445 protein-coding genes, 6 tRNA genes, 1 other RNA gene and 3 pseudogenes (2 of these 455 running past the window's edge) are annotated in these 453,699 nt (G+C 62.5%); 227 read left to right on the top strand and 228 right to left on the bottom strand.

Going from position 1 to position 453,699, the window contains the following annotated elements:
• Positions 1-509, bottom strand: partial view of a hypothetical protein gene (locus BLR35_RS02015; protein WP_090376602.1) — the 5' portion only. Its footprint begins 385 nt before the window's first position; the window shows 509 of its 894 coding nt (coding positions 1-509); its start codon is at positions 507-509; its stop codon lies off the left edge, out of view.
• 151 nt (positions 510-660) lie between these two features.
• Here BLR35_RS02015 and BLR35_RS02020 point away from each other — a divergent pair, with 151 nt between their 5' ends.
• The 4 genes from BLR35_RS02020 (at position 661) to BLR35_RS02035 (ending at position 4,169) form a co-directional block, all read left to right on the top strand.
• Positions 661-1,083 carry a hypothetical protein gene (locus BLR35_RS02020; RefSeq protein ID WP_090376605.1) on the top strand — a complete coding sequence of 141 codons (423 nt, stop codon included), beginning with the start codon at positions 661-663 and terminating at the stop codon, positions 1,081-1,083.
• Positions 1,084-1,264: 181 nt separating this feature from the next.
• Positions 1,265-2,932, top strand: coding sequence for a CTP synthase (locus BLR35_RS02025; RefSeq protein ID WP_090376608.1), 1,668 nt, complete (start codon positions 1,265-1,267; stop codon positions 2,930-2,932).
• Complete coding sequence (guaA, locus tag BLR35_RS02030) at positions 2,932-3,849, top strand: glutamine-hydrolyzing GMP synthase (protein WP_090376611.1); 918 nt, start codon at positions 2,932-2,934, stop codon at positions 3,847-3,849. The genes BLR35_RS02025 and guaA overlap by 1 nt, the downstream gene beginning before the upstream one ends.
• Positions 3,846-4,169: a DUF7126 family protein gene (locus BLR35_RS02035; protein WP_090376613.1), complete on the top strand. Its 324-nt coding sequence runs from the start codon at positions 3,846-3,848 to the stop codon at positions 4,167-4,169. The genes guaA and BLR35_RS02035 overlap by 4 nt, the downstream gene beginning before the upstream one ends.
• Before the next feature lie 398 nt (positions 4,170-4,567).
• On the opposite strand, the gene BLR35_RS02040 is transcribed toward BLR35_RS02035, so the two are convergent.
• Both BLR35_RS02040 and BLR35_RS02045 read right to left on the bottom strand, forming a co-directional pair.
• Positions 4,568-5,272 carry a 5-formyltetrahydrofolate cyclo-ligase gene (locus BLR35_RS02040; RefSeq protein WP_090376616.1) on the bottom strand — a complete coding sequence of 235 codons (705 nt, stop codon included), beginning with the start codon at positions 5,270-5,272 and terminating at the stop codon, positions 4,568-4,570.
• Between the two features lie 42 nt (positions 5,273-5,314).
• Positions 5,315-5,866: a MogA/MoaB family molybdenum cofactor biosynthesis protein gene (locus tag BLR35_RS02045; protein ID WP_090376621.1), complete on the bottom strand. Its 552-nt coding sequence runs from the start codon at positions 5,864-5,866 to the stop codon at positions 5,315-5,317.
• Between the two features lie 100 nt (positions 5,867-5,966).
• Here BLR35_RS02045 and BLR35_RS02050 point away from each other — a divergent pair, with 100 nt between their 5' ends.
• Together BLR35_RS02050 and BLR35_RS02055 are read left to right on the top strand one after the other, a co-directional pair.
• A complete protein-coding gene (locus BLR35_RS02050) occupies positions 5,967-7,007 on the top strand; it encodes a zinc-binding dehydrogenase (RefSeq protein WP_090376624.1) in 1,041 nt (346 codons plus the stop codon).
• A gap of 61 nt (positions 7,008-7,068) precedes the next feature.
• Complete coding sequence (locus BLR35_RS02055; RefSeq protein ID WP_090376626.1) at positions 7,069-7,371, top strand: DUF7977 family protein; 303 nt, start codon at positions 7,069-7,071, stop codon at positions 7,369-7,371.
• A 9-nt stretch (positions 7,372-7,380) separates the two neighbouring features.
• On the opposite strand, the gene BLR35_RS02060 is transcribed toward BLR35_RS02055, so the two are convergent.
• The 3 genes from BLR35_RS02060 to BLR35_RS02070 all read right to left on the bottom strand — a co-directional run bounded on the left by BLR35_RS02060 (position 7,381) and on the right by BLR35_RS02070 (position 9,458).
• Positions 7,381-7,689, bottom strand: coding sequence for a DUF7853 family protein (locus BLR35_RS02060; protein ID WP_090376629.1), 309 nt, complete (start codon positions 7,687-7,689; stop codon positions 7,381-7,383).
• A 178-nt stretch (positions 7,690-7,867) separates the two neighbouring features.
• Positions 7,868-8,428, bottom strand: a complete 561-nt coding sequence (locus BLR35_RS02065) for an NUDIX hydrolase (protein ID WP_090376632.1) — start codon at positions 8,426-8,428, stop codon at positions 7,868-7,870.
• 70 nt (positions 8,429-8,498) lie between these two features.
• Entirely contained in the window at positions 8,499-9,458 is a 960-nt protein-coding gene (locus tag BLR35_RS02070; RefSeq protein WP_090376635.1) for a diacylglycerol/lipid kinase family protein, read from the bottom strand.
• Positions 9,459-9,514: 56 nt separating this feature from the next.
• Between BLR35_RS02070 and BLR35_RS02075 the strand changes: the two genes are divergently transcribed.
• Positions 9,515-10,231: a PHP domain-containing protein gene (locus BLR35_RS02075; RefSeq protein WP_090376638.1), complete on the top strand. Its 717-nt coding sequence runs from the start codon at positions 9,515-9,517 to the stop codon at positions 10,229-10,231.
• A gap of 6 nt (positions 10,232-10,237) precedes the next feature.
• Here BLR35_RS02075 and BLR35_RS02080 read toward each other — a convergent pair whose 3' ends face one another.
• Positions 10,238-10,651: an Lrp/AsnC family transcriptional regulator gene (locus BLR35_RS02080; RefSeq protein WP_090376641.1), complete on the bottom strand. Its 414-nt coding sequence runs from the start codon at positions 10,649-10,651 to the stop codon at positions 10,238-10,240.
• Between the two features lie 102 nt (positions 10,652-10,753).
• Between BLR35_RS02080 and carA the strand changes: the two genes are divergently transcribed.
• Complete coding sequence (gene carA / locus BLR35_RS02085) at positions 10,754-11,830, top strand: glutamine-hydrolyzing carbamoyl-phosphate synthase small subunit (RefSeq protein WP_090376644.1); 1,077 nt, start codon at positions 10,754-10,756, stop codon at positions 11,828-11,830.
• A 42-nt stretch (positions 11,831-11,872) separates the two neighbouring features.
• On the opposite strand, the gene BLR35_RS02090 is transcribed toward carA, so the two are convergent.
• Positions 11,873-12,613, bottom strand: coding sequence for an SIMPL domain-containing protein (locus BLR35_RS02090; RefSeq protein WP_090376647.1), 741 nt, complete (start codon positions 12,611-12,613; stop codon positions 11,873-11,875).
• Between the two features lie 196 nt (positions 12,614-12,809).
• On the opposite strand from BLR35_RS02090, the gene BLR35_RS02095 reads away from it, so the two are divergent.
• Positions 12,810-13,679, top strand: a complete 870-nt coding sequence (locus BLR35_RS02095) for a universal stress protein (protein WP_090376650.1) — start codon at positions 12,810-12,812, stop codon at positions 13,677-13,679.
• 91 nt (positions 13,680-13,770) lie between these two features.
• Here BLR35_RS02095 and purH read toward each other — a convergent pair whose 3' ends face one another.
• Positions 13,771-15,411, bottom strand: a complete 1,641-nt coding sequence (gene purH / locus BLR35_RS02100) for a bifunctional phosphoribosylaminoimidazolecarboxamide formyltransferase/IMP cyclohydrolase (protein ID WP_090376653.1) — start codon at positions 15,409-15,411, stop codon at positions 13,771-13,773.
• Positions 15,412-15,587: 176 nt separating this feature from the next.
• Between purH and purB the strand changes: the two genes are divergently transcribed.
• Positions 15,588-16,973: an adenylosuccinate lyase gene (gene purB, locus BLR35_RS02105; protein WP_090376656.1), complete on the top strand. Its 1,386-nt coding sequence runs from the start codon at positions 15,588-15,590 to the stop codon at positions 16,971-16,973.
• 21 nt (positions 16,974-16,994) lie between these two features.
• Here the strand turns inward: purB and BLR35_RS02110 are convergent, their stop codons facing one another.
• The 4 genes from BLR35_RS02110 to BLR35_RS02120 all read right to left on the bottom strand — a co-directional run bounded on the left by BLR35_RS02110 (position 16,995) and on the right by BLR35_RS02120 (position 19,577).
• Entirely contained in the window at positions 16,995-17,396 is a 402-nt protein-coding gene (locus tag BLR35_RS02110) for a PPOX class F420-dependent oxidoreductase (protein ID WP_090376659.1), read from the bottom strand.
• A 115-nt stretch (positions 17,397-17,511) separates the two neighbouring features.
• A complete protein-coding gene (locus tag BLR35_RS02115; RefSeq protein WP_090376662.1) occupies positions 17,512-18,090 on the bottom strand; it encodes a metal-dependent hydrolase in 579 nt (192 codons plus the stop codon).
• Between the two features lie 222 nt (positions 18,091-18,312).
• Complete coding sequence (locus BLR35_RS20505; RefSeq protein WP_170830946.1) at positions 18,313-18,462, bottom strand: hypothetical protein; 150 nt, start codon at positions 18,460-18,462, stop codon at positions 18,313-18,315.
• 35 nt (positions 18,463-18,497) lie between these two features.
• Positions 18,498-19,577: a M20 family metallopeptidase gene (locus BLR35_RS02120; RefSeq protein ID WP_090379596.1), complete on the bottom strand. Its 1,080-nt coding sequence runs from the start codon at positions 19,575-19,577 to the stop codon at positions 18,498-18,500.
• Positions 19,578-19,742: 165 nt separating this feature from the next.
• Between BLR35_RS02120 and BLR35_RS02125 the strand changes: the two genes are divergently transcribed.
• Positions 19,743-20,396: a hypothetical protein gene (locus BLR35_RS02125; protein ID WP_090376666.1), complete on the top strand. Its 654-nt coding sequence runs from the start codon at positions 19,743-19,745 to the stop codon at positions 20,394-20,396.
• Here BLR35_RS02125 and lysA read toward each other — a convergent pair whose 3' ends face one another.
• The 6 genes from lysA to dapA all read right to left on the bottom strand — a co-directional run bounded on the left by lysA (position 20,397) and on the right by dapA (position 25,888).
• Positions 20,397-21,632, bottom strand: coding sequence for a diaminopimelate decarboxylase (gene lysA, locus BLR35_RS02130; protein WP_090376669.1), 1,236 nt, complete (start codon positions 21,630-21,632; stop codon positions 20,397-20,399). It lies immediately after the preceding gene.
• Between the two features lie 109 nt (positions 21,633-21,741).
• The gene (locus BLR35_RS02135; protein WP_139169226.1) at positions 21,742-22,404 is read right to left on the bottom strand and encodes a hypothetical protein; all 663 of its coding nucleotides are present in this window, start codon (positions 22,402-22,404) and stop codon (positions 21,742-21,744) included.
• 105 nt (positions 22,405-22,509) lie between these two features.
• A complete protein-coding gene (locus BLR35_RS02140) occupies positions 22,510-23,274 on the bottom strand; it encodes an aldo/keto reductase (protein WP_090376675.1) in 765 nt (254 codons plus the stop codon).
• An 81-nt stretch (positions 23,275-23,355) separates the two neighbouring features.
• Positions 23,356-24,192 (bottom strand): 2,3,4,5-tetrahydropyridine-2,6-dicarboxylate N-succinyltransferase, encoded by an 837-nt coding sequence (locus tag BLR35_RS02145; RefSeq protein ID WP_090376678.1) that lies wholly within the window; start codon positions 24,190-24,192, stop codon positions 23,356-23,358.
• The gene (gene dapB / locus BLR35_RS02150) at positions 24,189-24,962 is read right to left on the bottom strand and encodes a 4-hydroxy-tetrahydrodipicolinate reductase (protein ID WP_090376681.1); all 774 of its coding nucleotides are present in this window, start codon (positions 24,960-24,962) and stop codon (positions 24,189-24,191) included. Before dapB ends, BLR35_RS02145 begins: the two co-directional genes overlap by 4 nt.
• On the bottom strand, positions 24,959-25,888 hold the full coding sequence (dapA, locus tag BLR35_RS02155; protein ID WP_090376682.1) for a 4-hydroxy-tetrahydrodipicolinate synthase: 930 nt from the start codon (positions 25,886-25,888) through the stop codon (positions 24,959-24,961). Before dapA ends, dapB begins: the two co-directional genes overlap by 4 nt.
• Positions 25,889-26,262: 374 nt before the next feature.
• Here dapA and BLR35_RS02160 point away from each other — a divergent pair, with 374 nt between their 5' ends.
• Both BLR35_RS02160 and BLR35_RS02165 read left to right on the top strand, forming a co-directional pair.
• The gene (locus tag BLR35_RS02160) at positions 26,263-27,087 is read left to right on the top strand and encodes a M48 family metallopeptidase (protein ID WP_090376684.1); all 825 of its coding nucleotides are present in this window, start codon (positions 26,263-26,265) and stop codon (positions 27,085-27,087) included.
• A 153-nt stretch (positions 27,088-27,240) separates the two neighbouring features.
• A complete protein-coding gene (locus BLR35_RS02165) occupies positions 27,241-27,738 on the top strand; it encodes a LabA-like NYN domain-containing protein (protein WP_090376686.1) in 498 nt (165 codons plus the stop codon).
• 91 nt (positions 27,739-27,829) lie between these two features.
• Here BLR35_RS02165 and BLR35_RS02170 read toward each other — a convergent pair whose 3' ends face one another.
• Positions 27,830-28,009: a hypothetical protein gene (locus BLR35_RS02170; RefSeq protein WP_090376689.1), complete on the bottom strand. Its 180-nt coding sequence runs from the start codon at positions 28,007-28,009 to the stop codon at positions 27,830-27,832.
• Positions 28,010-28,139: 130 nt separating this feature from the next.
• Between BLR35_RS02170 and BLR35_RS02175 the strand changes: the two genes are divergently transcribed.
• The 3 genes from BLR35_RS02175 (at position 28,140) to BLR35_RS02185 (ending at position 29,890) form a co-directional block, all read left to right on the top strand.
• Positions 28,140-28,634 carry a PUA domain-containing protein gene (locus BLR35_RS02175; protein WP_090376691.1) on the top strand — a complete coding sequence of 165 codons (495 nt, stop codon included), beginning with the start codon at positions 28,140-28,142 and terminating at the stop codon, positions 28,632-28,634.
• Positions 28,635-28,742: 108 nt separating this feature from the next.
• Positions 28,743-29,126, top strand: a complete 384-nt coding sequence (locus BLR35_RS02180; RefSeq protein ID WP_090376694.1) for a nascent polypeptide-associated complex protein — start codon at positions 28,743-28,745, stop codon at positions 29,124-29,126.
• A 5-nt stretch (positions 29,127-29,131) separates the two neighbouring features.
• Complete coding sequence (locus BLR35_RS02185) at positions 29,132-29,890, top strand: methyltransferase domain-containing protein (protein WP_090376697.1); 759 nt, start codon at positions 29,132-29,134, stop codon at positions 29,888-29,890.
• A gap of 15 nt (positions 29,891-29,905) precedes the next feature.
• On the opposite strand, the gene BLR35_RS02190 is transcribed toward BLR35_RS02185, so the two are convergent.
• Positions 29,906-30,562 carry a helix-turn-helix domain-containing protein gene (locus tag BLR35_RS02190; protein WP_090376700.1) on the bottom strand — a complete coding sequence of 219 codons (657 nt, stop codon included), beginning with the start codon at positions 30,560-30,562 and terminating at the stop codon, positions 29,906-29,908.
• Positions 30,563-30,680: 118 nt separating this feature from the next.
• Between BLR35_RS02190 and BLR35_RS02195 the strand changes: the two genes are divergently transcribed.
• Positions 30,681-30,953, top strand: a complete 273-nt coding sequence (locus BLR35_RS02195) for a DUF7977 family protein (protein ID WP_090376704.1) — start codon at positions 30,681-30,683, stop codon at positions 30,951-30,953.
• 402 nt (positions 30,954-31,355) lie between these two features.
• Here BLR35_RS02195 and BLR35_RS02200 read toward each other — a convergent pair whose 3' ends face one another.
• Positions 31,356-31,664 carry a transcription factor S gene (locus tag BLR35_RS02200; protein ID WP_090376707.1) on the bottom strand — a complete coding sequence of 103 codons (309 nt, stop codon included), beginning with the start codon at positions 31,662-31,664 and terminating at the stop codon, positions 31,356-31,358.
• A 428-nt stretch (positions 31,665-32,092) separates the two neighbouring features.
• Positions 32,093-32,350 (bottom strand): DUF5789 family protein, encoded by a 258-nt coding sequence (locus tag BLR35_RS02205; protein ID WP_090376710.1) that lies wholly within the window; start codon positions 32,348-32,350, stop codon positions 32,093-32,095.
• A gap of 133 nt (positions 32,351-32,483) precedes the next feature.
• On the opposite strand from BLR35_RS02205, the gene BLR35_RS02210 reads away from it, so the two are divergent.
• From BLR35_RS02210 to BLR35_RS02225, 4 genes are all read left to right on the top strand, one after another.
• Complete coding sequence (locus BLR35_RS02210; protein WP_090376713.1) at positions 32,484-33,773, top strand: MFS transporter; 1,290 nt, start codon at positions 32,484-32,486, stop codon at positions 33,771-33,773.
• Positions 33,774-34,348: 575 nt separating this feature from the next.
• Complete coding sequence (locus BLR35_RS02215; protein ID WP_090376716.1) at positions 34,349-34,858, top strand: DUF5797 family protein; 510 nt, start codon at positions 34,349-34,351, stop codon at positions 34,856-34,858.
• A gap of 211 nt (positions 34,859-35,069) precedes the next feature.
• Positions 35,070-36,332 carry an aminoacyl--tRNA ligase-related protein gene (locus BLR35_RS02220; RefSeq protein WP_090379599.1) on the top strand — a complete coding sequence of 421 codons (1,263 nt, stop codon included), beginning with the start codon at positions 35,070-35,072 and terminating at the stop codon, positions 36,330-36,332.
• An 89-nt stretch (positions 36,333-36,421) separates the two neighbouring features.
• Positions 36,422-37,012 carry a GNAT family N-acetyltransferase gene (locus tag BLR35_RS02225; RefSeq protein ID WP_090376718.1) on the top strand — a complete coding sequence of 197 codons (591 nt, stop codon included), beginning with the start codon at positions 36,422-36,424 and terminating at the stop codon, positions 37,010-37,012.
• Between the two features lie 6 nt (positions 37,013-37,018).
• Here the strand turns inward: BLR35_RS02225 and BLR35_RS02230 are convergent, their stop codons facing one another.
• From BLR35_RS02230 to BLR35_RS02240, 3 genes are all read right to left on the bottom strand, one after another.
• A complete protein-coding gene (locus BLR35_RS02230) occupies positions 37,019-38,074 on the bottom strand; it encodes a DUF5787 family protein (protein ID WP_090376721.1) in 1,056 nt (351 codons plus the stop codon).
• A gap of 37 nt (positions 38,075-38,111) precedes the next feature.
• A complete protein-coding gene (locus BLR35_RS02235) occupies positions 38,112-38,849 on the bottom strand; it encodes a DUF4013 domain-containing protein (protein WP_090376724.1) in 738 nt (245 codons plus the stop codon).
• Positions 38,850-38,940: 91 nt separating this feature from the next.
• Positions 38,941-39,375 (bottom strand): bis(5'-nucleosyl)-tetraphosphatase, encoded by a 435-nt coding sequence (locus BLR35_RS02240; protein WP_090376727.1) that lies wholly within the window; start codon positions 39,373-39,375, stop codon positions 38,941-38,943.
• Between the two features lie 131 nt (positions 39,376-39,506).
• On the opposite strand from BLR35_RS02240, the gene BLR35_RS02245 reads away from it, so the two are divergent.
• The 4 genes from BLR35_RS02245 (at position 39,507) to BLR35_RS02260 (ending at position 43,789) form a co-directional block, all read left to right on the top strand.
• Complete coding sequence (locus BLR35_RS02245; protein WP_090376729.1) at positions 39,507-39,842, top strand: uS10/mL48 family ribosomal protein; 336 nt, start codon at positions 39,507-39,509, stop codon at positions 39,840-39,842.
• 136 nt (positions 39,843-39,978) lie between these two features.
• Positions 39,979-41,259 (top strand): amidohydrolase, encoded by a 1,281-nt coding sequence (locus tag BLR35_RS02250; RefSeq protein WP_090376734.1) that lies wholly within the window; start codon positions 39,979-39,981, stop codon positions 41,257-41,259.
• 158 nt (positions 41,260-41,417) lie between these two features.
• Positions 41,418-42,899, top strand: coding sequence for a M48 family metallopeptidase (locus BLR35_RS02255; RefSeq protein WP_170830947.1), 1,482 nt, complete (start codon positions 41,418-41,420; stop codon positions 42,897-42,899).
• 80 nt (positions 42,900-42,979) lie between these two features.
• On the top strand, positions 42,980-43,789 hold the full coding sequence (locus tag BLR35_RS02260; protein WP_211704961.1) for a creatininase family protein: 810 nt from the start codon (positions 42,980-42,982) through the stop codon (positions 43,787-43,789).
• A 580-nt stretch (positions 43,790-44,369) separates the two neighbouring features.
• On the opposite strand, the gene BLR35_RS02265 is transcribed toward BLR35_RS02260, so the two are convergent.
• The gene (locus BLR35_RS02265) at positions 44,370-45,776 is read right to left on the bottom strand and encodes a geranylgeranyl reductase family protein (protein WP_090376737.1); all 1,407 of its coding nucleotides are present in this window, start codon (positions 45,774-45,776) and stop codon (positions 44,370-44,372) included.
• A 112-nt stretch (positions 45,777-45,888) separates the two neighbouring features.
• Between BLR35_RS02265 and BLR35_RS02270 the strand changes: the two genes are divergently transcribed.
• The 3 genes from BLR35_RS02270 to BLR35_RS02280 all read left to right on the top strand — a co-directional run bounded on the left by BLR35_RS02270 (position 45,889) and on the right by BLR35_RS02280 (position 48,066).
• Positions 45,889-46,233, top strand: coding sequence for a 2Fe-2S iron-sulfur cluster-binding protein (locus BLR35_RS02270; protein ID WP_090376740.1), 345 nt, complete (start codon positions 45,889-45,891; stop codon positions 46,231-46,233).
• An 89-nt stretch (positions 46,234-46,322) separates the two neighbouring features.
• Entirely contained in the window at positions 46,323-47,456 is a 1,134-nt protein-coding gene (locus tag BLR35_RS02275; RefSeq protein WP_090376744.1) for a DUF3179 domain-containing protein, read from the top strand.
• The gene (locus BLR35_RS02280; RefSeq protein WP_090376747.1) at positions 47,449-48,066 is read left to right on the top strand and encodes a hypothetical protein; all 618 of its coding nucleotides are present in this window, start codon (positions 47,449-47,451) and stop codon (positions 48,064-48,066) included. The genes BLR35_RS02275 and BLR35_RS02280 overlap by 8 nt, the downstream gene beginning before the upstream one ends.
• Before the next feature lie 15 nt (positions 48,067-48,081).
• On the opposite strand, the gene ftsZ is transcribed toward BLR35_RS02280, so the two are convergent.
• Both ftsZ and BLR35_RS02290 read right to left on the bottom strand, forming a co-directional pair.
• Positions 48,082-49,257: a cell division protein FtsZ gene (ftsZ, locus tag BLR35_RS02285; RefSeq protein WP_090376748.1), complete on the bottom strand. Its 1,176-nt coding sequence runs from the start codon at positions 49,255-49,257 to the stop codon at positions 48,082-48,084.
• Positions 49,258-49,411: 154 nt separating this feature from the next.
• Complete coding sequence (locus tag BLR35_RS02290) at positions 49,412-50,764, bottom strand: D-aminoacyl-tRNA deacylase (protein ID WP_090376751.1); 1,353 nt, start codon at positions 50,762-50,764, stop codon at positions 49,412-49,414.
• A gap of 125 nt (positions 50,765-50,889) precedes the next feature.
• Between BLR35_RS02290 and BLR35_RS02295 the strand changes: the two genes are divergently transcribed.
• Entirely contained in the window at positions 50,890-53,319 is a 2,430-nt protein-coding gene (locus BLR35_RS02295; RefSeq protein ID WP_090376755.1) for a PAS domain S-box protein, read from the top strand.
• A gap of 55 nt (positions 53,320-53,374) precedes the next feature.
• Here the strand turns inward: BLR35_RS02295 and BLR35_RS02300 are convergent, their stop codons facing one another.
• Complete coding sequence (locus BLR35_RS02300; RefSeq protein WP_090376757.1) at positions 53,375-54,685, bottom strand: RNA-guided endonuclease TnpB family protein; 1,311 nt, start codon at positions 54,683-54,685, stop codon at positions 53,375-53,377.
• Between the two features lie 534 nt (positions 54,686-55,219).
• On the opposite strand from BLR35_RS02300, the gene BLR35_RS02305 reads away from it, so the two are divergent.
• Positions 55,220-56,473, top strand: coding sequence for a DUF7344 domain-containing protein (locus BLR35_RS02305; RefSeq protein ID WP_090376760.1), 1,254 nt, complete (start codon positions 55,220-55,222; stop codon positions 56,471-56,473).
• Between the two features lie 19 nt (positions 56,474-56,492).
• Here BLR35_RS02305 and BLR35_RS02310 read toward each other — a convergent pair whose 3' ends face one another.
• Positions 56,493-57,437: a calcium/sodium antiporter gene (locus BLR35_RS02310; RefSeq protein ID WP_090376763.1), complete on the bottom strand. Its 945-nt coding sequence runs from the start codon at positions 57,435-57,437 to the stop codon at positions 56,493-56,495.
• A 166-nt stretch (positions 57,438-57,603) separates the two neighbouring features.
• Between BLR35_RS02310 and BLR35_RS02315 the strand changes: the two genes are divergently transcribed.
• From BLR35_RS02315 to BLR35_RS02345, 7 genes are all read left to right on the top strand, one after another.
• Positions 57,604-58,401 carry an Lrp/AsnC family transcriptional regulator gene (locus tag BLR35_RS02315; protein WP_090376766.1) on the top strand — a complete coding sequence of 266 codons (798 nt, stop codon included), beginning with the start codon at positions 57,604-57,606 and terminating at the stop codon, positions 58,399-58,401.
• Between the two features lies 1 nt (position 58,402).
• Positions 58,403-58,645 carry a hypothetical protein gene (locus BLR35_RS02320; RefSeq protein ID WP_090376770.1) on the top strand — a complete coding sequence of 81 codons (243 nt, stop codon included), beginning with the start codon at positions 58,403-58,405 and terminating at the stop codon, positions 58,643-58,645.
• Between the two features lie 81 nt (positions 58,646-58,726).
• Positions 58,727-59,281 carry a TlpA family protein disulfide reductase gene (locus tag BLR35_RS02325; protein WP_090376773.1) on the top strand — a complete coding sequence of 185 codons (555 nt, stop codon included), beginning with the start codon at positions 58,727-58,729 and terminating at the stop codon, positions 59,279-59,281.
• Positions 59,282-59,333: 52 nt separating this feature from the next.
• Positions 59,334-60,146: a shikimate dehydrogenase gene (locus tag BLR35_RS02330; protein ID WP_090376776.1), complete on the top strand. Its 813-nt coding sequence runs from the start codon at positions 59,334-59,336 to the stop codon at positions 60,144-60,146.
• Between the two features lie 70 nt (positions 60,147-60,216).
• Complete coding sequence (locus tag BLR35_RS02335) at positions 60,217-60,801, top strand: helix-hairpin-helix domain-containing protein (RefSeq protein WP_090376780.1); 585 nt, start codon at positions 60,217-60,219, stop codon at positions 60,799-60,801.
• Positions 60,802-60,870: 69 nt separating this feature from the next.
• A complete protein-coding gene (pabB, locus tag BLR35_RS02340; protein ID WP_090376783.1) occupies positions 60,871-62,451 on the top strand; it encodes an aminodeoxychorismate synthase, component I in 1,581 nt (526 codons plus the stop codon).
• Complete coding sequence (locus tag BLR35_RS02345) at positions 62,444-63,082, top strand: anthranilate synthase component II (protein WP_090376786.1); 639 nt, start codon at positions 62,444-62,446, stop codon at positions 63,080-63,082. The genes pabB and BLR35_RS02345 overlap by 8 nt, the downstream gene beginning before the upstream one ends.
• Before the next feature lie 156 nt (positions 63,083-63,238).
• Here the strand turns inward: BLR35_RS02345 and BLR35_RS02350 are convergent, their stop codons facing one another.
• Positions 63,239-63,568: a type II toxin-antitoxin system PemK/MazF family toxin gene (locus BLR35_RS02350; RefSeq protein WP_090376789.1), complete on the bottom strand. Its 330-nt coding sequence runs from the start codon at positions 63,566-63,568 to the stop codon at positions 63,239-63,241.
• Positions 63,569-63,934, bottom strand: coding sequence for a MarR family transcriptional regulator (locus BLR35_RS02355; protein ID WP_090376793.1), 366 nt, complete (start codon positions 63,932-63,934; stop codon positions 63,569-63,571). It abuts the gene before it with no gap.
• A gap of 181 nt (positions 63,935-64,115) precedes the next feature.
• Between BLR35_RS02355 and BLR35_RS02360 the strand changes: the two genes are divergently transcribed.
• The 3 genes from BLR35_RS02360 (at position 64,116) to BLR35_RS02370 (ending at position 67,838) form a co-directional block, all read left to right on the top strand.
• Positions 64,116-64,988, top strand: coding sequence for an aminotransferase class IV (locus BLR35_RS02360; RefSeq protein WP_090376795.1), 873 nt, complete (start codon positions 64,116-64,118; stop codon positions 64,986-64,988).
• 335 nt (positions 64,989-65,323) lie between these two features.
• The gene (locus tag BLR35_RS02365; protein WP_090376798.1) at positions 65,324-66,352 is read left to right on the top strand and encodes an LLM class flavin-dependent oxidoreductase; all 1,029 of its coding nucleotides are present in this window, start codon (positions 65,324-65,326) and stop codon (positions 66,350-66,352) included.
• A gap of 160 nt (positions 66,353-66,512) precedes the next feature.
• Positions 66,513-67,838 (top strand): MATE family efflux transporter, encoded by a 1,326-nt coding sequence (locus tag BLR35_RS02370; protein WP_394328357.1) that lies wholly within the window; start codon positions 66,513-66,515, stop codon positions 67,836-67,838.
• Between the two features lie 96 nt (positions 67,839-67,934).
• On the opposite strand, the gene BLR35_RS02375 is transcribed toward BLR35_RS02370, so the two are convergent.
• A complete protein-coding gene (locus tag BLR35_RS02375; protein ID WP_090376804.1) occupies positions 67,935-69,059 on the bottom strand; it encodes a saccharopine dehydrogenase family protein in 1,125 nt (374 codons plus the stop codon).
• 104 nt (positions 69,060-69,163) lie between these two features.
• On the opposite strand from BLR35_RS02375, the gene BLR35_RS02380 reads away from it, so the two are divergent.
• Both BLR35_RS02380 and BLR35_RS02385 read left to right on the top strand, forming a co-directional pair.
• Positions 69,164-69,577: a Rieske (2Fe-2S) protein gene (locus tag BLR35_RS02380; RefSeq protein WP_090376807.1), complete on the top strand. Its 414-nt coding sequence runs from the start codon at positions 69,164-69,166 to the stop codon at positions 69,575-69,577.
• Between the two features lie 77 nt (positions 69,578-69,654).
• On the top strand, positions 69,655-70,986 hold the full coding sequence (locus BLR35_RS02385; protein WP_090376810.1) for a metallophosphoesterase: 1,332 nt from the start codon (positions 69,655-69,657) through the stop codon (positions 70,984-70,986).
• 51 nt (positions 70,987-71,037) lie between these two features.
• On the opposite strand, the gene BLR35_RS02390 is transcribed toward BLR35_RS02385, so the two are convergent.
• Positions 71,038-71,406, bottom strand: coding sequence for a DUF7344 domain-containing protein (locus BLR35_RS02390; protein WP_090376813.1), 369 nt, complete (start codon positions 71,404-71,406; stop codon positions 71,038-71,040).
• 211 nt (positions 71,407-71,617) lie between these two features.
• Complete coding sequence (locus BLR35_RS02395) at positions 71,618-71,908, bottom strand: transcriptional regulator (protein ID WP_090376817.1); 291 nt, start codon at positions 71,906-71,908, stop codon at positions 71,618-71,620.
• A 156-nt stretch (positions 71,909-72,064) separates the two neighbouring features.
• Between BLR35_RS02395 and BLR35_RS02400 the strand changes: the two genes are divergently transcribed.
• The 4 genes from BLR35_RS02400 (at position 72,065) to BLR35_RS02415 (ending at position 75,807) form a co-directional block, all read left to right on the top strand.
• Positions 72,065-73,039 (top strand): nucleotidyltransferase family protein, encoded by a 975-nt coding sequence (locus BLR35_RS02400; protein ID WP_090376820.1) that lies wholly within the window; start codon positions 72,065-72,067, stop codon positions 73,037-73,039.
• 69 nt (positions 73,040-73,108) lie between these two features.
• Positions 73,109-73,744, top strand: a complete 636-nt coding sequence (locus BLR35_RS02405; protein WP_090376823.1) for an NfeD family protein — start codon at positions 73,109-73,111, stop codon at positions 73,742-73,744.
• Positions 73,745-73,853: 109 nt separating this feature from the next.
• The gene (locus BLR35_RS02410; RefSeq protein WP_090376826.1) at positions 73,854-75,005 is read left to right on the top strand and encodes an SPFH domain-containing protein; all 1,152 of its coding nucleotides are present in this window, start codon (positions 73,854-73,856) and stop codon (positions 75,003-75,005) included.
• A gap of 178 nt (positions 75,006-75,183) precedes the next feature.
• Complete coding sequence (locus BLR35_RS02415) at positions 75,184-75,807, top strand: winged helix-turn-helix transcriptional regulator (protein ID WP_090376829.1); 624 nt, start codon at positions 75,184-75,186, stop codon at positions 75,805-75,807.
• Positions 75,808-75,891: 84 nt separating this feature from the next.
• On the opposite strand, the gene BLR35_RS02420 is transcribed toward BLR35_RS02415, so the two are convergent.
• A complete protein-coding gene (locus BLR35_RS02420) occupies positions 75,892-76,542 on the bottom strand; it encodes an HAD family hydrolase (RefSeq protein ID WP_090376831.1) in 651 nt (216 codons plus the stop codon).
• Positions 76,539-77,072, bottom strand: coding sequence for a hypothetical protein (locus BLR35_RS02425; protein ID WP_090376834.1), 534 nt, complete (start codon positions 77,070-77,072; stop codon positions 76,539-76,541). The genes BLR35_RS02420 and BLR35_RS02425 overlap by 4 nt, the downstream gene beginning before the upstream one ends.
• A 209-nt stretch (positions 77,073-77,281) precedes the next feature.
• Between BLR35_RS02425 and BLR35_RS02430 the strand changes: the two genes are divergently transcribed.
• Entirely contained in the window at positions 77,282-78,616 is a 1,335-nt protein-coding gene (locus tag BLR35_RS02430; RefSeq protein WP_090376837.1) for a PQQ-binding-like beta-propeller repeat protein, read from the top strand.
• 61 nt (positions 78,617-78,677) lie between these two features.
• On the opposite strand, the gene BLR35_RS02435 is transcribed toward BLR35_RS02430, so the two are convergent.
• Positions 78,678-79,256: a SprT-like domain-containing protein gene (locus tag BLR35_RS02435; RefSeq protein WP_090376841.1), complete on the bottom strand. Its 579-nt coding sequence runs from the start codon at positions 79,254-79,256 to the stop codon at positions 78,678-78,680.
• A gap of 92 nt (positions 79,257-79,348) precedes the next feature.
• Here BLR35_RS02435 and BLR35_RS02440 point away from each other — a divergent pair, with 92 nt between their 5' ends.
• Positions 79,349-80,293, top strand: a complete 945-nt coding sequence (locus BLR35_RS02440) for a phosphorylase family protein (protein WP_090376844.1) — start codon at positions 79,349-79,351, stop codon at positions 80,291-80,293.
• 15 nt (positions 80,294-80,308) lie between these two features.
• Here the strand turns inward: BLR35_RS02440 and BLR35_RS02445 are convergent, their stop codons facing one another.
• Positions 80,309-80,719, bottom strand: coding sequence for a DUF7124 domain-containing protein (locus BLR35_RS02445; protein WP_090376847.1), 411 nt, complete (start codon positions 80,717-80,719; stop codon positions 80,309-80,311).
• A 439-nt stretch (positions 80,720-81,158) separates the two neighbouring features.
• Here BLR35_RS02445 and artA point away from each other — a divergent pair, with 439 nt between their 5' ends.
• Together artA and BLR35_RS02460 are read left to right on the top strand one after the other, a co-directional pair.
• On the top strand, positions 81,159-82,187 hold the full coding sequence (gene artA / locus BLR35_RS02455; RefSeq protein ID WP_090376850.1) for an archaeosortase A: 1,029 nt from the start codon (positions 81,159-81,161) through the stop codon (positions 82,185-82,187).
• Between the two features lie 7 nt (positions 82,188-82,194).
• Positions 82,195-82,908, top strand: coding sequence for a metallophosphoesterase (locus tag BLR35_RS02460; protein ID WP_090376853.1), 714 nt, complete (start codon positions 82,195-82,197; stop codon positions 82,906-82,908).
• Positions 82,909-82,912: 4 nt separating this feature from the next.
• Here BLR35_RS02460 and BLR35_RS02465 read toward each other — a convergent pair whose 3' ends face one another.
• The 6 genes from BLR35_RS02465 to BLR35_RS02490 form a co-directional block, all read right to left on the bottom strand.
• Complete coding sequence (locus BLR35_RS02465) at positions 82,913-84,205, bottom strand: outer membrane protein assembly factor BamB family protein (RefSeq protein ID WP_090376856.1); 1,293 nt, start codon at positions 84,203-84,205, stop codon at positions 82,913-82,915.
• A gap of 47 nt (positions 84,206-84,252) precedes the next feature.
• A complete protein-coding gene (locus BLR35_RS02470; protein WP_090376859.1) occupies positions 84,253-84,666 on the bottom strand; it encodes an EamA family transporter in 414 nt (137 codons plus the stop codon).
• Positions 84,667-84,740: 74 nt separating this feature from the next.
• Positions 84,741-86,021: an NAD(P)/FAD-dependent oxidoreductase gene (locus BLR35_RS02475; RefSeq protein WP_090376862.1), complete on the bottom strand. Its 1,281-nt coding sequence runs from the start codon at positions 86,019-86,021 to the stop codon at positions 84,741-84,743.
• Positions 86,022-86,072: 51 nt separating this feature from the next.
• Positions 86,073-87,245: an MFS transporter gene (locus tag BLR35_RS02480; protein WP_090376865.1), complete on the bottom strand. Its 1,173-nt coding sequence runs from the start codon at positions 87,243-87,245 to the stop codon at positions 86,073-86,075.
• A 106-nt stretch (positions 87,246-87,351) separates the two neighbouring features.
• Positions 87,352-88,629: an MFS transporter gene (locus BLR35_RS02485; protein ID WP_090376868.1), complete on the bottom strand. Its 1,278-nt coding sequence runs from the start codon at positions 88,627-88,629 to the stop codon at positions 87,352-87,354.
• 96 nt (positions 88,630-88,725) lie between these two features.
• Positions 88,726-90,372 carry a thiamine pyrophosphate-binding protein gene (locus tag BLR35_RS02490; protein ID WP_090376871.1) on the bottom strand — a complete coding sequence of 549 codons (1,647 nt, stop codon included), beginning with the start codon at positions 90,370-90,372 and terminating at the stop codon, positions 88,726-88,728.
• 136 nt (positions 90,373-90,508) lie between these two features.
• Here BLR35_RS02490 and BLR35_RS02495 point away from each other — a divergent pair, with 136 nt between their 5' ends.
• The gene (locus BLR35_RS02495; protein ID WP_090376874.1) at positions 90,509-90,916 is read left to right on the top strand and encodes a CBS domain-containing protein; all 408 of its coding nucleotides are present in this window, start codon (positions 90,509-90,511) and stop codon (positions 90,914-90,916) included.
• Between the two features lie 74 nt (positions 90,917-90,990).
• On the opposite strand, the gene BLR35_RS02500 is transcribed toward BLR35_RS02495, so the two are convergent.
• Positions 90,991-92,475: an APC family permease gene (locus tag BLR35_RS02500; protein WP_090376877.1), complete on the bottom strand. Its 1,485-nt coding sequence runs from the start codon at positions 92,473-92,475 to the stop codon at positions 90,991-90,993.
• A gap of 600 nt (positions 92,476-93,075) precedes the next feature.
• Here BLR35_RS02500 and BLR35_RS02505 point away from each other — a divergent pair.
• Both BLR35_RS02505 and BLR35_RS02510 read left to right on the top strand, forming a co-directional pair.
• Positions 93,076-93,348, top strand: a complete 273-nt coding sequence (locus BLR35_RS02505; protein WP_244510170.1) for a HalOD1 output domain-containing protein — start codon at positions 93,076-93,078, stop codon at positions 93,346-93,348.
• A 657-nt stretch (positions 93,349-94,005) separates the two neighbouring features.
• The gene (locus BLR35_RS02510) at positions 94,006-96,720 is read left to right on the top strand and encodes a BGTF surface domain-containing protein (protein WP_244510171.1); all 2,715 of its coding nucleotides are present in this window, start codon (positions 94,006-94,008) and stop codon (positions 96,718-96,720) included.
• Between the two features lie 500 nt (positions 96,721-97,220).
• On the opposite strand, the gene BLR35_RS02515 is transcribed toward BLR35_RS02510, so the two are convergent.
• The 9 genes from BLR35_RS02515 to BLR35_RS02555 form a co-directional block, all read right to left on the bottom strand.
• Positions 97,221-97,292, bottom strand: a tRNA-Ala gene (locus tag BLR35_RS02515).
• A 118-nt stretch (positions 97,293-97,410) separates the two neighbouring features.
• Positions 97,411-98,106, bottom strand: a complete 696-nt coding sequence (locus BLR35_RS02520; protein ID WP_090376885.1) for a rhomboid family intramembrane serine protease — start codon at positions 98,104-98,106, stop codon at positions 97,411-97,413.
• Positions 98,107-98,267: 161 nt separating this feature from the next.
• The gene (rpsJ, locus tag BLR35_RS02525) at positions 98,268-98,576 is read right to left on the bottom strand and encodes a 30S ribosomal protein S10 (RefSeq protein ID WP_076581152.1); all 309 of its coding nucleotides are present in this window, start codon (positions 98,574-98,576) and stop codon (positions 98,268-98,270) included.
• Complete coding sequence (gene tuf / locus BLR35_RS02530) at positions 98,577-99,839, bottom strand: translation elongation factor EF-1 subunit alpha (RefSeq protein ID WP_090376888.1); 1,263 nt, start codon at positions 99,837-99,839, stop codon at positions 98,577-98,579. It abuts the gene before it with no gap.
• Positions 99,840-100,052: 213 nt separating this feature from the next.
• Positions 100,053-101,003: a homoserine dehydrogenase gene (locus BLR35_RS02535; protein ID WP_090376892.1), complete on the bottom strand. Its 951-nt coding sequence runs from the start codon at positions 101,001-101,003 to the stop codon at positions 100,053-100,055.
• The gene (locus BLR35_RS02540) at positions 101,000-101,569 is read right to left on the bottom strand and encodes an amino acid-binding protein (protein WP_090376894.1); all 570 of its coding nucleotides are present in this window, start codon (positions 101,567-101,569) and stop codon (positions 101,000-101,002) included. Before BLR35_RS02540 ends, BLR35_RS02535 begins: the two co-directional genes overlap by 4 nt.
• Before the next feature lie 259 nt (positions 101,570-101,828).
• On the bottom strand, positions 101,829-102,212 hold the full coding sequence (locus tag BLR35_RS02545) for a NifU family protein (protein WP_090376898.1): 384 nt from the start codon (positions 102,210-102,212) through the stop codon (positions 101,829-101,831).
• Positions 102,213-102,354: 142 nt separating this feature from the next.
• A complete protein-coding gene (locus tag BLR35_RS02550; RefSeq protein WP_090376901.1) occupies positions 102,355-102,936 on the bottom strand; it encodes a DUF7978 family protein in 582 nt (193 codons plus the stop codon).
• Positions 102,937-102,938: 2 nt separating this feature from the next.
• Positions 102,939-103,454 (bottom strand): hypothetical protein, encoded by a 516-nt coding sequence (locus BLR35_RS02555; protein ID WP_244510172.1) that lies wholly within the window; start codon positions 103,452-103,454, stop codon positions 102,939-102,941.
• A 209-nt stretch (positions 103,455-103,663) separates the two neighbouring features.
• On the opposite strand from BLR35_RS02555, the gene BLR35_RS02560 reads away from it, so the two are divergent.
• Entirely contained in the window at positions 103,664-103,900 is a 237-nt protein-coding gene (locus BLR35_RS02560; RefSeq protein WP_090376907.1) for a hypothetical protein, read from the top strand.
• 43 nt (positions 103,901-103,943) lie between these two features.
• Here BLR35_RS02560 and BLR35_RS02565 read toward each other — a convergent pair whose 3' ends face one another.
• Together BLR35_RS02565 and BLR35_RS21185 are read right to left on the bottom strand one after the other, a co-directional pair.
• Complete coding sequence (locus BLR35_RS02565; RefSeq protein ID WP_342027627.1) at positions 103,944-104,618, bottom strand: DUF3179 domain-containing (seleno)protein; 675 nt, start codon at positions 104,616-104,618, stop codon at positions 103,944-103,946.
• A 13-nt stretch (positions 104,619-104,631) separates the two neighbouring features.
• A pseudogene (locus BLR35_RS21185) lies at positions 104,632-104,745 on the bottom strand (DUF3179 domain-containing protein); the annotation flags it as partial.
• Positions 104,746-105,176: 431 nt separating this feature from the next.
• Between BLR35_RS21185 and BLR35_RS02570 the strand changes: the two are divergent.
• The gene (locus BLR35_RS02570; RefSeq protein ID WP_090376910.1) at positions 105,177-106,397 is read left to right on the top strand and encodes an ABC transporter substrate-binding protein; all 1,221 of its coding nucleotides are present in this window, start codon (positions 105,177-105,179) and stop codon (positions 106,395-106,397) included.
• 34 nt (positions 106,398-106,431) lie between these two features.
• Here the strand turns inward: BLR35_RS02570 and BLR35_RS02575 are convergent, their stop codons facing one another.
• The 8 genes from BLR35_RS02575 to ribH form a co-directional block, all read right to left on the bottom strand.
• On the bottom strand, positions 106,432-107,130 hold the full coding sequence (locus BLR35_RS02575) for an ABC transporter ATP-binding protein (RefSeq protein ID WP_090376913.1): 699 nt from the start codon (positions 107,128-107,130) through the stop codon (positions 106,432-106,434).
• Positions 107,130-107,936 carry an ABC transporter ATP-binding protein gene (locus tag BLR35_RS02580; protein ID WP_090376916.1) on the bottom strand — a complete coding sequence of 269 codons (807 nt, stop codon included), beginning with the start codon at positions 107,934-107,936 and terminating at the stop codon, positions 107,130-107,132. Before BLR35_RS02580 ends, BLR35_RS02575 begins: the two co-directional genes overlap by 1 nt.
• Entirely contained in the window at positions 107,929-109,368 is a 1,440-nt protein-coding gene (locus BLR35_RS02585; RefSeq protein WP_090376919.1) for a branched-chain amino acid ABC transporter permease, read from the bottom strand. The genes BLR35_RS02580 and BLR35_RS02585 overlap by 8 nt, the downstream gene beginning before the upstream one ends.
• Complete coding sequence (locus tag BLR35_RS02590) at positions 109,365-110,471, bottom strand: branched-chain amino acid ABC transporter permease (RefSeq protein ID WP_170830948.1); 1,107 nt, start codon at positions 110,469-110,471, stop codon at positions 109,365-109,367. The genes BLR35_RS02585 and BLR35_RS02590 overlap by 4 nt, the downstream gene beginning before the upstream one ends.
• A gap of 436 nt (positions 110,472-110,907) precedes the next feature.
• Positions 110,908-111,010 (bottom strand) — tRNA-Gln (locus BLR35_RS02595).
• 164 nt (positions 111,011-111,174) lie between these two features.
• Complete coding sequence (locus BLR35_RS02600) at positions 111,175-111,924, bottom strand: HNH endonuclease (protein WP_090376926.1); 750 nt, start codon at positions 111,922-111,924, stop codon at positions 111,175-111,177.
• Between the two features lie 81 nt (positions 111,925-112,005).
• On the bottom strand, positions 112,006-113,154 hold the full coding sequence (locus BLR35_RS02605) for a pyridoxal phosphate-dependent aminotransferase (protein ID WP_090376929.1): 1,149 nt from the start codon (positions 113,152-113,154) through the stop codon (positions 112,006-112,008).
• A gap of 8 nt (positions 113,155-113,162) precedes the next feature.
• Positions 113,163-113,576 carry a 6,7-dimethyl-8-ribityllumazine synthase gene (ribH, locus tag BLR35_RS02610; protein WP_090376932.1) on the bottom strand — a complete coding sequence of 138 codons (414 nt, stop codon included), beginning with the start codon at positions 113,574-113,576 and terminating at the stop codon, positions 113,163-113,165.
• A gap of 191 nt (positions 113,577-113,767) precedes the next feature.
• Here ribH and BLR35_RS02615 point away from each other — a divergent pair.
• The 16 genes and pseudogenes from BLR35_RS02615 to BLR35_RS02690 all read left to right on the top strand — a co-directional run.
• Positions 113,768-114,961 (top strand): annotated as a pseudogene (locus tag BLR35_RS02615) (5-(carboxyamino)imidazole ribonucleotide synthase); the annotation flags it as partial.
• A gap of 157 nt (positions 114,962-115,118) precedes the next feature.
• Positions 115,119-115,460: a hypothetical protein gene (locus BLR35_RS02620; protein ID WP_244510173.1), complete on the top strand. Its 342-nt coding sequence runs from the start codon at positions 115,119-115,121 to the stop codon at positions 115,458-115,460.
• Between the two features lie 125 nt (positions 115,461-115,585).
• Positions 115,586-116,224 carry an AIR carboxylase family protein gene (locus BLR35_RS02625; RefSeq protein ID WP_090376938.1) on the top strand — a complete coding sequence of 213 codons (639 nt, stop codon included), beginning with the start codon at positions 115,586-115,588 and terminating at the stop codon, positions 116,222-116,224.
• Between the two features lie 172 nt (positions 116,225-116,396).
• Positions 116,397-116,810 (top strand): NADH-quinone oxidoreductase subunit A, encoded by a 414-nt coding sequence (locus BLR35_RS02630; protein WP_090376941.1) that lies wholly within the window; start codon positions 116,397-116,399, stop codon positions 116,808-116,810.
• Positions 116,807-117,514: an NADH-quinone oxidoreductase subunit B gene (locus BLR35_RS02635; RefSeq protein WP_090376943.1), complete on the top strand. Its 708-nt coding sequence runs from the start codon at positions 116,807-116,809 to the stop codon at positions 117,512-117,514. The genes BLR35_RS02630 and BLR35_RS02635 overlap by 4 nt, the downstream gene beginning before the upstream one ends.
• Positions 117,511-119,160, top strand: a complete 1,650-nt coding sequence (locus tag BLR35_RS02640) for an NADH-quinone oxidoreductase subunit D (protein WP_090376946.1) — start codon at positions 117,511-117,513, stop codon at positions 119,158-119,160. Before BLR35_RS02635 ends, BLR35_RS02640 begins: the two co-directional genes overlap by 4 nt.
• On the top strand, positions 119,157-120,251 hold the full coding sequence (locus BLR35_RS02645; protein ID WP_090376949.1) for a complex I subunit 1/NuoH family protein: 1,095 nt from the start codon (positions 119,157-119,159) through the stop codon (positions 120,249-120,251). The genes BLR35_RS02640 and BLR35_RS02645 overlap by 4 nt, the downstream gene beginning before the upstream one ends.
• Positions 120,248-120,709 (top strand): NuoI/complex I 23 kDa subunit family protein, encoded by a 462-nt coding sequence (locus BLR35_RS02650; RefSeq protein WP_090376952.1) that lies wholly within the window; start codon positions 120,248-120,250, stop codon positions 120,707-120,709. Before BLR35_RS02645 ends, BLR35_RS02650 begins: the two co-directional genes overlap by 4 nt.
• Positions 120,710-120,711: 2 nt before the next feature.
• Positions 120,712-121,005, top strand: coding sequence for an NADH-quinone oxidoreductase subunit J (locus BLR35_RS02655; protein WP_090376955.1), 294 nt, complete (start codon positions 120,712-120,714; stop codon positions 121,003-121,005).
• Positions 121,002-121,448 (top strand): hypothetical protein, encoded by a 447-nt coding sequence (locus BLR35_RS02660; RefSeq protein ID WP_090376958.1) that lies wholly within the window; start codon positions 121,002-121,004, stop codon positions 121,446-121,448. The genes BLR35_RS02655 and BLR35_RS02660 overlap by 4 nt, the downstream gene beginning before the upstream one ends.
• Positions 121,445-121,756, top strand: coding sequence for an NADH-quinone oxidoreductase subunit NuoK (nuoK, locus tag BLR35_RS02665; protein WP_090376961.1), 312 nt, complete (start codon positions 121,445-121,447; stop codon positions 121,754-121,756). Before BLR35_RS02660 ends, nuoK begins: the two co-directional genes overlap by 4 nt.
• Before the next feature lies 1 nt (position 121,757).
• Positions 121,758-123,794 (top strand): NADH-quinone oxidoreductase subunit L, encoded by a 2,037-nt coding sequence (nuoL, locus tag BLR35_RS02670; RefSeq protein ID WP_090376964.1) that lies wholly within the window; start codon positions 121,758-121,760, stop codon positions 123,792-123,794.
• Entirely contained in the window at positions 123,791-125,317 is a 1,527-nt protein-coding gene (locus BLR35_RS02675; protein WP_090376967.1) for a complex I subunit 4 family protein, read from the top strand. The genes nuoL and BLR35_RS02675 overlap by 4 nt, the downstream gene beginning before the upstream one ends.
• The gene (locus BLR35_RS02680) at positions 125,317-126,849 is read left to right on the top strand and encodes an NADH-quinone oxidoreductase subunit N (protein ID WP_090376971.1); all 1,533 of its coding nucleotides are present in this window, start codon (positions 125,317-125,319) and stop codon (positions 126,847-126,849) included. The genes BLR35_RS02675 and BLR35_RS02680 overlap by 1 nt, the downstream gene beginning before the upstream one ends.
• 114 nt (positions 126,850-126,963) lie before the next feature.
• Positions 126,964-128,478: a DHH family phosphoesterase gene (locus BLR35_RS02685; protein ID WP_090376974.1), complete on the top strand. Its 1,515-nt coding sequence runs from the start codon at positions 126,964-126,966 to the stop codon at positions 128,476-128,478.
• A 40-nt stretch (positions 128,479-128,518) separates the two neighbouring features.
• On the top strand, positions 128,519-129,322 hold the full coding sequence (locus tag BLR35_RS02690; RefSeq protein ID WP_090376977.1) for a CBS domain-containing protein: 804 nt from the start codon (positions 128,519-128,521) through the stop codon (positions 129,320-129,322).
• Position 129,323: 1 nt separating this feature from the next.
• Here the strand turns inward: BLR35_RS02690 and BLR35_RS02695 are convergent, their stop codons facing one another.
• The gene (locus BLR35_RS02695; protein WP_090376985.1) at positions 129,324-130,388 is read right to left on the bottom strand and encodes a polyprenyl synthetase family protein; all 1,065 of its coding nucleotides are present in this window, start codon (positions 130,386-130,388) and stop codon (positions 129,324-129,326) included.
• Positions 130,389-130,548: 160 nt separating this feature from the next.
• On the opposite strand from BLR35_RS02695, the gene BLR35_RS02700 reads away from it, so the two are divergent.
• Both BLR35_RS02700 and BLR35_RS02705 read left to right on the top strand, forming a co-directional pair.
• The gene (locus BLR35_RS02700; RefSeq protein ID WP_090376988.1) at positions 130,549-131,859 is read left to right on the top strand and encodes a M28 family peptidase; all 1,311 of its coding nucleotides are present in this window, start codon (positions 130,549-130,551) and stop codon (positions 131,857-131,859) included.
• 116 nt (positions 131,860-131,975) lie between these two features.
• Complete coding sequence (locus BLR35_RS02705; RefSeq protein ID WP_090376991.1) at positions 131,976-132,776, top strand: NAD(+)/NADH kinase; 801 nt, start codon at positions 131,976-131,978, stop codon at positions 132,774-132,776.
• A gap of 18 nt (positions 132,777-132,794) precedes the next feature.
• On the opposite strand, the gene BLR35_RS02710 is transcribed toward BLR35_RS02705, so the two are convergent.
• On the bottom strand, positions 132,795-133,043 hold the full coding sequence (locus BLR35_RS02710) for a hypothetical protein (protein ID WP_090376994.1): 249 nt from the start codon (positions 133,041-133,043) through the stop codon (positions 132,795-132,797).
• Positions 133,044-133,177: 134 nt separating this feature from the next.
• Positions 133,178-133,861 carry an endonuclease III gene (gene nth, locus BLR35_RS02715; protein ID WP_090376997.1) on the bottom strand — a complete coding sequence of 228 codons (684 nt, stop codon included), beginning with the start codon at positions 133,859-133,861 and terminating at the stop codon, positions 133,178-133,180.
• Positions 133,862-134,041: 180 nt separating this feature from the next.
• Between nth and mvaD the strand changes: the two genes are divergently transcribed.
• Positions 134,042-135,019 (top strand): phosphomevalonate decarboxylase MvaD, encoded by a 978-nt coding sequence (gene mvaD, locus BLR35_RS02720; RefSeq protein ID WP_090377000.1) that lies wholly within the window; start codon positions 134,042-134,044, stop codon positions 135,017-135,019.
• Positions 135,020-135,117: 98 nt separating this feature from the next.
• Here the strand turns inward: mvaD and BLR35_RS02725 are convergent, their stop codons facing one another.
• From BLR35_RS02725 to BLR35_RS02735, 3 genes are all read right to left on the bottom strand, one after another.
• The gene (locus BLR35_RS02725) at positions 135,118-135,606 is read right to left on the bottom strand and encodes a nuclear transport factor 2 family protein (protein WP_090377003.1); all 489 of its coding nucleotides are present in this window, start codon (positions 135,604-135,606) and stop codon (positions 135,118-135,120) included.
• Positions 135,607-135,749: 143 nt separating this feature from the next.
• Positions 135,750-136,043, bottom strand: a complete 294-nt coding sequence (locus BLR35_RS02730) for a GYD domain-containing protein (protein WP_090377007.1) — start codon at positions 136,041-136,043, stop codon at positions 135,750-135,752.
• A gap of 139 nt (positions 136,044-136,182) precedes the next feature.
• Positions 136,183-137,307, bottom strand: coding sequence for a M24 family metallopeptidase (locus BLR35_RS02735; protein ID WP_090377009.1), 1,125 nt, complete (start codon positions 137,305-137,307; stop codon positions 136,183-136,185).
• 86 nt (positions 137,308-137,393) lie between these two features.
• Here BLR35_RS02735 and BLR35_RS02740 point away from each other — a divergent pair, with 86 nt between their 5' ends.
• A complete protein-coding gene (locus BLR35_RS02740; protein WP_090377012.1) occupies positions 137,394-138,533 on the top strand; it encodes an NAD(P)/FAD-dependent oxidoreductase in 1,140 nt (379 codons plus the stop codon).
• Between the two features lie 80 nt (positions 138,534-138,613).
• Complete coding sequence (locus BLR35_RS02745; protein WP_090377015.1) at positions 138,614-139,939, top strand: TIGR00341 family protein; 1,326 nt, start codon at positions 138,614-138,616, stop codon at positions 139,937-139,939.
• A 31-nt stretch (positions 139,940-139,970) separates the two neighbouring features.
• On the opposite strand, the gene fen is transcribed toward BLR35_RS02745, so the two are convergent.
• Positions 139,971-140,948: a flap endonuclease-1 gene (gene fen / locus BLR35_RS02750; RefSeq protein ID WP_090377018.1), complete on the bottom strand. Its 978-nt coding sequence runs from the start codon at positions 140,946-140,948 to the stop codon at positions 139,971-139,973.
• Between the two features lie 109 nt (positions 140,949-141,057).
• Between fen and BLR35_RS02755 the strand changes: the two genes are divergently transcribed.
• The gene (locus BLR35_RS02755; protein ID WP_090377020.1) at positions 141,058-142,434 is read left to right on the top strand and encodes an outer membrane protein assembly factor BamB family protein; all 1,377 of its coding nucleotides are present in this window, start codon (positions 141,058-141,060) and stop codon (positions 142,432-142,434) included.
• Between the two features lie 2 nt (positions 142,435-142,436).
• Complete coding sequence (locus tag BLR35_RS02760) at positions 142,437-143,279, top strand: hypothetical protein (protein ID WP_090377023.1); 843 nt, start codon at positions 142,437-142,439, stop codon at positions 143,277-143,279.
• Between the two features lie 13 nt (positions 143,280-143,292).
• Here the strand turns inward: BLR35_RS02760 and BLR35_RS02765 are convergent, their stop codons facing one another.
• On the bottom strand, positions 143,293-143,865 hold the full coding sequence (locus BLR35_RS02765; RefSeq protein ID WP_090377026.1) for a GNAT family N-acetyltransferase: 573 nt from the start codon (positions 143,863-143,865) through the stop codon (positions 143,293-143,295).
• 299 nt (positions 143,866-144,164) lie between these two features.
• Between BLR35_RS02765 and BLR35_RS02770 the strand changes: the two genes are divergently transcribed.
• The gene (locus BLR35_RS02770) at positions 144,165-144,734 is read left to right on the top strand and encodes a hypothetical protein (RefSeq protein WP_090377029.1); all 570 of its coding nucleotides are present in this window, start codon (positions 144,165-144,167) and stop codon (positions 144,732-144,734) included.
• Positions 144,735-144,787: 53 nt separating this feature from the next.
• Positions 144,788-145,087 (top strand): amphi-Trp domain-containing protein, encoded by a 300-nt coding sequence (locus BLR35_RS02775; protein ID WP_090377032.1) that lies wholly within the window; start codon positions 144,788-144,790, stop codon positions 145,085-145,087.
• Between the two features lie 4 nt (positions 145,088-145,091).
• On the opposite strand, the gene BLR35_RS02780 is transcribed toward BLR35_RS02775, so the two are convergent.
• Positions 145,092-145,565 carry a hypothetical protein gene (locus BLR35_RS02780; RefSeq protein ID WP_090377037.1) on the bottom strand — a complete coding sequence of 158 codons (474 nt, stop codon included), beginning with the start codon at positions 145,563-145,565 and terminating at the stop codon, positions 145,092-145,094.
• Between the two features lie 160 nt (positions 145,566-145,725).
• On the opposite strand from BLR35_RS02780, the gene BLR35_RS02785 reads away from it, so the two are divergent.
• The gene (locus BLR35_RS02785; protein ID WP_244510174.1) at positions 145,726-147,012 is read left to right on the top strand and encodes a mechanosensitive ion channel family protein; all 1,287 of its coding nucleotides are present in this window, start codon (positions 145,726-145,728) and stop codon (positions 147,010-147,012) included.
• A 116-nt stretch (positions 147,013-147,128) separates the two neighbouring features.
• On the top strand, positions 147,129-148,490 hold the full coding sequence (gene chrA / locus BLR35_RS02790) for a chromate efflux transporter (RefSeq protein ID WP_090377042.1): 1,362 nt from the start codon (positions 147,129-147,131) through the stop codon (positions 148,488-148,490).
• Between the two features lie 408 nt (positions 148,491-148,898).
• On the opposite strand, the gene BLR35_RS02795 is transcribed toward chrA, so the two are convergent.
• Both BLR35_RS02795 and BLR35_RS02800 read right to left on the bottom strand, forming a co-directional pair.
• Positions 148,899-148,969 (bottom strand) — tRNA-Gly (locus BLR35_RS02795).
• 73 nt (positions 148,970-149,042) lie between these two features.
• Positions 149,043-149,747 (bottom strand): class I SAM-dependent methyltransferase, encoded by a 705-nt coding sequence (locus BLR35_RS02800; RefSeq protein ID WP_090379610.1) that lies wholly within the window; start codon positions 149,745-149,747, stop codon positions 149,043-149,045.
• A gap of 161 nt (positions 149,748-149,908) precedes the next feature.
• Between BLR35_RS02800 and BLR35_RS02805 the strand changes: the two genes are divergently transcribed.
• The 4 genes from BLR35_RS02805 (at position 149,909) to BLR35_RS02820 (ending at position 154,608) form a co-directional block, all read left to right on the top strand.
• Positions 149,909-150,379, top strand: a complete 471-nt coding sequence (locus tag BLR35_RS02805; RefSeq protein ID WP_090377045.1) for a DUF5793 family protein — start codon at positions 149,909-149,911, stop codon at positions 150,377-150,379.
• 169 nt (positions 150,380-150,548) lie between these two features.
• Positions 150,549-151,706, top strand: coding sequence for an ABC transporter ATP-binding protein (locus tag BLR35_RS02810; protein ID WP_090377048.1), 1,158 nt, complete (start codon positions 150,549-150,551; stop codon positions 151,704-151,706).
• A gap of 222 nt (positions 151,707-151,928) precedes the next feature.
• Positions 151,929-152,207, top strand: coding sequence for a UPF0058 family protein (locus BLR35_RS02815; RefSeq protein ID WP_090377051.1), 279 nt, complete (start codon positions 151,929-151,931; stop codon positions 152,205-152,207).
• 37 nt (positions 152,208-152,244) lie between these two features.
• Positions 152,245-154,608, top strand: coding sequence for a DUF7527 domain-containing protein (locus tag BLR35_RS02820; RefSeq protein WP_090377054.1), 2,364 nt, complete (start codon positions 152,245-152,247; stop codon positions 154,606-154,608).
• Positions 154,609-154,758: 150 nt separating this feature from the next.
• On the opposite strand, the gene BLR35_RS02825 is transcribed toward BLR35_RS02820, so the two are convergent.
• Positions 154,759-155,064, bottom strand: a complete 306-nt coding sequence (locus tag BLR35_RS02825; RefSeq protein WP_090377059.1) for a hypothetical protein — start codon at positions 155,062-155,064, stop codon at positions 154,759-154,761.
• A 301-nt stretch (positions 155,065-155,365) separates the two neighbouring features.
• On the opposite strand from BLR35_RS02825, the gene BLR35_RS02830 reads away from it, so the two are divergent.
• The 3 genes from BLR35_RS02830 (at position 155,366) to BLR35_RS02840 (ending at position 157,645) form a co-directional block, all read left to right on the top strand.
• Positions 155,366-156,745, top strand: coding sequence for an adenylosuccinate synthase (locus tag BLR35_RS02830; protein WP_090377063.1), 1,380 nt, complete (start codon positions 155,366-155,368; stop codon positions 156,743-156,745).
• Between the two features lie 93 nt (positions 156,746-156,838).
• Positions 156,839-157,036 carry a methytransferase partner Trm112 gene (locus tag BLR35_RS02835; RefSeq protein ID WP_090377066.1) on the top strand — a complete coding sequence of 66 codons (198 nt, stop codon included), beginning with the start codon at positions 156,839-156,841 and terminating at the stop codon, positions 157,034-157,036.
• 12 nt (positions 157,037-157,048) lie between these two features.
• Positions 157,049-157,645 carry a DUF7524 family protein gene (locus tag BLR35_RS02840; protein WP_090377069.1) on the top strand — a complete coding sequence of 199 codons (597 nt, stop codon included), beginning with the start codon at positions 157,049-157,051 and terminating at the stop codon, positions 157,643-157,645.
• Between the two features lie 22 nt (positions 157,646-157,667).
• Here the strand turns inward: BLR35_RS02840 and BLR35_RS02845 are convergent, their stop codons facing one another.
• Both BLR35_RS02845 and BLR35_RS02850 read right to left on the bottom strand, forming a co-directional pair.
• Positions 157,668-158,018 carry a BsuPI-related putative proteinase inhibitor gene (locus tag BLR35_RS02845; protein ID WP_090377073.1) on the bottom strand — a complete coding sequence of 117 codons (351 nt, stop codon included), beginning with the start codon at positions 158,016-158,018 and terminating at the stop codon, positions 157,668-157,670.
• A 207-nt stretch (positions 158,019-158,225) separates the two neighbouring features.
• Positions 158,226-158,795 carry a cupin domain-containing protein gene (locus BLR35_RS02850; protein ID WP_090377076.1) on the bottom strand — a complete coding sequence of 190 codons (570 nt, stop codon included), beginning with the start codon at positions 158,793-158,795 and terminating at the stop codon, positions 158,226-158,228.
• Positions 158,796-158,968: 173 nt separating this feature from the next.
• On the opposite strand from BLR35_RS02850, the gene BLR35_RS02855 reads away from it, so the two are divergent.
• Positions 158,969-159,787 (top strand): DUF2797 domain-containing protein, encoded by an 819-nt coding sequence (locus BLR35_RS02855; protein WP_170830983.1) that lies wholly within the window; start codon positions 158,969-158,971, stop codon positions 159,785-159,787.
• On the opposite strand, the gene BLR35_RS02860 is transcribed toward BLR35_RS02855, so the two are convergent.
• From BLR35_RS02860 to BLR35_RS02880, 5 genes are all read right to left on the bottom strand, one after another.
• Positions 159,784-160,410 (bottom strand): hypothetical protein, encoded by a 627-nt coding sequence (locus BLR35_RS02860; protein ID WP_090377083.1) that lies wholly within the window; start codon positions 160,408-160,410, stop codon positions 159,784-159,786. The two genes, BLR35_RS02855 and BLR35_RS02860, sit on opposite strands and share 4 nt — an antisense overlap.
• Positions 160,411-160,493: 83 nt before the next feature.
• Positions 160,494-160,763: a KEOPS complex subunit Pcc1 gene (locus BLR35_RS02865; RefSeq protein ID WP_090377086.1), complete on the bottom strand. Its 270-nt coding sequence runs from the start codon at positions 160,761-160,763 to the stop codon at positions 160,494-160,496.
• Position 160,764: 1 nt separating this feature from the next.
• Entirely contained in the window at positions 160,765-160,899 is a 135-nt protein-coding gene (locus tag BLR35_RS02870) for a DNA-directed RNA polymerase subunit P (protein ID WP_005581305.1), read from the bottom strand.
• A gap of 22 nt (positions 160,900-160,921) precedes the next feature.
• Positions 160,922-161,188 (bottom strand): eL43 family ribosomal protein, encoded by a 267-nt coding sequence (locus tag BLR35_RS02875; RefSeq protein ID WP_090377090.1) that lies wholly within the window; start codon positions 161,186-161,188, stop codon positions 160,922-160,924.
• 52 nt (positions 161,189-161,240) lie between these two features.
• Positions 161,241-161,441, bottom strand: coding sequence for a hypothetical protein (locus BLR35_RS02880; protein ID WP_090377094.1), 201 nt, complete (start codon positions 161,439-161,441; stop codon positions 161,241-161,243).
• A 248-nt stretch (positions 161,442-161,689) separates the two neighbouring features.
• On the opposite strand from BLR35_RS02880, the gene BLR35_RS02885 reads away from it, so the two are divergent.
• The gene (locus BLR35_RS02885; protein WP_090377097.1) at positions 161,690-165,121 is read left to right on the top strand and encodes a COG1361 family protein; all 3,432 of its coding nucleotides are present in this window, start codon (positions 161,690-161,692) and stop codon (positions 165,119-165,121) included.
• Between the two features lie 68 nt (positions 165,122-165,189).
• Here the strand turns inward: BLR35_RS02885 and BLR35_RS02890 are convergent, their stop codons facing one another.
• Together BLR35_RS02890 and surE are read right to left on the bottom strand one after the other, a co-directional pair.
• Positions 165,190-165,918, bottom strand: coding sequence for a DUF2103 domain-containing protein (locus tag BLR35_RS02890; protein ID WP_090377099.1), 729 nt, complete (start codon positions 165,916-165,918; stop codon positions 165,190-165,192).
• A 51-nt stretch (positions 165,919-165,969) separates the two neighbouring features.
• Positions 165,970-166,824 carry a 5'/3'-nucleotidase SurE gene (gene surE, locus BLR35_RS02895; protein WP_090377101.1) on the bottom strand — a complete coding sequence of 285 codons (855 nt, stop codon included), beginning with the start codon at positions 166,822-166,824 and terminating at the stop codon, positions 165,970-165,972.
• Between the two features lie 97 nt (positions 166,825-166,921).
• On the opposite strand from surE, the gene BLR35_RS02900 reads away from it, so the two are divergent.
• Both BLR35_RS02900 and BLR35_RS02905 read left to right on the top strand, forming a co-directional pair.
• A complete protein-coding gene (locus BLR35_RS02900; RefSeq protein WP_090377106.1) occupies positions 166,922-167,314 on the top strand; it encodes an FxLYD domain-containing protein in 393 nt (130 codons plus the stop codon).
• An 86-nt stretch (positions 167,315-167,400) separates the two neighbouring features.
• Complete coding sequence (locus BLR35_RS02905) at positions 167,401-168,909, top strand: flippase (RefSeq protein WP_090377109.1); 1,509 nt, start codon at positions 167,401-167,403, stop codon at positions 168,907-168,909.
• A 3-nt stretch (positions 168,910-168,912) separates the two neighbouring features.
• On the opposite strand, the gene BLR35_RS02910 is transcribed toward BLR35_RS02905, so the two are convergent.
• A complete protein-coding gene (locus BLR35_RS02910; RefSeq protein ID WP_090377112.1) occupies positions 168,913-169,365 on the bottom strand; it encodes a hypothetical protein in 453 nt (150 codons plus the stop codon).
• Between the two features lie 72 nt (positions 169,366-169,437).
• Entirely contained in the window at positions 169,438-170,904 is a 1,467-nt protein-coding gene (locus BLR35_RS02915) for an MATE family efflux transporter (protein WP_090379613.1), read from the bottom strand.
• 195 nt (positions 170,905-171,099) lie between these two features.
• Here BLR35_RS02915 and BLR35_RS02920 point away from each other — a divergent pair, with 195 nt between their 5' ends.
• Both BLR35_RS02920 and BLR35_RS02925 read left to right on the top strand, forming a co-directional pair.
• Positions 171,100-172,482: a serine hydrolase gene (locus BLR35_RS02920; protein WP_090377114.1), complete on the top strand. Its 1,383-nt coding sequence runs from the start codon at positions 171,100-171,102 to the stop codon at positions 172,480-172,482.
• Between the two features lie 141 nt (positions 172,483-172,623).
• On the top strand, positions 172,624-175,107 hold the full coding sequence (locus tag BLR35_RS02925; RefSeq protein ID WP_090377117.1) for a DNA topoisomerase I: 2,484 nt from the start codon (positions 172,624-172,626) through the stop codon (positions 175,105-175,107).
• A gap of 1 nt (position 175,108) precedes the next feature.
• Here BLR35_RS02925 and BLR35_RS02930 read toward each other — a convergent pair whose 3' ends face one another.
• Positions 175,109-175,726, bottom strand: coding sequence for a TlpA family protein disulfide reductase (locus BLR35_RS02930; RefSeq protein WP_090377120.1), 618 nt, complete (start codon positions 175,724-175,726; stop codon positions 175,109-175,111).
• A gap of 145 nt (positions 175,727-175,871) precedes the next feature.
• On the opposite strand from BLR35_RS02930, the gene BLR35_RS02935 reads away from it, so the two are divergent.
• Positions 175,872-176,492 (top strand): class I SAM-dependent methyltransferase, encoded by a 621-nt coding sequence (locus tag BLR35_RS02935; protein ID WP_090377123.1) that lies wholly within the window; start codon positions 175,872-175,874, stop codon positions 176,490-176,492.
• Between the two features lie 8 nt (positions 176,493-176,500).
• Here the strand turns inward: BLR35_RS02935 and BLR35_RS02940 are convergent, their stop codons facing one another.
• The gene (locus tag BLR35_RS02940) at positions 176,501-177,106 is read right to left on the bottom strand and encodes a TlpA family protein disulfide reductase (RefSeq protein ID WP_090377126.1); all 606 of its coding nucleotides are present in this window, start codon (positions 177,104-177,106) and stop codon (positions 176,501-176,503) included.
• A gap of 59 nt (positions 177,107-177,165) precedes the next feature.
• Here BLR35_RS02940 and BLR35_RS02945 point away from each other — a divergent pair, with 59 nt between their 5' ends.
• The gene (locus BLR35_RS02945; RefSeq protein ID WP_394328350.1) at positions 177,166-177,900 is read left to right on the top strand and encodes a LysE family translocator; all 735 of its coding nucleotides are present in this window, start codon (positions 177,166-177,168) and stop codon (positions 177,898-177,900) included.
• A gap of 23 nt (positions 177,901-177,923) precedes the next feature.
• Here the strand turns inward: BLR35_RS02945 and BLR35_RS02950 are convergent, their stop codons facing one another.
• The 3 genes from BLR35_RS02950 to BLR35_RS02960 all read right to left on the bottom strand — a co-directional run bounded on the left by BLR35_RS02950 (position 177,924) and on the right by BLR35_RS02960 (position 180,444).
• Positions 177,924-179,117, bottom strand: a complete 1,194-nt coding sequence (locus tag BLR35_RS02950; RefSeq protein ID WP_090377129.1) for a DUF7544 domain-containing protein — start codon at positions 179,115-179,117, stop codon at positions 177,924-177,926.
• Positions 179,118-179,164: 47 nt separating this feature from the next.
• Positions 179,165-179,683 carry a DUF7332 family protein gene (locus BLR35_RS02955; RefSeq protein ID WP_090377132.1) on the bottom strand — a complete coding sequence of 173 codons (519 nt, stop codon included), beginning with the start codon at positions 179,681-179,683 and terminating at the stop codon, positions 179,165-179,167.
• A gap of 86 nt (positions 179,684-179,769) precedes the next feature.
• Positions 179,770-180,444 carry an HD domain-containing protein gene (locus BLR35_RS02960; RefSeq protein WP_090377135.1) on the bottom strand — a complete coding sequence of 225 codons (675 nt, stop codon included), beginning with the start codon at positions 180,442-180,444 and terminating at the stop codon, positions 179,770-179,772.
• Between the two features lie 222 nt (positions 180,445-180,666).
• On the opposite strand from BLR35_RS02960, the gene BLR35_RS02965 reads away from it, so the two are divergent.
• The 4 genes from BLR35_RS02965 to BLR35_RS02980 all read left to right on the top strand — a co-directional run bounded on the left by BLR35_RS02965 (position 180,667) and on the right by BLR35_RS02980 (position 183,742).
• Positions 180,667-181,083 (top strand): cobalamin B12-binding domain-containing protein, encoded by a 417-nt coding sequence (locus BLR35_RS02965; protein WP_090377137.1) that lies wholly within the window; start codon positions 180,667-180,669, stop codon positions 181,081-181,083.
• Positions 181,080-182,180: a methylmalonyl Co-A mutase-associated GTPase MeaB gene (gene meaB / locus BLR35_RS02970; protein WP_090377141.1), complete on the top strand. Its 1,101-nt coding sequence runs from the start codon at positions 181,080-181,082 to the stop codon at positions 182,178-182,180. The genes BLR35_RS02965 and meaB overlap by 4 nt, the downstream gene beginning before the upstream one ends.
• An 87-nt stretch (positions 182,181-182,267) precedes the next feature.
• Positions 182,268-182,723 (top strand): hypothetical protein, encoded by a 456-nt coding sequence (locus BLR35_RS02975; protein WP_090377144.1) that lies wholly within the window; start codon positions 182,268-182,270, stop codon positions 182,721-182,723.
• Between the two features lie 77 nt (positions 182,724-182,800).
• Positions 182,801-183,742: an alpha/beta fold hydrolase gene (locus BLR35_RS02980; RefSeq protein WP_090377147.1), complete on the top strand. Its 942-nt coding sequence runs from the start codon at positions 182,801-182,803 to the stop codon at positions 183,740-183,742.
• A 25-nt stretch (positions 183,743-183,767) separates the two neighbouring features.
• Here BLR35_RS02980 and BLR35_RS02985 read toward each other — a convergent pair whose 3' ends face one another.
• The 3 genes from BLR35_RS02985 to BLR35_RS02995 all read right to left on the bottom strand — a co-directional run bounded on the left by BLR35_RS02985 (position 183,768) and on the right by BLR35_RS02995 (position 186,277).
• Complete coding sequence (locus tag BLR35_RS02985) at positions 183,768-184,622, bottom strand: NAD+ synthase (protein WP_090377149.1); 855 nt, start codon at positions 184,620-184,622, stop codon at positions 183,768-183,770.
• Between the two features lie 99 nt (positions 184,623-184,721).
• Positions 184,722-185,108, bottom strand: coding sequence for a Zn-ribbon domain-containing OB-fold protein (locus BLR35_RS02990; protein WP_090377153.1), 387 nt, complete (start codon positions 185,106-185,108; stop codon positions 184,722-184,724).
• Positions 185,105-186,277, bottom strand: coding sequence for a thiolase C-terminal domain-containing protein (locus BLR35_RS02995; protein WP_090377156.1), 1,173 nt, complete (start codon positions 186,275-186,277; stop codon positions 185,105-185,107). Before BLR35_RS02995 ends, BLR35_RS02990 begins: the two co-directional genes overlap by 4 nt.
• 153 nt (positions 186,278-186,430) lie before the next feature.
• Between BLR35_RS02995 and BLR35_RS03000 the strand changes: the two genes are divergently transcribed.
• Positions 186,431-187,498, top strand: a complete 1,068-nt coding sequence (locus BLR35_RS03000) for a M42 family metallopeptidase (protein WP_090377158.1) — start codon at positions 186,431-186,433, stop codon at positions 187,496-187,498.
• A 6-nt stretch (positions 187,499-187,504) separates the two neighbouring features.
• Here the strand turns inward: BLR35_RS03000 and BLR35_RS03005 are convergent, their stop codons facing one another.
• Positions 187,505-188,050, bottom strand: a complete 546-nt coding sequence (locus tag BLR35_RS03005; protein WP_090377161.1) for an SRPBCC family protein — start codon at positions 188,048-188,050, stop codon at positions 187,505-187,507.
• 87 nt (positions 188,051-188,137) lie between these two features.
• On the opposite strand from BLR35_RS03005, the gene BLR35_RS03010 reads away from it, so the two are divergent.
• Entirely contained in the window at positions 188,138-188,887 is a 750-nt protein-coding gene (locus BLR35_RS03010; RefSeq protein ID WP_090377164.1) for an NAD(P)/FAD-dependent oxidoreductase, read from the top strand.
• A 12-nt stretch (positions 188,888-188,899) separates the two neighbouring features.
• On the opposite strand, the gene BLR35_RS03015 is transcribed toward BLR35_RS03010, so the two are convergent.
• Positions 188,900-190,111, bottom strand: coding sequence for a sensor histidine kinase (locus BLR35_RS03015; RefSeq protein ID WP_090377167.1), 1,212 nt, complete (start codon positions 190,109-190,111; stop codon positions 188,900-188,902).
• A gap of 177 nt (positions 190,112-190,288) precedes the next feature.
• Here BLR35_RS03015 and coaBC point away from each other — a divergent pair, with 177 nt between their 5' ends.
• From coaBC to BLR35_RS03040, 5 genes are all read left to right on the top strand, one after another.
• Positions 190,289-191,482 (top strand): bifunctional phosphopantothenoylcysteine decarboxylase/phosphopantothenate--cysteine ligase CoaBC, encoded by a 1,194-nt coding sequence (gene coaBC, locus BLR35_RS03020; RefSeq protein WP_090377170.1) that lies wholly within the window; start codon positions 190,289-190,291, stop codon positions 191,480-191,482.
• 105 nt (positions 191,483-191,587) lie between these two features.
• On the top strand, positions 191,588-192,184 hold the full coding sequence (locus tag BLR35_RS03025; protein ID WP_394328352.1) for a DUF7344 domain-containing protein: 597 nt from the start codon (positions 191,588-191,590) through the stop codon (positions 192,182-192,184).
• 54 nt (positions 192,185-192,238) lie between these two features.
• The gene (hpt, locus tag BLR35_RS03030) at positions 192,239-192,808 is read left to right on the top strand and encodes a hypoxanthine/guanine phosphoribosyltransferase (RefSeq protein ID WP_090377177.1); all 570 of its coding nucleotides are present in this window, start codon (positions 192,239-192,241) and stop codon (positions 192,806-192,808) included.
• 141 nt (positions 192,809-192,949) lie between these two features.
• Positions 192,950-193,513, top strand: coding sequence for a DUF8054 domain-containing protein (locus BLR35_RS03035; RefSeq protein WP_090377180.1), 564 nt, complete (start codon positions 192,950-192,952; stop codon positions 193,511-193,513).
• A 98-nt stretch (positions 193,514-193,611) separates the two neighbouring features.
• Complete coding sequence (locus BLR35_RS03040) at positions 193,612-193,917, top strand: DUF8054 domain-containing protein (RefSeq protein ID WP_244510175.1); 306 nt, start codon at positions 193,612-193,614, stop codon at positions 193,915-193,917.
• Between the two features lie 44 nt (positions 193,918-193,961).
• Here the strand turns inward: BLR35_RS03040 and BLR35_RS03045 are convergent, their stop codons facing one another.
• The 10 genes from BLR35_RS03045 to BLR35_RS03090 all read right to left on the bottom strand — a co-directional run bounded on the left by BLR35_RS03045 (position 193,962) and on the right by BLR35_RS03090 (position 203,734).
• Positions 193,962-194,498: a DUF7974 family protein gene (locus BLR35_RS03045; protein ID WP_090377186.1), complete on the bottom strand. Its 537-nt coding sequence runs from the start codon at positions 194,496-194,498 to the stop codon at positions 193,962-193,964.
• A 71-nt stretch (positions 194,499-194,569) separates the two neighbouring features.
• Entirely contained in the window at positions 194,570-195,943 is a 1,374-nt protein-coding gene (locus BLR35_RS03050) for an ABC transporter ATP-binding protein (protein ID WP_090377191.1), read from the bottom strand.
• On the bottom strand, positions 195,936-197,270 hold the full coding sequence (locus BLR35_RS03055; protein ID WP_090377194.1) for an ABC transporter ATP-binding protein: 1,335 nt from the start codon (positions 197,268-197,270) through the stop codon (positions 195,936-195,938). Before BLR35_RS03055 ends, BLR35_RS03050 begins: the two co-directional genes overlap by 8 nt.
• Positions 197,270-198,280 (bottom strand): ABC transporter permease, encoded by a 1,011-nt coding sequence (locus BLR35_RS03060; RefSeq protein WP_090377197.1) that lies wholly within the window; start codon positions 198,278-198,280, stop codon positions 197,270-197,272. Before BLR35_RS03060 ends, BLR35_RS03055 begins: the two co-directional genes overlap by 1 nt.
• A gap of 4 nt (positions 198,281-198,284) precedes the next feature.
• Positions 198,285-199,241: an ABC transporter permease gene (locus tag BLR35_RS03065; RefSeq protein WP_170830949.1), complete on the bottom strand. Its 957-nt coding sequence runs from the start codon at positions 199,239-199,241 to the stop codon at positions 198,285-198,287.
• A gap of 30 nt (positions 199,242-199,271) precedes the next feature.
• Positions 199,272-201,197 carry an ABC transporter substrate-binding protein gene (locus BLR35_RS03070; RefSeq protein ID WP_244510176.1) on the bottom strand — a complete coding sequence of 642 codons (1,926 nt, stop codon included), beginning with the start codon at positions 201,195-201,197 and terminating at the stop codon, positions 199,272-199,274.
• 836 nt (positions 201,198-202,033) lie between these two features.
• Positions 202,034-202,108 (bottom strand) — tRNA-Met (locus tag BLR35_RS03075).
• A 66-nt stretch (positions 202,109-202,174) separates the two neighbouring features.
• Positions 202,175-202,621 carry a GtrA family protein gene (locus BLR35_RS03080; RefSeq protein ID WP_090377206.1) on the bottom strand — a complete coding sequence of 149 codons (447 nt, stop codon included), beginning with the start codon at positions 202,619-202,621 and terminating at the stop codon, positions 202,175-202,177.
• Complete coding sequence (locus BLR35_RS03085) at positions 202,614-203,414, bottom strand: glycosyltransferase (protein ID WP_090377210.1); 801 nt, start codon at positions 203,412-203,414, stop codon at positions 202,614-202,616. Before BLR35_RS03085 ends, BLR35_RS03080 begins: the two co-directional genes overlap by 8 nt.
• Before the next feature lie 53 nt (positions 203,415-203,467).
• Positions 203,468-203,734, bottom strand: a complete 267-nt coding sequence (locus tag BLR35_RS03090; RefSeq protein WP_090377213.1) for an HAH_0734 family protein — start codon at positions 203,732-203,734, stop codon at positions 203,468-203,470.
• Between the two features lie 249 nt (positions 203,735-203,983).
• On the opposite strand from BLR35_RS03090, the gene BLR35_RS03095 reads away from it, so the two are divergent.
• The 6 genes from BLR35_RS03095 to BLR35_RS03120 all read left to right on the top strand — a co-directional run bounded on the left by BLR35_RS03095 (position 203,984) and on the right by BLR35_RS03120 (position 207,607).
• The gene (locus BLR35_RS03095) at positions 203,984-204,268 is read left to right on the top strand and encodes a 50S ribosomal protein L44e (protein WP_090377216.1); all 285 of its coding nucleotides are present in this window, start codon (positions 203,984-203,986) and stop codon (positions 204,266-204,268) included.
• A gap of 5 nt (positions 204,269-204,273) precedes the next feature.
• Positions 204,274-204,447 (top strand): 30S ribosomal protein S27e, encoded by a 174-nt coding sequence (locus BLR35_RS03100; protein ID WP_090377219.1) that lies wholly within the window; start codon positions 204,274-204,276, stop codon positions 204,445-204,447.
• The gene (locus tag BLR35_RS03105) at positions 204,444-205,244 is read left to right on the top strand and encodes a translation initiation factor IF-2 subunit alpha (protein WP_090377222.1); all 801 of its coding nucleotides are present in this window, start codon (positions 204,444-204,446) and stop codon (positions 205,242-205,244) included. Before BLR35_RS03100 ends, BLR35_RS03105 begins: the two co-directional genes overlap by 4 nt.
• A complete protein-coding gene (locus tag BLR35_RS03110) occupies positions 205,241-205,420 on the top strand; it encodes an RNA-protein complex protein Nop10 (RefSeq protein ID WP_090377225.1) in 180 nt (59 codons plus the stop codon). The genes BLR35_RS03105 and BLR35_RS03110 overlap by 4 nt, the downstream gene beginning before the upstream one ends.
• Before the next feature lie 7 nt (positions 205,421-205,427).
• Positions 205,428-206,198 carry a proteasome assembly chaperone family protein gene (locus BLR35_RS03115; protein ID WP_090377228.1) on the top strand — a complete coding sequence of 257 codons (771 nt, stop codon included), beginning with the start codon at positions 205,428-205,430 and terminating at the stop codon, positions 206,196-206,198.
• Positions 206,199-206,299: 101 nt separating this feature from the next.
• Positions 206,300-207,607 (top strand): M48 family metallopeptidase, encoded by a 1,308-nt coding sequence (locus BLR35_RS03120; protein ID WP_090377231.1) that lies wholly within the window; start codon positions 206,300-206,302, stop codon positions 207,605-207,607.
• A gap of 139 nt (positions 207,608-207,746) precedes the next feature.
• On the opposite strand, the gene BLR35_RS03125 is transcribed toward BLR35_RS03120, so the two are convergent.
• Positions 207,747-208,526 carry a DUF7839 domain-containing protein gene (locus BLR35_RS03125; RefSeq protein WP_090377234.1) on the bottom strand — a complete coding sequence of 260 codons (780 nt, stop codon included), beginning with the start codon at positions 208,524-208,526 and terminating at the stop codon, positions 207,747-207,749.
• A 167-nt stretch (positions 208,527-208,693) separates the two neighbouring features.
• Here BLR35_RS03125 and BLR35_RS03130 point away from each other — a divergent pair, with 167 nt between their 5' ends.
• Positions 208,694-209,923 (top strand): digeranylgeranylglycerophospholipid reductase, encoded by a 1,230-nt coding sequence (locus BLR35_RS03130; protein ID WP_090377237.1) that lies wholly within the window; start codon positions 208,694-208,696, stop codon positions 209,921-209,923.
• A gap of 3 nt (positions 209,924-209,926) precedes the next feature.
• Here the strand turns inward: BLR35_RS03130 and BLR35_RS03135 are convergent, their stop codons facing one another.
• The 4 genes from BLR35_RS03135 to BLR35_RS03150 form a co-directional block, all read right to left on the bottom strand.
• A complete protein-coding gene (locus tag BLR35_RS03135) occupies positions 209,927-210,619 on the bottom strand; it encodes a YkgJ family cysteine cluster protein (RefSeq protein ID WP_090377240.1) in 693 nt (230 codons plus the stop codon).
• A gap of 52 nt (positions 210,620-210,671) precedes the next feature.
• Positions 210,672-211,457: a class I SAM-dependent methyltransferase gene (locus BLR35_RS03140; RefSeq protein ID WP_090377243.1), complete on the bottom strand. Its 786-nt coding sequence runs from the start codon at positions 211,455-211,457 to the stop codon at positions 210,672-210,674.
• Positions 211,458-211,503: 46 nt separating this feature from the next.
• A complete protein-coding gene (locus tag BLR35_RS03145) occupies positions 211,504-212,301 on the bottom strand; it encodes an MBL fold metallo-hydrolase (RefSeq protein WP_090377246.1) in 798 nt (265 codons plus the stop codon).
• 72 nt (positions 212,302-212,373) lie between these two features.
• Positions 212,374-212,655 carry a MarR family transcriptional regulator gene (locus tag BLR35_RS03150; protein WP_090377248.1) on the bottom strand — a complete coding sequence of 94 codons (282 nt, stop codon included), beginning with the start codon at positions 212,653-212,655 and terminating at the stop codon, positions 212,374-212,376.
• A 233-nt stretch (positions 212,656-212,888) separates the two neighbouring features.
• Here BLR35_RS03150 and BLR35_RS03155 point away from each other — a divergent pair, with 233 nt between their 5' ends.
• Together BLR35_RS03155 and BLR35_RS03160 are read left to right on the top strand one after the other, a co-directional pair.
• Positions 212,889-213,596 (top strand): class I SAM-dependent methyltransferase, encoded by a 708-nt coding sequence (locus BLR35_RS03155; RefSeq protein WP_090377251.1) that lies wholly within the window; start codon positions 212,889-212,891, stop codon positions 213,594-213,596.
• A 162-nt stretch (positions 213,597-213,758) separates the two neighbouring features.
• Complete coding sequence (locus tag BLR35_RS03160) at positions 213,759-214,682, top strand: glycosyltransferase family 2 protein (protein ID WP_090377254.1); 924 nt, start codon at positions 213,759-213,761, stop codon at positions 214,680-214,682.
• Between the two features lie 14 nt (positions 214,683-214,696).
• Here BLR35_RS03160 and BLR35_RS03165 read toward each other — a convergent pair whose 3' ends face one another.
• Together BLR35_RS03165 and BLR35_RS03170 are read right to left on the bottom strand one after the other, a co-directional pair.
• Entirely contained in the window at positions 214,697-215,659 is a 963-nt protein-coding gene (locus tag BLR35_RS03165) for a DUF368 domain-containing protein (protein ID WP_090377257.1), read from the bottom strand.
• 155 nt (positions 215,660-215,814) lie between these two features.
• The gene (locus tag BLR35_RS03170; RefSeq protein ID WP_090377260.1) at positions 215,815-216,660 is read right to left on the bottom strand and encodes an amidohydrolase family protein; all 846 of its coding nucleotides are present in this window, start codon (positions 216,658-216,660) and stop codon (positions 215,815-215,817) included.
• A gap of 189 nt (positions 216,661-216,849) precedes the next feature.
• Here BLR35_RS03170 and thsA point away from each other — a divergent pair, with 189 nt between their 5' ends.
• On the top strand, positions 216,850-218,394 hold the full coding sequence (gene thsA / locus BLR35_RS03175) for a thermosome subunit alpha (protein ID WP_090377263.1): 1,545 nt from the start codon (positions 216,850-216,852) through the stop codon (positions 218,392-218,394).
• 92 nt (positions 218,395-218,486) lie between these two features.
• Positions 218,487-218,846, top strand: coding sequence for a HalOD1 output domain-containing protein (locus BLR35_RS03180; protein WP_090377266.1), 360 nt, complete (start codon positions 218,487-218,489; stop codon positions 218,844-218,846).
• On the opposite strand, the gene BLR35_RS03185 is transcribed toward BLR35_RS03180, so the two are convergent.
• Positions 218,847-219,665 carry an SAM hydrolase/SAM-dependent halogenase family protein gene (locus BLR35_RS03185; protein ID WP_090377269.1) on the bottom strand — a complete coding sequence of 273 codons (819 nt, stop codon included), beginning with the start codon at positions 219,663-219,665 and terminating at the stop codon, positions 218,847-218,849.
• Between the two features lie 139 nt (positions 219,666-219,804).
• On the bottom strand, positions 219,805-220,323 hold the full coding sequence (locus tag BLR35_RS03190) for a nicotinamide-nucleotide adenylyltransferase (RefSeq protein WP_090377273.1): 519 nt from the start codon (positions 220,321-220,323) through the stop codon (positions 219,805-219,807).
• Between the two features lie 230 nt (positions 220,324-220,553).
• On the opposite strand from BLR35_RS03190, the gene lonB reads away from it, so the two are divergent.
• Genes lonB through BLR35_RS03205 form a run of 3 tightly spaced genes read left to right on the top strand, consistent with a single transcriptional unit; the run spans position 220,554 to position 224,070 of the window.
• Positions 220,554-222,740: an ATP-dependent protease LonB gene (gene lonB, locus BLR35_RS03195; RefSeq protein WP_090377276.1), complete on the top strand. Its 2,187-nt coding sequence runs from the start codon at positions 220,554-220,556 to the stop codon at positions 222,738-222,740.
• Positions 222,741-222,743: 3 nt separating this feature from the next.
• Positions 222,744-223,691: a CPBP family intramembrane glutamic endopeptidase gene (locus tag BLR35_RS03200; protein ID WP_090377282.1), complete on the top strand. Its 948-nt coding sequence runs from the start codon at positions 222,744-222,746 to the stop codon at positions 223,689-223,691.
• 25 nt (positions 223,692-223,716) lie between these two features.
• The gene (locus BLR35_RS03205; protein ID WP_090377285.1) at positions 223,717-224,070 is read left to right on the top strand and encodes a hypothetical protein; all 354 of its coding nucleotides are present in this window, start codon (positions 223,717-223,719) and stop codon (positions 224,068-224,070) included.
• A gap of 25 nt (positions 224,071-224,095) precedes the next feature.
• On the opposite strand, the gene BLR35_RS03210 is transcribed toward BLR35_RS03205, so the two are convergent.
• The gene (locus BLR35_RS03210) at positions 224,096-224,584 is read right to left on the bottom strand and encodes an MGMT family protein (RefSeq protein WP_090377288.1); all 489 of its coding nucleotides are present in this window, start codon (positions 224,582-224,584) and stop codon (positions 224,096-224,098) included.
• 93 nt (positions 224,585-224,677) lie between these two features.
• Here BLR35_RS03210 and trpC point away from each other — a divergent pair, with 93 nt between their 5' ends.
• The 7 genes from trpC to BLR35_RS03245 all read left to right on the top strand — a co-directional run bounded on the left by trpC (position 224,678) and on the right by BLR35_RS03245 (position 232,477).
• A complete protein-coding gene (gene trpC, locus BLR35_RS03215; protein WP_090377292.1) occupies positions 224,678-225,463 on the top strand; it encodes an indole-3-glycerol phosphate synthase in 786 nt (261 codons plus the stop codon).
• Complete coding sequence (gene trpB, locus BLR35_RS03220) at positions 225,460-226,779, top strand: tryptophan synthase subunit beta (protein WP_090377294.1); 1,320 nt, start codon at positions 225,460-225,462, stop codon at positions 226,777-226,779. The genes trpC and trpB (BLR35_RS03220) overlap by 4 nt, the downstream gene beginning before the upstream one ends.
• On the top strand, positions 226,779-227,777 hold the full coding sequence (trpA, locus tag BLR35_RS03225; RefSeq protein WP_090377297.1) for a tryptophan synthase subunit alpha: 999 nt from the start codon (positions 226,779-226,781) through the stop codon (positions 227,775-227,777). The genes trpB (BLR35_RS03220) and trpA overlap by 1 nt, the downstream gene beginning before the upstream one ends.
• Before the next feature lie 24 nt (positions 227,778-227,801).
• The gene (locus BLR35_RS03230; protein ID WP_090377300.1) at positions 227,802-228,599 is read left to right on the top strand and encodes a 2-amino-3,7-dideoxy-D-threo-hept-6-ulosonate synthase; all 798 of its coding nucleotides are present in this window, start codon (positions 227,802-227,804) and stop codon (positions 228,597-228,599) included.
• Positions 228,600-228,765: 166 nt separating this feature from the next.
• Positions 228,766-229,542 (top strand): hypothetical protein, encoded by a 777-nt coding sequence (locus tag BLR35_RS03235; protein WP_090377304.1) that lies wholly within the window; start codon positions 228,766-228,768, stop codon positions 229,540-229,542.
• A gap of 7 nt (positions 229,543-229,549) precedes the next feature.
• Positions 229,550-230,680 carry a glucosidase family protein gene (locus BLR35_RS03240; protein ID WP_170830984.1) on the top strand — a complete coding sequence of 377 codons (1,131 nt, stop codon included), beginning with the start codon at positions 229,550-229,552 and terminating at the stop codon, positions 230,678-230,680.
• A gap of 111 nt (positions 230,681-230,791) precedes the next feature.
• Entirely contained in the window at positions 230,792-232,477 is a 1,686-nt protein-coding gene (locus BLR35_RS03245; protein ID WP_090377306.1) for an NADH-quinone oxidoreductase subunit D, read from the top strand.
• Here the strand turns inward: BLR35_RS03245 and BLR35_RS03250 are convergent, their stop codons facing one another.
• Entirely contained in the window at positions 232,478-232,780 is a 303-nt protein-coding gene (locus BLR35_RS03250; RefSeq protein WP_244510177.1) for a DUF7553 family protein, read from the bottom strand.
• A gap of 201 nt (positions 232,781-232,981) precedes the next feature.
• Between BLR35_RS03250 and BLR35_RS20510 the strand changes: the two genes are divergently transcribed.
• The 6 genes from BLR35_RS20510 to BLR35_RS03275 all read left to right on the top strand — a co-directional run bounded on the left by BLR35_RS20510 (position 232,982) and on the right by BLR35_RS03275 (position 238,044).
• On the top strand, positions 232,982-233,122 hold the full coding sequence (locus tag BLR35_RS20510) for a hypothetical protein (protein WP_170830950.1): 141 nt from the start codon (positions 232,982-232,984) through the stop codon (positions 233,120-233,122).
• Positions 233,123-233,126: 4 nt separating this feature from the next.
• A complete protein-coding gene (locus tag BLR35_RS03255; protein WP_090377308.1) occupies positions 233,127-234,110 on the top strand; it encodes a YeiH family protein in 984 nt (327 codons plus the stop codon).
• A 313-nt stretch (positions 234,111-234,423) separates the two neighbouring features.
• On the top strand, positions 234,424-235,404 hold the full coding sequence (locus BLR35_RS03260; RefSeq protein WP_170830951.1) for a PstS family phosphate ABC transporter substrate-binding protein: 981 nt from the start codon (positions 234,424-234,426) through the stop codon (positions 235,402-235,404).
• Positions 235,405-235,409: 5 nt separating this feature from the next.
• Positions 235,410-236,354, top strand: a complete 945-nt coding sequence (gene pstC / locus BLR35_RS03265) for a phosphate ABC transporter permease subunit PstC (RefSeq protein WP_090377310.1) — start codon at positions 235,410-235,412, stop codon at positions 236,352-236,354.
• The gene (locus BLR35_RS03270; RefSeq protein ID WP_090377312.1) at positions 236,354-237,214 is read left to right on the top strand and encodes a PstA family ABC transporter permease; all 861 of its coding nucleotides are present in this window, start codon (positions 236,354-236,356) and stop codon (positions 237,212-237,214) included. Before pstC ends, BLR35_RS03270 begins: the two co-directional genes overlap by 1 nt.
• Positions 237,211-238,044 (top strand): phosphate ABC transporter ATP-binding protein, encoded by an 834-nt coding sequence (locus BLR35_RS03275; protein WP_090377314.1) that lies wholly within the window; start codon positions 237,211-237,213, stop codon positions 238,042-238,044. The genes BLR35_RS03270 and BLR35_RS03275 overlap by 4 nt, the downstream gene beginning before the upstream one ends.
• Before the next feature lie 24 nt (positions 238,045-238,068).
• On the opposite strand, the gene BLR35_RS03280 is transcribed toward BLR35_RS03275, so the two are convergent.
• Positions 238,069-239,484 (bottom strand): hypothetical protein, encoded by a 1,416-nt coding sequence (locus BLR35_RS03280; RefSeq protein ID WP_090377316.1) that lies wholly within the window; start codon positions 239,482-239,484, stop codon positions 238,069-238,071.
• Between the two features lie 104 nt (positions 239,485-239,588).
• Between BLR35_RS03280 and trpB (BLR35_RS03285) the strand changes: the two genes are divergently transcribed.
• A complete protein-coding gene (gene trpB, locus BLR35_RS03285) occupies positions 239,589-240,755 on the top strand; it encodes a tryptophan synthase subunit beta (RefSeq protein ID WP_090377318.1) in 1,167 nt (388 codons plus the stop codon).
• Here the strand turns inward: trpB (BLR35_RS03285) and BLR35_RS03290 are convergent, their stop codons facing one another.
• On the bottom strand, positions 240,756-241,172 hold the full coding sequence (locus BLR35_RS03290) for an HIT family protein (protein ID WP_090377321.1): 417 nt from the start codon (positions 241,170-241,172) through the stop codon (positions 240,756-240,758).
• 298 nt (positions 241,173-241,470) lie between these two features.
• Here BLR35_RS03290 and BLR35_RS20160 point away from each other — a divergent pair, with 298 nt between their 5' ends.
• Positions 241,471-241,926: a hypothetical protein gene (locus tag BLR35_RS20160; protein WP_139169227.1), complete on the top strand. Its 456-nt coding sequence runs from the start codon at positions 241,471-241,473 to the stop codon at positions 241,924-241,926.
• Positions 241,927-242,079: 153 nt separating this feature from the next.
• Here BLR35_RS20160 and BLR35_RS03295 read toward each other — a convergent pair whose 3' ends face one another.
• Complete coding sequence (locus tag BLR35_RS03295; RefSeq protein WP_090377323.1) at positions 242,080-243,141, bottom strand: glycosyltransferase family 4 protein; 1,062 nt, start codon at positions 243,139-243,141, stop codon at positions 242,080-242,082.
• 159 nt (positions 243,142-243,300) lie between these two features.
• Entirely contained in the window at positions 243,301-243,939 is a 639-nt protein-coding gene (locus BLR35_RS03300) for a hypothetical protein (RefSeq protein ID WP_090377326.1), read from the bottom strand.
• A gap of 269 nt (positions 243,940-244,208) precedes the next feature.
• Here BLR35_RS03300 and BLR35_RS03305 point away from each other — a divergent pair, with 269 nt between their 5' ends.
• Together BLR35_RS03305 and BLR35_RS03310 are read left to right on the top strand one after the other, a co-directional pair.
• Entirely contained in the window at positions 244,209-246,023 is a 1,815-nt protein-coding gene (locus BLR35_RS03305; protein WP_090377328.1) for a S9 family peptidase, read from the top strand.
• 97 nt (positions 246,024-246,120) lie between these two features.
• On the top strand, positions 246,121-247,167 hold the full coding sequence (locus BLR35_RS03310; protein WP_090377331.1) for a lysylphosphatidylglycerol synthase transmembrane domain-containing protein: 1,047 nt from the start codon (positions 246,121-246,123) through the stop codon (positions 247,165-247,167).
• Positions 247,168-247,193: 26 nt separating this feature from the next.
• Here BLR35_RS03310 and BLR35_RS03315 read toward each other — a convergent pair whose 3' ends face one another.
• A complete protein-coding gene (locus BLR35_RS03315) occupies positions 247,194-248,255 on the bottom strand; it encodes an NAD(P)-dependent glycerol-1-phosphate dehydrogenase (RefSeq protein WP_090377334.1) in 1,062 nt (353 codons plus the stop codon).
• 111 nt (positions 248,256-248,366) lie between these two features.
• On the opposite strand from BLR35_RS03315, the gene BLR35_RS03320 reads away from it, so the two are divergent.
• Entirely contained in the window at positions 248,367-249,551 is a 1,185-nt protein-coding gene (locus tag BLR35_RS03320) for an MFS transporter (protein ID WP_090377337.1), read from the top strand.
• 35 nt (positions 249,552-249,586) lie between these two features.
• Here BLR35_RS03320 and BLR35_RS03325 read toward each other — a convergent pair whose 3' ends face one another.
• Entirely contained in the window at positions 249,587-250,576 is a 990-nt protein-coding gene (locus BLR35_RS03325) for an NAD-dependent epimerase/dehydratase family protein (protein WP_090377340.1), read from the bottom strand.
• Between the two features lie 129 nt (positions 250,577-250,705).
• On the opposite strand from BLR35_RS03325, the gene BLR35_RS03330 reads away from it, so the two are divergent.
• Genes BLR35_RS03330 through BLR35_RS03340 form a run of 3 tightly spaced genes read left to right on the top strand, consistent with a single transcriptional unit; the run spans position 250,706 to position 257,601 of the window.
• Positions 250,706-252,904 (top strand): PD-(D/E)XK nuclease family protein, encoded by a 2,199-nt coding sequence (locus tag BLR35_RS03330; protein ID WP_090379627.1) that lies wholly within the window; start codon positions 250,706-250,708, stop codon positions 252,902-252,904.
• A complete protein-coding gene (locus BLR35_RS03335; protein WP_090377343.1) occupies positions 252,897-253,946 on the top strand; it encodes a PD-(D/E)XK nuclease family protein in 1,050 nt (349 codons plus the stop codon). Before BLR35_RS03330 ends, BLR35_RS03335 begins: the two co-directional genes overlap by 8 nt.
• Positions 253,939-257,601 carry a UvrD-helicase domain-containing protein gene (locus BLR35_RS03340; RefSeq protein ID WP_090377345.1) on the top strand — a complete coding sequence of 1,221 codons (3,663 nt, stop codon included), beginning with the start codon at positions 253,939-253,941 and terminating at the stop codon, positions 257,599-257,601. Before BLR35_RS03335 ends, BLR35_RS03340 begins: the two co-directional genes overlap by 8 nt.
• Here the strand turns inward: BLR35_RS03340 and BLR35_RS03345 are convergent.
• Positions 257,588-258,004 (bottom strand): EamA family transporter, encoded by a 417-nt coding sequence (locus tag BLR35_RS03345; protein ID WP_090377348.1) that lies wholly within the window; start codon positions 258,002-258,004, stop codon positions 257,588-257,590. The genes BLR35_RS03340 and BLR35_RS03345 overlap by 14 nt on opposite strands.
• The gene (locus BLR35_RS03350; protein ID WP_090377351.1) at positions 258,001-258,423 is read right to left on the bottom strand and encodes an EamA family transporter; all 423 of its coding nucleotides are present in this window, start codon (positions 258,421-258,423) and stop codon (positions 258,001-258,003) included. The genes BLR35_RS03345 and BLR35_RS03350 overlap by 4 nt, the downstream gene beginning before the upstream one ends.
• Positions 258,424-258,517: 94 nt before the next feature.
• On the opposite strand from BLR35_RS03350, the gene BLR35_RS03355 reads away from it, so the two are divergent.
• Positions 258,518-259,042: an 8-oxo-dGTP diphosphatase gene (locus BLR35_RS03355; RefSeq protein WP_090377354.1), complete on the top strand. Its 525-nt coding sequence runs from the start codon at positions 258,518-258,520 to the stop codon at positions 259,040-259,042.
• A gap of 3 nt (positions 259,043-259,045) precedes the next feature.
• Here the strand turns inward: BLR35_RS03355 and BLR35_RS03360 are convergent, their stop codons facing one another.
• On the bottom strand, positions 259,046-260,017 hold the full coding sequence (locus tag BLR35_RS03360) for a quinone oxidoreductase family protein (RefSeq protein ID WP_090377357.1): 972 nt from the start codon (positions 260,015-260,017) through the stop codon (positions 259,046-259,048).
• Between the two features lie 157 nt (positions 260,018-260,174).
• On the opposite strand from BLR35_RS03360, the gene proS reads away from it, so the two are divergent.
• Together proS and gltB are read left to right on the top strand one after the other, a co-directional pair.
• Positions 260,175-261,662: a proline--tRNA ligase gene (gene proS, locus BLR35_RS03365; protein WP_090377359.1), complete on the top strand. Its 1,488-nt coding sequence runs from the start codon at positions 260,175-260,177 to the stop codon at positions 261,660-261,662.
• A 361-nt stretch (positions 261,663-262,023) separates the two neighbouring features.
• A complete protein-coding gene (gene gltB / locus BLR35_RS03370) occupies positions 262,024-266,586 on the top strand; it encodes a glutamate synthase large subunit (protein ID WP_090377362.1) in 4,563 nt (1,520 codons plus the stop codon).
• Positions 266,587-266,631: 45 nt separating this feature from the next.
• Here the strand turns inward: gltB and BLR35_RS03375 are convergent, their stop codons facing one another.
• The 6 genes from BLR35_RS03375 to gatB all read right to left on the bottom strand — a co-directional run bounded on the left by BLR35_RS03375 (position 266,632) and on the right by gatB (position 274,016).
• Positions 266,632-267,252, bottom strand: coding sequence for a peroxidase-related enzyme (locus BLR35_RS03375; protein ID WP_090377365.1), 621 nt, complete (start codon positions 267,250-267,252; stop codon positions 266,632-266,634).
• Between the two features lie 52 nt (positions 267,253-267,304).
• Positions 267,305-267,730 (bottom strand): GIY-YIG nuclease family protein, encoded by a 426-nt coding sequence (locus BLR35_RS03380; protein WP_090377368.1) that lies wholly within the window; start codon positions 267,728-267,730, stop codon positions 267,305-267,307.
• A gap of 91 nt (positions 267,731-267,821) precedes the next feature.
• Entirely contained in the window at positions 267,822-269,363 is a 1,542-nt protein-coding gene (locus BLR35_RS20165; RefSeq protein WP_139169228.1) for a hypothetical protein, read from the bottom strand.
• 131 nt (positions 269,364-269,494) lie between these two features.
• Entirely contained in the window at positions 269,495-270,493 is a 999-nt protein-coding gene (locus BLR35_RS03400; protein ID WP_090377380.1) for an MBL fold metallo-hydrolase, read from the bottom strand.
• 124 nt (positions 270,494-270,617) lie between these two features.
• On the bottom strand, positions 270,618-272,363 hold the full coding sequence (locus BLR35_RS03405; protein ID WP_090377383.1) for a gamma-glutamyltransferase family protein: 1,746 nt from the start codon (positions 272,361-272,363) through the stop codon (positions 270,618-270,620).
• Positions 272,364-272,522: 159 nt separating this feature from the next.
• Positions 272,523-274,016, bottom strand: a complete 1,494-nt coding sequence (gene gatB / locus BLR35_RS03410) for an Asp-tRNA(Asn)/Glu-tRNA(Gln) amidotransferase subunit GatB (protein WP_090377386.1) — start codon at positions 274,014-274,016, stop codon at positions 272,523-272,525.
• Between the two features lie 72 nt (positions 274,017-274,088).
• Between gatB and BLR35_RS21075 the strand changes: the two genes are divergently transcribed.
• Positions 274,089-274,220 (top strand): hypothetical protein, encoded by a 132-nt coding sequence (locus tag BLR35_RS21075; RefSeq protein WP_280139348.1) that lies wholly within the window; start codon positions 274,089-274,091, stop codon positions 274,218-274,220.
• A gap of 141 nt (positions 274,221-274,361) precedes the next feature.
• Here the strand turns inward: BLR35_RS21075 and BLR35_RS03415 are convergent, their stop codons facing one another.
• Positions 274,362-276,116 (bottom strand): L-lactate permease, encoded by a 1,755-nt coding sequence (locus BLR35_RS03415; protein ID WP_090377389.1) that lies wholly within the window; start codon positions 276,114-276,116, stop codon positions 274,362-274,364.
• 325 nt (positions 276,117-276,441) lie between these two features.
• Positions 276,442-277,170: an alanyl-tRNA editing protein gene (locus tag BLR35_RS03420; protein ID WP_090377392.1), complete on the bottom strand. Its 729-nt coding sequence runs from the start codon at positions 277,168-277,170 to the stop codon at positions 276,442-276,444.
• Between the two features lie 145 nt (positions 277,171-277,315).
• On the opposite strand from BLR35_RS03420, the gene BLR35_RS03425 reads away from it, so the two are divergent.
• On the top strand, positions 277,316-278,170 hold the full coding sequence (locus BLR35_RS03425) for a bacteriorhodopsin (protein WP_090377395.1): 855 nt from the start codon (positions 277,316-277,318) through the stop codon (positions 278,168-278,170).
• Positions 278,171-278,212: 42 nt separating this feature from the next.
• Here the strand turns inward: BLR35_RS03425 and BLR35_RS03430 are convergent, their stop codons facing one another.
• Together BLR35_RS03430 and BLR35_RS03435 are read right to left on the bottom strand one after the other, a co-directional pair.
• Entirely contained in the window at positions 278,213-280,231 is a 2,019-nt protein-coding gene (locus BLR35_RS03430; protein WP_090377398.1) for an AMP-binding protein, read from the bottom strand.
• Between the two features lie 4 nt (positions 280,232-280,235).
• Positions 280,236-281,093, bottom strand: a complete 858-nt coding sequence (locus BLR35_RS03435) for an SDR family NAD(P)-dependent oxidoreductase (protein WP_090377401.1) — start codon at positions 281,091-281,093, stop codon at positions 280,236-280,238.
• 172 nt (positions 281,094-281,265) lie between these two features.
• On the opposite strand from BLR35_RS03435, the gene BLR35_RS03440 reads away from it, so the two are divergent.
• The 12 genes from BLR35_RS03440 (at position 281,266) to BLR35_RS03495 (ending at position 303,722) form a co-directional block, all read left to right on the top strand.
• Positions 281,266-281,598 carry a DUF7518 family protein gene (locus BLR35_RS03440; protein WP_090377403.1) on the top strand — a complete coding sequence of 111 codons (333 nt, stop codon included), beginning with the start codon at positions 281,266-281,268 and terminating at the stop codon, positions 281,596-281,598.
• Positions 281,599-281,663: 65 nt separating this feature from the next.
• On the top strand, positions 281,664-285,248 hold the full coding sequence (gene smc / locus BLR35_RS03445; protein ID WP_090377406.1) for a chromosome segregation protein SMC: 3,585 nt from the start codon (positions 281,664-281,666) through the stop codon (positions 285,246-285,248).
• Entirely contained in the window at positions 285,241-286,278 is a 1,038-nt protein-coding gene (locus BLR35_RS03450) for a segregation/condensation protein A (protein ID WP_170830952.1), read from the top strand. Before smc ends, BLR35_RS03450 begins: the two co-directional genes overlap by 8 nt.
• A gap of 275 nt (positions 286,279-286,553) precedes the next feature.
• Positions 286,554-286,778 (top strand): hypothetical protein, encoded by a 225-nt coding sequence (locus BLR35_RS03455; protein WP_090377412.1) that lies wholly within the window; start codon positions 286,554-286,556, stop codon positions 286,776-286,778.
• Positions 286,779-286,940: 162 nt separating this feature from the next.
• A complete protein-coding gene (locus BLR35_RS03460) occupies positions 286,941-287,795 on the top strand; it encodes a hypothetical protein (RefSeq protein ID WP_090377415.1) in 855 nt (284 codons plus the stop codon).
• Positions 287,796-289,209: 1,414 nt separating this feature from the next.
• Entirely contained in the window at positions 289,210-290,157 is a 948-nt protein-coding gene (locus BLR35_RS03465) for a hypothetical protein (protein WP_139169229.1), read from the top strand.
• 47 nt (positions 290,158-290,204) lie between these two features.
• Complete coding sequence (locus tag BLR35_RS03470) at positions 290,205-290,984, top strand: hypothetical protein (RefSeq protein ID WP_090377421.1); 780 nt, start codon at positions 290,205-290,207, stop codon at positions 290,982-290,984.
• Positions 290,977-294,387, top strand: coding sequence for an AAA family ATPase (locus BLR35_RS03475; protein ID WP_090377424.1), 3,411 nt, complete (start codon positions 290,977-290,979; stop codon positions 294,385-294,387). Before BLR35_RS03470 ends, BLR35_RS03475 begins: the two co-directional genes overlap by 8 nt.
• Positions 294,380-297,151: a DEAD/DEAH box helicase gene (locus BLR35_RS03480; protein WP_090377427.1), complete on the top strand. Its 2,772-nt coding sequence runs from the start codon at positions 294,380-294,382 to the stop codon at positions 297,149-297,151. The genes BLR35_RS03475 and BLR35_RS03480 overlap by 8 nt, the downstream gene beginning before the upstream one ends.
• The gene (locus BLR35_RS03485) at positions 297,144-299,276 is read left to right on the top strand and encodes a hypothetical protein (RefSeq protein WP_090377430.1); all 2,133 of its coding nucleotides are present in this window, start codon (positions 297,144-297,146) and stop codon (positions 299,274-299,276) included. The genes BLR35_RS03480 and BLR35_RS03485 overlap by 8 nt, the downstream gene beginning before the upstream one ends.
• Positions 299,273-302,449 carry a PD-(D/E)XK nuclease family protein gene (locus BLR35_RS03490; protein WP_090377432.1) on the top strand — a complete coding sequence of 1,059 codons (3,177 nt, stop codon included), beginning with the start codon at positions 299,273-299,275 and terminating at the stop codon, positions 302,447-302,449. The genes BLR35_RS03485 and BLR35_RS03490 overlap by 4 nt, the downstream gene beginning before the upstream one ends.
• Positions 302,450-302,513: 64 nt before the next feature.
• Positions 302,514-303,722 carry a hypothetical protein gene (locus BLR35_RS03495; RefSeq protein WP_139169230.1) on the top strand — a complete coding sequence of 403 codons (1,209 nt, stop codon included), beginning with the start codon at positions 302,514-302,516 and terminating at the stop codon, positions 303,720-303,722.
• A gap of 103 nt (positions 303,723-303,825) precedes the next feature.
• Here the strand turns inward: BLR35_RS03495 and BLR35_RS03500 are convergent, their stop codons facing one another.
• From BLR35_RS03500 to BLR35_RS03515, 4 genes are all read right to left on the bottom strand, one after another.
• Positions 303,826-304,719: a restriction endonuclease gene (locus BLR35_RS03500; RefSeq protein ID WP_090377437.1), complete on the bottom strand. Its 894-nt coding sequence runs from the start codon at positions 304,717-304,719 to the stop codon at positions 303,826-303,828.
• Positions 304,720-304,830: 111 nt separating this feature from the next.
• The gene (locus BLR35_RS03505; protein WP_090377440.1) at positions 304,831-305,991 is read right to left on the bottom strand and encodes a BREX system ATP-binding domain-containing protein; all 1,161 of its coding nucleotides are present in this window, start codon (positions 305,989-305,991) and stop codon (positions 304,831-304,833) included.
• Positions 305,988-306,902: a hypothetical protein gene (locus tag BLR35_RS03510; protein WP_090377443.1), complete on the bottom strand. Its 915-nt coding sequence runs from the start codon at positions 306,900-306,902 to the stop codon at positions 305,988-305,990. Before BLR35_RS03510 ends, BLR35_RS03505 begins: the two co-directional genes overlap by 4 nt.
• Positions 306,899-307,915, bottom strand: coding sequence for a tRNA-guanine transglycosylase (locus BLR35_RS03515; RefSeq protein WP_170830953.1), 1,017 nt, complete (start codon positions 307,913-307,915; stop codon positions 306,899-306,901). The genes BLR35_RS03510 and BLR35_RS03515 overlap by 4 nt, the downstream gene beginning before the upstream one ends.
• Positions 307,916-308,043: 128 nt before the next feature.
• Here BLR35_RS03515 and BLR35_RS03520 point away from each other — a divergent pair, with 128 nt between their 5' ends.
• A complete protein-coding gene (locus tag BLR35_RS03520; RefSeq protein WP_090377446.1) occupies positions 308,044-308,319 on the top strand; it encodes a winged helix-turn-helix transcriptional regulator in 276 nt (91 codons plus the stop codon).
• On the opposite strand, the gene BLR35_RS03525 is transcribed toward BLR35_RS03520, so the two are convergent.
• The 5 genes from BLR35_RS03525 to BLR35_RS03535 all read right to left on the bottom strand — a co-directional run bounded on the left by BLR35_RS03525 (position 308,313) and on the right by BLR35_RS03535 (position 312,795).
• The gene (locus BLR35_RS03525; RefSeq protein ID WP_090377449.1) at positions 308,313-309,011 is read right to left on the bottom strand and encodes a hypothetical protein; all 699 of its coding nucleotides are present in this window, start codon (positions 309,009-309,011) and stop codon (positions 308,313-308,315) included. The two genes, BLR35_RS03520 and BLR35_RS03525, sit on opposite strands and share 7 nt — an antisense overlap.
• A 2-nt stretch (positions 309,012-309,013) precedes the next feature.
• Entirely contained in the window at positions 309,014-311,209 is a 2,196-nt protein-coding gene (locus tag BLR35_RS03530; RefSeq protein ID WP_090377452.1) for a queuine tRNA-ribosyltransferase tRNA-guanine transglycosylase, read from the bottom strand.
• Positions 311,210-311,314: 105 nt separating this feature from the next.
• Positions 311,315-311,674 (bottom strand): hypothetical protein, encoded by a 360-nt coding sequence (locus BLR35_RS20170; protein WP_139169231.1) that lies wholly within the window; start codon positions 311,672-311,674, stop codon positions 311,315-311,317.
• Entirely contained in the window at positions 311,671-311,862 is a 192-nt protein-coding gene (locus tag BLR35_RS20175; RefSeq protein ID WP_139169232.1) for a hypothetical protein, read from the bottom strand. The genes BLR35_RS20170 and BLR35_RS20175 overlap by 4 nt, the downstream gene beginning before the upstream one ends.
• 126 nt (positions 311,863-311,988) lie before the next feature.
• Positions 311,989-312,795: a Cdc6/Cdc18 family protein gene (locus tag BLR35_RS03535; protein ID WP_090377455.1), complete on the bottom strand. Its 807-nt coding sequence runs from the start codon at positions 312,793-312,795 to the stop codon at positions 311,989-311,991.
• A gap of 200 nt (positions 312,796-312,995) precedes the next feature.
• Between BLR35_RS03535 and BLR35_RS03540 the strand changes: the two genes are divergently transcribed.
• Positions 312,996-314,036 carry a Cdc6/Cdc18 family protein gene (locus BLR35_RS03540; RefSeq protein ID WP_170830954.1) on the top strand — a complete coding sequence of 347 codons (1,041 nt, stop codon included), beginning with the start codon at positions 312,996-312,998 and terminating at the stop codon, positions 314,034-314,036.
• A gap of 6 nt (positions 314,037-314,042) precedes the next feature.
• Here the strand turns inward: BLR35_RS03540 and BLR35_RS03545 are convergent, their stop codons facing one another.
• The 5 genes from BLR35_RS03545 to BLR35_RS03560 form a co-directional block, all read right to left on the bottom strand.
• Entirely contained in the window at positions 314,043-314,438 is a 396-nt protein-coding gene (locus BLR35_RS03545) for a DUF8104 domain-containing protein (RefSeq protein ID WP_090377461.1), read from the bottom strand.
• 32 nt (positions 314,439-314,470) lie between these two features.
• The gene (locus BLR35_RS20515; protein ID WP_170830955.1) at positions 314,471-314,617 is read right to left on the bottom strand and encodes a hypothetical protein; all 147 of its coding nucleotides are present in this window, start codon (positions 314,615-314,617) and stop codon (positions 314,471-314,473) included.
• Positions 314,618-314,714: 97 nt separating this feature from the next.
• A complete protein-coding gene (locus tag BLR35_RS03550) occupies positions 314,715-315,950 on the bottom strand; it encodes a tyrosine-type recombinase/integrase (protein WP_090377464.1) in 1,236 nt (411 codons plus the stop codon).
• 323 nt (positions 315,951-316,273) lie between these two features.
• On the bottom strand, positions 316,274-317,734 hold the full coding sequence (locus BLR35_RS03555) for a hypothetical protein (protein WP_090377467.1): 1,461 nt from the start codon (positions 317,732-317,734) through the stop codon (positions 316,274-316,276).
• A 103-nt stretch (positions 317,735-317,837) separates the two neighbouring features.
• Positions 317,838-318,491, bottom strand: a complete 654-nt coding sequence (locus BLR35_RS03560; RefSeq protein ID WP_139169233.1) for a hypothetical protein — start codon at positions 318,489-318,491, stop codon at positions 317,838-317,840.
• 269 nt (positions 318,492-318,760) lie between these two features.
• Between BLR35_RS03560 and BLR35_RS03565 the strand changes: the two genes are divergently transcribed.
• Complete coding sequence (locus tag BLR35_RS03565; RefSeq protein WP_090377474.1) at positions 318,761-319,264, top strand: hypothetical protein; 504 nt, start codon at positions 318,761-318,763, stop codon at positions 319,262-319,264.
• Between the two features lie 6 nt (positions 319,265-319,270).
• Positions 319,271-320,077 (top strand): DUF429 domain-containing protein, encoded by an 807-nt coding sequence (locus tag BLR35_RS03570; RefSeq protein ID WP_090377478.1) that lies wholly within the window; start codon positions 319,271-319,273, stop codon positions 320,075-320,077.
• Between the two features lie 627 nt (positions 320,078-320,704).
• Here BLR35_RS03570 and BLR35_RS03575 read toward each other — a convergent pair.
• The 7 genes from BLR35_RS03575 to BLR35_RS03600 all read right to left on the bottom strand — a co-directional run bounded on the left by BLR35_RS03575 (position 320,705) and on the right by BLR35_RS03600 (position 328,081).
• Positions 320,705-321,403, bottom strand: a complete 699-nt coding sequence (locus tag BLR35_RS03575; protein ID WP_139169234.1) for a deazapurine DNA modification protein DpdA family protein — start codon at positions 321,401-321,403, stop codon at positions 320,705-320,707.
• Positions 321,404-321,493: 90 nt separating this feature from the next.
• Positions 321,494-321,676: a hypothetical protein gene (locus BLR35_RS20180; RefSeq protein ID WP_139169235.1), complete on the bottom strand. Its 183-nt coding sequence runs from the start codon at positions 321,674-321,676 to the stop codon at positions 321,494-321,496.
• A 272-nt stretch (positions 321,677-321,948) separates the two neighbouring features.
• Positions 321,949-323,187, bottom strand: a complete 1,239-nt coding sequence (locus BLR35_RS03580; RefSeq protein ID WP_090377484.1) for a hypothetical protein — start codon at positions 323,185-323,187, stop codon at positions 321,949-321,951.
• An 87-nt stretch (positions 323,188-323,274) separates the two neighbouring features.
• Positions 323,275-325,278 (bottom strand): ATP-binding protein, encoded by a 2,004-nt coding sequence (locus tag BLR35_RS03585; protein WP_211704962.1) that lies wholly within the window; start codon positions 325,276-325,278, stop codon positions 323,275-323,277.
• 150 nt (positions 325,279-325,428) lie between these two features.
• Entirely contained in the window at positions 325,429-326,343 is a 915-nt protein-coding gene (locus BLR35_RS03590) for a DUF932 domain-containing protein (protein WP_090377487.1), read from the bottom strand.
• A 159-nt stretch (positions 326,344-326,502) separates the two neighbouring features.
• Positions 326,503-326,982: a hypothetical protein gene (locus tag BLR35_RS20185; RefSeq protein WP_139169236.1), complete on the bottom strand. Its 480-nt coding sequence runs from the start codon at positions 326,980-326,982 to the stop codon at positions 326,503-326,505.
• A 94-nt stretch (positions 326,983-327,076) separates the two neighbouring features.
• Positions 327,077-328,081: a hypothetical protein gene (locus tag BLR35_RS03600; RefSeq protein ID WP_090377491.1), complete on the bottom strand. Its 1,005-nt coding sequence runs from the start codon at positions 328,079-328,081 to the stop codon at positions 327,077-327,079.
• Between the two features lie 132 nt (positions 328,082-328,213).
• Here BLR35_RS03600 and BLR35_RS03605 point away from each other — a divergent pair, with 132 nt between their 5' ends.
• The 8 genes from BLR35_RS03605 (at position 328,214) to BLR35_RS03640 (ending at position 336,670) form a co-directional block, all read left to right on the top strand.
• Positions 328,214-328,564: a pilin gene (locus BLR35_RS03605; protein ID WP_090377496.1), complete on the top strand. Its 351-nt coding sequence runs from the start codon at positions 328,214-328,216 to the stop codon at positions 328,562-328,564.
• 3 nt (positions 328,565-328,567) lie between these two features.
• Positions 328,568-329,482: a TrbL/VirB6 family protein gene (locus BLR35_RS03610; RefSeq protein WP_090377499.1), complete on the top strand. Its 915-nt coding sequence runs from the start codon at positions 328,568-328,570 to the stop codon at positions 329,480-329,482.
• Positions 329,483-329,488: 6 nt separating this feature from the next.
• Positions 329,489-329,740, top strand: coding sequence for a hypothetical protein (locus tag BLR35_RS03615; RefSeq protein ID WP_090377502.1), 252 nt, complete (start codon positions 329,489-329,491; stop codon positions 329,738-329,740).
• 29 nt (positions 329,741-329,769) lie between these two features.
• Positions 329,770-331,605, top strand: a complete 1,836-nt coding sequence (locus BLR35_RS03620) for a VirB4 family type IV secretion system protein (protein ID WP_170830956.1) — start codon at positions 329,770-329,772, stop codon at positions 331,603-331,605.
• Entirely contained in the window at positions 331,593-332,552 is a 960-nt protein-coding gene (locus tag BLR35_RS03625) for a DUF8128 domain-containing protein (protein ID WP_090377508.1), read from the top strand. Before BLR35_RS03620 ends, BLR35_RS03625 begins: the two co-directional genes overlap by 13 nt.
• Entirely contained in the window at positions 332,549-334,576 is a 2,028-nt protein-coding gene (locus BLR35_RS03630) for a type IV secretory system conjugative DNA transfer family protein (RefSeq protein WP_090377511.1), read from the top strand. Before BLR35_RS03625 ends, BLR35_RS03630 begins: the two co-directional genes overlap by 4 nt.
• 107 nt (positions 334,577-334,683) lie before the next feature.
• The gene (locus tag BLR35_RS03635) at positions 334,684-335,739 is read left to right on the top strand and encodes a hypothetical protein (RefSeq protein ID WP_090377514.1); all 1,056 of its coding nucleotides are present in this window, start codon (positions 334,684-334,686) and stop codon (positions 335,737-335,739) included.
• The gene (locus tag BLR35_RS03640) at positions 335,723-336,670 is read left to right on the top strand and encodes a hypothetical protein (RefSeq protein WP_090377517.1); all 948 of its coding nucleotides are present in this window, start codon (positions 335,723-335,725) and stop codon (positions 336,668-336,670) included. Before BLR35_RS03635 ends, BLR35_RS03640 begins: the two co-directional genes overlap by 17 nt.
• Before the next feature lie 298 nt (positions 336,671-336,968).
• Here the strand turns inward: BLR35_RS03640 and BLR35_RS03645 are convergent, their stop codons facing one another.
• Positions 336,969-337,901 (bottom strand): tyrosine-type recombinase/integrase, encoded by a 933-nt coding sequence (locus BLR35_RS03645; RefSeq protein ID WP_090377520.1) that lies wholly within the window; start codon positions 337,899-337,901, stop codon positions 336,969-336,971.
• Complete coding sequence (locus tag BLR35_RS03650; RefSeq protein WP_090377522.1) at positions 337,894-338,388, bottom strand: hypothetical protein; 495 nt, start codon at positions 338,386-338,388, stop codon at positions 337,894-337,896. The genes BLR35_RS03645 and BLR35_RS03650 overlap by 8 nt, the downstream gene beginning before the upstream one ends.
• Before the next feature lie 348 nt (positions 338,389-338,736).
• Here BLR35_RS03650 and BLR35_RS03655 point away from each other — a divergent pair, with 348 nt between their 5' ends.
• Entirely contained in the window at positions 338,737-339,801 is a 1,065-nt protein-coding gene (locus BLR35_RS03655; protein WP_342027628.1) for an outer membrane protein assembly factor BamB family protein, read from the top strand.
• 97 nt (positions 339,802-339,898) lie between these two features.
• On the opposite strand, the gene BLR35_RS03660 is transcribed toward BLR35_RS03655, so the two are convergent.
• Positions 339,899-340,672, bottom strand: a complete 774-nt coding sequence (locus BLR35_RS03660) for a class I SAM-dependent methyltransferase (RefSeq protein WP_090377529.1) — start codon at positions 340,670-340,672, stop codon at positions 339,899-339,901.
• 116 nt (positions 340,673-340,788) lie between these two features.
• Here BLR35_RS03660 and BLR35_RS03665 point away from each other — a divergent pair, with 116 nt between their 5' ends.
• Together BLR35_RS03665 and BLR35_RS03675 are read left to right on the top strand one after the other, a co-directional pair.
• The gene (locus BLR35_RS03665; protein WP_090377532.1) at positions 340,789-341,700 is read left to right on the top strand and encodes a winged helix-turn-helix domain-containing protein; all 912 of its coding nucleotides are present in this window, start codon (positions 340,789-340,791) and stop codon (positions 341,698-341,700) included.
• Positions 341,701-342,123: 423 nt separating this feature from the next.
• Positions 342,124-343,128, top strand: coding sequence for a DUF7972 family membrane protein (locus tag BLR35_RS03675; protein ID WP_244510178.1), 1,005 nt, complete (start codon positions 342,124-342,126; stop codon positions 343,126-343,128).
• Positions 343,129-343,251: 123 nt separating this feature from the next.
• Here BLR35_RS03675 and BLR35_RS03680 read toward each other — a convergent pair whose 3' ends face one another.
• Positions 343,252-344,247 (bottom strand): linear amide C-N hydrolase, encoded by a 996-nt coding sequence (locus BLR35_RS03680; RefSeq protein WP_090377538.1) that lies wholly within the window; start codon positions 344,245-344,247, stop codon positions 343,252-343,254.
• Positions 344,248-344,545: 298 nt separating this feature from the next.
• Here BLR35_RS03680 and BLR35_RS03685 point away from each other — a divergent pair, with 298 nt between their 5' ends.
• Together BLR35_RS03685 and BLR35_RS03690 are read left to right on the top strand one after the other, a co-directional pair.
• On the top strand, positions 344,546-345,094 hold the full coding sequence (locus BLR35_RS03685; protein WP_090377541.1) for a hypothetical protein: 549 nt from the start codon (positions 344,546-344,548) through the stop codon (positions 345,092-345,094).
• A gap of 88 nt (positions 345,095-345,182) precedes the next feature.
• Positions 345,183-346,364 carry a S8 family serine peptidase gene (locus BLR35_RS03690; RefSeq protein WP_244510179.1) on the top strand — a complete coding sequence of 394 codons (1,182 nt, stop codon included), beginning with the start codon at positions 345,183-345,185 and terminating at the stop codon, positions 346,362-346,364.
• A gap of 307 nt (positions 346,365-346,671) precedes the next feature.
• Here the strand turns inward: BLR35_RS03690 and BLR35_RS03700 are convergent, their stop codons facing one another.
• Together BLR35_RS03700 and BLR35_RS03705 are read right to left on the bottom strand one after the other, a co-directional pair.
• Complete coding sequence (locus BLR35_RS03700; protein ID WP_090377550.1) at positions 346,672-347,421, bottom strand: hypothetical protein; 750 nt, start codon at positions 347,419-347,421, stop codon at positions 346,672-346,674.
• A gap of 2 nt (positions 347,422-347,423) precedes the next feature.
• Positions 347,424-348,134, bottom strand: a complete 711-nt coding sequence (locus BLR35_RS03705) for a DUF5058 family protein (RefSeq protein ID WP_090377553.1) — start codon at positions 348,132-348,134, stop codon at positions 347,424-347,426.
• 271 nt (positions 348,135-348,405) lie between these two features.
• Between BLR35_RS03705 and BLR35_RS03710 the strand changes: the two genes are divergently transcribed.
• Positions 348,406-349,704 (top strand): amidohydrolase, encoded by a 1,299-nt coding sequence (locus BLR35_RS03710; RefSeq protein WP_090377556.1) that lies wholly within the window; start codon positions 348,406-348,408, stop codon positions 349,702-349,704.
• Positions 349,705-349,724: 20 nt separating this feature from the next.
• Here BLR35_RS03710 and BLR35_RS03715 read toward each other — a convergent pair whose 3' ends face one another.
• Positions 349,725-350,960 (bottom strand): Zn-dependent hydrolase, encoded by a 1,236-nt coding sequence (locus BLR35_RS03715; RefSeq protein WP_090377559.1) that lies wholly within the window; start codon positions 350,958-350,960, stop codon positions 349,725-349,727.
• Positions 350,961-351,047: 87 nt separating this feature from the next.
• Positions 351,048-351,593: a DUF4385 family protein gene (locus BLR35_RS03720; RefSeq protein ID WP_090377562.1), complete on the bottom strand. Its 546-nt coding sequence runs from the start codon at positions 351,591-351,593 to the stop codon at positions 351,048-351,050.
• A 459-nt stretch (positions 351,594-352,052) separates the two neighbouring features.
• Here BLR35_RS03720 and BLR35_RS03725 point away from each other — a divergent pair, with 459 nt between their 5' ends.
• On the top strand, positions 352,053-353,096 hold the full coding sequence (locus tag BLR35_RS03725) for a DUF2332 domain-containing protein (protein ID WP_090377565.1): 1,044 nt from the start codon (positions 352,053-352,055) through the stop codon (positions 353,094-353,096).
• Between the two features lie 36 nt (positions 353,097-353,132).
• Here the strand turns inward: BLR35_RS03725 and BLR35_RS03730 are convergent, their stop codons facing one another.
• Positions 353,133-353,675, bottom strand: a complete 543-nt coding sequence (locus BLR35_RS03730) for a GNAT family N-acetyltransferase (protein ID WP_090377568.1) — start codon at positions 353,673-353,675, stop codon at positions 353,133-353,135.
• 134 nt (positions 353,676-353,809) lie between these two features.
• A complete protein-coding gene (locus tag BLR35_RS03735; protein ID WP_090377571.1) occupies positions 353,810-354,421 on the bottom strand; it encodes a cupredoxin domain-containing protein in 612 nt (203 codons plus the stop codon).
• A gap of 211 nt (positions 354,422-354,632) precedes the next feature.
• Between BLR35_RS03735 and BLR35_RS03740 the strand changes: the two genes are divergently transcribed.
• The gene (locus BLR35_RS03740) at positions 354,633-355,079 is read left to right on the top strand and encodes a DUF2085 domain-containing protein (protein ID WP_090377574.1); all 447 of its coding nucleotides are present in this window, start codon (positions 354,633-354,635) and stop codon (positions 355,077-355,079) included.
• Positions 355,080-355,124: 45 nt separating this feature from the next.
• Positions 355,125-355,571, top strand: coding sequence for a TM2 domain-containing protein (locus BLR35_RS03745; RefSeq protein WP_090377577.1), 447 nt, complete (start codon positions 355,125-355,127; stop codon positions 355,569-355,571).
• A 110-nt stretch (positions 355,572-355,681) separates the two neighbouring features.
• On the opposite strand, the gene BLR35_RS03750 is transcribed toward BLR35_RS03745, so the two are convergent.
• From BLR35_RS03750 to BLR35_RS03760, 3 genes are all read right to left on the bottom strand, one after another.
• Positions 355,682-359,101 (bottom strand): PAS domain S-box protein, encoded by a 3,420-nt coding sequence (locus BLR35_RS03750; RefSeq protein ID WP_090377580.1) that lies wholly within the window; start codon positions 359,099-359,101, stop codon positions 355,682-355,684.
• 360 nt (positions 359,102-359,461) lie between these two features.
• Positions 359,462-361,393, bottom strand: coding sequence for an MEDS domain-containing protein (locus tag BLR35_RS03755; protein ID WP_090377583.1), 1,932 nt, complete (start codon positions 361,391-361,393; stop codon positions 359,462-359,464).
• A gap of 608 nt (positions 361,394-362,001) precedes the next feature.
• A tRNA-Ala gene (locus tag BLR35_RS03760) sits at positions 362,002-362,073 on the bottom strand.
• 270 nt (positions 362,074-362,343) lie between these two features.
• Between BLR35_RS03760 and BLR35_RS03765 the strand changes: the two genes are divergently transcribed.
• Genes BLR35_RS03765 through BLR35_RS03780 form a run of 4 tightly spaced genes read left to right on the top strand, consistent with a single transcriptional unit; the run spans position 362,344 to position 364,922 of the window.
• Positions 362,344-362,814, top strand: coding sequence for a 30S ribosomal protein S15 (locus BLR35_RS03765; RefSeq protein WP_090377586.1), 471 nt, complete (start codon positions 362,344-362,346; stop codon positions 362,812-362,814).
• Positions 362,815-362,825: 11 nt separating this feature from the next.
• On the top strand, positions 362,826-364,007 hold the full coding sequence (locus BLR35_RS03770) for an exonuclease (RefSeq protein WP_090377589.1): 1,182 nt from the start codon (positions 362,826-362,828) through the stop codon (positions 364,005-364,007).
• Positions 364,004-364,291, top strand: coding sequence for a KEOPS complex subunit Pcc1 (locus BLR35_RS03775; RefSeq protein WP_090377591.1), 288 nt, complete (start codon positions 364,004-364,006; stop codon positions 364,289-364,291). The genes BLR35_RS03770 and BLR35_RS03775 overlap by 4 nt, the downstream gene beginning before the upstream one ends.
• The gene (locus BLR35_RS03780; protein ID WP_090377594.1) at positions 364,284-364,922 is read left to right on the top strand and encodes a 30S ribosomal protein S3ae; all 639 of its coding nucleotides are present in this window, start codon (positions 364,284-364,286) and stop codon (positions 364,920-364,922) included. Before BLR35_RS03775 ends, BLR35_RS03780 begins: the two co-directional genes overlap by 8 nt.
• Before the next feature lie 57 nt (positions 364,923-364,979).
• Here BLR35_RS03780 and truD read toward each other — a convergent pair whose 3' ends face one another.
• The 3 genes from truD to pth2 form a co-directional block, all read right to left on the bottom strand.
• Positions 364,980-366,332 (bottom strand): tRNA pseudouridine(13) synthase TruD, encoded by a 1,353-nt coding sequence (truD, locus tag BLR35_RS03785; protein ID WP_090377597.1) that lies wholly within the window; start codon positions 366,330-366,332, stop codon positions 364,980-364,982.
• A 54-nt stretch (positions 366,333-366,386) separates the two neighbouring features.
• Complete coding sequence (locus BLR35_RS03790; RefSeq protein WP_090377600.1) at positions 366,387-366,644, bottom strand: hypothetical protein; 258 nt, start codon at positions 366,642-366,644, stop codon at positions 366,387-366,389.
• A 96-nt stretch (positions 366,645-366,740) separates the two neighbouring features.
• A complete protein-coding gene (gene pth2, locus BLR35_RS03795) occupies positions 366,741-367,079 on the bottom strand; it encodes a peptidyl-tRNA hydrolase Pth2 (protein WP_090377603.1) in 339 nt (112 codons plus the stop codon).
• A gap of 177 nt (positions 367,080-367,256) precedes the next feature.
• Here pth2 and BLR35_RS03800 point away from each other — a divergent pair, with 177 nt between their 5' ends.
• The gene (locus tag BLR35_RS03800) at positions 367,257-367,865 is read left to right on the top strand and encodes a DsbA family protein (RefSeq protein WP_090377606.1); all 609 of its coding nucleotides are present in this window, start codon (positions 367,257-367,259) and stop codon (positions 367,863-367,865) included.
• Between the two features lie 67 nt (positions 367,866-367,932).
• Positions 367,933-368,535 (top strand): dCTP deaminase, encoded by a 603-nt coding sequence (gene dcd / locus BLR35_RS03805; RefSeq protein WP_090379639.1) that lies wholly within the window; start codon positions 367,933-367,935, stop codon positions 368,533-368,535.
• Between the two features lies 1 nt (position 368,536).
• Here the strand turns inward: dcd and BLR35_RS03810 are convergent, their stop codons facing one another.
• Complete coding sequence (locus BLR35_RS03810; protein ID WP_090377609.1) at positions 368,537-368,920, bottom strand: DUF8147 domain-containing protein; 384 nt, start codon at positions 368,918-368,920, stop codon at positions 368,537-368,539.
• Positions 368,921-369,021: 101 nt separating this feature from the next.
• On the opposite strand from BLR35_RS03810, the gene BLR35_RS03815 reads away from it, so the two are divergent.
• Both BLR35_RS03815 and BLR35_RS03820 read left to right on the top strand, forming a co-directional pair.
• Positions 369,022-369,921, top strand: a complete 900-nt coding sequence (locus tag BLR35_RS03815; protein ID WP_090377612.1) for a thiamine-phosphate synthase family protein — start codon at positions 369,022-369,024, stop codon at positions 369,919-369,921.
• Positions 369,922-370,608 carry a class I SAM-dependent methyltransferase gene (locus BLR35_RS03820; RefSeq protein ID WP_090377615.1) on the top strand — a complete coding sequence of 229 codons (687 nt, stop codon included), beginning with the start codon at positions 369,922-369,924 and terminating at the stop codon, positions 370,606-370,608.
• Positions 370,609-370,715: 107 nt separating this feature from the next.
• Here BLR35_RS03820 and BLR35_RS03825 read toward each other — a convergent pair whose 3' ends face one another.
• The 5 genes from BLR35_RS03825 to BLR35_RS03845 form a co-directional block, all read right to left on the bottom strand.
• Positions 370,716-371,126 (bottom strand): acyl-CoA thioesterase, encoded by a 411-nt coding sequence (locus BLR35_RS03825; RefSeq protein WP_090377618.1) that lies wholly within the window; start codon positions 371,124-371,126, stop codon positions 370,716-370,718.
• A 61-nt stretch (positions 371,127-371,187) separates the two neighbouring features.
• Entirely contained in the window at positions 371,188-371,955 is a 768-nt protein-coding gene (locus BLR35_RS03830) for a DUF7001 family protein (protein WP_090377620.1), read from the bottom strand.
• Positions 371,956-372,057: 102 nt separating this feature from the next.
• Positions 372,058-373,608 (bottom strand): lipopolysaccharide biosynthesis protein, encoded by a 1,551-nt coding sequence (locus tag BLR35_RS03835; protein ID WP_244510180.1) that lies wholly within the window; start codon positions 373,606-373,608, stop codon positions 372,058-372,060.
• A 57-nt stretch (positions 373,609-373,665) separates the two neighbouring features.
• On the bottom strand, positions 373,666-374,556 hold the full coding sequence (locus tag BLR35_RS03840) for an NAD-dependent epimerase/dehydratase family protein (protein WP_090377623.1): 891 nt from the start codon (positions 374,554-374,556) through the stop codon (positions 373,666-373,668).
• A 58-nt stretch (positions 374,557-374,614) separates the two neighbouring features.
• Positions 374,615-374,947, bottom strand: a complete 333-nt coding sequence (locus BLR35_RS03845) for a hypothetical protein (protein ID WP_090377626.1) — start codon at positions 374,945-374,947, stop codon at positions 374,615-374,617.
• 147 nt (positions 374,948-375,094) lie between these two features.
• Between BLR35_RS03845 and BLR35_RS03850 the strand changes: the two genes are divergently transcribed.
• Positions 375,095-375,394, top strand: a complete 300-nt coding sequence (locus BLR35_RS03850) for a hypothetical protein (RefSeq protein WP_090377629.1) — start codon at positions 375,095-375,097, stop codon at positions 375,392-375,394.
• Positions 375,395-375,431: 37 nt separating this feature from the next.
• Here the strand turns inward: BLR35_RS03850 and BLR35_RS03855 are convergent, their stop codons facing one another.
• Both BLR35_RS03855 and BLR35_RS03860 read right to left on the bottom strand, forming a co-directional pair.
• Positions 375,432-376,361 carry a sulfide-dependent adenosine diphosphate thiazole synthase gene (locus BLR35_RS03855; RefSeq protein ID WP_090377632.1) on the bottom strand — a complete coding sequence of 310 codons (930 nt, stop codon included), beginning with the start codon at positions 376,359-376,361 and terminating at the stop codon, positions 375,432-375,434.
• Positions 376,362-376,515: 154 nt separating this feature from the next.
• The gene (locus BLR35_RS03860) at positions 376,516-376,941 is read right to left on the bottom strand and encodes a cupredoxin domain-containing protein (protein WP_090377635.1); all 426 of its coding nucleotides are present in this window, start codon (positions 376,939-376,941) and stop codon (positions 376,516-376,518) included.
• 130 nt (positions 376,942-377,071) lie between these two features.
• Here BLR35_RS03860 and BLR35_RS03865 point away from each other — a divergent pair, with 130 nt between their 5' ends.
• A complete protein-coding gene (locus BLR35_RS03865; RefSeq protein ID WP_090379645.1) occupies positions 377,072-377,797 on the top strand; it encodes a protein sorting system archaetidylserine synthase in 726 nt (241 codons plus the stop codon).
• Positions 377,798-377,869: 72 nt separating this feature from the next.
• A complete protein-coding gene (locus BLR35_RS03870; protein ID WP_090377638.1) occupies positions 377,870-379,240 on the top strand; it encodes a HEAT repeat domain-containing protein in 1,371 nt (456 codons plus the stop codon).
• 22 nt (positions 379,241-379,262) lie between these two features.
• Here BLR35_RS03870 and BLR35_RS03875 read toward each other — a convergent pair whose 3' ends face one another.
• Genes BLR35_RS03875 through tnpA form a run of 3 tightly spaced genes read right to left on the bottom strand, consistent with a single transcriptional unit; the run spans position 379,263 to position 381,621 of the window.
• The gene (locus BLR35_RS03875; protein WP_090377640.1) at positions 379,263-380,033 is read right to left on the bottom strand and encodes an MBL fold metallo-hydrolase; all 771 of its coding nucleotides are present in this window, start codon (positions 380,031-380,033) and stop codon (positions 379,263-379,265) included.
• A 40-nt stretch (positions 380,034-380,073) separates the two neighbouring features.
• Positions 380,074-381,228 carry an RNA-guided endonuclease InsQ/TnpB family protein gene (locus BLR35_RS03880; RefSeq protein ID WP_090377643.1) on the bottom strand — a complete coding sequence of 385 codons (1,155 nt, stop codon included), beginning with the start codon at positions 381,226-381,228 and terminating at the stop codon, positions 380,074-380,076.
• A gap of 3 nt (positions 381,229-381,231) precedes the next feature.
• A complete protein-coding gene (gene tnpA / locus BLR35_RS03885; protein ID WP_090377646.1) occupies positions 381,232-381,621 on the bottom strand; it encodes an IS200/IS605 family transposase in 390 nt (129 codons plus the stop codon).
• Positions 381,622-381,838: 217 nt separating this feature from the next.
• Here tnpA and BLR35_RS03890 point away from each other — a divergent pair, with 217 nt between their 5' ends.
• Positions 381,839-383,638, top strand: a complete 1,800-nt coding sequence (locus BLR35_RS03890; RefSeq protein WP_090377648.1) for a phospholipase D-like domain-containing protein — start codon at positions 381,839-381,841, stop codon at positions 383,636-383,638.
• A gap of 17 nt (positions 383,639-383,655) precedes the next feature.
• Here BLR35_RS03890 and BLR35_RS03895 read toward each other — a convergent pair whose 3' ends face one another.
• The 7 genes from BLR35_RS03895 to BLR35_RS03925 form a co-directional block, all read right to left on the bottom strand.
• A complete protein-coding gene (locus tag BLR35_RS03895; protein WP_090377650.1) occupies positions 383,656-384,015 on the bottom strand; it encodes a hypothetical protein in 360 nt (119 codons plus the stop codon).
• Between the two features lie 150 nt (positions 384,016-384,165).
• Positions 384,166-384,600: a metal-dependent transcriptional regulator gene (locus BLR35_RS03900; protein WP_090377653.1), complete on the bottom strand. Its 435-nt coding sequence runs from the start codon at positions 384,598-384,600 to the stop codon at positions 384,166-384,168.
• 130 nt (positions 384,601-384,730) lie between these two features.
• Positions 384,731-385,225, bottom strand: coding sequence for a M41 family metallopeptidase (locus BLR35_RS03905; RefSeq protein WP_090377656.1), 495 nt, complete (start codon positions 385,223-385,225; stop codon positions 384,731-384,733).
• A gap of 111 nt (positions 385,226-385,336) precedes the next feature.
• Positions 385,337-386,554, bottom strand: a complete 1,218-nt coding sequence (gene sufD / locus BLR35_RS03910) for a Fe-S cluster assembly protein SufD (RefSeq protein WP_090377659.1) — start codon at positions 386,552-386,554, stop codon at positions 385,337-385,339.
• A 1-nt stretch (position 386,555) separates the two neighbouring features.
• On the bottom strand, positions 386,556-387,986 hold the full coding sequence (gene sufB, locus BLR35_RS03915; RefSeq protein WP_090377663.1) for a Fe-S cluster assembly protein SufB: 1,431 nt from the start codon (positions 387,984-387,986) through the stop codon (positions 386,556-386,558).
• A gap of 61 nt (positions 387,987-388,047) precedes the next feature.
• Positions 388,048-388,953: an ABC transporter ATP-binding protein gene (locus BLR35_RS03920; RefSeq protein WP_090377666.1), complete on the bottom strand. Its 906-nt coding sequence runs from the start codon at positions 388,951-388,953 to the stop codon at positions 388,048-388,050.
• A gap of 323 nt (positions 388,954-389,276) precedes the next feature.
• Positions 389,277-392,006: a DNA-directed DNA polymerase gene (locus BLR35_RS03925; RefSeq protein WP_090377669.1), complete on the bottom strand. Its 2,730-nt coding sequence runs from the start codon at positions 392,004-392,006 to the stop codon at positions 389,277-389,279.
• 139 nt (positions 392,007-392,145) lie between these two features.
• Between BLR35_RS03925 and BLR35_RS03930 the strand changes: the two genes are divergently transcribed.
• The 3 genes from BLR35_RS03930 to BLR35_RS03940 are packed head-to-tail and all read left to right on the top strand — an operon-like array spanning position 392,146 to position 393,326.
• On the top strand, positions 392,146-392,325 hold the full coding sequence (locus BLR35_RS03930; RefSeq protein ID WP_394328353.1) for a DUF7331 family protein: 180 nt from the start codon (positions 392,146-392,148) through the stop codon (positions 392,323-392,325).
• Positions 392,326-392,376: 51 nt separating this feature from the next.
• Positions 392,377-392,889 carry a DUF7322 domain-containing protein gene (locus BLR35_RS03935; RefSeq protein ID WP_090379647.1) on the top strand — a complete coding sequence of 171 codons (513 nt, stop codon included), beginning with the start codon at positions 392,377-392,379 and terminating at the stop codon, positions 392,887-392,889.
• Positions 392,886-393,326 (top strand): DUF7346 family protein, encoded by a 441-nt coding sequence (locus BLR35_RS03940; RefSeq protein WP_090377674.1) that lies wholly within the window; start codon positions 392,886-392,888, stop codon positions 393,324-393,326. The genes BLR35_RS03935 and BLR35_RS03940 overlap by 4 nt, the downstream gene beginning before the upstream one ends.
• Here the strand turns inward: BLR35_RS03940 and rad50 are convergent, their stop codons facing one another.
• From rad50 to BLR35_RS03955, 3 genes are all read right to left on the bottom strand, one after another.
• The gene (gene rad50, locus BLR35_RS03945) at positions 393,327-396,011 is read right to left on the bottom strand and encodes a DNA double-strand break repair ATPase Rad50 (protein ID WP_090377677.1); all 2,685 of its coding nucleotides are present in this window, start codon (positions 396,009-396,011) and stop codon (positions 393,327-393,329) included.
• Positions 396,008-397,291 (bottom strand): DNA double-strand break repair protein Mre11, encoded by a 1,284-nt coding sequence (gene mre11 / locus BLR35_RS03950; protein ID WP_090377680.1) that lies wholly within the window; start codon positions 397,289-397,291, stop codon positions 396,008-396,010. Before mre11 ends, rad50 begins: the two co-directional genes overlap by 4 nt.
• Before the next feature lie 79 nt (positions 397,292-397,370).
• Entirely contained in the window at positions 397,371-397,649 is a 279-nt protein-coding gene (locus BLR35_RS03955; protein ID WP_090379650.1) for a MarR family transcriptional regulator, read from the bottom strand.
• A gap of 124 nt (positions 397,650-397,773) precedes the next feature.
• Between BLR35_RS03955 and pan1 the strand changes: the two genes are divergently transcribed.
• A complete protein-coding gene (gene pan1, locus BLR35_RS03960; RefSeq protein WP_090377684.1) occupies positions 397,774-398,991 on the top strand; it encodes a proteasome-activating nucleotidase Pan1 in 1,218 nt (405 codons plus the stop codon).
• Positions 398,992-399,146: 155 nt separating this feature from the next.
• Here the strand turns inward: pan1 and BLR35_RS20520 are convergent, their stop codons facing one another.
• A complete protein-coding gene (locus BLR35_RS20520) occupies positions 399,147-399,284 on the bottom strand; it encodes a hypothetical protein (protein WP_170830958.1) in 138 nt (45 codons plus the stop codon).
• A gap of 360 nt (positions 399,285-399,644) precedes the next feature.
• On the opposite strand from BLR35_RS20520, the gene BLR35_RS03965 reads away from it, so the two are divergent.
• The 3 genes from BLR35_RS03965 (at position 399,645) to BLR35_RS03975 (ending at position 401,884) form a co-directional block, all read left to right on the top strand.
• A complete protein-coding gene (locus BLR35_RS03965; RefSeq protein ID WP_090377687.1) occupies positions 399,645-400,454 on the top strand; it encodes a cell surface glycoprotein in 810 nt (269 codons plus the stop codon).
• Between the two features lie 69 nt (positions 400,455-400,523).
• Positions 400,524-401,225, top strand: coding sequence for an HAD family hydrolase (locus tag BLR35_RS03970; RefSeq protein ID WP_090377689.1), 702 nt, complete (start codon positions 400,524-400,526; stop codon positions 401,223-401,225).
• Positions 401,222-401,884, top strand: a complete 663-nt coding sequence (locus BLR35_RS03975; RefSeq protein ID WP_090377692.1) for a class II aldolase/adducin family protein — start codon at positions 401,222-401,224, stop codon at positions 401,882-401,884. Before BLR35_RS03970 ends, BLR35_RS03975 begins: the two co-directional genes overlap by 4 nt.
• Here BLR35_RS03975 and BLR35_RS03980 read toward each other — a convergent pair whose 3' ends face one another.
• The gene (locus tag BLR35_RS03980; protein WP_090377695.1) at positions 401,885-402,376 is read right to left on the bottom strand and encodes an NUDIX hydrolase; all 492 of its coding nucleotides are present in this window, start codon (positions 402,374-402,376) and stop codon (positions 401,885-401,887) included. It abuts the gene before it with no gap.
• A 72-nt stretch (positions 402,377-402,448) separates the two neighbouring features.
• Entirely contained in the window at positions 402,449-403,552 is a 1,104-nt protein-coding gene (locus BLR35_RS03985; protein ID WP_090377698.1) for an aminopeptidase, read from the bottom strand.
• A gap of 144 nt (positions 403,553-403,696) precedes the next feature.
• On the opposite strand from BLR35_RS03985, the gene BLR35_RS03990 reads away from it, so the two are divergent.
• Entirely contained in the window at positions 403,697-404,251 is a 555-nt protein-coding gene (locus BLR35_RS03990; protein WP_090377700.1) for a GMP synthase subunit A, read from the top strand.
• A gap of 161 nt (positions 404,252-404,412) precedes the next feature.
• Here the strand turns inward: BLR35_RS03990 and BLR35_RS03995 are convergent, their stop codons facing one another.
• Positions 404,413-405,777 carry a hypothetical protein gene (locus tag BLR35_RS03995; RefSeq protein ID WP_090377703.1) on the bottom strand — a complete coding sequence of 455 codons (1,365 nt, stop codon included), beginning with the start codon at positions 405,775-405,777 and terminating at the stop codon, positions 404,413-404,415.
• 259 nt (positions 405,778-406,036) lie between these two features.
• Here BLR35_RS03995 and BLR35_RS04000 point away from each other — a divergent pair, with 259 nt between their 5' ends.
• From BLR35_RS04000 to BLR35_RS04010, 3 genes are read left to right on the top strand one after another with little or no spacing between them, the layout of a single operon-like run.
• Positions 406,037-406,939: an NmrA/HSCARG family protein gene (locus BLR35_RS04000; RefSeq protein WP_090377706.1), complete on the top strand. Its 903-nt coding sequence runs from the start codon at positions 406,037-406,039 to the stop codon at positions 406,937-406,939.
• A gap of 50 nt (positions 406,940-406,989) precedes the next feature.
• The gene (locus BLR35_RS04005; RefSeq protein ID WP_090377709.1) at positions 406,990-407,496 is read left to right on the top strand and encodes an LUD domain-containing protein; all 507 of its coding nucleotides are present in this window, start codon (positions 406,990-406,992) and stop codon (positions 407,494-407,496) included.
• Positions 407,497-407,498: 2 nt separating this feature from the next.
• Complete coding sequence (locus BLR35_RS04010) at positions 407,499-409,751, top strand: LUD domain-containing protein (RefSeq protein WP_090377711.1); 2,253 nt, start codon at positions 407,499-407,501, stop codon at positions 409,749-409,751.
• Here the strand turns inward: BLR35_RS04010 and hflX are convergent.
• The 3 genes from hflX to BLR35_RS04025 form a co-directional block, all read right to left on the bottom strand.
• Positions 409,748-411,076: a GTPase HflX gene (gene hflX, locus BLR35_RS04015; RefSeq protein WP_090377713.1), complete on the bottom strand. Its 1,329-nt coding sequence runs from the start codon at positions 411,074-411,076 to the stop codon at positions 409,748-409,750. The two genes, BLR35_RS04010 and hflX, sit on opposite strands and share 4 nt — an antisense overlap.
• A gap of 246 nt (positions 411,077-411,322) precedes the next feature.
• Positions 411,323-411,589, bottom strand: coding sequence for a DUF3194 domain-containing protein (locus tag BLR35_RS04020; RefSeq protein WP_090377717.1), 267 nt, complete (start codon positions 411,587-411,589; stop codon positions 411,323-411,325).
• A gap of 2 nt (positions 411,590-411,591) precedes the next feature.
• Positions 411,592-411,990, bottom strand: a complete 399-nt coding sequence (locus BLR35_RS04025; RefSeq protein WP_090377720.1) for a prefoldin subunit beta — start codon at positions 411,988-411,990, stop codon at positions 411,592-411,594.
• Positions 411,991-412,097: 107 nt separating this feature from the next.
• Here BLR35_RS04025 and BLR35_RS04030 point away from each other — a divergent pair, with 107 nt between their 5' ends.
• The 11 genes from BLR35_RS04030 to BLR35_RS04080 all read left to right on the top strand — a co-directional run bounded on the left by BLR35_RS04030 (position 412,098) and on the right by BLR35_RS04080 (position 422,221).
• Entirely contained in the window at positions 412,098-412,490 is a 393-nt protein-coding gene (locus BLR35_RS04030; protein ID WP_090377723.1) for a hypothetical protein, read from the top strand.
• 497 nt (positions 412,491-412,987) lie between these two features.
• Positions 412,988-414,445, top strand: coding sequence for a heme o synthase (locus BLR35_RS04040; protein WP_090377729.1), 1,458 nt, complete (start codon positions 412,988-412,990; stop codon positions 414,443-414,445).
• Positions 414,446-414,735: 290 nt separating this feature from the next.
• Positions 414,736-415,845 carry a copper-containing nitrite reductase gene (gene nirK / locus BLR35_RS04045; RefSeq protein ID WP_090377732.1) on the top strand — a complete coding sequence of 370 codons (1,110 nt, stop codon included), beginning with the start codon at positions 414,736-414,738 and terminating at the stop codon, positions 415,843-415,845.
• A gap of 69 nt (positions 415,846-415,914) precedes the next feature.
• Positions 415,915-416,484 (top strand): cupredoxin domain-containing protein, encoded by a 570-nt coding sequence (locus tag BLR35_RS04050; protein WP_244510181.1) that lies wholly within the window; start codon positions 415,915-415,917, stop codon positions 416,482-416,484.
• 261 nt (positions 416,485-416,745) lie between these two features.
• Positions 416,746-417,579 carry an SCO family protein gene (locus BLR35_RS04055; protein WP_090377735.1) on the top strand — a complete coding sequence of 278 codons (834 nt, stop codon included), beginning with the start codon at positions 416,746-416,748 and terminating at the stop codon, positions 417,577-417,579.
• A gap of 2 nt (positions 417,580-417,581) precedes the next feature.
• Entirely contained in the window at positions 417,582-418,118 is a 537-nt protein-coding gene (locus BLR35_RS04060) for a redoxin family protein (protein ID WP_090377738.1), read from the top strand.
• A 26-nt stretch (positions 418,119-418,144) separates the two neighbouring features.
• Positions 418,145-418,777 carry a cytochrome c biogenesis protein CcdA gene (locus tag BLR35_RS04065; protein ID WP_244510182.1) on the top strand — a complete coding sequence of 211 codons (633 nt, stop codon included), beginning with the start codon at positions 418,145-418,147 and terminating at the stop codon, positions 418,775-418,777.
• 195 nt (positions 418,778-418,972) lie between these two features.
• Entirely contained in the window at positions 418,973-419,122 is a 150-nt protein-coding gene (locus BLR35_RS20525; protein ID WP_170830927.1) for a hypothetical protein, read from the top strand.
• A 3-nt stretch (positions 419,123-419,125) separates the two neighbouring features.
• A complete protein-coding gene (locus tag BLR35_RS04070) occupies positions 419,126-419,671 on the top strand; it encodes a cupredoxin domain-containing protein (RefSeq protein WP_090377740.1) in 546 nt (181 codons plus the stop codon).
• The gene (locus BLR35_RS04075) at positions 419,668-421,410 is read left to right on the top strand and encodes a cytochrome c oxidase subunit I (protein ID WP_090377742.1); all 1,743 of its coding nucleotides are present in this window, start codon (positions 419,668-419,670) and stop codon (positions 421,408-421,410) included. The genes BLR35_RS04070 and BLR35_RS04075 overlap by 4 nt, the downstream gene beginning before the upstream one ends.
• A gap of 91 nt (positions 421,411-421,501) precedes the next feature.
• Positions 421,502-422,221: a hypothetical protein gene (locus BLR35_RS04080; protein WP_090377745.1), complete on the top strand. Its 720-nt coding sequence runs from the start codon at positions 421,502-421,504 to the stop codon at positions 422,219-422,221.
• Positions 422,222-422,353: 132 nt separating this feature from the next.
• Here BLR35_RS04080 and BLR35_RS04085 read toward each other — a convergent pair whose 3' ends face one another.
• Together BLR35_RS04085 and BLR35_RS04090 are read right to left on the bottom strand one after the other, a co-directional pair.
• Positions 422,354-423,346: a CPBP family intramembrane glutamic endopeptidase gene (locus BLR35_RS04085; protein ID WP_090377748.1), complete on the bottom strand. Its 993-nt coding sequence runs from the start codon at positions 423,344-423,346 to the stop codon at positions 422,354-422,356.
• An 83-nt stretch (positions 423,347-423,429) separates the two neighbouring features.
• A complete protein-coding gene (locus BLR35_RS04090) occupies positions 423,430-425,904 on the bottom strand; it encodes a heavy metal translocating P-type ATPase (RefSeq protein ID WP_090377751.1) in 2,475 nt (824 codons plus the stop codon).
• A 151-nt stretch (positions 425,905-426,055) separates the two neighbouring features.
• Between BLR35_RS04090 and BLR35_RS04095 the strand changes: the two genes are divergently transcribed.
• On the top strand, positions 426,056-426,685 hold the full coding sequence (locus tag BLR35_RS04095) for a helix-turn-helix domain-containing protein (RefSeq protein ID WP_244510183.1): 630 nt from the start codon (positions 426,056-426,058) through the stop codon (positions 426,683-426,685).
• A gap of 100 nt (positions 426,686-426,785) precedes the next feature.
• On the opposite strand, the gene BLR35_RS04100 is transcribed toward BLR35_RS04095, so the two are convergent.
• From BLR35_RS04100 to BLR35_RS04120, 5 genes are all read right to left on the bottom strand, one after another.
• On the bottom strand, positions 426,786-427,169 hold the full coding sequence (locus BLR35_RS04100) for a helix-turn-helix domain-containing protein (protein WP_090377754.1): 384 nt from the start codon (positions 427,167-427,169) through the stop codon (positions 426,786-426,788).
• 190 nt (positions 427,170-427,359) lie between these two features.
• Positions 427,360-428,265, bottom strand: a complete 906-nt coding sequence (locus BLR35_RS04105; RefSeq protein WP_090377757.1) for a phosphatase PAP2 family protein — start codon at positions 428,263-428,265, stop codon at positions 427,360-427,362.
• On the bottom strand, positions 428,265-430,133 hold the full coding sequence (locus BLR35_RS04110; RefSeq protein WP_090377760.1) for an ABC transporter substrate-binding protein: 1,869 nt from the start codon (positions 430,131-430,133) through the stop codon (positions 428,265-428,267). Before BLR35_RS04110 ends, BLR35_RS04105 begins: the two co-directional genes overlap by 1 nt.
• A gap of 85 nt (positions 430,134-430,218) precedes the next feature.
• On the bottom strand, positions 430,219-431,022 hold the full coding sequence (locus BLR35_RS04115; protein ID WP_090377763.1) for a phosphatase PAP2 family protein: 804 nt from the start codon (positions 431,020-431,022) through the stop codon (positions 430,219-430,221).
• Between the two features lie 18 nt (positions 431,023-431,040).
• Entirely contained in the window at positions 431,041-432,822 is a 1,782-nt protein-coding gene (locus BLR35_RS04120; protein WP_090377766.1) for an ABC transporter substrate-binding protein, read from the bottom strand.
• A gap of 186 nt (positions 432,823-433,008) precedes the next feature.
• Here BLR35_RS04120 and BLR35_RS04125 point away from each other — a divergent pair, with 186 nt between their 5' ends.
• The 3 genes from BLR35_RS04125 to BLR35_RS04135 are packed head-to-tail and all read left to right on the top strand — an operon-like array spanning position 433,009 to position 434,514.
• Complete coding sequence (locus BLR35_RS04125; RefSeq protein ID WP_090377769.1) at positions 433,009-433,305, top strand: ribonuclease P protein component 4; 297 nt, start codon at positions 433,009-433,011, stop codon at positions 433,303-433,305.
• Between the two features lie 52 nt (positions 433,306-433,357).
• Entirely contained in the window at positions 433,358-433,606 is a 249-nt protein-coding gene (locus BLR35_RS04130) for a YhbY family RNA-binding protein (RefSeq protein ID WP_090377772.1), read from the top strand.
• Positions 433,603-434,514, top strand: coding sequence for a mechanosensitive ion channel family protein (locus BLR35_RS04135; RefSeq protein WP_090377775.1), 912 nt, complete (start codon positions 433,603-433,605; stop codon positions 434,512-434,514). The genes BLR35_RS04130 and BLR35_RS04135 overlap by 4 nt, the downstream gene beginning before the upstream one ends.
• Before the next feature lie 133 nt (positions 434,515-434,647).
• Here BLR35_RS04135 and BLR35_RS04140 read toward each other — a convergent pair whose 3' ends face one another.
• Together BLR35_RS04140 and BLR35_RS04150 are read right to left on the bottom strand one after the other, a co-directional pair.
• A complete protein-coding gene (locus BLR35_RS04140) occupies positions 434,648-435,817 on the bottom strand; it encodes a zinc-ribbon domain-containing protein (protein ID WP_090377778.1) in 1,170 nt (389 codons plus the stop codon).
• 1,075 nt (positions 435,818-436,892) lie between these two features.
• Positions 436,893-437,711: a LolA family protein gene (locus BLR35_RS04150; RefSeq protein WP_090377784.1), complete on the bottom strand. Its 819-nt coding sequence runs from the start codon at positions 437,709-437,711 to the stop codon at positions 436,893-436,895.
• A gap of 112 nt (positions 437,712-437,823) precedes the next feature.
• Here BLR35_RS04150 and BLR35_RS21190 point away from each other — a divergent pair, with 112 nt between their 5' ends.
• On the top strand, positions 437,824-437,898 hold the full coding sequence (locus BLR35_RS21190; RefSeq protein WP_139169253.1) for a hypothetical protein: 75 nt from the start codon (positions 437,824-437,826) through the stop codon (positions 437,896-437,898).
• Between the two features lie 68 nt (positions 437,899-437,966).
• On the opposite strand, the pseudogene BLR35_RS21195 reads toward BLR35_RS21190, so the two are convergent.
• The 8 genes and pseudogenes from BLR35_RS21195 to BLR35_RS21080 all read right to left on the bottom strand — a co-directional run.
• Positions 437,967-438,176: pseudogene (locus BLR35_RS21195) on the bottom strand (DUF892 family protein); the annotation flags it as partial.
• 119 nt (positions 438,177-438,295) lie between these two features.
• Complete coding sequence (locus BLR35_RS04160) at positions 438,296-439,234, bottom strand: DMT family transporter (RefSeq protein WP_090379662.1); 939 nt, start codon at positions 439,232-439,234, stop codon at positions 438,296-438,298.
• A gap of 85 nt (positions 439,235-439,319) precedes the next feature.
• Entirely contained in the window at positions 439,320-440,039 is a 720-nt protein-coding gene (locus BLR35_RS04165) for a helix-turn-helix domain-containing protein (RefSeq protein WP_090377790.1), read from the bottom strand.
• 106 nt (positions 440,040-440,145) lie between these two features.
• An RNA gene (gene ffs / locus BLR35_RS04170) (signal recognition particle sRNA) lies at positions 440,146-440,457 on the bottom strand.
• Between the two features lie 59 nt (positions 440,458-440,516).
• Positions 440,517-440,984, bottom strand: a complete 468-nt coding sequence (locus tag BLR35_RS04175) for a hypothetical protein (RefSeq protein ID WP_090377793.1) — start codon at positions 440,982-440,984, stop codon at positions 440,517-440,519.
• 109 nt (positions 440,985-441,093) lie between these two features.
• Positions 441,094-441,789, bottom strand: a complete 696-nt coding sequence (locus BLR35_RS04180; protein WP_090377795.1) for a DUF2270 domain-containing protein — start codon at positions 441,787-441,789, stop codon at positions 441,094-441,096.
• 72 nt (positions 441,790-441,861) lie between these two features.
• A complete protein-coding gene (locus BLR35_RS04185) occupies positions 441,862-443,499 on the bottom strand; it encodes a potassium channel family protein (protein ID WP_090377798.1) in 1,638 nt (545 codons plus the stop codon).
• A 140-nt stretch (positions 443,500-443,639) separates the two neighbouring features.
• Positions 443,640-443,762, bottom strand: coding sequence for a hypothetical protein (locus BLR35_RS21080; protein ID WP_280139349.1), 123 nt, complete (start codon positions 443,760-443,762; stop codon positions 443,640-443,642).
• 261 nt (positions 443,763-444,023) lie between these two features.
• On the opposite strand from BLR35_RS21080, the gene BLR35_RS04195 reads away from it, so the two are divergent.
• Both BLR35_RS04195 and BLR35_RS04200 read left to right on the top strand, forming a co-directional pair.
• On the top strand, positions 444,024-444,338 hold the full coding sequence (locus BLR35_RS04195) for a DUF5798 family protein (RefSeq protein WP_090377804.1): 315 nt from the start codon (positions 444,024-444,026) through the stop codon (positions 444,336-444,338).
• A gap of 140 nt (positions 444,339-444,478) precedes the next feature.
• Positions 444,479-445,459 (top strand): PLP-dependent cysteine synthase family protein, encoded by a 981-nt coding sequence (locus tag BLR35_RS04200; RefSeq protein WP_090377807.1) that lies wholly within the window; start codon positions 444,479-444,481, stop codon positions 445,457-445,459.
• A gap of 6 nt (positions 445,460-445,465) precedes the next feature.
• Here the strand turns inward: BLR35_RS04200 and BLR35_RS04205 are convergent, their stop codons facing one another.
• From BLR35_RS04205 to BLR35_RS04220, 4 genes are all read right to left on the bottom strand, one after another.
• Positions 445,466-445,666 carry a hypothetical protein gene (locus BLR35_RS04205; protein WP_090377809.1) on the bottom strand — a complete coding sequence of 67 codons (201 nt, stop codon included), beginning with the start codon at positions 445,664-445,666 and terminating at the stop codon, positions 445,466-445,468.
• A 147-nt stretch (positions 445,667-445,813) separates the two neighbouring features.
• Positions 445,814-446,224 (bottom strand): CoA-binding protein, encoded by a 411-nt coding sequence (locus tag BLR35_RS04210; RefSeq protein ID WP_090377812.1) that lies wholly within the window; start codon positions 446,222-446,224, stop codon positions 445,814-445,816.
• 199 nt (positions 446,225-446,423) lie between these two features.
• Positions 446,424-447,275 carry a geranylgeranylglycerol-phosphate geranylgeranyltransferase gene (locus BLR35_RS04215; protein WP_090377815.1) on the bottom strand — a complete coding sequence of 284 codons (852 nt, stop codon included), beginning with the start codon at positions 447,273-447,275 and terminating at the stop codon, positions 446,424-446,426.
• 75 nt (positions 447,276-447,350) lie between these two features.
• Positions 447,351-447,533 carry a DUF7511 domain-containing protein gene (locus BLR35_RS04220; RefSeq protein WP_090377818.1) on the bottom strand — a complete coding sequence of 61 codons (183 nt, stop codon included), beginning with the start codon at positions 447,531-447,533 and terminating at the stop codon, positions 447,351-447,353.
• Positions 447,534-447,693: 160 nt separating this feature from the next.
• Here BLR35_RS04220 and BLR35_RS04225 point away from each other — a divergent pair.
• Together BLR35_RS04225 and BLR35_RS04230 are read left to right on the top strand one after the other, a co-directional pair.
• Positions 447,694-447,768: transfer RNA gene (locus BLR35_RS04225), tRNA-Arg, on the top strand.
• 176 nt (positions 447,769-447,944) lie between these two features.
• The gene (locus tag BLR35_RS04230; RefSeq protein WP_090377821.1) at positions 447,945-449,780 is read left to right on the top strand and encodes a S9 family peptidase; all 1,836 of its coding nucleotides are present in this window, start codon (positions 447,945-447,947) and stop codon (positions 449,778-449,780) included.
• A 171-nt stretch (positions 449,781-449,951) separates the two neighbouring features.
• Here BLR35_RS04230 and BLR35_RS04235 read toward each other — a convergent pair whose 3' ends face one another.
• The 3 genes from BLR35_RS04235 to BLR35_RS04245 form a co-directional block, all read right to left on the bottom strand.
• Positions 449,952-450,407: a type IV pilin domain-containing protein gene (locus BLR35_RS04235; RefSeq protein WP_090377824.1), complete on the bottom strand. Its 456-nt coding sequence runs from the start codon at positions 450,405-450,407 to the stop codon at positions 449,952-449,954.
• 491 nt (positions 450,408-450,898) lie between these two features.
• On the bottom strand, positions 450,899-451,387 hold the full coding sequence (locus BLR35_RS04240; RefSeq protein ID WP_090377827.1) for a universal stress protein: 489 nt from the start codon (positions 451,385-451,387) through the stop codon (positions 450,899-450,901).
• 52 nt (positions 451,388-451,439) lie between these two features.
• The gene (locus tag BLR35_RS04245; protein ID WP_090377831.1) at positions 451,440-452,198 is read right to left on the bottom strand and encodes a sugar phosphate isomerase/epimerase family protein; all 759 of its coding nucleotides are present in this window, start codon (positions 452,196-452,198) and stop codon (positions 451,440-451,442) included.
• A 112-nt stretch (positions 452,199-452,310) separates the two neighbouring features.
• On the opposite strand from BLR35_RS04245, the gene BLR35_RS04250 reads away from it, so the two are divergent.
• From BLR35_RS04250 to BLR35_RS04260, 3 genes are all read left to right on the top strand, one after another.
• Positions 452,311-452,754, top strand: a complete 444-nt coding sequence (locus tag BLR35_RS04250) for a pyridoxamine 5'-phosphate oxidase family protein (protein WP_090377835.1) — start codon at positions 452,311-452,313, stop codon at positions 452,752-452,754.
• A gap of 65 nt (positions 452,755-452,819) precedes the next feature.
• Positions 452,820-453,263, top strand: a complete 444-nt coding sequence (locus tag BLR35_RS04255) for a CBS domain-containing protein (protein WP_090377838.1) — start codon at positions 452,820-452,822, stop codon at positions 453,261-453,263.
• Between the two features lie 237 nt (positions 453,264-453,500).
• Positions 453,501-453,699: the beginning of a vitamin K epoxide reductase family protein gene (locus BLR35_RS04260; protein WP_090377841.1), read on the top strand. Its footprint extends 437 nt past the window's final position; the window shows 199 of its 636 coding nt (coding positions 1-199); the start codon lies at positions 453,501-453,503; the stop codon falls past the right edge of the window.

A 453,699-nucleotide genomic window follows, 5' to 3' on the forward strand; every position in this document is an offset into this window, starting at 1 on the left:
GCGATCATTCCCCAGAGACCGGTGTCGAACGTCGTCCTGTGCCACGTCCAGGCGACTTCCGGTTCGTCGCCAGTGATGGCGTCGACGTACCGGTTGCGGGACATCTGTGCGATTCCGACGGCGGTCGCTCCGGTGACGAACGTGAGTGCGATCGCCGCGATGGTGAGCCGAGGAGTGGACTCGAGCGGCAGGACTGCTGGTACGAGGAGGGCTGTTGCGAACACGGCGGCGGGGAGCGCGGGAAGCAGTCGCCGCCGTCGATTTCGGCCGAGCTGTTCCGGGAGACCGGAGAGCCGATCGCCGAAGACGAGCGCGACGAGTAACGTGGCGACGACGGTGCTGGGCGTGGTCACGAGAACCGCTGCCGTCGACGCGTCGGCTGCGATAGCGGCGAGTGCGACGACGCCGGCGACGACGATCCCGAGATAGAAGCCGATGCCCGCTTTGAAAGCGAGGTCGGGACCGTCGACGACCGAAGTGGGAGTCTGTCGTCGATCGTGAGACGTCACGGTTCACCAGTTGTCGTGTTGCTATATAGTAACTTGGAGTCAGCAGTCGACTCGAACGCTCGAAGAGAGACGCTGTACCAGTGTACTCGATGATTTCGTCCGTTGCTACTGCCCCTGTAACCCTTAACACGCTGCTCGTGGTCCGTGGGGTATGCTCGCACACCTTCGACAGTACAAACACGAGGAAGTCCAGTTCGACGACAACAGGACCACAGGCGAGTCCCAGACGGAGGACGCGGTCGACAAGGAACCCGAGGAGTACTTCGGCAAGAACATCGACGAATTCGATCTCGAGACCTGGGAGACGGTCGAACACGAGGACGACCCGATCCAGCGACGCGAGGTCACGCTCGACGGCGTCACCGCCGTTTCCGTCCCGAAGGAACCGACCGACGAGGACGATCCGGACCTCCCCGGACAGACGCTCCAGTTACGAATGGGTGGCGGCATCGAGTTCCTCGCGAACGCCGAAATCGTCGAAGTTCAGGACCAGAACCCACAGAGCGAAGCCGAGGGGAAAGTCTCGAAGGAGGACGATCCCCAGGGGAAGGCGTCGATGGACGACGAGCCGTAGTCGGCCGGCCGAATCGGTCGTCAGCTACGTTTTCCTCGAGTGATGGGTCTCGACCCGTCGCCATCCGGGACGGAGTCGCGTCACCCTCGGGTATCGGACGTGTCACACTCGAGAATGACAGCGCGTACCGGAGACGGTACGGTCCCGAAATCGTTTTCAACTGCTCCCGCGGACACTCGGTATGCCGACGGAATCGGACACTCATTATGACCCCTCGCTGGGGAACAAGTTCATCTTCGTCACCGGCGGCGTCATGTCGGGACTCGGCAAAGGGATCACGGCCGCGAGCACCGGCCGGCTCCTGAAAAACGCCGGGTTCGACGTCACCGCGGTGAAGATCGACCCGTACCTGAACGTCGACGCCGGGACGATGAACCCCTACCAGCACGGGGAGGTGTACGTTCTGGAAGACGGTGGCGAGGTCGACCTCGACCTGGGGAACTACGAACGGTTCCTCGATATCGACATGACCTCGGACCACAACATTACGACGGGGAAGACCTACCAGCACGTCATCGAGAAGGAACGCGCCGGCGACTATCTGGGCAAGACGGTCCAGATCATCCCTCACATCACCGACGACATCAAACGGCGGATCCGGGAGGCCGCCGAAGGCACCGACGTCTGTATCATCGAAGTCGGCGGCACTGTGGGGGACATCGAGGGGATGCCCTACCTCGAGGCGCTTCGCCAGTTCGCCCACGAGGAACCGGAAGAGAACGTCCTGTTCGCCCACGTCACTCTCGTCCCGTACTCGAAGAACGGCGAGCAAAAGACGAAGCCGACCCAGCACTCGGTCAAGGAGGTTCGATCGATCGGCCTCCAGCCCGACGTGATCGTCGGCCGCTGTGAGGATCGACTCGACCCCGAGACCAAAGAGAAGATCGCGCTGTTCTGTGACATTCCGACGGAGGCAGTGTTCTCGAATCCCGACGTCGAGGACGTCTACCACGTCCCGCTGATGGTCGAAGAGGAAGGACTCGACCAGTACGTCCTCGAGCACTTCGGGATGGCTGACGAGGCGCTCCCGGCGGGCGAGCGATCGAACGAGTGGCGCGAGATCGTCACCACGGAGAAGTCCGGCGAGGTCGACGTCGCGCTGGTCGGCAAGTACGACTTAGAGGACGCCTATATGTCGATCCACGAGTCGCTGAAACACGCCGGCTTCGAGGTCGGTGTCGACGTCAACGTCCACTGGGTTCCGGCCGACGAGATGGCAGACAGCTACGACGACCAGTTAGCGGACGTCGACGGGATCATCGTCCCCGGCGGCTTCGGGATGCGCGGTTCGGAAGGGAAGATTCGCGCGGTCCAGTACGCCCGCGAGAACGACGTTCCGTTCCTCGGACTCTGTCTTGGCTTCCAGATGGCCGTCGTCGAGTACGCACGCAACGTGCTCGGACTCGAGGGTGCCCACTCCGCGGAGATGGACGAGGAGACGCCCCATCCGGTCATCGACATCCTGCCGGAACAGTACGAGGTCGAGGACATGGGCGGCACGATGCGACTCGGCGAGCACACGACGGTTATCGAACCCGAGACGCTCGCGTACGAACTGTACGGCGACACCTCCTGTAGCGAGCGCCACCGCCACCGCTACGAGGTCAACCCCGAGTACTTCGATCAGTTCGAGGACGAACCGCTGACGTTCTCCGGCACTGCGGGCAACCGCATGGAGATCCTCGAACTCGAGACCCACCCCTACTTCGTGGGAACACAGTTCCACCCCGAGTACACGTCCCGTCCCGGACAGCCCAGCCCGCCGTTCCTGGGGCTGGTCGAGGCCGTTCTCGAACAGAGCACCGACGAAGATACCGATACGGAGAGCGAAACGGAGGTTACCCACTGATGGTCGACACTGACACGTTCGTACCCGACGCAGTCGAAGAGATCGAAGACGAAATCGGCGACGCAAACGCCGTCATCGCCCTCTCGGGCGGCGTCGACTCCTCGGTCGCCGCGGCACTCGCATACGAGGCCATCGGCGACCGGCTCACCCCGGTCTACGTCGACACCGGCCTGATGCGCAAAGGCGAGACCGACCAGATCCGCGAGACGTTCGACTACATGGAGTCGCTGCGGATCGTCGACGCCAAGGATCGCTTCCTCGAGGCGCTCTCGGGCGTCACCGACCCCGAGGAGAAGCGCTCGATCATCGGCGAGCAGTTCATCCGTGAGTTCGAGCGCGAGGCGAAAGACGCCGACGCGGACTATCTCGTCCAGGGGACGATCTACCCCGACCGTATCGAGAGCGAGGGTGGGATCAAGTCCCACCACAACGTCGGCGGCCTCCCAGAGGTCGTCGACTTCGACGGCATCGTCGAACCCGTCCGCGACCTCTACAAGGACGAAGTGCGGGAGGTCGCACGCCACCTCGGTCTCGACGAAATCGTCGCCGAACGGATGCCGTTCCCCGGCCCCGGCCTCGCAGTCCGCGTCATCGGTGAAGTCACCGAGGAGAAACTCGAGGTCGCACGTCACGCCTGCCACGTCGTCGAAGACGAACTCGAGGAGTACGAACCGTGGCAAGCCCTCGCCGCGGTGATCGGCAAGGCGACGGGTGTCAAGGGCGACAACCGCGTCCACGGCTGGGTCGTCTCCGTCCGTTCGGTCGACTCCCGTGACGGCATGACCGCCAAAGCCCAGGAGATCGACTGGGACACCCTCCAGCGCATCCAGTCGCGCATCACCGGCCAGAACGAAAACGTCGCCCGAGTCGTCTACGACGTGACCCACAAACCACCGGCGACCATCGAGTACGAATGACGCACGTGATCGTCGCCGGCACGGACGAAACCGAGGTCGCAGCCGCGTTCGAGCAGGATGGCGCCGACGTGACGCGACTGCAGGGTATCATCTCGCGGCCGCAACTCGAGGAGGCTGGTATCGTCGACGCCGACCTCTACGTCCTGACCGACGTCGACCAGGCGACGACGATCCCGATCGTCTGTGATCTCAACGACGAGCTTCGCACGGTCGTCTACGCGGACCGGACGGTCCCGGAGTTCGTCACTGCCCAGCTCGACCTGGCAGTCGATCCACAGTTGATCGGTCCGGACGTGCTCGCCGAGGAGCTACTCGACTGACTCCCCCCGTCGCGCAATTCGACCGAACCACGTTTTACAGTTAAAACTATTAAGAATTCCTATATTTGCGCATAGTGGGCTATACCGTTCGATATCAGAGCATTAAATCCGAGTTAAATTCGGTAGAATCGGCGTAAGGATACTATACCGTCGCCTCCGTTCAAGTAGTCTCCGGCCATAGGATCTGATGGAGGTCGACGGGTAAACTCCACCGAGGCACCCGACGCCTGTTCCCGTGACTTCCAGCAATCCCACCACAGCACCCTTCCCCCCACCATTGCCACACCGTTCGAACGTGGGCTACTGCACCGGCCTGCGTTGCCTTGCGGTTCTGGCGTTCGAGGCGCTTCCCACCGCGCCTCGACATGGACTTTTACACTTCCCAGCACTGGCGCCGATCACCGCTCGAGTTCCTGTAACACCGGAATCTCCTCGAGTCGTTCGTCCGTGAGCTGTTCCCAGTCGATACCGGCGGGTTTCGCCGCTCTGTCCGGCCGATAGACGTCCTCGGGCGTGACGATCAGGTCCATCGGGACGTCGTGTTCGTCCGTCGTGACGGCATCGGCGTCGACCAACTGTTTCTCGTGTACTGTCGTCGCGACCGTCGTCTCGTCGTCGACCAGATCCAGTTCGCGCAAGATTGCGTACTCGAGGTCGCTGTATCCTTCGCCTTTCCCGATCCGCCCGCCGTCTTCGGTGACGGCGACGCTTCCGGAGACGATCAGGTCGATCGGTTCGACGTCCGCTGGACCGACCTGCGTGCCGTGTTTCGAGGACCCGGAGACGGTCGTCGCCGCGTCGTAGTCCTCGAGTTCGGCCGGGTCGAGCCGCAGGAAACACTGCTCGTCGGCGAGTCGCGGGACGGCCATGTAGACTGTCTTGCCGTCACGCAGGGCCGCCCGACGGACGGGCAGTTGCGGCGCGTCCGGGTTCGCTTTGATCGTCGTTGCCTCCGTCCACTCGGGCTGGTCTACGAGCCGTTCCGCTGCTTCGTCGGCTCCGGCGAAGTTCGGAATTCGGCCGTGCGGTGGAAACGGAAACCGCGCGACGTCGCTTTCCTCGAGGTCGTCCCAGGTCGCCTCGCGAACTGCCTGTTTGTCCATAGGCGACGGTACTCGCCGTCTCCCCTAATACCACCTGAACGCTTACGTGTCACCGGTCTCGTTTTCCCCGTCCTCGTCTTCGTCGGGAACGTCCGCCAGATCGACGAGATGCCGTGCCTCCGGAAGGATTATCGACTCTGTTCCGAGCCGTGCGCCGCCGACGTTGCCGGGGAGACAGAAGACCGGTTTCCCGTCGGCGACGCCAGCGAGGGTTCGCGACGCGACGGCGCGTGTCCCAACCTCCTCGTAGGCGAGCGTCGTGAACAGTTCGCGAAACGCGGTCAGTTCCTTGTCTAGCAGTGGCTCGACTGCCTCGACAGCGACGTCGTCGGGTTCGACGCTCGCCGCGCCCGCCGTAATCACGAGGTCGACGTCGCCGCGTTCGATGACTCGCAACACGATCGACTGGACGCCGTCGTGGTCCGGGCTGACGTGTTCTCTGGTAGCGACCTCGTGACCGGCTTCCTCGAGTGCGGCGACGATCGTCTCGCCGGCTTCGTCGGTCGACAGCGTTCGATCCGCAGCGATGGTGACGACGGCGACAGCGAGTGGGTCGTCGCTGGTTGCGGCCGTCGTCTCCCGTCTCTCGTCCATGCGTTCGTTTCGACGACCCGTCAGTAAAACAGTGGTCGTTACGTCACCACGAGCGGATATCGCCTGATTTTATAGACGGAGTTTCCTACGGTCCATCTGTATGCAAGCGGTCAAAATCGTCGAGCATGGCGACACGGACGTCATCGAATACGGCGAATATCCTGATCCTGACGTCGGACGCGACGAAGTCCTAGTCGACGTGAAAGCGGGCGCGCTCAACCACCTCGACGTCTGGGTTCGCCGTGGGCTGCCGACGCTCGACCTCGAGATGCCCCACGTGCCGGGCAGCGACGCGGCCGGCGTCGTCGTCGCGACCGGCGATGACGTCACCCGCTTCGTCGAGGGAGACCGTGTCGCCGTCTCAGCGGGGGTCAACTGCGGCGAGTGTGAGTTCTGTCGAGATGGCGATCCAACCCTCTGTGTGAACTTTCACCTGCTCGGCGAACACGTTCCCGGCGTCCACGCCGAATACGCCGCAGTCCCGTCGGACAATCTGATCCCGGTCCCCGACGGCGTCGACTGGTCGGTCGCCGGCTCGAGCTGTCTCGTCTTCCAGACCGCCTGGCGGATGCTGATCGACCGTGCAGACCTCGAGCCCGGGGAGAAGATACTGATCCTGGGTGCAAGCGGTGGGGTCGGTCACGCTGCGCTCCAGATCGCCGACTACGCGGGTGCGGAAGTGTATGCCACCGGCAGTACCGAAGAGAAACTCCGATACGCCGAGAACCACGGCGCGGACTACGTCTGCAACTACGAGGAGGAGAACTTCGCGGAGTGGGTGCGAGCCGAGACGGGCGGTCGCGGCGTCGACGTCGTCGTCGACTACATCGGTGCAGGCACCTGGCGCGACTCGATCAAGAGCCTGGCAAAGAACGGCCGCCTCGTCACCTGCGGCGGGACGGCAGGACCGAACCCCGAGACCGACATCCCGCGGATCTTCTGGAATCAGCTCCAGATCATCGGCTCGACGATGGGGACGCCGGGCCAGGTCGACGACGTGATGGAACTGGTCTGGGAGGGCACCTTCGAGCCGTCGATCCGTGCGGAACTCCCGATGAGCGAGACCGCACGCGCCCACGAGATCGTCGAAGGGCGTGAGGGATTCGGCAAGGTCGTCGTTCGTCCGGACAGCGAGCTTTGATGGTCGCCGTCCGGCCGTCGGAACCGTGAATGCTTTCACGAACCGGCCGAAACGTCCGATCGTGACCTCGAGCGACGACGGTGGCTACGTTCACGACCCATCCACGTTCGACGAGGACAGCGATAGCCGCGACGAGGACGAGGAGTGGGTCGACGATCCCGCCCACCCCGCGACGGCCGATCGCGAGTTCGACTGGCGTGGCTGGATCCTCGTCGGCGTGATGTTCTTCGCCTTCATCGTCTCGCCGGCGATGATCCTCCTGGTACCGCCGGGCCTCGAGTACAGGTTCGCGCTGATCATTCTTCCGCTGTTCCCGGCAGCACTGCTCGCGCTGACGGCGGTCTGGGCGACGACTCGCGCGTAAAAGGGAGTGCTACTCGAGTGCCGTCTCGAGTCGTTCGGCGACGGCGGCCCCGTGTTCGACGTCTCGCTCCGGCGTTTCGGAGTCGTCGAGATAGCTGGTCAGTTCCTCGTGGAGCCGTCGCGCCTCCGGTCCGGTGAGAACGTCCGATTTTTCTCTCTCCTCGACCGTCTCGAATACGTCGAGTACCCAGGAGGGCGGTGATTCGTCTTCGTCTACGGCGTCGTCGATACAGTCTGTCAGGACGTGATGAACGACCCATCGCTCTTCTCTGGAGAGTGTCACTTCGAACGTCTCGGTTTCCGGTGGTTGGGAACTCATATCGTCATACGGACCGGTGATTTTGGTCCTCGAGCGTGGCTACGAACGAGGATGTGATAAAGCTTGTTGCCTGCTACCCTTTCTCACGAAATGGTGTGGCACGGTCGTCTCGGCGAGAACGGCGAGCAGCACCGCTTTCGAGGCGCGTATTGTCAAAAATGGAGTGACGATGTGACCCTCACTCGACGTCGCGACGCATCGCGATTTCGAACCAGGGGCAGAGACGAAGCTGTCGGTACCACTCGGGATTGGAGTGGAGCCGTTCGTAAGGCACCCACATCAGGCCGGCGACCTCTTCCTCGTCGGGGTCGAGCGTACGGTCGGTCAGCGTTAGCTTCAGTACCGCACACACCTCGTGTTCGACGCCCGCGTTCTCGAAGTAACGTTTGTACTCGAACCGGTCGGTCAGTCGCAGGTCGTCGTACTGGTTCGGCGTGATCCCGAGTTCCTCCTCGAGACGCTGGCGGGTTGCCTCCTCCTGGCTCTGCCCCTGGACGGGATGGGAAGCGACGGTGCCGTCCCAGTAGGTCCCCCAGAGGCGTTTCTCGGGCGCTCGCTGAGCCAGCAGGATGTTGTCGTCCTCGTCGAAGACCAGCGACGTGAACGCGCGGTGGCGGATCCCGTCACCGGTGTGGGCCTCGAGCCGGTTGACGAGTTCGACCTCGTTGTCGTCGGCATCGACTGCGATCACGTCCTGTTCGGCGTTCTCGTGGTCCATGTCGTCCTGCCGCGTACTCATACCTGCACAATTGCGGAGGGTCCTGAAACCAGTATCGCCTCGCAGCCATCCGACGTCGCCGCCGATCCCGTTATCCCTCGAACGGCCACAGTCCCCGCTTTTGTTCGTCCGGATTCGGATCGTAGTCGTCGCCGACCGCGATCTCGAGCGCGCCCGGATCGGTCTCGATTCGCAGACGTTCGGTCTCGAGCATCTCCCCGTCGAGGCTGTACTGGACGGATTCGCCGCGGCTCTCGATCGTGACCGACGGCGTCCGCCGCCGGACGATACGGTCGCTCTCCTGGTCGAACAGGCGTTCGACGGTCGCATCGCCCAGCAGGTCGGTTGTCGGAGCGTCCTCGACGATCGTCACCTCGAGGAGGCCGTCTTCGACGTTCGCCTGGGCGGTCCGCGCCCCGGTGAATCGCCGGCAGTTTCCGACGAGCACGAACAGCGCCTTTCCTTCCCACGTCCGGGACGAATCGCCGTCCGGCCCCTCGCCGGTGTCTACCTGCAGTGGGGGTGAATCGAACGATCCGATCGCGTCGAGGGTCTCTTTGACGTAGGCGAGGACTCCCAGTTCCGATTTGCTCTCCGTGGACGTCTCGCCGCTGGCTTTCGCGGTGACGCCGCCGACACAGGAGTTGGCGAACACCTGTCCGTTCGCGACGCCGAGGTCGATCGTTCGCCGGCGACCGGTTTCCGCGACCGCGAAGGCGTGTTCGATACCCTCGACCCCGACGTTCGAGGCGAAGTTGTTGCCCGTCCCGGCCGGTACGACCGCGAGCGTCGTCGTCTCGAGTTCGCCCGCGGCCGCGATGCCGTTGACGGCCTCGTTGACGGTGCCGTCGCCGCCGGCTGCTGCGACGAGAGTCGCTTCCTCTGCGGCTACTTGGGCGAGTCGTTTCGCGTCGCCGGCTTCCTCGGTTCGTCGAATATCGAATCCGTAGTCGGCAGCCAGTTCGACGACGTCGTCGACGTGATCGCCGCTCCCGCTGACGGGGTTGAGTACGAGGACGCGGTTTCGCTCCGTTCGGCCGTCCGCCTCCATACCGTAGTACGTGCCGGGCGTAAACAAAAGAGACGTCCCGGCGTATGCTCTCGTAGATGTACGCCGTCGATCTACACGCGCACACGCGATTCTTCCACGGTCGTCGACGGCTCGGCGATCGGTTCGACCCTGTCGGGGCTCGACTCCTCGCCGAAGCGACCGCTCGTCGCGGTCTCTCGGGGGTCGCGACGACGAATCACGACTACTACACGCCGTTCGATCCGGACGTCGACGTCGCCGTCCTCCCCGGGATCGAGATCACGACCGATCGCGGTCACGTTCTCGTCGTCGGTCCCGACCCGCCGCCGGCGACGGAACCGGGATCGCTCTCCCCGGCAGCGGCGGTCGAACTGGCACACGAACGCGACTGTGCCGCGATCGTCGCCCACCCGTTTCGAAACAGCACCGTCCGCGAACTCGAGGACGTCCTCTTCGACGCGATCGAGGTCAACGGCAAACATCCGCGCTCGCAGCCGCTCGTCGAGGAACTGGCGGCCGAACGGGAGCTACCGCTGGTCGGCGGCAGCGACGCACACTACCCGTTCGAAGTTGGACGGGCGTACACAGTCGTCGAGACCGACGCGGATCGACTCACGCCGTCCGCGCTCGTCGACGCGATTCGCGACGGCCGGGTGAGCGCCCGCGTCGGTCGGTCGTCGCTGGATCGTCTCCTGCGGCGGGGATACAGGGCGATTCATCGACGGAAACGGGTGATCGACGCGATAGAGCGGCCGACACCGGGCGTCGGGACGCCACCGGGTGAGGAACAGTAACTCGAGTTAGCCCAGTTGTTCGTCGAGAATGAGTCGGGTCATCGTGCTCACGACCTCGTCCTGGTTGCGGGCTTTCGTGATGAGGTCGTTGACGCCGCGCGTGTCCGCGGCGTCGACGATGAGGACGATGTCCTGTTCGCCCGAGACCATCCAGACGAGGTCTACCTCCTCCCAGTCGGCCATCCGCTCGGAGACGTTCTTCGTGTCGACGTCGACCGCGACGCTGATCTCGAGCATCGCCTTGACGTTGCCTGTCCGGGTCGAGATCGTGAACCGTTCGATGATCTCGTCGTCCATCATCCGTTCGACGCGGTTGCGGACGGTCCCCTCGCTGGTGCCGATCTCGTCGGCGATCTCGGTGTAGGGTGTCCGGGCGTCTCGCCGGAGAATATCGAGGATCTGTCGATCGAGTTCGTCCATGGAGATCCGAGGATACGTGGAACGGGCACTTACCGATTACGAAATTCGTAACTGAGTTTCGAAGACAACACTTATGGCCGTGGGATCAATACGTAGTTCGTAATGACGGAAGCCTACGTTGCACTGGAAGGCGGCCACGTGATCGAGGGGCGTGGTCGTGCTCCGGGAACTGCTCGTGGCGAACTGGTTTTCACGACAGCATACACAGGATACGAGGAGAGCCTGACCGACCCGTCCTACGAGGAACAGGTGCTCACCTTCTCCTATCCGCTGATCGGCAACTACGGCGTCCGAGAGGAACGGTTCGAGGACGACCGCGTCCACCCCCGTGCCGTCCTCGCGAAGGAACTGACCGACGACGTCGCCGGATGGCTCGAGTCCGAGGGCGTGCCGGCGATCGACCACCTCGACACCCGCGAAGTCGTCACCGAGATCCGTGACGGCGGCGCGATGAAGTGTGGCATCGCCGTCGGCGAGGACGTCACCGAAGAAGACGCCCTGGCCGAACTCGAGGAGTGCAAGACGATGAGCGAACACACCGAGATCGGCGCACAGGTCAGCGTCGACGAACCGGTCGTCCACGGCGCGGACAACGATGGCGAGACCGTCGCGCTGGTCGACTGTGGAGCGAAGGGATCGATCGTCGACTCCCTCGTCGCTCGTGACGCCGAAGTCCACGTCCTCCCCTACGACGCGACCGTCGCCGACGTCGAAGACGTCGATCCCGACGTGCTGTTCATCTCGAACGGCCCTGGCGACCCCGCGAACTACGAGGGCGCGATCGAACTCGTCCAGGAGTTCGTCGACGACACGCCCGTCGCCGGCATCTGTCTCGGCCAGCAGATCGTCGCCGAAGCACTCGGCGGCACCACCGAGAAGATGGACTTCGGTCATCGCGGCGTCAACCAGCCTGTACTCGACGTAGAGTCCGGCCAGGTCGTCATGACCACGCAGAACCACGGCTACACCGTCGCCGAACCGGGCGACCACCTCGAGGTCACCCAGATCAACGTCAACGACGACACCCCCGAAGGGCTCGACGGGATCGACCATGACGTCATCACCCGCCAGTACCACCCCGAAGCCAACCCCGGCCCGGAGGACACCCTCGACTTCTTCGACGACGTCCTCTCGATGGCCGAGGGCCGAAGCCAGCGAGCAGTTCCCGCGGACGACTGATCCGACCGTCTACTCTCTCGACTTCGAACTTCGAAACTCCAGTTAGCTATCGGTGAAGCCGTAGCTGACGGTCGTCGACGCCGAGACGCTCACCGGATCGGCGTCGATCTCCGTACTCGGTCCTGCGTCGTCGGCCTCTGCAACGGCATCGTAGGCTGTCCTGTGACTGACCGTGTGGACCTGGACGTCGCTCGTGCTCACCGACGTCGTTCCCGTCAGCGAGACGCCGCGGTTGGCCGCGATGTGTTCGGCCTCTTCGTCCGCGTTCTCGAGTGCCTCGTCGATCGCCTCCTTCCGGAGTTCGTCGCGAGTCTCCTCCTGTACCGTGAAGTTGACGCGGCCGATGTCGTCGGCTCCGGCCTCGACCGCGGCGTCGATCACCTCGCCGACCCGGTCGACGTCCTCGACGGTTACCTCGAACGAGTGTGAGCCGCGGATCTCCTCGACGTCGCCGTCCCGTCCCGTAACCGGCCTAACCCGATAGCCGCCCTCTTCGACGTGGTCTTCGGGAATGCCGAGTTCGTCGAACGTCTCGCGCAACTGGTCGGCACCCTCGGCCAGTTCGTCGGTCACCTCGTCGGCGGACTCGCCGCGTGCCTCGACGCCGACGCTGACCGTCGCCTCGTCGGGTTCGGTCTCGACTTCGCCGCTCGTACTGACGACGATCTCGTTGTCGCCGTTTCCGGACGCAGCCTGTTCATCGTCGGTCGCACTGCCGATACAGCCGGCAAGTGTCGCAGCAGCGCCGACGCCCGACGCCGCGAGGAACTGTCGTCGATCCATACACGACGCAAGGACGGCAACCGAAAAGTCACCTCTGCAAGGTGAAACGCGTCTTTCATCCGGTTTACTGTAAGTCATTTCCGCCGCAACCGCTATTCGGGTCGCGGTTGCGCCGGTACATCGTTACAGCAATCCGTATCAGTGCCACTCGGGCACAGCTTACTTGATTTCCGGCGACTATTATCAGACGAACGATATGCCGGCCGACAGACTCCTCGTCCCCGTCGCCAACCCGGAGACCGCCGACAGGCTGCTCGACACCGCCACCGACATCGCGCGCGACCGCAACCTCGAGATTCTCGTCGTCACGGTCGTCACCGTCCCGATGCAGCTATCGCTCGAGCAAGCCAGCGACGAACTCGAGATAGAGGACCACCGCGAAGTCCTCGAGTACGCACTCGAACGCGCCCGCGAGCACGACGTCTCCGCGACGGGCCGCATTCGATTCGGTCGGAGCGTCGCGGACGGCATTCTCGCGATCGCTGGAGACGAGGACGAACGAATCGAGACTCTCCTGCTCGGCTGGCGCGGTCGACCGCGTCGGCGCGACGTCGTCCTCGGGAGTTACATCGACGAGATCCTCGCGAACGCGCCGTGTGACGTCCTCGTCAAGCGGATCGATCGTGAGGCCTCCGGCGAGATCGATTCGGTCCTCGTCCCCGTCGCGGGCGGACCGAACACCGACCTGGCCGCACGAGTCGCCGGATCGCTCGCACGCGCCCACGACGCCCGGATCGAACTCCTCACCGTCGTTTCGGACCGCGAGGAAGAGATGGTCGCCGACGCCCGTGACCTGCTGACTCGCACCTCGTCGGAACTGGGTGCCGTCACGTCGGTCGAACAGACCGTCCTCGAGGGCGACGTCCGGGAGACGATCCTCGAGCGCACGGGAGATCACGACGTGACGGTCATCGGCGCGGCCGAGAGCGGACTCCTTCGACGCGTTCTCGTCGGCGAGATTCCGGAGACGATCGGTCGCGAGGCCGACAGCGCGGTCGTGATGGCGAAACGTCGGCAGGGCGTCTCCGAGACGGTTTGGCGACGCGTCCGAAATCTTCTGGGGTGACGTCTAGCGGTCGTTCAGGTACTCTGGCGGCCAGCTCCTCGAGCGATTTGTGTTGCTCGCCGCTCGAACCGGGACACTCCCTCGCTACTGCTCAGTCGTGTCTGAAAGACCGCTGACCCGTGAACACCATCGCGATATCGTGCTCGTCCGCAGCCTCGATGACCGAATCGTCGTTCTTCGATCCACCGGGCTGGATCACGGCCTCGATACCCGCTTTCGCGGCCTCCTCGATGCCGTCCGGGAACGGGAAGAACGCGTCCGAGGCCATGACTGCACCGTCGGCGTCTTTCCCTTCGGCGTGCTCGTCCGCTTTCATCGCTGCGAGTCGCACCGCGTCGACGCGGGACACCTGGCCCATCCCGATGCCGACCGTCTCCGTCCCGTCGGCGAAGAGAATACCGTTGGACTTGACGTGCTTGAGCGTCTGCCAGGCGAACAGCATCGACTCGAGTTCTTCCTCCGTGGGTTCGCGTTCGGTGACGACCTCGAGGTCGTCGACCGAGATCGACTGCAGGTCGCGTTCCTGGACGAGTCGGCCGCCGACGAGCGGCTTTTCGGTAAATCGTTCCGTCGGTTCGTCGTCCAGTTCACCGACGTCGAGGACGCGGAGGTTCCCCTTCTCGAAGAGCACCTCGAGTGCGTCGTCGGTGTAGCCGGGGGCGACGACGACCTCCTTGAAGGAGTCGATGATCCGCTCGGCCGTCTCAGCGTCGCACTCGCGGTTGAGCGCGACGATGCCGCCGAAGGCGCTCATCGGATCCGTCGAGAGCGCCTTCTCGTAGGCCTCCGCGAGGGAGTCGCCGGTCGCACAGCCCGCGGGGTTGGTGTGTTTGATGACCGCCGCAGCGGGTTCGTCGAACTCCTTGATCAGGTTCAGCGCGCCGTCGGCGTCGTTGTAGTTGTTGTACGAGAGGTCCTTCGCGCCCTCGTTCAACTGTTCGGCGTGGACGACGCTGGCCTCGTCGCAGGTGTAGTCGGCGTACACCGCGGCGTCCTGGTGTGGGTTCTCGCCGTAGCGAAGCGTGTCGATACGGTCGCTCGAGACGAGCCGTCGACCTGGAAGCCCGTCGTGATCGCCGCCCTCGGTACTCGCGACGTCGACGTCGACGGTTACCTCGCCCGCCTCGAGATCCACGTCCACGGCACCCTCGGCGAACCACTTGACTGCTCGCGGGTACGCGCGGAACTCGCCTTCGTAGAGGACACGTTCTTTCAGCGACTCGCTGTCGTCGCCCTCGTAGACCGGAATCGGCTCCTGGGTGACGATCGGTCCGCCGTCGACCTCGTTCTCGACGACGTTGCCGTCCTCGTCCGTCGCGTCGGTCACGACGTGAACAGTACAGCCCGTCACCGAGACGTCGGCCTCGAGCGCGTCGCCCCAGGCGTCCGTGCCGGGGAACGCGGGCAGCAGCGAGGGATGGACGTTCAGCGTCGTCGGCTGAGCCTCGAGGAACGTGTCCGAGAGAATTCGCATGTAGCCGTCGAGACAGACCAGCTCGAACTCGTAGTCGGCGAGCGCCTCGTTGACGGCTTCCTCGTGTTCACGGCGACTCATCCCCTCGGCGAGCGGGACGACCTCGGTCGGAATCCCGCGTTCGGCGGCGGCCTCGAGCACCGGCGCGTTCTCGTCGTTCGTCAGGACGACGGCGAGGTCGGCTCCGCCAGGTCGTCTGTCGGCGATGTTCAACAGGTTACGCCCTCGGTTGCCGGCCATCCCGGCGATTCGCGTCATAGGCGTATGCCCATCCGCAATGGGGAAAGCCGTTGCGGTCTCGAGCAGCTAAGTATACACATACATGTATAATTATGGCGGTATTATCGAACGCTGTTCTTCCAATATGCACGCACGTGTGTTCGAACCCGCGTCGTTTCGATACCCTTTTGGACCGTGCTGGAAAGACTCGCACAATGACCGACACCGACGCCCTGTACGCCGTCTCGCCGCTGGACGGCCGGTACGGTAGCCGAACTGCACCGCTGTCGCCGTACGCCAGCGAAGCCGCGCTCATGCGCGCTCGCGTCCGCGTCGAAGTCGAGTACCTGCTCGCGCTGGCCGATCTCGAGGCGACGCCCCTCGAGATCGATTCGGACGAACGCGACAAACTCCGTGGCCTCTACCAGCACTTCGCCGAAGAGGACGCACGACTGATCAAGAAACTCGAGACGGAAGGGTACGCGGAGTTCGAAGCGACGAACCACGACGTGAAGGCCGTAGAGTACTTCGTCCGTCACCGACTTCCCGAGGACAGCGACGCCTCGGCCTGGATCCACTTCGGACTGACAAGCGAGGACGTCAACAACCTCGCCCACCGGCTGCTCGTCCAGGACGGCGTCTCCGAGGTCCTGCTCCCGGAGCTGTACGAGGTTCGAAACGCGCTGGGGGAGATGGCACGCGAGCACCGTGACCTCCCGATGCTCGCACGCACCCACGGCCAGCCCGCGACGCCGACCACCTTCGGCAAGGAGATGGCCGTCTACGCATCGCGACTCGCCCGTTCGACCGGCCGGATCCACGCCGCCGTCGACAACCTCCGTGGCAAACTCGGCGGTGCGTCGGGCACCTACGCCGCTCACGAAGCTGCCTATCCCGACGTCGACTGGCAGACCTTCGCCGAGGAGTTCGTCACGGGTCTCGGCCTCGAGTTCGAACCGCTGACCACGCAGGTCAACCCGTGTGACGACCTCGCGGCGCTGTTCGACGCGATTCGGGGCGCCAACGACGTCCTGTTAGACCTGGATCTGGACATGTGGCTCTACGTCTCCGACCGCTACCTCGGACAGCAAGCCGTCGAGGGCGAGACTGGCTCGTCGACGATGCCCCACAAGGTCAATCCGATCGACTTCGAGAACAGCGAGGGCAACCTCTCGAAGGCCAATTCGGACCTCGGGTTCCTCGCCGACTATATTACCACCTCGCGGCTCCAGCGTGACCTCTCGGACTCGACGGTCAAGCGTAACATCGGCGCGGCCTTCGCCCACTGTCTGATCGGCTACACGAAGACCGCTGCGGGTCTCGAGAAAGTCGTCCCCAACGAGACGGTCATGCGCAAGGACCTCGAGTCGACCCCCGAGATCATCGGCGAGGCCGTCCAGACGATCCTCCGCCGGGAGGGTCAAGAGGACGCTTACGAGCAGGTCAAGGCTCTTACGCGCGGGAAAGACGTCACCCTCGAGGACTTCCGCGAGCTATTCGACGACCTCGAGGTCGACGAGTCGGTCCGCGAGGAACTGCGAGCCCTGACACCGTCAGGCTACACTGGCGTCGCCGACGAACTGGTCGACGACCTCGAATAGTCTCTCGTCGAACGCGCCCGACTACCTTCCCATGGCCCGCACCTGATCGGGTTCGATCGAGATGATGACCCGTTCGGTCTCGATCGGGCTCGGATACTCGTCTTCACCCATGTATCGCTGTGTCAGTTCGTCGATGTGCTCGCGTGCGTTCTCCGTCGTGATCTCGTCGACTTCGCCCGTCACCGAGAGCATTCGATAGGGGTCGTCGGGATCGGTCATACTCACGCCGATCCGCGAGTCGTTCCGGACGTTTTTCTCCTTGCGTCGGTCGCGCTCGGTGTTGACGAGAATGCGGTCCGCGTCGGCGTCGTAGTCGACCCAAACCGGCGTGACGTGGGGCGAGCCGTCGGGCAGCAGCGTGGAGATGTGCGCGAACGTCTTCTTCTCGAACAGGTTCTGAAAGTCGTCTGGGATCGAGGCCATACACGGACTGCACCGTCGTGCTACTAATTCGTCCACCCTTACGTTCCGGCTCCGAGACCGGTCAGATTATTTGGCGACTCTCCGGAAATCGTCGGCGACCTCGAAAGCGAGTAAATCACGCGCGAGGACCCTGGCAGTCCCCTCGTTCCCCGCGCCGAACGTACTCGAGTCCGGGACGTCCGTCGACGTACCACAGCGCGAGGGCGAGTCCGACCAGGACGAACTCGAGGGCGAGAAACGTCGCCGGATCGGTAAACGGCGTGACGACGAGTGCGACGAGTTCCGGCGGTTCGAACACCTGTTCGCTGTAGCCGAAGGTTCCGTGGGACACGATCGGCCACAGCAGGAACTCGGTCCCGAACGGATACCCCAGGAAGAACCGCGGCGGGAGGTCGGCAAGCAGGTGCGACAGGTGCGCGACGACGAACGCGGTCGCCGTCTCGACTCGATCGAAGACGAGCGCGACAGCGTAGACGGCGACGATCAGGACGCCGGCGAACAGAAGCGAGTGACCGAGATCACGCCCAGTCGGAAAGACGCCGAGAAACCAGAGCGGTTTGTCGAGCAGGTCGGCGAACTGCGAGCCGACGAGCACGGCGAGTACCGGTGCTGGTTTCGGTGGTCGACGGAATCGGCCTCGAGCGTACAGCGAGTACAGCAGGTAGGCGACGGCGAGATGGCCCCATGGATACATCGGGGCGGGCTACACCGGCCGTGCGGTAAGCGGTTGTGTCGGTTTGCACGGAGTGGAAGCATTGGCCCAGAAGCAGCAGTGATCGGCTGGTGACTGCAACTGTCGAACAGTAGTCAATAAAGAGGGGTCACTGGACGAACGCGGCGGATTCGCACAATGTCTGGCAGTATCAGACCGGGCGAAATAGGGTGCCGATTGGAGCCTGCTCGAGCGACGGTGGCCTCACTCGTCCTCGAGCGCTGCGTAAATCTCGGAGTGACGACGGCCGTCGATCTTCCCCATCTCGAGGGCGATTTCGTGACGTTTCTCGTCGGTATCGGCCGACTGGAACCGCTCGTACAGTCGGCGGACTTCGTCGTCGATTTCGGCCACGGTTCCAGCGTCCGCTCACAACGCAATAATCGTTTCTACGCGCCCAACTCGAGCAGCGTCGCCTCGAGCGCGTCCGCCGCTTCCTCTACCTCGGGAAGCCGAACGTATTCCCGCTGGGCGTGCGCGACCCCGCCCTTCTCGTCGGCCAGTACGCCGGGGCCGAAGACGACCGTCGGCGCGTCGTCGGCGAAGAAACCGGCCTCGGTCGCCGCGCCGAACGGCCGTACGTCGCCGCCGCTTGCCTCATGGAGCGTTCCCACGAGTTCGTCGTCTTCGTCGGTCACGAACGCCTTCGGGAACGGCGTGTCGGGACGGATGAGGTCGACCGTCACCTCGAGTTCCGACTCCTCGGCGACCGCTCGCTCGAGGTGCGTCTCCAGCCCCTCGCGGAACGAGTCGGCCGTCTCTGGCGGGACGCTCCGTCGATCGAACGTGAATCGACAGGTCTCGGGAACGCGGTTCGGTGCCTCGCCGCCCTCGAGGACGGTCGGCGTCAGTTTCGGCTCGCCGAGCACGTCGTCCTCGCCGGGTCCAGCTTCGTCGTCGTAGGTTCGGAGCGCCTCGAGAACGTGCTCGAGGCCGAAGACGGGGTTTTTCTCGGCGGGGACGCTCGCGGCGTGACCGCTTTCGCCTTCGATAGTGATCGTTCCCTCACACTGGCCTCGAGCGGCGATACAGACGTCGAGGTCGGTGGGTTCGCCGACGATGTAGCCGTCCGCGGAGAGCCTGTCCTGCAGTCCCGCCGCGCCGGTCATCAGGGTCTCCTCGTCGGGCGTGATCGCGAGCGTCAGTTTGCCGGCCGTGGGATCGACGCGCAGGAAGGCTGCGAGCAACGCAGCGAGTGGCCCCTTCGCGTCACAGGCTCCGCGCCCGCGAACGACGTCGCCATCCCGTTCGTAGGGAACGTGGGGTGCGACGGTGTCGATGTGGGTGTTCAGAACAAGGTGGGGCTCGCCGTCCCCCTTGCTCGCCAGCACGTTCCCGAGGTCGTCGACTTCAGGCTCGAGGCCGGCGTCCTCGAGGGTCTCGACCAGTAGCTCGCGCATCTCGGCGACGTCCTCGTGGGAGGGCGTCCGGACAGCCTCGGCGTGGAACGTGGCGATGTCGAAACTCATTGTGTGGGTTTCGTCGATCTCGTCGACGAACGTGGATACTCGTCGTTCCCACTGGCGGGTGATAAGCACAGTCTTTCGTTCGATAGCACGGCTCTGCTGTCGTCCTGTCCAGCTCGGCACCTGTCGAACGAACGTTATTTCCTGCTGTGGTTTCAACCGTGTGTCATGCCCTCCGACAGACGGACGTTTCTCGCCATCTGCGGGACGGGTTCGGCAACGGCGCTCGCCGGATGTGCCGACGTTCGTACGTCGACTCGAGACGTCGTTACTCCGCACGATCCAATCGAGGCGTCACTCAGTTCTAAACGGGTGATCGGCGTACGAAACGGACACGCCTACGAACTGTTCGACGCGCATCCGTTTGTGGACGAGGACCTTCCGCTCGAGGAGAACGACGCACTGACAGTCTTCTCACAGCGTATCGAACCAGAAGCGTATCCGGACCTCCCCGACGGAGCCCACGTCGCACCGATGGTCCCCGACGAAGTCGTCGTCTATCCTGCCTACGAGGATACGCTCGAGAACGAACCGGAGTATGCGGTACCCGAGCCTCCGCTCACCGTCGATTCGGTCGTGACCGATCGACTTCGTGAATCGTTCGACGAGTTCGTCTTCGACGGTCGAGTGACGTTGGCCGACCGAGACGACGCCGCGTCGAGCGATTCGTCGATGCCGTTCCTCGCGGGTGATACGACCAGTTACCGTCTGAGTCAAGAAGCATTTAGCGAGCTCAGAATCGGCGATCTGTTTCGGTTTCGGCCATCCTACAGCCAGCCGAAATACGTGCCGGCAGCTCTCGAGCGGTGGACGGAGTACTGATTACTGCTCGAGTCGCGTCACGTCCTCGAGCGTCTCGCGCCGTCGTGCGACGCGAGCGTCGCCGTCCTTGAGTGCGACCTCCGCTGGCTTTGGCTGGGAGTGGAACTGGTTTGCCAGTTCGTAGCCGTAGGAGCCGGCGTTGCCGATGGCGAGGACGTCGCCGCGTTCGGGTTCGGCGATCGGTCGGTCGTGGGCGAAGACGTCCGCGCTGGTACAGACGGGGCCGCCGACGGTCGCCTCGATCGGCTCGCGGTCGGGCGCGGAGACGTTCAGCATGGGGTGGTAGGAGCCGAACATCGCGGGCCGGATCAGCGTCGAGAGGCTGGCGTCGATGCCGACGACGGTGGTGTCGGGCGCTTCCTTGATCGTGTTGACCTCCGTCAGGATGAGGCCCGCGTCGGCGACGATATAGCGGCCGGGCTCGAGTTTCAGCTGTGCCTCGAGGTCGCCGACGGCGTCGCGGACCATCTCCGACGTTCGCTCGAGGTCCAGCGGCGGTTCGTCCTCGCGGTAGGGGACGCCGTAGCCGCCGCCGACGTCGACGAACTCCAGTTCGTCGTCGCCGATCCGCCGGGCCATCTCGCCGACGCGTTCGATCGCCTCGCAGTGGTCCTCGAGGTCGTCGGTCAACACGCCGCTGCCGGCGTGGGCGTGGATGCCGACCAGTTCGAACTCCTCGCGAACTCGGTCGGCGACGTCGGGGACGCGCTCGTAGGGAATCCCGAACTTCGCGTCGGCACCGGTCGCGACCTTCTCGTGATGGCCGGTTCCGATCCCGGGGTTGATCCGGATCGCAATGCGCCCGTCGTAGCCCCGTTCTGCGAGGCGCTCGAGGGTGTCGGTCGCACCGATGGTGATCGTCAGCCCCGGATTGTCGGCCCCGAGGTCGGCCGCGTAGTCGAGGTCGCGATCCGGCGGGTTCACCGCGGTGTACTGCAGTTCGTTCGGGTCCGCGCCTGCGTCGATCGACCGCTGCAGTTCGCCCCAGGCCGCACACTCGATCGTCCCGCCGGCCTCGAGGACTGCCTCGAGGACGGCCTTGCCCGTGTGTGCCTTGGCGGCATACATGACGTCCGCGTCCGGGAACGCGGCCGAGAAACGGGTGTAGTTCTCCTTCACGCGGTCGAGATCCATCACGTACAGCGGCGTCTCGTACTCGTCGGCGATCGACTCGAGTCGCGACAGGTCCCAGTCCGAGAGCCGGCGGACGGCCGGCGAGTCGGCGAGGTCGGTCATTGGTCAGTGCAAGTAACCGCGTGGATTCAAGGGTTTGGGTTCGGAACGGGGCGTAGCCGAGATGACTGCAGATACGCGGGTTGTACCCTAATTCAGTTTTCCGTCTCTATTAGACATCGTCCATTCTTTCACGATCGGTCCACCGCCGCGTACACAGAATAGGGACATCTGCTGTATACTCCCGTTCTTCGAACAGCATCGTGACTTCAATATATGGCGGAACGACCTCGACGAGGGTATCGAGATCAGTGTCCGGTTCCTCCACTAGCTCGTCACCTTCATAGTAGTACGTAATCTCGACACTGATTCCTATACCGACTTCTCGGTCGAATATCGACGGGTCCGGGTCTTGACTCGATTTATCCTCGTCGACGTCTTGCTTTCGTACCGTTCCTATCGAAGAGCCTGCATCAGATATGCCTTCGTCGGACAGTACCGACCGTATCTTATCGTCACCAGCCGCCGTCGCTCGACGCCTCCCCCACTCGTCGAACGGCATCTCTCTGTCGGGGGGATCGTCGTACTCGATTCGGACCTCGTCTTTCTCTTCCAGATACTCGTATTCGCGTTCGGGAGTTGCCTCTACTGAAATCGGATCAGCGGTACCCAGGACGGAAATCTCTTCGATACGAGCCTCTTGTCCGCCAGCATCGTCACTGGATCCGTGGTCGTCTAGGTCGTCCTCCGCGCTATCGTCCAACTGGGCCGAATCCAGACACCCTGTCGTAGTTACTGCCAAAGGAACACTGCCCAGTAGAACCCTCCGTTTCATACCATTGCCATTAACTTTTAAATGTAAGTGTTTTGTCCTTGGGACGATAGACCCCGAACCCGCGGGACCCTCCCGCTAAACGAGTGTGAACGGCCCGACGGAAGACTACTCTGGGAACAACTCCTCAGTTTCGTCGATCCCGTCGATCCGCCGCCGATCCTCGGACTCGAGTTCGACCTCCAGTGCCTTTAGGTTCGCCTCGAGATGCTCGCGACTGCTGGCTTTCGGAATCGGAACGATACCGTCTTTCTCCGCGAGCCAGGCGAGACAGATCGCCTCGGGCGTCGTGTTGTGTTTCTCCGCCACCGAGACGACCGCGTCGATCTCTCCCGCTCGTCCGTTGGCCAGTGGCGAGTACGCGACCAGTGGATAACCATTCTCGCGAGCGTGCTCGAGTAACTCGCCGGGCTGAAAGAGCGGATGATACTCGACCTGGTGGGCCGCGATGGGGTGCTCGAGAACGTCCGCTGCCCGCTCGAGTTCGTCGACGGTGAAGTTACTCAGCCCCACACCGCCGATCACGCCCTCGTCGGAGAGGGCGTCGAACGCCGGCAGCGTCCGTTCGGGATCGTACGTCTCGATCGGGCGGTGGACGTACAGCAGATCGATCGATTCGAGGTCGAGTCGCTCGAGGCTTTCCCGAGTGGTTCGGCGCACGTCGTCGGGTGTGAGGCTGTCAGCCCAGACTTTCGTCGCGACGGTGACGTCCTCCCGCGGAACTGAACTCCTGGCCAGCCCCTCGCCGACGACGGCCTCGTTCCCGTAGATCTGGGCTGTGTCGAGGTGTCTGTAGCCGACCTCGAGAGCCGTCGAGATCGTGTCCGGCTCCTCGATCCCCATGGTTCCGAGGCCGATCCGTGACAGTGTCATACCTCGCGTTGTCGTCGTGATCGGAAGAACGCTCGTATCCCCGGTCCGAAGCCGGCGGGCAAAACGTGGTGAAAACGAGCCTTACTCGCGCAGCGCGTCCTCGCGCTCGGTCGCCTCGAGCGTTTCCGTCTCGAGGTCGGTGGCGACGACGGCGGGCTTGTACGCGCCGCCCTCGAAGAGGTCGTGGTCGCTGACCGAGGAGTCGACGAACCGGGTGAAGGCACGACGGTTTGCGGGCAGTTCGCCGTAGAGAATTTCCTCTTCGACGAGGTCGTAGACGGGGATGCGCGGCGTCAGTAGCGTGTTCTCGCCGACGACGCTGTTCTCGCCGACGACGAAGCCGCTGGTGACGCGGCACCCTGCACCGAGCGAGACGTTGTCCTCGACGATGACGGGTGCGTCCTCGACTGGCTCGAGAACGCCCCCGATGAGGGTGTTCGCGCCGAGCTTGACGTTCTCGCCGATCTGTGCACAGGAGCCGACCGTGTCACAGGAGTCGACGAGCGTCCCGTCGCCGACGTACGCGCCGATGTTGACGAAACTCGGGCTCATCATGATGCAGTCCGAGCCGAGGTAGGCACCGCGTCGGATCGTCGTTCCGTCGGGCGTGTTTCGGGTGCCGCGGGCACCGAGGTCGGCGGTCTGGCGCAGCGGGAGCACGTCGTAGTGGTCGACGTCGCCGTACTCGTAGGCCTGGTTCTCCCGCAGGCCGAAGTTCAGCAGGATGCCCTGCTTGACCCACTCGTTTGCCTCCCACTCGCCGTTGCGTTTCTCGGCGGCGCGGATCTCGCCGGCCTCGAGCGCCTCGAGGAACGCTTCCAGGGTCGCGTGCTCGTCCTGACCGGCCGTCTCGACGGTTACCTCGCCGCTGTCGTACTCCGTCCACAGCTGTTCGATGTCGGACTCGAGTGTACTCATTCGTCGATCACGTCCGAAAACTCGTATCGACCTGCCTTCTGTCCAGCGATCCAGACTGCCGCGTCGACCGCGCCAGCCGCGAAGACGCCGCGATCCTCGGCACGGTGGGTCAGCCGGACCTCCTCGTCGTTGCCCGCGAGGACGACCTCGTGTTCGCCAGTGATATTGCCGGCTCGCAGCGCGTGAACGCCGATCTCGCCCTCCTCACGGGGTTCTTCTCCCTCGCGGCCGTGATTTCGACCCGCAAACTCGCCGTTGTCCTCGATCTCCTCGAGCAACCTGTTCGCGGTCCCGCTGGGGGCGTCGCGCTTGCCGTTGTGGTGGGTCTCGACCAGTTCGACGTCGTAGCCCGGCAGGTTCCGGACTGCCTGTCCGACGACGTTGACCAGCGCCTGGACGCCGCGTGCGAAGTTCGGCGCGTGCAGGAGTGGGATTGACTCGCCGGCCTCCTCGAGTTCGGTGAACGCCTCGTCACTGAAGCCCGTCGTCCCCGTCACGAAGGCGACGGTCGCGTCGGCCTCGACGCAGGCGCGGGCGTACTCGAGGGCGGAGTCGGGCCCCGTGAAGTCGACGACTGCGTCGGGTTCGTGTGTGGCGAGCAGGGAGTCGAACTCGGCTGCCGGCTCGAGGGGGACCCCCTCGACGCGCTCCCCGTCGGGGTCGCGGTTGACCGCGAACGCGACCTCGGCATCTTCGTGATCGCCGACGGCGGCGACGACCTCCCGTCCCATCCGGCCGGTCGCGCCGGTGACGGCGATCCTGACCGTCATCGATCACCCTCCGGACCGCCGTCCGCGAGCGCGGGCGACTCCGTCTCGAGGTCGGCGAGCACAGTTTCGAGGTCGTCGCGGTACTCCTCCGAGAGCCGAGTGAGCGGCGAACGCATCCGGGCGGGGCCGTAGCCGCGGATCTCCATTGCCTCCTTGACTGGGATCGGGTTGGTTTCGACGAACAGTTCCCGGAACAGCGGACCGAGTTCGTGGTGGAGTTCCCGGGCGCGTGCGTAGTCGTCCTCGAGTGCCGCGCCGACCATCGCACAGGTCCGTTCGGGTTCGATGTTCGCCGCGACGCTGATCGCGCCCGTCCCGCCGACGGAAATGGTCGGCAGCGTCAGCGCGTCGTCACCCGAGAGGACGGCGAAGTCCTCGTCTCGAGTGCGTTCGGCGATTTCGCCGATTTGTCCGAGGTCGCCGCTTGCAGCCTTGTAGCCCGTGATGTTCTCGTGGGAAGCGAGTGCGACAGCAGTGTCGGGGTCGATAGACCGTCCCGTCCGCGAGGGGACGTTGTAGACGATCTGTGGTAGATCGACCGCGTCCGCGATCGTCTCGTAGTGGTCGATCAGGCCCCGCTGTTCGGGCTTGTTGTAGTACGGCGAGATGAGCAGGAGTCCGTCCGCGCCAGCGTCGGCCGAGCGTTCGGATAGCTCGAGCGCCTCGCGGGTGTTGTTCGACCCCGAACCCGCGATGACGGGGACGTCGTCGACGGCGTCGATGACCGCTTCGACGACCTGGACGTGTTCGTCGTGTGACAGCGTCGCCGATTCGCCCGTGGAACCGACGGGGACGAGGCCGTCGACGCCGGCCTCCTCGAGTCGCTGTGCGTCCTGCTGCAGTGTTTCGAAGTCGATACGCTCGTCTTCGTCGAAGGGCGTACACATCGCCGGGAAGACGCCCGAAAGGTCGATATCGTCTGTCATATTTCTGTAGTTTCTGGTATCTGCTGGTCGGTCGTTTGTTCCATAACCGGTCGGCGTCCGAACCGCGCCCGAGACGAGGTCGCTACGCTCGCCACGAGCACTATTCAGACGCGTTTTTTAGGAAAAGGAACCGCGCCCGCTCCGCTCACGGGAAACCGGCCGACGACGCGAACGGAGCGTATCATACGCGGTAAACCACGGGGAACGGACTTATGGATTTCGTTATCCGCCAGTTTGGTTCCGTTCGTACTGGACGTGACTCGAGCAGTGACACTGTTCGTCGAGAACGGGATCGGAGTACAGGCTCGATTACGTCGAGCCGTCGGGCGATATATCCCGCGAAATTTATACATCCTGATTCCCTATGATCGCCTATGACAGACTTCGGACTGAAACTGCGGATGTTCGTCGTCGGCTCGATGCTGGCGGCACTGTACCTGTTCGTCGGGGCCGTCGGGTACGCGTTTCTCGGGACGCAAGGCTTGCCGATCGTCCTCCTGCTACTGATCACGTTCCCGTTCGCCCAGTACAAGTTGGGCACCTGGATGGCGACCAGGAAAGCCGAAGAGATGCCGGAAAAGGGGCAGTACGCAGAGATCCACCGGATGACCGAGTCGCTTTCCCGCGACATGGGCATCAAAAAGCCCAAGCTGATGGTCCAGCAGATGGGCGTCCCCAACGCCTTCGCGACTGGCCGCAAGGGTAACGGCGTCGTCGTCGTCAGCGAGGAACTCATCCGACTGCTCGACCGCGACGAACTCGAGGGCGTCGTCGCTCACGAACTCGCCCACATCAAGAACCGCGACGTCCTGATGATGACGATCGGAAGCTCGATCGGGATGATGGTCGGCTACGCCGTCTACTTCGTCTACGTGTTCGCGGGCGAGGACAACCCCGGCGGCTTCATCGCGGGCTGGATCCTTTCAATGTTCGCCCAGATGCTCGTCACGGTGCTGGTGATGGCGATTTCGCGCTACCGCGAGTACGTCGCCGACGACGACGCACGCCAGTACATCGGCAGCGGCGACCCGCTCGCACGAGCACTCGAGAAGATCTCGAAGGGCGCCGAGAACCGTGAGTCGACGATCGACGACAGTCAGGCTGCCCTCTGTATCTTCAACTCCGAGCGCGGTCTGTTCGAGTCGCTGTTCGCATCCCACCCGCCGACCGAGAAGCGAATCGAGAAGCTCCGACGCTGATACGGAACGCTGTACCGAGTTTCCAGTGTGACCGCAAGGTAGACCGTGGTCACACCGGCAATAACGTCCGGTGGACCGTATGATTCTGCCGACCGATCGCGGAAATTCGTACGATCGACGCGATTTTTACGGTACGCCGTCACAATCTAACCCGTGACGGAAATACACCCCGGTCAGCGTGTCGCCGTTCTGGTCGACGCGCAGAATCTCTATCACACTGCACAGAGTCTCTATAGCCGTAATATCGACTATTCGTCGTTACTCGAGAAGGCAGTCCAGGACCGACAGCTCACGCGCGCGATCGCGTACGTCATCCGCGCGGACTCGCCCGAGGAGGAGAGTTTCTTCGACGCGCTGGTCGATATCGGCTTCGAGACGAAGATCAAAGACATCAAAACGTTCTCCGACGGGACGAAGAAGGCCGACTGGGACGTCGGCATGAGTTTAGACGCCGTTACCCTCGCGAACCACGTCGACACGGTCGTTCTCTGTACGGGCGACGGTGACTTCTCGCGACTCTGTTCGCACCTGCGTCACGAAGGCGTTCGCGTCGAAGTGATGGCGTTCGAGTCCTCGACTGCCGAAGAACTGATCGGCGAGGCCGACACGTTTCTCGATCTCGGTGAGCGACACGAGACGTTCCTTCTCTGAGACGGACGGCTGTCGGCCATCGACGGCGCAATCGCAGGACGGTACGTGACTGTACAGTAACTCGGGACAGGAAAGGGAGACGACGTCCAGACTATCGTACTCCAGTCAACGCTTCTCGTGCCGTAGACACAAGCAACGCACCTGCTCCGACGACGAGTGCGAGACAGGTCAGCGCGTAGAGAACGTGGGACTCGAGCATCGTCGGCCCGACGAACGTCAGGGTACTCACGCCGAGTAACCCGGTGCCGAGCGCGACTTGCGTGAAATCCATTCACTGCCGAGTATCGAAGCAGACTATATAATGTTCCTGATTGTGTGCTACCTGTGCTATCAACAAGCACGGTGGGGAGTTGCGAGCCGAGGTCGAAGGGTTTTCGACGCCTACCGCCTAACCTCGCCCAATGAGCGAACCAGCCGACGGGAACGCGGGACTGTCGACGTTGCGGACGATCGCGGACTACCAGTTCGGTGCTGGCGCTGGCGAAGCACTGTTCCCACCCGAGGAGACCGACTCGCTGACGATCAAGCGAACGTCCTCGGGTCGTCCCCAGCAGGTTCACGCCGATTCCGGCCGTCTCGTCTCCTTCGGCATCGACGGTCGGTTCACGCTCGGTCTCGAGGGCGGCCGCCGCCTCGCGTCGGCGCTCGAGGCGCCAGCCTACCGTGTCGTCGTCGACGACGAGAGCGAACCGTTCGTCCGCGACGAGAAGAACGTCTTCGCGAAGTTCGTCCTCGAGGCGGGCGAGGAGATCCGGCCGGGCGACGAGGTGTTGGTCGTCCACGAACGCGGCGAGTTGCTCGCGGTCGGACGGGCAGAACTCGATGCGGCCGCTATCGCCGACTTCGAGACGGGAATGGCCGTCAACGTCCGTGAGGGAGTTCCGGCGGATAGCTGAGACGAGACTCCCCTCGCGAACACTTCTGCGATCGAACGACGTCTTCTCGAGTCGGACTGCTGGTGTGGAACGACAAAGTAAAAGGTCGCGGGCGGCGACGTGTCGGGTATGTTTGGAGGAGGCGGTGGCGGACTCAATCCGCGCAAGATGGAACAGATGATGCAACAGATGGGTATCGACGTCGAGGACATCGACGCCGAAGAGGTCATCATCCGCACGAGCGAACACGACCTCGTCTTCAACGACGCCGAGGTCACGAAGATGGACGCTCGCGGACAGGAGACCTACCAGATCATCGGCACGCCCGAGGAAGTCGAAGCCGGCAGCGCCGGCGGCGACGCAGGTGGTGCCGACGAATCCGGTGGCTCTGCGATTCCCGACGACGACGTCGACCTCGTCGCGACCCGCGCCGGCGTGGGCGAGGACGAGGCTCGCGAGGCCCTGGAAGCCAACGACGGCGACCTCGCCGCGGCAGTCGAGGACCTCGAGTAGCCGACGTGACCGAAACCGACGCGACCGACGACCGCAACCCCGTCTTGCTCGTCCGGGGCGACCGCGAGTTTCTCGTCCAGCCCGGCGAGGAGATGGGCACCGACCTCGGCGTGCTCGAGGTGCCCGAAGACGTCGAACCCGGCCAGACGCTCGAGACGCATCTCGAGGAGGAGTTTCACGTCCGCAGACTTCGCGGCCCGGACCTGTTTCACCACTTCGAGCGTACGGGCGCGCCGATGGTGCCCCGCGATGTCGGCCTGGTGATCGGCGAGACCGGCATCTCGCGGGGCGACCGCGTGCTCGACGCCGGCACCGGAACGGGCGTGCTCGCGGCGTCGATGGCCCGTGCGGGTGCCGAGGTCGTCACCTACGAGCGAGACGCCGACTTCGCGGACGTCGCCCGCGAGAACATGGAACTGGGCGGCGTCGAAGACGATGTCGACGTCCGAACCGGTGACGTACTGGAGAACCTCGACGACCTCGAGTCCTCCTCGTTCGACGTCCTCACGCTCGATACGGGCGACGCGGACGACGTCGTCGAGCACGCACCAGACCTGCTGGTCGAAGGCGGCTTCGTCGCAGTCTACAGTCCGTTCATCGAGTCGACCCGCGAGGTCGTCGAAACCGCTCGAGACGTCGATCTCTCGAACGTCCGCACGCGCGAGACCATCCAGCGCGAGATGCAGTTCGACGACCGCGGCTCGAGACCGTCGACTGCACCCGTTGGTCATACGGGATATCTGACGATAGCGCGCAACGAGTAGCGATTTTGTCAGGCCTCACTCGCCGAATAGGGTACCGAGCGTTTTCGCTTCGGCTTTTCGCAGGTGTTCCGCGGCGGTCGAGGTCGCACACTCGAGTTCGCGGGCGACGTCCTCGGTCGTCGCTCTCCGCGGAATCTCGTAGTGGCCGAGTTCGACGGCGGTCCTGACCGCTTCCCGTTGCCGATCCGATAGCCTGTCGGTTACGTGATCGGGTGCCACTCGACGTCCACCCACCGAGTCGATATCGACGCTGGCACCCGCCGGAACGTTCTCGACTGCGGTCTGAATGTCCTCGTCCCGGCCGACGACCGTGAACGTGTAGCTTCCGTCCGGGTTCCACTCCGCCGGCGGAACCGTCATCAGACTCCCTCGTTTGAAGTTCTCCCACAGTTCCCGGGCATCGGTCGTTCCGACGCCGGCTACGAAACAGTAACACTCGTCGTCGGCAATCGAGAGCAGTTCGTGTTCCTCGACGTCGGGATCGCGCTCGAGGAGCGTCTCGAAGCGCTCGAGATCGCCACGGACGTGTAACAGGAACGCTGCCGTCGGTGCTGTAATGTTCCAGTTCACGACCCGAACCGAAACGAACTGATCCTCGTTGCGTGTCGCGTCTTCGTACGCGAGCGGCAGATCGAGGTCGCGGGGACGGATCGTTATCCGAACGCGTTTCATACGACCGACGTTCGATGGACGAGCAAAAGACCGTTCGGGGCCGCTCGACGTCGCTCGTATAAACCCGGCAGAAATTTGCGGCTATACTGATTCTTGGCGTGGAGCCGATCGATTATCCGTGATCCGAACCCTCACGAAACTGATCGGTGAACGGAACCGCTATCGCGAGACGATCGCCGTCCGTGAAGAAACGGGGCTGTCGATCGATATGGCTCTCGTCGTCGCGAGTATCCTCACGTCGCTCGTCGTCATCCCCGGAGTGGTCCTGTACCTGTTTACCGTCCGCGGCGTTCCGACCAGTAGCGCGGGCTATCTCGGAGCGGGAGTGCTCGCGATGCTTCCCGGTCTCATGATGGGCGCTACGGCGCTGTGGGTAGCGGCACGCGGCTGATCGGCGGAGAGACCCGAAGCGTGGTCAGTAGTTTCCCGGGTCGTTCGGGTGATACAACGGAGCGACAGTACTGCGTGATCTGGCCGGGAGCGGACTCCGAGCGATGCGAGGAGTCCACGACCCGGGGAAGGGCAGGCCGTCACACCGTTATCGACCGCGAGCAGCCAGCGGCTGCGAGCGAAGCGAGGCGGCAAGACCGCCTCGGAACCGCGAACGGTAACACCGTGAGCGGGCCGACGACTGATGTGGAGGGCCGTTCGCGGCCCGGAACGGAGGGAGGAGTGCTTTTCATCAAAGCTGAGCGAGATCTTCGATCTCGCGAGGTCCAAAAGAGCGCTCCGCGCTCTTTTGAAGATTTTGCCGAGGGTGCGCCGTGAGGCGCACCCGCAGCGCAAAAGTTTGTTAGTTGTCGTCCTCGCGCCACTTGTGCTCGCACTCGGAGCAGATGAAGAAGCGGGTCTCGGATTCGTCGGCCGAGCGGATCTGTTGCATGTACCAGTAGGCGCGGTCGTGGCCACATTCGGGACAGTGGGCGTCGGTTTCGGGCAGCGACGTCTCTTCGGAGGATTCGATTATCTCGCTTGCTTCCTGGCTGTCCGTGACGACGTACTGGTCCGCGTCACCTTTCGGTTCCGTGTAGCCACAGCTACCGCACTCCCAGAGGCCGTCGTCGGCTTTCATCATCGAACCGCATTCGTCGCAAAATTCCATCGTTGTCCGGGCTACGTTGGCGGAGGGTCTTAAGCCACCCGTTTGCCGTCGTCGCTGACTGTCGTCTCGGCCTCGAGGGTGGCAGTCCAGACACCGACTCGAGAGTCGATGCATCAGATGAAGTAAACACTCGAGTTATATCGCCTACACCCGATGGGGCCGGGAGTCGGACGGGTTCGCGCCCGCAATCTCGAGAGGATCGGACGCGCTCTACCGACACACTTTCGGCGGCGTCGCGGCGCTCGACCCCGACGACGGTGAACCGATCTGGAGCGACGAGAACGAGTTCGATTCCCCGTGGGCGGCCGTCGACGAGCTCGAGCACGTCGACCTCACGGCGGGAACGCAGCCCGCTGTCGTCGACGGAACGGTAGTCGTGACTACGCTTTCGGGTGGCGTATACGCGGTTGGCGAGGGTTGATTAGCGCCTAGCCTTCGCCTTCGGACTGGTAGGGTTCGCCGACGGCTTCTCGCGGGAGGACGTTGTGGAGTGCCGTCTTGAGGTCGTCGACCGAGTCGAATCGATCCCTGCGACTTTTCTCGACGAGCGATCCGAGATTGCGTTCTCCGTCGGCCAGCAGGAGGGTCACGTCCGCGAACTCGTCCGCTGCTTCGTCGTTCGTTGCGGGGTAGTCGAGTTCCTTGAGCGTCTCTTCGACTCGGCTCAGATTCACCTCACGAGTCATACCCCACCCTACGTTCGCTACTGGCTTGTAACTCGTTTACACCTGTGCGGACTGTTCCAGTGACGCCGACAGTCCCGTGGGCTAACGTTTCGGTTCGAAACTATAATCGGCCGCGACGACGCAAGGTGTGATAATGCGGCAGCTCTTCGAGCGGTTCCTCGCGCTGTTTGCCGTCGACCGGCGGGTGCTCGCGCTCGCGTTCGCGCGGATGGCAGACGGAGTCGGAAACTCGTTTCTGATCGTTGTCATCCCGCTGTACGTGGGCAGCGAGATCATCACCGGTGCGACGTTCGGGCTCGCGGAGTCGATGATCATCGGGATCATCCTCTCGCTGTTTGGCTTTCTCAACAGCAGTTTTCAGCCGCTTACGGGTCGTCTCTCGGATCGGCGCGGGAAGCGAAAGCTGTTCATCCTGATCGGACTCGGCGGGCTCGCGGTGACGAACCTGGCCTACGTCGTCGCCGAGACGTACGTCCAGCTCGTCGTCATCCGCGGGCTGCAGGGAATCAGCGTCGCGTTCATCATTCCGGCGTCGGTCGCGCTGGTCAACGAACTCGCGACGACGGGCGACCGCGGCGGGAACATGGGCGTCTACAACACGTTCCGCTTGATCGGGTTCGGTGCAGGTCCGGTCGCTGCGGGCGCGGTCGTCAATCTCGGTCCCTATGTACTGCCCGGCGGCGTGACGATCACCGGCTACGACGCCGCGTTCTACGTCGCTGCGATCACGGCGACGATCAGCTACCTGCTGGTGACCGTGCTGATCACCGATCCCGAATCAACGCGAGCTAACGCGGGCGCAGACCTCTCCATCGACGTCTTCGATCGCTCGGGGTCAAATCTGCTCGATCCGATCTTCACGCTCGGCGTCGCCTCGCTCTTTATGGCGACTGCGATCGCGCTGTTCGCGACGATCCAGCCCCAGGTCAACGAACAACTGAACCAGGGCGCGACCTGGTTCGGCCTGCAGTTTGCGGCGTTCGTCGTCGCCCAGATCCTGTTGCAGACGCCGATCGGTCGGGCCTGCGACCGCTACGGCCGACGGCCGTTCATCGTCGCCGGAATGGTACTCCTGATCCCCTCGACGCTGGTCCAGGGGTTCGTCTCCACCTCCGAGACGATGTTCCTCGCACGCCTCGTCCAGGGGATTGCCGGTGCGATGGTCTTTGCACCCTCGCTCGCCCTCGCCGGCGACCTCGCGGGCGAAGGCGAATCCGGGTCGAAACTCTCGGTGCTGACGATGGCCTTCGGCTTCGGAATCGCCATCGGCCCACTCTCCTCGGGCGCGCTCGTCGGCTACGGCTTCGAGGTGCCGTTCGTCTTCGGCACCGTCGTCGCGACGCTGGGTGCGATTCTGGTCTATACGCAGGTCGAAGAGACGCTCGAGACCACCGCACCGGTCCCGGTCGTCGGTGACGACTAACGCTTACGAATATTCACCAGACACCGGTTTACGTCTAGAATAGTCAGGAATCTACTCGATTGGAACGAACGTCGCGAGAGATCCACTAGTCGAGTGGCAATTTTGCCACGGCGCGCGCGGAGTCACGGCGAACGGCGAGTGAGCCGTGGCTCGACCTCGCGCGAGGTCTTCACGAGCGCAGCGAGTGAAGGCTTGTCAGAGCTTGCTCTGGCAGTGGAGGAGCGAACGACCGTCGGGAGTGAGCGTTAGCGCGGAACCGACGGTTCCGCGAACCGTGCGAATAGTGCGAGACGAACGTCTCGCAGACCGTGCGAGTGGGCCATCGGCCCACGAGCAGAGGGCGCGAAGCGCCCGTGAGCAGAAGTCGGCTGGGGAGGACGTGGCTACTCATCGTTGCCACGATAGCAGGACGGCAACGGTTGAACCACTCGAGCGGCTCGCAGATCGTTTCCTTCCCACGAGGCCAGGGAGTTTGCAACGATTCCAATCACCTCGTCTTTCAAAGCACGTGATCCGAACGCTACCAGAGAGACGGGACGCAACGCAAAAGTACCGGTTCCCCATACCTTTCGACGATGACGCTTTCGGACGAGGCCACGGAACGGCTGGCCGACGTGGTGGAACTACAGCCGACGAAAAACGCCGAACTGCAGGAACGATGGGGGATGGAAAGCGGCAGCGAGGTCCATCAGTACTTAGAGAACGAACTCGGCGACTACTACTTCCGGGACGACAACAGCCTAATTCGCGCGACGAGCGAGGCGGCCGACCTCGTCGACGTCGAGCCAGGAATCGAGAGCGACCCCGACGAGGAGGGTGCACCGTCGCGGATCCGGGTGCCGGAACTGCAGGCCCGTATCGTCGAAGTGCTCGCTGGCCCCGACGAGGAATCCGAGAGCGTCGTTTCGGTCCTGCACTCGCTACGGGAGACCTACGACTACGGGGACGACCTAGAGGCCGAAGACGTCCGCTCGGGTCTCCAGCGACTCCGGCGCAAGGACGTCGTCGAGGTCGAGTACCGGACCGTCCCCACGTTCCGACTTGCCGTCGAACGCGAGGACCTCGAGGTCGACGTCACCGACTGATCTCCGAACTTCCCAATCTATTTATCTTCGGCGTCCGACACTCGAGTTGCATGTTCCGAATTGCACGACTCAGCAACCGCGGGTCCGACGCGGCCCGCGGCTGGGTTCCGCGACGATCGTAACGGCAGTACTGGTTTTGCTCGAGTAGTTGACGGACTGATCGCGAAACCGGCCAGCGACGAGCACGCCGCTTGCAACAGGGGTGATCGCGATGCGGCGTAGCGAGACGCTTCTGTTCACGAGCCGCGAGGCCGACGGCCACGAGAACGAGACCGTTGCACGGACGTTGCGAGCGGGTCTGGTCCGACAGTTCGGCAGCGGGCGCTACGGGTTCACGCCCACGGGCCAGCGCGTCCGCGAGAACGTCGTCTCCGTGGTCCAGCGGGAGATGGACGCCATCGGCGGCCAGCGGATTAGCCTTCCCTCGCTGAACGACAGCGGCATCTGGCGACGGAGCGGCCGCTGGGAGAGCTTCGAGGGCGAGATGTTCACCTTCGAGAACCGCGACGGGAAACGGATGTGTCTGGCTCCCTCCCACGAGGAAGGCGTCGCACACCTCGTCGACGGCGTCGTCCGCTCCTACGACGACTTACCCCTTCTGCTGTACCAGGTCGAGTCGAAGTACCGTGACGACCACGCGCGAAACGGTCTCGTCCGGACGAAGGAGTTCACGATGAAAGACGCCTACAGCCTCCACGCGAGCCACGACTCGCTGTCCGAGTATTACGAACGCGTTCGGGAGGCCCACGTCCGGATCTTCGATGCGCTCGAGCTCGAGTCCGCCGTCACGACGGCCGACAACAGCGTCATGGGTGGCTCGAGTTCGGAGGAGTTCGTCGCAGTCGCCGACGAGGGAACGGTCGCCCTTCGCTGGTGTTCCGCGGCGGACTGTCGGTTCGGCGTCACCGACGAGTCACCCAGAAGCGATCTGTCGGGTGGCGACGCCTGTCCCGACTGCGGGGATCGGCTCGAAGCCGGCGAGGGAACCGAGATTGCTCACGTCTTCGAACTCGGGACGCGCTACTCCGAGCCCATGGGTCTCACTATCGACACGGCCGACGGCGGCGAACGCGACGTGGTGATGGGGAGCTACGGCATCGGCATCGAACGGCTCCTCCACGTTCTCGTCGAGCAACACGGCGACGCGGACGGCTGTCGCTGGCCCGATACCGCCGTCGGCACTGTCGCTCCCTTCGACGTCTCGATCGTTCCCCTCGAGTACGACGGCGACCTGCAGGAGGTTGCCGATCGGCTGTACGAGACACTCGAGGGCGACGTGCTCCTGTTTGACGACCGCGAGGGGACGATCGGCGAGCGGTTCGCCGAGAGCGACCTGCTGGGGGTTCCCTGGAAGGTGATCCTCGGAAATCGATTCCGGGAGACCGGTGAGATCGAACTCGAGTCGCGAGACGGTGACACGCGATACGTCTCTCTCGAGGAGGTTCCCGCTATCGTCGAGTCGTCGACGGAGTAGCGGACCTCGATCGACCGTCGAACGGTTCTTTCACCGATTTCTTCGCGACGCAGACAGCTATTTGTGTCGTTCGGTCGATACTATTCGGCATGTTCACCGACACGCTCGAGACCGACTCGCTCGTCCTGCAGCAGTTCGGTCGCGATCAGGTCGACGTCTTCGAATTGTACGAACTGTTCGCCGAGGCCGAGGCGCGCGAGGACGTTGTGGACGTGTTCGAGTACGTTCCACAGGAGCCGTACGCGACGGTGAAGGAGGCTCACGAGCAGTTGACCGAGGCGGAGTCGAAGTGGAGCGACCGCGAAGCCGCACAGTACGCTGTCTACACGGCGGACGGTGAACTCGCGGGTTACACCGGGCTGTTCCTCGAGTGGCCGCGACACACGGGCCGGATCGGATTTATCCTCGGTAGATCCTACTGGGGGAACGGCTACGCGGGCGAGTGTGCGATTGCGCTGACCGAACTCGCGTTCGATCGCCTCGATCTCGAGGTCGTCGCGATCGGATACGAGGACGGGAACGACCGTTCGAAACGGGCAATCGAGAAATTCGTCGAGCGCGTCGGCGGACAGTACGAGGGCTGCCTGCGTAACTGGACGCCGATCGGTGACGACGTCGAAGACCACCATCGGTATACGGTGACTCGAGAAGAGTTCCGACAGGCACGAAACCGCGCGTAACGAGAGTCAACCGCTCGTCGAATCCAGGCCTGGCCGTCGCCGACGTCGACGATCCGCGAGCAGTTTTTTGAATCGCTTTCCGGGACCACCCTCGATCGGCCACCCCTTCGTCCGCCACGCGGGTGGTTCGGGCTCGTAGTCGGGACAGCCGCCGGAACACTCGCGTGCGGTCGGCTGGTGGTCCTTCGCTTCGCAGTAGGGGAGTAACTGACCGTCCTGCTCGCGAAGCTGGAAGTGTCGACAATCAGGTCGCATCGTGTCGGCGAACGACCGCCAGCCCCGTTCGTAGGCGCGCTCGGCGATGGCGAGCCGTCGTTCTGCCTTCCACTCCGAATCGACGTACTCGAAGCGGGCTGCCGACCCATCGCGAGAGCCACCGTCGGGCCGCTCGAGGATGCGCGTTCCCGGCTCCTCGACTGCGAGCGTGCGAGGGTACCAAGCGACCTCGGTCTCGAGCGTCTCGGGATCGAACGCCAGCACGCCCGCTTCGACCGGCAGATCCTCGAGCAACACGGGCTCGACCGACTCGCCCGTCGTCCGGGTCGCGACCCAGACCTCGTCGGCCAGGCCGAGCGCGACGTCGTACTCGAGTTGTTCGCCCAGCCGACGGGCCGCCGCCCGATCGAGGTCGGGTTTGTTCTCGACGGCGATGATCCGCTCGACCCAGTCGGGGTATGGCCACTTCCGACGGATCTGGATGCGGTTGCCTTGCTTGCGGGTCTCGAGAATCCCGCGGTCGTCGGCGCGGTGGATCGATTCGCGGACGTAGCGCCACGGGTAGCCGGGATCCGGGAGGGCGTCGCGGTAGTAGGTCCACTCCGCGGGCGCGTTCCGGACGACGTGCAGGAGATCGCCGTCGAGTCGCTTCGGACCGAACTTCGCGCGCTGGCGGAGGGCGTTGGGGTCGCACTCGAGGACGATAGTGTCCCAGCGCCGGCGTCCGGTTCCGAGCTGTCGGGCGACGAAGACGGCCGACTCCGTCGTCTCTTCGGGCGGCCACTCCCGTTCCGCCCACCAGCAGGTTCGTAGCTCGAAGCCGAATTCGGCGGTGTACCGGCTCACGGCTGTCCTTGGAAGCGACGCGAAGAAAAGGAATCGATCAGTCCGCGGGGACGCGTTCGGCAACTCTCTCGTGGGTATCGACCACGTGTCCGCCCGCCTCCGCGACGGCGACGCCGATCAGCCGGAAACTGACGAGTGCGGCGACGAAGGGGATCGCCGGCAGGACGACGATGCCGACCACCGTGAGCAGGCAGACGACGGCGACGACCGGGACCACCAGCGGGAGCAACTGGAGGACCGCCATCGAGAGGAAGTAGCGGCCGCTCAGAGCGATCCCCTGGAGAGTAGAGCGATCGAACGCGGCGCGTACGGTCCTGGTCCGTGCGTAGACCGCGAGTGCGGCCGGCAGGAGGTAATAGATCACCAGCGTGACCGCGACGAACACGAGCGCGAGCAGCGCCGCGATCGCCGCCGCGACGAGGCTGACCCCCCAGATCGCGGTCTCGCTCGTCACCAGCGGTGCGAGCACACCGAGGGCGAAGTAACCGACGCCACCGAGAACGGCTCCCGCGACTGCGCCCGCGACGAGCGGACCGACGAGATAACAACACGCGATCGCCACGGCCCCGACGCCACGTCTCGAGAGTTCGCGCCAGCCCTCGAGCGGTGGCGGTTCCTCGGCACCCTCGAGCGTCGTCTCGAGGACGCGAACGCAGTAGCCGGCGAGCAAGACGGCGGGAACGAGCAGGACGGACCCGAGGACGAGCAGGCTTCCACGGACCGTCCGATCGAGCCACGCGCCACGAAACGGGTACGACGGAGCGTCGTCGAGCATCGGTTCGTCTGGCTTCGCTATGCCAGCGGAGTCGCAAAAAGGTACTGTCGCAACTCGAGGCGGCGGCGAAATCGACAGGACGAGTGGACGACTACTCTTCGTCTTCTTCGCGTTCGTCGAGGAACTCGTGGGCCTGCTCGAGAATTTCGCGTGGACCGTCCTGCGTGACGGTGTTCACTGCCTGTTCGTAATCGCGCCACTGCAGGTCGCGATGCTCGTTAGAGAGTTCCGCACTGGCCTCGTAGGATTTCGCGATAAAGAGGTGAACGGTCTTGTGGATCGTCTTGCCGTTCGCCTCGAAGACGTAGTCGTAGTCCTCGCGAAAGCCGTCGAGTAGCCGGAACTCCTCGATACCTGCCTCTTCCTTTACTTCGCGGATCGCCGTCTGTTGTAGCTCTTCATCTCCTTCGACACCGCCCTTGGGAAACTCCCAGTCGCCTGGGCGGCTCTTGAGTAGAAGATACTCGCGCCGGCCCCGCGTATCGCGGAAGAGGATTGCGCCTGCGCTCGTAGCTTCGACTGCCATTAACTGCAGTACTGGGCCCGACGTTAAGAGAATATCGGACTGTTCGTTACGCGAACACCCCTCGCAGTCTCGCGTCGGCCCCATCTCAGCAGGCTTTTACCCGCTGGCCGTTGACGATGTGCTAACCAGCTATGACCTTCGTCACCCGCCTCACGCTCCAGAGCGGCGACCGCGCCGCCCTCGAGAGTATCGTCGACGACATCAAAACGACTGCCGAGCGGAAAGGTGCAGAACTGAAAGGGCCACACTCCCATCCGCCGACAGATCTCTCGGTGCCACAGCGCTGTCGCCTGCACGCCGACGACGACCGGCACTTCTCCTCCTGGAGCTACACCGTCTTCACTCGCGAACTCGAGATTCACGGCCACGACAACCTCGCGCGTAACATCGCCGAACAGAACTTCCCGGATTCGGTCCACATCGAGGCCGAGGTCGAACAGATTCACAGCGCCGGTCGCGGAAACTGACCGGATCGATAGCTCGGCGCGAAGGCATCGACGACGACTTCCGGCCGTCACAGCCGTTCTCGAAGCGTCGACGGCTGCCAGGACACGAACTTCCGTCTCCGATAGCACTTTTTAGGATCGGCACCCAGTACGGGCCATGACAGCAGACGACCTCGTCGAACTTCGTCGTGACCTCCACCGCAAACCCGAACCCGCCTGGCGGGAATTTTACACGACGGCACGCATCGTCGACGAACTCGAGTCCCGATTCGGCGACGAACTCGCCGAACTCCACGTCGGTCCCGACGCGCTCGCGACCGACCATCGCCTCGCCGTTCCCGACGACGCGGAACTGACTCACGCGTTCGAGCGTGCCAGAGAGACCGGCGTCGACGAGGACGTCCTCGAGTCCCTCGAAGGCGGCTACACCGGTGCCGTCGCCGTCCTCGAGAAAGGTGACGGACCGACCGTCGGCCTACGGGTCGACATCGACGGTCTCCCGCGAAAGGAGAGCGACGATCCGGACCACGAACCCACAGCAGAGGGCTTCCGGTCGGAACACGAGGGCGCGATGCATGCCTGCGGTCACGACGCCCACGCGACGATCGGCGTCGGCGTCCTCGAGGCGATCACGGACAGTGACTTCGAAGGGACGCTGAAGGTGTTCTTCCAGCCCGCAGAGGAGGTCATCGGCGGCGGCAAGTCGATGGCAAAGAGCGAACACATCGAGGACGTCGACTATCTGCTCGCGACCCACATCGGCCTCGACCACCCGACCGGCGAGGTCGTCGCCGGCATCGACGGCTTCCTTGCCGTCTCCCATCTCGAGGCCGAGTTCTCCGGCGAACCGGCCCACGCCGGCGGCCACCCCGAACAGGGCCGCAACGCTGTTCAGGCGATGGCGACGGCCGTCCAGAACCTCTACGCCATCCCGCGCAACAGCGATGGGCCGACCCGCATCAACGCGGGCGTCGTCGAGGGTGGCAGCGCCGCGAACGTCATTCCCGAATCGGCCAGCATCGTCGCCGAAGTGCGCGGCGAGACGACCGAACTCATGGAGTACATGGTCGAAAAAGCCGAACGCGTCCTCGAGTCCGCCGCCGAGATGCACGACTGCGAGGTCGAGGTCGAACTCGGCGCGCAGGCACCGAGTGCTACGAGCGATCAGGAACTCGTCGACGTGGTTCACGACGTCGCCACAGACCTCAGGAACGTCGAGAACGTCCTCGAGCGCGACGAACTCGGCGGCAGCGAGGACGCGACGTTCCTGATGCGCGAGGTCCAGCAAAACGGCGGGCTGGCGTGTTACGTCGGCGTCGGCACGGACCACCCCGGCGGCCACCACACCGCGACGTTCGACGTCGACGAACCGAGTATCGGCTACGGCGTGGAGACGCTCGCCGGCGCGATTGAGCAGATAGCGGACGAACGGCCGTAACGAACCCCGGAGCCAAAATATTCTTGGGAATTCTATCAGTACAGATAGTTGATAGTGTGTCCGTTCCTACTAGTCGGTGATCGACGCTCGCCACGAAATTCCACGCTCGAGGTGTCCGTCGGTTGATCCGTCTGACGCGTCTGGGGCTCTGGCTGCGAATGGCTGTCGGCGGGGTCGTCGGCCTCGTTTCGCTGTCTGCGGTGCTGGCGCTCGAGTTCCTGCTGGTGAGCATGCTTTCGATCGTCGGACTGGTCCTTTCGTACCTCGCCGTGTCTTTGGTCTCGTTTGTCGTCGTACTTTTTGTGGGGGTAGTGGAGATGATAGCAGAATTTTTGTTGATGACTCTGCTGCCGATCGGCGGACTAGGCCCGTACCTCAACGCGCTGGCAGACGGACTTCTGAACCCTGATATGTGGGTGAGAGTGAGCGTCGTCCTCTTCGCCGTCGGATTCGTCCTTTGGCTGCACGCGTATCGGCTCACGGGTTCGCTGCTCCGAAGCATCCCGGACCACATCGCCGTTGCCTATCCCATGATAGTGGGGTTGATTGCATCCTACGCGGGCCTGTTGTGGCTTCTACTGGACTTTCTGATGCGGCTAAGCACCGGATTGTTAGTCGCCGCCAATATTTTCCTTTTCTACTGGTTTCTCTTGTTCGTTGCATCCGCCATAGATAGCGATTCTAACTCGGACTCGTCTTCGGATCTCGATTCGCCGCCGTCGCTCGAGCGCGTCCTCGCGGAGGTGAAACGGACGACTCGAGGAATCGGTGACGTAGCCGGGTGGCCGGGGTACCTGGTCGTGGCTACGGTAGCCGTAGCAGCACTGTGGGGCGTACACGTCGCGGCCACGACCGTGTCGACCTCCCGACTGTTCGTCGTACTCGGCGGCACGATCGGTGCGCTCGTCGTCGTCGGCCACCTCGCGTTCGTCGCTCGAGCCGAGTGGAACCGGGATGCCGCGGTGTTGAGAGACGCGAAAGCGGCGGCCGGGTCCGACGAACCTGCGCCACCCGAACTGCAGGCGCGAGTGAACCGACTGGCCGTGAATGCGAACGTCGTACCCTCGGACGTTCGGGTCGGCCGTGCACGAACGCCGATCGCGGTCACGGTCGGCTACCGCCCCTCGACGACGACGCTCGTCGTCTCGCGTGGACTCCTCGAGTCGCTCGACGACCGGGAACTGGACGCGGTGCTCGCTCACGAACTCGCCCACGTCGCGAACCGGGACGCGGCCGTGTTGACCGCGCTCTCGATTCCGGCCGCCCGGGCACGTGCCTCGATCGCGTACTACGGCGCGGTTCCGTACCTCGCGTTTCTGGCTTCCCTCGCCCGGACGACGACGCGGTGGTCCGTCGCGATCGTCGCTCGAGCGAGAGAACACGCTGCCGACGACGGTGCAGCCGAGATTACCGGCGACCCGGCCGCGCTGGCGAGCGCGCTGGAAACGCTCGACGACGAACTCGAGATCGCACCGACTCGCGATCTCCGGACCTCTTCGGCGGCGGCGTTCTCGATCGTGCCGCCGCCGTGGGAGGAACACCGGTTTTTCGACCGCACCCGACGATTCGTCGCACGCCGACTCTTCGGGACGCACCCGCCGACGGAGAAGCGTATCGAGCGGCTTCGCACTCGCGTGTAGAGTTGGGGAGTCGCGTTCGCGTGCAGACTCTCGAGCGAGACACCCACCTCCGTTTTGACGCGTCGCTACGAACGATCTGTATGGCCAACGACTCCGACCACACCACGCCCTACCGCGTCGCGGAGATGACCTGGCAGGAGATCGAGGACGCACTCGAGGAGACCACCACGCTGTTGCTCCCCGTCGGCAGCACCGAACAGCACGGTCACCACATGCCGCTGGGCGTCGACGTCTACATGCCCGAGGCGATCGGCGAGCGGGTCGCCGAATCCAGCCCCGCATTGCTCGCGCCGCCAATCTGGTACGGTGTCAGCCCCCACCACACGTTCAAACCCGGCACGTTCACGGTCTCGACGGAGACGTTCCAGCACTACGTGTTCGATATCTGTGCCTCCGCCGGCGAGTGGGGGATCGAGAACGTTCTCCTGTTGAACGGCCACTACCTCGCTCAGGACCCCGAACTCGAGATCGTCGTCCGCCGGCTTCGGGAGGAGCGTGGCCTCGAGGCCTTCCACGTGCCGCTCGTGAACCTCTTCGCCGAGGTCGCCGAGGAGATTCGTACCGCCGAGGTCTCCTTTCACGCCTCGGAGTTCGAGACGTCGATCATGCTCGAACTGTTTCCCGAGTTCGTCCACATGGACCGCGCCGAGGCCGTCGATCCGCCCGCGGAATCCCGGCCGCTGACGGACTACGACGCGCTCGGCGAGAACCAGGTCGGCTGGTCGCTCAGCGCCGAAGACATGACCGAACTCACGCCGACGGGCAACATCGGCGATCCGACCGTCGCGACCGCGGAGAAAGGCGAAGCACTCGTCGAGGCGGCCGTCTCGGGGATTCGAGAGTTAGTCGAGGACCTCGAGTCCGGGAACGGCTCCGTAGCTGCTCCCTGATACGGAGAACCTGGTACCGTCGGCATCGCTCGTGGTCGGCTCCGGTTCGGACCGGTCGTAGACTTCGCCCGTAGATCGGCCGCCGTCGGCGACTCCGAACAGTGGGTCGAGACGACGACGGTCGCCCCTGGCACGGTTACCGCCGCCGAGATAGGACGCCGGTCCCGGACCGGTCCACGTCGTCGATCACGGGCTCCGAGAGTCGTCCGGAAGGGATGTATCGCCACGGTCGACGTCGAAGGAGAACCGGAGAAGGTCGTCGACAATCCGGATTCCTGACGGCCGATCACCGATTCGATTCCAGTTATTTCGGCGGTTTTCGCGTAGTCGAAACGCGTGGCCAGGAGGGACGGTCGCCGCAACGCGTGGCGACCGTCGTGACTCGGGGAAGGGCAGGCTGTCGCCCGATAACGACCGTGAGCGAAGCCGAAGGCTGAGCGAGCGGGCCGACGACTGACTTGAAGTGAGTGAAACGAACGGAAAGGAAGGAGGAGGCTTTTTATCGAAATTTTACCGAGGGACGTTGCGAGCGAGACGATTTTGTCTCGCTCGCAACAGACCGCAGAGTAAAATTTCGTTGTTAGTATTTCGGGTCGGCTCCGGTCGTCTCGTATACCGCGTCCATCAGTTCGTCGCGGCGTTCCTGCCAGGCCTCGAGACCATCGGGACTCGAGGGGTAGTTTTCGTAGTGCTCGAGCAGGTCGTCAGCACAGCGTTTCGTCTGGTAGAGGTTCCAGATAGTTCCCCAGTGGCCGCGGCTCTTGACGAGACTCTCGAGGGCGAGTTTCGGGCCGATACTGGTGCTGCCGGAGTACAGTGCCTCGGCGAGTTTGTCACCGGGCATCGCGGCGAGCAGTCCCATCAGGTCGTCGACGTCGACGGCAGTCGAGAGGATGTTGTAGACGTCGAGTGCGGCGTAGCGGGCACCGAAGTGGTCCATCACCAGTTCGTTGTACTCCCAGAACGTTTCTTCGCTGAAGTCGCCGGTCTCGAGTCCCTCGATGGCTCGTTCGGCGGCGTACTTGCCGGCGTAGGCAGCACCGGCGATGCCACCGCCCGTGGTGGGGTTGACGTGGCCTGCGGCGTCACCGACGGCCATGTAGCCCGGGTGGACCGCCGAATCGTACGGTCGGCGGGTGGGCAGGGCAGCGCCGAGTTTGTCGTCGACCTCGGCGCCGTCGAACTCCGCGCGGTTCTCGAGGTCGTGTTTGAGGTCCTCGACGAGTTTCATCGGTTCCTCGGTCATCTGGAAGCCCAGACCGGCGTTGATCTCGGTTTCGGTCCGCGGGAAGTACCAGAGGTAGCCTGCGGCGCGTTCGGTGGGCTTGAACACGAGCGCGTCGGACCACTCGACTGGGTCTTCGACGTGGACGATCTCGCGGTAGGCCGAACAGAAGTGGCTGTAGTCGACGTTGGTGTCGAACGTCGAGTCGGAGAAGTCGACCTCGTCCTGCAGCACCGACAGCGAACCGGCGGCGTCGATGACGACGTCGGCGTCGTAGCTAACTGGCTCGCCGGCGTTCATCCCTTCGACGCCGGTGACCCGTCCCGTCTCGTCCTGATTGACCGTCTGGACGACGGTGTCGTAGTGGAACTCGGCCCCTGCCTCGTCTGCGCCTTCGATGATGCGCTTGCCGTACTCCCAGCGGTCGATGACGGCGAGTTCGCCGGGCACCGGAATCTCGAGGACGGTGTCTTCCTGTGGGATCTCGAACCGACCGTGGTCGACTTCGGTGTTGGTGATCGCGGGCTCGAGCTGGGACTTCGGAATCGCGTCCGGGAAGTCGCTGGCCCCCTTGAGCGCGTCGCCACAGGCGATGTGGCCCGCCTCCTCCTCGGACTTGCGCTCGATCACGACGGCGTCGTACCCCTCGCGTGCGACGGTCGCTGCGGCGTAACATCCTGCCGTACCGGCACCGACGACGACGACGTCCGGTGAATGGGTCGTAGACGTCGTGCCGGCGGCCGACTGCTCCTGCGTACTCATAGCAACAGTGTCTATACCGCGGTAAGAAAACGTTTTATGTAGACTTTCCGTCGGAGCTGATAGAACAGAATTGTGATAAAGAGTTTTGAGACGGTCCTTCGTAGCCACTCGCATGACCGAATACACCGTCGAGTTCGTCGGAACGGGTGAGACGATCACCTGCTCGGACAAGGAAACGATCCTCAGCCGCTGTCTCGAGGAGGGTATCGCCCAGGAGTACTCCTGTCGCGTCGGGATGTGTCTGGCGTGTTCGGCCGAGATCGTCGAGGGCGAGGTGACCCAGCCTGCTGCGCGTGCGTTCACCGAGGAGGAGGCCGAGAACTACGCGCTGACCTGTATGGCCCGTCCGCAGTCGGACCTGAAACTCGAGCGCGGGAAGTATCCGCCGAGCATCGACGACGACGTCGCGGCCGAGGCCGGTGCCGACGTCGATACCGGGTCGCCGGCGGACGACTGAGTTCTTCCTGACTGCTGTACAGACGCCGGTCGTGTACTGCGGGTGCACGGCCGCGTCACGTGTTACTCCGGGTAGCCCTACCTTCGGGTATGCGACGACTCTCGAGGCGGGGCGTGCTCTCGCTCGCAGCGGTGGGGATCGCTGGCTGTCTCGAGAGCGGTGGTTCCGGTACCTACGACGGAAACGACGGGGGCGGCGAGGCTGTAGCGAACGGGATGACTGCGACGCCCGACGAGCGCGCGCTCGAGGAAGCACCGATGCCGACGCGGGACGACCAGTTGCCGGTCGAGTACGAACTCGACGCGTTGCGCGAGAACGTCGTCAGGGGTGTCGTCCCGCAGGACGGGATTCCCTCGATCGACGACCCGGCGTTCGAACCCGTCGGCGAGGGAGTCGATCGACTCGACGACGACCCCGTCTTTGGCGTCGTCAGGAACGGCGAGGCCAGGGCCTACCCGCAGTCGATTCTGACCCACCACGAGATCGTCAACGACGTGATCGGCGGCGAACCGGTCGCGGTCACGTACTGCCCGCTGACGGGGACGGCGATGGGGTTCGAACGCGGGGAGACGGAGTTCGGCGTCTCTGGTCACCTCCTCAACAGCAATCTCGTGATGTACGACCGCGCTGGAGAGAACTACTGGCCCCAGATGCTCGGCACCGCGATCGAGGGCGACCTCGAGGCAGCGTCGCTCGCGGAGTTTCCCGTGGTCTGGACGACCTGGGAACGGTGGCGGCAGGCGTATCCGGATTCCGTCGTCCTCGCTCACGATACAGGCTACGCCAGGGATTACAGCGACGACCCGTACGGATCGTACAATCCACGCCGAGGGTACTACGCGGAGGACAGCGACTGGCTCTTCGATCCGCTCACGACTGACGATCGATTTCCGCCGAAACAGATGTTCCTCTGTGCCCGGCCCGACGACGGCCCACTCGCGGTCTCGCTCGAGGCGCTCCGGGAACACGGTGTCTACGGGATCGGACGCGACGGTCACGACTACCTGGCGGCGTACGATCCCGACCTCGACGTCGGCCACCTCTACCGGGCCGACGACGCCGAGGAGTTTTCGTTCACCGAGGACGACGGTACCGCGACGGTGATCGATCCCGACGGCGAGGAACAGCCACCCGACGACGTGGACCGCGAACAGGTGTACGCTTACGACGCGATGTGGTTCGCCTGGGCTGGGTTTTATCCGTCCACGACCGTCCATGATTGACCTTCGCTCTCGACTCGTCGTCACCGTCCGAGCCTGCCGGTTCGCTCTCGAGCGACTCGACGGAATCGTCGTTGCGGTCGTCACCGGCCTCGGCTACCTGCTCGCGTATCTCTGGATGACGGATCTACTGACGATCCGTGCCGACGCCGACGTCGGCTGGCTGTTCGTCGACGACCCTCTCGTCCGTGCCCTCGAGCGTCGCGGACCGCTGTCGTTCGAACCGATCGCGCTCCTCGAGTTCGGCTACGGAACGTTACTGGTGTCGCCGATCGACGCGTCGATCGGGCTGATGCTGGCGATGCTGGTCGGACTCAATCTCGCGCTGGCCTATCTTGCGATCGTTCAGCCGGCTGCCTGCGGGGTCGGTGCCGGTGCCGGCATCGCGGCTTCCGTTCCCGCGTTGCTGTCGGGGACGGTCTGCTGTGCGCCGGCGCTCGTTCTCGCGCTCGGGATACAGGTCAGTGGCGCACTGCTGGCGACGTTGCCGTGGCTGTTGCCGGTCGGCGTACTGCTGTTGCTCGGAAGTCTCGGCTACGTCGCAGGGAAAATTAACGTCGTGTCGAACGGGGAGCGTGACACCGACCCGGCTGGACTCCGAGCGGATCGGTGAAGCGATTCGAACGGATCAGTCGACCATGTCGATGTCGTTGCCTTGTCCCGGCCCCATCTCGGGCTGGACGGACTCGCCGTCGGGCTGGCCGTAGATCTGTGGCGACTGGACGCCGGTGACGACGATCATCGTGCGCATGTTGCCCTCGAGGTTCTCGTCGATCGAGGTCCCCCAGATGATACGGGCGTCGGGGTCGATGCGGTCGTAGATTTCCTCGACGACGCCTTCGGCCTCCTCGATGGACATGTCGTTGCCGCCGGTGACGTTGACGAGTGCGGAACTGGCACCGGAGATGTCGACGTCCAAAAGCGGCGAGCGGAGTGCGGTCTTGACGGAGTCTTCGGCTTTCGCCTCGGAGTCGGACTCGCCCAGACCGATCATCGCGACGCCGCCGCGTTCCATGACGGTCCGGACGTCGGCGAAGTCGAGGTTGACGAGACCTGGTTTCGTGATGAGTTCCGTGATGCCCTTGACCGAGCGCATCAGGACCTCGTCTGAGACCTTGAACGCCTGGCGGACCGGCAGTTTGCCGACCGAATCGAGCAGGCGATCGTTGGGGACGACGATCACTGTGTCGGAGACGTCACGCAGGCGCTCGAGACCTGCTTCGGCGTTCGTCCGTCGAACCTCACCTTCGGCGGTGAAGGGGGTCGTGACGATCGCGATCGTCAGCGCGCCGGCTTCGCGGGCGGCTTTCGCGACGACGGGTGCGGAACCGGTTCCGGTGCCGCCGCCGAGTCCGGCGGTGACGAAGACCATGTCGGAGCCATCGATAGCCTCGTAGATGTCCTGCTGGCTCTCGAGTGCGGCCTCTTCGCCGACCTGGGGGAGCGAGCCGGCACCGCGGCCGCCGGTTTTCTCCTCGCCCATCAGGATCTTGGTGTCGGCCTCGATCTCCACGAGGTGCTGGACGTCGGTGTTTGCCGCGACGAGTTTCGCGCCGTGGATTCCCTCCTCGTGCATCCGGTCGATGGTGTTACCACCGGCACCGCCACAGCCGACGACCGTGATCTCGGTCTGGAGGTCCTTGAGAACGTCTTCGAGTTCGTCGTCGGTCATCGTTCCGCTGTCGCGGCTCTCGCTGCCTGCCGACGAGCCGCCGTTCTGGGGCGTCTCGTCAGCAGGGTGGGCAGGTATTTCCCCCTCCCCGTCCTCGGCCTCGTCGATGGCGTCGTCGATGAGTGAGTCCATTCTTGGACCCTTCTAAACGATGGAGCATAATTACCTTTCCCCTACACGTCAGCCGTGCGTCAGACTGATTAAGGTCATGTTACCTGTCGATGTTTTCGTTTCGAAAAGAACGCCACGTGACTCAGTAGCAGCTAATTAATGTTAGGTTATCTATTTATTCGATCGGGAACCGGTCTGTCTGCTGGCTCCGGACCAGATCCGGGCTGATACGCCGACCGTCGACCGTGACTGTTTCGCCGTTTGCCAGCGCACCGAACTTCGGTCCCTCCGGAACGCCCTCCTCGCGTGCCAGGGCCGGATCGAACCCGGTCTTCTCGGCGACGACGGCGTCTTCGCTCACCTCGACCGCGTCGTACTTCTCCTCCAGGAGCGTGGCCAGTTCGTCGACGATCGCCGCCTTCGGCTCCGGGCGGCCATCTCCCTCGAGCGAATCGGCGGGAACCGCGATTCGAGCGCCGACGCGACTGCCGCCGTTCTCGGTGGCGAACGCGACCGTGTGGGAGGCGACGATCTCCCGGACTCGGTCGGGGTCGATCCCCTCTGCGGTGTCGACGAGGTCTGCAGGCAACTCGAGGACGCCGACTGCCGCCGCCTCGCGCTCGCCGAACCGGATGCCGTCGTCGACCGACCCCAGTTTCGACTCGACCGCGTCGACGACCTCGAGCGGCCGATCGCCGACCTCGCGGAGCCACGTTTCGCTGACGACGCGGTAGCCGAGGTCGACGAGCGTCTCCTCGAGAACGGGCCAGTCGCCGTCGATCAGCGCGACTTCGGCCGCGCTCGCTTCGAACGCGTCCTCGAGGACGTCGCGGTGGGCGTCGGGGTGGCCCATCGCCTCGAGCGCCCACTCGGAGGCGACGTGGCCGACCGCCCAGGGGGTCTCGCGGACCACTCGTTCGAATCGGGGCGTGTAGTGGTTGCCGCCGAAGCCGACGACCTGTTTCTCGCGGGTCGGTTCGACGTCCCGCAACTCGAGGATCGCGCGGGCGACGGCCTCGGCACCTGTGGGGTCGTCCCACTGTTCGTCGTCGCTGCCCAGTTCCGCGAACAGCGAGGGACAGCCCACGTCGGTCGGGCCGTGGTGGGTACACTCCATCCCGACGTCGTACCCCTCGGGAGCGTATTCGTCGAAAGCCTCGAGAAGGGTTGTGAGGGCGTTCGGCGCAGCCGTGGCGACGGCGTGGTCTTCGCCGCCGAACTCCGCTGGGCCGAAGTTACCCGTGAAGTGGCCGGTCAGCAGCGGCCCCGTATCGCCCGAGTGCCGGGAGGCGAAGACCAGCAGGTCGGGATCGCAGTCAAAGGCGTCGGCAGGGCTCTCGAGTTCGAGATGCAGGTCGTCGAACGAGCGGAGTTCGACGTCCTCGAGGCGATAGTAGGTGCCGCCGCCGTCGGCGTCGGGCCGGTCGTCGTCCGTTCGTTCGGTCCAGTCGGCCAGTTTCCGGAGGTGATCGCAGACGTGGACCGACGCGCGGTCGGCTCGGCTCTCGACGATCGCCAGCTCGCTCATACTCGTCGTCGGGCGCTGGTGCCCGTTAAGTCGCCCGTTTTGGCTGCCGGCCAGTTGCACGTTGCGAGAGCCACCCTCGTCTTTCCGGAGCTATATGTGGATAATTATCATCAAAGATTCGTAGGATGACCGATACGGACAGAGACGACCCGTCCAGCGAGGGGGGTTCCGAGGAGGAAGATGCACTAACCGACGTACCGCTCGACGTTCGAAACGTGACTGCCGTCGTCGACGACTACGCCGCCGCGATCCTCGACGCCAGTGGGTGTGTCGCGGCGTGGAACGACGGCGCGAGCCAGGTTACGGGATACGACGAGGACGCGATCGTCGGGAGTCACTACCGCGTCCTCTTCCCGGAGTCAGACCGGGACGAGGGGAAACCTGAACGGCTACTCGAGCGGGCACGAACCGAGGGAGGAGCCGAAGACCGTGGCTGGCGCGTCCGACGTGACGGCGGTCGACTCTGGGTGAGGGAGGTACTCCTCGCCGTCAGCGTCGACGACGGCGACGTCGGCGCCGTCGCACACGAGGACGGCGAACCGGACGGCTACGGCTGGTTCGTCCAGGACCGGACCGACGACCACGAGCGCGAAGGCGAACTGCGTGCCGAGAAAGCCTTCACCGAAAGCGTCCTCGACGCTCAGCCGGACATCCTCTATGCATACGATACCGACGGCGAGTTGCGCGACTGGAACGACCGACTCGAGGAGGTGACCGGCTACGACGCAGCCGAACTCGCGACGATCAGCCCGCTCGAGTTGATCGCACCGACGGATCGAAGACGGATCGACGCGGCGATCGACCGCGTCCTCGAGGAGGGAGAGCGCGTCACCGCCGAGGGAAACCTCCTGACGAAAGACGGCGATCGGATCCCCTACCAGTTCAACAGCGCCCGCATCACCGACGAAACGGGGACCGTTCTCGGGTTCACCGGCGTCGGTCGCGACGTCAGCGAACGGAAGGAACGCGAGCGGGAACTTCGGGAGGAACGGGCGTTCCTGGAGAGCGTATTCCAGGCCCAGCCGGACCTCGTCTACGCGTTCGACGCAACGCGGGGGTACCGCAAGTGGAACGACCGCGTGCCGGAGGTGACGGGATACACGGAGTCAGAACTGTCAGAGATGGAGCCACTCGAGTTTGTCGTGCCGGAACATCGGGATCGGATCGACGACGCGATCGATCGCGTTCTCGAGAGCGGCGAACGCGTCGCTACCGAGGCGGATCTGTTGACCAAAGACGGGGAACGGATCCCCTACGAGTTCAACAGCGCTCGCATCACCGGCGAGGACGGGGCAACCCTCGGGTTTACCGGCGTCGGCCGTAACGTCAGCGAGCGGAAAGAACGTGAGCGGGAACTCGAACGTCTCGACCGGCTCAACGGCGCTATCCGGGCGATCGACGAGGCGATCGTGGTCGCAGAGGGCCGCCAAGAGATCGGATCCGCCACTGTGGAGCGACTCGCGCAGACGGATCTCTACCAGTTCGCCGCGATCGGTCGCACGGAGTCGACTGGTGATCGACCAACTCTCGAGGCGTGGGCGGGAGAGGGTATCGACGCGGATGGTCTCGAGGATGTGCTGGCCTCGTTCGCGACTCCGCGAGGCGACGCTCCGAACGAATCGACGCTCGAGAAACGGCGCATCCGGGCGCATACGAACCTCCGAGAGAGCGACGTCGACGCGTGGCGGACCGACGCTCGCGAGTACGAATACGGCGCAGTCACGGTCGTTCCGCTCGTCGCGGGCGAGCGCAAACTTGGATCTCTCCTGATCGCCGCTGCCGAGCCATCGCCGTTCGCCGATCGCGAACTCGAGGTGCTCGAGGAGTTCGGCGGAACCGTCGGTCACGCGATCCACGCGATGACGCTGCGACGACTGCTCTATACGGACACCGTCGTCGAACTCGAGTTCGAGTCGACCGATCGAGGTGACGTCTGCGTCGATCTCTCCCGGCGACTGAACTGTCGACTCACCGTCGATCACGTCCTCCCGCTGACCGACGACGCGTTCGTCTACTACGTCACCGTCTCGGAGTGCGACCCGGACCGGATCCGCGAGGACGCAGTGGCACACGACGCGATCCGGGACGTCCGGTCGATCGACGTCGACGGCGACGAGAGCCACTGGGAACTGGTCGTCGCCGAAACGCCGATCGCCGGTCTGCTCGCCGAGTACGGCGCCCGAATCCGGGCGAAGACCGTCGACGACGGCGTCTCGACCGATCTCGTACAGGTCAGCCCCGACGCGGACGTCCGCGAACTCGTCGATGTCGTGACCTCGGTCTACCCCGACGCGACCCTGGTCTCGAAACACACCGTCGAGCGACCGGTCAGGACTCGCGGTGACTTCCGACAGACTGTCGAGGCGAGGGTGACCGATAGACAGCAAGCCGCCCTCGAGGCGGCCTACTACGGCGGCTATTTCGAGTGGCCCCGACGCCGTAGCGACGCTGGCGATATCGCCGAACAGCTCGGAATCGCTCGCCAGACGTTCCACCAGCACCTCCGGGTCGCACAGCGGAAGTTGCTGACCGCCTATTTCGAGGGGGCGCCTTGATGTGACATCCTCCTCGCTGTAAACGGCGAGGCTTCCCACGCATGGGGAATACCAGTTAGTCGTCGTCTCCAGAACCTTCGGTTCTGGCGGGCTGCACGAGACCTCCGGTCTCGTGAACGCTGGCAGAGGGTTCCGACTCTTGGAACGCCGTGAGAGTCATCTGCGCTGGTACGCTCTTCTCACGGTGAGCCGTGGCGGTGTCACAACCGCTCCCATCCCGAGGCGAGTCATCGCGCTCCGCCTTGTCAAGCGGGACGCTCTCTCCCCACGGGTCAACCCGTCGTGCGATATTTGCGGAAGCGTTGATGTCGGCCTGAAACGTCGAAACGTGGCAGTCGTCGTGTGGACACCGGAACTCGGCCTGTGAGTCCCGCCGACCGATACGGTGGCACAAGTGGCACATCTGCGAAGTGTACTCTGGATTCACGTACTCGACTGGGATGCCTGCTTCCATCGCCTTGTCTTCGATGCGCCCTTGCAATCGGGCGAACGCCCACGAGTGAAGACGGCGGTTCATGTACCTCCCGTAGTTGAGACGCTCACGGATGTATGTCAAGTCCTCCATCACCAACACCGGGTTCTGGAACTGTCGGGCGTACTCGACGGCCTGCCGAGACGCCTTCTCCACGATGTCGGTGAGCGCGTTCTGGTAGTACGAGAACCGATCGTCAATCCGCCACTCGGCAGCGTCACGTTCTTGGAGGCGTTTCAGGGTCGTGTGCATCTCTTTGCGGAGATGCTTCGCTCTGCTTCCGTCACACACAAACGGGTTAGTCGGAGAACCGTCCTTGAGGGCACAGCCCGTAATCAGTGCGGTTTCTCCGATATCTAAGCCGATGTGCGTGACGTCACCGTCCGTCGATGGTTCTTCAACCTGGTACTCAACGGTGACGTGCAGTACCCAGTTCTTCCGATGTTTCTGAAGCCGTATCTCGCCCGCCTTAGCGTCCTCCGATACGAGGTCATGCCAGAGATCTTCTTGATCGGGGTTGATTTGGAGTGGAATCCAGAAGTTCGTTCCCCGACCGGGGCGTGGAACCCACCATGTAAACTCGTGGTCGCGTTCGTCGGAGTGGTCGAACTTCGCTGCTTGGTTCGTGAGCCGTATCGGGTGATCGTCGTCTAACTCCTGTGCGTTGTACGTCTTGTGGAGTTGCGGGACGTAGTTGCACAGAGCAGCCTTCGCTTGATACGGCAGGTCGTAGGGCGTCACGATATCACTCACCGCTGACATGGTACTCGCCCCGGAGTCGAACGCTTCTTGCAGTCCGTCACGATACGTTTCGAGCAGGTCGTTCAGTTTCGACTGCTTGTGCGCTGTCGGTGGGACAAACGTCGCTTGAAGAGTTTTAGTTATCGTTGTCACTGGCGTCTAATCCCTTCTCGATTAGTTCAGCATATGCGCGGGGATGTCGGATTCCATTATCGCGGGCGTAGTGTTTCACCCGTTCATGGAGATCGCTTCCCCGCTCGATATCGATTTCAGTTCGCACAATAATTTGTACGTTAGTTTGTGACTAAAATCCTCCGTTTGGTATCCGGGTTGCTGTAGACTGTGGGCTGTGTAGTCAAGTGACGCGATTCACGCCCGTTGAGCAAACCGAAGGTTTGCGATGCCCATCAGAACGCTTCGCGTTCTGAGGACGCCCTAAAGGGCGGGATTCTCTCGCTGTTTAAAGATAGTAACAACTGCAACTATTTACACACTGATCGCACAGCTGTCGTGCGATCAGGTGTGCATTGACTTGCAGTGGCTACTATAGTTCCTGCCCGTAGATAGCGGATTCTACGTCTATCTGCCTCGAGAGTCGCTATACCGTTGAATACGAACGAATACTACCGGCTCGTACCAGACAACGCTGGTACACCTCTTACCCCTGTTCGTCGGCTGTCTCGTACAATGAGTTCGACACTGGCTGACGACAGCTTCACGACTACCGCGTTCGAAGTCCTCTCCGATTCTCGCCGCCGTTGCTTGCTCCGCGTTCTCCTCGACCGTCCCGACGAACCGCCGGACGACGTCACGCTCTCGAGCGTCGCGACCGAGATTGCCAGCCGGGAACAGCGCCGGGCGATCGTCTCGGACGACCGCTGTTCTCGCGTCGAGGTCGCGCTCGTCCACCGTCACGTCCCGATGCTCGCCGACGCTGGGGTCGTCGTCCGGGAGTCGACCGCCGAGGGAACGACTCTCTCGCCGACCGACCACCCGCTTCTCGAGGCCGACTGGGTCCACGCGCTGCTCGAGAATCCCGGACTGGACGCGGACCGACTCGACCGGACGCTGGACGCGCTCGCGCCGGACCGTCGACGGACGGTCTGTGAGGTGCTCGCGACGAGACGCGACGCCGTCCACCTCGAGGACCTCGCCGCGACGATCGTCGCCCGCGAGACCGATCGACGCCTCGTCGACGTCTCGGCCGACGACTGTTCGTCGCTCGCGACCGACCTCGCCCACAGCCATCTGCCCGTGCTTACCGACGTCGACCTCCTCGAGTACGACCGCGGGGACCGGACGGTCGCGCTCGCGACCGACGCCGACCTGTGGCAGGTCGACTGGGCGAGCGAGAGCCCGCTCGAGGCAGTGGTAGGGCCGCTGGACCGTTCCGAAGAGAGTCGAACGGCCGACGACGGCGGGGTGGGAAACGGCGCGTGCTGGACGATCCAGGGGCCCGAGAACGTCGTCGCGTACGCCCACGAGATCGCCGACAGTGCCGACGACGAACTCGTCGTGACGGTACCTGACGATGGGATGATCCAGCAACAGTGTCTCGAGCGCTGGCGTGCGGCCGTCGATCGCGGCGTCGACGTCTACGTCGGCTCGCGGTCGGAGCTGGTCCACGAGACGGTCCGGGCGGCGGTACCCGGAGCGATCGTCTGTGAGCCTCAGTTCGACTGGATCAACTTCCCGGTCGAACGACTCCACCACGGCCGAGTCGTGTTCGCCGACCGCGAGCGTGCCATGCTGGTATCGGTCACCGAGCACGGAGCGGGCGAGGGACCACACGCGACGGCGATCGCCGGGAGCGGCGAGGACAACGCGCTGGTGTCGTTACTGCGTGAGCACTTCGGTCCGAGACTCGATCGGCTGGCCGAGGAGTTCGACAGCGACGTGCCGGCCGCTACTGACGTCGAAGCGACGCCGCTTCCGCTGTAGCGCCCTCTTTTTCCTCACGTCACGGCACGAGCAGGTAGATGAACGCGCCGTAGCCAGCGACGAGAACCGCGCCGTCCACTCGAGAGAGGCCGCGACCGTACCCCATCATCGCGGTGAGGACGAGCGTGAAGACGATTAGCGCGGGGAGTTCGAACCGGAGCGTGCTCGAGGCGATTTCGATCGGTGTGATCAGGGCCACGATCCCGAGGACGGCGAGGATGTTGTAGATGTTCGAACCGACCACGTTGCCGATCGCGAAATCGGTTTCGTCCCGGATGGCACCGATGACCGACGCCGCCAGTTCCGGTAGCGAGGTGCCGAGTGCGAGTACTGTCAATCCGATAAAGAGGTCCGAGAAGCCGAGCGCCGACAGTAGGCCAGTTCCGCCCGAGACGAGCCACCGGGAGCCGACGACGAGCGCGATCAGGCCCCCGACGACGAGCGCGACGTCCTTCGCTGCGACGCCTTCGCCGGCGTCGGGGTCGTCGGCGACCGGTGCCGGATCTGCGTTGACGTAGTACAGCAGGAAACCGGTGAATGCAGTGAGGACGAGCAGGAAGATTGCACCCTCGAGTCGGCCGATTCGACCGTTCGCACCGAACGCGAGCAACAGCAGCGCCGCGAGTACCATGGTGGGGACGTGGCGGCGCATCACTCGCTCGCTGACAGCAAGCGGTTTGATGAGCGCGGTCACACCCAGGACCAGCCCCACGTTCGCGATGTTCGACCCGAGGATCGCTCCCAGACCGATATCCGTCGAGACCTGGAGTGCGCCGATCGTCGCGACGAACAGTTCGGGTGCGGTCGTCGCGAACGCGATGACAGTGACGCCGACGGTCGCGGCACGTAATCCGATCCCGAGTGCGAGTCGTCCCGCGCCGGCGACCAGGAGTTCCGCCCCGACGTACAGTGCAGCGGCACCGGCCACAAGGAGCACGACGAAGAGTCCGATCCCCGAAAGCATAGCGGAGGTTACTCGAGACCGGCCAAAAGTACCCCGAAACGAGTCCTGTCCTCGATCGAGTCGAATCAATCCTGCGAACACGTTTTCGATTCGAAAATATTACGCACAGGTATTTCGAGGGGAAAAATACCGTGGCTATTTATTCGGGCATCACGGAAACGAGGGTATGGGAGACGGCAGTGGGAACGGTTATCGACTCGACGAGATCGATCGTCGGATCATCTACGCACTGATGGCCGACGCCAGAAACACGTCGGCCCCGGCGATTGCCGAGGAGGTGAGCGTCTCCGGGGCGACGATCCGAAACCGGATCGCACAGCTCGAGGAACACGGCGTCATCGAGGGGTATCACGCCACTGTCGACTTCGAGCACGCCGAGGGCGCGCTGATGAACCTCTTTCTGTGTCACGTCCCTTTCGGCGAGGTCGAGGGAGCCGCCCGGAAGATCGGAACGATTCCGGGCGTCATCAACGTCCGCGAACTGATGGGTGGCCGGATCAATCTCCACGTACTCGCCGTGGGAACGGACACGGCTGACCTCCGGCGTGTCGGCCGAGAACTCGAGAAGCTAGACGTCGAAATCGAGGACGAGTACCTGCTCCAGACCGAACACGACTTTCCCTACGCGCCGTACGGACCGGCCGACGGCCGCCGCCGGGAGCCACTCGCGGACTACATCAGCCTCACCGGTGGCGCCGAAGTCGTCGAGGTGACGGTCCACGAAGATGCACCGATAGCCGGCCGTACGCTCGAGGGCGCCGCACGGGACGACGTGCTCGAGGATCAGACGCTCGTCGTGGCGATCGAGCGCGACGACGCCGTGATCACACCCCACGGTGACACGGAGATCCGTCCGAACGACGTCGTAACCGTCTTCTCGCCGAGCGAGAGCGACGAACCGACGCTTCGAGGATTCCGTGGCCCGGACGACGAGAACTCGCTGCGATCGCCCGGACTCGAGTAAGATGCCGATCGAAAACCTGCTTCCCGAGTTCCTGCAGCGATCGGAGGAGGTCGACGAGGAGGGCGTGCTGCGGGAGTGTCGCCACTGCGGATCGAAGTTCGACGAACCGGTCGATCACTGTCGCGTCTGTGGCTCGACCGAAATCGCGACCTACGAGTTCGTCGCCGATTCCGAGGATGCCGACGAAGAGACCGACGCGGAGTTCGACGAAACACCCAACGACGAAACCGACCCTCGTTCCTGACGTAGCGTCTGCTCGTGTCGCCGCTCTCGAAAAGTCAACCGAGTCACAATTATCTTATAACGTTCGCTCGTACTGACGAGTATGCCCCGTCTGACGAGACGACACGCCCTTCACGCTGGCGTCGTCTCCTCGCTTGCCCTCGCTGGCTGTACCGACTCGATCGATCGCATTCCCGTCGTCGGCGGCGGTGAAATCGACGATGTCGTCGACGAACAGGACGGTCCCGTTACGCTCGAGCGCGTCGACGGCGACTCGATCGAGGAGCATCCGGTCGTCGACACCGACCGAGAACTGACACTCCTGTACTTTTTCGCGACATGGTGTGAGCCCTGTGCGCCACAGAACGAGGAACTCGCCGACGTCGAAGCAGCGATCGGCGACGACGTCGCGATGCACGCGATTTCGCCGGAGTCCGATACCGACCTCGTCGCCGACTACTGGGCGGACAGTCCGTCGTCGTTTCCCGCCCTCGTCGATCCAGATGCCGCCGTCATGGAGTACTTCTCGGTGCGTGGCTACCCCTCGCTGGTCCTCGTCGACTCGAGCGGGCGCGTTCTCTGGGAACCCGGCGACGAACGGGAGAACCTCGCTATCGGAACGGTGCCGGCTGACGTGATCCTCGAGCAACTCGAGTAGCACGGAGAAACCCACCGATTATATTCCGCCGGCATCGACTGCGAACATGGCTATGGACGTGTTCGGTCTGCTCGGCAACCCCGTGGGACACTCGCTGTCGCCGCCGATGCACGAGGCGGCCTACGACGAACTCGGACTCGAGGCCAGATACGTCGCGTTCGAACCGGACGTCGACGACCTCGAGGCTGCTATCGACGGGGCACGTGCCCTCGGCATTACGGGACTGAACGTGACGATCCCGTTCAAACAGGACGTGCTCGAGAGCGATGCAGTCGCCGTCGACGAGATGGCGACCCGGATCGGCGCGGTCAACACGATCGACTTCTCGGGGGAGCGACCGACGGGACACAACACCGACGCCTCGGGCGCGCTGCGGGCGCTTCGAGAGCACGACGTCGTGGTCGAGGGAGCGACGGCAGTGGTCGTCGGTGCCGGCGGCGCTGGCCGTGCGATCTCGTTTGGGCTGGCCGACGCCGGCGCGACCGTCGAAATTGCGAACCGAACAGAGGAGTCGGCCCACGAACTCGCCGCCGAAGTGCCGAACGCGACCGGGCACGGACTCGAGGACGGAACCCTCGAAGACCTGCTCGCAGAAGCAGATATTCTGGTCAACGCCACGAGCGTCGGCATGGAGGAAGACGCGACGCCGGTTCCGGCCGACGCGCTCCACGACGAACTGGCCGTACTGGACGCGGTTTACCGGCCGCTCGAGACGCGACTCCTGCGTGACGCGGCCGACGTCGGCGCGACGACCGTCGACGGGGCCTGGATGTTGCTCTATCAGGGGGTCGAAGCGTTCGAACTGTGGACCGGGCGGGACGCACCGGTCGCGTCGATGAACGACGCGTTGCGATCACGACTGTAGGTACTGGTAACCCGTCGTTTCGGCCGCCGATGGAAGGAATTTAAGTGCTGAAGCGGCCTACGTTTCACCGATGGCAATCCTCGACACACTGAAGTCACTGTTGGGACTCGACGATTCGGGTTCGGAACGCCAGCCCTCCCGAGAGGTCGGAGTCACCGTCGAACGGGAAGGACCGGGTTCGGCCGACGGTAGCTCCGAGACCGGAGTCGACGAGGACGCGGCCGCGGACGAGGCTGCAGCGGCCGGCTCGACTGCGTCGAGTTCGACTGACACGATGGTCGAACCGACCGAGAAGCCGGAGGAAGCCGCTGAACCGGCCGAAGCTACCGGCCCGACGACGACGGATGCCACCCCAACCGAGACCAAGACTCCGGACGAGACCAAGACAGCGGACGAGAGCACGACAGTAGACGAGACTCCAGATGAGACCACGACAGTAGACGAGACTCCGGCGGCGGAACCAGAAGACGAAACGGAAACCGAACCCGTCGTCGAGATCAAGGGAATCGGGCCGGCCTACGCCGACCGGCTCGCGGACGCCGGCGTCGAAACCGTCGCCGACCTCGCCGAGGCCGACGCAACCGACCTCGCCGAAGCCACCGACATCTCCGAGAAGCGAATTCAGGGCTGGATCGACAGGGCCGAAGTCAGGTAAGGACGTCTCGTTTTCCACGCTACTCTCGAGACCGAAAAACGATTGGTCGTACGTTGCGTTCTCGAGGGTATGATTGATCCACGCGTCGTTACGACGCTCGACGCGTTCCGGACGGCCGTTCGCGAGGACGAGAGCCGGTCGGCCGACTCGTCGACGGCCCGCCGCGTTCCCGTCGAGGTCCAGGTACCCGTCACCGATCCGTTTCTCGCCTACCGTCGAGCGCGTGACGGCCGCGACGGTGGCGTCTTCCTCGAGACGACCGGCGGCCAGCCGGGGTGGGGCTACTTCGGCGTCGATCCGGTCGATCGACTGACCGTCGGCCCCGACGCAGTGACGCGGGACCGAACGGACGAGCTCCGATCACCGACGCTCGCCGCACTCGAGGGACTGCTCGCCGACGACGGTCTCGTCCGTGGCTCGTGTGACGTCCCCTACCCCTGTGGGGCCGTCGGCTGGCTCTCCTACGACGTCGCTCGCGAACTCGAGGACCTGCCGGAGTCGGCGGCCGACGACCGGGGACTCCCGCGACTCGAGGTCGAAGTGTACGACCGACTGGCGGCCTGGGAAGGACCAATCGAGGGCGACGACGTCACGCTTCGCGTGACGGCCTGTCCGCGGATCGACGGCGACCTCGAGGCGGCCTACGAACGCGGCCGGGAACGCGCACTCGAACTCGCTCGCGCCGTCCTCGAGGGCGATCCGATCGTCGGGGAGCCACCGGTCGAGACTGACGAATCCACGTTCGAGAGCGACTGCGGACGCGAGGCCTTTGCAGAGCGCGTCGAACGGGTCAAGGAGTACGTCCGCGACGGCGACACCTTCCAGGCGAACATCTCCCAACGACTGACCGCGCCCGCGGCCGTCCACCCCGTCGCGGCCTACGACGCCTTGCGGCGGGTCAACCCCGCGCCGTACTCGTGTCTGCTCGAGTTTCGCGCGGCGGATCTGGTGAGTGCGAGTCCGGAACTGCTGCTCGAACGTGATCGGGACTTCGTGCGAACCGAGCCGATCGCCGGCACGCGACCGCGCGGCGAGACGCCCGAGGAAGACGACCGACTCGAGGAGGACCTGCTCGCCGACGAAAAAGAGCGCGCCGAACACGCGATGCTGGTCGACTTAGAGCGCAACGACCTCGGGAAGGTCTGTGCGTACGGCTCCGTCGCGGTCGACGAGTACCGGCGGATCGACCGCTACTCGGAGGTGATGCATCTCGTCTCGAACGTGACGGGACGGCTTCGACCCGAGCAGACGCTCGACGACGCCGTCGCTGCGGTCTTCCCCGGCGGGACGATCACCGGCGCACCGAAGCCGCGAACGATGGAAATCATCGACGAACTCGAGGCGACGCGACGCGGTCCCTACACCGGTAGCGTCGGAATCTTCGGCTTCGACGGCCGGGCGACGCTGAACATCATCATCCGGACGCTGGTTCGCCAGGACGAGGAGTATCACCTGCGAGTGGGTGCTGGCATCGTTCACGACTCCGAACCCTACCGCGAGTACGACGAGACGCTGGACAAGGCCCGCGCGCTCATCAACGCGGTCGACGAGGCACTGGGCGAGCGGGCGGAGATGGCACTCGAGACCGACGGTGGCTCGAGTGGTGCCGTACTTGAGGACGAGATAGATGGGGGTGAGGCCGATGAGTGATCGGACTCGAATTTTGGTGATCGACAATTACGACTCATTCGCCTACAACCTCGTCCAGTACGTGGGCGAGGTGGCCGACGAGGTCGTCGTCCGGCGAAACGACGTGATCGATCTCGAGGACCTCCGCGACCTCGATCCCACGGGTATCGTCGTCTCGCCGGGACCCGGCACGCCACAGGAGGCAGGGATCTCGATTCCCCTGTTCGCCGAGACCGAGTATCCTATCCTGGGGGTCTGTCTCGGCCATCAGGCGCTGTGTGCTGCCAACGGGTCGCCCGTGGTTCACGCGCCCGAGGTCGTCCACGGCAAGCCCTCGACTGTCAGCCACGACGGGACGGGGATCTTCGACGGCCTGCCCGAGACGTTCCAGGTCGGGCGCTACCACTCGCTGGCCGTCGAGCGTGGCGACCTGCCGGAATCGCTCGAGGAGACCGCCCGGACAACCGACGAACGCGGCGTCTTGATGGCCGTTCGCCACAGGGAGAAGCCTCACCTCGGCGTCCAGTTCCACCCCGAGAGCATCCTCACTCGTGGGCACGACGACGCCGCCAGCGGGGACGGTATCTCGCTTCGCGTGGGGAAGCGGATGGTCGAGAACTTCTGTCGGTTCGCCGCTCGAGTCGACGGGTGAGAGTGCAGTACCTCGGACGTACAACTGGCTCTCCGCGGAAGTTTTTCTGGGATATCGTCTCGTAATTTCGTTCGAACTGTCCTCGACGGTCTCCGCAGAGATTCCCGACTGCCAAGGACGAGATGCCCCTTCAGAGAACGAGTACGTCGATGTTCGTCACAGTGACGTGTAGCCGTGCAGGGCTTCGATAGCCTCTGCAACGAGTGCATCCGCGAGCTCCCCTTGCTGGTTGTCGAGATCGCGGTGTTTGATCGTCGTTACGTACCACGGAGACACGTATGCCTCTTTGTTTGACCCGCCTCGAGTCCACGCTTCGTCGGGAACGGGGATTCCATCGGGGTGGTTCTGGGTCGTCATCGCGACGACGATACACTCGTCGGCCGAAAACGGATGTGAGCTATCGCTGACGACGAGCCACGGACGATACGCGCCGTCGGATTTGTGCGGTGCTGGACCCCACCAGACTTCTCCTTGTATGTCGGTCATCTATTCGTCTCGATCGTCATCGTCCGTCTCCACGCCGGGCCCCCACTCGTCGGGATCCTCAGAGCCGAGTCGATCGGTAGCCGCTCGAGCGGTTGCCATCGCACTGAGTGTCTTCTCGACGTCCTCGTCGTCGGCGATCGCCCAGTACTCGCCGCGGTGGCGGACGAGTTCCCGGTCTTCTAACCGCGACAGGACGACGCCGACGCTACCGCGTGCGACGTCGGTCGATTCGTGGATCTCCTTCGGTGTGAACGCCTTGTCGGGCGACGACGCGAGGAATGAGAGGATTTCCTCCGCGTTTGTCCGTCCGTTCGCCCGAAGTTCCTCCACCGGGTCCGCCTCGAACCGTTCGATGTCGATGGGCACATCCGACACTATGTAATAAAATGTAATAGCTGTAACGCACCGATCCAGTGATGCGGTCCCTCCTTGCTGGTGTATTGCCAGAGCCGTGGATACCGTGGCCGATACGTGTTCGCGAGGACCGGACAGTCGGATTCATAGTACTCCGAGTACCACGACGAGACGAACTCAACTCGAGTACCCAATGACCGACGACCTCATCTACCACGTCGACGGTGACCTCGTCCCCGCAAGCGAGGCGACCGTCAGCGTCGACGACCGCGGCTTCCGGTACGGCGACGCCGCCTTCGAGACACTGCGGGCCTACGGCGGGACGGTCTTCGAGTGGGAGCGCCACGTCGAGCGCCTCGAGGCCACCTGCGACACCCTGTCGCTCGAGCACGGCCTCTCGCCAGCGGACCTCCGGGAGCGGATCGACGAGACGCTCGCGGCCAACGACCTCGCGGATGCCTACGTCCGCCTCTCGATCACGCGCGGCGTCCAGCCCGGAAAGCTGACCCCCCAGCCCGAGGTCGATCCCACGGTCGTGATCTACGTGAAACCGCTCCCGCGTGGCGGCCTCGAGGGCGCCCCCGTCTGGGACGAGCCAGCGACGCTCGAGACCGTCGAGACGCGCAAGATTCCCGACGCAGCCCTGCCCGCGAGCGCGAAGACACACAACTACCTGAACGGCATCCTGGCGCGGACGGAACTCTCGAGTGAGGTCGACGAGGCGCTCCTGTTAGACGCGGACGGCCACGCCGCCGAGGGGACGACGAGCAACCTGTTTTTCGTTCGTGACGACGTCCTGCATACTCCCTCGACCGACGGTCCCGTCCTGCCCGGAATTACGCGAGAGGTCGTCCTCGAACTCGCCGACGAAGCCGAAATTCCGACTCGAGAAGGAACGTACGACCTCGAGGACATCCTCGCGGCAGACGAGGCGTTCCTGACGAACCGAACGTGGGGACTGCGGCCGGTCGCGGGGGTCGACGGGCGAGCGATCGGTGGTGGGCCAGTGACGGATCGCCTCTCGAGGCTGTACGACGAGCGCGTCGAGGAGCGCTGTTACGGGTAGAGGGAGGAGTTCGTTCTCGGGCGTGTACTCGCTGAAGATGGTATAGTCTACTCGTCAGAGACGATAATACGAAGAAGTGTTCTGCTACCGTGGCAACGGGGAGTAGCCACGTCCTCCCCAGCCGATTCGTTCGGTCACTCCGTTCCCTCACTCATCCACTGTCAGAGCAAGCTCTGACAAGCCTTCACTCGCTTCGCTCGTGAAGACCTCGCGCAGCTTCGTCGACTGGCCTCGTAGATACTCGGCCAGTCGCCAGCGCGCGCCACCGTACGCTCGACGAACCAGCTACGTTCCGCTAGCCGAACCGTTATTTCTCGCAGTTCCCGAGTAGGGGTATGAAACTCTCTGCTGTCGACCTCTCTCCGGTTCCCGACGACGGCACTGCGACGGAAGCGTACGAAAACACAGTCGAAGCCGCTCAACAGGCCGAACGCCTCGGATTCGAACGGTTCTGGGTGGCCGAACACCACGGCATGGCGAACAACATCGCGGGCACGACACCCGAAGTGTTGCTCGGGCATCTCGCCGCCGAAACGGACTCGATCCGGCTCGGATCGGGAGCCGTGTTGCTCAACCACTACAGCCCGTTCAAGGTCGCCGAAGCGTTCGGCGCGCTCGACGCGCTCGCGCCGGGTCGCATCGACGCGGGCCTCGGACGAGCGAACGGCTCGCCGGCCGCGGATCAGGCCCTCGGAACGTCCCGTCGCGTCCAGAACCCCGACCAGGACCACGCCGAGAAGATCGAAGCCGTCGTCAACCACCTCTACGACGACTTTCCGGCTGGACACGCCTACACCGACCTCGAGATCGCACGCTCGAGCGCGGAGCCACCCGTACCGTGGGTACTGGGCTCGAGCCCCTCGAGTGCGAAGATTGCGGGACAGCTCGGTCTTCGCTACTGTTTTGCAGCGTTCATCCGCCCACAGTTGGCCACACAGTCGTTCGAGGCGTACCGCGAGCACTTCGAGCCGTCGGCCCTCGCCGGTGGCATCGACGAACCGGAGGGACTGGTCGCGGTAAACGCCGTCTGCGCCGAAACCGACGAGGAGGCGGCACGCCAGCGTGCGGTCGCCGAGGCGTCGTTCGCGCGGATGCGGCGTGGCGTCGTCGGAACGACGCCCTCGGTCGAGGAGGCCATCGACGAACTCGGTGGTGTCCCGGAACCGACGCCGGCCACGCTCGAGGCCGGCGAGTGGCCGCGGGCGATTTCCGGAAGCCCCGCAACCCTCGCTGGCCTGCTCGAGCAACTCGCCGATCGCGTCGGCGTGAACGAGGTGATGATCCAGCACGTACTCGCCGACCACGACGACGCGCTTCGATCCCACGAACTGCTGGCCGAGGGCGTCGACCTCTCCTCAGCATAACGCCGCTCGGTTCCGGGGCCGCCGCGTACGGGGGACGTCTCGAATGCCGCCTCCAACAGGTTCAAGCGGCGGACGATTCGAGTGTTACGCCGTGCGGTCTCTCGGACGCCGACGGCTCGTCGACGTCTGGCGGCGCGTGCTCGATCTCTCCTGGCCGGTGATGGTCGAGCAGTTCCTCCGGACGCTGATGCGGACGACCGACGTCGCCGTCACCGGTCTGTTCTCTCCTGCGGCGGTGGCAGCCGTCGGACTCGCGGACCTCTACGCGCGACTCCCGCTGCGGATCGGCCTCGGCCTCGGCAGCGGCGTCATCGCGCTCTCGAGTCAGGACACTGGCAGCGGTGCGACGGCAAACCGGGACGAGGCGATCACGCAGGCGATACTGCTCGGTGCCGTCGCCGGCATCCCCTTCATCGTTTTCGGGTATTTCCTCGGACAGTGGGCTATCGCCATCATCGGGCCGGAGCTCACTCCCGAGTCGGAAGTCGCCCAGATGGGTGGGATCTATCTCGCGATCATCTTTGCGACGACGCCCGCACGCCACGTCGCGCTCGTGGCTGCACGGTCGATTCAGGGTGCCGGCGACACCCGCACCCCGATGTACGTCAACGGCGTCTCGAACGCGCTCAACGTCGTCGGAACGGTCGTTCTGGGGCTCGGGCTCGGCCCCTTCCCCTACCTGCACATCGTCGGCGTCGGCATCGCGACCGCCGTCGGCAACGTCTTCTCCGCGCTCGCGCTCGTCGCAGCGATATACGGCTCGTGGACGCCAGCCGGCTTCGTCCGGCCAACCCAGTGGACGATCACCCGGCAACTGCTCGCGATCAGCGCCCCACGGATCGCCGAGGGCCTGGTGACGACCGTCCTCGAGTTCCCGTTCAACTCGATCCTGCTGTACTTCGGGACGGACGTCAACGCCGCCTACCAGATCGGCAGACGCGTCTACCAGCAGATCACGTCGCCGCTGTCGCGGGGGTACCGGACGGGGACGAGCATCGTCGTCGGCCAGACGCTCGGCGAGGGCGATCCCGCCAGAGCACGGTACAACGGCTGGGCGGCCGCGGCGCTCGGCGTTTTGACGGTCGGCTCGCTCGGCGTCGTTCTCTTCTTCGGTGCCGAGTGGTTCGTCGACCTCTTCACCGACGATCCGGAGACGCGGTTCTACGCGGCCGGCTTCGCTGCGGCCTACGCGCTCGCCGCGCCGGTGACCGTGCTCTACGTCGTCCTCGCGGGTGCGCTCACGAGCGGCAGTGATACGAAGACGCCGTTTATCGCCAGAATCACAGGGATGTTCTTCGGAATGCTCGGCGTCTCCTACGTCGGCGGAATCGTCCTCGGCTACGGCGTCCCAGCTATCTACGCCTCGATTATCGTCTACTACCTGTGGGCGACGGTCTACGTCACCGTCGGCTTCTATCGTGGCGCCTGGATCGAGCGCACGCAGTCGATGATGGACGAACGCGGGAGTACGACGGGCGAGGACTGAGACGGATTGCTGTAACTATTTACCGCCGATTGCCAACCCCGTTCTGGCAATCGGTGGTAACGGACTACAGTAAACCGTATGAGACGGGCTACCGCATCAGTCATCCGACGGAATCCGCGAGTGCGTTCGCTCTGAATCCTCGAGGTCCGGCGCCTCGAGCACCTCGCGACGAGTTCCGTCGAACTCGAGGACGAAGTCGCTGCCGAACGCGGTCGCTGGGGTCTGGAACCCGTCGTCGACGGCTCCCTCGAGCACGCGCTCGCTCGCGGCGAGTGCCGTTTCGACCGTCAGGGCGTACGGATTCGGCGTCTCGAGACGTGCCTGTGCGTGCCGGCCGGCACCGTCTTCGACCTCGCCCCAGACGACAGCCGAGTCGGTCGCCAGTTCTCGGTCGTCCGGCCCGTCGGCAACTGCGTCTATCGCTTGCTCGAGTGTGCGTTTCACCGGTTCCGTCGCGATCAGTGGGCCGAGCGAATCGAGGGCCGACATCGCCGTCGTCGCCCACGGGGGCGCGGCGGTGTAGACCTCGACCGATCCGATCCCAGTACTGTAGGCCGCGGTGACGACGTCACCGAAGGGGACCGTGACGGCGTGTTCGGGACCGTCCCCGAAGTCGATCTTTCGGGTTCGAAAGGCCAGTGGAATCTTCAGGAGTCGTCCGTTCCGACGGATTACGTTGCCGTCGCCTAGCCCCTCGAGGACAGTGCGTGCAGTGCCCCGCGAGAGCGAACTCCGGCTCTTGATTCCGAGCGTGAGCCGGTCGGCTCCCGGGAGCAGTTCGGCGAGAAACGCCGCCAGACAGTCCGTCGGGACGACGTCGAATCCGACGCCGGGCAACACCGTCACGTCGGCGTCGCGCGCGAGGTGATCCCGCTGGCGAAGCCGTTCGAACACCGAGAACTCGCCGGTGACGTCGAGGTAGTCCGTTCCCGTCTCGAGACAGGCCTCGACCAGCGGTTCTGCGGTGTCGACGAACGGTCCCGCGCAGTTGAGGACGGCCCCAGCGTCCTCGAGATGGTCGGTGAGAGCCGACCGCGCCCCATCCCCTGCGTGTTCGGCCAGGTCGAACGCCCGTCCGTCGACTCCGAGCGTGTTGGCCTGGCGAGTGACTTTCTCCCGGTCGCGGCCGGCGACGATCGGCGACCAGCCCCGAGAGACGGCTTCCGCGGCGATCCGGCTTCCAGTGTAGCCGTACGAGCCGTAGATGAGCAGGGAGTCCATACGTTTCGTTGCCACCTGGCGGTGTTAAAACTCCGTCAGACGGTCGGCTGCCGAGTGATAGCGAGTCGTAACGTTCACCAAACCGGACTGAAAACGGAGGACCGATGGAGACCGAGCCACGGATCGCGACGCTCGAGCGGGTGCCGGCGGAGTCGACGTTCCTGTTTCGGGTTCGAAACGGGGACGACGAGGTGCGGGAGGCGATTCTCGTTCGTGCGGGCGAGGACGTCGCCTGCTGGCTCAACTACTGCCAGCATTTCACCCACATCAAACTCGACAAAGGATCGGGCGCGGCGATGCGAAACGGGGAACTCGTCTGTGAGAACCACGGCGCGTACTTCGAGGCCGACTCCGGGATCTGTACGTACGGCCCCTGCGAGGGCGCGACGCTGCCCGAACTCGAGGTGACCGTCGACGACGGTGACGTCTACCTGACCGACGACGCCTACGAGTTCGTCGACACCGGACCGATCGAAGACGACGGCGATCTGACCTCGACGTCGAACGTCGAGTTCTAGTCGGCACGCTCGAGCGCGAACTGTTTCGCGATTGCCAGGACCACCAATATACGTGTCGGCGTCGGACGTGTGACACTATGGCTGACGATGCCGACGGCCGGGTCTACTACGTCATCAGCGACCTCCACATCGGCGGCGACGAGCAACTGGCAGCGGTCGATTTCCTCGAGGAGTTGATCGCGTTTCTCGAGCGACTGGAGACGACTGACGAAGACGTAGAGTTACTCGTCAACGGCGACGCGTTCGGGCTGTGGGAGTTTACGGAAGTCGACGGCCTGGCGAAGTTCGACGTCCTGACCGAGCGCTATCCCGAGTTGTTCGAGCAGTTGCGTGCGACCGGTGAGTCGGTTCCGATCACGATGTTGCCCGGCAATCACGATCACGAACTCGCTGCGTACGACGAGTACGTCGACCGTCTCGCCGAGTACAACGTCGACCTCGTCCAGGCCGAGTCGATCACCCGTCCGGTCGGCGACCGGGAGATACACTTCGAACACGGCCACCAGCAGGATCCGAACAACCGATTCGAGGACTTCGGCAACCAGCGCGAGACGCCACTCGGTTACTACTACAACACGCTCGTAACGAGTCGAGCAGGTCGGCTCTCCGAACGAGGGCGGTACAACTGGTTGAAAGACGTCCAGGCAGTCACGCCGACGGAGCGAGTCCCACGCTGGCTCCTCTCGAAGTACTTCTATCGTGAGATGAATCCGCTCTTGCGGTACGCCGTACTCCCGTTTCTGCTGCTGTTCAACGTCAGTGTCGTCCTCGCAGTGCTGGCGGGGCTGGACGTCGCCGGTATCTGGACGATGCCAGTCGAGACGACGGATGCGGTTCTCGATCAGTTGGGTCTCGTGGGTGAGGCGGTTCACTTCCTGCTGGTCGCTAACGCGGCGATCGCTGGTATCCTTCTCCTTACGGGCATTCCCGTCTACTTCCTGCTGCGGGATTTCGGGCAGACCGTCGACCGATTCGGTGTCCTCGAGACCGACCTCACAGTCGATCCGGACGAACCCTACGAGGAGGCTGCTCGAGCGGTGTTCGACGATCGGCCGGAGACGGCGATTTTCTGTTACGGCCATACCCACCGACCGAAGGTGATCGAGGTCGACGGACGGTTGCTCGTCAATACCGGGACGTGGCTGAAACGCCTTCACCGTCGGAACGTCGTCACGGGAGTGCTCCCACCGGTATTTTACCCGTCGTATCAGCTGTGTGTCGTCAGAATTAGCGCCGAGACGGACGGGGTGGCAGTCGAGTACGAGGAGATCGAAAAGTCAGATCCAAGCAGGATGGAAATCAGTCGTACCGAACGGCTGCTCACGCTGGGCCGGGAACCCGTTTCGAGTCTCCCCGATCGCTCGGTCGTCCCCGACACGGTGTCGGACCCGCCGGCCGACGAGAACTGATCGTACTCGAGAGCGACACGTATCGTCGCGGAGTTCGAACGAATCCCGGTGTTACTGAATTTGAACGGGTGAAACGAGGTCTCGTTCCTGATCGTACTCGACCAGTCCCGTCCCGACGAGTCGCGGCAGGTGATCGTGATACAGCGAGATGTAGACGTCGGCGACGTGTTCGGCCGACAGCTCCTGAACCGAGTCACCGGTTTCCCGGACGGCGACCTCTTCGGCCGCGTCGGGAAGCGTGATCGACTCGCCGTAACACCGCATCACGTTCAGGAACAGCCGTCGTCGTTCGCTCGCGAGCACGTCGAACGCCTGGTCGACCGTCTCGGTCGGGACGTCGCGCTCGTGGTCCTCGAGCCACTCGAGAACTGCGAGCACGAATTCCGAACGGTCGAACTCGGAGTTAGACGTAGCAGTCATTCGTATCGATGGCCTCCTTCTCCCCGATGCGATGTAACGGACGCCGCTGAGAGTGGAATCGGCGGGACGGCCGGTCTCGCACGACTCGAGGAGGTCGCGTTCGTACCGGGTTCATGCCTGCCGGCTAAATAGGCGTGTCGGAACTGATCCACGTTATCTGCGTCCGTGACGGTCCCGACGAACTGACGGTTTTCGAATCGGATACGACGGGCTATTCGATCGTAAACGTCGGCTCGGTCACCGACTCGCTCTTGCAGGAGGGGCATCGCGACGGGAGGTTCACCAGGTCGTCGAAGTCGTCGAACCCGCAGTCGCGACAGGTCGGCGGCGCGACGAGCAACTGTTCGTCCGTGCCGTCGACGGATCGGGAGACGTGTTCGACGTGGCCGACGACCGCGTGGGGCGTCAGATCTAGCTGGTTCGCGAGTTCGCTCGGCGTCGCTGGCTCGGCGCGTAACGCGTCGGCGAGTCGCTGTCGGGTCGTTCGATCGGCCTCGCGCATGCTGGCCGGTCGGTACGGCGTTCGGTCGTTTATATCATCGGATGCAAGACGAGTTCCGTTCGCCCGCTTCCAATATCGGCGAACTGGAAATGGTACATTTCTGACAACACCGGTGAAAGGGTAAGTGACTTACATCCGTCCGTCGAATCCGAGGGCATGAAAGCCGTCGTTCTCGCGGGCGGATACGCGACCCGCATGTGGCCGATCACGAAACATCGGCCAAAGATGTTCCTCCCGATCGGCGACTCGACGGTCGTCGATCGCATCTTCGCGGAACTCGAGGCAGACGATCGGGTCGACGACGTCTACGTCAGCACCAACGAGCGGTTCGCGGCCGACTTCGAGGCTCACCTCGCGGAAAGCGAGTTCGAGAAACCACAGCTCTCGGTCGAGGAGACGACTGAGGAAGACGACAAGTTCGGCGTCGTTGGTGCGCTCGCCCAGTTGATCGACCGCGAGGGAATCGACGACGACCTGCTGGTCATCGCCGGCGACAACCTGATCAGTTTCGACGTCGCCGACTTTCTCGATTACTTCCAGCAACAGGACGCCCCGACGCTCGCCGCCTACGACGTCGGCTCCCGGGACAAAGCCAAATCCTACGGCCTGGTCGAACTCGAAGATGACCGCGTCGTCGACTTTCAGGAGAAACCCGACGATCCCAAGAGTACGCTCGTCTCGATCGCCTGCTACGCGTTCCCCGAAGACGCCCTCTCCTTGCTGCCGACCTACCTCGAGGAGGGGAACAACCCCGACGAACCAGGCTGGTTCGTCCAGTGGCTCCAGAACCGCGAGCCGACGTACGCCTACACGTTCGAGGGTGCGTGGTTCGACATCGGAACGCCGGAGAGCTACCTCGACGCCGTCGCCTGGCACCTCGCCGGCGACTCGCTGGTTGCGGAATCAGCGACCCTCGAAAACGCGACGATCGGCGACAACGTCCACGTGATGGACGACGTCACGCTCGAGGACACGCACCTCGAGCACGCGGTGGTGTTCCCGGACGCGACGGTCCAGAACGGCGACATTCGCCGGTCGATCATCGACCAGGGGACCCACCTCGAGAACCTGGATCTCGCGGGCGCGTTGATCGGTGCGCACACGACGATCCGGAACGGCCCGTCGGAGTAACCCGCCCGCTCTATCCGAACCGGAATTCGGCGGTAAACATTTAATCGGGCTGAGCCCTTAGCCATAGATATGCTCGAGGTCCTCTTGGGGAACGTGCCGCTCTTGCTCCTGTCGGTGGGGCTCGTACTGATGGCGCTGGAAGCCCTCTCGCCCGGTGCCCACCTCATCGTCATCGGCGTCGCGCTCGTCGGCGCAGGGCTGCTCGGCGTACTCTTCCCACCCCTGGCCGACGTACTCATCCTATCGATGCTGACGCTGGGGATCGGACTCGCTGCAGCGTACGTCTACAACGAGTTCGACTTCTACGGCGGCAAAGGGACGGCACAGACTTCCGATTCGGGATCGCTTGCCGGTGTGACCGGCTACGCCACCAAGGAGATCACGACTCGCGACGGCGAAGTGAAACTCGACGAAGGCGGCTTTGCACCGTACTACAGCGCGCGGACGACCAGCGGAACGATCGAAGAAGGCGAGGAAATCATCGTCCTCGACCCCGGCGGCGGAAACGTCCTCACGGTCGAATCGATGGGCGCTATCGGGGAGGACGAAATCGACCGGGCGCTGGCCCGGGCACAGGAACAGTCCCAGGAGGCCGAGACGGAGCCAGAAGGACTCGAGTCCGACGAATCCACGAATCCGAGTGACAGTCGCTCCGCGAGCGGAACCGATACCGATCCGGAAGTCGAGACCGAATCGGAAACGTAACCCGGCCCGTTCTCGTCGATCGACGACTACGTCGAACATAGTAACAGTCCGCCGGACATGTCGATCAGACAAGGGAACGTTTTTCACTTCACCGCCATAAAGACAGGATATGGTCGTAGAACTGTTCCCCATGCAAACCGGCGGTGCACTGCTGTTCGTCGGAGCCCTCGTCCTCGTCGTCGTACTCGCCGCGCTACTCAGCGCGATCGAGATCGTCGACGCGTACGAGAAACGAGCCCTGACCGTCTTCGGAGAGTACCGTAAACTCCTCGAGCCGGGTATCAACTTCGTCCCGCCGTTCGTGTCGAACACCTACCGGTTCGACATGCGAACGCAGACGCTGGACGTCCCCCGGCAGGAAGCGATCACGCGCGACAACTCGCCCGTGACCGCAGACGCGGTCGTCTACATCAAGGTGATGGACGCGAAGAAGGCGTTCCTCGAGGTCGACGACTACAAGAAGGCCGTCTCGAACCTCGCCCAGACCACCCTGCGTGCCGTGCTGGGTGACATGGAACTGGACGACACGCTGAACAAACGCCAGGAGATCAACGCGAAGATCCGCAAGGAACTCGACGAACCCACCGACGAGTGGGGGATCCGCGTCGAGAGCGTCGAGGTCCGTGAGGTCAACCCATCGAAGGACGTCCAGCGCGCGATGGAGCAACAGACCTCCGCCGAGCGGAAGCGTCGTGCCATGATTCTCGAGGCACAGGGTGAACGCCGCAGTGCCGTCGAGAAGGCAGAAGGTGACAAGCAGAGTGAGATCATCCGTGCACAGGGTGAAAAGCAGAGCCAGATCCTCGAAGCACAGGGTGACGCGATTTCGACCGTCCTGCGCGCAAAATCCGCCGAGTCGATGGGTGAACGCGCCGTCATCGACAAAGGCATGGACGCCCTCGAGAATATCGGCCAGAGCGAGTCGACGACGTTCGTCATGCCCCAGGAGCTGACGTCGATGGTCGGTCGCTACGGCAAACACCTCTCGGGCAGCGACGTCAAGGAAGACGGCGAGCAACTCGAGAGCCTCGACTTCGACGAGGAGACCCGCGAACTGATCGGCCTGGACGACATCGCCGAAATCATCGGCGAGATCGACCAGGAAGCCGAGATGGACGTCGAAGCGATGGAACAGGAGGCCCAGGCGATCAAGGAAGGCCAGGATCCGTCGAACATCTCCGACCCCGAAGAAGTCATCGAGGAGATGGATCAGGACTTCCAGGAAGCCGAGCCAGCAGCCGAAGAGACGCAAAACGACTGATCGACGGCCCGATCGTCGAACCGTCCACAACCGACCGTTTTCCGTATTTCACCCTCGAGAGCGCCCGGAGTGAGATCCACGGCAAAGACAGGTCGAAAACCACGACTTTCACGGTTCAGTGACGGAAGTCGAGCGAAACCTGTTTTACGTCGGATCCCCTTTCGGGTTGTAGACGGACATGACATCGCCTGACGGGGTCGACGACGACAAACGTGCGACCCTGCGCCGCTTCGCCGCCCTCGGTGCCGCTGCTCCAGTCGCCGGCCTCTCCGAGAAAGCGTCCGCGACGGAGGAGACGGGAGACAGCGACGCGCGGGACGCGATCGCTGGCTACCTCTCGACGACGCCCGGCGCACACTTCTCGAAGATCCGCGACGATCTCCAGCTCGGGACCGGCGAGACCCAACACCACCTGCGACGTCTCGAGGAAAGCGGTGCGATCGAACGCTACAGCGACGGCGATTACAAGCGATTCGTCCCGGCCGGCCGATTCGACGAGTTCGAGAAACGGGCGCTGGGCTATCTGCGCCGGGAGACCGCACGCGGGATGTTGATCGAACTCCTGGCCACACCAGAGGCGACCGCCGGCGACCTCGCGGACGGACTGGACGTCTCGCCGCCGACGGTCAGCAAGTATGCAGGCGAACTCGAGGACGCAGGGCTGCTCTCCCGGGAGGATGGCTACGCGGTCGAACGGCCCGAGACCGTCCTGTTACTTGTCGTCCGGTACGCCGATTCCTTCGGCGAAGGTGCGACTCGTCTCGCGGGCAACGCCGCCCAGTTGCTCGAGTACGAAGGGTAGTGGCGGTCAAAGCCTGAACTGATTGAGCGAATCCAGCAGTGTCGGTCGATTCTCCCCATCAGTCGACGCTTGGTACGGGACTAGTTACGCGACAATTTCGAGTAACTCAGTGAGTGACTCGAGTTCGTACGTCGCGTCGGCGGGACGGTCGAGGTCCCGGTTGTGTGGTCGTCGAACGAACGCAGTCTCGAGTCCTGCGGCCGTGCCCGCGACGACGTCTTTCGGCTTGTCGCCGACGTAGAGCCCCTCGCTCGCGTCCAGTTTCGAGAGCGTCTCGTCGAGATAGTAGGTGTCGGGTTTCCGGCGACGATAGCCCTCGAGCGTCGGGTCGCGGCCACGGGCGACGTCGAACTCGAATCCGAGGTGGTCGGCGACGAACTCGACGGTCTCGTGGCGGTTGTTGCTCACCAGGCCGGTCGTCGTCCGCCTCGAGAGGTCGCCGATCACATCGACGTCGTCGTACAGGCCGCGCTCACCCGATCGAATTCGGTCGTGGGTTCCCCGCGAAGCGTAGGTCTCTTTCAACTCCCAGAACCGGTCGGGATCGATCTCGAGTTCCTCACAGCGGTCGACGACCGTCTCGGGGCCGCCGTGTCGCAGCTCCGTTCGTTGCGTTTCGGTCGGATCGGCCCCGAGTTCGGCGAGTGCGGCGTCGGCCGCGTTAGCGTAGACGCTCGGATCGGTCCGTGGCCCCTCGAGGACGATCCCGTCCATATCGAAGAGTACGATCATCAGTTTCCGGGAAGGAGATCCGTGTGAACGACGGCTCGATACTGGTCGTTGGTCGCCTCGTCGACGCGCTGTAGCAGCGCGACTGCGTCAGGCATCTCTGCTGGCGTCTCGAAGGGGTCGTCCGGTTCGTCGGCGCGTTGCTTGCAGAGTTTGACGAACGCCCGGAGCGTCTCGTCGGTTCCCGGCGTCGCGTAGACGACGCCGACGTCCTCGTCGACCGTCTCGAGCCAGTTCTCGAGGACGGTTTCGGCGGCGAGACGCGTCGACCGCTTCTGCTCGACCAGATCGTCGGCGTCGATTGCGTGATCGTCCAGGACGTCGTCGAAAACCGCCTGGAGTTCGTCGGCGTTCTCCTCGAGATACGGCGCGTCCGCCTCGGCCTGGATCAGTCGGTCGAACGCCTCGAGTTCCCGGCGCCGGGCCGCGACGGGGTAGACGAAGTCGTGGGTCTCTTTTGGGAGGGTATAAGAGTGGCCCTCGACTCCCTGTTCGCCGGGGCCCGACCGCCCAAACATCAGATCGAGTATTCCCATAGCTGAAACAGACAGGCTGACTCGAATAAGTGTTCGGACGATGGGGGCATACTCGAGACGGTGACGATCGTTTTCTGGTAGTTGTTGGTCTTTTTCTGGTCTGAAAGCGAAGAATCAGGTGACTCTGTGAGGACCAATCGCATCACGCCACCGCTACTGACTGACGGAGAAGCCAAAATTTATACAGACACTAGACAAACCCTCGACAGATGCCCTCCACTGACGACGCGTGGACGTGGACGCGCCGTCGCGTACTGACCGCTTGTGGTGCTGCAGTCGCCGTCGGCGGCCTCGCGGGATACGGCCTCGGAGCCGGTGTCTTCGCCGACTCGCCCGAACCGACGTCGCTCGACGTTTCGCCGGCCGACTGGCCCGCTCCGCACCGCGATGCTGCACACACACGCGCCGTGCCCGTCGAGGCATCTCCTGGCTTCGACGTAACCGAACGATGGACGGCGTCGTTCCACGAACCCATCGCGCTCGTCGCAGCTAACGGCGTCGTCATTGTCGTTCGCAAAGATGGCTCCGTTACCTCCCTCGCTGCCTACGACCTGCTAACCGGCGAGGAACGCTGGCAGTATCGTACGATGGCTACGGCTCCGCAACGAAGCATCTCACCCGCTATCGGCGGAGACACCCTGTTTCACCCGTTCGACGACGTCGACGACGGCGACGGAGTCGTGACCCGGGCGCTGGCTACCGCGGACGCGAGTCACCGATGGGCGGCCGAACCGAACCACGCTCACAGTCTGGTTTCACACAACGCCGGCGTACTGATCGTCCCCGACGGCGACGAACTGGTCGCTCTCGACGCCCACACCGGCGAGGAACGCTGGCGATCGAGACTGTCCGACCACCCGCGGTCGATAGCCTCCGACGGCGATACCATCGTGACACACGCCGGAACCGACGGTCGACTTCTCGGACTGGACGCCGCGACCGGCGACCAGCGGTGGGAAGCCGACGTCTCCGACCACTTCATTGAACACGAGGATTTCAGTGATAGCATTCTGGGCCAGTTCGTCGTCGGCGACGATCGCGTTTTCGTACACACGTGGAGTGGGCTGCTTCTCGCTCTCGATCTCGATTCCGGGAGCGTCGACTGGACGGCAGAATCGACCGAACCGTTTACTCCGGAGCTGATAGCGTCGGACGGGGAAACGTACGCACCAGCGCGACTTCGTCCGGTCGCGTTCACCGGCGACGAATTGCTGGCGGTCGACGACTACTCTCCGGACGATACCGCGTCGATTTGCACCATCGATCCGGCGTCGGGAGACGAGTTGTGGGCGTACGATACCAGCGTCGACGGATCGCTCGAACTGGCCGTCGGTAGCGAACCAGCCGCCGATACTGATCCAGCCGTCGGTGGCGATGTGGTGTACGTGCCCACGCCCGACGAATTGCGGTTGCTGGATCTCGAGACAGGTGAGGAGGAAAGTGTCGTTGACCTCGAATCGGAGATAGAGGCCGTTGCGCTTGCAGGTGGGTATTGTCTCGTGGCTACGTCCGCCGGTATCGTCGCGCTGGAACGGTCCACGTAAGCGAATTACGCGAGCAGGGAGAGTCTGGACCGTCCCGCGTTTCTGCCGGACGAGTTGGTGGCTACCATTCGTCGCCGAGTGCCGCTTTCGCCCCGCCGTAGCCGCTCGCGGTCGTCCACGTGCGGCCGCTGTCGACGTGTTCGGCCTCGTAGGAACCGCCACAGGCACCACACCGGTACCGGTCGGGAGATTTCACCGGTTTCGAGGCGCGATGACGCCTCGCTCGCCAGTCGCAGTTCGACTCGAGACACCGGAGGAGATAGCGTGGGTCGGCAAACGCCTGGCAGTGTCGCGGCGCGTCGAGTTCGGCCGCCCGCTCGTGGAACCGCTTCCCGTGGCCGGACTCGCCGAACTGCTGGAACTCCCAGGCGTGGACGAGTTCGTGACGGACGACCGCGGCAAACGCCGGCCAGTCGTAGCGTTCGTAGGCTCGTCGAGCGAGAACGATCGTCGCCACCTCGCGATCCGCGTTCCACCGGCACGCGCCGGCGCGACGTCGCGCTCGCGAGGAGACGTCCCACTCGAGGCTCTCGAGGTCGACCGGAAGGTGGTAGTCGCCGTCGCCGTTCGCGACTTCTCGAGCGTGGATTCGGGCACGGGCGACGATTTCGTCGACAAGCGTCGGCGCGTCGCTGCTCACGGCTCGAGGATCGAAGACGGAGCCCGAAGCTTTTGCGGTCTTGCTGGCCCGGTTCCGGAGTCCCTTTGCCGACGTACCGTCACGAGTCGCGTATGAGCGACCTTTCCGTCCCGGAGCCGCGACCGCTCGAGCGCGGCGAAACCGTCCGGCCGTCCGTGCTGGTGATGCCGGCCGTGGCCGAACCGCCGCTCGCAGAGCGAAGGCCGTGGCTCGAGTCTCACGAGGTCGTCGACGCGATCACCGTCCCGGGCTGTTACACCCCGATCTACCTGACGAGCGACGAGATCGCGATCACGACGACCGGAATCGGCAAGAGCGACGCGGCGACGACGGTGGCGGCGTTGCTTTCGAATTCGGCCGTCGACCTCTCCGCGGCGTACGTCCTCTCGACTGGGATCGCCGGCGCGCCGCCAGCAGAAACCGCACTCGGTTCGGTCGTAGTCGCCGACGCCGTCGTCGACTGGGATCGGAAACATCGGTGGGACCGCTCGGACTCGAGCGAGGCGTCGTCCGCGACCGACGAACCCCCTATCGACCGACTGGCCTATCGTCCACGGGAGTACGTCCACCGCCTCGAGTCGGATCTCGTCGATTCGGCACTCGCCGTGGCGGAGTCGGCCCCGCTTTACGAGGACGACGACGTGCTCGCCTACCAGAACCAGTATCCGGACGCCCCCGATTCGGGACCGGCCGTCAGGACGGGGACGACGGTCTGTGGCGACGAGTTCTGGCACGGGCCACGTTACGCACGCGAGGTGGAGTGGCTCTGCGAGCAGTACGGCGTCGCCCCCTACGTCACGACCCAGATGGAAGACGCGGCCACGGCGACGGCACTCGAGCGATTCGGTGCCCTCGAGCGATACCTGTCGATTCGTGCCGTCGCGAACTACGACCGGCCGGCGCCTGGCGAGTCGGTGGAGGAAAGTTTCGACGGGACCGACGCGAGCCTCGAGTTAGCGATCGAGAACGCAGCGACCGTGGGATCGGCGGTAGTTGGGGCGCTGCGTGCGGAAGATCCGCTCGGACTGTTCGGGTAGAAGGAAGCAGTTCGTCTATGGCCAGTCGTCTCTGACCTGTTCGGCGTCGTCCTCGTCTTGCTCCGTGTGTGTCGCGACGACCCAGTCGGCGGCCTCGGCCGCGTCCTCGAGGGGGAGATACTCCCAGTCGACCTCCTCGGCGAGTTGTTCGTCCTCCTCGTCGACCCCAATGTAGACGTACCGTTCGGTCTCGAACTGGTCTTTGACGCCCTCGAGACTCTCGCGTTTGCCACGGGGACCGGAGAAAAAGTCCTGTCGGACGCGGTTTTTGCGCGTGAAGTTCGTCACGACGTAGGTCGGTTTCTCGGAAACGACGCCGATGTACTCGGTCCATCCTCTGGCGTCCTCGAAGACGCTCTCGGGCGAGGCGAGTTCCTGCAGTGCCTCGAGTTCGAACGCCAGGGTCATGTCCGTGTCGCCGTTCATACGGGATCGAACGCTCGCACCGGGGAAAACGGCTTCGATACGCCCCTTCGTGGGACGGCTCGACGTGGAGAAAGCGCCGTTTCTGCAGTTCAACTGCTGTCGACCAGGAAGTAGTCGGTGAAGACGGCGACGGTTCCTTCCTCGAGGCTCGTTTCGCTGGCGGGAACCGCGTTCTCTGCCTCGACTACCTCGATGAACTCCTCGAAAGCGTCGGTCTCGAGTTGGTCGACGTGACGAACGGTCGCGGTCGGATCGATCGACCTGGCGTCGTACCGTCAGATGCTGGCCGCAGAGGTCACTGTTCGACAGTTTCGCTACAGTGTGTATTGGCACTAACTGACGTCACCTGTCTCGAGGGTTTCGCGGTGGAGTGCGATTTTCGGCCGACGCGGACGAGGCGTCAGGTTGATAGCGCGAGAGTCCGTCGGATTAGCTGAACATGCCGTCCGCTCTCGCCGCACCTGTCGTCGACTCGAGCGAAATCGTCGCCCTCGAGTCGACCGGCGTGGCCGCGTTCGCTCCCGCGATGGTCGGCAGCGTCGGGCTGGCGGACGCACTCGCCTGGATCTCGATCGGTTCGTTCTTCGCCGCCTTGCTCTTCCAGTGGCGCGGTGAGTCCGACGTAGCCCGTCGGCTCGGAGCCGCTGCCTGGGTGCTTTTCGGCGTCTTCTGGCTTACGATGGTGCCGTACTACTACGGCGAAGTACAGAGCCCGCTGCAGACGGTGCTGGCACTGGCTGCGCTCCCGCTGTGTGCCTACACGGGGTATCTCCTCTTTGCGGGCCGGCAGTCGTTGCTCTTGCTCACCAAGGCAGTCGCGTTCATGGGTCTGATCTACTTGCCGGCCGAGACGATCCCGTTCGTTCGTGCGTGGTTGATCGAGACGACCGCGGCCCAGACTCACTACGGAATGGAACTGCTCGGTCACAGTCCAGGCCTCAGTGAGGGTGCCAACGGCTACGAGAGTCGCTTCGACTTCGACCCCGACGAGACGGTCACCGGGCGGACGACCTACATCATCATGGCCTGTACGGGCCTGGGGAGTATGGCCATCTTCGGCGGCCTGATCGCGTCCGTCTCGGCCCCGATCAAACGCAAACTGACGGCCTTCGCGCTCGCGATCGGCGTCATCTGGTTCCTCAACCTCTCGCGCAACGTCTTCATCGGATTGGCCTCGCCGTGGGGCTGGTTCCAGCAGGACTGGCTCGTCTCGTTCATGACGACCTACATGGGAGCCGAGGCAAACCGCGTCTCCTATCTCGTCGCACACAACTACATCTCCCAGTCGCTGTCCGTCGTCGCGCTGATCGGGATCACCTACCTCATCGTCAAGATCCTCCCCGAGATACTCGCGCCACTCGAGGAGGTGCTCTACATCCTCTCGGGTACCGACTACGACCTCTTCGAGGCGCTCGGCAAAGAGGAGTATCGACCCGAGCAACCCAGTTCGGGCGTCTCCGCCGATTGACCCGACCGTGACGACCACAGACGTCTACGTTCCGTTCTCCGCCCTCGAGCGGGCCGCCTTCTTCCCCGACGCCGACGCGCTCGTGATCGCCGACCTCCATCTCGGCCGAGCCGTCGCCTCGAGCGTCGACGCACCGATCGACGACGGCGAGGACGTACGCCAGCGACTCGCTGACCTGCTCGAGCGCACCGATGCCGCGACTGTCGTCGTCGCCGGCGACCTGTTACACTCGTTCGATCGCGTGCCACGCGGCGTCGAACGAGACCTCGAGGCACTCGAGGCGACAGTCGACGACCGAGACGCCGACCTCGTCGTGACGCCGGGGAACCACGACACGATGCTCGAGGACGTTTTCGACGGCGAGACGGCCGACGAGTACCGTCTGTCCGACGGCGAGACGGTCGTCTGTCACGGTCACGAACCGCCAGAAATCGACGCCGAGAGGTACGTCGTCGGCCACGACCATCCGGCCCTGTCGGTCGACGGCCGGAAACTCCCCTGTGTTCTCTACGGCCCCGGCGTCTACGATGGCGCGGACGTGCTCGTGCTCCCGGCGTTTACCCGACTCGCTGGCGGCGCGACGGTCAACGGGATGTCCGCTCGAGACTTCCAGACGCCGCTCGCGGGAGACGCCGACGCCTTCTATCCGGCAGTCCGGGACGAAGAGAGCGAGGAGACGCTGTGGTTTCCGCCGCTCGGAGAGTGTCGGCGGTTGCTGTGAATCGTCAGTAGAGACAGCGCCCTGCAATCTCGCGTGTACACGGCTCGAGTGCTACGACTTCGCCCAGTGCAGAGACGAAGAGCCGGTCGTCGGCCACCGCGAACGGTGCTCGTTCGGTCACGTTCGACTGGATCGACGCAAACTCGAGTTCCTCGCCCGTGTCGGGATCGAGAACGGCCACGCCGTTTTGCCTGTCCCGTCCGCCGCCGGTACCGACGTACAGCAGGTCGTCGGTGACTACGGGTCGTGTCCCGGTTGGATAGCCGGATTCGGACTGTCGCCACCGCTGCTCGCCGGTTTCGGCGTCGCGAGCGACGAAGGCCTCGAGTCCCTCGCGGGCGTAGACGGTCCCGTCGGCGACGGCGAGTTGTCGCCCGGATCGGTCCCCGTCGCCCGTCCGCCGCCAGCGTTCGTCGCCAGTCGCCGCGTCCAGCGCAGCGACGAACGAGAGTCGGTCGTCGTCGGTCTCTCCGGGGACGAACACACGGCCATCGGCGACGGTCGGCGGGCCCGTCGCCGGAACGTCGGTCTCCCACTCGAGTTCGCCCGTGGCAGCCTCGAGTGCGACGACGCGTTCGCCCAGCAACGAGACGTAGACGGTGTCGTCCGTGACTGCAGGTGAGTACGTCCAGCCGTACTCCAGCGAATCTGGGACGTCGTACCGCCAGCGGACGTCGCCAGTCTCGTCGTCGACAGCGTACACTCCCTCCGACGTCTCCGTGCCTCGAGTGATCGATGCCGTCGAGACGAAGACGGTGTCACCGGCGACGACTGGCTGTCCCGAGACGAGATTACTGCCGTTCGGAACGCCGTCTATCGGACAGTGCCAGCGGCGGTCGCCCTCGAGCGTGAAACTGTGGAGGCCGTCGAATGCGAGGACGGACAGCGAGCCGTCGGCGGCGACCAGCGAGTCGCGGTAGAGAAATTCGGATGTCGACTCGTCGTACTCCGTCACGGTGAACCTCTCGAGCGTCTCACCGGTAGCAGCGTCGAGGACGCGGACGACGACGTGCTGTGAGCCGTCGTCTTCGACTGCTGGATGGCAGACGTACAGCCGTTCGTCGACCAGTACGGGTGTGGAATGCACGTACGCGTTTCCTCGAGGAACGTCGGCTCGCCACGACGTCGTGAGCGAGGAGCCAGGCCCGTCGCTCTCGGGTACGAAGCCAGTGTTGGTATCGTCGTATCCCGCACGTGGCCAACGTCCCGTAACTGGATCTTCGTCACCGAGACAGCCGGCTATCGTTCCGAGACCGCCGGCAGCCAGCGTAGCGAGGACGGCTCGTCTGGAGGGCATTACGTCTTGCAAACTGATTGGCAAGAAAAAAGGACAGCGATTACCGATCAGGACGCGACGAGGACGACCGCGATCACGGCGAGCAACAGTCCGACGACGTTCGTCGGCGTGAGCGCGGCGTCGAAGTAGAGAACGCCGACGATCGCGGGGATAACGAAATAAAGCGCCGCGATCGCCGACACGATCGCCATGTTGCCGTGCGTAAGTCCGGCGTAGAAACTGATCGTTCCGACCGCGAGAAAGGCACCCGACAGCAACGCGAACACGACGTCGACTCGACTGCCGACGATGGGCCGTCGCGTCGCGAGTACGTAGCTGCCGACGATCCCGAGACTCGCCACGTACGAGAGCAACACCGCGTTGACCGGCGTGAGCGACCGCGTCGCGACGCCTGCCGCTACTGCCCAGCCGCCAAACAGGAGCAACGCACCGACTGCGAGTACGATCGAGATGCTGGTCACAGGACACGGCTGTGCGTTCGTGCAGAAAAGACTCTCGCTCTCGAGAACCCTTCACGTCCCAACACTTCTGGCGATTATCGGGAGAGATCCTCGAGTACGGCCTTCGCCGCCTCCTGCCCGCTTTCCATCGCACCCTGGATCGACGACCAGTGGGTGTAGTCGCCGGCCAGGTAGACCGGACCGTCCGGATCGCGGGTACCGGGCAGGTCGTCGTGGATACCCGGTGGCTGGTCGAACTGGGCGAACGGGACGCGTTCGGTGTGGACGTGCTCGAATCCGTCGAGAGAGCGTTGGGGATACCACGACTCGAGAGCCGATCGACTCCGGTCGGCCAGTTCCTCGTCGTCGGCGTCGGGCTCGCCGAGGTAGGTTCCGCTGAGCAGGATTCGATCGTCGGGTGCGTACTCGGGGGCAACCTCGCTGTGGGGGACGATCTGGTTCGGCCCGTCGTCGCCGGCGTTCAGCAGGAGTCGCTTGCCGGTCTCGAGTTCGACCCGTTCGGGGAGGGTGTAGTACTGGGTGACACAGCCACGGCCGTCGGTCGGGATCGCGTCCACGCCGGTGAGGTCGCGGGCGGTCGGCGGGTCAGTCGCGACGACGACCGCGTCGGCCTCGTGTTCGCCGTTGCTGGCCCGTACCGTCACACTCGAGTCGTCGACGGTCGAGACCGACTCGACCTCGTCGCCCGTTTGGATTGTCGCTCCCTCGTCCCGTACGCGGTCGGCCAGTTGTGCCGGAATCGCACCCATTCCCTCGGCCGGAACCGCGATCGATCCCGTCGCGAGCGTCCGGAACGTGTACTCGAAGACTCGCTTCGAGGTCGACAGCGACCGATCGAGCGTGATCCCGCCGTAGAAGGGTTCGACGAAGTTCTCGAGGAACCGATCCGAGAACCCTCGATCGCGAAGGTAGGAGTCGATCGACTCGTCGGAGCCGCGGAATATCTCCTCGAGATCGGTTCGTCGAAGCGTCCACTGGAGGCGTGCGACGCGAAGTTTGTCCGAGAGGGAGACGTCGGGGTTGAAAAGCGTCGCTCCCAGCGCACTCGGCTCCCGGAGCGGATCCGAAAGCGTCGAGCGGTGGTTCGGCCGGGCGATCGTCGCTCCCGGCGAGAACCGACGGAGATCGAGGTCGTCGAGGTCCAGTTCCCGCTTCACTGCTGGATAGTCGGTAAAAAGCACCTGGAACCCGCGATCGAACCGGAAGCCGTTCCGTTCGACCGTCCGGACGCGGCCACCGACCGTCTCCGCCCGTTCGAGAAGCGTGACCTCGAGGCCGGCACCTGCGAGATGCCGTGTTGCGACGAGTCCAGCGAGTCCGCCACCGACGACGATCGCGCGCGAAGTCGACTGCATGGCCGAGAGTTGGTGTCGACGATATAAAATCGTGGACCAAACCACGCAACGTTACAACTCGAGATCGAACGCCCAGTTCACGACGAGCGCCAGGAACGCGAGCACGAGCAAGCCGCCGAGGAGGGCGAAGGAGACGCCCCAGCCGAAGACGTCCGCGACGAGGCCGACCACAACCGATCCGGACGACGCCGTGACGAGGTAGACGGTTCTGACGAGGCCGAAGCCGGCCCCGCGTTCGGCGTCGCCGAGAACGGTCAGGAACCGCGGCAACAGCGCGGCCTCGAAGCTCATCGCGATCCCGAGCAGGGCCAGGCCGACCGCCACGGCGACGAGTCCCTGACCGGTGATCAGCAGGCCGATCCCGACTGCGCCGGCGAGCAGACAGCCGGCAGTCGCCCGATCCTGGCCGAACCGGTCCGAGACGACGCCGACGCCGACCTGAGCGATCCCCTGAGCGACGAAGTAGGCGGAAAAGCCGGTCGCCGCGAGCGTCGGCGAGTACTCGTGATGTGCCATCAAGAAGACCGGCAGGAACGACGCTACACCCTGCCAGACGAACTCACCGACGATCGCGATGAACAGGCTAAATGCGATCACGGGACGGGAGAGCAACTCGAGGACCGACTCGAGTTCGATTCGGTCGCGCATCGATTCGTCGGGTCGCTGGGGTTCCGTCGGCCGGACGAAGAGATAGATGAGGACGAACGAGGGGACGCCGACGGCGACGGTGAGCGCGATCGCCGGCCGCCAGCCGTAGGTGACACCCACCCACGCGACGACGATGGGGGCGACCAGGCCAGCGACCGTCGCGCCCGAATTGTGTATTCCGATCGCGGTGCCGACGTTGTCGTGGATCCGTGAGAGAAGCGTCGTCGCGACGCTGTAGTGCAGGCCCGCGACGGCTCCGAGAACGAGCGTCGCGACGACGAAGGCCGGGAACGCCGGTGCGAGCGCGATAAAGAGGCTCGCGGCCGCGGTTCCGCCGACCGCGACCAGGATGGTCTTTCGCTCGCCGAACCGGTCACCGATCACGCCGCTCGGGTACTGCGTCAGTCCGTAGGCGAGCCACATCCCCGTCAGCGCGGCCCCGATGACGGCGTTCGAGACGTCGAACTCTCCGGTGATCTCGGGGACGACCGGACTGATCGCGAGTCGTCCGAACATCACCACGAAGAACGCGAGCGTACACAGCAGGAGGACGGTATTTCGGTAGCGCCAGCGCATCATCGATGACTTTCCCTCGTGCCGCCTCGAGCCGACTGGACTCGAGGACGGCGTGTTCGATCGTCAGTCACGCGAGATAGTCAAGAAAGTAGTGATATTTACGTCGTCAGCGTCGTTCGCCGTACCGGTACAGCAGGATTGCGAACGACGCTCCCAGGAGCGGGAACGCCGCGAGGATCGTGAACGTCCCCCTGATCGAGGTCACCTCGAGCAGGTAGCCGGCGATGGCCGCGCCGGTCGCGCCGATGCCGAAGACGACGAGGTAGGTGTAGCCGTAGGAGAGGCCCCGGTCGCCGGGGGGACTGTACTCGGCGATCGTCGCCTGGTACATCGGCTGCAGGGAGAAAAGCAGGAAGCCGAGTACCGCGCTGACGAGCAGAAGCGTCGTCGTCCCGGCCTGGGCTGCGGGAACGAATAGAACGGCGACGACGGCGAGTGATCCGAAGATGACCGCGAGACCGGTCTCGGTCGGGATCCGGTCAGTCAGTTTCCCACCGACGTACTGGCCGCCCATACCGACCATCAGCAGGCCGGCATAGAGGTACGACGCAGGATCGAACTCTTCTGCCATCGGACTGTCCGGATCGAATAGCTGCAGTTGTGCGGCCACGTCCGGCAGGAAGTCGCTCAGGACGTCGGGCAGGAAGGTCAACGTTCCGCGGTAGAACAGGCCGTTCATCATCACAACGACCATCGCGAGCGTGAACCCGAGCGTAAACAGCGCACGGCTGTCGGTGATGAACGCGGACAGCGAGCTCGGACTGTCGTTTTCTTCGTCCTCGAGTCCGCCGTCGGTTTCGACGGCGGCAGTCTCGTCGAAACTTGCGGTGACGGCGTAGGCGATCGCGATCACGGCCGGGAGGACGAGCAGGGCAGTGACGAGTCGCCAGTCGAAGAACAACAGCAACACCGCCGTCAGCAGCGGGCCGAACGCGATCCCGAAGTTGCCGGCCATCCCGTGGTAGGCGAAGCCGGTTCCTCGCTGTTCGACGCCGGTCGAGATCAGCGAGAGTCCGGCGGGGTGGTAGATACTCGCCGCGATCCCCCAGATACAGAGCGCGAGCGTGATCGTCACGATTCCCTGGGCTGCGCTCAACAGGAGGAACGAGCCACCCATTCCGGCGAGACAGGCGAGGACGAGTTCCCGCGAACCGAACCGATCGACGAGAACGCCGGCCGGGAGCGCGCCGATACCGAACAGCCCGTAGCCGACCGCGACGGCAGTCCCGAGGACCGCCGTCGTCAGGCCGAACTCGCCGATCCAGATGACCATCAGGATCGGAATCGAGAGCTCGTAGGTGTGAACGACCGCGTGCGAGATCATCACGAATCCCGTGATGGACCTGTCGTTTTCGGTCATCCCACCCGTCTGCTCCGTACTCATATGTGATCGACAGACAGGGTGCCTCTCAGATAACGATTGCTAAGTTCAGGCCCGTGGACCGCTTCTACCGGCAAAGATTGAGAGTACCGGACTTCCTCACGGTTCGTTCATCCAGACGCTCGCCTGTGGTTCGTAAGGGTCGGTCGGAATCTCCACGAACGTCGGCCCGTCGGTTTCGACCGCCTCGCCGACGGTCTCGATGATTTCGGCCGGCGTCTCGGCCCGTTTCGTCTCGACCCCCATCCCGCCTGCAACCGACTGGAAGTCGATCGGCGTCGCTCCCCAGCCGTACTCGCCGGCATCCATCCGATAGCTGCGCTCGGCTTCCTCGCTGATGATCGCGTAATCGTTGTTGTCGAGGACGACGACAGTGATATCGAGTTCTTCCTCGGCGATCGTGTGGAGTTCGTGGACGCACATCATGAGTCCGCCGTCGCCGGTGATCGCGACGACGTCCTGGTCCGGGTTGGCGACGGCCGCACCGATCGCCGACGGGACGCCGGTCCCCATCGTCGCCCACGACCCGGGGTTGACGTAATCGCGTGGCGCGTAGGCATCGAACGCAACCAGTGTCCACAGCCGGAACCCACCTGCGTCGACGGCGACGACGCCGTCTCGTGGGATCGCCTCCCGGAGCGCCTCGATCGCGCTGACGGATGTCAACGGTGGTTCTTCGACCGCAGCCAGTTCCGACAGGCGATCCGCGATGGCATCCTGCGTTCGTCGCGCGCGTTCGACACCAGTCTCGTTTCGAATCTCACAGTCCACGAGTTCGCTCTCGAGTGCCGACAGCGTCTCTCCCGCGTCGGCAACGATCGACACTGTCGGCTCGTACCCCGTCCCGACGTCGGACGCCTCGAGCGTAACGTGAACGAGATCCGCTGGCACGTCGATCGACCAGTTTTTCGTCGTCACCGCGTCGAAGTCGGTCCCGACGCCTAGTGCGGCGTCGGCCTCGGCGATACACTCCTTGATGGCCGTCCCGCTTCCCCCACAGAGAGTGCCCGCGGACAGTTCGTGATCGTCGGGGAAGACACCTTTGCCCTTGTAGGTCGTGATCACCGGTGTCTCGAGACGTTCCGCTACGGCCCGTAGTTCGTCGCTCGCGTCGGACGCGCGGACGCCCCCGCCCGCGATGACGATCGGTGCAGTGGCGTCCGCGAGGAGCGCGGCGGCCTCCGAAACCTTCGCTTCGGGAGCGTCGCCAACCGACGTCGTCTCGCTCTCGCCGGGTTCGGCCAGCGGCACGTCCATCGGGAGGAAGTTCTTCGGGATCCCGATCCGGACCGGACCCTTCGGTGCCGTTCGAGCGATCCGAATCGCCCGCTCGAGTTCGGCGATCGTACTGTGTGGCGTTTCGACCGTGATATTCTCCTTGACGACGTTGTCGTAGGTATCCGTCGGCGTCTCGTGGATGCCGTCACCGCCTCGTATTTCGGGTTCGGTCTCGACTGCGATGTGAACAATCGGCGTACAGTCGTTTTTCGCGTTCTTCAGGCCGTTCATCGCGTTCATGTCGCCCGGACCCGGGATGACGACGGTCGCGGCCATCTCACCGCTGGTCTCGGCGTACCCCCACGCCTGGTGGGAGACGGCCGTCTCGTGGCGTGCCATCACGAACTCGACGTCGTCGCGCTCGCTGATCGCCTCGTTCAGCGGCAACGTCTGCTTGCCGGGGATGCCAAACAGCGTCTCGATTCCCCCGTCTACCAGCCGATCGATGACCGCCTCGCTGACTCGCATACGGGAACATCGAGAGACGGGAGCCTAAAAGATACGGACCATACTGACGCCGAAACTACCGTGCGGATACCGGCACACGGTTCGGTACGGGTTCCGGTTCGGCAATCCTTAATAGGACTACCCGCTATCTTGCTGTATGGAAGACATTTTCGTGGCACGAGTTATGTCGTCGTCACTTCACACGGTACGGCGAGACACGCTCGTCGAAGACGCCGCACAGGTGCTGCTCGAGAACGGAATCAGTTCGGTTCTCGTCGTCGACGAAGACGGCGGACTCGAGGGAATCCTGACGTCGACCGATTTCGTCGATATCGTCGCCCAGAGCCGCCCCAAAGCCGAGACGACCGTCGAACGGTACATGAGCACGGACATCGTCACGGCGTCGGCCCAGGACAGTATCCGCGACGTCGCGGACCTGATGATCGAACACGGGTTCAAACACGTCCCTATCGTCGACGAGGACGAAGGTGCGATCGGTATCGTCACGACGACCGACCTGGCGTCGTACCTCTCGCGGCTCCAGTCGCCAAGCCCCGAGGAGTAACGGTCGGCAATCGAGTCAGTAGCGAGAGAAAACGCCGGGGGACCCGCGCCGAACCAGGCTCCGATCGCGTTCGATCAGTCGCCGTCGCCAGCAGTATCGGAGCCGCCAACTTTCTCGTGTTTGTGTAGCAGGGACATCTTTTCCTCGAGGTCGAACCCATTCCGGTCAGCCACCCGAACGCGGTAGGCGTATCCAAGTGACGCGACCAGTACGATAGACAGCATGACGACGAGCGCCGATGGAGCGCTGGCAGCGACGAGTACCATGAAGACGAACGAGATGACGACGTTCCCGACGGCGACGAACTTGAGGACGGGAAGTGGCAGCCTGTAGAACGAGTGTTCGTAGCGTTGCGGGAACACTCGTGGCAGGTTCCACAGCGCGACGCCGCTGATCATAAACGAGAGGAAGATCCCGGTGACGATGAGTACGACGAGCCAGTCGAGGAACTCGACTGCGGTTAGTCCGTCGAAGATCCCAACGAACGGTGCTGCGACGATGGGCGGAATCCCCATGAGGATAACCGATCGATGCGGCGTCCCGAACCGGTCGTGAATCGCCGCGAAGTAGCCTGGCAAGAGTTCGTCGCGTGAGGCGCGCATAATCGTCCGCGAGTACGACGTATAGAGCGTGTTTACCGTCGTCACCGCGGCGACCAGCGCCGCCAGCGCGATGAACACCAGTGCCAGATCGGGTAACGTCCCGAACTCGGCACCGACGGCCGCGAGTCCGCCCTCGACCGGACCGCCCGTTTCGGGATCGACTGCGCCACGCCAGGACGCACCGCCAACGAGCGCGACGACGATCGCAACGGACATCACGGAGACGAACGCCATCCCCACGGCCAGGACTCGCGGAATATTCTTGACGGGATTCTCGAGTTCTTCACCGATCTCGATGATCATCGCGAATCCCTGGAACGGGATATAGAGCAACACGATAGCCAGGAAGAAGGGTGTGAGCCCTTCCTCGAACGGCTCACCTTCGCCGGCCGGGAAAAGCGGATCGAAGTTACCGGCGTCGAACGAGGCGGCTCCACCGAGGATGAACGTTACCATGCCGGCGATCAGAACGCCGACGAGCGCGATCTGTACCTTCGTCGTGATCCGGATCCCGACGTAGTTGATCACGAGGAATGCTCCGAGTACGGCCCACACCGTCAGCACGGTGTTGACCCCGACGTCGATCGGGAGCACCTCGATGAAGACGGGCAAGTACTGGGCAAATCCCAGCGCTGCGAACAGGAGATACGCCCACACAGCCACGACTGGAAGTAACACGTTCAGGAATCCCCAGAAAGGTCCGACCAGTCGCGAACCGTAAACGTATGCACCTCCAGCGACGGGAATCGCACCGCCGAGTTGTAACAGTTGCAACACCCCAAACACCATCGGAACGATCGATATCAGGATCGCGATCGTGATGCTTGGACCGGCCTCCGCAGCCATCTGCGTTGGCACCAGGAAGATACTCATCCCGAGTGCAGTTCCAACCAGCAACACGATCGCCCCGAGCGGTCCCACCGCTTCCGTAATCAGTTTAAATTCGTCTTCCGTCACAGCGTATCACATCTCGTTATGGGAACCATAGTTAATTAATATGGTGTTTTACTTACCATCGTTATATGAATTGACTTCCATATATAACAGAACGCCCAGAATATGTCTGTTCAGGTTTCTGATGTAGATTCGGGCCGACTCGGGACTGGAACTGACTCGTTGTCGTTCGAATTGACGCCGGACGTTCGAGAGTTAACTGTCGGAATAGGGTTTACATTTGTGGCAACACGATCGCCGTTAGTGTGAATGATGCTAAACGTCGGCCAGAACAATAAATAGTCTAAACTGAGAAGCGTAGACTGGTCTCACGAGACTGCGTGCCTCTGACACACCACTGCTGTGAGACCTCTTTTCGAGATGCGGAGTGACAAAACCAGCGTACCAAGTGATATAGTGCCTCTAATCCGTTTTCGTCGGATTTCTACCAGCGTCTTCAGGTAGGCACAGAGTCCGCCCACGTGTGCATACTACTTTCCGGCCGGGCAGTCGCTGGCTCGCGTGTAGTGGAGCCAGTACCGAAGTTGCGTCCGTCCGTCTGACGGTTGACAGACGCACGTCAGTAAAGGGTCCCCCTACTTTATAGGTAAGAATCTGGCAGCGATGAGCATGCCATCGGAGAACCCGATCAGTTTCGAGATTGCGGAAGAAGTCGCCGCGTACGAGGGAACTCGTGTCGAAGACCTCCACCCGCCACTCCACGACGCTATCGACACCGATGCACTCGACGCGATGTTTCGGTCGTCCGGTGCCGATCGAATACTTCCGTCGGTCGAGTTTACGTACAAAGGATACACGATTCACGTCGATAACTCGTCCGAGATTACTATCAGGGACCGTGCTCCGACAGCCGAACCGACGAAGGAGACGGCGTAACGAGTGCGAAGATGTACTCGTCCCGGAAACAGCTGCGGAACAGATTCGCTCGTAATTGTCTCGCCCCGGTCGGTCACTGACGGTCGATTGCTCGTCGACACCTGATTCGAATACCCGTCGTCCAGTGGTGATAGTTGCTGTAGACTGGCTTTCGGTGACACACTCCTTTGTATCCGCCTCCTCTGGGTACTAGCAATCCGAGTCTGTTATGCCGTGACGGACCTCGTAGCGATCCGATCGAAGTCGGGATGTGGTGCAAAAACCGCTAGCTTACTGGGTTACGAGAGGAGGGGAGTGTTTTCTCGAGTTTCACCCACCTAACAGCCGGTTAATCTCCACATTCGGTCCGACGACGAATTCGTTATTATTTGCTGAAACGTCTCTTTGACCGATTTTCCATCTTCCATTCCAAGCCGATAATGACACATTTACTGACTCTTCATCGAAAATTTTATTCAGGAATCCCTGAATGATCCGGCTACCCCTACCCGGAACCAGAGTCGCCCTGATCGACGATGCGTTGGATGTGCCGACAACGGTTGCCGCTCGGTGAATCGGCTGCTAATCAACCCGATCGAAACTAACCCAACAAAATAATACATGACACGCGAACCTCCATATCGCGAGAAAGCACGTGCAGTGTTTCTAGCCGCGATTATGGTCGTGTCTGTCGTTGCAATGTCCGCCGCGTTCGCGGGCACGGCAGTGGCAGCAGATAATACGACGGTAGAGATCACTGAAGAAATAGACGAAGACGGGAATATCGAAGCGAACCTTACCAACGGCGAATTAGATGATGGGGAAAACGTAACCGTCTACGTCACTGCTGAAGACGAAGACGACGCCGAACTTGCCGATGAAGACGTAGCCCTCGAGGGTGATGAAGACGAGGATGAGGCCACGGCGTCCGTGAAACTCACCGTCGATACTGATGGACTCGATGACGGCGATGACGTCACTGTCGTCGTCTACGAAGACGACGAGCACTCTGAGCAGGCTGACTACGCAGTAACCACCTTCAACACCGGTGATGGTGAATTCGAGCAGGACTACGACGATGCTGGTCCTGTATGGGACGGTGATGCAGATAGTCCCGCTTACATCGGTCAGGAAATCACGATCACGGATGACGAGTTCGAAGGAGAGCATGACGTAAGCTCCGTCATCCTATACGAAGGTCCGGCCAGCCTTAGCGATCCAACTCACGAAACGTCGATCGAAATCCACGACGCAGACGAACACGACGACCTCACCACGGCATGGGGTACGTTCGAGACTGCTGATCTCGAGCCCGGCGAAGCGTATCACTTCTACATCGACGAAGATGACGAAGGGTGGGAGCACCCCAGTGACTTCCACGGCGCTGAATTCTGGACTGACGAAGAAGACCTCGACGTCGACTTCCAGCGAAACACCGTCACCGAGGACGGTGAGGCCGAGATCAAATTCGACTCGGAGCGCGAAGAACAGTACATCAACGTCACCAGCGAAGACTTCGACGGCGAGGATCTCTATGAGATGTTCGTCGACCACGACGAAGATTCCTACCCCGGTGACGCCGACCACTACACGGACGACGTCCTGACGCTCAAGAACCTCAACGTCAACGACAACACGTCGGAGTTCTACGTCAACTTCGACGGTGTCGACGCCGGTGAGTACGAGTTCGAGTTCGAAACCACCGACTCGCTCGCGTGGGACAACGCCACGATCGAAGTCGTCGACGCTGACGAGTCCGTCGACTTCGCCGAGCAATCTTCCGGTGAAGTCGGTGACGTGATCGACATCAAACTCGATCTCGAGTACGCTGAAGGAGGCGCTGTCCAGATCAGCGAGTACGACGAGACGTACTTCCAGGCCGCTGTAGAGTTCGAGGCCGAAGATCACAACGTCGACGAGGCGGTTATCCAGTTCAACGCCAACAATCCCGACGACGAGGAATCGTGGCGGGTTCACCCCGACTACGACGACGAGATTGGTCTGATTGATGATGAAAAGTACGCAAACGCAACGTTCGACGGAGCACTCGGCGTCCACGACTACACCATGTTCGCCGGACAGGGACTCAACGAGTCGGACGCAACTCCTGTCGTTGACCCCGAGACCGACACGGAGTTCTTCTCCGTACACGAGCGAACCCCGGTCACTGACGTGACCACCTCGATCGCACCGATCGACTCGAGTCTCGACGACTACGACGACTTCAACGAGACGACCGTCACCGAGCAGTCGGAAGTCGCTGACGGCGACGCTCTCCTCGTGACGCTCGAGGACTTCGGTCTCTCCGGTGTCCTCCAGAGTGAGAACACGGTCGCCGACGAACTCGCTGATGGCCACATCGACATCTCGCTCGTCGAACAGGACCCCGGTCCGAACGTCGACGCGCAGACCTGGACGATCAACGAGACTGATGCTGACGGCGATGACGACGTCCACCAGATCAACGTCAGCGCCGTCTACACTGACCTCGAGCACTACGACGGAGATCTCGTGCTCCAGCTCGAGTACGACGAAGACGTCATCGACGAGGAACTCGAACTTGGCGAGTACGACCTGACTTACGAGGTCACTGAGGATAGTCCGTACATCGCTGACGAAGACGACGAAGTCGAGATCGAGACTGAGTTCGAGATCGTCGAACCGGTCGTCGAGTGGGACCACACGGTTGAAGAGGTGCCAAATGCCGAGGACGCTGAAGTGAGTGGTACGACCACCACTGCGCCCGGTAGTGAGATCAGCACCGATGCGCGTTCGGCCGGTAACTTCACCGAAGCTGCTGACGCCATCGTCGAAGAAGGTGGCACCTTCACCGCTACGTACGACTTCAGCGATCAGGACCCAGGCATCGAGTTCGAGCTCGGGGCCTACCACGACGACCGAAGCAGCTACGATTACGACAACGACAAACTCGAGGACAAGGTCGATGCTGTCCTCGTAGACGCTGAGGAACCACTGATCAACCTCCACGCCAACGCACCTGGTGAGGTCGAGGTCGGTGACGCTGCTGCACTCGACGTGACCGTCAGCAACGACGGCGGTGCTGCTGACGACGTTAACATCACCGTCACGATCGACGGTGAGGACGTCAAGGACGATAGCACTACGCTCGACCCCGACGAGGAGTGGAGCGATAGCTTCGACTTCGACACGTCCGAAGAAGCTGACATCAGCTGGGAAGTCACTGCTGGTGACAACGAAGACAGTGGCGTCCTGAACGTCGAAGAAGAGGCTGTCGACGACGATGACGACGACAGCACGGACGACGATGACGACGATGACGACGACGCAGACGAGACGCCCGGTCTCGGCGTTGCAGTCGCAGTCGTTGCCCTGCTGGCAGCCGCCATGCTGGCGCTGCGCCGCCAGGACTAACTGACTGAATCCGGTTCACTTCGGATTTCAGTTTCGCCGCATTTCGCTTTTCTTTCGACGAGAAATGACCCGATACCTGACGAGTTATCGCCACTGTACCAGTCGTGACTATTCCAAAGTCTCGCTCGTGAAGAGACCTGAGAGTGGCTATCGGTATCGAGGATGCTGATTTACGACATCCCATCGAGTCCACTTCTTCGCGCCGCTCGCGGATTTGCTCGCGGCGCAGAATAGTGGACTCGTCGGGAGTCACGCGAGCGAAGCGAGTGTGACTACGGAGAGTCCTCAACTGAACGAGCGAAGCGATGTGAAGAAGTGGACTCGTCGGGATTTGAACCATAGGAAGACGGTCGCTCGCTACGCTCACGGCTTCGCCGTTCGCATCGCGGTTCTCACTTCGTTCCGAATCGCGCCCCGCTCGCGCTGCGACTTCCAGGGCTTCAAATCCGACTTCGACGACGATTCGCGCCGCTCGCGGATTTGCTCGCGGCGCAGAATAGTGGACTCGTCGGGATTTGAACCCGAGGCCTCTTCCTTGCGAAGGAAGCGATCTACCACTGATCTACGAGCCCGCACCCGTTTCTAACCCGGCGTCTCTATTTGTAGCTTGTGTTTCGCGGGCAGGTCGTGAGAGGCCACCACGCGACCTTTCCGCTCGCTTCGAAGCTTCACACGATCGATCGGCTGTCTTTATCCCACCTGCAACACTCGAGCGCGCCCTGCAATCAATCCGAGGAAGAACCCGGTGAAGTGGGCGATCAGTGCGACGCCGGGCGCTGCGGTCGCGAGCGTGACTGCGATTGCAAGTCCCGCGAATACGAGGATCGTGGTCCACCGTGGTATCTCGATGGCGGACGCGAAACCGGCGGAGAGTCGGTTCGAAGCGGCGAGATATCCAAGTAGTGCGAAGACGGCTCCACTGGCTCCCAGTACGCCGTCGGTCGGCGTCGCAGGGATCAGTGGCATCGCTGCTGCCGCTCCGGTCACGACGATCTGGGCGATTCCGGCGAATGCTCCCATCGTCACGAAAAACACGTGGAATCGTAGTCGAGTCGTCGCCCGTGCGACGGCCCAGCCGAAGAGGACCAGTGCGAGACTGTTCGAGAGAAGATGGGCGAGTCCGTCGTGGGCGTAGACGCTCGTTACGATCGTCCACGGGTTCGCCGCCAGCGGCGGCGTGAGGACGAATAGCCCCGTCATTACTCCCAGAAGCGCAGCGATCCGTTGCAGTAAAAAGACGACGAGAAAAACGGCGAGCACCTCGAGGATAGGGCTCCCGGATCCAGCAGTGTTTCCGGTCGCGCCGGCCCCGCGCTCGGGTCTCGAGTTGGGGGTTGCGTCCGACGGCGACCGCGTCCGCGGACGGTTTCGGTTCCCGTTTGACATACACGTACTGAGGTGTCGAGAAACAAAAGTCTACACGGCTTACGCAGGTCAGCCCGGAGGAAGCGGGGGGTTTCTCGAGTAGGGGAAAGATACGGAGGTGATGGCTGTGGCTACTGGTGTAGAAAACGTGAAAAAGTTGAATCGGCGAACGGCGATCGGATCTAGTCTTCGAGGACGATCTCGATCGAAACGTCGTTTGGCACCTGAATGCGCATGAGCTGTCGGAGTGCGCGTTCGTCGGCGTCCAGATCGATCAGGCGCTTGTGGACGCGCATCTCCCAGTGCTCCCACGTCGCGGTGCCTTCGCCGTCAGGCGACTTCCGCGCCGGTACCTCGAGGGTCTTGGTCGGCAGCGGGATCGGACCGCTGAGGTTGACGCCGGTGTTGTTCGCGATCTCGCGGACGTCGTCGCAGATGTCGTCGAGGTCGTCTGGACTCGTGCCCGCGAGTCGAACGCGTGCCTGCTGCATTTATTTCTCGTTGACCTCGAGGACCTTCCCGGCCGCGATGGTCTGACCCATGTCGCGGATCGCGAAGCTCCCGAGTTCGGGGATCTCGCTGGACGGCTCGATGCTGAGGGGCTTCTGTGGTCGGATGGTGACCACAGCAGCGTCGCCCGACTGGATGAAGTCGGGGTTCTCCTCGGCGACCTCGCCGCTCGAGGGGTCCATCTTCTTGTCGATGGATTCGATCGTACACGCGACCTGGGACGTGTGGGCGTGGAAGACCGGCGTGTATCCCGAGGTGATGACCGAGGGGTGCTGCATGACGACGATCTGAGCCTGGAAGGTTTCGGCAACCTTTGGCGGGTCGTCGGCCGGACCACAGACGTCACCACGGCGGATGTCGTCCTTGCCGATGCCGCGGACGTTGAATCCGACGTTGTCACCGGGCTCTGCTTTCGGCACCTCTTCGTGGTGCATCTCGATCGTCTTGACCTCGCCACCGACGTCGGATGGCTGGAAGACGACGTCGTCGCCAATGTTCATGACACCGGTTTCGATACGTCCGACGGGGACGGTACCGATACCGGAGATCGTGTAAACGTCCTGGATGGGGAGTCGGAGCGACGCGTCCGTCGGCGGCTCCGGCTCCGGCAGGGCGTTGAGGGCCTCGAGGAGGATCTCGCCGTCGTACCAGTCGGTGTTGTCGGAGCGCTCGGCGATGTTGTCGCCTTCGAACGCCGAGATCGGAATGAACGAGGCGTCGTCGGTGTTGAACTGGACCTGCTTGAGCAGCTGCTCGACTTCTTCGACGACCTCGTCGTACGTCGACTCCTTGTAGTCGACGACGTCCATCTTGTTGACGCCGATGATGAGTTCGTCGATACCCAGGGTGCGAGCCAGGAAGACGTGCTCCTGTGTCTGGGGTGCGACGCCGTCGTCAGCAGCGACGACGAGGACGGCGTTGTCGGCCTGGCTCGCGCCAGTGATCATGTTCTTGACGAAGTCGCGGTGACCAGGACAGTCGACGATGGTGAAGTCGTACTCGTCGGTGGAGAACTCCTGGTGGGCGATGTCGATGGTGACACCACGCTCTCGCTCTTCGGCGAGGTTGTCCATGACGTAGGCGAACTCGAATCCGCCCTTGCCTTTCTCCTCGGCTTCCTCGCGGTGCTGTTCGATGACGTGCTCGGGTACGCTCCCCGTCTCGTAGAGGAGTCGTCCCACGAGCGTACTCTTCCCGTGGTCAACGTGACCGATGATGGCCAGGTTCTGGTGTTGTTCGCTCATTGTTGTAGCTCACGCGCAGAGGCGCTTATATCGGTCTCTTTCGCTCGTTGCGGTTAAAACCATTTCGAAAGCGTATTCGATTCACCCCGTCGCCGTCTTGCGGTTTGTGTCTCGTACACACGGAACGTGCATGACGACGGGTCGTTATCGATCGGCGACGTGGTGCGCTCTCGAGCGGTGAGACGAACCGGGTCCGAAATCGCGTGCGTATCCTTATTCGAGCGGTGGAAGCCGACCGACGTCGGAGAGGACTGCGGTCGCCGTCTCTGGACCGCCCGCACCGCGGCCGCTCGAGTGGAGGGAGCCGGCGTGTCGGGTCTCGATCTGGACGATGTTTCGGGTGCCAGTGACCGCGAGTGCGCCGTTTTCGGGGACGAGTCGCGGACCGACGCGGACGCCGTCGCGGGTCGCTTCGCCGATGAGGCGGATCGTTCGGCCGTCTTCGGCGGCGAGTTCGAGCGCGCTCCCGGGGACGTCTTCGATTCCGTCGACGGTGGCATCCTCTAGCGAGAAGCCGCCGTCGGCGAGCACGTTCGCGAGGATGACGAACTTCAGTGCGGCGTCGGTGCCGTCGACGTCGAAGGTGGGGTCGGCCTCGGCGACGCCAAGGTCCTGTGCTTCCGCGAGGACGTGCTCGTAGTCGAGCCCTTCGGCTGCCATCCGCGTGAGGATGAAGTTCGCGGTCCCGTTGAGCACGCCACGAACGGCGGTGACCGCCTGTGGCGTCTCGTCTTCGATCGTCGAGAGCACGGGGATAGCGCCGCCGACGGTGGCCTCGAATCGGACCGAACCCGCGCTGTCAGCCTCGAGTTCGCGCAGTTCCTCGTACCGTTCGGCGACGGGGCCTTTGTTCGCCAGGACGACGTGTCGGTCGTCCTCGAGCGCGCGTTCGGCGTGCGAGAAGCCAGGCTGGGCGTCGTCGAGCGTCGTCGGGGTTGCCTCGACGAGGACGTCGTACTCGGTTTCGAAGACGTCGTCGGGATCGGCTGGCCCGAGGTCGTCGCCACTGACCTTTCGGTCGATAGCTTCCCGAGTGTCGATACCGTCGGAATCGACCGCCGCAGTCGTCGAGTCCGCGAGCGCGACGACCTCGTGTCCGTACTCGCTGGCGAGGTCGGCGACCGAGCGGCCGACGTCACCGGCACCGAGGATCGCGAGTTTCATGCAGTGTCACCTCCGATCAGGGGTTCGACGACGGTGAGTTCCTTCTCGTCGCCGATCGACCGAATCGCGGTCAGTGCCTCCTCGGATCGGCCCGAGTCGATCGCGAGTCGAACCCGTGCGCTCGAGACGGCGTCGGTTCCGTCGGGAGCGGCAAGCGAGAGGTCGAGGACAGCGGCGCTTGCCTCGTCTTCGATTCGGGTGAGCGTCTCGGAGAGGCCGTTTTCGACGAGTTGGCCGACCAGAACGACGCTGATTTCTTCGCCGTAGTGTTCGGCACCGGCCTGGATGACGTTGACGCCGGCGTCGCGAAGCGCCTCGACGACGTCGTCGAACCGATCGGGCGGACACTCCAGGTCCACCTCGACTGGGATATGCCCACGGGGTGTGATGTTGCCACGCTCGTGGTGAATACTCAGGAGATTGCCACCGTTGTCCGCGATTGGAGCGAGCGCCCGGAGCAGTTCGCCGGGTTCGTCGACGAGCTCGAGGCGGACGGTGTACGCGCGGACGCCGCCGTCGGCCTCCGTTTCAGCGTCAGTTCCTCGATCGCTGCTTTCGTCAGCCATCGCCGTCACCTCCTGTTCGTGAGCGTCTACACGTCCTCATTGTGTATGGCTCCGAATTTGGGCCGTAAAAGGATATAGTCGTTCCCAAAACTCACCAACCCTGCCAACGTGGACCATACAGGTTACGGTCGGTTGGTGGGTTCGTCGCACTCGCCCGGATTGTATCTCGGTGATGGTCGAAGACGGTGTTGGTGGTGAGGGCGGTGAGACCGAACGCTCGCGCGTACGGGAAACACAAAATAGAGATAATGAATTCAGCCTAGAGGTGATCTTTGCCCGGATTCGACGACCCCCAGTCACCCCGCCCACCTTCGGTTCGATCGATACCCATGATCGATTCGGGCTGATCCGGTCCGCCGAGGCTATCGCGAGCATCCGGAACTCGGACCGTTACTTCGTCGATTTCGGGCCACTTGATGAGTTCTGCCTTGATGTTTCCCGTCGTTACGTCGCTGACCGAACACCCCTTGCACCCGCCGCCGAGTTCGATCACGACCTCGCCGCCCTCGGGGTCGGCCTTTCGAACCGCGCTGGTCCCCCCGTGCATCTGGATAATCGGCATCTCCCGGCTGAGCCACTTCTCGACGCGTTCGCGCAGTTCCCCCTCCGCGTCGGCGTCGGTATCGACGTCGGATTCAGTCATCACTCCTCGTACACACTCGAGCGGGGAATAGGTTTGGTTCGACAAAACGTTCGTGGTTAATAATACACGTTTACTGTCCACCGCCGGCTTCACCGACACGATCTGTAGTAAAAGATGGAGATCGGTGGCCGTTCGCTCGAGTTTACCGTTTTCCGCTCAGTCTCCGGTCGAGGATCGTTCCGAGGACCCCGCCGGCCCCTGCGAAGACGGCAGGGTAGACGAGTCCGGCGAGGCCGATTGCGGGAAGCGTGTCCGGCGAACCGCTCGCTCCGCCGACGGTAACCTCGAAGAGGAAGACGCCAGCGACGGTCAACAGGAGGTAACCGGGCAGTGCCGTAAGCCCCACGAGCAGTCCGTCGGTCGGCGTCGACGGTCGTCGGTAGCTAGCGAGGCCGATACCGGCTGCGAGCAAGAGGCCTGCCGGAACCGCGTACAGGGCGACAGTGAACCCGTTCTCACCACCGATGAACGTCGTCACGTGGCTGCCGACCAGTGGCAGGTCACTGAACAGCGTCTCGACCTGGTGGGCGTTGTAGAACACCCAGCCGACCATTTCGTAGGTCGCAGCCCCTCCGTCGAACGCCTCGACGAACCGATGAAGTGGAGATTCCCGAATATCGCCCGCAACGACCAGGAAGGTCGAGGTATATCCGACGAGCCACGCCAGGATTCCGGCGACCGCACCCTCGAGGTAGGGAAGTCGGTCGGAAGCCGCGTTCGTCACGGTTACTCACCTCCTGTCCCGTCGATACCGGCTTGCTCGTCGCGTTCGTCGCCGCGAGTAACTCGCTCGGCCAGGAGTTCCGAGATCGGCTCGAGCGAGACGTACAACCGCGCCGCGAGGATCGCCAGTGGCGGTAACGCGATCGCGAGGAAGACGACGTCGTACGTCCAGCCCGCGTCGCCGAGCAACGGAACGAAAAGCGGTGCGAGTCCTCGGTGGGCAACTATCACTGCGAGAAAGACGACGAGCAACTGGACGATTGAGGCGATGTCGTCGACGACTGCCGGCGGCCCCTCGAGGGCCGACCGGAGCAGCGACGCGAGTGCGGGTGCGAGATACAGCAGAAGGGCGACGATTGCGACCGTCACGATCGCACCGACGACGCCGACGAAGGTGACCGGCGTCCCGGGAATTACGCGATCGACGCCCGGGAGAACGGAGATCAGCGAGAGCAGCAGTATCGCTGACAGTGTCGCGATCAGGAGCTTTCCGACTGTTCGGACCGTATCGTGGTCCATCGGTGCAGGGTATTCAGAGCGGTCGTAGGTCATACGCGTCTGGGTCTGGGGGCCATCACCCCTAATAATCAGATGGTCGTCAACGTTGATTTCTCCCGTTTGATTACGTTTTAAAACCGTTTATCGGCGACACGTTCGATCCGACGCGGCGTCGTGCTGGCCGTACACGACTCAGTTACGAATTTGTGTATTGATACCGTAGTACAAGTATGGGGCTCCTCGACTCGCTCCGTAACGCTGCACGGCTGCTCGAGTCCAGCGCGGCTTCGAACTCGCGTATGGCCACCGATTCGGACTCGAGAATCGCAGGCGCGTACTGGTGTGACGACTGTTCGGTCCGGATTCCCGTCTCGAAAGAGGAACTTGACGACGAGCGATCGTGTCCCGACTGCGGCGAGTCGATGCGACTGGAGCGGCATCCCGAGTCGGGACACTGTGCCTGCTGATCGTCGGCAAAACGACGATTCGGCCGGCACGGACGGTGGACGGTCAACTGTAGAACGCGTCCGCCCCGTGGTCGTCCCGCCACGTGAACGCGAACAGCCGACGCGCTGGCAGACGCTCGAGTTCACGTCCGTCGGCCGCGTCGCCGGTCACACCGTCCCAGACGGTGCCGTCGGCGCGGAAGCCGAAGCGTTCCGTGTCGCCCTCCTCGCTACCTCCAGCTTGTTCGAACTCGTACCCCGGATTCTCGAATGCGTGCAACCCGCCATCGGTCGCGAACGCGACGACGTCGACATCGCCGACGGTCTCGTAGACGACACCACCGGCGGCCTCCACGCGCGGTAGCGGGAACCCGAGCGCGTCGCCACCGGTCTCGAGGCCGAGAACAACGGTCTTTGGCTCGAGGTCAAGTCCCCACTCCCGCGTCTCGTCTGCGCCCCGGTGGGCTGCCAGCCCGAACCCGTCGGCGTCGAAGTAGTCCGCGTACGGGCGGTCGTCGTAGTCGATCTCGGCGGGTTCGTCGTCGTCGCTTGCAGCCTCGCTCGCCGCGTCTTCGACGGGCTGGAGCACGAGACCGTCGGGATACCGCTCGCGGAAGGCCGCCCAGGTCGTCGTCGTGGCCGCCCGGACCGCCAGCCGTTCGCCCTCGAGGTCGCCGGCGATACAGGCTCCAGAGGACGTCGTTGACGATCTCGTGGTAGTCGAGAATCCGGATCGGATACGCCTTCGGCGGCGACGACTCGAGGACGATTACGTCGTCGGTCGGTTCGCCCACGTGTTCCGAGCCGAAGGTCGGCTCGTCGATGCTCGGTATCGCATCTTTCGGGATGACCTGGCGGACGTTCACGGTAGTCGACGTTCGAGACCGCGGCTACTGAACGTGGTGGAAACGGTTTCCTGCCTGTCGTGACTCAGTCGATAACGGTGATTCACGTCTCTTCATCCCGAACAAAGGCTCATTTCCAACGGTCGCGTCAGCACGCCTTCCCTGAACCCGTTCAGGAGGTGGAATTACCCAATCCGAAAACGACGCCGATCGACTCGGTCATCCGTTCAACGCGTCATTAGTTACTAATCCTCGTTCGATAACCGCGGGCCGCTATTACTCTGTCCGTCTCGATCCGTTCCTCGCGGTCTCGTGGCCAGAATGCCGTCGAATTGCTGTCGTGCCCCACCGTCGATGCAATCCGCCATTAGCTTCGATGGTTCGTCGACAATCTCTGAATCACTCCTAGAACGAAGTGTGAAAGCTTTTACAGCAGGTGTGGCACGACCTCCATGGTTCGAATCAGCCGACGCGGTGTACTGGCGGGAATCGGTGGTGTGGGTGCGCTGTCGCTCACGGGACGCATCGGTGCGCAGGAAGGTCGCGAGGTAATGCTGGGAATTGTCCAACCGGAATCGGGCGACCTGGGCGAACTGGGGACGCCGATCGCGGACGGGGCCGAACTTCCGGGTCGGGAACTTGCCGACGCAGGAAGCGAGTTTACGGTCGACGTTCAGCGCGAAGACACCCAGACGCTCTCCGAAGCGGGAATTAGCGCCGCACAGTCGCTCGTCGACGCCGGTTATCCAATGTTTACGGGTGCGGCAGCGTCAGACGTCACGATCCCGGTCGCACAGGAGGTCGCGACCCCGAATCAGGTCGTCATGTGTTCGCCCGCGAGCACGAGTCCGGACATCACGGACCTCGCGGACGACGACTTCGTCTTCCGAACGGCGCCGAGCGACGCGTTACAGGGCGACGTCATCGCTGAAGTCGCGTTCGAAGAACGAGGCTGGGAGCAGGGCGCGTCGCTCCATCTGAACGACGCCTACGGCGTCGCGCTCTCGGGCGTGTTCGAAGACAGGTTCGAGGAACTCGGCGGGGAGATCACGGGTACGGAGGCGTTCGAACCGGAACAGCCGTCGTACACGTCCGTCCTCGAGAGCGTACTCGCGGACGACCCGGACTTCCTGCTGGTGATCGCGTTCCCGGTCAGCGGTATTCAGATTTTCCGGGACTTCTACGCGGGCTTCGACCCCGACCTGCCCGTGATCGTCACCGACGGGTTGATCGAAGACGATCTTCCCGAGAGCGTCGACAATCCGATGGACAACGTGCTGGGGACCGCACCTGCTGCTGACGGCCCCGAGGTCGACGCGTTCGCCGAGAGCTACGAAGACGAGTACGGACGGAGTCCGGGCGTCTTCAACGCTCACGGCTACGACGCGAGCGCCGTCATGATCCTCGCGAACGTCCGCGCCGGCGACAACGACGGCGTCGCCGTCCGCGACGAGATGCGCGCCGTGGCGAACCCGAACGGCGAGACGGTCGGTCCGTCGAACTTCCCCGAAGCGGTCGAACTCGCCGCCGCTGGCGAGGAGATCACCTACGAAGGGGCCTCGAGCGTCGTCGAGTTCGACGACAACGGCGACATGCGAGCGGTTACCTACGACATCTTCGAGTTCGGCGACTTCGAACTCGAGGTGGTCGATCAGATCGACTTCGAGGAATGAGGGAGGGCGACAACGGCTGCCTTTTTTGCGAACCTTACCCGCCCAGAAAGTCCTGTCGCACCTGCTCGTCGGCGAGCAGCGCGTCGCCGCTGCCCTCGTATCGATTCTCTCCCTGCACTAGCACGTATCCCCGGTCACACCGACGGAGCGCCTCCTTCGCGTTCTGCTCGACGATCAACACCGCTGTTCCGTCGTCGTTGATCGCGTCGACGCGATCGAACATGTCTCCGACGAGATCCGGGGCCAGACCGGCCGAAGGTTCGTCGAGCATCAACAGATCGGGGTCCAACATTAGCGCCCGGCCCATCGCTACCATCTGCTGTTGGCCGCCGCTCATACTGCCAACCGTCTGGCCCTTGCGCTCTCTCAAGATCGGGAAGCGATCGTAGACCGCGTCCAGCGCGTCCTGTGGCACCTCGTCCAAGATGTACGCCCCCATCTCGAGGTTCTCGCGGACGGTAAGCGACGGAAAGACGTTGTCGTTCTGGGGTACGTATCCGATACCGTACCTGATAATCTCTTCCGGTGGCCTGCCGTCGATCCGCTCGTCTCGGAACCCGACCCGGCCGCCGAAGTGCGTCGTCAGCCCGAACACCGACTTCATAACGGTGGACTTCCCCGCGCCGTTTGGCCCGACGATCACCACGTACTCTCCCTCCTCGACCGTAAGATCGACCTCGGAGAGAACCTGCAGATCGCCGTACCCAGCGTCGAGGTCGTCGACAGTGAGCATCAGATTTCCCCTCCGAGATAGGCGTCGATGACGCGTTCGTCCTCCTGTATCGCCTCGGGTGATCCCCGCGAGAGCACCTGTCCCTGGTGCATGACGATCACCGTCTCGCAGTTGTTCATGATGACGTCCATGTCGTGTTCGACGATCAGGAAGGTGTACCCCTGCGACCTGAGTTCGTGGAGGCGAGCGAGGAGTTTTTTCTCGAGCGTCGGGTTGACGCCCGCCATCGGCTCGTCGAGCAAGAGCAGCGACGGCTCCGTCAGGAGTGCCCGGGAGAGTTCGAGCAACTTCCGCTGGCCACCCGAGAGGTTCGCTGCGTCTTCGTGGGCGAGGTGATCGAGTTCGAACAACTCGAGTATCTCCCACGCACGATCGAGCAACTCACGCTCCTGGTGGACGACGGAGCGCCGAGCGCCCGGGAGAATCGACCGCCAGAGCGATTCGCCGAGTTGCTCGCCGAACGCCAGCAACATGTTCTCGAGCACCGTCATTCCTGCGAGTTCCCGGCTGAGCTGGAAGGTTCGAACCAGCCCGCGATCCACCAGCTGGTTTGGTCGAAGCTCGGTCACGTCCTCACCCTGGAAGTAGACGCTTCCGCCGTCCGGCTTGTAGACGCCGGTGATCAGGTTGAACGCCGTCGATTTGCCGGCCCCGTTCGGCCCGATGAGTCCGGTTATCGTCTCGCGTTCGATCTCGAAACTGGCGCCGTCGACTGCTACGATGCCGCCAAACCGCTTTTCGAGGTTCGAGACTCGGAGTATCGACTGTTCGGTCCGTTCCCGTTCCTCGAGTGCGACGTCACTCATCGTTTTCACCTCCGTCTGCGACCGTCGGCTCGCGTTCGCTCGGTGCCCGTTCCCTCGTCAGATCGATCGGCGACGCCGGTTCGTTCCGGTGGCCGAGGATCCCATCCGGTCGGTAGATCATCAGCGCAATCAGTACCGCGCCGAAGAGGACGAACCGGAGATTCGGGAGTTCGGCCACCGCGTACCCCAGCAAGGGTATCGGGTCGAAATCGGCGAGCGCGACGGCGCCGTCGTACACTGTCGGGGGGTGTGGCAGGTCGAACGTGGCGTCTACGATGCGCTGGACGAACGGCGGCCCCTCGAACAGCAGGCCGGCGAACAGCAACGCACCGACCACGCTCCCGGTATTCGACCCCGAGCCGCCGATTATCAGCGCGATGAAGATGTAAAACGTGATGATCGGCAAGAAGAGGTTCGGATCGACGTAGCCGCGGCGACCCTGCCAGACGATTCCCGCCAGCCCCATGAACATGCAGCCGAGCATGAACACCTTGATCTTCACGCGATCGGTGTTCTTCCCCAGCGACTGCGCCGCGAGTTCGTCCTCCCTGATCGCTTTCAGCATCCTGCCGAACGGAGAGTTCCCGATCCGGGTGATGACGACGAACACCAACGCAACCAACGCGACGAGAACGACGGTGTACACCCACCCCTCGACGACCGAGATGCTCAACTCGAGGCGGTCCCCGATCGCCATGAACGGCCGGCCGAACAGCGTCGGCTCCGCAGTTGGATCGCCGTCGACGTACAGCAGTTCCCGCGAAATCGTGTTTCGCAGGTTCGGGAAGGACATCCCCTGTCCGCTTCCCGTCCCGAGTTCGACGCCGAGCACCGAGAACTCGTGGAGTGCACTCGAGTTGAACACCAGCCGAATCATCTCCGCGGCTGCCAGTGTGACGATCGCGAAGTAGTCCGCACGGAGGCGCAACGCCGGCAGTGCGACCACGAATCCGACGAGCGCGGACGCGACGAGTCCCGCGATCACGCCGACCCAGAGCGGCAACCCGAGACCGGGGAACGTGGCGTCCGGCGCGGCCGTCACCAGCGCCATCGTGTACGCGCCGACGGCCATGAAGCCGGCGACGCCGATGTTGAACAGTCCTGTGTATCCCCAGTGGAGGTTAAGTGCCAAAACGACCAGCGCGAACGAGGCCGCAAGCAACGTCACCTGCTGGAGGGTACTGACGATCCCGTTGAAGTCGAGGCCGGCCGCGAGGCCGAGCACGATGAAGAGACCGTACACCACGATCGTGGCCTTGACGATGATGAGAATGTCGTTCAGCCAGCGGGGACGGGCATCTCCGTCGAGAAGGTCGCCGAGACTGGCTCCGTCGCCGGAGCCACCGGCAGGCGACCCGCCGTCGGGTTCGAGTCGTTTCCCGTCGGTAGGAGTGTCTCTCACGAAGCCTTCGTTGTTCTCATCGCGGGTCATGCTGTCTCCACCCCGCCGAAGAGACCGGCCGGTCTGAAGATGAGAATCAGGATCATGAGCGTGAACGCGGCGACCTCGGTCAGGTCCGCTGGGATCCAGACCAGTGAGACGTTCGTCGCTAGCCCGATGATCAACCCACCGGCGATCGCACCATATATCGACCCGATCCCCCCGAGAATGACCGCCGAGAAGATCAGAAGCAGCAGGAACCAGCCGGTGTTGAAGCTGAGCGTCTCCTGCTCGAGGACGATCAGGTAGCCGGCGACGCCGGTCAGTCCCGCACCGAGTATCCAGGTTACCAGGATCACTCGTTCGGTCGGGATGCCCGTGATAAGCGCGAGGTCACGGTTGTCGGCCATCGCCCGCATGGCCGTCCCGAGTTTGGTGTGCTGTAACATGAGGTGGAGTGCGAGCATTAGTCCGATTCCGACCACCACGAGTGTGGCCTGGTGGACGTGCAGTGAATCAGTCCAGAAGACGAGCGAGTGATCGACCGTCGGCGAGCTTCTGGTCACGCCGCGGGTGTGTTCGCCGTAGAAGAACACGATCATGTATCGAAGTACCAGCGCGACGCCGATACTCGCGATCAACAGCGGTATTCCGCCGGCAGTTCGCATGCGTTTGTAGACGAGTCGATCGAACGCGAGTGCGACGAGGATCGTCGCGAGAGCCGCGACGATCAAGCCGACGAGAATCGCGAGTGGAGCCCCAAACAGGTGCATGTCGAGTTCGCGAGCGGAGGTGCCACGATCCGCGTTCAGGAGAATCCGCGACCCGAAGTCGGCCACGCCGATTCCCGCGACGACGTACGAACCGGTCCAGCCTGCAAACGCGCCGGTCGTAACGAGGTCGCCCTGCGAGAAGTTCGCGAACTTGAGAATCGCGTATGTCATCGACAGCCCGACGGCGGCAAGCGCGATGATCAACCCGTCGACCAACCCTCGCCATAGGAAGACCGAGAGGGTATCGACCGGAAGCTCTCCGAAGACGACGCGCCGAACGAGATCGAGCACCAGTACTCCCAGTACCGCGAGAATCAACGCTCCGAACCACTGCTCCACCGTTACCTTCGAAAGGCGTCCTCGACCACCTATCGCCCCCATATTATCACCCAGTTAGCAAGAATCCTACATCCTCCACTGTAATTAATGATGTTTGGATACCGGTGATGTGTAACCAGCTAAATCCATTACAGGTCTGTGTTAGTCGGAAACACAGTCCAGTAGGGGTGATCTCGAGGCGGGTTCAGTGGTCGGTTGGCTGGAACGCTGCCGCTTGAGGATAGACGCTCGAGGGCGTGTGAGCACCAGCCTAAATCCTATTCATCAAATATGCGTCATAGCTCCGGGCGGATTCGAACCGTGGGGGCTCACAGCCGCTCGTCCTCTGGGCCCGAATCCCGGACTATTCGCTCTTCACGTCCGTTCGTCGTAGAAGTAGTCCCGGGCGGATTCGAACCGCGAAGGCTCGAATCCTCTCGCCTTCTGGGCTCGAACCGCCGAGGATATCTGCGCCTCACGAGTTTGTTCGGCGCAAAAGTAGTCCCGGGCGGATTCGAACCGCCGTCATGGGCTGTCTTCCGTGACGGAATGAACCGAACACGTCCAAAGGCCCATATGATTGGCCACTACACCACGGGACTTCTCACTGCGTTCGAAGCCTCGTGAGGCTCGTAAATCCGTCGGATTCACTCACCACCACGGGACTCCCCGCTTCGCTCGTCGTCCCGTGTACCTCGCAGCTCCTTTGGAACTGCTCACCACCACGGGACTTCATTGCTGGATAGACGACGATGCCACAATAGTGTTACTTTTCGTTGTGGGACGGCAGCGTTATCTCTCCTTCTTCTGCCTGTCTGTGACAACTCCGGCAGAGAGCGATCACGTTATCTAACGTGTGTGCCTCTTCTGGCCGATCAAACGACCGAACCGGTTCGAGATGATGGACATCCGGATTCCGACCGATCTCTTCTTTCGTCGCGCCACAGTGTTGGCACTCGTAGTCGTCGCGCTCGAGTGCCCGTCGGCGAACGCGCCACCACGTCCGCCCGTAGCTGATCGATCCGCCCTCCCACTGATGGTGGTCCGACCCGACGACGTTCTCCGAGAGCCAGGAGCCGTAACACTCGAGCGTACAGAAGACGCCGCGTTTTTGTTTCTCGAGGCGGGTCGGCCGCACCTCGAGTTCGGTGCCACAACCACGACACGGGGCCGTTACCCGGTCGCCTTTTTCGGGATACGTTTCCGGCAGCAATCCGTCGGCGTCGTCAACGCAGGACGGACAGTAGACGCCGTCCTTGTCGGAGGGATAGTACGAGAACGTCGACCCACAGAGCTTGCAGTCCGTCGTCTCTTTCGCCCCCTTCCAGTTCCCGTTGTGCTCTCCCGCGTTCGGATTGCAGGAATCGCAGTAGGATCGCCGTGACTTCGGGTCGTAGAACTCGCTGTCACAGCCCTTGCACGTCCGATTCGGCAGCGGTTCGTCGTGGACCTTGGTGTGGTGCTGTCGCACCCCTCGTTCCGTGGTCAGCTCTTTCCCACACGTCGGGCAGTCCATGAAAAAAGTCCGGCGTAGTGACTGGTAAACCTGAGCGACGGACAGTGAAAGTGAAACTAGAACAGTTCTATCTCGAGCCGACTACAGATACCCTTCCTCGGCCAGTCGCTCGATTCCTTCCTCGAGTCGCTCCTCGCTCGCCGCATACGAAATCCGTGCGTAGCCGGGCGTACCGAACGCGCTTCCGGGGACGGTCGCGACGTGGGCGTCCTCGAGTGCGCCTTCGCACCAGGCCTGATCGTCGTCGTCGACGGGAAGCATCATGTAGAACGCGCCGTCCGGCACGGCGACGTCGACGTCGTGTTCCTCGAGCAGTTCCACGACCAGGTCACGACGCTCTTCGAAGGCGTCGACCATCTCGTCGACGGCGTCGTCGGTGTTCTCGAGTGCTTCGACGCCGGCGCGCTGGACGAAGTTCACTGCGGAAGAGACGGAGTGGCTGTGGAGTTTGCCGGCCTGGTCGATCAGGTCCTCGGGGCCGGCGAAGTAGCCCAGCCGCCAGCCGGTCATCGAGTAGGCTTTCGAGAAGCCGTTGACCGTGATCGTGCGGTCGGCCATCCCCTCGAGCGTGCCGAGACTGGTCGGCTCGACGCCGTAGGTGATCTCCTTGTAGATCTCGTCGGCGATGACGGTGACGTCGTGTTCGACGGCCAGGTCGCGGACGCCCTCGAGTGCCTCGTCGGAGTAGACCGCGCCGGTGGGGTTCGACGGCGAGTTGACGATCAGCAGGTCGGTCTCGTCGGAGACGGCATCGGCGAGGTCGTCGAGACCGGGCTCGAGCTGGAAGTCGTACTCCGAGAGGTCGACGCGGGTGAGGTCGCCGCCGGCCATCTTGACCATCGCTTCGTAGGAGACCCAGGCGGGGTCGAGGAGGACGACCTCGTCGCCTTCCTGAACTAGGGCGTGGACGACCTCGTACAGCGCCTGCTTCGCGCCGGGCGTGACGATGACCTCGTCGGTGGTGTGCTCGAGGCCGTCGTCGGCGAGTTTGTCGACGATTGCCTCACGGAGTTCGAGGATGCCCGCCGACGTGGTGTATCCGGTGTGGCCGGCGTCCATCGCTTCTTTGCCCGCTTCGACGACGTTCTCGGGCGTGGGGAAGTCGGGTTCGCCGACCGAGAGGTCGACGACGTCTTTCCCTTCGTTCTCCAGTTCGGTCGCGAGCGCGGAGATGGCAAGCGTCGCGGACGGTTCGACTCGAGTCAGGCGGTCGGTGAATTCCATGGACATAGCTGGTATTACTGTGGATCGGGTAATTCCTCGACGAGGTCGAGCGCACCGTCGACGGCTTTCGCCGCGTTCTCGATGCGCTCGCGTGACTCGGCGGCGGACATACCGGGACCCGTCACGCCGAGGGTCACGGGGGTGTCACGCTCGAGACTGACGTCGGCAAGCTGCTGTGCGGTGGCGTCGGTGATCACCTGATCGTGATCCGTGTCGCCGGTGATGACGGTTCCGATGACGGCGACAGCGTCGACTGCCTCGAGGCGGGCGAGTCGATCGGCCGCCAGCGGCGCGTCGTAGACGCCCGGGACGTGAACCGTCCCGTACACCTCGGCGCCGGCGTCGTCGGCGGCTTCGAGGGCGACTTCTTCCATCTGCTCGGTGATCGGTCTGTTGAACTCGGCGACCACCAGTCCGAGCGTGGTCATACTCGAGCGGTGGAGAGGACGGGTAAAAGAGGTACCGTTCTCGGCGGACGCTGCGAGACGGCTGTCGAGCGGAGTGTAAGCCGTCAGACCGCGGAGTTCTTGCAAAAACGTCGTTCACCGGTTCGAATCACGAAATAGTCACGAACATGTATATCATGGTCGTGGTTCGGCGTGGAAATCAGCAATATTGAGAATACTTAAACGCCGGCACGAACAACCGTCGGTCGATGACAACGCTACGGACGCCAGGGCCGACGATCGGGGTCGTCGGTGGCGGACAGCTCGGTCGAATGCTCGCCGAGGCAGCGGCACCGCTCGGCGTCGAGGTTATCGTCCTCGATCCGACGCCGGACTGTCCGGCCGCGCTCGTGGCACGCGACCAGATCGTCGCCGACTTCGACGACGAGGCCGGCATCCGTGAACTGGCCGCGCGCGCAGACGTTCTCACGTTCGAGATCGAACTCGCAGACCAGGAGGTCCTGAATCGAGTCAGCGAGGACTCGGGGACGCCCGTCCACCCCGACCCCGCGACCCTCGAGACGATCCACGACAAACTCGTCCAGAAACGCGAACTCGAGGACGCAGGCGTCCCAGTCCCACCCTTCCGCGAGGTCGAGGACGCCGACGATATACGCGCGGCGATCGACGATTACGGCGCGCCGGTCATGCTGAAGGCTCGAACGGGTGGGTACGACGGTCGTGGAAACGTCCCCGTCGAGTCGAAAGACGAGGCCGACGACGCCCTCGAGTCGGTCGCCGGTCCCGCGATGGTCGAGTCGTTCGTCGACTTCGAACGGGAGGTGTCGGTCATCGCCGTCAAGGGAGACGACGAGATTGCGACCTTCCCCATCGGCGAGAACGTCCACGTCGACGAGATTCTGCGAGAGACGATCGTTCCGGCGCGCTCGAGCGAGGCCGTCGAGGAGCGCGCCCGGGAAGTCGCAGCGGACGTCCTCGAGGTGATGGAGGGACGTGGCGTCTACGGCATCGAGTTATTCGAAGCGGCTGACGGTGACGTTCTGCTCAACGAGATCGCTCCCCGTCCCCACAACTCCGGTCACTGGACGATCGAGGGCGCACAGTCGTCCCAGTTCGAACAGCACGTCCGTGCGGTGCTGGGCTGGCCGCTCGCGGCGACCGACCTGCGGTCGCCGACCGTCATGACGAACCTTCTCGCCGACGTCAACGAAGAACGAGAAGCCGAACTGGGCGATCTCGATCGAATTCTCGAGACGCCCGGGGCGACCCTCCACTGGTACGGGAAACGCCAGGCACGGCCGCTGCGAAAGATGGGCCACGTGACGGTTACTCGCGAGGACGCGAGTCGGGAGGAACTGCTGGAGACCGCCCGCGAACTCGAGGACGCCGTCTCGTTCCGATCGTAGTCGCGGCAGTTTACGACGGGCGGTCTCGCTCCGCCCCGATCATGTTCGTGTGATGGTTTGTCGGACGATCCAACGCGAACGTGTTCGTCCGAAACCAGTGTCTTGGGGCTCGTAACGCAGAAAACGTTTTATACGCCTTCCTGTAAGGTAGTTAGACATGCTCGACACAGAACACGTCCTCGACCGGCTCTCGGAGGGTCGTGGATCGGAGATCGACCTCGGCCCCGAGCCGACGAAAGCCGAGATTCGCGAGGTCGTCGAACAGTTCAAAGCCGAGGGCCTGTGTGGTCGCCGCGTCGCCGAACAGCGATTCGGACCGTACCTCATCGCGAGCGACGGTTACGGCCAGCGCGAACTGGACCTCCTCGAGGAAGTACTCGAGGCGGAGTACGAGGGAACCGATCTCTGTCTGAAAACTCGCCGCTCCGAGTGTATAGTAGCCACTGCAAGTCAATGCACACCTGATCGCACGAGGGTTGTGCGATCAGTGTGTAAATAGTTGCAGTTGTTACTATAGCCGTCTGCGCGGCGGTTGTCAGGGATCGCGCTGAGTGGCGGTTTCGAAAGCGTGCTGAGCGGGCCAAATCACCACCTTTCATTGCTCCTGCGACGGAAGCCGCGCGTATGACCGCACCGGCAGTCGACGACCTGATCGACCGACTCCACGAGGAGTCTACAGCGGATCGACCGACGGAGGAGACCCCGGACGTCGGCATCGTCATGGGCAGCGACTCCGACCTCGAGACGATGATGACCGGCGGGAAGCGCCGCGGAGCCTACGACGCCTTCGTCGACGAACTCGGTTTCACCGAGCAGACCGATTACGAGAACCCGCCCGAGGAACGCTTTACCTTCGAGACCTACGTCACCTCGGCCCACCGGACGCCGGACCTGATGACGGCCTACGCCGAGACAGCCGAGGACCGCGGTCTCGAGGTTATCATCGCGGGCGCAGGCGGCAAGTCCGCGGACCTGCCGAACATGACGGCTTCGATCGCGTACCCGCTGCCAGTGATCGGCGTCCCGGTTCAGGAGAAGTCCGTCGACAGCGTGATCGGAATGCCGACGGGCGCGCCGCTGGTCGCCGTCGACGCCGGCAAGTCGTTCAACGCCGCGCTCTCGGCCGCCCAGATTCTCGCCCGCCAGCACGACGAGGTGCGGGAGCGACTCGTCTCCTATCACGAGGGACTCCGGCAGGGAGTCGGAACGGTTTCACGGGAGCTACACGACGAGGGGACTCCCGCCTTCCGGACGCGAGAGTAGCTCTCACCGACGTGTCGGTTCGATTGCTCGTCTCGTTCGCCCGATCGTATAATATGCGGTGATTAATCAGGTTCTTTCTTCGTCGCTGACGGCACTCTCGGCCCGTATTGAGCCGGAAAACGAACAATCAACCCTTATATGCGTGCGGTCTGAACCTCCGAACGTTACGGAGATGAACGACTGGATAGCGATCGGGGCACTTGCGTTCGTAGGACTGCTGATACCGCTGGGTATGATGGCGGTGTCGTACCTCCTGCGTCCGAGTGTACCCGAAACGAACAAACGTGCCACCTACGAGAGTGGCGAGGTTCCGACCGGCGGAACGCGCGTCCGGTTTAACATCCAGTACTACATGGTTGCGCTTCTGTTCCTCGTCTTCGATATCGAGACCGTCCTGCTGTTCCCGTGGGCGGTGGTGTACCTGGATGCGGTCGAATCGGATGCCGTTTCGCTGTTCGAAATTCTCGGCCCGATGGTCGCGTTCGTTGCCATCCTGCTCGTCGGACTCGCGTGGGCCTGGCGCAACGGCGCAGTACAGTGGGCGAAAACACCACAACAGGTGGACGCGGAGCGTGAACGACTATGAGTAGCGACGAACCACGACAGACGATACACGGCAGCACAGCGCCGTCGACGGACACCCGCGACTCCCGGATCGGCGAAGGCGTCGACGATCGCTTCAACTCGAAGCTTCGAGAAGCGTTCGGCGCGTCACCGTTTATCCTCACCAAGTTCGACCAGTTCATGAACTGGGTGCGCGGGAATTCGATGTTCATGCTGCAGTTCGGGATCGCCTGCTGCAGCATCGAGATGATCCACACGTACGCGATCAAACACGACGTCGACCGCTACGGGGCCGGCGTGCCACGTGCTTCCCCGCGACAGGCCGACGTCATGATCGTCCCCGGAACGATCGTCTCGAAGTTCGGGCCGCGCATGAAGCGCGTCTACGACCAGATGCCCGAACCCAAGTTCGTCGTCGGGATGGGATCGTGTACGATCTCCGGCGGCCCGTTCCAGGAAGGGTACAACGTCGTCAAGGGCGCCGAGGAGATCATCCCGATCGACATCCACGTCCCGGGCTGTCCGCCACGACCCGAGGCGCTCATCTACGGCATTCTCAAACTGCAAGAGCGAATCCAGAACGGCGAATCCTCGCCCGTCGTCGTCAAGCCCTACGAACTCGAGCGTTTCGGCGACCTGGAACAGGACGAACTGGTGCAGAAACTGGCAGACGAAATCGACGAGGACGATCTCGTCATGCGGTACAACTGGGCTGATTCGCCATGAGCACGGGCATCGAGCGACAGGAAGACGTCGAGGGGGACCTGCTCGAGGAACTGATCGGCGACCGCGCCCTCGCGCGTGACGAACACAAGAACGCACCTGGGTTCGTCGTCAACCCCGACGAGGTCCAGAGCGTCCTCTCGGATCTCAAGGAGAAGGCCGGCTACGATCACCTCTCCTGTGTCACCGCACAGGAGTACGAGGACCGGTACGAGTCGATCTACCACCTCAAGAAGTTCGCCGATGCCACCGACGAGGTCAGCGTCGTCGTACCGACGACACGCGACGATCCGGTCAGCGAGAGCGCGGAACCGGTGTTCCGCACCGCAGACTGGCACGAGCGAGAGGCCTACGACCTCATGGGGATCGAGTACGCCGACCACCCGGACATGCGGCGGATTCTGCTGCCCGAGACGTGGCAGGGACACCCGCTCTCGAGCGACTACGACCAGGAGAAGCCACAGCTAGTCACGCTCTCAGAGCACGCGAATCCGCTGCAGGAGGACCACCACGACGCCGAGTCGGACACGATGTTCCTGAACGTCGGGCCTCACCACCCGGCGACTCACGGTGTGCTCCACGTCAAGACGGTACTCGACGGGGAGACGGTCGTCGACGTCGAGCCCGACATCGGCTACCTCCACCGCTGCGAGGAGCAGATGTGCCAGCAGGGGACCTACCGCCACCAGATCATGCCCTACCCCGACCGGTGGGACTACGTCTCGGCGGGCCTGCTCAACGAGTGGGCCTACGCCCGGGCGATCGAGGATCTGGCGGACATCGAGGTTCCCGAGTACGCCCAGGTCATCCGAACGATGGGTGCGGAACTGTGCCGGATCGCCTCGCACATGCTCGCGCTCGGAACCTTCGCGCTGGACGTCTACGGCGAGTTCACCGCCATCTTCATGTACACGTTCCGCGACCGCGAGATCGTCCAGGACATTCTGGAGGATCTCACGGGGCAGCGGATGATGTTCAACTACTTCCGCGTCGGCGGGGTCGCCTGGGACCTGCCCGAACCCCGCGAGGAGTTCATCGAACAGACGCGGGACTTCCTCGACGAACTGCCGGCGAAAGTCGACGAGTACAACGACATGGTCACCTCGAACGAGATCTTCCAGACCCGGTGTATCGACACCGGCGTGCTGGAACCCGAGGTGGCCAAAGACTACGGCTGTACCGGCCCCGTCGCCCGCGGCTCCGGCGTCGACTACGACCTCCGTCGGGACGATCCGTACGGCTACTACGAGAATCTCGAGTGGGACGTCATCACTCGCGACGGCTGTGACAACTACGCGCGCGTCCTCACGCGGATGCAGGAGGTCGAGGAGTCGGCCAAGATCATCGAACAGTGTCTCGACCTGCTCGAGGACTGGCCCGAGGACGAACGCGAGGTTCAGGCCAACGTCCCGCGAACGCTCAAGCCGGACGCCGACACCGAGACCTACCGTGCTGTCGAGGCCGCGAAGGGCGAACTCGGTATCTACCTCCGCTCCGATGGCACCGACAAGCCCGGCCGATTCAAGATCCGAAGTCCGTGCTTCTCGAACCTGCAGGCGCTCGAGGAGATGTCGGAAGGGGAGTACATCCCCGACCTGATCGCCTCGCTGGGTAGCCTGGATATCGTGCTCGGGGAGGTGGATCGATGACCGGAACGACGATCCCACTGCAAAACGACGTGGTCTTACTGCCCGAGCGAATCGGCGACCTGACCGGTCTGGCCGAGTTCGGGGTTGCCGGTGAGTTGCTCGCGGCGTTTATCGCCGCCTTTATCGTCGGCAACCTGATGCTCGCGATGACCGGCGTCGCCGGTCCCTGGGCGAAACGAAAGATCACGGCCGCCTTCACCGACCGGATCGCGGTCAACCACCTCGGGCCGGGCGGCATCCTGATCATCGTCGCAGACTCGGTCCGATTGCTCTCGAAGGAAAACATCATTCCCGAGAACGCCGATCGGCCGGCTTACGACCTCGCGCCGATCGTGATCGCAGGTTCGGCGCTGCTCGGCTTCGCCGTCATCCCGATGGGAAGCGGCATCCACCTCGCAGACCCCGAAGTCGGCCTGGTGTACGTCTTCGCTGTCGCCGGCATCGCGTCGATCGGTCTGGTGATGGCTGGCTACTCCTCGGGTAACAAGTACTCGCTTCTGGGTGGCCTGCGTGCAGTCGCACAGAACGTCGCCTACGAAATCCCACTGGTCGTAACCGGGATGTCGGTCGTGCTCTTTGCGGGGTCGCTCCAGATGAGCGAAATCGTTGCCGTCCAGAACGAGACGACCCTGTTCACGATCCCCGGACTCGAGTGGGCGATCCCGGCGTGGTTCGCGCTGGTGAACCCGTTCGCGTTCGTGCTGTTCCTGATCGCGAACTTCGCGGAAGTCGGTCGGAACCCCTTCGACATGCCCGAAGCGCCGGCGGAACTCGTCGCCGGCTATCAGACCGAGTACTCGTCGGTCTACTTCGTGCTGGTCTATCTCGGGGAGTTCCTCCACATCTTCCTCGGAGGTGCGATCATCGCGACGATCTTCCTCGGCGGGCCGGCCGGACCCGGCCCGGCTGAACTGGGCATCGTCTGGTTCATCGTCAAGATCTGGGCGGTGTTCTTCCTGACCCAGTGGCTCCGTTCGGCGGTGCCACGCGTCAGGATCGACCACCTGATCGAAATCGGCTGGAAAGGACTGCTCGTCCTTTCGTTCGCTAACCTCTTCCTGACTGCAGCAATCGTTGGGGTGATCGCATGATCGGACTACTCAAATCGATGGCAACCACGATGAAACACGCACTGGACGGCTCTACCTTCACGGTAGAGTACCCGAAAACCGCTCCGGACGTCTCGCCGCGGTTCCGTGGCGTCCACAAGTTCAGCCAGGAGCGCTGTATCTGGTGTCGCCAGTGTGAGAACGTCTGTCCGAACGACACCATCCAGATCGTGATGGACGACAAGCGAAACGGCGAACAGTACAACCTCAACATCGGACAGTGCGTCTACTGTCGGCTCTGTGAGGAGGTCTGTCCCGTCGACGCCATCCTGCTGACCCAGAACTTCGAGTTCACGGGCGACACCAAACACGATCTGGTCTACAACAAAGAACAGCTGAAGTCGGTACCGTGGTACAAAGACATCGATCCCCTCGAGTCACGCGAACCCGATCGGGGTGCGTGGATCGGTGAGGGAGACGGAGAGGTCGACTACCAGTAACAATGATGGAAACACTCGCGTTCGCGCTGTTCGCGTTCGTGACCCTCGCCAGTGCCGCAGGGGTCGTACTCCTGAAAGACCCCTGGCACTCGGCGCTGATGCTGGGCGTGGCGTTGCTCAGCGTCGCGGTCCACTACGTGATGCTGGAGGCGGAGTTCGTCGCCATGATGCAGGTCCTCGTCTACGTCGGCGGGGTCCTCATTCTCATCACGTTCGCCGTGATGCTCGTCCAGCGTGAAGAGCCAGAGGGCACGACTACGACGGATGCGGACTCCGACGAGGTGGTACAGCCATGACGACCGGACCGGAACTCCGTACCGGAAAAACACTCGTGCCAGGACTGCTCGCCGTCGCCCTCTTCGGGCTGATGGCGCTCATCGTGCTGAACACGCCCTTCGGAACCGTCGGTGATCGGCCAGTCGGCTTCCCGGAGGACATCGCGATCGTCTCCGAGATCGGCTACGCACTGTTCGATCTCGGCGTGCTCCAGTCCGGCGAGATGGCGATCCCCGAAACCGAACCCTTCCTCGCGGCGTTCCTGCTGATCGCGCTCACGCTCGACGCGGCACTCGACGCTTCGCTCGTGCTCGCAAAGCGCGAAGAGGAAGGCGAACCGGTCGCGGCACTGACGAGCCAGAACGCCGGAACCGGCGCGACGGCAAGTGCCGGCACCTCGAGCGATCGAACGGCCGTCGCCGACGGTGGAGACGACGCCGAGCGTGGAGGTGAGACGCGATGAGCGTCGGCGTCGGTATCGAGTACTACGTGTTGCTCTCGATGGGGCTGTTCTGTATCGGCCTCTTCGGTATTCTGACGCGTCGCAACGCACTGATGTTCCTGATGTCCGTCGAGTTGATGCTGAACGCGGCCAACATCAACCTGATCGCGTTCGCACTGTATCACGGCAACCTCACCGGGCAGGTGTTCGCGCTGTTTACGATGGCGCTTGCCGCCGCCGAGGTCGCCGTCGGACTCGGGATCATCCTGGTGCTGTACCGTAACTTCCGTGACGTCGACGTCACGGTTCCGACGACGATGAGGTGGTAAGATGGAAGGTGTATTCAGCTACGCTCCGGCGATCGCGGCGTTCCCGCTCGTGGCCTTCGTCGTCGCCCTGGCCTTCGGCAAGTACATGCCGAAGAAAGGGGCGCTGGCAGGTATCTTCGCGACGGCAGGTTCGCTCCTGCTGTCCGTGGTGATGCTCGTTGCGGTCGCGAGCGGTGAGGTGTATCACGAGACGCTCTACGAGTGGGCAGTCGGCGATGCCCTGACCGAGGTCGGTACTGACGGGATCGAGTTCACGTTCGGTATCCTGATCGATCCGCTCTCGGCGCTAATGCTCGTGATCGTCTCGCTGATCGCGTTCCTCGTCCACGTCTTCAGTCTCGGCTACATGAACGCCGAGGGCGAGACCGGTCTGCCGCGGTACTACGCTGGCCTCGGCCTCTTTACGTTCAGCATGCTCGCGTTCGTTTACGCGGACAACCTGCTGATGGCGTTCATGTTCTTCGAACTGGTGGGCCTGTGTTCGTTCCTGCTCATCGGCTTCTGGTTCCGCACGCGTAGTGCGCCGTCGGCCGCGAAGAAGGCGTTCCTGGTCACTCGCTTCGGTGACTACTTCTTCCTGATCGGCGTCGTCGCCATCGCCGCGACGTTCGGCACGCTACAGTTCGCGGGCGACGAATCGTTCGTCGTCGCCGCCGAGACCGCTATCGCGGACGGTGAACAGCTGTTCGGCTTCGGTGCCGAGACCTGGGTGACGATTACCGGACTGCTCGTACTCGGTGGCGTCGTCGGCAAGTCCGCGCAGTTCCCACTGCACACGTGGCTGCCCGACGCGATGGAGGGTCCGACCACCGTCTCCGCACTCATTCACGCGGCGACGATGGTCGCAGCCGGCGTCTATCTGGTCGCCCGAATGTTCGGCTACTACGCACAGTCGCCGACCGCACTCGCGATCATCGCCTTCGTCGGCGGCTTCACTGCACTGTTTGCGGCGACGATGGGCGTCGTCAAAGACGACATCAAGCAGGTACTGGCGTACTCGACGATCAGCCAGTACGGATACATGATGCTCGGTCTGGGCGTCGGCGGCTACGTCGCCGGAGTCTTCCACCTCATGAACCACGCCTTCTTCAAGGCCTTGCTGTTCCTGGGTGCCGGCTCCGTCATCGTCCTCATGCACCACGAACAGGACATGTGGAAGATGGGCGGCCTGAAGGACAAGGCGCCCGTCACCTACTACACGTTCCTCGCCGGCGCGCTCGCCCTGGCGGGGATCATCCCGTTCTCGGGCTTCTGGTCCAAGGACGAAATTCTGTACGACGCCATGATCGTCGGCCTAGAGGAGCCCGTGATCATGGCAGCCTACGCGATGGGGCTGCTCGCGGTCTTCTTCACCGGCTTCTACACCTTCCGGATGGTCTTCCTGACCTTCCACGGTGAACCCCGGTCCGAGACCGCCGAGAACCCCCATCCGGTCGGCTGGTCGATCAAGGCACCACTGATCGTGCTGGGCGTGCTCGCACTCGTCGCGGGTATCGCCAACCTCGCACCGGTCGCCAAACTCACCGGACTCGACATCACGTTTCTCGAGTTCTGGCTCGACGGCGAGTACGGTGCCATCGAGGGGCTGACCTACAGCGCCTACGGTGAACTGCTGGCCTACGAGACCGGCGTCGTCGGCTCCGAACAGCTGACCGTCGCTATCGCGGCCGGCGTCTCCCTGTTGCTTGCCTTCTCCGGTGCGGGCGTCGCCTGGAAACTGTACAACGTCCCCGAGCCGACCGCACACAAGGAGAAACTCGGCTCGGTCGGCAAGGTCGTCGAAGATAACTACTACCAGGACGAGTATCAGGTCTGGCTCGCGGAAGGACTAACCCTGCCGCTCGCTCGAGCGGCCGATCGGTTCGACCAGACCGCAATCGACGGGCTCGTCGACGGCGTTTCGACGGCGAGTCTCTTCGGCGGTGACCGGATGAAACGTATCCAGACCGGTCTGGTGACGAACTACGCGGCCCTGCTCGTGGCCGGATTCATCGCCTTGCTGGTCGTTCTCGGACTCTACGGAGGGTGGTTCCTATGATGATCGAAGCACTGATCGCGGTTGCACTGATCGGCGCGGCAGTTACGTTCGTCGCACCGAATCGGGTCGCTGGCAAACTCGCCTTCGCGATCAGCCTGGTGCCTGCCGCACTCAGCCTGTGGATGTTCTCTGCCTTCGACGGCGCTGGCAACGCCTTGCTCGATGGCGATCTCGCCTTCGAGTCCCAGATGGAGTGGATCCAGCTGAGCGAGTACTCGATCTCGTGGTTCGTCGGTCTCGACGGTATCAGTATGCCGCTCGTGGTGCTGACGACGATCCTCTCGACGCTCGCGATCGTGAGTTCGTGGACGCCGATCGACGAGCGGGAGTCCCAGTTCTACGGGCTCGTACTGTTCATCGAGGCGAACCTGATCGGCGTCTTCGCTGCGCTCGACTTCTTCGTCTGGTTCATCTTCTGGGAGGCCGTCCTCATCCCGATGTACCTGCTGATCGGTATCTGGGGCGGTCCGCGCCGGAAGTACGCAGCGATCAAGTTCTTCGTCTACACGAACGTGGCGTCGCTGCTGATGTTCGGTGCGTTCATCGCGCTGGTGTTCGCACTGCCCGAGGTTACGTCGTTCGCGCTGCCCGAGATCGCGACGGCGATGTTAAACGGCGGGCCGGAGGCGCTGTTCGGCGTCGCCGGCACCACCCTCGCGACGATCGTCTTCGTCGCGATGTTCATCGGATTCGCGGTGAAGGTGCCCGTCGTCCCGTTCCACACGTGGCTGCCGGACGCCCACGTCGAGGCACCGACCCCCGCGTCGGTGCTGCTGGCCGGCGTCCTGCTGAAGATGGGTACCTACGCCCTGCTCCGATTCAACTTCACCATGTTCCCGGACCAGGTCGAGGCCTACGCGGTCCCGATCGCGGCGATCGCCGTCATCAGCGTCATCTACGGCGCGATGCTGGCGCTCGCACAAACGGACCTCAAGCGGATCGTCGCCTACTCGTCGGTCTCATCGATGGGCTACGTCATCCTCGGCCTGATCGCCTACACCCAGTTCGGGGTCGGTGGCGCGACCTTCCAGATGGTCAGCCACGGTCTGATCTCCGGGCTGATGTTCATGGCGGTCGGCGTCATCTACAACGCGACTCACACCCGGATGGTCACGGACATGTCCGGGATGGCAGACCGGATGCCCGTCGCCGTCGGCATCCTCGTGGCCGGCGCGTTCGGCTACATGGGACTGCCGCTGATGAGCGGGTTCTACGGCGAGTTCACGATCTTCTTCGGCGCGTTCCAGTCCGAACTGCTCGCGTACGCGCCGGTGTTTACGTCGCTGGCGATGTTCGGCATCGTCATCGTCGCCGGCTACCTGCTCTTTGCGCTCCAGCGCACCGTCTTCGGACCGTACAACCTGGAAACCGACTACGAGGTGAGCCGAGCACCGCTGCACGACGTCGCACCGATGTTCGTGTTGCTCGGACTCATCATCCTGCTGGGGGTCGCCCCCGAACTGATCTTCGACATGATAACCGACGCAGTCGACCCGATCCTCGAGAACGGAGGTGAACTGTGATGTTGCCCGTCGAACTCGGCGAGTGGGCAGCACTCTCGCCGGCGCTGATACTCGCGGCGACGGCGCTCGTGCTGTTCCTCATCGACAGCATCTCGCCGCGCTCGTCGAGCCGTAGCCTGCTCGCGGGCACTGCGGCGGTGGGTTCGCTCGTCTCGCTCGGCGTCGCCGTCTGGTTCACCGTGGCCGGCGTCGGCACGCCGGGAATGGACGGCGGACGTGGCGTCATCACGCTGTTCGACGGTCAGTTCGTCGTCGACCAGATGGCGCTGTTCTTCATGATCGTCGTCGCGGTCGTCACCGCGCTGGTCGCGGTCGCGAGCTACGACTACATGGAGGGCCACGCCTACCAGGCCGAGTACTACTCGCTGATGGTGCTCGCGGCGACCGGGATGTCGCTGATGGCGGCCGCCAACAGCCTCGTGACGATCTTCATCGCACTCGAGTTGGCGAGTCTGCCGTCCTACGCGCTCGTTTCCATCCTGAAGGACAACCGCGGTAGCGTCGAGGGCGGCCTGAAGTACTTCCTGATCGGCGCGCTGTCGTCGGCGATCTTCGTCTACGGCATCTCGCTGGTCTACGGCGCGACCGGCCACCTGCAACTGGACCTGATCGCCGACGAGATCGCCGTCCTCGCCGACGAGGGCGCCGGTTACGGCGGCCTGCTCGGGCTCGGCATCCTGATGATGATCGGCGGCTTCGCGTTCAAGACCGCGAGTGTCCCGTTCCACTTCTGGGCACCCGAGGCCTACGAGGGCGCGCCCGCACCGATCAGCGCCTTCCTCTCCTCGGCGTCGAAGGCCGCCGGCTTCGTGATCGCGTTCCGCGTGTTCACGACGGCGTTCCCGCTCGAGCCGACCGGCGCCTTGATCGGCGTCGACTGGACGCTCGCGTTCGTCATCCTCGCGATCGTGACGATGACGGTCGGGAACTTCGCCGCTGCGACCCAGACGAACGTCAAGCGGATGCTCGCGTACTCGTCGATCGGTCACGCCGGCTACGCCTTGATCGGGCTGGCCGGTCTCACCGCCGACGGTGGTGAACTCGTGATGGGTGCGGCGATGATGCACCTGCTCGTCTACGGCTTCATGAATACGGGTGCGTTCCTGTTCGTCGCCCTCGCGGAGTACTGGGGCGTCGGCCGCACCTTCGAGGACTACAACGGACTCGCGAAACAGGCGCCGGTCGCCTGCGTCGCGCTCGGTATCTTCATGTTCAGCCTCGCGGGTATTCCGCCGCTCGGCGGCTTCTGGAGCAAGTACTTCCTCTTTACGGGTGCAATCAGCGTCGGTAGCACTGCGATGCTGATCGTCGCGGCTGCACTCGTGGTAAACAGCGCGCTCTCGCTGTACTACTACTCGCGGCTGGTCAAGGCCGTCTGGATCGAGGAGCCGGTCGCCGGCCGAGACACGCTGTCACAGCCGACCGGAATCTACGCCGCGATCGTCTTCGCGGCCGTGATGACGGTCGTCCTGCTGCCAGCCTTCGGCCCCGTTTCCGAGGCGGCGATCGACGCCGCTGCGTACGTAATCTGATCGGCTTTCGCCAGCCTGCTTTTCGCTTCTGACCACTGTAAGCGGCGATTACCGACAGTTCTACGCTCGAGTGGACCGGTACCTTTTCCCCGAAGCGATTACAACCCGCAACAAATGGTTTTCCGGCTCGTGCTCGGGTGCGGGACCGTCGGTCGTCACGTCGTCACACGGCTGTCCGAACGTGGCGGCCCCGACGACCGGCTACTCGTCCTTACGGGCGACGAGAGCGTCGTCGAGACGCTCAGAGACGAGAGCATCCCCGCACGCCAGGCGACGCCGAGCGACCACGACGCCCTCGAGAACGTCGACCCGCCGGACGTCGTCTTCGTCGGTGGCGACCGGACCGACGTCAACCGGGCGGTCCTCGAGATGGCGCGGGAGCGGTTTCCGGACGCCGAGATCGTCGCCTACCTCGGGGGGAACCCGACGCCGAGCGATCGGGCGGCCTTCGACGCCGCTGCGGATTGCGTCGTCGGCACCGAGGAACCGATCGTCGACGAGGTGCTTGAGCGGACGACGACGCCGGTCGCGGAACGAGCGATCCGGCTTCGCCGGCAACTCGAGTCGATCGACGGCCGACTCGCGGTGGTGATGCACAACAACCCTGATCCGGACGCGATCGGGAGCGCGGTGGCGCTTTCCAACGTCGCCGAATCGGTCGGTCTCGAGGCGGACCCCTGCTATTTCGGCGAGATCTCCCACCAGGAGAACCGGGCGATGGTCAACCTGCTCGACCTGGATCTGCGGAATCTGGAGCCGGAAGAGTCACTCGAGGAGTACGCCGCGTTCGCGCTGGTCGATCACTCCAGACCCGGCGTCAACGACGAGCTTTCGCCGGACCTTCACGTCGACGTCGTCATCGATCACCACCCACCACGCGGGCCGGTCCCCGGCGAGTTCGTCGATCTCCGGGAAGGGGTCGGTGCGACGAGCACGCTGTTGACCGAGTACGTCGACCGCTTCGGGATCCCGTTCGATCCGGCGACGGCGACGGCGCTACTCTACGGCATCCGGGTCGACACGAACGACTTCTCCAGGGAGGTAGCGCCGGCGGACTTCGAGGCGGCGTCGATCCTGCGCCCGCACGCCGATACGTCCGTCTTACGCCAGATCGAACAGCCGACGGTCGAGGGCGATACCCTGGAGACGATCGCTCGAGCGATCAAGAACAGAGACCAGCGTGACTCCGTCGCGGTCGCAAGCGTCGGCCGGATCTCAAATCGGGACGCGCTGCCACAGGCGGCCGAGCAGTTGCTCGCGATGGAAGCCGTCGAGACGACGCTCGTGTTCGGTTTCCGTGACGAGATGGCGTATCTCTCGGCACGCTCGCGTGCGAACGACGTCGACCTCGGAGAGACGCTCCGGGATGCGTTCGACCAGATCGGCAGCGCCGGTGGCCACGCAGATATGGCCGGCGCACAGCTCGAGATCGGGATCCTGGCGGAAATCGACGACGGCGACGAAGCCGATTCGATCGTCAGCGTCGTCGAGGAAGTGATTACGAACCGTTTTTTCGAGGGAATACGGACACAGCCGGGCGTACCGGTCGGAGCCTACGACGGGGCAAGCGAGTGGCTGTTTACGGTCTCGGACGCCGAGAGCGAAGCGGAAGCCGACGACGGGGGGTGAGGACGCAGTACTTTTGCATACGGCCCCGTTACTGGGGTGTATGGAGGTCGTGTCGGACCAGAAGAAACCCCAGGTCGAGGAGTACATGACCCGGGACGTCGCCACAGTATCGCCCGATGCGACCGTCGGGACAGTCGCGACGCGAATCGCCGAAAGCGACGAACACAACGGGTTTCCCGTCTGCGAACGCCGACGCGTCGAGGGCTTTGTCAGTGCTCGAGACCTGCTGCTGGCAGACGACGACGAGCCGATTTTCAAGGTGATGACTGCCGACCTGCTCGTCGCTCACCCCGAGATGAAGGTGACCGACGCGGCTCGCGTCATCCTCCGATCGGGAGTCCAGAAACTCCCCGTCGTCGACGACGCGGGCAACCTCGTGGGGATCATCTCGAACGCCGACGTCATCCGCAGCCAGATCGAGCGAGCGACCCCCGAGAAGGTCGGGAAACTGCTGCGAACGTTAGAGGAGATCCACGGCGTCAACCTCGAGCAGGAACGTCGCACCGTCCCGATCGGAGAACTCACACCCACCCAGGGAAAGGTGTACGCGGACGAACTCGAGGGACGTCGCTACGAACTCGAGCGTGGACTGGCCGAACCGCTGGTGGTCATCGACAACGCCGGTACGCTGTTGCTCGCGGACGGCCACCACCGCGTGCTCGCGGCGGATCGCCTCGATATCGACGAGATGGACGCCTACGTTATCGTTATCGACCACCAGATCGATCTCGGGATGGCACGGACCGCCGAGAAGGAGAACCTAGAACGGATCGACGACATCGAGGTCGTCGACTACGCGCGGCATCCGCTGGTCCGGACGACGAAGCGACTGCAGTTCGAATAGCTCACTCGTCGCGTTCGATAACGAACGTCGTGAACGCCTCGAGTTCCTGTATCGTCTCGTCGTCGAACGCGACGGCGTCGAGTTCCGCACGGGCATTGGCAGCCAGATCCAGCGCCCGTTCGCGGGCGTACTCGATACTGCCCGCTTCCTCGAGAATCGACAGCGCCTCGAGGACCTCCTCGTCCGTGTTCTCGTCGGCCTCGAGGAGTTCGCCGAGTCGCCTGGCTTTTTCGGGTGGACTCTCCTCGAGTGCGTGGATAACCAGCAGGGTCTTTTTGCCCTCGCGGACGTCGTTGCCGAACTCCTTGCCGAAGTCGCCGGCCCGACCCAGCGAGTTCTCGACGTCCAGAATGTCGTCGCCGATCTGGAAGGCGACGGCGGTCAGTTCCGCGTAGCTGGCGACGGCCTCCTCGACCTCGGCGGGCTGATCCGTGATGATCGCGGCCAGCCGTGCGACGATCCGGGCGAGACAGCCGGTCTTGCAGGCACACATCTCGAGGTACTCCTCGGTGCCGACGGGAGTGTCACACTCGTTGTGCCAGTAGATGTCCATTCCCTGTCCGAGGTGTGTCCGGTTGAGTTCGTACATCAGCATCTCGTAGGCGGCCAGCCGCTGTTCGGCCGGGAGATCGGCCGGATTCTCCGTCAGGATCTTCAGCGGCAGGAAGTACATCGCGTTGCCGGCGTTCAACGCGACGTCCTGTCCGTAGACGTGGTGGAGCGCGGGCCCGCCACGTCGTTTCGTCGCCCCGTCTTCGACGTCGTCGACGATGATCGTCCCGTTGTGGAGGATCTCCGGAATGCAGGCGTATGGCAGATACTCTTCCGGATCCTCTCCGAACCCGTCGACGAAGACCAGAAAGAGTACTGCACGCCATCGTTTCCCGCCTCGATCCAGAAGCTCCCAGAGCGGATCCGCGAGCGCCTGCTGGATGCTCTCGCTGTCGTACTCGTACGTGGGTTCGCCAAAGAACGACTCGAGGTAATCGTCGTCGATCTCCCGTGGGACGAGGTCAGCGATGGCCTCGTCGACTGCCGGCCGCCACTCGGCAAGCGTCTCCCGCATACTCCCCTCGAGAGGTACCGGGGTAAAAAAGATTCTCAGTTTCGCGCGATACTGTGGGCATTCCGGAAGGTATCGCTCCGTTGGCTTTGCGACCTTCCCATCGTGTTTCGAAACGAAAAAAAGCGGTACAGTTACCATACCACAGTCCCACGCATCCCCCATGACGACCTGGATCGGTGACTTGTTCACCAGTGACGTCGGCTGGAACCACCTCGAGGGACTGGTCGACATCGGCAACCGGATGGCAGGAAGCGACGGTGAACGCGAAGCAGCGGAACTGACCCGCGACGCGCTCGAAGTCGTCGGCGCGCGAAACACCCGTCTCGAGACGTTCGACATTCAGGGCTGGACGCGCGGCGACAGCGCCGTCCTCGCGGGCGACGAGGAACTCGACTGTATCGCGCTCCCACGTAGTCCCGACGACGAAGCGACCGCACCGCTGGTGGACCTCGGCTACGGCCTCCCGTCGGACTTCGAGGCGGCCGACCTCGAGGGGAAAGTCGCCATGGTCCGCAGCGACATCCCCGATTACTACGAGCGGTACATCCACCGCCGGGAGAAGTACTACCACGCCGTCGAGAACGGCGCGGTCGCCTTCGTCTACCGCAACCACGTCGAAGGCTGTCTCCCACCGACCGGCAGCGTCGGCACCGAGGCGGACCCGATCGGCGATATTCCGGCCGTCGGCGTCTCGAGCGAGGTCGGTGCGCGACTCGCCCGGCGGTACGACGGCAAGGAGGTAGAGGTTCGCGTCGACGCGGACGTCTACGATGCCCAGAGCCAGAACGTCCACGCCGAACTCGGCCCCGATACCGACGAGCGCGTACTCGTGACGAGCCACGTGGACGCCCACGACATCGCCGAGGGCGCACTGGACAACGGCGCGGGGACGGCGATGGTCGTCGAACTCGCGAACGCGCTCGCGAACCGGGAGGACGAACTCGAGACCCGCGTCGAGTTCGTCGCCTACGGTGCCGAAGAAGTCGGCCTGGTCGGTTCCGGGTATCACTCCGAACAGACCGACCACGACTCGATCGAGGCGATCGTCAACAACGATGGCGTCGTCCGCGGCCGAACGCTCGAGTTCTACACGCACGGGTTCGACGGCCTCGAGGACGCTATCGACGCCGTCGCCGAGCAGTACGACCACCCGATGAAGACGGTGCCACAGCTCGGCCCCCACAGCGACCACTGGCCGTTCGTCCAGTGGGGCGTCCCCGGCTACCACGTCATGTCGACCTCCGACGAGGTCGGCCGCGGCTGGGGCCACACCTTCGCCGACACCTTCGAGAAACTCGAGAAACGCGACCTCCGCGAACAGGCGATCTTGCTGACCGAACTGGTCGTCGACCTCGCGAGCGACGACCGGACGGTCGAACACCGCTCGCCCGAGGAGATCGTCGCCGACCTCGAGGACCAGAACCTCGCGGAAGGGATGCGGATTACGGGCGACTGGCCGTACGACGACTGATACGGTTTGCTGTAACTATTTACCGCCGATCGTCGATCCCGGCTTGACGATCGGCAGTAAAGAACCGACTGCCGGACAACCGTACGCTTTTGGGCGGGCCGCGTGAACCTCACGCTATGGATTCCGCCGCGTGGGACCCCGCCGAGGACCCGGTCGTCGGGTTCGTCACGGACGAAGAAACCGGATCGACGCCGGGACTGCAGGCCGGTGACGCCCTCGAGTCCGTCGTCGACGCACACGACGGGACGCTCGTTACTGGCGACCTCGAGACCGAGGACGTTCGCGCGGCGGACGTGCTGGTCGCTCGGGGCGATCGGACGCTCTCGGTGCTCGCTCGCGCGGGCATCGATTCACCCGTCGTTCCGGTCGCTCCGGCCACCGGCGTCGAGGCCGTCGACCCGGATCAGGTCTCCAACGCGGTCGCGGCTGTACTCGAGGGCGATGCGACCGTCCGCGAACGGGCGGTGCTCGAACTCGAGGGGGTCGACGCTGGAACACAGCGAGCCCTGTTGGACGTCGCGCTCGTTACGGACGAACCAGCCCGCATCTCGGAGTACGGCGTCCACTCTCTGGACGGCGAAGTCGCGACCTTTCGCGCCGACGGCGTCGTCGTCGCGACGCCGGCGGGGAGTCACGGCTACGCCAGCGCCGTCGACGCGTCCTTGCTCTCGTCGGCCGTCGACGCCGTCGCGGTCGCACCGATCGCCCCGTTCGTGACCAATACGCGTCGCTGGGTGCTTCCACAGAAGGTGACGCTCACCGTCGAGCGTGACGAAGGCGACGTGACTGTCCTCGCTGACGGACAGGCGGTCGAGACGGTCTCCCTCGGCGCGGACGTCACCGTCACCGCCGCTCGAGAGGGTCTCGAGACGCTCGTCGTCGCCGACGAACTGCTCGAAACCCCGGACGAAGACTGACGAAAAACCGAATCGGAGTTAGCTGTTGTACGGCTCCTCGTCGCGGTGATTGTTCGGGTTCGTATTCTCGAGGGCGTCGGCCTCGCGCTGGTCGGACTTGTGTTCGATGTCCTGCCGTCGCTGTTCTTCGTCCTGTCGTTCCCGCGCCTCCATCTCCTCTTCGGTGAGTTGCTCTTCGTCTTCTTCCTCCGTCTCTTCTTTGGCGAGTTCGACGTCCCGGCCGTGCTCGTCTTTACCAGTTTCGTCTGGCTGGGTATCGTCGGTCATAGTTCCGACCGAGGGTACCGGTGACCGAGGAAAAGGGGTTGGGCTTGCGAGGGTCGGCGTCCCCGGGTTCACCCTGTTGCAGTCGGGCGATCGTCACTGGGGAAGTCGGCCCCTGGATTGCGACGATACCGGACCTACCAGGGCTCGCCCGAAGCCAGATCGATCTCGCTGTCGCCCTTCTCGGACGGACAGACGTCGGCGAGCACGCAGTCGCTACAGTCCGGGTTGCGTGCCGTACACGTCGCACGGCCGTGATCGATACAGAGGTGGGTGAACTGCTGCCAGTAGCCGTCGGGAACGATCTCCATCAGTTCCTCCTCGATACGCTCCGGGCGCTTCTCCTCGGTGAGTCCGAGACGCCGGGTGAGTCGCTGGACGTGCGTGTCGACCACGATCCCCTCGACGACGTCGTGGCCGTGCTGGAGGACGACGTTTGCCGTCTTGCGACCGACGCCCGAGAGGTCCGTCAGTTCGTCCATCGTATCCGGCACTTCCCCGTCGTGTTCCTCGACGATCGTCTCGCAGGCGCTTTTGATGTAGCCCGCCTTGCTGTTGTAGTAGGTGATCGAGTTCAGATCCTCCGCGAGTTCCTCCTCGGGGGCCACAGCGTACTCCTCCGGTCCATCGTACTTCGCGAACAGGTGCTCGGTCTCCTTGTTCACCCGCTCGTCCGTACACTGGGCCGAGAGGATCACGGCAATCAACAGCTCGAGTCGGTTCGAATACCGAAGCGAGATCGTCGAGTCCGGATACTCCTCCTCGAGTCGCTCGACTACCTCTTCGGCCTGCGCTGCTCGCGTCTCGCGTGGGGTTCCCATAGGGGTGTGGTAGGATGCAGGTCGTTTCAGCGTTCGGGTTCTATAGTACCAACGGAACTGATTTACACACCGATCGCACGACGACTGTGCACTCGGGTGTGCATTGGCTTTCAGCGGCTACTATATTCTTCGTGAGCGGATGCCGTGAGCTTTAAGCGACCGTCACGCCCGTGTCTGGGTATGAAAGCGACCGCGATGGCTCACCCCATCCAGGGGTTGGTCAAGTATCACGGAATGCGAGATCACGTCGAGCGACTCCCCTACCACGACAGTATCAGCGTCTCTACGGCGCCGAGCCACACTCGCACGACAGTCGAGTTCTCCATGGACTACGACGAAGACACCTTCGTCGTCGACGGCGAGGAACTCGAGGGCCGCGCCCACGAACGCGTCGAAGCCGTCGTCGAGAAGGCCCGCTCGCTGTCCGACGCCGCCCACACGGTCTATCCAGTTCGCCTCGAGAGCGAGAACAGCTTCCCGACGAACGTCGGACTCGGCTCGTCCTCGTCGGGCTTTGCGGCCGCGGCGATGGCGCTCGCCGAGGCAGCGGAACTCGACGCTTCGATGCAGGAGATTTCGGCGATCGCTCGAGTTGGCTCCGCATCCTCCGCCCGCGCCGTGACGGGTGCGTTCTCGCAGCTGCACACCGGGATGAATGACGAGGACTGTGTCTCCCGTCGACTCCAGACTGACCTCCACGAGAACCTGAAGATCATCGTCGGGCTCGTCCCCTACCACAAAGAGACCGAGGACGCGCACAACGAGGCCGAGGACAGCCACATGTTCCAGGCCCGCAACGCCCACATCCACGGCCAGATCGCCGAGATGCGCGACGCGCTCCGTGAGGACGACTTCCATCGAACGTTCGAACTCGCCGAACAGGACTCCCTGTCGCTCGCAGCGACGACGATGACCGGCCCCGAGGGCTGGATCTACTGGCAGCCCGCGACGCTGGCCATCTTCAACCGCGTGCGCGAACTTCGCGAAGAAGAGGACATTCCCGTCTACTTCTCGACGGACACCGGCGCGACCGTCTACGTCAACACGACCGACGAACACGCCGAGTACGTCGAAGAACAGATCGCAGACTGCGGCGTCTCGACGTCGATCTGGGAGGTCGGCGGCCCCGCGAAACTGCTTGACGACCACCTCTTCTAAACGAACTTTTGCTCTGTCGTTCGAGAGAGCTTCCCTCTCTCGCGATCAGGCGGTTAGTAGCCAGCCCGAAATTCCGAACGAGGACCAGCTGGAGTCGCCTACCAGTCGAGTTCGCCCGGTATCTCCTCGATAAACGGCTGTGCCGCCCACCCCTTCTCGTAGGGTGCGGCGTAGGTGAAATCGAACGAAAACGCCGAAATCTTCCACTCTCCGCCCACTCGCCGGAACTCGTGTTCGTAGGTGCCCTGCGTCCAGACGGCCTCACCGTCGCCGGTTACCGAGGGACAATCCAGGTACCACTTCCCGGTGGCAGTATCGCCGTCGACCTCGATCACCTGATTGTGGAGCATGTGCCTCCTGAACGGCATATTCTCCGAATAGGCCGTTTCGGCCCACTCTTTCCAGGCGTCTCTGCCTTCTGCTGACCCCAGCGGTTCGGCGTCGAACGTTACGTCTTCGGTAGCAAAGCGATCGATGGCCTCGCCCACCTCGCCGTCGTCGACGAGGTAGTACACTCTGGCCATCAGTTCGTTGATCGCGTCTTTCTCCACGAGCGCTTGCACGTCCCTCGATGTTGTTTCTGCCATAGGGTGGTTCACCCTCCTCGTTCTATGCTGACCAGTTGCATAGAGGCGCCCCGTGACGTATTTTCACAGCGTGAACGGAACGTAGTCTGTGACCGGTACTCTCCAGTGGAACGGGTCGTGCTGGTCTGATGCCAGCGAATCGGTCACGCCATGGTATCTACGATGTCGCGGAACTCCTCGAGGGTGAACGCCCGAAGTGGTTCGACCGTCACGTTGCCACTTTCCGCGAGCGAGAGCATTGCCCGTGCCGCCGTCGTATCGTCGGGGAAGTCGGCGACGACGACGCCGTCGTACCGACCCATCGTGACAAAAAAGTCGTTCCACGTCCCGCCGAGCGACTCGATCATCTCTCTGGCATGCTCCGTCCGTTCGGGACTGTCTCGGACGTTTCGAACGCCTTGCTGGGTGAAAGCGGTCAGGAACACGTACGTCGGCATGGCAATGCCGCGTACCACGAAGAAAACGATAGTCGTTCGCCCGAGACCGCCTTTCGGTGAACACCGAGTATGGTACCAGCACGACCTCTGAAACGTCTCCCCGACTGAGGCGATCAGAAGCGCCAGTTCTCTGTTTCCATCAAAGCGACTGCCACCCTCGAGGCGAGTCGTTCAGCCGCTCACAGCCGTCCTCGGTGACGACCACCAGGTCCTCGATACGGACGCCGAACTCGCCCTCGAGGTAGACGCCCGGTTCGATGCTGAAGACCATCCCTGGCTCGAGTTCGCAGCCGTTGCCTGCAGTGATGTACGGCGGTTCGTGGACGTCGAGTCCGACGCCGTGGCCGGTTCGGTGGATGAACTGGTCGCCGTAGCCGCGGTCCTCGAGGACGTCGCGGGCAGCACGGTCGATTGCCTCTGCTGCGACGCCGGGTTCGACGGCTGCGACGGCAGCCTGTTGTGCCTCGAGGACGGCGTCGTGGACGCCCTCGTACTCGGCCGGCGGTTCGCCATCGAAAACGACGGTTCGGGTCTGGTCGCCCGGGTAGCCGTCGGCGTAGGTTCCGAAGTCGAGCACGACGGGATCGCCGGCCTCGATCGTCCGATCGCCGTGACGGTGGTGGGGACGCGCGCCGTTCGGCCCAGAACCGACGACGGTCTCGAAGGAGACGCCCTCGCCGCCGGCGTTGGCGAGCCGTTCTCCGATTTCGGCCGCGAGTTCGTTTTCGGTCATCCCGATCGCATCGCTCCCGAGAGCGCGGACCTCCTCGCTGACGGCGTCCGAAATCGAGGCGGCTTTCCGGAGCGCCTCGAGTTCGGCCTCGTCCTTGCGAATCCGGAGGTCGTCGACGACCTCGCTGGCCAGGCCAAACGTCGCTTCGGGGAACGTCGCCCGCAGATCCTGGGTGAAGAGTGCCCACATGCGGTCGTCGATCAGGAAGTGACCACCCGCGAGATCGAGTTCCTCGCCGACGCGCTCGAGGAGGTCCGTGGGATCGTCCCCGTCGCTCCAGGTTCGTACGTCGGTCACCGGCGAGGCGTCCCGGATCTGGTCGTCGTACATCTCGGGGGCGACGAACAGTTCGGCTTCGGGTGTGACGAACAGGAACAGGTGCCGCTCCATCGGTTCCTCCTCGAAGCCTGCGAGGTAGTGCATGTTCGAACTCGGGAAGCAGACGAGGGCGTCTACCCCCTGCTCCGTGAGTACTTTGCGGGCCCGCTCGAGTCGTTTCTCGACGATATCGTCGGTTTGCGTTCGGCTCATACGTGGCGATAGACGGTCGTGGATAAAGTTCCCGCCGATAGCGCGTTTGGCCACCAGTATATGGGCGTCGAACCCCTATATCGGGTATGCACGTCGTCGTCCTCGGCGGTGGCTACGCCGGACTGACGCTGACTCGGCTGCTCGAGAGCGACCTTCCCGACGACGCGGAGTTGACGCTGGTCGACCGAACGCCGGACCACCTCGTCCAGCACGAACTCCACCGGGTGATCAGGCGGCCGGAACTCGCGGGCGCGATCACCGTCTCCTTGCCCGCGGTCCTCGAGCGGGCTACCGTCCGCGTCGCCACCGTCGAGAAAATCGACCGGCAAGAGCGTGTTGTCTCGCTCTCGAACGGCGGCCTCGAGTACGACCTCTTGGCGATCTGTCTCGGGGCTCGAACGGCCTACTACGGCCTCGAGGGAGTCCGCGAGCACGCGATTCCGCTCAAACGGTTGCGACACGCGAATCGGATTCGAAAGCGAACGCGCGAAATCTGTTACGACGGGAGCGACGACTCGCGGATCGTCGTCGGCGGTGCCGGCCTCTCAGGCATCCAGGTCGCCGGCGAACTGGCCGAACTCGTCCGCGAGGAGCGGAGTCCGGAGACGGAGATAACGCTGCTCGAGCAACGTGAGTCGGTCGCGCCGAGTTTTCCGTCGAACTTCCAGCGGGCTGTCCGGGAGAAACTCGAAGCAAAGGGAATCGGCGTCAGGACCCAGGCGACGGTCCGGGAGGCGACCGACGAGCACGTCGTCCTCGAGTCCGAGGAGACTGTTCCCTACGACGAGTTCGTCTGGACCGGCGGCATCCGCGGCCCCGATCCGCTCGAGGGCGAGCGCCCGACGGTCGAGAGCGACCTGCGACTCGACGACCGGACGTTCGTTCTCGGTGACGCGGCTCGGGTCGTCGACGGCGAGGAAGAGTTCGTTCCCGCGAGCGCACAGTCCGCGGTCCGGGAAGCACGAACGGTCGCGACGAACGTCACGCGAGTCGTCGAGCGCGAACTCGAGGGCGATGGAATGATCGACCTCGAGTCGTTCACGTTCGACACTCCCGGATGGCTGGTCAGCGTCGGCGACGACGCGGTCGCACAGGTCGGTCCGGCCGTCGTCACGGGACGATCCGCGAAGGCGCTGAAGTCGACAGTCGGTCTCGGCTATCTCTCGTCGGTCGGAGCCACGGGAACTGCACTCGGGCGCATTCGTGAGGAGTTCGATCCGAGATAACTGCCGATCGATTTGCGTCTCGTTCCGAATAGTTGAGACGCAGCCTACCTTTGATATCCGTCTCCGGTGGCCAATACCGCATGCGCCACGTCGAGGTTTCGCTCCGACCCCAGACGCGAGAACCGGTCCTGGCGGTTCTCGATTCGGAGCGGATCGACTACACGGTCGTTCCGGCCGACGACGACAGCGAGTACGACGCCCTCGTCTCGTTTACCCTCCCGAAGAACGCCGTCGAGGTCGTCCTGGACGAGTTAGAGGAGGCCGGACTCGGTGAAGACGATCATACGGTGATCGTGACAGCGGACACGGTTATCTCCCGGAAGTTCGGCGCGCTCAAACAGCGGTACACGAAGACACTGGACGACGAGCGACTCGCTCGCCACGAACTGTACGCCGAGTCCGAAGGCCTGATGTCGACGCTTCCGGTGTACGTGACGCTGACGCTAGTGAGTGCGATCGTTGCAACGGCCGGGCTGCTACTCGATTCGGCCGCCGTCGTGGTCGGATCGATGGTGATCGCACCGCTGATCGGACCGGCGCTCGCGGCCAGCGTCGGAACGGTCCTCAACGAACACGACCTGTTCTGGACCGGCGTTACGTATCAACTGCTTGGGGTCGGTATCGCGATTGCTGGTGCGGCGACGTTCGCGTGGCTGTCGAAATCGCTGTTTCTCGTTCCGCCCGGGATCGACGTCGTCGAAATCGACGAAGTCAGCGAACGAGTTCTTCCGAACCTGCTCTCACTGTTCGTCGCTTTCGGTGCGGGAATTGCTGGCGTGTTGAGCCTCTCGACGGGTGTCTCCGTCGCTCTCGTCGGCGTGATGATCGCCGCCGCACTGATCCCGCCCGCCGCTGCCGCCGGCATCGCTATCGCGTGGGGAGTTCCGAACGCAGCGGTCGGCTCGCTCATCCTCGTCTTCGTCAATCTGTTAGGCGTCAACATCACCGGACTCTTCACCCTCTGGGCAATGGGCTATCGTCCGCACATCCGGGCTGAGACGGGGATCGCACGCCAGTTAGTTCGTCGCCGTCTCGTCGTGTTTACGATCGTCATCCTGGTGCTGTCGACGTTCCTGGTCGGCGTTACGTGGGCGTCGTACGAACGCGCATCGCTCGAGAACGACGTGACGACGGAAGCGGAAGCCGTTCTCGACTCGCCAGCGTACCAGGACGTCTCCCTCGTCGAAGTCGAACTGTTTCTCGAGGAAGGACTCCTGTTCGAGCCCGCAATACGTCTCGAGGAAGGGACGTTACTCGAGCAACCCGAACGGATCGTCATCACGGTCGAGCAGCCAGCCGACGACGACCATCCGGAGCTCGCTTCGGAGCTGGACGACCGCATCAGCACCGAGATAGGGGACGACGTGACGGTTCACGTCCGGTTCGTCGAGTACGATACTGCGTAGGGCGCTCGACGTCCGGGCTGAAACTGGAAAACTAGGTCCAGCGATCAAGCCCCGTCTGGGTGACGCTCTCCTCGATGCGTTCGAAGCCGCGGGCGACCTCGCCCGGATCGACGGCCCACTCGTCGGTGACGTACTCGCGGGCGGCCTCGAGGTCCGGATCCAGCGCCGTGTCGAACTCGTAGTCGTCGGTGACGTTCGGATCTCTGAAAAGTTGACGGACGCGGTCGCCGTACTCGACGCTGTCGCCGCGGGCCTCGAGAACGCTCCAGAGGTCGCCGTGTTCGGTGATCTCCTTGATGGCCGTCTTCGGGCCGATCCCCGAGACGCCCTCGTTGAAGTCCGTCCCGATGAGGATGGCGGCGTCGATCAACTGCTCGAGAGTCAGGTCGTGGTGTTCGAGTGTCGCCTCGAGGTCCATCAGTTCGGGATCGCCTTTGCTCGTCAGCTGTCGCAGCGTCAGCGGCGCGCCAAAGAGCAGGGCGTCGTAGTCCTCGGAGCCGACGTAGTCGGCGTCGCCACGCCGGACCATGTGTGCAGCCTGGGCCTCTCCCTCTGCGGGTGCCTCGACGACGGGAACGTCCAGCAGCCGGAGCAGTTCACGACTGGTTTCCTGGATCGTCTCCGTCAGCCGCTGGGTTCGGGACTCGAGTTGAGCGATGGCGACCTGATCGCCTTCCTCGCGGGCGGTCTCGAGCTGTTCCTCGTACGTTCGGCGCTGTTCGCGGCGGGATTCGATCTCGTCTTCCTTGAGTTCGGAGGGGCCGCCGTCGAAGACCATCACGGGCGTGACGTCGTTCTCGAAGAACTTCGGCAGTCCCTGGACGATGCCGACGAGGTTGGCGACCTCCGTGCCGTCGGCGGTCGTGTAGACGTCGCTGTTCGTCCACTTGACGGTCGTCGTCAGGTACCGGTAGAGCCAGTTGTGGGCGTCGACGGCGACCACTCCCTCCACCTCGGAGAAGGGCACCTCCTCGATGACCGCGATATCACGAAGTGCAGCGTTTCCCATTGGGACGCAATAGGTAGGACTGGGATTTGAATCGTTGGCTTCTCGGCTCGGCGTAGACGACTCGAGCGGAAAGTATTTATTAAAACGATATCACGTGGGTAGCAACGGAATGGTCCCCGGAACGCATTCGAGTCGTCGAGCGGTGCTCGGCGGCATCAGTACCCTCCTCGTCGGTGGCTGTCTCGGGCGGTCTCCCCCCTCGAGCGGAACCGACGACTGGCGGATGTACGGTCGTGATCCCGGTCGAACGCGGTACGTCTCGGACGTCGAGATTCCGGAAACCGAACCTGAGATCGCGTGGGAACGCAGCGTCGGTGCCTCCGGCTGGCGGCCACCGATCGTCGTCGGCGAGACCGTCTACTGCCAGTACGCGAACGGACTGTTCGTTCTCGAGGCCACGACTGGCGAGGGGCCGCTCGCGAGAACCTCGGGCGCGTTCGGACGGGGAACGGGACCGATGGTGTTCGCGTCGACCGAGATCTATCGCGACGGGACGCTGGTCGTCCCCTACGGCGAGGCCATCGCCGGCTACACCGGAGCTCCCGGCCGCTGGCCGGACAGAGTGTCGGGCTTCGGCAGCGAACTGCTCCGGTGGTGGAGCGACGGGGAACACGTCGGAACCGGCGGTGCAGGTATCGCTTTGCGCTCCGGCGAGTCGCGGTCGATCGCGTCGCCGCTCGTCACCGACGGGGCGCTCGTGACCGTTCACTCCTTCTCCGACAGCGTCTCCGCCGTCCGGCCCGACGACGGCAACCCACGCTGGCGATACGCCCTCGAGGACGCGATACCGGACGACTGGGACTACGGTCTCTTTTCGATCGGACACGTCGTCGACGAGACGACCGGTACCGTCGTCGTCAAGGGGCGGCTCTTCGGAACGCCGTACCTGATCGGTCTCGACCTCGCCGACGGCGAACTCGAGTGGACGGTCGACGAACGAGAAACCAGCGCCGAGTTGAACGAACGGGAGGATAGCCTGCTCGCACGCGAGGGAGTAGTTTACACAGTCGGGCAGACCGAAGACCGCGACCGGCGAATCCTCGAGATCGATGCGGAGACCGGTGAGCGGGGCTGGAACCGGGCGCTAGATCGATCCGACCACGTCGGCCTCGCCGCCGACGAACGAACGCTGTATCACGTCGGGACCGTCGCTCGTGACGGAACCGATCCGCTGGCAGTCACGGCGCTCGACCTCGACGACGGGAGCGTCCGCTGGGAAGTGATCTTCGACGGCGATTCGTTCGCCACGACTTCGTTCTCTTTCCAGCCGCCGACGGTAGCCGGCGACTCGCTGCTCGTTCCCGGAGACGACGGCCTGCACGCACTCGACTGCGAGAGCGGCGACCTCCTGTGGACGTTTACGGAGATGGTCGGCACGTCGGGCGGAAGCGAGACGGAGCGAGAGGCACTGACACCAGCCGTCGTCACGAACGACCGGATCGTCCTCGGAACCACGCTCGCGCTGTACGGACTCGATATTTCCTAACTATGTCGACAGAACCCGCTTCCACGACCGACAGCACCGAGACGAGCCCTGGATTCGCCACTGTCGTTCGCGCCGTCGTCGTGATGGTTCGCGCTCGCCCCTCCTCTCTCGTCCCGTTTCTCCTCGCCGGACTCGTCGGCGCGGCAAGCACGCTCGCGCGGATCGAGACACCGTATCCAGCCAGCATCTCGCCGTTCGGCGCGAGCGGATCGCTCCAGATCCCGATTCCGCTCGTCCCTCGCCTCGAGCCGACCGTCGAACTCGCACCGACGATCCTGCTCGGATTGCGACTCGAGTACGCCGCCGCCCTCATCGGCTGGCAGGCCGCGCTCGCGGTGGTGACGGCGGTCGCGTTCGCCGTTGGCATCTGGCGCGTCGCTCCCAGGATGGACGGGTTCGTGCCGCCAGCCGCTCGAGTCGGCTGGCTCGCAGTTTACGTGCTCGTCCTCCAGAGTGTGCTGTTCGGGGTGATCTACGTGGTTCGAGTACACCCCACGGGCGGTGTCGTCGGCACCGGAATTCTGGCTGCACTCGTCGCACTCCTCGTCGGCGGTGCTCTCCTGCTGGCACCCGCAGCGATCGTTCTCGGTGGGGATCGGCCGGATGCGGCAGTGCTCGAGAGTCTCGCCTACGCCGGCTCGCGTCCGTTCTCGAGTGCCGGGCTGGTGCTCTGTCTCGGAATTCTGGCGACACTCTTCACCGGCGCTGCGACGGTAGTTTCGGGGTATCCGGGACTCGCAGCGGGAACGATCGCGAGCGTGGCCGTCGCGGGAACGGCACACGCGGCGGCCGTCGCGAGCATATACGAGTCTGTCGAGCGAAACGGGCCGGCGAGCGATTCGTAGCGAACTCGGCGTGTTAGTCCGTGCGTTCAGCAGTCGGCGGTTTGCCGTCCACCCGCGACTCGAGAAAGGTCTCCTCTTCGACCGAGAGGTCGCGGTCGCGAAACTCCTCGAAGCCGCACCGATAGGCCTCCTGCTCGTTCGTCCAGTCTTCGGGCCGCGGATACTCGAGTACCAGTTCCGCGATGCCGGTCGTCTCACCGGTGTAGCCGAAGCCAGCCCGGTACAGAGCCTCGTAAGCGAACGGGTTGTTGACGGCAATCCGGAGCCGCTCGTAGCTGCGCTCGAGTGCCTCATCCCGGACGCGTCGCACTAGCTGGGGGCCGATCCCCTCGCCGCGTCGGTCGCGGGCGACCGTGACGTACCGCAGCCACAGCGTCCTCTCGTCGGTTCGGTCCTCGTTGAACGCAATGGCGGCGACGATCCCCTCGTTTCCGTCTTCGACTCCGTCCGCGTCCGCCGCCTGGCGCTCTCGAGCAACTGCCTTCCCGGTGTTCGTCATGACGAACTTGCCGGCGTAGCTGAACCGCTCGTGATCGAGTCGGAGCTTCGGACCATCGGGCGGCCACCCAAGTAGTTCGTACTCCACAGTCGTCGTTCACTCGCTAGCTATTATAATGTAGTAGCTACTGAACGTCAGTGCGCACCAGATCGCACGACACCAGTGCGATCGGTGTGCAAACAGTTTCAGTTGTTACTATAGCCACTGCAAGTCAGTACACACCTGATCGCACGACAGCTATGCGGTCAGTGTGTAACCAGTTGCAGTCGTTATTATAAGAGCCACGTCTCGGTTGGGCGACCACGTCGTCTCGCGTCTTCGCTCGAGCGGTCCTTGCCGGGGCTTGCTCAAGCCTTTTGCCGGATTTCGTCGTAGCTTCGGGTAGTATGGATGGCGGCTCCGACGGAACGGCATCGGCGACCTCTGCGTCCGCGTTCGGTCTCGAGAGTCCACTCGACTGGACGGTCGGCGGCGCACTCGGCGGAGCGATCGGTGCGGCCGTGTTCGGACTGCTGGTGTGGCTCTTCGATCCCGAGGTTGTAGCCGTCGCGATCCCCGCGATTTACGGTCTCGAGCCGGTCGGCGTCGTCGGCTGGGGGATCCACGTCGCGCACGGAATCGTCCTCGGGCTGGTCTTCGGGTTCCTGATGACTCGGCAGGCGGTTCTCGAGTTCGCACAGATGGACGTCGAGACCGCCGCCCTCTCGCGGTCCGGGATGTGGGTCCGGACAGTCGCGGCCGGTTTCGTCTTCGGACTCACCATCTGGGCGATCCTGCCACTGCTCGTCCTCCCCGTCTGGATCGACGCCATCGGGACCGAGGCAGCAGGCGATTTCCCGGCCACGGCGGTCGAGAGTCTCGTGGGTCACGTCCTGTTCGGAACCGTGCTCGGACTCGTCTTCGCGACGACCGTCGACCTCCGCAGTCGGACCGGTGAGGCACCGATCGAGGACTGATCGGGCGTCGTTCAGGTACGGCTTTTTTGCTGGTATCCGTCGTAGAACCGTCCATGTCGGAGGAAGAACTCCTCGAGTTCGAACTCGAACAGTCCCCACAGGAGGTCGCCGATCGACTCCGCGAACTCGCGGATACGTTCGAAAACGACGACGAGTTGACGATATCGGACGACGCCGTCTCGATTACGGTCCCCACTCCGACCGAACACCTCGAGTTCGAGACCGAACTCGAACGCGAACGGTACGAGGGCGGCAACGAGTTCGAACTGGAGATCGAACTCGAGTGGACGGTCGAAACCGACGGGTCGCCGGTCGAGAGCGACGAGATAGAAGAAGAGACCGACGAAGAGTAACGCGTCAGAATCGGTTTCGCCACCGCTTCGTTCGCAGAACTTCGTCTTTCATCGCCGAACAGTGTTCTTTGGCGCGCTGTTCCTCGAACTCGTCGGTCATGTCGTCGACGCACGCCTCCCAAGAGCCGCCGATCGAGGACCAGTACTCGAGGACGCTGTCCCGGTCCCACCCCTGTGGGAGGCCGTCCAGGGCGTCGACGTCCTCGTCGACGACGTCCGTCAGCGAGTCGCCGTCGGTCGACTCCGCCGCGTTCTCATCCTCGAGATCCGTCGACTCCAGTGCCGATGCCCGGTAAACTGCCGACCCGACCGACTCGAGGCCGACGACGTAGGCTGGCCGGTCGTCGCTCGCCTCGACGTCGACGAGGTCCTCCTCACCCTGGGGAAACTCGAGGTCGTCAGTCATCACTGCGGCAACGACCCCGCGACCGTCGGGCGTCGCTACCGGATCACCCTCGTCGTATCGCGTGTCACTCATCGTCGGTTACGTTCGGTCGCTGAAAGGGTAGGGGTGATGCACGGAGGTGCAAGGCCTCGAGCGGCCGGAACTGGGTTCGTTCGGACGTCGATAGCGAGCGGACCGTCGCCCGTCGAAACGGCAATCAGGGTTAACTTGGAGTATTTCAGATACACGGACAGTGTTCGAGAGCGTCGTATCGATACAGAGTGGTTCGAACAAGCTTACCGCACCAGCAGACGAATCCACGATAAACGAGACGGCCGAGCGGTGGTTCGAGAGCATCGAGGCAATCCAGTTGGCTCTCGAGACTGTTACCTCGACCGAGGGGCGGATGGCGGCCAGTCTCCTGATGATCCTGCTCGCAGTCACCATCGGGTTCGTCGTCGTCCCGAAAGCCGTCCAGCGAACGACCGAACTGGTCGGCCAAACCTTGCGCGAGAGCGAGGCCGGAACGGTTCTCGAGACGATCGACGACCTGCTCGACGTCCCGTTCCCGAAGACGGCAGTCGTCCGACTCTTTCAAACGAGCCTGATCGCAATCACCGGGCTCGCGTTGCTCGTCGTCTGGGGTTACGCCGACATCGCACGGAGCGCACTGGGTTCGCTCAGGTCGGCACTCCCGTACTTCTTCCAGGTGTTGTTGACGATCGGACTTCTCGTCGGTGCGCTCGTCGGAACGCGATACCTCGAGGAACGACTCGAGGAGTGGCTCGCCGACGCGAACTACGTTACGGCCCACCAGGAGGAGGTCGTCTACCGCGTGCTGCAGGTGATCATCTTCGTCGCCGCCGGGTTAGCCGCCCTCTCGCTCTGGGACGTCGATCTCGGTGGGTTGCTCGTCGGGGCAGGGTTCCTCGGTATCGTGCTCGGTATGGCCGCCCGCCAGACGCTCGGGTCGCTGATCGCTGGCTTCGTGTTGATGTTCTCCCGCCCGTTCGAGATCGGTGACTGGGTACAGATCGACGACCACGAGGGGATGGTCGTCGACATCACGATCATCAACACGCGCCTGCGAAGTTTCGACGGCGAAGTCGTGGTCCTTCCCAACGACAACGTTTCGGCGAGTACGGTGATCAACCGCAGCAAGCGCAACCGACTCCGCCTCCGACTTGAGGTCGGCGTCGACTACGAGACCGACCTCGAGCGAGCCGAGGAAGTCGCCATCGAATCGATCGAAACCGTCGAGAAGGTCGCCTCGGCACCGAAACCGCAAGTGATCCCCACCGAATTCGGGGATTCGGCGATCACGCTCGAGTGCCGGTTCTGGATCAAACAGCCGAACGCACACAAGAAGTGGACGACGTTGCAGTCGGTGATCCACGAGATCAAGACGAGTTACGAGCAAGAGGGAATCGGGATCCCCTACCCACAGCGAGAACTCAGTTCGCGGGAGGACGCTCGCTTCCGTCTCGATAACGACGTCGAGCAGGGAGAACAGGAACTCACGTACACCGACCAGGAGTGAACTGGCCAGACGGTCGGGAGTTCACTGCCGGGAAATCTGTTTACGGCTTCGCGGTGGGCTCTCGAGTGTGAAACCGAAAACTGCCGTTCTGTGTCGGGTAGACCGGAGGACGGTCCGTGGGTGACACCGTTACAGGAGAGCCCGGCTACACCTATCGCGGCGAGGCGACGCCGGCGAAACTCCTCGAGATCGCCCGTTACTTCCTCTTTATCGGGATCGTCGGCTTCGGCGGCCCGCTCGTCCACATCGCGATGATGGAGGACGACCTGGTCGGCGAGGACAGCAAAGAGTGGACCGAGGAGTCGATCTTCATGGAGGGGCTCGCCATCTGTAACATGTTGCCGGGTCCCGCCTCGACGCAACTGGGGATCTTCATGGGCTGGATCCGCGCCGGCAACCTCGGCGCGCTCGTGGCAGGTTTTTTCTTCATGCTGCCGACGTTCGTCATCGTCGTCTTCTTCTCGTGGCTGTACTTCGCTTATCAGGAGCTTCCGGCGGTCGAGGCGATGTTCTACGGGATCAACCCCGTCGTCATCGGACTCATCGTGGGCGCGGCGTGGTCGATGGCAGGGAGCGCGCTGGCGGAAGGACGCGGCCACGCCGAGTTCGACGTCGGGTCGGAGACGTGGTCGGTCGACTACCTGCTGGTCGGACTGCTTGCCGCCGCAATCGTCGCCACCGCGATCCTCGGCTCGAATCCCGTCGTCCAGTTCGTCCTGGCAGGGCTCGTCGCCGTGGCGATCTATCGGTCGGACTGGGTGCGCGAGCACCTCCGGCGCGTCGCGCTCTGGTCGGTCGCCGGTGCGATCCTCGGAGCGTCGTACGCGTTCCGGGATCGCATACTCGATCTGCTCGGCCCGACCCTGCGCGGAGCGATCCAGGCCAGCCCGATCTGGGGGCTGCTGGTCGCGTTCTGGGCGAACCCGTGGGTACAGCTGTTCGCGTTCATGGTCTACACCGGCTCCTTTATTTACGGCGGCGGGCTCGTTCTCATCCCGTTCATCGAACTCTACGTCGTCCAGGAGTTCGGCTGGATGACCAGCCGCGAGTTCGTCGACGGCATCGCGATCGGACAGCTCTCGCCGGGCCCCGTCGTGATGACGACGGCCTTCGTCGGCTACAAGCTCATGCTCGACGTCTCGGGCGGACTGCTGTGGGTGGCCGTCCTCGGCGCTCTCGTGGCCACGGTCGGCGCCTTCGGCCCGTCGTTTGCGTTCATCATGGGTTTCTTTCCGTACTTCGCGAGAGTTCGCGAGAACGACGTCGTCCAGACCGCACTCACGGGAGTCAACGCCGCCGTCGTCGGCGCGATTCTTGGAGCAACGGTGACGCTCGCACTCGAGTCGTTCGTCGACGCGTTTACCGTCCTGCTCGCAGTCGTCACGTTCGAACTGTTCCGGCGAGGAGTACACGCGGCGTATCTCATCGTCGGCGGCGGAGCCGTCGGGATGGCGTGGTACGTTCTGGTTCTGCCGTAGTGGTCTCTCGACAGGCGCGAAAATCGTCCGAATCGGAATACCGGTCCCCTCGAGTGTTGCGACCGGTGTGTAAGCCGTTTCGGTCGCTACTATAGCGGCGGTTCTTCTCGAACAATCCTGCGCGGACCGGGATTTGAACCCGACTACGAGACGTTCGTCCTCACTTCGTTCGGACGCTGCGACTCGCGTGGCTCAAATCTCTCTATCGCGCATTTTCTCCTCACGTCCGTTTTCCGTAAGACAGGGTCTCACGACGTGCTACTCACTACGATCGCAACACCGTCGAAAAGTGCGCGGACCGGGATTTGAACCACGCCCGAGAACCTGCTCACTTCGTTCGCAGAACCTCGGTCTGATTCAAATCCCTCGTACGATTGCTGCGGCTCACGAATTTGTTCGCCGCAGCAATGCGCGGACCGGGATTTGAACCCGGGCCATGAGCTTGGAAGGCTCAGGTCCTACCACTAGACCATCCGCGCGCACTCTACCGTTTTCACTTCGAGTTTAAGACTCTTCCTCTTTTCCCCGACTTCGGGGTGGGGTACCACAGTCTCACCGCGAGCCCGCAACCCTCGCGTAACAGTTTCCGCTCGAGAGTTCCCACTCTAGCAACTCGAGATCACTTGCCTCAAGGTCGCGTTCGAACTCGTCGGGCGCGTAGATGTGATAGAACCGGTCTACGGGTTCGCCGCCGGGCAGGGTCCACTCGACCGTGGTGTCGAACCCCTCGTCTGCGTCCTCGAACCGGTCGTGGGCGGTCGACCACGCGCTGACGAGGCCACGTCCGTCGGGAGCGAGGACGCGTGCGAGTTCGTCGAGGCTCGCGCGACGTGCGCCAGCGGACGGGAGGTGATGCAGCGTCGCGACGTAGACCGCGAGGTCGACGCTGTCGTCGGCGAGCGGCAGCGTCGCTGCATCGCCCTGACAGAGTTCGACCGCGAACGATCGGTCCCGGGCGCGTTCGCGTCCCGTCTCGAGCAGTCCGCGACTGACGTCTACGCCGACGACGGTCTCGAGACCGGCATCGGCGAGTAGTTCGGCGTGTCGGCAGTTTCCACAGCCGAGGTCGAGACCGACCGTGTGGCTCCCGTCGGCCACGTCGTCGACGAAGGTTTCGACTTCGGGCCAGGCGTACTCGCGAGTGGATGCGAAGTGAGCGGCGATCCGATCGTAGGTGTCGCGGACGGTCGTTCGGTCCGGTCGACCGCGATCTGCTGTCTCCTCTCGAGCGTCTTCGTCCGCCTGGTCGTCGCCCATCGGTGGAGACTCTTCGTCGTGGGCGCAAAAATCGTTCGTACCATATCGACCAGCCGTGAATCGATCGTCGACCCCGATGCCTTCGCGCGGAAAACAGTTCATTTCACCGACTATTCGTGCGTTACGTTGATACGGAGGGAACGCCAATCGACAGGTACGGAATGAGGCGCGAGCACTTCACGCTAGAGGTTACGAACGTCGACTGGGTCGAAAGCGACGACGAACCCAAAAAGCCCACTGTATCGATCGATTTTACCGGCCCAGCGACGACGCTTCGCGAGCGCCTTACCGGTCCCGACGGGGACGTTCTGGAAGCGGGCGAGACCGACGTCGCCCTCAGGCTTCAGGAGCCACTCGGGACCGACGCCGCGGGCGTGGTGAGCGTAACCAACCGCGTCACCGGCGAATTCATCCTCGAACTCAACGAGGACGCCGAGGACGTCCTGCGGTTCATCCGTGCGGCCCGTGGCTACGGCGAGGAAGCCACCGACGACGAGGGGCGATACGAAGTCGAAATCGTCCTCGAGGACGAGCCGTTCGTCTCCTACGACAAGCGAACGTTCCTGGTCTACGACGACGAGGGGAGTCTGCTCCGCCAGCACAGCCTGATTCCAAGCGGCGTCGAACTCTAGACCGTTCCCGACGCCGACCGATGGGGTGAACCGACCCGCAGGTCGGGGTTCTCTCAGTACACCGGGCCTGGACCGCCACTAGTTCCCGGTGGGCTGGAACGGACCGCCAACTATAAGTGTTTTAGGCGTCCCTAAACCAAATGTACGCTGGCAGACGCCGGAGTCGACAATGGCGAACGGACAATTACTCACGACGGCAGCCGACGAACCGACGGAGGTATCGGGGACGACCGACGAGGCCGTCCTGAAACTGGACGCTGTCGCGAAACGGTACGGTTCCGAGGAAGTCATCTCGGACCTGTCGCTGTCGGTTCGCGACGGCGAGATCCTGACGCTGCTTGGTCCGTCGGGCTGTGGCAAGACGACGACGCTCCGGCTGATCGCCGGCCTCGAGCGCCCCGACGCCGGCCACATCCAACTCGAGGACAACTCCGTGGCCGGCAACGGACGGTTCGTCCCGCCGGAGGAACGCGGCGTCGGGGTCGTCTTCCAGGAGTTTGCGCTTTTCCCGCATCTCACCGCACGCGAGAACGTCGCTTTCGGCCTGCAAAACTGGGGCGAGGAGGAACGCGACGCTCGCGTCACGGATCTGCTCGAACTCGTCGGTCTCGGGGATCACGGCGACGACTATCCGGAGGAACTCTCCGGCGGTCAGCAACAGCGGGTCGCGCTCGCCCGGTCGCTCGCGCCCGAACCCGAGATGCTGTTGCTCGACGAACCGTTCTCGAACCTCGACGTCGACCTTCGGGTCGAGATGCGCGAGGAGGTCCGCCGAATCATCAAGGAAGCCGGCGTCACCGCCATCTCGGTCACACACGATCAGGAGGAGGCGCTCTCGATCTCCGATCGCGTTGCCGTGATGAACGACGGCGACATCGAACAGATCGACGCCCCCGAGCAAGTCTTCCAGCAGCCGAAATCACGGTTCGTCGCGGGCTTTCTGGGCCACGCCAGCTTTCTTTCCGGAACGGTCCAGGGCGACAGCGTCGAGACCGCACTCGGCCGCGTTCTCCGTGACGACGTCAACGGCCTCGCCCAGCAGTACGACGGGACAGGCATCGATCTGCTCGTCCGGCCGGACGACGTCACTGCGTTCTCGGCCGACGGTTCGGAGACGAACGGTCGGGTCGTCTACCGTCGCTATCTCGGCCCGACGGTTCTCTACCGGGTGGAACTCGACTCCGGCGAAACCATCGAGTGCATGCACAACCACTCCGATCGGATCGACCTCGACGAGCGCGTCGCCGTCCGGGTCACCGCCGACCACGAACTGGCCTGGTTCCCCGCGGGCCAGCGCCACCGCGACGTTACCGTCGCGGACGACTGATACGGTCCCCTGGAACGATTTACCGGCGCAATCGCAAGGCGATTCGCGATTGCGCTGTCGATGACTTACAGCAGTCCGTATGATGGCCGCGCCCTCACTCGATTTTGCTGTAATACGGAACGGCAAACTCCGACTACCTGACGGTATCTCCGGGTTATTTTCGGTTGTTTTGCGACTGTTGTCCACACAATCCTTAAGCCGAAACCGTTCGTACGACCCGATATGCACAAAGACGAACTTCTCGAGCTTCACGAAGAACTCGTCGTCATCATGGAGTACTTTTCCGAACGCGACGAGGTCAACGAGGAGCTGTTCGACCCGTACCACCAGCTCGACGTCGACCCGTCGCACGTCCACAAATCCAAGAGCGAACACAAACACGCCGTTTTCGTCCTCGGTAACGCCCTCGCGAAGGGAATGAGCGAAGACGAGTTCTCGAGCGCGGGTCGAATTGGCAAGCGAATGAAAGAACTTGCAGAGGACGCCGAGTCGAAAATCTAGGCGTAACCTATTTGGTTGGGTTACTGCTTGTTAAATTATGGACCCACGCACGCAAGAGCGCGTCGAGCAGTGGGATTCCCGCCCGTTCAGCGGGGGTTACGACGGTCTTTCCGATCTCGCTGACGACGGATTCTCGGGGGCCGTCACGGCGAACGGAACCTGTCTCTTTCTGCTCAACGGTCGCATCATCGGTGCCATCGACGGCGAAATCGAGGACTTCCAGAGCGCGTCCGGGACGCTCTACCAGGCACCTCACCCGTCGGTACCGTTGCTCTGCTCGATGGAGGAACACGATGGCGAAACGCGCGCCAAATACTACACGAACGAGACGTCGATCGAGGAGGTCGACAGGACCCTCAAGCAAGGGTCGTTTACCGGCTACGTCGAACTGAGCGAGAACGTTCTCAGCGGCGACTACTACCTCGTCTACTACGGCGGTCGTCGGATGGCCGCGGCCTACATCGGCAACTCCAAGCGGCTGATCACCGGCGACGAGGCGTACGAACGCGCCGTCGACGAAGTCGGGATCTACACCGTCACGAATGTCGACCTCGAGGTCGTCGACGTTCCAGGAGAGGGGGCAGATCCACCCGTCAGTAGCGACGACTCGTCTACCGGACCGACTGGGACGACTGCAAGCGCCAGCCCGGACGACGCACCGGAATCCAACGTCGCGTCGGGTACGGAACTGGACGACTCGTCCATCGATCCGATCAACGTCTCCGAGGCTGGCCCTGGCAGCGTCGGCGAAGAAACCGAGTTCGAGAGCTTCGACGAACACTCGGTCGGCGAGACCGAGGCGGACAGCGTTGAGGCCACCGACGGGTCGGCTGTGACGCCCGATGTCGAGGACGAGGGATCGGCACCAGCGACCGATACCGGAAGCCCCGGCATGGACGACGGACCGACCACGACGGCCACGGACGTCGACCTCGAGGACGACGACTCGAGTTCCGAGCCAGCGAGTGCCGGCAGCGACGCGGCGTCTACTCCCGAATCGGGGACTGGCATCGATGCCTCGAGTCCCGAACAGCAGTCGACGTCGCTTTCCTCGGGGCCGGACCCTGCCGAGGTCGAGGCAGCCGCCGAACAGCTAGACGAAAGCGACATCACCTGGTCGACCGAGGACGACGAGCCGGACGAACCCGTCGACGAACGGTTCGAAGAAGAAGAGCAGTGGCGAGAGACCCGTAGCATTCCCTCGATCGATCCGGAGAAGACCTCGAGTTCGAATTCGAACGCGAAGTCGGAGTCGTCGTCCCGACAAACGCGTTCGAGCACCACCGATCGAACGAGCGGTGACGCCGGTGCCAGTTCCGGAACGGGCAGTAGAACCCCGGACCGGCAGACGTCACAGCCCGAAACCGGTGCTCGAGATACGACGAGCAACACCACGCAGACCTCGAGTTCGAGTGCGAACGCCGGCCAGTCGGGATCGTCGTCCCAGACGCAGGCCCAGACACAGCAACTCGCCGAACGCGTCGAACGTCTCGAGGAGAAACGCGACGCGCTGGAGACGAAAGCCAACGAACTGGCGTCGGAACGCGATCAGCTTCGTGAGGAAAACCACGAGCTATCGTCGAAGATCGATCGGCTACAGTCACGTATCGAGGAACTCGAGAGCGAACGGCAGGGAGGCGGTGAACGCCAGGAGTCCGCCGTCGAACCGTCTGGAACGCCGATGCAGCCCACACAGGCGCTCTCCGGGACGAACCTTTTCGTCCGATACGAATCGAAGAGCAAACCGACTCTCGAGACGGCCCACGCGGGCGACGCCGGTCGCAGTGACGTCGCGACGAACCTGCAACTCGAGCATCATACGGAGTTCGACGCGAACGAAGTTGCAGTCGACGGCAAGCCCTACGAGACGTTCCTCACCTCGACGATGGCCTACCAGTTCGTCGAGTGGCTCACCGAGCGGGCGCTGTACGAGGTCCGCGATACCGGCAACGCAAACGGGCTCGCCGACCTCTACGATGCGATTCCACGGATCGACCGCGCCGAACTGGACGCGACGATCTCGCTCGCCGACGACGATACCGAGGACGTCCCCGAGTCGGTCACGTTCGACGTCGTCGCGTTCGACAAGCGCGGCAACCCGCTCGTGCTTGCGACGCTGAACGACTCGCGGGACCCGATAACCGAAGAAGAACTCACCGATCTCGAGGAGAAGACCTCCGCGGTCAAGGCTAATTACCCCGATCTCGGGGCCGCGTTCGCGGTGACCTCGAGTTACTTCGAACCTGGCGCACTCGAGGTCACGGAGAAGGCGACGAATAGCGGTTTCCTCAACCGTGGCTCGAAGATGAGCTACGTCAACCTCTCGCGCAAGGAGGGGTACCACCTCTGTCTCGTCGAATCCCGGTCGGAAGGGTTCCACATGAACGTCCCCGAACTGTAGTCGGGTCGTCGTTCAGTTTTCGTCGGCGTCGAACGAACTCCCGGTTCGAGTCGGGTGTTCGTCGTGGAGAGTCGAATTGACGGAGAAAACAAGTAGTCTATCGCAGCCGCTCCGGACGAAACTCGCCGGCGATCGAACGTCTGTCGCAGTTTAGTTCTCGACTTCGGGGACGTCTTCGATCTTCATCCCGTCGAGTTTGTTCATGATGTCGTCGAGTTTGCCGTCGAGTTCGTCGACGAACTCGGCGGTGCGCTCGGTCTTGATCGCGCCCTGGCTGGAAGGCTCGATGAGGTTTTCTTCCTCGAGGACGCGGAGGGAGTAGCGGACCTTGTGGTGGGGGTAGCCGGTCTCGTTCGACATCTTGACGATTCCGATCGGCTCGTTCTCGATAACCATCTTCAGGACCTGCAGATGTCGTTCCAGCATATCGACTTCCTTCTCAAGTCGGTCTATCATGGCATTTGTTAACTTGTCTTTGTCCCCTTTAAAGGTTACTCTCGAAAAACGGGACGACCACTCTCAACTCGAGGGTAGTTCTTGAGTGTAGTTAACGCTTCGGGTTGCAGCCCCTAGCCCGAACGGTCGACTACCTACCTGATCGTGGGGGCGCCGATGCTATTACAGTATCGGCCGACGGCCGTCCGGCGGTTATCGGTCGATGTCGCGCGAAAGCGTCTCCTGTGGTATCCACCGAGAACTATCGGTAGCCGTCAATACCGAAATCTGTTTATCGGCCCGGCAAGAATCCGCCGCTGTTATGACCGTCACAATCGTCGGGTCGCAACTCGGCGACGAAGGCAAGGGTGGCGTCGTCGACCTTTACGGCGACGCTGCCGACGTCGTCGTCCGCTATCAGGGCGGCGACAACGCTGGACACACTGTCGTTTACGATGGTACGAAGTACAAACTCTCTCTGGTTCCCTCGGGTGCGGTCCGGGGGAAAGTCGGCGTTCTCGGGAACGGCTGCGTCGTAAACCCGAGAACGCTGTTCGACGAGATCAACACGCTCCGGGAGAAGGGGCTCGACCCGGACGTCCGCATCGCCGAACGAGCACACGTCATCCTCCCGTTCCACCGCGTTCTCGACGGCATCGAGGAAGACGTCAAGAGCGAATCCGACCAGGAGGTCGGCACGACCGGCCGCGGCATCGGCCCGACCTACGAGGACAAGGCCGGTCGCCGCGGCGTCCGCGTCGGCGACCTGCTCGACCCCGACGTGCTTCGAGAGCGACTCGAGTACGTCGTTCCACAGAAACGCGCGCTCGTCGAGGACGTCTACGACGTCGATATCCACGAACTCGAGGATCCCGACGCGTTCGACGTCGACGCGCTCTTCGAGGAGTTCCGCGACATCGGCGAACGCCTCGAGGAAGAGAACATGACCGTCAACGCCGGCGCGTTCCTCGCCGAGGCGATGGACGACGGGCAGAACGTCATGCTCGAGGGCGCACAGGGGACGATCATCGACATCGACTACGGGAACTATCCGTACGTGACCTCCTCGAACCCGACCGCGGGCGGCGCCGCGACTGGCGCGGGGATCAGCCCGACGGTGATCGGCAACGGCGAGGTCATCGGCATCGTCAAGGCCTACCTGACCCGCGTCGGAAGCGGTCCGCTGCCGACCGAACTCGGCGGCGTCGCCGGCGACACGCCGGGCTACGACGAGGACACCGAGGGACCCAACGAGGAACTCGCGACCTACATCCGCGACGAGGGCGGCGAGTACGGCACCGTCACCGGTCGTCCGCGCCGTGTCGGGTGGCTCGACATGCCGATGCTCCGTCACTCCGCCCGGACGAACGGCTTCACGGGTCTCGCGATCAACCACGTCGACGTCCTTGCCGGACTCGACGAGGTGAAGGTCGGCCACACCTACGAACTCGACGGCGAGGAACTGTACACGATGCCCGCGACGACCGAACAGTGGGCCCGCTGTGAGGCGACGCTGAAGCGCTTCGATGGCTGGCCCGAGGTCGACTGGGAAGAAGTCGCCGAGGAAGGATACGACGCGATCCCCGAAAACGCCCGAACCTACCTCGAGTACGTCAGCGACGAACTCGACGTACCGATCTACGCGGTCGGCGTCGGTCCCGGCCGCGAGGAGACCGTCGTCGTCGAAGACCCCTACGAGTAGGTCTGACTGGACCGATTCCGCCGTCTCTGGGTCTGCCGGAGGCGGGGCGAATATTCCCGAAGCCTTTTGCTGGATGCGGTCAGCCTACGTAATATGAAGGAGTCGTTGCTGGAGATCCTCCGCTGTCCGCTGGACAAACACGAACTCGAACTCGAGGACGCAGAGTACGCTGACGGCGACGAGGTCGTCGACGGGACGCTCGTCTGCGCGGAGTGTGGCGAGCGGTATCCGGTCGACGACGGCATTCCGAACCTGCTGCCACCGGACATGCGCGAAGAAACGCCTGCGTAATCCCGATTCACCGTGCTGTCGAACGAGGTTACCGTCCACGTCAACCGCGGGGAAAGCGACACCCTGGAACTCGAGTCCACACCCACCGGTGACGAACTCGAACTCGAGGTCAGTCGGTCGTTCACGCTGACGCTCCAGGGCCACGAGACGCCGGCACACGTTCACTGCCGGCTCGACGGTGACCTCAGTCGTATCGCATCGATCGATCACCCGAACTACTACGTCGGGCCGGGCGACGTCACGTCGGTCCCGGTCGAGATCGAACCCGACGGCGTCGAAGACCTCGTCGAGGGACAACTCGAGATACTGACCGGCTACGGGTCGGAGTCGGTGACGGTCGACGTCACCGTCACACCCGGTTCGGCCAGGATCGACGTCGACGAGTCGCTCGCGAAGCCGTCGCGAGACGAGTCCGAACCGACGGCCCTCGAGCGACTCTCGTCGGTAACCCGGATCGACCCCGGAACCCTCGCCGTCGCCGCGCTCGGACTGGTTGCGGTCGCTATCGCGACGATGACTGCGGCGACAATCGCCAGCCCAGCCGCGCTGGTCGGACTCGTCGCGGTGGCCGTCGGCGTCGTCGTCGCCGGTCTTCTCCTGATTCAGTAGTCGGCTCGAGTCGTCCCAGCGGTCACTCCGGGACGGTGATCGACGTCCGGGCCTCACACGTCGTCTCCCGTGCCCGTAGCTCCGCGACCACGGTGAACTCGCCGGACTGCGGGTCGGACCACTCGGCCTCGTAGGTCGCCGACTCGTCCGGTGCGAGTCGCTCGGAGCTGACCACCTGGGCGAACATCCGACCGTCCGAGAACCGCCACACCTCACGGCCCTCGTCCTCGACGACGAACTCGGCCTTGGCCGCGTCCGGGAACTGCAGTTCCGCGGCACTCGAGCCGGTGTTCGTGACCGTAAACTCGAACGTCACGGCGTCGTCTATTCCACTCGTCGATACGTCCGCCTCGAGCGTGCCTTCGAGTGCCATAGCGGGCTTTCGACGGTCTCTCGGATAGCTTTTTTCCGGACTCCCTCGAGTCTGTCCGGAATATTCGGTGCGTATCTCGTCGACGTGTACGCTACGAAAGCCCCTGCCGGCGAGCGAAACCGGAGCTTTCGCGATGCTCGAGAGAGCGTTGTTTTCCCGCCGGCATCCGGTCGAGAGCTCGGTATCGTTCGAGAGGGAGTTGGGTTATTAGCACTCGACCGGCTCGACCCACTCCGTCGCTGGTTCTCCGTCGGGGATCCCGAGGAAGGTGACGTGTGCGAACGCGCCGCCTTCGCTGTCCGCCTTGTGGACGTGGCCGGGGTCGATCCACGCGTCGCCCGCCGAGTACGTCCGTGGGACGCAGTCGTCCTCCATCGTGTGCTCGATTTCTCCCTCGACCATGCGGACGATGGACATCCCGGGGTGGCGATGCCACCCGGACTCCGCGCCCTCCTCCCACGTCGCCTCGGCGAGGATGACGGTCGAGGCGTCCTCGAGGTCGACGACGATCGGTTCGTCGGCGTCGTCGTAGGTTACCTCGAACGTCGCGCCCACGCCGTCGGTGAAGGACGCGTGCTCCTGCAGGATTTCGACCTCGAAGCCATCAGGTTCGTCGACCTCGACCCCTTCGTCGTTCTCGCCGTCGTAGTCGTCCTCTTCGTCGTGATCCTCGGCGGCCGCACACCCGCTCAGTGCGAGTGCTCCCGCTGCGCCAGCGCCGGTTTTCAGTACTGTTCTACGTAACACACCGTCGATTGGCTCGCTGTTGCCAGTCATGGTATCACTCGCGGTCGTATCGATTACCCGCGAAAGAAGCTATGAGAACCGGGAAGAGATAGGTATCTGCTGGTATTTCTGCACTCGTTGGTCCCGTTGCAACTACTGACCACAAATTGCCAGAGCTATTCCTTAGCGAACGGTATATGAAAAACGCGCCCGAACCCGAACGCGTGCAACTGGTCGGCTACGAACCGAGTGGTCGGGGTTCGGCGCTGTTGCTCGGCGACGGCGAGTCCGTCGAGCGACGCGACCTCGAGCCAGGCGATACCCTCTCGTACGCCCTGGGGACTCGTCGCTGTGCGGGCACGATCGCCGACGGCGAGCACGTCGCCTGCGATCGATCCGGAACGCCCTACTGCGAGTACCACACGAGCACGTGGGTCTGCGCTCGCTGTACGGGCACGTGCCTGAAAGACGAAATGGACTGCTACGAACCCCACGCAGTCTATATCGCAGCCTTCGCCCCCGACACGTTCAAGGTCGGCGTCACCCGCGAGTGGCGACTCGAGACCCGACTCCGCGAGCAGGGTGCCGACCGCGCCGTCCACCTCTATACCGTCTCGGACGGCCGGATCGCCCGCGAGATCGAGGCCGCGATCGCCCGTGACCTCGTCGACCGAGTCCGAACCGGACCGAAAGTCGCCGCGCTCGCGACCGAGGTCGACGAGGACGCCTGGGAGCGGACGCTCGCGGACCTCGAGGGGTTCGTGGCCGACGCCGACGTCGCGTTCGAGTTCGATCCCGCCGCCGAGGACCTCGAGCGCGGCGTCCGCGAGCGATACGTCTTCGACTACGGAATCGACCTCGAGGCCCAGCCAGTCCAGGAAACGATCGCGAGCGGGACCGTCGTCGGCGTCAAGGGACGGCTGCTCGTCCTCGAGAACGGCGGGACGACCTACGCCGTCGACATGCGCGACCTGGTCGGCTACGAACTCGCGGAGGACGGGGAGACGAATCGCAGCCTCCAGTCGTCGCTCGGCTCCTTTTAACCGGAATACTCGAGTTTTAGATCGCCGGTCTCTCCCCACCCCTCGAGTCGCTCCGGGTCGACGCCGTACTCGATGTCGTGGGAGTCGTCGCGTTCCCACCCGTCGGCAGTAAACTGGTCGTCGACGCGCTCGACCGCCTCGCGATAGTAGTCACCCCGGTGGAGATGGGAGGAACCGAAATCGAGGACGTCGAGGTGGGCGTGGAGGGCGACTCGATCCGCGTCGACCTCCCAGACGTGGACGTGGGGCCACTCGTCGCCCAGTCGAGGTCGACGGAACGAAAGCGAGGGCGCGATCAGTTTCTCGTCGCGTTCGTCCCACGCCCTGGTGGGCGAGTCCGGCAGGAGTCGGGTCCACTCGAGGTCCGACAGGCCGGTGAACTCGTCCTCGACGGCTGCGAGCGCGAGGGTGTCACCGGGAACGCGGACGTGTACGTTGATCGGCATCGAGACGTTCCACTCACCTTCGGACATCTTGTACACGCACTTCGGGTACTCGGTCTCGAACCCCGTCTCGACGACTGCGTCCGTCGTCTCCCCGCTGACGGTCGTCGCCGTCCCCGAAAGCGCGACCGTCGTTCCGATTCCTGCGATTGCCTGCCGTCTGGTCAGTTCTCGTGCCATCGTCGCCGGTCTCCTCGATTGGCGGGGATTCGACTGAAGCGTTCGGCCTGTGTATCCAGGGGAGACTCGAGGTCGCTGCCGAATCAGCGGCTCTCACCGACTACGGCGTCACCGACGTCCGCCGTCCGCTCGGCGACGTCGACCAGCGAAAACCAGGTGTTGAGCGCTGCACGCAACGCCACGGGGTCGTCCGCGTCGATCTCGAGTCGGACGGTCGATCCCGTTCGGTCGAGTGTGGTTCGGGATCGGTCGTCGTCGATCTCGCCGATCTCACGGGCGATGCTTTCGGCGACGAGACGCGCACGGGCGGTCGAGTCGTACTCGAACTCGGCGGTCGCGTCGTGAGAAGACACGCTATCTGACGTCGACTTCCTTGACGTCGCGGCTGCGTTCTTTCAGGAGTACGCGGTGTCCGCAGTACGGACAGCGGACGCCACCGTACTCGTCGAGCTGGACGTCGCGTTTGCAGCGAGAGCACTTGTAGCTCATGCGTATAGAGGTGGAGAGACGGTTATTCGTCGTCGTCTTCGGTCAGTGCGGCGCGGATCGAGCGCTTTACGGTACGGCCGGCGGGGGTCTCGGGGCGGTAGGCACCGCCGGTGAAGACCTCGCCGGTCTCCTCGTTCTTCCAGATACCGGTGCCGACGCGGGTGACGTCGTCACCGTCGACCTGAGCGTTCTGCATGTCGTCTTCGATCTCGCTGACGCGACGTCGAGCGACGCGGCCGTAGCGTGCACCGAAGCGGCCCGCGCTACCGACGGTTCCTTTTTCGGACATAGTAGGGATAGCTATCCCCAGCGGATTATTAAACCTGTTGAGTCGCGCCGCTCTATGAGGCCCGCTTTGCGACCGGGCCGACGAGCAACTCCCTGAAGACGAGCGCGAGCGCGGCGAGGTAGCCCGCCGGGGCGAGCGGTGCAGCGAGCAACCCCGTCGCGACGCCGGTCGTCGCGATCAGTGACCGAAGTACGAGTCCACTCACGGCGAGCAACGGAATCGCGGCCAGAACGACATCCGGTCGCTCGAGCATTGTAATTACATCTAATTAGCGTTTGGCGGAAAAGGAGCGGACAACCAGCAGAGAGTGTCTCTTCCACGAGGTCGTGATATCCATCGGCGGCGACCGCTCGGAGTTCGTGGACGCCGACGGCTCTCGGCCGATCGACGGAATCGTCGCCGTCCGCCAGCCATTCGTTATCGAAAACGTCTGGTGGAAACAAACGAAAGTCGTGGTAATAGGTAACACGATATTAAGGTTCGTCTCCCGGTACGTCCACCATGCGGCGCCGGAGCTATCTCGCCGCTGGGGGGAGTCTGGTGGCGGGGCTTTCGGGAAGCGTGGAAGCGATCGAGCACGAACTCTCGAGACGGGTCCGCGGCGTCCTGGCCTCGCAGGACGGAAGCGAAATCGCGGTTCGAATTCTCGAGACGAACGCACCGGTCCGCGGAGGATCGTTGCTCGAAGTACCGATCGAGATCGAAAACAGGGGCGACGAACCGGCGAGACCGGAGGTCCACCTCGAGTACGACGGCGAACACCGGTGGACGGTCGAGACGCCCGTCGAGGCCGGGGAGACCGAGACGCTCGAGTACATCAGTTTTCGAACGTACCCGATGGAGTCGGACGGCGAGGCAACCGTGCGGGTCGAGGCGAACGGAAGCGTCGACGAGCGTGTCGTCGAGATACTCGCCGTCGGGGAACTGGATCCCGACCGGACCAGACCGGATCGGGAACTCTCGGTCCAGCCCGACACGTCGCTGCTGTTCGAGGTCGAAGGCGTCGGGGAGTACGACGGCCGAACGCAGTGGTTCGTCGACGGCGAGCATGCGGGGCAGTCGATGGGTCCCTGGTACAGCGCCTACTACGACCACCAGGGAGCCGACTTCTGGCAGACAACGCTCGAGGAGACGGGCACTCGAGCGGTCACGGCAGCCGTCGGCGACGACGATCGCAGTCGGGCGACGTGGACCGTCGACGTGACGGAAGGCGGCGTCGCGGCACCGACGATCGAGGCCGTTCGGCCGGAAGAAGAACCGCTCGAGGTAACCGAGAACGAGTCGATCGAACTGGAACTGGACGTCGCCCATCCCGACGGCGCGCTCGACCGCGTCGTCTGGTGGCTCGGGCACGCTGACGTCGTCCTCGAGATCACGTCGGTGAACGGGGCCGACGATACGGCGACGCTCGACCTCGAGCGGTACTGTCATGGCTGTCCGATCGTCGTCTGGGTGGTCGGCGAGAACGGGACCGTCACCTCGGAGAGCCCGTGGGTGATCGACGAGATCGGCGACGCTCCTGACGCGGAGCCGCAGGTGGCGATCACGGGAACGAACGACCCCGTCGACGCCGGGGAGGTCCTCGAGGTGAGCGCCGAACTCGAGAACCCGACCGACGACGAGGTGACCCGGGACGTGGAGCTGATCGTCGGCCACGATCCGGAACTGGTCGACAGTCAGTCGGTGACCGTCGGTCCCGACGAGACCGAGTCGTTCGATCTCGAGTTCGAGACGGCCGAGGTACGGCGCACCCAGACGTTCCCCGTCCGCGTCGAGACCGAGGAGAGCGCGGACGAGTGGACGGTGACGGTGATCGGCACTGAAGACGTCGGGCCGGACGTGACGATTCTCGAGACGAATTCGCCGGTCCGGACCGGCGAGTTCCTCGAGGTGACGGCCGAAGTGGAGAACCCCCACGATTCGGCGTTCTCGCGGGAGATACAGCTCGTGGTCGGCCACGATCCCGACGTAGTCGAGACGAGAGGGCTGACGCTCGAGCCGGGCGAGACCGAGACGGTGACGATGGGCTACGAGACGGCGGTCGTCGAGCGCGACCAGGAGTTCCCGGTGCGCGTCGAGACGAAGGGGGACGCCGACGAGGTCCCGATCTTCGTCTACGTCGACGAGCCACCGGTTCTGGTGTCGATCCTCGAGACGAACGATCCCGTCGTCACTGCCGACGTTCTCGAGGTGATCGCCGAACTCGAGAACGTCGGCGACGCCGAGGCGAGTCAGGACGTCGACCTCGTCGTCGGTCACGACCCCCAGCGGGTCGACTCCGCCGCCGCGACCCTCGGCCCCGACGAGAGCGAGACGGTCGCCCTCGAGTTCGAGACGGCACTCGTCCGGCACACGCAGACGTTCCCCGCGCGAGTGAAAGGAGAGACCGACGCCGACGTTCGAGACGTCGAGGTGATCGGCACCGACGACCTCGACGTCGCAGTGACGATCACGGAGACGAACGATCCGGTCGACGCAGGGGAGTTTCTCGAGGTGATCGCCGAGGTCGAGAACGAAGGCGAGACTGCCGTCGAGCAGGAGTTCGAACTCGTCGTCGGCCACGATCCGACGGTCGAGGACAGCGCCGTCGTTCGGCTCGAGCCCGACGAACGCGAGACGATCGAACTCGGCTTCGAGACGGCGGTCGTCGAGAGCGATCAGGAGTTCCCGGTCCGAGTCGAGAGCGCGGCTGCTGCAGACGAACGGACGGTAACGGTCCGTGGCACGGGAGACGACGAGGAGGTCGAGTTCGATTTCCTCGACTGTACGACGGCCGAGGTCTCGGGCGCGTTCGAAGAGGGTGACGACCTGACCGTCGAGACGCTGTTCGTCGACTCCGCGGGACCGGGCAACGCCCACTTCTCCGTCGCGTTCGGCGACGAACTCGAGGCGCCGTTCTCGGGGACGGTTCGGTTCCAGGTCGCCAACGTGCTGGAGACCACGGTCGTCGCGGAAACAGACGACGAAATCGTCGTCGAGCTACCCGACGAGGGGTTCGGCTCGACGATCCACCTCGTCGCCGTCAACTGGACCAGTCCGGACGAGATCGGCGAGAGCAACCCCGAGGACTGCGTCGACGAGCGCCGGCCCGAGCGACCGACGATCGCGCTCGAGGAGGTCGCCCTCGTCGCCGGCGACGGGGAGTACGGAACCCACGCCGTCACCTTCGGTTACGAGAACCCCAACGACCTCCCGCTTGCCGGCGGCGAGTTCGTCTCGGGGACGACTCCCGACGAACCGGCCGTCCTCGAGCCCGGCACGGACTCGTTCACCGTCGAGTGGACGCCCGAATCGGCCGACGAACGGCTCGTCTGGGAGGTCGACCTCGAGGACTACCTCTACGACGAGGTGCTCCGGGCCGAGACGGAGCCGGCCGAGGAGTACGCGCCCGCCGAACCCGCGTTCTTCGAGGTGACGATCCTTCAGGCGCCGGACGTCGTCGAGGTCGGCGATCCGATCGAGGTGACCGCCGAGATCGAAAACGTCGGCGACGATCCCGGAGAACGGCTCGTCGAGTTGACCCTCGAGGGACGAGGGACCGTCGACGCGACGTGGTTGTCGCTCGAGGGAGGCACCGCCGAGACCGTCGTGCTGTCGTACCCTGCGACGCCGGCGGACGCGGGCGACCGGTCCGCGACGGTGAGTACAGACGACGACGCCGACTCGGTGCAGGTGACAGTGGAAGAGCTCGACCTGCCGGAGGATCCGGTAGAAGAGGACGATGCAGTGGTAGAAGAGGAGACGGAGACGGACGATCCACCCGAGGAGACGGCCGACGAGCAACCGCCGGACCCACCGGACGACCCTGCCGACGAAGCGGCGGACGAACCGCCGGCCGACGCCGGGGACGAAGACGTTCCAGCGGGAGAAGGCGACGAAGGCGGAAACGGAACCGGAGACGAAAACGAAGACGAAACGACGGGTGACGGGTAGCCGGTAGCGAAACCCTCGGCGCGAGTCGTCCGCCCACCCCGGGAACTGCCGGTTGCTCGAGCCCGGTACTACTGGAACTCGGCCTCCTCGAGCACGTCGTTCAGATCCTCCCGAATCCGCTCGCCCATTTCGCGGTCTCGAGCGGTCGTCACGATGCGGTTCTCCTGAACGCTCGAGCCGTTACGAATGAGCATGCGAACGTTGCCACCGTCGTCGGCACGGGTGACTTTCGCCCGCAGGCCCGACTGGGAGCCCTTGCCGCCGGCGTCGATGGGGCCGGGAATGACTTTCTTGACGTGTGGGTGGCCGGCGACGGTCTGGATGGCACGCATCCCGGTTCGGCCGCCGATCAGCGTCGAGTGGCTGCCGCCGATTTTCTCGGCCGGCGGCGTTTCGACGACTTCCAGGGCGCGGTTTCCGCGCCGGTCGCGGACGGCCTGGACTGGATCGTCGTCGTCGACGCGATAGAACGGATGGTGGACGTCCTCGCGGACCGCACGGATCACGATCCGTTTACCGCCTGCGTAGACCTCGTCCGGTCGTTTGCGCCGGATCTCGTCCCCGATCAGTCCCGCGAAGTTCCGGAGTTCGATAGGCTCGTTCTCGCCGTCCTCGGGCGTCGTCGTGATCGTCGTCTGCCCGAGGATCGGTTCCTGTCGGTCCTCGTCGCCGAGCATCGTCAGTGTCGCCCGCTCGCGGCCCGCCTCGAGAACGACGGCCTCCGTGTTGGCCTCCCGGCAGACGAGACAGAAGTCGCCGGGTTTCTCGAGCGGCGACGCACAGTGGCGACACTCCATACTCGCGGTTTCGTCCGCGCGTGTAAAATGGACGCGTTTTGCTCGCGGGGATCAGGCGGAGACGATCTCCTCGATGACGTTCCGGACCGGGTCGGTGTCGACGACCTCGTAGGGAGCCACGAGCGGCGAGATCGAGAGTCTGTCCTCGAGGAGTGCGTGGCGGTCCGTATCCGGCGGGTCCGGAATGTCGCGGTTGGCCATCTGCTGCCAGAGGCGGTTGGTCAGCCGGAACTGGCCGTCTTCCATGGTGGCGTCCATCTCGTAGACTTCCGTCGGCCGGGTTATTTCGACGCTCTCGATCGGTCGGTCGGGACGGGGAACGTTGACGTTGAGGTAGTCGATCCGGTCGAAGAGGCCGGTTTCGGGAGCGCCTTCGACGATCGAGGCGGTGATCTCCGCCGCTCGCTCGAAGTCCGCTGGTGAGATATCGTCGCCTTCGCCCTCGTAGCCGAGCGTGTCCATCGAGACGGCGATCGAGGGGACGTCGAGGAAGGCCGCCTCCATCGCGGCGCTGACGGTTCCCGAGCGCGAGAGGACGTACGCGCCGAGGTTCGCCCCCGCATTACAGCCCGAAACGAGTACGTCGGGTTCGGGCTCTATGGCGTTGACGCCGACGATGGCACAGTCACAGGGCGTGCCGTCGACTGCATAGCCGAGTTCGTGGTCGGTGTGGGGAACCGGGCTGGTGAACGCCTCTTCCGAGAAGTCCACCGTCAGTTCGTCTATCGTCGTATCGTCCGTGCTCGTCCGGCCGTAGGAGAGGGCACGTCCGACCGCACTCCGGTTCCGGTTGGGAGCGACGACGGTAACCGACCCGACCGCCGAGAGTGCGTCGTACAGCGCTCGGATACCCGGCGCGTCGATTCCGTCGTCGTTCGTCAGCACGATCTCCGGCGCTCGATTCATGTCCCCTCCTTCGGATTCGGGGGAGATATGCGTGTCCGTCCGCCGACGGTGAGGCCGTCCCGAACGCTCAAGACTCGCCGACCCGAACACGTGATAGATGCACCGCCGTGCGCTCCTCTCGCTCGTCCCTGCCGCGCTGATTCCGGGGGCCGGCTGTCTCGAGTATCTCGACGAGGACGAGGAGATCACCGAACCCGGCGACGTCGAAATCGTCTGGGACGACCTCGTCCGGGATAATCCGGGGACCGAGGACGAGCGGGTCGCCGTCTGGGGCGTCGTGCGGAACGTCGGCGATCGGACGCTGAGCTACATCGAAGTTCGGGCGACGTTTTTCGACGCCGAGAGCGATGAACTCGAGAGCGTCATCGAGAACGTCGACGAAGACGTGACCTCCGGCGAGGAGTGGGCCTTCGAGGTGGAGTTTCCCCACTTCGGCGAACGGGCTGCCGACGTCGAACGGTACGAACTCGAGCCGGCGACCGGCGTCTGAGGACTGTCGTCGCTGGCTGTCGGCGACGTCGGGCGGCGAATCGAGCGACCGACGGAACGATCGATCGGGTGACCACACGAGGGCAGATGACCGACCACGACGAAGGCGTCTCGACGCTGGCAAAGCAGGGGAGTATCACGTTCGTCGGGAACGTGATCAACGGGGCGCTGGGCTTTGCCATCGTCATGCTGATGACGCGGTTCGTCAGCCCCTCGGTCTACGGACTGTTCGTCCTCGCGACTTCGGTCATACTCTTCATGCAGGTGTTCGCGAACCTCGGGTTGCCGCTTGCGATCGACTACTTCGTCCCCCAGTACCTGGACGCGGACGAACGCGGGAAGGCGAAGGGCGTGATCGTCCAGGTGACGGCGACCGTCCTCGTGACCTCGTCGCTGGTGGCGTTCGCGTTAGCGATGAGTGCGACCACGGTCAGCGAGTTCTTCCAGGAGCCGGCGATGCAGATCGCGCTCCTCTTTCTGTCCGTCACAATCCCGATGCTGGCGATCTACAACGTCTTGCTCACCTCCTATTACAGCATCAAGAAGCTGCAGTACCGGGTCATCATGCGCGACCTCGTGCGCCCGATCGTTCGCTTTACCGTCACGGCTGGCCTCCTGCTGGTCGGTTACGGCCTGCTCGGGCTCATTATCGGCTACGTCGTCGGCCTCGCCGTCGCGATCACGGTCGGTGCGATCGTCTTCACGTACAAGGCCTGGGACCTGCTGACGGTCGACGTCGAACTCGTTCCGGCACGGCCGCTCGTGACTTACTCCGTCCCGCTGGCGATGACTAGCGTCGTCTTCGTGTTAATGGGTCACGTCGACTACTTCGTGCTCGGTTTCTTCCTCTCGTCCGACGACGTCGGCATCTACCGGGTCGGCTACATGCTCGGCTCCGGACTGATGATCATCTTCAACTCGCTGTCGCCGGTGTTCAAGCCGCTGATCGCCGAGAAACGAGACGACATCCAACTGGTCCAGTCCCGGTTCCGGACCATGGCCCGCTGGATCGCTGCCATTACGCTCCCGGTCGCGATCGTCCTCTCGCTTGGCTCGAGTTCGTACCTCTCGGTGCTGTACACGCCACAGTACGCCGAGGCCAGCGCCGTTGTCGTGTTGCTCGCCGGCGCGTTCCTCTTCAACGTCACCTTCGGTGGTCCCGACGGCTCCCTGCTCCAGGGGCTTGGCTACTCGCGGATGGTCTTCGCCAACACGCTGGTTCTCTTCGGCGCGAACTTCCTGCTCTCGATGGCACTCGTCCCGATCTTCGGCATCGAGGGTGCAGCGATCGGCTCCGCGACCGCCCTCTTCCTCGTGGGCACGCTCACGCTCGTCGAAATCTACTATCTCGACGGCATCCACCCCTTCACTCGAGATTTCGCAAAGATCGTCGCTGCAGGTGTCCCTGCGACAATCGCTGGCGTTCCGGTCGTCTCCCTGATCGAGACCGACATCGCCGTCGTGATCGCGCTTCCCGTCGTCGTGATCGGCGTCTACCTGCTCGCGTTGCTGGTGACCGACGCGTTCACCGAGGAAGACGCCCGCATGCTCGGGGAGTTCAGCCCGCGACTCGAGAAGTGGCTGCCGGTCAGGTAACTCTTATTCGTCGCCGGAACAGTCGAACGACCGCCAGATGCTCAGGGTCGACTCGAGGTCTTCCCGGAAGGGCTCTCCGATCCGGACCATCACCTCGACGCACTCGAAGTCGTACTCCCGGAGGTCGAGCGTCCGTTGTTGCTCTTCAGACTGGTCGCTTCGTCGCGCGTGGAGGACGTACTCGCCCGGTTCGGTCGGGATCTCTTCGAAGACCGCCTCGCCTGGGTTTTCGTTCTCCCCTTCACCGTCGGCTGCTGGCACCTCGAGCGCCCGCTCGTAGACCGACTCGTCGCCGCCGACGATCGTCGCGTGGACGACGTGGCTCTCGTCGTCGTAGTTGGCGACGGGGATGTGGCCCTCTATCCGGGTATCGACCGCCGATTCCCGACCCAGACAGCCGCCGAGTGCCAGCGGGACGCTCAGTGCGAGGGCTCGTCGGCGCGTATACGGGGACATACACACGCAGTAGCTACGACGAACGTATAGGTTTTCCTGTGATTCGTCCGCGGCCGGTTCGCTCGAGTTCCGTCAGTCGTCGACCGTCTCCCGTTCGCCGTCGGCGTGGACGTCAGGACGCTGTGTCGACTCCTCGCCGAGCGGTTCGTCGGCGTCTTCGTCGATGACGCCCTCGCGCCAGGTTCCGAGTCGGAACCACGCGACTGCGACGACGAACGAGGCGACCATGCCGAAGGAGTAGGCCCACCAGATACCCTCGATTCCGAGGTCGATCCCCGGCACTGTCGGAACCGTCACGCCGATCCACGGGATCGTCACGGCGGTAAACCCGAGCGCGAGCGCGACGGGAACGCGGAAGATCCACCGCGAGAGGAACGAAAGCACCATCGCTTCGCGGGTGTTGCCGGCCCCGCGGAACGCTCCCTGAATGACCATGACGCCGGCGAACAGCGCCCAGAACGGTCCCATGATCCGAAGGAAGACGACGCCCTCGGCGATCACAGCGGGATCGGAGACGAAGACTGCCATCGCCTGTCCGGGGAAGGCAAACAGCAAGGCTGCGACGCCGAAGATGGCGAGCATGGTCCCCGCAGTCGCCGTTCGCGTAACTGTAGCGGCGCGGTCGGGCGTCTTCGCGCCGAGGTTCTGGCCGACGCCGGTCGCCGTCGCGTTGCCGACGGCACCCGCGACCGCCCACGTCACCGACATGTACCGGACGCCGATCCCGTAGGCCGCCGTCGGTGCCGCGCCGAAGCGGGCGACGAAGCCGGCCATCGCGACCGACGCGAAACTCCGGGCCCAGCCGTCGATCGTCGACGGATAGCCGACGTCGATCAACTTGCGCTGGATCTCGAGGTTCGGCGTCAGGTCCTGTGGCCGAAGCCGTACCCCGAACCGACCGTCGAGCAGGATATAGACGCCTGCGACGGCGGCGATCCCTCTCGAGATGAACGTCGCGACGGCCGCTCCCTGGGTCCCCATCTCGGGGAACGGCCCCCAGCCGAGGATGAAGAACGGATCGATGACGACGTTGATCCCCGCGGAGATGAAGACGAGCCACATCGCCGTCTTCGTGTCGCCGGCGCCCTGCAGCGAGGCACGGAAGGCGAAGAAGAGGAAGGTAAGCGGCAGTGCGAGGAAGATAACCTCGATGTAGGCCAGCGCCTCGACGAACACCTGGTCGCGAGCGCCGATCAGCCACAGCAGCGGCCGCCGGAAGTAGAGCCCGACTGCGGCGAGCACCGAGGAGATCGTGAGCGTCAACAGGATCGTCTGGGCGACGACCCTGTCTGCCATCCGGTCGTCGTTCGCGCCGACGTACTGGGAGACCAGTGCGATCGTCGCGGCGGTGATCCCCATTGCCGTCGAGACGAACATCCACGAGAGCGGGAACATCAGCGAGACGGCGGCGACGGCGTCGCTACTCACCCGGCCGACCCAGAACATGTCCGCCAGGTTGTAGAACGTCTGCAGTAGATTCCCGAGGACCAGCGGCCAGGCCAGGTGCAGGAGCTTCGGGGGGATCGCCCCCGTAGTCATGTCGACGCGTTTCCGTTCAGTCTCCGACTCTCCCACGTGTAGTTCAGTTGCTCGGTCGCCCGGACGCGTGAAAAGGGCTCGCCTCCCGTACCGAGTTGCCGCCTTCGAGCGGGCGACGACCGCCGACTACTGGAAAGAGGACGGCGACGCGGGCTACTGGAAACATTGATGTATGGGGCGTGGGACCGACTCACTATGTCCGACGCCCTCGAGTCGACGACGATCGACCGGATCGATTCGTTCCTGCGCGACCGACTTCACGAAGACGGCCTTCCGGGACTGAGTCTCGCGGTCACCGACGGCGACGAAACCGTCTATGCTCGGGGATACGGCTCGCGGGACCTCGCGTCGAACGAGCCAGCGACGCCCGAGACCGTCTACGGGATCGGCTCGGTCTCGAAGTCCTTCGCCGCGCTCGCGACGGCCCAGCTAGTCGACGACGGCACCCTCGACTACGACGATCACGTCACCGACCACCTCGAGATCGACGTCCCCGACGACGTGACCATCCACCACCTGCTCAGTCACACCTCCGGCTACCCGTCGCTCGCGGTCAGCGAGGCGCTGATCGCCCGCCAGCTCGAGGTCGGTGAAGCCGGCGTCCCCCTGGGGTCGCTCGCGGACGTCCGCGCTCACCTCGAGGGCGCACGCGACGAGATCGCCGGCGATCCTGGCGACCGCTGGATGTACTGCAACACCGGCTACACGCTGGTCGGCGAGGTGATCGAGGCGGTCACGGGACAGTCGTACACCGACTACGTCACGAGCGAGATCCTCGAGCCGCTGGGGATGGACCGGTCGACCTACGACGGCGACGTCTTCGAGTCGTTCGCGGATCGGATGACGCCGTACTTCCGCGGTGACGAGGAAGACGACGGTGACGCCGACATCGAGCCCGCCGCGCTCCCGATCCGGGAACAGAGCGCGGCCGCTGGCGGCGTGCTCGCGCCCGTGACGGATCTCGCGAAGTACCTTCGACTCCACCTCAACGAGGGCGTCGCTGCCGACGGGGAGGAACGGCGGCTGGTCGGAACTGAGCCGCTCGAGCAGTGTTACGGCGAATACGCAGAGACGCCTTCAGGTCCGTACGGCTACGGCTGGCGCACCCGCGAGGTCGCGGGACGAGAACTGATCGGTCACGGCGGTTCGATCGTCGTCTCGACTGCCTACGCCGGCTTCGCACCGGGAGAAGACCTCGGTATCGCGCTGCTGGCGAACGGCTCGCCGGGCTATGGCCTCGCCGAACTCGGGAAAGGCGTCTTCGCGGCGCTCGTCGGCGAGGAGCCACAGGAGATCCCCTTCTTCGCTCGCAGGCGACGACTCGAGGAACTGGCAGGCGAGTACGAGACCTACCGCGGGATCAAGGAAGCCGAGGTGCAGGTCGAAGGCGGAACGCTCCGCTTGCGCGTTGGCGGCCCCATCGAGGAGGGATCGTGGACGCCGTTGGTTCCCGTGGATCTCGAGGCCGGCGAGTTCTACGCGCCGACGATGGCCGGGAACCGACAGCCGGTCACGTTCGAACGCGACGGCGACGACCCGAGTCTGTACGTCGATCGCTGGCGGCTCCACCAGCAGTAGCCGTCACGCGCGCAACGCACGCACACCCGCGCTGTCGCCCGGTTTTTCTGCGAAAGGGTTATCAGATTCTCCATCGTAGCGAGCGACCATGAGCGACACTCGTCTGCCGGAGTCGGCGACCTGGAACGGAGGTGATCCGCCGTGGAACTGATTATTACGGAGAAGGACAACGCAGCCCGGCGGATCGCCGACATTTTGAGCGGCGGCACGTTCGACTCGAGCCGCGAGAACGGCGTCAACGTCTACGAGTGGGGCGGCAAGCGCTGCGTGGGGCTGTCGGGCCACGTCGTCGGTGTCGACTTCCCGTCGGAGTACTCGGACTGGCGGGACGTCGAACCCGTCGAGTTGATCGATGCAGACGTCGAGAAGACCGCGACGAAAGAGAACATCGTCGCGACGCTACGGATCCTCTCGCGCAAGGCGAATACGGTCACGATCGCGACCGACTACGACCGCGAGGGCGAACTCATCGGCAAGGAGGCCTACGAGATCGTCCGCGACGTCAACGAGGAGGTCCCGATCCGGCGCGTCCGGTTCTCCTCTATTACGGAAAACGAGGTCCAGAACGCCTTCGACGAACCCGAAGACCTCGACTTCGACCTCGCAGCCGCGGGCGAAGCCCGACAGATCATCGACCTCGTCTGGGGGGCCGCACTGACCCGGTTTCTCTCCCTCTCTGCGGGCCAGCTCGGGAACGACTTCATCTCCGTCGGCCGGGTCCAGTCGCCGACGCTGAAGTTGATCGTCGACCGCGAGCGCGAGATCCAGGCGTTCGATCCCGAGGACTACTGGGAGCTGTACGGCGATCTGACGAAAGACGAGACGACGTTCGAGGCCCAGTACTTCTACCGCGACGAGGACGACAACGAGGCCGAACGCGTCTGGGAGGAATCGACCGCCGATGAGGTCTACGACACGCTCTCGAGTCGCGACAGCGCGACCGTCGTCGACGTCAACCGCCGGACCCGCACCGACGCGCCGCCGACGCCCTTCAACACGACCCAGTTCATCCGCGCGGCCGGCGCGCTCGGTTACTCCGCACAGCGGGCAATGTCGATCGCCGAGGACCTCTACACCGCCGGCTACATCACCTACCCGCGGACGGACAACACCGTCTACCCCGACGACCTCGAGCCCGACGAACTGCTCGACGAGTTCGTCGGCCACCCGACGCTCGGCGAGTCCGCCGAGGAGTTGCTCGAGGCCGACGAGATCGAGCCGACCCGCGGCGACGAGGAGACGACCGACCACCCGCCGATCCACCCGACCGGCGAGATTCCCGCCCGCGGCGGCGACGTCAGCGACGACGAGTGGGAGATCTACGAACTCGTCGTCCGCCGGTTCTACGCGACGGTCGCCGAGGCCGCCGTCTGGGAACACCTCAAGGTCGTCGCCGAGGTCGACGACTACCGCCTGAAGGCAAACGGCAAACGGCTCGTCGAACCCGGCTACCACGACGTCTACCCGTACTTCAGCACCGCCGAAAACTACGTCCCCGACGTCGACGAAGGCGAAGAGCTGGGACTGACCGAAGTCGAACTCGAGGCAAAAGAGACCCAGCCACCCCGCAGGTACGGCCAGTCGCGGCTCATTGAAACCATGGAGGATCAGGGGCTTGGAACAAAAAGTACTCGACATAACACTTTGGAGAAATTATACGATAGGGGATACATCGAGAGCGATCCGCCGCGCCCGACGAAACTCGCGATGGCGGTCGTCGACGCCGCCGAGAACTACGCCGACCGCGTCGTCAGCGAGGAGATGACGGCTCAACTCGAAGCGGACATGGACGCCATCGCTTCCGGCGAGGCGACGCTCGAGGACGTTACCGACGAGTCCCGCGAGATGCTGGAGGAGATTTTCGCGAACCTCGCCGATTCGCGCGACGAGATCGGCGACCATCTGCGGAAGTCGCTCAAGGACGACAAGCGACTGGGGCCGTGTCCCGAGTGTGGCGAGGATCTGTTGGTCCGCAGCAGTCGCCACGGCTCCTATTTCGTCGGCTGTGACGGCTACCCTGACTGTGAGTTTACGCTGCCGCTGCCATCGACGGGCAAGCCGCTAATCCTCGATCAGGAGTGTGAGGACCACGAGCTGAACGAGGTCAAGATGCTCGCCGGCCGACAGACGTTCGTCCACGGCTGTCCGCTCTGCAAGTCCGAAGACGCGGGCGAGGGACCGATCCTGGGCGACTGTCCCGAGTGCGGCGAGGAACACGACGGCGAACTCGCTGTCAAGACTCTCCAGAGCGGCTCCCGACTCGTCGGCTGTACGCGCTACCCCGACTGCGAGTACTCGCTGCCGCTGCCACGGCGCGGCGATATCGAAGTCACCGACGACCACTGTGAGGAACACGACCTTCCCGAACTCGTCATCCACAGCGGCGACGAGCCCTGGGAACTGGGCTGTCCGATCTGTAACTACCAGGAGTTCCAGGCTCGAGAGAGCGAGAGTGGATCCGACCTCGAGGCACTGGACGGTATCGGCGCGAAGACGGTCGAGAAACTCGCGGCTGCCGGTATCGAGGACATCGACGACCTGACCGACGCAGATCCGGACGCGGTCGCCGAAGACGTCGAGGGCGTCTCTGCCGACCGCATCCGCAACTGGCAGGCAGAGGCCTGAATCAATCGGTTTCGTTTCCGTCGTTCGTTTCTTCGTCGTCGGTTTCCACGTCGTTCTCGAGGTGCTCTTCCAGCACCGATTCGACGCGTCGTACGATGCGATCGGCCTCGAGGACGCCCTCGTCCTCCCAGCGGACGATCCCGTCGGGGTCGATTGCGAGGAGGACGGGGTGGGAGACGACCTCGTACTCGTCGGAGAGCGTCCGGTCGTCGTCGTGTGCGAGCGTCCAGTGGCCGTCGTGTTCTTCCCACCAGTCACGAAGCTGTTCGGGCGACTGCTGTGTCGTGACCGAGACGCGAGTCAGTCCGTCCTCGTCCGCGAGGCGTTCCTGGGCCTCGACGAGATTCGGCATCAGCGACCGACAGCGGTGACAGACGGGCGAGAAGAACGTAACGAAGGTAATGCCGTCGTTTGGAACGTCCAGGGTGCCGGCCTCGCTGCCACGGGCCTCGATCGTCTCGATCTCGATCGGGCCGTCGTCGTCACCCTCCTCTTCGTCGGTATTTTCCGCTCCTGCGGAGTCGCCGTCCTGGAACGGCACGCCACGCTGCAACGCGACGAGTCCGCCGCCGAGTACACCAAGACTCGCGACGCCGGCGACGAGTTCGCGGCGATTCACTGGTCCGTCACCTCGAGTCGCAGCGCCATTATCGAACCTTCGATCGCGACGGGAAAATAATCACGGGTCAAACGGCCTGTTCGCGACCTGCTCCAACGAGTCACGCCTACCAACCTACAAGAGCCGCCCGTCCGTTCTCGAGACCGTGACCGACGATCGCACCCGCTGGAACGAGAAGTACAGCGATCCGGACTTCGACCTCCCCGAGGAGCCGATTCCCACACTCGAGCGCCGGATCGATACGCTCCCGGACGGTCGTGCGCTCGACGTCGCGACCGGGAGTGGCCGGAACGCCGTCTTTCTCGCCGAGCGCGGCTACGACGTCGACGCAATCGACGTCGCTGACGAGGCTCTCGAGCGTGCCCGTCGACGGGCCGACGACCGTGGCGTCGAGGTCGACTGGATCCGTGCCGACCTCGCGGAGTACGAGTTCGAGGACGAGTACGACGTGATCACGGTGAGTTTCTTCGCCGCGCTCGAGTCCCTGCCGGCGCTCAAGGAGGCGCTCGCGCCGGGCGGCGTCCTCGTCTACGAACATCACCTCCGCTCGAGCGACGAGATCGACGTCGGCCCCTCGAGCGACCGGTTCCGGTACCGGTCGAACGATCTGTTGCGGGCGTGTCTGGATCTGACCGTCCTCTCCTACGAGGAACGGCGACGCGAGGTCATCGGTGGCACGGCAGCGGTCGTGACGCTCGTGGCGCGCAACTCACACGGCGGGAACCAGTCGTATCCGAACGAAGCCGCGTTCGACGATCCGTCGTAGTTCGGACGTTACGAATCGTCGCCGGCCGACTCCTCGAGGGCGCGCTCGACGTTCGAGACGATCGTTCCGTCGCCCACGGTGCCCCGCTCTCGCCAGTGGACCTCGCCCTCGTCGTCGATCACCACAGTCGTGGGAAACCCGACGACGTCGTAGTAGTCGTTGAGGGCTCCGGCTTCGTCGGTACCGATCGTCCACTCGCCGTCGTGTTCGCGCCACCAGTCGGCGAGTTCGTCGTCGGTCGGATTGGGGCCCTGCGTTCCGTCGGTCACCGACAGGAACCGAACAGTGCCGTCCTCGCCGACGTCGTACTCGTCTGCGAGTTGCTGCCGTGCCGCGTCAACGGTCTCGAGGAGCCCGGAACTGGTCGGGCATCTGGTTCTCGTGAAGTTGACGACTGCGACCGGCTCCGAAGGAGGGACGGTGATCGTGCCAGCGTCGCTTCCGGGCGCGTCGACGGTGTGTACCTCGAACGGCGGTTCGGTCGCCGCGCCGATTGCCTCGTCGCTGTCCGGGCGTCCGTCGTCGCCATCGCTCTCGTCGGTCGTCGCACGGTCCAGACAGCCAGTGCTGGCGACCAGTCCGCCGACGACGCTGACGAGTTCGCGGCGGTTCATATCGGAACCCGGCCTCTCGAGCACATATCACGTCCTCGGGCCGAAACGACAAAGAACCGATGGGTCGGATTCGAGCCACTACCCTTTTGCCCGCCCGCTGCCGACTCGAGACCGACGTGACGCTACTCACTACGACACTCGCGGGGGTCGTCTTCGGACTGGCGCTTGCTGCGCCGCCAGGGCCGATGAACGCCATCATCGCCGAGGAGAGCGTCGTCCGTGGCTGGTCTGCAGGCTTCTGGGCGGGACTCGGGGCGATGCTCGCCGACGTCCTCTTTTTCGTGCTGACGCTGCTCGGCGTCGTCGCAGTGATCGACCGCTATCCAGCGGTTCGACCCGCGCTCTATCTCGCCGGTGGTCTCCTCATGCTGTACTTCGCAGTCGGCGCGATCGAAGAGGCGAGAGCCGCTACGTCGTTCACCGACGGCGGCGAGGTCGACTCGAAGGGGTTCCGGAAGACGTTCGCGCTCTCGCTGACCAACCCCTACCAGATCGGCTTCTGGCTCACCGTCGGCGTCGGCCTGCTCGAGTCGGGCACCCTCGACGTGTTCGCACACGTTCCCGGCGTCGGCGAGGTGCTCGCGGGGAGTCTGCTGGTCGAGACCGGATCGCCGGCGCTGTTGCTCGGTTTCTTCGGCGGAATCGCGGTCTGGATCGTCGTCTATCCTGCGGCGCTGTCCTCGGCAGGTCGGCGCGTCGACGCGCTCGCGCCGGTCATCGCCGCGCTCAGTGCTGCGGTGCTTGCAGGATTCGGCGCGCTCTTTCTCGTGATGGGGGCGGCTCAACTGCTCTGAAAACTGGAACGCGCGTTCCGTCGTTACTCGTCGTCGCCGTCTTTCTCGTCGTCGCTGGCGTCCGTCATCCAGTCGTCACTGTCACTGCTCGAGTCGTCATCGCCGGTGTCCGTCCAGTGGTCTCCGTCGCGGTCGTTCTCGTCTTCGTCCGTCCAGTGATCAGTGGGTTCGTCTCGAGCCGTCGAGTCCGTTTCCTGCCCGTAATTGCGCGGACGGCGTTCTTCCTCGATACGACCGTCACTGGCTCGACGACTCGAGCCACCGTCCGCTCGAACCGCTGCGCGCTGTTCGGGGATCAGGTCGAGGTCGCCGTCGGTGTCTCCGAGAATCAACAGCGCGTAGTACCGAACGTACGATCGGACCGGCGTCTCGAGCAGCGAGAGGACGTACGCGTAACAGAGGTACGCGACGAACAGTAGTGCGAACGCGACGACGACGAGGGAAGGGGCGATCATCTCGAGTCCAATTGTTAGCATAACGAATAGTATCAATCCGACGAACGTGACGACGAAACCGATGATCGCGAACAGGAACCAGAGCGTGACTCCGATCGTCCACGCGGCGGCGACGAACCCGAGGTAGCCTGCCGGGTTCGATGGGATCGTTCGCGCGAACTGGATCCACCCGCTGATCGGCCCACAGTCCTCGAGGAGCATGATCGGAACGACGAAAGCCGACGTCAGGAGGTCGACGAACCACCAGGCAATCGCGGCGAGGGCCACGAACGCGAGTATGCCGAAAAAGTAGCTGTCCGGCATCCCACTGGGTTCCGGGAAGTCGCCGAAAACGACCACGACGACGACGAGAGCGACGACTGCTGCCACCGCTGCGAGGAACAGCCCGATACGAAACAACAACAGCCACAGCGCGTGTCGGAGGTTCTCCCGCATGTACTGCCGAACGTGGACCGCCTCGGATCGAAGCGACTCGACGAAGACGAACTCGAGAAGCGCCGCCAGATACGCGAACGCGAGAACGATTGCGAGAACGAGTGCGAGAACGAGTGCACCGACGAGGAGTATTCCCCAGAGTTCGTCCGTCGTCGCGTCGGCTACGGTCGCCGTTTCGGGGAAGACGTTGAAAACGTTCCAGAGGCTGCCGAATCCACCCATAAAGAGGAGGACGAGTGCGATCTTGAGCCAGCCGACGAAACCGATTTCGCCGAGATAGCGTCGGGTTACGGAGAGGGCGTCAGCGAGGTTAGCGGCTGCGTACATCTTGGCGCAAAAATATAAACTAACGTACTAAATTGTTCTGGTCCCGTTCAACACTCGATGTGTTCGAACGGTCCGTCAAGCAGATCCTCGCCAGCACTGGGATCCTCCTCGTCGAAGTGTGGCGGATGATCCTCCTCGAGGCCGGCCGACTCGAGGTCGTCGAACATCGGTAACTGGAACTCGTAGCCGGTGACGACGGCGAAGGACTCGAGTGGGCCGTCGACGAACTCGCCGATGCCGTCGGCGACGTATTTGACGCCTGCAACGATTTCGATGATCTGGGCGTCGGCGGTCGAACCGACGAGTTCGGCACCGAACGACCCGCCCGAGTCAGTGAGGGCGCTGACGTGTAGGCGGACCCAGATCGTGGCACTGTCGTCCGACCCGATCGTGAACGCGGTGCCACCGGCGCTCAGGCAGTTCCCGTCGGCCGTCGAATCAGTTTCGGTCATGCGATCGGTCCGCTGCTCGGCCTCGGCGATCCCGACGGCGGGAGCGACTGCGAGGACCGCGAGGCAAACGAGGACGACCGCTACCGCGGTAGCCGGTCGACGGACGCGTCTCATCGCTCGAGACATTCTCTTGCAGTATCAAGAACGTGCCGACTGAACCGGGACCGCCGGGATCGTGATCGATGGCGTGAAAACGTCTGTCAGTCGCCGAGCGCTGCGATCTCGTCCTCGAGCCACTCCCGGAACCACTTCACGCGCTTGAGGCGCTGGTGGGCGATGCTCTCGGCGGTATCGCTCTCGACGCGGGAGGCCGCGTCGTAGCCGCGCTCGAGGACGCGATCGACCATCTCGTCGGCGTCCATGTGGGTCCGGGCTTCGTAGCCCATCCGCAACAGCATGAGCGCGGTGCCGTTCGCGCCGACCTTGTCGAGCAGGTCGGCCTCGATGAGACACTGCGTCTCGAGTGCGAGGTCGGTCAGGTCGCCCTGATAGGAGTGGTGTTCGATGGCGCGACACACCTGTTTGATGAACGATTCGGGGTAGTCCGCACGAGACTCGAGGTACTCGCGGGCGACGCGAGCGCCCGCCTCGGCGTGGAGTTCCTGATCGGTCTCGAGTTTGGCCACGTCGTGAAAGAGGGCGGCGACGCGGGTGACGTCGACGTCGGCACCCTCTTTGCGAGCGATCTCTTCGGAGAGTTCGACTACGTTGAGGATGTGGTTGTGCCGGTACTCGGCGGAGTGCCAGGGGTACCAGCGCATGCGACCACCTTCCTCCTCTTTCTCGACGCTGGCCGCGAGGTACTCGAAGACGAACCCCTTCATCTCCTCGAACTCCGCGTCGGACACCCTGTTTTCTTTTATTTCGACGCCCACGAGAGATCCCTCCGCAATAGACGAACGATAGTCATTGACAGAATGTTCGGTAGTTTCGCTCTTTAGCCTTTGGTTCGGACTAGTGACGCGACCGAAGACCCTCACAGACTGTGAAGGTATTCCGTCGTTTACTCGGGATACGGTAGTTTTGGCTGCAGATCGTCGCCCCAACGTGCACCAACTTCCGTTAAAGTCAAACATGCGGCCCGGGAACGTTCGCGTATGAGTAGCGAACAGGAAGGGAAGTCGATCCGGTGTCTCGTCGCCAAGGTCGGCCTCGACGGTCACGACCGCGGGGCACACGTCATCTCGCGGGCGTTCCGTGACGCTGGCTTCGAAGTGATCTACTCCGGCCTCCACAAGGCACCGGAAGACATCGTCCAGGCAGCGGTCCAGGAAGACGTCGACGTCCTCGGCATCTCCATCCTCTCGGGCGCTCACGACACGCTCGTCCCGAAGGTCATGGACGGCCTCCGGGAGTACGACGCCGCAGAGGACACGCTCGTCCTCGTCGGCGGCGTAATCCCCGAAGAGGACCGGCCGGAACTCAAAGACGAGGGCGTCGCCGCCATCTTCGGCCCCGGGACGTCGATCGAAGAGACCGTCGAGTTCGTCCGCGAAAACGCACCCGAGCGATGAACGCCGACGACGAACGACTGCTCGAGGACCTCCTCGAGGGGAAACACCGCGCGCTGGCTCGGGTCATCTCGAAGATCGAGGACCGATCGCCGGGCTACCGCGACCTCGTCTCGGAACTGTACGCACATACGGGAGACGCCGACGTCATCGGGATTACGGGCAGCCCCGGTGCGGGGAAGTCGACGCTGGTCGACAAACTCGCCGAGACCTACCGCGAGCGCGGCGAGACGGTCGGGATCATCGCGATCGACCCCTCCTCGCCCTTTTCGGGCGGCGCAGTGCTCGGCGACCGCATTCGGATGGGATCGACTATCGGCGACATGGACGTCTTCGTCCGCTCGATGAGCGCCCGGGGCACGCTGGGTGGGCTCTCGACGGCGACCGCGGACGCAGTCAAGGCGATGGACGCCTTCGGCAAGGACAAGATCATCATCGAGACCGTCGGGGCCGGACAGAACGAAATCGACATCGTTCGTACCGCCGACACCGTCGCCGTACTCGTCCCGCCGGGATCGGGCGACGACATCCAGACGCTGAAAGCCGGGATCTTAGAGATCGCCGACGTCTTCGTCGTCAACAAGGCCGATCGGGACGGTGCCGACCGGACCGTCCACGAACTACGGGACATGGTCGCTATGGGTGCCGGAGACAGCGTCAGTATGGCCGGCGGCCACCACGGTGCCGACTCGATGGCGATGCTGGAAGATCATCCGGACGACGAGGCACACGCCGACTGGGACGGCGGCGATACTGACGACGGCAACGATGCCGACGACTGGGTCCCGCCGATCGTCGAAACCGTCGCCACCCGAAGCGAGGGCGTCGAGGAGTTCATCGACGAACTCGAGTCCCACCAGACCTACCTCGTCGACTCCGGCACCCGCGCGGAGATGGCCCGAAAGCGCTACGCCGAGGAGATCCGGACGCTCCTGCGAGAGGACGTCCACGGCCTGCTCGAGGACGAACTCGAGCGCGCCGGCGGGATCGACGATCTCGCGGAAGACGTTCGGACCGGCGACACCGACCCGTACTCGATCGCGGGCGATCTGCTGACACCCGTCGAGGAGTGTCTCGAGGAACTCGAGACGGGGGAGTAGCGACTCGAGCGGCAGGCTCTGCCGGAACCGTTCGGTCTACTGTCATGGTAGTTGCCTTGATATAGGTAGGGTCGATAACCGATTCGTATGGCTGACTGGGGCGACGGGGCGGTGACAGCAGAGTCGGAAGCACCGGTCAGATATTTCTGCAAGGGAACCGCCGCCATCGGTATCGGCTGTGTCGTGACGGTTGGGACGGCGCTTGTACTGGTTGCCGCCGACGCGAGCGGCTGGATCGTCCTCTGGTCGCCACTCGCTGGCGGGATGGTGACTGGAGCGCTCTCGCCGGCGAATTTCATCGGCAGTACACTGTCTGGGGCTGTCGGTGGCGTGTTCGTCACCGCCGCGATGGTCGGTAGTTTTCTCTGGTGGGCAGCGAACGCGTCACCGCCGACGGCCAGTGCTGGGATGGCGATCATCGCCACACTTGCAGTTCTCGTCGCGCTGGGTGTGGTGCTCGTCTTGCTCACGACGGTCGGTGGGCTCCTCGGTGGCGTAATCCGTCGTGCCTACGAGCACGAACCGGATCGGACTCCCGAATGAGGGTCCAGCACACTGTGATCGCTCAGCGATTGCAGGGCAACCGCAGTTCTAAGACAATCGCCGTGATACCGCTGCGTATGAAAGCCCGAACAGTTCTCGGCACAGCAATCGGCACCGTCGGTGCAGCCGTCGTCGGGAACCGGCTGCTCACCAAACGTGCAGGGGATCTCGACAACCCGCTGCCCGGTATCGAACGCACCTACCGATGGCGGGGAATCGAGACGACCTACACCGTCGCCGGCGACCCGAACGATCCCGAACTACTGCTCTGTCACGGGGTCTACGCGGGGGCGAGCAGCCACGAGTTCGAGCCGATCTTCGAGCAACTGGCCGAAGACTACCGCGTTATCGCGGTCGACCTCCCCGGTTTCGGCCGTTCGGAGCGGCCGCCGCTGGTCTACTCGCCGACGCTGTACGCCGAGTTCCTTCGAGACTTCTCGGAGAATGTGAGCGACGAACCGATCGTCGTCGCGTCGTCGCTAACCGGCACGTTCGCCGTCGACGCCGCCGACGAGACCGAGTTCGACCACCTCGTTCTGATCTGTCCGACCGAAGAGACCGCCCCGGAGCGACCGTGGCTGCGTACCCTCCTGCGGACGCCGGTCGTCGGCACGACGCTGTTCAACCTGCTCTCGAGCAGGCCCTCTATCCGGTACTTCTACGATCGGGACGGCTACTACGACGCCGATCGGATCGACGACGAGGAGGTCGCCTACGCCTGGGACAGCGCCCACCAGCCGGGCGCGCGGTATGCGCCCGCCTCCTTCGCGTCCGGGACGCTCGATCCGGAGTTCGACCTGGCGACCGAACTGGCCGCCCTCGAGACGCCGACGACGCTCGTCTGGGGTCGAGACGCCGAACTCGTTCCGCTCCGGAAAGGACGAGACCTCGCCGATGCCGCGGACCTGGAACTGGTCGTCATCGATTACTCGACGCTGTTGCCCCACGCCGAGCATCCGGAGAAGTTCGTCGAGTACCTGACTGCGGAACTGTTACACGCCGGAATCGATCACGAATAGGCTCGCCACTCTCGTTAGCAACCCGTCAGAACAACGGCTCGGGCGTTGCCGGCGGCGTTCGTTTGTGTTCGCTCTCTTCGTGGAGCGTCTCGACGTGTTCGACGACCTCGACGCTCGTATCGGTAAGACGCGCAACGACCGACGCGGGCAGGTTGCCGTCGATATAGAGCGCGAGGATCGCATCGAGCGTATCGTAGTCGACGCCGAGTTCTTCCTCATCGGTTTCGTAGTCGACCATGCCGCCGGTCGGCGTCTTCTGGACGAGTGATTCGGGGACGCCGAGGTGGGCGGCGACCTGCCGAACCTGCTGTTTGTAGAGGTTGCCGAGCGGATTACAGTCGACGCCACCGTCGCCGTACTTCGTCACGTAGCCCGTCGCGAGTTCCGCGCGGTTCCCGGTCCCGAGGACGAGTCTGTTCTCGCGGCCAGCGACGAGATAGGTGATCGTCATGCGCACTCGAGCGCTGGTGTTCCCGACGTACCGGCCTCCCCAGCGATCTTCGGACTCGTTGTCGTCGCTGGCGTCGACGTCGGCGAGCAACCGGTCGACGGCCGAGTCGATCCCGATTACGTCGTACTCGATGCCGAGGTCTTCGGCGACGCGTTCCGCGTCGCTCATGTTCTCGTCCTCGTTGACGGCCTTGGGAAGGATCAGCCCGTGGACGGCGTCGGCACCGAGACTTTCGACGGCGAGGTACGCGACCGCCGTACTGTCGATCCCACCCGAGAGCGCGATCTCGACGCCGTCGGCGTCCGCTGCCTCGACGCGATCGCGGATGAAGGTCGTGAGATGATCGACCTGTGTCTCGATCTCTGCTTCCGAAAACTGGAGGTTTACCGGATCGATCTCTGCTCGTGTCTGGGCGTAGAGGTTCGCCATGCGAACGCCCGGGTTAGGGCCAGTGCGACGGAAAAGGGATGTGCTTTCGGAATCCGTCGGTTTCGGTGAACGACCCGCGGTCGTCGTACGGTGATCCGATCAGGCCGGACTGAATTCAACGACCCGCTCGCCGGTCGTTTCCGAGACGGTAATCGAAATTTCGACCGTCAACCCGTTTTCGACCGCCTCGAGGTCGATCTCGACGACTTGTCCGGTCAGTCGAACCGCTCCGAAGTCGGCGATCGCCGTCGCGTACGGCGCGTCCTCCTCGAAAGCGGGCGTGGGGACGTGCGTGACGGTAAACGTCGCTATCTCGCCCGTCTCGGGAAGCGACGTTTCCTCGAGGTCGGTCGCGCCACACTCCGGACAGACTCGTCGTGGCGGCAGGGAGCCGTGACCGTCGGGGCACTCGAGGTAGTACGCCTCGCCGTCCTCGGCGGCGTCTAACCAGTCGTCGAAGCCGGCGTCCTGGACGTCGTCGCTCATGGTTGACCCACCTCCTCGAGCACGTGAACCGTCGCACTGGCGACCGTGCCACCCGCGTTGTGGGCAATGCCGGTCGTCGCGTCGGAGACGTGGGCGCTGTTGGGATGGTCGCCCGCGAGCAGTTTCGTGACCTCTGCGATCTGAGAGGCGCCGGTGGCGCCGACGGGGTGGCCCTTCGCCTTCAGCCCACCCGAGAGGTTGACCGGCGTCTCGCCGTCCGCGGTCGTCCGGCCGTCTCGAGCGGCCGAGATTCCCTCGCCGACCTGTTCGATGTCGAGCGCCTCGAGTGCGAGCACTTCGGCGATCGTAAAGCAGTCGTGGACCTCGGCGAGGTCGACCTCGTCCGCGTCGACGCCGGCGTCGGCGTAGGCTTCTTCGCCGGCCTCGCGAGCGGCCGGGGACCGCGCGAGGTGATCGCGGTCGTGTAGCGCCATCCGGTCGCCGCCCTGCCCGGTGCCCGTGATCGCGACGGGTGCCTCGAGATCGTGTTTCTCGGCGTAGGACTCGCTCGTGAGGACGAGCGCGGCCGCACCGTCCGAGAGCGGACAGGAATCGTACAGTCCGAGTGGCGCGGAGACCGTCGGTGCCTCGAGAGCGTCTTCGACTTCGATCGCGCTCTGGTACTGGGCCTTCTCGTTCGAGAGGGCGTTCTCGTGGTTCTTGACCGCGATGTGTGCGAGGTCCTCGCGTTCGCCGCCGAACCGGTCGAAGTAGGCCTGTGCCATCAACGCGTAGGCGCCGGGGAACGTCGTTCCAGCACGGACTTCCCAGAGGTCGTCCGCGGCGATGGCGAGTGCCTCGGTCGCGCCCGCCGTACCCAGATTGGTCATCCGCTCGGCGCCGCCGACCAGCACGACGTCGTCCTCGCCGTTTCGAATCCGCATGACAGCGTCCCGAATGGCTGTCCCGCTCGAGGCACACGCCGACTCGTAGCGCGTCGCAGGTGCCTGCACGCCCGCTGCTTCGGCCATCAGCGGTCCTTGATGGCCCTGATGTTCGGACAGTTCGCCCATGAAGTTGCCGTAGAGGACGGCGTCGACGTCGTCTCGAGAAACGCCGCTGTCCTCGAACGCCTCGATCGTCGCCTCGGCGAAGAGGTCTCGGCTCGTCCGTTCCGGGGTGTTTCCGAACGAGGTCAACCCCGTCCCTGCAACGCGCACGTGGCTCATACACGGATGTAACCGCCGGACCCGTTAATACCCCGTGGTTAATATCGCAACCGTCGACGTGCGTTTATCGACGAACCACCTTCCATCGTCGGGCGGTTTCGACGGTCACCGCGTTTCCGCGCACTTATATGTGGGAGTTACACACGATCACACATGACTGCCACTCCGTTCGACTTCGACCTGCTCCGCGAACTGACAGAGACGAGCGGCGTACCGGGCTACGAGGACCGCGTCCGCGAACTCGTCGTCGATGAACTCGAGGAGACCGTCGACAGCGTCGAGACCGACGCGATGGGCAACGTCGTCGGCACGCTCGAAGGTTCCAGCGATCATTCGGTCGCAGTTGCGGCTCATATGGACGAAATCGGCTTTATGGTCCGTCACGTCGCCGGCGACGAGGACAGCGGCGGGTTCCTCGAACTCGACGCCCTTGGCGGCTGGGACGCCCGCGTTCTCAAGGCCCAGCGAGTGACCATTCACACCGACGACGGCGACCTGCCGGGCGTCATCGGCTCGCCGCCGCCGCACACCTTAGACGAAAAAGACCGCGAGAAGACCCCCAAGGTCGAGGACGTCTTCGTCGACGTCGGCCTCCCATACGAGGAACTCGAGGACCGCGTCTCGCGTGGCGACCTCGTGACGATGGATCAGACGACCGAACTGGTCGGCGAGACGGTCACGGGTAAGGCCCTCGACGACCGCGTCTGCCTGTTCGCGATGCTCGAGGCGGCCCGCCGGATCGAGGACCCTGACGCGACGATCCACTTCTGTGCGACCGTTCAGGAAGAAGTCGGTCTCCGGGGTGCACAGGCGCTCGGCGTCGACGTCGATCCCGACCTCGCGATCGCACTGGACGTCACCGTCGCCAACGACGTTCCCGGCTTCGACGCCGGCGAACACGTCACCCAGCTCGGCGAGGGGACGGCGATCAAGCTCAAGGACTCGAGCGTGATCACGAGCCCGAAGGTCCACAAACGCATGCAGTCGGTCGCCGACGACGAAGAGATCGATTATCAGCTCGAGATCCTTCCCGCGGGCGGTACCGACACGGCCGGGTTCCAGAACACCGCGGGCGCGAAACCCGTCGGTGCGATCTCGATCCCGACGCGCTATCTCCACACGGTCACCGAGACGGCCCACGTCGACGACGTGGCGGCGACGATCGATCTGCTCGAGGCGTTCCTTGCGAGCGAGGACGGCTCCCACGAGTACACGCTGTAGCTCGCGTCAGGGCATCTCGTGAACTGTCAACTCGACGTCACGCGGCTGTGATCGGCCTTCGATGTCCATGACCAGTCGCTTGACGACGGTCTCGGCTTCGCCGAGGAGTCGCGGTTCGACCTTCTTGACGACTCGATCCAGTGAGACGAATCGTGGAAGCGAGATGGCGCTCTTGTCGGCGGAGTATGGGTCGTAGACCGCCTCGAAGTAGATCCGGCTCGCGGTCTCGACCTCGTCGTCGACCGCACCGCCGTCGGGAATCGCGTCGGGTTCCGGTTCGACGCGCCACTCGCCGCGGGCGTCGATGTCCTTGACCAGTCGCCACTCGAGCGATTCCGGCGGCGAGATGTCGACGACTTTCGACCGGGCGGTGTAGCTGAGTTTCCACCAGGCGAGTCGCAGATCGTAAATCGAGCCGACGTCGCCGTCGCCGTGGACGTCGACGTCTTTCAGGTGTTCGGTGTAACGGGGGTACTCGGTAAACGACCGCACGTACGGAAAGACCTCCTCGGGCGGGCGGTAAACGACGGTACTGAGGAGAATTCTGTCCACACCCTGCCTATGCCGTGATCGAAAGTAAGGGTTACTCTCGGATCTCGAGTCGCCAGGTTCTATAGTCGCTACGGCAAACGCCGTGACATGAGAGACGTCTGTATCGTCGGTGGCGGCGTCGCCGGACTCGCCGCCTCGATTTTCACCGCTCGAGCGGGCCTGGACACGCTCGTCGTAGATGGTGACGACGACGAATCGATCCTCGCCCGAAACGCCAGCCTCGAGAACTACCCCGGATTCCCGCTCGGCGTCGACGCCCGACAGTACCTGCGACTGGTCCGCGAACAGGCCGACAACGCAGGCGCGACGTTCCACGAAGGACGCGTCACTGGCGTCGAACCGGTCGACGAGGACGACCTCGAGGAGGGATTCGTCCTCGAGACCGAAGACGGCGACTCGCTCGAGACACGGCGAGTGATCGCAGCCTCCTGGCCGGACAGCGAGTACCTCGTTCCGCTGGACGTCGGCCGGATCCAGCGCGGGAGCAAGTACATGATTTCGGTCGACGAGGGTGGCCGAACGGCTGTCGACGGCATCTACGCGGCAGGCCGGATCGCCGGCGAACCCCACCAGACCATCGTCGCGGCTGGCCACGGGGCGAAAGTCGGCCTCGCGGTCATCCACGACTCCGACGCGAACTTCTATCACGACTGGGTCGCGCCCGAGGGCTACTTCACCGGCCGCGGCCGAGAGGTGCCGCCTGCCTGCGAGGAAATCGACGACGAGGAACGCCGCGAACGCGACGATCGAGCGAGGGAACGGCTGCTCGAGGCGTTCGAGGAACCGCTGGACGAACGGCCGACGATGCACCCGAGCGTCGCGGAAGACGAGGACTGAACCAGAAGTCGACTACTGTTCTATCGCGGCGTCCGACGAAGAGAGTACGTCGGTAGGTGGGACGGTAAACGAGAACGTCGATCCCTCGCCGGGAGCCGAGTCGACCCAGATCTCGCCGTCGTGTCGTTCGACGATCCGTTGGCACAGCGCCAGCCCGATCCCGGAGCCGGCGTGTTCGTCGACCGAGTGGAGTCGCTGGAAAATCTCGAAGATCCGATCCTGATCGTCGGGATCGATACCGATCCCGTCGTCGGAAACCGAGACGACCCACTCGTCGTCGCGTCGCTCGGCGCCGATTCGAACTCGGGGCGGTTCGTCGCCGCAGTACTCGATCGCGTTCGCGAGCAGGTTCTGAATCAGTTGTCGCAACTGGCTCTCGTCGCCTACGACGACAGGGTGGTCCGTGACAGTGATCTCCGCGTCGGTCTCGTCGATCAACACCTGGAGGTCGTCGAGGACGTCCTCGAGCACCTCTCCGAGGTCGACGGGTTCGAACGGTTCTCCCTGCGTGTCGATTCGCGAGTACTGCAGCAGGTCGTCGATCATGGTCTGCATTCGGGTCGCGCCGTCGACGGCGAATTCGAGGAATTCCTCGGCGTCCTCGTCGAGTTCCTCGGCGTATCGGTTCTCCAGCAGCGTCAGGTACATCGTCACCATCCGGAGCGGCTCTCGGAGGTCGTGGGAGGCGGCGTATGCGAACTGCTCGAGTTGCTCGTTCGATTCGTGTAACCGCCGGTTCGCCCGCTCGAGTTGTTCGCGCGTCCGATCCAGTTCGTCGTTGCGGTGCTCGAGCTCTCGACGGACTCGTTTCAGGTTCTCGTTCTTCTCGCTGACCTCCCGTTCGCGGGTGAGGGCGCGCGCTTCGTGGATTCCGATCCCGAGTCCCGCGACCGATCCGATCGAGAGCGCGATAGCTCTCGTCCCGAAGGAAAACGGCGTCGAGACGCCGGGGTGGACCGCTCGCAGGATGATAAAGACGAACATCACGCCGACGCCGCCGAGACACCACAGCGCGATCCGGGGATAGAGGCCGGGATCGAGCGTCGTACTCGTGAGCCACCGGCCGACGTAGAGGAGCAAGACCCCTGGGAAGCCGACCAGAACGAAGTCGATCGCCGCCTCGAGAAGCGGTCCACCGTCGGCAACTTTGAGGGCGAACTGTCCGCCGGCAATGAGGACGAATAGCACACCGAGGGCGTAGATGTAGTGCGATCGCTGGACCATTTCGTCTCTGTAGGCCCGATCAGTATATGAGGCTGTAGCCGATCGTTCTCTCTTCTTACGTGTCAGGGGATGTGGCGGGCGTTTCGTACAGTTTGTAGGTGGCGTAAGTAGAGGCGGCACCCGACCGTACCGATCGCTCGCTATACTTAACACGTCTCGAGTGAGAATACGAGACGAATGCTCGAGGGAGTCAACGTCGCGCTCGGGGTGACGGGATCGATCGCGGCCGTGAAGACGGTCGAACTGGCCCACGAGTTGCGACGCCGGGGTGCCGAAGTGCGGGGCGTGATGACCGACAGCGCACAGGGTATCGTCCACCCGTGGGCAGTCGAGTTCGCGACCGACAACGACGTCGTCACCGAGATCACGGGCGAGGTCGAACACGTCGACCTCTGTGGCTACGACGGCTGGGCCGACGTCTTCCTGATCGCGCCGGCGACCGCAAACACCGTCGGCAAGATCGCCGCCGCCGTCGACGACACGCCGGTGACGACCTGTGCGACGACCGCGCTGGGTGCTGACACGCCGGTTGTGATCGCACCCGCGATGCACGAACCGATGTACGACCACCCCGGCGTCCTCGAGGCCATCGACACCGTCTCCGAGTGGGGCGTCGAGTTCGTCGATCCGCGCATCGAGGAAGGCAAAGCCAAGATCGCGAGCGAGGAAGCGATCGTCTGCGACGTCGCCCGCGCAGCGGGAGAGCGCCCGCTCGAGGGCGATCACGTCGTCGTCACGAGTGGCGCGACCGCCGAATCGATCGATCCCGTCCGCGTGCTCACGAACCGCTCGTCGGGGAAGATGGGACGCGCCGTTGCGAGGGCCTGCTACGTGCGCGGGGCCGACGTGACGCTGGTTCACGGCGTCGTCGGTCCACGGCCGCTCGCGTCCGATCCGGAGCGGGGCGACGTCCCCTACGCGGACGTCCGGCAGGTCGAAACCGCCGCGGAGATGCTCGAGGCGACCCGGGAGGCCTGTGACGGTGCAGACACGCTCGTCTCGGCGGCCGCGATCGGCGACTATACCACCGAGGAACGCGCCGAGAAACTTCGGTCGGGCCAGGAGCGAACGCTCGAACTCGAGCCGACGTCGAAACTCATCGACGAGATTCGTGACGAGCGGCCCGACCTGCCGATCGTCGGCTTCAAGACCGAGACCTCCGGCGACGAGACGGCGATGATCGAGCAGGCCCGTGCGACGCTCGAGCGAACCGGCCTCGCCTTCGTCGTCGCAAACGACGCGAGCGTGATGGGGGCAGACGAGACGAGGGCGCTGCTCGTCCACGCCGAAGACGCAGCACGGTTCGAGGGGACGAAGGCAGGACTCGGCGGCGAAATCGCCGAGTCGATCGCCGCGATACTCGCTCCGTAACGCGTCGTTGACTCGCGTGGCAGGAGTATTATATAGAAGGCGTACAACCCACGAATTAATGGAGATACTCCCGAAATCAGGTAGGTACTTTGTCAGTACGGCGAGGTGATCGTGGTGGCCCAGCACCAGCGAACCCAGATGGACGACAGAAGCACCGCTCCCCTCTCGAAGGGCGACGTCTTCGAGTTGCTTCGAAACCAGCGGCGACGATACGTCCTCCACTTCCTGAAACGGGACGACCGCCCCGTCGAACTCGGCGATCTCGCCCAGCAGATCGCCGCCTGGGAGTACGATACCTCCCTCGAGAGCGTCACTCCCGAACAGCGAAAGCGGGTGTACACGACGCTCCAGCAGACGCATCTCCCGAAGATGGACGAGGCCGGAATCCTCACGTTCGATTCGGATCACGGCGTCGTCGAACCGACTGCTCGAACCCGAGACATCAGCGTCTACCTCGAGATCGTCCCGGGACGGGAGTTCGCGTGGCGGGAACTGTATCTCTCGCTCGGTGCGGTAAGCTGTGCGCTCGTCGCCGCGCTGTGGGTCGGTATCTATCCGCTGACGCTCCTTTCGTCGACCACCTGGGCTGGAATCATCGCCGTGACGCTCACCGTAACCGCAGTCGGTCACATTTACTACGAGCGCAACATGCGACTCGGCCACGGCGATCAGCCCCCGGAGCTGAGTCACGGTGACGAGTAGCACGGAACCGACACGTATCGTCAACTTTTACTCCGATACCAACCGACCCACGACATGGATCAACTGAAGCAGTCGCTCCTCGAGGCGCCGATTATCGAGAAAAACGGCTATCATTACTTCGTCCACCCGATCAGCGACGGTATCCCCAAACTCGAGTCCGATCTCCTCCGCGAGATCGTCGTCCGCATCACCCGCAAGGCCGACCTGGAGGACGTCGACCGGATCGTCACGCCGGCAGCGATGGGGATTCACATCTCCACCGCGGTCTCGCTGATGACCGACATCCCGGTAACGGTCATCCGAAAGCGCGAGTACGGACTCGAGGGCGAGGTCGAAATCTCCCAGCAGACTGGCTACTCCGAGAACGAGATGTTCATCAACGACGTCCGCGAGGGCGAGCGCGTGCTCGTCATCGACGACGTCCTCTCGACGGGTGGGACGCTCGCGGCCGTGCTCGACGCGCTCGACGGAATCGGTGCCGAGGTCGTCGACACCGTCGCCGTCATCAAGAAAGCAGGCGGCGAGAACAAGGTCGACGAGGCCGGCTACGACGTCAAGACGCTGATCAACGTCGACGTCGTCGACGGCGAAGTCGTCATCGTCGACGAACACGGCGACGACTGAACTCGCGTTCGACCGCTCGAGTTTGCCGCTGCCGAACTGTAACGATTGGTTCGCCGACGAGACTCGTTTCTGGATCCGGCGCTGGACATCGACCGCTTTCGACCGAATATCTTTTTATCGAATAGCCAATATAGGGAGAGTATGTCTAACGGATCGGCAGCCGAGCGCATCAAATATCGACAGGAAAACGCGGTAGATCCCGAGGAGTTCCTCCTCGATCTCGGCATCGTCGAACTGACCGAAGACGGCGAGAATCTCCAGTTTACCGTCGAGTTCGCCGACCGACTCGAGGAGCAACTCGAGCAGGTTCGTGCCGACGGCGTCGATACTGACGACATCGCGACCATGTTCGGTGCCGACGAATCGGACGTCTCCGTCCCGGACCGGTCGTACACGGCCTACAAGACGGACTACATGGTCCGGAGCTGGCCCTCTGAGGGGGCACTCCAGCTCGACGTCGCGACGGACCGGGAACTGCGCGCGGAAACCGACCAGTGGGACGACGTTCCGGTTCGACAGCGATACCGACTGCTGCAGTCGCTGCGGTCGTTCCTCGATGAGTGTCTGTTCTGCTCGGGTCCGATTTCCTCGACCGACAGGACGGTCGAGTCCTGCTGTGGGGATATGACGGTCTTTGCGGTCGGCTGTGACGACTGTGATCGTCGATTCCTGGAGTTTTCGGCGGACGCGATCGCGGAATCGTAACGAGATCCGTTCTGGTTCAGCAGATGTCTGTTTCCGACTTCCTGGATTGGTTTCGACAGCCGGAGTACACGGGCGACAACCGATGTGTTCCGTGTACCGTGCTCAACGTCGGCATCGCGGTGGTGCTCTCGATCGGTGTCGGCGTCGGCAGCCGATACGGGGCGGGGATGACGGCGTCGATAGTCCTCGGCCTGGCGACGTTCGGGTTTACGCTCGTCGTGATCTACCTCAGAGGCTATCTCGTCCCCGGAACGCCCCGACTCACCGAGACCTACCTGCCGGAACGAATCCGTCGCCGATTTCACGACCGACCGACGGGGATCGACGACGATGCTGACGTCGACCTCGCGTTGAAGGGTGTCGGGGTGACACTTCCGGAAGACGAGCGGTCGGACGACGAATAAACGAGAGCGGACGGAAGAAATCGATTCACCGAGCGGCCAGTGGCCTACTCGAGAATCCGGACCGTCGTCTCGTCGACGAGTCCGTTACGGAGCGGGCCGTCGACGTTGATCGCCGCACGGATCGTGTACTCGCCGGGTTCGGCCGGCTCCCACTCCCGGTCGGAGACGCGAAACAGCCCCGACCAGGTCTTCCGGAACTGCAGTCGCTCGCCGCGGTCGAAGTGCAGTTCACCGGTTCGTTCGGGTGGATCTCGAGTCGTGACACGGGACGCTTCCGGAACGCCGTCTACCGACCACGACCACAGTACCGGCGACGCCGTCCGGATGGTGATCGGAATCGGCAACGCGTTTTTCATCGTGACGGTAAACGGAATCGGCGTCTCAGGAGCGAACTCCGTTTCCGGCGTCGTCACCTCGAGCGAAATCGCGCGTCGCCGGAGCCAGTGTGGAACCAGTCGCTTGCTCCAGGCCGAGCCGTTGATCGACCGTGCTGCCTGGGGTTCGGTCGTGGAATCACGTTCGCTCGGCGAGAAGGGGTCGTCGTCCCGTGTGATTGCATCCGACTCGTAGATCCGGCGCATCAACTACTGCAAGCGCCGGGAGTAACTAAATCTTTCCGGGGAAAGACAGGAAATCGCGACAGCAGTCCGTCTCAGTCGTCCGCGACGGCGCCGTCACCGCTCTCGCCGGTCCGATCGACCGGCGCGGTCCCATACTGGTCGTCGTAGAGCAGACACGCGATCTCGTGTGTCTCCGATACGTCGGCAACCGGGGGAACCGTCGTCTCACACGGCGAGACGAACGCTTCCTCGAGGGTCGCGACAGCGTCGGTGACGCCACTCGAGTGCAGGTCGTCGATCGACCGCTCGAGGAGGGTCTCTGCCGACGGATCGCCCACCGTTTCCGGAAGCCCGTACTCGTCGCGGATCCTCGTTTCGAACTCGTCGCGTGGGAGCGACGTGACGTCCTCACGAAGTGACTCGTCGGAGACGGTCAACAGCTCCGCTACCGATTCGGCTTCCTCGGCTCGAAGCTTGAAGTTCAGTATCGAACGCCACGTCGACTGCTCGAGATCGAACTCGCCCGGCGGGATGACCTGTTGGCATCGCGTGTGGAACGGACAGCCGGACGGCGGATCGATCGGCGAGGGAACCTGTCCCTCGAGAAGGATCTTCTCGCCCTCCCAGAGCGGATCCGGTTCGGGGATCGCCGAAAGCAGCGCCTCGGTGTAGGGGTGGTACGGTTCCGAGAAGATGTCCTCGGTCGTCCCCACCTCGGCGAACTCGCCGAGATACATCACGGCAATCCGGTCGGAGATGTGTTCGACGACGCTCAGGTCGTGAGCGATGAAGATGTACGAGAGGTCGAACTCGTCCTGAAGGTCCTCCAGCAGGTTCAGGATCTGTGCCTGGACGCTCACGTCGAGTGCGCTCACCGGCTCGTCACAGATGATGACCTCCGGATCGACGGCCAGCGCCCTGGCGATGCCGATCCGCTGTCGCTGCCCACCCGAGAACTCGTGTGGATATCGGTAGGCGTGACTCGCACTCAACCCGACGGTCTCGAGCAGTTCCTGGATGCGTTCGGTTCGTTCCTGCCCGCTCGCGATGTCGTGGATGTCCAGCGGTTCGCCGATGATGTCGCCGACGGTGAGTCGCGGATTCAGACTCGAGAACGGATCCTGGAAGATGTACTGCAGGTCCGTCCGGAGGTCCCGCAGTTCGGAGCTCGAAAGGTCTGTCAACTCGATCTCCCGGACCGTTCCGTCGTCCTCTTCCTTTCGGTACGTAACCGACCCCTCTGTCGGTTCGACGAGTCGCATCATCGACCGTCCGAGCGTCGTCTTTCCACAGCCACTCTCTCCGACGACGCCGAGGGTCTCGCCCGGATACAGTTCGAGGTCGACGTCGTCGACTGCCTTGACGAGCTGTGACCGTCCGAGCAGGTTGTCGACGATACCACTGTCCGTCTCGTAGTACTTCGACAGGCTCTCCGTCCGTAGGATCGGCTCGTTCTCGCTACTCATGATGTTCACCGGATACGGCTTCGTTCATACGGCGGTCGTCCTCGACGGTGACAGTGAACCCGACGCCGTCCTCGAGATCGTCGGTGTACTCGAGACACTTCGCCGAGCGACTCTCGGACTCCTCGTCGAACTCGACCATCTTCGGCTCTTTTCGCTTGCAGGCGTCTTCGGCGTACGGACACCGGGGATGGAAACTACAGCCCGACGGCGTATCGATCAGGTCCGGCATCGACCCGGGAATCGTCTGTAGCCGCTCGCGGTCGTCGCCGATGCGCGGAATCGAACTCATCAAACCGACCGTGTAGGGATGTTTCGGGTCGTAGTACAGCTCTTCGACCGGTGCCTTCTCGACGGGCTGACCCGCGTACATGACCATCACCTGATCGCAGAGTTCGGCGACGACACCGAGGTCGTGCGTGATCAGTTGTACTGCCGTGTCGAACTCGTCGGTGATGTCCCTGAGCAGATCGAGGATTTTCGCCTCCGTCGTCACGTCCAGCGCCGTCGTCGGCTCGTCGGCGATGAGGACGTCGGGGTCACACGAGAGTGCCATCGCGATCACTGCCCGCTGTTGCATCCCGCCGGAGAACTCGTGTGGGTAGTCCGTGTACCGATTCTCGGCGTCCGGAATGCCGACCTGATCCAGCAGTTCGATCGTTCGCTGTTTCGCCTCCTCGTCGCTGTAATCGAGGTGATGTCTGATCGCCTCGGAAATCTGTTCGCCGACCGTGTAGACCGGGTTGAGGGCAGTCTGGGCGTCCTGGAAGATCATCGCCACGTTGTTGCCACGGAGCGAACGTACCGCCGCCTCCGGTGCACGGAGCAGTTCGACGTACTGCTCGTCACCGTCGTAGACGATGAAATCCTCCTCACCGATAACGCCGGCTTCGCTCGCGTGACCCTGATCGATCAGGTCACGCATGTCCAGTTCGCCTGCAGCCAGCGATTCTTTCAGTTCGTCGTACCGGTGGTTATCGGCCAGCTCTGTCTCTTCGTCGTCGTCTCCCTCGAGCCGTTCGATGACCGCCTCGAGGTCGTACTCGTTGCGAAGTTCCTCGACGTCGACGACGTGGTCGGGATACGATTCCTCGAGTCGTGCCACGGTATCGGGGTCACGGAACCGGATCGAACCGCGTTCGATCTCGCCGGGGCTCTCGATGAGTCGCAACAGCGAGAGCGCGGTGACGCTTTTCCCGGCACCGCTTTCGCCGACGACGCCGAACTTCTCTCCGCGGTCGATTTCGTAGGTGAGTTCGTCGACTGCCGTAACGACTCCTTCCGACGTGTAGAAGTTGACTGTCAGGTTCTCGACTTCGAGTAGTGCCATTATCCACCACCTCCGATGTCGTCGACCTGAGTGTCGAGTGCGTCGTTGATGACGTCACCGATCATGTTCATCGACATGACGAACAGGAAGATCATCAGGCCCGGGAAGACGGTCGCCCACCAGTACCAGCTGCCGCCGTCACCGGTCGCCAGCGTATCCCGTTCGCCGTCGAGGATCGTCCCCCACTCGGGCGTACCGGGGTCGAAGCCGATCCCGAGGAACCCGAGTGCGGCGACGCCGATGACGACGGTACCGACGCTCAGCGTCGCCTGGACGATCACTGGCGCGATGGCGTTAGGGATGATGTGTCGGAACAGCACCGATTGATCCCGTGCGCCGAGTGCTTTCGCGGCCAGGACGTACTCGTTTTGTTTTACCTTCAGAATCTCACCGCGGATGATACGTGCGTACGACGCCCAGCCGACCAGTACGAACGCACCGACCAGCGGCCAGAACCCGCCGCCGAACAGGGACACGAGAACCAGCGCCAGCACGAGTGCGGGGAACGCGAAGACGAGGTCCAGAAAGCGCATGAGGACGCTATCGACCCAGCCGCCGAAGTAACCGGAGACGCTCCCGTAGATCACGCCGAACGTCGACGCGATCGCAGTGACGATGATTCCGATCGAGATACTGTATCTGCCACCGATCATAACCCGGGAGAACATGTCTCGCCCCAGTCGATCGGTTCCCATGAAGTGATCGAGTGACGGTGGATCGTGCCGTCCGCCCACCGCCGTCGCAGTCGGATCGTACGGTGCGAGCGAGAACGGTTGTACCGTCACTCCCGAAATCGTGATCGGGCGTGCAAGCAGTGCGGCGACCGTCATCACGACGACGACCGTGATTCCGAGCAACGCCAGCCTGTCCCGGACGAGACGGTTCGCGATTCGACGCCACACGCTCTGTGGTTCGACGTACTCTTCGTCGTGGGCTGTGTCCGGTTCCCGGTCCTCGAGATCGTCGGTCTCGAACCCCGTGATTCGTATTCGTCCTCGTTGTGTTGACATATATCTAGTATTCGTCTCTGATTCGTGGATCGAGTATTCCGTACACGATGTCGGCGAGCAAGTTCGCGAGCACGATGACGGTACCGGTCAGCAGTGTGATGATCAAGATGAGGTTGATCTCTCTGAGCTGAATCGCCTGAATGAGCTCCCTGCCGAGACCGGGCCAGCCGAACACCACCTCGACGACGACCGAACCGGAGACGAGGCTCGCGGTCAGGAACGCGGCGACCGTCGTGACCGAGATGAGCGAGTTCCGCAGGACGTGTTTCAGGAAGACGGTCCGCTGGGGGAGCCCCTTCGCTCGCGCAGCGGTCACGTACTCCTTGTTGAGTTCCTCGGCCATCGACGTCCGCATGATACGCATCAGATTCGCCGACGCTGCCGTCCCGATCGTGATCCCCGGAAGGATCAACCACCAGAGCATCTCTCTCGAAAGGAGGGCGGTCTGGGGGTCGAGCGTCGGGAACCAGTCGAGGTAGACGGCGAAAAACGCCATCAGCATCAGGCCAAGCCAGAAGTTCGGGATCGAGATTCCCGAGAGGGCGAAGACACGGCTGATGTCGTCACCGAGTTGGTCCTTGTTGATGGCGGCGTAGATCCCGCCAGGGATGGCGATCAGAACGGCAAACACCCAGCCGAACGCCCCGAGGAGGAGTGTTTCGGGAAGGCGGGCCCAGACGATCGCACTGGCGTCGCGACTTTCGGAGAACACCTCACCGAAGTCGCCGGTCAGGACGCCAGTCAACCAGTCGAGATACTGGACCCAGATCGGATCGTGAAATCCGTACTCCTGACGGAGTCGGGTGGCTTCTCCCGGTGGGACGTTGGGATTTGCGTTGACCATTTGATCGACCACGTCACCGGGCGCAAGATGCATGAGCCCGAACGTTATCACTGAAACACCGAACAGTACTGGAATGGATGACAGTATTCTTCTCAGAATGAACTTTTGCAAACTCATACCTTGGAAAGATGTGGAACTCGGGCCGCGTTACCGATCGAGATAGATGAGCTGTTCGTCTGCTGGGTTGTAGAGCGCGTAGGTCAGGATCGCCTGGGTCTGCGGGTGGACGTTGAATCCGACGACCTCGTTGCTGGTCGTCCCCGTGTTCAGCGAGTAGTCGACGATCACGTTCGCGCTCATGTCGACGACCTCGGGCCAGAACTCGTCGTACGCCTGGCGGCGAGTGTCGGGGTCCTCGGCCACGTCGACGCCGAACCGACAGCTCTCCATCTGATCGATGAACTCGTCAGGGAACGTCCCTTCCGGGAAGAAGAAGTTACAGCACCCGTTGTGCATCATCGGGTGGTGAAGCACCTGGTGGAATCCGTGCGGATCCGGCGTCCCTGCAAGTCCGATGACGGCAGGGGCGTTGCGCTCGGCGCTATCGTGGCGAGCCCCATCCTCGTAGAGCTCTCCGGTCCAGTCACCGAGTGCAGCCGGCGTCTCGAGTTCGGCCTCGAACAGACCGCTCTCGTTGAGCTGGTCCACGACGAGTTCCATCTTGTCGATTCGCTCGTCGTCGTCGGAGTTGGTCTCGATGGTGACCTCGACCGGCCTTTCGACGTCCGCTTCGTCGAGGAGTGCTTCGGCTTCGTCCGGATCTGGCTCGACGTTGTAGGCCCAGTCCTGGGACTCGAGTTCCTCGTAGTCCATGGCGGTACCCATATCGCTTGCCGGCTCCGGAATCGGTGCGCGTGCTGGGTCACCCCAGCCCTGTTCGACGAGGTCGACGATCTGCTGGCGCGGGATGAGCGCACTCACTGCCTGACGGACCTCCCGCTCGGCGAACGCGCCACCTTCGTCGGTGTCCTCCATGGGGAACTGCATGAACTTGAACCCGAACGCCGGATTCGCGGAGACGACGAAGTCCTCGGAGGCGTGGAAGTTGTTTCGGGCCTCCGATGGCAGTTCGTACGCGATGTCGACGTCGCCGTCCTCGAGTGCGTTACTCCGACCGGCGCTGTCGTCGACGAACCGAATGTTGATCTCGTCGATGACGGGAGCCTCCGGGAAGTCCGAAGGACCGTCGTACCACGGAATGTTCTCGAGGCCGACCTCTTCGACCCAGTAGTTGTCGGTCCGCTCGAGCAGGAGTTGCGATCCTTCCTCGAACTCTGCGATCTCGTATGGACCCGTCCCGATCGGGACCATGTCCTCGTCGTCTCGTGGGTCCAGATCACCGGCAGCAACGTCGAAGTGTTCGGACGGGAAGATGTACGATGGCAGCTCGAGGAACGCGGCGGCGTCTGCTTCCTGGGCGTAGAGTTCGAACGTGTACCCGTCGTCGCCGTCGGGCGCTCTGGCGTGCAGGAAGCTGTCGAACATCTGTCCCTCGTTGTCGGAGCCAACGTACCGATCGTAGGAGCGGACGATGTTCTCTGCGGTCAGCTCTTCGCCATTGTGGAACTCGATACCTTCGTGGAGTCGGCCCTCGATCCGGATACCGAACGTTCCGTCGTCGACGGCGTCGGCAGCCTCGTCACGGGTCAGCACGCGCATTGGCTCGCCTTCCTCCGGTTCGTCGTCCGGATGCTGCATCAGGACGAGGTTGTTATCGTCGAGGGAGTCACTGAAGAACGCAACCCCGTCTTCGACGCTGTCGGGCTCCATCTCGACCATGTACTCCTCGTAGTCTTCGACGCTGACGTCGTTCGCCTCGTCTGGCTCGTACTCCGCTGCCATCCACGTATTGGTTTCACCAGTACCGTCCGTCGTGGTCAGTCCGTCGTAGACGGCTTCGAAGACGACCGTGTCCTCTGCCGCGGTACTCTGAGCGATGTCGTAGTCGGAGATGCTGTCGCGCGGAATGGCGAACTCGAGTCGGCCACCCTCCTGAACGGCGTCGAGGTCGACCGTGTTTCGGTCGAGGGCAGTCGAGACATCGATTTCTTCGTCCCCGTTCTCACCACCCATACAGCCTGCGAGACCGATTGCACCGGTGGCAGCGATACCTTGAAGAAGCCGTCGTCGATCGAGATTCGTTGTGTTACTCTTTGACATGATTTGTATTGGTTATCGGTTGAATGTCCTTCCCCTTGTCAGACGTGTCTTCGAACGGATGGCGACTGGGTCGACGTGAGTAACCCCACTTTTCCCGTCGCCGTGTCACGTTCATGCGACACTATACCAACCATATCTAAGCGGCAGTATAAATAAGTTAGTATTTTCTATTCACATTATTGGTGTGACAATAGTGGGTTGGGAATATCTATGGCGCATGAATAGACGATCATCTAACTTCAGCCGATAATAGTGGACTAACTTTGTATGATGGTTTCCGCAATCCGATGGACATTCCCATACAAAAATAATCAATTGTGTAGTATAGCAGTGGACAGTTCTTCCTGTGCGGGTAACCCAACTTTGAAACGAGTAACCCCGTATCGTACCGTTTCCTGCTGATTGGGAGCGAACGCAGTCACTCTCGAAATCGGGTTCCTGGCCGGTAGTATCGTTTCAGAATTCAGTGCCAACAGGTAACCGTGAAGTGTCCAATCCGAATCAGCAACTCGTCAGAGCAACGTCTCTCGTCATCGCGAAACTGCGTCGCTATTTCGAACGGACGTCACCCGGAATTGTCGTTCGAACCAAAACGATAGCGGGAGGTAGATTTGAACTACGCAAAGACGGACCTGCTCGCTACGCTCGCAGGTTGCGACTTTTCTCGTTCAAATCTACGCGGCGTATTTTGACGAATTACGGACTCACTCCTCACTATGCTCGTCGTTCGTCGTCGAATTCGTCAAAAGTAGCGGGAGGTAGATTTGAACTACCGATCTGCGGGTTATGAGCCCGCCGGAATCTCCTGGCTATCCCATCCCGCTACCTGTTCATAACCGAGTGGACTAGTTAAGGATTGTGATTCCCCTGCCGTGTGCGGATTCCTCACGTTACTCCCGGTGAACCTTCCACGTGAAGAGGCTCTCGAAGGTGTAATTGACGAAAAAGCCGACGCCGATACCGATCACGTTCGCGAGCAGATACCAGACGGCGAAAAACTCTATCAGCGCCGTATACACGCCGAGCGTGACGAGAAACCCGCCAAACCGAACCGTGTAGGACCGGCCGAGTCGTCTCCCCAGTGCTCGAGGCGACATCGCGCCGAACGTCGAGAACGTCCAGGACTCGTTGATCGCGAAGATGACCGCGATCGCGATCACCCAGGCGACGACCTTGGCAGGGACGAAGCCGACGCCACCGAACTCGACCAGCAGGAGAAGCACGCCGTTGTCGACGGCGGCACCGACGGCTCCGACGCCGGCAAACTGGCTGAACCGGGTTACCGAAACGAGCGCGCGAACCCGCGTCCGGACGGCCTCGAGGAGCGACTCAGTCATCGTCTACGTCTCGCTCCAGTTCGGTGTCGATACCGAGTCGTTCGAGTATCGTCGGCTCCGTTTTCCGTCTCCCGAGCGTCGTGTCGCCGCTGTCCCCGGTAACCTGTTTCGCGCGATTACGTGCGCGGACGGCCCCGCGTGCGAGCTCGAGTGGCGTTTCGACAGACGAGACGGTCGAATCGGGGGCATCAGCCCACGTCACGGGGACTTCGTCGATCCGATAGCCGAGGGCGTCGACGACGGCGAGCAGTTCGACGTCCCAGGCGAACCCGTGTTCGTGGAGGTGGGGGCAGGCGTCGGCCCAGGCGACCTCGTCGATCGCCTTTGCGCCACACTGGTAATCCGACACCGAGACTGCGAGCAGGCGTCGAGCGAGCCAGGCGAACCCGTCCCCGAGACGTTCACGCAGTACTGACTGACTGCTCAAGACGTCGGCCTCGGGGTGGCGACGGGAACCGACCGCGAGATCCGTCTTTCCAGTACGAACGCGGTCGACGATCGTCGCGACCGACTCGACTGCCGTGCTCCCGTCCGCGTCGGCGAACGCCCTGACGTCGGTCTCGAGCGCACAAAACCCGGCCGTCACCGCGGCTCCCTTCCCGCGACGCCTGTCGACGGCGTTGATCGTCGCGGGGAGCGCCTCGAGTTGCTCGACGGTCTCGTCCGCCGGATCGTCGAGTTCGATTCTGATCGTTTCGGGCTCGAGTCGCTCCTCGAGATCGAGTACGTACGCACGGAGAGCATCGACGTTCGGGCGGAACGCCGGAACGACGAGGCCAATCGTCCGGCTCATTGTGGAGAAGGTTCGCCCGATACCTCAAAAGCGTGCTGAAAAATTCGAGACAGTTACACGGCGAGGTCGCCTTTCGCTCGGACGACCTGGATCTCTTCGGCGTCGACGCGCTCGACGTCGAGGAAGTGGGGAACGTAGTTTCGCTTCTCGTAGTCCTCGTACTCGGACTGGTCGCCGACGGTACACCACAGCTGGACCTCCTCGGGGCCGTGCCACTCGCCGTTGCGGTTGATGCCGAAACAGACCAGTTCCTCCCCGCCGTGTTCGACGATGGCTCCCTTCCGGATTCCGGGGTCCCCGTGAATGATGAGCTGCTTCATATCTCGGCGTTCGTCGGAGGGACGATTAAACGCTTCGGACACGTGTAGTAGCCACTGCAAGTCAATGGACACCTGATCGTACGACCGCTGTACGATCAGTATGTGAATAGTTGCAGTGGTTACTATAATGAGAACGCTTGCACGTCGGTTCGAAGACGTGAAACTGCATTGAGGAAAGCCGCCGACGGCGACGACGAACCAAACGGGTTTTAAACGGCCCCGTCTTAGCCCACGGCAAGTGAGATAACCATGCAGATGCCACGCCGATTCAATACGTACTGCCCGCATTGTAACGAACACCACGAACACGAAGTCGAGAAGTCGCGAACGGGCGCTTCGACCGGAATGAAGAAGGTCGCGGACCGCCAGCGCAAGCGCCAGACCTCGAGCATCGGTAACTCCGGTAAGTTCTCGAAGGTCCCCAGTGGCGAGAAGCCGACCAAGAAGACCGACCTCAAGTACCGCTGCAGCGAGTGTGGCAAGGCCCACCTCCGCAAGGGATGGCGCGCCGGCCGACTCGAGTTCCAGGAGTGATTACGATGGCAGGAAACTTCTACAGCGTCAAATGCAGCGACTGTGAGAACGAACAGGTCGTCTTCGGCAAAGCCTCCACGGAGGTCGCCTGCGCCGTCTGCGGGACGACGCTGGCCCGACCGACCGGTGGCAAAGCCGAGATCGACCACGAGATAGTCGAAACGGTCGAATCACGATGAAATACAGCGGCTGGCCCGACCCCGGCGAACTCGTCGTCGGCAAGATCGACGAGATCGAAGACTTCGGCGTCTTCGTCGATCTCGAGGAGTACGAGGACAAGCGCGGCCTCATCCACATCTCCGAGGTCGCCAGCGGATGGATCAAGAACGTCCGCGACCACGTCCGCGAGGGCCAGATCGTCGTCTGTAAGGTCCTGGACGTCGACGAGGAGTCCCAGCAGATCGACCTCTCGCTGAAAGACGTCAACGACCACCAGCGCTCCGAGAAGATCCAGCAGTGGAAAAACGAGCAGAAAGCCGACAACTGGATGGAACTCGCGCTGGGCGAGGAAACCGACGACGAGGTCTACACAGAGGTCGCGAACGAACTGATCGCCGCCCACGGTAGCCTCTATCAGGGCTTCAAGCAGGCCGCGATCCACGGCGAGGAGGCCCTCGAAGAGACCGATCTCTCGGCCGACAACCTCGACGCCATCGTCGAGACGGCCCGCGAGAACGTTTCGGTGCCGTACGTCAACGTCACCGGCTACGTCGACCTCGAGAATCCGTCGCCGTCCGGCGTCGACGGCATCCGTGAGGCGCTCGAGGCTGCGGAAGGGAACGGCGAAGTGCCCGACGAAGTCGACCTCGAGGTCAGCTACGTCGGCGCGCCCGAGTACCGCATCGAGGTGCAGGCGCCCAACTACAAGACCGCCGAGTCTCAACTCGAGGAAAGCGCCGAGCGCGCGGTCGCCGCCATCGAGGACCACGACGGCGAGGGCGAGTACCACCGCGAGCGTCGCACCGACGACGAATGAAATCCGACATCCGGGTGTGTTCGGCGTGGCGCAAGCGACACGACCGCCCGGTGTATACCCTTTCTGCGGACTGTCCGGAGTGTGGTGCCGACGCCGAGAACAGCGCGCCCGCGCCGTTCGATCCCGAGGACCCGTACGGCGAGTACCGACGGTCTCTTAAACGTCGCAATCGCTGATACGGGTATGGACGAACTCGAGATCGACGCGGTCGCGGAGGCACAACTGGACGATCCAGTACTCGTCGAGGGGCTGCCGGGCGTCGGTCACGTCGGCAAACTCGCGGTCGACCACCTGCTCGAGGAACTCGAGGGGGACAGCACGCTCGTTCGTCGCATTTACTCTCGGGAGTTTCCGCCGCAGGTGACCGTCGAGGACGGCGTCTCGGAGTTGACCTGTGCGGAGCTCCACGCCGTCTCCGTTCCCGAGGGTCGTGACCTGCTCCTGTTGACGGGCGACCATCAGGCACAGACCAACGACGGCCACTACCTGCTGACGACGGCGTTTCTGGACATCGCCGAGGAGTTCGGCGCGTCGGAGGTGTTCGCGCTCGGTGGCGTCCCAACCGGCGAACTCATCGACGAGTACGCGGTCGTCGGTGCCGTCAGCGACGAATCCATGTGCGAGACGTTCGAGGACGCCGGTGTCGAGTTCCGCGAGGACGAACCAGCGGGCGGCATCGTCGGCGTCTCCGGGCTGCTGCTGGGCCTCGGCGAACGCCGCGGCTTCGAGGCGGCCTGTCTGATGGGCGAGACCAGCGGCTACCTCGTCGATCCGAAAAGCGCCCGTGCGGTACTCGAGGTACTCGAAGACCTCCTTGGGTTCGAACTCGACTACGAGACCCTGGACGAACGGGCTGATGAGATGGAAGACGTCATCGGAAAGATCCAGGAGATGGAACAACAACAGCAACAACAGCAGATGCCGACGGACGACGACCTGCGGTACATCGGTTGAATACGGTAAATCAACGCAGCGTCGTTCGTTCACGGACCGGGCTCGATTCACCGGTCGCCGTTTCCAAAATAGTGTTGTAGTTACAGGTTCGATGTGACAGCGTGACGCTGACACCGGACCGATGGCTCCAGATTCGTATTGCCGCGGCGCTCGTGCTGGTCGTGGGGGTCAACGTGTTCGTCCTCTCGGTACTTGCCTGGAGCACCCTGCAGGTACTGTCCGCAAGCGGTCGGTCGATACCTGTCGAGTCCGGTCTCCCGCTTACCGCTGGGGCAGTACTACTCGGTGCGATCGCTCTCGTTGCCGTCCAGGCACGATACGGACCGAAGACCGTCGTCTCCGGACTCGAACACGAAACGGTCGACGGCGATGGTCCACGTAACGTCGGTGCACGGATTCGGAGGCTGTCGAAGCAGGCAGACGTCCCAGTCCCGTCAGTTGCCGTTGCCGACCACGACGAACCGAACTGCTTGACCGTCGGCACGCAACGGTCTCCGACGATCGTGGTCACGACAGGGTTGTTCGAGGCCCTCGACGACGACGAACTCGACGCGGCACTGGCTCACGAAATCGCTCACCTCGTGAATCACGATCTCACGGTCGTAAGCGTCGTTGCCTCGGTCGTTGCGATCGGTGATCGGTTGCTCGAGCGGGAACGAGCGCTTCGAGGATTGCTCGTAACGATCGTCGCAGTCGTCGCGTACACCTTCGGTGCACTGTGGATCGTGCCGTACCTCGCCGTCGTCGGGGTTTTGCTGTTGGTCCTTCTCGTCGGTCCGTATCTCGTGATCGCGACGGTCTTTCTCGTCGTGAGCGCCGTCGCTCGGCTGTTGCTCGGGGTGAACGCGATCACGCTCGGCCTGTTCGCGAAGACCCGCGAGTACGCCGCCGATCGTGGTGCGAGTCGGTTAACCGGTGATCCGGCTGCGATGGCGAGTGCGCTCGAAACGCTCGAGGAAAACAGTCGTCCGGAACGGGACCTACGTCTAGACGCGAGCGCGACGCTCGGAATCATCCCGCAGTCGCTTTCGGCCGAGCAACCGGACGACGAGACGGACGACGAGGCGGAAGGGTGGTTCGAACGCTGGTTCGTGAGCCAGTTTCGAACGTGGTACGAGAACCTCTCGGAATTTCGACTCGAGGAACGGTTCGGTGGCGAGGTCTCCGAGGGAGAATCCGAGGAACGGCAGTGGCAGAAAGCGGAGAGACAGCGTGCCCGCGGTCACGACTCTGCGGACGACGTCGACGGTGACGGACAGTCCTGGATCGTCGATCCGTTCGTAGACCACGTCGTCTCTCCGATCCGGCTCCGGATCCGTCGAGTGTTACAGTGGCGTCCGTCGACACATCCCGCGACCGAAGCGCGGATCGAACAGTTGCGGACGCTCGAGCGTCGTCAACGCGATTGATCGGGTTTTCCGAACGAGAGACGTGGGTTCATGAAGGGAGGGATTCGGTCTGGCAAACGAGTTACGGACGAAATTCGCGACTGAGTCGGACCCGTACGAACAGTTCTCGAGAACGTTGGCCGAGGCGTTTTTGGCGACGTTAAGCTTCGAGCACTTCGTAAGAGACGTCTGCGTCCCGCAGCGTGTCGGTGACCCGTCCGGTGGCGTCGGCGGTCGTGACGGCGACGACCTCGAGGCCGCGTTCGGCGGCCGCGGCAGCGACGTCGCCGACGGCGAAGCTGGCGGCTGGCTCGGTATCGGCTTCGCGACAGGTGACGACGGCTTCGACGCCCGTTGCGACGACGAGGTCGGCCTCATCACAGCGGTCCGAGACGTTCTCGAGGTCGGCCGCTCGGCTGCCGCCGCTTCTGACGGCGGGGATCTGCAGGACGGTCACGGATCCGGGTTCGAGGTCGATGACGCCTTCGAAACTGGTGACGCCGACGTCGGTGCCGGCCTCGGCGTCGGTCGTGACGACGCCGGTTGCGCCCCCTTCGTTGCCCGGGGTCGCGTGGAGGAGGCCGTCCTCGATGGACAGGGAGACGATGTCGCCCTCCTCTACGTCGTCGGTCGCGATGGCGGCGTCTTCGCCCATCGCGCCGAGGACGTCCTCGGTGACGTGATTTGCGAACCGCCGGACGTCGCCGGCGGCCTGAAAGAGCCAGTCGACGCCTTCTTTGGTGACGCGATAGCGGGACCGGCCTTCTTTCTCGACGAGGCCGTCGTCGACGAGTTCGCGGATGTACTCGCTGACCGCCTGACTCGTGACGCCGACTTCCTCGGCGATCTCTCCCTGGCTGACTGCAGGCTGTCGCTCGGCGATCTGGACGAGGATCCGGAACCGCGTCGCAGCCCGCTTGTTGTCGAGGACGTCGACCATGGACGATCTTTCTCGACCGTGGCAAAAAAGATACGCGGTCCCGACTTACTCAGTACCCGAGAGAGATTCTCGATCTCGACAGATGAAAATTGAACCAAAAAGTAATCAGAAACCTGTCACTGGCCGGGACCGAACAGACTAATTAGGCCCCGAGACAGTTTCGAATCATGAACGATCGTTACGACGTGGTGATCGCTGGTGCCGGCCCCGCAGGTGGCCAGTGTGCTCGAGACCTCGCAGCGAGAGGATACGACGTCGTCGTCCTCGAGACCGAGGCTGAAGACGAGTTCCCGCGCCAGAGCAACAAGTCGACGGCAGGTACGTTCCCGTCGATGATGGCCTCCTTCGGCGTTCCGGACGACGTGGTAATGCAGTACACCGACAGCGTCGTCCTCGAGTCGCCGACCGACTACTACGTTCGGGACCAGCCCGGTGCTGTCCTCGAGTTCGCTGACTTCAAGCGCTTCCTCGTCGAGGACAGTCGCGAAGACGGTGCGGAGTACCGGTTCGACGCGCGTGTCACCGGTCCGATCATGGAAAACGGCGAGATCGTCGGCGTCGAGTACAACGGCGACGAGGAAGTCTACGGCGAGATCGTTATCGACGCGACCGGTCCGAGCGCGCCGCTGGCCAAGAAACTCGGCGTTAGCGACCTGGAACGCGAGAATCACGCCATCGGCATCGAGTACGAGTTCGAGGGGATCGACGTCGATCGCCCCGGGTTCGCGGATCTGCACGACGCGATGATGCTGCGACTCGACCACGAGATCGCACCCGGTGGCTACTCCTGGATCTTCCACACCGGCGAGGACACCGCCAAGGTCGGCCTCTGTTACATCCAGAACGACTACCACAAGCAGTACGCCAAGGACGGCTACACGATCGACGACTACCTCGAGCACTGGCTCGAGACCGATCCGCGGTTCGACGACGCCGAACCCATCGAGGGCAAACAACACCGCGGCTCGGCACACATCCAGATGCCCGGCAAGATGCACACCGACCGGTTCATGGCCATCGGCGACACCGTACCGACGGTCGACCCGCTGTGGGGAGAGGGGATCCACACCTGCATGAAATCGGGCCGGGCGGCCGCTGCCACGGCCGACAGCTGTCTCAAACACGGCGGCCTCGAGCCGAACGCGGAGAACCTGGAGGTCTACGAGACCCTGTGGCACCGCGACGTCGCGCCGAACGTACGCAACCGACAGCTGATGACGAAACTGCTGTATCTCGCCGAAAACGAGCGGTACGACGAGCTGATGGCGGACCTGAACCGGCTCGACGACGACACGCTCGCGAAGGCAAACAACGGGAACTTCCGTGCGATCAGGAAACTGCTCGGCGTCCGTGACGTCCCGATGCTCGCGAAGTTTGCGAAACGAGAACTCCTGTAGAAACTACTTGTCCTCTAACGGTCGTCCGTCGATCCGTTTCGCGCCCTCCGAATCGTGGACGACCACCTCGCCCGGGTCGGGACCGGCTGGCTCGTAGCTGTCCCGGACGGCGATCGCTTCCTCGAGTTCTCTGACGGCACGCTCTTTCAGCGCGCGTGCGAGTTCCTCCGCATCCTCACGAGAGATGTCTCGCCCGAGTCCCTCGCACTCGTGAGCGCGCACGATGCCGGCTTCGTCTACTGCCTCGCCCATCGGCTGGCTGGTGCCCGCGAGCGCGACGCTGAACGGGTACGTTCGACAGATCAGCGGGCGGTCGTCGTGGGCGACGCAGGCTCCCATCCCGTCGTCGGTTTCCTCGTAGAAGACGCAGTCGCCACAGCCGTCGGTCTGGAGCGCCCACTCGAACGTTTCGCCCGATAAGCCTTCGTCGGTCTCCTCGAGGCCGTACGGCATCGGCCGGGCGACGTCGCGCCAGTCGCGCTCCTCGGTCGACGGAACCGTGTCGCTCTCCCCGTCGGCCGACTCGAGGTCGCGCACCTCGTCGGGAAACACCGTCGCAGTGTGTTCGTCCTCGCCGTGACCCGTACAGCAGGCACCACAGCGCGTACACTCGAAGCCGATCGACTCGATCGCGTCCGCGAGGTCGGCGACCGAGAGGTCGCGGGCCTGCTCGAGTTCCTCCTCGAGGGATTGCACGGCTGTACCTACGTCCCGGCGGGGAAAAGTCAGTCGCTCTCGCGGTCGAGTGCTATCGTTCCGCGCGGAGACAGACCGACCTCGACGGCCGGTGGCGGAGTTCGCGCGCGAGGTCCGGATAGTCGCGCTGGAACTCCTCGGTCGGCTCCGGTTCGACGAGTTCGGAGAGGTCGAACCCGGCGGCGAGCAGCGGATCGAGCAACGCGTGGAGAGGACGTCGGTAGTACGTTCCCGGGTTCTCGCTGTCGGGTCCTCCCCAGTGAACTTCGAACCGTTCCGTCTCGTGATACGCGGGTTTCTCCCGGTCGGCGACGACGTGTGGATCGAGGTCCATCTCGAGTGCGTCGGTCGTGTTCGGATACTCGCGGTCACGGACGATCAGGAAGTCGTGGAACGGATGGTGGGTCGAGACCACAAGCGTCCCGCCCGGGCGGAGCACGCGAGCGAACTCCGAGAGCGGCGTCTCGAGCGACAGGAGGTGTGAAAACACGTGCTGGCAGAGCACGACGTCGACGGAATCGTCCTCGATAGCGGGGAGCGGTTCGGAGAGGTCCGCACGACGAAACTCGACGTCGTCGCCGTACCGGTCGCGGGCGACCCGAACCATCTCCTGGCTCGCGTCGATACCGAGCACGTCTCCACCCCGGTCAGCGAGAAGGGAGGCGTAGTAGCCGTCGCCACACCCGGCGTCGAGGACGCGTTTCCCGGATAGCGACGGGAGCAAGGAGTCGATAGCTGGGAAGAGAATTCGTTCTTTCGTCGGTCCGCGCGTTATCGCTTCCCAGTTGGACGCAAGTTCGTCGTAGTGGCGCGTGATCGACCGCTGATCGTCGTCCATACGGTACTGTCGATGGCGGGACGGAATACCGAACGGATACTCACAATTACTGACGTTTTCCGGTCGCCGGACGCGCACGCTCGCCGTCCCACTCGAGTCGCCCTTCCACGTCGAGTTTTTCGAGGTGTGCGACGGCCGTCGCCCGCGCGAGGTCACGGACACCGGTCAGATCCTTCTCGTAGGCCGACTCGAGGATCTCCTCGAGCGTTTGAGCGCCGTCGTCGACGGCCTCGCGGATGCGCTGTTCGCGTCGCGCCCGATGGTCGAGCAGGCGCTCGATGGTCTCCCGTGGCGAGACGATTTCGGGGCCGTGGCCCGGATACAGCGACGGCGGATCGATTGCCCACAGCCGACGGAGCGTCGTCACGTACGCGCGCATATCTCCCTCGGGTGCGCCGACGACGACGCTTCCCTCCTGGACTGCACAGTCGCCACAGAGGATCGGTCCGTCGTGGCCGGCCTCGAGTGCGACGTGGTCGGGCGCGTGACCTGGGGCATCGAGGATCCGTACCCGGTCGTCGCCGAGGGGAATCTCCGTTCCCGGACCGAACTCGCGGTCCGGAACGGAGTCGGTCGCTTCTCGGAATCGGTCGGCGTGACCTGTTCGAGCCCAGACGGTGGCCCCAGTTTCGGCGGCGTAGTGTGTGACTGCGCCGACGTGATCCGGATGAGTGTGGGTAACCAGTACGTGTTCGACGGTCCGGTCTCCGACGATGTCGTCGAGTTCGTCGGTTCGAGCGGCTGGATCGACGAGCATCGCGGTCCCGGTTCCGAGCACGTAAGCGTTCGTATCACCGGTCGGTGCCCGCGTTCCAGTCGGGACGACGCAGCGAGCCACGTCCATAACTCGAGATGACGGGGGATCGAAGAAGTGCGTGTCGTAATGGCGCAATCGACCGTGGCGGTCGTGGTCGACTCAGTACTTCAGGAAGTAAACCTGCTTGCGCGCATCACGGAAACTGTATCGGGAATCGACGAGTCCGACGTCCTCGAGGCGGTTGAGCGCGTAGCGGACGGTGCGGTCGGGCAGCAGCGACTCCTCGGCGAGCTGTCCCTGCGAGAGCGGGGAGTCGGTCTCGAGGACTTTCGCGACCAGTTTCGCGCTCGGTGGCAGGTCACGCAGGCGGTCGCGGTACTCCTCTTCGGTCAGCGTCTGTTCGGTCGCTCCACCACGATCCTCAGTGGTACTCGTGCTCATAACACTTCCAGTGAAGTCGCCGCTGGTAAACCTTCCCTATATGTAGATAGGAACAATGTAGTTTGTATAAGTTATATAAACACATATTTATCTCGGCCGTACATCCGGGAAAACCGGCCTGAGTAACCTCCATCGGCCCTGTCTCGTGGTTTTCGCACATATCGAGAGGTGGTGATCGTACTGGACAGACTCCAGTATCGTTTTATTGTCCGCCCACTGTAGTTGCGCCCAGTGTGAAAGGACAGGAGTGGTACCAGGCCGACGACGTCGCCGAGGAGTACGACGACAAGCGATTCTCCAAGGGTGGTCAGCTGATCGACCGTCGGGAGAAAGAGGCGGTCCTCGAGGCGATCATGCCCGTCGAGGACCGGAACGTCCTCGAAATCGCCTGTGGTACCGGGCGATTTACCGTCATGCTCGCCGAGCAGGGAGCAGACGTCGTTGGACTCGACATTTCGGCGGCAATGCTACAGCAGGGACGACAGAAAGCAAAAGACGCCGACCCCGAGGGACAACTCGAGTTCCTCCGGGGTGACGCGGGACGACTTCCCTTCCCGGACGATCACTTCGACACCGTCATCGCGATGCGGTTTTTCCACCTCGCGGACGACCCCGAAGCGTTCCTCCGGGAGATGCGTCGCGTCTCGCGCGATCAGATCGTCTTCGACACGTTCAACCGCTTCAGCGCCCGCAGCGTCTACAACTGGGCGCTGCCGATGGGGTCGCGACTCTACTCGAAGAGCGAAGTCTCGGAGTTGCTCGCGAAGACGGACCTGACGCTGGTCGACGTCGAAGACGATTTCCTCGCCCCGTACGGACTCTACCGATCGATTCCGAACGGACTCGCGAACCCGATCCGGCAGATCGACGAGGCCGTCGGCGGGAACTCGGTAACCGACCACCTCGCGTCGGTTTCCTACTGGAATACGCGGCTCCGCTGACCCCGCCGCGACGTTTTTTGCGATCGACTGCCGATAGTCGTTTTCGTTGCTCGAAACGAGACACTGATCTAACAAATTCGGTGAACGATCGGTTCGAGAGGGTGAATTTGGCCGTCTGGCGTGGCCGTCCCATTTTTATTACCGGAGAGTTTACGAGCGGGTATGGAGCTCTCGGCAGTCGTCTCGACGCTCAACGACCGAGAGCGACTGCTGTCGTGTCTCGACGCCCTCGAGAAGCGGACGCCACCGTCGACGGAAATTATCGTCGTCAACGGTCCGTCCTCCGACGGGACCAGTGGGGTCGTCCGCGAGCGAGATGACGTCGACGTCCTCGTCGAAATCTCCGAGCGCAACCCGAACGTCTCCCGGAACGCCGGTCTGGGCGTCGCTTCCGGTGACGTCGTCGCGTTTCTCGACGGCGAGTACGCCGTCGAAGCCGGCTGGCACAGCGCCATCGAACGAACGCTCGAGAACGGTGCGGACGTCGTCACCGGGCCGGTGACCGGCGAAGACAGGTTCGGCGGCGCCGATCCTCGCCGACCCCGGACCGTCGCCGGGCGAGACGTGACGCTCTTCGACGGCGACAACGTCGCGTTCGATCGAACCGTGCTCAAGGCACTCGACGGCTTCGACGAGTACCTCGAGGTCGGTGGCGCACGGGACTGTGCCCACCGCGTTGCGGGACTGGGATTCGAGGTCGACTGGGCGATGGAGATGGCGGTCTGTCGCGAGGTGGGAACCGACGGCGGGCGGACCGATCCCGCCTTCGATCCAGCAGCCGACTGGGGGGCGGTCTACCGATCGCTGGCCTATCGTCTCGCGAAAAACTACGGGCCGCGACCGAACGTCGTCGTCCGGACGGTCGGGAGTGCGCTCCGCGACGGGGTCGGCACCGTTCGCGAAGTCGTCTCCGGCGACGAGACACCCACGGACTGGCTGTCGAACGGGACCGACGTCGCCGCCAACGCCGGCAGCGGGCTACGTGATGGAATCCGAGCCCGCTACAGCGACCGGTCGGCTCAGCGCAATCCGTACGGCCTCTCGGCCAGACACGACCGGGCAGTGCGGATGTACGACCGGCGATAGCGCGACTGTTCTTTTCACTCCGGGTCGAACCCGCCAGCGAGAGCGTCCAGTCCGAACAGGGCGACGGCGCCGACGATCGCCCAGCCACCGGTCAGCAGGACGATATCGGTCGTCCAGGCGTAGACTTCGCCGACGTTGTGAAGCGGTGCCGGAACCGATCCGGCGATCAGTCCGACCAGGAAAAGCAGCGTTAGCTCCCGCCGGTAATCGAGGGCTCGACGGACGATTCTCGCGATCGTTACGAGTCCGAGGAACCCACCCGTGACGAACAGGACGACCGTCGTTCCGGGGCCGATCACGCCCTCGAGCGTCCCGTTCCCCGATACGAGCGCTCCGAGGGAGCCGAGAAACGCCGTCAGTTGATCCGAGAGGAAGACGTACTGGCCGAGCAGGATCAGGATGAGCGCGCCGGAGATGCCCGGCAGGATCATCGCGCTGATCGCTAGCGCGCCCGAGAGGAAGATCAGGAGTGCACCGCTGCCCGGCAGTTCGACGACGCCACTGGCGACGAGCAACGCGAGTACGGTACCGGCGCTGGCTGCGAGAGCGTGCTGGAGGGAGCGAAACGGCAGGCTCCGGAAGAGGACGACCGCGGACGCGGCGATCAGCCCCGTAAAGAAGCCGAAGAGCGCAATGGGGTTCGACTCCGCGAGTGCGGAGACCGCACCGGCGATGAGCGCGACGGCCGTCACCATCCCGACGCCGAGCGGCAGCAGGAACTGCAGATCCATCTCGAGCAGGGCCTCTCGCGCTCGCGTTCGACGGTCCGGATCGTATCCCCGGAGGACGTCGAGGCCACGTCTCGGCGTCAGGGACGTAATGGCTGCGATCAGCCGACCGTAGAAGCCAAGCAGCAGGGCGACGGTGCCGCCGGAGACGCCGGGGAGCGCGTCGGCCGTCCCCATACAGAGCCCGTAGGTGTACACCTTGAGTAACTCGAGTCGGTCGACGACTCGACCGTCCAGGTTATACCCCATTCTCGGCCCCGCTTGTTCGTCGGTCGGTCGTCCTCGAGAGCGCCGACTCGAGGTTCCGTCTCGCGTCCATATCTATCGGATGGCGGGGCAGTGGCATAAATGGACAGACTCCCTGCACGGAACGAAGATTCGGGACGGACGCGGCGTCGAGCCGGTCACTGCCAGCTCGTCGCGTCCGGTGACAGCACGTCGATCACGCGACACGCGTTCTTCGAGAAGATCCGCCGGAGCAAGTCCTCGGAGACGTCGAGAGTGAGCGTCTCCATGACGGCGACGTTCGGGTGGCTTGCCGGTGCACCGCTGCCGAACAGGACTCGATCGGGGTGTTCGAGTACGGCTCGCTCGAGGACGTCGCGATAGCGGACGAAACTCGTCTCGAGGTAACAGTCGTCGTACTTTTCGAGGAGGTCGACCATCGTATGCATGAGTTTGCGGTCGAGCGGGTGCCCGCCGAAGTGAGCGACGATCACGGGGAACTCGCGGCCGAGCAGGGCGTCGGCCAGCGCGTTCGGCGGTGCGTCGGCACCCCCGTGAACGACCAGCGGGAGTCCGACGTCCTCGAGGGTCTCGAGGAGGTCCTCGTCGGGGTAGTCGTCGACCGTGGGGTCGAGGACGAAGCCGTGAAATCGGTCGTCGTAGGCGTACATTTCGACGTCTTCCGGCGTGGTGTGGTCGTCCGTTGGCCGGTTGACGGCGTTTCGAAGGCGGCCAGTCGTAGTGTGTTCCGAGTGTCGGGTTCCTCTGATCCGGGCGAACGCGACGAACGGCCGATCGACGCTGTGACGAGCGACGCCGTTGTTCGGTGCGACGTAGCTCGTCTCGCGTCTGGCAGGCGGGAAGACGATCGACCGCGTGATCCCCGCCTGGTGCATCTCACGCTCGAGTCGATCGGGCGTAATCGTCCGTCCCGGTCTCCGGGTTCGGGATTCCCCTTCCCGTTCGTCGAGCGCCAGCGTGGTGTAGACGTCGACGACCCGAAACCCGTGTTCCAGTTCCAGCATCCCACTGGGTCGTTGTAGGCCGATCCATATTTTGGTACCGGCTTCTCGCTCGCGCTGCCGTGGCGACGATTCACACGACAATCGCAAGACGGAGTGGCTCCGGTAGGGAAACGCTTATATAGAAGTGCTGACGACATAGTTACTGAGGCTTCAACTATGGCACAACAGGGACGCATGGGCGGACAGCCTATGTTCATCATGAGCGAGGACAGCCAGCGAACCCAGGGCCGGGACGCCCAGTCGTCCAACATCATGGCCGGCAAAGCAGTCGCCGAGTCGGTACGGACGACGCTTGGCCCCCGTGGGATGGACAAGATGCTCGTCGACTCCAGCGGGGAGGTCGTCATCACGAACGACGGGGCGACCATCCTCGACGAGATGGACATCGAGCATCCCGCGGCCCAGATGATCGTCGAAGTCGCCGAAACCCAGGAGGAAGAGGTCGGCGACGGCACGACGACTGCGGGCGTGATCGCTGGCAACCTGCTCGGTGAAGCCGAGGACCTGATCGAGCAGGACGTCCACGCGACGACGATCGTCGAAGGCTACCACGAGGCCGCTCGCATCGCTCTCGAGGCGATCGACGAGCAGGTCCAGGAGGCCGAGGTCGACGACGACGTGCTCAAACAGGTCGCCGAATCCAGCATGACCGGCAAGGGTACCGGCGGCCTGACCGCCGAGTCGCTGGCCGAGACGGTCGTCGAGGCCGTCCGCCACGTCGAGAGTGACGACGGCGTCGCCCGCGACAACGTCACCGTTCACACCCAGATCGGTGCGTCCTCGAACGCGACCGAACTCGTCCCCGGCATCGTCGTCGACGAGGATCCCGCCCACGACGGCATGCCCGACGAGGTCGAGGACGCCTCGATCGCGATCCTCGACGTCGAACTCGACGTCCGCACCGGCGACGTCGACGCCGAGTACGCCATCGACTCGATCGACCAGCTCAACGCCGCTATCGACGCTGAAGAGAGCGAACTGCAGGGCTACGCCGAGACCATCGCCGAGAGCGGTGCCGACGTCGTCTTCACGACCGACGACGTCGCCGACCGCGTCGCCGCCGCGCTCGCTCGAGAGGACGTCCTCGTCTTCGACAGCCTGAGCGACAGCGACGCCAAGGACATCGCCTCCGCGACCGGTGCCCGCCGCGTCGGAGCCCTCGACGACCTCGAGGAGGAAGACTTCGGCGAGGCCGACCGCGTTCGCTCGGAGAACTTCGGTGACGACGACCTCGCGTTCGTCGAGGGTGGCGCGGCTGCCGAGGCCGTCACCGTCTTCGTCCGCGGTGGCACCGAACACGTCGTCGACGAACTCGAGCGCGCCATCGGTGACGCTCTGGACGTCGCTGCGACGGCGCTCGAGTCCGGCGAAGTCGTCCCCGGCGCCGGCGCGACCGAGATCGCAATCGCGGACAAGGTCCGCCAGGAGGCCGCCGGTATCGAGGGCCGCAAGCAGCTGGCCGTCGACGCCTTCGCGGACGCAATCGACGTCGTCCCGCGAACGCTGGCCGCGAACACCGGCCGTGACCCCATCGACTCGCTCGTGGACCTCCGTGCCGCCCACGAGTCCGAGGGCCGTGCCGGTCTGATCACCAGCGGCGAGGAAGTCACCATCGACGATCCGTTCGAGTACGGCGTCGTCGACCCGGCTGACGTCAAGCGCGAGGCCATCGAGAGCGCGACCGAAGCCGCGACGATGATCGCGCGCATCGACGACGTCATCGCTGCCGAGTAACGCGATTCGTTCTCCGTTTTTCTTCGGCGCTCGATAGGCTCCCTCGGTAATTGGCCAGTAGTGTTAAGTGTTAACATGCGAGTCTGTCGATTATGTCCGGATCAGCACCCGCGGATCGACTGACCCCGATCGACGACACTGCCGGACGAACCATCTACTACGACAGCGACAGCGAAACCTATCACACGTGGTGTGTAGATGGGGAGTACGAGCCGGCGACCACGGCGGTCCTCATGGCCGTTACGTCGATCCGTGGCGTCGGTCCGGACGAACTCGAGGCGCTCTCGGAGCGTGTCGATCCGGACGCGCTGAACACGCTGGTCACACACTGGCAAGCGGACAGCCGAACGGTCGAGGGAGAACTCTCGTTTCCGTTCGCCGGTTGTTCGGTGACTGTTCGGTCGAACGGCGAAATCGTCATCGAACCTGACGGCGTTCCGACCCAAAAGTAGTTACGTTCCCTCGAGAACCACGCCATCGCCGACCTCGAGTCCGAACGCCTCGTCCCCTCGTCCCTGATTGACGTCGAGTTCGACGTAGCTGTGGCTCCCGACGGTCACGAGTCGCTCGCCGACGGAAACCGCCGCGAAGGTGTCGCCGACCGGCACCGTCTCGCCGCCAACGTCGACCTGCTCCCGGCCCTCGAGGAAGCTTCCGGGAACGTTCGTGATCGCGTTCCCGAAGTCGTCGACGACAAGCACTTCTCCGGTCGCGCGGTCGCCGTCGACGGTCGCTGCGGGCAACTCGCAGTCGACGGTCGCCTCGACGTCGACCGGGGAGAGGGACTCGAGCGAGTCGAGGTCCTCGAGGCCGGTTTCGTGGACGTCGGCGGCCGTCGGTGCGAAGACGTCCCGGCCGTGGAACGTGTTGCTCGCGGGTCCGTCGGTCGTCTCCGGCGTCCAGCCGGTCGAGGCGGGAACGACCGATCCGATTTCGGTTTCGTCGACGACGTACGCCTCGAGCGCGCCGTCACTGGCGAGTCGTGGAGCGACCGGCCGGAGGACGCCGTTGTCGGGTCCGACGAGAACGTGCTCGCCAGCACGGACTACGAGCGCGTCCCGGTCGGTGCCGACGCCGGGGTCGACGACGACCAGATGCGTCGCGGGCGGATAGTACGGAAGCACTTCGCGGAGCCAGAACGCAGCGGCTCGGACGTCCTGCCGGGGGAAATCGTGGGCGACGTCGACCAGTCGTGCGTCGGTTCGCTGGAGGATCACTCCCTTCATCGCCGCTGGATACGGCGTTCCGAAGTCGGATGCGAGCGTGATCATGTGAGTTCGTACTGGCCGGTCGAGGAAAGGGAGTTCGGCACGGGTTCATACGGATTGCTGTACCGATTTACCGGCGCAACCGCCGCCTGGGTCGCGGTTGCGCCGGAAATGACTTCCAGTGAACCGTATCAGTGTGTGATCAGCCGCCGTTCGTGTCCGAGTCGCTCACCATCTGGATGCGTTCGATCCCGCCGATCTCTTCGACGACCTCGACGACGGGTGCCGGAACGAGCGACTCCCAGTCGCCGTCGTTTATCATCCGTTCGCGGACCTCAGACCCCTCGAGGACCTCGCGGTTGAACATCGGCGACTGGCGCACCTCGATGCCGGCCTCGCGAAACAGCTGGATGACGAGTGGGTTGTTCGAGTAGGCGACGTCGAAGTCGGGGCTCATGCTCTGGACGTGGCTCACCCACACCGAGTTGCGCTCGAGGTCCTCGATCGGGACGGCGTAGGTGACGAGGTCGCTGTCGACGAGGGACTTCGTGATCATCATGATCCGTTCGCCGGCAGTAAACGGGTTCCGGACGGTGTGTGAGTCGTCGGCGCTGCCGATTCCGAGAATCAGTTCGTCGACCTCGTCGGCGATCCGTTCGACCATGTTGTAGTGGCCGTCGTGAAACGGCTGGAACCGTCCGATGTAGAACCCCCGTGTCATGCCAGAAACTCTACCAGCGAGGCGCTTAAGCGTGGCGTGTTCTCTCTCGAATTTCCTCGAGTCGTCCGGGCTACGACCGGCGCAGCTCGTCACTGTCTCGTTCGATGAACGGTAATCTGTTTCCTGCTTTCGAGCGCTGTAGACGCCGTCTGCGGCCATCCACACCATCCTCCGCATGGAGAAAGTATATCAGTCCCAATCCCTTCGAATCAGGTACTGAACAGAGTTCTATGAGCAACGATACGAACGTTGACGACACTCCCGAGGATCCTTCCGAACCTGGCGACGCTCCCGACGAGGAACGGAGCCAGGCGGACCGCTCCCAGGACGAGGAGCCAGTCCGAGACGAAGGGCCACAGGGAGCACGGTCGCCGCTCGAGGAGGACGGTGACCGAACCGACGAGGACGCGACCGGCGTCGGGTCTGACTCGGAGTCGACCACCAACGACGAAGACGACATCGAGACCGTCGAGGATCTCGGTAGCACCGTCGACGTCGATCCGGGTGTCGAAATCGACGAGGAGAACGCCGAGGACGATCTGCTCGGCGGTCTCCAGATCGATTCGACGGACGACATCGAGGTACCCGACCGGCTCGTCGATCAGGTCATCGGTCAGGACGAGGCTCGGGACATCATTATCAAGGCAGCCAAGCAGCGTCGCCACGTGATGATGATCGGTTCGCCGGGGACCGGCAAGTCGATGCTGGCGAAGGCGATGAGCCAGCTGTTACCCCAGGAGGATCTGCAGGACGTTCTCGTCTACCACAACCCCGACGACGGGAACGCGCCGAAAGTTCGGACCGTTCCCGCCGGCAAGGGCGAACAGATCATCGACGCCCACAAGGAGGAAGCCCGGAAGCGCAACCAGATGCGGTCGATCCTGATGTGGATCATCATCGCGATCGTCATCGGGTACGCGCTCCTGGCGGCGAACATCCTGCTCGGTATCCTGGCAGCGGGTATTATCTGGCTGATCTTCCGGTACACCTCTCGCGGTACGGACGCGATGGTGCCGAACATGATCGTCGACAACGGCGATCAGCGACAGGCACCGTTCGAGGACGCAACGGGGGCTCACGCCGGTGCCCTGCTGGGCGACGTCCGCCACGACCCGTTCCAGTCCGGCGGCATGGAGACGCCGAGCCACGACCGGGTCGAACCGGGTTCGATCCACAAGTCCAACAAGGGCGTGCTGTTCGTCGACGAGATCAACACCCTGGACGTCCGTACCCAGCAGAAGCTGATGACGGCGATCCAGGAAGGCGAATTCTCCATCACCGGACAGAGCGAGCGCTCTTCGGGTGCGATGGTCCAGACCGAACCCGTTCCCTGTGACTTCGTGATGATCGCGGCAGGGAACTTAGACGCGATGGAAAACATGCACCCCGCACTCCGTAACCGCGTCAAAGGGTACGGATACGAGGTGTACATGGAGGATACCATCGAGGACACCCCCGAGATGCGCCGGAAGTACGCCCGGTTCGTCGCCCAGGAGGTCGAACGCGACGGCCGCCTGCCACACTTCACCGACGACGCCGTCGAGGAACTCATCCTCGAGGCGAAGCGTCGCTCGGGTCGGAAGAACCACCTGACGCTGCACTTCCGCAGCCTCGGTGGACTGGTCCGCGTCGCCGGCGACATCGCCCGCGCCGAGGACCGGGAGTACACCACCCGCGAAGACGTCCTCCAGGCAAAACAGCGCTCGCGGTCGATCGAACAGCAACTCGCAGACGACTACATCGAACGCCGCAAGGACTACGAACTGCAGGTCACCGACGAGGCCGTCGAAGGTCGCGTCAACGGCCTCGCAGTTATGGGTGAAGACTCCGGTATCATGCTTCCAGTGATGGCCGAAATCGCACCCGCCCAGGGTGGTGGCCAGGTGATCGCCACCGGTAAGCTTCAGGAGATGGCCGAGGAATCGGTCCAGAACGTCTCGGCGATCATCAAGAAGTTCTCCGACGTCGACCTCTCGGAGAAAGACATCCACATCCAGTTCGTCCAGGCCGGACAGCAGGGCGTCGACGGCGACTCCGCCTCCATCACCGTGGCGACCGCCGTCATCTCCGCGCTGGAGGACATCCCGGTCGACCAGTCGGTCGCGATGACCGGATCGCTCTCCGTCCGAGGAGACGTCCTGCCGGTCGGTGGCGTCACTCACAAGATCGAGGCCGCCGCGAAAGCCGGCTGTGACAAGGTCATCATCCCGAAGGCCAACGAGCAAGACGTGATGATCGAAGACGAGTACGAGGAGATGGTCGAGATCATCCCGTGTGCGAACATCAGCGAAGTGCTGGACGTCGCGCTGATGGGCGAACCGAAGAAGGACTCGCTGGTCGACCGACTCAAGTCGATCACCGGGACGGCGCTGGATCGACAGCAGGCCGTCAGCGGGTCGAACCCGAGCCCGCAGTAATCGATGGCTGACTGGGCGACGTTCGCCGGCATCACGGGCGTCGTCCTCGTTTTGTTGCTGGTTCTTTCACATCTGACTCAGTCGACGTTTTCCGACGACCCCGAAGCGACGGCATCGGACGACGACCCGCTCGAGAACTCGCGTTCCGACCTCGAGTCGGACCCGCTCGGCGTTTCGCAAGAATCTGGGCCGAACGTCGACGAGAGCGAGGCAGATTCCGCCGTCGACGTGGCCGCGTTGATGGAAGAAACCGACGAGAGCGATCAGCTCGACTCCGGACCTGACGAGGGTGAACGGCCCGACAAACCGAACCGTCCGGCCCACGGCGAGGTCGACCCCGCGTCGCTGTCGACGGGAGCTATCCTCGCGAACGTCGCGCTCTCACAGGGGATGTTCGCGCTCGTCCTGATCGGTGCGGCTATCTACACGGGACTCCCGGCCGAGGCGCTCGGCATCGAGTTCTCTCTGAGCTATCTCGAGACGGGCCTGCTCGTCGGTATCGGTGCTGGACTCGTCCTGTACGCCGCAAACGAGATCGGTGCGGCGACGGCGACCTGGTTCGGTTTCGATCACGACGAGCAGTTACGGGAACTGCTGGCTCCGGAGACGACTCGCGGGTGGGTCATCCTGCTGGTCGGCGTCCTGCCGATCATCGCCGTCTTCGAGGAACTACTCTTCCGTGCGGCGCTGATCGGCGCGCTCTCGATGGGCTTTGGCATCGATCCGTGGCTGCTCGCAGTCCTCTCGTCGATTGCCTTCGGCATCGGCCACGGGATGCAGGGATCGGTCGGCATCGTCGTCACGGGATTGCTCGGTTTCGTCCTCGCGACCGTGTTCATCTTCACCGGGAGCCTGCTCGTAGTCGTCGTCGCCCACTACCTCATCAACGCCCTCGAGTTTCTCGTCCACGAGGGGCTGGGACTCGAGTGGGCGGAAACCATTGAAAGCTAAGGGGTAGCCGGCCTTCGCTACGGGTATGAGTAGTATCGACGATACCGGTATTCCGGAGCGGGCGTATCGATGGATCTTCTTCGGCGTCGTCCTCTACTTCGCACTGGTTGGGTACAGCGCGGTCGCGAACGAGCCGCTGGCAATGCTCGCAGCGACAGTAATCTTCGGCGTGATCGCGATCGGGCTGGGCGTGGTCCTCTACCGCCAGAGCGGTGGCGAGCCGTCGCCGACGCTCGCTGCAGCGATATTTCTCACGCTCGGTGGCTTCCTGCAGTTTGCCTTCCTCGCGACCGGTCAGTCCGTGATCGACGACCTCTCGTCGCTCGCGGTCTTTGCCGGGGTAGGACTGTACCTGTACACGGTCTGGAGCGACAACTGATTCTGGAGACGGTCCGACGGCGCGTCTACAGCCCCTCGAGCGAGCGCAGTTTCTGTTCGACGGCCGGCGGTGCGGCGCTTGGCCCATCCCGGACGCGATGGTCGGGGATCAGGATTGGTGCTGGATTCGCGTCCAGGGCGGTCCGAACGAGGATCTGATCGTCCTCGTCGTCGGCGTCGAGTTCCGGCGTCATTCGGGTCAGCGCCTCGACGCCGACCTGATCGCCGTAGGGTATCTGCCGTACCTGTTCCAGAATGGACCGCTGGTCGGTCGGCACCGTCAGCGCGACCTGGACGTCGTCGAAGGTGACCTCTTCGAGTCCGTCGAGGTACTCGAAGATCCGCTCGAGGACGGGACTTTCCTCGCTGTCGTCGGTGACGACGGTAGCCTCGTCGTCCGGGTGGTCGGGAAACGAGACGTCCAGGACACGCCCGCTGGCGACGCCGAGTTGCACGTAACAGTCGAGGTACGACGATTCCCGCGCGTAGATCCCAGCGTCGGTAACGTCCTCCATACGCTCTGGGTACGGGGTAGGGGCTTGAATAATCGCCGGTCACGTCCCGATGGCGCAAGGCTTTTGTACATATGAGTACGTCGATGTACAATAATGAACTCTAGTACGGCGCTCGCTCCCGAGGTGGAGTCGATACTGGCCGCTGCCCGGGAACGGCCGGGCGGGGACACTCCGCTGGAGGTCGCGCCACGACCGTTCTCCGACGCCCTCGAGCGCGCGGAAACGGACGGACGCGTCCCCGTGATCGCGGAAGTGAAGCCGACGAGTCCGACCGCGGACGGCACCCGCGAGGACGACCCCGTCGAACTGGCCGAGGCGATGGTTGCGGGCGGCGCGACCGCGATCTCGGTCCTCACCGAGCCGACCCACTTCGGCGGTTCGCCCGAGACGCTGACGCGAGTGCGCGAGGCCGTCGACGTCCCCGTCCTCCGGAAGGATTTCCTTCTTCGCGAGGAGCAACTCGATGTCGTCGAAGCCGACCTCGTGCTGGTGATCGCACGGTTCGTCGATAATCTCGCAGACCTCGTCACTGCCGCCCGTGACCGCGGCTTCCAGCCGCTGGTCGAGGTCCACGACGAGGCCGAACTCGAGGCAGCCCTCGAGGCGGACGCCGATCTCATCGGGGTGAACAATCGGGATCTGGCGCGACTCGAGGTGGATCTGGGGACGTTCGAGTCGGTTTCAGCCGACGTGCCTGACGACGTCACTCTGATCGCCGAGAGCGGCATCTCGACGCCGGCGGACGTCCGTCGGATGCGGGCGGCGGGTGCCGACGCCTTGCTCGTCGGTAGTGCCATTATGGACCACGGCGCGGAAGAGGCTGACGTCGAGGCGAACACGCGACGACTGACGCGATCGACCGTGGAGGAAGAGACATGAGCACGAGCGACTACGACGACGAGAAACGCGAACGAACCAGTGACGCTACGTTTGGTGACGACTATGGCGGCCAGTACGTCCCCGAGGCGCTGATGCCCGCCCTGCAGGAACTCGAGGACGCCTACGAACGGTACGTCCTCGAGAACGAGGACGGCTTCATGGACGAGTTCCGCGAACGGATGCGTGACTTCGGCGGGCGACCGACGCCGCTACAGCGTGCGGATCGGCTCAGCGAGCGCTACGACCGGGAGATCTACCTCAAGCGCGAGGATCTGGTCCACGGCGGCGCGCACAAACTGAACAACGCACTCGGGCAGGTCCTGCTGGCCAAATACATGGGCAAAGAACGGATCATCGCCGAAACCGGTGCCGGACAGCACGGCACGGCGACGGCGATGGCCGCGGCCCACCTCGACATGCCCTGTGAGATCTACATGGGCCGGACCGACATCAACCGCCAGCGACCGAACGTCTACCGGATGCGGATGAACGGCGCGGAGGTAAACCCCGTGACGGCAGGGTCGGGAACGCTGAAGGAGGCGATCAACGAGACGATGCGCGACTGGGCGACGACCGTCGAGCGCACCCACTACGTTATCGGGTCGGTCGTCGGTCCCCACCCGTTCCCGAAACTGGTGCGTGACTTCCAGTCGGTCATCAGCGAGGAGGCCCGCGCACAGGTACAGGAGCAAGCGGGACGGCTCCCCGACAGCGTCGTCGCCTGCGCGGGCGGCGGTTCGAACACGATGGGGTCGTTCCACGCGTTCGTTCCGGACTGCGCGAACCCACGGTTCGCGAACGAATCGAGCGGACGTAGTCCGCGAGACGAAGACGTGGAACTGTACGCCGTCGAGGCCGGCGGCTCGAGCCTCGAGATCGACGCCGAGGAGGGCCTCGCACCAAACTCCGCGACGCTCTCGACGGGCACCGATGGCGTGCTCCACGGCGCGATGACGAAACTCCTCCAGAGCGAAGAGGGCCAGATCGTCGAATCCCACAGCGTCAGCGCGGGGCTCGACTACGCCGGCGTCGGTCCCGAACTCGCTCACCTGGTCGAGTCGGGCCGCGTGACGCCGGCAAACGTCGACGACGACGCCGCACTGAACGGCTTCCATCGGCTGTCGAACCTCGAGGGGATCATCCCGGCGCTCGAGTCGAGTCACGCGCTGGGATACTTGGAAGAACATCACGACGAGTTGGGTGATATCGTCGTCGTCACCGTCTCCGGCCGCGGCGACAAGGACCTAGAGACCGTCCTCGAGGAGACCGAGAAACGTGATCTCGAGGCCGCGCCGGACGTGGAGGTGCTCGAGTAATGGTTGGCGAGGATCGACGACCGGAGGGAGGAGAGCCTCGAGAAACGCGAGCGGGGAGCGACGACCAGGAGCGACCCGTGAGCGCCGACGGCGGCACCGACAGCGACGTCGAGGCCGCCATCCGCGAGAACCACCCCGCACTGATCACCTACGTCACCGCGGGCGATCCTTCCCTCGAGGACACGAAAGAGTACGTCGAGGCCCTCGACCGTGGCGGCTCGGACCTGATCGAACTTGGCCTGCCGTTCTCGGAGCCGATCGCCGAGGGGCCGACGATTCAGGCGGCGATCAACCGCGCGCTCGAGGCCGGCACCACGCCAGAGGGCTTTTTCGAACTGGTCGACGACCTCGAGACTGAAGCACCGTTGCTTGTGATGACGTACTACAACATGATTCTGCAGTACGGAGCGAGCGAGGCGCCACACGCCTCGGATAGTGACGCGGCGAAGCCGCGGAACGAACCCGACGTCCGGCCGTTCGTAGAACGTGCCGCCGACGCCGGCCTCTCGGGGATCATCGTCCCCGACCTCCCGGCTGAGGAGACCGATCCCCTCCGGGAGGCCTGTGACAACCACGGACTCGACCTCGTCTTTATCGTCGCGCCGACGACCGAGGGCGAGCGCCTCGAGAACATCATGTCCCAGGTATCGGGCTTCGCCTACGTTCAGGCCCGACTCGGGACGACGGGCGCGCGGGCGAACGTCTCGACGGCGACCCACGACAGCCTTACGCGTCTCGAGGAGTACGAGGTACCGAAGGCGGTCGGCTTCGGTGTCAGCGAGGGCGACCACGCGGCCGAGATCATCGAGGCCGGTGCCGACGGCGTCATCGTCGGCAGCGCGCTGGTCGATCTGATCGCCGAACACGGCGAGGGCGACGCGCCTGCAGCTGACGCACTCGAGACAAAGGCGACCGAACTCAAACGGGGTGCGCTCCGCGGTGCAGGAATCGACCCCGATGCGTTCGACGGAAACGTACCGGAACCAGAACAGCCATAACGACGAGTTTGCTACAACCTCACAATGACTACCACCGGCACTGACGCACGACTCGAGCGGATCGGTACAGACGGATCGTACGTAATCATCCCGATGGACCACGGCATTACGATGGGCGCGGTCCAGGGGCTGAAAGAGATCGAATCGACCATCGACGGCGTCACTCGCGGCGGCGCGGACGCCGTCCTCACGCAGAAAGGGATCGCCCCACGCGTTCACGAGAACAAGAACGGCAAGGGGTACATCGTCCACCTCAACGGCTCGACGACGATCGGTCCAGACGAACAGGACAAACGAATGACTGGGACCGTCGAGGAGGCGATCCGGGCCGGCGCCGACGCCGTCTCTTTCCACATCAACGTCGGCTCGGACCACGAACCCGACCAGATCAGCCAGCTCGCGGAGGTTACCGAGAACGCCGAGCGGTTCGGTATCCCCGTCCTCGCGATGGCCTACGCCCGCGGCCCCGGCGTCGACTCCACGGACCCCGAAGCACTGGGTCACGCGGTTCGACTCGCCGAGGAACTCGGCGCGGACCTCGTCAAGACTGGCTACAGCGGCGACGCCGAGAGCTTCCAGCACGTCGTCGAGTCGACCCGGCTTCCGGTCGTCATCGCTGGCGGCTCGAAGGGGACCGACCGCGAGACGATCGAGATGGTCCGTGGCGTGATGGATGCCGGCGGCGCGGGCGTCTCGATGGGTCGATCGATCTTCCAGCACGAGGATCCCGAAGCGATCGCGACGGCCGTCAGCGGCGTCGTCCACGACGACCGCTCGGTCGACGAGGCACTGACGGAAGCAGGACTGGCCATCGAAGCCTGATACGGCCCCCTGTACGACTTACTGGTGCAACCGCGAACCAGCATGCGGTTGCGCCGTCGATGACGTCCAGCAGTCCGTCCGATCTCCGTTCTTTCATCTGCCGGTCCAAGCTTCAACCGTCCGGCTCCTGTAGGAGAGGCAAGCGCACCGTGCGTGGAGAGTTTCCATGACGGACAATCAGGATCACGACCACGACCTATCCGCTGACGACACGATCGACCGACTGACACCGGACGAGGACCTCGAGACGCGAGACCCGATCTCGAGCGTCGTTTCGCTTTCGAACGCCCTCCCGCGGGGCACAATCAGCGTCGCAGGGGGTGGGCTCTTGCTCGTCTCCGCGCTTCGGTCGCTCGCGAAGGGACAGCTTCGAGCCATACCGAAAGCCATCGCTGGCGGCGGACTGGTGAGATACGGACTCGAGCGACGATCCAGAGAGCGAGACGAGGGACCGAGCACGTTCGAACCCGACACCGGAGACGTAGCGGGTGGAACCGACGGCAAAGACGTCTCCGACCAGGCGCACGCGGCTGGCTCCCGCCACGACCTCGGTCGAACGTCAGAAACCGGTCCCGAGGGCGACGTCTCGAGTTCCGCTCAACTCGGTGACGAACGGGACGCGGAATCGGAGGGTGAGATCGAGTTTACGGACGGGGAAGACGAGGGAGAGACACGATCGAAACCCGACGCCACGGACACGGACGATCCCCGACGAAACACCGACGATGACGACGTCGAGATCGACGTTTCCGATACGGCGATGGCCGACGAGCCCGCCGAAGCGACCGGTCCCGATCCGGAGCAGGCACAGCCGTCACAGACCGACGCCACGGAACCGGAGGAAACCCCGGAGGAAGACGCATCACACATGAAAGTCGATCCGGACGAGGACGCGGACAACGAGGACGAAATAGCCGGCGCGGACGAAGACGAGGACACGTAACCGGGTGGTGTTCGATACCGGTCCGCGAGTCGATCCGCCGCCGTCCGATCCGCGGAGTCACGTTCCGACCTGGCGGTACCACGCCCGCGAACTCGGTCGCCGTCTCTCCCACTACGTCGCCAAACGCCGTCGCGGGTATCGGGATCGTGGCTCGCTCGAGCGGGCAGCCGAGACGATCCTCGCGGAACGGGCCGAACGCGGGTTCGAGGCCGGCGGACACTTTCGAGGCGTCTGGCCGCGAGACCTCTGTTTCGCGGCTCGTGGGCTCGTGGCTGCCGGCTACGGGTCCGAGGTCGCAGAGACTGGCGATCGAATCATCGACTCACTCTCGGAGGTCTTCTACACCGACTTCCACGACGAATACCGGGCCGCGACGCCGGCTGAGGGCGTCGACACGTTCCCCGCTCTCGTCCTCTTGCTCTCGGCGGTCGATCGCCTCGAGGCACACGCCGACTCGATCATCGATCTCGCGGCGATCTACCGCGAGAAGTTCGTCGGTCCCGAGACGGGACTGGTAACAGGGAGGGGGAGTTCCTGGTGGGACTCGGCGGCCCAGCCACGCGAAGCGTACAACACCGTGCTGTTGCTTGCTGCAGTCGAGCGACTCGAGGAGCGTGGGATCGCGACGACGTTTACCGGCGAGTCGGAGTCGATTCGGAACGCACTCGTCTCGCATCTCTGGAACGGCAGCTACTTCGACGAGCGACGGGGATCGTCCGTGCTCGCGTGTGACGCGAACGTCACGGCGCTTTACTTCGGCCTGGTCGACGACGAACGGGCACGATCGATCGCCGATTCGCTCTCGACTCTCGAGACGCCGTACGGCCTCCGGATGCGAGCGCGTCCGTTCGGCCCGACCGAGGTCCACCCGTTCTTCCTCCTGCACCGGGACTACCACTACCACGTCTGGCCCTGGAACAGCCTCACGTACGCGAACGGGATTGCTGGATACGGCCTCGAGGAGCGAGCCCAGCGGGAAGTAAACCGCATCGAGCGACTGCTCGCTCCCTACGGCAACTTCCTCGAGGTGTGTACGTTCGAGGGCGAGCCGTACGTCAAACGCGGCTACGCGAGCGCGGAGGACTTCACGGTCGCGGCGGCGCTGTGGACGGAGTACGACCGGCGGTTCAGGGACTGATTCGTAGTTTCGTTTCCTCCTGCCGGACAGTCTCTCCGAGCGTGGAAAACCCTCATTTCCACGTTAGTTGTAGGTGAGACGAACCGCGCTACCGGCGCGTCGGGGATCGAAATGAGCGAGACACCACAGCACGAACGGCCGAGCATCGACCCCGAGTACGATCACATCCGGGAAGAGGGCGTCGACGAGGACCGACTCGAGGAGTTGCTGTCGGCGTACACGCTCCGTCGGGACGACCACGAGAACGCGCCTGCGTTCGTGATCCGGCCGACCGACGTCCAGGAGGTGCTGACGCTGCTTCGTGAGGAGGCGGGGTTCGATCACCTCTCGTGTATCACTGCCCAGGAGTACGAGGATCGGTACGAGTCGATTCTCCACCTGACGAAGTACGATCAGCGGACCCACGAGGTATCGCTGGTCGTCCAACTTCCGCGTGACGATCCGGTCTGTCAGAGCGCCGAACCCGTCTTCCGGACCGCGGACTGGCACGAGCGGGAGGCCTACGACCTCGTCGGCATCGAGTACGAGGGCCATCCCGACATGCGACGAATCTTGCTGCCCGACTCGTGGCAGGGACATCCGCTCTCGCTGGACTACGACCAGAACAAGCCGCAGGTAATCCAGTTCGCCGAACACGCGAACCCACTCCAGGAGAGCCGCAGGGGCGCCGAGTCGGAGACGATGTTGCTCAACATCGGCCCGCACCACCCGGCAACCCACGGCGTGCTCCACCTCAAAGCGGTACTGGACGGCGAGACAGTCGCTGACGTCGATCCGGACATCGGTTACCTCCACCGCTGCGAGGAACAGATGTGCCAGCAGGGGACCTACCGCCACCAGATCATCCCCTACTCCAACCGGTGGGACTACACGGCGAACCTGCCCAACGAGTGGGCGGTCGCCCGCGCGATCGAGGACGTCGCCGACATCGAGGTCCCCGAGTACGCCCAGGTCCTGCGAACGATGGCGACGGAACTGGGTCGCATGCTCGGTCACTTCCTCGCGCTCGGCACCTTCGCGCTCGACGTCTACGGCGAGTTCACCGCCATCTTCCAGTACGCCTTCCGCGACCGCGAGGTGGTCCAGGACATCCTGGAGGACCTGACCGGCCAGCGGATGATGTTCTACTACTTCCGACTCGGCGGCGTCTGCTGGGATCTGCCCGAACCCCGCGAGGAGTTCATCGAGAAGACCAGGGACTTCCTCGACGAACTGCCCGCGAAACTCGACGAGTACCACGACCTCATCGTCACCAACGAAATCTTCCAGCTTCGAACCGTCAACACCGGAATTCTCGAGCCGGAAGTGGCCAAAGACTACGGCGTCACGGGACCGGTCGCCCGTGGATCGGGGATCGACTACGACGTCCGGCGTGACGATCCGTACGGCTACTACGAGAATCTGGAGTGGGACGTCGTCACCCGCGACGGCTGTGACAACCACGCTCGCGTCCTCTGTCGCATGCAGGAAGTCGAGGAATCGGCCAAGATCGTCCAGCAGTGTCTCGACCTGCTCGAGGACTGGCCCGAGGACGAACGCACGGTCCAGAGTAACGTCCCGCGGACGCTGAAGCCGGACGCCGACGTCGAGACCTATCGTGCGGTCGAATCCGCGAAGGGCGAACTTGGGATCTATCTCCGTTCGGACGGCACGAACTCCCCGGCCCGGTTCAAGATCCGCAGCCCGTGTTTCCACAACCTCTCGGCACTGCCCGAGATGGCCGAAGGCGAGTACGTCCCCGACCTGATCGCGTCGCTCGGGAGCCTGGATATCGTCCTGGGGAGCGTCGACCGCTGACTACGCCCGTTCGCTCTCCTCGACGTACTGGATGCAGTGGTTTCGAGCCGTCGACACGTGATCGGCTGTCTCCCCCGACGCTTCCTCGGCCAACCCGTCGAGTTTCTCCGCGATTTCGACGATCCGATCGTCCTTCGGCCCCGGTTCGGACTGGGTGAGTCGGCCGTCCTGTTCTTCGAAAACGCCGGCCGTGATCGACTCGAGCTGTGACTTGATCGTTCGGTCCGCGCCGTCGACAGCCAGCTGGAGGTGCTCGCGTACTCGTTTGAGGTGTTCTTCGGGGTCGTCTTCCCGGTCGCTCATACCGGTCGTAGGAGAGCGATTGGGGTAGGTGTCGGGCCTGCTGGTGATGGTGACGTTCGACGTGTCCCTGTTACTTTCCCACATACGATAGCGACACCAGCCCGTCACAGACGATGGCAACACTATCCGATACCGACGAGATTCCCCGAGACGCCGAGGGATCGACAGCCGTAAGTACGCCACACCGGACGCTCCGAACGAATGTCGATCGAACGGTTGTGGGTGGGCGTCGCGACGCTTCGATCCCGCTGGCGGGCGCTCGAGCGTGACTGGCAAAGCGTCGTCGTCGCAGCGATCGTCGTCGCGACGACCGTCGCACTCGAGGTCCGGGTTCCCTGGTGACGAAATGTCGGTACGTCGACTTCTTCCGGGCCTCGTCGCCCTCTGTCTCGGTGCCGTTCTCGCTCGCGCCGTCGGACTCGCTGTCGGCGTCAACCACCTGCTGGTCGCCATCGCGCTCGGATTCGTACTGGCAAATGCCGTCGGCGTCCCCGACCGCCTCGCACCCGGCGTTGGGACCCACAAGCTCTGGCTGGGTGCCGGGATCGTCCTCATGGGCGCGTCGCTGACGCTCGAGACGGTCCTCGAGGTCGGCGGGCGCGTCCTGCTCGTGTTGCTGGTCGTCACCACGAGCACGCTCCTGTTCGTCGAGGTGCTCTCCCGGAACGTCGCCGGACTCGGGGACCGACTCGGATCGCTGCTCGCGGCCGGAGCCAGCATCTGTGGCGTCTCGGCCGTCGTCGCCGTCGCCGGCGCGATACGCGCTCGTGAGGATCAGATCGCCTACGCCGCCGCAACCGTACTGTTGTTCGACGCTGTCACCCTCGTCGTCTATCCGATCGTCGGCGACCTGCTCGGCCTCTCGAGCACCGTCTTCGGCGTCTGGGCCGGCGTCAGCATGTTCTCGACCGGGCCCGTCGTCGCGGTCGGGTTCGCCCACTCCGACGCCGCTGGCCAGTGGGCGACGATGACGAAACTCGCCCGGAACGCCCTGATCGGGGTCGTCGTCCTCGCCTACGCGAGTTACTACGCCCGCGGGACCGACGGTGGCCGTCTCTCGGTCCGGACCCTCTGGGACGAGTTCCCCAAGTTCGTGCTCGGATTTCTCGTGCTTGTCGCCCTCTCGAGCCTGGGCGCGTTCTCACCGGCACAGCAGGCATCGATCGAGAACGCCTATAGCTGGCTGTTCTTGCTCGCGTTCGTCGGGCTCGGGATGGAGATTCGGCTCGCTCAACTCCGGAGTACCGGACTCGCACCTGCGGCCGTCGTGCTGGCGGCGCTGATCGTCGCCAGTACGCTGTCTCTCGTGGCACTTACGGTGTTGTTCTGAGCGCATCGTCACCGACGAGCATCGATCTCGGCACGTAGTTCGCACCAATATTTGCCACTGCGTCGCCGATCCCGTGCGTTGGTTGCGTTAGCGGTCGTCAGCGCGACTGTTTCACCGTTCGAGACGTTCGCTCGCCGATCGGCCCGGCCCTTCAGAGACCGAAATCGAGGGCCTGCGGTTGGATCGCGGTACCTCTCCGTGGCTGTTATTCACACGCCTTCGCTGGCAACGCTTGCCCAGTTCTGGTTGAAAACCAAAGAATTGCAGGCTAACGAGGGGATACAAGGTCGGGAACACTACGGAGGGATAGTTCATGCAACGAACCTATTCGCGCCGTTCTGTACTGGAGCTTGCAGGTGTCGGGTCTGCTATCTCTCTTGCGGGCTGTACCGGTGCCTTCGGTGGCGGCGACGCCGTTCGAATCTCCGGTGGCGTCGGGCCACTGCCGATGGTCGAGGTGTGGGCGGACATCTACGAGGACCAGCACGAGGATGTCTCGTTCGACATCTCCGGCGGTGGCACCGGCGTCGGCGTCTCCGACCTGTTCAACGGCCAGGTCGACATCGCGATGATGGGCCGCGAACCCGAACCCGAAGAGACCGAGCAGGGACTGTTCGCCGTCCCGATGCTCATCGACACCGTCGTCGGCACAGTCAACGTCGACAACCCCGTCCTCGAGGAACTCCAGAAGGACGGCCTGACCCGCGAAGAACTCGAGGCCGTCTTCACCCGGGAGATTACCAACTGGGGCGAACTCGTCGACGCCGACGTCGACGAGGAGATCACCGTCTACGGCCGCTCGGACGCTTCTGCAGCCTACAAGCAGTGGGGCGACTTCCTCGCGGGCGAGGGCGACGCCTACACGGAGAGCGAACTCGAGGACTACGCAGACGCCAACCACAACGGCGATCAGCCGGTCGCCGAGGCCGTCGCAAGCAACGAGAACGCCATCTCGCTGAACAACATCAACTACGTCTACGACCTCGACAGTGGCGAACTCGAGGGCGACATCCGTCCGGTGCCGCTCGACCGGGACGGCGAGGGACTCTCCGAGGAGGAGGACTTCTACGAGACTCGCGAGGACTTCCTCGCGGCCGTCGAAGCCGGCGAGTATCCGGCCCCGCCAGCACGCGAGATGTTCCTCGCGTCCAACGGCGGCTTCGAGGGCGAAGCCTACGACTTCGTCGAGTGGGTCCTCACCGAGGGCCAGCAGTACGTCCGGGACAACGGCTACGTGCCGCTCGAGGAGGACACGCTCGAGGAGGCACAGGAGAACCTGGCCGAGGGGCCGTGAACTGAATGTCGGGCTCGACGGAATCGACGGGTAGTGCTCGAGGACGAGGAAGCCGGCTCCGCCGTCGCCTGCTTCTCGAACGGCTGAGCAGCGACTGGTTTCTCGGTGCCGGCTACTTCGCCATCGCCCTGTTCGCGCTGATCGTCCTGACGCTGCTGTACCAGTCGCTGCCGCTGCTCGAGCAGTACTCGGTCGTCCAGATGTTGACCTCGTCGAACTGGGATCCCGCACAGAACGAGTTCGGGTTCCTTCCGGCGATCGTCGGGACCATTTACGTCACGATCCTCTCGATGGCGATGGGGACGCCGATCGCGATCCTCGCGGCGATCTACATCGCCGAGTACGCCGAGGGTCGACTGAAGACGATCGTCTCCTCGTTCATCGACGTCCTCGCGGCAATTCCCAGCGTCATCTTCGGGCTCGTCGCCTTGATCGTCGTCGTCCCGTTCGTCGGCGACTACCTCGCGCCTGCCGTGGGCTCGAGCGCGACCGGCCTGGGGATTCTCACAGTTAGTCTTGTGATGGCGATCGTCGTCACCCCCTTCATGATCTCACTGTCGGTCGAGTCGCTCGAGGCCCTGCCGGACGAACTCCGGGAGTCCTCGCTGGGCGTCGGCGCGACGAAGTGGGAGACGATCCGGTCGGTCCTGTTGCGTGCTGCGGGGCCGGGCATCTTCTCGGCAATCTTGCTCGGCTTCGGACGGGTCTTCGGCGCGACGATCGTTCCCGCAATGTTGATCGGTGGCCAGACCCAGCTTCCCGACTCGCTCTTTGCGACCGGGCAGACGCTCCCGACGCTGATCGTCAACGACTTCGGCGAACTCATGTCGCTGCCGCTGACCCAGTCGGCGCTGATCTTCGTCGGGCTGATGCTCGTCGTCGTCGTCTGGCTCTTCAACTTCGGCGCGATGCTCGTCCGCCGCCGACTGCAACGGAGGTGGCAGTACTGATGGACCGCTACGCCAGACAGCGGCTGTTCGGCTGGCTCGCCCGCGGTGCCGCCGCGCTCGTCGTCGCCGTGATGGTCATGGTCGTCGCCGTGACGCTCTACCGTGGCGGACGCGTGTTCCTCACCGACCCCGCCATCGCGATCACGCCGCCGGGATCGCGGTACATGCTCGAGGCCGAGGGCGGATTCCTGCACGCCGTCGTGGGCAGCGTCTTCATCGTCGGCCCGGCGACGGTCGTCTCCGCGATCCTCGCGATGTCGACCGCGATCTACCTCCAGAGCGACTACTCGAGCGAACGGTTCGCCGACGCGGTGAACATGTTCCTGAACGTACTCTGGGGGACGCCACCGATCGTCTACGGGGTGTTCGTCCTGACGATCATCATCGCGATCGGTGCCCGGACGAGCCTGTTCTTCGGGATCGTCGCCATCGCGATCTTCCAGTACCCGATTATGACCAGGTACATCGACGAGGCACTGCGGTCGGCCCCCGACACCGTGAAGGAAGCGACCTACGGTCTCGGCGGAACCCGACTCGAGGCTGCGCTGATGACCGCGCGTGCGGCGCTGCCGGGGATCGTCGCCGGGATCATCATGGGCTTCGCCCGCGGCATCGGCGACGCCGCGACCGTTCTCTTCACCGCGGGTCGGAGCACGAACATGCCCTCGGGCCCCTTCGACGGCGCGACGACGCTGCCGGTGATGATCTTCGACCAGGCGATGTCGTTCAACGCCGAGGTCCGGTCACACGCCTACGCAGCGGCGTTCATCCTCATCGTCGTCGTGCTGGGGCTGATCCTCGTCTCGAAACTGCTCGCCGGCCGCTACGCCCGGTTCGCACCAGGAGGTAGCCACTCATGACAGATGCGACACTCACCACCGAGAACCTCGCCGTAACGTACACCGGAGACCGCGAGGTCGAGGCCGTCAAGGGCGTCGACCTCGAGTTCGCCGCGAACCAGTTGACTGCCATCATCGGCCCTTCCGGTTGTGGGAAGTCGACGCTGCTGAAGTCGCTGAACCGGCTCCACGAGATCCAGCCCAACGCGGAGATCACGGGTGACGTCGCCCTGAACGGGGAGTCGGTCTACGACACGGACGACCCCGCACCCGAGATCCGCAGGCGGATCGGCTACGTTCCACAGGAGCCGACGCCGCTGCCGCTGTCGATCTACGAGAACGTCGCCTACGGCCTGCGGATCCACGGCGACTACGACTCTCAGGCGGAACTCGACGAACTCGTCGAGAGCTACCTGCGGAAGGTCAACCTCTGGGAGGAGGTCGAGGATCGATTGGACGCGCCGGGCGCGGAACTCTCGACCGGTCAGATCCAGCGGCTCTGTCTCGCCCGCTCGCTTGCCGTCGAGCCCGAAGTCCTGCTCTGTGACGAAGTCACCTCCGCGCTCGACCCCATCTCGGCCGAGACAGTCGAGGAGACGCTCGCGGACCTCAAGGAGGAGTACACGATCGTCATGGTCACCCACAGCATGGACCAGGCCAGACGGCTCGCCGACGAGGTCGTCTTCCTCTACCTGGGCGAGGTCGTTGAGCAAAATGACGCACGGTCGTTCTTCGAGAATCCACAGCACGAACGGACGAAACAGTTCGTCAAGGGACACGTGATCGGAGCCGACTCGGACGCCGAAGACGACGAGGCGACCGCCGGCGAGACCGTCGCCGCCAGGCAGTAGCGCGACTCGAGCGCACTCTTCTCACTACTCGAGCCACTCGAGTTCGTACTCGTCGGTGACCTCCCCGGCAATCTCGTCGAACCGATCGAACGCCATTGGCGGCGGATGCGGATGGCGTGCGCTAATATCGTCGGAGATGTCCTCGTGGTAACGGACCTGGACCTCCACGTCGTAGGGGAACTCTTCGGGGTCGGTGCCGACGAACCCGTGGCCGTCCTGCGCTCGGGCGAGGAGGCTCCGCCACTGGTCGGCCGACGCGAGTCCTGCCGATTCGACGCCGTGGGCGAAGAGGTTCGCCCGGATCTCGTCGTACGCGTCCGTGTTCTCGAGGTACTCCTCCATAAATTCGGTGTCCGACTCGGTGTTGAACGCCGCCCAGTAGGGAACAGAGCCGGTCCGGATCGTCCACCAGGGTTCGACGAGGGCAAAGGACTGGACGAACAGCCGATCGACCGACCGGTCTCGTCTTTCGTACCGGCGTCGATAGAGATCCGCGACGAACGGACTCAGATCGCGCGGATCGTCGAACTGGAGCCGCCGGAGGTCGTATCCCTGCTCGTCGGCGACCCGCTCTACGTCCTCGAGCAGCGCGGGCTCGAACCCCCACTCGGCCTCGAGGGTCCGGCCGTCGGGTTCCGGCACGTCCCACTCGCGGACGTCGGCGTCCTGTCGCTCGAGGAACTCCGAGATCTTCTCGCTGCCCTCGTAGTACTCCTCGGGTTCGAGCCCTCCGAGCCCGCCGAGCTGGAAACTGTGCCGGTCGCCGAGGTCGATCGCCGGCCAGTCGTGTTCGCACTCGAGCGAGATCACGGTCCCGCCGGGCTCGAGCACGGTTTTCAGGAACTCCTCGTAGGCCTCGCCCAGCACGCACGATTTCGTCCGGAAGTAGCCGAGTTTCCGGACCATCAGCCGATCCTGGTTGGGGTCGTGCATCTGGTGGAGCGACACGTCGGGGTTCGCCTCGAGGAACGGCTCGGCGTGTTCGTACCCCCATCGGATATCCTCACGGATCGCGTCGGGGTGACAGTCCCGCCGGACGGGGACGAGAAACGTCTGGGGGAGCCACGGGATACCCAGCAGTGCCGAGAGGAAGACGCCCGCGCCGTTGCTCGAGCCGACGATCACCGCCGGATACCCCCGCGTGGGGTACTGGTCGACGACCCACTCGCGGAAGCGTTCGACGTCGACGGAGTCGAGGTCGTCCGGCGAGACGCCCTCGTTCGCACCGCCCTGCGTGTAGATGGCGGTCCGGAGTCGCCGAGGGAGGTGATTGACGCGCTTCGCCAGTGGGGTTAGCCCGGGGTGAAGCATCCCGAGCCTGGGGAACTGCTCACCCCGGAGGTAGCTCGCCGCCGCCCGGACGAACACGGTCGTCGAGTCGAAGTTCGGGAGTCCCTGGGGGGTCGAACGATCGCCGGAGAGTAACTGTGAGATTCGCATCGACTGCGTACCGATGGCAACGACACTCTGTCGGATAATACGCGGGCAAGCATTGCACACTGCGGCGCGGAACTTACTTGAGAGTGAACCCCTACTTGACAGGTATGTCCAACGATGCACACGACGAGGGAACGTTCGACGAATACGGGGGTCGACACGTTCCGGAACCGCTCGAGAGGCCACTCGAGCAACTCGCCGCCGCCTACGACGAGGTTGCGACGACCGAGGAGTTCCAGGCCGACTTTCGGGACCACCTCGAGGAGTTCGCGGGACGGCCGACGCCGCTGTACTACGCCGGAAACCTGAGCGACCGCTACGGCGCGGACATCTATCTCAAGCGCGAGGACCTGCTGCACGGCGGCGCGCACAAGATCAACAACGTGCTCGGCCAGGCGCTGCTGGCCAAACGCGCCGGCCGCGACCGACTGATCGCCGAAACCGGAGCAGGACAGCACGGCGTCGCGACCGCGATGGCCGGTGCGCTGTTCGACCTCGAGACGGAGATCTACATGGGCCGAAAAGACGTCGAGCGACAGGAGATGAACGTCTTCCGGATGCGCCTGATGGGTGCCGACGTCAACGAGGTCACCCGCGGCGACGAGGGGCTGGCAGACGCCGTCGACGCCGCTCTGGAGGACTTCGCAGAGAACGTCGACGACACGCACTACCTCGTCGGCAGCGTCGTCGGCCCCGACCCCTTCCCGCGGATGGTCCGTGACTTCCAGTCGGTCATCGGCGACGAAGCGCGCGAACAGTTCCTCAAGCGGACGGGCGAGTTGCCCGACGCCGCGGTCGCCTGCGTCGGCGGCGGCTCGAACGCGATCGGACTCTTCCACGCGTTCCGCGACGACGACGTGGCGTTCTACGGCGCCGAAGGTGGCGGCGAGGGCGCGGACTCGAGCAAGCACGCCGCGCCGCTGGCCGAGGGGAAAGACGAGGTCATACACGGGATGAAGACGCGCGTCATCGACGACGACGTCGACGTCCACTCCGTCTCCGCGGGACTGGATTACCCCGGCGTCGGCCCCGAACACGCCATGTTCCGTGCCGTCGGCCGCTGTGAGTATACGGGCGTCACCGACGAGGAGGCCTTGGCCGCGTTCCGCGAACTGAGCGAGACCGAAGGGATCATCCCGGCGCTCGAATCGAGCCACGCCGTCGCGCGGGCGATCCAGCTCGCCGAAGCGGGCGAACACGAGACGATCCTCGTCAACCTCTCGGGACGTGGTGACAAGGACATGGAAACCGCGGCCTCGAAGTTCGATCTGTAGCTACGACCGGTCCTCGAGTACGGTTCGGATCCCGTTCGCCAGTTCTTCGCCCTCCGATTCCGCCAGCGTCTCGCGTGCCAGCGACAGCGAGACGCCGTCGTCCTCGAACCGCGGCAGGAGGTGGACGTGGGCGTGATCCACCGTTCCGACGAGCGGCCCACTCGTGTGGAAGACGCTGAATCCGGCGGGCTCGAGCGTCTCCTCGAGTGCTGCGGCGACGAGTCGGGCCGTCCGGAACACGCCGGTCGTCGTCGGTTCCGCGCCGGTCAGTACGTCTTCGTCGTGCGAACGGGGGATTATCAGGCTGTGTCCGGTGACGGCGGGGTTCTCGTCGAGAATCGCGATCGTCTCCTCGTCCTCGTAGAGGACGTGTGCCGGCTGGTCGCCGGCGACGATCCGGCAGAAGTCACAGTCCATGTCCCAAGCCTCTCGCGGATCCTATATGTATCCCACGTCGGACCGGGGCTTCGACCTGCCGAAACTCATACGGATTGCTGTACCGGCGAAACCGCAGGCGAAGTCGCGGTTACGCTGGAAATGACGTACAGTAGTCCGGATCCGTTGAAACCTCCAAGAGATGGCATAAACGTCGTGCTGAATAGAGAGCGCAAATGTGTCACGACCTGAGGAGCGATCAACGTGGAAGTTCGAGCGTTCAATTCAGGAAGCACTACCAGCCAAAAACATATACGAGAAGTAGAATTACTTACAGTGAATGACAGAAATGCTAACTCGCCGCCACCTCCTTGCTATTTGCGGAGTTTCAGCAACAGCAGGTTGTATGGACCATGTATTATCTGACTCTGAGTCTGGTTTCCGACTCGGGAGCATCCGTATAATTAATACGACATATGAAGATTATAAAGTCGATCTAAGAATTGAGAGAAACAACGAACGCGTGTACCACGACACCAGTGAAATCGATGCAGATAATGAAGTGTGGATTGAGCCAACGTGGTCATCAGAGCCAGCAGAGTACTATTTGTATTATGTTGTCAGCGGCGTAGATAAGGTACAAATCGCCCATTTAAGCCATGAGAAAGGGATTTCCCCTCCGCCCGAGGGAGACTGTCTCTTTGCAGACCTAGTGATTACAGAGGGACTAGTTCATAATAGCTCATTGACGGTTCGAGATGCCAAACTGAAAGAGGAGACCACCTGCAACCTCTAACTCACCGTTTAGTACGCATCTCTACTGAATGTCTTATTCACTTGGATCAACGTGAAGTCACCTCGATTGTCATACTGCACTCATCCTCTGTATTCAGCAGACCAATTAAAATATATAAATTTCCAAATAATCCAATGGAGCCAGTAGCCCGTATCAGAGAACGCCCGACGACTCCCGCAGCCGTTCGTACGTCGTCAGGTACTGCTCTAAGACGGCGTCCTTGTCGTACTTCGCGAACGCCTCGTCGAACTCGCGTTTCTCGAGGTCGCCGGCCTCGACGATGGCGTCGGCGAGTTCTTCCTCGCTCGTGGTCCGGAAGCCTCGATCCCACCCGACGACGAGTTCGTGGGCGCTCGAGTTGACGTGGTATTCGACGATGCCGACACAGCCGGAGGCGATCGCCCACAGCATCTCGGTGGGGAAGACGCAGTACTCGGCGGTCTGTGCGAAGACGTGTGCGCCACGGTAGGCCGAGATCCGTTCCTCGAGCGAGCACTCGCCCGCGAACGTGACGCGGTCCTCGATCCGCAGGTCGCTCGCCAGTCGTTCGTAGGTGTCGCGCTCCGGGCCGTCGCCGAGGACCTTTGCGGTCCAGTCGCGGTCGCGGTACTCGGCCAGCGCCAGGAAGAGGCTCTCGAGGTTCGCGCCCTCGTCGAGGCGTCGCGAGTAGATCACGTCGACTTCCTCGCCGACTGGCGTCTCCTGGATTCGATCGACGTCGATCGGGTTCGGAACGATGTCGACGCGGTCGTCGCTGACGTCGCGTTCCATGACCCACGTGGAGACGAGTTCCGAGGGGGTGACGATCCGGTCGGGCTTGCGAAGCGCCCAGCGCATCGCTCGATTGTCGGGGACCGCTTCCTGGCCGTACCACTCCAGAAGCAGTGGCACGCGTGTGAGAGTCGCTCCCCAGTTCGCCGCGATCACCTGTCCCGGCGGCTCCGGACTCGTGTGAACGACGTCCGGGCCGAGCGACACGATGGAGAACGGCAGCCGCGCGACGAACCAGGTGCGTGACTCGAGGTCGGAGACGAGGCCGTGGTACGTGATTCCGCCGCGTTCGAACGTCGAACGATCTCCTTCCCAGAACCGGGCACAGAAGACGTGAACGTCGTGTCCGGCGTTCTGGAGGAGTTTGAGAACCGTCTGGAGTCGTCGCTTCGTCTCGGTATCCCGATGGTGGACCGTCTCGAACGAGACGAACGCGACGCGCATATGGTGTCGCCACGTAGTGATGGGATAAAAAGTCACTTTTTTCGTTACGCCCGTCCGCCCGACGCCGTCGCTAACAGCGAATCGAAAACCCTTGAATCCTGGCCATTCGAGTCCGCTACCGGGACATCGAGATATTTTCTCGAGTCTCGAGTCGATCAATTAGTCGTCTTCGGTGACGTTGTCGACGAAGGCATCTATCTGGTCGAAGACACTTTCGTCCTCGTCGGGATCGACCGGGCTGTCGTCGCCGAGTCCGGGCGACTCCGTCTCGTCGTCATCGTCTTCGTCCGCCTCGTCAGCTTCATCGGCTTCGTCGTCGGGTTCTTCCGTTTCGGCATCGTCTTCGTCCGTCTCGTCAGCCTCGCCGGTTTCCGCCGTATCGCCGTCCGTATCGTTGGCATCTTCGTCTTCGGCTTCGTCCGTGTCGTCGGAATCGGTCGCCTCGTCTTCGTCCTCGTCGAGGGCTTCGTCGTCGTTACCGTCGTCAGTTTCGTTGTCCACGGGTGGATCGCCCTCGCTTTCTTCGTCTCCGTCAGCCTCGTCGGAGTCGGATCCGTTATTGCTCGAGGCGTCGTCGAACCCGTTCTCGCTGTCTCCTGGATCGACTCCTTCGCCGGGGCCGGGACCGGGCTCCCCGATCGGTTCGACGTCTCCCTCCGGCGACGGGGAGTCTCCGCTTGCAAACTCCGGCGCGACGATCGCGACGGTCGCTCCGAACGCGATCAGAACGACGAGAATCGTGACGACCAGCGTCCAGACCGAACCACTGTCTCCCGTTCCCGTACTCGCACCTGTCATCGCTCCCACGGATTCGGTCGACGACCTTTGTTAAGCACAGCAATGGAGCCGAAATTGCTCGAGACAGGTTCGCGCCGTCGGGCCTGCGTCGAAGCCAGGCGTCGCAAAGAGGGTGTACACGCGGTACGACCCCGTGTAAGTGGACGTTAGCCGAGTGAGGATCGCGATACAGTCCACGGAAGCCGTCAGGAGGCGGCTGGTCGACCGTCGAAGCGGCCGTGCAAACCGGAACCCAAACGCCTACCATCTCGAGTCGCAACGCTCCGGATATGAGTCGGTACGAGATCGAACGCTATCTCAACATTCGAAGCGCCTACGGTGCGTCGTTCGGCCCCGACGGTGAGCGACTCTCCTTCCTGATGGATACCACCGGGACGTCTCAGGTCTGGACGTTCACGGACCCACAGGAGTGGCCCGAGCAGCGAACCTTCTACGACGAACGAGTGACCTTCGCCTCCTGGTCGCCCGAACGCCCCGAACTGATCTTCGGGATGGACGAGGGCGGTAACGAGCGCGCTCAGCTCTACCGGCTTGACGCCGAGACCGGCGAGATCGAGAATCTGACGGCGATGCCCGACGCCAAACACCGCTGGGGCGGCTGGAGTCACGACGGCGACCGGTTCGCCTTCGCCTCGAACCGTCGCGACGAGTCGGTCTTCGACATCTACGTGCAGGATCGCGACGCAACCGGAGACGAGGCCAAACTCGTCTACGAGGGCGACGGCTGGCTCTCACTCGCCGGCTGGAGCCCCGACGACTCCCGGCTGCTCGTCTCGCAGGCCTACTCGAACTTCGATCAGGACCTGTACGTGCTCGACCTCGAGACCGAAGAACTCGAGCATCTCACGCCTCACGACGGTGACGTCCGCTACGGCAGTGCAAGCTGGGCCCCCGACGGTGAGGGGATCTACCTCGTCACCGACGAGGGCGACGCGGACACGCTGTATCTGGCGTATCTCGACCTGGAAACGGGAGACCTCGAGACGGTCACTCGCGGCGAGGGGTGGAACGTCGACGGCATCGCACTGGACGACGAGACCGGCCGGTTCGTCTACTCGCGAAACGTCGAGGGGTACACCGAACTGACCGTCGGCGAGTTCGACGAGGACGAACCGACCGTGTTCGAGACGTTCCCCGAACCCGACCTGCCGGGCGGCGTCGCCGGCGGCGTGAGTTTCGATCCCGACGCGGAACGATTCGCGCTGTCGACGACCGGCGACGCCGTGAACACGAACGTCTTCGTGGTCGACGTCGAGTCCGGTGCGGCCGAACAGTGGACGAGAGCCCCGACTGCGGGGATCCCACAGGAGACGTTCGACGAGTCCGATCTCGTCCACGTCAAGAGCTTCGATGGGTTGGAGGTACCCGGCTTCCTCACCCTGCCCGACGATCACGAGGAGGGGAACACGCCGGTCATCGTCGACATCCACGGCGGCCCCGAAAGCCAGCGCCGGCCGTCGTTCTCGAGCGTCAAGCAGTACTTCCTCGACCGGGGGTACGCCTACTTCGAACCGAACGTCCGCGGCTCCGCGGGCTACGGCGCCGACTACGCCGCTCTCGACGACGTCGAGAAACGCATGGACTCGGTCGCCGATATCGAGGCCTGCGTCGAGTGGCTCCAGGATCATCCCGCAATCGATCCCGACCGGATCGCCGCCAAAGGAGGTTCCTACGGCGGATTCATGGTGCTCGCCGCGCTCACCGAGTACCCCGACCTCTGGGCGGCCGGCATCGACGTCGTCGGCATCGCAAACTTCGTCACCTTCCTCGAGAACACGGGCGACTGGCGACGCGAACTCCGCGAAGCGGAGTACGGAAGCCTCGAGGAGGACCGCGAGTTCCTGGAGGAGATCTCGCCGACGAACAACGTCGAGAATATCGACGCGCCGCTTTTCGTCCTCCACGGCGAGAACGACCCCCGTGTCCCGGTCGGCGAGGCCGAACAGATCGCTGATCAAGCCGAAGCACAGGGCGTTCCGGTCCGAAAGCTGATCTTCGACGATGAGGGCCACGGCTTCTCGAAACTCGAGAATCGCATCGAGGCCTACACCGAGATTGCGGACTTCCTGGACGAACACGTCTGATCACGTCCCGCACTATTCGTCCGCATTCCTGTCCCAACAACCGGCCATCGTTTCCGGTTCACTGGTGTTAACCCACCCGTACGTCTAAGGCGCGTCCATGCGTTGGCGACGGGCGATCGGCGGGCTCGCAGCGGCGATCGTCGCCATTTCGCTTCTCGTCTACGGCGTCGGATGGAACGAAGTCGTAGCGAACGTGCGGGCTGCCCACCCCGCCGCGCTCGCCGCCGCCGTCGTCGCCGGCCTCGGAATGCTCGCGCTTCGAGCCGCGTTGGTCCGACGGCTGCTCGAGCCAGTCGCGGGTGGTGCCCGCGGCACCGCGTTCGTGACGGCCTACCTCTCCGGCTACTTCGCCCGGAGCGCCCTCCCGTGGGGCCGATCGACGGGGACGCCCGTGATGGCGTATCTGCTCGCTTCCGGATCGGACTCCGACTTCGAGGACAACCTCGCGGTCGTCGCGGCCGGCGAGGGGTTCAACGTCCTCGGAAGTCTCGTCGTCGCCGGACTCGGCGTCGCAGGATTCGTCGTTGCCGGCGGGTCGCTCGACGCGGTCTCGGCCGCGGTTGCCGTCGTCGGTGGCGGCGGACTCGTCGCCGCTGGTGTTCTCGTCGTGGCTAACCGAGGACTCGCGCGACGGATCTCCCTCGAGTTCGCGACGCGATGCGAGACTGTCGTTCGAAAGGTACCGTACTCGCGGTTGTCCCGGCAACGAGGGTTTCTTATCGATCGAATCGACGGCTTCTTCCGGACGCTCGAGGCGATCCAGGCGTCCCGCCGGACGCTCGCCGTGGCGTTTGGGATCGCAGTCGTGAGCTGGGTGTTCAACGCGTTGCCGCTGTACTTCGCGTTGCTCGCGCTCGGCGTCGACGCGCCGCTGGCGCTCGTGCTGATCTGTGCGCCGCTTGCGCTCGTGCTGATCTGTGCGCCGCTTGCGTCGTTCGGCGGCGTCGTGCCGTTACCAGGTGGCAGCGGCGGTATCGAGGTCGTGCTGGCGAGCCTGCTCGTCGCGACCGCGGGCGTCTCTGCCGGCGTCGCAACCGCCGCAGCGATCCTCTACCGGTTGACGACCTACTGGACACACCTCGCGATCGGCGGCTGCGTCGCCGTCGCGGTCTCGGCACTCGGAACCCGTCGGTTTCGTCGTTAACGGACGGAGAGCGAGAGAAAATCGTATCAGGAGATGACGCCGGTCTTCGTCGCGACGTCTCGAGCGGCCTCCTCGTTCATCCCGTCGCCGAGAATCGTGTAGCGGTCGCGGATCTCGTGGCAGGACGTCAGCGCCTCGAGGACCGTTTCGTCGTCGATGCCCAGTTCCGTGGCGGTCGTCGGTGCGTCGATACTGTCGAGGGCGTCACGGATGTCCGTCCAGAACCCTTTTTCCCCGCCGTGGAGGTACGCGGTCATGATCGAGCCGACGCCGACCTGATGGCCGTGCAGCGCCGCGTTCGGTTCCAGTCGATCGAGCTGGTGGGAGAAGAGGTGTTCCGCACCACTGGCGGGTCGTGAGGAGCCGGCGATGCTCATCGCGACGCCGGAAGACATCAGCGCCTTGGTGACGACCCAGGACGACTCCTCGAGTCCGGGGCGGATGAGGTCGGCGTTGTCGACCAGAATTTCGGCGGTCATCTCCGAGAGTGCGGCGGCGTATTCGGAGTACTCGACGTTCTTGAGCCGTTTCGCGAGCCGCCAGTCCATGACGGCGGTGTAGTTCGAGATGATGTCCGCACAGCCGGCGGTCGTCAGTTCCCAGGGTGCCTCCGCGAGTACGGTAGTATCGGCGACGACGGCCAGCGGCGGCTCTGCCGCGACGCTATGGCGGGTGTCGCCGTCGGGAACCGAGCCGCGATTACTGACGATCCCGTCGTGACTGGCGGCCGTCGGGATCGAGAGAAAGCCCATCGAGAGGTGGTGGCTCGCCATCTTCGCGATGTCGATCGCCTTGCCGCCGCCGATGCCGACGAGGTAGGAAACCTCCTCGGCCTCGGCGACCTCGATCACCTTCTCGACGGAGTCGAAGGTCGCGGATTCGATCGTGACGACGGCGGGATCGATCCCTGCAGCTTCGAAGTCTTCGGCGATCGGATCCGCGGCGACCTCGCGCGGCGTGGGACTGGTGACGAACAGCGGTCGTCCCTGCAGGTGAAGATCGTCGACGACGTCGACGACCTCGTCGAGGACGCCGTGGCCGACGGCGACGTTTCGTGGGAGTCGAATCCACTTCGACTTCTGGAACATATGCTGTCAACGGTGTGGGGGGCATAAAATCGTTCTCGTCGCACGTCCGCGGACACCGTCGCCGGGATAGTGGCATACTTGGGGCCCGAATTCCTTCGACCGACCAGTACAGTGAGACGTGACGTCGGCATTCGGTACGGTCCACACCTCGCGGCGGCGAGCGTCGGCTACGTCCTGTTCTCCTACGCCTCCGTTCCGGGAGTCGTCGTCGAGACGTTCGGCGTCGGCTTCACCGCCGTCGGACTCCTGATGAGCGGCGCGCTCGCGTCGTTCGTCGTCGTCCAGGCGGTCGGCGGCCGACTCGTCGACGACCGGCCGACCGTCGGCGTCTTGCTCGCGGTCGTGGTCGCCAACGCCGGACTCGCTCTGGTCATGGACCTGACCACCTCGTTCGCAGTATTGCTCGCGCTCCGGACCGTCTGGGGACTCGCCGGCGGCCTCGCGGTGACCGTCTGTGCGACCCACCTCTCGAGAGTGTACGAGGGACCGACCGCGACCTGGCAGCAGGGATTAAACGGCGCGATGTTCACCGGCGGCGGGGCCGTCGCTTTCCTCGTGACGCCAGTCGTCGTCGCCCAGACGGGCTGGTTCGGCGTCCACGCCGTCGGCGCGCTCGTCTCGATTCCGGCGATCGTCGCGCTCTGGGCGGCGCGTTCTCGAGCGGACCTGACGACTCCGAGGACCGCCGACGGACAGCAGGTAGCGACCGACGGCGACGCCGCGGAACTCCCGAGTCGCCTCGAGGTCGTCCGCTCTCCGATCGTGCTGTTGGCGGCGGCGTGTAACGTCGCCACGCTGGGGGCGTACGTCACGCTCTCGACGTTCGTTCCGGCGTACTTCGCGGATCTCGGTATCGTCGGGCCGATGAGCGCGTTCGCGCTGTTCGTCGCCTCGTTCGGCCGCGTCGGTGGCGGTATCGCAGTTCTCCGGCCGGACATCCACGACGGCCGGGTGATCGCTGGCGCTGCTGCCGTCGGGACGGTCTGTCTGTTCGGGTTGCTCGCCGGCACCGGGTCTGGGCAGACGGCGATCCTCGTCGTGCTCTCGCTGATCGCGCTCGCTTCGGTATCGTTACCCTTCGGAGCGATCTTCAAGACGACGGCAGCGGCGACGAGTCGCGACGCCACTGCCGTGGCGTTCGTCGTCGCGATCGGAAACGTGGCTGCGCTGGTTCTCCCCGCAGTTACGGGCTGGATACGCGACGTGACGGGCGATTACGGACTCGCGTTCGCGGTCGTCGGCGCCCTGAACCTCGTCGCCGCCGTCGCTGGTATCGCGATCGCTCGCCGGGGCTAACTTAGAGCGTGTCGGATCGCTCGGCGAGAGACGAACTAGAACGTGTCGAGAATACCGAGCACGCGTTCCTCCGCTTCCCTGTCCGGCCCGTTCTCGCGCCCATCACGGTCGCTCTCGAGGTGGTCCTCGACCGCTCGACCCATCGCTTCCTCGAGCGGCGTCGACTCCCAGCCCAGGTCTGCGAGTTTCGCCGTCGAGAGGACGTGTGGATAGTCGCGGTAGAGGGGGTAGTCCTCGAGGTCGATGTCGCCGGCCTCGAGTTCGCGCGGACCGGCGTGGACGATTTCGACGTCGGTCTCTAGCTGGTCGGCGATCAGTTCGACCATCTCGTCCAGCGTGACGATGCGCCGGTCGCCCGTGTTGTACGCCTCGCCGGGTTCGCCGCGTTCGGCGACGACTCGCAGGGTGCTGGCGACGTCCTCGACGTAGACGCGGTGCCAGACGTTCGTTCCGTCGCCGGGGACGACGACCCGGTCGAACCGGTTCACGCGGTCGATCCAGAAATCGAGTCGCTCGGTGTAGTCGTGGGGGCCGTAGACGATCGGCGGGCGGACCGCCATCGCGTTGACGCCGTTCTCGGCGGCCTCGAAGACCGCGCGGTCGCCCTCGGCTTTCCGGTTGCCGTACGTGTCGTGGGAGTCGTCGGTCGCCTGCTCCTCGGTACACGGCTCCAGCGGCGTCTCGTCCTCGCGCTTGGGAATCTCCTCGCGGCCGTAGGACGATCCGCTCGAGATGTAGACGTACGCCTCGCAGTCGTCGAAAATCCGGGTCGCCCTCCGGACGTCTTCCGGGTAGTAGGCCACGCAGTCGAAGACGGCGTCAGGGTCGACCGCGTCCGCGGCCGCCTCGAGCGCGTCGTCGTCAGTCCGGTCGCCCTGGACGTGTTCGACGCGGTCCTCGTCGGCGAAGGGGTTGTCGTGGTTACCCCGGTTGAAAATCGTCACGTCGTAGTCGTTTGCGAGCAGTTCCGTCACGAGGTGGCGACCGATGAATCGCGTCCCTCCGATAACGAGTGCGTCGTCCATGGTCGACGGTCGTCGCATCACAGGAAAACGATGACGAACCGCGTCGCGCTCGCGCCGGCCACTACTCGCGTCGATCGACCGCCGTACCTTTATGTACCAACTCGGTCCTACACGGTGACGTACCAATCGATGTCGCCGACAGTCCCCCTCGAGGGTAGCTGTAAACTTCGAGAACGTCCCGCGTTCGACCCCCTCGAGGACGTCGCCCGCGAGTACGCCGCCCTCGCGGACGAGTACGGTCCCCGAAACGTGCTGGTCCTGAAACGTCACCCGGCCGGCCTCGAGTCGGTCCGCGAGCGACTGGCCGCCGTCGACTCGACGAACGGCACGCCGCGCTCTCCCCGGATCGAGTCGGTCCCCGAACACGCCTCGAAAGTTATCGAGGAGTACGATCCGACGCTGGATCGCCTCGAGTACGAAGAACGTATCGAACTCATCTCGCTCGTGATCGACGGCGCGAGCCGTGACGTCCCCGACTACCTCGAGCGGGCGGCCCGCCACGAGAGCTTCGCCCGCGACGTGGGACGACTGCTGCTCGAGGCGACCCGCCAGCGTCGCCGACTCGAGGACGGAACGGACGTCCACGACTGCCTCGAGTTCCTCTACGCGATGAACGACCGGTTCCACGAAGAAATCGAGTCCCGCGGCTACGTCGAGCGAGCCGACGTGATCCCGCGAGCCGTCGACTTGCTCGAGGACGACGCCGACGGGCTTCGAACGCGAGTGACCGAATCGTTCGACGCCGTGCTCGCCCTCGAGTTCGAGGAGTACCGGGCCCTCGACAGACGCTACCTCGGCGCACTCTCGGCCGACGCACGGCTGGTCTGTCTCGGGGAGCGCCACGCCAGCGTCGAGCGAACCCGCGTCGAACCCGGCCGAATCGAGGACGTCGTCGGCGACGGACTCGAGGTCGAACTACTCGACGGGGACGCCGACTCGAGGACCGGCCCGCCACACCGCGATATCGTCCGATTTCTCGCGACTGGGGATCCGCCGAAGACCGGCGGCGACTCGAGTGCGGAAAGCGAGAACCACACAGGACGAGCCCACCGCATCCGTTCCCGGACCGCACGTGAGCAGGTTCGGGCGGTCGCCACCGAAATCCAGTCGCTGTCCGGGCGAGACGACTGGACGTACGACGAGTTCGCCGTCGCCGTCCCCTCGATCGAACGGGTTCCGGACACCCGACGACGGCTCCGCGAGGCGGGCGTGCCGACGGCGACCATCGGAACCCCGTCGCTCGCGGAGGATCCGGCGGTCAACGAACTCTACGCGTTCGTCGCGCTCCAGTGCGAGCGGGATCGGACGTCGACAGCGGACGCCGCTGAGGACGAATTCGCGCGCGAAGACGCCCTCGAGCGCCTCCGCGCCCGCGTCGAGGATTTTTCGCCCGATCTGCTCGCAGCGTGTGACGACTCGAGTGTCGTCCGCGGGCTCCGAGAGTGGATTCTGCGGACGAACCTGAAAGGCCGCATCGCGGCCGACGAGGACTGGGTCGACGCCCGCGAGCAGTACGAGGGCGTCCGTCGCGTCCTCGAGATCGCCGACTTCGTCGAGGAGACGGACCTCGTCGGCCCGGACTGGCAGGGACTTCGACGGATGTTAGAGCGGACGATCCGGTACGACGCGCCGTACGTCCACGCCGTCGAGACCCAGCCGCCGACCGGCGGCGTCACGGTCTGTGCCGTCGACGGCCTCAAGTACGACGCCTACGAGGTCGTCTTCCTGCTGGACCTGATCGACGACGCGTATCCCGGCGAGCAGTTTCTCACGCAACTGTTCCCCGACGCGTGGCTCCGCGAGATGCCGTCGTATCCGGCCGTCACGGATCCCTCGCCCGAGACGGTCGCGGAGACGTTCGCGACGGTCGACAGCCCGGAGGAAGTCGGCGACGCCTTCGAGACCTATCACGCCCAGCGGTCGCGGCGACGGCTCGCGCTCGGTGCCCGCGCCGCACGGAGTCGCCTCTACTGCTGTTCCTACGAGCGAGGTTCCGGCGGACTGCGCCGCACCTACGACGAATCCCGCTACCTCCAGCTAATCGCATCGACGCCCGGACTCGCCCTCGAGGACGCCGACACCCGCGACGAGGCAGCGATCCACGGCGAGACGAACGCACTCGAGGCCGTCCTCGACCAGCCACACGGCGAACTCGAGCGGGTCCTCCGGGAGGCGAGTACGGGCGGCGAAGCCGACCTCGCGGACACAGAAGAACTGTTCGAGGAGATTGCCGTCGTCCTGTCGGACGGAGACGTCGACGACGAACTCGCCGAAGCGGTGCGTTCGCAGTTCGAGTTCGCGGCGGGCGAGGTGATGCGGAATGACTGACGGGTCCGACGCTCTGTCGGTCGAAGCCCTTCGGTCCTACCTCCACTGTCCCCGCCAGTACGAGTTCGCGCACGTCCACGACCTCGAGGGGACCGGCGAGGACGACGCGACCGACGACCGCGTCTCCCTGCTTCGAACGGCGATCTGTGCCGCCCTCGAGACCGGCGAAACTGACCGGGAGACACTCGAGACGGTCGCAAAACGGCGGTTGACGGCGCTGTGGAACGACCACGACGAACCGTTTCACTCGCAGGTCCAGCGACGCCACGAACGGCGCGTTCTCGAGGCGACGCTCCGGGCGTACCTCGAACGTGCGGGCGTCGAACACGCGACCGGAATCGAGCAACTGCGACGAGACGTCGACGGGAACGCTGAACCACTCGTCGGGCCGGAAATCGAACTCTCGAGTACGGTCTCGGTCGTCGACTCCGACGACACGGTGGACGAAGACGTCGAAACCGAATCGGTGACCCTCGAGGCAAGCGTCGACTACGTCTACGGCGACGGCTCGTCGCTCGTCGGCGTCCGGTTCGTCCCCACGCTCTGGCCGATGGGCTATCTCCGATACCGATCCGAGTGGGAGGACGTCGAGGACCAGTTTATCGATCACTTCGACCCCGAGGCCGACGCGTTCGACCCCGATCCAGCAGGAACGTTGCTCGAGACCGCCGTCGCCCTCGACGGCCTCCGGAGCTACGCCGACCGACTCGGCCTGTCCGACCGAACCTGCCGGTACGTCTGGATTCCGCTCGCCGACCGCTCGGAGACGTCGGTCAACTGGGTGCGAGAAACCGTCGAGACGGACCTCGAGGTCGCAGATCTCACCGACGTCTACGTCGACCACCACACGTTCGGGATGACTCACGAACACCGCAACCGGACCGTCGACGGGCGACTCGAGTCGGTCGTCGACCGGATCGAGTCGAACGGCTTCGATCCGGGCGAGCAGTGGGACGACGTCGTCGACGACGTCTGTCCCGACTGCGAGTACCGGGTCTGCTGTGGCGAGTACGTCGGCACGGAGGTGACGTTCGATGGGTGAGCCCGAACGCGAGTCGGCGAACGACGCGCTCGAGCCCCGCGGAAACCAGGACGCGGTCATCGAGAGCACGGCCGCCTGTACCTCCGTCGACGCGGGTGCCGGAACCGGCAAGACCACGACGATGCTCATGCGGATCGAGCACGCCATCGAGAGCGGCGGGGTCGACCCCGACGACGTGCTCGTCCTGACGTTCGCGAACGAGGCTGCCGGCAGCATCCGCGACGCGGTCGCCGACCGGCTCGATCCCGAAATCGCGGCGTCGATCGACGTCTACACCTATCACTCGTTCTGTCACCGGCTAGTCCGGGAGTACGCCTACTACCTCGGCTATTCGCCGGAGTTCGACGTCGTCACCGACCGGAAGCGCCGCCGAATCGTCGCTAGATTGCTCGCCGAGAACGACTACGGCTTCGCCGCGGCCACCGGCGACGGCTCGCCGGCCGAACTCACCGGCGCGGTCGACGGCTTCATTCAGGAGATGAGCCAGGAGGACGTCTCTCCCGGCGAACTACAGGACGCCCTGCCGGACGTCCGCACCCTCGAGCTACTCACCGAGTTCGTCCTCTGGCTCGACCGTCGAGCGAACGAGGAGCTTTCGTTCGACGCCGAGGCGCTCCGGTACTTCAACACCGAGGACCACCTCGGGACCGCGACGGAGTCGCTGGTCGACTACGGGAAACTGATCCAGTACTGTCGTGAGAAGATAGCGGACTCGTCGGCCTTCGGCGACGGCGAGGTCGTCCGGGACGTCGACCGCTACCTCGGGGTTCTCCAGGACTGCGTGACGGGGACGATCGAGACGCTCACGCTCGATCAGCGTGAGACGAAACAGCTCCCGCGGGCGTTGTTCTGCAACCAAATTCGGCGCGAGGCGACCGATCGGATCGAACAGAGTCCCTTCGGCCGCCTGAAACACTACGTCGAGTTCCTCCGGCTCGCGCGCCACTACGCCGACGTCTACGCGGATTACCACGACGCCCTCGAGAACCAGGGGGCGCTGGACTTCGACGAACTCGTGCGGAAGGCGACACGGCTACTCGAAGACGAGGCGATCGCCCCCGAGATCACCGACCGGTGGGAGCAGGTCTACTGCGACGAGTTCCAGGACACCGACGAGACGCAGTTTGCCCTGCTCACGGAACTGACCGACGGCCCCGACCGGCCGTCGCTGTTCGCGATCGGCGACAAGGATCAGGCGATCTACGGCTGGCGCGGGACGGATCGCAGGGGACTGGACCGACTCGAGTCCGTCTACGACGATCACGACGCGGTCGAACTCGGGCTCAACTTCCGGTCGCGCCAGGAAATTCTCGACCTGACGAATCGCTGTGAGTACGGCCCACAGTCCTCGAAGACGCTCCGGGAAGCGGACCGGACGCCGGGCGAGTACGGTGACTACGACGACTACGAGCGTGCCGACGGCGAAACGGGGCTCGAGTCGCCGCCGGATCACGTCGTCAAGATCGAGAGCGCCGAGATCGACCGACCGATGGCCGAACAGGTTGGGACGACCGTCTCCCGGCTGCTCAACGGCGAGGCCGCGAACGTTCCGCGACGGCGACTCGAGGACGTCGCGATCGTCGTCAGGACGAACCGTCACGCCCAGGCCGTCGCGGAGGCACTCCAGAGTCGCCGGATTCCCCACGAGGTGTCCGGTTCGCCCGGCGGCGACGTCTCGCCCGGCATCCGGACGGTGCTGTCGTACCTCCGGATCCTCGTCGATCCCGATGCCGACGCCCACCTCCGGCGCGTCCTCTTCTATCGGTATCGTCTCCCGGAGTCGGATCTTCGGGTGCTACAGCAACAGGACGGACGGCTGCTGGACGCCGTCTTCGACGTCGAAAGCGACAGACTGGACCGCTCGGATCGCCTCGAGCGCGCCCGCGATCACCTCGAGACGCTCCGGGAGTACCGGCGAATCTACCCGCTCTCGGGATTCCTCCGGCGGTTCCGCGAGGTGACGCGACTCGAGTGGTTCCTCACGAACGACGAGCGCACGGAGTTCGAACGGATCGAGCGGTTCGTCGACGCCTACGACGCCGACTCGGTGCTTCGAACACTCTCCGTGGACTTTCTGGACGCTCTGGAGAACACTCTCGAGGGCAGCGAAAGCGAGCGAACGCGTGGCACGCACTCGAGCGACTGTGTGGACGTGATGACGGTCCATCAGGCGAAAGGGCTGGAGTTCGACACCGTCCTCGTTCCCTTCCTCTCGGACGAGGAGTGGTGCGTCGAGGCGGACTACGCCCAGCGGAGCCGCGAACGACTGCTCGCGGCGTTGCTTTCCGACGACGTCGACTCGCCGCTGCGTTCCGACCTCGCGGCCGAGACAGTCGGCGAGGAGTGGCGCGTGCTCCACGTCGCGCTCACCCGCGCGGAGAACCACCTCTTCCTGTTCGGTGCCGAGTACGACTACGAGGGCGAGGACGCACAGCTGGGCGTCGAGACCGCTGACGCCTGCCTCGCCGACGCGATCGAGTGGTCGACGGCTGGCCGACGGATGGACCTCTGGACGAGGTTGACCGAGAGCTTCGAGACCGTACGGGAAACCTACCCAGAGACCGTCGCCGACCGAACGACGGAACTGGCTCGCTCGAGCGGCGTAACGCCCGGATCGATCACCTACTACGCCGACTACGAGGACCGGCAGGTCGAACCGCTGCGAACGCGGGAGGCCATCGAGACGGTCCACCAGTTAGGTCGATTACTGCGCGACGACGCCCTGTTGCCCGCGGCCGACGCAGCGAGCCACGCCAATGGACGCGGGGAGGGCCTTCGGATTCCGGGCGACCGACGGTTGTCGACGCTGACCGACGATACCGTCCGGTTCCCGGTCGAGACGCTCTCGGACGCGACCGAACTTCCGGTCGCGATCGCTCACAGCTACACCGCGATGGAGACTCACGACACGTGTCGGCGAAAGCACTACCTCGATCACGTCGTCCGGGCGATCGACGATCCGGACGCTCGAGGCGAGGCGTCGGCCGGCGACAGCGGCTCGCGGACCGTCGGTACCGTCTTCCACGACGTCGCAGAAGAGGCGTTCTACCGCGAGTACGAGAGCCTCGAGGAGTGGCGCGAGGCGGCGACCCGGCAGCTGACCGCTCGAGGGCTGACCGACCACCGCGAGGACGTACTGGCCTGCGTCGATCGCTACTTCGAGGCCACAGCGGACGGTTTCGCTCGTCCAGTCGTCGACTGGGACCAACTCGCGGCCGAACTGCCGTTCTCGCTCGAGGATGCTGACGGCGTCACTGGAAACGTGATCGGCTACGTCGACTCGGTTCGTCGGACGCCCGACGGCGAACTCGTCGTACTCGACTACAAGGCGACCGCCGAGCGTGTCGAGCCGTCCGATGCCATCCAACTCGTGCTGTACGCCCGCGCCTGCGAACAACGGTTCGACGAGCCCGTGTCCGCCGTCGGCTACGTCTACGTTGGCGAGGTCGACTCGAGTCCGCGGGTCGACCTGTTCGCTCCCGACTCCGACGAACTGCCGGAGTGGTCGTCGGTGCTCGAGACGCTCGCGGCCGTCGACGATCCGGGCTACCTCGAGACGACGCCGGGCGATCACTGTCGGTACTGTCCGCATCGGTCGCTTGGCTGTGGGCCGGACGAGTTCGAAAAGGAGCGGAAGCCGGTCAGAGAGACATGAGGACGACCGCGAGCACGGCGAAGAAGATGCTCAATCCCTTTCGAGCCGTCACGTTTTCGTCGAACGCGACGATCCCGATGACGGAACTGACGGCGATAAAGAGGCCGTAGATCGGGACGACGACGCTGACGGGGCCGAGCTCGAGCGCGCGGTAGTACGCCAGGATGCCGATGGCGAGCAGAATTCCCCAGGCAAGAATGTACCGCGTTTTCGGATGCGAGAGGTACGTCGTCGGGGAAGTGCCCCGATAGACCAGAATTGCACCCAGCAGGACGAACATGATCGAGTTCGAGATGAAGACGGCCGTCGTACTGGGGATCGTCTCCATCGCGACCTTCAGCAGTGGTGCGACGAGGCTGTACGCGGCGAACGCCACGAGCGCGAACACGAGGTAGCGTCTCATTCACCATCACCCGTGCTGAACCAGATTGCGAGCACTGCACAGCCGATGCCTGCTGCCCGCGTCGCGGTCAGCGATTCGTCGAGAAAGAGGATGCCGAGCACCGAACTCCCGACGATGAACATCCCGAAGATGGGGACGACGATGCTTACCGGTCCCGCCTCGAGAGCGGCGGTGTAGGAGAGGATGCCGACCGTGAGGAAGACGCCGGCGACGTAGACGTAGACGGCCTCTCGCGTGAACGCGTAGCTGGGATCGGCAGTTCCCGTGGCCAGCATGACGCCCGTCGCGATGACGAGAAAGACCGCCGTCGCAAGAAAGAGTCCCGGCGTAGGTGGCACCTCTCTCGTAACGATGCTCATCACTGGCGCAACAACCGCGTACGCGAGAAGTGCAACCAGTACCCACAGCAGATAGTCCATACGTCGGGACAGCCACTACGTCGGCTTAACCGTTGATGCTCTCGCGCTCGCTTCCGATACGTGCGCTTATGTCGGTCGAACCGAACGATTCGGTATGATCGAGGCGACGCTGTGTTTCCCGCTTCGGGGGCACGACGATGCGATCGACGGCGATACCACTGTCGACGTCCTCCTGATCGAGAAACGCCGCGGACTCGGCGAGGGCTGGTACAACGGTCCCGGCGGCAAACTCGAGGACGGCGAGACGCCCCGCGAGTGTGCGGTCCGCGAGACTCGCGAGGAGGTCGGCCTCGAGATTGATCCCGAGAGCCTCGAGAAGGCCGGCGAACTCACGTTCCTGCTGGACGGTGAGGTCCACATCGTCTGTCACGTCTACCGGACCGAGGAGTTCTCGGGGGAGCCGACGCCTTCGGAGGAAGCCCGGCCGGAATGGTTTGCAGTCGAGGACGTCCCCTACGACCAGATGTGGGAGGACGATCGGCTGTGGCTGCCAGGGGTTCTGGACGGAAAGACGGTCGTCGGCGAATTCTCGTTCGAGGGCGGTGAACCGCTGGACGAGGCCGAGTTTACCGGCCACGACCTCGAGTGGGACGTCGCGTTCGACTCCGCGGAGGAGTAGCAGTCAGGGCTTCAGGACGATTTTTCCGGAGCTCTTGCGATCCTCGATATACTGGTGGGCGTCGGCCGCGTCCTCGAGGTCGAACTCTTTCCCGAGAATGACCTCGAGGTCGCCGCTGGTCAGCCCCTCGGTGAGTTCGGGAACGGCCTTCATGATCTTGCTCGGATCGTGGTAGGAGGCCTGCCCGAGGTGGAATCCCTTGACAGTCTTGTTCTCGAACAGCAGGCGCTGGTTCTCGGCCGAGGCGGGAACGCCGCTTGCAACGCCGAAGGTGACCATTCGGCCGAAGTGTTTCATGGCGTCGAGACTGCGGTCGAAGACGTCGTCGCCGACGCTCTCTAAGACGAGGTCGACGCCTTCGCCGTCGGTCTCGTCGTCGACGACTTCGCGGAAGTCCGTCTCGGTGTAGTTGATCGGATGATCACAGCCCAGGTCGGCCGCGAGCTCGAGTTTCTCCTCGGTGCTCGCGGTGCCGAACACTTCCGCGCCGGCGTTCGAGGCAAGCTGGACGGCGGCCGTCCCGACCCCTCCTGCAGCGGCCTGGATGAGGACGGTCTCGTCTTCCTCGAGTTCGCCCCACTCGAACAGACAGGAGTGGGCGGTGAGGAACTGGACGGGGAAGCCGGCGGCTTCCTCGAAGCTCATCCCGTCGGGGATGGGGAACAGCATCTGGGCGTTCGCGGTAGCGTACTCGGCGTAGCCACCGGTGTTGAGCATTGCGACGACGCGGTCGCCTTCGTCTAGGCCGACGCCGTCGCCGGTCGCGTCGATCGTTCCCGCAGCTTCCATGCCAGGGACGTAGGGTGCGTCTGGACCACCGGGATAATGACCGCGACGCTGCATCACGTCTGCAAAATTGATTCCTGCCGCTTCGACGTCGATTCGGACTTCGCCCGCGTCGGGTTCGGGTTTCTTGGCCTCGATTACCTCGAGACGATCGCTGTCGCCGTACTCCGTAACCTCGATAGCTCGCATAGGATTACAATGGTAACCAGTCCGTATAAATGTGTGAGAACAGGAAAAGGTCGGCCGGGCGTTTATCGCTCGCAGGCAGGGGAGTCGCCGAGTCGGGAGTTCCGTTCAGCGACGGCCTTCGCACGATTTAAGACCGCGCTGCCTGACTGTCGAACCAATGAGCGACGAGAGCCAGGAACTCGGTATCACCGAGTCGAAATCGCACAAACCCGGCGAGTGGTACGCCGAAGTGGTCCAGAAGGCCGGAATCGCGGACTACGCGCCGATGGGCGGCTTCATCGTCACGAAGCCGCGCGGCTACGCACTGTGGGAATCCATTCAGGATGCGCTCGACGGCTGGTTCAAGGAAACCGGCGTCGACAACGTCTACTTCCCGATGTTCATCCCAGAGAGTTTCCTCGAGCGCGAGAAGGACATCGTCGAAGGGTTCGACCCCGAGGTCGCGTGGGTCACCCAGGGCGGTCACGACGAACTCGAGGAGCGACTCGCAGTCCGTCCGACCAGCGAGTCCATCATCGCGCCCTTCATGGCCGACTGGACCCGCAGCCACCGCGACCTGCCCCTTCGCCTGAATCAGTGGTGTTCCGTGGTACGGTGGGAGGCGACCGAGACGAAGCCGTTCTTCCGCACGAAGGAGTTCATGTGGCAGGAGGGCCACACCGCCCACGCTACGGACGAGGGCGCGTGGGAAGAGGTCTGGACCCGACTCGACCAGTACGAACGCGTCTACGAGGACGTGCTCGCAATTCCGGTGCTGCGGGGCAAGAAGCCGGAACACGACAAGTTCCCCGGCGCGGACACCACGACCACGGTGGAGGCGCTGATGCCCGACGGCAAGTCCGTCCAGGGTGCGACCAGCCACAACCTCGGTCAGAGCTTCGCCGAGGCGTTCGACATCACCTACGTCGACGAAGACGAGGAGGAGCAAACGGCCTACACTACCTCCTGGGGGCTGTCCTGGCGTGCACTCGGCGCGCTCATCATGACTCACTCCGACGACCAGGGGCTCGTGCTCCCGCCGACGGTCGCTCCCACCCAGGTCGTCATCGTCCCCATCTGGCAGGAAGACACCAAAGAGGACGTCCTCGAGTACTCCGAGAACATCGCCGACGACCTCGAGGAGGCCGGCTTCCGCGTCGAACTCGACGACCGCGACGAGCGCAACCCCGGCTTCAAGTTCAACGAACACGAGCTGAACGGCGTCCCCCTCCGTCTTGAGATCGGTCCCTACGAGGTCGAGGACGAGGAGGTCACGCTGGTCCACCGGCCGGACAACGAGGAGGCCGTCGAGGACCGCGACGGGATCGTCGACGCCGTCGACGAACACCTCGAGACGATCTACGACAAACTCTACGAGGCCGCCGAGGAGAACTTAGAGGAGAACGTCCGAACGGCAGACAGCCCAGAGGAGATCATGGGGACGATCGGCCAGCACGGTGGCTACGTGAAGGTACCGTGGTGTGGCGATCAGGCCTGTGAAGAGGCCATCAAGGAGAAGGTCGCGGCCGAAATCGTGATGCAGCCACTCGAGGAGCAGGGCGGAACGACCGCCGGCGTCCCGAAGGCACCCGAAGAGGACGACGCGGAGTGTGCGGTCTGTGGCGACGCCGCGGACGAACTCGCGTACTTCGCGAAGAGCTACTGAGAATCCCCGCCGTTGAACGGGTTTCCCGACGTGTCCTCGCCGTCGAGTCCGTCATGCCTCTCGGAAGTCGTAGTTTCGAGTAACTGTCCACGATAGCAACCGGCCGATAATCCTGGGAGATCATCACTCTCATACCTAATCATTTAACCCAAGATTGCTTACCAGTGGCTGTTGACGTGGACATGTGGTGTTCACTTCGGTGGGTGAACACTACGTGCCTCTGACACCTTTTGACGCCGGTCCTCCAAAGCCGAGTCGACCGACCGTTCGGATATTATACCTTATATTGCCTTCAATGCATATATAATACACTTAGCCATTATGGGTCATCCTCTTATAGAACGTCCAGCTACCGGTGTGTATGTCACAGCCACACGGAGCGGCATCCACCGATCGAGCCCAGGGGCTCGCCGATCCCGGGGACGCCCGGTCGAACTGCGGCGTCGGCGTCGTCATGGATCTCGGCGGAGACCGAGGACACGACGTCGTCGCGGACGGACTCGAGTTGCTCGTCAACCTCGAGCATCGTGGCACGACCGGCGCGGAGAAAGATACGGGAGACGGCGCAGGAATTATGCTCCAGACGCCTCACGAGTTCTTCGCTGACGTTCTCGAGACCGATCTCCCCGACGTCTACGCGGTCGGTTCGATCTTCTTTCCGCAGGACGACGACGCACGCGAGGATCTCGTCTCTCTCTTCGAAGCGACGCTCACCGAGTACGATCTCGACGTGCTCGAGTGGCGCGACGTGCCGACGAACAACGACGACCTCGGGAAGACGGCTGTCGACTCCGAACCGGACGTCCGGCAGGTCGTCGTCGCACCCGAAGACGACGTCTCGGGCACGGACTTCGATCGACGACTCTACGTCGCACGGCGTGCCCTCGAGAACGAAGTCGAGGACGCCGACGTCGACGGAACAGAGCGATTCTACGTCTGCTCGCTCGACTCGAAGACGATCGTCTACAAGGGACTGCTCAAGGGCGAGCAGGTCCCGACCTACTACCCCGACCTGACCGACGAGCGCATCGCGTCGAACTTCGTGATGGTCCACGAGCGGTTCTCGACGAACACGCTCGGGGCCTGGCACCTCGCTCACCCCCACCGGAACATCATCCACAACGGCGAGTTCAACACGATTCAGGGCAACGTCAACTGGATGCGCGCCCGCGAAACGGATATCGAGAGCGACGTCCTGGAGGATCTCGAGGCGATCAAACCGATCATCGACGATCCCGACCAGTCCGACACGGCGAGCGTCGACAACGCGCTCGAACTCCTGATGCAGGACGGCCGCGACTTAGAGCACGCGCTGCGGATGCTCGTCCCCGAAGCCTGGCGCGGCGACGATCGGATGGACGAAGACCGCAAGGACTGGTACGACTTCCACGCCTCGCTGGTCGAACCGTGGGACGGCCCCGCGCTGGTCGCGGCGACCGACGGCGAACGCGTCGGTGCCGTTCTGGACCGCAACGGGCTCCGACCCTGCCGGTACGACGTGACGACCGACGATCGGCTGATCGTGGCGAGCGAGGCCGGCGCGCTCGAGACCGATCCGGCGGACATCGAGGAACGCGGCCGTCTCCAGCCAGGCCAACTCTTTCTCGCCGACCCCGAAGAGGGACGGGTCATCCCCGACGAGGAAGTCTTCGACGAGCTAACCGACGACCGGTACGGCGAGTGGGTCGAACAGGAGCAGGTCCATCTGACCGACATCTGCACGACGGGGGACAACGCCCCGCGAAACGAAGTCGACGGCCTGCGAGAGAACCAGGCTGCCTTCGGCTACACGCACGACGAACTCGAGAACATGCTTGAGCCGATGCTCGAGAAGGGGAAAGACCCCGTCGGCTCGATGGGCGACGACACGCCGCTGTCCGTCCTGACCGAGTTCAACCGGCCGCTGTTTTCCTACTTCAGACAGTTGTTCGCACAGGTGACGAACCCGCCGCTTGACTACATCCGCGAGGAACTGGTTACCTCGATGGAGTCCCGACTCGGGTTCCAGCGCAACCTGCTCGACGAGTCGCCGGAACACGCCCGGCAACTCGTCCTCGACTCGCCGATTCTCACCGACGCCGAACTCGAGTCGATCCGCGACTGTTCGGCAAACGGGATCACGGCGGCGACGGTCGATATCACGTACGAACCCGGGAGCGACGACCTCGGCACTGACCTCGAGAGTGCGATCGAACGTGTCCGCGAGGACGCCGTCTCCGCGATCGAGGACGGCCACGACGTCCTGATCCTCTCGGACCGCGAGGTCTCCGAGGATCGGGTGGCGATCCCGAGCCTGCTCGCGACCGGCGGCGTCCACCACGCGCTCGTCCGGAACGGCCTGCGCAACCACGTCGGTCTCGTCGTCGAGTCGGCCGAACCCCGGACCGTCCACCAGTTCGCGACGCTCGTCGGCTACGGTGCGGGTGCGGTCAACCCCTACCTCGCCTACGAGACGATCGGGGACCTCACCGCAGGCGCGGACGGCGCGGACACCGCGACGGCCATCGACGCCTACGTCGGCGCCGTCGAGGATGGCCTCCTGAAGATCATGGCCAAGATGGGCATCTCGACGGTCGAGAGCTACCAAGGTGCCCAGATCTTCGAGGCCGTCGGCCTCGACTCGAGCATCGTCGACGAGTACTTCACTGGGACCGAGAACCGCACCGAGGGGATCGGTCTCGCCGAGATCGAAGAAGACCTTCTCGAGCGCCACGAGACCGCGTTCGGAGACGACGACGGCGAAGACGAGATCGACCTCGAGCGCCACGGCGAGTTCGAACACCGCTCGGATGGCGTCCACCACCAGTGGAACCCCGACACCGTCGGGACGCTCCAGCAGGCCGCCCGTGCGAACGACTACGAGCGATACCAGGAGTTCGCCGAGAAGATCAACGACCAGAACCGGAACCTCCAGACGCTCCGTGGGCTACTCGAGTTCGATTCCGATCGCGACCCGGTCCCGATCGACGAGGTCGAGCCAGTCACGGACGTCGTCGAGCGGTTCTCGACGGCGGCGATGAGCCTCGGCAGTCTCTCGCCGGAAGCCCACGAAAACAACTCGATTGCGATGAACCGAATCGGCGGCAAGAGCAACTCCGGCGAGGGCGGCGAACCGCCGGAACGGTTCGGCACCGAGAAGGAGTGCAACGTCAAGCAGGTCGCTTCGGGACGGTTCGGCGTCACCTCGACGTACCTCTCCTCGGCCGACGAACTCCAGATCAAGATGGCGCAGGGCTCGAAGCCCGGTGAAGGTGGCCACCTCCCCGGCGAGAAGGTAAACGAGATGATCGCCCACGTGCGCAAGTCGACGCCGGGCGTCGGGCTGATCTCGCCGCCGCCGCTGCACGACATCTACTCGATCGAGGACCTCAAACAGCTGATCTTCGATCTCAAAGCGGCGAACGAGGACGCGGATATCAACGTCAAACTCGTCTCGGAGGCCGGCATCGGCACGGTCGCGGCCGGCGTCGCGAAGGCGAACGCCGACGTCGTCCACATCTCCGGCCATTCCGGGGGGACGGGCGCGTCGCCACGCACGTCGATCAAGAGCGCGGGTCTCCCCTGGGAACTCGGCCTCGCAGAGGCCAACCAGATGCTCCGTGCGACCGGCCTGCGCGACCGCATCCGCGTCTCCGCCGACGGCGGGATGAAGACCGGTCGCGACGTCGCCGTCGCCGCCCTGCTCGGCGCCGAGGAGTACGTCTTCGGCACCGCCTCCCTCGTCACGTCTGGCTGTGTGATGGCCCGGCAGTGTCACAACAACACCTGTCCCGTCGGCGTCGCCACCCAGCGTGGCGACCTGCGCGCACGGTTCCCCGGCGAACCCGAACACGTGATCAACTACATGACCTTTATCGCCCAGGAACTGCGCGAGATCATGGCCGAGCTAGGGTTCCGGACGGTCGACGAGATGATCGGCCAGGTCGACGCCCTCGAGCAACGCGACGACGTCGCCCACCCGAAGGCCCGGAACGTCGACCTCTCGGCCGTCCTCGCCGACCCCGAGGGTGACGTCCGACACAAGATCCGCGAGCAGGATCACGAACTTGAGGACCATCTCGACCGAGACCTGCTCGAGACCGCCGGCGACGCTATCGAACGCGAGGAACCGGTCGACGTAGAGACCTCGGTCTCGAACGTCGACCGCGCGGTCGGCGCGATGCTCTCGAACCGAATCACCAGCCGGTACGGTGAGCCCGGCCTCCCCGAGGATACCGTCACCGTCGACCTCGAGGGCACTGCCGGACAGAGCTTCGGTGCCTTCCTCGCGAGCGGGCTCTCGATGCACCTCGACGGCAGCGCAAACGACTACGTCGGCAAGGGTCTCTCCGGTGGCAAAGTCACGGTGCGGACGCCGGAGACTGCGAGCTACGATCCGACCGAGAACGTCGCCATCGGCAACGTCGCACTCTACGGCGCGACCGACGGCCAGATGTACGTCAACGGCGTCGCCGGCGAGCGGTTCGCGGTCCGCAACTCCGGCGCGAAAGCCGTCGTGGAAGGCGTCGGCGACCACGGCTGCGAGTACATGACCGGCGGCGTCGTCGCCGTGCTCGGCGAGACGGGCAAAAACTTCGCCGCAGGAATGAGCGGCGGCGTCGCCTACGTCTACGACCCCGACGAGACGTTCGCCGACCGCGCGAACACCGGGATGGTCTCCCTGCACGACGAACTCGAGGAGAAAGACGAACGGATGCTGCGACGGCTCGTCGAGAACCACGTCGCCTACACGAGCTCCGAGCGCGGCGAACGGCTGCTCGAGAACTGGGAGCGCGCACTCGAGTGCTTCGTGAAGGTGATGCCCGAGGCCTACCAGGAGGCGATCACCGAGCAGGGAAGCGACGACGTTCGCAACGAACTCCCCGAGACGCCCGACGCGGGCGTGACTGCCGAGACGACCCGCTACGCCGCGAGCGACGACTGACCGCTTCATTTCGGCCGTTCGTGGCTTTTCCGCGGTCGGTGGCGTCTATCGACCGATCGTGTGGAACTCGTCGTTCGGTCGCATGTCCGCGAACATCGCCATCCGGTTGCTCAGGTTGAAGAAGGCCGTCACCGCGGCGATGTCCCAGATCGCTTCCTCGCTGAAGCCGGCCTCGCGCAGTTTCTCGAGGTCTTCCTCCTCGATTTCCGTCGGTCGTTCAGTGAGTTTCACCGCGACGTCCAGCATCGTCCGGTGGGCGTCGTTGACGTCCGCGGTCCGGTAGTTCGCGACAAGCTGGTCCGCCAGTTTTGGCGCGTCTGCGTAGATCCGAGCGAGCGCACCGTGAGCGACGTTACAGTAGTAACAGTGGTTGACACCCGAAACCGCGACGACGATCATCTCGACCTCCTCGCGCTCGAGCGCGGTGTCCTCGACCAGAGCGTCGTGGTACTGGAAGAACGCCCGGAAGTGCGACGGTTTGTACGCGAACGCCGAGAACACGTTCGGCGTGAATCCTGCGTCCTCGGTCTCGTCCGCGATCCGCTCCTGGAGGTCCTCGGGGAGTGTTTCGAAGTCGGGGGCGGGAAAGCGAGTCATCGCGTCGTCCTCGAGTGCTGGCTGCACGACCGGTTCATCCGCGCCGGAATCGTCGTCGGCGTTTCCCATACACCTCGTTTTTCGTTCCCGGTAATAATTGGCAGCGAAACGTACTCGAGATTTAGAGGAGATCGGACTCGAGAACGCCGCCCGCTTCCCGGGCCCCCTCGAGCAGTGCATCGGCGTCACCGTCCGGCGTCTCGAGCAGATGGGCCGAACAGTCACAGTCCGATGCTCCGAACGTGTCGACCGGCTCACCGGGGAGTCGGCCAGCCAGTTCGCACTCGCGGTCCTCGTCGGGGAACCGGACAACGGTCTCGAGGGTCGTCGCCGGATGGCCGAGCAGGTAATCGACGTGCCAGTGTCTGGCGTCGCGGTCGCCGCGTGCGAGTTCCCGGTGGCGATCGACGCGGGCGAACCCACCCGGACCGAACGCACTGCCGACGTAGGCGTAGGTTCCGGCGGCGAACTCGCGTTCACCGAGTGCGCCGACCTCGATAGTCGAACTGCGACTCACGTCGACGACGAGAACGTAGGTACCGCCCATATCGGAAGCGGGCGTGGGCGCGTCAAAACGGCGACGGTTGCGATCGGAGACGGTCCGCCAGCCGCGGCCGATGAAATACCGACCTGGACCGTCAGGAGTCGTCGTGCTCTCTATCGTCCTCGGTACCCGGCGGCCGGTCGTGGACGTGTCGCCGATTACTCATGTCGTCGTCGGAGCCACTACCCCGTCGTTGGTCGCGGTCACCGCTCGACTCGTGGCCGGAGTCGCCGGTCCAGTGGCCCTGTTCTGCCCGCTGGCCTCGCTGACGGTACTCGAGGCCGCCGCCGGACTGGGTGTCTTCGCCGTGGCCGCCCTCCGATCGATCGGATTCGAACTGGTCGGTATCCATTCGACCGGGGCGGTCCCGGCGACTCTCGGTTCGGCCACCCTGTCCGCCATGGTTGCCACTGCGACCGTGTCGTCCGCCCTGTTCGCTCTGGGCCTGCTGTCGGTGGGTTCGCCGGTCGCGGTAGTGATCGTCTCGGCCGCGAGCGTACTCTTTCCCTCCCCGGTCGTCGTCCCTGTCGTCGGCTCGACGCGCTCGACTCTTATTGTCTCGCTGGGTGGACTCCTCCCGCCGGCCCTGGCCGCGTCGTTCGTCCGGGAAGCCCTGACTTCGCTGGTGGCGACCACCCTGGGACTGGCCCTGTCGCGGACGGTTCTCGTGGCGGTCCTGCTGTTCGACCTCGCCGCGCGGCCGTCGCTGTTGCATGCCGTGACGCTCGTCTCCTTGCTGTCGGTACTCGCCCTGAGATCTCTCAGTGTCCGTCTGTCTGCCCCGCTGTCCTCGCCGGCGAGGTCCGCCCTGCTGTCGGCCGCCGGACCGCTCGTCTTCCATGCGCCGGCCCTGCCGTTGGTCATCCTGGTCCCGTCGCTGGCCGCCTCGAGACTGTCGCCGACCGCGACCTGGATCCTCGCGGCGACTGCCTCCGCTCTGCAGTGACTGTTGCTCCCGGCCGCCGGTGTCGAACTCTCGCCCTCGACCCTGTTCTTGCCCGCCACGCTGCCTGTGCTGGGGCTGACCCGGAGCCTGACTGTGTCGCTGCTCTCCCCGCCTCTCGCCGCCGTATTGCTCTCTCCCTTGCTCGCTCTGCTGGCGGCGCTCCTGTCCACCCTGTTGACGTCGGCTCTGTCCGCCCTGTTGACGTCGACCCTGGCCACTCTGCTGGCGGCGCTCCTGTCCACCCTGCTGCTGGGTCTGTCTGCCCTGCTGGTGACTCTCTCGCCCTCGCTGACCGCGTTCGCTACGCATCTGCTGTCCTCGTCGATCGTCGCGCCCGATCTCACTTCGGTCGTCGTGTCGTGCCTCGCCGCCGTACTCGAGGTTCGCGTCTCGAGCGTCGGTTTCGAATCCGGAGCGATCCTGCTGGGAACGGCTGCCTCCCGATCGACCGCGGCCACCTTCCTGATAGTCTCTGGGGGGTTGCCCCCCTCGATCTCCGGATCGATGTCGTCGCTCGTCGTGGCCACCCTGTGGCCGTTCGTGGCCACCTCTATCGTAGCCGTCGCCCGGCTGATTCCAGCCACCTTCCTGCTGCTGACTGCTCTCGCGACGCCGGTCGTCGTGTGCTTCGTAGTCAGTTGCTCGCTCTCGCCCTCGGTCGTCCCGTCGGTCGTCGTTGTGGTCTCTCATAGTAGGATAGTGTTCGACGCGCTTACGTCGACCGTCGGTTGTCGTCGGCGACACGACCTAGACCGAACGAGGGGTTAAATCCAGAGCGTGCGTTCGCTTGCAGCCCCGCCGAACCGAAAACAGTACGTTCGTTACTCTGCCGTTTCAGGCCACGTCGCAGTCGGAAATAGGCTCTCGAGGTCGACGTCCGCTGGCTTCGTTCGAAGACAGTACTCGTCGTCCTCGCATCCGACGACACCCTCGTGGTACAGGTGATCCAGATGGGCGTACGCTTCACCGGGGCCGTGGATGACGTGGATTCCCTCGAGGTCACCGAACAGGCGGGCGCTGACGGTCCAGGGATCGGCCGGTCCGTGCTCCTCGAGGACGTCGAGGATCTTCGCCGTGCGCTCGCGGTGGTGCTCGAGGATCGTCAGGGCACGGTCGGTCGGTTCCTCGATCGGGGCGCGGTGGCCCGGCCAGACCCGGTCGTAGTCACGGTCGGCGATGGTCCGTAGCGTCTTGAGGTACTTTTCGAGTGGGCGATCGACCCGGACGTCCGCACCCCCGACGTTCGGCGTGTAGACAGGGAGGACGGCGTCGCCAACGAACGCCTCGTCGCCGTCGTCGATCTCGAAACAGCACAGGCCCGCAGCGTGACCGGGTGCGTGTACCGCCTCGAGGGTTCGGCCGCCGACCTCGAGGGCGTCGCCGTCCGCGATCGGCGTGGCGTCGACGGGTTCGCCTTCGATCTCCTCGAAGAGGTCGAGGAAGGAGAACAGCTCCTCCCTGGCGTCCTCGGGGACGCCCCACTGCTCGAGGAACTCACGGTGTCGGCGTTCGCGTGCCTCGAACGCGTCGGGATCCTGCTCGACCAGCGGGACGTCGGCCTCGTGGACGTAGACGGTGGCGCCGCTCTCTGCCTGGATCTCGCCCGCGAGGCCGGCGTGGTCGACGTGGTAGTGGGTGAGAACGATATCGTCGACGTCCGCGAACTCGTAGCCGCGGTCGGCGAGTCCTTCCTCGAGGTCCGATCGCACGTCCGCCATCGCGACTCCGGTGTCCACCAGCGCGAGCGCGTCGTCGTCCTCGAGCACGTAGGCGTTGTTGCGCCCCTCGAACTCGTCGTTGCCCAACGTGATACGGTCCATGTGACAGCCAGTGGCCTGACGATATTAACTCACGGGATCTCGGACCGATACGACGGTAGCCGTGAGTCCGCGTCGGCGACCGACGGTAACCCCGGCCGTATCGCTGGTCACGGACGAAGTCGCGTCAGTCGTCCAGTTGCACCACGCTTCCGTCGGCCACCTCGCTCCGCGACTCCGCGCCGACCTCGAGGGTGCCGTCCTCGCCGACGACGATCATATTCGCCGTCCCGTACGACCCGCCGACGTCGACGTCGTGGCCTCGCTGCTCGAGTTCGTCGACGACCTCGTCCGGGAATTCGCGTTCCATCTCGAGAGTGTTGCCGACGTCGTAGGGGTACTGCGTCGACGGGAACGCGGTCGTCTCGAAGCGAGGGCTGTCGATCGCTTCCTGGGCACCGAGACCGAACTCGGCGACGGTGACGAACTGCTGGGTCTGTCCCTGCGGTTGCGTGTCGACGCCGGTGTTGCCGCCCAGCACGTAGGGATCGCCGTCGCGGGTCGCCAGATAGGGATTCGAGGTGTGCCGGACCTTGTAGCCAGGCGTCAGTCGGTTGGGATCGTCCTCCTCGAGCGCGAGCATCCGCATCCGGTTGTTGAGGTGGATCCCGGTGTCGCCGATCACCTGGAACTGCGCGCCGAGGCTGGTGGTCACTGCGGCCCCGTTCCCGTCGGCATCGACGACGTGGAAGGTCGTTGTGTGGTCGGCGTCGGTCTCTTCAAGGCCGGAGTCGATCGGCCACTCCATCGCTTCGTCCATCTCGATCCGGTCGCGTTGCTCCGCCGCGTACTCCTCGTCCAGCAGGTCAGCGACTGGGACGTCGACCCGGTCCGGATCGCCGACGTGGTGATATCGATCCGCGAACGCGAGTTTGATCGCCTCCGCCTGGACGTGGACGGCGTCGGCGCTGTCGGGGTCGATCCCCTCGAGGTCGTACTCTTTGAGGACGTTCAGCGCGAGCAACTGCGTGATCCCCTGGCTGTTCGGCGGGTTCTGGTACACCTCGAGACCCTCGTCGTACTCGATCGAGACCGGATCGACGATCTCGGCCTCGAACTCCTCGAAGTCCGGGAGCGTGAGGTAGCCGTCCTGTTCGTCGGAGAACTCGACGATGTCCTCGGCGATCGAACCACGGTAGAAGTAGTCCCTGGCGGCCTGAATCGCCTCGCTTCGTCCCTCGTCACGTTCGTCGTCGTAGGCGTCGGCCAGCGCCTCGAACGTGTCGGCCATGTCCTGCTGGGAGACCGTCTCGCCCTCCTCGACGAGTTCGCCGTCGGGCATGTAGATCTCGGCCGCGTCAGTCCGCTCCTCGATCCGATCGACCCGGCGCTCGAGCCAGTCTACCATTCCCGGACTGGCGGGATACCCCTCCCGTGCGATCGTTATCGCCGGGGAAAGGACCGCCTCGAGGTCGAGTTCGCCGTACTCCTCGAGCCACAGCATCCAGCCGTCCCAGGCACCCGGCACGACCGACTGGTGCATTCCGTAGTCGCCGGCGCGGTCCTCGTAGTCTGCTACCGTTGCATCGGAGCCGACGGGACCCACGCCGTCGACGCTCGTCACCTCCTCCGACTCGGCCTCGTAGTACAGCGCCCAGGTACCGCCACCCAGCGCCGAGGAGAACCAGGGTTCGACCACCGACAGCGTACAGGCGACCGCGACCGCGGCGTCGGCGGCCGTGCCACCCTGCTCGAGGATCTCGAGGCCCGCGTCGGTCGCGAGGCCGTGTTGCGAGACGACGGCGACGGCGTCGTCGCTCGGGTCGTCCGCTCGAGTCGCGTTCGCTTCCGGACGAACGTCGCCAGTTACGGCCGCAACTCCGATTCCACCGCTGCCGAGGAGAAACTCCCGTCGATCGAGCGTCGGGACCATTGGGGGACGGACGGAAAGCGAGAGGAAAGTGGTTGGGGGTGCGTTTGTAGGTGGTCTCTCCGGTGACGATCGGTCTCGTCGAACGAGAGCGTTCGTATGGCCGAAACGTAGTGCAGCAGTAATCAGAAAGTGACGCGGAGGCTAGGCGAAATCCCTCTACTATTCGAGTTCCGCCCGCAGCAACTGGTTCACGTCGCCCGGATCTGCACTGCCGCCGGTCTTTTGCATCACCTGGCCGACGAGGAAGTTGATCGCGCCGTCGTCGCCCGACTCGTAGTCGGAGACGGCGTCGGGGTTCTCGTCGATCGCCTCGAGGACGGCTTCCTCGACCTCGCCCTCGTCGGTCTTGCCCAGGTCTTCCTCCTCGACGATCTCGTCTGGCCCCTTGCCGTCGTCGAGCATCGACCGCAGGACCGTCTCACGGGCGTTTTTCGCCGTGATCTCGTCTTCCGCGACGAGTTCCACGAGGCGGGTGACCTCCTCGAGTCGGCCCTCGAGTTCGGTGATCTCCATGTCGCGGTAGTTGAGTTCGCCCAGCAGGTTGTCCGCGACCCACGTCGCCGCGAGGTCGGGGTCGAACTCGCTGGCGACGTCCTCGTAGAAGTCCGCGACCTGCTTGGTCGAGGTCAGCTTCGAGGCCGCCTCCTCGCTCAGGCCGTACTCTTCCTGGAACCGCTCGCGACGGGCACGCGGGAGTTCCGGAATCGCGATCTCTTCTTTCCAGCCCGAGACCTGCAGCGGCGGGAGGTCGGCCTCCTCGAAGTAGCGGTAGTCCTTCTCCTCTTCCTTCGAGCGCATCGAGACCGTGATCCCGCGGGACTCGTCCCAGTGGCGGGTCTCCTGCTCGACCGCCCGACCGCGCTGGATGGCGTTCTTCTGGCGCGTCTCCTCGTACGCGAGGGCCTTCTGAGCGCCCTTGTGACTCGAGATGTTCTTGACCTCCGTCCGGTTCGCGCTCTCGAGTGCTTCTTCACCGATCTCGGTGACGTCGTCGCTCTCGATATCTTCCTCGGGGATGATCGAGAGGTTGGCGTCGATACGCAGGCTGCCGTCGCGTTCGGCCTCGAAGACGCCCAGGTACTCGAGCACTTCCTCGAGTTCCGCGAGGAAGGCTCGCACCTCGTCGGGGCTGCGGAAGTCCGGTGCGGTGACGATCTCCATCAGCGGCGTGCCGGCGCGGTTGTAGTTGACGAGCGTGTACTCGGCGGAATCGATACCGCCACCGCCGCCGACGTGCTGGAGGCTACCGGGGTCTTCCTCCAGGTGGGCGCGTTCGATCGTGACGGTGCGTCGGTCGCCTTCGACGGAGACCTCGAGTTCGCCCTCCTGACAGATCGGTTCGTCGTACTGGGTGATCTGGAAGTTCTTCGGGAGGTCGGGGTAGTAGTAGTTCTTCCGGTGGAACCGCGTCTCCTCGGGAATGTCGGCGTCGATCGCCTTGCCGATCTTGACGGCCGCCTCGACTGCGCCCTCGTTGAGGACGGGAAGGGCACCGGGCAGGCCGAGACAGACCGGGCAGACGTTCTCGTTCGGTTCGTCGGTCGGCTCGGTCGAACAGCCACAGAAGATCTTCGTGTCGGTCTCCAGCTGGACGTGGACCTCGAGGCCGATGACGGTCACGAGGTCGCCCTGCTGGACGGTCTGGGCAGTCATTGAGCCACGATTCGGGCCGGGCGGGGTAAAACGTAACGGGACGCGGTCGTGGTCCGACGTCGGAGGCTGTAAATGACGCTCGAGAGTATCGGTGTGACCACCACGAAAGCCCCTTTCAGTCCCACCCAGGGTGGCATGACCGGTCAGCCGACAGAGGTGGGGCTGAAAGGGGTTGCCGGCATCCGGGAAGATGGGCGACGGTGAGTCGAACGAAGCGCCTCTTCCGGAACATCATGAGAGAGCAAACCTCTCTCGAGCATCGCGAAAGCAAAGCGTTCGCTCAACGGACGGGTTTTCGTAGCGATCTCGAGCGTTTCGCCCTTCGAATCACGTAACCTGTGGTTCCTAGAAGACCCCGGTGAAGGCCACGTAGCTGAATATCGTTGCGACGATACCGACGCCAATCGCGTAGTAGGCGAGCGGAATCAGGTTCAGCCGGATCACCCGGCCCTCCTGTCCGACCAGACCGACGGTCGCGAGCGCGGCGACGATGTTGTGAATCGCAACGAGGTTCCCCATCGCGCCGCCGACGGCCTGCGCACCGACGATGATCTGGGTCGGCAGTCCCAGTTCCTGTGCGGCCGTGAACTGGAACCCGCTGAACGTGATGTTCGAGACGGTGTTCGAGCCGGTCATCGCGGCGCCGAGGCCGCCGATCAGGGCCGCGATGGTCGGATACGCAGCGCCGGTGACGTCGGCCGTCGCGATCGCCAGCACCTCGATCATGCTCTCCTCGAGTGTCGCACCCGGATACGATCCGGCGTTGATCATCACCTGGACCATCGCGATGACGAACACGAGCGCGATAAACGGCGAGACGATCTTCTCACCGGCTTCGCGCCAGGCGGCTTTCACCTGCTGGCCGCTCATTCCGAAAATCGGGATGGCGACGAGCGCGCTCACGAGCAGCCAGAAGCCGGGAACGTTGACCCACTCGATGCCCGCCTCGAGTGCCTCGTACCCCAGAATTTCGTCCCAGGCGAGCACGAAGCCGACGGTGAACTCGCCGAGGTTAGTTTCGATCGGGATCAGCAGGCCTTCGACCAGAAACTCACTGATCTGGTCGGAAACTCGCGTGATGACCAGCAAGACGACGAGGAAGACGTACGGGGACCAGGCACGAACCAGCGACATCGACGACCGATCGCCGGTGCCGTGTGCGTTGATCTCCCCGTCGCTGCCGGGTTCGATCGTCCCGACCCAGTGTCGCGGCCACTCCTCGCGGGGTGGGAACTCCCACTCGCTCTCGGGGAGGAAATAGCCGGCCCGCAACGCGGCGACCGTCACCGCCCCGCCGACCATCGAACCGATGAGCGCGGGGAACTCGGCCGTGAGGAACCACGCCGACGTCCAGTAGGGGATCACGAACGCGATGCCGGCGAACAGACACAGCGGCACAACCTCGAGTGCCGGTTTGATCGATCGCTCCTCGCTGAAGAAGTAGACGACCATGCCGACGGCGAACAGCGGCATCACGAACCCGACCAGCGAGTGGTAGGTCGCGGCCCAGGCAGCGACCTCCATCGAGTACTCCGTAACTGTCATTCCACTCTCACCGGTGATGACGCCCTCGTAGTCGCTCAGCGGCGTCTCGATCCCGACGATGATCGGGGTTCCGACCGCGCCGTAGGTGACGGCGATGATGTGGCCGATCAGCGCCGCGATCACCGCAGCGAGCGCCGGGAACCCGAGCGCGAGCAACAGCGGCGCGACGACGGCCGCCGGCGTCCCGAACCCGGCCGCCCCCTCGATGAACGTCGCGAGGAAAAACGCCAGCAGGACGATCTGGACGCGCCGATCGTCCGAGACCGCCGCGAAGCCCCGGTTTATCCGATCGAACGCGCCGGCCTGCATCAGCGTGTACAGCAACACGAGTGCGCCGAAGACGATCCAGAGGATCTCGAGTGCCGTCATCACGCCGACGATCGAGGCACCGACGAGGAAGTCGACCGGATTCGCCCACACGAGGTAGCCGACGAGCAGGGCTGCGATCCACGCGAGCGGCATCGCCCGTGTCGCCGGCCACAGCAGGCCGACGATCAGAACGGCGGTGAGAACGAGGGGGAGCGCCGCAGCCGCGAGTTCGACGACACTAGCCATTCACACCACCCCCGCTGAGGTCGGTAGTCGATTCGCAGACGTGCTTCGTTCCACTACCCCTTGGTTGTCTTTCACTCCCATGGCGCGACGCACCATGATATTGTATATATGCATTTCGATAGTTAAAGGAAAGAACCATGTTTCGACTCGAAAACGTCCGTAGCCGAACCGTCGCTGCTCGAACCGACCCGGTCGGCGCTGCCCACGGTTGCAGGAAGGCGACGACGGTGACGAGGGAAAACAGTCGCGTCCGTGCTATCGCAAGTCGGCGAACACGTCGCGAGTCAGTTTCGGATCGGCAGTTCCCGCCGAAGTCGACTATCGTTTACACACTGTCCGCGAGTTCGAACTCGATTCGATCCGTGTCTTTGCCTTTCGACGCGTGATCGGTGATCTCCACGCGACCGATTTCGCCCAGACTGGACACGTGCGTGCCACCGCACGGACACATGTCGAATTCCTCCACCTCGACGACTCGAAGCGGATCCACGGAGTCGGGAATCAGATCGAGCAGCGCACGCCCTTCGTCGACCGACTCCTCGACGGTCGCTCGCGGCCGGTTCTCCTTGACGACCGGGAAATCCCGCTCGATGGCCTCGTTGGTGCGACGCTCGATGTACTCGAGATCGTCCTCGTCGAACGACGCGGGCTCGAAGTCGATGCGCGACCGGTCTGGATGGATCTGATTCCCGGCGGTGCCGGCGTCGTACTCGTCGAGCACGACGCGGGAGACGACGTGCTGGGCGGTGTGCATCCGACTCAGCCGCCGGCGACGCCGTTCGTCGATTCGACCCTCGACTGTCGTTCCCTCGGGTGGGAGTTTCCCCTCCCGGAGGTCGACGTCGTGGCGAACCTCGCCGTGATCTTTCTTCACGTCCGTCACGTCGGCAACGCCGCCGTTCCACTCGAGGACGCCCCGATCTGCCGGCTGTCCGCCGCCCTCAGGATAGAAGTACGTCCCGTCGAGGAACACGCTGTTCGTGCTCGTTTCGGTGACGGTAGCCGTAAACGTCGTCACGTCGTCGGCGTCCGGAAGGTATCGAAGCTCGGTCACGGGTACGAGTCGGTTTGGTACGAGGGTGCAAAGACGCTACTGGTCTCCGAACGGCGTCGACCAACCGACTCGCAGTCGTCGGCTGTGCCCTAACCAGTATGGTACCTCGTTCACTTCGCCCAGGCACAAACGTGACAACGTAGCCATGAAACCGACCGGATTACTGGCAGCAACTACACGGGACATCGTCCTGCAAGCACCGGAGACGCAGCGAGAAATCTTCGAGTTCGTATTCGAAGACACGTTACTCGCGCTCTCGTTCGTAGCGAACATCGCCCTCGCAGGGCTGACGATCCTCTTCATCGTCGCGATGGCCCGAGGAGTGACCGATCCGCGCACGAAACTGATCGTCGTCGCGACGATGCTGATCTCGGTCGTCTCGATCTCGAGTTACACCGGGCTCGCGTCGGGGCTGACGTTGAGTTTCATCGAGATGCCCGCAGGTCACCCGCTCGCGGGCGAGGAGGTTCTCACGATGTGGGGTCGGTACCTCACCTGGACGTTCTCCACGCCGTTCATCCTGATCGTGCTCGGGATGATCGCCGGCTCGAACCTGACGAAGATCGGGACCACCTGTGCGATGACGATCGCGATGTGCGTCACCGGCCTGGCGGCCGCGCTGACCACCTCGTCGTACCTCATGCGCTGGTGGTGGTTCGTGCTCAGTTCGACGTTCTTCCTGGTGATCGTCTACGTCATCCTGGTCGACTGGACTCGCGAGGCCGAGCGGACCGGCACCTCGGACCTGTTCACGAAGCTGAAGCTCCTCACCGTCGTCGGCTGGTTCGGTTACCCGATCCTCTGGGCGCTCGGCGTCGAGGGGTTCGCCCTGCTCGAGGTCTGGATGACCTCCTGGGGCTACAGCGTGCTGGACGTCATCACCAAGTACATCGTCACCGTGTTGATCGTGCTGTACGTCGTCGACGAACCGGAGACGATCACTGCCGGCGCCGACTACGGTTCCACGCTGAAAGGCGTCGGTGCGCCCGCGGACGACTGAGACAGCCCCTGTAAACCAGTGTGTAAAATCGTAGTCGGTCGGCTATCGTGCTTCTTTAAGCTCGTCGAGCGCTTCGGGGTTCTCGATGCTGCTCATGTCGCCGAGTTCTTCGCCGGTGTAGATGCCCTCGATGGCCCGGCGAATAATTTTGCCCGACTGGGTCTTGGGGAACTCGTCGACGAACAGCACCTCGCGCGGACGGAACGGCTTGCCCAGTTCCTCGCCGACCTGGGCGCGCAGTTCCTCGCGGAGGTCGTCGCTCTCCTCGTGGCCGTCCTCGAGGATGACGTAGGTGACGACCGCGGTACCGGTAGTGTCGTCGGGTGCGCCGATGGCGGCGGCCTGGTTGACGGTCTCGTGGTCGATGAGCGCGCCTTCGACCTCGGCGGGCCCGACCTTGCGGCCGGCGACGTTGAGCGCGTCGTCGGCGCGGCCGTGGAGGAACCAGAACCCGTCCTCGTCCTTCTGGGCCCAGTCGCCGTGGTTCCACATGTCTTCGAAGGTCGACCAGTACTCGTTCAGATAGCGTTCGTCGCCCGACCACAGCGACTTCGTCATCGACGGGCAGGAGTCCTTCGCGACGAGGTAGCCGCGTTCGTGATCTTCCTTGATCGACTCGCCGCTGCGGTCGACGACGTCGATGTCCATGCCGAGTCCTGGCCCGCCGAGCGTACAGGGTTTCAGGGGTTCGGTCGGCATCGGCATCAGGAAACAGCCACAGATCTCGGTCCCGCCGGAGATGTTGATGATCGGCGCTTCGCCGCCTCCGACGTTCTCGTAGAACCACCGCCAGGACTCGGGGTCCCAGGGTTCGCCGGTCGAGCCAAGGAGCCGAAGGGAGGAGAGGTCGTGGCCCTCGAGCCACTCGTCCCCGTGCTTGCGCAGTGCGCGGATCGCGGTCGGCGAGATGCCAAACTGGGTCAGTTTGTGCCGGTCGATCATCTCCCAGAACCGGTCGGGTTCGGGGTGGTCCGGCGCGCCCTCGTACATGAAGACGGTGCCGCCGAAGGTGTGAGTCCCGATCAGCGTCCACGGGCCCATCATCCAGCCGATGTCCGAGACCCAGAAGAACCGGTCGGCGGGCTTCAGATCGAAGCCGAAGTACAGTTCCTTGGCACACTGGACCTGCACGCCCGCGTGGGTGTGGACGATGCCTTTCGGCTTGCCCGTCGTCCCCGAGGAATAGAGGAGCATCGACTCCTGGCTCGAGTCCAGTGACTTCGTCTCGTACTCGTCGTCCTGGGTCTCGACGGCCTCTGCCCACCACTCGTCGCGGTCGTCGTTCCAGGGAATCTCGTGTTCGCTGCCCTCGTCGCTCGCCCCTAGCCGATCGAAGACGATCGTCTCCTCGACGTAGCCGGCCTGTTCGATCGCGTCGTCGGCCGACCCCTTGAGGTAGATCGGGTCGTCTCGTCGGAGGAAGCCGTCGCCCGTGAACAGCACCGAACACTCCGAGTCCTCGATTCTGGTTGCGGCGGCGTCGACGCCGAACCCGGAGAAGATCGGAACGGCGATCGCACCCACCTTGAAACAGCCATAGAGGATCGAGACGACCTCGGGCACCATCGGCATGTAGAGCCCGACCGTGTCGCCCGTCCCGATGCTGCGTTCCTCGAGTGCGTTCGCGACCTTGTTCGACTGGCGGTGGAGTTCGTGGTAGGTCACCTCGCGGACGTCGCCGTCCTCGCTCTCCCAGATGGTCGCGACCTTGTTGCGGCGTTCCTCGTCGACTGCGGCGTGCCGGTCGAGGGTGTTGTGGGCGATGTTGAGTTCGGCGCCAGGGTACCAGTCGGTGAACTGCGGCCCCTCGCTGTTATCGCGGACATCGTCGTGCTCCTCGTAGAACTCGATGTCGAGGTAGTCGACCAGTTCGTCCCAGAACCAGTCGACGCCCGACGCCTCGACCCCCTCGAGGTCGGTCGTCGTCCGCTCGATGAGTCCCTCGTAGTCGTCGATGCCGTACGCCTGCATGAACTCGTAGACGTTCGTCGACTCCACGAACTCGTCGCTCGGTTCGTGGACGATCTCGTCTACGTCCTCGAGTGCGGTGTTCCCCGTCATCGTTTCACTCGTAGGTTAGAGTCATCCCCCCATCAAACAATAGGTCTCCACCGGCGAGGTGTTTACCCAGATCGGAGAAGCCGATCAGGAACAGGTTCGCGACGTCGATCGGCTCCATCATCTCCGTAGCCCGGGACTGGCCGAGCATCACGTCGTCGATCACCTCCTGGACCGAGATGCCGCGCTGTTCGGCCGTCTCCTCGAGTTGCGCCGTCACGAGCGGCGTCTTCACGTAGCCGGTGCTGACCGAGAACGACCGGATCTTCCCCCCGCCTTCGGCGGCGATCGACTGGGTTAGCCCGCGCAGGCCGAACTTCGAGACGTTGTAGGCGACCTTGTCGCTGGTGACGTAGTGGCCGTGAACCGAGGCCATGTTCCCGACGCAACCCCGGCCGTCGTCGGTCTCCCGGAAGTGCGGAATGCAGAGCTTCGAGAGGTACAGCGGCGCACGAAGCATGATCTCGTGCATCCGATCGTAGGTCTCCATCGGGAAGTCCTCGATCTCGTCGATGTGTTGCATCCCGGCGACGTTCGCGAGGTACTTGATATCACCCAGCTGTGCGGCTTCCTCGACGATCCGCTCGAGGTCTTCGTCGACCGTCAAATCCGCCACGATCGACTCGATCTCGCCCTCGAGGTCGAGTTCCTCGCCACGTTCGATCGTCCCCTCGAGGCCGGTCTCGTCGATATCGGTCGCTGCGACGGTCAGGCCGTTGCCGGCCGCCGCGAGCGCGGTCGCTCGTCCGATTCCCGATCCGCCGCCGGTGACGATACAGACGTTGCCAGCGTGGAATGAATCGTCGTCGATCGTGTGGATGTCGTCGCGCGCTACCGACGGTGGTGTGACCTGTTGTCCGGACATCTGTGTACTCACGTACTACGCGTAGCGGAGGTTAAAGCACATGTGTTAACATATCAACTTCGTTCATATAGCCGATCGAATCAATCTCCCAGCGAGACTGTCACAAAAATCTACCAGTAGGATGAATTGTGTCTGACGTACGTTTATGTGATAGGGAGAAGGCCTAGAAGATATGTCGAACAACCGCGTCGAGCAACTCGAGTCGACAGTAGCGGAACTCGAGTCGACGGTAGAGGGTCTAACGGACGAGCTTATCGAGGCGAAAGAGCGTATCCGCGTCCTCGAAGCCGAACTCGACACCGAGACGCCGACGCGTGTTCCGGAACGCCGGTCCGAGGGACAGATCGGAACGGACGAGTCGGAGACGCCGGAGACGTCGGCGGAAACCGATCTCGAGGACGTCACCGAGACGGACACGTCGGCCGAGACGAGCACGGAGGTCGTAACCGAGGACACTGGGGACGAAGCGGAAGACTCAGGTAGCGACGACATTATCGTTGCATAACTACCGATCGGGAGCCGTCCCGATCGACCGTCCACTGTCGCTCCCAGGGAGGGTTCGAGAAGAGAATGTACATCAAGGCAGTCGTTCTGGACAATTTCAAGAGCTTCGGCCGGAAGACGAAGATTCCGTTCTATCAGGATTTCACGGTCGTTACCGGTCCAAACGGCTCCGGCAAGTCGAACATCATCGACGCCGTGCTCTTCGCACTCGGTCTGGCCCGTACTCGCGGGATTCGCGCCGAGAAACTGACCGACCTCATCTACAACCCCGGTCACGAGGACGGCTCGAGTTCGAGCGGTCCGCGCGAGGCGACCGTCGAGGTCGTCCTCGACAACAGCGACGGCACGCTCACTCGCTCGCAGGTCGTCAACGCCGCCGGGAGCGAGGACGTCGGTGACGTCGACGAGATCCGCATCCGACGTCGGGTCAAGGAGACCGACGACAACTACTACTCCTACTACTATCTCAACGACCGGTCGGTCAACCTCTCGGACATCCAGGAACTGCTGGCCCAGGCGGGCGTCACGCCGGAGGGGTACAACGTCGTCATGCAGGGCGACGTTACCGAGATCATCAACATGACTCCCCACTCCCGCCGGGAGATCATCGACGAAATCGCGGGCGTCGCGGAGTTCGACGCCAAGAAAGAGGACGCCTTCGAGGAACTCGAGATCGTCGAGGAACGAATCGACGAGGCCGAACTCCGCATCGAGGAGAAACGCGACCGCCTCGACCAGCTCGCAGACGAGCGCCGCCAGGCCATGCGATATCGCCGGCTGCGCCGCGAGAAAGAGGAGTACGAGGGCTACCAGAAAGCCAGCGAACTCGAGGAGAAACGCGAGGAACTCGAGACGACCCAGGCGAAAGTCGAGGAACTCGAGGACGAACTCGCCGACCTCCAGCGGGAACTCGACGAACGCGAAGGTCGCGTCGTTCGCCTCCAGGAGGATCTCGAGGATTTAAACGCCGAAATCGAGCGTAAGGGCGAGGACGAACAGCTCCGGATCAAAAGCGAGATCGAGGAGATCAAAGGCGAAATCTCGCGTCTCGAGGACAAGATCGAGGCCAGCGAGGAGACGATCGAGGAGGCCGAATCCGAGCGGCGCGAGGCGTTCGTGCAGATCGACCGCAAGCAGGAGACGATCGAGGAACTCGAGGAGGAGATGCGCGAGCACAAACTCGAGAAGGCCTCGATCAAGACCGAGATCCAGGAACGCGAGGGGGAAAAAGAGCAACTCGAGGCCGAGATCGAGGCGGTCGACACCGAGTTCGACGAACTCAAGACTGAACTCGCCGAGCGCAAGTCCGATCTGGAGGACGCGAAAACCGAACGCAACGACCTCCAGCGCGAGCAGGACCGCCTGCTAGACGAAGCGCGCCGGCGCTCGAACGCGATCGACGAGAAAGCCGAGACGATCGAGGAGAAACGCGAAGAAATTCCCGAACTCGAGAGCCACAAGAGCGACCTCGAGCGGGAACTCGAGAAAGCCGAGAAGAATCGGGCGAACATCGCGGACGTCGTCGACGACCTGACGGAGAAAAAGCGTCGCATCCAGTCCGAGGTCGACGACCTCGACGACGAGATCCAGGCGAAACAACAGGAGTACGCCGAACTCGAGGCTAAAGCGAACGAGAGCGGCGACTCCTCCTTCGGTCGTGCGGTGACGACGATCCTCAACTCGGGAATAAACGGCGTCCACGGTGCCGTCGCCCAGCTGGGATCGGTACCGGGCGAGTACGCCGTCGCCTGTGAGACCGCTGCAGGCGGCCGACTGGCGAACGTCGTCGTCGACGACGACGTGGTCGGCCAGCAGTGTATCGAACACCTCAAGTCGCGCAACGCCGGCCGTGCGACCTTCCTGCCGCTGACGGACATGAGCAAGCGGCGACTTCCGAGCAAGCCCTCGGACCCTGGCGTCGTCGGCTTCGCGTACAACCTCGTGGACTTCGACGACCAGTACGAAGGCGTCTTCTCGTACGTACTCGGTGATACGCTGGTCGTCGAGGACATCGAAACCGCTCGCTCGTACATGGGCGACTACCGGATGGTCACGCTGGACGGCGACCTGGTCGAAAAGAGTGGCGCGATGACCGGCGGTTCGGGCGGCGGCTCGCGGTACTCGTTTACCGACAGCGGCGAGGGCCGACTCGAGCGCGTCGCAAAACAGATCACGGAACTGCAGGAGGAACGCAACTCGCTTCGTGACGATCTCCGAGACGTCGAGGAGCGACTCGACGACGCCCGCGACCGCAAGACCGACGCGGCCGACGAGGTGCGCTCGCTCGAAAGCGAGATCGAGAGTCTCGAAGACGACCGCGAGTCTATCGAAAACGAGATCGAGGAACTCGAGACCGAACTCGAGGACCTCGAGGACGAACGCGAATCCGTCGACGAACGGATGAACGAGATCGCGGCCGAGATCGACGAGAAGACCGACGAGATCGAGGAGATCGAAGGCGAGATCGAGGAACTCGAGACCGAACTCGAGGATTCGAAGATTCCGGAACTGACCGAACAGATCGAGGAGCTCGAGGGCGAGATCGACGAGCGCGAGGATCGGATCGCGGAGATCGACGGTAAACTCAACGAACTGAGCCTCGAGAAGGAGTACGCCGAGGACGCGATCGAGGATCTCCACGACGACATCGAGACCGCCCAGAACCGGAAGGCCGAGCACGAAGAGCGCATCGAGGAGTACGAAGAACAGATCGCGGAGAAACGTGGCTCCCTCGAGGAGAAACGCGAAGCGGTCGAAGAGCTCGAGGCCGAACTCGCCGAACTCAAAGAGGACCGCAGCGAACTCAAAGAGGACCTCGCCGAGGCTCGGAAAGAACGCGACGAGCAACAGTCCAGGGTCGATACGGTCGAGAGCAAACTCGAGGGCGAACGCGAACGCGTCGACGAACTCGAGTGGGAGATCGAGAGCTTGGAATCCGAGGTTGGCGACTACGATCCCGAGGACGTCCCCGACCACGAGACGGTCCTCGAGATGATCGACCTCCTGCAGGCCGACATGGAGGCGATGGAGCCGGTGAACATGCTGGCGATCGACGAGTACGACGAGGTCCGCGAAGATCTCGACGAACTCGAGGACGGGAAGGCGACGCTGGTCGAGGAGGCCGAGGAGATCCGCAGCCGGATCGAGGAGTACGAGACCCAGAAGAAAAAGACGTTCATGGACTCCTACGAGGCGATCGCCGAGCAGTTCACCGAGATCTTCGAACGGCTCTCGGAGGGAACCGGCTCGCTCCACCTCGAGAACGAGGAGGATCCGTTCGACGGCGGGCTGACGATGAAGGCCCAGCCTGGAGACAAGCCGATCCAGCGCCTCGACGCGATGTCCGGCGGGGAGAAGTCCCTGACCGCACTCGCTTTCATCTTCGCGATCCAGCGACACAACCCGGCACCGTTCTACGCGTTAGACGAAGTCGACGCCTTCCTCGACGCCGTCAACGCCGAGCGGATCGGCCAGATGGTCGAGGAACTGGCCGGCGAAGCCCAGTTCGTCGTCGTCTCGCATCGCTCGGCGATGCTCGACCGCTCCGAGCGAGCGATCGGCGTGACGATGCAACAGGACAACGTCAGCGCGGTGACGGGCATCGACCTGAGCGACGACAGTGAGACCGAGGAGGTGCCGGTCAGTGACTAGGGAGTCACGAGGGGACCCAGAGACGACGGGTGGAGAGCAAAGTGACTCGCCCGTGGACCGCGACGAATTCTACACGGACGGCGGGGAGGACATCCCGCTGAACATCGCCGGTCACGAGGACCGCGAACGACCTGGCGAGTCGGACGACGAGGATGAGCCCGGTCCCGAAGAATCGGTACTCGAGTTCTCCGAGGACGAGGCCCTCGACGAGGAGACGGACGACGACGAGGTCGAACCCGTCGAACTGCTCGTCCAGCTCGCGAAAGACGGCGAGATCGATCCCTGGGACATCGACATCGTCCACGTCACTGACCGGTTCCTCGACGCCCTCGACGAGGCCGACCTCCGCACCTCGGGCCGGGCGCTGTTCTACGCGAGCGTCCTCCTGCGGATGAAAAGCGACGAACTGTTCGCCTCGGACGACCCCGACGACGAGGAGGAGCTTCCACCCTGGGAGGCAGCCTTCGCGGACGACGACCCGTCCGTCGACGACGGTGACGATGCCGGACCAGGGTTCGACCCCGTCGAGAACCTCGAGGCCGAGATGGAGCGTCGCCTCGAGCGCAAGCACGCCCGTGGGAAACCCGAGACGCTCGACGAACTCGTCCGGGACCTCCGCAGCGCCGAACGCGATAGCTGGTGGAAGGAATCCCGGAGCTACGACACGAGCGACTCGCCGAGCGGCTACAACCGGGGCGTTCAGGAACTGAGCTACCATGCAGAAGACGGTGGCCGCGCCGGTGACGAACCCTCGAGCGACGACGTCACTCACACGACCCACGAGGAAGACATCGAGACCGTCATCGACGACGTCGAGGACGCACTCGAGAGCCAGTACGAGAAGGGACGCGACGAGGTGCTGTACGCCGAGATCGACCAGGTCGGCGGCTCGCGCGTAATGACCTACCTGGCGTTGCTCTTTCTCGCCCACCGTGGCCGGGTAACCCTCGAGCAGGACGAACTGTTCGACGACCTCTGGGTCCAGCAGGTGACGGTGGAGGCGGAGGCCGAAGAAGCGATCGCGGACTGACGGTTGTGACGGGATTTACGAACTGCTAGCTGGCTGATAACAGGGGAGCCGCAACTCCACCGTGACCAGTTCGACCGTTTTCACCGATCAGGGCGGTCTCGGCACCCGCTCGATCGTCCTCCTCCTATCGGCCAGTATCTTTCATGAACTTTTATGTAGTAGTGGTTCGTAGCCGGTGGTACATGATCCACACGTCGGTCGTACGTGCCGTAGTACTCTTCTAACCCACTCGAGACGACGTATCGCTTCACGACGATATCCACACCCGACCGACAATGAGTACACGAAACTACCAGACCCAGACCCAGACCCAGTCCCGTTCGCCCATCGACCGACCACAGCCATCCGAAACAGCCGCGACCAGTGCTGACACTCGACCAGTTACCGAGTCCGCACCAGCGACTTTCTCCCACCGGAACACGCAGCGACTCGAGAACCTGATCGACGAGTTCAACGCTTCCTTTGCGGATTCCCGGACGTCCTCGTCGACGGAACCGTAAGGACGGCTGACGAACGCCTTTACTGACGCAGACACCCTCGAGCGGCGAGACTGCCAGGCCCGTCGCAACTGACGAGTCTGGAGACGTTCTGCCGAATTCACTTAAAGCGTGGCGTATTTCACGCACAGAATAACGCGAGTTCGTCGAATCGGTATCGACGTAATGGTGACCGGAGGTGACGGCGACGATCGTCGCCCGACTCGACGACTGCTTCTTCGCTCAGTCGGCGTCGCCGGGAGCCTGTCGGCCGTCAGCGGCGTCGGCTCGTTCGTACGTGACCGATCGTTCGACGACAGCGACGGCGACGGCATTCCCGACGAGACGAAACAGTCGACGTCGTTTCATCGCCGCCTGCGATCGATCTTCGGCAATCAGTTCGGCGGACTCGAGGTCGGCCGTCCCGAACTCCTGCTCGACGTCAGATACGTCGGCGATACGTCGATCTACCCGGTGACGAAACGGACGATCGTCGATCTGCTTCGCACCCACGGAATTCACGCCCAGTGGCTCGATTACCCGACTCGATACGACGCCGAGACGATTTCGGAACAGTACGGCGGCACCGTCAAGAATCTACTCTGGGGTCGGAACAGTTTCTACAGCGAAGAGGTCGAAAATGCACTCAAAAACGTCGCACTCCAGTTGCTCGTGGTCCCGGGCTCGACGGCGACGTCCGACGAAGGCCGGATCTACAGCCACTGGATGGACGCCGCAGGCGGCGGCGTCGACGGCTACGTCAACGGGTTCAGTCTCGGCAACCGCGCCGTCGTCGCTGACCGCGAAGATCGACTCGAGGAAGCCGCCCTCGTCCTGCACGAGATCGCACATCTCGTGCTCTGTCACGACAACGACCCCGAAAACACGGGCGTGATGGGGACCGCTGAGGAGGTCGACCTGATGGACCACGAGTGGGAGCAGTTCCGAAACGGACTCGACAACGTCCGGGACACGACCGGCTACGACCTGATCTTCCGGCCGTGTCTCTGGGAGGAGAATCTGTCTGCAGTCCTCGAGTAGTACAGTGGGAAAGCGTCTTGGCCGGGACGTGTGTAGACTCGAGTGGCCGATGACGATGCACCCGCTCCGAGCCGGACTCGGCACCCGGTGACGACGAGCCCTATGAGTGCCGAGGCCTCATAACTGACGTTAGTATTTACGAGATGAATGGACTAGAGTCTAACGGTTATTTAAAGGCAGAAAGCATCCGTCAAATCCGGATGTGAATCTGTTAACAATGGTGACAGTGCAAAGCCAGATCCATGTGCGTCTATAGGATGATCGCGGTACGATCGTAGAACTCCAAGGAGCTACGCCGCGACTTTCGAAGTACGACAGGGAATTGGTCAATTTTACAGGATTAGTCACTCTTCAAAATAATATATTAAGAAATCCATATAGTTCAACCGGGAACTAATATTGGTTAAAAATCACAAAGGGTGAAAAAGACACTGCTCCATATCTGTATTTGAGAAGATACAATCACACATATAGCAGAAAGATGATGAACTGAAAATGCTGTAGAACTCATACTGATCTTCAAAGAAGAACGCATCACCCCCAAAGAAAATTCCAAACTCATTCCTCTGCAGTAATCCTATGCATCGATACGGTGGAATTCTCATTTCCTGATCCAGACTCTAACACGTACCAAATAGCCACTATGTCAGTCGGCTATAGTGGAACAAAAATATTTTATACTAGGTAATCAGAACCCCCTCTTCACCCACCACTCGGAGCAAACTAACTACTACAAACCAAACATCACCTCCCATTTACTACTAACTTCAGACATAAACCGCTGACTGATACATTATGGTCGAAACGGCCACTAACAGGCCCCACAAGCCCTGACGAAGAAAAATTCAAATACTAATATCGGAATTTTTATATCATTTCCCGCCGACAGTTAGAACTGTGAATCACGATGAGAAGGTAATCGGTAAACCCGGCCGACCAGACACCTGCCCCGTCCAAAGACCAGGATCCTGGGATGGCCGGTACCCACGAGAGCGTACGTATACACCCTGCGGGACTACATAGGGGTCTATGCGTCCGGAGCGCAATAACACTTCGCACTTCACACAGTGACGAAGAATTGCGCGATAACGTTCTCCACGACGGCACAATCTTCCGAATGATTTCCCATACCCGCTGCTGAACTACGCAGCCAATAAGAGCGAACCAACGGCCCGACGCGCACCCACCGAGCATGTACAAGTCCATCGATTTCTATGACCTCGCGCCCCCGGAACAACGCCAACTGATCCGGAACCGGCGAGTAGCAACAACAAACCAGTTGCTACGGGAGATTCCAGACGGAGAGCCACCGATCCGGGTGTTTGAACAGTCGGTTGAGGAGCTGATTCTCGATCGCCTGGAACAGGGTCGATACTCCAACGCCGAACTGGCAGCAGAGTTAAGCATCCAAGAGATGGACGTCCGCCGTATCGTCAACAAGTACCGACGGCGCGGCACTGACGACCTCACCAACGAATCGTTCAAATACAATCTTTTGACCGCACGTGATGGCGTGATCCGCGTGAAAGATATCGAGGGCAATGCGTTTTACTACACGATCGAAAAGATCCCGTTCTTCGCCCGGATCGTCGACCCCACACTTGGAGTCTCCCTCCTAAACATCCACGAACGGATGCAAAACTTCCCCCGACTCGCCGATCACATCCCCGCAGGCAAAGCATCCGACCTTGACGAGACCTACGCAGTCCTGATCGGGGACTTCTGGGACATCGACCCACAGGAAGTGTTCGACTTCATCACCGACTTCGACCGAGAATACATCGACACCGCACTGATGCCGTTCCCAGTCGTCGACGCCACAGACGAATACGACCGCGTCACCACACGATTCAAACAACACAGCGATATCCACAACTGGTACCGTAACCCAGAGAAATCGATCAACACAGTCGGCGAAGACTTCACAGACGTCGCCGAACGCGGAAATCCCGGAATCCGCATGTACCAGCTCACCCACATCGAACTCGCTGACCTCCTGTGGTACGCCGAAACCACCGACCCCGCACTACTCCGATCCATCAACAACTGGGCCGACACCATCGTCGACTCACTCCACCCCGACACCGACACCACCGATGACTACCAGACCACCGCCGAGACACCAACAGACACGATAACCATCGAAGATGAGGTCCTCTCCGTCCTCGGTGAGGAATTTCAAACACCCGACGAAGTCTTCGAGTCGCTTCCCGGTATGGTCCAGACCGAAACCACACCCGACGAAGTCCACGACTCACTCGAACTCCTCGCCGGACTCGGTATCATCAAAAAAGAGACGCGAAACGACACCACCGAATACAACGCAGACACCGGCACAGTCTCCCGCGAATCAGTCTTGTAACCCATCAGACTGACACCTGAACGATCAACACACCACAATACTCACACATGACACTTCAATACGCACGCCTGTTCCAACTCCGGGCCGGACTCGAACTCATCGCAAACCGCGAACAGACAACGCGCGACGAGCTCGCAGACGCCCTCCGGCAACGGAAAAACTTCGACTTCCATGACAAAGACGCGGCAGAAGGAGCCGACGACATCATTTCCCATCTCCGAGACGCCTATCTGATCCGCGAAACTGATGAAGGCTACCAACTCTCGACTACCGACGACGTAGACGCAGCAGTCGACAACACCGTCTTACTCTATGCCGGCGACGAAATCCTGGGCGCTGGAAACGAACGCGTCCAGGCCGACCGGGTGCTCGCCAACTTGATGTACGAACACCCGATGCTGGTGATCCTCGCAAAGCATGTCCACCGTCACGGCCCCATCACCAGCAACGAAATGAAACGCGAATTCGACGGAGACGCGTTCCTCGGCGACAAAATGAACTCATTCACTATCGACATGGGCCTTGATCTCCTGGATGATGCCGACGTCATCGAACACGGACCAAACGGCTATACGAAAGGCCGCTGGCCCATCCGCCTGTTCGCCCACGTCGTTCACGAAGAATATACCGACCTGGGCGGGACCGCCGACACCGGCATACGCGAACCCCAACTCTTCGAACGCCTCGAAACACTGTACGGCATCGACCGCAGTACCTTCGATAGACTCCTCTCCCGCCTCCAGACAGAGGGCATCGTCTCCGAAGCCAGCTACGAGGAACTGATCTTCAACCCAGAAACCATCCACGGAGCAAACATCCATGAGTAAATCAACAGCCAAATACGACCGGTTCGACTTCGACCAGGACCCGTTCTCAACGACGATCGCCGACGAAGAAACCGCGGCCCGCTACAAACTCGTCGGCCGCGACGAACAGGAACACCAACTTCAAGAATTCGTCGAAGAAGGCATCCGAAGCCCGACCCCGATGAAACGTCGGATGATCTTCGGCGAATACGGGACCGGTAAATCACACCACCTCGTCACCCTCCGCGACTCCATCCGCAACGGCGTCACAGTCGACGACACCACGCACGATGCCATCGCCGCATACGTCGGCAACCTCGGACTCAGTATCAAACTACTCTACGAACGCATTCTCGACGAGATTACCGATAACGCCCCGGAACTCGAACCCCTCGTTGACGACCTGCCACCCGTCGAACCCGAAGCCAGCGTCGACGAAGCCTACAAGTTCGAACGATTGCAGGACAACATCATACAAAACCTGCGGCAGGTAATAAACGCCGCACGCGACGACCACGATTATCGCGCAGTCTTCATCTTTATCGACGAAGCCGAAGACATCGCCAACGAGGACGAAGAAATCGTTAAGCCATTCGTTCGGGCCTTTCGCCACCTCGTTGATAAACTCAACGCTGCTGGCGTCCACATCCTGCTCGGATTCTCACAGGGCGCGCGAATGCGGATCACCAGCTACGACGATGATGACGACGCCCTTGGCAACGCACTGGTCCAACGCTTCCAGGGCGGCGAAATCTATCTCGGTGACCTGCCCACGGAAAACGTGAAGGAAATGCTGATCGACCGAATGGACCAGCACCGAACAACGAACCAGGGCGAGATCACCCCGATCGTCCCCGAAACCGTCGAGGTCGTCACCGAGATAACGGGCGGACACCCGCGGGAAATTCTCCGACTCTACTCAGAGGCACTCAAATATGCTGCAGAGGTCGAATCAGACCGCATCGATGGCGAAGCCATCGTCTACGCCCTCACCGGGTTCAAATCGTTCACCCGCGACGAGGAGCTCCTTGACCAGCGCGCCATCACCCGCCTCAAAAACGCCCTGGAAGATGTCCATCCCGACGCCCGCGACGACTTCGACCGACTCCAGGGACGACTCATCGGTGAGGGAGAAGCCGTCCCCGAACGCGCCTTCTCCGACGGCGTCCCCGGAGAACTCCTCGGCGCGATCACCATCGAAGGGGAAGACACACAGGAACTCCGCGTCCTTGAACAGCGTGAACACCACGGCCGCTACACCTACACACTCAGCGAAGAAGCCCAAGACTTCCTCTTTGGCGGAAGCAGCGAAGACGGCACCGAAATCCAAAAACTCGACCTTCAGGCCCAGACCGCCGCAGACAAATTCCAACAGGACCTGACACGCGGACTCGGCCTCGCCCTGAAAGAAGCAGGCCACGGCAGCCTCCACAAGAACCCGGTGACGGCAACCCGTGACCGGTACGAATTCAAACTATACCTGATCAACATTAAGCGGGACGAGGGCCAGAACAACCAGACCGTCGCACTCGGCGTCTACAACGGACAAGAAATCCCGAAAGAACTAGTCCAACTCTACGTCGAAACGATCCAAAACCGGAAGGCCGCGTTCGGTGTCCTCGTCAAGCAGAACCAGCAACTCTCCGCGGAAGCAAACAAATATTTGCACGACCTCGAACCACACGACCAGAACTACTACCAGGAACGCGTCATCCAGATCGACATCACAGCCAGCCAGCGCGACGAATTCATATACGGCCGGCTGCTGGCCTTGGGACGGACCGACACCACTGCCAGCGAAGACGTCTCTGAAGACACACTCGTCAACGAACTGGCGGTCATCCCGGAACTGCAGGACCGGTTCGACGACCTGCTCCTCCCGTACCCCGAATCAACCTTCCGCGACGTCGTCGACCATCTCCGCGACAACAGCACGACATCGTTCGCGATCGGTGACCTCCGAGAGACACTCGACCTGAAACAACACGAACTCGACAGCGACATCATGCAGGGACTCCGCGACCAGTCACTGGTCGCCAAGGACAGCCGCCGCTGGACCTACCCTGACCTCGAAGACGACCGGCCACCGTGGTACGAACTCTACCGACTGCTCAATCAGGACGGCCCACTCACCGTCGACGAATTACAGGAACAACTCGGCCAGGAATACGTATTCGACTGTCCTCCTGGCGACGAGAACGCCATGTTCCAGTGGTACCTCGACCACCTCCAGATCCACGACTACGTGGAACCCGTCACAGTTCAGCGCGACGGGAAAACGATCGACGCGTACGACGTGGTTAGCGTCAAAGACCAGTTCAACGAAACCCGGCAACGGGCAGAGAACCGTCTCGAAGCCGCAGAAGATATGGTAGACCAAGCGATCGATCTCTCCGTAGACGGAGCGAACAACTACCAAAACACGGTCTCCGATCTGGAAACCGAACTGGACGACTACCAAACGGTCTGGGAACCCGACCCTAGTGACCTCAGCGATATCAATCAGCTCGTCGACGACATCACCGATCTCGAAGAAGACGTCGAGAACGCGATCGAGGAACGGCAAGAAGTCATCGTCGGAGAAGCGGAAAACCTCCGAGATTACACGATCCAGAACCTGATCGACCGGATCGAAGAAGCAGAAGTCGAAGGCTCACTCGCTGCTCAACTCTCCGAGTACCGGGGCGACCTTCGGCAGTACCGGTCCGAACTCAACGACCTCATCGACAACAATCAGTACAACCGCCTGCAGGACCGAACCAGTGCCATCGAAACCGAGGTCGACGATATCGAATCCGACATCGAGGACATCCTCGAGAAGAAAGACCAGTGCCACGACCTCTACGACACCGTAACGTCTGACCGCGACGACGCAGAGGACACGATCACGAGCATATCCGACGACAATCCGACAAAGGCTGACCTCGAGAGCGACCTCGAAACACTGGAAGGCTATATCGCGGACTACCGGGATGCGTACAACGCCGGAAACTACGACACCGCACTCCAGATCCTCCAGGACGACGCCAAGCAACTCGCTACCGACCTCCAGTCCCAGGCCGCCACAATCGCACGACAGCAACGACAGTACGAGAAGCAACTCGAGAACCTCGAAGCAGAGATCGACGGCATCAGTACCGAGGATACGCGGGAAACAGCCCACAGTCTATTAGACGACGCCCAGACCGAGTTGGCCCAAGGAAACTTCGCCGAGCTCCCGCACCTCATCGACGAGATACAGGATCTCCTCACCGGACCAACGCGCGAAGAACAGTTCATCACGGCTCTTCACGACCACGATGGCCGACTTACGGACATCATCGAACACACCGACTTCGACGCTACGGAGAGCTTCGAATTCCTCCAGCAATTGTACCAGACAGATGAAATCGCGGACATCCACGTGGTGATCGACGATGAGTAGCACCGACGACACGGACAATTCCCACCTCACCGGCGTGGCCGAGATGTGGGACGCGCTCAAAACCGCGGACGAAGCCGAACAGGTCGAGCAACAGGTACTCCGATGGACCGATAACGAATGTAAAGAGCAGATCAACGCCGGGAACTATGACGCCACCGTCTCGCTCTCCGATCTGTACGACCGGTTCTATCGGTTTTTCGTCCAGGGCGACACAGATGCCGGTACCGGAACCCCCGTCGACATCACACACGCCTTCCCGGCCGAACTCACCAACGCCGTCGCAAGCAAACTCCTGTTCCAGCGTGTCATCGACCAGCTCGTCGAACGGGACGCACTACTCTACGTGTACGACAAGCAACGCGTCCGAAGCCGGGCAGCCGAAGTCACCCGGTATTTCGCCCTCCTCCGACAGCGATTCGACGACGAAAGCGATTTCGAACACGCCCCTAGCCTCACCAAGATGGTGAAGATGGACATCCAGTCCCGGGAGAAACCAAAATGGGGCGAAGACGGGATCAATCTCAGCGACGAGATCCGGGATATCCTCGACACGATCCGCACCGCCGATCCCGCCCCCGAACTGGTGGCAAGCGCCGACACCGGGTCATGGCGAGACGCGACACATCAAGCGCTCGAACTCATCTACGAACTCTGCCACCGCCGAGAGATGACCGGACTGGCCGCCTTCCAGGGCCGAGCACTCGACCGACTGTACCGCCAGGCCGTCACTACCGAAGCACAAGACACGTCCCACGTCGTCACCGCCAGCACCGGCGGCGGCAAAACCGAGGCCTTCCTGTTCCCCATACTCGCGTACACGTTCACCACCGCCCATCCCGACATCCAACTTGACGGCGTGGAAGCGGTCCTCGCCTACCCCCGGAAAGACCTCTGTGACAACCAGTTCGAACGGATTGTCGAATACCTGTACGACCTCAAGCAGATCATCGCAGACAACGACACCCCGTTCGACTCGCTGCCCGTCACCGTCGCACTCCAGCACAGCGGCGCGGAGAACACGGAAATCGACTGCCCAGTCGATGACTGCGACGGCCGGATCTCGACCGACAGCATGGAGTGCAGCAAAGACCCGGCCCACAGCCTTGACTTCGCACGGGCCGACAAAGGCGCAACCGCCGACATCATCGTCATCACACCGGACACCCTCCACCGCCGCCTGATGGACCACCGCGGCCACAGCCAGTTCTGGAAACACAGTTCACCACCAAAGTTCGTCGTCCTCGACGAGGTCCACGTCTACACCAACCAGTACGGCATGCACGTCGCCAACGTGATGCGCCGGTTCAAGGCCGCACTCAAAGCCGTTGACGACCAACAGGAACCCAGCCTCGTCGCCTCCAGCGCGACCATCTCCAACGCTGCACCGTTCACCAAGAAAATCTTCGGGACACCGCACGCGGAGGAGATTACGCCCTGCAAAGGAACGGACTGTGACGGCGACCACTACAAAAATCATTGCGACGAAAACGAGATCGAAGAGATCGGCTGGGAATACCTCGTGTTCGTCAAAGCGACCGATCCCCGGGAGGTCCAGGTCCCGCAGGGAGAGGCAAAATACCTGCCCCGCCGCGACTGGGACGAAGACGACTACGTGGAAACAAACGTCACCAACCTCTCCTCGATGATCCAGGTCGCGTTCTCGATGTATCACACCATCCTGAAAGAGCGGCCAGACGACGGTCCGATGAAGAACAAGATCTTGGGATTCGTGGACTCCATCGACTCCGTCAAACGGCTCGGAGACTACATCCACGACGCAGAAAGCGACCGCGGCGTCTCTGCCCAAGCACTGTTCACACTCCGCGCACCGGACGCATTCCTCCGAGAAGAAGGCGAAGACGGAACGAACCCCGACTGCCCAAAACACCAGTTCCGCTCGAATGCAGCCGACCACGAACGTGCTGTTTGCGAGCCCCTCCCACCGAACGCACAGCTCAATCCCTGCCCCGTGTACGAGGCCGGAGAATGCTGGTGGACGATGACCGACGACCTGGACCTCGAACCGATGGACGTCTACATGCACAAAAGCGGCCGGACCGAAACACCGGACGGACGCCCGGCCAACGACGACGCGTGGGACATGATGGTCACAACCAGCGCCCTGGAAGTCGGATTCGATCACCCCGGCATCGTCGGCACGTTCCAGTACCGGGCACCGATGAACATTCCCGGCTTCGTCCAGCGAAAAGGCCGGGGCGGCCGCGACCCCGAAGACCAACCGATCTCCGTCGTCGTCCTCGGCTCCCGACCCGAAGACGCGTTCTACTTCCATCACGAAAACCTGCTCAGCGATCCTGACCCCCGCTACCTCCAGATTAATCTCGACGAAGAGAACGAGTTCGTCCGCACCGAGCACCTCGTCTCCGCGATCTTCGACTACCTGAACATTACCGACCACGATACGGCAGACGAAATCTACCGCCGACTGGACATCGAGACACTCGACGACAAACTACAGAACACCGACGAGATCGAATCATGGCTCCACCGAGCGTTCCCTGCCGTAGACGACGATCTCATTACAGAAGTCGTCGACGAGATACAGCGCTACGTTGCCCGGACCCAGGCACCGCTCACCCCTGCAGCCGTCGGCGGCGACATGCAGCAGTTCTGGGAAGCAGCCCGAATCCCTCGCGGCACCAAACAATCCGACCTCGAGTCCCAGCTCGACGACCTCAAATTCAAACGCCGACTGCTCCAGGAACTCGAAGACAACAATCTCAACATCCAGACCGATGAGTGACGCACCCCTCGCCGAAGCAGAAGACCAGACACAGGAAGAGCGGCTGCTGGCCCGGCTCAACGGCCTCATCCAGTACCAGGACGACCTCCTCGACCGGGTACGGCGCAACCGATTCAGCCCCTACTGCCACATTCCGGACCTGTTCAAACTGGACCCGGAAGCCACCCGGCCGTACAGCGTTCCGAGCACATTCATCTCCGAACAGGTCGGTGGAAACGTAAGTGTCACTAACGCCAGTGGAGGGTTCCTCGCGAACGAACCACTCGACCTGATGCTCGGCAGCTTCCTCCCCGGCGGCTACAAACGCCGGTGGGAGTTCGAAGTCTGGACCGGAAACTTCGAGCCGTCATCTCGCCCCGGATTCGCAGATATCAAGCCTGGCCTCCGCATCCGAACCTCCGAATCCCTTGATCAAATCCTCCCGGACACAGACGAGGAACAGTACACACCCTACCGGCACGACCCGGAAACAGTCGATGTCTACATCCCCAACCAGTTCATCGTCTGGAATCCCAGCGTCGGCGAAAACGGCGAAGTGACACACTACTACTGGGATGAATCACACGGCATCGTCCGCAACCGAAACCCAGACGATGTCTCCGACGATGTCCTCCGCAAACTACACAGCGATCCCACTTCCCAGTTCCTCTGGTTCAAACACCTCCTCGACCGGGGAACGGTCCGCAACGACCACTCCCTCGACGACCAAACGAATGGCTTGTTCCACTCGGCCACGTTCAGCGACGACGCGGTCTTCTTGAAAACCTACTACGCCACACTCCTCACCCTCTATGGCGACGACCGCACCTTTTCAGAGGTCATCCGCTACCGGCACGAGGACGACGACAAAACGGCGTTCGTCGGCAGCCGGGAAGAGAGCCAGGTCGTCCTTTTCGATCTCGACAAACCGTTCCTCGCCGACCTCGTCGACCAGACGCTCACCGAAGACACACCGCTGTACCGAGACCTCCAGTTGTCCCTCCTTTACCGCCTGCTCTGGGACCGCCTGTTCTTCCAGGAAGACGCTCTCAGCCACGCGTTCAGCGTCACTCCCTTCTTCAGCGCACTTGTAGCGACAGACTACACTTTAGCGACTACCTCGTCGATGCCGGACTCGATCTTCGACGCCTCGCTCGAGACCATCCAAGACCTCCTGCCTAGCCTTCTCCCCCGTCCAGACGCACGCCTCGGGCTACTCGACTACGACGAGACACAACTTGAGCAGTACGCAGCACTCTGTGACGACTACAGTTCCACCCTCACCGCTATCCTCGAGGAATGTAGCGACCCAAGCCGGATTGAAACGTTCGCACAGCACGTCCTCGTCCATTCACTGAAACACGCCGTCGCCTCCTGGGCCGCCGAATACAGCGCCGGCGGCAGCGAGTTCGAAGCCTGGTACGACGTCAACTTCCAAGAACACGACGACGACCAAATCGAACTCGGGATCTACGACTCCATCCAGGGCGGTGCTGGCGTCAGTAAAGAAATCTTCGACGACATCCAGTCCATTGACGACGACACACTGCTCACCGGCATCGGTTCACAGGGGTGCTGCCACATCGGCGCAACTGAAGAAACACTGCTCACCGTCCTTCAGGAACACTCCGGAGAATACCTGTTCGACCTTATAGAGATGACCGAACCGACCACCACTACCCAGAACAGCGATCTCCACGCTGCATACGACACGCTCGGAACCGACTACCGGCACACCGATTTCGAGGACGTGCAACCACTCGTCCGCCGCCAACTCGCCTCGGTCGCCGAAACCCAGGAACTCGCACGGTTCTACGCTACCGTTGCCGACGAATACGATGCCGTTCGTGACCGACTCGGACGCACACCGCGTGCGGTCGACGTTGTCTTCGCCCTCGAAGATCGCACGTTCTTCGATACCCGGGTCCGGCAGACCTACGAACGGTTCGCAAACCGCCGGTCACAGCGCCGCGACATCAGTGAACTCGCGGAACGTGTTGAAGAGATCACAAAACAGTGCGTGCACGCCTGTCCCGACTGCCTCAAACGCCACTCGTGCACCCACCAGTACCGGTACCAGGAACAGATGCTCGACCGACGACTGCTCACTCGCAGTATCGCTGCACTCGAGGAGGAGACTGAATGATCCATACACTACCAGCAGTGGTCGACGACACAGACCACCACGGCGAAGAGGTCACTGTTCGATGCACCGTCCATGACGGCCCACAAATGGGGAACCGTGGCGGCCAGAAAACGATGTACGAAATCGATGTCAGTGGCTGCCAGTTCGACGGACCAGCATTCCTCTCCTGCTGGCACGAATCCCCGGTGTGGACCGACGCGTTCGGTGCTACCCCGGAATACGTCCACGACACGCTCGACAACGTTCCCCTACAGCACGGCGAAACGGTTATCGCACGGGGTGTCCCGAACGAGCACAACGACACATGGTACTTCAACGTTACATCCATCCTCATTCGCGATCCCGAGACACCGATCGGGAAAAGCGAGATGCGGTCCGCGAACGAATGTCCTCGCATCTACAACCTGAAATATGAAAAACAGGTCTTCTCTCCCGGTCGTTACGATCTTTCACCCGGTTCCGTCAAAGGCCGTATCGTTCACAGTCTCCTCGAGTACGCCATTGACAACCCGGACTACCGCGACAACTTTGAACACGGCTGGACAGAAGCAGAGATGGATGCGTGTTTCGAGGATGTTCTCGATTCCGAATATGCCGTCGACCTTGCACTCTGTCGGTTGGCCTGGATCAGTCCGAACGACATCAAAGAGCACGCTTGGAACGCCATCGAACCACTTCTGACAGACGATACCTTCACGGACACCATTAACGAGGCGGAATCGGTAAACACAGAGGTTGCACTGTCTTCATCGCTCGGGTTCAACGGCCGGGTCGATCTCGTGATTGATGGGACCCCGTACGATTTGAAGACGAGTTACCAGCCGACCGACGCACAGCGCAACCATCACCGGTTCCAGCTCCGGATCTACCTGCTCGCACTCGCGCTGGAAACGCTCGAACCCGGTGAACGGCTCATGGACCGGATTGAGGACGGGGTCGAAGGTGTTCTGGTCTATCCGAACCTCGCCGATGCAGACGGCGTGGAACTCGAGCGGGTCGAACTTCGGAAACACGACCTGCAGGCCATCATGGAGATGCGGAACGATGCAGCCGTTCTCCGGGGCGGATTCGGTACCCCGACCACCTACGGTCGTGACTGCACCGGTTGCATGTTCAAAGAGCCCACAGCGATCAGTGGTGATACCGACGAGCAACTGCCGGCACCGTGTCAGTTCTACTGTCAATCCGAACGGCGGTGGGACTGTTTCGAAACCGACGAAGACGGAGACATCATCACCCAGTGTCCTCTCTTCGACGAATGTGACCAGCGTCTCGAGTTCCGTAACCCGGCGGTAACCGATCACTACAACCGGCTACGGACCGCCCTGAACGAAGAACGAGACGCACGCCACGCACTCGGCACGGAACTTGAGCACCTGAGCCGTGATAGTTTAATCCAGGCCGGACTGCTCCTCCCACAACTGGAACTCCACACGGTCGAAGGACAGCGACGGCTCCGGTTCACAACCGATCAGCCTGTCGTCCCGGCGTTTCGCCCCGGGGACAAGATCCGGCTCTACCATGCCGATACCGAGTACTACCAGACAGCCACGTACTACGGCCACGACGGTGAAGAAATCGTATTCGAACTTGACGGGCAACCGAACGTAGCCTTCCTCAACCCACAGGCAACATTTGAGGCACGGCGGACGGTCTCCACCGACACGTTCCCACGCGACTTGCTCAGCCAACTCGATTACGCACAACGCGCAGAGGTCACGCCTCTACTGGAGACCACCGGAGACGCCGGCGACGCGCTCGCGGAACTCTCACCGGAAGAACCCGAGCAGGTGGCCACCTATCTCGATAACAAGGAACTCTATATCGACGTCCCGGTCCGTCGAGATCGGTCTGAACTCATCGCGGACCTCGTGCACCACGTGACGGCCACCCAACTCCAGAAACCCGGTGGAGACGGGGCCATTCCTCAGGACGACCAGCGTGTTCTGGTCCTGAGCGGGGTGCCAGAAATCACCGATACGATCGATGCCTGCATCGGTGACCGCGACGGCGTGATCCGGATGGACGGATTCGCCGATGCAACCGCAGACGCCATCACGCCGGATATGGACGGACACACTATTTATACGTCGCTTGACACCGCCGATGTCGTCCTCTCATCAACCCGGTACGCTCTCGCAGATCATGTCTTCCACGCCATGCGAACCGGTGATTCCGATGCACGCCCGCATTCTGACCGGTTCTTCGACTCCGTGGTACTCGTCGGTGCCGAGCCACTGACCGAGCCCCAGTTCCACTTCCTGCGGGTCCTCGGTGACCGCATAGTGGCAATCGGCGACACCCGCCGCCCCGGACCCCAGATGGTCAGCGGCGATGCACGGACATCACGATTGAACGAGAGCTACTTCAACCGTCTGTACCGCCGGTTCGCGAACGTGGAAAACGACGACAGCCAAAGTCTCGTGGTCCCGGCCGAGCTCCCAGAGCCAATCGCCGACGCATTCACCGGGATCGATGTCACAACAACTCGTATCCCCGGATCGGTCGACTTCGTGGACGCAACCGGGAACACGGAAACCGCACTCACGGAAACGACCCACGAATACCGTGTGACCTGTCAAGACACGAACATGGACGCTCGGTTCCTCCGTCTTGAACCCGCTGAAGAAGTCGATGCACTCCAGATCTCCCATGCACTCGACGATCTGCGGACACTGGACGCCGGTGCGCTGACGATTCAAAACGAGTACACGATCCAGGACATCCGGTTCACGGTACTGACGAACAATCCTATCGATGGCGACACCCACCAGATCGAGGTGAACGTCCCGCTCCGGGCCACGCCGTTCCTCAACCGTCTGCTCACGCACAACCCCGATGAGGCCGCCACCGTCGCAGAGATCTGTCGAGAACAAGATCCAGACGTCGTTGTGACACCGTTCGCCGCGCACGCGAACACGATTCGGGACTGCCTCGGTGATGAGAGCATCCCGGTCCGTCTTCCACACGAACTGACCGGGGACTACCACGAATCGGCCGTAGTAAGTCTCGGTGTGTCCGATCCGGAACGCATCGTGTCCGCGCCTGTCAGCGACATCGAAACACTCTACACCGTCTTGACCGCCGCAAAACACTGCACCATCGTCGGCAACCGGGACACGCTGGAACGGAACTCCGTACTCAAAGCGCTGCTCCCTGTGACCACCGCATAGACAGCGCTAGTTAATCTATTGAAACGAGATGGATTCATGTGGATAGGAAAGGGATTGGATAGTGATGGATGAAGCAACCGTCTTGGAAGCTGTAATCGACTATCTGAGCCGTCAAGACGCGACTTTCTTTATAGATCCTGGTGGAGATCAAAGCTACGAGACGGTTCGAGAGCGGTGTACGGAACTTTCGAACTGCGAGATTAACGACTCGATTAAAATCGGGAGAAAGATTCCTGATATCGTTGGAGTGAATGCACAGAACGAGATTTTTGCGGTCGAGGCTAAAGGAGACGACTACCTCCGTAAAGGGATAGGCCAAGCAACCGACTACAGACGCGGTGTCCACAAATCCTACCTAGCCGCCGAAGCGACGGCTCTTTCACGGTTTGAAGACACAGCGAAGGCAGCGGGTCTCGGTGCTATCCCCGTAAATCCTGATTCTGGGGAAGTGGCTGCAGATCAAGTCTCCGAACCCAACCCAAACATTGCAGGGACAGAGATTGCTGTCGTCCGTCGTGCCCTCGCTCTCAAAACAACCGAATTTGAATCAGGACGTCTCGATATACCACCGATGCAGCGGCCAGAAAATGCCTTACTGCCAATTCTGGCTCTCAAACTCGAAAATTGCCCAGAGACGCTTCATCAGGAGACTTGTGAACAGAAAATAGAGAATAGTGACGCGAATTACAGTGATGCTTCAGATCGTCCAATACGTTTAGCAAGAACTCTGCAACTCATTGAGAAGGACGCACAAGGAAGACTCCGTCTTACTGACCATGGAGAAACAGCATATACGATTATCAAAGGGATTCACGCCAACGAAGACAAAGGTGACGAATTGCAGGTGGGCACTATCGATGACTACCGGTCGTATCCAGAGATCGTTGCCTTCCTCCGGGATCGGTATCTTGCTGCACCCCCAATTCGTCTACTGGTGAAGATATTGGCTGATCAAGACGACTCGCGGATGGAGGTCAGCAAAATCCTGTCCGAGATTTCGCGTGAATCCCCAGATGTATTCCAGTCAGTGTTCTGTAGTGATGACGACGAGTTTCGAGATTTGCTAATGGATGAAAATCTATCAGATAGAGATTTCCGGAAACAGATTCTCGAACTCACCATGGTCTCTTATCTGTATAATTTCACTCGGCAATTAGAGGTTATTGATATCTTAGAAACGGCTGACAAGACCTCCACTTCCGATGACTTAGTCGTGGGTGAGCTGGACTGGGAATGGGATCCAGAAAAGATCGGAAGAATTGGTGCGCTTTGATGCCAGTCTGGCAAGTCTCAAACGCTAGGTCCGCGGTTTGTCCGAACAAATTTTGGTCAATTCAAAACCAGTGAAGGACAAGACGAAGGTTCAGGGAAATAGGTCACTCCTCTGTCTCCACCTCGGTCACCCGATCCATGATATCGTCAAATGGGACGGACTCGAAATCGTCGGAAAGAGTATCTCTGACCACAAGATCAATCCCCTCAGCGAGCAATCCTGTGATCTCCGTTGTTATCTCGTCTCCCGACCGCTTTTGAGACTCCGCTTTCTTCAACGCGTAGTCTTCTCCATCGACAGTAACCTTCTCACCGTCCGAAAACACTGTTTCTGGCTTCTGTCCACCATCACTAGTCGATTCTGTTAATCGGTCCTCTACCGTATCACCTGTGGGATTCCCATCCGCGTCTAAGACAGGAAGTGTTAGCCGTTGATCATGCTCACGGACAATACTTGAAAGGTTCTCCGGGGAATCTGCGCCAGACGGATACACCCAAATCCTGTGACGATACTCTGCGGTTTCAATAGTGATGTCTGCTGTGTACTCGATTCGTCGAATCTCGAGTAGCTTGATCCCACACTTTTCAGCAATGTCTACTGCTCCAGGCTGATACCCGCTTCGAGATACATAGATCCCTTTATCCGCGTCTGAGTGTTCAAGATAGAACGCAAAACAGGCAAGGTCGTCAATTCCCTTCTCATAGTCTCCGCCTTTACATTCGACGATCTTCATAATCTTGTTGTCGCCCTCTTCGATCCAGAGAACGACGTCCATTTCCTTCTCACCGAAGTCGCATTGAAGATCGTGCTTGTGTTTCACAGTATTTGTTTCATTTTGTTGTTCAAGTTTCTCTTTAATAATAGCTGACACGATCTCCTCATACTCTGAATACTTAAGAGGCTCTATATCCTGAAGATGTCCAGTGTTGTGAAGATGTTCGAGTAGACGTTCCGCATCTTCTTCGTCTATATTACCATAGTATGTGAACCGCCGCATTAACACTAAGAGGTGTACCACTGTTTCCTACAGCAGTGGAACCGCCGGCTGAACCTCCAGCAACAGGAAATTTATGAATTCTATCCGTTTCTGTGGGTTCAATAAAGCTTGTTACTGAGTTTCCAACGTATCCTGTACCAGTTGCGGTTCGATCGTGTGCGTCCCGTCATCAACGGCCTCGTCAAGCACGCGACTGCAGATAGACAGTACCTGCCGAATATTGCCCTGCGACCGCTGAAGGACGACCTGTAGGGCATCCTCGGTGAATGGATCAAGCCCGGCCTGCCCATCGGTCCGTGCCGTCTCAAGGTAGCTTTCCACGAGATCGTAGAGTTGGTCGTCGGTCAACGGTCTGAGAGCGACTTCGTTCCCGATCCGCTCGGAGAACGCGTGATACTCCTGCATCACGTCCTGCCAGACCTCGGGCGCACAAGCAAACAAGATACTCAGGCCAGAACTATTCTGATCCATCAAGTGCCGGATACTGTTCAGCGTGGACTGCTTGTCCGCCGCTGACAACTGGGCGATGGATTCGAACTCGTCGATAAACACGTACACACCGATATACCCCAGATCCTGCAACAGGTTCTTGAACGAGGTAAACGCCCGGACAGCCATCGTATCATCATCCAGCGCGGTATGGATCTCCATCGTCTTCCGCTGCTCATACCGGATACCTTCCCCCGTCAACCACTGCCAGGCATAGAGATCCGTATCCTCGTACACCATGTGGACCATCGCCCGAGCAAAATCAGCGAACTTCGTCACATCACTCAACCGCTGAACCGCCCCTGGTACGATGTCGGACAACAGGACATCCCCATCATCGATCAGGTCCTGCATCGCCCTGCCGCTCACCGGGTTTCGCTCCGTTTCATCCCGTGCCATTCGCGCAAGGTACTCGTAGGCAAACTCCTGCACCTGATCGAACCCGATATCGTACATGAACTCGTGGTAGATGTCGTGAAACCCCTCTCCGGGCTGAGCAACATATCCGACCACGACATCGTCGCGGTCACGGACCAGTGACCGCGCATATTTCAGTGTATGGCTCTTCCCATTCCCATACTTTCCTGTCACCACCAGATGCTTCGACTTCCCGGTGCCGAGCAGCGTCGACACTGTGTCACTCACCGCCTCCACAACGTGGTCCTGTCCACAGTAGATGATCGGATCCTCGGCAGGAACCGGACTATACGGGAATGGATTCTCCTCGAGACCGTACATGGTGTAATCGCGCGATTCGTCCGTGATGGTGAAACTGTCACTCATGGTTCTGGATCAAACGTGACCGCATCGTCGTGAACTGCAAGGTAGTAGTACCGTTTGCCGTACTGTTCCACACCCGCCATGACCTGCTCCGTTGAATGCGTGGTCGTGACCAGTCCCTCTTCGTCATCCGCCAGTCGGATCTGCTTGATCCCCCATTCAGCATCTTTCGCCCCGGTATCGGTCGGTGCACCAAGGAGCTCCAGCTTTCCAATATTCTGACCTACAAGAGTTGTCAAGCCGGTATCGAACGCATCCCGATCACACCGAACACGCTCACAGAGAAATTCCCGCAGCTCCGGGATCGATACATACCGTTGCGACAGGTTGACTCCGGTCCGCTCCTCCAACTCATCGAAGACCGCCAGCAGTACGAACGGGAAATTGGGGGGTACCGTAGATCGGTCCACGACATAGTACGTTCCGGTGAACGCGTTACGCTGGATCACTCCCAACCGCTCGGCCCAGTCACCGACGACCTCGACGCCGGTCTGATTAAACGCATACGGTGTGTGCTCGTTCCGGTCCTCTAACTCCGCCAGCAGGGTCTGCAACTCGGCTGGTTGGATCTCCTCCAGCACGGAAAGGAACGCACCATAATGAGGACTCCGCGTCTCCAGGATGGAACTTACCTGCCGCCAGTCCTCATCCGTGACCGCCTCGTGAAACTGTTCTCCAACAGTCGTCACCCGATACCGGTCCACCTCGTCATCTCTACCATCATCCGTTGATTGCAGGGTCCGGATAAGATCGAGTCGCAGACTCTCCAGCACGATTGACCGAAGCCGCCGCTCAGTCGTGTCGAACTGCTCCTCAAGATTCGACATCGTCTGTGAACTGTTGAGACAGGCATCCGTGATCTCTACCAGTCGTGCAAGCGTCACCGGCCGAACCGTAGGACGTTGATCGCTCATGCAAACCTCCTGACCCGCTGTTTCGCGGCTTGGTACGCCCGCTGTGTGACCTCGTTCCCTTGGAACCGGAGATCCAGATATGTCTCCACGTCCTCACCTGCCGCCACCATATATCGGAACCGCCGGAGTTCCATCGTCAACGCCCAGAGATTGTGTTGCGTCAGTGCGTCCCGGTCCTTGCGCAGTTCCACCAGCGGCGTATCACGGCAGACCGGACAGGAACACGGCAGGTACGAGAGATCCGTCACATGAGACAGTTCCTGCCCGCCAAACCCCGGGATCAAGTAGTTCCGGTTCGCAGCACTCCGGATGAACGCAGTCGAATCAAAACTATCGACACCGAGGTACAGCAATAAGGGCTGATACACTAATCCACCCAGTCCGTACACGTGAAGATGCTTCTCAGTTGTCCGCCGAGCCGCCAGAATCAACCGAATAACCTTCTCGTAATCCGTTCGGACCGGAACAAGACTCCCGAGGGCATATCCATCAAACTCTCCGTTCTTCTCCAAGTAATTGATATTATTCCGGACTGTCTCCGAATCAAGTCCGTGGACACTGGCGAACAGAAGTTGTTCCCCATCGTGCCGGTCACTCGCAGCAAGGGCGTATTCAGTACTCTCGGATATCCGGCGCTGGTTTTCCGCATCACGATTCTCTCGTGACAATGGACGGTCCACCGTTCCCAGGATGTCTGCACCGATCTGGCGTTGGGTCTCCAGTGTCCGTTCTGGGGTAGTGTCAACCTTGTCGGCCTGAAAGTCGTATCCCCCACTGTCGGCAAACACCACTGTATCTGAGGGGACACCCATCTCTTCCCGGAGTGTCGTCCCATCAAGAAGCCGATTCCATTGCGGTTCACGTTGCCTGATCGCTCGTGCGTTCACCATCGCCGTCTGGAGATCTGGGATCGCCTCAATGTACGCCGGTGTATTGTCAGAGGACCGCTTTCCGATATTCCGGACCGGGAATAAGACTGGTGTCTCCACGCTCCCGTGGGGGGTCTCGAGCATTTGTTGTCTGTACAGCATGCCGGATGCGCTCGCCTAAGCTGGGCTGAGCAATAAAAGGCTTGGTCAAAACCAAGTTATTTCAGCCAGATCGATGAGTGTTTAGCGCTCCCCAGTAATCGCGTAAACTGATGCTCGACGACGTTCGGGAAATCGTCTGTCCGAAATGGTCGATCGAAATCCTTGGGTTCCTCGCTAAAAACAGTCCGCAGAACTACAGCGACATTGCCGAAGAGTTCGACACATCGAGCGATATCATCGTTAACCGGCTTCAACAATTAGTTGATACCGGGCTTCTGGAACGTGACGAGCGAAGTGTAAAAGACGTCCAGTACTCAATCACAGAAGACGGGGAAGAACTCATAAAGATTCTCGAAGATGCCGACAACCTTCTCGACGATCAGTAGTCACTCAGGCCCGACTGATTCGGATCTACGGTACAGTACCGTTCTATCTCAGATACATTCGTCGGCGTATTTCCGTTCTCCCGGTGCAATGCGAAGTTCTCGATAAATTCCCCTTTCAACGCAATCACGATTGTTCCGTACTCTTTCGCATCTGTTGTTCGGGCCGATACTGATACAGCGTTCTCATACTCGGTAGCCAAGTCTTCACTGTTGAACAGCACGATGAAGGTTTCTTCCGGGATAAGGGAAACAAGGTCGTCGATTTGTGCACTCCGGTAATAGTCGCTGCCCAACGCGAAAAAGATGATATCGTACGCATTGTCAGAAATGCGGTCACGCAGATCGTCGTAGATTTCGAGTTGCTTTGCCCGCTCGTCAACCTCCGCGGTGGTCATATCGGAGAATGTGACGTCGTACAGTGGCAGTGATTCTGACGCGTCAACGACGCCGAATCCAGCACTGATGAAGACACGGTCGACGTCGTCGCCCGCTTCTTCGAACCGTGTCACAGCGTCGGAGATACGTTGTTGCTGCCGCCCTTCGTAGAGCTGATCAGCAGGCTCGACGTAGACATCATCCTGCTGAACGAGTTCTGTCCGGGGAGTTGAGTCGATCGTCTCTGTATTGACTGGCTCGTACCGGGTCTTCCCTTTCTTATCGCTTGAACACTGGTCGACGATGAGTACCTGCATGGTTAGTAGTCGGAGAGCCCTGACTGCATCATTGGTTCCGGAACGAACTCGCTATCGTAGTCCAGTCGCTTGAGGACTGCGGCACGTAGATCTCGTGGGTCATCGATAATATGGACGTTACACCCGGTCGATTCGATGGCCTCTACCAGTTCCTTTTCTGGTGTCCAGTTTTTCCCGTCGATGAAGACGTCTTGGTACCGGGCGCAGTACTCTTGCAGTTCGTTCTGAATTGCACGAGGTGCGAAGGAGATCGACGTCGGTGATGCGTCCCACCACTCGTGAATTCCGTTCGCGGTCACGGCCCCAATCTCTGCGACAGGGAGATCATGCACTTCTGACCAGAACTGGGGTCGGTTATCCTGAAGGAACTTGTCAACAGATTCATGGACAGAAAGGCCGGTCCCGCCCCGCGTCAGGACCGCCATCTTCGGGAGAGCTCGCTCGAACTGGTCGTAAAACCGGCGCGTATTGTGGAAGCCACGGCGACGGTTCCGGTTGTTCCCCCGGAAGATTGCGACTTCGATGCCCTGTTCTCGGCAGATCCGGCAATCACACTCACGCCATGGTTCGTGGCGTAACATCTCTTTGTATGCGTCGAGGTAGCCTTCGTCTTCCACATGGGCAGCATAATTTTGCACCAGTATCCACACCTGATCGAACGTGCCGTACTCACCGGACCGTTCCTCTCGTTTGCTAATTTCCTCTAGTTTCGTTGGTGACCAGTCATCGAAGACGGTTCGAACACGGTCGATCAGGTCTTGGTACTCACTGAACGGGACCGGGTTGTCCGGGTCATCCTTTCGCAGTAGTTTCGCAAGACGACCACGGAACTTGCCGCTGAAGTTTGCTCGAAGTTTCGATCCGTACGCGTAATCACTCCGAAGTTCCTCTTTGACATCTCGGAGGAGAGACTGATCATACCGGTCGTCATGCCGGTGTTCTCTGAGGTATGGTTCGAGATTGTCTAAGGAGACGACCGCTGACTGGTGCCAGTCGATTAGCGCATCCGCGATTGACTCGTCGTTGTCGAACGCCCGCAACGCGTATAGCATCTCTTGGCCGCGGAGCGCAGTCTCTACCGCTTCTTCGACCGAGGCTCGACTGGACGGATATCGGATGCGGATGGCGTCGTACCGGTTGTCACTGTCCAGATGGTAATTATCGCCCCCGGTCCACGCGGCACGGAGCATACTGGCGCTGTCGAAACTGGCCATCCCGCTCCGGCCGATGGTCTCGAAGGCTCCGGTCTTCGCGAACCCGAACACGTGGGTATCAACGCGGGTCTCGTGTTCGCGCTCGAATTCTTTCACTCGGTGACCAACCGATGTTACACAGTCTTTCACGTCTTCTTCGGAACTCCCGGCGACACCACCGATCCCAAGATACTGGTAGCCCAAGTCGAGGACCTGCTCGGCAGCCCGGCCATAAGATCGAGGATCCCAGCCCTGGATCGCGACCATCAACCGGAACGAATAGTCTCCGGCATCGTAGAGCTCTTTCATCTCTTTCGCGTTCGCCAGCGTCAGTTCATACCGGAACGACATATCGTCATCCCGATACACTGCATGGGGATGGGTATCCAGGTCAGCCAGTATGGCTGAGAGCGGTTGATCGAAGATCGCTGGGTCGAACTCTTGGACATCGGTGCCGTAGATCGATGGCTCATATTCTTGGACGTAGTCTGGCCACTCAGCAGGCCACTCATCGGTCATCACGTCGACTTCGCTCGAGATCTCGTCAGGGATGTCCGATGTTGAAAATCCGTCTGGGAACGCTCGTTCGTCTAGATACAAGCGTGCCGTATGCCCGCTCCCGAGTACGAGGTGATCAATAGTGACGCCGACAGAGACATCAAGCGTTTCGTAGAACTCGAGCATTTCTTCGTTGCTGTACGGGGGGAACGGGAAGGATTTGTACCCCCACGCACCACAGTCACTGATCGTTGGAAGCCACTTCGGGATGTCCAACATCGGCGCATCATAGACGCCATTTTCAGTGATGCGCTCATATTTGGATGGCGTATCCTCTACCTGCTCACGAGAAATTAATACACCGTCGATTGGTGTCGACTCGTAATCGAAGATATCCCAAATATACGCGGTATCACGTTCACTTGGATCTAGTTCTGAGTGCTCATCGTGGATAAAGTCATAGTTCGCGTCGACGAAGTCATCCCATTCTGGAACGTAGAACCGCACGCGATATATTCACCACAAACTGGTTTGACGCATCCGTATATCAACCTGCTGGAGTCCGTTTGTTAGCTGTGGCAATGTCTATGAGATGCGCCATAATTTGTTTAGCTACTCCTCGGAATCAAGATCTAAGAATTCATCAAATGCTCCTGTCTTTTCAGCCTCAAGCACATCGTAGGCTAGACTTTTGTAGAGCACTTCATCACACGATCTACAGACCGTGTATAAGCTTCCCTTTTGATCCCAGTAGTCGTTGCGCTGGATGACTGTATTCTCATGATGCCCGTAGTGTCCTCCTTCATACCTGATGTGATCAAATTCAGTACCGCTACATTCAGGACATGGATCAGACAGATTGTTCCAGTCATCTCGAGAGACGTACTCAAATTCAAATGATTCCTCAGATGGGAGATGCAGCATATACACTTCCAGAAACTCGTCTTGATCATCTGAATCGATTTTGATCACCAGCTCTTCGGATGATAGTACTGGATTTGAGCTTCTTCGAACTCGTTTTCGAATCGATCGACGGTGGCTGGATAGATTTCGGTCAGAAACTCCTCAGCGGTTACACCATCGTACGTGTAGACCCCATCGATTCCATAGATATGGTCTTCTCGTTTCTCAAGCATTCGTACATTGATTTCAAGCCTCATCTCGCCTGTTTCCTCGTATATCCGCGGACCTATTACGAATCCAAGCTCGTCGTCATCGACATCAAAGAGATCAAGGAAAGATTCAACCTCAACCAGTGGATCGCCTTCGTTCCAACCGATTTTCTCTCACCCGTCGATCTCTTCGAGAAACTGTGGCGTGACCTCGCGAGCACCTTCTCGTGTTGCTCGACGACCGGCCTGGAGGAGACGTTCGAAGGCATCCCGACAGTCTCCACCGTTGTCTGCGACGCTGTCTGCTACGAGTTCCAGCACTTCAGGCTGGACAGCACCTGGTCGGAAGGCCTGTTCGACCCGGTCTTTTAGAATCGCCAGCAGTTCCTCGGCTGTATAGGGTTTGAACTCGACAGCTCGGCAGTTCAACCGGCTCCAGCTGCGCTCATCGAGGACGAACCCGTCGGGAGGAATGTTCGAGATGAGGACGAGACCAAGCTTGTTCTCGGTCTGCTGACTCAGCATGTGAAGATCGTAGACGATCGCGGCCTTGTCTTCCAGTTGATCGAACTCGTCGAGCGCGATCGCGACGCTTCGGTTCCTGTCGAGCCATTCGCGGAGTTTCCCGAGCCGTTCGTCGACGGGTTTTCCCTTCCGGGGTGCTGGATATCCTAACTGGATGAGAATCTCGGTCAGAAGCGCTGGCCGCGTACTGTACTGCCAGCAGTTGATCTGGACGGTTTTCACACCGGCCTCGGTCTCTAACGCCTCGAAGACGTGATTGACACAGGTGGTTTTCCCACTTCCGGGCGGCCCATACACGAGGAGGTTCTCCGGCGTCTTTCGTTTCGTCAGGGGCCGCAGTGCGTCTCGAATCGTGTGAAGCTCGGCGTCGCGTTCGACTGGGGGATGGTGTGGATGGTCGGCTGTCAGGTATTCTTCTGCCCGAATGATTTCGCTTCCGTAGCTGTCGTCGAACATAGCAGTCTCACGCTCCGAACTAGGGACAATCTATCAGTCAGGATTCAAAAGGCGAGCCCGGGACGGTATTTCGTATGTGTTGCTCTAGACACATGTTCGAAACTAGTTATCCCGCATCAATAGATACGTTCGTCCGCTGGCTGGCAACTGAAGCCAGGGGTCGCCAAAACGGTGTAGCGACTGCTCCCCCTCACGGTGTTATGCCACCATCCATCATCGACTCACGGCCACCGCTGGAACACTCGTACATCCCAACACAGTTCGTCGGACGCGACGAATTCCAGGACGCACTCAGCGACAGCTTCGCCGTCGAAACCGACTCTCCTAGACAGCACCTCCACGTGTACGGCGTCCGCGGAACGGGGAAGACACACCTTCTCCAGCAGTTGCTGACGACGTTCCCACCGACGGTGACGACCTGCTATCTCTCCGGCATTCCCCACGACACCCAGTACAAAGCACTCGAGCGGCTCTATCAACAGCTCACGGGCACCGAACTAGGTACCGGCCACCACGTCGCCGACGTCCAGCGACAGATCACCGACCAGGTAACGCTTCCGACAGTGATTGTCCTCGACGAGTTCGACTTCCTGCTGTTGAACGACGGGGACGACCTGCTCTACTTTCTCACCCGGCTCGACAACGTAACTGTCATCACCGTCTCTGCGAACACCTCGACCCTCGAGGAATCACTCGACGACCGGACCTACAGTTCGTTCCGTCCCCACCACCTCGAGCTCGAACCCTATTCACCGGAGGAGGCTCACCAGATACTCGCCGACCGAGCGCGACAGGCACTCAGCCCGGACTCGATCGAACAGTCCGTCCTCTCGCACATCGCAGAGGTGACCCAGAACATCATGATTGGGTTGACGTGGCTTCGCGAGGCCGCCGACACCGCGGACGAGCAGATCACACAGGACCTCGTCGACGACCTCCAGTCGACCGCCTATCGAGAATACGTGACGTACCTGCTCGACGACTTCACGCCGCACCATCGCCGCTTGTACGAGGCGATCGAACGGCTCGATCACGAACTCGAGCCACCGTATCTGACCGGGACGGTATACGACGAGTACCAGCGGCACTGCGAAACGGCTACGGTGGCCCCACTGAGTGAACGTAGGGTGAGCGATTTTCTGACTCACCTCGAGTTGCTTCACCTCATCGAGACGACGTACCACTATGGCGGGACGAAAGGGAAAACCCGTGAAATCAGGCTCGTTGACTGGCAGTCATGATCAGATTCAGAAGAGATCGAGTAAGTTCGTCTCCTCGAGCTCATCGAGTTCGCGTCGGACGTCGCGACGATCGGCCAGCAGGTCCTGCCGGTCACGCCAGTGGGTTCGCCGTTCGTCACGGAGGTCCTGGTAGAACGATTCTATCCGGGACTTGAGCCGGTCGCGTTCGCCGTCCTTACCGGTCGACCGTGTATAGAGGAGTTCCAGTCGATCGACGTACCACTGCAGTTTCGACTCGAGTTCGTCGACGGCCTGATCCAGGAGTGCAGTGCGGGTCTCCAGTTCCTGATCGATCCGCTGTAGCTCGTCCTCGAGCCGCTGGCGTTCCTGTTCGTGTGACCGGTCGAGGAACTCCTCGATGTCGAACTCTGTGAATGCCGGGGTGGAGCGTTCGTCTTCCACGGACGAGTATTATGGAGATAGCCGGTTGTGAGTCACTCCTCACCCGGTTGCGATAGCTGTCGGTACTCTCGTGCCTTCTTTTGGTAGAGCTTCGGCAATGCCTCGATCTCTTCCTCGGTCCACTCGTTGACTTCCCGGAGCAGCTGTTCGGCTTCCGCCAGTCTAGAGCGTGGGGCCATATAGAGATAGTCGTGAGGCGTTCGTTTACCTGTGTGGACAGACTACGCTTCATTTGGGACGATCGGTGAAATAGATCACACCAAGATAATTCTTGGACTACATCTCATCGAACTCTTCGAGTTTGTCGAGCACACCCGCCTCTTCTAGCTCCGCCAGCCGCTCAATGACTCGTTCTTTCGTCTCTGCGTTCGACTGAGCTTCAAGGCTGTTTGGACGGCCACACTGTCTGCACTCGGTGTGTTGGCCTTCGTTCGCTGCTCCACAGAAGGTGCACTCCCAGTTCTCGTCTGGGTCTTCTGTCGTGTCGAGCCCGTACTCCTTGCGGATCGCCTGGTTGACGTCGTCGTTGTTCAGGTGGACGTAGACCTTCGCCCGGCTGGAACCGGGGACCCATCCCGCGAACTTGTTGAGCTGTTCGTAGCCCATGAAGGTCGCGACCTCCGTTAAGCGAGTATGCCGAAGGTTGTACGGTCTTCTCTTGCTTTCGGGAATATCGGCGCGTTCACAGGCATCCTTGAAACGGTTGAGGAAGCCGTTGTAGTTCATCCTGTCTCGAAGATCGGGTGTGTATTCGCACTGGTCGTCGTGGAACCGAGGTATCTTGCCACAGCCCCGGCATTTCTGCTGTTCACGTTTCACCCAGAGCGGTGCTGAAGGGTCGTCGATGTTACCCACTTCGCCGCCGAGTGGATGTTGAGCGATCCATTCCCGGAGTGTCCGTCCCGACCGGACGAGTTGGTTGTTCCGATCTGGCGTTCCCTTCGATCCTTCGAGGAAGATGAAGTCGCCTTTCCCGTTGCTCGTGAAATCGCTGATACTACACTCGAGGAGTTCACCGGGTCGGGCGGCAGACTCGTAGAGAACGCTGGTGAAGGCACGGTCACGTGTATTGGAGAAGTTCCGGAACAAGCGTTGGCGTTCGTCTTCGGTGAAGAGGTCGTCCCGTGTGATCGGTGTCGCCTTCTTCTTGGTCACGGTGAAGAAGTCGACCTTGTCCGGGTGCTCGTGGCCGCCGTTCTCGACCTTGTAGAACTTCTTGATCGTGCCCTTGAACTTGTGTTTGGTCGCTTCAGCGTAATCACTTCTGTTGAGATCAGCAAGAACCTGCTTGAGTTCGTCTTCAGACGCGCCTTGCAGCCGGAACCCGTCGGGCGTGAACCGCTTCAGCAGAGTTTTGAAAGACTGGATCTGGCGTTCTTGCTGGACGTCACTGATACCCTCCGCTGCCTGATGGTTGATAAACCGGCGTACTGCTTTTGCGTTCTCCGAGTGGACCTCGTTTTCGAGATTTTGAAGGCTGCGTTGTACGTCGACGTGTTTGGTGGTGGACATAGCGTTGTTTCACGTGTGGAGTCAGAAGGAGAGTGGGGAGACACACTGCTTCCGTTGGGTGTACTGAAGACCCAACGGTCGCCTCAACAGACCTCAGTAATCAGTGGGGTTCGTTTGCCCCTCATGACGGTTGGACCCCACTACACGGTTTGTGTACCGGGCGTCCGGCCCAAGCTCTAAACTATTGAGAGCGCTTCTTTCAAGTTCTCCTCGACTCTCCTTCTTTCGTTTGAGTTTTTCAAAGAAAACCTAGCCAGTATTCTTTATAAGCAATCTAGATACTGCAACACAACAGTACGGTTGAACGGATGAAAATCAGGGGTCTATCCGAGCATCTGGCTTTCCACTTCTTCGGTAGTTACTGGGTCAGAGTTTTCGCGGAACTGGTCAAAGTGTTCGTTGTTTTCTGTTATTAGAAGCCGGTTTTCGTTATTCCCGTAGAGCACCGCTTTTTTGCCTGTTTTGTGCGCATGGATCATTCCAGCTTTGAGCGCGGTTTCGAACTCGGCGTCTAATGGTTGGTTGTTTTCTATTCTTTGCAGATGTGTTTGCTGTAGCGGATCGCTGACTTCGATGTCTGTCGAGTTTACGTCAGGTATTCGGGTCGTAGAGTATAGTGCTATGGTGCCGGCTTGTTTTTTCCGGCTGTAGTTCGCCATTTCATCTACCTCCCCTACTTCATGGTCAGCTGGTGCGTAGTACCTGTCGCCTCGTCCCGCGTCCGGCGCGTTTGCCGGTTCTGTTACTGCGCCACCACCCGGATCATAATTAATCCATTGACCTGTGTTGCGTTCGAAGTATAGTGCATTGCCGTGCCCGCTCCCGCCAACATATCCACCTTCCAGATCAATCTCCCGGTCGTGTTCGTACCGGTTCTCACCTTCAGGAATGTCGTTAATGTGTCTATCTACGAGTGTTATTCCGGTCGCAGTTTTCTGATCCATGGTTCCGGAGATACCTGATCTGCCATCGTTTTGGTGGCTGAAGTGCATACTGTAGGCCACTCCAGTATCGTTCTTAATGTCCTCCAAATCGCCGACATCCAAGTCTTCAAATCGGTTGGTTTGCCATTCGTCCTCTTCGTGCGAGTACAGATATCCTAGGTCGACAGGATCAAATTCCGGATGGAAATCAACCTCATCGTTCCTGACCGTCTCCCTGACGATTTCATCGATCGTCTCGTTCCTGATATGCTGGTCTCGTAGCTCCTGATATTCTTCTTCCGTGAACTCCACGTTGTCAAAACTGAACGGCGTCTCGTAGTCGTCGAAGTTTTGTCCGTCAACTATGATTTGCGCCCGGTAGGTTTCTGGTACTTCTTTCACGATGGATCTCGCTTCGTCCGCTACTGTTTCACCGTCTTTCTCTGCTTTCACCGTCCCTTCCTGTCTGCCGTCCAGTATCTGATTACAGGCGACCTCATACGTGCCTAACTCCGATCCAAGTTCTACTGTTCGGGAGTCGTACTCGTTCTCCAGATGCAGTTCAAGGCTGTCGACTTCATCGACAGGTTCACCGTCCTCGTACAGTTCTAGATCTTCTAACTGGAAGTATTCTAGATCGTCTTCGTTCATCTGGCCAAGACTATTGGTAGAAAGATCAGAGAGATCGATTGTTGAGTCTGAAAGCGAGAAGTCGAGTTCGTAGTCAGGACTGGTTTCCTCGTCGTTGTAGCCGTTGTCCCTGGTTTCTGCGGTTTCGTCTTCGAGTAACTCGTTACATCCGGCGAGTAGTGCTGTTGCGGTTGCTGCGACGAACGCTCTACGGTTTTTCCTTCTGTCCACCCTCGACCACTTAGTGTTGTGATTGGAAAGTAACGTTATAATTGTTGGTGATAGTGAAGGACAGAGGATTCAATTCGGTCAACTTCCTTGGTGACTAAACCAGCTATTCCCAGTCGGAGAGTGTCGTCGTTTCGCTACCAGTGATCTTCGAGTGAAGATACGAAAGTTGCTTCCGTAGCTCAGCTATTTTCTCCCGATTCGTTCCCCAATTGGCGTGAAACCACACCCGGTAGCAATGAAACGGAGTACCATTCCAGTCTGCCGAGAAGGTTAGAATCTCGTGCTGAAGTGAACGCGTCTTCCCGTTGAAATGCGCCTTGAGTTCTTGATACACCGGTTCGAGGAAACAAATGACATGGTAGTGGTCCTGATCGAGTAATTCCAGTTGTTCGAGGAAATGTTGTACATCGTCGGGAGTCGGCTCGATCTCCTGGGAGTCTGCGCCAACGCGCTCGACTAGATCAGTCATATACGCACCCTCGAGGCCGCTATCAACGACGATATCTCGGAATTGGTCGTTCCTGTGTGTGGGGTCGGTCGAATGGAAGTTCTCAAAGCTCGCAGGCATGTGTGTCGATGGATTTAGCGATAACAATACAATCGACGGTCGTACCTGTTCTTTGCGGTTGCGAACGAACTCGAACAGTTCTTCGGGGTCTTCTTCGATACAGCCGTCTTCTGGAAACGTGGGGCTCCAGAGGGCCCAACTCGCTGTCGGATACCCCTCTTTCAAACGCTGTAACGTCTGATCGTCCATGATATACGTTAACTGATTTTCGCCGATGAAACTATCTCTGAGCTGCAGCATGTGGAGAACCAGCGCCAACAGACCGTGATTGGCAAACGGGACGGCGACTTCGGTATAGTCCGCCCACTTACTTCTTCGTAAGAGCCTTTGAACAAGTGATCCACGTATGAGCCGGCTGTCCCGCCGCTCGTATAGACCCCAAACTCTCCGAAAATCGTTATAGAGTCACCTCGGATTTTATGTCAACAACCTCGTGAAGTGTGGCCAAGGAGCCAGCTATGGAACCGGTACCCAGCCAGACGTGGTCGTACAGGGGGGCGCGAGAGATCCTCGAAGAGAAGGGAGTTCTCGAAGAGCTTCCGATCATTGCGGAAGCATACGACGAATACGGCGGTGGCAATCAAAATCTCGCGGACCGGCGTGAGTTGTTGCAGCCGATCGACTGGGAACAGGAAGTCACCGTCCGATTCGAAGCTCCAAACACGAACGAAACTATCTCACGCCGAGCCAATTTTGATGCGTACAAATCGGGTGTCTTGCTCGAACACGAACGCGGTGAACAGATGCGAGCGAACTGGCACCTGATGAAAATGGAAGCTACGTATCGGGATCCTCGTGGCTTTGCTGCTGGCGACGACGTTAGCGCAGGCGTTCTCCTGATTCCCGACTACGTCAATTTCCCTACCCTCGATCGCACGAAAAACGATGTCCAAGCCGTTCTGGGAAACTATTTCGGATTCTCGATTCCCCTGTTCGTGTGGGAGTATCCTACAGGAGATTGAACGACGATGGCCAAACAGCATTCGATCGGAATTGACTGGTGTAACGACACCTGGCTTGCAGTCGTCTATCAGAACGGCGAATACGAAGATGTGCTGATGGCAGACGACGTTGTCGACGTGTACCGGACGTACGAGAATTCCGTCCAACGGATCCTCATCGATGTCCCGATCGGACTGTTCCAAGAAGGCGACCGTGAGGGTGATGAGGAACTCGTGCGCCAGTGTGACAAACTGGCGAGACAGGTATTGGGATCACGCCACAGTTCCGTCTTTAACCCACCTGCCCGCGAAGCCGCTGAAGAAGCTGTAGCCGAGGAACCACACGAGAAAGTGACCAGGACGAACAAACGAATCACAGGAAAGGGGTTACAGCAGCAAGCCTACCATATTGCCAAAGGAGTCTTCGAGGTCGATAAGTTACTCCAGGATGATCAGAGTCCATCTGTCGATGGAATTGACGATACGATTGCGGAGGCACATCCCGAGGTTTGTTTTAGAGCGTTGGCGGGAGAAGAACTCAAACACTCCAAGAAGTTGGTGTCCGGATTCGTCGAGCGATTAGAGGCGATGAGAGAAGTCGAGAACGAATCGGAGCAGACCTTCTACGAGGTCTGCAACGACATCTCCGCGAAGGAAGACACAGACGTCGAGATCGACGATGTCCTAGACGCGATGGTGTTAGCTATCACCGCCGCTGCTGATGAGGCTGAACTACTCCGGCTACCCAGCGGGAATCCACCATCCGACTCTACAGGCCTCCCTATGGAGATGGTCTATCGAGCGAGAGAACCGTTACTGGAAGACCAGAAGTAGATGTGACCGCTAAGCCTGAACGGCACTCGGCCCCCTCTAACGGCCGCTGGACTTCGTGAGTATATCAGAAATCGGCTCCCACTCTAAACACTCAGGCTTGCCAAATTCTGAATGGGTACTACTCAGCGTGGCACGGGTATTCCTATTCGGATCGGCATACTCATCGGCGGACCACTGACTCTGGTGACTCGCGCAACTGCGCACGTATCGGATACGCACTTCGTTCCAGCGACTCCATACTCATCACCGGAACCAAGGTCCGACGAGTATGCACACCTCCTTTCTCGTATCCCCAGATAGCAAGCGAGTTACCAGAGTCCCTATTCCGATATGCCGAAGTCCCCGAACTCCCACGCTAATGAGGGTCCGCGCCCCGCGTTCCTGCCGAAGTCGCCGAATTGGCTTGGATATCGTCCCTCGGGTGAGTTCTCGGCGCGAGCGCCCAGGCCGTCCGTAGATCGAGCTGTACAGGTCCCTCTCGGAGGGCCACGATCGCCACCCTTCTTTGCATATCACCGGTTCAGAGTTCACCCGCCAGGTCGCTTGCACGATTCGTTTCAGATGGAGGCGACGATCAACCCCGGTTCGATGCGCCCTGTTCGGAGCGGCTGCGACGGACGATAGGTCTCAGGCCTTGAAGTGAACCAACGACTGCTGTTCGCTTCGCGAGGTCGTGAGCGTCTCGAGCTGGCGCTTCATTCGGAGATAGTGATAGGCCTGCTCGCGCCAGGTGTTTCGTCGGTCTTCGAGCCGGGTCCGGAGTTCATAGGCCGTCGAATCGGCCGAATCGAGGGCGGTCACCACGCGTGGACACTGAAGTACACGTGGCGTGACGCCGAACCCGTGCAGGCGGTGGTTCTCCGGAAGCTCGTCCCGGACCTGATGGATGATCTGGGCCACGGTCGAAGTGTTCTGTCGACGAGCGAGCGATCCGATCCCGACGTATCGTGTGAGTAACCCCTCCGACCGTAACTCGTCGAGATGCGTCAGATACTGCGCTGGCGACCAGCCCTGCAGGACTGCGACGGGTTCACCAGTCAGGCCCGAATCATCGAATGTATCGAGAAGTCGGCGGTGGTGGCGAGTCGTTCGCTGCTGGTGATCACGGACCGTTCGATCGTGTGTTCGAAGGACTGCCGGACTACAGGGGTAGTCTCGGAGGGCGAACAGCTCGGGGTCGTGGGTTCTGAGATAGGCGAGGTACTCTCGGTCCGAGGTCTGGTACGCTTCGCCAGTGAGTAGTTGGCTGTACCCGCCGGAGTCGACGAAGAGGTTCTCGATCGTGTCGAACGGGGTGTTGTTCGCGGTCGCGTAGTTGAGTAACACGTTCGGCTCTTCCAGCTTCTGTAGCGCTTTTCGCGCACTCCCGGAGGCGCACCCAAAGAAGAATCTGAAATCGGTGTTTTCCACGGCCGATCACCACGGCCTAGTGAACGCCGTATCCTCGATCCGCCAATTCGATGGCGACCGAGCCGCGAGCTCGACTTCGTAGAGTTTGACCTGGACGAGGGCATCGGTGAAACACGAGACCGGTGTGGAATCTGCTGCCCCTATCTTTTGATAGTTCCCGTCACGTATCCTGACCGTTGTTTCGCCCATCGTATCACCATGACACACGGACTGGTGCTAATCAATGAAGTGACTATCTCCAGGCCGTGTTTCACTTGCAGCAGTAGCCGGAGGAAATGCCATCCAGTGTGGCCAATCAATGTGGGACGATCCAAGCAACCAATAAGGTTGGTTCTGAGCGAATCCGGGCCTTTCGACACTTGAGTACTACATTACTCTCGGAGGAAGTACAACGCTGTAGAGTTCCAAGAGCGCCTTCGCTGGTTCTACTGTGCATTCCCGATACGAAAATTGGAATGCGACTATTCTGAAGCCACAGACGGATGGAATAAATTGCTATTGGATTCCCAACTGAATTCATGAACGCGCCCCAACGCTTCCAAGATCTCCTCGACAAATGCCTGGCCATTCTCCTCAAAGGTCAACGGCCATCCGAAGAGAAGCCGTTTGTAGCCCTCGTCCGGCAGTAAGCGATCTTCCGTCAGCACCGTCTCGATTTCCTCTGGATCTTTGTGCGTATTGCTAATACCCCACGAATTCCACATTGAGTATAACGTTAAATCATGTTCTTCTGCCACTGCCGCAAACTCCTGATTCGAGTTGAGAAGGGCTTCACGATGCTCTTCGTTCTTATTTGGGCGAAGATGGGCACCAACGTAAACTGTCTGTTCGAAGAAATTCAGGTATACGCCTGGGTATGCCGATGAAGTTCCGCGTTCTTCCGGGAAATCGTCATACTCGGATGGAACGAATGGCACCATAATATCTTGAGGGACCAGCGGATGGTAGGACTTTGATAGCGAACTGAGTGACTTCCTCCCGCCCCAGTGAAAGATCTCCTTTCGGCCGGAAGAGTAGCGGGACAACCCGATTTCTGGTGCCAGGCGTTCCAAGTCTTGGATTAAACTGATGATTTGATCCTGTTGCCGCTGGATCCGTTCGATTTCGTCCTCTTCGAAGTGGAGGAGTTCGGTAAATTGTGAGCCGTACCCCTCCGCTTCGAGGGCCCGACGAATTTGCTTCGCGAGTGGTTCGTGTTGGGGTTTGATGTCGTTTGTGTCTATCTCATCAAGTCGAGCAAGGAGATCGTTCCAACTCAACCACTCGACCCGTACCTCGACGCTTTCTTGGCTGAGTTTTTCCCTTGTCTCTTCGACAATTTCAGGCTCATTGACGTCATCGGTTATGACGATGAGTATGCGGGCTCCTCGCTTTGCAACGCGGTCGAGCTCGACCGCTTCCTGATACAACTGCGATTCCCCGAACCCTGCTTTCTTCTTGGATTCGTAGCCCACTAGCAACTCATTCAAGTCCTCGAATACCCAGTCTAATTCCCTCTCGGATCGAGACTGCAACTTTGTCTGTGCTGCAACGAGTTCTGTCTCCCCGCTGAACCGTTTACCGCCCAATTCTGGTTCGTGGAGTGTGTTCAGAAGCTCGGGGCCGTATTCTAAGGATTCGGTGAGAATCCCAGCCACCAAATCGTTCTGTGCGACCTCACTTCCCTCGATAGAGCGGAGATACCGTGGCATGCCAGCCATACCTGTTCAAATCATAGTACATTCGTATAAATCACCACTTTCAATTCTGCCGTCAGCACAATTAGGTTGCACAACGATGGTAGGCGGCTATTCGGGGAGTGAGCTGGTCTCGCTGAAGTCCTGAAACAGGTGAAACGTGATCTGATCACGTGGGATATCGCGTTCCGCTATCCGTTGTCGTAGCCCTTTTTTGACGATTTCGGTTCGGCAGATGATCCAGACAGCGATGTCGTTCTCAAGGTGCTTTTCCACGTGCTCCAGTTCCCGTGGTTTGTTTTCCATCGCGACCTCGACTGCCAGGCCTGTATTTCCCATGCTGACGTAGACGTCCGCATCATCACGTTCAAGCTCGGCCGTCCAGCCTGCCTCTTCGAACCGGTCTTTGATTCGGTGTTGCCAGTAGCGATGGACGATGCCGCCTCGCCCCTCGAATCCGGGATCGACGTCGAGATTGTCTTCGACGTACTCCTGCCCGTGCTGGGTGAGCTCCAGTAACTTCCGTTGGTCCCCACCTTTGACCTTTCTCTCGATAACGAGCCCGTGGTCAACGAGCTCGTTCTTCAACTTGTTCCCCTTGTACCGACTCGGGAACTGCTGGTATCGCCCGAGCAACGGCTTGAACGGGTATTCAACCACGTCTTTGAGGAGGCGTTCAGCATCTCTCGACACTTCCTCTTCACCGTGACCGTCGCTGGACCCCGTCTTGGCCCGCTCTCCTTTCTGGCCAGCACTGAGTATGTGGTCTAACCGGGGTGCGATTTCACGCGGTTCGCAGGAGAGTTGCTGCCACGCTTCGCGTTGGTACTTCTCCAGTTCCTGATCGGTGATCGTCTTCTCCACACTGTAATTCCGGAGGTGTACTGGCACTGGATCTCTATTCCCAACCTGAACGATCGCCTCCCCAACCTCGAGCCGTTGTGCGAACGCTTGCTGGCGGTCGGACAGCGCCATCGACTCCGCAATCGCACGAAACTGTTTCTGGTCGCTGGTCGGCAGCAACACCTTGGTATCGGTGTTGGCCTTGATCGAGTCGGTGAGTTTCGACGCTTCCTGATCCGCGACGACGAGCCCTTCACCGAACTCTCGCATCTTCGCGGTCAGTTGATCGATTTCAGGGATACCCGCGGCGTCCTGGCGTTCCTTGTAGACGGAGAACACCTGTTTTCCCTCGTCGAGAAAGAAGACGTGCTCGAGACCAGTGTCTCGCTGGTTCTGTGCCAACCGGTACTCGTAGACGGACGCAAAGAGGATCTCCATCAGGAAGTTCTGGAGGTCTCGGCTGAGCCCGTCGAACTCGAACACGATGTTCCGATCGAGCAGCGTGTCCAGGGACGGGCCGTGGCTACAGTCGAAGACCGTTCCGGCAACGAGGTTCATCGCTTCCAGTCGGTTGAGGACGGTGTCACGGTAGTTCGACGTCTTCCGGACGTAGTTGATGTTCTCGTCCCACATCAGGAGTTCGAGCTCGTGGAGGCTCGGATACGGTGGCGAGCGGTCGTTGAACAGATCGTAGAGCTTGTAGAGGTTGACTACGTGCTTCAGCAGGTAGTTCTTGGAACCGGACAGTAAGGCCGTCGCGTGGCCGAAGATTTCGGCGAAGACCTGTGCCCAGCGTAGCAGCGGGACTCCATCTGGTGGCTTCAACGGATTGAACTTCAGCTCCGACCACGGCAACACCAGGAGATCGTCGTACTCGTGGATGAGATGGCGGTAGTCCTGTTTCAGGTCGAAACTCCAGAACGGGGCCTCGAGTTGGGACATCAGATTGTAGAACAGTGTGGTCTTTCCTGATCCCGACTGTCCGACTGCGAGAAGGTGCTTGGTGAGGTCATCGGGACCGATGCCAACGAGCCGGTTCCGCGGTGTTTCACCAAGGTGAACCGATCCGCAGTGAGCGTCGTCAGGGAATGGATAGTGCTGCTGTTCCGCCGCCTTCGCTGCGAAAATCGTGAGCGCATCGTATATGATCGACCGACTACTGGAAACCATTGCTGCCTTGAGCAACTGATCGATCTGGGGGTCAGTGATCTCGAGATCGTCGGCGAGTCGCAGGAGGCGTTCTACCCGTGGATGGTCCCGTGTTCGTCGCACAGGGGCTGTTCCGATGCCGAGACTCGGGTATCTGTGGGTAGGGGGTGGTTCGGATGGAGCAGCCCCCGCGGGCTACCCGTTTCCTCCCCACCGCTGTTGGCAGTAGCTGGCTAGGACTCCTGCATGCTGTAATCGGCTCGTGTGGACCGGTCAGGCGTCGACCTCGTGGACGTCCAGCAGCTCACGGATGGACTCGGTTTCGTCTTCCCAGTATTCTTCCTCCTCGGGATCGTCGGATTCGAGCAACTGGGTTGCACGGTTCGTGACCGCATTCTCCCCAAGAATTTCTGGGTGTGGGATACCGTCTCCGTACTCGAGGAGTCCGGCGGCCCGTTCGTAGGCATCATCCAGGGCATACTCCGGGATGTCTTCCTCGGTCAGATGAGTGAGTGCGTAGCTCGCGGCGTTGTACGTCTCGTACAGGGTTGGTGCATCGGTATCCTCGACTTCCTCGTGAAGTGCGGTCAGGAGATCCGGGGTTGGGTTCTCGAGTAGTTCGTCGATTCCGAGATCGTAGAGCACGAGCAATGCCTCGTCTAAGTTCATGAGTTCGCGTTCCTGGGCATCTGCCAGGCGTTGTTCGACCGTATCGACACCATCCACCATCGAGTCGACGGCGTGGTACGCCAACTGTGGCTGGAACGGTTCGCCGTGGGTCTGCTCAAAGCTGTGCTCGGCGACGAACGCGGTCATTCCGTTGCTACAGACGAGGCGTTCGGCTCCGATATCGTACTTGACGCCGTGGTATCCCGAGTGGCCGGACCGGGCGTGGAGCTGTAACTCGATCTGGTCGCCTTCTCGAGGCTCTATCGATTGCTCCAGGCCAACTTTGGCGCTCATCTTGTGCCGTGTCTCGGAGAGCGAAACGTGGCCCTCCGGATTGAGATCGTGTTGCTCGACGCCGTGGCCGATCGCCTCGAGGATGTCGCCGTACTGGATTACGTTATAGAAGTCGGTGCTGCTGGAAACCTCGCCTGCAAGTTGGGGGTCGTCTTCGTCGGTCCAGAGACTGTCTCGCCAGGGAACTGGTTCCCATGCATCTAAATCACCGTGGTAAGCATACACTTGATGACGTTGGACATCCGGTAATCGTTCAGCAGTTTGGTAGAGACCGTTCAAATCGTTGAACTGGTAATGTTCGTCTTGAATCTTGTATCACCCTTACTGAACTCAAGGAGGAAGAATGAGTTGTACTCGAGGGGACACCGTATTTCGATTGTACAATTACCGGAACGAATCATATCTTTCTACTCGAAGCCCTTCTCCCGCGAACAGGTCTTCGAATTCATCTATATAGGGTTCTGCGCTCTCTGCGCCGTAGCTGAGTTTGAAAACTCCGCCCTGAAGCTGTGGGCGGTAGTCTATGAAAGCACGTTGAACTGGAGGTCTGACAGATTGTTCGAGTTGATCAACCCCCGGTTCGTCTACATCGATCCGGGCCTTGAAATGAGAGAAAAGCTCGTTAACAGCATTCTTAACATTCTCTTCGGAACCGTCCTCGAAGACTCCTAGAAGTGCATCGGTCGAGGGTTCTATCTTCGTCTTTTCAACTCTGCGAACATAGTCAAAAAACTCGTTCAATGCTTCTTCAGGTTCACTGCCTCTCTTACGAGTGAGATGATCACCATCTATCTCGATACTGTAACAGACCTCATATCCGTGCTCTTCCAATGCGTTGCCACCGGTCTGCAGATCCTGTATCATCTCCTCTGGAAAACCATGGTTGAGGGTATCAATGTCTCATCACCTAAGGAATGAGGTGCTCCCCTTGTTGAAAAGGAAATCTAGTGTGGAGTGACTATGTCCACCACACGCCGGGATCCTTAGTCATAAACGGGATCGGGAGGTACAGCTTGATACAGGATTCATCTGAATCAGAGGAATCAAAGTATTTGGCTGCCCATTTCGAGTTAATACGCTTTCCTTCGGGAAGATCGTTCCCTTGGTATTCCTCTGTGTGAAGCAACCATGTGTAGCCAAGTCTCCCGTTTTCTGCGGCCCATACTGCTATCCCGCCTTTTTTGGGCAATATCACTTCTTTCCCTCCTTTGTCTTCAATTTTGAATATCAGTGATGACCTCCTATTCTTATTATGGGTTTTGAGTTTGTCAATATCATTTGCGCTGTTGATGTCTGGTATCCATCTAAATGAAAACTTATCGAGTTCTTTTGCAGGAATCGTGTGATCCTTTGTAACTGAGGTCACGTCGTCCGGTGTAACCACGATGTTGTCTCCGTGAAACTGCTGATCCGATTCTTGGAGAACTGGATCAAAATCGGGGTTCACGGGGACTATCTTCACCTTTTGACCGTCGAAAGGGGTCCTGGAGGCTAGGTCTACAGTGTCTACGTTCGGTTTGATTTCCTCCCAATATCTTTCCTCAATTGATTCTCCTATTAGTGTGTCATATTTCTGTTTCTGGAGTTCTGGTACTCGGTGCAACCCATAGTCTATGGGATGGTACATTCGAAAATGGGGGTCATCCTTTAGATTTACTTCCACCACAGCTTGGTAAAACCGGTCTGGAAAGAACTCGTTCCATCGTTTGGGGACCTCGAAGTAGTTGTCTTGATGGACTTTATAATACCCTTCCACAGAAGATCCGTTTCTGGACTTTTCTCCCCGGATGTAGGCATACTCGTCTTCCTCCCTTAGTTCCAGGTGAATGGTATCCCCTGGATGTATATCGAGTATTTCAACCACTGAATGAAACTTGACTCTAAAGTAGACTTCGCCTTCCTTTTCCTTGTGATCCACTTCTGTGATCCGATGCTTGATCCAGCCTGATTTAATTTCTTCCATTAGTCTAACTTTTTTCTCTGGCTCGGGAGAATCATTTCTAACCATCTCCAAAATGATATATTGTTATCCGGGTCCTAAGATGGATTACCGATCGGATTCCAAAAACGGAATTCGATTCGGGACAAATCAGCTATGAGACCAATCGTGGAAGCGACAGTGGCAACGCTGTCACAGTTCGTTGCATCGACTCTGAACCCGACTCCAGCATTGTCGGTCTTCGAGGCCCTAGGTTGTGAGGTGGATGCGGAGTTTGAACCGTTATTCAACCTGATTGACTCCCTGATTACTCTGATTACGTTGGGAGGTCTCGCAGTCGCGGTGCTCTCGCTGACCGTCGCCGGCTTGGTCTACATGTTTGGAACAAGGGATCAGATCGTACGTGCGAAGAGGCGTGTGCGTGCGGTCTTGATCGGTCTCGTGATCATCCTGTCCGCGAACATGGTCGTGGTCTGGCTGGTCTCCCAGATCGGAGGGGCGTGCTGAAAAATGACAGTGAAGCGTGTTCCTCTCCAGGCCAATAACGGTCCTCCCCGGTGGGTGGAAGCGTTGTTTGATCCGTTCCGACGATTGGCCGAGGCGTTGATCGAGATGTTGGTGGCGGTGTTGACTTACACACCAGCGCTGTACAACGGTGTTCCTGTCGAGGAGGTTCACCGGTTGAGTTTGGTGGTTGCTGTCTTGCTTTCGATATTGGTGGTGGCAGCAGCTGGACTATACCTGGTAATAGGTGTAGAACTCATAGGGATTCCGTACGCGCAGGTTCGGTTAATCCTGCCACGTCTGATCCTCGCACTGGGGGCGGCAGCGGTTTCACTGCCGATTCTGGATTTGCTTATCCAGTTTTCGGAGGCGCTGGTGGAGGCGTTCCTGCCGAGGGATGAATTACAGGTTCAGCAGTTAGCAGGCCTGACAACCGGGCTCGTACTCGTCTGGGTGATCAATGCAGCAGCACTGCTCGCGTTAGTCCTTCTGTTCATGTTCCGAGCGGTCTACCTGATGTTTGTCGCGGCCATCAGCCCACTGGTGGCGTTAGCGTGGGCGTTCCCACACTCACGGAAATACGCTCAGTCGTTTATTGCATTGTGGTTTGTCGCCTTGGTGATTGCTCCGATCGACGTCCTGGTGCTCCGATTTAGCCTGGCGATGCTTCAGGCCGGTAATGGTTTGGATCTTGACCCGGTTGCTAACTGGGTCATCGGCGTCGCATCATTCACTCTGATGTTATGGATCCCTTACCAGTTGTACCAGGTTTCGATGGCAACAATCGGTGGCCGGTCAACCGGTATCGGCCGTGATCTGTCTTCCGGCGGATCCGGAGGCGAAGGCAGTGATGACGAGTGGGACGATGAAGATACCCGTGAACGGCGACGTGAAGACCGCGATCGGAGAAGGAGGCGATAAAAACCTATGAAGCAGAGAATGCCCGGAGACTTCGAGGAAGAGATCCGATTCTTCGGTCGGTTCACCTGGAAGGACCTGATTCGGATGGGTCTGCCACCGATAGTTGCTGCCCAGTCAGCCGGCCTCACGTCCACGGCAGGATCTATTGCGGTGCTATTCACCGGAGGGGTCGTCGGCGCTGCCTGGTACCTGTTCCGTCCAGGAGGACAGCCGGTAGACATCCACCTCTACCACTTGCTCCGATGGGTGATCACATGAAGAGACCTGTTCCACGGCCCCGTGTCAAGATGAATGACAAGGTGGCTGTCATCGATCGGGATGCGTTGCTCAGCGTGCTGAAGGTGTCACCGGTCAACCTAGATATGGCGACGGAAACCGATCAGAACGCGTTGCACCAGTTCTTCAGGGAACTTCTGGACAAGGTACCGTATCCCATCTACCTCTACTCGAGACAGTCTCCGACCGATCTCGGTCCGTATATAGAGCGGATTACCGGCGGTGAAGGCCACGAGAAACTCAGGAGTGAATACGTTGATCATCTGCGAAGCCTGTCGCAATCGGACCTAGTGGAGACGAGACATTTCATCGCTGTCCGGACCACCGACCAGTACGAATCCCCAGGAAAAGAGCTATATCGGAGAATCCGTGAAATCCGGTCTACGCTACAGGGATTCGATCTCGAGGTCGAGCAGGTGACAGGTAGAGATCTGTTCGAGTTCCTGAAACAGGAATTCAATCCTTCGCCCGTATCAACTCGGGAGTTCTGTACCACGTCGGACAGCGGGTTCAACACGTATCGGAAACTGCTGTACGTCGATGAGTACCCGAGGAGGATCGGCTTCGGCTGGCCGCGACACGTCCAACGTGTGGATGGACTCGTCGATATCGCCCAGGTGTTTGAGCCGGTCAGTATCGACACTGCAGTAGATAAACTACGGCGGCAGTCCCGGAAGCTGGACGCTGAAATCACTGCGTTCCAGCAACACGGACACAGGGGAACCAACCATTTGGAACGGTCGCTGAGTGACGTGGAGTGGTTTCTCGACCTGTTGGCGGATCAGGAGTGCCTACCGGTCAGGCACGGCTGCTACATCACGGTTCACGGGACTGACCGGGGCCAGGTCGAAGCGACATCGAGCCGCGTTGAGTCCCAGCTCCGGGCACTGGGGATCGAATACCAGGAGCCAATGTATCGCAACGATCACGCGTACTACACCGACTCCGTGTTCTACCGGGACCGGTTGGATGAGAAGCTGCTGATGCCAACGGTTTCAGCAGCTACAGGATTCCCGTTCAGTTCACAGCCCCTCGAGAACGATACAGGCGTGCTCTACGGAGTCGATGTCGAATCGAACTCGCCGGTAGTCGTGGACAGGTTCAGCTGGAGTTCACACTCGATGGCGGTGACGGGGACACTCGGTGCCGGCAAGAGCTACCTGGCCCAACTCGAGTTGCTGAGGTCGGTCCTCGCATACCCCGGACTTCGGATCGTCGTTGTCGATCCCAAGAAGGAATTCCGTCCCACGGTAGAGGCGATCGGCGGCGAATCCAGACTACTCAGAGGTGGGAAGGAGTACAGCTTCGATCGAGAAGTGCTCAATTTCGAGCCCAGTGAAAGAGGCGGGGTCAAGGATCCGGCGTTAGTCGAACTGGTGAAACAAATCTACTCCTCGGTATCGAAGGACAGGGAGAAGACGATCGTGCTGGTTGATGAGGCACACAACCTGTTGAAGGACGAAACAGGGCGTAGAATCCTCAACAAGTTCGTCCTGGAGGCTCGCGACATCAACACCGCTGTCCATCTCGTCTCGCAGAACGCCTCACACTTCACGGAGTATAGTGACGGCAGGGAAATCCTGGATCACACACCGGGGAAGCTGTTCTTCCGCCACGACAACATCGAGGACTCGATGATCGACTACTTCGGCCTGTCAGACCAGGAAATATGGCTTCTGGAACGTTTGAAGAGCGGTGAAGAAGCTGATCACGGTGAGGCACTGCTGAAGGTAGCTGGGAAGGTCGATGCCCGTATCAGGATCAGTTCGACACCCCGTGAACACCGGATAATCGAGACCGAACCGGAAACACACCAACAAGAGGAGGTGGTGACATGGGTCTCCTGAAACAATCTCACACGGAGGTTGACGGTGAGCAGGTTGAGATGTTGAGATCGCCGTCAAAACGGTTCTACGCTGTCGAAGTGAAGCCGCCGCGTCAAGGAGACATTCCCGAGACCGTCGAAGAGTTCCTTCGAGGCGTTCTCGAACTCCAGACCAGGTACCGCGTCAAGAACACGTCACCCACGATCGGTTACGAGATCTACCGGACAAGAACCGACCGGTTACAGGTCCAGTTCTGCGTCCCGACAAAACGGTTGGAACGGAAAGTCCGTACACATCTCTCGAACGTGATCCCCGGGATAGGGTTCGATACTGGGTTCAACGGGCTGCCGGTCCTCGGAGACGACTCGATTGGCGGAGCAATTCTTACGACAGGGCGAGACGACCAGTACCCGTTACGGACGGATTTTGATTCGCCGCCAATCGACAGTGTAGTGGGGGCGCTGCACCGCCACGCAATGAGGGACACCCGGTTCGTCATCCAGATTCTATTCAAGCCGGTGGCAGGTTTCTCAGTTGAGGACTGGTGGCGGAAACGTCGGGGCTATCGGACCGTCAGCCACCTCCGGAAAGAAACCGACCTGTATGACCGGTCAGCGACACCGCGTGAGCGAAAGCAAGCCGACCTAGTTGACCGGAAACTCGGTACACGGAGATACTGGACCTGTATCCGTTTCGCCGTGATCGGCGCAGGTGAATACACGCCCTCCCGTGTCAAGGAGGTAGCGGGAGCGTTCAACGTGTTTGAAAACCTAGGGAGCAGCCAGTATCTCGACATATACACGGTCCAGGGAAGACGGCAGAAACCGTTTCTCGGGTTCTGCAAAGCGATACGTGACCGAGCGTTCGGTGGTTACAGCCTCCGGTTCCAGACTTCCCTTCAGGAACTCGCCGGACTAGTCTCGGTCCCCAACCGGGAACAGAAGAACCTCCAAAGAGCAAGACCATGAACCCTGAAACCGTTAAGAACCGCATCAAAGGTACTGAAAACCGCCAAAGAACCTACCTCGGAACTCGGACGTCAATACTGGATGTCGAAGAAGACGTCACGCTCCGCGATACTGATCGGTTGACGCACGTCTTGACGACAGGTCCAACAGGATACGGGAAGAGCCAGGAACTGGTTCACGTCGCGTTGCAGGACGCCCACAAGGGGTACGGCTGCTGTATCATCAACCCGAAGGGCGACCTGATCGACGAGTTCATCGCGAAGCTCCCCGAGGAACGGTGGGACGATATCATCTACATCAATCCAGCACATCCAACCGTTCCCTCGATCAACGTCCTCGAACCCTATACGAATGGGCGGATGACCCTGGCACAGCAGGAAAACCAGAAGGAGATCATCGTCTCCGACCTCATCGACCTGTTCCGACGGCACAGCGAAAACTGGGGCGACCAGTTCGGACGGGTCCTCGAAACCCTCCTCCACGCCTACCTCGAGCTCAACATCAAAAACAGCGACTCGCATACACTGGTCGACGTCTACCGCAGCGTCATCAATCAGAATGCACTCACCGACCTGATTGACCAAGTCAGGGACCCGGTCGTTCGGGAGCAACTGGCCCGGGTCAAAGAGGACATGACGTCATACGAGATGGAGCCGTTACAGCGCCGGCTCAACGACTTCATGATGAACTCGGCGATCCGACGAGTGATCAATGCCAACGGCACGGGCATCAACTTCCAGGAAGCGGTAGACAGCCAGAAACTTATCCTGGTAGACGTCCAGAAAGGAGAGGTCGGAGCCACCGTCTCGGAACTCGTCGGCTCTATCATCACCAAGATATGGGCAGCTGTACAGAGCCGTGTCACCCAGCCTATAGATGAGCGGACACCGTTCTACCTGTTCGTCGACGAGGTACAGAACTACAGTGGTGAAGGAAGCAACTTTGCGAAGATCCTGTCCGAGGCACGGGAGTACCGGTTAGGCTGCTGGCTCGCCACCCAGTACCTCCACCAGTTGGAACGGAAAATGCAGAAAGCGGTCGTCAACAACATCAATACCAAGATCGCGTTCAACCCCGGCAGTTCAGAGGACCTGACCCGGATCGCGGGGATGCTCCAGGGAATTGACAAAGACGATCTGGCCGAGTTAGGACGGTTCAGGGCGGCCATTCAGACACCCGACAACGGAAACCGGGACAACGCCAGAATCATCGATACCTACCCACCGTGGGACGCCAACAGAGGTCACGTCGCCGACATCAAACACCGGAGCGGTACGTCAGCCACACAGGGGACCAGCCTTAGCCCATCTCTCGGCCCGGGAACGAACAGTGGCGGGGAAAAGCACCGGGAACTCCTTACGACCGCGAAACAGCGGCTCGAGGAACGCGGTCTCCGCGTCGATCTGCTCTATCAGGATGTAGGTACCGAGAAACCGGACGGCCACGTCCACCTACCGACCGGTGACGTTGTCAACCTCGAGGCCGAGCACACGACGCTGTCGAAACCCGCCAAAGTCCTCGAGAACCTTGAGCGGGCAGCCGAAGACGGCCGAGAGTGTATCTTCGTTGTCGAGGAAGGAAACGCCGATACGCTCAGGAACATCGTCGAGGATCCGGTGAACCGGAGCGGCGACCGATACCGGGACCAACACGGGAGCTACGATTTCTACACCGAGGACGGAGAACCATATACCCGGATCGAGAAACTGGAGGATGCCAACTACCGGACGCTCGAGGTCCAGGCCCGGGAAACCGAAACCGGACACGAGGAACTCCGGGAGAAAGATCGTAGAGTCCTCGAGTGTATCCGGGAGGGGAAGGACGACGTGCAGAAGATCACGGAAGCAACCTGCTTGGAGAACCACGAGGTCAACTACTGCTTCAGGAAACTCAAGGACCTTGACCTGGTAGAGATAGAAAAGCCCGAGGGAAAGGTCGAACGCGTGATTGACGGCCAGAAACGGGTGTTCCAAGCACCGAAGAAAGCTTCTCTCACCGAATTGGGGTACCGATCCCTCGTATAGAGGATAGACAGCAACCGTCATCTTGGATTCTCCGCGGCAAACTGGTTGACAATCGTTAGTTCTAGCTACAGCAACTATTAAGTAATTTAGATTAGAATCGGGGCATAATGTTTGAGGAAAAGAGTGTAGAGGAGCAGGTTTCTTATCTAAAGGCCTGTCTGCCCCTCAATCAGTTTAATAATGTAGTAGAGGGGCACTCTTCTTACAGCGAAGAAACCGTCGCCGAACTGATCGAGGAGGGAAAGAGAGCTCTACGGCTCCAGATGCAGAACGGGAGGGACTACTGGAAGTACCTGAAGGAAGACGGTCAAGCAGACATCGTAAGCGACGATGACCTATTTCAGAAATCCTATCGTGAACTAGCGTATTATGCAGTCGCGATGAATAATTCGGGTTTAGAGACATCGCCAGTTCCCTTCGAGTTCACACCCGGCCATGAAGTCACACAATTGATCGAAGACGAGGAGCACACGGAAGAGCAGTTAAAGGAGAAGATCATCGAAAACGGCGGCGACGACATAGAAGCGGCCTTCTCAACTGTCGGCCGAAATATTTGGGATGTCCTTGGAGATCATCCGGAGATACGGCTCGCTCATTTTGAAGACCAGGATCACATCTATCTAGAGTTTTGGATGAGGGCTAAGACGGACAGGGAATTTCACGAGCGAAAGGGCGAGTTCATTGAGTTCCCGGTGTTGAGGAAGATTGACTGCCGTGTCCACCTGGACGACGGACTGATCGAGATCCGTGGCAGAAACGAGAGAGAAAGAGACCGAGAACAAGTCCTAGAGTATGTAGAACATCTGTTTGGGAACACCACTGCAATCACCGTAATGGAAGATGATCTCGACATCACCGATGATACGATACGCCACTTCATGGATCTGCCCGAGTTCGTGACTATCCCGCACGCAAGCAAGGCCGGGACAGCCCGATCAAACTGGACTTCAGATTCCGATGTCAGGGATGATAGCGAATACCCGGATCACAGGCCACACAACCACGGAAACCTGGTTTTCAACCTGGACTCCGTAGGGAGGGTAAGTTTCCAGCTTTCCGCAGATAACGACTCCTTCAGGGTATTCAAACACAATATCACGCCTCAGGAGCATCAACAAGTCGTCGAGTTCATATGGAGGAATATCAATGCCGCAGATAACTGAACACGACTTCTCCGATCCCTCGACAGTAGTGTCTATCCTCAATGAGGGCCTTCACGGGGGTTTTATAGATAAAGGATCGCTAAGCGATGAAGAGATCCATTTTTGTAAAGTCACAGACTGGATCGAGAGCGTTCAAAAGTTCAAGTGCAGTTCCTGTGGAAAGTGGCACACAGCTCCTCACGGCGAGGAGAAATGCCTTCGGACCCGAGAACCTGTTGAGCCGAGGACCGCGAAGACAGGATTCAGAGTTACGGCAGGCTCACAGCTTGATCTCGAGATTTCGGACGATTACAGCCTGTATATCTACGAGTACTCCTCTTCCGTGGACACGACGAAGCTACCATATAAATCGATAGTCTTTACGCCTGACCTCGACGAGATGGTGTTCTCGGATAGAGCAGGAAGCACGGTTCTGTTACCTCTATCCGAACTCCCCACCTTTGTTGATGAATCTTCCAGAGAAAACATCATATCCGATATAAACCAGAAAAGGAAGCGGCTGATAGACTGGGAAAGCCTGGACTCAGGAGGTGATGACTTTGAAGAGATTATCTTTCGACTTGTGAAAAGAGATGATAACTATTTCAACGAAAGTTGGGGAGGAAGCGGCCCCGATCAAGGCAAAGATGGGTTCTGCTCGATCGATTTGGGCGGTCGAGAGACCCGGGTACTCGTCCAGGCCAAGTTCAACAATAACGGGGACGCCGTGAATGATCGCCAACTGGACAAGTCATGCCGTAAAGCCGACAGACACGACTGTAGCGGGGTGATCATCGGTGCTGTCAAAACAAGCGGGGATCTAGAATCCGAAGTCGAGAGGGGAACATACCAAACTCAAAAGGTGCACTACCTGCGGATCTGGCCTGGCCCTGAGATCAAGGAAAAGCTATCCGAGCATCCGGACCTCATCGCAGAATACTTCCTAGATTAGCTGACGTCTATCCACGTTCTCTTTACAGGTCAATTGGTCTATTGACGCCCTCTCTTTAGAACCAGGTTAGAATGCTTTTCTAGAAACCCTGTCCGCAGGTTTGAACCAGGTTTGAAAATAGCGGCGACTATACACCGTATGGTGATTACCTCGAGGGTGGTGTGATGACTACCGATTCGCCTTCCTTTAACCGTTTTACTTCCTCCGGTGTTAGGAAGACAGTGGCTCCAAGCAGGTTGCCTCCTCTATCCTTCCATTCGTTGATTTCGTGGTCGATCGTTGATTCTCACCTCCCGTTTTAGAGATTCAGGGTTTTGATACAGTCGAGGTACTCCTCCCGGGCCTCACGGCGGTCGACTCGGGTGTAGATGTCCATGGTCTCGCCGTTGCTGTCGCCGCGGATGTACCGGAGGACGTGGTCGCTTATCCCCTGGTTCCGCATCAGGGTGGTGAAGACCGTCCGGTAGGTGTGCGGGGTGAACTTCTTGTGGAAACGGTCTTCGCCTTCCTGCATCACTCCGGCGTCGACCGCTGCCCTGCGGACCGCTCGCTGCACCTGTGCCTTCGATATCCTGTCACCCCGTATCGATACGAAGAGGTAGTCCGAGTCCTCGCTGGAACGGATGAACTGGAACCGTTCTACCACCCGTATGGTTTCCTCGTCGACCGGGACAACGGTCTGTTTGCCGCCTTTCCGTTTTCTTAGGCGGATGAGCCCCTCCTCGAGCATGAGGTCGTCCATCTCGATCTCCAGCGCTTCGCTCAAACGGCACCCGGTCTTCGCGAGTATGACTGCGATGGTCTTGTTCCGGGGATCAGGGATGTTGTGGATGATCTTCCGTCCGTTCTCCCAGGTGGCGCAGTCGGGCCGTTCCCGGTACTGTTTCGGGATCTCCTCCATCACGACCGCTGCAGGGTTACCGGTGATGCCTTCGAACCGTGGCCGTTTCATGGCGTAGCTGAAGAAGGCCGACAGGCTCTCGAGGTACCGCCTCTTGGTGTTCTGGCTTACGTCACGTTCTCCCAGCAGTGCGATGTACTCCTCGATGTGTTTCACCTCTGTTTCCTCCGGCGATAACTCGGGGAAGTACTCGTGGTAGAACCGTTGAAGTATCCGGCTGTACTCGTTCAGTGTCCTCGGGCTCCGTCCAGTGTTGTGTTTCTGCTCGATGAACTGGTTGATCTCATCGTGCTTGTTCTCGTAGACCGTCTCGTACCAGTCGTCACCCATCTCGATCACCGTCCTTGAGTTTCCAGCCGTGTCCACGGTTGTACTCCACTTCTTCCTGTGAGGCGAGGAAGTAGAGCTGATCCTCCACTGGTTTCCGGATCATGTCGTCCAGTGCACCGGACTCGACGATCTCACGCATGATTTTGTCGAGCGTCTTATACCGGTAGTCGAGGAACCGGTAGAGGAACTCAGGGTCGTCGATCTGTACGTTCCCGCTGTCCCGCTTCTCTTTCCTATCCAACTGTTTCTCCAGGGTTTCGATCCGCTGCTCGAGTTCCTCTATTTGCTCCTCGCTCTGGTGGTGGGAGAGGAACCCTTCCTCGCGATACGCGCGTGCCTCTTGGATCAACTCGAAGAGGTAGGTACTCAGGGATTTGTAGCCCTGGCTCTCGACTTCTTCCTCCCACTGCTGTTTGGCGTCGTCGGAACAGTAGATCTGGACCTTCGTGGTCGACTCCGAAACACCGGTCGAGTCCTTCCAAGTCATCTCAGCACCCACCTCCTTCCGCGAGGTATTTTATGGTACTAGTACAGTTCAATATTTTTATGTCTAACTTCAGTACAGTTCTCGTTGAGTGCCGAGGCCATCGATTTACATGTACGAAATTAAAATATTCGCATGGACCAGAATATCTAACTATTCCTGAATGAATTGGTGGATATGTCCGAAGAATGGCCGGTATGGGGTCAGAACCCTTCTCGCACGGGACATGACCCAGCGCTTACCCGCCCACAGTGGCCGGTCAGAGAGGAATGGCGACACGATTTCGCCGGGAGAGTAGCGTGGGACGCACCGGTCGTCGATTCGAGGGGGAATCTCTTCGTGCACGTGAAAATGACGCAAGTCGACGCGCCGAATTTTCGATCGATCAGTAGTAACGGGTCGTTGAACTGGGCACTAAAAACGAGCCCTGGGTGGGGGCCATGTGCTCCACCCCCAGCTGTCCCTGACGATCGAGTCATTCTTCCTGATACACCGGAGGCTTGGGTCGTGGAAAGCGATACTGGCGGCCTGTGTTACCGGACGAAGTTGCACCCATCCGGAGTCACCTATCCGTTTCCCGTCGTCGCTGATGGGCGGATTCATACCGGATTCCAGACGTTCTCTCTGGAGTCGGGCGAACTACTGTGGAAGTATGACTCAAATGGACCACAACGAGTTATTGTGATACCAGAAGGGGAGGAGCGCCCCTATCCCGACGGTCCAACTGGCGTCGCACCAACCGTCCGTGACGGGACCGTCTACGTCGCTGGAACCCTATACGACGGTGAGATTCGATTCCAACGCGAAAACTCCGAGGAGGAAGGTAGCACGGAGGAACGTTCATCGCTCGTTTATTCTGGCGAGGCGGATGGATCGTATCATGACGAGTACGACGAGTGGGGTCACATCCATGCACTCGATGCAGCCACTGGTTCACTCGAGTGGAAAACAGAGTTCGACACGGCAATCAGGGCCATGACCCCACCAGTGGCCACCAACGATGCTATTTTCGTCGTCGACAGCGAACCACGGCTGCACGCACTCGACAGAACAGATGGAGAAAAACGCTGGCACGTACCGTTCGACGTCGAACTCATTAGTGGGTGGCGGCCAGCCGTTGCAGATGGCTGTGTGTTTCTCTGTGCCGGGAACAAAGTCTATGCATTCGACGCGCTGGACGGGGCAGAACTGTGGCAACTGGCATTCGATACCCAGTTAGCTGGTCCTCCGGCGATCGCCGATGGCGTCGTTCACGTGAGCACCTCAAATGGGATGGTCGCAGGTATCGGTGTCGATGGTGACAGACGGTGGCAACTCAAGGTCAGTGAGAGTCTTCGAACGGGGCCGGTCGTTACAGACGGTCGGCTGTACGTTGCTGGACACGAACTTATTTGTCTCACTGGCCATGCGGATTGACAATCTCTATGTACTCTATCACATTCGAGTCCTGGTAATTCGTCAGGGTTCCAGTGCTGAGGCCACCGATTTACCATTACCGCAGTGATAACGACGACTACTTTTCTGCCGCTATGACCAGCGTCGGCGGGATTCGGGCCATACGGTCCGGCTGGAAACCCCCGAATTCGGACTCGTACTTCTCTGGGTCCTCATACCCCGGTTCGCGAAGTTCTTCGATCGAAAATCCGACCTCGAGCAGCGCGGTCACAATCTCACTGACCGTTCTGCGGTAGACGATCATTTCGGCGTCGAACTCCTCGCTGTATTCCCTGCGTGGTGAATCGGTGAAATAACTGACTGCCAGTTCACCAGTTTCCGGGTTGAGGCACCGATAAAAGGGGTGGTCGACACTGAAAACGAGTTTTCCGCCGGATTTGAGGACACGATGCGCTTCCGAGAAACAGGACTGGATATCGTTGACCCACTGGAATGCAAAGGCGGAAAACGCCAGGTCGTACGAGGCATCCGAAACCATCGGCATGTCAGTCACGCTCGCCTCAATGAGGTCGATATCCTCGTCGTGTTTGTCCGCGAGGTCACGAGCGTGTGCGAGTTGGTTTTCGGAGATATCCACACCAGTCACCTCGGCACCTGCTTTCGAGAGTGCGAGGCCGAACTGGGCCCCGCCACAGCCAAGTTCGATCGCTCGTTTCCCATCAATGTCACCGAACAGGCCGAGGTCGTCACCATTCGGTACCCCGGGGCCGAACGCGATACCGACCTCTGTCTCGGCCTCGTCGTATGCTTGCTGGAACGTATCTGACCAACTTTCCCACCACTGTTTGGCTTTTTGTTCTGCCCGTTCGAGCGACTGCTCTGATTCGGTCATCGTGTCTGTGAGACTGGGGCGGGGCAAATATAATGGTAATCTGTAGAAGAATACAGTAACCAGACAGACAAACTGTCAGCATTCCATTGAATACGGCGGAGTTACAACCGCTCAGTATGGGGAACAATGATTCAGCGAGTGAGTCTACCGAGAAGGGGAGGGGCTCGCTTGACATCGAAATACAGTCATCGGCGGCTGTATTCGAGACGCTCGGCAATGAGACGCGTATCGAGATACTGGAAGTACTGGGTGATCCTCCGGGCGAGAAGATGTCGTTCGCGGAACTGTACGAGGCGGTTGCGATGGACGACAGCGGTAATTTCAATTACCATCTGAACAAACTGTTGGGAACGTTTGTTCGCAAGGAGGACGGACAGTACCTGTTAAGTCACGCTGGCGAGCAGGTGTTCGGCTCCGTTCAGGCCGGCACGTATCAGGCAAGGGCCACTGTTGAACCCACAGCAGCGGGGGGAACCTGCCAACTCTGTGAGGGCGAACTCATTTTCGAGTATACACAGGAGCTAGTCAGGGTGTACTGCGACGAATGTGGAGAGGGTCGCTCGTTCCCGTTTCCACCGGGATGTCTTCCAGACTACGATATTGCGGAACTTCCAGCGGTCTCGGCGCGCTGGTACCGAACACATGTGAAACGCGTTCTCGACAGATTTTGTCCACTTTGTGCAGGCGAGATGACTGGACAACTGATACACGGTGTCAACGAAGATAGCGACCCACCAGAGCCATCATTGGCTAGATTTACCTGTACAACGTGTGGAAAGCAGGTACATCTGACTGGTGCAACGATTGCGACGTTCCATCCTGTTTTCGAGGGATTCCTGTTCGAACATGGATTCGATACTAGGGGTGGTCCCCATTCTGAGGTCTGGGCTGCTCTCGACAGCACAACTGAAGCAACACACACCCGTGACCCACTTTCCGTGGAAGTGACCTTCACTCACGATGGAGAGACCGTGACCGGGTTCGTGGGAGCAGATGCGTCACTGACGAACGTCGAGAGACAGTACTGACACTACGTTGGAGGTACTGGTACATCGTATAGGTTCGAGTGCCGAGGCCACCGGTTTACACGTACTAACTCCACGCTCACGATACGGTACTATCCGGTAGTGCCAGTATTAGTTTCAGAAATTCTAGTTGTAGCGGTTGATCGATCGGATCTCGTGTGAGCAAGACGGAAGTAGCGGTTAGTGTGGCCTGTGATAGGTTTATTTTTCCTCGCGTAGTCGATCGTTGTATCTCAGATAGTAGAAACGTTTCGTGGGAGTACAAGATTGTCAGACCGGAACGGGGCGTAGCGCTGAAAGAGGCCGGAGACCCGGAGTCGACGTTGAACGAATTTGGAAAGCACGGGTGGGAGCTAACCGAAACGATCGACTACGTCGGCGGTGGGACGAAGTATCTGGTACTCAAGCGTCGACGGGGTGCGACGAGTGAGTGATCGCTCGAGCGGGACAGCGGATACGATGCGTGATCGGGCCAACGAAAGTTCGCTGAAAATATGGCTTCTGTTGGTCGCGAATCGACTACTCGTCACGACGTTCCTCGCGGGTGCCGTCTTCGCCGTGTTCGTACTGATTGGGTCGATCGATCCGGCTGTCGCCGTGCTTCTCGGGGAGCGTAGCGTTATCGAAACCATCTTCGGAACGATGATCAGCGCGCTGATCCTGGGGGTAACGCTCGTCGTCGCAATCAATCAGCTGATCATCTCGCAGGAGAACGGACCGCTCGGAGACCAACACGAACGGATGAGTGACGCGATGACTGTTCGGGGGTTCGTCTCGGAACTCACTGAGAGACCGTTGCCGGCAGAACCGGCCGAATTTTCACGTGATCTCATCGTCGCGACCGAATCGAGGGTGGAGACGGTTCGTCGAACGATCGACGCAACCAACGAGCCGGAGCTCGAGTCGGAGGTCGATGACTTTCTCGACAGTGTACTCGAGAACACCGAACACGTGAAACGAAAACTGGACGGCGCAGAGTTCGGAAGGTTCGGGGTGGTGTCTGCGCTCCTGGATTACAACTATTCCTGGAAGATCGTCCAGACGGAACAACTCAGGAACGATTACGGTGATGTATTGAACGACGACCAACTCGCGGCGTTGGACGATCTGCAACAGGCGTTCGTTCTATTCGGGCCCGTGCGCGAACACATCAAGACGCTGTACTTCCAGTGGCAGTTGATCAACCTGTCACGGCTTATCCTCTACACTGCAGTCCCCGGAATCGTCATGGCCACGGTAACGCTGGCGTTCGTCGATTCGACGACGGTTACCGGACAGACGATGATGATCGAAAACCTCGTCTGGGTCATCGGAGCCGCCTTCACACTTTCGCTCGTCCCGTTCCTGCTGTTGACCGTATACATCCTCCGGATCGCCACCGTCGCGAAGCGAACGCTGGCGATCGACCCGCTCATCCTCCGGAACGTCTAGAACGGGGCAACGCTTTCGGCACCTAGCGGAACCCCGTTCTCTTTGTGTCGACTCTCGCCGATAGTGACGCTAGGGTGACACTCTCGAACAGCAATATCGGAGTTACGTCGAATCTGACCAGCATTAACTCGAGTGAGCGGGAACGCCGAGAAATTCGAACGGTTCGGTGCTGTCGAGTTCGTCGGCAACATCTCCGGCGAAGACGTTTGCCTGGTTCTCGCCGAGGGGGAGCGTCCGAGTGCCAGTATCGGGGGAGAAGTCGATCCCGTCGAGGCCCAGCCAGAAGACGTTCGGCGAAAGCGCGGATTCGAAGTAGTAGCGTCGATCCCGGTGATCCGCGACGGTACGCCAGCGAGTCGAGGAGATATTGGGTTCGTCCGACGTGCTGAGCCCGTATGGGACGGAGACGTTGCGGATCGCGCCAAAGACGCTCGCCGTTGCCATCCGACGGTTCGCAGTCTGTGGAATCGCGTCGGCAAAGAAGCTGGCCCGAACGAATCGGTCGGCCGCACGATTCGTGCCCGGCAACATGACGGTGCCGCCGATCTCCGACCAGTATTCGTCGAGTGCGAGTTGCTGGTCGAACGGTGGGGAGTTCGTCATCACCTGGTACTCTCGTCCGTGGTGGATCGTCAACTCGCCGTCGACGTATTCGAAGACGGCGCTGTCTCCCGTGGCGTCCGACAGGGAGAGGTGCAGGGTGGCGAACCGATCTTCGTCCGGTATCTCCTCGGAGACGACGACGAACTCCGCTTTCCGGTGGTTCTCGACGGCTTCAGCGACCGTCCCGAAGTTGTCGAGGACGTACTGCGCCCACAGTGAAATCGCCAGTCCGGGTGTGTCGCCGTCCCACTGAGGATAGTCGGATTCTGAAAGCCACAGGAGGTTCGCGACCAGGCCAGCCTCATTCATCCCGTCGGTCGTGGCGATGTCGTAGGCGGAGGCGGTGACACTACCGTACTCCGCGGTCCACTCTATCGAAGGCGATTCAGTCGCGCCGGTTCGCTCCATTCCACGCGGGAACACCCAGATGTTGGTGCCGATCCCACCGTGCCAGTCCATCGTTCGACCGGTAATAACGGTATCTTCAGGGCCAAGATACACCAATCGCGTACACATTTACGATCGGCCTCTCCACCCTCGGCCGTTATGCGTTCTAGAACCGAACATGAGCCAGTCGTACCTCGAGCAGAAACATAAATCGCGACCGGCTCGAACTGGAACATCTTGACTGGATAGGTGTTTCCCCCTCGAGTGCGAGGGCGGAGGTGACGACCGAATCACCACGTCTGCCAGCTCGGAGTCGACGAGTTCGGCGATCGGCAGCTGCCGTCGAAACGGTACCGGCTGACGTACTGACTGCAACCCCGATCGAACGGGGAAACATCCAATACCCCACTTGCCGACTGAAACACACGTGAGCGACAGTTCGCGGAGACAGTTCTCGCTCGTCGGATTCGCCGTCGCCATCGTGACGGTGTCCGTCGGTGCAGCGGCAGGGCTGGCGCTGGTACCCGTTGCCGGTTCCTTCGTCGGACTCTTCGTCGGCGGATTCCTCGCTGGTATGGCCGTCGAGGACCGCCCGCTGCTCGAGGCGGGCGTCGCCGCTGCCCTGGTGAACCTCGGGATCCTCGCAGCCGGCGCGGGTATCGGGAACGGGATCGTCGCCGCGGTAGCTGCACTCGGTGCGATCGATCCCGCGATTCTGCTGGTGTCGGTCGCACTCGGTGCTGCTGTGGGTGCGTTCGGCGCGCACTTCGGCGACGACCTGCGGGATGGGTTGACCGAACCCGTCGAGGATGCCGGCACTCGAGTCCCTGGTCCTGACTCCTACTCGTCGCCTGTAACCGAGCCGTCGGCGTCTCACGCTGTCGACGACGCTGACGACCTCGAGCCGGTGGCCGACGAAACACGGGAACGGGAACCGGCCGACTCCCGGGACGACGTCGAACTGGACCGGAACTAACGCGACGGTTCGTTTCGGGTTCCGGATTTATTAACACCGCCATCGAAAGAGCGAGCGTATGGGGAGTCGCGAGTGGTCTCGGCGTGATATGTTGAAATCCGTGGGGACGGGTGCGCTCGGACTCGGCGTCGGAGCCGCCGTCTACCACTGGCTGGACCAGTACATCGTCGGCACGCGGTCGGCCGACGGTGCGGCCGCGGTCGCGGCCGTCTCGGACAGCGGGACGGACCGGATCGACCTCACCGAGCACACGTCGCTGAAATTGGTCCGGGGCGTCTTCTCTCGGGACCGCCTCGAGTCGTTGCGCTCCCGCGACGACGTCGCGTTCGTACAACCCGACCACATCCTGACGCGCGTCTCCACGCAGGCCGAGGACGGGACCGCACAGACGCTTCCGTGGGGAGTGGATCGGATCGGCGGCGACGTCGCCCACGCGGAGGGTGCGACGGGATCGGGCGTCGACGTCGGTGTCATCGACCACGGCATCGCCGCTGGCCACGCCGATCTGGAGGAGAATCTGGCGGATCCGGACGTCGAGACCAACCACGAGTCGTGGGTCGACTGCCAGGGGTGTGACCAGCCGTGGGGGGACGACCTCGGGCACGGAACCCACGTTGCGGGGACCATCGCCGCCGGAGACGGCGACGGCGGCGTCGTCGGCGTCGCTCCGGACGCGACGCTCCACGCGCTGAAGGTCTGTGGCGGGGCGGGTGGCTGCCGCACCTCCGCGATCGCCGAGGCGATCCGGTATGCCGCCGACCAGGAGTGGGACGTGATAAACCTCAGCCTCGGCTCGGGCCAGGCGTCGCCGGCCCTGCAAGCAGCCGGGCAGTACGCCCTCGAGTCGGACGTCCTGCCGGTCGCGGCCGCCGGCAACTACGGCCGACCCGACTCCGTCGGCTACCCGGCTGCCTACGACGAGTTCGTCGCCGTCGCCGCGACGGACATCGACGACGAACTCGCCGGCTTCTCCTCGACCGGGCCCGAGGTCGACATTGCGGCCCCGGGAGTAGAGGTCTGTTCGACGGTCGTCGACGGTTACGCCGCCCAGAGCGGGACCTCGATGGCGGCACCGCACGTGACGGGTGCCGCCGCCACGCTGCTGGCCGATGGCTACACTCCGACCGAGGCTCGCGAGCGACTCCTCGAGACCGCCGAAGATCTCGGGATGGCCGACACCGACCAGGGGGCAGGTCTGGTCGACGTGGCGGCGGCCCACGGGTACGAGTCTGGCGACGGCACCGTCGATCGACCGCGTTGTCCGTCGTGACGGTTGACTTTCTCCCGGGCGATCGCTTCCACTCGACAGGTTCGACGCCCGATGGCTGATACGGAGGTGTCTCGTGGATCTCGAGGCGGTGTCGCGGACACTGCAGTACCATATCCTGGAACACAAGCTGGCGAACTACCCGTGTGAGACGCGACTATCGGCTCGTCGCTGCGTTCCGACAATCGGTCTCCTCTCGAGAGAGAAACCGAAACCCGACGACGAGACTATCTTCGCCGAGTTCGCTGTGGAATCGTAGTTCGTCTTCCGAATCGATCCACGCTATGAAAAGGAGAAAACGATCGAGTTGTCAGTCCCCTCCCGTTTTGATCATTCCTTCCTCGGCCATGTACCGCGCGATGTACATGCTTCCGAACACGGCGGCGATGATCACCACGTAGATGGGATCTGCAGGGAGGAACGCGAGCAGCCCCATCTCGTAGATGATCATGAAGACGAGTGCGATCGAGAACGCGACGAGCAGGACTTTCGGATAGTCACGGCCGAACTGTGCGAGGATCGCGCCGAAGATGGCTGGAACGAGATAGGTCTCGAGAGCGGTCTGCCATATCGCCGGAAGCGCCTGGAAGAGGCCGACGAGGGCGAACGCACCGATAGAGAGGATGATGATGTTGACGAACATCGACGCCCCGATGCCGAGCGTCGAGATGATACTGCCCTGTGGCGTTCCGGTCTCGACACCGGCGCTTTCCTGTGCGGCGGCGGAACACGGAAGCCGCAGGTTCGAAATGTTCCCCGAGAGGAAGGCCATGTAGGTTCCTGGCATGCCAAGTACGGGATAGTACGAGACCGGTTCGACGATCCAGAACGCTGCGAAGGCGGCAGCGACCGACACGAACCCGCCGATGATCGCGCTCACCGGCGGGAGGATTTCGAACACGCCCAGTAGCACCAGTGCTGGACCGAACGAGAGGGCTGCTGCGAGGAGGTTGGTTCGTCGCCCCCACTTGTTGATGTAGGGGAGGAACTCCGATTCGAAGACGTCCGCTTCTTCCTGTGTCGCTTTGCCTCTTTCGTTGTAATTTCCTTCTTCAGCCATTGTTACCAGAAGGTTCCGACGGTCAGTTGGAGAACCATACCTGCCAGGAGGCCGACGATCATAGCGGTTCCGAGCGCCCACTCTCTGATCCACTGGATATCGTGCTTGTCCGCGATGTGCAACAGTCCCAGCATCGTGACGCCACCGAAGACGACCGCCATGGTCCGGGGCGTTCCCTCGACGACTTCGTCCGTCGCGAGGTACGAGAACGCCCCCAGCATTGCCGCGGACGTAATCACTGGCAGGAGCGATTCCTTGCCGCCAGCGACTTTTTGGCGGATGTTTTCCATTTTGGGGGTGAACAGGCCGGAGACGAGCAACCATCCTAGCGCACCCAGCGTCATCGTCCAGACTGCCGTAGCGAATGCGGCTTCGGTGATTCCTTCGTCACCGAGACTGTACCCGAGCTGGCCGACGCCGAACTCGGCGGCCGGGATTTCGAACATCACCGAACCGATCACCGACAGTCGCATCCAGGCCATCGGTCCGCCCACGGTCGCGATAAGCGCCAACATTCCGACCAGAACGGCGACTGCCGGTCCGATGGCCGAAATCACACCCGATCGGATTCCACTCTTCATCTGCTCTTCCGACAATCCCATCTCCTTGCCAGTCTTCCAGGCACGACGCATGAACAGTGCTGCTTGAACCAGGACCAGCAGGACGACCGGCAGGGCAGCCAACCACAGCCACTCGCTGTTCGCGACGTCCATATAGGCCGGTGCGTGATTCACGAATGTTACCATGCTACACTGGACAATTGTTAACGCTGTACTATATAAATGAGGGGATATGGTTAAGAAAACAAGATGAGACGGTAACCCCGGAACAGGCCGATATCGATGGTATACAGGCAACAATGACCGTATTGACTTCATACGTATCTGTCGCAGTCTCATCCGAAGTTCGAACGCGGTTCGTCGCCTGACTCTCCTGAATCGCTGGATGAACTTTTTGGGTCATAACTTCGAACATCATGTGTGTATGGGAGTAACAATCACAACCCCCGATCGAAGTCGACTCGTCGACTTGCGACGGACGTTCCACGAGTACCCCGAACCGGGCTGGTGTGAATTCTGGACGACGGCACGGATCGTCGACGAGCTGGAAACGATCGGCGTCGACGAGATCCACGTCGGACCGGACGCGATGGATACCTCCGAGCGACTGGGGGTGCCGGACGAAGCGGAACTCGAGGACTGGTTCGAACGAGCCAGAGACCGCTACGACGGCGACTCCGACGTCTTCGACAAAATCGAGGGTGGGAATACGGGAGCCGTGGCAGTACTCGAGCGAGGTGAGGGACCGACGGTCGGTCTGCGCGTCGACATCGACGCCCTACCGATTACTGAAGCGGATGGAGCGGACCACGACCCGACCGAAACCGGATTCCGGTCGGAAAACGAGGGGTTCATGCACGCCTGCGGGCACGACGCTCACATCACGTTCGGACTGGGAACCCTCGAGGCAGTGAAAGACAGCGACTTCAGCGGGACGTTCAAGGTCTTCTTCCAGCCCTCCGAGGAATTGCTCGGGGGCGGGAAGGCGATGGCGGCGGGGCCACACATCGACGACGTCGAGTACATGATCGGGACCCACATCGGGCTCGGCCACTCGACCGGCGAGGTCGTTGCAGGCGGGAGAGGGATGCTGGCGTTGAACCGAATGGAGGTCGCGTTCGAAGGCGAATCCTCTCACGCCGGTCTCGCTCCCAATGCGGGGAGAAACGCTGTCCAGGCCTTCGTAACGGCTGCGGAGAACGTCTATGCCATCCCTCGACACAAGGAGGGCGCGACTCGAGTCAACGTCGGGCGTCTTCACTCGACTAACCCGGCCAACATCGTCGCCGACGAGGTCAGCGCAGAACTCGAGGTTCGTGGCGACACGACCGAGTTGATGGAATACATGCGCGACAGGGTAGAGCGGACACTCGAGTCGGCTGCCGAGATGCACGACTGCTCGGTCGACTACTCGCTCACCGGTGAGGCGATCCGACACGATTCCGACGAAGTGATGGTCGAACGTGTCGTGGATCTGGCATCGAAGATAGACGAAGTCACGGCCGCAACCCGATGGGCCGAGTTCGGCGGTAGCGAGGACGTCACCTATCTGATGAAAGAAGCAAGCGATAGCGGCGGGTATGCGACGCTGATCGTCATCGGAACGGACCATCCTGGCGACCACCATACGCCAACGTTCGACGTCGACGAAGAGAGTCTCGGCGTCGGTGTGTCGGTTCTCTCCGAAACTGCACTCTCGCTTTTCGACGATCCAGTCGGCTGATACGACGATTTTTATCGAAGCTACCGTTCGTCGTTCGCCAACTCGAGGGCCGCAACAGCCAGCGTGTTCGCCGCACTGTAACAGTCGTCCCAGCTGGTGTACTCGTCTTCGGTGTGGCTCTTGCCGTCTTCGCTTGTGGCAAACACCATCCCGGCGTCGCACACCTCGTGTGCGTGCGTTGCGTCGTGGACGCCGCCGCTGAATACGTCAGCCGCGTCGTACTCGAGATCCGAAGCCGCCGTTCGAACGGCGTCGACACAGCGGTCGTCGAAGTAGACTGGATCGGCGTCCGCCCGACTCTCGTGTTCGACCTCGATACCCTCGCGCTCGGCGGCTGCTTCGGCTTCCTGGATCACGCGTTCTTCGGCTTCGTGAAGGACCTCGACAGTCGGATCGCGGAACCCGTACGTAATAGTCGCTTGCTCGGGAATCACGTTGATCGAGCCCGGTTCGATCTCGACGGAGCCGACGGTGCCGACCGTTCGCTCGCCGAGTGTGGACGGGATGCGCCTGATCTGCGTGACGACGTCGGCCGCCGCGACCATCGCGTCGCTTCGGTGGTGCATCGGAGTCGCCCCGGAGTGGTTCGCCTCGCCGAAGAACGTGAACGCACCCCAGGTGAGCCCGACGATACCGGTGACGACGCCCACGTCTTTGTCGTTGGCATCGAGGTACGGTCCCTGTTCGATATGCAACTCCAGATACGAGTCGTAGTCCGTGGCCGGCTCTGCCGGCTCCGACCCCTTGTAGCCGATGCGCTCGAGTTCCTCCTCGACGGTGACGCCGTCTTCGTCGGTTGCCGCGTACTGCTCCTCGAGATCGTGAACGCCGGCCCAGACGCCGCTTCCCTGTAGCGTCGGCTGGAAGCGCGACCCCTCCTCGTTCGTCCAGTTGACGATCTCGATCGGGCGGTCGGTTTCGATATCGCGGTCGTTCAGTTCCCGGACGAACTCGAGGGCGGCGACGACGCCGAGTGCCCCGTCGTAGATACCGCCGTACGGTTGCGAATCGAGGTGTGAGCCGAGCAGGATCGGCTCGAGATCGCGAGCGCCCTCGCGCCGCCCAAACATGTTTCCGAACTCGTCGACTCGAACCGACAACTCGGCCGCTTCCATCTGATCGGAGAACCAGTCTCTCACCGCTTTGTCCTCGTCGGACAGCGCCAGCCGATGGAGTCCACCGTTCTCCGTTCCACCGATGTCAGCCTGTGTTTTCATCGTCTCGACGAACCGCTCGCGGTTCAATACGAGCGTCATGTTCGGACCTACGATTCTCCTGCCGATATAGCTACGGACGGTTCCGTCGATCGCTATCGGGCCGTGGCTCTCGGTAGTCGGGCACAATTACTCGCGTTGCTCGCGGTGACGTGCCTCGAGTTCCCGGTACCGGTCGTCGTCTCGCACTCGCTCGAGCCAGACGTCGTAGACGAGTGCGGCGTCTCGTTTGTCGCTGTCAGCCCAGTAGACCGGCTCTCGTTGCTCGCCGTTCTCGTACTTCTGCCCGCCGGGGTACCTCGCGTAACGCATCGCTCGCGTATACCCCATCTGCAGGTACTTCCTGGCCATGTCCATCCCGACGAAATCGTCGTCCTCTCTGTATCGCTTGAACTGCCGATAGATCGCCTCTCCGCTTTCGTCGGCCGTTTCGCGGTCGGCGTACCCCCACAGCGACAGGAGTTCGGACTTGTAGGGCTGGACCTTGAATACGCCTTCCTCGCCACGACCGATCTCGTACCGTTCCGGATGGGCGCGATAGTCCACGTCGTGAGCGACGTCGTCGCGGACGTGTGGCGGTGCGTTCTCGTCCTGCGGAGAGTCGCTGGTCACGGGTGCGTTTCGACCGGGAACGCCTTCGAGGTGTCGCCGGCGCCCCTCTCGGCAGTCAGGCATTCGTCTGGACGAGACCGCTGAATCCCTTCAGGGTCCTACCTCTGCAGGAAGTCGCGCCGCGTTCGTCGCGAGTTGCTTCGATCGGCGAATCTTCTCGGACGTAGCCGTGAGCCGTCGCTACTCGAGTGTCGGGGTACGGATACCAGTGGCCGCGAAAAACGGCTACCGATCGTCGTCCGTTCCTCGTTTCCAGATGTCTGGCGATTCTCCGTTGGGTGGCGTGTGCGAGATCTCTTTCATCGTCTGTGTCATGGTACTACCTGGCAGTGTTCACCATATATACCTTTCCAGGGGACGTCCCTAGAATCTTATTAGCATATAAGGATTGCAGGCAGGAATCGACGTTCGGTTGACTCGGCCGCCAGTCACCCGTATCGCCGGCTCGTCGTTGTTTCCGCTTCGTACAGGAACGAAGGCTCTGGTCCGTACACTTTTGCTGATCGTCAGCACAGTATGAACATGGATCAGGTCGTCGAGGAGTTCGAGTGGTTCGCTGACTGGGCCAATGGCGTCACACCACTCTACGAGCGACTCGCCCGTCAGACCGCTCGAGAGAACTCCCTCCTCGAAATCGCAGCGGAGGCGCCCTCGAGTCAACCAGCGCCGAATCTGCTCTTCGGTGCCGTCCACGCGCTTCTGTTAGCGGGCGTCGATCACCCACTGGTGGAGTTTTACCCGACCTGTACCGACGACGCGGTCGACCCGACTACACGGGACCCGTTCCCGGCATTTCGGGAGTTTTGCCTGTCACACGAGGACCGAATCCGGGAAATCGTCGGCTCACGGCGCGTCCAGACGAACGAGGTCGGACGATCCGCAGTCCTCTTTCCGGCGTTCAAATCCGCCGTCGACCGCGGTGCAGCGACGCCGATTGCGCTCGTCGAAATCGGTACCAGTGCCGGACTCAACCTGTACTGGGATCGGTTCCGGTACGAGTACGAGGGATACGCGGCCTGCGGTGATCCGGAGTCGCCGGTGACGATCGAAACGACCGTTCGCGGCGATGGTGTTCCGCCACGATGGGATCGACCCCCCGAAATCGCCCGTCGCGTCGGTATCGACGTCAACCCCCTAGACGTCACCGACCCGGCCGACGCGCGCTGGCTACGGGCGCTCGTTATCCCGGACCAGGCCCAGCGATTCGAACGGCTCGACGACGCTATCGAGCTGGTCGCGGACGATCCCCCGCAGCTGGTCGCCGGCGACGCGCTCGAGGTACTCCCGGACGTCCTGTCCGAGATTCCCGACCGGTTCGACGTCTTCGTGTTCAGCACCCTCGTGCTCTACCAGCTTGACGACCACGAGATCGAGACGCTTCGAGACCTACTGATCAAGCAGAGCCAGCGCCGGACTGTCCACTGGTTTTCGAACGACCCGTCCCGGGAGGAGACACCGCCGACGTATCGGTACGTCTCGTTCGCCGACGGGCAGCGGACGCGACGGCTCGCAAAGTACAAAGCCCACGGCGAGTGGATCCGATGGCTCGCCGACTCCAGCACCTGACGGACTTCGACTCGCGATTCTGGATTCGTCGGCTATCTATTCCCACTCCTCGCGAAGGATTCCGTACAGAATCCCGTCCCGGTACTCGCCGTCGACGAAGGCATTCATACGAAGTCGTCCCTCCTGCTCGAAGCCAAGCGACTCGAGTAGCCCGCGCGAGGCCTCGTTGTGCTCGAACGCCTTCGCCTTCACCGTCGGCGTGTCGTACGACCGGAAGACGTAATCGACGAGCAACGCAGCGGCTTCCCTGCCGTACCCTTCGCCCTGTACCCCCGAACGGAGCCAGAAGCCGACTCGCGGGTTTCGAGTCCACTCCGAGACTGAGACGACACCGACCCGACGAACGTCGTCCGTGTCGACCGGTCCCGGCTCACCCGGGTCGTCGAGACAGACCAGCAGGATCGTGACGTTGTCGTCCTCGAGGGTCTTCTCGAGTTCGTCACGGCTCCGGACTTTCGAGTTCCCGGTTAGATGTCGGATTTCGGGATCGCCAGCGCCGTGTTGCAAGACGTCTACGTCTTCGCTCTCGAGCGTTCGGAGGGTGATTCGCTCCCCACGTTTGACGATTGCGCCAGCCATACTCGCACAACCACAGCTATTGACATGTGCGTTCCGGTAAAACTGCTGCAGTTGGCGGCCGCACGTGGTACCGACGAGGGGGACGTGTCCTCGAGTCATCGATGGGCGCGAGGATTCTCGAGTCGTCGAACCGCCTACTCGTCCTCGTTTTCGTCGTCCTCCTGTGCCTCGACCGCCACCTCACCGACCATCTCGGTTTCGTGGACGCTACACAGATACTGGACCATCTCGTCGGTAACTTCGTCGATCTCGAGCGTCTCCGTCTCGCCTTCCTCGTCCATCAGGTCGGTCTCGTAGTCGTCGACGACTCCGTAGGTATCGTCCCGGATCTCGAGGTTGTGCTCCTCGCCGTCGCCGTTCTCCCAGGTGATCTCGTAAGACTCGCCTTCCAGCAGGAGCAGCGTTGGGTTTTCTTCGTCGGCGATCGCCTCGGGTTCGACGCCGGTCCACCCGTCCGTAGTTCCCTCGAGGAGGATTTCCTGATCGGGATCGATCGGTTCGTCTTCGTCGTCGTTCTCTTCGTCTTCTTCGTCTTCGTCGTTCTCTTCGTCGTCATCCGCAGCCGCTTCGTCCTCCTCGTCGTCGTTTTCGGCTTCGGGCTCGTCTTCGTCCGCTGCAGGCTCGTCCTCTTCCGGTGTCTCTTCTTCGGGATCCTCGTCGGCACAGCCGGCGAGCAATGCCGTGATGCCAGCAGCGCCAGCCACTTCGATTATGCGTCGACGGGTCGTACTGTCACCTTCGGGCATGACAGTACGTCACGTCTCGAGCCGCCTAAGCGAAATCCCGGAAACTGCCGAGTTGGGCGTTCCGCAGTTTCCATTTCACCGCTGGTGGCGCGACTCTTTGGGACTCGAGAACGAAACCAGGATTCAGCCGATTGGTAATCTATTTGTCTGGTCGAGTGTCGTCTGGTCGGTACGCTCATAACGAATACGTTCGTACTGTCGAGCACTCGAAATGAGAGTCGACCGATCCGAGATTCGAGATGGGCTCGCGGCGACCTGGCCGTTCTTGCTCTCGCATCACCTCCCCTCGGAGTGGTACCGATGTTACTCGCCGCACGTATTCGGGCGGCAAGTCCACATCTGTGCACGCTGTCTCGGGGTGTATCCCGGAATCGCGGTCGGACTTGCCACCTACTTCGTCGCGTTTCCGTCGACCGCTTCGGTAGTACTCACCGCAGTTCTCCCGCTGCCGGCCCTGGTGGACTGGACGCTCACCACCTTTACAGACCGTCGTGGTTACAACGTCGTCCGCACGGTAACTGGTGGATTGCTCGGCTTCGCGTACGGAATCGGTCTATTGGCTGTCTTGCTCGAGTTCGATCTTCGCATTATTGTCGTGGGGATCGCCTACGCAATAATAGCCAGCGTGTTGATATATTTCGACCAGAACGGAAAGTAATATATAGGTAATATTTTATATTGGCTGTGACAATCAGGCGATAGCATGAAACACTGCATCAACTGTGGCGAAGAGATCAAAGCGGAAGCGGAACTGTGTGGAAACTGTGGTGTCAACCAGAACGCATCGCTCGAGGGTGGACACGGCGATCGGGACGCAAACGAGAAGTACTGTACGGACTGTGGCTCGCTGATCGCGAAGCAGGCCGAGGTCTGCCCCGAGTGTGGCGTTCGACAGGCTTCCCACGGTGCCGGCGGCAGTTCCGGCAGTTCGGACAAGGTCGTCGCGAGTATCTTTGCACTCTTCCTCGGTGGACTCGGCGCCCACAAGTTCTACCAGGGCAACGTGAAGTACGGCGTGCTGTATCTGTGTTTCTTCTGGACGTTCATCCCTGCACTTCTCGCGTTCGTCGAGGCGATTCTCATGCTGGTCTCGGACGACGCCGAGTACGAACAGCAGTACGCCGACGGCAGCATCCTCGGCAAGATTTAGAGCGGCTCTGAACGTCGTCGGTCCGTTTTTTGTCGACCGTCGAGAACCGTCGTGAGTTGTCGGACCCCAGTAGACGACCGAATCCAGGTAGTCTACCGCAAATCCGCGAATTACTCGGCTGCCGGCAGCGTAAACGAGAACGTCGAGCCGTCACCGGGGTTGCTCTCGACCCATATCTCTCCGTCGTGGCGTTCGACGATACGCTCACAGAGTGCGAGACCGATACCCGTTCCTTCGTGTTCCTCGTGGCTGTGGAGTCGATCGAATACGGAGAATATCCGCTCCTGGTCCTCCGGGTCGATCCCGATGCCGTCGTCGTGGACGGAGATCACCCACTGTCCACCCTGCGATTTCGCGTCGACGTGGACGCACGGCAGATCGTCACCGCTGTAGGTGATCGCGTTACTGAGCAGGTTCTGGAAGACCTGTCGTACTTGACTGGCGTCTCCCATCACGTCCGGTAACTGCTCGCTCGTAATTTCGGCGTCGCTCTCTTCGATCTGTAGCTGCAAGTCCTCCACTGCATCGGTTAGCACCTCGTCCAGGTCGATCGGCTCGAACGACTCGCCGCGCGTTTCCACACGGGAGTACTCGAGTAACGCGTCGATCATTGCGCGCATCCGCTCGGCGCCGTCGACCGCGAACCCGATGAACTCCTCGCCGTCCTCGTCGAGTTCGTCCCCGTACCGACGCTCGAGCAACTGGAGATAGCTCGTCACCATCCGCAGCGGCTCTTGCAGGTCGTGGGAGGCCGCGTACGCGAACTGTTCGAGTCGTTCGTTCGACTCCCTGAGTTCGATTTCCAGCCGTTTTCGTTCGGTGATGTCGGAGATGATTCCCTCGAGCGTAACGGGAGTTCCGTCGTCGTCGAAGATGCCGCGACCGTGTGACCGCACCCACCGTCTCTCGCCGTCGGCGGTCTCGATGCGGTAGGCCACCGAGAACGTATCCCGCTCGGCGAGGGATTGCTGGACCTCTTCCCACACCTCCTCGCGATCGTCCTCGAGGACGACGTCGTCACCGTAGGAGACGTCACCAGTTTCCAGCGATTCGGGATCGTAGCCGGTGATTTCGCGGCAGGCGTCGCTGACGAACTCCATAGGCCAGCTCCGGTCGTTGCGACACCGATAGACCATGCCGGGAACGTTGTCCATCAGCGTCTCGAGCTGGCGCTCGTACTCGCGGCGTTCGGTGATGTCGGTCAGAGTGACGACGGCGCGACTCACGTTCCCGCCTGCGTCCCGGACCGGCATGCCGTGTTCCATGATGATCCGCTGTTCGTCGTCGAACGTCTCGATCTCGTAGATGTTCGGCTCCGTCACCTCCTCGCCCTGTAGCACCTGGTACATCGTCCAGTCCTCGGGCTCGACCGGTTCGCCGGTCTCGGCCCACACCGCCGAGTACTTCTCGTACTCCTCGACGGACTCCGCATCGAAGACATCGCCACCCCAGATCTCTCGTGCCGTCTCGTTCGCTCTGATCAACGACCCGTCCGCGTCCGCGACTACGGCACCGACGGGCAACACCTGAAACAGCGTCTCGAGCTGGCGCTGTTGCTTCTCGAGTTCGAGTTCGGCCTGCTTCCGTTCGGTGATGTCGGCCAATGCGCCGGGGAACGCGACCGGATTACCGTCGTCGTCGCACTCGACGTGGCCGCGTCCCACGACCCAGCGGAGTTCCCCGTCGGCGTTCCAGACGCGGTACTCCTCCTCGTACTCGCCGCCGGATTCGACGGCCTCCTGGATCTTTCGCTCGACGCGGTCGCGGTCGGCCTCGTGGATCGACGAGAGGATTCGCTCGAGGGACACTCCCTCTCGGGCCGCGTCCGGATCGACGCCGAAGGTTCTGGCGAACGACGCGCCGGTGACGAACCGGTCTTCATCGATTTTCCACTCCCAGGTGCCGACCGCACCGGCTTCCGTCGCCGCCTCGAGTTGTGCCTTGGCGTCTTCCAGGTACTGCTCGCGCTCCTTGCGTTCGGTGACGTCCCGGAAGTAGACCGAGATCCCGGTCTCGGAGGGGTAGAGGTTCGCCTCGACCCAGAAATCGAGTGTGTCGTAGTACAGTTCGTAACTGGTCGCTTCCTGCTGCTCGAGTGCCGTATGGAAGGCGTCCCACACTTCATCGAGATCGGTGAGGTCGGGGAACACGTCCCAGAGCCGTTCGCCGAGCAGGTCGTCTTCGGAGTGCTGGAGGAGTTCTTCGGCCCGTTCGTTGACGTGCGTGAATCGGAACTCCTCGTCGACCGCATAGAAAGCGTCGGAGATCCGGCCGAAGAGACGCTGGAGTTCGCTCTCCAGTTCCTGCTCGCGCTCGCGCCAGTCGGTCATATCGCGAGTCACCTTCAGATAACCGCTGTGTGTCCCGTCGTCGTCGGAGATCGGCGTAATCGTCACGTTCGCCCAGAACTGCCTTCCATCCTCTCTGACGCGCCAGCCCTCGTCCTCGACGGAGCCGTCCTCGAGTGCCCGCTCGAGATTTCGCTCGGGAACGCCCGCTTCTCGATCCTCGTCGGTGTAGAACGTCGAGAAGTGTTCGCCGAGGATCTCGTCGCAGTCGTAGCCTTTGATCCGTTTTGCGCCGCTGTTCCAGCTGACGACGTGTCCGTCGGCGTCTAACCGGAAGATAGCGTACTCTTCGACGGCGTCGACCAGCGACTGGAACTCCGCTCTGCTCTCCTGCAGGGCTCCTTCCGACTCCTTCCGGTCGGTGATATCGTAGTACAGTTCGATCCGGCCGCCGTCGTACTGTCCCGACTCGATCGGTTTGCTGTGGTGTTCGAGCCATCGCTCCTCGAGGTCGAGTTCGTTGTCGCCGACGATCCGACACTCGAAGCGTTCGCTGTCGGCGTTGTCGTCGTACGTCGGGAGGACGGTGTCGGCAAACCGGTCGGGATCGGCGACCCTGTCTTTGACCGTTTCCTCGATCAACGCTCGCTTGTCGCGACCGACGACCTCGCTTCGGTCGAGACCGAAGTACTCCTCGACTGTCTCGTCGATCCACGCGACGTCGAAGTTCTCGTCGAGGACGAAAACACCGATGTTGGCCTCGTCTAACACGTTCCTGACAGATCTGTGCGATTCTCGTGCCGAATCGAGTGTCTTCCGTCGCTGTTGCCGTTCGGTCAGTTCTCGAGCGACGCCGATCGTGCCCTCGAACTCGCCGTCGGCCACGAGGAGGTTGACTCGGAGTTCACACGGAACCGTGTCACCACCGGCAGTCTGGATGCCGAGTTCGAACGTGGCTATATCGGTCCCGCCTGCCTTCAGTTGTGTGTGGATTTCGTCCTGGATCGTTTCGATATCGTCGTCGTCGAGCACGAGTGAGACGTGTTCGCCGACGAGTTCGTCGCGAGCGTACCCAGTCAGTTCGACGATTACCTCGTTGACCGCGACGAAGTTTCCCTCGGCATCGAGCTGGTAGATGCCGTCGTCGATCGTGTTGACGAGCGTTCGGTATCGCTGTCGTGCCACGTCCCCGTCGACATCCCCCCAAAATCCCTCTTCAGTGGCATCCGCTCGTGTACTCATACTCACGTAATCGCTGCTAAAACGGATAAACCCCGTGACGACCGTCGTTTGCCTTCCAGTGCTCTCGAACGACACTCGAATTTCTGGCATGCGCCACAGACAGCGACCGGGGAGACGCTGGCAACGGCGACCACTGGCTTCCGACGATCCGTACTCGAGGGGGCGAACGACCGAGCCGACCGGCTCGAGAATACGTTGACGGCCGTTACACGGGAGACGAGCGAGGTTTCGATCGGCAGCGCCTGCAAGTGTCGAGAGCGTTTACTCGTCGTTCGATATCGAACCGTTTCTGTCCAGAATGCTGCTATTGCAGGTCGATAATGGGCATGGATACGGTGATCTCCCGGTACCGATCGGAAACTACGGCTCGTCGGCGACGGGAAGCGTAAACGAGAACGTCGACCCTTCGCCGGGTTCGCTGGTCACCCAGATATCGCCACCGTGCCGTTCGACGATCCGCTCGCAGAGAGCGAGCCCGATTCCAGCGCCGTCGTACTCCTCCTGGCTGTGCAGGCGGTCGAAGACGGTGAATATACGCTCTTGATCCTCCGGATCGATCCCGATCCCGGAGTCGCGAACCGAGAGCACCCACTCCCTGCCGCGACGCGTCACCGTGACGTCGACCTCGGGTGGTTCGTCGCCACTGTAGGTGATCGCGTTACTGAGCAGGTTCTGGAAGACCTGCCGTAACTGGCTGGCGTCTCCCTCGACCCGGGGCAGTTCTGCGGTCGTAACCTCGGCGTCGTTCTCTTCGAGCTGGAACTGCAGGTCCTCGAGCACCTCCTCGAGGACGCCGTCGAGTGCGACCGGTTCGAACGGATCACCTCCCGTCTCCACCCGCGAGTACTCGAGCAGCCCATCGATCATCTCCCGCATTCGTTCGGCACCGTCGACCGCGAACCCGAGAAACTCCTCGGCGTCCCCGTCGAGCTGGTCGCCGTACCGACTCTCGAGAAGCCGGAGATAGCTCGTCACCATCCGCAACGGCTCCTGGAGGTCGTGGGAAGCGGCGTAGGCGAACTGCTCGAGCCGTTCGTTCGACTCCTCGAGGGCTCGCTCGCGCTGTTTTCGCTCGAGTTCGTACGTCACCCACTGGCTCATCAGGTGGTGGAAGGTTCGTTCCGCGTCGGAGAACTCCTGATCACGAGATTCCGTCGACACGAAGAAAAACGTTCGATCCGGTGCGTTCTCGAGTTCGATACGCGTCCCGAGATACGTCTGCACGCCGAACTCCTCGTAGGCGAGCGTGTTCCCGAATCCACAGTGTACCGGATCGACGACGTTGGCTATCCCATCGCCGTCGACCGTCGACCGACAGTACGTCTCCGAAAGCGGGGCTTGCGCTCCAGGCCTGAGCTGTTCGTGGTTGCCGTGGACGGCCTCGACTTCGAACGAGTCGGTCGACGGATCAACCCTCGCCAGTCCACCCAACTCGAGGTCGAACCGCTCACACCCGAGTTCGAAGAGGTCGTCCAGTTTCTCTTCGAACGAACGGACAGGATCGCCGGCAATCTCGTTTTGCCGCTGGAGGTGCTGGCGCTGGTGCTCGAGTTCGGCACGCGCTTCCGTCCGATCGAGCAGCGTCCCCATCATCCGATCGATCTCGCGTTCCGGCTGATCGGGCCCGAAGAACTCCTCGGGCGGCGTGTAGTAGAAGTTCTGGCAGACAGTGTTCTCGTAGACCAGATGCGGATGCGTCTTGATGATATCGCGGATAATCTCCGGCGGGAACCGCTCGCGATTGTACTGACAGAGCGCGATCCCGTTCGCGTCCGGCAACACCTCGTTGAGTTTCCCCTCGTACTCGACGAGTTTCTCGAGCGGCGGATCGTCGCCGAACACCCAGGTCATCTCACCAATGATCCTGACCCCCTCGTACGCGTCAGCCCCTTCCTCGATCGTCTCCGAGATGAACGCGATCATCTCGTCCGGATCGAACGCCCCGTTCCTGAGATACGACTCCTGTGCCGTGTACATCACGAGCGCACCCGACTCGAGCGCCGTCTCGACGTCGACGCCTTGCTCGCGAAGCGCGTCGAGAATCTCCTCGGTATCGTTCTCGTCCGCGATGTACACACACCGCTCCCCCCGCTCGAGACCGTGTTCGATGTACGGGATCGCCGTCGCGAACTGCTCGGCCTGCGAGTTGTAGATCGACGCGAGATGGTCGTGTGACTCGTGCTCCTCGAGCGATTCTACGGGGCCCGAAAACGCCGGGCTCTCCTGAAGCGCCTCGAGGCCGCTCTCGAGGCCAAGGACGTTGGTTTCGACGGTTTCTCTGGGTTGACTCATATGGGGACTATGACAAGGTGGTAAATCGTCCGGGATCGCTCGCAATTCGCGTCAGGTGACCTTGCCCACACCTGCCCGATTTCTCCCGTCGTCGCTACTACTCGAGACTGGATGCAGCGTCATAAGCACGGCGGTGAAATACCTGTTGGAGTTCTTGAGATGCTCGATACGAGTAGTATGAGGCGTTCTGGCTGAAGTCTCTCTGCCCTCTCAAATCAACCCTATTTGAACTTATTGTGAGACGGTCCTGCCCGTTCGATTCGCTCACCGCGCAGGCTACAGCTCATAGGAACTCAACCGGGCATCGTCGACGATTTGCGCCGCTCGCGAGTTTGCTCGCGGCGCAGAATAGTGGACTCGCCGGGAGTCACGCGAGCGAAGCGAGTGTGACTACGGGGAGTCCACGACTGAACGAGCGAAGCGAGTGTGACTACGGGGAGTCCACGACTGAACGAGCGAAGCGACGTGAAGAAGTGGACTCGCCGGGATTTGAACCCATTGTGAGACGGTCGCCTCACTTCGTTCGGCGCTGCGACTCACAGGGCTTCAAATCCGGGCTTCGACGACGATTTGCGCGGCTCACGAGTTTGTGAGCCGCGCAAGAATAGTGGACTCGCCGGGATTTGAACCCGGGGCCTCTCCCATGCCAAGGGAGTGATCTACCTCTGATCTACGAGCCCTCGTTCGCAACTATCGATTTCACGCACTCGAGTATAAACCCCACGAATTCACCCGGCGCTGTGCGGGAGTCTCTGGCACGCCGACCCGCCACCGAGCCGGTTACGCAACGCTTTAGTTCGTCGTAGTGATAGGCCAGGTGGGAAGCGCACGGCCGCAAATCTGACTCGTCACCGTTCGGTGGCTTGGGATTGCGGAAGTGCATCGCCAGTCGTCGGTGTCCGGCGACTGGCACACTATCGTGCGGTCAGTGCGGTTCCTATCCTCGAACAATGGCACGAATGCATACTCGCCGTCGTGGCTCGTCCGGTTCGGACAAGCCGACGGCAGACGAACCTCCGGAGTGGAGCGACGTCGACCCCGAAGATATCGAATCGCGGGTCGTCGAACTGGCAGAGCAGGGCTACGATCCCAGTCAGATCGGGATCAAGCTGCGTGACGAAGGCGTCACCGGCACGCCCATCCCGGACGTCAAGCTGGCGACCGGGAAGAAGATCACCGAGATTCTCGAGGAGAACGACGCCGACCCCGAGATTCCCGAGGATCTGCGGAACCTGATGAAACGTGCCGTGCGACTGCGCGAGCACGTCCAGCAGAACCAGCAGGACTACCAGAACAAGCGAGCCCTGCAGAACACGGAGTCGAAAGTCCGTCGACTCGTCGACTACTACCGTGGCGACGAACTCGAGCCGGACTTCACGTACTCCTACGAACAGGCCAAGGACCTGCTCGACGACGTCTAAGCTAGTTCCAGATGTCCACCGACAGTCGCCCCGTCGAATCGACGACCGCCACACCCGGCCTCGAGAGCGCCGCGTTCGTTCGCCTCGTAACGCGATCGGACGGTGACGCCTTGGCCGCGAGTGGTATCGTCGCGCGGGCGCTTGCGGAACGGAACACGCCGTTCCAGGTAACTGTCGGCCGAACGGTCGCGGACCGAACGGACCGCGCTCGGGCCGGCGAGGAGGGCGATCTGACGCTCGCCGTCGGCGCAACGGACGCGGACGTGCCGCGACTCGACGCGGACGATCGACCCGCGACGCTCGCGGCCGTCGATCAGGTCCGCGAACTCGGCGTCACTCCGGATCCCGTGCTCGCGCTCGCCGGACTCGTCGCCGCTGGCGTCGAACCCGGCGCAGGCGAGAGCGAGTGGGTCTTAGAGACCGCGCAGGACCGTAACCTGGTCGACCGACGGCCGGGCGTCGCGGTACCGACCGCGGACCCGATCGACGGCGTCGCACATTCGACACGACTGTGCGGGCCGTGGTCGGGCGACCTCGAGGCGACCCGTGAGGCGCTCGCCTCGAGCGTCGATCTCGAGTCCGACCTCGAGCAGGAGGACCGCCGCGCGATCGCTTCGGCAGTCGCACTCGACGTCGTCGGTGACGACGAGGCGACCGAGACCGCAGCCAGCGCGATCCGGCGCGGACTGAAACCCTACGCGACGACCGGATCCGACGCGCCGTTCGCCACCGTCGGCGGCTACGCCGACGTGCTCGAGGCGACGGCCCGGACGGAACCCGGCACCGGCGTCGCGCTCGCGATGGGTCACGACGCTCGCGATCCGGCACTCGCGGCCTGGCGCGAGCACGGTCGTCGCGCACACGAGGCACTCGAGTCGGCCTCGACTGGCCGGTACGACGGGTTGTTCGTCGTCGGGATCGACGACGGCCCCGTCGAGGCGGTCGCTCGTATCGCCGTCGCGTACCGCTCGCCGGAACCGGTCGTGCTCGCGGTCGCCGCCGACGGTGGCGAGGCCGCGATCGCGACCCAGGACGACGATCCGCTGGGTGCGACCGTCGAACGAATCGCTCGCGAACTCGAGTCCGACGCAGAGGGCGTCGAGTACGACGTCGGTCGTCGTCGGGGCTACCTGCGGTACGATCCCGGCCTCGAGCGATCGACGGTCGTCACGACAGTGAGGGAGCTTCTATGAGTCGGCGAGCGACGATCCGGACGGAACACGGCGACGCCGAACTCGTCGCGCGGGCGCTCGAGCCCGACAACACCGACGAGATGGAGACGACCGTCGACGCGGAGTCGAGCGCAGTCGTCACCCGGATCGAACGCGAGACGACGAGTGGACTCCAGTCGACGGTCGACGACTACGTGGTCAATCTGGACGTAGCGATCGACGTCGCGAACGCAGCCGAACAGCACGGACGACCGACGGACGCGGGACCTGCGTCCGATACAGAACCTACCAACAACAATGAGTGAACGATCAGTTTCACGCGCGAAACAGGAGAAGCGGTGGTACACCGTGCTCGCCCCGGAGCAGTTCGACCGGGAGGAGCTCGGCGAGACCCCCGCTGACGAACCGGAAAAGCTCTACGAACGAACTATCGAGACGACGCTCGGCGACCTGAAGGGAGCCGCAAGCGAGAACAACACGAAGCTCACCTTCAAGATCAACGACGTCGGCAGCGACACGGCCTACACGGAGTTCAAGGAACACTCCCTGACCCGTGACTACCTGCGCTCGCTGGTCCGCCGCGGTGCCTCGAAGATCGAGGCCTACGTCACCGTCCTCACGACGGACGACTACCGCGTCCAGATCCAGCCCGTCGCCTTCACGACCAAGAAGGCCGACGCGAGCCAGGAGAAGGCGATCCGCGAGGAGATGGTCGCGATGATCGAGGAAGCCGCTGCCGAACGCACCTTCGAAGAGCTGATCGACAGCGTCGTCGAAGGCCGACTCTCCTCGGCGATCTACGGCGAAGCCAAGACGATCTATCCGCTTCGCCGCGTCGAAATCCAGAAGGCGACCCTCGAGGCCCACCCCGAGGAAGTCGCCGAAGAGGAAGCGACGGCCGTCGACGTCGACGAAGAAGACGTCGCAGCCGACTAACGTTCCCGTATCGCACGTTCGGTTTCGATTTTTGGGATCGCGTCTCGAGTAGCGACGCTATCCGAGGTCGATCGGGTTCACCTTCAGGTACTCCCGGACGACTACGGTCGCGTACGATCCTTTCGGCAGGGAAAAGGAGAGCGTGAGCGGATCGCTCTCGAGGTCCATATCCGTCCGAACGAGAATCGCTCGCCGGGTGCCGGTCGAGTGGAACTCGTCGGGGAGGTCGAAGTCCGCTGGCGCGAGTCCCAACTCGTCGAGTACGTCGCGTTCGATCTCCCCTTGCTCGCCGTCGGCGAGTTCGGTGTCGGTGCCGACCAGTGGTGCGGTGACGAACGCTCGGCCGCGCTCGCAGTGACGAGTGACGGAGTCGACCCGGCGCTCGTCGACGCGCTGGAGTCGGTCGGTGTCGGGTAGGACGAGTTCGTCGGGGACGTCGCTGCCGGTATCGGAAAAGCAGACCACGTCGCCCTCGACGGGCCGGTCGAACGGCAGCCCGCGCTCGAGGCGTTCGCTGAGCATCAGGTTGAACGCGTAGGACTGTGCGGCGTGGACGAACAGCCGCTGGAGGTTCGACGGGACGCGCTCGAGTGCGGCCCGGAACGTCTCCTCGTCGGGTTCACCCGAACACTCGGCGAGTTCGTGGAGCATCGAGCGTTCGTACCGTAACCGGTTGGGAAACCGCTCGAGTGCCTCCTCCCAGTCGCGAGTTTCCTCGAGAAATGCGCGGGCCTCCTGAGTCCCCTCGGGTTCGGCGTCGGCCGGGTTCCCGAGGTAGGCCATCACCGCGCCTTCCCAATCGCCGCGAGCGATCGCGAGGCCCACTTCGTGGGTGATCGGCCGTCGGCTACCGAACCGCTGCTGGCCGAAGAAGTTGGGGACGCCGATCTCTCCGTCCTCGCTCTCCCGGCCGCCGAACTCGCGTAGTTCCGCTGTAATCTCCGCGGCCGTCTCGGGCCTGTCGGGGTCGCTGACGACGAGTTCGAAGGCGTTGCCCGCGAGGTCGCCGAACTCGAGGCCACGGCCCGCCCGTCCTAGCACCTCGAGGTCGACGCCGTCTATCTCGAGGGCTGCGAGCGCGTCGGGGTCGGTACCGTCGACGGAAAATAGCTGGGTCGTGATCGCGTACTTGTCCTTGGTCCCGGCCCAGTCGACCCGTTCCCGGGAGATACCGAGTGCGTCCGAAACCCGGGCGGCGAAGTCGTTCGTGTCCCAGCCGCGAAGCGTCGCCCGAAAGACGACGTGTGGGTAGCCGCCCGTATCGGCGTCGATGGGTTCGGTGGAGAACCGCTCGAGTTCACGCACGCGGAAGTGTTCGTCGTCGGCGCGAAGACGGCCGCCGACGCCGTCGGCGTCGCTGACGTAGTGGTCCATGCCGACGGCCTGTTCCGTGGGATGTGCCGGGCGCATAGTCGTTGCCGGCGCTTTGGCCGCCGGGGATAAATCGGTTCGTTCTCGCGGGCGTTAGGCTTCGCTACTCAGGTCCGCGTCGACGCGAATCTCCGAGTCGGTGACCGTCGCGACGTTCTCGGCGGGAATCTCGAGATCGTCTTCGTTCGCGTTGCCACGTCCGAGACTCTGGAGCCACGCTTCCGTGAGGCTCGGGTCCGGATCGACGTAGGCGACCTGTTCGACGGGATCGACCTCGGTGACGATCCCGATCTGTTCGCCGCGGACGTCCATCAGGAACTTTCCTTCGTCTTCAGTCGAGAGGACTGACATAGTACCGAAAACTTCCACCGTGATTGATAAATAATTACTGCTGGCGGTGACTTCGAACGAACTGGTCGTTCGAGGGCTGATTGCCCGCTCGAGCCGCTAGAATAGCGACAGTTCGCCGGTCACGCGGTCGACGATATCCTCCTCGGCAGGGCCGACCGCGAGCGCGGTGACGGTCCCTGGCTCGAGTTGCGTGTGACCGGCGTCGCGGATCAGGGCGTTGGCGATCCCTTTGCTGTCTGCGATCTCGGAGAGTTCGTGTAGCTGGCGTTCGCTTTCCCCTTTCAGGACGACCTTCTTCTGCCCGCCCTGTTTCCATCGATCCTGCGTCCGTCTCTCGGCTTTCTCGTATGCCGATAGCGACGCGTGAGCGACCTGTGCGGCGAGTTTTCCCTGTCCCATCCCGACGTCGGTGCGAGCGACGATGGCCTGTTTCATACGCGAGTTCTCGAGGGGGATCGATAAATCGTCGGCGATCCCGGTATAGTAACAACTGAAACTGTTTGCACACCGATCGCACCGCTGTCGTGCGATCGGGTGCGCACTGACTTTCAGTGGCTACTATAGCTGGGACTCCCCGTCACGTATTTGGCTCCTGCTTGGTTAGCCGCCGACATGGACGAAACGCGTCGGTCGTTTCTCGCGACGGCCGCGATTGCAGGCGCGAGTATCGGGATCGCCGGCTGTCTCGGTGACGACGAGCCCTCGACGTCACCGGAGCCGCCGGAGCCACCCGTAGCGGGAAACCCGGACGCGGACGTGACGGTGACCGTCTACGAGGACTTCGCCTGTGGCGTCTGTCGACAGTTCAAGTTCCAGATGTTGCCGTACATACAGGAGAACTACATTGGCCCAGGACTGATCCGACTCGAGCAACGGGACTTCCCGATTCCGGTCGACGAGACCTGGTCGTGGGCCGTCGCCTCCGGTGCCCGTGCCGTCTACGAGACGGAGGGCGACCAGGCGTTCTGGGAGTTCGCCGCCGAAATCTACGGTCACTTCGACGACTACTCCTACGACGCGATCGAGACCGTCGCCGACGACCTCGGGTTCGACGGTGAGGACATTCGCGAGGCGGCCGAGAAAGAAACGTACCGTGACGCCCTCGAAACGAACCGAGAGTACGGTTCGGCCAACGGCGTCGAGGGGACACCGACGTTCTTCGTCGACGGCGAACTGGTCGAAGACGACCTCGTGAGTGCGATCGACGGCGCACTCGAGTAACGGGCTGTCGGACTATCCACTGGACTGGATCGAACCGTTTACACCCTCGCCGTTCGACTCGACGGGTATGATCCTCTCCGACGCGGACATTCTCGAACGACTCGAGGAGGGCGACCTGGTCGTCGACCCCCTCGACGATCCCGAACTACAGATCCAGCCGGCGAGCGTCGACCTGCGCCTCGGTCGCGAGTTCCTCGAGTTCCAGCGGACGAACATCTCCTGTATCCACCCAAACTCCGAGCAGGAGGTCGACGAGTACGTCACCGAGACGGTCGTCGACGATGGTGACGACTTCATCCTGCATCCGGGAGACTTCGTGCTGGGGACGACCCACGAGCGCGTCGAGATCCCGCCGGACCTGATCGCTCACGTCGAGGGACGCTCCTCGCTGGGACGGCTCGCCGTCGTCGTCCACGCGACTGCAGGACTGTGCGATCCCGGTTACCGTGGCCAGATCACCCTCGAACTCTCGAACCTCGGAACCGCGCCAGTCGCACTCACGCCCGGTATGCGAATCTCACAGCTCACGTTCACAGAGCTCAAAACACCCGCAGAACGACCCTACGGCAGCGAACGCGGCTCGAAGTATCAGGATCAGGACGGTCCACAGGCCTCGCGCATCCAGGGTGACCACGAGTTCGGTGGCGACCAACTCGAGCGCGAGGACTAAGTTACTCTTCTATCGGTTCCGTCCCTTCGGCAAACCCGGATCGAGAGACGCCGTACGCACAGAGCAATCCGAGTACGAATCCGGAGCCGATCGACTGGATCGGGCCGAGGTGGACGACGACGACGCCACCGACGAGTCCGACGAAAAAGCCCGCGCCGAAGCCGGTCGTGATCCCTGCAACGCGTCGTCGTCCCGGCGGAACGTCGGGGGTGAGGGTGACGCTGACGGCCGCCGTCGCGACCAGTCCAGCGATAGTCCCGGTGAGCAGTCCGAGGAGGAGTTCGAACTCCACGAGCGGGCCGGTGATCGCGGCCGTCGTCATTCCGAATCCGAAAAAGGCGAGGAGTCCCGAGACGAGCGCGAGCACGACTGTTCTGGCGGACATCGCTTACACCACACTGCTATCGACTCCCGTAAGTGTTGATCGGTCTCACTCCGGGGACGGTACCGACAAGTTATCCCCGAGGCGGTCGTACGGAACGGCAAATGCAATTCGTCGAGGAAATCGTCGTCGACGAGTTCCTGCCGACCGTCCGGTCGTTGCTTGCCGGCCGGCTCCGCGAGCAGGGACTCACCCAGAGCGAAGTAGCGGACGTGCTCGGCATCAGCCAGAGCGCGGTCTCGAAGTACGCCCACGGCGACGTCGCGACGAACGACCGGATCGCCGACGACGAACGTGTCGAGGCACTCGTCGACGAACTCGGCGAGGGACTCGCTGCCGGCGACATTACGCCAGTCCAGGCACTGATCGAAATCGAGGTCCTGATCCGCGAACTCGAGGGCGGCGGCGACCTGCTTGCTCAGCTTCACGAAGCGGAGGTGCCCGAACTCGCCGACCACGGCTCGAGTTTCCGGGTGCACGACCCCGAGAGCGACCTGCGGACCAGCGAGCGCGTACTCTCGTCGCTTCGGCGTGGACTTCGCATCCTCGAGAACTCGAGCGGGTTCGCGACGCTGATCCCCGCCGTCGGCTCGAACCTGGTGGCGTGTACGCCCGACGCCGAGGACGTCGACGACGTCGCCGGCGTTCCCGGCCGAATCTTCGACGTGAAAGGGCAGGCGACGGTCCCGACAGGCCCCGAGTTCGGCGTTTCCGAACACGTCGCGACAGTGTTGCTGGCCGCCCGCGCCCACGGATCGGACGCGTCGGCGGCGATCAACATCAGCTACGACCGAGACCTGCTCGCACAGCTGTCCGAGGACGGCCACGTCACCGCCGAATTCGACGAATCGGACGACGTCGCCTCGAGCGTCGCTGCAGCGATCGAAGACGAACCGGAAGCGACGGTGCTGTACCAGACCGGCGGGATGGGGATCGAACCGTTGATCTACGTCCTCGGCCCGGACGCGGAGTCGGTCGCCGATACGGTTCGATCGCTACTGTAGATGTCCGCGAGCACGAGTTCGGCGTCCGCCCAGGAGTTCTACGGCCGCTGGGCGCGTCTCTACGACCTCATCGCGCGTCGTACGCCGGGCATCCCACGCCTCCGGAGACGGGCCGCGGCAACCTGTCGACTCGAGCCCGGCGACACCGTCGTCGAGATGGGCTGTGGAACGGGTGCGAACCTGCCGTACCTGCGCGAGCAGGTCGGTCCCGGCGGTACCGTGATCGGGATCGACTTCACACGCCAGGTACTCGAGCGAGCGCGCGACCTGACGGCCGAGTACGACAACGTTCACGTCGTTCGCGGTGACGCGACGCGGCCGCCGCTCGCAGACGTGAACAGGGACGTCGACGCCCTGCTGGCGACCTTCGTCGTCGGGATGCTCGAGGACCCCGCGGGCGCGGTCGACGACTGGTGTGACCTCGTCGGTCCCGACGGTCACGTCGTCCTCGCGAACGCGGCCCGCAGCGACGAGTGGTACGCGCCGCCGGTCAACGCCGTCTTCCGGGCGATCGTCGTCCTCTCGACGCCACCGACGACGAAACTGCGCTACGAGGACCAGCCACATCTGCGACTCGACAGGAAGATCGACGGCGCTCACGCTCGCCTCCGGGAACGCTCGAGTGCGGTCGCCGACGAGACGCACGTCTTCGGCGTCGTGCGGTTAACTGGCGGTCGACTGGGTTGATACGGTTTGCTGTAACTGGTTCCCACCGATCGTCAGACCGGGATCGGCGATGGTGGGAAGTGACTACAGCAGACCGTATGAGAAGAAAAGCGAGTCGAGTCCGGACGTCAGGCCGTCGCCTCGAGGTTCTCGTACTCCGCGATCCGTTCGCGAACCTCGTCCGAGAGCGGCTCCGGCTGTCCCTCCGAATTCGTCTGGACCATGACGGTTTCGGCGGTCGCGGCGATTTCGCCGTCGGCAGTGCGAATTTCGTACTCGATCGTGCAACTGGTCGTTCCCAGGTCGGTCACCCAGAGCGTGACAGTGGGTTCGTCACCCCGCGTGAGTGGTCGTTTGTAGGAAATCTCGAGGTTCACGATGACGAAACCGGCGTCCTGCTGGCGAATCTCCATGACCTCGTCGATGTAATCGATTCGTGCGGCTTCGATGTAGCTCGCGTAGACAGCGTGGTTGACGTGATCCATCGGGTCGAGGTCGCGAAACCGGACGGGGATCTCGGTGGTGAACTTCTCATTCATTGTTCATTGTCGAAACGGAGCGGGCTAAAGAGCCCACCGGTTCGGGCAACGTTCGAGCCGGTCACTGCTGGCTGTACAGTCGGGCGTGTTCGTCGCAGAACACAGGGTCGCGTAGCTGGGCCTCGATCAGGTCCTCGTGATAGTGAGCGTTGTAGAGCCGACACGCTTCGCGGTCACAGAAGGCCTCGCCCGTCTCGAGGTAGTGGTAGGCCTGCAGGACGTAGCCTTTCAGGGCGTCGGTCGTCCGCGGATCGTCCTCGACCAGGAAGTCGCCCTCGACCTGATTCTCGAGGACCTCTCGCGGCGGTGCGTCGCCCGAGAGCAGGGCGTGGCGCTGCTTTTCCTTGTAGTACTCCTCAGGTTTGGCCGGTGCCTCGTAGAGGCCGGGCACCGATACCAGCGCGGGCTGACCCAGTACGTTCACGCGCTTGTGCCAGCGGCCATCGTGGTCGCCCCAGGTACCGATCGCTCGATCCAGCAGTGGGACGTGAAGTTTCTCGAGACCGCGTTCCTCGTCCGGCAAGGCGCTGTTCAACGCTCGCTGGACCTGAAGCCCGTCGTAGAGGACGCCACCCTCGCGGTCGGGGTTCTCGAGCGCGCGTTCCTCGTATCGGATCGTTCCGAGCATCGTGTTCCCCGTTTCGCGGTCGTACGGCGAGGTGACGCGGGCCTCGGCGAACCGTTCGGGGAGGTCGTCCGTTCGGTGTACCTCGAGAAACCGGTCTTGGACGGACACCGTGGCGTCGACGCGGCCCTCGAGCCAGTCGGCGAGTTCGTCGGTGTCGACGGGGGTCGTCGGCGCCCGGTAGAGCGTAACTCGATCGACCATGTATTCCGTAGTCGTACCACGCGGTAATGGGTTGCGGTCCTCGGGGAGGTGAACGTACAGTGGCGTTCCGCAGCGATAGCGACCGATTCCTGTCGAGGTGCCCTACGCGGAGCGATCGGTGGGTTCCGGCGTCTCCGTCAGTTCGGCCCGGTACCGGTCGGCGAGTTCGCGAACGACGAGCCTGTCCCGTGGATCGACGCCGAGAACGTGGAGCGTCAGGACGTAAGCGATCAACCCTGCAGGGATACCAGCCAGAGCGACGAACCCGCTGGAGACGCCGGCGCGTATCGTCCACATGACGGACAGCGCGACGCCGCCAGCCGCGATCGGCGTGAGGAACGTCCGATCGAACGGCCACAGTCCCTCGAACTGTCGCAGGAGAACGACTTGGATGCCGTTCTGGACCGCAATCGCGATCGAGGTGCCGAGAGCGGCACCGACGAGGCCGAACTCCACGACGAACAGGTACGTCAACGCGACGTTGAGTATCGCCAGGAGCCAGTCGAGGAGCATCCGAGCGTACTGGTGGTCCGTCATCATCAGCAGCCACCCGGTCGCGCCGACGGCACTGCCGACGAAGACGCCGCCGAGATACACGACCAGTGGAACGTACCCCTGCGTGTACGTCTGTCCGAACAGCGCGAGAAACTCCCGCCCGTACACGACGAGTACGACGAGAACGGGGACGACCGTGGTGACGATCAGCCGCGTGACTGACGTATAGATCTCGTTGAGGACGTCGATCCGGCCGTCAGCGTACAGATCCGACGCAACTGGCGGTAACAACTGGTTGAACGACCGTAGCGGAATCCACGCGATCGCGATCAACACGAGCAAAGCGTTGTAGACGCCGGCCGCGACCGTCGTCAGCAGCGCCCCCACCAGCAGCACGTCGATCCGGTTCTGGAACACTTTTCCGAGGCTACTCATCGCGACGGGGCCGGCGTGGTTGTAGAAGCGCCGGCTCTCGCTTCGAATCTCGCGCAGGGACGGGACGATTCCCGTTACATGCGCCGCAATCGGTGCAGCGAGCACCGCCAAGACAGCCGTTCCGACGACGATCGCGCCGGTGACGCCGACGACCGAGTACCCGAGCGCGAGTGCCACGCTCGCACAGACGAGCCGAACGCCCGGACGAAACAGCTTGTTGAACGCGACTTCGCCGCGGGCGGAGCCGACCGACCGGAAGATGCCGGAGACGACCGTGATGATACCGAGCAACAGCACGAGGAACCCGAAGCCGCGCATCGTCGGCACGAACGACGGGTGGTCGACGGTGAGTTCGTTGATCCGCGGGGCCAGGAGCCAGACGGCGACCCCCAGCAGGACGCCGAATCCTATCGTGGTCGCGTACGCCAGTCCCACGACCGTCGACTGGCGCCGGGGCCGTTCCGCATAGGCGGGAACGTATCGTTGCAGCGCCGGCACGCTCCCGAAGGTCACGAGTCGGACGAGTATCTGTGCGATCCGCCACGCCATCGCGTACACGCCGTACGCCGTCGGCCCGAGACCGCGTGCGAGAACGACCTCGACGGCCGTCATCAGCGCTCGCTGTCCCGAAATTCCGCCGGAGGTGACGACTGCGCCGTGAGCGATAGTCAGGAGGGCGTCCCGTTCCTCGTCCGGAATCGACTCCTCGTCCGCTCGAGTCACTATTCGTACCCGTACCACTCGATCTGAAGTTGAAAAGTCAATCGTTCCGACGGGTATCTACTTCTCGAGAAACGCCGGCCCCTCCACGGACTCCGTCTCGGCCTCCCGCCACGAGTGAGCGGGTTCCCAGTTCAGGTCCCGGCGCGCTTTCGCCGTCGAGAACGCCGACTGGTCGCCCTCGAGAGCACACTCTTCGGGCAGGTCGCCGAAGACGGCTTCGATCGTCTCCGCGGTCGGCCGACCGAGGTAGTTCTCCGCCGCCATCGCGTGGTAGGCCTCGTGGCCGTCGACGTCGGCCTCGAGCGCGGCGTCGACGATCGAGACGACGTCGCGGACGTCGACGTACGACCAGAAGTGACCGGCCGGTTCCGCCGTCGCCGGATCGAACGCCTCCGATTCGTCGGTCGCCACGTACTCACCGGGATACTGGACCCAGGACGGCCGTATCGAGACGACCGAGACGTCGTGTTTCCGAACCGTCTTCGCCGCGAGTTCCTCGCCGACGAGTTTCGACGTGCCGTACCCGTCCTCCGGTCGCATCGGATGATCCTCGTCGATCGGCAGGTAGTCGGGGAGAAACGGCTCCGCGGCGAACGGCATCCCGTAGAGGCTCTCGCTCGAGGTCCAGACCACGTCCGCGCCGGTCCGACCCGCGGCCTCGAAGACGTGGTAGGTCGTCTCGACGTTCGTCAGGAACGTCTCGGTACCGGTCCGTTCGCCCATCCGCGGAATCCCCGCAGCGTGAACCATCGCGTCCGGGTCGTGCTCGAGGACCGTCTCCCACGCCTGACCCTGGTCGGTGAGATCGGCCGCGAGAAAGGTGGCGTTCTCGCGTTCGCTGGATGGTCGCTCGAGATCGAGTCCGAGGACGTCGTGTCCCTCGTCCGCGAAGTGATCGACGATCCAGCTTCCGACACCGCCGGTCGCGCCGGTGACGACGAGTTTCATACCCAACGGCTGTCGCGGGCCGGCGAAAACAGTGTGGGTTTCGGTGAGGGGACGAGGGTTACTCGGCGCCGGTAGTTTCCCCCGAGTTGCCTACGTCGCCGGAACTGCTCGAGTCGTTCGACCCTCTCGGTTCGTCCAGCTCTTCTGTCAACTCCTCGAGGTCGAGGTCGGCGGTCGCACCGAGGAACCACCAGCTACAGAGTGTGGCGACGAGAAATCCGCTTGCGAACAGAAACTCACCGCCACCGAGCACGAACGGTGAAACCATCGCGGCGAGACCGACGAGAGTTCCGAGAGTGGCCAGAAGCAACGAGACGAGTCGCCGGAAGAAGTGGTTTAGCTCCCGTCGAACGGCGATTCGGACGGCAGTCACGTCGCGGTCGTCTTCCATACGTCAACCACCGACGGGAGGTCTATCAATTCGGTGATCGACGAATCCATCAGTCTCGTTCGCGTGCGGGTCCCACCAGCACGGGATGTGAAATCTCGTCGGCAGAAGGTTTATTCTCCCGACGGAGAAACAGGATGGTCATCGACGGTGCCACTCGAGGCTATCACTTCAGAGTCAGTAGTGACGATCGCGGTGCTCGTCGCGATCGGCGTCGGGACCTACTTCCGGATCGTCGTGGAGTTCGAGCAGCTACATGCGCTCAGCAGTTCTGACGATTCGACGTCGACGCCGCCGAAGACCAATTGTCCGTCCTGTGGCTCCCGGACGACCGACGACGGAACCTGTGATTACTGTGGCGAGTCGCTCGCCGAGGATCCGGCCGATCACGACTCGAGCGATCGGACCCAGACCGAAAGCGGCTGGAGCGACGAGACTGGCTGGTCGTAGCGTCGTCGCGAAAGTCGGAGAACTCGTTCGTACGCGGTCAGTCGTCGGCCGGTGCCGCACGCGACGTGATGTCGACGGGTTCGGCGTCGACCTCGAGCTCGTCGAGTGCTTCCTGTGCGGCGCGCTTGCCGGAGACGAGCATGGCACCGAAGGTCGGACCCATGCGCGGCAGGCCGTAGGTCGTCGCGGTGGCCATCCCGGTGGCGATCAGGCCGTCGTGGACGAGCCCGGTGTGTTCGACGACGGCGTCCTCGCTCTTGCCGACCCACATGGAGTCGTGGCCGGGCGAGTCGTGACCGGGCGCACCGTACTGATCGTCGCCGGTCTGGTCCATTCCTGTCGCGGAGGCTTCGGCGTCGCCGATACCGGGTGCGTCGAGGACGCCGCGCTCGTCGAGTTTCTTGACGGCCATCGCGTCGTGACCCGTCGCGTCGATGACGAGGTCGGCCTCGACCGCGATCGGGTCGACGCAGGTGATCTCGCGGGGCAGCGCGTGGACCGGCGTCCAGTTCATCACGATCCCCGAGACCTTGTGGTCCTCGCGGATGACGATGTCCGTGAACTCGGTCATGTTCTGCATCTTCGCGCCCGCGTCACAGGCAGCTTTGATGAGCCCGGAACAGGCCTCCGGACCGTTGGCGACGTACAGCCCTTCGCTGTCCTCGGACTGTTTGTAGGAGACCTCGAGTTCCTCGAGGATGTTCTGGGCCGGATCACGTACCGTCACCTTGTTCATCAGGAATCCGCCGAGCCAGAAGCCGCCGCCGAGGTAGTTGTTCTTCTCGACGACCATCGTCTTCACGCCGCGCTCTGCGAGTTCCTTCGCGGCGGTCAGCCCCGAGGGGCCACCGCCGACGATGATGACGTCTGAGTCCGAGAAGTCCATGAACTCCTCGGTCCACTCCTGGCCGATTGCACGCGTTACGTCCGCCTCGCCCACCTGACTGAACTGGTCGAAGTCGCTCATACAACTAGGTGGTATACTCGAGTGGTGAAAAGTCTGTCGCGACGTTCAGACGTGACTGAACGATCGTGCCAGCGTAACCCACGGACTGGTGAGCAGCGAGTCGAGCTATGAAATCGGACTTCGGTAGTCTGCAGAGAGAAAAGCGATGAAGCGGTTACTCGGTAACGACGACCGTCCCTGCCATCGTTCCGGGTTCGAAGTGCGGTTCGCAGATGTAGACGTACCGGCCCGGGACCTCGAAGGTGTATTCGAACGTCTCCCGTGGACCGATTCGGCCGCCGCGATAGCCGTGCCAGGCGTCTCGAGCGGTTTCCTCGTCGTCGTAGCCGCCGCTTGCGAAGTACTCAGCCTCTTCGGGGATGCCGTCCTCGAGCGCCGTCACCGTGTGGTCGGCGCTGCTCGTGTTCTTCCAGACGACGGTTTCGCCGACGCTGGCCTCGTACTCCTCGGGATCGAACGCGTTGCGAGACATACCGATCTGGTACTCCTCGCCGTCGAACGCACTGAGAACTGACGTACAGCCCGCGATCGTCGCCGAAACGCCGGTTCCGACGGCGGCGAGGTAGACGCGCCGGTTCATACCGGACGGTTAGGCGAGTGGGGGTATAACCAGCCCGGTTCGGGAGTCCGGTTCGACGATCGAACCACGGCCGTGTCCGGTCGTCATGAAACGAAAACACGTAAGGTATCTGCCCGTCGAATCGGCGAGTATGCTCCCGCGGTTCGTCGGTCGACTGGGCGTCGCCGACGCGGTGACGATCGCAAACGCCGCGCTGGGTTTCGTCGCCGTCGTCGTCGCGTTCGTCGACATCGATCTCGCCGCCCGCCTCATCCTCCTCGCAGCAGTCGCGGACGGATTAGACGGCATCCTCGCACGCCGGTACGGTGGTACCGAGGCCGGCCCCTACCTCGACTCGCTCGCCGACGTCGCCTCCTTCGGCGTCGCGCCGGCCGTCCTCGCGTTCGTCGTCGTCACCGACGGGCTCGGCGTCAGTCACGACGCCGTCACCGCCGAACTCCTACTGGTGACCGCCGTCTGCGCCCTGTTCGTCGCGACGGCGGTCGCCCGGCTGGGAATGTACACGACATACGACACCGCCGCGAACTACACCGAAGGGATCCAGACGACGCTGGCCGCGACGATCCTCGGAGCCGCCATCCTCGCAGGCGTCGCCGACGCCTGGCTCGTGCTCGCGATCACCGGTGCGTTCTGTTACCTGATGGTCTCGCGGATCACCTACCCCGACCTGCTCGCTCGCGACGCTGCCATCATGGGCGTCGTCCACGTCCTCGCGGTGCTCGTCCCGACCTTCGCCGACCGATCGTTCCCCTTTGCCCTCCTGTTGCTCGGACTCGCGTACATGACGTTGAGTCCCTGGTTCTACTGGCGCGAGGGCCCCGAACCGGCGACGGCCGACGTGCATGGAAACGCTTAGGGCGATCCTGACACGACCGTAGCGTATGGACTCTGTCACGCGTCGGCGTCGTCTTGCAGCGACGGTGGTACCATGAGCGAAGACGAGTCAACTCCCGACGAGAGCGAAGCCGAACAGTCGGCGGATCTCGACGCGATTCGGGACCGCCTGGACTCGTTCGAGAACGACCTCGAGGATCTCGAATCCGACCTCGAGGCGGCCGAAACCGAAGACGACTTAGACGTCGTCGAGGCCGACCTCGAGTCAACCCGCGAAGACCTCGAGGACGTCGAGATTCCGGATCCGCCGGAGACGGACGACGACGAGGAAGAGGACGACGAACCCACGCCCGAAGAGGAACTGCAGGACCGCTACGACGACGTCGAGAGCGATCTCGGCGATCTCGAGGACGACCTCGAGGACCAGCGCGGCCCCTACGCCGAGGACGTCGTCAGCGAGATCGACGGCGTCGCGAACACGATCACGAACACCCGCTGGACGGTCGAGGGCGACGAGGAACTGATCGAGGCCGTCAACTCGTTCCTCACGGACGTGAACGACCTGCTCGGCAGTGACCTCTCGACGCCCGGCGGTCTCGAGCCAGTAAGCGGTGCCGAACTCGGTGAGAAAGGCGAGGAGGAGGGCAACGTCCCCGAGAAGCTCGAGGACACACTCGAGGACGCTACGGAGGCCGTCGAGGACGCCGGTCTCGACCCCGACGACGACGCCGAGACGATCGCCGGCCTGCTCGAGGCGACCGACGACTTCGAGGGCGACGTCGACGACGCGACCGAGTGGACGGACCTCGAGGTCCGCGAACAGCTCCGCCGTGAAGGGTTCTACGACGTGCTCGATCACGTCAAGGACTTCCCACCGGAGTGGCACGCGCTGAAGGTCCACGAGAAGCGAGGGAACGTCGATCAGATCCTGCTGGCCTACGAGACGCTCGGCTCCGAATTCATGGAGGAACACTGTCTCGAGGCCCTGGAACGGATGGGTCCCGAGGAGGCGATCGACCCGATGCTCCAGAAAGCGAACCGGCGTGACCAGGCGGCGATGCGTATTCTCGGAAAGATCGGCGTCGCAAACGACGACGTCGTCGACACGCTCGTCGACTACGTCGACTCCAACCCGGACCTCCAGAAGCCGGCGTTTCGTGCGCTCGGCGAGATCGGTGCCGAAGACGCCGTCCAGCCGATTGCGGACCAGCTCGTCGCGGACAATCCGGACGTTCGAAGCTGGGCCGCCCGTGCACTCGGTCTGATCGGCGACACCCGCACGATCGACCCGCTCGCCGACGTCCTCGAAAACGACGACGAGGACCGCGTCCGTGCCAGCGCTGCGTGGGCGCTCAACCAGATCGGCACGACGGAAGCCCTCGAGATCGTCGCCGAGTACCACGACGACCGGGCCTACCTCGTCCAGGCCGAAGCCGAGAGCGTCGACCTCGAGCCGGCTGCCTAACTTTCGGCACGACCGACTGTTTTCAAACGCCGTTTCGTTCGTCCAGAGCGACCGGTATCCCGTGGCTCGCCACCTCGCCGGCGAACGCCTGCGAGTCGGCCTCGAGGTCGGGGAACGTGTTGTAGTGGATCGGCACGACGAGCTCTGGCTCGAGTTCGACGGCGAGTTCGGCGGCGTCGTGGCGGTCCATCGTGAAATTCTGTGCGATCGAGGGCACGAACACCGAGACGTCGACCGGAAGGTCGGAGTGGGCGTCGATCACGTCCGAGTCGCCCGTCCAGAAACAGGAAATGTCGTCGACGGTGAGGACGAACCCGCAGCCAAAGCCGTCGGGATGAATCGGATCGCCGTTGGAGGTGTTCGGTCCGTTGGGACGGTTGTACGCGGGGACGACGTGGACGTCGACGCCGGCGACGGTCAGTTCGTCGCCGTACTCGACCCGCCGGACGTCGTAGGGAAGTTCCTCGGGTTCGACGACGTCCCGTCCACCGTCGGTGATGCGTTCGGCCGACACCGCGTCGTAGACGACGACCGTCGCGTCCTCACTCGCGACGCGTTCGACGCCGTCGCTGTCGTAGTGATGGTCGTGCGTGATAACGACGAGGTCGCCGTCCCGTGCGTCGTAGGGCTCCCCACTCGGATGTTGGGCGTCGCCGTACTGCTCCGTCCAGGTGCCATCGAGCGTCCCGTACCGCCCAGGATCCGTGTAGACCACGGTACCGTCGGAGGCTTCGATGCGTGCAGTCGCGTAACCGAGCCACGAGACCGTCAACCCGTCGTGGGTGATCGTCATATACGGCTCAACCTGACCACGTTCTGACATCCTCCCACGGCTAAAGCCGTGGGGTTCCCCCACTGGGGGTTGAACCCACGGATACGGAGAGGTTCGCAGGTTCGTCGTCACGTGGGACGATGACCTGCGTTTCGGGCTGTGCCAGTACAGCCCCCGCCTCGGACAGCGGTTTCGAGAACTTGCCCAAGGCTCGTTTGCCGATGTTCAGCGCACCGTTCTTGTCGGCGTTGTCGTCCAGCCCACACTCGGAACACTCAAAGCGTCCCTGCGTCTCTCGGACGCCCTTGCAGGCACAGCGGTTGCACGTCTTCGACGTGTCGTATTCTTTGACCAACTGCACGTTGATGCCTGCGTCGTGGGCTTTGTACTCGATGTAGTTGAGCAGGCAGGCGAACGGCATCTTGTGGGTCTTGTCGTTGACGTACCGCCCTTTGTCGTTGTCCTTGCGAATCCCGCCGAGGTCGCCCACAACGATGACCGCGTTCCGTTCTTCGGCATCCCCCACGATTTGGCGAGCAATCTTGTGGAGGCGGTCGTCCACCTTCCGCGCTTCCGCGTCACCGATACGCTCGACCACCTGTTGTCCCTGTCGGGGTTTGGATTTCCCGATGGACTTCCGCAGTTGCTTGTAGTGTTCTCGGATACGGCGCACTTCCTCGCCGTAGAAGGTGGTTTTGCGGTCGGAGAGGAACGCACAGGTGGCAACCCACCGTGCGCCCATGTCGATAGCCAGTACGTCGTCGTACTCGTCTTGGACGGTCACAGACCGCTTGACGACGAGATGGACGTACCAGTCACCGTCATGACGCACCAATTCACTGTCCCGAATATCGCCTCCATGGATGAGTTGTTCGTCCTTGTGCGGAACGTGAGCGGGACACCAGATGGAGTTACCCCGTCCCCGTTCGGGGTCGTAGACAGGGACTTTGACCCACCACGACGAGAGAACCGTGTCTTCGTCGTGAGAAATGTTGAACACGTCGTTGCGGAGGACGACGGGTTGTTCGGTGTCGGGATTCGGGTCTTTCTGTCGCTGGACTTTCGACACTTGTTGTTTGGTCGCGGAGTAGAGGTCGGCGTCCCCGCCGTGAACCTCGGTCTGAAACGCCTCGTACTCACGGGCGAGTAGGTCAGCCTTCCTGTTGGTCAGCGAGTGGAGTTTGACCCGCACCGTGGTCGAGACGTTCCGTTGCATAGTCTATTCACCTGCTTGGGCGTCGATGTACTCCTCGATGACTTCGCTGGATACGTCGCCCGCACTTGAGACGAAGTACGAGCGCGTCCACAGCGACGGCAAGCCGAAGTCAAACTCGTCGCGGAGGTGGCGCGAGGAGTAGCCCTTGACCTGTTGCATTATTTTGTTCGGGGCGAGCGTCGGGTCGCCCGTGATGAACAAGTGTACGTGGTCGGGGCGAATCGCCAACTCCAGTATCTCTAACCCGAGTTCGTCGGCTTTCTCCTCGATGAGTTCTTCGAGACGGTCGCGTACCTCGCCCTCAAGCACCGCTTTCCGGTACTTCGGACACCAGATGAAGTGGTACTGGAGTTTGTGGACGTTGGTACGTTCCCTGTCGAACCCACGAGGCATCGTCGGTATATAGAAATCACTCACCTAAAGATGTTACGCAGACATCTAATCCCAATCGTGGCTATGAGCGTGGAGAGATTCCCAGTTATCGGCTTCATCCCACCCCTGAAGAGGTGGGCTTTCGCCTCACTACCGCTGTAAAAAACGAGCGGTCAGCCTCGGTCCAGCCCTCGAGTCGGACGAGAGTTTATATATCGGGCAGCGGCCAGAGCCGTCGATGAAGTGGCCTGCTGTCGCGCTGTTGGTCGTCCTCGCTCTGGGGACTGTCGTCAGCGGTGCGACCGCGGCTACCGGACCGACGCCGACGGTCGACCCACCGGGTGAACCAGCGACGTCACAGTCAGCGCCCTCGAGTGCACTCGAGTGTCCATACGAGGGTGTTCACGAGTCTACGGCTTCCACGAGAGCGGAACCGCCGCCGAACGACAATCGAACTGACGTGGCGATCGAAGCCGACGAACCGCGGATCGTCGAACTCTATCCGAACCCGACGACCTACCGGAACGTCGGCGAGTACGTCGTCCTCGAGACGCCCGCAGAAACCCGACTCGAGAACTGGACGATCACCGACGGACACACGACGGCGTCGTTCCCAAACGAGAGTGTCTCCGGACGCGTCGCAGTCAGTACGAACGCGAGCGCCACGCGGTCGCTGACCGACGATCCGGTGCTCGAACTCGAGGGAACTGTCCGTCTCGCCGTCGACGGTGATACGCTCGAACTCCGAGACGGCGACGATACCGTCGACCGCGTTGCCTACGACGAGGCACCGGTCGCACAGCGATGGTATCGAACTGATTCGAACGCGGCCTCGAGCACAACGCCGACGACGGACGTCGACGGCCGCTGGTGGCCCCGCGATGCGACCTGTCTCCCCGCCTCTGAGAGCGACACTGACGAGGCGACGGCGTTCGTCTTTCCGGACTCGCCCGAGGTTCCACGGGAGACGATCCGGAACGCCGACGACCGCCTCCTGCTTGCCGGCTACACGATCACCTCCGAATCAGTCGCCGAGGAACTGGTCGACGCAGCCGACCGCGGCGTCGACGTGGCCGTCCTCCTCGAGTCCGGACCCGTCGGGGGAACGCCACAGACGACCGAACCGGTCCTGAGGCAACTCGAGGACAGCGACGTGGACGTCCGCGCGATTGGCGGCGAAGGAGCACGCTACCGCTATCACCACCCCAAGTACGCCGTCGCCGACGACCACCTTCTCGTCACGACCGAAAACTGGAAGCCCTCGGGGACGGGCGGCGAGTCCAGCCGTGGCTGGGGAATTCGACTCGAGGACGAACGACTCGCTGCGGATCTCGCGGCCGTCTTCCAGGCCGACTTCGAGGGATGGGACACCCAGTCCGGGGCCGAGTTCCGGCAGGAGACGTCGTTCGTCGAAGACGAAGAGTCGCCGCCGCGGTCGTTTCCCAGCGAACATCCGCCCGAGGCCGTTGCCCTCGAGTCGGCCGAACTCCTCGTTGCCCCCGACAACGCCGAGCGGCGATTGATCGAACTTGTCCGGAACGCAGACGACGAACTACTGGTCAAGCAGGCCAGTATCGCCGACGACACACAACTGCTCGAGGAGACCGTCGATGCGGCCCGCCGTGGCGTCGACGTCCGTATCCTGCTCGACTCGACGTGGTACCACGAGGACGACAACGCTGCACTCGCGGACGACCTCGGACGAACGGCCCAAAGTGAAGACCTACCGCTCGAGGTGCGACTCCTCGAGGACTCCGACCGGTTCGAGAAGATCCATGCGAAAGGCGTCGTCGTCGACCGCGAGGTCGCCGTCGTCGGTAGTGCCAACTGGAACGACAACGCCTTCGAGAACAACCGCGAGGTACTGATCGCGGCCCACGGCGAGGAGGCCGCCGGGTTCTACGCGGCGGTCTTCGAGGACGACTGGGCGGAAGAAGGGTGGACGCTGCCGCTCGAGTTGTCGGCGACCGTCGTCGTCGCGCTCGCGGGGGCAGCGGTCGTTGGATACCGATACGTTCGGTTCGGCGAGGAACACTGATGCGGAATCAGTTCCGGTTAGTGCTCGTCCTCGTGGTCGTCGAACGGGCGGAGCAGTCCTGGCCGGGCGAACAGAACGGCACCGTACATGGCGAAGAGGTACCCGAGAACCAGATTTCGATTGGGGCGTGCTCCGATTCCGTCGACACTGATCCAGATGACGCCGAGTCCGACTGCCAGAATCGTACAGCCAACGACTCTGTTGTGTCGAGAGAGCCACGAGAAAAACGGCAGTGCGAAGAGGATGATGACCCCAACGTCGAGAACTCGCTCGAGATCGATCAGGCGACCAGTAAGCAGACTGGAGACGATCAGCCATCCGACGACCACGAGTGCGATCCCTCGAACCTGTCGGTCGGACAACCTATCGTGGCCCACAAATGTGAAATAGGCAAGATGTTCAATAGCTGTTTCGATGTGGTTCAGGTCTGCCAGCGATCGAGTCGGTCGATATCGATACAACTCGATCTGCTACTAATATCGTGACGACTGTGAAGGATTCGTTCGAAAACGTATACGTATCGTAGCTCAGTCCGCGCGTCCGCCGATTTCGGCCTCGAGTCGCTCACAGCAGTCGCGTTCGGGGTCGAAACAGTCCGGACACTCCTCGGGTCGGTCGATGATCGTATCCAGTCGTTCGGCGACCGTGTCGTCGATGACGCTCTCTAGAGCGCGGGCCTCCTCCCGAAACTCCTCGACCTCGAGGACGTTCGCGAGGAATCGCTCGATGATACAGTAGGTCTGCAAGGCGTCGTGGGCGCGCTCGAGCCCTTCGTCGGTCAGGCTCGCGCCCTTGTACTTCTCGTGTTCGACGAGGTCGCGATCCTCGAGTTTGCCGATCATTTCGTTGACGCTCGCTGGACTCACCTCGAGCAAGTCCGCGAGGGTGCCCGTCGAGGCTGGACCGTCTTCGATGCGTTGAGCGAGATAGATCGCCTTGAGATACTGATCTGCGGTGTTCATCGCGTCCCTCCGTCAGTGAGATACGTCGTCGCAGTACGCCGGTGAACCTGCTCCCGGGAAACTGTACGCACGGACCGAGCACTGACTTCAGGGATGTGGCTGTCAGTCGCGACCGCCGTCGTGTCCCCGATCATGCTATGTGCTCCATAATCTCGGTCACCTCTTCGACCCCTTCCTTCTCTTCCTCGCGAATCTCGTACAGCGTCTCGAGAAGCCGCTCGCGGTCGATCGCGAACTCGGCGTCGGAGGCCTCGACCGCCTCGATGAGGTCGTCGTAGAACTTGTAGGCGGTCTCTTCGTTCGCTAGCTGGTCGTAGAGGACGCCGTCGGTGTCCTCCGGCGGCCCGTACTGGGCGTCGACGAGGGCGTTTATCTCCTCGTAAGCGACCGTCTCGGCCTCGAGGTCGGCGATCAGTGCCTCGAGGCGCTCGCGGTGCTCGGCCGACTCTTCGCTGGCCTCGTCGAGCAGTTCACGTACCTCTTCGTCGACGTCCGTTCGCTCGTCGGGAGGGAGCGACTCGAGGTGGTGAGCGGCGCGTGATTCGACGACCTCCTCCAGCACGACCCCGATCTGGAGCAATCGGGCGAGCTGGTGGTCGCTCGAGACGCGCTGTCCCAGACTCATATCACCACAAGAGGCCCGGGATCACTTAGTCATCCCGGAGTGCCATCGCGACTCGGTCGAGAGCGGTCGCTCGAGGGGCGTGAACCGAAGAAAACGATAGCGACGAAGGTGTTAGTCGCGCTTGCGAAGACGCGCCTCGATCAGTTCTTCGAGGTCCTCGCGCAGTTCGTCGACAGCGATTTCCTCGAGGACGGGCACGAAGAAGCCTTCGACGAGCATGTTCCGTGCGGAACGGGGGTCGATGCCACGGGAGGTCATGTACAGCAGGTCCTCCTGGTCGATCTGGCCGACCGTCGCCGAGTGGCTGGCCTCGGTGTCGTGGTTGTTGATGATCAGCTTCGGCGAGGCGTCGGCCTCGCTCTCGTCGGAGAGCATGAGGGTGTTCTCGCGCTGGTAGGAGCTGGTGTCCCAGGCGTCGCGGCCGACGTCCTGGACGCCCTCGTAGACCGATCGGGCGACGTCGTCGGTGACGCCGCGGGTCACGAGGTCGGCCGTGGTGTGTTCGGCGCGGTGCCAGACCTTCGCGTCTAAGTCGAAGTGCTGGTCGTTGTGGCCGTAGAAGGCCCCGACAATCTGGGTCTCGGAGGAGTCACCGTTGAGCTCCGTCGAGACGCCGGACTTCGTCAGTTGCGTGCCGAGGTTGACCTCGATCCAGTCGATCGTCGCGTACGTGTCGGCGTCGCCGCGCTTGAGCGAGAAGTTGTAGGCCTCCTCCGAGAGGTTCTGGAGGCTACCGTACTGTACCGAACTGTTCTCGCCGGCGACGACTTCGACGATCCCGCTGTAGTACTGTTCGTCCTGTTCGGCACCGGTCGACTGCCGCTCGAGGATCGTGACCGAAGAGGACTCCTCGGTGACGACGAGCGTGTAGTTGAACAGCGAACGCGAGTTCTGCTCGGTCCGGATGGTGACGTCCTCGGCGTCGACGCCCTCGGGGACGTAGACGACGGTCCCGGTGCTAAACAGCGCCGTGGAAAGCGCCGTCAGGTAGTTTTCCTGGGGATCGACGACGGATCCGAACTGCTCTTTGATGAGGTCCTCGTGTTCCTGGACTGCTTCGCCCCATGGGAGGACGTCGACCTCGTCGGGGCCGACCTGATCCTTGTCTTCCGCGGCGTTCAGCGGGTCCACGAGCGACTCGTAGTCGAGGTCGTGGAGGTTCGTCCAGGACCGCCCAGGCGTCCGGATGACGTCGGGCATGTCCAGTTCCTCGAGTGCCTCGAGTGCCTCGAGGCGGGTCTCGAGGAGCCACTCCGGTTCGTCGAGACCCTCGCTGATTTCGCGGACCTGTTCTTCCGTCAGATTGGCGTGTACCTGCGTCGTGCTCATATTATCCGAGGCTTCCCTCCATCTCGAGTTCGATGAGGCGGTTGAGTTCGACCGCGTACTCGATCGGCAGTTCCTCCGTGATCGGCTCGATGAAGCCGGCGACGATCATCTTCTTGGCGTCGTCGTCGTCCAGTCCGCGGGACTGGAGGTAGAAGATGTCCTCGTCGCCGATCTTGCCGACGGTCGCCTCGTGTGCGACGTCGACCTTCGACTCCTCGATCTCCATGTACGGCATGGTGTCCGAGGTAGACTCGTTGTCGAACATCAGCGCGTCACACTCGACTGCAGTGGAGGAGTTCTCGGCGCCGTCGGCGATGTGGACGAGGCCGCGGTAGTTGGTGCGGCCGCCGTCTTTGGAGATCGACTTCGATTCGATGGTCGAACTCGTCTCGGGCGCGTTGTGGTAGACCTTCGCGCCAGTGTCGATGTCCTGGCCCTCGCCGGCGAAGGCGATGGTGATGTGGGTGTCGGTCGCGCCGCGACCCTTGAGGATCGAGCACGGGTAGAGCATGGTGGCCTTCGAGCCCATCGAGCCCGAGATCCACTCCATCGTGCCGTTCTCTTCGACGATGGCGCGTTTCGTGTTGAGGTTGTAGGTGTTCTTCGACCAGTTCTGGACCGTGGAGTACTGGACGTGAGCGTCTTCTTTGACGAAGACCTCGACGCCACCCGAGTGGAGGTTATGAGCACCGTACTTCGGTGCGGAACAGCCCTCGATGTAGTGGACCTCGGAGCCTTCCTCGGCGATGATGAGCGTGTGCTCGAACTGCCCCATCCCTTCCGAGTTCATCCGGAAGTACGCCTGGACGGGCATCTCGACGGTGACGTCTTCGGGAACGTAGACGAAGGATCCGCCGGACCAGACGGCCCCGTGCAGCGCCGCGAACTTGTTGTCGCTCGGCGGCACGCAGGTCGTCATGAAGTGCTCTTTGACGAGCTCTGGGTGCTCCTGGACCGCGCGGTCCATGTTCATGAAGATGACGCCCTTCTCCTCCCACTGCTCCTGCATGTTCTGGTAGACGACCTCCGACTCGTACTGGGCGCCGACGCCCGAGAGGGCGTTCTTCTCGGCTTCCGGGATACCCAGCTTGTCGAAGGTGTCCTTGATCTCGTCGGGCAGTTCCGTCCAGTCGTCGACGCCTTCACGCTTGTCGACGTCCGGGCGGATATAGGGAATGATCTCTTCGACGTCCAGCCCCGAGAGGTCGGGCATGCCGGGCCAGTTCGACGGCATCGGCATGTTCTGGTACTGCTCGAGTGCGCGCAGACGGCGCTCGAGCATCCAGTCGGGCTCGTCCTTGTCGTCGGAGATCATGCGGATGACCTCCTCGGTCAGCCCCTTGTCGGATTTCACCGCGGCGTTCTGTTCTTTCTTGAACTCGAACCGCGCTTCAGTGTCAGTTTCTTTGAGGTGATCTTGTTCGGAACTCATAATTTGATTGTGGTTGTGTTTACGGCTGTAGGGTTATTACCGTTGTTCTAGCCGAAACCGGTTACGCAGTGCCGTAGACTTCTTCGCGAACCCAGTCGTACCCTTTGTCCTCGAGTTCCTCGGCGAGCGAGGCGTCGCCGCTCTTTGCGATCTGGCCGTCGAGCATCACGTGGACGTGGTCTGGCTCGACGTAGTCGAGGATGCGCTGGTAGTGAGTGATCTGGAGAATGCCGGTGCCCTGCTCGTCTCGAAGCGCGTTGATGCCCTCGGAGACGTCCTGAAGGCGGTCGATGTCGAGCCCGGAGTCGATCTCGTCGAGGACGGCGACCGACGGCTCGAGGATCGCGGCCTGCAACACTTCGTTCTGTTTCTTCTCGCCGCCGGAGAAGCCGGCGTTGAGGTAGCGCTGGGCGAACTTCTCGTCCATGTCCAGCTGCTCCATCTTCTCCTGGAGGATCTCCTGGAACTCGGCGACGCCGATCTCGCCCTCGTCCGCGGGGCCTTCCATCGGCGACGTTTCGAAGCCTTCGTCTTCCTCCTCTTCTTCGCCTTCCTCTTCCTCGAAGAGCTCCTCGCGCTCCTCGAGTTTGGCGTTGAGTGCCGTACGGAGGAAGTTCGTCATCGTGACGCCCTCGATCTCGGCGGGGTACTGGAAGCCGAGGAAGACGCCGAGCGCGGCACGCTCGTTCGGCTCGAGGTCGAGCAGGTTCCAGGTGCGCTGGTCCTCGTCGATCTCGACGTCGTCGCCGAACTCGTCTTCCTCGAGGTGGATGAGGACTTCGCCCTCGGTGACCTCGTAGGCTGGGTGGCCGGCGATGACCTTCGCGGTCGTCGACTTCCCGGAGCCGTTTGGACCCATCAGGGCGTGGATTTCGCCCGATTCGACCTCGAGGTCGACGCCCTCGAGAATCTGCTCGTCGCCCTCAGCTACTTCCGCGTGCAGGTTGCTCAGTTCGAGACGTGCCATAGTACTCTGTCACTCGAACGGTGGGTCGTATGACTGATAACGGTTTCGTATCCAATTGGATACGGTATTCTATTCTCAAAATAATTTTCCAAAATGGGAACTCCGGTTCACTCTCGAACAGCTACAGAACTGGAAACCCGAACCGGTTCCCGGAAATACTTATAAACCCGTCGTTCGAGGGGACGGTTCGAACGGAGTAAATTCTACTGGAAGCGGAATGTAATTCCGGCAGTCAGATACTGTGGCCATCGGTTCGTCGTCTTCGTCGCTACCGAGTTCGAGAGGTACCAGCAGAACGAGAGAGATCGAGACGATCCCACAGGTTACATGAAGCTATCGAGGCCCGTCTGCTCTTGCCCACTCTTGACTTCCTCCCACGAGATGTCGAGCGCCTCGAGAATGCGTTCGATCGGTCCCTTCAGGGTCTTCTCGAGCATTTTGTCGTAGTCGATCTCGAACTCGTCGGGAATCTGGTCTTCGTACTCGAAGCAGATGACGTCTGGGTCGCGCTTGAATGCGCCGTAGAGGGGGTCACGCTGGGGGTCGAACCCTTCCTCGTTCTCCATCCGACGGAAGAAGGCGGGGTCGATCCGATCCAGATAGAGTCGCTTGGGTTTGCTCCCGCGCTGGAAGTTGGTCTCGAGCAGGAGGTTCGCGTACTTCGCACCCCGGACCTGGGCCGTGTCCGTGTCGTAGTTGTCCAGTCGCTTGCCGATGCCGCCCGGGATGGCGATGTTCTCGAGGCTCACCTCGCCGGCCAGGACGTCCTCGATGACGCCGTTGACGTACTCCTTGGCACCTTCGACGTCGCCTTCCTTGACGATCATCTCGATAACCCGATGCTGGACGTCCTTGGTGATCGGCGCGATGTCCGACCGCTGGTACTCGAAGCCGACGATGTCGATCGTGTCGACGTCCTTTCCTTCCTTCCAGGTGATGTGTCCGGCGTAGCGTTTCTTCTTGCCCGCCTGGAAGAACCGCCGGTAGAGCTTCTCGAACTCGATCTGGAAGCGGTGTTCCTCCGCGTTCAGATCCTCTCGAGCGAAGTCGTCGTACCGGTTGTTGATGTGCTCCTCGATCTTGAAGGAGGTCTCGATGGCTTCTTCCTTCGGGATGCCGTCGCCGAGCTCGAGCATCACGCTGTCGGTATCACCATACGTAACCTGATAATCCAGCTCTTTTGCAGCAGTCTCGGTAAATTCGATCACTTCGCGGCCAGTGGCAGTGATCGCAGATGCTGCCTCTTTATCGTACAGCCTGAACTGTTCCCATCCCGACACGCCATACAGAGAGTTCATAATAACCTTTACAGCTCCTTGCTGGCGGTCGTACTGCTCGTATTCGGGAGAACCGGGTTCGTGTTCGTCCCGGAGTTCCTTCTTCTCCTCGCGCTCGGCGAGCAGTTCTTCGATCATCTCCCGGTTGACCCCGTCCGGTTCCTTCCGGAAGTGGGTCCCCGTCGGCGCTTCGTAGGTCTCGCCGTCGTACGCCTCGGGATCGACCTTCGTCTCTGGGCTTGCGTTAGTCGTCACCATACACATCGGGTACAGCGACTTCAGGTCGAGCACGGTGACGTTCTCCTTGACGCCCGTGATCGGCTCGAAGACGGCACCGCCCTCGTACTCCTCACCGGCTTCCTGCTGGCCTTTCGAGGGCAGCGCGAACTCGCCGTAGGCCTGGTGGAGGACGTACATGTCGACCGCGTCACCTGGCGTGGGCGCATCCTCTAACTTGCAGCCGACGAACGACCGCACCTCGTCCCAGAAGGCGATGATCGCCTGCTGACGGTCGAGTTCGACACAGAGTTCGACGTCCCGGAGGTTGTACTCGAGTAACCGGGTGGGGTCGTCCTCCCAGAGATCACCGATGTCGCCGGCGTATCGCTCCTTGCCGACGCCGAGTTCTTCCTCGCCGACAGCGTCGAGTCGGTAGGAGTCCAGTTCCGAGAAGACCATCCGCTGATACCCGTACAGGAGGTCGAAGACGACCCGTCCCTTGACGTCCGGACCGCCCCAGTTGCTCCGCCAGACCTCGTCGACTCGAGAGAGTCGGTCGATCTCGAGGTTGTAATCGTGGCCGCCCTGGAGTTCCTCGAGCCGATCGAGGAAGTAGGGAGCGTCGAAGTCCTCGAAGTTCCAGCCCGTCAGCACGTCGGGGTCGGTCTCGTCGACGTAGTCGATAAAGGCCTCGAGCATCGCTTCTTCCTCCTCGAAGGCCCGGACCTCGTGGTCGATCTCGCCCTCGATCGGGTCGTACCCCTCGATTTCGGTCGGAATCTCGCCGTCGCCCTCGTCGGCCTCCCAGACCCACATAATGTACTCGTCAAGATAGGAATCGTGACTCGTGAGACAGAGGATCTTCTCTTCGCCGTCTTCTGGGAATCCGGAGCGGTCGTCGACCTCGATGTCGAACATACAGACGCGCGGTTCGGCGTCGACGTCGGTCGGTTCGACCTCCTCGTGGTGGATCACCAGCGAGTCGTCTTCGGCGCGGCGTTCCGGGATACGGATGCCGCTACGGACGTCCTTGTCGATCAGAAAGCGGTTCGGGAAGAGAATGTCCGCCTCGTAGTGTTCGAAGTCGTCACGGACCTGTCCGACGTCGCGTGGCGTCTGGCCAAAGATACGGGTCAGTTTCTCGCCACGGATACTCTCGTAGTGTTCGCCGTTTCGGTCCTTCTCGCGGCTCCCCGTCAGCCGGTCGTACTCCTCCTCTGGTGGCCGCTCGAGCGTCTCCGTCGGCGCGTAGAAGTACGGTTTGAAATCGACTACCTGGACGTGCTCGAGGGTGCCATCCGGCGTCCGCCCGAAGACGTGGATGATCGGCTGTTCCTCGGCTCCGTAGCCGGCGACCGTGTAGTCGACCTGCATGACGGCGAGTTCGAGTTCGCCGTCGGGTTCCGGAAGCGTCTCCTCGACGACGTCGATCACCTCGACGCCACCGTCGGCACTCGCGCCGGCGACTGCAACTGCCTCTTCGTCGGGTCTCTCCTCGTCCGCGGACTCCGGCGACGACGAAAACGCCGTGAGTCCGGCCTGGCCCGGCTCGGTCATGGTAACGGAGTTTGGAGCCACCGAATAAAAACCCCTGCAATCCACCGACGCGGTTACAAGACAGCGGGTACCATACAGTACTGCGGAAGCAACAAGACATATAGTGTGGTAACACATAACAAGTGATGAGGTGATCGACATGTCTCCCCCCCTAAACGACGACGAAACGACGGATCGACGCGAGCCGAGCAGTGAACCCGAGGGAACTGCGACGATCGAGTCCTACGAGACCGAGGAAGGCGTCGTCTTCTATGACGCCGAAAACCCCCTCGCGTGGGTGGAAACGTCGCGGACGCTGACCCTCGAGGAACTGGCCTGATCCTGACGTCGAACGCGAATCCTTTTCTTTCCGGTGGCCCTCGTCTCCCGTGTGGTATTCGAGGGGAGCGACCACGAGCCAGACGAACCCGAAGAGTACGATCCGGAGGCCGAGTTCCGGGATCCCGACAGCGACTCGCTGACGATTCCCGACGTCACACCCGAGTCGGAGTCGGAGTCGGAGTGGGATCCAGCACAGTTGCCGACGGTGAGTCCTCCAGAGGTCGCTACTCCCGAGACCGACGTCCCACCCGAACTCGCGAAGACCTTCTGGGCGCTCGTACTCGTGGTCAACGCTGCAGTTTTCGCCCTCGCTCTCGGCATCCTATTTCTGCTATTCGAGGGGAACACGACCTACGCCGCCTGGCTGATCGGCGGCGGAATCGTCCTCGTTGCCTTCGCTATCCGCCGATACCTGACATTCGATTCCGACTCGCTGGAGTCCGAACCGACGGACGGAAACGACGAAGCGAACGCCGAGTCCGAAGCCGAAGTCGACGCCGACGGGCACGATTCCACTACGGAATCCACGCCAGCCGAGAATCCAGACGACACCGACCCATGAACCCAGTTCGAGACGACCGAGGCAACCAGTACCTGCTCGTGAAACGCTCCGAAAGCGCGAGTCTCGTCCGCAACCCCGAAACTGGCGACGAGTGTTACATCCAGAACGACCGCCTCGAGTTCATAGAGGCGTCCGGTCTCGAGACGGCGGCCGAAACGATCGACGACCCGGTTCGAACCCTCCTGACGAACGTCCACGACGAGAAGACGCTCGGTCTGCTGGTCGAACTCGAGAACCGCGGGACGCTCGGCGTTCGAACGCTGCTCGACGAGTACGACCTCTGCGAGAGCGACCTCCACGGACGACTGACCGTCCTCACGGCTGCCGGCTTGCTTGAGGAAACCGAGGTCGCCGGCGAACGTGGCTATCGTGTCACCGAGACGTGTGAGCGAGCGCTCGAGGCGATTCGAAATACCGTCGACGACGAAGCCGACTAGTCAATCCGACGCGAGCAACTCCGCCTCGGGCGGTTCGCCGCGCTCGAGTCGCGAGCGGTTCGAGGTCGCGTCCTTTTCGACCCGCACGAGCGAGTCGGCCGCGCCGACGAGTTCCTCGTCGTGGCTGACGACGACGATCTGTTCGACGCCCAGGTCGCGCATCGACTCGACCAGCGAGACGAGTTGCGTGACGTGGCCGGAATCGAGGAAGACGGTCGGTTCGTCCAGAATCAGCGGCGGCATCGGTGCCGTTCCCTCGACCCCCTCCGCGAGCAGGCGGTAGATCGCACACCGCAGGCTGAGGTTGAACAGCGCCCGCTCGCCGCCGGAGAGCTGTTCGGGCTCTAAGGTCTCGCCGTCTTTCTGGTAGACCGTCAGCCGATAGTCGCCGTCGAGTTCGATCGCGGCGTAAGAGTCGTTCTGATAGACCAGTTCGAACGTCTCGTTGAGCAGCCGTTCTAAGGTCTCGACGTTGCGCTGTCGAAGCTCCGAGCGCAACTCGCCGTAAGTCGTCTGGAGCGTCTCGGCCTCGTCGTACAGCGACTCGAGTCGCTCACAGCGTTCCTCGAGCGCCTCGAGCCGGTCGCGAAGCCGCTCGAGTTCCTCGAGTTTCTCCTCGACGCCGCCGATTTTCCCCTGGATCTCGTCGCGGTCGGCCTCGAGTTCCTCGAGTTTCGCGTCGACTTTCTCGATGTACTCTTTGGCGTTTTTCTCGTCCTCACGGGCCGTCTCGACGCGTTCCTCGTCGAACTCCTCCTCGAGATCGCGTTTGCGGTCGCGTTTGTCCGAGAGCTGGTCGCGACGTTCGTCGTTGAGTTCCTGCCAGTCAGCGCGGCGTTCGCGCCGGTTCTCGATCTCGCCTGCGAGTTCCTCGCGCTCGTCGCCGATCTCGCTCACGCGCCGAAGCGTCTCGAGCGAGTCCTTGATATCGCTGCGTTCGGCGTTGATCTCGCCGAGGGCGGCTCGCTTCTCGTCGATCTCGTCCTCGAGAGCATCGGCTTCGTCGCGTTTCTCGGCGGCCTCGTTCTCGTACTCCTCGGCGTCCTCGCGTAGTTCGTCGCGCTGACTCCGGCGGTCGGCGATCGTCTCGCGTTTCTCTTCGAGCAACTGTTCGACGTTGTCGCGGTTGTCCTCGAGCCGTTCGACGCGGCGTTCGGCCTCGCGAAGGGTCTCCGCGTCCTCGATTCGGTCCTCGAGGTCGTCGCGTTCGTCTTCCAGGCTCTCGAGTTCCGACTCGAGTTCCGCGAGCTCCTCGCGTTTGTCGTCGAGTTCGACGTGGGGCGAGTCCTCGACGGGCTGGCCACACTCGGGACACTTCCCCTCCTCGAGCAGGCGTTCGCCCTCCTCGATGGCGTTCTCGACGGCTCTGACGTCGGCGGTGAGATCCCCGATTTCGTCGGTTAGCTCGTCGCGGTCGGCCTCGAGTGCCTCGAGGTGGGAGGCCGCCTCGCCGAACTCGATCGGTGCGTCCTCGAACCGTTCGCGGGCAGTCGCAATCTCGTCCTCGAGTTCCTCGAGTTTCGTCTCGCGGTCCTCGATCGCTTCCTCGTCTTCCTCGAGTTTCTCGGTCAGGTTGTCGGCCCGTTCGCGTGCTTCTTCGGCCTGCTGTTCGAGGTCGTCGGCTTCCTCGACGAGTCGGTCGCGCTCGCCGCTTTTCGTCTCGATCGCGATCTTGACGTCCTCGAGGTCGTCTCGAAGCTCTTCGTCTCGGCTCTCGAGGTCGTCGATCGCGGTCTCGATCGCTTCGCTTCGGTCGTCACCGTCGAGGTCGCCGTCGACCTCGGCGAGCAGTTCCGTCCGTTCCTCGGCGAGTTCCTCGCGTTCGGCCTCGAGTTCACGAATCGCTTCCTTCGCGTCCTCGCGTTTACGTTCGGTCTCCTCGATCTTCGAGCGAATCTCCTCGATCTCTTTCTCGAGGTCGCCGATCTCCTCTCGGGTCTCTTCGTGGCGCTCGAGGACTTCTCGCGCGGTCTCGAGCGTCTTCCGCGCCTCTTCGCGCTGGGAGTCGTAGTGATCGATCTGCTCGGTGATCTCGGCGCGCCTGGACTCGAGGTCGTTGAGCCGCTCGTGAAGATTCGCCGCTTCTTTCTCTTCGACCTGCTTGCGGACGTCCTCGAGGACTTCCTGCTGGCCGTCGAGGACGGACTTGACCCCCAGTCGGGCGTCGCTGGCCCGTTCGCGGTACTCCTCGAGCGCGCCGAGTTGCAGGAGGTCGTCGATCATGTCCTGCCGGTCGCTCGGCGAGGCGTGAATCAGCTTGTTGACCTCGCCCTGACGGACGTACGCGCAGTTGACGAACGCCTCGGCGTCCATCCGCAGCAGTTCCGTCACCTCCCGGCGAACGTCGCGAGCGCCCTCGATGGTCTCGGTCGGCGTCTCGAGGACGCACTTCGTCGTCGTTGCCCGGTCACCTCGGAGTTTGAGTCGGCGTTCGACGTGGTACTCGCGGTTGTCGTGGGTGAACCACAGTTCCACTTCGGCTTCCTCCTCGCCGGTGGTGATCACGTCGTCTAGCGTGCGCTCGTCGAGGGCTTTCGATCCGTACAGCGCGAAGAAGACGGCCTCGAGTAACGTCGACTTCCCGCTGCCGTTGACGCCGTGGACGACGGTGACGCCGCGCTCGAGCGTGAGGTCGGCGTCGCCGTAGCACTTGAAGTTCAGCAGGCGAACGCGGTCGACTCTCATTCGAAATCACCCAGCGAGGCTGGTTCGGCGGGTTCGTCTTTCGGCTCCTCGCTTTCTTCTTCGACCTCCACTTCTTCGTTCTCTTCCTTCTCCGACTCCGACTCCGACAACTGATCTGCCACCGTCGTCACGTCCTCGTCGCCCGGTTCTCGGTCGGGTGCGGGCTCGAACGCGGTGTCGTCGTCCTCGAGCAACTCGCGAACGCGTCGTTCGACCGACTCGCGAACGTTGGCGTCGGCGAGTTTGCCGTCGCGGACGGTCTCGTCGATCTCGAGGGCGGCGTCGCTGAGGCCGAGGTCGCGGACGCGTTCCCGGACGGCCTCGTCGGGGTCGGCGAAACTCACCGACACCTCCTCGTCCTCGTCGGGGAGGTCGCGCCGGTCGTTGACGCGGGCGATCATCGCGCCGCGATCGATCGCGAGTTCCTCGATTGCGGCGGGCGTGATCGGCTTGCCCTCGCCCTCGATGGTGACGATGACGACCGCCTCTTCGAGGTCGTGTTGCCGAACGCGTTCTTGGACGCGGTCGATTCCCTCGCCGGCCTCGAGAGAGACGTCGACGAAGACGAACTCTCGGATGTCGGTCAGCGCACGGCGGCTGATCGTCACTTCCTCGTCGAACTCGACGAGGTTGTAGCCCCGATCCTCGCGTTCGCTCGCGCTCGCTCGTTCGGTCGAGCCACAGTAGGTGACCCACGTGTCACTCATCTCCGCTGTATCGGGGTGATGGTTGTCGCCCAGCAGGACGGCGTCGAACTCGACCGTCGACTCCTCGAGAAGTCGTTCAGTGTCCCAGTCAGCGTGGGCGAAGGGTTCGAACAGGCCGTGGCTCACGAGCGTTGCGTGATCGGCTTCCTCGGGCAGCGGGGCGAACTCGTACTCGAGGTCCTCGCGTCGCGATCGGGGGACGAAATCCAGCCCGTAGAAGGCGACGTCGTCGACGATTTCGGGTTCCGCACCTAGCCGAGTCGCGAGTCCCAGATCGGCGAACAGGTCCAGCCACTGGGCGTCGCGTTTCCCCTCGTGGTTGCCGACGACGGCGAGGAAGGGAATGTCGGCCTCCCGGAGGTCCCGGAGGATGTCGACCGTTCCCTGCAGGTCGACCAGCGTCGGCCGGCGGTCGTGAAAGAGGTCGCCGGCGTGGACCACGGCGTCGACGTCGTCCTCGATTGCGTCCTCGACTACGTCGCGAAAGGCCGAGAGAAAGTCCCGTCGTCGCTCGGGCGCGTTGTACTGTTGATACCCGATGTGGGTGTCGCCCGTGTGTATCACCCGCGTCATCTACCGATCGTTCGGGGGCAGTCCCTAAAGGAGTTCCGCGACCGGTGTGAAAGTAAAGCGAGCCGAACGTTCGAGAGAGTCAGCAGTCGATGTCGAGGGTATAGAGTCGCTTCCGGGCGTCCGAGAAGGAAAACCGGGAGTCGACGACGTTCTCCTCGTCGAGACGGTTCAGTGCGTACCGGACCGTCCGCGCGGGAAGGAGCGTCTCCTCTGCGATCTGTTGCTGGGTCATCGTGTCGTTGTACTCTAAGACCTTCGCGACCAGTTTGGCGCTCGGTGGGAGGTCACGGACGTCCTCCCAGGTCCCGCGATCGTCCGGATCGTCCGTTCCCTGTCGTAGGGGCTCTGAGGTACTCATCATGTATCCCTTCCGAATACGGGCTAATAATATTTTCTGTTCTATTTAATGCTTATGAGTTATACAGTCTGCGAACCCCTACCGACCCGAAGTCTCTTATGAACCAACCCCCAAAGCAACGATGATGACCGACACTGTGGACGACGTCGACCTCCCATACGACGAGGACGAGGCGTCCCAACAGGAGAAAATCCAGGCGCTCGAGGAACGCCTCGAAGTCCTCGAGGCGCAAAACGAGGAGATGCGTGACAAACTCCTCGACGCGAACGCCGAGAACAACAAGTACCAGCAGAAACTCGAGCGACTGACCCACGAGAACAAGAAGCTCAAGCAGTCCCCACTGTTCGTCGCTACCGTCCAGGAAGTCACGGACGAAGGCGTCATCATCAAACAGCACGGGAACAACCAGGAGGCCCTGACCGAGGTCACCGAGGAGATGCTCGAGGAACTCGAGCCCGACGACCGAGTGGCCGTCAACAACTCGCTATCTATCGTCAAGACGCTCTCCAGCGAGACCGACGTCCGCGCTCGCGTGATGGAAGTCACCGAGAGCCCCGACGTCAGCTACGAGGACATCGGTGGCCTCGAGGACCAGATGCAGGAGGTCCGCGAGACCGTCGAGATGCCCCTCGAGAAGCCGGAGATGTTCGACGACGTCGGAATCGACCCGCCGAGTGGCGTCTTGCTACACGGTCCGCCGGGGACCGGCAAGACGATGCTCGCGAAGGCCGTCGCCAACCAGACCGACGCGACCTTCATCAAGATGGCCGGCTCCGAACTCGTCCACAAGTTCATCGGCGAGGGGGCAAAGCTCGTCCGTGACCTCTTCGAGGTCGCCCGCGAGCACGAGCCAGCCGTCATCTTTATCGACGAAATCGACGCCATCGCCGCCAAGCGAACGGAGTCGAAGACCTCCGGCGACGCCGAGGTCCAGCGGACGATGATGCAACTCCTCTCGGAGATGGACGGGTTCGAGGAACGCGGCGAGATCCGAATTATCGCGGCGACCAACCGCTTCGACATGCTCGACCGCGCTATCCTCCGGCCCGGCCGCTTCGACCGCCTCATCGAGGTCCCCAAGCCCAACGAGGAAGGTCGCGAGATCATCTTCGACATTCACACCCGCGGCATGAACGTCGCCGACGAGGTCGACTTCGGCGAACTGGCCACGGAAGCCGAAGAAGCCTCCGGTGCCGACATCAAGGCCATCTGTACCGAGGCCGGGATGTTCGCCATCCGCGACGACCGCACCGAGATCAGGACCGAGGACTTCTACAACGCCTGGGACAAGGTTCAGGCCGACTCCGAGGACGTCGAGGACGTCTCGAAGACGTTCGCGTAACTCCTGTCGGGAGGTCGCTCTCGGTTCGGTTGCCGTTTCTACCGTTCTTCACGGAATTCAGTTACGACAGTGGCCGCCGGCGAGCGACTCGCTCGAGTGGCCGCGGGCAGCGCTACAGAAACGAGATAGCGACGCGAGACGCGGCGGTCACGCTGTTAAAGCGCGAGGAAAACGAGCCACGGGACGATAAACAGTGCGACCGTCAGCACGATCAGAATGAGGAGATAGCCCGTGATCGCTCCTGCGGCGGTGATCCAGGACGGATGCTTGAACTCGTTGAGATCGACTGCCATGGGAGTATCGTCCGCCGAGCGGCGTATAAACGTACCGGAACGATCAGTAACGGTCAATCGGTTCATCGTTTCGTCCCGTTGTTCGGACGAGCGGCTGTGATATGATGGCGTTCTCGAGCCGTCCCGACTACCCTACAGCGGTCGTAGTGAGGCGATGAGCCGCCGAATGGACGGTCGCGAGTACATACAGCTGTACTGTAACAAAGGTACAAGTCGGCGGTCGTGGTGCACGATTACGAGAGACATGATAATTACCAGAGGTGGCGAGAGTTCTCGCCAGTGGTCATTCGACGGGGGCATCGACCGAGCGAACGACGACGATTCGTCGAAGCGGAGACGCAATGTGAACGTGGGGCATCCATGACGAAAACACGTGCTCTCGCGATCGGTCTGGCGACACTCCTGTTGGTTTCTGTCCTGGCGACGGGTTTGACCACCGGGATGGCGAGCACGACGGCGACTGCAGACGAGCGGTCGGCGATCGATGGCGTCACCACGCTAGATGACGAGGCGTCCGCCAATAGCTCGTTTACCGCTTACGCACAGGAGGGAACGATCGTACTCGGTGGCGATCAGGACGATCCGATCCTCCTTCCGGAGAGCGACGAGGACGAGCCACAGCCCGAGAACGCACCCGAAGACGTCGAGTGGGAGGACGATTCGTTCGTTATCGACGCCGACCTCGATCTCGAGGACGGAACGTGGGAGGCAGACCCCGAAGACACCGATATCCCGTTGATCACCTCCTACAGGGTCAACGCGGATCGAGCCGAGGTCCAGATGAGCGCACCCGACGGGTTCCAGGGAACGATCGATCCCGACACCGGCGAGATGACGGCCGAAGCAGTCTTCGAGATCGAGGCCGCGGTCGTCGGGCCGCTCTTCGGTCTCGGCCCCGACTCGACCTGTGTGACCGAGACCGAACTCGAGATGACGACCGAGACCAGTGACGGTGGTCTCAGCGGCGAGTCGTTCGAGACCGGGCTGGAGGGTGAGACTGCCACCGCGACGCTCGTCGACGACACCTTCACCGTCCCCGGCTTCGATACCGTCGAGGGATCCGGAACCGTCTGTGACTCCGCGGCCGATACGTACGGTCTTCCGGCAGAAGAACCGGGTGACAACGAGTTCGAACTCGAACTCTGGTTCGACCTCTCGGACGACGAGTAGCCGCGATTACTCGAGTCCCGAGCTTCCGGGACCGGTACTCGTTTTTCCGTGCCGCCCGACGACCGTCGTATGGTAACCGCCGTGCTGTTCGACCTCGACGACACCCTCTATCCCTACCCACCGTGTAACCGGGCGGGAAAGGAGGCCGCGAGGAAAGCTGCTCGAGAGCGAGGCTACGAGTTCGACGCCGACGAGTTCGAGGAGTTCTACCAGACTGGCCGCCAGGAGGTGAAACGCCACCTCTCGGGCACCGCCGCCTCGCACGAACGACTGCTGTACTTCAAGTGTGCTCTCGAGGAACACACCGGCCGTCCCCAGCCAGCGGACGCGCTCGCGCTCGGTGACGCGTACTGGGACGGGTTTCTCGAGGCGATGGAGCCGTTCCCCGACGCCGTCGAGATGCTCGAGACGCTCCAGGATCGCGGCGTCGACGTCGCCATCGTGACGAACCTCACGACGCGGATCCAGCTCCGGAAACTCGAGCGACTGGGGATCGCCGACTCCCTCGACCTGCTGTTGACTTCCGAGGAAGTCGGCCGGGAGAAGCCCGACTCGGTCATGTTTACGCTTCCCCTGGCGCGACTCGACCGACGGCCCTCGGAGGCCGTCATGGTTGGAAATTCCGTCTCGTCGGATATCGTCGGTGCGAACGCGGTCGGACTCGAGACCGTACTGTTCAACGGCGGCGTCGACGACCCCGAGTCACTCGAGGGCCGCCGGGAGCCCGACCACAGGATAGATGCCCTGGCGGAGGTAACTGAACTGGTATGACCGAGTCGGATCTCCTTGCGTCGGAGCGTCGAGCTATCGTCGATCACGCGTCCGAACTGGCCGACCTCACTCCTGGCAGGACTGGAAATCTTAGCGTCCGCGGCGACGGCGACGAGTCCGACGCCTTCGCGATCACGCCAACCGGTGTCCCCTACGATGGTTTCGACGTAGCGGACGTTCCGGTGGTCGGAATCGACGCCGACGGCGAACAACTCGACGGCGAGATGGCTCCGAGTAGCGAAGTGCCGATGCATACGGCTATCTACCGGCGCGAGGACGTCGGCGCCATCGTTCACACCCACTCGCCGTGGGCGACCGCGCTGGCCGTCGCGGACGAACCGTTGCCGCCGATCCACTACATGATCGTCGCCGTCGGCAAGCGCGTCCCCGTCGCCGAGTACGCCCCCTATGGGACCGACGAACTCGCGGCGAACATCGTCGCCGCGATGGACGCGGCCGACTCGACCGCCGCACTCATCGAGAACCACGGCCTCGTCGTCACCGCGCCCGACCTCCCGACCGCGCTCGAGAACACCCACCACGTCGAGAGTCTCGCACGGCTCTATCTCGAGAGCCGATCCGCGGGGCTGGAACCACAGACGCTGTCGGACGAGCAACTCGAGGTCGTGCTCGAGAAGTTCGAGTCCTACGGGCAGTGATCAGAGATACGGCCGAAACAGGTCGTCCTCGTGCAGGTTCTCGGGAAGCGTCTCGAACCACTGTGCTGCGGTAATTTCGTCGGAATCGACGCCCAACTGGTCGACGTCAGGGATCGGTCCGTCGGCGCTGGCGGCAAACAGGACAAACTCCGCATGGAACTGGACGCCGGAATCGGCCTCGGAGACGTACGTCTGATCGAGAACGAGGATCGGTTCGTCGACCGTCGCCTCGAGCCCCGTCTCTTCGTACACTTCGCGTCGTGCGGCGTCGGCGGGCGTTTCGCTCGGCTCGACCGCACCGCCGGGTGCGATCCAGCCGTCCGACCAGCCGTTCTTGACGAGGGCGATCCGGCCGTCGGAGTCTCTGACGCGAGCAGCGGCCGTCAGCCCGGTTCCGTCAGTTGCCCACTCCCGGTACGACTCGACTCTGGTGGGCGGAACGTGGATCGTCTGAGTCTCCCGTGGCACGTCGGATGGAACGCCAGCGTCCATTCGTAACGCGTCGGTTTCGTTTCAACTGCTGATAAAGAACGTGAAAGACCCTCGAGTTGCGGACGACCGGTTCTACGTCGCCCCGGCCGCGTCGAACCCTTCTTCGAACCGGAAGTCGCCGTTTCGCTGGATCACGTCGCCGTCCACCTCGACGACTGACTCCTCGCCGACGTCGACGATCAGGTCCGCGTGGATCGCGCTCTCGTTGAACGGCTGGTCTTCAGGGACACACTCCTCCATCGCGTTCCCCAATGCGATGTGCAGCGTGTCACCCATCTTCTCGTCGAAGAGGACGTTGTTCGTCGCTCGCTCGATACCGCGGTTCATCCCGAATCCGAGTTCACCGACGCGTCGCGCACCGTCGTCGGTCTCCAGCATGGATTCAAGCGCCGCCTCGTTTCGGCTCGCCTCGTAGTCGACCACGACGCCGTCCTCGAACTCGAGGCGAACGTCTCGAATCTCGCGACTGTTCCGGAACAGGGGAACGTCGAACGCGATCTCGCCGTCGACGCTATCGGGAACGGGCGACGTTGCCACCTCTCCGCCCGGCATGTTCTCCTCGCCCGCGTCGTTGAGCGTTCCCATTCCCGAAATCGAGAGTCGAAGATCGGTCGTCTCGCCGGAGCGGATCCGGACTTCCTCGGCCGGCTCGAGGATCTCGACTAGCTGGCGCTGGCGTTCCCGCTGGGCTTCCCAGTCCCTGTCGATGGCGTCGTAGACGTAGTCCGCCCAGCCAGCGGTGCTCATCTCGGCCCGCTGTGCGCCGGCCGGCGCGGGATGTTGCGTGATGACCCACCTGGTCTCGAGTCGCTGCTCAAGGACGGGCTTGCGAGCGCGGCTGGCGGCGGCTTTCGTCTCGCCGTCCACGTCCGATCCCTCGGCCGCGTTCCGAGCTGCCTTGATGAGGATGACGACGTCCGTCTCGGCCATCGCCGCGAGGTCGTGATTGGCTGTTCGGTAGTCGTCCGGTTCGATCGTCCGGTCGTAGGCTCGCTTCGCTCTCCAGTTGAGCCACTCTGTTCGCGGGCGCGCGCCTCGAGCCCCGAGTTCCGCGTAGAGAGCGACGACGAGGTCTTCGGCGACGGTCGGTGCGCGAACGAGCACGTCGTCTTCGGGACCGACGTCGGTACAGTAGTCGACGAGAATCTCGGCGTGTCGTCTGATCCGTTCGTCCATACCCGTTGGATGGTCGACGTGTACAACTAGGTCGGCCAGACGCGGTGAAAGTGAAACTGAAACCAAATTCACTCCCCGTCTGTCCATCCGACTCGAGAACCCATTCCGGGTCGTTTTTACCGGGTGACTGGCTATAGACCCACAATGACGAGAATCGTCGTGGTGGACAACCACGGGCAGTTTACACACCTGGAGCAGCGCGCGCTTCGCGACCTCGGCGTCGACACGGAACTGATCGACAACGACACGCCGCCCGAAGACGTCGACGCCGACGGCGTCGTCCTCTCCGGCGGCCCGGACATGGACCGGATCGGCAAGTCGGCCGACTACCTCGAGGCCGACGTACCCGTACTCGGGATCTGTCTCGGCATGCAACTGATCGCGGCGGAACTGGGCGGTCGCGTCGGCGGCGGCGAGTACGGCGGCTACGCCGACGTGACCGTCGACGTCGTCGACGACGACGATCCCCTGACGGGCTCTCTGCACCCCGAAACTCGAGTCTGGGCGAGCCACGCCGACGAGGTCAAGGAACTCCCGGATGGATTCGAACTGACCGCAAAAAGCGACGTCTGTGACGTCGAAGCGATGAGCGACACCGATCGGGACCTCTACGGCGTCCAGTGGCACCCCGAGGTCGCCCACACCGAGGAGGGCGACGAAATCTTCGAGAACTTCCTCGAAATCTGCGAGTCTGCCTGACACGGACCGCTGTACGTCACTTTCGGCGTGACCGCGACTCGTTCGACGGTCGCCCCGATGAATACACCGTTCCATACGAATTCGAACGATCTCTCACTTCGTGTTTCTCTGTCTCTCGTTTGAACGAAATTACACAGTGGTCTACTCCCGGCATATGGCCTCTACGCGTGGTCGGCGTTACCGGTGGCGGCTGCAATCGCAGCCGGAATCGCCGTCGCCAGTTCTTCGATCTCGCGGTATCGGAGTCGCGTTCGCTCGAGATCGACAGTCCATTCGTCCGCCGCATCGTCGTTGATCGCGTCGAGATGGCGGCCGAGTCGTCGTTCCTGTCGATCGAGTCGTTTTACGAGCGTCGCACACAGGTGGCGAACGAGCGGATCGTCACCGTCTGTGCGGATACGGTCGTCGAACGCGACGGCGGCACGATTTTTGGCATCGCGAACGTCCGCACCCGTCGTGTCGAACTCGGGGATGGAAGCGTCAAAATGTTGCGTGGCTGGTGCATCCTCGAATTCCGAATGAATCAGTGCATACGCATGGTGTTCTACCTTTCGACGCACTGCGAGTGCGAGCAACTCCTTCTCGTACGCATCGTCTGGTCCGTCGTGGACCGCGATGTACTCTCGAAGCGAAATCTCGGACGCGTGAGAGCGCACCTCGTCTGCACCGTCCTCGATATCGAACTCGACTTGCTCGATAACCGTGTCCGTGCGCTCCTCGAGCCGTTCGTACGCGTCCTCGAGTTCCTGCTCGAATGAGTGGGCGGTCGTGTTCTCTCGTGCGGTTTCCTCGAGCGAGTCGCGCAACCGGTCGGCATCGGCGAGACGGGCGCGTGCACTGGCTGCACGGGCGGCCGAATACTGTGGTTCGACGGTGTCGATGGTCCCTTCACCGTGAACGTATCGCTCACCCATCCGAATAGAGCCGCGGGCGTTGTCCAGCCATTCGTCTAGTTCCCCGTACGCAGTAGCGGCCCACGAGAGACTGGATGCAACGTACGACAGGTCGTCGAGGGCCGTCTCGTACTCGTCGCGCAATGCCTCGAGGTCAGTGATGATGTCATCTCGGTCGCGATCACCGCGCTGGAGATCTGCTAGGGCAACTGCCTGCTCTGCACCGCCCAGTGCAGTTCGGAGGTCGCCGAGAACCTCGAGTCGTTCCGCCGCCGAGAGTTCCTCGAACGTCCTTCGTTGTTCCTCGAGGTCCTCGAGCGTTGCCTTCGCTCGCTCGAACCGTCGGCCGGAGTTCGCCATGTATTCCTCGTCGTCGGCCTCGACTTCCTCGTCTGGCCACCGCTCTCGAGCGGCGTCCACGCGCTCGGCGAGGTCGTCGAGCGCGTCGGTGAGATGAGATTCTGTTGGACGGAGATATGAGGGGTGCGAGACGGTGGGATACTCGATCTCCTGTGCCGCGTGCAACGCGTCGCGATCAGGCCACCGTCGCAGGCGACGTCGCTGGTGATATCCCCCGAGTCCAATTACGACCAGTCCGCTTCCGAACCAGGCGAGGACACTCCGTCGGTTCATTGCAAAATACGGTCGGCTGGGCGGCAATAATCGTTGGGAATACGACTGGTTACGCGATTTACTGGTTGAGTATTCAACAACACCTCTTTCTCTCCTGCAGTCTACTACCGGTAACACCGGTGTTAGGTACTATCGCCAGTGTTGTGGGAGCTATATGTAGTTCGCCAGCGAAGCTAGTAACGTGATGCAACCAGTTACTGCTACCGTCTCGAGCCACGTATCGCTCACGACCGACGACACCCCGGAGGAGGTGGTCTGAATGGCGACCAGCGTCCTCGTCACCGGCGCGACCGGCAATCAGGGCGGTGCCGTCGTCGACCACTTGCTCGAGTCCGACGCCGAGTTCGATGTCTACGGACTCACCCGCGACGCCTCGAGCGAGACGGCCGAGGAACTGTCGGATCGCGGCGTGACGATGGTCGAGGGCGACCTGAACGAGAAGGAAACGCTCGCACCCCACGTCGCAGAGGTCGACGCGGTCTTCGCCGTCACCAACTTCTGGACGCAGGGCTACGATCAGCAGGTAAAGCAGGGCAAGAACATAGCGGAGGTCGCGAGTGAGGAGGGCGTCGACCAGTTCGTCCTCAGCGGCGTCGGCAGCCACTGGGAAGACACTGGCGTCCCCCACTTCGACTCGGCCTGGGAGATCGAACAGCACGCCCAGGAACTCGACCTGCCGCTGACGACGCTTGGGCCGGTCTTCTTCTTCCAGAACCTCGAAGCGTTCGCGGAGGACGTCGTCGAGGACGGACAGATCGCGCTCCCGCTCGAGGAGGGCGTCTCGCTCCAGATGATCGACACGCGAAACGTCGGTCGTGCTGCCGCGGTCGCACTCGCGAACCCCGACGAGTTCGTCGGCGAGCGCATCGAAATCGCGGGCGACGAGTTGACGCTGTCCGAGACTGCCGACGTGCTCTCGGAAGTCACGGGCCAGAACGTCGACCCCGTCCACGTCCCCATCGAGGACGCCTACGACTCCTTCGGCGAGGAGTTCACCGTCATGTGCGAGTGGTTCAACGAGGTCGGCTACAGCGCGGATCTCGAGGGACTCGAGGACCGATTTGGCTTCGAGTTCACGGACCTCGAGACCTATCTGCACGACCACGGCTGGGAAGAGAAGGAGGGCATGGCCTCCGTCCCTGGCTGGGTCAAAGCCCTGTAGCGGCCCGATCACCGCCACCGTCTTGGTCGTGCGCCGATATTCGGTAGGTGATGACGACCGACACAGTCGGCCGGTTCGAACGCTCGCTCGAGGATCTCGAGGTCACGAGCGAGGTCGTGCCGGCCACGGACGCAGGCGATCGTATCGCCGCGGCGGTCGAGGACCCAGCAGTCGGTACCGTTCTGCCGTTCGAGGGCGTTTCGCTGCCCGAGACTGTCACGGCGGAGCCGACATCCGAAGAGCTCGAGAACGCTGCGACCGGCGTGACGCCGGCGGCGTTCGCCATCGCCGAACACGGAACGGTCGCGATCACCTCGAGCGAACGGGGCGACGAACCGATCAGTCTCTACCCGGACCGACACGTCGCGGTCGTCGCCGAGAGCGACGTCGTCGACGACCTCGGGAACGGGTTCGGTCGACTGCTCGAGGGGTTTTCCGACGGGCAGGATAGCGTCGTCTTCGCGACCGGCCGGAGCGCGACCGCGGACATGGGCGGGCTGGTCCACGGCGTCCACGGCCCCGGCGAGGTACACGTGATCGTCCTGGAGGACCGCTGACCATGGCGAGCGAACCGTCCCGCACCGAGACCGCCGAACGGCTGCGTCACCTGCTCGAGACCGAGGGCGAGTCCATTCGGCCGCGCGCGAGCCAGAAGAACGCCCGCAGGGAGGGCGTCTACGAGGAGTTCGAGGAACTCGAGGAGCTACGAACCGAGGCGAGAGTGATCAAGGAGGACGCGATCGATCGCCTCCCCGAACTGATCGAGACGGTCCGCGAGGCCGTCGAGGAAAACGGCGGCACGGTCTACGTCGCGGACGACGCTGCGGACGCGAACGCGTACATCGCCGACGTCGTTGACAACCGGTCAGACGACGACGCCGACCGGCCGTCGGTCGTCAAGTCGAAGTCGATGACCACCGAGGAGATCGATCTCAACGACGCCCTCGAGCGGCGGGGTATCGACGCCTACGAGACGGATCTCGGGGAGTGGGTGATTCAGGTCGCCGACGACTCGCCCTCGCACATCGTCGGTCCCGCGATGCACCTCGGCCGGGATCAGATCGCCGAACTGCTTAGCGAGGAGTTCGACCCCGACGCCGAGTTCGAGACCGCCGAGGATCTCACCAGATTCGCCCGTGACTACCTCGGCGAGCGCATCCGCGAGGCCGACGTCGGAGTCACCGGCGCGAACTTCGTCGCCGCCGAGAGCGGGACGATCACGCTGATCACGAACGAGGGAAACGCCCGAAAGTGTGCGGTCACGCCCGACACCCACGTCGCCGTCGCCGGGATCGAGAAACTGATTCCCTCGATGGACGACCTCGAGCCGTTCGTGAACCTGATCGCCAAGAGCGCGACGGGACAGCCGATCTCCCAGTACGTGACGATGCTCTCGCCGCCGACCGACTCGCCGACGATCGAGTTCGACGGCTCCGCGGCCGAGGAGCCGATCACGGACGGCGAGTCGGACCGCGAGTTCCACCTCGTCTTGCTCGACAACGGTCGGACGGCGATGCGCGAGGACGACCAGCTCCGGGAGACGCTGTACTGCATCCGCTGTGGTGCCTGCTCGAACTCCTGTGTGAACTTCCAGTCGGTCGGGGGCCACGGCTTCGGCGGCGAGACGTATTCGGGCGGCATCGCGACCGGCTGGGAGGCCGGCGTCCACGGCCAGGACTCCGCGGCCGAGTTCAACGACCTCTGTACGGGATGTACGCGCTGCGTGAACGCCTGCCCGGTCAAGATCGACATCCCGTGGATCAACACCGCCGTCCGCGACCGGGTCAACCGCGGCAAAGATCCCGAGGCCTACGACTTCCTCGTCGACGGGCTCACACCCGACGAAGAGTCGGGCGGACTCCCCCTCGACAAGCGCTTCTTCGGGAACATCGGCACGGTCGCGAAACTCGCGAGCGCGACCGCACCGCTCTCGAACTGGATCGCCAGCGCCGACCCCGTCCGGGCGCTGCTCGAACGAACCATCGGGATCGACCGCCGTCGCGACCTGCCGGCGTTCCAGCGTCGATCGCTCGTCGACTGGTTCGAGGCCCGCGGCGGCGTCGATGCCTCTCGACGGCGCGCTCGAACGTCGGCTGTCGCGTTCGAGCGCGAGGCCGTTCTCTACCCCGACATCTACACGAACTACGTCGACGTCGACCGTGGTAAGGCGGCCGTCCGGACGCTCGAGGCACTCGGCGTTCCAGTCTCGGTCCCGTCCCTCCCGGAAAGCGGCCGCGCCGCGCTCTCGCAGGGGATGATCGCGACCGCGGATCGTCAGGCCAGTAAGGTCTACGCCGAACTCGCCGAGGACGTCGACGCCGGTCGCGACGTGGTCGTCGTCGAACCCTCTGATTTGGCGGCCTTCAAACGAGAGTACGAACGGCTGCTCCCCGAGGCGTCGTTCGAACGCCTCAGTTCGAACAGCTACGAGATCTGCGAGTACGTCTACGGTCTCCTCGAGAACGGCGCCGACGCCGACGCGCTCTCGACCGGCGACGGTGACGAACCGATCGGCTACCACTCCCACTGCCAGCAGCGCACGCTCGACCTGGAAGCACCGACGGTAGCGGTGCTCGAGCAGTGTGGCTACGCCCCCGAAACCACGATCGGCGAGTGCTGTGGCATGGCCGGATCGTTCGGCTACAAACGCGACTACTACGACGTCAGTATGGACGCCGGGAAACACCTGGCTGAAGAACTCGAGGACAGCGACCGGGTCGTCGCCTCCGGTACGTCCTGTAGCGACCAGCTCGAGACGCTTCTCGAGCGGCCGGTTCCGCATCCGATCGAGTTGCTGGCGCCGGACAGCTAATCGGCTCGCCCGTCCGAGATTTGCTCGGCTCGTGCCCGTAACTCCTCGAGGACCCGCGGCGGGCCGCGACACTCGATCGTCACCCCACCGTCGTAGTCGACGGTTTCGACGGTCGTCCGATCGTACGCCCGCGAGACGAGCGTCATCGCCTCGTCACAGTTGGGAACCTGGAGTTCGGCCGTATCGGTCGGTAACCGTTCCATGACGGTCTTCCGAAGGCGTTCGAGGTTCGTCCACTCGAGCACGCTCACCGGAATCGGATCGGCGGCCGCCGCCGGCAGTCGTTCCTCGGCGATCTCCAGTCGACGCCCTCGAGCGTCCTCGGAGAGGCAGTCGATCTTGTTCAGCGCCGGAACGATCCGCTCGTCCTCGACGCCCTGGGACGCGAGCACCTCGAACGAGACGTCGAGACGCTCGCGAAACTGCGATTCGGGATCGCTCGCGTCGACCACGAGCACGACGACGTCGGCCGCCCCCGCCTCCGACAGCGTCGCGCTGAACGACTCGACGACGTCGTGTGGCAGGTCGTCGACGAACCCGACCGTATCGGTCACGAGCAGCGGTCGGCCGTCGATCGTTGCCCGGCGGGTCGTCGTCTCGAGGGTCTCGAACAGCCGATCCCTGACGGCTGCAGTGGCGTCCTTCTCGGTACTGGCGTCGCCTGATTCCGCGCGCGAGTCGGCGTCAGAAAGCGACATCTCGTCCGCAATCCGGTGCAGCAGCGTCGACTTCCCGGCGTTCGTGTAGCCGGCGAGTGTGACGAGGTCGAACCCCTCCTCGCGGCGGCGTTCCCGGAACTGCTCCGCCGGTTCGGGCAGTTCATCGAGTTTTCGCTCGAGTCGATCGATCCGGTCGCGGACGTCGTAGACCGGCGATCCCTTCTCGGTCATCTCGTTGAGCATCCCCTCGTCGGCCGACTCGATCAGGCGCGGCAGGTCGTACCGGAGTCCTGCGAGCTCGACCTGTAGCTTCGCGCGCCTCGAGCCTGCGCCCGCCTCGAATATCTCGAGGACGAGTCGGTGGCGGTCGAGGACCGCCGTATCGTCGGGCATCGACGACTCGAGGGTGCGGTGCTGACCCGGCGTGAGTTCGTCGTCGACGACGATGCGGTGGGCGTCGGTGTCGGCGACGGTATTGGCGAGTTCGTCGACTTTTCCGCGGCCGAAGTAGCTGCCCGCATCCTCGCGGCCGGCCTGGGTTACGGCGGCGACGACCTCGTCGCCCGCCGCCCGGACGAGTGCTTCTATCTCGTCGGTCTCGACGGGGGTGGCCTTCGATCGGTTCGCGACGACTGTTCGTTTCGGTGCGTTATGCGTTCGTGACATTGGCTGTCTGGTGGCGTCATGGCTGTCGTAACAATGCTGGTCCGGCGGCTATCGCCGGAGAACTCGCGGTTCTCCCGTGCGTTCACGCCGCTACTCGCGACCGAACGCGACGGATCGGGAGCACCGAACTACTGAAAAACGGTCTCCATAGTCCTCGAATACCGATTCGAGGAACCGATACTTATCAGTTGTGGGCCATATCGAACTGTAGAATGGTGACGATGGCGTCGACGGCGGACGAAACGCTTACTCCCCGAACAGTTCGTCGACCGCCTCACGCGCCGCGAGTGCGGCGTCGTCCGCGACCTGCTCCGGGTCGGGACCGTCCTCCTCGTCGGGCGCGTTCAGGTAGACGTCGACCTCGAGGACGCCGTCCTCGAAGATAGCCGTGACGTCGTAATCGCGAACGTCGGACTGTCTGTACTGCGAGAAGATCAGTCCTTCCGCAGCTTCCGAGGCCGTCTGGACGACGGTCTCGTCGGACGGGTCGTCGCCATCGGCGTCAGTCGCCATGGTTACGCGCCGCCAGCGCCCGGCCCGCCCGGACCTGCGGGGCCGCCCATGCCGCCTGCGCCGCCGAGCAGTTCTTCGAGGTCTTCCTGCAGGTCCTCGAACTGATCCTGCACGCGCTCTTCCTGTTTCTCGAGGGTCTCGAGGCGGAGTTCGAGCGAGTCGACCTTCTCTTCGAGGTCGTCCTCGGCCTCGTCGTATTCGGTTTCGACGAGAAGCTCGCCGACCTGCCGGTACATCGTCGTGCTGTCGTCGATGTTCTCGAGTTCGTCGAGGGCGTTCTCGGCGTCGGTGAGGTTCGATTCAGTTTCCTGTTTCTGGACGGCGACCTCCTGGGCGGTCTCCTGGAGGTCCTGAAGCTGTTCGATCTTTTCCTGTGCTTCCGGCGGCAGGTTTCCTTGCATATCTCGACCGATGCCTTCCGGACTGATAAAGCCAAGCTTTGTCTTCGACCCCGACCGCTCGAGCGCAGCGAACTGACCCCTACGTCGTCGTGCAAACGACTCGAGACATGGCAATCCTTTTCCCCGGCCGTCAAGAAGCCGAGGGTATGACGGACGAAAACAACGGCTCCGAGGAGAACGGCGAGGAAAGCGAAGAGAAGTCCTTCCGGGAGCGGGTCGAGGAGATCCGCGAGAAACGCGCCGAGGAGGGCGAAGGTGAAGGCGAACCGCCCGAGAGTCCGTTCGGCGGCGGTGGCGGCCCCGGCGGTATGGGCGGTGGCAACCCGTTCGCCCAGATGATGGGCGGCATGATGGGCGGCGGCCCCGGCGGTCCCGGCGGCCGACCCGGTGGCGACGAGAGCAACGAGGAACTGGTCCGTGAGGTCCGCCAGCTCCGCGACGAGATGCGCGACCAGACCCGCGCGATCAAGCGTATCGCCGACGCACTCGAGGACGAGTAACGTCCACGCCTCGTCGTCTGATCACTTTTCGCCGTCGTTTTCCGCTGTAGTGGCGACGCCGACGGCCGAGTCGGTTCGATACTTGCTCGAGTAGCACGGGCCGACGACCGATTCCCCGACGACGGTTCCGCGACCGAACGCGTTCCCCCCGACTCCGTCGGAACTTCTTTCCTCGAAGTTCGTGGGCCCACTCGTCTCCGATTCACCGCCTTGTCTCCTCGTCACACGAAAGAACATGTTCGGAGAAGGGAATACCGGCGTGGCGGAGCGAATCCTATTCATGAACCTGCCTGTGACTTCCGCCGAACACACCCGAGAGCAGTCCGAATGGGTCGATCTTCGGACTGTCCTCCTTCTCGGCCCGTCCGCTCGTGGATCGGAGACGGCGACTCGCATCCCACGCTCGAGTCCACCGAGACCATGATTCGGTCGATCGATACGGCCGACGCAACGCTCGCTTCCCACCGACGGCACAGCCGTCACTTACCTGTTCACCCATGACATCCACCACTACCCGAACTCGGTTCACGTCCCTCCTGATAGCGACGACGATCGCAACGTACGTCCTCATCGTCCTCGGCACGGCGGTGTCGACCACTGGCAGTGCAGATACCTGTGCGACCTGGCCGAGTTGTTCGACCGAGTGGGCCATCGGACCGATAACCAGCGACGGGCTCCTCTTCTGGGGTCACCGCGCCGTCGCCCTCGTCACCGGACTCCTCCTCGCGGGGGCGGCCTACACCGCCTCGAAAATCGACCTCGATCGAGCGACACGGGCGGGGCTCGCGTTCGCTTGCGTCCTCTTTCCCGTCCAGGTCGGCGTCGGAGCCGCCCTCGTCGTTCGCGAGTCGGCGCTCGTCGGCGCAGCGCACCTCCTGCTCGCGATGGTGATCTTCGGTGGCCTGCTCGTCGCGCTCGTGCGCACGCTCGAGATTCATTCCGAGTCGACGGCCGGAACGCCCGCGAGTACCGTCGACGCGAGATCGATCGAGCCGGCGCCGGACGACTCGTCCGATCCCGACCCGGTCGCGGCCACAGACGGCGGAGGCGAGAACGCGTCCTCGAGCGGCCGACTGGCAGAACTCCGCAAAACCGTCGGTGCCTACGTCACCCTCACCAAACCGAAGCTGATGTGGCTGCTGTGTCTCGTCGCGCTCGCGGGGATGGGACTCGCGACGCTTACCGGGGCGACGCTCGAGCCGGCTGTCGTCGCAGCGACGCTGCTCGGTGGTGTTCTCGCGATCGGTGCCAGCGGGACGTTCAACCACGTCCACGAACGCGACCGCGACCGAAAGATGCAGCGGACGTCCGATCGGCCGCTCGTTCACGATCGCGTTCCGGTGGCGAACGCGATCTGTTTCGGCGTGGTACTCACCGTCACGTCCGCGCTCGTGATGCTCGTCTGGGTGAACCTCCTTGCGACGCTGCTCACGCTCGCGGCAATCGGCTACTACGTCGTCCTCTATACGGTGCTGTTGAAACCCAATACGGCGTGGAACACCGTTCTCGGCGGTGGCGCCGGTGCACTGCCGGCGCTGATCGGCTGGGTCGCGGTCACTGGCAGCGTGGATCTCCCGGCGCTGGTCCTCGCAGCGGTGATCTTCCTGTGGACGCCCGCACACTTCTACAGTCTCGCGATCGCTTACCGTGAGGACTACGCGAAGGGTGGGTTCCCGATGTTCCCCGTCGTCGCGGGCGATCTGGTCGCTCGGCGTCACATCATGCTGTATCTTGGTGCGACGCTTCTGGCCGTGAGCCTGCTTGGATGGATCGCGGGACTCGGCTGGCTCTACGCGTTGACTTCGATCGCGCTCGGGACAGTCTTCCTGCGTTCGGTCGTCCGACAGTACCACGACCCGACGAAGGAAGTCGCCCTTCGCTCGTTTTACGTCTCGAACTACTATCTGGGAGCGATCCTGATCGCGATTATCGTCGAGACGTTGCTACTCGCGTGACTTCTTCCCCTGCTGAAGCCGTGGGCTTTCGTCCTGTTCTTTCTGTAACCGATCCTGCCGGCCCGAGATTGACATTTGATGGGTTTTTTAGTACCTGTTTTCGTCGTGTGTCCACGATGCCTTCACATGTCCATGCAGAGTTTTGCGTCCAGAAGCCCATTTGAGGCCCGATACTGTGGGGGTGGCAGGAGCATATAAAGGACTGCCCGAACATCTACCTTTGTTTACTCTTGTCCGGGAGCCTGGTCTGTATTTGAATAAACGTGGGTTTCTATTTCCGGGTGTAGACCATGAGCCCGACCGATCACAACAAACGACGACGACGGTTCCTGCAAACGGTGGGCGTGGCTGGTGCAGCCGCTCTCGCCGGTTGTTTCGGAGACAGTGGCACAGACGCCGACGATTCGGGAAGCAACGGTAACAGTAACAGCAACGGTAACGTCGAACTGCCGCCGCCGGAAGAGCCAGAGGTCGATACGATCGCTGCCGATCCGACGGACGTTCCGGATCCGGTCGACTGGGATTCGCCGCGGACTCACGAGATCCGGATCCAGACCGAAGAGTACGTCGCCGAAATCGAGCCGGGTGTCACGACTCGGTTCATGACCTTCGAGGGACAGGTCCCCGGTCCGATGTACCGAGTGCGGGTCGGCGACACTGTCCGCCTGACGTTCGACGTCCCCGAAGACCTGAACCGGGACGTTCACAACATCGACTTCCACGCGGTGTACGGACCCGGTGGGGGTGCCGTCGACACGACGATCGCTCCCGGCGAAGGCGAAGAAACGATCGAATTCCAGGCGACGTACCCCGGTGCACACATCTACCACTGTGCGCCCGGTAACCACGACCAGCACATCAGTCTCGGCATGTTCGGGACGATCCTGGTCGAACCCGAAGACGGACTCCCCGAAGTCGATCGGGAGTTCTACATCGGCCAGCACGAGCTGTACCTCGAGGGCGAGACCGGACAGGAAGGTCACCACGCCTTCGACTTCGACGAGGCCGCCTCGGAGGACCCGACGTACGTCCTCTTCAACGGCGAGGTCGGCCGGTTCACCGAGGACGGTGCGGCTGGCCCGCTGCACGCCGAGGTCGGCGAGACGGTCCGGGTGTTCTGGTGTAACGGTGGGCCGAACCTGACCAGCGGTCCACACCCGATCGGCAACGTCTGGACCGAGTGGTACCGCGACGGTGACGTCCTCTCCGACCCCGCCCAGTACGTCGAAGGGACGGCACAGGCGGCCGGTACCACGGCCTTCGGGACGATGGACATGGAAGTCCCCGGCCCGATCTTCCTGGTCGACCACGCACTCAGCCGAGTCAACCGGAAGGGGCTGATGGCGACGATCAACGTCGAAGGCGAAGAAGACCCCGACATCTACAACCCCGATCCGTAGTACTGCCCCAGCCGATTGAATCGCCGGCGAGACCCGAGCGAAAACCGTTCCATTACCATTTCCCCATTCATGAACGACCTCACACGGAGAAACGCGATCAAACTGGGCGCAGCCAGTGGCATCGCTGCAATCGCCGGCTGTCTGTCGGATCGCTTCGGGGATACCGGGACGTCCGGGGACGGAGACGGAACCATCGGCAATCCAGCCGACGAAGTCGTGGTCGACGTCGTCTCGACGCCCAATCCCGCGTTCGAATCACGACTCGTTCACGTCAATCCGGGAGGAACTGTCACGTGGGACGTCAAGGGTCACCGTCACACCGTCACTGCGTATCATCCCGATACGTACGGCCCACAGCGAATCCCCGACGGCGCGGAGCCGTGGGGAAGTGGAACCCTCAGCGGAAACCGCGACTTCGAGTGGACGTTCGAACAGGAGGGGATCTACGACTACACCGACACCCGGACTCTCTGTGCCACCCACGAATCCCTCGGTGCGGTCGGCCGCGTCGTCGTCGGCTGGCCGGACCTCGAGGGACAACCGGCTACCGAACACGACGACCTGGAACTGCCCGGTCGAGCCTCGACGGTCATCCAGGAGATCGACAACGAAATGCGCGCGGTACTGACCGAAGAGTAGCGCAGTCTCGGCATCGTCGCAGGGTCGTCGTACTCGTTTTCGTCCGTCGTTCTTCACCTATACAGTACGAATTCGTACGGGGATCGTCGTCATTTCGTCCGAACGCCGTGAACCGACTCTCCGTTCGGGTTTCGCCGCCAGTCCGTTCGAGATTCGAACCAGTACTTAAGTGCCGCACAGCAGATGTTCGGGTGGGTTCCTGCCCCTCGAGAACCACGATCGCTCTTTAGCCGATGGTATGGCTATCTCTACGTAGAGACCATGAACTCCTTCGATCGACTCGGCCGACGGACGTATCTGGCTGCGACCGGGTCGGCAGTGGTGGGACTCACTGCCGGCTGTACGGACCTGGTATCGGACCAGCAGTACGACCGGGTCGTCCTTGAGCCACCCGAAAACTACGACGCCCTTCGCGACTCGCGGGACCGCGGTGAGCTTCCGCACCCGATATACGGCGACGAACTGCCGGACGTGAGCGCGCCGTGTACGATCCGCGACGAGGAGATCGCGACGGGCGATTTCGAGGGTGAACGCCACTCGCTATACACGTTCATCTTCGCACGCTGTCACGGCGCGTGTCCGGCGCTGACGTCGTCGCTCAGACACGTGCAGGCTGATTCCGCCGACAACGACTACGCCGACGACGTCGCGCTGGTACACGTCACCTTCGACCCCGAACACGACACGCCAGAGGTGCTCGAGGAGTACGGCCACGACCACGGCGTGAACTACGACCTGAACAACTGGTACGACCTCCGACCGGAGAGCGAAGCGGCGGCCCAGGAGTACGTCATGGACGAGTTCGGGTGCTTCTACATGCGAAACGAGGATTTCGAAGCGGACGACGGCCACGGCGACGGCCACGAGAACGATCACGACGACGACGGCCACGATGAACACGACGACCACGACGACGAACCACCCGAACCCGACGAACTCGACGACGAGAGCGAGATGGAGATGGCGTTCCAGCACGAGTCGATGATCGTCCTGGCCAACGCCGACGGCTACGTCGAACGCACCTACACCGGTGACGGACTCCCATCGTACAGTGACCTCATAGACGACGTTCGAACGGTCGCCGAGGAGTGGTAACCATGCGTCGCAGAGAGGTACTGGTCGGTGCGGCCGCAGCAGCCGTTGCAGGCGCCGGTGCAGCCGTAACGCTCGGCGACTGGGATCCTCTCGAGGACGGCGACGGCGTTCCGGAGTTCGAACTCGAGGGGATCGATGCACCAGGAAGCAACGCGGGAACGGTCGTCGTCCCGGAGCGAGGGACGGTGACGTTCCTCGAGGTGTTCACGACCCCGTGTGGCGTCTGTTCGGACATGATGGCGCCGCTGGGGGAGGTGTACGACGACGTCGGCGACGAGGTGCAGTTCGTCTCGGTGACGAACGAACCGCTCGGTCGGACGACGACCGCCGACGACGTCGCCGACTGGTGGGCAGACCACGACGGCCGCTGGCAGGTCGCCCACGACGACGACCTCGAGTTTACCAGGGAACTCGATGCGACGGGAACGCCGTACAGCCTCGTGTTAAACGAGGAAAACGCCGTCATCTGGTCGGACAGGGGATTCAAGACCGCAGACGAACTTCGCGAACAGATCGAAACCGCTCTCGGAAGTGAGTGACCGTGCCTCTGGGTGAACTGGTCGGAATGGTCCTGTTCGCACTCGGGTCGGGAGTGGCAACCTTCTTCGCGCCGTGTTCGTACGCGTTGCTTCCCGGCTACGTCGGCTACTACGTCGCGGCGACCGGTCAGGAACGGGCACCGCTGGGTGGTGCTGCCGTTCGTGGTGGTGCCGCTGCTATCGGCGCACTCGCCGTCTTCGTGGTACTTTCGGTACTTGCGGTCGTCGCGGGCGAGGTACTCGAGCGAACGCTTCCGGTTCTCGAGGTCGGCGTCGGCGTCGCACTCGTCGTCCTCGGTGCGTGGATCCTGTACGCCGGCAGCGGTGCGGTACACGTAATGTTGCCCGAACGTCGAGCGACGGTCTCTGGCTTCACGGTCTTCGGCGGGATGTACGCGCTCGCGGCGACTGCCTGCGTGTTGCCGCTGTTCCTGGCGGTCGCGTTCCAGTCGCTGACGCTCTCGACGACGGAGACGGCGCTGGTACTTGGTTCGTACGCCGGCGGGTTCGCGGTGCTCATGCTGTCGGTTACGGTTGCGATCGCGGTCGGACACAACCTGGGCGCTGGTCGCATCGCCCCTCGGTCGGACTGGCTGATCAAGCTCGCAGGTGGCGTGATCGTGCTCGCCGGATTCGGGCAACTCTACGTGGCGCTCTGATCGATTCGCGAGCGTTTTCCCGGTCCCGTGGCAGGGGCCGTGCAGTGGTCGGCCACTCGAGCCCACCGAATAGCCACTACTATAATATATTATTTTTGATTCCAGATACGGTTCCCATGTACTGCATTTCTGTCCGAATATGTACGGCAACGTTACCATAGACCCCCGGTTACAATCGTCGGATGGAGAAGTGCTATGACCACGTCACACAGGGACGACGAGATACCGTTCATGCAACGGTTGTACAATAGAATATGGCTCCTGGCTGCGGCAGCGTTGCTGTTTTTCGCGCTGTCGTACGTCGTATGGGGGCTGATCGACATTTACACGGTTCCAGCGGGGTAATCCATGACGTCACCAATCAAACCGCCGGAAGGAAACTGGTGGGATCAACCCGTCAACAGACGTGAAACGATCTGGCTCGGCCTCTGTACCGGGTGGGCGTTCGTCCTCTTCGGCTGGATGAGCGCGTTCACCCGGGTCGGTGACCAGAACCCGATCGGGGAATCCTACAAGGTCGAAAGCGAGGAGTATCGCGAGAAAGTGCAGGCCTACATCGAGGAGGCCGAAGAGACCGACGACGGAATCGTCCCACCTGGGGACGACGTCTACATCGGCGCGTACTCCTTCAGCTGGGACGGACTCCCGGTCGTGCTCGAGGCCGGCCGCGAGTACAACATCCACCTCGGCTCCTACGACGTCCAGCACGGCTTCTCGATTCGGCCGGAGGAGACGCTGAGCCAGCAGATCAACCTGCAGATGCTCCCGGGCTACGAGTGGATCGTTCCCATGGAGTTCGAGGAGCCGGGGACCTACCGCGTGCTCTGTAACGAGTTCTGTGGAAACGGCCACGAAACGATGCACGGGAGACTGATCGTGGAGGAACCAGAATGACGCACAAGTACGACGTGCTGGGGCTGTTCGACAACGAGTACGACGAGGACGGGTTCCGGACCTGTTCGGTGACCGGCCTCGACGTCCATCGGTCGGTCGAGAACCACGTGAAGGCGTTCGGCCTCACGGCGATCGTCTTCATGATCGTCGGCGGGTTCTTCGCGATTACCGTCGCGTTGACCCGCTGGGAGACGATCGGTCTGCTCGACGCGTCCGACTACTACATCCACCTCAGCATGCACGCCTGGAGCATGCTGCTTTTCTGGATCGTCTTCATGGAGGTGGCGATCCTCTACGTCGGTGGTCCGATGGTACTGGGCCGTCGGTTGCCGCTGACTGCAGTGGCGAAAGCCGGTTACGCACTCATGCTCGCCGGCGCCGTAGCGGTGTACTACTCCATCTGGACGACCTCCGCACCCGACCAGGCGCCGCTGCTGACGGCGTACGTGCCGCTCCCGTCGTCACCGGCGTTCTACGCGAGCGCGCTCTTGTTCGTCATCGGCGTCGTCGTCGCGGCACTCCCGTTCTTCGTCTCTCTTTGGCGCGAGAAGCGCCAGAACCCGGGACAGACACTCCCGCTCGTGACGTTCGGGGCCTTTATCACCTCGATCATCGCTGTCGAGGCACTGCTCGGCGGGGCCGTCGCGTTCGGTAGCGCCCTGCTGTGGCGACTCGAGATCGTTACGACCCTCGACGCCGGCTGGTACCGGATGTGGTTCTGGATCATCGGCCACGGGACCCAGCAGATCAACCTCGTGGCGATGATCACCGTCTGGTACTTCCTGACCCACGTCGTGGGTGGTGCCGAGGTCGTCAGCGAGAAGGTCTCGCGGACGGCGTTTATCCTCTATCTCTTCTTCATCAACATGGGTGCGGCCCACCACCTGCTGGTCGACCCAGGTATCTCGACCGGCTGGCGGATCTGGAACACCTCGTATGCGTTCTACGGGGCGACGCTGGCCAGCCTGATTCACGCCTTCGCTATCCCGGCGGGGATCGAGGCCGGTCGCCGCAAGCGCGGGAAAGGCGGTGGTCTCTTCGGCTGGCTCACCTCTGCACCGTGGAAGAATCCGGTGTTCGCCGCACCCGTGCTCGCGATCATCCTCTTCGGATTCCTCGGCGGCATCACGGGCGTGCTCATGGGTCAGCTCCAGCTCAACATGAGCTGGCACAACACGTTCGCGACCGTCGGTCACTTCCACAGCACCGTCGTGCTCGGCACGACGATCACGTTCATGGGCCTGGTCTACTTCGTGATCCGGACCATGTTCATGCGGAAGTTCATCTCCTCGAAACTGGCCTCTGCCCAGCCGTTCCTCTACGGCGGCGCGATGGGGCTGACGGCGCTGATGATGATGTACGTCGGCATCCTCTACGGCGTCCCACGACGGACGCCCGAGGTCGTCGAGAACATCCCTGGCACCGAGTTCAGCCTCCAGGCTGCTGCGCCACTGTTCAACGTGTTCGGGGTCGTTGCCCTGATCGCGATCCTCGGCGGCGCGCTGTTCGTTGCGCTGGCCGTCCTCTCCGTGCTGTTCGGTGAGCGGATCGAGCCGGGCGACAACCAGGATCTCGTCGCCGACGGCGGACTGGCGATGGCCGAAGATCCCGAAGACCCAGTTCACGCCTACGAGATGCGTGGCTCGTTCGTTCTCTGTCTGATCTTCTTCGCCGCGTTCGTCATCACCTACGTGCTGAACTGGTATCTGCTCACGCAGCTGTGGTCGATCGGCGCCTGACTCGGCGCTGACCTTCTTTCTTCTGTGCCTGACCGAACGGATTCCCGAGAACTACCAACCCGATTCGACCCGTACACACTCACAAGACGATATGTCCGACTCCACGTCACCAAACACGAACGGATCGCCCGCCGCGTCGACGGTATCCTACCCGCGACGCCTCCTCAGACAGGCCTGGCGAGATACACTGAGCATCTACTACGCCAACACACCGATCTGGCGCGTCCTCAAAAGCGGCGGGCTCCTGGTGTTCGGCCTCTTTTGCTGGTCCGCGGCGAGCCTGCTTCTGTCCTACGTCCCGGAGTGGACGTTCCTCCACTACGTGATGGCCTACGGCTTCGTCCTGATCTTCTGGGGGCCACTCACGCACTTCGTGATCGTCCCGCTCGCGATCCGTCTCCGACGGACTGCAGAACACCCCGTCGCGCGAACGTTCGCGCGACAGGCGTCCAAGATCAACCTCTCGACGTTCCTCCTAATCGTCCTCGTGCTCGGGACGGCACCCATCTCACCCATGATGCTGGACTTCGGCGCGCCGTTGAGCGACGACTCGAGCCCCGACGTCGATACGGACCTCGTCTGCTCGGAAGGAGAGGAGGTCATCACGTGTCACCTGACCGATCCAGCGGGTGTCGATCACGCCGTGGTGACGTCCGGTGAGAACGAACTGAAAGTCGTCGACGATCCCGAAAGCGAGTTCGAGATACGGATCGACGACCTCGAGGAGGTCAGGGACTGGAAGGAGTTCAACGTCGAACTGAAAGACGAAAATGGCGATCGCCTCGGCGTCATCCGAGAGATCGTTCACTGATACGGATTGCTGTAACGGTTTACCGGTGTAACCGCGATCCGGGCGGCGGTTGCACCGGAAATGAATTACAGGAAACCGTATGACTGCAGTCACGTTCTGCCGTCCTGTTTTCCAGGCCGATTTCGACGGCGGCTACGCATCCGATTCGGCCCGACCGTACACGCCGTCGTCGATCGAAACCTGGCCGTAGACGACGTACACCCACACTGCGATGAGTGCGACGCCGACCACGACGCGGGCGAACTGTGATCCGAACGCAGTGAGCATTGACGGGTCGGTCGCGGTCTCGACGACGACGATCGACGGGAGCGTGAGTCCTCCGAGCAGCGTCGCCTGCTGCACACTGTAGGTCACGATCCCGCCGAAGTGGACTCCGATCGGCAGCGCCAACTGGCCGGTGAGGACGTAGCCGGCCGCGAAGTAGATCCCTGCGATCGCGCTGGTAATCACGAGCGCAGCCCCGCCCCCGAGAACGTGGAAGAGCCCGAAAAGCGGGAGACTGACCGCGACTGCCGCGCCAACGGCCGGAACGACGCCGAACGAACGCTCCCGAAGCCCCTCCGCGGCGTTCGTGATGACGATGCCGCGGAAGAGCACCTCCTCGAGTACGTTGTTCGCCAGGACGAAGCCCACCAGCACGGCGAGTACGACGGCGGTCACCGCGGCGGAGTCGACCCCCACGCCGGTCAGTTCGACCTCGGCGGTCATCTGGCCTGCACCGACCGAGAACGCGATCATACTGCCGGAAGCGACGAGACCGATCGCCACACCCCCACCGAAGTCCCGCCACCACGCCCGCGAGAACTCGAGGCCGTATCTCGTGATCGGCCGTCGATCGAGCCGGGACGCCACCAGGAGCGCGGCCGTCGTCGCGACGCCGATCACGACGATAATCGCGACACTACCCGCTATCCCTTCCTGTACGTCTACGGCTCCGTTCGGACTCGGTTCGCCACCTGCTCCGACGAACTGCTGGACGGCGAGAAGTCCGAGCACGTACACCGTGATGGCGACGACCAGCGGAACGAGTACGCGCCACGTGGCACGCAGCCGGGTGTCGCCGCCGTACAGGACTCGGTCGACGATTCCTCCTCGAGAATCGTCGTCTACTGTCGGTTCGTGCATCGAGTACACTCGTCAAACGAGGTACAAAAAACGAGGGGACAGGTTTCCACAATGGAGCAATCCCTTCCGCTCGAGCAGACCGGTCACCGATCGCGAAGCACAGATCGCCGCGAGTTCGAGACGACGATGATGCTGCTTGTCGCCATCGCGATCGCTGCGAACAGTGGGTTGATCATCCCGACTGCGGCGAGGGGAATTGCGATCGCGTTGTACAGCAGCGCCCAGCAGACGTTCTCGCGGATCCGGCGCCGGGTGCCCGCCGCCAGGTCGAAGACGGTGCCGACGTCCCGCAGGTCGCTGCTCGTGACGATCGCGTCGGCGGCGTCGGCCGCCTGTGCGGTGCCGTTCCCGAGTGCAATGCCGAGGTCGGCCGCGGCCAGGGCGGGCGCGTCGTTGGTCCCGTCGCCGACCATCGTCGTCACGCCCTCCGCCGAAAGCCGACGCACCGTCTCGACTTTCCCGTCCGGCGGCACGCCTGCAAACACCCGGTCGATCGCGGGGTGTTTTCGGAACGTCTCGGCTGCAGTCTCGTCGTCGCCGGTGAGGACGATCCGTTCGCGCCCCTCGAGCGCCGACAGCGCCTCTTCCCACTCCTGGCGTTCGCGGTCACCGACGACGGCGACCGCTCTCGCTTCGCCGTCGTAGCCGATTACGACCGGGAGGTGGCCGTCCGCCTGAGCGTCGTCGACGGCCGACCGCAGTTCGGACGGAACCGGGCCGACGAGTCGCTCGACGAGGTCGGGGGTGCCGACCACGACGCGGTCGCCGTCCACGACGCCGCTGACACCCTCACCGGGGTGGCGTTCGAACTCGGTTGCATCGACGGGAATCGACGCGTCGCCGGCCGACGGACGCTCCTCGGCGGGTTCCTCTCGCTCGAGCAGTTCACTGCTGGCGGCGCGAGACTGGACCGTTCCACCGTCCGCGACGGCGGCTTTATCGCCCGAATCGCGTACGTAGTCGGTGATCGCCGACGCAGCCGGGTGTTCGGAGTACTGTTCGACCGCCGCGGCGCGCTCGATCGCTTCCCCGTCGCCGGTCACCGAGACGACCTCCATATCGCCCGAGGTGAGCGTCCCGGTTTTGTCGAACACGAGCGTCTCGACCGACGGAGCCGACTCGAACAGTGCCGCGTTCGTGACGACGATCCCGCGCTCGAGTGCATCTCGCAATCCGCCGGCGATCGCGAGCGGCGTCGCCAGCCCCATCGCACACGGACAGGAGACGACGAGAACCGTGAGACCGGTGAGCAACGCGTCCGCCGGGGCTGTGCCGGTCGCGAGCCGGTACCCAGTTACGACCGTCGCCAGGACGATCACCAGCGGGACGAAGATCGTCGCGAGTTTGTCGGCGAACCGCTGAATCCCCGGCGACTCGCTCTGTATCTCCCAGAGCAAGGTCGCGATACGGTCGATCGTACTCTCCGCGTCCTCGCCGACCTCGACCACGAGCGCACTGTCGGTGACGACCGAGCCGCCGATCACGTCGTCGCCTTCCTCCCGCGTCACCGGCAGCGACTCACCGGTCAGGACCGACTCGTCGACGGCTGCAGCGCCGTCGACGACCGTTCCGTCGATCGGGACGCGTTCGCCCGGCCGGACGATCACCTCGTCGCCGGGCTCGAGTTCCTCGAGACCGACCGTCTCGGTGCCGTCGGCCGTTCGTCGGGTCGCCTCGCGGGACCGGGCTGCGGTCAGGTCGGAGACGAGGCTGGTCGCCCGGCGTTTGATCCGACGTTCGTAGTAGGTGCCGAGGCTGACGACCATGATGACGGCGACGGTGACGTCGTAGTAGAGGTGGGTGCTCCCGGTCGCCAGCGCGACGGTACTGTACGCGTAGGCTGCCACGGCCGCGAGCGAGACCAGCAAGTCCATGTTCGGCTGGCCGACCCGGAGACTGACGTAGGCTCCCCTGAGGACGGGATAGCCCGTGTAGAACAGGACGATCGTCGTCATCAGGCCGAGGATCGTCATCGGAAGGAACACGCCCACCTGGCTCGTCGCGTCGACGTCTAAGATCCCGGTCTCGATCCCGACGTAGCTGGGATAGAGGTAGACTAGATACCACGGCATGATCAGCATGCTGAAGAAGCCACCGACCACCAGCCGCGTGGCCAGGTCGTGGTCGCGTCGCCGCGAGATTCCGTCGTCGTCCTCGTCCCTGAAGTACGTCGTGTAGCCGTACCCCGAGAGTCGCTCCGGAAGTTCCTCGAGTGTCACCTCGTCGGGATCGTAGACGACGCGAGCGGTGTCGGTCGCGTAACTCGCTTCGACCGCATGAATTCCCGCCTCCTCCTCGCCGAGAATCGAGAGGAACCCCTCGCAGGTCGAACAGTGCATCCCCTCGACGCCGAGAAACACCTCCTCGGCGCCGTCCGGGACGGATCGACTCGTCTCCTCGCCTGCACGTCGCTCGAGGTCGTCCCGATCCACGCCGTCGATCCCCTCGAGGGCCTCGTGGACCTCCAGACAGCCGCGACAGCAGAAGGTCCCGTCGACGGCGGCATCCGTTACCGGGGGGTCCGGCGTCGGAAGGTCGCAGAGAGAGCAGGTGGTCATCGTACGCGAACGTTCGAACGCACGTGCGGTAGGGATGGTGCCGAACGCGTTCGCCTTCCGCCGAATCCGCCCTCACATCCAGTCAGAACCGGATTCTCACGTTCGAGGAACGGACGCTATACATATCCTCCAGGCTTCACCAGTACAGCATATGTCCACTTCGCACCGTCGGTCGCCGTCACTGTTCGCCGAGGACGGGCCGATCAGAGCGGTGCTCGAGGTCGAGCCGGCCGATTCCGTCGGCTGTGCACTCGTCGAGGAGACCCCGAACGCGACGAGCGTCACGCAGACGATCGGCAGTCGCGACTCCTGTACAGTCTGTCGAGTCGCCGCGACAGTTCGCGAGGAGGACGAACTCGAGACGAAGTACCTGTCGACGGAGGTGTCCGACCACTGCGTTCGGACGACCCTCGATCGGTTCGAGTGTATCACGGACCTCGAGGGAGTCGACGACGGTGCACTCGTCGTGTCGGTCGTCGTCGATGACCGGGCCGGACTGACCAGCATCCTCGACGCCCTCGAAGAGACGGGCGCGGACGTTCGCCTGCGCCGAATTGGGCAGGGCGAGGACGGCGACGACGGAACGATCGAACTCGACGCGATGGCGATTACGGACAAACAGCGGGAAGCAGCGAAACTCGCCGTCGAACGTGGGTACTACGAGACACCGAGACGGACCGATCTCGAGGCCCTCGCTACCGAACTGGACGTCAGCAAGTCCGCGGTCTCACAGCGGCTCAACGCCGTCGAACGAGTGCTGATTCGCCGCCTCGTCGACTGATACGGTTTGCTGTACGTCATTTCCGGTGCAACCGCTATCCGGGTCGCGGTTGCATCGGTAACTCGTTACAGCAATCCGTATGAGCGTTCCGTCGACAGTATCAGTCGGTGTCCGACTGGACGAGCCAGGGTCTGATCGCCTGGAGCACTGCTACGACGAGTTTCGACTCGGCTGCCCGAAGCCGCTGTGAGACCGCGGACTTCGAGATGCCGAGTTCGTCCGCCAGGTCCGCGAGACTGGTTTCCCGTGGTTGATCGTAGTAGCCACGGAGGTACGCGAGCTCGAGCGCTTCCAGCTGTTTCGTCGTGAGCGAACCGATGTCGACTTCGACGACGTGGTCGCCACTGGGATCGGCCACGGTCATCTCCTGAGGGTCGACCGTCGCGTCGAGTTCGGCCAGCTGTCCGAGCACCTCCTGGACCGATTCGATGTCCGAAACCTCGGTCGTTACCCGCAATCGATCGGCGTTTTCGATGTCCGTCATTCGTGATCACCGTCTTCGACCGTTCGGGCTACTCGTCGACTCGAGTCGCCGTCCCGCCCCATTGCCACAGCCGTGATGCCACCGATCGTGGATCACGTGTGCGGCCCTAGTCGGAGAGTCGTCCCCCACCACGCTCAGTGTCTCCCTTTATAATACAGTCAACGACCCCCCGAAGGGGGAAACGGCCGTGTTATTCGTCGTCGCTCGAGACGGTCGACTCGGTCGCCCGGTCGGGACTCTCCCTGGTGGCGTCAGTCGTTCCGGCCCGCTCGAGCGACCGGTGGCGATTCTCGACCCACGCCCATACCGAGAACCGACCGACGAGGTGGCCGGCCAGGGCCACGCTGACGTAGGCCAGGCCGATGCCGGCGAGGACGTCGATCACCCAGTGGATCCCGAGGTACATCGTCGAAATCGCGACCGAAATCGCGAGAAACGCCGCGACGACGGCCCACTTCGGGTAAATCTCTCGAGTGCGGTAGGCCAGGAAGCCGACGGTCGCCGCCAGCGACGTATGTAGGGAGGGGAAGACGTTGGTGTTGCGGTTGACCTGCCTGGTGAGGTGCTGGTACTGCGGGTACGTGTCGTACAGCAGCGCCTGGATGAGGTCGGGCATCATGTTTCGCGGGCCGTAGGCGACGACCAGCGTGTAACAGAGCAATCCGAGCAGGTAGTTGAGCGTGTAGGCAGTAAGCAGTTCCCGGAGCGGCCGCGTGTTCGACAGCGCGAAGTACGCAACGACCGGGAACACGAGCAAGAAGACGTAGCCGTAGATGTAGATGAACGAGAAGTACGCTGTCAACTCTGCTGTCGCCTGTTCCTGAATCCAGAGGATGAAGTACTGCTCGAGTTCGTAGATCGGTCTCGTGAAGTGCCAGCCGACGATCAACGAGACGTCGGGAACGACGTCCCTGGCAATGCCGTTAAACAGCAAGACGACTGCGAGGAGGGCCGTGATCGGTGCGGCCGCACGCACCCGCTCGCGCCACTCGAGTCGGGTATCGCGGAGCCGGTACCGACCGACGAAGACGGCCGTCGAGACGAGCAGCATGAACGTGACGACGACGACCAGCTGGAGGAGTACCTCGAGCAACATCAGCGTCTCACCCGGAGTCGACCGTTCGCGTCGTAGCTGAATCCGGCCGTTTCGAACGCCTCGCGTGCGGCCTCGACGTCGATCTCGCCGTCGTCGCCGAGGAAGGGGACGGCGGGATCGTCGCCGTCCCACGCGAGTTCCTCGGGGACCCACGCTTCGGCGACCGGCGTCGTGACCGGCCGGGCGTGGCCGTCGAAGACGTCCGCTACGAGCCAGGACTCGTCGAGCAGTCGCGCGACGATCCGCCGGAAGTGGGGGTTACCAAACGGTGCCCGACGGTGGTTGAATCCGACGTGGTAGAACGTCCGGGCGGGCGACTCGAGCAGTTCCACGCCCTCGCTCTCGGCCGCGAGGTCGATCGTGTCGTCGACGACGTAGCTCTCGATGGGGTCGGTCGTGACGTCGGCGTCCCCGCCCGAGATGATCTCGATCGCCGACGTACTTCGGGGGTCGATCTGGACGCGAAACTCCGCGACCGACGGTGCGGGGAGGTCGACGTCGTCACGGAGCGTGAAGTGGTCCGCGTACCGCTGGAAGGTAACGTGTTCCCGTTCGTTTCGCTCGGCGAACTCGAACGGGCCGGAGCCGATCGCAGGCACGTTGTCCACGACGACGGCATCGGTCGTACCGTCGGCGATCTGGACGCCCGTCACGTTCGCCGGACGCGATCGCTCCTGCCAGACGTGTGCCGGCAGGATCGGTACCGTGAGCGCGCGTTCGGCGACCGGTTCGCTCGCCTCGATCGGGATCTCGAGTCGATCCCCGTCCGCATCGATTTCGTCGGCGACGACGGGCGCGACGTGACCGCGATGGCGCGGCGAGGGAGCCGACACGCCGTCGGCACCGAGCGTCGTATCTTCGAGAAAGCGGTACGTGAACGCGACGTCGCTGGCGGTAATCGGCTCGCCGTCGTGGAACTGGCAGTCCTCGCGTAACTGGACCGTGAGGGTGCCGCCGCTCTCGTCTTCGTTTCCGTCCCACTCCCAGGATTCTGCGAGCCACGGGCGATATCGCGATTCGCCGCCGTCTTCGTCGCCGTTCTCTGCAGTCGTCCCGTCCGTGTCGTCGGTTCCGGGCACCGGGCCGACCGCGAGCGAATCGTACAGCAGGTCCGTAAACAGCCCCCGGTTGCGGTACTCGACCGACAGCGGGTTGAGGTTCCAGGACGGCCGCGGATCAGTGTGAACCGCCCGGATTCGATCGGTTTCGTCGTCTTCGGGCTCGAGTCCAAGGTATCCCAGCCGGGTTCCGGGGTGGAACTCTCCCCAGCCGCCGAACCGGTCGGTCCTGACGAGTCGATACTCCTCGGGTGCACAGACCGGGACGAACGGCTGCTGGGTCGTGAACGCCTCGAGCGTCTCCGCGACAGCCTCCCGGCGCTCGTCGCCGTTGGCCCGTAGCTGGGCCTCGAGGAGGTTGTCGAGCGCCAGATCCGTAACGCCGAACGGGTTCTGCCAGCCGGGTTCGTCGGCGTACGTCGAGTGGAGCGTCTCGTAGAGAAATTCCGGCTCGGTCCAGTCGTGGTACCAGCCGACGTAGACGTCGAAGTCGTGGTTGATCAGGACTGTCCGAAGAAACTCCTCCGTGGAGAGTAACTCGATCGAGGCGTCGATGCCGACGGTCTCGAGGGCGTCACGAACCCGTCGTGTGAGCTGGATACTCTCGCGGTCGCCGTCGGCGGGCAGCGTGGTGATCGTCAGCGAGAGTGGGTCGATCCCGTCCCGGTTGACGGCGCTTCGAATCTGGCGGATACAGCCACTCGTCGCGACCGTCGTGCCCGTCGCGGCGAGCATCGCGCGACGACTGGTTCCGCGGCTCCGACCGTTACTAGACCGATTACGCGTCTCAGCAGAGGGGGAACCAGACATCTCGGTTTCGTTCGTTTGTCAGTTCGCCAGTGACGGTATAACAGTATTGCGCTGACTGTCGACCGGAGAGGATCCACTGGCCACGCTACGTCGATCCTGACCCACGGTCGACGAGGACGCTCGAGAGGGCAACGCAGACGACCGCGAGGAGGATACCGGCAATGACGTCGATCACCCAGTGAAATCCGAGGTACATCGTCGAGATGCCGACCGAGACCGCCAGGACGAGGGCGACGGGGAACCAGCGAGGGTACTGTTCTCGGGTCCAGTAGGCGAAGAGAGCGACGGTCGCAGCCAGCGAGGTGTGCAACGAGGGGAAGACGTTGGTGCTGTGGTTCACCTGGCCGGTGAGGTGCTGGTACTCCGGACTGGTGTCGTACATAAGCGTGCTCGCGAGTACGTCGGGCATCACGTTTCGTGGACCGAACGCAACCACGACGAGATAGAAGGCGACCCCGATCGCGTAGTTCAACGAGTACGCCGCCAGGAGCCGCCGAAAGTGGACGGTGTTCGACAGCGCGAAGTACGCGACGCCGGGGAAGATAAGCAGGAAGGCGTAGCCGTAGACGTAGATAGCCGAGAAGTACGCCGTCACCTCCGGCGTCGCAATCGACTGGAAGACGAGGACGAACTCCCCCTCGAGGTCGTAGAACAGCCAGGTTAGCTGGACCCCGATCTCCTCGGAGATCGTCGGCCCCTCCTGTCGCATGACGCGGTTGATCCCGAGAACGACGAGGAGCACGGCGAGCAACGGCCCGCTTTCCCGGAGTCGGGGTCGCCACTCCGTCCGAAGAGTTGCGAGGCGATCACGACCGACGAAGGCGGCCGCAGCGATCGGGAGCAAGATACCGACCACGACGACCACGCGAATCAGGACTTCGACGAGCATGCGATAGATCCCTCGCGATCAGTACTGCCCCACCAGTCGGTCGTCTTCGTCGTACTCGAACCCGGCGTCCGCGAACGTCTCCCGCGCCGACTCGAGATCGAGGTCGCCGTCGTCACCGAGGAACTCGCCGTCGCCGTCCCACGCCAACCGCTCTGGCGTCCACTCCTCGGTGACCGGCGTCGCGATCGGCTCCGCGTCGCCACGGAAGACGGTCTCGGCGAGCCAGGACTTGTCCACCAGTCGTGCGATTGCACGGCGCAACTGGACGTTGTCCTCGCCGAGGGAGTCCCGCCGGGTGTTGAACCCGAGGTAGTAAAACGTCCGAGACGGTGGCTCGAAGTGCGAAACGGCGTCGTCGTCCGGGATTCGTGTCGCTGCGTACGCCTGTATCGGCGAGGCGGTTACGTCGGCGTCGCCGCTTGCAACCCGTTCGACCATCGAGGCGCTGTTCGGGTCGACGTCGAAGTGGATCTCTGCTGCCAACTGATCGGTATCGTCGTCCTCGGTCTCTTCTTCCTCATCGGCTCGCTCTCGGAGCGTGAAGTGTTCCTCGTGGCGCTCGAGCGTGAGCGACTCCCGTTCGGACCGACTTGCCATCCGGTACGGGCCACTCCCGACGGGATCGACGTGGTCGGTGACGAGGTTCCAGCGGCCCTGTGGAGCCGACGCCTGGTCGTCGCTTCGCGCCTCGAGTCGCTCCTGCCAGACGTGTGCCGGCAGAATGGGGACGGTGAGAACCCGCCCCGTGACGGCCGCTCCCGCCTCGGTCGTGATCGACAGGTCGAACTCGCCGTGGACCTCGAGGTCGTCGACCGCCGAAACGCGACCACAGTACCGCGGTGCCGGCGAGGGAAGCGGCGAGTCCGGCGTCGTGTCCGCGAGAAACCGATAGGTGAATGCGACGTCGTCGGCCGTCACCGGCTCTCCGTCGTGGAACCTGGCGTTCTCGCGGAGAGCGAGTCGTACCGTCGTCGACCGTCCGTCCCGTTCGACGTCCCACGAGGACGCGAGCCAGGGCCGGATTTCGCCGTCCTCGTAGACGCCAAGTGAGTCGTACAGCAGGTCGACGATCGTTCCGCGCCGACGCATCGTCACCGACAGCGGGTTGCAGTTCCGCGTCGGCCGCGTATCAGTAAGCAGCGCGTGTACTTGCTCGTCGTCGGTCGGCTCGAGGTCGAGGTAGCCGAGACGAGACGCCAGCTGATGGCCGTCGAGGTCGTCGACGTCGAACCGTTCCGCCCGGACGAGGCGGTGTTCGGCCGGCCGACAGATCGGCTCGAACGGCTTCGTCGCTGTGATCTCCTCGAGCAGCGACGCCACGTACTCCTGGCGCTCGTCGCCGTCCGTCCGGCGCTGGGCCTCGAGCAACCGGTCGACGGTTCCGTTCGCGAACCCGAACGGGTTCTGGCGGCCGGCCTGGGTCGCGAACCGCGAGTGGAGGGCCGCATAGAGGAAGTCGGGATCGGCGCCGACGTCGACGGGATACCGATCGACGAAGAGGTCGGCGTCGTGATCGAGCAGCACCGATTCCAGGAATCCGGCCTGGGACCGGACGTCGAGCGTGACGTCGATGCCGACCGCCTCGAGGTTCGACTCGAGGTGGCGAGCGATCCGGATCGCGCCGCGGTCGTCGTCGGTCGGGACCGTCACGAGGGTCAACGAGAGCTGTCTGCCGGTGTCCTCGACGACGGTATCGACGCGACTCACGCAGCCGCTCGCGGGGAGAAGGGCACCGGCAGCAGCGGCGAGGACGGATCGGCGGCGAAGGGACTCGTCGGAGGGGGCGGGGGTCCAATTCATTCGCTTCTGTCGGACAGTTTCGACGTTGGTATATAACAGTATTGTGTCCGACGTTCGTCTCACCGCCGCTCCCTATCGGGGTTTGGATCGGCGAGTCGTCCGCCAGCGGGCTCGGAGTAAGCGATCCGTACCGACCGGTCGGTCGCGAACACAACATCAATAGGCGAACCGACGAAACGTTTGCCCATGCGCATCGCCGCCGAACGGATCGAACGGCTTCACGACCTCGCGAGAGCGGCGGCGATGGAAGACGATCAGGAGCGCGCACGATACTACGTCCGACTCGCACGCCGAGTTGCCGAACGGAACCGGCTCACCCTCCCCCGGAAGTTCCGCCGGTTCACCTGCGACGACTGCGACGCCTACCTCCGACCGGGACGGAACGCTCGAGTTCGCCTCCAGGACGGCCACGTCGTGATCACTTGCGATTGCGGGTCGCAGGCGCGATATCCGTACGAGGGGGACGACGAACGCGAAACGTAAGCGTCGTTCCGTTCGCGAAGATTCAAACCACTCGACGCCATTACTCGTGGGTATGGACCGACAGGAACTCCAGAAACGAGCGCACGACCTCGACGTCACCGTCTGGGTCGGCAAGAGCGGTATCGAATCCGTCGTCGACGAACTCGACGACCAGCTAACCGATCGAGACCTGGTGAAGGTCAAATTCCTGCGTGCCGCACGCGCCGGGAGTTCGACCGAGGAGAAGGCCGAGGATCTGGCAGACCGTGTGAGTGCGGAACTCGTCGAAACCCGCGGTCACACCGCCGTGCTGCATCGATGATCCCGATCCCTCTCCAAGCGGAGACAGGAGAGGAACTCGGCCCGATCGGGAACGCACTCGAACCTGTCGCGGGCGGCCCACTCGCCGCTAGCCTCGAGGGAGCAGTCCTCTTTCTGATCGCGTTTCTCGTCGTCTCCGCGATCGGGCGGCTCGTCGTCGTCCCGCTCGTTCGACGGGGGCTCGAGACCCGCGAACTCGACGCCCACGCACGGAAACCGCTGTTGAAGCTGACCCGGTTCGGCGTCGTCTTCCTGGCGATTGCAATCGCTTTCGGCTTCGCCGGCTTCGGCAACTTCCTCGTCTCGATGGCCGGCATCGCGGCTGCCGGCGCAGTGGTGGTCGGGCTAGCAATGCAGAGTACGATCGCGAACTTCGTCGCCGGCGTGTTCATCTTCGTCGACGAACCGTTCCGGATCGGCGACTGGATCGAGTGGGACGAGTACTCGGGCGTCGTCGAAGACGTCAGTCTCCGGGTCACGCGCGTCCGGACGTTCGACAACGAACTGCTGACAGTCCCCAACGCACAGCTTACCGACTGCGTCATCAAGAACCCCGTCGACGCCGACAAACTCCGGATGCGGTTCGTCTTCGGCATCGGCTACGACGACGACATCGACCGGGCACGCCAGATCATCGTCGACGAAGCGATGCGCCACCCGGACATCATGGACGACCCCGAACCGTCCGTTCGACTCACCGAACTCGGCGACTCCGACGTCGGCCTCGAGTCGAGATTCTGGATCGCAGACCCCTCACGTAGCGATTTCGTCCGGATCAAAGGCGAGTTCGTCACCGCAGTGAAACGGCGGTTCGACGAGGAAGGGATCGACATCCCCTACCCCGTCCGGACGCTCGAGGGTGCTCTCGGACTCGAGACTGGGCGGAGTGTTCTCGAGTCCGCGGAGTAGTCGGTCTCGGACAAACCGATCGCCCGTCTGTTGAAATTCGTAGAATTGGTCTAAGCGATTTCTGCGGGCAGAAAGGGCTGAAACACGATTAAATACAGCAGACGAGGGCCGAACGACTCGAGAGGTCCATCAGCTACGTTTCTGTGAGATCAACCTTTGCAGAGCCAACCTGAAGATACCGTTCTTCTTGATCGTCCGGGACCTCAAATGCAAATAATGCTTGCTCACTAACGCCAGGTGAAATATCCCAGTCCGTTACTTGCTGATATTCAACGGTATACGTTCGATCCTGGTCATCAACGAGTTGGAAATCTAATTCAGTAGACAGGCCGTGACCAGAATGGGGGACTTCGATTTCCTCATTGGCTTCGTTCGTCATATCTATTCGCAACCTCACAAGTTCAGTATCGGGGCCAGTCCCGTATCGAGTCGTTCCTACGTACAGTCGATCGTCTACTGTAACCTCTGTAACTTCGTATGTGATTTCATCTTCTGTGAAGTTTTCTCCCACGAAGTAAATCTCCTCTTCCTCAGCCGCTGGCTCATCAATTTCTACAGCAGACTCGGTTTCGGGTTCGAGTAGCATTGATCCGGAAAACGCTGCAACAAGCACGATCGCAACTGTTGCCCAACGACTGAACGTAATCCCGGACCCATGCCTCAATATTCCTCGGACAATCGGGAGGGACAGCGCTCCTGCGCTCAGCAGTAAAAGCCCTCCAAGAATACTGTCCGTGAATGCACCGAATCCTGCGAGAAGTAGGAGTAGTCCAATAGGATATGCGACCAGCTTCCCGAGGGTGATATTCCACTGGCTTCGTTCGGATGAGGTCGACCCGATCGAACCGTCTAAGTATTCCGTCTCTACCTCTTCTGAATTCCAAAACCGCCAGTTCCCGTTTGATTTTCGGAACGTCCAGATTTGGTCGACCCGGTTATCTCTAAAATTCGAGTTGTCGTTTTTCCGCGTATCCTGAACGATCCGAACCTGGGCTTCCCCGTCCCCTATCTCCAGAAATTCGTAGTCTTTGACCTCGAACGAGATGTCATAGTCATTGAATAACCGCTTTGCCGTTTTGACGTTTTCGTCTACGTGGCCGGCTTCAGGATGAAACGTTTTCTTGTAGAGTTCTAGATTCTGTTCATTCAGCGCTTTGAACTGTGCTTTTATCACCTTCTTGATCTGACTTTTGTCTCCTGTGTTGTCTCCCTTACCGTTACCTGAAACAGGAGTACCACAACTGCTACAGTATTTCGAATCAGATGATAACTCGTTACCACACGCAGAACAATACCCTCCCATACTATACAATCAGATCCACAATAAAAATACATATTGGCTAATACGGTATTCCAAAATCCGCATTGGACTCATCGAGAGCCCTTCACAGATCGACGTCCGTGAAACTATCGCTCACTAGAGTTGCGATTTCCCGTCATTCTCCGCCGTACTCTTCGTCGAGGTATGGATCGTGTCTTCGCCCACAGGTCTCACATTCGTAGACCTGTATCCGCCATCCCGGTGTCGTGTAATGCGCGGAGTACGTCTCACGTGTTCCACAACGAGGGCAGACAGTAGGCGGGGATAACTCCATCATTGCAGGCGACCGAGCGAATCACATTGACATCCTCCTCCGCGTGAACGCGGAGGAATCCCGAGCGGATGGAAATCAAAGATTTTCGGGCATCGCGGAATCTTCGATTCCGCTCAGCGGTGGGAGTTTCAGGTTCGCAACCACGGACGCCGCCACTTTACGGGAGTTCGCATCTAACCCAGTCATCGTGGTCGGTGGCTGTCTAGCCGTGCCAAGCGGCTGTTACTCCTACCCTCGACGTCGTTGACTCTCATCTGTTGTTTTTGCCACCAGGGAGTCGCTGACGTTTCGACGGACTTGGAGTTGTCGTCGGGCTTACTCGACCGACGGACACACGACGAACCCTTCGAGGATTCGTGTTCACCGCGTCGGCGTTTCGGATACTGTCTCATTGGGGTGGCGGCATGGCCGCCTCCGAAGGTCGTTCGGAATCCGCTCCGTTCCGACCTGACCTTACTGCTGTATAGCAGTTCTTAGCACTTGGAAGTGTGTATTGGAAACCTAGCTATGCAATTATTGGTGGAATGTATTACTAAGTGACGGCACGTATCCACGCCGTGAACGAAGTGGTATTGCGCCTGTTCAGCGTATAACTCCGTTCCCTGTACTGAGCAATCGCTCCTCCTACTCCTCTTCCTCGTCGCCCTTCTACCCGTTCTCTATTCCTGCTCTCTAAGCAGTGCAACTCGAGAGAGTGATCGCCGCTCGAGCCCCCATTAGGACCGAAATCACGTAACTCGTTTTCGTCACGATCACAGATGGATCGCGGGCTACCGGAATCCGTCAGTCGGCACCGAGGTCGGTCACTGTCGCGTTCTCCGGTGGCTCGAACGCGAACGTTTCGTCGTCGACGTCACCGTTGAACGTGACATTCTCGAACCGTTCGGTCATGACGTAGCGTTCGTTCTCCTCGTCCGCTTCCACGACGAGTTGCTCTTTCAGCGGGAACTCGTACTCCGCGTCGATCCAGAGGCGCTGTTCGTGAACGACGAGCTCCTCGCCCGGATCGACCGTCTCGAGAGCGTAGACGAATTCGGTGTCGCCGACGAGGACGGAGAGTCCCTCCGTGACCGTTTCGTTTTTCGCTTCGACGGCGAGCACGTGGGCGTCGCGGTCGGCAACCGTCTCGGTGCCCTCGTACTCGAGGTCGTAGAGGTCCTGCTGGTAGTCGGCCTGTTCAGCGCGGTCCGACCGGACCGCGTCGTCGTCGAACGGCTCCTCGGGCGCGAAGTAGCTCGCGGCGTTCGCGTCGGGATCGTACCACCACGTCGTCGAGGCGTTCGAGACGTAGACGTCGCCGACGCGGTCGGGTTCGGACGACTCGAGGACCTCGCTGCGGTAGTCGACGTACGGCCGTTCGTAGACTGCGACGCGTTCGGTTCGCGTCTCGGCGTCGCTCCCGTTCCCGATCACGATTTCGGTCGTCCGTTCGCCGTGGACGCTCTCTAGCTCGTCGGCGTGGACGAACGCGCCCTCGAACACGTCGGCCGGGTCCTCCTCGAGGGTCGACGGGTTCGAGTCGCCGGCTGGCAGGGAACAGCCAGCGAGGAGGGTGATAATAACGAGAATACTGAGTAACGGAGCGACTCGACGGTACGCCATCGTCGTCACTGTATGGGGGAACCATCCTAAGCCTTACCAACGAATCTTGGATCAGTTGGCTGTCCTGTGACGAGAGGTATGCGACTCGACCGTCGAACGCTACGGCGGAAAGATCCGGGTCGGCTCTGCACCCGGCGAAGGGACGACGGTCTCGTTTACCCTGCCGGCCACGGACGAGACGTCGTAATCGCTCTCAGCCCCATCTACGGAGCGCCCGATACGCGGCGTAGACGCCGGCCACGGCCGTTCCTCGAGCGGTTCGTCGAGTTCGTCGAAGACCGACTCGAGACGGTCGCGTTGCTCGATCGTCTTCTCGCGGTGGTTCTCGAGGCCCCGTTTCAGGGCGTCGTTGTGGACGGTCTCGAGTTGTGCCTCGAGAACCTCGTCGTGGCGTCGCTCCACGTAGTACAGTTCCTGGGGGTGGTAGACGAAGGTGTCGTGGCGATCGGTGACTGGCCGTGTCACAGTCAGGAGACGTCCACGTTCGCCGCGACGTCGCAAAAACGCCAGTTCGTCGAAAGCGAACCGTCAGCGCGGCGTGACCGTCTCGGGGACATCCGAGAGGTGTGACTGCCCAGTCTACGCTACGTGCCACTTCGCGTCGTCGACACCAGATAGATCCCGGCGGCCATCACTGCGCCGCCGACGACGAACCGCGATCCCGGCGACTCGCCGAGCAGCGTCGCTCCGAAGAACGCCCCGACGACGGGCTGGGCGAAGAAAAACGCCGAGACGACGCTTGCGTCGACGTACTCCATCCCCTTGTACCAGAGGTACCACGCCGCGGCGGTCCCGAACAGCCCCAGATAGAGGACCGCAACGATCAGTTCCGGCGTCGGCTCGATCGCCCACAACGACGTTCCCGTCGCCGCGACCTCGAGCGGCACGAGCGCGCCGAGCACTGGAACCGCGACGGCACACGAGTAAGTCGCCGTCTCGAGTGCGGAGTAGCGCTCGATCAGCGGCTTCCCGAAGACGGTGTATGCCGCCCAGGTCGCGCTCGCGACCAGCAGCATGCCGATCCCGGCGGTTGCCGAACCGGTCACGTCCGAGAGATCGTACTGGCCGGTCAGCACGACGACGGTTCCGAGGGTCGCGACCGCGATTCCGACGACGAGACGGCCGGACAGCCGTTCGCCGAGGACGGTGACGCCGAGCAGGATCGTGAACACGGGCGTCAAGACGGTCACGAGCGATCCCTGGCTGGCGGTGGTCAGCGCCGTCCCGAGAAACTGCGTCGCGAGCGAGCCAGCGACGACCACGCCGAGCGCAGTGAACCCGAGCAGATCTCGCCGGGAGAACTGCCGAGGCGGTGCTGTTACGTGAACGATGGCGAGCAACGCGGCCGAACCGACCGCGACGCGGAGGAAGGCGAGCGTCATCGGCGGTACAGCGTCGAACCCCCACTTGCTCACGACGTAGAGGCCACCCCAGAGCGCGGCGGCCGCAAGCGGTGCCAGCGCGAACAGATACGTCGAGATACCCGACTCCACGGCGTTCGGCGACAGTGAGACGGATCGCATTCGACTCGAGATACACATCGAGGGAGGATGGACGCTCTCGTTAGGATGTTAACGATGCGTCTGGTTCACACGATCGACGCGGATGCTACGTCGGCTCACGTCGCAGTACCGATTCGACCGCCGACACCGTCGGCTCGAGGAGTTTCCCTTCGGCCCGTCGCAGTGTCTTCGAGACGGCTGCGTCCGAAACCTCGAGCGCGTCCGCGAGGTCGCCGAGCGTCGCGGATCGCGGCACGTCGTAGTAGCCGGTGTCGATGGCTAGCCGAAGCGTCTCGCGTTCGGTCGCCGTAAGTTCGCGGGATCGTTCGAGGACGGTCGATCCGATCGCATCCGCGTGGACGTCCTCGAGGACGGTTTCGGGGTCGAGGACGCGTCGATTACGGAGTTCGACGTCGTCGTCGCGACGCTCGAGGATAGCGAGCGCTGCTTCGGCAGCCGCGTCGCTGTCGAATCCGACCTGCCACCGTTCGCTTCCGTCGACGTTCTCGAACGGCCCCGTGAGGTAGCCGTCGTGGTCGACGATCGTTCTCATGACGTCGGTCGTCCCCATCGTGAGTCGTGCACGGCCCGTCCGACCGTGCTTTGCGAGTAACTCGAACTCGATGGTCTCCTCGTGACTTCGGACGACGTCCAGGCCGCACTCGAGTGCCGATCCGTCGGCGGCGTCGGCGAGGATCCGCAACTCGAGGTCGCCGCGGTCGTGGTCGTAGTGCCAGTGTGGGGTCACGAAGGCCACGTCGTACTCGTCGCTGGCTTCGGTCAGCGGGCAGTCACACTGTCGGACCGACAGGGCGAGCGAGATCATATCATCGGCTCAGTGCGAACGACTAATCCAGTTTCGGTCGGCCTCGAGTGATCGTCGGAAGAAAACAGGGCCGTCGCTCGAGGATCGGGTATCGAAATGAAGTATGAGTGTGGATTCCGCGGTTGCCCGGCGTTCCGACCGGGGGAATCCCGGTTGCCTTCTCCACCCCGCGACCCGTCGAGCGACAGGTGTCCGGCGGTCCACTGCTCGCTTCCGCGCCTGATGGGCTGTCGCCGGTTAACCACGATGGGGCGTCCCTGCGGACGGCCACCGTGGACCGCTGTCCCCGACGGACGAGGCTTCTATGTTGGCTCCCGAGGCCCCGGTCGGTCTGACCGGACGCCCGCGGCATTCGGTCCCCGCTAATGACCATAGCGCGGGTTGTGAGCAGGGCCAAACTGCCCGACCTATCCATCCCCTCGTAGGTGGTCGGAACTTAAGGGCCTTTCGCCTCCACGATCGCACGAGGGCGGCTACCTAACAGTCCTGATTGGTCGTTTCGCCGGTCCGTTCGACGTCCCCGTCCGGATCGACGAGCAGCGAGTCGTTCGAGGAATTGCAGTCTATCAGCCGGGTCGGGACCGAACGCGACCACTCGTGGTTTTCGCCCCACTCGAGTCGAACCGTGTTCGCGACGGGGTCGCGCAAGACGAGTGCAACGTACGACGTCCGGGAGAGGCCGACTGTCTCCGAGGAGACGGCTTTCCTGCCGTCGGAAACGGTTACAGTCGTCTCGATCGGATCGTCGGAATCTGCCATCGCCACGACCCAGTGTGAATCGTCGGTCTCACCGATCCGGAGTATCGCTTCGGGAGTCGCCTCGTAGATGTCGATTCCGAACTCGTGCTCGAGCAGGAACAGTGGCGGGTTCGCGTCGGATTCGTCGAGCGTCGTCGCCGTTGCGTCGCCGGTCGCGTCGCCGATGGCGGAGCCCGGTCCGGACACGTCCTCGAGACAGCCTGCGACATACGCGAGTACGGTCGACCCGGCGAGGAATCGACGACGGTTTATAACTCCTGTTTCGCGCCCGCTGGCAAGTGCTTTCTCCCGACGGTCACTCGAAGTCCCCGTGATCTGCCTCGCCCGACTCCCCACGCTCTTTCGCCGATAGCGGGACGGCCAGCACGAGCAACGCGAGGTAGTACACCGCGACGGCGGCGAAGACGAAGGTGCCGTGGATCCCCGGCAGCGACGCGCTCTCGAGCAGCGGTTCGCCCGGATCGAACGCCCAGAGGTGAAAGAGCCAGCCGACGAGCATCGCGGACATCAAGGGTAGGTAGACCCGGCGCAGTCGGTGGCTGAACGCCCCGCGATAGCTGATCTTCGTCGTCGGCTCGCGGTAGTCTCGGCTGAGCTCCCGTCGCCAGTCGTCGTGTTCGACGCCCTCGGACGGATCGAGCGCGTTCGCAAAGAGGTTCTCCTGAAGGACCCGGACGCGAGAGCGCCAGATATCGTAGTCCCGGAACCGTCGAGCCTCGATGAACAGGAAGACGGTGCCCATCATGAGCCCCGCGAGGATCACGGCGTGGGAGACCTCACCCGAGAACGCGTAGGCAACGATCGCCGACATCACGGTCACCGCCCAGTTGGTCGTGGTGTCGAGCCGGTTGCGCCACTCGACGGTCCGTTCCATCTCGCCGCGATAGAGGTGGGCCGCAACGGAGCCGAGGCCGGTGCTCTGGTCGACCATCTCGCGACCGATCTCGGCCTGCTCCGAACTCTCGGGATCGAAATCCGAGTCTCCCGCCATACTCGAGGCTACGACTCGCAGAAACAACGCCTTTCGCACTGGCAGCAACGAGTGACTGTTCGGCGGAACACGTCATTCGTCCGTGTACGCGTCCCGGAACCGGGAGAGTTGCTGGTCCGTTCCGGCGACGACGAGCCTGTCGTCGCCAGTAAGCTCTACGCCGTCGACCCCTGATCGGAGTTCGCCGTCGCGTACGAGACCGACGACTGCACAGCCCGTCTCCTGGCGGATCTGCCCCGTAGACACCTCCGTCTCGACGAGGGCTGGCACCGAAACCGTACTGAGCCGGAGCTGGTTACCGAGTGGCATCACCTCGTAATCGAACGTCCGAAGCGTGATCAGCCGCCCCGCGACGTTCGGCAACGCGAGGACGTAGTCGGCACCCGCCGCCCGTAGCGCAGGGACGTTTGCTGCGGTGTTCGCACCGACGATGACCTCGAGCGACGGTTCGAGTTCTGTCGCCGTCAGCACAGTCCGGATCGCGTCCTCGTCGCGCTCGAGCGCGACGACGAGCGTCTCCGCGTCCTCGATCCCGGCCTCGCGGAGCGTCTCCTCGTCGGTCGCGTCGCCGACGACGTCGATCGCCGATCCCTGTTCGCGGTCGATCACCGTCGTCTCGATCCCCGCACGTTCGAGACTCCCGGCGGTGACCGATCCGACGAGCCCACGCCCGGCCACGACGACGGGACCACCGGCTACGCGGTATCGTCGACCCGACGAGGCCAACGACTCTGTGGTAGACTCGAGTTCGGACGGCGTTCCGGCCACGAGTAGCGCCGTGTTCTCGTCGATCCGCACCTGTTCGGGGAGTCTGGTGACGAAGTCGCCGCGAATCCACGCGCCGAGAACGGTGACACCGGCCTCCTCGATTCGACTGGCGGCAGCGACGGGTTCTCCGAAGAGTTCTATACCCGGTTCGGCGTGATATTCACGAATCTCCAGATCGGTACCGAGTTCGATCTCGTCGCCGAGGTCGGGTGTGACGACGTTTCGAACGCGGTCCCCGAGTGCCTTTCCGAGCCGCTGTTTCGGCAACATAACCTCGTCGACGCCCGCGTACCGGAAGTACCGTGCCTGCGAGATATCGTCGACGAGGACGAAGACGCTCGCGTCGGGATCTCGATCCTCGATCGCGAGGACCGTCTTGACGAGGTCGCGTTCGGTCGAATCGACGACCACCGACAGCGCGTCGCCGAGTTGGCTCGCGTCGAGCGCGTCGGCCGACGCCGGATCGCCGTACAGAACGTCGAAGCCGTCCCGATGGAGTTCCTGTGCACGATCCCGGTCGTCCTCGAGGATCACGTACGGCGTCCCACTGGCCTCGAGTTCGTCGACGAGCGTGTCACAGAGGGCCGTGTATCCGACGATGATGACGTGGTCCTCGAGGCCGTCTATCTCCGTCGGCGGCGTCGGCTCGACGAGGGTCTCGAGCCACGGGACGACGAACTGTGGGATCGCGACGAGCACGTAGGCGATCCCGGTCACCTGGATCAACAACACGAGTGCGGTCATCTCGAGGGTCTCCCAGGGTGCATCCTGTCCGTATCCCGTGGTCGTCATCGACTGAACGACGACCTCGAGCGACTGGTACCACGTCCGCGACTCGCCTTCGTAGGCCGCCATTCCCCACTGGTAGACGAACGAGTAGAGGCCGATCAGGAACAGCAACGAGCCGACGTAGACTACGAGTCGTTTCGGCAGCGCTACCACGATTACTCACCGGACGAACCGGCGATCCCGGCCCGTCCGCTCGATCGTCGCGTCTCGATCATGGTGACGACGTCATCGCCGTCCCCTATCGTCTTTTCCGGTGTCTCAGAAAACCGAAGTGATAGTACAGGCCGAGCGGGTCACTCAGCTACGGGTTCTACGCCCTCGAGAACCCCGTCACACGCCGCGACGAGGTCGGTCTCCTCGACGTCGCGGTTTCGCCCTCGGCTTCGGCGGCGACGTTCGAGACGCCGTCGTCCCACGCTGGATCGACCCCTTCGTCTCGAATTCCGGCCTGTCGACCGTGAGGGCGAACTCAGCCTCTCTCAGACAGTTCGTAGTCGCTATCGCCGGTGTCGAAGAGACGGGACGACATCTCGAGGCCTTGCATCCCGGTCCTCGGGGTGTACGCTCGCACACCTTGGCTGATCCCCTTGCGTCCAGCGGGTGTAGTGTGATCGAATATCGCTCCAGTCGCGCGAAAGAGGAAAAGGCCCATTATCGCGCCGACACATCGAACGCATATGGGACTTACCAGCACTGCAAAGAAACTGCAGGGACTCTCGGACCGCGCCGAAGCGATGTACAAACAGGTACAGAAACTCCAGGAGCGGATTATCGGCCTGGAAGAGGAGATGGACGACACCCACGACACCGTCAAGCGACTCGACCACCAGATCTCCGAACAGCGCGAACTGCTGATCGCAATCGCCGACGAACAGGGACTCGACGGCGAACAGATCCTCGCGGACGCCGCGATCGACGAGGCCGAACTCGAGGATGACGGTGACGACGAGGCTGCTGAAGAGTCAGTCGACGAAGCCGAAACCGAAGCGTAAGCCCCGTTCGGTACAACGCCGTTGTCCTACGTTCGACGGATTCTCGAGTGCGTTTCCGTCGATCTTGCCGGCGAAAACCGACCCTCCGCGACTGATCGTAAAGGTAAGACCTAACAACAGTGGCAACATTTGCCAGCACAATGACGACCCACGAACGACCGATGGAGTCGGTACTCGAGACGATCGGTCAGACCCCGCTCGTTCGCATCCAGGACGGGGCCGAGGACGTCCGGATCTACGCGAAACTCGAGTCGTTCAACCCGGGAGCGAGCGTGAAAGACCGGATCGGCCGGTACATGCTCGAGCGGATGCTAGAGCGCGGCGACATCCCTGCGGGCGGGACGGTAATCGAACCGACCGCGGGAAACACGGGGATCGGGCTCGCGATTGCCGCCCAGCAACTCGGACTGGACGCCATCTTCGTCGTCCCAGAGCGGTTCAGCCAGGAGAAACAACAGCTAATGGCCGCGCTGGGTGCAGAGGTCATCAACACGCCGACCGAGGACGGGATGGACGGTGCGATCGCTCGCGCACACGAACTGGCCGACGAACTCGACGATGCCGTCGTCCCCCAGCAGTTCGCGAATCCGCTGAACACTGAAGCCCACTACGCGACCACCGGCCCCGAAATCTACGAGGCCCTGAACGGCGAGGTGGGTGCAGTCGTCGCCGGCTGTGGGACGGCAGGGACGCTCATGGGAATCGCCCGCTACGGGCTCGAGCAGGACGACGAGACGTACGTCGCCGCCGTCGAACCCGAAGGCTCGCTGTACGGTGAGGTCGTCGGCGAGGATCGCGAGGAAGGCGAGTACAAGATCGAAGGCATCGGCACCCACGACCCCAGCACGAACGAGCTGTTCGACCCCGAACTGGTCGACGGCGTCTATCCCGTCGCCGACGAGGACGCACACGACGAACTCGTCCGACTCGCACGCGAGGAAGGCCATCTGGTCGCCTCGAGCGCCGGCGCAGCGAGCGTCGCGGCGAAACGCGTCGCCCGGAAAATAGCGGATGGCGAGATAGAGACGCCACACGACACCGTCGTGACGGTGTTCCCGGACTCGAGCGAGCGGTACCTCTCGAAGGGGATCTATCGGTCGTTCGAGGAGTGGAGTTCCTGATCGGTTTCAACTCGTCACCGAGTTCGAAGACTGCCGGAGCGTCGTCGCATCGACGACGTCCAGGTCCTCGTCGCGTTCGACTTCCCAGACCCGAAGCACGAGGTGTGCTTTGCAGTGATGTTCCACCATCTCCATCCCCGTAACCCGGTTCCGCAGGACGAGCTGGCAGGTCCCGTCGTTCGAACAGCTCCCGAACCGGTCACACATGAGTACTGGTACCGAGTACTCCGCTGGCAAATAAGTCTCTGTCGGTGAGCAGGCCGCTCGCCGTAATAGCGGCCGAAATCCCGTCGTATTCGGGGCTGGTATTCGTCGGTGGCGATTTCGGGCCGGAATCGCCCTCGAGACGCCCGTTCATGTGATCAGTCGCCGGTGGTCGACTTTCATACAACGGCCTTGCACTACCGTTCGACCGTCGTCTCTCGCACGCCTGGCCGCCTCGTCGTCGCGGATACCCTGCTGGGTCCAGACGACGTCGACGTCGTCGCGCTCGAGCGCCTCGTCGACGATCTGACTGACCTCCTCGCTCGGCCGGAAAATACAGACGACGTCGATCTCGGCGTCGATGTCGGCGAGCGAATCGAACGCTTCTCGTCCGAAAATCTCGTCGGCGAACGGGTTGACCGGAATCACGTCGTACCCCCGATCGCGAAGATAGGCAGGGACGTCGTGAGCCGCTTTCCCCGGCGTACTCGAGCAGCCGACCACGGCGATCGTCTCGTACTCGAGTGCTTCTCTGATCTCGTCGTCGGACTCGACGGTCATACCCCTCGATATTCGATTCTCGCGTAAACACCTGTCGTCGGTTCAGTCGATCCTGTCTACAGAAACGTTGGAACCACTACGAAAGCCCCTGGCTCCGGGAAGACGGACGACGGTGAGGCGAACGTCGGAAGACGAGCAAAGCAAGGGTCTTGGCAAATCCTATGGCTAATTTAGAGACCGTGATTCAGTAGTTCGTACGTCAGAACAAGCCGAACTCCATCGACGCGCGTCCCACGACGAACGCGAGCGCCGCGAGGAACATCCCGTACTTCAGCCAGGACTGGCCCGCGGTCGGGTCGTCGAAGCTCCGGACGGCCGCAGCGAGCATGACCAGGTCCGCCGGGACGACCAGCACCAGATAGACAGCGCCGAAGTACTCGAGAAGGTAGGGAAGTGGACTCGCGAGCACACCGACCACGAGCAACGCGGCGGCGATCCACAGCGCCCGTCGCTCGCCGATCGCGATCGGCAGTGTGTTCAGTCCCTCCTCGCGGTCGCCCTCGAGATCCTCGACGTCCTTGACGATCTCTCGAGTCAAGGTCGCGAGCGCCGCGAGCAAGAAGAGCACGACCGCCGGACCCACCTCGCCGACCGCCGCGGCACCGAACAGGAACGTACTCCCGACGAGGTACGCGACCAGCGCGTTCCCGAGCCCGGGGAGTCCCTTGAAGAACTCGGTGTAGGCGACCAGCGCGACGAGGTTGATCCCCGCAATCGCGATCGCCAGCCACGGTAGCGTCACCGCAAGCGCGACCGCTAGCACGAACAGGACGATGCTAAAGGCCAGTGCACCCCGAGGACTCACCGCACCGCGTGGAATCGCCCTGTCGGGCTGGTTGATTCGGTCGATCTCCCGATCGAAGTAGTCGTTGATCGCGTTCCCGGCACCCACCGCCAGCCCGGTCGCGCCCACCGCCGCTGCCACCGCGAACGGCTGCTCTGCGATCCCGCCAGCGACGAACGCCCCAATGAACGTCAGCACACTCGCCGCAATCACGTTTACCGGCCGCGTCAACTCTAGTAGCCCGCGGATCGTCTCCCCCGCTGTCATGCACGGGAGTGATCAGGCAGGCAGGTTAAACGGTACGATCCACCGACGAGTTCGGGAACCGAGAAACGAGGTTGGTTAGCGCCACTCCTCGAGGTCACAGAGCAGCTCACAGTCGACCGAGATCCACTTCGTCACCCGATCGTCCCCCGTCGCATCGACCGGAACGGCCGTCCAGACCTCCTCGTCGTCCGTGAGCAACTCGAGCGGTGCGTCCGCGGTCTGGCCGTCGTCCGGCTGGGGAAGCTCGTTCACCGTCATGGTATACTTAGTCGTATGCATCCCTTCAAAAAGCCCCCAGCGGTAATTTTCAACGACCGGGAATCGAGGGAATCGGTGGCCGCTCGAGGGGTGTGGAAGACTGTCGAAACGGGTGAAAATCGAGGCACTTATACGGAACCCGCGGTTACAGATGCGGTGAGGGCGCTTAGCTCAGTCTGGACAGAGTACTTGGCTTCGGACCAAGCTGTCGCGGGTTCAAATCCTGCAGCGCCCATGCTTTTTCGACTCGGTTAGAATCCAACGCCCAGTAACCAGGCCTGTCCATCGTTCGGTCTCGAAGAAATACTATTCCTTCCCGAGCCAGCAGTCGAACAGTTCACAGCACACCCTCGAGCAACCACACATTCCGCGACCCATAGCTTCAAACCGATCCAGTCCGGGTACCCGACCGTGACACGGGAGATCCGACACTACCTGAGTGCGCGCAGCACGAAAGGACCGACGCTCGCACCGGATGGTCGGCTGGCGTTTCTCGGGGATACGACCGGAACGATGCAGGTCTGGACCCTCGAGAAACCCCGAGAGTGGCCGACCCAGCGGACGTTCTACGACGATCGCGTCTCGTTCGTCTCGTGGTCGCCCGCTGGAGACGAGATCGTCTTCGGGAAGGACGCTGGAGCCGACGAACACGACCAGCTGTTCCGGCTCGAGCCCGACGATGGAACGATCGAACAGCTCACTGATCGCCCGGACGCGATCCACGCGTGGGGTGGCTGGAGCCCCGGGGGTGATCGAATCGCGTTCGCTGCCAATCGCCGGGACTCGTCGAATTTCGACGTGTACGTGATAGACGTCTCCGACCAGCCCTCGTCCGAAACCGAACGCGACCCGACGCTCGTCTGCGAGGGCGACGGCCGACTCCAGGTGAGCAACTGGGGTCCGGACGGCGAGCGACTGCTGGTCACGAAGGCCCACGCCAGTTCCGACGACGACCTCCACGTGGTCGACGTGGAAACCGGCGAACGCCGACACGTCACGCCACACGAGGGCCACGTCCGCTACCGCGATCCGACGTTCGGGCCGAACGGCGACGCGATCTACTGTGTGAGCGACGCGAACGCCGACACTCTGGAACTCGTGCGGATCGATCTGGACAGCCTCGAGGTCGAGACGGTCGTCGATGGTGGCGAGTGGAGCATCGACGGGTTTGCGCTCGAGGCCGAAAGCGGTCGGCTTGCGTTCACGCGCAACGTCGACGGCTACTCCGAACTCCACGTCGGCCGGCTGGCGTCTCCGACAGAGGCCGACACGGTCGAGGCCGAGGTTCCAGAAGGCGTCGTTTCCGACCTGACGATCGGTTCTGAAGGCGAGCGAGCGGCGATGACGGTCTCTGCGACCGATCTGAACTACTCGATCTACACGGTGGATCTCGAGGGCGTCGGTGAGGACACAGCCCCAGAAGTAGAACGCTGGACGTGTCCCTCGTCGGGCGGCGTCCCGCTCGAGGAGTACCACGACCCCGATCTGGTCCGGTACGAGACGTTCGACGGGAGGGAGATTCCTGCGTTCTTCACCCTTCCGGACGACTACGAGGAAGGAGAGACGCCGGTGATCGTGGACATCCACGGTGGACCGCACTCGCAGCGTCGACCCTCGTGGCGTAACCGTCCAGTCCGGCAGTACTTCCTGGACGCCGGCTACGCCATCTTCGAGCCGAACGTCCGCGGGTCGTCGGGCTATGGCCGCGAGTACGCTGCCCTCGACGACGTCGAGAAGCGAATGGACTCGGTTCGCGACGTCGCGGCGGGCGTCGAGTGGCTCCGCGACCGACCCGAGCTAGACGCCGATTCGATCGTCTGCTACGGCCGGTCCTACGGCGGGTTCATGGTGCTCGCCTGCATCACCGAGTACCCCGACCTGTGGGCGGCCGCCGTCGACTTCGTCGGCATCGCCGACTGGATCACGTTCCTCGAGAACACCGGCGACTACCGCCGCTCCCACCGCGAGGCCGAGTACGGCTCGCTCGAGGAGGATCGGGAGTTCCTCGAGTCGATCAGCCCCATCCACGACGTCGACCGGATCGAGTGCCCGCTGTTCGTCCAGCACGGCGCGAACGACCCGCGCGTTCCTGTGGGCGAGGCACGACAGATCGCCGACGCCGTCGAGGAGCAGGGCGTCCCCGTTGAGACCTGTATCTTCGAGGACGAAGGCCATCACACGACCAAACTCGAGAATCGGGTTGAACAGTTCGAGCGGATCGCTGATTTCCTCGAGGAGTACGTGTAGGGTGCGTCTCGAGACGTTCGACAGATCGTGCTCGGACAACCGTCTTCGACTCGAGTCATAAATAATCGACAAAAGAGAGATATCGTCCCCGAAGACCGATTCTCGAGTTCGATCCCAATGTACGGTAGTCGTATCCCAAAGACGGCTTCAGGGAGTCGGTTTCGTTACTGATTAGGTTTCGGTCTCAAAGCTATTGATCGATGCTGTGGCGCTGACCTGATCGTCGACTGGTTCGCTATCGTTTGTAGGTTCATCGCCCAGATACGCTATAACCGTATAGCTGTCCCCTCCAGTAACTGTAGCTGACATACCCGTTGAGGTCAGGACTCCATTGCCGTCGATATTACTCGAATTATTCTCAAACGTGCCATCGCTAGTATCTACGATCGCAACACCGTCAGCGTTACCCAGCGACGTCACGGATACTTCAACTTCGCTCTTGTCGGCGTCGTCGATGTTCACGCCCGCCTGTGGGTCCTGCTGAATGTCGTCGCCGATTCCGAGTACGAACGTCGCGATCACGGCCGCGAGAATGACTGTAATCGCGACCATGAGAATAACGCCAATAACTGGCGAAACGGCACGTTCGTCCTCGCTTCCGAACTGTTGAGTTAGTGTGTCGAACATACGTATTTATGCACTCCCGAACGGTCGGAAATATTATTGCCGAGGCTGCGTATACTGCTATACGCGCAGGGGTGGAGCTGTCCTACACGACCACCCGGCGCATCTTCCCGCCGTCCGTTTTGGTGCTGACTTAGCCTGTGGAGTGGCTGCATATATAATTAACTCATACTTCAACGAGTTAAATGAAATGAGGATCGGACTCGGTTTCAAACCTGATAACCAGGGAGTCCCAGAAGCATTACAGGACAGCCTTGAAGCAACGCCCTCGTGCGATTTGTGGTTCCTTCGGACCTGTAAATCCGCTAACCACTGCTATCAGAATAGCCGACCGCAATCACCGCGAACAGTTAGATGGTTGTTACGATCTTTCCTTGCAGAGCGGTTTCGAATCGCTGGTTCAGTTCAATTGGCTGACTGCTCGAGGACTGCCGAACCAACGTGTCGGACTGAGTCGAGGACAGGGTGCTCCGGTTACGGGACACCCACGACGGTTACTGACTCCGGTCGTAGAACTCCGTGTGTGGTTGGATGGTGTCTACTTTTGGTGGGGAGACGTGTCGAACGACGAAGACGTCGTATGATCGCTCGGCGGCGACGTGAACGCCGACACTCGTCAGCGGCGTCACGACGCGGCCGACGTTGTCGCTGCCGAGGAAAACGACGCTGGGGTCGTGCTCGAGTGCCAGGCGTTCGACGTGGTCGGCGATCCGGTCCTCCGGTGGGAACTCCCTGATGCGTTCGTATTCGAAGGTCGCGTCGGAAGCGAGCGCCTCGACCTGCTCCCGGAGACAGTCGACGACGGCGTCGACGTCGTAGGGTTCGTCCTCGTCGATCCAGCCCTTTTCGCGTGCGTATCTGGTTCGTTCGGGAACGACCGTTACGGCTGCCACGTCCTCCTCGAGTGCGCGACCGTATTCGACAGCCCTGACGAGCGCGGCTTCCGCGAGGTCCGATCCGTCGAAGGGAACGACGAACGTCATAGCCGGCGCTACCACGTCACGAGCATTAATCCGGTGGGGATGTCAGAACCGATTACGAACTGTCTTCGGTCTCGAGTGCAGCCCTCGCTCGCTCACCGGTGTCGCACAACAGTTCGAGGTCGTCCGTGAAGACCTCGATTGCGACGGTGCCGTCGAATCCTGCGAGGTGGTCGGTAACGATGTCGTAGTCGATCTCGCCGGCTCCGATCGGAATGTGGGTGTCGCCGCGGCTGCGGGCGTCGTGGACGTGGAGGTGGGAGACGAGGTCGCCGTAGCCCGAGAGGAACCGGTCGACGCCGTCGTTGCCGTCTTCCATGTAGGCGTGGCCGACGTCGAAACAGACTGCAGTGTCGGTTTCCGCCGCGAGATCCCCGAGCACCGAGAGCGGGAGCCCTCGTTTCTGGTGACCGACGTTCTCGACGACGAGTTCGACGTCCTCCGTCTCGGCTGCCGCGTCGATCGCCTCGAGCTGGTCCGCGAAAATCGGCCGGAGGTCAGTGTCGTGGGGGTTGCGAGCGGTGCCGTGGAGAACGGCCTTTCGCGCGTCGACGGAGCCTGCCCACTCGAGCAGTCGCGTCAGGTACGACAGGATAGCGTCGTTGATCTCGGGAACGGACGTCGCGACGACCTGTTTGAACGGCAGGTGGACACAGAGGTCGGCGCCCGCGTCGTCGAGGACGGTCTCGAGGCGCTCCCGGTCGATTGCGTCGGTGTCGGTTCCCTCGCCGACCGACAGCTCCGCGAAGTCGAAGCCGTCGATAGTCCGTTCCGTCCGGTCGATCGAATCGCCCACGGTGAGCCCGAGCTCCATACGTATTCTCGGATCGGTGATGGCATAGGTGTTGTCCGGCGCTACAGGAGGCGACACAGCGTCGTGTCGTGGCGGCTGTGCTTTTTTAATCTCGGCGTGGTAGCGAATTCGGATGAAGGGACTTCGATGGGTCAATTTGACCGAACCGGAGCGAAACGAGTTCCTGGGAAAAGGTGGAACCGGGGTGCTGACGTTTGGAACCGGAGCCGACGAGTCGCCGACTGCGTTTCCGGTCTCGTACGGATACGCTGCCGAAGGCGGAACCTTCTATTTTCGGCTCTCCTTCCCTCCGGGAACCAGCAAGGAAGACGTTATCGACAACCCGGTGACGCTCGTCGTCTACGGCGAAACCGACGAAGGCTGGCGAAGCGTCGTCGCGAGAGGCCCGCTCGAGCCACTCTCTGACCTGCCGGAGGACTCGATCACAGTCCAGCAGATGTGGGCAGTCAAAATCCCGACCGTCGACATCTTCGACCGGCCACGGGACGAGATTCCGTTTCAGGACTTTTGCCTGGATCCGGAGACTGTCACGGGTCGAAAGAGCGTTCCCGACTGAGCCACGGTCGAACCCCGCCAGCAGTCGCTACAAGAGTTAACCCATCACGGTCCCAACAGGTCCGTATGTGTGCCCGCGTCACGGACGTCATGACCGAGGACGTCGTCACCTGCGAGCGTGAGACGGCTCTCGAGGCGGCGGCGAAACGAATGGTCGCCGAGGAGGTCGGTAGCGTCGTCGTTACGACCGACGGTACGCCGTACGGGATCGTCACCGAGACGGACGTCGTCTACGCTAGCTACCGGGCCGATCGACCGATTTCGGAGATTCCGACACAGAAGGTTACGAGCCATCCGTTGGAAACCGTCGAACCGACGGCCCCCGTGCGGTTGGCCGCCGAACGGATGCGCGAGGAGCGAATCAAGAAACTCGTCGTGCTCGAGGATCTGACCCTGCGCGGTATCGTGACGACCTGGGATCTCGTGGAACACTACGGCGAGTTGACGCGAAACGTCAAGGCGATCCGTCAGCGTCGACAGCGACGCGCCGGCGAGTGGACGGATTTTTGACGTCTCACGGGACGGAACTACAGCCGAGAAACTCGATCCCGGTACCAGATGGCTTTGCATTTGACGGACAATAACAACCCATTTTTCATCGGTCAGGGCTCGAGGGTGGAAGTAGCGATCGTCGTGAGACGGTTTTGTGGCCTGGGTTCAGTCCGCTGAGGGACATCCATCGCCGTTTCCACGGTATTGGAAATAGAGCACAATATATTAATAGCTGCTCTTCGTACTACGACGTGTATGTCAACGCAAACTCGATCCATCCAATCTTTCGACTCCGAGTGGGAGTACGCCTCGAGCGTCTCGTTCCTGTTCGGGGCGTTCGCGGCAGTAGCGATCGTCGGCTGGCTGGCCAGTACGCTGCTGACCGCGATTCACGTGTTCGCCATTCCTGCAATACCGGCGGACGCACCAGTGCAGGGCAGTATGGAGGTCATCA

Origin of the sequence: Natronobacterium texcoconense, assembly GCF_900104065.1 — an archaeon.
In the GTDB taxonomy this organism is placed as follows: domain Archaea; phylum Halobacteriota; class Halobacteria; order Halobacteriales; family Natrialbaceae; genus Natronobacterium; species Natronobacterium texcoconense.

Excerpts from the sequence above, each read along its gene's own strand:
- BLR35_RS03145 (WP_090377246.1), bottom strand. The coding sequence starts at position 212,301 with ATGGACGTGGCTCGCTGCGTCGTCCCGACTGGAACGCGGGCACCGACC.
- BLR35_RS03035 (WP_090377180.1), top strand. The coding sequence starts at position 192,950 with ATGTCTAACGGATCGGCAGCCGAGCGCATCAAATATCGACAGGAAAAC.
- BLR35_RS02255 (WP_170830947.1), top strand. The coding sequence starts at position 41,418 with ATGGCTGTCGGCGGGGTCGTCGGCCTCGTTTCGCTGTCTGCGGTGCTG.
- BLR35_RS02810 (WP_090377048.1), top strand. The coding sequence starts at position 150,549 with ATGGCGAACGGACAATTACTCACGACGGCAGCCGACGAACCGACGGAG.
- BLR35_RS03415 (WP_090377389.1), bottom strand. The coding sequence starts at position 276,116 with ATGGCTAGTGTCGTCGAACTCGCGGCTGCGGCGCTCCCCCTCGTTCTC.
- BLR35_RS02780 (WP_090377037.1), bottom strand. The coding sequence starts at position 145,565 with ATGAGTGACACGCGATACGACGAGGGTGATCCGGTAGCGACGCCCGAC.
- BLR35_RS02735 (WP_090377009.1), bottom strand. The coding sequence starts at position 137,307 with ATGAGCCGAACGCAAACCGACGATATCGTCGAGAAACGACTCGAGCGG.
- BLR35_RS03400 (WP_090377380.1), bottom strand. The coding sequence starts at position 270,493 with ATGGACCGTATCACGTTGGGCAACGACGAGTTCGAGGGGCGCAACAAC.
- BLR35_RS03055 (WP_090377194.1), bottom strand. The coding sequence starts at position 197,270 with ATGGCACTACTCGAAGTCGAGAACCTGACAGTCAACTTCTACACGTCG.
- BLR35_RS03100 (WP_090377219.1), top strand. The coding sequence starts at position 204,274 with ATGGCAGGAAACTTCTACAGCGTCAAATGCAGCGACTGTGAGAACGAA.
- BLR35_RS04220 (WP_090377818.1), bottom strand. The coding sequence starts at position 447,533 with ATGACGGTGAACGAGCTTCCCCAGCCGGACGACGGCCAGACCGCGGAC.
- BLR35_RS03765 (WP_090377586.1), top strand. The coding sequence starts at position 362,344 with ATGGCACGAATGCATACTCGCCGTCGTGGCTCGTCCGGTTCGGACAAG.
- BLR35_RS04120 (WP_090377766.1), bottom strand. The coding sequence starts at position 432,822 with ATGAATTGGACCCCCGCCCCCTCCGACGAGTCCCTTCGCCGCCGATCC.
- BLR35_RS02480 (WP_090376865.1), bottom strand. The coding sequence starts at position 87,245 with ATGCGCTGGCGCTACCGAAATACCGTCCTCCTGCTGTGTACGCTCGCG.
- BLR35_RS02095 (WP_090376650.1), top strand. The coding sequence starts at position 12,810 with ATGCCGGCCGACAGACTCCTCGTCCCCGTCGCCAACCCGGAGACCGCC.
- BLR35_RS03470 (WP_090377421.1), top strand. The coding sequence starts at position 290,205 with ATGACACTTCAATACGCACGCCTGTTCCAACTCCGGGCCGGACTCGAA.
- BLR35_RS02350 (WP_090376789.1), bottom strand. The coding sequence starts at position 63,568 with ATGACCGACATACAAGGAGAAGTCTGGTGGGGTCCAGCACCGCACAAA.
- BLR35_RS02655 (WP_090376955.1), top strand. The coding sequence starts at position 120,712 with ATGATGGAAACACTCGCGTTCGCGCTGTTCGCGTTCGTGACCCTCGCC.
- BLR35_RS03625 (WP_090377508.1), top strand. The coding sequence starts at position 331,593 with ATGGGTCTCCTGAAACAATCTCACACGGAGGTTGACGGTGAGCAGGTT.
- carA (WP_090376644.1), top strand. The coding sequence starts at position 10,754 with ATGACGGAAGCCTACGTTGCACTGGAAGGCGGCCACGTGATCGAGGGG.
- BLR35_RS03325 (WP_090377340.1), bottom strand. The coding sequence starts at position 250,576 with ATGGACGACGCACTCGTTATCGGAGGGACGCGATTCATCGGTCGCCAC.
- BLR35_RS03970 (WP_090377689.1), top strand. The coding sequence starts at position 400,524 with ATGGTAACCGCCGTGCTGTTCGACCTCGACGACACCCTCTATCCCTAC.
- BLR35_RS02060 (WP_090376629.1), bottom strand. The coding sequence starts at position 7,689 with ATGAGTTCCCAACCACCGGAAACCGAGACGTTCGAAGTGACACTCTCC.
- BLR35_RS02510 (WP_244510171.1), top strand. The coding sequence starts at position 94,006 with ATGGTCGTGTCTGTCGTTGCAATGTCCGCCGCGTTCGCGGGCACGGCA.
- BLR35_RS02710 (WP_090376994.1), bottom strand. The coding sequence starts at position 133,043 with ATGACCGACGATACCCAGCCAGACGAAACTGGTAAAGACGAGCACGGC.
- BLR35_RS02505 (WP_244510170.1), top strand. The coding sequence starts at position 93,076 with ATGAGCATGCCATCGGAGAACCCGATCAGTTTCGAGATTGCGGAAGAA.
- BLR35_RS20160 (WP_139169227.1), top strand. The coding sequence starts at position 241,471 with ATGACAGAAATGCTAACTCGCCGCCACCTCCTTGCTATTTGCGGAGTT.
- ftsZ (WP_090376748.1), bottom strand. The coding sequence starts at position 49,257 with ATGGACTCACTCATCGACGACGCCATCGACGAGGCCGAGGACGGGGAG.
- BLR35_RS03230 (WP_090377300.1), top strand. The coding sequence starts at position 227,802 with ATGACTACCACCGGCACTGACGCACGACTCGAGCGGATCGGTACAGAC.
- BLR35_RS02020 (WP_090376605.1), top strand. The coding sequence starts at position 661 with ATGCTCGCACACCTTCGACAGTACAAACACGAGGAAGTCCAGTTCGAC.
- BLR35_RS04200 (WP_090377807.1), top strand. The coding sequence starts at position 444,479 with ATGACGACCCACGAACGACCGATGGAGTCGGTACTCGAGACGATCGGT.
- BLR35_RS03465 (WP_139169229.1), top strand. The coding sequence starts at position 289,210 with ATGGACGTCCGCCGTATCGTCAACAAGTACCGACGGCGCGGCACTGAC.
- BLR35_RS03405 (WP_090377383.1), bottom strand. The coding sequence starts at position 272,363 with ATGGTCCCGACGCTCGATCGACGGGAGTTTCTCCTCGGCAGCGGTGGA.
- BLR35_RS03770 (WP_090377589.1), top strand. The coding sequence starts at position 362,826 with ATGTCCACCGACAGTCGCCCCGTCGAATCGACGACCGCCACACCCGGC.
- BLR35_RS03875 (WP_090377640.1), bottom strand. The coding sequence starts at position 380,033 with ATGACGATCACCCACGACGGGTTGACGGTCTCGTGGCTCGGTTACGCG.
- BLR35_RS03015 (WP_090377167.1), bottom strand. The coding sequence starts at position 190,111 with ATGGTCCAGCGATCGCACTACATCTACGCCCTCGGTGTGCTATTCGTC.
- BLR35_RS03800 (WP_090377606.1), top strand. The coding sequence starts at position 367,257 with ATGGACGAAACGCGTCGGTCGTTTCTCGCGACGGCCGCGATTGCAGGC.
- purB (WP_090376656.1), top strand. The coding sequence starts at position 15,588 with ATGACCGACACCGACGCCCTGTACGCCGTCTCGCCGCTGGACGGCCGG.
- BLR35_RS04100 (WP_090377754.1), bottom strand. The coding sequence starts at position 427,169 with ATGACGGACATCGAAAACGCCGATCGATTGCGGGTAACGACCGAGGTT.
- BLR35_RS02915 (WP_090379613.1), bottom strand. The coding sequence starts at position 170,904 with ATGACTACGGGGGCGATCCCCCCGAAGCTCCTGCACCTGGCCTGGCCG.
- BLR35_RS04210 (WP_090377812.1), bottom strand. The coding sequence starts at position 446,224 with ATGACCGTCGAGTCCGACGACGAGATCAGAGAAGCACTCGAGTACGAG.
- BLR35_RS02845 (WP_090377073.1), bottom strand. The coding sequence starts at position 158,018 with ATGGCACTCGAAGGCACGCTCGAGGCGGACGTATCGACGAGTGGAATA.
- BLR35_RS03900 (WP_090377653.1), bottom strand. The coding sequence starts at position 384,600 with ATGAACACCGCAGATCAGTATCTCAAGGCGATCTATCTCGCTCAACGC.
- BLR35_RS03925 (WP_090377669.1), bottom strand. The coding sequence starts at position 392,006 with ATGACCGAGCCGGGCCAGGCCGGACTCACGGCGTTTTCGTCGTCGCCG.
- BLR35_RS03260 (WP_170830951.1), top strand. The coding sequence starts at position 234,424 with ATGCAACGAACCTATTCGCGCCGTTCTGTACTGGAGCTTGCAGGTGTC.
- BLR35_RS02605 (WP_090376929.1), bottom strand. The coding sequence starts at position 113,154 with ATGTCCATGGAATTCACCGACCGCCTGACTCGAGTCGAACCGTCCGCG.
- BLR35_RS03130 (WP_090377237.1), top strand. The coding sequence starts at position 208,694 with ATGAACGATCGTTACGACGTGGTGATCGCTGGTGCCGGCCCCGCAGGT.
- BLR35_RS03865 (WP_090379645.1), top strand. The coding sequence starts at position 377,072 with ATGCTCCCGCGGTTCGTCGGTCGACTGGGCGTCGCCGACGCGGTGACG.
- nuoK (WP_090376961.1), top strand. The coding sequence starts at position 121,445 with ATGAGCGTCGGCGTCGGTATCGAGTACTACGTGTTGCTCTCGATGGGG.
- BLR35_RS03680 (WP_090377538.1), bottom strand. The coding sequence starts at position 344,247 with ATGTGTACGCGATTGGTGTATCTTGGCCCTGAAGATACCGTTATTACC.
- BLR35_RS02880 (WP_090377094.1), bottom strand. The coding sequence starts at position 161,441 with ATGCTCGAGCGACCGGATGTCGTTCTGGCCGCGATTCCGTTGCTCGCC.
- BLR35_RS03200 (WP_090377282.1), top strand. The coding sequence starts at position 222,744 with ATGGCTGACTGGGCGACGTTCGCCGGCATCACGGGCGTCGTCCTCGTT.
- BLR35_RS02070 (WP_090376635.1), bottom strand. The coding sequence starts at position 9,458 with ATGGAGGCGGACGGCCGAACGGAGCGAAACCGCGTCCTCGTACTCAAC.
- BLR35_RS04010 (WP_090377711.1), top strand. The coding sequence starts at position 407,499 with ATGGCGAGCGAACCGTCCCGCACCGAGACCGCCGAACGGCTGCGTCAC.
- BLR35_RS02645 (WP_090376949.1), top strand. The coding sequence starts at position 119,157 with ATGACCGGAACGACGATCCCACTGCAAAACGACGTGGTCTTACTGCCC.
- BLR35_RS03340 (WP_090377345.1), top strand. The coding sequence starts at position 253,939 with ATGGGTGAGCCCGAACGCGAGTCGGCGAACGACGCGCTCGAGCCCCGC.
- BLR35_RS03300 (WP_090377326.1), bottom strand. The coding sequence starts at position 243,939 with ATGACAGGTGCGAGTACGGGAACGGGAGACAGTGGTTCGGTCTGGACG.
- BLR35_RS02120 (WP_090379596.1), bottom strand. The coding sequence starts at position 19,577 with ATGAGTTTCGACATCGCCACGTTCCACGCCGAGGCTGTCCGGACGCCC.
- BLR35_RS04115 (WP_090377763.1), bottom strand. The coding sequence starts at position 431,022 with ATGCTCGTCGAAGTCCTGATTCGCGTGGTCGTCGTGGTCGGTATCTTG.
- BLR35_RS03280 (WP_090377316.1), bottom strand. The coding sequence starts at position 239,484 with ATGCGAATCTCACAGTTACTCTCCGGCGATCGTTCGACCCCCCAGGGA.
- sufD (WP_090377659.1), bottom strand. The coding sequence starts at position 386,554 with ATGAGCACGACGCAGGTACACGCCAATCTGACGGAAGAACAGGTCCGC.
- BLR35_RS02975 (WP_090377144.1), top strand. The coding sequence starts at position 182,268 with ATGGCTGACTGGGGCGACGGGGCGGTGACAGCAGAGTCGGAAGCACCG.
- BLR35_RS03995 (WP_090377703.1), bottom strand. The coding sequence starts at position 405,777 with ATGAACCGACGGAGTGTCCTCGCCTGGTTCGGAAGCGGACTGGTCGTA.
- BLR35_RS03350 (WP_090377351.1), bottom strand. The coding sequence starts at position 258,423 with ATGGACTATCTGCTGTGGGTACTGGTTGCACTTCTCGCGTACGCGGTT.
- BLR35_RS04005 (WP_090377709.1), top strand. The coding sequence starts at position 406,990 with ATGACGACCGACACAGTCGGCCGGTTCGAACGCTCGCTCGAGGATCTC.
- BLR35_RS02225 (WP_090376718.1), top strand. The coding sequence starts at position 36,422 with ATGTTCACCGACACGCTCGAGACCGACTCGCTCGTCCTGCAGCAGTTC.
- BLR35_RS03620 (WP_170830956.1), top strand. The coding sequence starts at position 329,770 with ATGAATGACAAGGTGGCTGTCATCGATCGGGATGCGTTGCTCAGCGTG.
- BLR35_RS03345 (WP_090377348.1), bottom strand. The coding sequence starts at position 258,004 with ATGAGACGCTACCTCGTGTTCGCGCTCGTGGCGTTCGCCGCGTACAGC.
- BLR35_RS03965 (WP_090377687.1), top strand. The coding sequence starts at position 399,645 with ATGACGAAAACACGTGCTCTCGCGATCGGTCTGGCGACACTCCTGTTG.
- BLR35_RS02145 (WP_090376678.1), bottom strand. The coding sequence starts at position 24,192 with ATGAGTACACTCGAGTCCGACATCGAACAGCTGTGGACGGAGTACGAC.
- BLR35_RS04090 (WP_090377751.1), bottom strand. The coding sequence starts at position 425,904 with ATGACCACCTGCTCTCTCTGCGACCTTCCGACGCCGGACCCCCCGGTA.
- BLR35_RS03515 (WP_170830953.1), bottom strand. The coding sequence starts at position 307,915 with ATGCTCGAGACCCCCCACGGGAGCGTGGAGACACCAGTCTTATTCCCG.
- BLR35_RS03570 (WP_090377478.1), top strand. The coding sequence starts at position 319,271 with ATGGCCAAACAGCATTCGATCGGAATTGACTGGTGTAACGACACCTGG.
- BLR35_RS03480 (WP_090377427.1), top strand. The coding sequence starts at position 294,380 with ATGAGTAGCACCGACGACACGGACAATTCCCACCTCACCGGCGTGGCC.
- BLR35_RS03755 (WP_090377583.1), bottom strand. The coding sequence starts at position 361,393 with ATGAGTCAACCCAGAGAAACCGTCGAAACCAACGTCCTTGGCCTCGAG.
- BLR35_RS02410 (WP_090376826.1), top strand. The coding sequence starts at position 73,854 with ATGGTCGTAGAACTGTTCCCCATGCAAACCGGCGGTGCACTGCTGTTC.
- BLR35_RS03270 (WP_090377312.1), top strand. The coding sequence starts at position 236,354 with ATGGACCGCTACGCCAGACAGCGGCTGTTCGGCTGGCTCGCCCGCGGT.
- BLR35_RS02245 (WP_090376729.1), top strand. The coding sequence starts at position 39,507 with ATGACCTTCGTCACCCGCCTCACGCTCCAGAGCGGCGACCGCGCCGCC.
- BLR35_RS03540 (WP_170830954.1), top strand. The coding sequence starts at position 312,996 with ATGCCACCATCCATCATCGACTCACGGCCACCGCTGGAACACTCGTAC.
- BLR35_RS04255 (WP_090377838.1), top strand. The coding sequence starts at position 452,820 with ATGTGTGCCCGCGTCACGGACGTCATGACCGAGGACGTCGTCACCTGC.
- BLR35_RS04150 (WP_090377784.1), bottom strand. The coding sequence starts at position 437,711 with ATGGCGTACCGTCGAGTCGCTCCGTTACTCAGTATTCTCGTTATTATC.
- hflX (WP_090377713.1), bottom strand. The coding sequence starts at position 411,076 with ATGTCACGAACGCATAACGCACCGAAACGAACAGTCGTCGCGAACCGA.
- BLR35_RS03090 (WP_090377213.1), bottom strand. The coding sequence starts at position 203,734 with ATGAAGCAGCTCATCATTCACGGGGACCCCGGAATCCGGAAGGGAGCC.
- BLR35_RS02205 (WP_090376710.1), bottom strand. The coding sequence starts at position 32,350 with ATGACTCGTGAGGTGAATCTGAGCCGAGTCGAAGAGACGCTCAAGGAA.
- tnpA (WP_090377646.1), bottom strand. The coding sequence starts at position 381,621 with ATGCCTCGTGGGTTCGACAGGGAACGTACCAACGTCCACAAACTCCAG.
- BLR35_RS02660 (WP_090376958.1), top strand. The coding sequence starts at position 121,002 with ATGACGACCGGACCGGAACTCCGTACCGGAAAAACACTCGTGCCAGGA.
- BLR35_RS03080 (WP_090377206.1), bottom strand. The coding sequence starts at position 202,621 with ATGACTGAGTCGCTCCTCGAGGCCGTCCGGACGCGGGTTCGCGCGCTC.
- BLR35_RS02825 (WP_090377059.1), bottom strand. The coding sequence starts at position 155,064 with ATGATAGACCGACTTGAGAAGGAAGTCGATATGCTGGAACGACATCTG.
- BLR35_RS02625 (WP_090376938.1), top strand. The coding sequence starts at position 115,586 with ATGACCGCACCGGCAGTCGACGACCTGATCGACCGACTCCACGAGGAG.
- BLR35_RS02690 (WP_090376977.1), top strand. The coding sequence starts at position 128,519 with ATGGAGGTCGTGTCGGACCAGAAGAAACCCCAGGTCGAGGAGTACATG.
- BLR35_RS02985 (WP_090377149.1), bottom strand. The coding sequence starts at position 184,622 with ATGGCGAACCTCTACGCCCAGACACGAGCAGAGATCGATCCGGTAAAC.
- BLR35_RS02445 (WP_090376847.1), bottom strand. The coding sequence starts at position 80,719 with ATGAACGGCGACACGGACATGACCCTGGCGTTCGAACTCGAGGCACTG.
- BLR35_RS02955 (WP_090377132.1), bottom strand. The coding sequence starts at position 179,683 with ATGAGACGCGTCCGTCGACCGGCTACCGCGGTAGCGGTCGTCCTCGTT.
- BLR35_RS02520 (WP_090376885.1), bottom strand. The coding sequence starts at position 98,106 with ATGTCAAACGGGAACCGAAACCGTCCGCGGACGCGGTCGCCGTCGGAC.
- BLR35_RS03495 (WP_139169230.1), top strand. The coding sequence starts at position 302,514 with ATGGATGAAGCAACCGTCTTGGAAGCTGTAATCGACTATCTGAGCCGT.
- BLR35_RS04075 (WP_090377742.1), top strand. The coding sequence starts at position 419,668 with ATGACGCACAAGTACGACGTGCTGGGGCTGTTCGACAACGAGTACGAC.
- BLR35_RS04250 (WP_090377835.1), top strand. The coding sequence starts at position 452,311 with ATGAAGGGACTTCGATGGGTCAATTTGACCGAACCGGAGCGAAACGAG.
- BLR35_RS03720 (WP_090377562.1), bottom strand. The coding sequence starts at position 351,593 with ATGCCTGACTGCCGAGAGGGGCGCCGGCGACACCTCGAAGGCGTTCCC.
- BLR35_RS03905 (WP_090377656.1), bottom strand. The coding sequence starts at position 385,225 with ATGAGTCTGGGACAGCGCGTCTCGAGCGACCACCAGCTCGCCCGATTG.
- BLR35_RS02135 (WP_139169226.1), bottom strand. The coding sequence starts at position 22,404 with ATGAAACGGAGGGTTCTACTGGGCAGTGTTCCTTTGGCAGTAACTACG.
- BLR35_RS03205 (WP_090377285.1), top strand. The coding sequence starts at position 223,717 with ATGAGTAGTATCGACGATACCGGTATTCCGGAGCGGGCGTATCGATGG.
- nuoL (WP_090376964.1), top strand. The coding sequence starts at position 121,758 with ATGGAAGGTGTATTCAGCTACGCTCCGGCGATCGCGGCGTTCCCGCTC.
- BLR35_RS02815 (WP_090377051.1), top strand. The coding sequence starts at position 151,929 with ATGCACAAAGACGAACTTCTCGAGCTTCACGAAGAACTCGTCGTCATC.
- BLR35_RS03550 (WP_090377464.1), bottom strand. The coding sequence starts at position 315,950 with ATGTCCACCACCAAACACGTCGACGTACAACGCAGCCTTCAAAATCTC.
- BLR35_RS03780 (WP_090377594.1), top strand. The coding sequence starts at position 364,284 with ATGAGTGAACGATCAGTTTCACGCGCGAAACAGGAGAAGCGGTGGTAC.
- nth (WP_090376997.1), bottom strand. The coding sequence starts at position 133,861 with ATGGGAACCCCACGCGAGACGCGAGCAGCGCAGGCCGAAGAGGTAGTC.
- pan1 (WP_090377684.1), top strand. The coding sequence starts at position 397,774 with ATGACCGACACTGTGGACGACGTCGACCTCCCATACGACGAGGACGAG.
- smc (WP_090377406.1), top strand. The coding sequence starts at position 281,664 with ATGTACATCAAGGCAGTCGTTCTGGACAATTTCAAGAGCTTCGGCCGG.
- BLR35_RS03210 (WP_090377288.1), bottom strand. The coding sequence starts at position 224,584 with ATGGAGGACGTTACCGACGCTGGGATCTACGCGCGGGAATCGTCGTAC.
- BLR35_RS04110 (WP_090377760.1), bottom strand. The coding sequence starts at position 430,133 with ATGTCTGGTTCCCCCTCTGCTGAGACGCGTAATCGGTCTAGTAACGGT.
- BLR35_RS02685 (WP_090376974.1), top strand. The coding sequence starts at position 126,964 with ATGGTTTTCCGGCTCGTGCTCGGGTGCGGGACCGTCGGTCGTCACGTC.
- tuf (WP_090376888.1), bottom strand. The coding sequence starts at position 99,839 with ATGAGCGAACAACACCAGAACCTGGCCATCATCGGTCACGTTGACCAC.
- BLR35_RS04205 (WP_090377809.1), bottom strand. The coding sequence starts at position 445,666 with ATGTGTGACCGGTTCGGGAGCTGTTCGAACGACGGGACCTGCCAGCTC.
- BLR35_RS03490 (WP_090377432.1), top strand. The coding sequence starts at position 299,273 with ATGATCCATACACTACCAGCAGTGGTCGACGACACAGACCACCACGGC.
- BLR35_RS20510 (WP_170830950.1), top strand. The coding sequence starts at position 232,982 with ATGTCGATCGAACGGTTGTGGGTGGGCGTCGCGACGCTTCGATCCCGC.
- BLR35_RS02705 (WP_090376991.1), top strand. The coding sequence starts at position 131,976 with ATGGATTCCGCCGCGTGGGACCCCGCCGAGGACCCGGTCGTCGGGTTC.
- BLR35_RS02305 (WP_090376760.1), top strand. The coding sequence starts at position 55,220 with ATGAGTTCGACACTGGCTGACGACAGCTTCACGACTACCGCGTTCGAA.
- coaBC (WP_090377170.1), top strand. The coding sequence starts at position 190,289 with ATGCTCGAGGGAGTCAACGTCGCGCTCGGGGTGACGGGATCGATCGCG.
- dcd (WP_090379639.1), top strand. The coding sequence starts at position 367,933 with ATGATCCTCTCCGACGCGGACATTCTCGAACGACTCGAGGAGGGCGAC.
- BLR35_RS03660 (WP_090377529.1), bottom strand. The coding sequence starts at position 340,672 with ATGACCGAATCAGAGCAGTCGCTCGAACGGGCAGAACAAAAAGCCAAA.
- BLR35_RS02190 (WP_090376700.1), bottom strand. The coding sequence starts at position 30,562 with ATGAAACGCGTTCGGATAACGATCCGTCCCCGCGACCTCGATCTGCCG.
- BLR35_RS02370 (WP_394328357.1), top strand. The coding sequence starts at position 66,513 with ATGGTCGAGCAGTTCCTCCGGACGCTGATGCGGACGACCGACGTCGCC.
- BLR35_RS02200 (WP_090376707.1), bottom strand. The coding sequence starts at position 31,664 with ATGGAATTTTGCGACGAATGCGGTTCGATGATGAAAGCCGACGACGGC.
- BLR35_RS03845 (WP_090377626.1), bottom strand. The coding sequence starts at position 374,947 with ATGGAAGACGACCGCGACGTGACTGCCGTCCGAATCGCCGTTCGACGG.
- BLR35_RS03305 (WP_090377328.1), top strand. The coding sequence starts at position 244,209 with ATGAGTCGGTACGAGATCGAACGCTATCTCAACATTCGAAGCGCCTAC.
- ribH (WP_090376932.1), bottom strand. The coding sequence starts at position 113,576 with ATGACCACGCTCGGACTGGTGGTCGCCGAGTTCAACAGACCGATCACC.
- BLR35_RS02425 (WP_090376834.1), bottom strand. The coding sequence starts at position 77,072 with ATGGGAATACTCGATCTGATGTTTGGGCGGTCGGGCCCCGGCGAACAG.
- guaA (WP_090376611.1), top strand. The coding sequence starts at position 2,932 with ATGGTCGACACTGACACGTTCGTACCCGACGCAGTCGAAGAGATCGAA.
- BLR35_RS03330 (WP_090379627.1), top strand. The coding sequence starts at position 250,706 with ATGTCGCCGACAGTCCCCCTCGAGGGTAGCTGTAAACTTCGAGAACGT.
- BLR35_RS03940 (WP_090377674.1), top strand. The coding sequence starts at position 392,886 with ATGAACCCAGTTCGAGACGACCGAGGCAACCAGTACCTGCTCGTGAAA.
- BLR35_RS02090 (WP_090376647.1), bottom strand. The coding sequence starts at position 12,613 with ATGGATCGACGACAGTTCCTCGCGGCGTCGGGCGTCGGCGCTGCTGCG.
- BLR35_RS02395 (WP_090376817.1), bottom strand. The coding sequence starts at position 71,908 with ATGCGCGAGGCCGATCGAACGACCCGACAGCGACTCGCCGACGCGTTA.
- BLR35_RS03605 (WP_090377496.1), top strand. The coding sequence starts at position 328,214 with ATGAGACCAATCGTGGAAGCGACAGTGGCAACGCTGTCACAGTTCGTT.
- dapA (WP_090376682.1), bottom strand. The coding sequence starts at position 25,888 with ATGACAGACGATATCGACCTTTCGGGCGTCTTCCCGGCGATGTGTACG.
- BLR35_RS02235 (WP_090376724.1), bottom strand. The coding sequence starts at position 38,849 with ATGCTCGACGACGCTCCGTCGTACCCGTTTCGTGGCGCGTGGCTCGAT.
- BLR35_RS02900 (WP_090377106.1), top strand. The coding sequence starts at position 166,922 with ATGCACCGCCGTGCGCTCCTCTCGCTCGTCCCTGCCGCGCTGATTCCG.
- BLR35_RS03790 (WP_090377600.1), bottom strand. The coding sequence starts at position 366,644 with ATGTCAGTCCTCTCGACTGAAGACGAAGGAAAGTTCCTGATGGACGTC.
- BLR35_RS20185 (WP_139169236.1), bottom strand. The coding sequence starts at position 326,982 with ATGATACAGGATCTGCAGACCGGTGGCAACGCATTGGAAGAGCACGGA.
- BLR35_RS03255 (WP_090377308.1), top strand. The coding sequence starts at position 233,127 with ATGTCGGTACGTCGACTTCTTCCGGGCCTCGTCGCCCTCTGTCTCGGT.
- BLR35_RS04105 (WP_090377757.1), bottom strand. The coding sequence starts at position 428,265 with ATGTTGCTCGAGGTACTCCTCCAGCTGGTCGTCGTCGTCACGTTCATG.
- BLR35_RS03315 (WP_090377334.1), bottom strand. The coding sequence starts at position 248,255 with ATGTTCCAGAAGTCGAAGTGGATTCGACTCCCACGAAACGTCGCCGTC.
- BLR35_RS02065 (WP_090376632.1), bottom strand. The coding sequence starts at position 8,428 with ATGAGTACGCGGCAGGACGACATGGACCACGAGAACGCCGAACAGGAC.
- BLR35_RS03460 (WP_090377415.1), top strand. The coding sequence starts at position 286,941 with ATGGTGACCGGAGGTGACGGCGACGATCGTCGCCCGACTCGACGACTG.
- BLR35_RS02365 (WP_090376798.1), top strand. The coding sequence starts at position 65,324 with ATGAAACTCTCTGCTGTCGACCTCTCTCCGGTTCCCGACGACGGCACT.
- BLR35_RS03070 (WP_244510176.1), bottom strand. The coding sequence starts at position 201,197 with ATGGGTGGTGAGAACGGGGACGAAGAAATCGATGTCTCGACTGCCCTC.
- thsA (WP_090377263.1), top strand. The coding sequence starts at position 216,850 with ATGTTCATCATGAGCGAGGACAGCCAGCGAACCCAGGGCCGGGACGCC.
- BLR35_RS02025 (WP_090376608.1), top strand. The coding sequence starts at position 1,265 with ATGCCGACGGAATCGGACACTCATTATGACCCCTCGCTGGGGAACAAG.
- BLR35_RS03380 (WP_090377368.1), bottom strand. The coding sequence starts at position 267,730 with ATGGGCGGTACCTACGTTCTCGTCGTCGACGTGAGTCGCAGTTCGACT.
- BLR35_RS03715 (WP_090377559.1), bottom strand. The coding sequence starts at position 350,960 with ATGACGCTCGTATTGAACCGCGAGCGGTTCGTCGAGACGATGAAAACA.
- BLR35_RS02805 (WP_090377045.1), top strand. The coding sequence starts at position 149,909 with ATGAGGCGCGAGCACTTCACGCTAGAGGTTACGAACGTCGACTGGGTC.
- BLR35_RS02580 (WP_090376916.1), bottom strand. The coding sequence starts at position 107,936 with ATGAGTGACGTCGCACTCGAGGAACGGGAACGGACCGAACAGTCGATA.
- BLR35_RS03140 (WP_090377243.1), bottom strand. The coding sequence starts at position 211,457 with ATGGACGACGATCAGCGGTCGATCACGCGCCACTACGACGAACTTGCG.
- BLR35_RS03045 (WP_090377186.1), bottom strand. The coding sequence starts at position 194,498 with ATGCGCCGGATCTACGAGTCGGATGCAATCACACGGGACGACGACCCC.
- BLR35_RS03985 (WP_090377698.1), bottom strand. The coding sequence starts at position 403,552 with ATGGACGAACGGATCAGACGACACGCCGAGATTCTCGTCGACTACTGT.
- BLR35_RS03630 (WP_090377511.1), top strand. The coding sequence starts at position 332,549 with ATGAACCCTGAAACCGTTAAGAACCGCATCAAAGGTACTGAAAACCGC.
- BLR35_RS02695 (WP_090376985.1), bottom strand. The coding sequence starts at position 130,388 with ATGCGGGAGACGCTTGCCGAGTGGCGGCCGGCAGTCGACGAGGCCATC.
- BLR35_RS02275 (WP_090376744.1), top strand. The coding sequence starts at position 46,323 with ATGCGACGACTCTCGAGGCGGGGCGTGCTCTCGCTCGCAGCGGTGGGG.
- BLR35_RS03655 (WP_342027628.1), top strand. The coding sequence starts at position 338,737 with ATGACGCAAGTCGACGCGCCGAATTTTCGATCGATCAGTAGTAACGGG.
- trpB (WP_090377294.1), top strand. The coding sequence starts at position 225,460 with ATGAGCACGAGCGACTACGACGACGAGAAACGCGAACGAACCAGTGAC.
- BLR35_RS03525 (WP_090377449.1), bottom strand. The coding sequence starts at position 309,011 with ATGCAGGTACTCATCGTCGACCAGTGTTCAAGCGATAAGAAAGGGAAG.
- BLR35_RS02325 (WP_090376773.1), top strand. The coding sequence starts at position 58,727 with ATGCCCCGTCTGACGAGACGACACGCCCTTCACGCTGGCGTCGTCTCC.
- BLR35_RS03095 (WP_090377216.1), top strand. The coding sequence starts at position 203,984 with ATGCAGATGCCACGCCGATTCAATACGTACTGCCCGCATTGTAACGAA.
- BLR35_RS02760 (WP_090377023.1), top strand. The coding sequence starts at position 142,437 with ATGTCGACAGAACCCGCTTCCACGACCGACAGCACCGAGACGAGCCCT.
- hpt (WP_090377177.1), top strand. The coding sequence starts at position 192,239 with ATGGATCAACTGAAGCAGTCGCTCCTCGAGGCGCCGATTATCGAGAAA.
- BLR35_RS04130 (WP_090377772.1), top strand. The coding sequence starts at position 433,358 with ATGGACCGACAGGAACTCCAGAAACGAGCGCACGACCTCGACGTCACC.
- BLR35_RS02345 (WP_090376786.1), top strand. The coding sequence starts at position 62,444 with ATGAGTGATCGGACTCGAATTTTGGTGATCGACAATTACGACTCATTC.
- BLR35_RS03160 (WP_090377254.1), top strand. The coding sequence starts at position 213,759 with ATGGAGCTCTCGGCAGTCGTCTCGACGCTCAACGACCGAGAGCGACTG.
- BLR35_RS02600 (WP_090376926.1), bottom strand. The coding sequence starts at position 111,924 with ATGGACTGCCCGACGTGTGGGAAAGAGCTGACCACGGAACGAGGGGTG.
- BLR35_RS03880 (WP_090377643.1), bottom strand. The coding sequence starts at position 381,228 with ATGCAACGGAACGTCTCGACCACGGTGCGGGTCAAACTCCACTCGCTG.
- BLR35_RS03185 (WP_090377269.1), bottom strand. The coding sequence starts at position 219,665 with ATGATCACGCTCGCATCCGACTTCGGAACGCCGTATCCAGCGGCGATG.
- surE (WP_090377101.1), bottom strand. The coding sequence starts at position 166,824 with ATGAATCGAGCGCCGGAGATCGTGCTGACGAACGACGACGGAATCGAC.
- BLR35_RS02045 (WP_090376621.1), bottom strand. The coding sequence starts at position 5,866 with ATGGACGAGAGACGGGAGACGACGGCCGCAACCAGCGACGACCCACTC.
- BLR35_RS03115 (WP_090377228.1), top strand. The coding sequence starts at position 205,428 with ATGGACGAACTCGAGATCGACGCGGTCGCGGAGGCACAACTGGACGAT.
- BLR35_RS03820 (WP_090377615.1), top strand. The coding sequence starts at position 369,922 with ATGTCCGCGAGCACGAGTTCGGCGTCCGCCCAGGAGTTCTACGGCCGC.
- mre11 (WP_090377680.1), bottom strand. The coding sequence starts at position 397,291 with ATGACGCGGGTGATACACACGGGCGACACCCACATCGGGTATCAACAG.
- BLR35_RS03190 (WP_090377273.1), bottom strand. The coding sequence starts at position 220,323 with ATGACACGGGGGTTCTACATCGGACGGTTCCAGCCGTTTCACGACGGC.
- trpC (WP_090377292.1), top strand. The coding sequence starts at position 224,678 with ATGAACTCTAGTACGGCGCTCGCTCCCGAGGTGGAGTCGATACTGGCC.
- BLR35_RS02295 (WP_090376755.1), top strand. The coding sequence starts at position 50,890 with ATGACCGATACGGACAGAGACGACCCGTCCAGCGAGGGGGGTTCCGAG.
- nirK (WP_090377732.1), top strand. The coding sequence starts at position 414,736 with ATGAGCCCGACCGATCACAACAAACGACGACGACGGTTCCTGCAAACG.
- BLR35_RS03435 (WP_090377401.1), bottom strand. The coding sequence starts at position 281,093 with ATGTCCGGACAACAGGTCACACCACCGTCGGTAGCGCGCGACGACATC.
- BLR35_RS02675 (WP_090376967.1), top strand. The coding sequence starts at position 123,791 with ATGATGATCGAAGCACTGATCGCGGTTGCACTGATCGGCGCGGCAGTT.
- BLR35_RS04215 (WP_090377815.1), bottom strand. The coding sequence starts at position 447,275 with ATGACAGCGGGGGAGACGATCCGCGGGCTACTAGAGTTGACGCGGCCG.
- BLR35_RS02140 (WP_090376675.1), bottom strand. The coding sequence starts at position 23,274 with ATGACACTGTCACGGATCGGCCTCGGAACCATGGGGATCGAGGAGCCG.
- BLR35_RS03735 (WP_090377571.1), bottom strand. The coding sequence starts at position 354,421 with ATGCCCGAAGGTGACAGTACGACCCGTCGACGCATAATCGAAGTGGCT.
- BLR35_RS03355 (WP_090377354.1), top strand. The coding sequence starts at position 258,518 with ATGATCGAGGCGACGCTGTGTTTCCCGCTTCGGGGGCACGACGATGCG.
- BLR35_RS02080 (WP_090376641.1), bottom strand. The coding sequence starts at position 10,651 with ATGGACGAACTCGATCGACAGATCCTCGATATTCTCCGGCGAGACGCC.
- truD (WP_090377597.1), bottom strand. The coding sequence starts at position 366,332 with ATGCGCCCGGCACATCCCACGGAACAGGCCGTCGGCATGGACCACTAC.
- BLR35_RS04060 (WP_090377738.1), top strand. The coding sequence starts at position 417,582 with ATGCGTCGCAGAGAGGTACTGGTCGGTGCGGCCGCAGCAGCCGTTGCA.
- BLR35_RS02360 (WP_090376795.1), top strand. The coding sequence starts at position 64,116 with ATGACCGACGACCTCATCTACCACGTCGACGGTGACCTCGTCCCCGCA.
- BLR35_RS02405 (WP_090376823.1), top strand. The coding sequence starts at position 73,109 with ATGCTCGAGGTCCTCTTGGGGAACGTGCCGCTCTTGCTCCTGTCGGTG.
- BLR35_RS03745 (WP_090377577.1), top strand. The coding sequence starts at position 355,125 with ATGAAACACTGCATCAACTGTGGCGAAGAGATCAAAGCGGAAGCGGAA.
- BLR35_RS02680 (WP_090376971.1), top strand. The coding sequence starts at position 125,317 with ATGTTGCCCGTCGAACTCGGCGAGTGGGCAGCACTCTCGCCGGCGCTG.
- BLR35_RS04245 (WP_090377831.1), bottom strand. The coding sequence starts at position 452,198 with ATGGAGCTCGGGCTCACCGTGGGCGATTCGATCGACCGGACGGAACGG.
- BLR35_RS02965 (WP_090377137.1), top strand. The coding sequence starts at position 180,667 with ATGAGTAGCGAACAGGAAGGGAAGTCGATCCGGTGTCTCGTCGCCAAG.
- BLR35_RS02870 (WP_005581305.1), bottom strand. The coding sequence starts at position 160,899 with ATGAGCTACAAGTGCTCTCGCTGCAAACGCGACGTCCAGCTCGACGAG.
- BLR35_RS02640 (WP_090376946.1), top strand. The coding sequence starts at position 117,511 with ATGAGCACGGGCATCGAGCGACAGGAAGACGTCGAGGGGGACCTGCTC.
- BLR35_RS02125 (WP_090376666.1), top strand. The coding sequence starts at position 19,743 with ATGCCCTCCGACAGACGGACGTTTCTCGCCATCTGCGGGACGGGTTCG.
- BLR35_RS03650 (WP_090377522.1), bottom strand. The coding sequence starts at position 338,388 with ATGACTTGGAAGGACTCGACCGGTGTTTCGGAGTCGACCACGAAGGTC.
- BLR35_RS02270 (WP_090376740.1), top strand. The coding sequence starts at position 45,889 with ATGACCGAATACACCGTCGAGTTCGTCGGAACGGGTGAGACGATCACC.
- BLR35_RS02175 (WP_090376691.1), top strand. The coding sequence starts at position 28,140 with ATGAGCGAACCAGCCGACGGGAACGCGGGACTGTCGACGTTGCGGACG.
- BLR35_RS20515 (WP_170830955.1), bottom strand. The coding sequence starts at position 314,617 with ATGGCCCCACGCTCTAGACTGGCGGAAGCCGAACAGCTGCTCCGGGAA.
- BLR35_RS03335 (WP_090377343.1), top strand. The coding sequence starts at position 252,897 with ATGACTGACGGGTCCGACGCTCTGTCGGTCGAAGCCCTTCGGTCCTAC.
- BLR35_RS02835 (WP_090377066.1), top strand. The coding sequence starts at position 156,839 with ATGAAGGAGTCGTTGCTGGAGATCCTCCGCTGTCCGCTGGACAAACAC.
- BLR35_RS03510 (WP_090377443.1), bottom strand. The coding sequence starts at position 306,902 with ATGAGCGATCAACGTCCTACGGTTCGGCCGGTGACGCTTGCACGACTG.
- BLR35_RS02910 (WP_090377112.1), bottom strand. The coding sequence starts at position 169,365 with ATGTCCCCGTATACGCGCCGACGAGCCCTCGCACTGAGCGTCCCGCTG.
- BLR35_RS04050 (WP_244510181.1), top strand. The coding sequence starts at position 415,915 with ATGAACGACCTCACACGGAGAAACGCGATCAAACTGGGCGCAGCCAGT.
- BLR35_RS20525 (WP_170830927.1), top strand. The coding sequence starts at position 418,973 with ATGACCACGTCACACAGGGACGACGAGATACCGTTCATGCAACGGTTG.
- BLR35_RS02770 (WP_090377029.1), top strand. The coding sequence starts at position 144,165 with ATGGATGGCGGCTCCGACGGAACGGCATCGGCGACCTCTGCGTCCGCG.
- BLR35_RS20175 (WP_139169232.1), bottom strand. The coding sequence starts at position 311,862 with ATGAGGCTTGAAATCAATGTACGAATGCTTGAGAAACGAGAAGACCAT.
- BLR35_RS04020 (WP_090377717.1), bottom strand. The coding sequence starts at position 411,589 with ATGGCGACTGACGCCGATGGCGACGACCCGTCCGACGAGACCGTCGTC.
- BLR35_RS02800 (WP_090379610.1), bottom strand. The coding sequence starts at position 149,747 with ATGGGCGACGACCAGGCGGACGAAGACGCTCGAGAGGAGACAGCAGAT.
- BLR35_RS03010 (WP_090377164.1), top strand. The coding sequence starts at position 188,138 with ATGAGAGACGTCTGTATCGTCGGTGGCGGCGTCGCCGGACTCGCCGCC.
- BLR35_RS03085 (WP_090377210.1), bottom strand. The coding sequence starts at position 203,414 with ATGAGCCGGACGATTGGCCTCGTCGTTCCGGCGTTCCGCCCGAACGTC.
- BLR35_RS02730 (WP_090377007.1), bottom strand. The coding sequence starts at position 136,043 with ATGCCGACGTACGTGTTCCTGACCGCTTTCACCCAGCAAGGCGTTCGA.
- BLR35_RS03870 (WP_090377638.1), top strand. The coding sequence starts at position 377,870 with ATGAGCGAAGACGAGTCAACTCCCGACGAGAGCGAAGCCGAACAGTCG.
- BLR35_RS03920 (WP_090377666.1), bottom strand. The coding sequence starts at position 388,953 with ATGGCACGTCTCGAACTGAGCAACCTGCACGCGGAAGTAGCTGAGGGC.
- BLR35_RS02540 (WP_090376894.1), bottom strand. The coding sequence starts at position 101,569 with ATGGCTGACGAAAGCAGCGATCGAGGAACTGACGCTGAAACGGAGGCC.
- BLR35_RS02490 (WP_090376871.1), bottom strand. The coding sequence starts at position 90,372 with ATGCGAGTCAGCGAGGCGGTCATCGATCGGCTGGTAGACGGGGGAATC.
- BLR35_RS02995 (WP_090377156.1), bottom strand. The coding sequence starts at position 186,277 with ATGAGCCACGTGCGCGTTGCAGGGACGGGGTTGACCTCGTTCGGAAAC.
- BLR35_RS02400 (WP_090376820.1), top strand. The coding sequence starts at position 72,065 with ATGAAAGCCGTCGTTCTCGCGGGCGGATACGCGACCCGCATGTGGCCG.
- BLR35_RS03295 (WP_090377323.1), bottom strand. The coding sequence starts at position 243,141 with ATGCGCGTCGCGTTCGTCTCGTTCGAGACGGTCCACCATCGGGATACC.
- dapB (WP_090376681.1), bottom strand. The coding sequence starts at position 24,962 with ATGACGGTCAGGATCGCCGTCACCGGCGCGACCGGCCGGATGGGACGG.
- pth2 (WP_090377603.1), bottom strand. The coding sequence starts at position 367,079 with ATGAAACAGGCCATCGTCGCTCGCACCGACGTCGGGATGGGACAGGGA.
- BLR35_RS02890 (WP_090377099.1), bottom strand. The coding sequence starts at position 165,918 with ATGGAGTGTCGCCACTGTGCGTCGCCGCTCGAGAAACCCGGCGACTTC.
- BLR35_RS04040 (WP_090377729.1), top strand. The coding sequence starts at position 412,988 with ATGACATCCACCACTACCCGAACTCGGTTCACGTCCCTCCTGATAGCG.
- BLR35_RS03730 (WP_090377568.1), bottom strand. The coding sequence starts at position 353,675 with ATGGCTGGCGCAATCGTCAAACGTGGGGAGCGAATCACCCTCCGAACG.
- BLR35_RS02380 (WP_090376807.1), top strand. The coding sequence starts at position 69,164 with ATGGAGACCGAGCCACGGATCGCGACGCTCGAGCGGGTGCCGGCGGAG.
- BLR35_RS02050 (WP_090376624.1), top strand. The coding sequence starts at position 5,967 with ATGCAAGCGGTCAAAATCGTCGAGCATGGCGACACGGACGTCATCGAA.
- BLR35_RS02940 (WP_090377126.1), bottom strand. The coding sequence starts at position 177,106 with ATGAACCGCCGCGAACTCGTCAGCGTCGTCGGCGGACTGGTCGCCAGC.
- BLR35_RS02820 (WP_090377054.1), top strand. The coding sequence starts at position 152,245 with ATGGACCCACGCACGCAAGAGCGCGTCGAGCAGTGGGATTCCCGCCCG.
- BLR35_RS03560 (WP_139169233.1), bottom strand. The coding sequence starts at position 318,491 with ATGGACGATCAGACGTTACAGCGTTTGAAAGAGGGGTATCCGACAGCG.
- proS (WP_090377359.1), top strand. The coding sequence starts at position 260,175 with ATGAGCGACGAGAGCCAGGAACTCGGTATCACCGAGTCGAAATCGCAC.
- BLR35_RS02575 (WP_090376913.1), bottom strand. The coding sequence starts at position 107,130 with ATGCTCACTGTCGACGACCTCGACGCTGGGTACGGCGATCTGCAGGTT.
- BLR35_RS02465 (WP_090376856.1), bottom strand. The coding sequence starts at position 84,205 with ATGCCCTCCAGACGAGCCGTCCTCGCTACGCTGGCTGCCGGCGGTCTC.
- BLR35_RS03930 (WP_394328353.1), top strand. The coding sequence starts at position 392,146 with ATGTCTCCCCCCCTAAACGACGACGAAACGACGGATCGACGCGAGCCG.
- BLR35_RS03455 (WP_090377412.1), top strand. The coding sequence starts at position 286,554 with ATGAGTACACGAAACTACCAGACCCAGACCCAGACCCAGTCCCGTTCG.
- purH (WP_090376653.1), bottom strand. The coding sequence starts at position 15,411 with ATGACGCGAATCGCCGGGATGGCCGGCAACCGAGGGCGTAACCTGTTG.
- BLR35_RS02220 (WP_090379599.1), top strand. The coding sequence starts at position 35,070 with ATGCGGCGTAGCGAGACGCTTCTGTTCACGAGCCGCGAGGCCGACGGC.
- BLR35_RS03690 (WP_244510179.1), top strand. The coding sequence starts at position 345,183 with ATGTTGAAATCCGTGGGGACGGGTGCGCTCGGACTCGGCGTCGGAGCC.
- BLR35_RS03110 (WP_090377225.1), top strand. The coding sequence starts at position 205,241 with ATGAAATCCGACATCCGGGTGTGTTCGGCGTGGCGCAAGCGACACGAC.
- BLR35_RS02310 (WP_090376763.1), bottom strand. The coding sequence starts at position 57,437 with ATGCTTTCGGGGATCGGACTCTTCGTCGTGCTCCTTGTGGCCGGTGCC.
- BLR35_RS03705 (WP_090377553.1), bottom strand. The coding sequence starts at position 348,134 with ATGGACGTCGCGAACAGCGAGTGGCTGTGGTTGGCTGCCCTGCCGGTC.
- BLR35_RS04180 (WP_090377795.1), bottom strand. The coding sequence starts at position 441,789 with ATGGCGGGAGACTCGGATTTCGATCCCGAGAGTTCGGAGCAGGCCGAG.
- BLR35_RS03000 (WP_090377158.1), top strand. The coding sequence starts at position 186,431 with ATGACTGCCACTCCGTTCGACTTCGACCTGCTCCGCGAACTGACAGAG.
- rad50 (WP_090377677.1), bottom strand. The coding sequence starts at position 396,011 with ATGAGAGTCGACCGCGTTCGCCTGCTGAACTTCAAGTGCTACGGCGAC.
- BLR35_RS03290 (WP_090377321.1), bottom strand. The coding sequence starts at position 241,172 with ATGGACTGTGACTTCTGCCGGATCGTCGCCGGCGACCAGCCGGCACAC.
- BLR35_RS03700 (WP_090377550.1), bottom strand. The coding sequence starts at position 347,421 with ATGGCTGAAGAAGGAAATTACAACGAAAGAGGCAAAGCGACACAGGAA.
- BLR35_RS03860 (WP_090377635.1), bottom strand. The coding sequence starts at position 376,941 with ATGAACCGGCGCGTCTACCTCGCCGCCGTCGGAACCGGCGTTTCGGCG.
- BLR35_RS03815 (WP_090377612.1), top strand. The coding sequence starts at position 369,022 with ATGCAATTCGTCGAGGAAATCGTCGTCGACGAGTTCCTGCCGACCGTC.
- BLR35_RS02950 (WP_090377129.1), bottom strand. The coding sequence starts at position 179,117 with ATGTACGCAGCCGCTAACCTCGCTGACGCCCTCTCCGTAACCCGACGC.
- BLR35_RS02440 (WP_090376844.1), top strand. The coding sequence starts at position 79,349 with ATGAGCGACCTTTCCGTCCCGGAGCCGCGACCGCTCGAGCGCGGCGAA.
- pstC (WP_090377310.1), top strand. The coding sequence starts at position 235,410 with ATGTCGGGCTCGACGGAATCGACGGGTAGTGCTCGAGGACGAGGAAGC.
- trpA (WP_090377297.1), top strand. The coding sequence starts at position 226,779 with ATGGTTGGCGAGGATCGACGACCGGAGGGAGGAGAGCCTCGAGAAACG.
- BLR35_RS02875 (WP_090377090.1), bottom strand. The coding sequence starts at position 161,188 with ATGTCCGAAAAAGGAACCGTCGGTAGCGCGGGCCGCTTCGGTGCACGC.
- BLR35_RS03955 (WP_090379650.1), bottom strand. The coding sequence starts at position 397,649 with ATGAGTACCTCAGAGCCCCTACGACAGGGAACGGACGATCCGGACGAT.
- BLR35_RS03840 (WP_090377623.1), bottom strand. The coding sequence starts at position 374,556 with ATGAAACTCGTCGTCACCGGCGCGACCGGCGGTGTCGGAAGCTGGATC.
- BLR35_RS03060 (WP_090377197.1), bottom strand. The coding sequence starts at position 198,280 with ATGTCAACACAACGAGGACGAATACGAATCACGGGGTTCGAGACCGAC.
- BLR35_RS02320 (WP_090376770.1), top strand. The coding sequence starts at position 58,403 with ATGCCGATCGAAAACCTGCTTCCCGAGTTCCTGCAGCGATCGGAGGAG.
- BLR35_RS03665 (WP_090377532.1), top strand. The coding sequence starts at position 340,789 with ATGGGGAACAATGATTCAGCGAGTGAGTCTACCGAGAAGGGGAGGGGC.
- BLR35_RS03810 (WP_090377609.1), bottom strand. The coding sequence starts at position 368,920 with ATGTCCGCCAGAACAGTCGTGCTCGCGCTCGTCTCGGGACTCCTCGCC.
- BLR35_RS02265 (WP_090376737.1), bottom strand. The coding sequence starts at position 45,776 with ATGAGTACGCAGGAGCAGTCGGCCGCCGGCACGACGTCTACGACCCAT.
- BLR35_RS02475 (WP_090376862.1), bottom strand. The coding sequence starts at position 86,021 with ATGCAGTCGACTTCGCGCGCGATCGTCGTCGGTGGCGGACTCGCTGGA.
- BLR35_RS02635 (WP_090376943.1), top strand. The coding sequence starts at position 116,807 with ATGAGTAGCGACGAACCACGACAGACGATACACGGCAGCACAGCGCCG.
- BLR35_RS02535 (WP_090376892.1), bottom strand. The coding sequence starts at position 101,003 with ATGAAACTCGCGATCCTCGGTGCCGGTGACGTCGGCCGCTCGGTCGCC.
- BLR35_RS03775 (WP_090377591.1), top strand. The coding sequence starts at position 364,004 with ATGAGTCGGCGAGCGACGATCCGGACGGAACACGGCGACGCCGAACTC.
- BLR35_RS02945 (WP_394328350.1), top strand. The coding sequence starts at position 177,166 with ATGGGTCGGATTCGAGCCACTACCCTTTTGCCCGCCCGCTGCCGACTC.
- BLR35_RS02885 (WP_090377097.1), top strand. The coding sequence starts at position 161,690 with ATGCGGCGCCGGAGCTATCTCGCCGCTGGGGGGAGTCTGGTGGCGGGG.
- BLR35_RS03635 (WP_090377514.1), top strand. The coding sequence starts at position 334,684 with ATGTTTGAGGAAAAGAGTGTAGAGGAGCAGGTTTCTTATCTAAAGGCC.
- BLR35_RS03975 (WP_090377692.1), top strand. The coding sequence starts at position 401,222 with ATGACCGAGTCGGATCTCCTTGCGTCGGAGCGTCGAGCTATCGTCGAT.
- BLR35_RS02725 (WP_090377003.1), bottom strand. The coding sequence starts at position 135,606 with ATGGCAGAAACAACATCGAGGGACGTGCAAGCGCTCGTGGAGAAAGAC.
- BLR35_RS03105 (WP_090377222.1), top strand. The coding sequence starts at position 204,444 with ATGAAATACAGCGGCTGGCCCGACCCCGGCGAACTCGTCGTCGGCAAG.
- BLR35_RS03180 (WP_090377266.1), top strand. The coding sequence starts at position 218,487 with ATGTCCGGATCAGCACCCGCGGATCGACTGACCCCGATCGACGACACT.
- BLR35_RS03165 (WP_090377257.1), bottom strand. The coding sequence starts at position 215,659 with ATGGGGTATAACCTGGACGGTCGAGTCGTCGACCGACTCGAGTTACTC.
- BLR35_RS03150 (WP_090377248.1), bottom strand. The coding sequence starts at position 212,655 with ATGAGCACGAGTACCACTGAGGATCGTGGTGGAGCGACCGAACAGACG.
- BLR35_RS03250 (WP_244510177.1), bottom strand. The coding sequence starts at position 232,780 with ATGAGCGACCGGGAAGACGACCCCGAAGAACACCTCAAACGAGTACGC.
- BLR35_RS02630 (WP_090376941.1), top strand. The coding sequence starts at position 116,397 with ATGAACGACTGGATAGCGATCGGGGCACTTGCGTTCGTAGGACTGCTG.
- BLR35_RS03425 (WP_090377395.1), top strand. The coding sequence starts at position 277,316 with ATGAAACCGACCGGATTACTGGCAGCAACTACACGGGACATCGTCCTG.
- BLR35_RS03600 (WP_090377491.1), bottom strand. The coding sequence starts at position 328,081 with ATGGAAGAAATTAAATCAGGCTGGATCAAGCATCGGATCACAGAAGTG.
- BLR35_RS02850 (WP_090377076.1), bottom strand. The coding sequence starts at position 158,795 with ATGACTGGCAACAGCGAGCCAATCGACGGTGTGTTACGTAGAACAGTA.
- BLR35_RS03580 (WP_090377484.1), bottom strand. The coding sequence starts at position 323,187 with ATGGCTGGCATGCCACGGTATCTCCGCTCTATCGAGGGAAGTGAGGTC.
- BLR35_RS03610 (WP_090377499.1), top strand. The coding sequence starts at position 328,568 with ATGACAGTGAAGCGTGTTCCTCTCCAGGCCAATAACGGTCCTCCCCGG.
- BLR35_RS02315 (WP_090376766.1), top strand. The coding sequence starts at position 57,604 with ATGGGAGACGGCAGTGGGAACGGTTATCGACTCGACGAGATCGATCGT.
- BLR35_RS02485 (WP_090376868.1), bottom strand. The coding sequence starts at position 88,629 with ATGAGTACGGAGCAGACGGGTGGGATGACCGAAAACGACAGGTCCATC.
- BLR35_RS04135 (WP_090377775.1), top strand. The coding sequence starts at position 433,603 with ATGATCCCGATCCCTCTCCAAGCGGAGACAGGAGAGGAACTCGGCCCG.
- BLR35_RS03245 (WP_090377306.1), top strand. The coding sequence starts at position 230,792 with ATGAGCGAGACACCACAGCACGAACGGCCGAGCATCGACCCCGAGTAC.
- BLR35_RS02180 (WP_090376694.1), top strand. The coding sequence starts at position 28,743 with ATGTTTGGAGGAGGCGGTGGCGGACTCAATCCGCGCAAGATGGAACAG.
- BLR35_RS04095 (WP_244510183.1), top strand. The coding sequence starts at position 426,056 with ATGTCCACTTCGCACCGTCGGTCGCCGTCACTGTTCGCCGAGGACGGG.
- BLR35_RS03430 (WP_090377398.1), bottom strand. The coding sequence starts at position 280,231 with ATGACGGGGAACACCGCACTCGAGGACGTAGACGAGATCGTCCACGAA.
- BLR35_RS03310 (WP_090377331.1), top strand. The coding sequence starts at position 246,121 with ATGCGTTGGCGACGGGCGATCGGCGGGCTCGCAGCGGCGATCGTCGCC.
- BLR35_RS04025 (WP_090377720.1), bottom strand. The coding sequence starts at position 411,990 with ATGCAAGGAAACCTGCCGCCGGAAGCACAGGAAAAGATCGAACAGCTT.
- BLR35_RS02860 (WP_090377083.1), bottom strand. The coding sequence starts at position 160,410 with ATGGCACGAGAACTGACCAGACGGCAGGCAATCGCAGGAATCGGAACG.
- BLR35_RS02290 (WP_090376751.1), bottom strand. The coding sequence starts at position 50,764 with ATGAGCGAGCTGGCGATCGTCGAGAGCCGAGCCGACCGCGCGTCGGTC.
- BLR35_RS03235 (WP_090377304.1), top strand. The coding sequence starts at position 228,766 with ATGACGGACAATCAGGATCACGACCACGACCTATCCGCTGACGACACG.
- lysA (WP_090376669.1), bottom strand. The coding sequence starts at position 21,632 with ATGACCGACCTCGCCGACTCGCCGGCCGTCCGCCGGCTCTCGGACTGG.
- BLR35_RS04160 (WP_090379662.1), bottom strand. The coding sequence starts at position 439,234 with ATGCGATCCGTCTCACTGTCGCCGAACGCCGTGGAGTCGGGTATCTCG.
- BLR35_RS03520 (WP_090377446.1), top strand. The coding sequence starts at position 308,044 with ATGCTCGACGACGTTCGGGAAATCGTCTGTCCGAAATGGTCGATCGAA.
- BLR35_RS03640 (WP_090377517.1), top strand. The coding sequence starts at position 335,723 with ATGCCGCAGATAACTGAACACGACTTCTCCGATCCCTCGACAGTAGTG.
- BLR35_RS02115 (WP_090376662.1), bottom strand. The coding sequence starts at position 18,090 with ATGTATCCATGGGGCCATCTCGCCGTCGCCTACCTGCTGTACTCGCTG.
- BLR35_RS02035 (WP_090376613.1), top strand. The coding sequence starts at position 3,846 with ATGACGCACGTGATCGTCGCCGGCACGGACGAAACCGAGGTCGCAGCC.
- BLR35_RS02905 (WP_090377109.1), top strand. The coding sequence starts at position 167,401 with ATGACCGACCACGACGAAGGCGTCTCGACGCTGGCAAAGCAGGGGAGT.
- BLR35_RS02215 (WP_090376716.1), top strand. The coding sequence starts at position 34,349 with ATGACGCTTTCGGACGAGGCCACGGAACGGCTGGCCGACGTGGTGGAA.
- BLR35_RS04240 (WP_090377827.1), bottom strand. The coding sequence starts at position 451,387 with ATGACGTTCGTCGTTCCCTTCGACGGATCGGACCTCGCGGAAGCCGCG.
- BLR35_RS04055 (WP_090377735.1), top strand. The coding sequence starts at position 416,746 with ATGAACTCCTTCGATCGACTCGGCCGACGGACGTATCTGGCTGCGACC.
- BLR35_RS03725 (WP_090377565.1), top strand. The coding sequence starts at position 352,053 with ATGGATCAGGTCGTCGAGGAGTTCGAGTGGTTCGCTGACTGGGCCAAT.
- BLR35_RS02740 (WP_090377012.1), top strand. The coding sequence starts at position 137,394 with ATGCACGTCGTCGTCCTCGGCGGTGGCTACGCCGGACTGACGCTGACT.
- BLR35_RS20180 (WP_139169235.1), bottom strand. The coding sequence starts at position 321,676 with ATGGGCGAAACAACGGTCAGGATACGTGACGGGAACTATCAAAAGATA.
- BLR35_RS02170 (WP_090376689.1), bottom strand. The coding sequence starts at position 28,009 with ATGGATTTCACGCAAGTCGCGCTCGGCACCGGGTTACTCGGCGTGAGT.
- BLR35_RS03750 (WP_090377580.1), bottom strand. The coding sequence starts at position 359,101 with ATGAGTACACGAGCGGATGCCACTGAAGAGGGATTTTGGGGGGATGTC.
- sufB (WP_090377663.1), bottom strand. The coding sequence starts at position 387,986 with ATGAGTTCCGAACAAGATCACCTCAAAGAAACTGACACTGAAGCGCGG.
- BLR35_RS21075 (WP_280139348.1), top strand. The coding sequence starts at position 274,089 with ATGACGCTCGAGAGTATCGGTGTGACCACCACGAAAGCCCCTTTCAGT.
- BLR35_RS03050 (WP_090377191.1), bottom strand. The coding sequence starts at position 195,943 with ATGAGTAGCGAGAACGAGCCGATCCTACGGACGGAGAGCCTGTCGAAG.
- BLR35_RS03170 (WP_090377260.1), bottom strand. The coding sequence starts at position 216,660 with ATGCTGGAACTGGAACACGGGTTTCGGGTCGTCGACGTCTACACCACG.
- pabB (WP_090376783.1), top strand. The coding sequence starts at position 60,871 with ATGATTGATCCACGCGTCGTTACGACGCTCGACGCGTTCCGGACGGCC.
- BLR35_RS02585 (WP_090376919.1), bottom strand. The coding sequence starts at position 109,368 with ATGACCCGCGATGAGAACAACGAAGGCTTCGTGAGAGACACTCCTACC.
- BLR35_RS03505 (WP_090377440.1), bottom strand. The coding sequence starts at position 305,991 with ATGAGTGACAGTTTCACCATCACGGACGAATCGCGCGATTACACCATG.
- BLR35_RS02160 (WP_090376684.1), top strand. The coding sequence starts at position 26,263 with ATGACAGACTTCGGACTGAAACTGCGGATGTTCGTCGTCGGCTCGATG.
- BLR35_RS03565 (WP_090377474.1), top strand. The coding sequence starts at position 318,761 with ATGGAACCGGTACCCAGCCAGACGTGGTCGTACAGGGGGGCGCGAGAG.
- BLR35_RS04085 (WP_090377748.1), bottom strand. The coding sequence starts at position 423,346 with ATGCACGAACCGACAGTAGACGACGATTCTCGAGGAGGAATCGTCGAC.
- BLR35_RS02980 (WP_090377147.1), top strand. The coding sequence starts at position 182,801 with ATGAAAGCCCGAACAGTTCTCGGCACAGCAATCGGCACCGTCGGTGCA.
- BLR35_RS03275 (WP_090377314.1), top strand. The coding sequence starts at position 237,211 with ATGACAGATGCGACACTCACCACCGAGAACCTCGCCGTAACGTACACC.
- BLR35_RS02075 (WP_090376638.1), top strand. The coding sequence starts at position 9,515 with ATGTACGCCGTCGATCTACACGCGCACACGCGATTCTTCCACGGTCGT.
- BLR35_RS02920 (WP_090377114.1), top strand. The coding sequence starts at position 171,100 with ATGTCCGACGCCCTCGAGTCGACGACGATCGACCGGATCGATTCGTTC.
- trpB (WP_090377318.1), top strand. The coding sequence starts at position 239,589 with ATGTCCAACGATGCACACGACGAGGGAACGTTCGACGAATACGGGGGT.
- BLR35_RS03615 (WP_090377502.1), top strand. The coding sequence starts at position 329,489 with ATGAAGCAGAGAATGCCCGGAGACTTCGAGGAAGAGATCCGATTCTTC.
- BLR35_RS02040 (WP_090376616.1), bottom strand. The coding sequence starts at position 5,272 with ATGGACAAACAGGCAGTTCGCGAGGCGACCTGGGACGACCTCGAGGAA.
- BLR35_RS03855 (WP_090377632.1), bottom strand. The coding sequence starts at position 376,361 with ATGAGCGACTTCGACCAGTTCAGTCAGGTGGGCGAGGCGGACGTAACG.
- BLR35_RS20165 (WP_139169228.1), bottom strand. The coding sequence starts at position 269,363 with ATGAGAGACCACAACGACGACCGACGGGACGACCGAGGGCGAGAGCGA.
- BLR35_RS03535 (WP_090377455.1), bottom strand. The coding sequence starts at position 312,795 with ATGTTCGACGACAGCTACGGAAGCGAAATCATTCGGGCAGAAGAATAC.
- BLR35_RS03065 (WP_170830949.1), bottom strand. The coding sequence starts at position 199,241 with ATGAGTTTGCAAAAGTTCATTCTGAGAAGAATACTGTCATCCATTCCA.
- fen (WP_090377018.1), bottom strand. The coding sequence starts at position 140,948 with ATGGGAAACGCTGCACTTCGTGATATCGCGGTCATCGAGGAGGTGCCC.
- BLR35_RS02390 (WP_090376813.1), bottom strand. The coding sequence starts at position 71,406 with ATGACTGCTACGTCTAACTCCGAGTTCGACCGTTCGGAATTCGTGCTC.
- BLR35_RS02330 (WP_090376776.1), top strand. The coding sequence starts at position 59,334 with ATGGACGTGTTCGGTCTGCTCGGCAACCCCGTGGGACACTCGCTGTCG.
- BLR35_RS03475 (WP_090377424.1), top strand. The coding sequence starts at position 290,977 with ATGAGTAAATCAACAGCCAAATACGACCGGTTCGACTTCGACCAGGAC.
- rpsJ (WP_076581152.1), bottom strand. The coding sequence starts at position 98,576 with ATGCAGCAGGCACGCGTTCGACTCGCGGGCACGAGTCCAGACGACCTC.
- BLR35_RS02555 (WP_244510172.1), bottom strand. The coding sequence starts at position 103,454 with ATGGACCACGATACGGTCCGAACAGTCGGAAAGCTCCTGATCGCGACA.
- BLR35_RS03440 (WP_090377403.1), top strand. The coding sequence starts at position 281,266 with ATGTCGAACAACCGCGTCGAGCAACTCGAGTCGACAGTAGCGGAACTC.
- BLR35_RS02545 (WP_090376898.1), bottom strand. The coding sequence starts at position 102,212 with ATGACTGAATCCGACGTCGATACCGACGCCGACGCGGAGGGGGAACTG.
- BLR35_RS04140 (WP_090377778.1), bottom strand. The coding sequence starts at position 435,817 with ATGGGAGGGTATTGTTCTGCGTGTGGTAACGAGTTATCATCTGATTCG.
- BLR35_RS02755 (WP_090377020.1), top strand. The coding sequence starts at position 141,058 with ATGGTCCCCGGAACGCATTCGAGTCGTCGAGCGGTGCTCGGCGGCATC.
- BLR35_RS03485 (WP_090377430.1), top strand. The coding sequence starts at position 297,144 with ATGAGTGACGCACCCCTCGCCGAAGCAGAAGACCAGACACAGGAAGAG.
- BLR35_RS02560 (WP_090376907.1), top strand. The coding sequence starts at position 103,664 with ATGGGGCTCCTCGACTCGCTCCGTAACGCTGCACGGCTGCTCGAGTCC.
- BLR35_RS02990 (WP_090377153.1), bottom strand. The coding sequence starts at position 185,108 with ATGAGCGACGACGTCCAGGACGCCGGCTTCGACGACTGGTTAGACGCC.
- BLR35_RS20520 (WP_170830958.1), bottom strand. The coding sequence starts at position 399,284 with ATGGCAGTCGATCTCAACGAGTTCAAGCATCCGTCCTGGATCACCGCC.
- BLR35_RS04065 (WP_244510182.1), top strand. The coding sequence starts at position 418,145 with ATGGTCCTGTTCGCACTCGGGTCGGGAGTGGCAACCTTCTTCGCGCCG.
- BLR35_RS03825 (WP_090377618.1), bottom strand. The coding sequence starts at position 371,126 with ATGAATGAGAAGTTCACCACCGAGATCCCCGTCCGGTTTCGCGACCTC.
- BLR35_RS02700 (WP_090376988.1), top strand. The coding sequence starts at position 130,549 with ATGACGACCTGGATCGGTGACTTGTTCACCAGTGACGTCGGCTGGAAC.
- BLR35_RS02110 (WP_090376659.1), bottom strand. The coding sequence starts at position 17,396 with ATGGCCTCGATCCCAGACGACTTTCAGAACCTGTTCGAGAAGAAGACG.
- BLR35_RS02775 (WP_090377032.1), top strand. The coding sequence starts at position 144,788 with ATGTCGGAGGAAGAACTCCTCGAGTTCGAACTCGAACAGTCCCCACAG.
- BLR35_RS03740 (WP_090377574.1), top strand. The coding sequence starts at position 354,633 with ATGAGAGTCGACCGATCCGAGATTCGAGATGGGCTCGCGGCGACCTGG.
- BLR35_RS02745 (WP_090377015.1), top strand. The coding sequence starts at position 138,614 with ATGCGCCACGTCGAGGTTTCGCTCCGACCCCAGACGCGAGAACCGGTC.
- BLR35_RS04165 (WP_090377790.1), bottom strand. The coding sequence starts at position 440,039 with ATGATCTCGCTCGCCCTGTCGGTCCGACAGTGTGACTGCCCGCTGACC.
- BLR35_RS02430 (WP_090376837.1), top strand. The coding sequence starts at position 77,282 with ATGCCCTCCACTGACGACGCGTGGACGTGGACGCGCCGTCGCGTACTG.
- BLR35_RS02495 (WP_090376874.1), top strand. The coding sequence starts at position 90,509 with ATGGAAGACATTTTCGTGGCACGAGTTATGTCGTCGTCACTTCACACG.
- BLR35_RS02210 (WP_090376713.1), top strand. The coding sequence starts at position 32,484 with ATGCGGCAGCTCTTCGAGCGGTTCCTCGCGCTGTTTGCCGTCGACCGG.
- BLR35_RS02590 (WP_170830948.1), bottom strand. The coding sequence starts at position 110,471 with ATGGGGGCGATAGGTGGTCGAGGACGCCTTTCGAAGGTAACGGTGGAG.
- BLR35_RS04070 (WP_090377740.1), top strand. The coding sequence starts at position 419,126 with ATGACGTCACCAATCAAACCGCCGGAAGGAAACTGGTGGGATCAACCC.
- BLR35_RS03890 (WP_090377648.1), top strand. The coding sequence starts at position 381,839 with ATGAAGTGGCCTGCTGTCGCGCTGTTGGTCGTCCTCGCTCTGGGGACT.
- BLR35_RS02385 (WP_090376810.1), top strand. The coding sequence starts at position 69,655 with ATGGCTGACGATGCCGACGGCCGGGTCTACTACGTCATCAGCGACCTC.
- BLR35_RS02650 (WP_090376952.1), top strand. The coding sequence starts at position 120,248 with ATGATCGGACTACTCAAATCGATGGCAACCACGATGAAACACGCACTG.
- lonB (WP_090377276.1), top strand. The coding sequence starts at position 220,554 with ATGAGCAACGATACGAACGTTGACGACACTCCCGAGGATCCTTCCGAA.
- BLR35_RS03375 (WP_090377365.1), bottom strand. The coding sequence starts at position 267,252 with ATGGGAAACGCCGACGACGATTCCGGCGCGGATGAACCGGTCGTGCAG.
- BLR35_RS02335 (WP_090376780.1), top strand. The coding sequence starts at position 60,217 with ATGGCAATCCTCGACACACTGAAGTCACTGTTGGGACTCGACGATTCG.
- BLR35_RS02830 (WP_090377063.1), top strand. The coding sequence starts at position 155,366 with ATGACCGTCACAATCGTCGGGTCGCAACTCGGCGACGAAGGCAAGGGT.
- BLR35_RS04195 (WP_090377804.1), top strand. The coding sequence starts at position 444,024 with ATGGGACTTACCAGCACTGCAAAGAAACTGCAGGGACTCTCGGACCGC.
- BLR35_RS02570 (WP_090376910.1), top strand. The coding sequence starts at position 105,177 with ATGGTTCGAATCAGCCGACGCGGTGTACTGGCGGGAATCGGTGGTGTG.
- BLR35_RS03830 (WP_090377620.1), bottom strand. The coding sequence starts at position 371,955 with ATGGTCGATCGAGTTACGCTCTACCGGGCGCCGACGACCCCCGTCGAC.
- BLR35_RS02620 (WP_244510173.1), top strand. The coding sequence starts at position 115,119 with ATGCTCGACACAGAACACGTCCTCGACCGGCTCTCGGAGGGTCGTGGA.
- BLR35_RS04235 (WP_090377824.1), bottom strand. The coding sequence starts at position 450,407 with ATGTTCGACACACTAACTCAACAGTTCGGAAGCGAGGACGAACGTGCC.
- artA (WP_090376850.1), top strand. The coding sequence starts at position 81,159 with ATGCCGTCCGCTCTCGCCGCACCTGTCGTCGACTCGAGCGAAATCGTC.
- BLR35_RS03710 (WP_090377556.1), top strand. The coding sequence starts at position 348,406 with ATGGGAGTAACAATCACAACCCCCGATCGAAGTCGACTCGTCGACTTG.
- BLR35_RS04000 (WP_090377706.1), top strand. The coding sequence starts at position 406,037 with ATGGCGACCAGCGTCCTCGTCACCGGCGCGACCGGCAATCAGGGCGGT.
- BLR35_RS03500 (WP_090377437.1), bottom strand. The coding sequence starts at position 304,719 with ATGCGGCGGTTCACATACTATGGTAATATAGACGAAGAAGATGCGGAA.
- BLR35_RS02240 (WP_090376727.1), bottom strand. The coding sequence starts at position 39,375 with ATGGCAGTCGAAGCTACGAGCGCAGGCGCAATCCTCTTCCGCGATACG.
- BLR35_RS02375 (WP_090376804.1), bottom strand. The coding sequence starts at position 69,059 with ATGGACTCCCTGCTCATCTACGGCTCGTACGGCTACACTGGAAGCCGG.
- BLR35_RS02280 (WP_090376747.1), top strand. The coding sequence starts at position 47,449 with ATGATTGACCTTCGCTCTCGACTCGTCGTCACCGTCCGAGCCTGCCGG.
- BLR35_RS03125 (WP_090377234.1), bottom strand. The coding sequence starts at position 208,526 with ATGGTCGACGTCCTCGACAACAAGCGGGCTGCGACGCGGTTCCGGATC.
- BLR35_RS04125 (WP_090377769.1), top strand. The coding sequence starts at position 433,009 with ATGCGCATCGCCGCCGAACGGATCGAACGGCTTCACGACCTCGCGAGA.
- BLR35_RS04030 (WP_090377723.1), top strand. The coding sequence starts at position 412,098 with ATGGCAATCCTTTTCCCCGGCCGTCAAGAAGCCGAGGGTATGACGGAC.
- gatB (WP_090377386.1), bottom strand. The coding sequence starts at position 274,016 with ATGACTGCCCAGACCGTCCAGCAGGGCGACCTCGTGACCGTCATCGGC.
- BLR35_RS02250 (WP_090376734.1), top strand. The coding sequence starts at position 39,979 with ATGACAGCAGACGACCTCGTCGAACTTCGTCGTGACCTCCACCGCAAA.
- BLR35_RS03990 (WP_090377700.1), top strand. The coding sequence starts at position 403,697 with ATGACGAGAATCGTCGTGGTGGACAACCACGGGCAGTTTACACACCTG.
- BLR35_RS04080 (WP_090377745.1), top strand. The coding sequence starts at position 421,502 with ATGTCCGACTCCACGTCACCAAACACGAACGGATCGCCCGCCGCGTCG.
- BLR35_RS03645 (WP_090377520.1), bottom strand. The coding sequence starts at position 337,901 with ATGGGTGACGACTGGTACGAGACGGTCTACGAGAACAAGCACGATGAG.
- gltB (WP_090377362.1), top strand. The coding sequence starts at position 262,024 with ATGTCACAGCCACACGGAGCGGCATCCACCGATCGAGCCCAGGGGCTC.
- BLR35_RS02415 (WP_090376829.1), top strand. The coding sequence starts at position 75,184 with ATGACATCGCCTGACGGGGTCGACGACGACAAACGTGCGACCCTGCGC.
- BLR35_RS02260 (WP_211704961.1), top strand. The coding sequence starts at position 42,980 with ATGGCCAACGACTCCGACCACACCACGCCCTACCGCGTCGCGGAGATG.
- meaB (WP_090377141.1), top strand. The coding sequence starts at position 181,080 with ATGAACGCCGACGACGAACGACTGCTCGAGGACCTCCTCGAGGGGAAA.
- BLR35_RS03360 (WP_090377357.1), bottom strand. The coding sequence starts at position 260,017 with ATGCGAGCTATCGAGGTTACGGAGTACGGCGACAGCGATCGTCTCGAG.
- BLR35_RS03980 (WP_090377695.1), bottom strand. The coding sequence starts at position 402,376 with ATGGACGCTGGCGTTCCATCCGACGTGCCACGGGAGACTCAGACGATC.
- mvaD (WP_090377000.1), top strand. The coding sequence starts at position 134,042 with ATGAAAGCGACCGCGATGGCTCACCCCATCCAGGGGTTGGTCAAGTAT.